General features: G+C 65.4%; 407 protein-coding genes, 8 tRNA genes, 3 rRNA genes, 1 other RNA gene, 14 pseudogenes and 4 riboswitches (1 of these 437 running past the window's edge). Of the genes and pseudogenes, 205 read left to right on the top strand and 228 right to left on the bottom strand.

Translation table 11 applies throughout. From position 1 onward, the window contains the following. The 5 genes from ACQCSW_RS05750 to ACQCSW_RS05730 form a co-directional block, all read left to right on the top strand. Positions 1-50, top strand: the final stretch of a protein-coding gene (locus ACQCSW_RS05750) for a hypothetical protein (RefSeq protein ID WP_426989890.1). Its footprint begins 1639 nt before the window's first position; only the last 50 of its 1689 coding nucleotides appear in the window; its start codon lies beyond the left edge, outside the window; it ends in the stop codon at positions 48-50. A 138-nt stretch (positions 51-188) separates the two neighbouring features. Further along, positions 189-1874 (top strand): NERD domain-containing protein, encoded by a 1686-nt coding sequence (locus ACQCSW_RS05745; protein ID WP_426989889.1) that lies wholly within the window; start codon positions 189-191, stop codon positions 1872-1874. 80 nt (positions 1875-1954) lie between these two features. Next, the gene (locus tag ACQCSW_RS05740; protein ID WP_426989887.1) at positions 1955-4534 is read left to right on the top strand and encodes a sigma-70 family RNA polymerase sigma factor; all 2580 of its coding nucleotides are present in this window, start codon (positions 1955-1957) and stop codon (positions 4532-4534) included. Then, positions 4531-7164: a PD-(D/E)XK nuclease family protein gene (locus tag ACQCSW_RS05735; RefSeq protein WP_426989885.1), complete on the top strand. Its 2634-nt coding sequence runs from the start codon at positions 4531-4533 to the stop codon at positions 7162-7164. The genes ACQCSW_RS05740 and ACQCSW_RS05735 overlap by 4 nt, the downstream gene beginning before the upstream one ends. A 2-nt stretch (positions 7165-7166) precedes the next feature. Beyond that, on the top strand, positions 7167-10337 hold the full coding sequence (locus ACQCSW_RS05730) for a UvrD-helicase domain-containing protein (protein WP_426990628.1): 3171 nt from the start codon (positions 7167-7169) through the stop codon (positions 10335-10337). A gap of 16 nt (positions 10338-10353) precedes the next feature. On the opposite strand, the gene ACQCSW_RS05725 is transcribed toward ACQCSW_RS05730, so the two are convergent. The 4 genes from ACQCSW_RS05725 to hisC all read right to left on the bottom strand — a co-directional run bounded on the left by ACQCSW_RS05725 (position 10354) and on the right by hisC (position 14106). Beyond that, the gene (locus tag ACQCSW_RS05725; RefSeq protein ID WP_426989884.1) at positions 10354-10596 is read right to left on the bottom strand and encodes a hypothetical protein; all 243 of its coding nucleotides are present in this window, start codon (positions 10594-10596) and stop codon (positions 10354-10356) included. Positions 10597-10684: 88 nt separating this feature from the next. Then, positions 10685-11038: a type II toxin-antitoxin system HicB family antitoxin gene (locus tag ACQCSW_RS05720; protein ID WP_426989883.1), complete on the bottom strand. Its 354-nt coding sequence runs from the start codon at positions 11036-11038 to the stop codon at positions 10685-10687. A 504-nt stretch (positions 11039-11542) separates the two neighbouring features. Continuing rightward, positions 11543-12955 (bottom strand): amino acid permease, encoded by a 1413-nt coding sequence (locus ACQCSW_RS05715; RefSeq protein WP_426989882.1) that lies wholly within the window; start codon positions 12953-12955, stop codon positions 11543-11545. 53 nt (positions 12956-13008) lie between these two features. Further along, the gene (hisC, locus tag ACQCSW_RS05710) at positions 13009-14106 is read right to left on the bottom strand and encodes a histidinol-phosphate transaminase (RefSeq protein ID WP_426989881.1); all 1098 of its coding nucleotides are present in this window, start codon (positions 14104-14106) and stop codon (positions 13009-13011) included. Positions 14107-14199: 93 nt separating this feature from the next. On the opposite strand from hisC, the gene ACQCSW_RS05705 reads away from it, so the two are divergent. Both ACQCSW_RS05705 and ACQCSW_RS05700 read left to right on the top strand, forming a co-directional pair. Beyond that, positions 14200-14703, top strand: coding sequence for an Lrp/AsnC family transcriptional regulator (locus tag ACQCSW_RS05705; protein ID WP_426989880.1), 504 nt, complete (start codon positions 14200-14202; stop codon positions 14701-14703). A 120-nt stretch (positions 14704-14823) separates the two neighbouring features. After that, entirely contained in the window at positions 14824-16482 is a 1659-nt protein-coding gene (locus tag ACQCSW_RS05700) for a thiamine pyrophosphate-binding protein (protein ID WP_426989879.1), read from the top strand. Between the two features lie 60 nt (positions 16483-16542). Here the strand turns inward: ACQCSW_RS05700 and ACQCSW_RS05695 are convergent, their stop codons facing one another. Together ACQCSW_RS05695 and ACQCSW_RS05690 are read right to left on the bottom strand one after the other, a co-directional pair. Next, positions 16543-17904, bottom strand: a complete 1362-nt coding sequence (locus ACQCSW_RS05695; protein ID WP_354249452.1) for an MFS transporter — start codon at positions 17902-17904, stop codon at positions 16543-16545. A 152-nt stretch (positions 17905-18056) separates the two neighbouring features. Beyond that, a pseudogene (locus ACQCSW_RS05690) lies at positions 18057-18605 on the bottom strand (ornithine decarboxylase); the annotation flags it as partial. A gap of 193 nt (positions 18606-18798) precedes the next feature. Here ACQCSW_RS05690 and ACQCSW_RS05685 point away from each other — a divergent pair. The 3 genes from ACQCSW_RS05685 (at position 18799) to ACQCSW_RS05675 (ending at position 21440) form a co-directional block, all read left to right on the top strand. Then, entirely contained in the window at positions 18799-20493 is a 1695-nt protein-coding gene (locus ACQCSW_RS05685; protein WP_426989878.1) for a M4 family metallopeptidase, read from the top strand. 94 nt (positions 20494-20587) lie between these two features. Beyond that, positions 20588-20917: a hypothetical protein gene (locus tag ACQCSW_RS05680; RefSeq protein ID WP_426989877.1), complete on the top strand. Its 330-nt coding sequence runs from the start codon at positions 20588-20590 to the stop codon at positions 20915-20917. 85 nt (positions 20918-21002) lie between these two features. Next, the gene (locus ACQCSW_RS05675; RefSeq protein ID WP_426989876.1) at positions 21003-21440 is read left to right on the top strand and encodes a VOC family protein; all 438 of its coding nucleotides are present in this window, start codon (positions 21003-21005) and stop codon (positions 21438-21440) included. 361 nt (positions 21441-21801) lie between these two features. On the opposite strand, the gene ACQCSW_RS05670 is transcribed toward ACQCSW_RS05675, so the two are convergent. The 6 genes from ACQCSW_RS05670 to ACQCSW_RS05645 form a co-directional block, all read right to left on the bottom strand. Next, on the bottom strand, positions 21802-22878 hold the full coding sequence (locus ACQCSW_RS05670; protein WP_426989874.1) for a methyltransferase: 1077 nt from the start codon (positions 22876-22878) through the stop codon (positions 21802-21804). A gap of 421 nt (positions 22879-23299) precedes the next feature. Then, entirely contained in the window at positions 23300-23971 is a 672-nt protein-coding gene (locus tag ACQCSW_RS05665) for a hypothetical protein (protein WP_426989873.1), read from the bottom strand. Positions 23972-24010: 39 nt separating this feature from the next. After that, positions 24011-24247: a hypothetical protein gene (locus ACQCSW_RS05660; protein ID WP_426989872.1), complete on the bottom strand. Its 237-nt coding sequence runs from the start codon at positions 24245-24247 to the stop codon at positions 24011-24013. Positions 24248-24356: 109 nt separating this feature from the next. Further along, positions 24357-24500: an MFS transporter small subunit gene (locus tag ACQCSW_RS05655; RefSeq protein ID WP_426989871.1), complete on the bottom strand. Its 144-nt coding sequence runs from the start codon at positions 24498-24500 to the stop codon at positions 24357-24359. A 1-nt stretch (position 24501) separates the two neighbouring features. Beyond that, positions 24502-25896 (bottom strand): OFA family MFS transporter, encoded by a 1395-nt coding sequence (locus ACQCSW_RS05650; protein WP_426989870.1) that lies wholly within the window; start codon positions 25894-25896, stop codon positions 24502-24504. 634 nt (positions 25897-26530) lie between these two features. Continuing rightward, positions 26531-27136: an SOUL family heme-binding protein gene (locus tag ACQCSW_RS05645; RefSeq protein ID WP_426989869.1), complete on the bottom strand. Its 606-nt coding sequence runs from the start codon at positions 27134-27136 to the stop codon at positions 26531-26533. A gap of 132 nt (positions 27137-27268) precedes the next feature. Between ACQCSW_RS05645 and ACQCSW_RS05640 the strand changes: the two are divergent. Beyond that, positions 27269-28020, top strand: a pseudogene (locus ACQCSW_RS05640) (ArsR/SmtB family transcription factor). A gap of 63 nt (positions 28021-28083) precedes the next feature. On the opposite strand, the gene ACQCSW_RS05635 reads toward ACQCSW_RS05640, so the two are convergent. From ACQCSW_RS05635 to ACQCSW_RS05620, 4 genes are all read right to left on the bottom strand, one after another. Then, positions 28084-29337 (bottom strand): RNA polymerase sigma factor, encoded by a 1254-nt coding sequence (locus ACQCSW_RS05635; RefSeq protein WP_426989868.1) that lies wholly within the window; start codon positions 29335-29337, stop codon positions 28084-28086. Beyond that, a complete protein-coding gene (locus ACQCSW_RS05630) occupies positions 29337-29669 on the bottom strand; it encodes a YciI family protein (protein ID WP_354249465.1) in 333 nt (110 codons plus the stop codon). Before ACQCSW_RS05630 ends, ACQCSW_RS05635 begins: the two co-directional genes overlap by 1 nt. 316 nt (positions 29670-29985) lie before the next feature. Next, entirely contained in the window at positions 29986-30147 is a 162-nt protein-coding gene (locus ACQCSW_RS05625; RefSeq protein WP_354249466.1) for a hypothetical protein, read from the bottom strand. After that, positions 30147-30248 carry a pentapeptide repeat-containing protein gene (locus ACQCSW_RS05620; RefSeq protein ID WP_354249467.1) on the bottom strand — a complete coding sequence of 34 codons (102 nt, stop codon included), beginning with the start codon at positions 30246-30248 and terminating at the stop codon, positions 30147-30149. Before ACQCSW_RS05620 ends, ACQCSW_RS05625 begins: the two co-directional genes overlap by 1 nt. A 193-nt stretch (positions 30249-30441) precedes the next feature. On the opposite strand from ACQCSW_RS05620, the gene ACQCSW_RS05615 reads away from it, so the two are divergent. Then, entirely contained in the window at positions 30442-30876 is a 435-nt protein-coding gene (locus ACQCSW_RS05615; protein ID WP_426989867.1) for an ester cyclase, read from the top strand. A gap of 87 nt (positions 30877-30963) precedes the next feature. Here ACQCSW_RS05615 and ACQCSW_RS05610 read toward each other — a convergent pair whose 3' ends face one another. Continuing rightward, complete coding sequence (locus tag ACQCSW_RS05610) at positions 30964-31602, bottom strand: excalibur calcium-binding domain-containing protein (protein ID WP_426989866.1); 639 nt, start codon at positions 31600-31602, stop codon at positions 30964-30966. A 43-nt stretch (positions 31603-31645) separates the two neighbouring features. Continuing rightward, entirely contained in the window at positions 31646-32881 is a 1236-nt protein-coding gene (locus tag ACQCSW_RS05605; protein WP_426989865.1) for a GmrSD restriction endonuclease domain-containing protein, read from the bottom strand. Between the two features lie 272 nt (positions 32882-33153). On the opposite strand from ACQCSW_RS05605, the gene ACQCSW_RS05600 reads away from it, so the two are divergent. The 4 genes from ACQCSW_RS05600 to ACQCSW_RS05585 all read left to right on the top strand — a co-directional run bounded on the left by ACQCSW_RS05600 (position 33154) and on the right by ACQCSW_RS05585 (position 35677). Then, on the top strand, positions 33154-33333 hold the full coding sequence (locus ACQCSW_RS05600) for a hypothetical protein (protein ID WP_426989864.1): 180 nt from the start codon (positions 33154-33156) through the stop codon (positions 33331-33333). A 92-nt stretch (positions 33334-33425) separates the two neighbouring features. Beyond that, positions 33426-34178, top strand: a complete 753-nt coding sequence (locus ACQCSW_RS05595; protein ID WP_426989863.1) for an ArsR/SmtB family transcription factor — start codon at positions 33426-33428, stop codon at positions 34176-34178. Between the two features lie 72 nt (positions 34179-34250). Beyond that, positions 34251-34595 carry a hypothetical protein gene (locus ACQCSW_RS05590; protein ID WP_426989862.1) on the top strand — a complete coding sequence of 115 codons (345 nt, stop codon included), beginning with the start codon at positions 34251-34253 and terminating at the stop codon, positions 34593-34595. A 188-nt stretch (positions 34596-34783) separates the two neighbouring features. Beyond that, positions 34784-35677: a potassium channel family protein gene (locus ACQCSW_RS05585; RefSeq protein ID WP_426989861.1), complete on the top strand. Its 894-nt coding sequence runs from the start codon at positions 34784-34786 to the stop codon at positions 35675-35677. A 158-nt stretch (positions 35678-35835) separates the two neighbouring features. Here the strand turns inward: ACQCSW_RS05585 and ACQCSW_RS05580 are convergent, their stop codons facing one another. Next, a complete protein-coding gene (locus tag ACQCSW_RS05580; protein WP_426989860.1) occupies positions 35836-36252 on the bottom strand; it encodes an ester cyclase in 417 nt (138 codons plus the stop codon). Positions 36253-36756: 504 nt separating this feature from the next. Between ACQCSW_RS05580 and ACQCSW_RS05575 the strand changes: the two genes are divergently transcribed. The 4 genes from ACQCSW_RS05575 (at position 36757) to ACQCSW_RS05560 (ending at position 41064) form a co-directional block, all read left to right on the top strand. Further along, the gene (locus ACQCSW_RS05575) at positions 36757-37839 is read left to right on the top strand and encodes a glycerophosphodiester phosphodiesterase family protein (RefSeq protein ID WP_426989859.1); all 1083 of its coding nucleotides are present in this window, start codon (positions 36757-36759) and stop codon (positions 37837-37839) included. 241 nt (positions 37840-38080) lie between these two features. Next, positions 38081-38623, top strand: a complete 543-nt coding sequence (locus tag ACQCSW_RS05570) for a GNAT family N-acetyltransferase (RefSeq protein WP_426989858.1) — start codon at positions 38081-38083, stop codon at positions 38621-38623. A gap of 60 nt (positions 38624-38683) precedes the next feature. Further along, positions 38684-40288 (top strand): serine hydrolase domain-containing protein, encoded by a 1605-nt coding sequence (locus ACQCSW_RS05565; protein WP_426989857.1) that lies wholly within the window; start codon positions 38684-38686, stop codon positions 40286-40288. A gap of 344 nt (positions 40289-40632) precedes the next feature. After that, positions 40633-41064, top strand: a complete 432-nt coding sequence (locus ACQCSW_RS05560) for a DUF805 domain-containing protein (RefSeq protein ID WP_426989856.1) — start codon at positions 40633-40635, stop codon at positions 41062-41064. A 135-nt stretch (positions 41065-41199) separates the two neighbouring features. Here the strand turns inward: ACQCSW_RS05560 and ACQCSW_RS05555 are convergent, their stop codons facing one another. Beyond that, complete coding sequence (locus tag ACQCSW_RS05555) at positions 41200-41343, bottom strand: hypothetical protein (RefSeq protein ID WP_426989855.1); 144 nt, start codon at positions 41341-41343, stop codon at positions 41200-41202. Positions 41344-41483: 140 nt separating this feature from the next. Between ACQCSW_RS05555 and ACQCSW_RS05550 the strand changes: the two genes are divergently transcribed. The 3 genes and pseudogenes from ACQCSW_RS05550 (at position 41484) to ACQCSW_RS05540 (ending at position 44684) form a co-directional block, all read left to right on the top strand. Beyond that, positions 41484-41822, top strand: coding sequence for a PEP/pyruvate-binding domain-containing protein (locus ACQCSW_RS05550; protein WP_426989854.1), 339 nt, complete (start codon positions 41484-41486; stop codon positions 41820-41822). Next, positions 41752-43926 (top strand): annotated as a pseudogene (locus tag ACQCSW_RS05545) (PEP/pyruvate-binding domain-containing protein); the annotation flags it as partial. The gene ACQCSW_RS05550 and the pseudogene ACQCSW_RS05545, both read left to right, overlap by 71 nt. A gap of 172 nt (positions 43927-44098) precedes the next feature. Further along, a pseudogene (locus ACQCSW_RS05540) lies at positions 44099-44684 on the top strand (dihydrofolate reductase family protein). Between the two features lie 24 nt (positions 44685-44708). Here the strand turns inward: ACQCSW_RS05540 and ACQCSW_RS05535 are convergent. Then, entirely contained in the window at positions 44709-46031 is a 1323-nt protein-coding gene (locus ACQCSW_RS05535) for an alpha-amylase family protein (protein WP_426989853.1), read from the bottom strand. Positions 46032-46340: 309 nt separating this feature from the next. On the opposite strand from ACQCSW_RS05535, the gene ACQCSW_RS05530 reads away from it, so the two are divergent. The 4 genes and pseudogenes from ACQCSW_RS05530 to ACQCSW_RS05515 form a co-directional block, all read left to right on the top strand. Then, complete coding sequence (locus tag ACQCSW_RS05530) at positions 46341-46646, top strand: hypothetical protein (RefSeq protein WP_354249485.1); 306 nt, start codon at positions 46341-46343, stop codon at positions 46644-46646. Between the two features lie 101 nt (positions 46647-46747). Next, positions 46748-47184, top strand: a pseudogene (locus tag ACQCSW_RS05525) (VOC family protein). Positions 47185-47281: 97 nt separating this feature from the next. Further along, the gene (locus ACQCSW_RS05520) at positions 47282-47686 is read left to right on the top strand and encodes a hypothetical protein (RefSeq protein ID WP_426989852.1); all 405 of its coding nucleotides are present in this window, start codon (positions 47282-47284) and stop codon (positions 47684-47686) included. Between the two features lie 413 nt (positions 47687-48099). After that, positions 48100-48292: pseudogene (locus tag ACQCSW_RS05515) on the top strand (DUF4113 domain-containing protein); the annotation flags it as partial. Positions 48293-48375: 83 nt separating this feature from the next. On the opposite strand, the gene ACQCSW_RS05510 reads toward ACQCSW_RS05515, so the two are convergent. After that, positions 48376-48528 (bottom strand): LPXTG cell wall anchor domain-containing protein, encoded by a 153-nt coding sequence (locus tag ACQCSW_RS05510; protein ID WP_185262737.1) that lies wholly within the window; start codon positions 48526-48528, stop codon positions 48376-48378. A 50-nt stretch (positions 48529-48578) separates the two neighbouring features. After that, complete coding sequence (locus tag ACQCSW_RS05505; protein WP_426989851.1) at positions 48579-48968, bottom strand: VOC family protein; 390 nt, start codon at positions 48966-48968, stop codon at positions 48579-48581. A 205-nt stretch (positions 48969-49173) separates the two neighbouring features. Between ACQCSW_RS05505 and ACQCSW_RS05500 the strand changes: the two genes are divergently transcribed. The 3 genes from ACQCSW_RS05500 (at position 49174) to ACQCSW_RS05490 (ending at position 51830) form a co-directional block, all read left to right on the top strand. Continuing rightward, complete coding sequence (locus tag ACQCSW_RS05500) at positions 49174-50433, top strand: serine/threonine-protein kinase (protein ID WP_426989850.1); 1260 nt, start codon at positions 49174-49176, stop codon at positions 50431-50433. After that, the gene (locus tag ACQCSW_RS05495) at positions 50430-50951 is read left to right on the top strand and encodes a hypothetical protein (RefSeq protein WP_426989849.1); all 522 of its coding nucleotides are present in this window, start codon (positions 50430-50432) and stop codon (positions 50949-50951) included. The genes ACQCSW_RS05500 and ACQCSW_RS05495 overlap by 4 nt, the downstream gene beginning before the upstream one ends. Before the next feature lie 78 nt (positions 50952-51029). Then, on the top strand, positions 51030-51830 hold the full coding sequence (locus ACQCSW_RS05490) for an alpha/beta fold hydrolase (protein ID WP_426989848.1): 801 nt from the start codon (positions 51030-51032) through the stop codon (positions 51828-51830). A 12-nt stretch (positions 51831-51842) separates the two neighbouring features. Here the strand turns inward: ACQCSW_RS05490 and ACQCSW_RS05485 are convergent, their stop codons facing one another. Both ACQCSW_RS05485 and ACQCSW_RS05480 read right to left on the bottom strand, forming a co-directional pair. Further along, positions 51843-52262: an iron chelate uptake ABC transporter family permease subunit gene (locus ACQCSW_RS05485; RefSeq protein WP_426989847.1), complete on the bottom strand. Its 420-nt coding sequence runs from the start codon at positions 52260-52262 to the stop codon at positions 51843-51845. Positions 52263-52391: 129 nt separating this feature from the next. Beyond that, on the bottom strand, positions 52392-52682 hold the full coding sequence (locus tag ACQCSW_RS05480; RefSeq protein WP_426989846.1) for a hypothetical protein: 291 nt from the start codon (positions 52680-52682) through the stop codon (positions 52392-52394). 683 nt (positions 52683-53365) lie between these two features. Between ACQCSW_RS05480 and ACQCSW_RS05475 the strand changes: the two genes are divergently transcribed. Then, on the top strand, positions 53366-55753 hold the full coding sequence (locus tag ACQCSW_RS05475) for an EAL domain-containing protein (RefSeq protein WP_426989845.1): 2388 nt from the start codon (positions 53366-53368) through the stop codon (positions 55751-55753). Between the two features lie 245 nt (positions 55754-55998). Here the strand turns inward: ACQCSW_RS05475 and ACQCSW_RS05470 are convergent, their stop codons facing one another. From ACQCSW_RS05470 to ACQCSW_RS05420, 11 genes are all read right to left on the bottom strand, one after another. After that, positions 55999-56250, bottom strand: coding sequence for a hypothetical protein (locus ACQCSW_RS05470; protein ID WP_426989844.1), 252 nt, complete (start codon positions 56248-56250; stop codon positions 55999-56001). Between the two features lie 129 nt (positions 56251-56379). After that, a complete protein-coding gene (locus ACQCSW_RS05465; protein ID WP_426989843.1) occupies positions 56380-57162 on the bottom strand; it encodes a cation diffusion facilitator family transporter in 783 nt (260 codons plus the stop codon). Beyond that, positions 57159-57485: an ArsR/SmtB family transcription factor gene (locus ACQCSW_RS05460; protein ID WP_426989842.1), complete on the bottom strand. Its 327-nt coding sequence runs from the start codon at positions 57483-57485 to the stop codon at positions 57159-57161. Before ACQCSW_RS05460 ends, ACQCSW_RS05465 begins: the two co-directional genes overlap by 4 nt. A 280-nt stretch (positions 57486-57765) precedes the next feature. Then, positions 57766-58230, bottom strand: a complete 465-nt coding sequence (locus ACQCSW_RS05455; RefSeq protein WP_426989841.1) for a hypothetical protein — start codon at positions 58228-58230, stop codon at positions 57766-57768. 301 nt (positions 58231-58531) lie between these two features. Continuing rightward, positions 58532-58867 (bottom strand): cupin domain-containing protein, encoded by a 336-nt coding sequence (locus ACQCSW_RS05450; RefSeq protein ID WP_426989840.1) that lies wholly within the window; start codon positions 58865-58867, stop codon positions 58532-58534. Positions 58868-58932: 65 nt separating this feature from the next. Further along, positions 58933-59646, bottom strand: a complete 714-nt coding sequence (locus tag ACQCSW_RS05445; RefSeq protein ID WP_426989839.1) for a hypothetical protein — start codon at positions 59644-59646, stop codon at positions 58933-58935. After that, positions 59643-60149, bottom strand: a complete 507-nt coding sequence (locus tag ACQCSW_RS05440; RefSeq protein ID WP_426989838.1) for an N-acetyltransferase family protein — start codon at positions 60147-60149, stop codon at positions 59643-59645. The genes ACQCSW_RS05445 and ACQCSW_RS05440 overlap by 4 nt, the downstream gene beginning before the upstream one ends. Positions 60150-60169: 20 nt before the next feature. Beyond that, entirely contained in the window at positions 60170-60337 is a 168-nt protein-coding gene (locus tag ACQCSW_RS05435; protein ID WP_426989837.1) for a hypothetical protein, read from the bottom strand. Positions 60338-60955: 618 nt separating this feature from the next. Continuing rightward, the gene (locus ACQCSW_RS05430; protein WP_426989836.1) at positions 60956-61459 is read right to left on the bottom strand and encodes a mycothiol transferase; all 504 of its coding nucleotides are present in this window, start codon (positions 61457-61459) and stop codon (positions 60956-60958) included. Positions 61460-61487: 28 nt separating this feature from the next. Beyond that, positions 61488-61832 (bottom strand): iron chaperone, encoded by a 345-nt coding sequence (locus ACQCSW_RS05425; RefSeq protein WP_426989835.1) that lies wholly within the window; start codon positions 61830-61832, stop codon positions 61488-61490. 131 nt (positions 61833-61963) lie between these two features. Then, on the bottom strand, positions 61964-62344 hold the full coding sequence (locus ACQCSW_RS05420; RefSeq protein WP_426989834.1) for a VOC family protein: 381 nt from the start codon (positions 62342-62344) through the stop codon (positions 61964-61966). 314 nt (positions 62345-62658) lie between these two features. Here ACQCSW_RS05420 and ACQCSW_RS05415 point away from each other — a divergent pair, with 314 nt between their 5' ends. Together ACQCSW_RS05415 and ACQCSW_RS05410 are read left to right on the top strand one after the other, a co-directional pair. Further along, positions 62659-63816, top strand: coding sequence for a glutamate--cysteine ligase (locus tag ACQCSW_RS05415; protein ID WP_426989833.1), 1158 nt, complete (start codon positions 62659-62661; stop codon positions 63814-63816). A gap of 346 nt (positions 63817-64162) precedes the next feature. Beyond that, positions 64163-64480, top strand: a complete 318-nt coding sequence (locus ACQCSW_RS05410; protein WP_426989832.1) for a hypothetical protein — start codon at positions 64163-64165, stop codon at positions 64478-64480. A 38-nt stretch (positions 64481-64518) separates the two neighbouring features. On the opposite strand, the gene ACQCSW_RS05405 is transcribed toward ACQCSW_RS05410, so the two are convergent. Beyond that, positions 64519-64689 (bottom strand): hypothetical protein, encoded by a 171-nt coding sequence (locus ACQCSW_RS05405; RefSeq protein ID WP_426989831.1) that lies wholly within the window; start codon positions 64687-64689, stop codon positions 64519-64521. A gap of 9 nt (positions 64690-64698) precedes the next feature. Here ACQCSW_RS05405 and ACQCSW_RS05400 point away from each other — a divergent pair, with 9 nt between their 5' ends. After that, positions 64699-65196: a DinB family protein gene (locus ACQCSW_RS05400; protein WP_111908668.1), complete on the top strand. Its 498-nt coding sequence runs from the start codon at positions 64699-64701 to the stop codon at positions 65194-65196. Positions 65197-65228: 32 nt separating this feature from the next. On the opposite strand, the gene ACQCSW_RS05395 is transcribed toward ACQCSW_RS05400, so the two are convergent. Further along, the gene (locus tag ACQCSW_RS05395; RefSeq protein ID WP_426989830.1) at positions 65229-65696 is read right to left on the bottom strand and encodes an SRPBCC family protein; all 468 of its coding nucleotides are present in this window, start codon (positions 65694-65696) and stop codon (positions 65229-65231) included. Positions 65697-65840: 144 nt separating this feature from the next. Here ACQCSW_RS05395 and ACQCSW_RS05390 point away from each other — a divergent pair, with 144 nt between their 5' ends. Continuing rightward, entirely contained in the window at positions 65841-67025 is a 1185-nt protein-coding gene (locus tag ACQCSW_RS05390) for a metallophosphoesterase family protein (protein ID WP_426989829.1), read from the top strand. A 141-nt stretch (positions 67026-67166) separates the two neighbouring features. On the opposite strand, the gene fdhA is transcribed toward ACQCSW_RS05390, so the two are convergent. The 8 genes and pseudogenes from fdhA to ACQCSW_RS05350 form a co-directional block, all read right to left on the bottom strand. Further along, positions 67167-68384 carry a formaldehyde dehydrogenase, glutathione-independent gene (gene fdhA / locus ACQCSW_RS05385; RefSeq protein WP_354249657.1) on the bottom strand — a complete coding sequence of 406 codons (1218 nt, stop codon included), beginning with the start codon at positions 68382-68384 and terminating at the stop codon, positions 67167-67169. A 258-nt stretch (positions 68385-68642) separates the two neighbouring features. Beyond that, positions 68643-69590: a 2-hydroxyacid dehydrogenase gene (locus tag ACQCSW_RS05380; protein ID WP_426989828.1), complete on the bottom strand. Its 948-nt coding sequence runs from the start codon at positions 69588-69590 to the stop codon at positions 68643-68645. A gap of 76 nt (positions 69591-69666) precedes the next feature. Then, positions 69667-69927, bottom strand: coding sequence for a cupin domain-containing protein (locus ACQCSW_RS05375; RefSeq protein ID WP_426989827.1), 261 nt, complete (start codon positions 69925-69927; stop codon positions 69667-69669). 96 nt (positions 69928-70023) lie between these two features. Then, positions 70024-71402: pseudogene (locus ACQCSW_RS05370) on the bottom strand (MFS transporter). 66 nt (positions 71403-71468) lie between these two features. Next, positions 71469-73355: a glycogen debranching N-terminal domain-containing protein gene (locus tag ACQCSW_RS05365; RefSeq protein WP_426989826.1), complete on the bottom strand. Its 1887-nt coding sequence runs from the start codon at positions 73353-73355 to the stop codon at positions 71469-71471. Further along, positions 73352-74680 (bottom strand): MGH1-like glycoside hydrolase domain-containing protein, encoded by a 1329-nt coding sequence (locus ACQCSW_RS05360; protein WP_426989825.1) that lies wholly within the window; start codon positions 74678-74680, stop codon positions 73352-73354. The genes ACQCSW_RS05365 and ACQCSW_RS05360 overlap by 4 nt, the downstream gene beginning before the upstream one ends. Further along, a complete protein-coding gene (locus tag ACQCSW_RS05355) occupies positions 74677-75474 on the bottom strand; it encodes a sugar phosphate isomerase/epimerase family protein (protein WP_426989824.1) in 798 nt (265 codons plus the stop codon). Before ACQCSW_RS05355 ends, ACQCSW_RS05360 begins: the two co-directional genes overlap by 4 nt. Next, positions 75471-76535 (bottom strand): zinc-dependent alcohol dehydrogenase, encoded by a 1065-nt coding sequence (locus tag ACQCSW_RS05350; RefSeq protein ID WP_426989823.1) that lies wholly within the window; start codon positions 76533-76535, stop codon positions 75471-75473. Before ACQCSW_RS05350 ends, ACQCSW_RS05355 begins: the two co-directional genes overlap by 4 nt. A 256-nt stretch (positions 76536-76791) precedes the next feature. Between ACQCSW_RS05350 and ACQCSW_RS05345 the strand changes: the two genes are divergently transcribed. Next, on the top strand, positions 76792-77079 hold the full coding sequence (locus ACQCSW_RS05345; protein ID WP_426989822.1) for a hypothetical protein: 288 nt from the start codon (positions 76792-76794) through the stop codon (positions 77077-77079). Between the two features lie 140 nt (positions 77080-77219). On the opposite strand, the gene ACQCSW_RS05340 is transcribed toward ACQCSW_RS05345, so the two are convergent. From ACQCSW_RS05340 to ACQCSW_RS05330, 3 genes are read right to left on the bottom strand one after another with little or no spacing between them, the layout of a single operon-like run. Then, positions 77220-78149: a carbohydrate ABC transporter permease gene (locus ACQCSW_RS05340; protein WP_426989821.1), complete on the bottom strand. Its 930-nt coding sequence runs from the start codon at positions 78147-78149 to the stop codon at positions 77220-77222. Continuing rightward, positions 78149-79150 carry a carbohydrate ABC transporter permease gene (locus ACQCSW_RS05335; protein ID WP_426989820.1) on the bottom strand — a complete coding sequence of 334 codons (1002 nt, stop codon included), beginning with the start codon at positions 79148-79150 and terminating at the stop codon, positions 78149-78151. Before ACQCSW_RS05335 ends, ACQCSW_RS05340 begins: the two co-directional genes overlap by 1 nt. After that, positions 79147-80559, bottom strand: a complete 1413-nt coding sequence (locus tag ACQCSW_RS05330) for an ABC transporter substrate-binding protein (protein ID WP_426989819.1) — start codon at positions 80557-80559, stop codon at positions 79147-79149. The genes ACQCSW_RS05335 and ACQCSW_RS05330 overlap by 4 nt, the downstream gene beginning before the upstream one ends. Before the next feature lie 299 nt (positions 80560-80858). On the opposite strand from ACQCSW_RS05330, the gene ACQCSW_RS05325 reads away from it, so the two are divergent. Continuing rightward, complete coding sequence (locus tag ACQCSW_RS05325; protein ID WP_426989818.1) at positions 80859-82007, top strand: ROK family protein; 1149 nt, start codon at positions 80859-80861, stop codon at positions 82005-82007. A gap of 20 nt (positions 82008-82027) precedes the next feature. On the opposite strand, the gene ACQCSW_RS05320 is transcribed toward ACQCSW_RS05325, so the two are convergent. After that, positions 82028-82378, bottom strand: coding sequence for a GNAT family N-acetyltransferase (locus ACQCSW_RS05320; RefSeq protein ID WP_426989817.1), 351 nt, complete (start codon positions 82376-82378; stop codon positions 82028-82030). A gap of 65 nt (positions 82379-82443) precedes the next feature. Beyond that, on the bottom strand, positions 82444-83628 hold the full coding sequence (locus tag ACQCSW_RS05315) for a serine hydrolase domain-containing protein (protein ID WP_426989816.1): 1185 nt from the start codon (positions 83626-83628) through the stop codon (positions 82444-82446). 213 nt (positions 83629-83841) lie between these two features. On the opposite strand from ACQCSW_RS05315, the gene ACQCSW_RS05310 reads away from it, so the two are divergent. After that, positions 83842-84171 carry a DUF6457 domain-containing protein gene (locus ACQCSW_RS05310; RefSeq protein WP_426989815.1) on the top strand — a complete coding sequence of 110 codons (330 nt, stop codon included), beginning with the start codon at positions 83842-83844 and terminating at the stop codon, positions 84169-84171. Between the two features lie 26 nt (positions 84172-84197). Here the strand turns inward: ACQCSW_RS05310 and ACQCSW_RS05305 are convergent, their stop codons facing one another. Continuing rightward, positions 84198-86498, bottom strand: a complete 2301-nt coding sequence (locus tag ACQCSW_RS05305; protein ID WP_426989814.1) for an FdhF/YdeP family oxidoreductase — start codon at positions 86496-86498, stop codon at positions 84198-84200. A gap of 136 nt (positions 86499-86634) precedes the next feature. Between ACQCSW_RS05305 and ACQCSW_RS05300 the strand changes: the two genes are divergently transcribed. The 3 genes from ACQCSW_RS05300 to ACQCSW_RS05290 all read left to right on the top strand — a co-directional run bounded on the left by ACQCSW_RS05300 (position 86635) and on the right by ACQCSW_RS05290 (position 92939). Next, positions 86635-87831 (top strand): TerC family protein, encoded by a 1197-nt coding sequence (locus tag ACQCSW_RS05300; RefSeq protein ID WP_426989813.1) that lies wholly within the window; start codon positions 86635-86637, stop codon positions 87829-87831. A 140-nt stretch (positions 87832-87971) separates the two neighbouring features. After that, positions 87972-91706: a TM0106 family RecB-like putative nuclease gene (locus ACQCSW_RS05295; RefSeq protein ID WP_426989812.1), complete on the top strand. Its 3735-nt coding sequence runs from the start codon at positions 87972-87974 to the stop codon at positions 91704-91706. Further along, entirely contained in the window at positions 91707-92939 is a 1233-nt protein-coding gene (locus ACQCSW_RS05290; RefSeq protein ID WP_426990627.1) for an MFS transporter, read from the top strand. A gap of 42 nt (positions 92940-92981) precedes the next feature. Here ACQCSW_RS05290 and ACQCSW_RS05285 read toward each other — a convergent pair whose 3' ends face one another. The 4 genes from ACQCSW_RS05285 to ACQCSW_RS05270 all read right to left on the bottom strand — a co-directional run bounded on the left by ACQCSW_RS05285 (position 92982) and on the right by ACQCSW_RS05270 (position 96190). Beyond that, positions 92982-93296, bottom strand: a complete 315-nt coding sequence (locus ACQCSW_RS05285) for an acylphosphatase (protein ID WP_426989811.1) — start codon at positions 93294-93296, stop codon at positions 92982-92984. A 5-nt stretch (positions 93297-93301) separates the two neighbouring features. Beyond that, complete coding sequence (locus ACQCSW_RS05280) at positions 93302-93847, bottom strand: YceI family protein (RefSeq protein WP_426989810.1); 546 nt, start codon at positions 93845-93847, stop codon at positions 93302-93304. Positions 93848-94051: 204 nt separating this feature from the next. Further along, positions 94052-94945: a glycosidase gene (locus ACQCSW_RS05275; RefSeq protein WP_426989809.1), complete on the bottom strand. Its 894-nt coding sequence runs from the start codon at positions 94943-94945 to the stop codon at positions 94052-94054. A gap of 240 nt (positions 94946-95185) precedes the next feature. Continuing rightward, a complete protein-coding gene (locus ACQCSW_RS05270; protein ID WP_426989808.1) occupies positions 95186-96190 on the bottom strand; it encodes an adenosine deaminase in 1005 nt (334 codons plus the stop codon). A gap of 195 nt (positions 96191-96385) precedes the next feature. Between ACQCSW_RS05270 and ACQCSW_RS05265 the strand changes: the two genes are divergently transcribed. Further along, on the top strand, positions 96386-99043 hold the full coding sequence (locus ACQCSW_RS05265) for an ABC transporter (protein WP_426989807.1): 2658 nt from the start codon (positions 96386-96388) through the stop codon (positions 99041-99043). A 215-nt stretch (positions 99044-99258) separates the two neighbouring features. Further along, entirely contained in the window at positions 99259-99942 is a 684-nt protein-coding gene (locus ACQCSW_RS05260) for a LysM peptidoglycan-binding domain-containing protein (protein ID WP_426989806.1), read from the top strand. Positions 99943-100145: 203 nt separating this feature from the next. On the opposite strand, the gene ACQCSW_RS05255 is transcribed toward ACQCSW_RS05260, so the two are convergent. Next, positions 100146-100685, bottom strand: coding sequence for a hypothetical protein (locus tag ACQCSW_RS05255; protein WP_426990626.1), 540 nt, complete (start codon positions 100683-100685; stop codon positions 100146-100148). A 253-nt stretch (positions 100686-100938) separates the two neighbouring features. On the opposite strand from ACQCSW_RS05255, the gene ACQCSW_RS05250 reads away from it, so the two are divergent. From ACQCSW_RS05250 to ACQCSW_RS05240, 3 genes are all read left to right on the top strand, one after another. Continuing rightward, positions 100939-101853: an MSMEG_6728 family protein gene (locus tag ACQCSW_RS05250; RefSeq protein ID WP_111908643.1), complete on the top strand. Its 915-nt coding sequence runs from the start codon at positions 100939-100941 to the stop codon at positions 101851-101853. 4 nt (positions 101854-101857) lie between these two features. Continuing rightward, positions 101858-102718, top strand: coding sequence for an SDR family oxidoreductase (locus tag ACQCSW_RS05245; protein ID WP_426989805.1), 861 nt, complete (start codon positions 101858-101860; stop codon positions 102716-102718). A gap of 255 nt (positions 102719-102973) precedes the next feature. Beyond that, positions 102974-104470 carry a DUF222 domain-containing protein gene (locus ACQCSW_RS05240; RefSeq protein WP_426989804.1) on the top strand — a complete coding sequence of 499 codons (1497 nt, stop codon included), beginning with the start codon at positions 102974-102976 and terminating at the stop codon, positions 104468-104470. A 183-nt stretch (positions 104471-104653) separates the two neighbouring features. On the opposite strand, the gene ACQCSW_RS05235 is transcribed toward ACQCSW_RS05240, so the two are convergent. Continuing rightward, positions 104654-107203 (bottom strand): Tex family protein, encoded by a 2550-nt coding sequence (locus ACQCSW_RS05235; protein ID WP_426989803.1) that lies wholly within the window; start codon positions 107201-107203, stop codon positions 104654-104656. 137 nt (positions 107204-107340) lie between these two features. Here ACQCSW_RS05235 and ACQCSW_RS05230 point away from each other — a divergent pair, with 137 nt between their 5' ends. Next, entirely contained in the window at positions 107341-107637 is a 297-nt protein-coding gene (locus ACQCSW_RS05230; RefSeq protein WP_426989801.1) for a hypothetical protein, read from the top strand. Between the two features lie 215 nt (positions 107638-107852). Here the strand turns inward: ACQCSW_RS05230 and ACQCSW_RS05225 are convergent, their stop codons facing one another. From ACQCSW_RS05225 to ACQCSW_RS05215, 3 genes are all read right to left on the bottom strand, one after another. After that, on the bottom strand, positions 107853-108923 hold the full coding sequence (locus ACQCSW_RS05225) for an alkene reductase (protein ID WP_426989800.1): 1071 nt from the start codon (positions 108921-108923) through the stop codon (positions 107853-107855). A gap of 154 nt (positions 108924-109077) precedes the next feature. Next, on the bottom strand, positions 109078-109842 hold the full coding sequence (locus ACQCSW_RS05220) for a PKD domain-containing protein (protein ID WP_426989799.1): 765 nt from the start codon (positions 109840-109842) through the stop codon (positions 109078-109080). A 170-nt stretch (positions 109843-110012) separates the two neighbouring features. Next, positions 110013-110477 (bottom strand): DUF6318 family protein, encoded by a 465-nt coding sequence (locus tag ACQCSW_RS05215; protein ID WP_426989798.1) that lies wholly within the window; start codon positions 110475-110477, stop codon positions 110013-110015. A 419-nt stretch (positions 110478-110896) separates the two neighbouring features. On the opposite strand from ACQCSW_RS05215, the gene ACQCSW_RS05210 reads away from it, so the two are divergent. The 3 genes from ACQCSW_RS05210 (at position 110897) to ACQCSW_RS05200 (ending at position 112513) form a co-directional block, all read left to right on the top strand. Further along, on the top strand, positions 110897-111331 hold the full coding sequence (locus ACQCSW_RS05210) for a pyridoxamine 5'-phosphate oxidase family protein (protein ID WP_354249537.1): 435 nt from the start codon (positions 110897-110899) through the stop codon (positions 111329-111331). Between the two features lie 19 nt (positions 111332-111350). Further along, positions 111351-111791: a very short patch repair endonuclease gene (locus ACQCSW_RS05205; RefSeq protein WP_426989797.1), complete on the top strand. Its 441-nt coding sequence runs from the start codon at positions 111351-111353 to the stop codon at positions 111789-111791. Positions 111792-112102: 311 nt separating this feature from the next. Then, positions 112103-112513: an Hpt domain-containing protein gene (locus tag ACQCSW_RS05200; RefSeq protein ID WP_426989796.1), complete on the top strand. Its 411-nt coding sequence runs from the start codon at positions 112103-112105 to the stop codon at positions 112511-112513. Here the strand turns inward: ACQCSW_RS05200 and ACQCSW_RS05195 are convergent. Further along, the gene (locus ACQCSW_RS05195) at positions 112486-113256 is read right to left on the bottom strand and encodes a response regulator transcription factor (protein ID WP_426989795.1); all 771 of its coding nucleotides are present in this window, start codon (positions 113254-113256) and stop codon (positions 112486-112488) included. The two genes, ACQCSW_RS05200 and ACQCSW_RS05195, sit on opposite strands and share 28 nt — an antisense overlap. Before the next feature lie 108 nt (positions 113257-113364). On the opposite strand from ACQCSW_RS05195, the gene ACQCSW_RS05190 reads away from it, so the two are divergent. Further along, positions 113365-115020, top strand: a complete 1656-nt coding sequence (locus tag ACQCSW_RS05190; RefSeq protein WP_426989794.1) for a sensor histidine kinase — start codon at positions 113365-113367, stop codon at positions 115018-115020. On the opposite strand, the gene ACQCSW_RS05185 is transcribed toward ACQCSW_RS05190, so the two are convergent. The 10 genes from ACQCSW_RS05185 to speB form a co-directional block, all read right to left on the bottom strand. Then, the gene (locus ACQCSW_RS05185; protein ID WP_426989793.1) at positions 114998-116281 is read right to left on the bottom strand and encodes a 5-methylcytosine restriction system specificity protein McrC; all 1284 of its coding nucleotides are present in this window, start codon (positions 116279-116281) and stop codon (positions 114998-115000) included. The genes ACQCSW_RS05190 and ACQCSW_RS05185 overlap by 23 nt on opposite strands. 91 nt (positions 116282-116372) lie before the next feature. Further along, the gene (locus ACQCSW_RS05180; RefSeq protein WP_426989792.1) at positions 116373-118619 is read right to left on the bottom strand and encodes an McrB family protein; all 2247 of its coding nucleotides are present in this window, start codon (positions 118617-118619) and stop codon (positions 116373-116375) included. 72 nt (positions 118620-118691) lie between these two features. Next, entirely contained in the window at positions 118692-118943 is a 252-nt protein-coding gene (locus ACQCSW_RS05175) for a PLDc N-terminal domain-containing protein (RefSeq protein WP_426989791.1), read from the bottom strand. A gap of 100 nt (positions 118944-119043) precedes the next feature. Next, positions 119044-119460 carry an acyl-CoA thioesterase gene (locus tag ACQCSW_RS05170; RefSeq protein ID WP_426989790.1) on the bottom strand — a complete coding sequence of 139 codons (417 nt, stop codon included), beginning with the start codon at positions 119458-119460 and terminating at the stop codon, positions 119044-119046. 116 nt (positions 119461-119576) lie between these two features. After that, on the bottom strand, positions 119577-121508 hold the full coding sequence (locus tag ACQCSW_RS05165) for an ABC transporter ATP-binding protein (protein WP_426990625.1): 1932 nt from the start codon (positions 121506-121508) through the stop codon (positions 119577-119579). Positions 121509-121636: 128 nt separating this feature from the next. After that, positions 121637-123370, bottom strand: a complete 1734-nt coding sequence (locus tag ACQCSW_RS05160; RefSeq protein WP_354249543.1) for an ABC transporter ATP-binding protein — start codon at positions 123368-123370, stop codon at positions 121637-121639. Positions 123371-123639: 269 nt separating this feature from the next. Further along, positions 123640-125235, bottom strand: coding sequence for an MFS transporter (locus ACQCSW_RS05155; protein WP_354249544.1), 1596 nt, complete (start codon positions 125233-125235; stop codon positions 123640-123642). Between the two features lies 1 nt (position 125236). After that, entirely contained in the window at positions 125237-125743 is a 507-nt protein-coding gene (locus ACQCSW_RS05150; protein WP_426989788.1) for a MarR family winged helix-turn-helix transcriptional regulator, read from the bottom strand. 186 nt (positions 125744-125929) lie between these two features. Further along, complete coding sequence (locus ACQCSW_RS05145; RefSeq protein WP_426989787.1) at positions 125930-127636, bottom strand: thiamine pyrophosphate-binding protein; 1707 nt, start codon at positions 127634-127636, stop codon at positions 125930-125932. Positions 127637-127641: 5 nt separating this feature from the next. Then, a complete protein-coding gene (gene speB, locus ACQCSW_RS05140; protein WP_426989786.1) occupies positions 127642-128706 on the bottom strand; it encodes an agmatinase in 1065 nt (354 codons plus the stop codon). Positions 128707-129023: 317 nt separating this feature from the next. Here speB and ACQCSW_RS05135 point away from each other — a divergent pair, with 317 nt between their 5' ends. Then, entirely contained in the window at positions 129024-129848 is an 825-nt protein-coding gene (locus tag ACQCSW_RS05135) for a DUF559 domain-containing protein (protein ID WP_426989785.1), read from the top strand. A gap of 135 nt (positions 129849-129983) precedes the next feature. Here ACQCSW_RS05135 and ACQCSW_RS05130 read toward each other — a convergent pair whose 3' ends face one another. Continuing rightward, positions 129984-130559: a helix-turn-helix domain-containing protein gene (locus ACQCSW_RS05130; protein ID WP_111908622.1), complete on the bottom strand. Its 576-nt coding sequence runs from the start codon at positions 130557-130559 to the stop codon at positions 129984-129986. A gap of 286 nt (positions 130560-130845) precedes the next feature. On the opposite strand from ACQCSW_RS05130, the pseudogene ACQCSW_RS05125 reads away from it, so the two are divergent. Then, positions 130846-132109 (top strand): annotated as a pseudogene (locus ACQCSW_RS05125) (sodium:solute symporter family transporter). A 100-nt stretch (positions 132110-132209) separates the two neighbouring features. Here the strand turns inward: ACQCSW_RS05125 and ACQCSW_RS05120 are convergent. Further along, positions 132210-132434: a hypothetical protein gene (locus ACQCSW_RS05120; protein WP_426989784.1), complete on the bottom strand. Its 225-nt coding sequence runs from the start codon at positions 132432-132434 to the stop codon at positions 132210-132212. 255 nt (positions 132435-132689) lie between these two features. Here ACQCSW_RS05120 and ACQCSW_RS05115 point away from each other — a divergent pair, with 255 nt between their 5' ends. Beyond that, positions 132690-133829, top strand: a complete 1140-nt coding sequence (locus ACQCSW_RS05115) for a VIT1/CCC1 transporter family protein (protein WP_426989783.1) — start codon at positions 132690-132692, stop codon at positions 133827-133829. A 28-nt stretch (positions 133830-133857) separates the two neighbouring features. Here ACQCSW_RS05115 and ACQCSW_RS05110 read toward each other — a convergent pair whose 3' ends face one another. Next, entirely contained in the window at positions 133858-134991 is a 1134-nt protein-coding gene (locus ACQCSW_RS05110; protein ID WP_426989781.1) for an LOG family protein, read from the bottom strand. A 9-nt stretch (positions 134992-135000) separates the two neighbouring features. Beyond that, positions 135001-135471, bottom strand: a complete 471-nt coding sequence (locus ACQCSW_RS05105) for an SRPBCC family protein (RefSeq protein WP_426989780.1) — start codon at positions 135469-135471, stop codon at positions 135001-135003. A 51-nt stretch (positions 135472-135522) separates the two neighbouring features. Between ACQCSW_RS05105 and ACQCSW_RS05100 the strand changes: the two genes are divergently transcribed. Beyond that, complete coding sequence (locus tag ACQCSW_RS05100; RefSeq protein ID WP_426989779.1) at positions 135523-135750, top strand: gamma-glutamyl-gamma-aminobutyrate hydrolase family protein; 228 nt, start codon at positions 135523-135525, stop codon at positions 135748-135750. Positions 135751-135768: 18 nt separating this feature from the next. Further along, positions 135769-136044: pseudogene (locus ACQCSW_RS05095) on the top strand (gamma-glutamyl-gamma-aminobutyrate hydrolase family protein); the annotation flags it as partial. Between the two features lie 135 nt (positions 136045-136179). Here the strand turns inward: ACQCSW_RS05095 and ACQCSW_RS05090 are convergent. Then, complete coding sequence (locus tag ACQCSW_RS05090) at positions 136180-137208, bottom strand: Gfo/Idh/MocA family oxidoreductase (protein WP_354249556.1); 1029 nt, start codon at positions 137206-137208, stop codon at positions 136180-136182. Positions 137209-137364: 156 nt separating this feature from the next. Here ACQCSW_RS05090 and ACQCSW_RS05085 point away from each other — a divergent pair, with 156 nt between their 5' ends. Next, positions 137365-138414, top strand: a complete 1050-nt coding sequence (locus tag ACQCSW_RS05085; protein ID WP_426989778.1) for a LacI family DNA-binding transcriptional regulator — start codon at positions 137365-137367, stop codon at positions 138412-138414. Here ACQCSW_RS05085 and ACQCSW_RS05080 read toward each other — a convergent pair. The 5 genes from ACQCSW_RS05080 to ACQCSW_RS05060 all read right to left on the bottom strand — a co-directional run bounded on the left by ACQCSW_RS05080 (position 138398) and on the right by ACQCSW_RS05060 (position 143389). Next, on the bottom strand, positions 138398-139171 hold the full coding sequence (locus tag ACQCSW_RS05080) for a TIM barrel protein (RefSeq protein WP_426990624.1): 774 nt from the start codon (positions 139169-139171) through the stop codon (positions 138398-138400). The two genes, ACQCSW_RS05085 and ACQCSW_RS05080, sit on opposite strands and share 17 nt — an antisense overlap. Further along, a complete protein-coding gene (locus ACQCSW_RS05075; RefSeq protein ID WP_426989777.1) occupies positions 139171-140280 on the bottom strand; it encodes a Gfo/Idh/MocA family oxidoreductase in 1110 nt (369 codons plus the stop codon). Before ACQCSW_RS05075 ends, ACQCSW_RS05080 begins: the two co-directional genes overlap by 1 nt. Positions 140281-140370: 90 nt before the next feature. Continuing rightward, positions 140371-141279 (bottom strand): ATP-binding cassette domain-containing protein, encoded by a 909-nt coding sequence (locus ACQCSW_RS05070; protein WP_111908614.1) that lies wholly within the window; start codon positions 141277-141279, stop codon positions 140371-140373. A 12-nt stretch (positions 141280-141291) separates the two neighbouring features. Next, a complete protein-coding gene (locus tag ACQCSW_RS05065; protein WP_426989776.1) occupies positions 141292-142341 on the bottom strand; it encodes an ABC transporter permease in 1050 nt (349 codons plus the stop codon). Between the two features lie 52 nt (positions 142342-142393). Next, positions 142394-143389 carry a substrate-binding domain-containing protein gene (locus ACQCSW_RS05060; protein WP_354249561.1) on the bottom strand — a complete coding sequence of 332 codons (996 nt, stop codon included), beginning with the start codon at positions 143387-143389 and terminating at the stop codon, positions 142394-142396. 324 nt (positions 143390-143713) lie between these two features. On the opposite strand from ACQCSW_RS05060, the gene ACQCSW_RS05055 reads away from it, so the two are divergent. Next, the gene (locus tag ACQCSW_RS05055; protein WP_426989775.1) at positions 143714-144454 is read left to right on the top strand and encodes a GntR family transcriptional regulator; all 741 of its coding nucleotides are present in this window, start codon (positions 143714-143716) and stop codon (positions 144452-144454) included. 50 nt (positions 144455-144504) lie between these two features. Continuing rightward, the gene (gene iolB, locus ACQCSW_RS05050; protein WP_354249563.1) at positions 144505-145404 is read left to right on the top strand and encodes a 5-deoxy-glucuronate isomerase; all 900 of its coding nucleotides are present in this window, start codon (positions 144505-144507) and stop codon (positions 145402-145404) included. Between the two features lie 242 nt (positions 145405-145646). On the opposite strand, the gene ACQCSW_RS05045 is transcribed toward iolB, so the two are convergent. From ACQCSW_RS05045 to ACQCSW_RS05005, 9 genes are all read right to left on the bottom strand, one after another. Then, positions 145647-147092, bottom strand: coding sequence for a sugar porter family MFS transporter (locus ACQCSW_RS05045; RefSeq protein WP_426989774.1), 1446 nt, complete (start codon positions 147090-147092; stop codon positions 145647-145649). Positions 147093-147122: 30 nt separating this feature from the next. Further along, positions 147123-147995: a sugar phosphate isomerase/epimerase family protein gene (locus ACQCSW_RS05040; protein ID WP_426989773.1), complete on the bottom strand. Its 873-nt coding sequence runs from the start codon at positions 147993-147995 to the stop codon at positions 147123-147125. Between the two features lie 74 nt (positions 147996-148069). Continuing rightward, positions 148070-149083, bottom strand: coding sequence for a Gfo/Idh/MocA family protein (locus tag ACQCSW_RS05035; RefSeq protein WP_426989772.1), 1014 nt, complete (start codon positions 149081-149083; stop codon positions 148070-148072). A 40-nt stretch (positions 149084-149123) separates the two neighbouring features. Continuing rightward, positions 149124-150056, bottom strand: coding sequence for a sugar phosphate isomerase/epimerase family protein (locus tag ACQCSW_RS05030; RefSeq protein ID WP_426989771.1), 933 nt, complete (start codon positions 150054-150056; stop codon positions 149124-149126). Between the two features lie 41 nt (positions 150057-150097). Next, positions 150098-151594: a CoA-acylating methylmalonate-semialdehyde dehydrogenase gene (locus tag ACQCSW_RS05025; protein ID WP_354249568.1), complete on the bottom strand. Its 1497-nt coding sequence runs from the start codon at positions 151592-151594 to the stop codon at positions 150098-150100. Positions 151595-151609: 15 nt separating this feature from the next. Continuing rightward, the gene (iolD, locus tag ACQCSW_RS05020) at positions 151610-153559 is read right to left on the bottom strand and encodes a 3D-(3,5/4)-trihydroxycyclohexane-1,2-dione acylhydrolase (decyclizing) (protein ID WP_426989770.1); all 1950 of its coding nucleotides are present in this window, start codon (positions 153557-153559) and stop codon (positions 151610-151612) included. 6 nt (positions 153560-153565) lie between these two features. Beyond that, positions 153566-154489 carry a Cgl0159 family (beta/alpha)8-fold protein gene (locus ACQCSW_RS05015; RefSeq protein ID WP_426989769.1) on the bottom strand — a complete coding sequence of 308 codons (924 nt, stop codon included), beginning with the start codon at positions 154487-154489 and terminating at the stop codon, positions 153566-153568. Continuing rightward, positions 154486-155520: a 5-dehydro-2-deoxygluconokinase gene (gene iolC, locus ACQCSW_RS05010; protein ID WP_426989768.1), complete on the bottom strand. Its 1035-nt coding sequence runs from the start codon at positions 155518-155520 to the stop codon at positions 154486-154488. The genes ACQCSW_RS05015 and iolC overlap by 4 nt, the downstream gene beginning before the upstream one ends. Positions 155521-155706: 186 nt before the next feature. Next, the gene (locus ACQCSW_RS05005) at positions 155707-156111 is read right to left on the bottom strand and encodes a tautomerase family protein (RefSeq protein ID WP_426989767.1); all 405 of its coding nucleotides are present in this window, start codon (positions 156109-156111) and stop codon (positions 155707-155709) included. Between the two features lie 171 nt (positions 156112-156282). On the opposite strand from ACQCSW_RS05005, the gene ACQCSW_RS05000 reads away from it, so the two are divergent. Both ACQCSW_RS05000 and ACQCSW_RS04995 read left to right on the top strand, forming a co-directional pair. Beyond that, positions 156283-156642 carry an ArsR/SmtB family transcription factor gene (locus ACQCSW_RS05000; protein WP_426989766.1) on the top strand — a complete coding sequence of 120 codons (360 nt, stop codon included), beginning with the start codon at positions 156283-156285 and terminating at the stop codon, positions 156640-156642. Next, entirely contained in the window at positions 156639-157121 is a 483-nt protein-coding gene (locus ACQCSW_RS04995; RefSeq protein WP_426989765.1) for an SRPBCC family protein, read from the top strand. The genes ACQCSW_RS05000 and ACQCSW_RS04995 overlap by 4 nt, the downstream gene beginning before the upstream one ends. Positions 157122-157254: 133 nt before the next feature. Here the strand turns inward: ACQCSW_RS04995 and ACQCSW_RS04990 are convergent. Both ACQCSW_RS04990 and ACQCSW_RS04985 read right to left on the bottom strand, forming a co-directional pair. Beyond that, positions 157255-158100: pseudogene (locus tag ACQCSW_RS04990) on the bottom strand (aldo/keto reductase). Between the two features lie 40 nt (positions 158101-158140). Then, complete coding sequence (locus ACQCSW_RS04985; RefSeq protein ID WP_426989764.1) at positions 158141-159367, bottom strand: MFS transporter; 1227 nt, start codon at positions 159365-159367, stop codon at positions 158141-158143. 170 nt (positions 159368-159537) lie between these two features. Between ACQCSW_RS04985 and ACQCSW_RS04980 the strand changes: the two genes are divergently transcribed. Further along, complete coding sequence (locus tag ACQCSW_RS04980) at positions 159538-159987, top strand: MarR family winged helix-turn-helix transcriptional regulator (RefSeq protein ID WP_426989763.1); 450 nt, start codon at positions 159538-159540, stop codon at positions 159985-159987. Positions 159988-160206: 219 nt separating this feature from the next. On the opposite strand, the gene sucD is transcribed toward ACQCSW_RS04980, so the two are convergent. The 6 genes from sucD to ACQCSW_RS04950 all read right to left on the bottom strand — a co-directional run bounded on the left by sucD (position 160207) and on the right by ACQCSW_RS04950 (position 168267). Continuing rightward, positions 160207-161109 (bottom strand): succinate--CoA ligase subunit alpha, encoded by a 903-nt coding sequence (gene sucD, locus ACQCSW_RS04975; RefSeq protein ID WP_354249574.1) that lies wholly within the window; start codon positions 161107-161109, stop codon positions 160207-160209. A gap of 11 nt (positions 161110-161120) precedes the next feature. Beyond that, complete coding sequence (sucC, locus tag ACQCSW_RS04970; RefSeq protein WP_354249575.1) at positions 161121-162290, bottom strand: ADP-forming succinate--CoA ligase subunit beta; 1170 nt, start codon at positions 162288-162290, stop codon at positions 161121-161123. 222 nt (positions 162291-162512) lie between these two features. Beyond that, a complete protein-coding gene (locus ACQCSW_RS04965) occupies positions 162513-163220 on the bottom strand; it encodes a hypothetical protein (RefSeq protein ID WP_354249576.1) in 708 nt (235 codons plus the stop codon). Between the two features lie 18 nt (positions 163221-163238). Beyond that, positions 163239-164594 carry a glycosyltransferase gene (locus ACQCSW_RS04960; protein ID WP_426989761.1) on the bottom strand — a complete coding sequence of 452 codons (1356 nt, stop codon included), beginning with the start codon at positions 164592-164594 and terminating at the stop codon, positions 163239-163241. Between the two features lie 103 nt (positions 164595-164697). Further along, on the bottom strand, positions 164698-167256 hold the full coding sequence (gene pcrA, locus ACQCSW_RS04955) for a DNA helicase PcrA (protein WP_426989760.1): 2559 nt from the start codon (positions 167254-167256) through the stop codon (positions 164698-164700). 165 nt (positions 167257-167421) lie between these two features. Continuing rightward, on the bottom strand, positions 167422-168267 hold the full coding sequence (locus ACQCSW_RS04950) for an inositol monophosphatase family protein (RefSeq protein WP_426989759.1): 846 nt from the start codon (positions 168265-168267) through the stop codon (positions 167422-167424). Between the two features lie 32 nt (positions 168268-168299). Here ACQCSW_RS04950 and ACQCSW_RS04945 point away from each other — a divergent pair, with 32 nt between their 5' ends. Beyond that, positions 168300-168926 (top strand): hypothetical protein, encoded by a 627-nt coding sequence (locus ACQCSW_RS04945; protein ID WP_426989758.1) that lies wholly within the window; start codon positions 168300-168302, stop codon positions 168924-168926. Here ACQCSW_RS04945 and ACQCSW_RS04940 read toward each other — a convergent pair. Then, positions 168923-169690: a DUF998 domain-containing protein gene (locus ACQCSW_RS04940; RefSeq protein WP_426989757.1), complete on the bottom strand. Its 768-nt coding sequence runs from the start codon at positions 169688-169690 to the stop codon at positions 168923-168925. The two genes, ACQCSW_RS04945 and ACQCSW_RS04940, sit on opposite strands and share 4 nt — an antisense overlap. A gap of 83 nt (positions 169691-169773) precedes the next feature. On the opposite strand from ACQCSW_RS04940, the gene ACQCSW_RS04935 reads away from it, so the two are divergent. The 3 genes from ACQCSW_RS04935 to ACQCSW_RS04925 all read left to right on the top strand — a co-directional run bounded on the left by ACQCSW_RS04935 (position 169774) and on the right by ACQCSW_RS04925 (position 170805). Next, positions 169774-169846 (top strand) — tRNA-Arg (locus ACQCSW_RS04935). 1 nt (position 169847) lies between these two features. Continuing rightward, on the top strand, positions 169848-170324 hold the full coding sequence (locus ACQCSW_RS04930; protein ID WP_426989756.1) for a DUF6314 family protein: 477 nt from the start codon (positions 169848-169850) through the stop codon (positions 170322-170324). Positions 170325-170385: 61 nt separating this feature from the next. After that, complete coding sequence (locus ACQCSW_RS04925) at positions 170386-170805, top strand: NUDIX domain-containing protein (protein WP_354155781.1); 420 nt, start codon at positions 170386-170388, stop codon at positions 170803-170805. Between the two features lie 60 nt (positions 170806-170865). Here the strand turns inward: ACQCSW_RS04925 and ACQCSW_RS04920 are convergent, their stop codons facing one another. Next, positions 170866-172779: an ABC transporter ATP-binding protein gene (locus ACQCSW_RS04920; RefSeq protein WP_426989755.1), complete on the bottom strand. Its 1914-nt coding sequence runs from the start codon at positions 172777-172779 to the stop codon at positions 170866-170868. Beyond that, positions 172776-174440 (bottom strand): ABC-F family ATP-binding cassette domain-containing protein, encoded by a 1665-nt coding sequence (locus ACQCSW_RS04915; protein WP_426989753.1) that lies wholly within the window; start codon positions 174438-174440, stop codon positions 172776-172778. The genes ACQCSW_RS04920 and ACQCSW_RS04915 overlap by 4 nt, the downstream gene beginning before the upstream one ends. Positions 174441-174692: 252 nt before the next feature. Between ACQCSW_RS04915 and ACQCSW_RS04910 the strand changes: the two genes are divergently transcribed. Together ACQCSW_RS04910 and ACQCSW_RS04905 are read left to right on the top strand one after the other, a co-directional pair. Then, complete coding sequence (locus ACQCSW_RS04910) at positions 174693-175439, top strand: hypothetical protein (RefSeq protein WP_426989752.1); 747 nt, start codon at positions 174693-174695, stop codon at positions 175437-175439. Continuing rightward, positions 175436-176173 carry a hypothetical protein gene (locus ACQCSW_RS04905; protein WP_426989751.1) on the top strand — a complete coding sequence of 246 codons (738 nt, stop codon included), beginning with the start codon at positions 175436-175438 and terminating at the stop codon, positions 176171-176173. The genes ACQCSW_RS04910 and ACQCSW_RS04905 overlap by 4 nt, the downstream gene beginning before the upstream one ends. 236 nt (positions 176174-176409) lie before the next feature. Here the strand turns inward: ACQCSW_RS04905 and ACQCSW_RS04900 are convergent, their stop codons facing one another. The 10 genes from ACQCSW_RS04900 to ACQCSW_RS04855 form a co-directional block, all read right to left on the bottom strand. Next, complete coding sequence (locus ACQCSW_RS04900) at positions 176410-179451, bottom strand: alpha-mannosidase (protein WP_426989750.1); 3042 nt, start codon at positions 179449-179451, stop codon at positions 176410-176412. Positions 179452-179589: 138 nt separating this feature from the next. After that, positions 179590-180507, bottom strand: coding sequence for a formate dehydrogenase accessory sulfurtransferase FdhD (fdhD, locus tag ACQCSW_RS04895; RefSeq protein ID WP_426989749.1), 918 nt, complete (start codon positions 180505-180507; stop codon positions 179590-179592). A gap of 126 nt (positions 180508-180633) precedes the next feature. Continuing rightward, positions 180634-182070: a molybdopterin molybdotransferase MoeA gene (locus tag ACQCSW_RS04890; protein WP_426989748.1), complete on the bottom strand. Its 1437-nt coding sequence runs from the start codon at positions 182068-182070 to the stop codon at positions 180634-180636. Further along, positions 182036-182329 carry a DUF6457 domain-containing protein gene (locus ACQCSW_RS04885; RefSeq protein WP_426989747.1) on the bottom strand — a complete coding sequence of 98 codons (294 nt, stop codon included), beginning with the start codon at positions 182327-182329 and terminating at the stop codon, positions 182036-182038. The genes ACQCSW_RS04890 and ACQCSW_RS04885 overlap by 35 nt, the downstream gene beginning before the upstream one ends. Continuing rightward, on the bottom strand, positions 182326-183066 hold the full coding sequence (mobA, locus tag ACQCSW_RS04880; RefSeq protein ID WP_426989746.1) for a molybdenum cofactor guanylyltransferase: 741 nt from the start codon (positions 183064-183066) through the stop codon (positions 182326-182328). Before mobA ends, ACQCSW_RS04885 begins: the two co-directional genes overlap by 4 nt. A gap of 60 nt (positions 183067-183126) precedes the next feature. Beyond that, positions 183127-183627: an HNH endonuclease gene (locus tag ACQCSW_RS04875; RefSeq protein ID WP_426989745.1), complete on the bottom strand. Its 501-nt coding sequence runs from the start codon at positions 183625-183627 to the stop codon at positions 183127-183129. A 236-nt stretch (positions 183628-183863) separates the two neighbouring features. Beyond that, on the bottom strand, positions 183864-184610 hold the full coding sequence (locus tag ACQCSW_RS04870) for an NlpC/P60 family protein (protein WP_426989744.1): 747 nt from the start codon (positions 184608-184610) through the stop codon (positions 183864-183866). A 171-nt stretch (positions 184611-184781) separates the two neighbouring features. After that, positions 184782-185456, bottom strand: a complete 675-nt coding sequence (locus tag ACQCSW_RS04865) for a C40 family peptidase (protein WP_426990623.1) — start codon at positions 185454-185456, stop codon at positions 184782-184784. Positions 185457-185526: 70 nt separating this feature from the next. Further along, positions 185527-185689, bottom strand: a riboswitch (cyclic di-AMP (ydaO/yuaA leader). A gap of 148 nt (positions 185690-185837) precedes the next feature. Then, positions 185838-186656 carry a M23 family metallopeptidase gene (locus ACQCSW_RS04860; RefSeq protein WP_426990622.1) on the bottom strand — a complete coding sequence of 273 codons (819 nt, stop codon included), beginning with the start codon at positions 186654-186656 and terminating at the stop codon, positions 185838-185840. A gap of 9 nt (positions 186657-186665) precedes the next feature. Then, a riboswitch (cyclic di-AMP (ydaO/yuaA leader) is annotated at positions 186666-186878 on the bottom strand. Positions 186879-187039: 161 nt separating this feature from the next. Further along, positions 187040-187735: a metal-dependent transcriptional regulator gene (locus ACQCSW_RS04855; protein ID WP_354249595.1), complete on the bottom strand. Its 696-nt coding sequence runs from the start codon at positions 187733-187735 to the stop codon at positions 187040-187042. 273 nt (positions 187736-188008) lie between these two features. Between ACQCSW_RS04855 and serC the strand changes: the two genes are divergently transcribed. Further along, positions 188009-189139, top strand: a complete 1131-nt coding sequence (gene serC / locus ACQCSW_RS04850) for a phosphoserine transaminase (RefSeq protein WP_426989743.1) — start codon at positions 188009-188011, stop codon at positions 189137-189139. Positions 189140-189206: 67 nt separating this feature from the next. Here the strand turns inward: serC and ACQCSW_RS04845 are convergent, their stop codons facing one another. From ACQCSW_RS04845 to ACQCSW_RS04835, 3 genes are read right to left on the bottom strand one after another with little or no spacing between them, the layout of a single operon-like run. Further along, positions 189207-190526, bottom strand: coding sequence for an MFS transporter (locus tag ACQCSW_RS04845; protein WP_426989742.1), 1320 nt, complete (start codon positions 190524-190526; stop codon positions 189207-189209). A gap of 45 nt (positions 190527-190571) precedes the next feature. Further along, on the bottom strand, positions 190572-191117 hold the full coding sequence (locus tag ACQCSW_RS04840; RefSeq protein ID WP_426989741.1) for a DUF3027 domain-containing protein: 546 nt from the start codon (positions 191115-191117) through the stop codon (positions 190572-190574). A 9-nt stretch (positions 191118-191126) separates the two neighbouring features. Then, a complete protein-coding gene (locus ACQCSW_RS04835; protein ID WP_056347308.1) occupies positions 191127-191510 on the bottom strand; it encodes a cold-shock protein in 384 nt (127 codons plus the stop codon). 245 nt (positions 191511-191755) lie between these two features. Here ACQCSW_RS04835 and ACQCSW_RS04830 point away from each other — a divergent pair, with 245 nt between their 5' ends. The 6 genes from ACQCSW_RS04830 to ACQCSW_RS04805 all read left to right on the top strand — a co-directional run bounded on the left by ACQCSW_RS04830 (position 191756) and on the right by ACQCSW_RS04805 (position 198919). Continuing rightward, complete coding sequence (locus tag ACQCSW_RS04830; protein WP_426989740.1) at positions 191756-191989, top strand: hypothetical protein; 234 nt, start codon at positions 191756-191758, stop codon at positions 191987-191989. A 10-nt stretch (positions 191990-191999) separates the two neighbouring features. Beyond that, entirely contained in the window at positions 192000-194489 is a 2490-nt protein-coding gene (locus tag ACQCSW_RS04825; protein ID WP_426989739.1) for a helicase-associated domain-containing protein, read from the top strand. A 13-nt stretch (positions 194490-194502) separates the two neighbouring features. After that, complete coding sequence (locus tag ACQCSW_RS04820; RefSeq protein WP_111908574.1) at positions 194503-196146, top strand: DNA repair helicase XPB; 1644 nt, start codon at positions 194503-194505, stop codon at positions 196144-196146. 115 nt (positions 196147-196261) lie between these two features. After that, the gene (locus ACQCSW_RS04815) at positions 196262-196972 is read left to right on the top strand and encodes a response regulator transcription factor (RefSeq protein WP_111908573.1); all 711 of its coding nucleotides are present in this window, start codon (positions 196262-196264) and stop codon (positions 196970-196972) included. 2 nt (positions 196973-196974) lie between these two features. Continuing rightward, a complete protein-coding gene (locus ACQCSW_RS04810; RefSeq protein ID WP_426989738.1) occupies positions 196975-198522 on the top strand; it encodes an ATP-binding protein in 1548 nt (515 codons plus the stop codon). 109 nt (positions 198523-198631) lie between these two features. Next, positions 198632-198919, top strand: a complete 288-nt coding sequence (locus ACQCSW_RS04805) for a WXG100 family type VII secretion target (protein WP_058932786.1) — start codon at positions 198632-198634, stop codon at positions 198917-198919. A gap of 20 nt (positions 198920-198939) precedes the next feature. Here the strand turns inward: ACQCSW_RS04805 and ACQCSW_RS04800 are convergent, their stop codons facing one another. The 6 genes from ACQCSW_RS04800 to ACQCSW_RS04775 all read right to left on the bottom strand — a co-directional run bounded on the left by ACQCSW_RS04800 (position 198940) and on the right by ACQCSW_RS04775 (position 204811). Further along, positions 198940-199998 (bottom strand): RNase H family protein, encoded by a 1059-nt coding sequence (locus ACQCSW_RS04800; protein WP_426989737.1) that lies wholly within the window; start codon positions 199996-199998, stop codon positions 198940-198942. 251 nt (positions 199999-200249) lie between these two features. Beyond that, positions 200250-201878, bottom strand: a complete 1629-nt coding sequence (groL, locus tag ACQCSW_RS04795) for a chaperonin GroEL (protein WP_426989736.1) — start codon at positions 201876-201878, stop codon at positions 200250-200252. Between the two features lie 292 nt (positions 201879-202170). Then, a complete protein-coding gene (locus tag ACQCSW_RS04790; RefSeq protein ID WP_426989735.1) occupies positions 202171-203436 on the bottom strand; it encodes an ABC transporter substrate-binding protein in 1266 nt (421 codons plus the stop codon). A gap of 11 nt (positions 203437-203447) precedes the next feature. Then, positions 203448-203654 carry a cold-shock protein gene (locus ACQCSW_RS04785; protein WP_426989734.1) on the bottom strand — a complete coding sequence of 69 codons (207 nt, stop codon included), beginning with the start codon at positions 203652-203654 and terminating at the stop codon, positions 203448-203450. 158 nt (positions 203655-203812) lie between these two features. Next, the gene (locus ACQCSW_RS04780; protein ID WP_426989733.1) at positions 203813-204430 is read right to left on the bottom strand and encodes a LytR C-terminal domain-containing protein; all 618 of its coding nucleotides are present in this window, start codon (positions 204428-204430) and stop codon (positions 203813-203815) included. Between the two features lie 51 nt (positions 204431-204481). Further along, positions 204482-204811 (bottom strand): DUF3263 domain-containing protein, encoded by a 330-nt coding sequence (locus tag ACQCSW_RS04775; protein WP_111908567.1) that lies wholly within the window; start codon positions 204809-204811, stop codon positions 204482-204484. Between the two features lie 105 nt (positions 204812-204916). On the opposite strand from ACQCSW_RS04775, the gene ACQCSW_RS04770 reads away from it, so the two are divergent. The 4 genes from ACQCSW_RS04770 (at position 204917) to ACQCSW_RS04755 (ending at position 210075) form a co-directional block, all read left to right on the top strand. Beyond that, positions 204917-205687, top strand: a complete 771-nt coding sequence (locus ACQCSW_RS04770) for a uracil-DNA glycosylase (RefSeq protein WP_354249609.1) — start codon at positions 204917-204919, stop codon at positions 205685-205687. Between the two features lie 14 nt (positions 205688-205701). Further along, positions 205702-206541, top strand: coding sequence for a siderophore-interacting protein (locus tag ACQCSW_RS04765; RefSeq protein ID WP_426989732.1), 840 nt, complete (start codon positions 205702-205704; stop codon positions 206539-206541). A 212-nt stretch (positions 206542-206753) separates the two neighbouring features. Then, positions 206754-208979: a PKD domain-containing protein gene (locus ACQCSW_RS04760; RefSeq protein WP_426989731.1), complete on the top strand. Its 2226-nt coding sequence runs from the start codon at positions 206754-206756 to the stop codon at positions 208977-208979. A 1-nt stretch (position 208980) separates the two neighbouring features. Beyond that, entirely contained in the window at positions 208981-210075 is a 1095-nt protein-coding gene (locus ACQCSW_RS04755; RefSeq protein WP_426989730.1) for a metallophosphoesterase, read from the top strand. Between the two features lie 26 nt (positions 210076-210101). On the opposite strand, the gene ACQCSW_RS04750 is transcribed toward ACQCSW_RS04755, so the two are convergent. The 5 genes from ACQCSW_RS04750 to ACQCSW_RS04730 form a co-directional block, all read right to left on the bottom strand. Then, a complete protein-coding gene (locus ACQCSW_RS04750) occupies positions 210102-211589 on the bottom strand; it encodes a threonine/serine ThrE exporter family protein (protein WP_426989729.1) in 1488 nt (495 codons plus the stop codon). A 39-nt stretch (positions 211590-211628) separates the two neighbouring features. Further along, positions 211629-212945, bottom strand: a complete 1317-nt coding sequence (locus tag ACQCSW_RS04745; protein WP_426989728.1) for a peptidoglycan bridge formation glycyltransferase FemA/FemB family protein — start codon at positions 212943-212945, stop codon at positions 211629-211631. Between the two features lie 86 nt (positions 212946-213031). Further along, positions 213032-214105: a lipid II:glycine glycyltransferase FemX gene (locus tag ACQCSW_RS04740; protein WP_426989727.1), complete on the bottom strand. Its 1074-nt coding sequence runs from the start codon at positions 214103-214105 to the stop codon at positions 213032-213034. A 593-nt stretch (positions 214106-214698) separates the two neighbouring features. Next, positions 214699-217590 (bottom strand): aminomethyl-transferring glycine dehydrogenase, encoded by a 2892-nt coding sequence (gcvP, locus tag ACQCSW_RS04735; RefSeq protein WP_426989726.1) that lies wholly within the window; start codon positions 217588-217590, stop codon positions 214699-214701. A 189-nt stretch (positions 217591-217779) separates the two neighbouring features. Further along, a riboswitch (glycine riboswitch) is annotated at positions 217780-217877 on the bottom strand. A 181-nt stretch (positions 217878-218058) separates the two neighbouring features. Continuing rightward, a complete protein-coding gene (locus ACQCSW_RS04730; RefSeq protein ID WP_426990621.1) occupies positions 218059-218598 on the bottom strand; it encodes a TetR/AcrR family transcriptional regulator in 540 nt (179 codons plus the stop codon). A 67-nt stretch (positions 218599-218665) separates the two neighbouring features. On the opposite strand from ACQCSW_RS04730, the gene ACQCSW_RS04725 reads away from it, so the two are divergent. Then, a complete protein-coding gene (locus ACQCSW_RS04725) occupies positions 218666-220252 on the top strand; it encodes an MFS transporter (protein WP_426989725.1) in 1587 nt (528 codons plus the stop codon). Positions 220253-220264: 12 nt separating this feature from the next. Here the strand turns inward: ACQCSW_RS04725 and ACQCSW_RS04720 are convergent, their stop codons facing one another. Then, positions 220265-220744 (bottom strand): Dps family protein, encoded by a 480-nt coding sequence (locus tag ACQCSW_RS04720; protein ID WP_426989724.1) that lies wholly within the window; start codon positions 220742-220744, stop codon positions 220265-220267. Positions 220745-220957: 213 nt separating this feature from the next. Between ACQCSW_RS04720 and ACQCSW_RS04715 the strand changes: the two genes are divergently transcribed. The 3 genes from ACQCSW_RS04715 to ACQCSW_RS04705 are packed head-to-tail and all read left to right on the top strand — an operon-like array spanning position 220958 to position 224656. Continuing rightward, on the top strand, positions 220958-222058 hold the full coding sequence (locus ACQCSW_RS04715) for a nitrilase-related carbon-nitrogen hydrolase (RefSeq protein WP_426989722.1): 1101 nt from the start codon (positions 220958-220960) through the stop codon (positions 222056-222058). Next, positions 222055-223080: an agmatine deiminase family protein gene (locus tag ACQCSW_RS04710; protein WP_426989721.1), complete on the top strand. Its 1026-nt coding sequence runs from the start codon at positions 222055-222057 to the stop codon at positions 223078-223080. The genes ACQCSW_RS04715 and ACQCSW_RS04710 overlap by 4 nt, the downstream gene beginning before the upstream one ends. A 13-nt stretch (positions 223081-223093) precedes the next feature. Next, positions 223094-224656, top strand: a complete 1563-nt coding sequence (locus ACQCSW_RS04705; protein ID WP_426989720.1) for an APC family permease — start codon at positions 223094-223096, stop codon at positions 224654-224656. 110 nt (positions 224657-224766) lie between these two features. Here ACQCSW_RS04705 and ACQCSW_RS04700 read toward each other — a convergent pair whose 3' ends face one another. The 3 genes from ACQCSW_RS04700 to ACQCSW_RS04690 all read right to left on the bottom strand — a co-directional run bounded on the left by ACQCSW_RS04700 (position 224767) and on the right by ACQCSW_RS04690 (position 226268). Continuing rightward, positions 224767-225315 carry an AMIN-like domain-containing (lipo)protein gene (locus tag ACQCSW_RS04700; RefSeq protein WP_426989719.1) on the bottom strand — a complete coding sequence of 183 codons (549 nt, stop codon included), beginning with the start codon at positions 225313-225315 and terminating at the stop codon, positions 224767-224769. 236 nt (positions 225316-225551) lie between these two features. Continuing rightward, positions 225552-225854 carry a DUF4193 domain-containing protein gene (locus ACQCSW_RS04695; RefSeq protein ID WP_111909554.1) on the bottom strand — a complete coding sequence of 101 codons (303 nt, stop codon included), beginning with the start codon at positions 225852-225854 and terminating at the stop codon, positions 225552-225554. Positions 225855-225926: 72 nt separating this feature from the next. After that, positions 225927-226268, bottom strand: coding sequence for an IclR family transcriptional regulator domain-containing protein (locus ACQCSW_RS04690; RefSeq protein ID WP_426989718.1), 342 nt, complete (start codon positions 226266-226268; stop codon positions 225927-225929). Positions 226269-226572: 304 nt separating this feature from the next. On the opposite strand from ACQCSW_RS04690, the gene ACQCSW_RS04685 reads away from it, so the two are divergent. Together ACQCSW_RS04685 and ACQCSW_RS04680 are read left to right on the top strand one after the other, a co-directional pair. Next, the gene (locus ACQCSW_RS04685; protein ID WP_426989717.1) at positions 226573-227763 is read left to right on the top strand and encodes a glycosyltransferase family 2 protein; all 1191 of its coding nucleotides are present in this window, start codon (positions 226573-226575) and stop codon (positions 227761-227763) included. 11 nt (positions 227764-227774) lie between these two features. Further along, on the top strand, positions 227775-227936 hold the full coding sequence (locus tag ACQCSW_RS04680; RefSeq protein ID WP_181577464.1) for a hypothetical protein: 162 nt from the start codon (positions 227775-227777) through the stop codon (positions 227934-227936). Between the two features lie 74 nt (positions 227937-228010). Here the strand turns inward: ACQCSW_RS04680 and ACQCSW_RS04675 are convergent, their stop codons facing one another. The 3 genes and pseudogenes from ACQCSW_RS04675 to ACQCSW_RS04665 form a co-directional block, all read right to left on the bottom strand. Next, a complete protein-coding gene (locus ACQCSW_RS04675; RefSeq protein WP_426989716.1) occupies positions 228011-229237 on the bottom strand; it encodes a glycosyl hydrolase in 1227 nt (408 codons plus the stop codon). Positions 229238-230124: 887 nt separating this feature from the next. Continuing rightward, on the bottom strand, positions 230125-230445 hold the full coding sequence (locus ACQCSW_RS04670) for a GYD domain-containing protein (RefSeq protein ID WP_354249627.1): 321 nt from the start codon (positions 230443-230445) through the stop codon (positions 230125-230127). A 267-nt stretch (positions 230446-230712) separates the two neighbouring features. Continuing rightward, positions 230713-231052, bottom strand: a pseudogene (locus tag ACQCSW_RS04665) (arginase family protein); the annotation flags it as partial. Here ACQCSW_RS04665 and ACQCSW_RS04660 point away from each other — a divergent pair. Then, entirely contained in the window at positions 231037-231297 is a 261-nt protein-coding gene (locus tag ACQCSW_RS04660) for a helix-turn-helix domain-containing protein (RefSeq protein ID WP_426989715.1), read from the top strand. The pseudogene ACQCSW_RS04665 and the gene ACQCSW_RS04660 sit on opposite strands and share 16 nt — an antisense overlap. Positions 231298-231321: 24 nt before the next feature. Here the strand turns inward: ACQCSW_RS04660 and ACQCSW_RS04655 are convergent. Next, positions 231322-231395: transfer RNA gene (locus ACQCSW_RS04655), tRNA-Thr, on the bottom strand. Positions 231396-231554: 159 nt separating this feature from the next. After that, on the bottom strand, positions 231555-232445 hold the full coding sequence (locus ACQCSW_RS04650; RefSeq protein WP_426989714.1) for a DsbA family protein: 891 nt from the start codon (positions 232443-232445) through the stop codon (positions 231555-231557). Between the two features lie 180 nt (positions 232446-232625). On the opposite strand from ACQCSW_RS04650, the gene ACQCSW_RS04645 reads away from it, so the two are divergent. The 4 genes from ACQCSW_RS04645 (at position 232626) to ACQCSW_RS04630 (ending at position 237827) form a co-directional block, all read left to right on the top strand. Continuing rightward, entirely contained in the window at positions 232626-234128 is a 1503-nt protein-coding gene (locus ACQCSW_RS04645; protein ID WP_426989713.1) for an alpha,alpha-trehalose-phosphate synthase (UDP-forming), read from the top strand. Next, the gene (otsB, locus tag ACQCSW_RS04640) at positions 234118-234948 is read left to right on the top strand and encodes a trehalose-phosphatase (RefSeq protein WP_426989712.1); all 831 of its coding nucleotides are present in this window, start codon (positions 234118-234120) and stop codon (positions 234946-234948) included. The genes ACQCSW_RS04645 and otsB overlap by 11 nt, the downstream gene beginning before the upstream one ends. 234 nt (positions 234949-235182) lie before the next feature. After that, positions 235183-236265, top strand: coding sequence for an ABC transporter ATP-binding protein (locus ACQCSW_RS04635; protein ID WP_111909534.1), 1083 nt, complete (start codon positions 235183-235185; stop codon positions 236263-236265). Positions 236266-236408: 143 nt separating this feature from the next. After that, complete coding sequence (locus ACQCSW_RS04630) at positions 236409-237827, top strand: DUF4032 domain-containing protein (RefSeq protein WP_426989711.1); 1419 nt, start codon at positions 236409-236411, stop codon at positions 237825-237827. A 25-nt stretch (positions 237828-237852) separates the two neighbouring features. On the opposite strand, the gene ACQCSW_RS04625 is transcribed toward ACQCSW_RS04630, so the two are convergent. Next, positions 237853-239223, bottom strand: coding sequence for an FAD-binding oxidoreductase (locus tag ACQCSW_RS04625; protein WP_426989709.1), 1371 nt, complete (start codon positions 239221-239223; stop codon positions 237853-237855). 204 nt (positions 239224-239427) lie between these two features. On the opposite strand from ACQCSW_RS04625, the gene ACQCSW_RS04620 reads away from it, so the two are divergent. Beyond that, positions 239428-241182, top strand: a complete 1755-nt coding sequence (locus ACQCSW_RS04620) for a glycoside hydrolase family 13 protein (RefSeq protein ID WP_426989708.1) — start codon at positions 239428-239430, stop codon at positions 241180-241182. Then, positions 241182-242228: a LacI family DNA-binding transcriptional regulator gene (locus ACQCSW_RS04615; protein ID WP_426989707.1), complete on the top strand. Its 1047-nt coding sequence runs from the start codon at positions 241182-241184 to the stop codon at positions 242226-242228. Before ACQCSW_RS04620 ends, ACQCSW_RS04615 begins: the two co-directional genes overlap by 1 nt. A 47-nt stretch (positions 242229-242275) precedes the next feature. On the opposite strand, the gene ACQCSW_RS04610 is transcribed toward ACQCSW_RS04615, so the two are convergent. The 7 genes from ACQCSW_RS04610 to ACQCSW_RS04580 all read right to left on the bottom strand — a co-directional run bounded on the left by ACQCSW_RS04610 (position 242276) and on the right by ACQCSW_RS04580 (position 256486). Next, positions 242276-242773, bottom strand: coding sequence for an SRPBCC domain-containing protein (locus ACQCSW_RS04610; RefSeq protein WP_426989706.1), 498 nt, complete (start codon positions 242771-242773; stop codon positions 242276-242278). Between the two features lie 109 nt (positions 242774-242882). Then, positions 242883-242999 (bottom strand): 5S ribosomal RNA (gene rrf / locus ACQCSW_RS04605). Between the two features lie 239 nt (positions 243000-243238). Beyond that, positions 243239-246387, bottom strand: a 23S ribosomal RNA gene (locus ACQCSW_RS04600). A 521-nt stretch (positions 246388-246908) separates the two neighbouring features. Then, positions 246909-248432: ribosomal RNA gene (locus ACQCSW_RS04595) — 16S ribosomal RNA — on the bottom strand. Together the 16S, 23S and 5S rRNA genes form the textbook arrangement of a ribosomal RNA operon. Positions 248433-248929: 497 nt before the next feature. Further along, positions 248930-252610, bottom strand: a complete 3681-nt coding sequence (locus ACQCSW_RS04590) for a 1,4-alpha-glucan branching enzyme (RefSeq protein ID WP_426989705.1) — start codon at positions 252608-252610, stop codon at positions 248930-248932. A gap of 1 nt (position 252611) precedes the next feature. Then, positions 252612-254408 (bottom strand): maltose alpha-D-glucosyltransferase, encoded by a 1797-nt coding sequence (gene treS, locus ACQCSW_RS04585; RefSeq protein WP_426989704.1) that lies wholly within the window; start codon positions 254406-254408, stop codon positions 252612-252614. Then, positions 254405-256486, bottom strand: a complete 2082-nt coding sequence (locus ACQCSW_RS04580) for an alpha-1,4-glucan--maltose-1-phosphate maltosyltransferase (protein WP_426989703.1) — start codon at positions 256484-256486, stop codon at positions 254405-254407. Before ACQCSW_RS04580 ends, treS begins: the two co-directional genes overlap by 4 nt. A 152-nt stretch (positions 256487-256638) precedes the next feature. On the opposite strand from ACQCSW_RS04580, the gene glgP reads away from it, so the two are divergent. Beyond that, positions 256639-259257 carry an alpha-glucan family phosphorylase gene (gene glgP / locus ACQCSW_RS04575; RefSeq protein ID WP_426989702.1) on the top strand — a complete coding sequence of 873 codons (2619 nt, stop codon included), beginning with the start codon at positions 256639-256641 and terminating at the stop codon, positions 259255-259257. Between the two features lie 15 nt (positions 259258-259272). Here glgP and ACQCSW_RS04570 read toward each other — a convergent pair whose 3' ends face one another. From ACQCSW_RS04570 to ACQCSW_RS04535, 8 genes are all read right to left on the bottom strand, one after another. Next, complete coding sequence (locus tag ACQCSW_RS04570; protein ID WP_426989701.1) at positions 259273-259629, bottom strand: barstar family protein; 357 nt, start codon at positions 259627-259629, stop codon at positions 259273-259275. Between the two features lie 9 nt (positions 259630-259638). After that, complete coding sequence (locus ACQCSW_RS04565) at positions 259639-260124, bottom strand: ribonuclease domain-containing protein (RefSeq protein WP_426989700.1); 486 nt, start codon at positions 260122-260124, stop codon at positions 259639-259641. Between the two features lie 16 nt (positions 260125-260140). Next, positions 260141-262252, bottom strand: a complete 2112-nt coding sequence (gene glgX / locus ACQCSW_RS04560; RefSeq protein ID WP_426990620.1) for a glycogen debranching protein GlgX — start codon at positions 262250-262252, stop codon at positions 260141-260143. A gap of 312 nt (positions 262253-262564) precedes the next feature. Continuing rightward, on the bottom strand, positions 262565-263554 hold the full coding sequence (gene rlmB / locus ACQCSW_RS04555) for a 23S rRNA (guanosine(2251)-2'-O)-methyltransferase RlmB (protein ID WP_354253019.1): 990 nt from the start codon (positions 263552-263554) through the stop codon (positions 262565-262567). Between the two features lie 67 nt (positions 263555-263621). Then, on the bottom strand, positions 263622-265088 hold the full coding sequence (cysS, locus tag ACQCSW_RS04550) for a cysteine--tRNA ligase (RefSeq protein ID WP_426989699.1): 1467 nt from the start codon (positions 265086-265088) through the stop codon (positions 263622-263624). A 73-nt stretch (positions 265089-265161) separates the two neighbouring features. Further along, positions 265162-265659, bottom strand: a complete 498-nt coding sequence (ispF, locus tag ACQCSW_RS04545) for a 2-C-methyl-D-erythritol 2,4-cyclodiphosphate synthase (RefSeq protein WP_111907319.1) — start codon at positions 265657-265659, stop codon at positions 265162-265164. A 2-nt stretch (positions 265660-265661) separates the two neighbouring features. After that, complete coding sequence (gene ispD / locus ACQCSW_RS04540) at positions 265662-266468, bottom strand: 2-C-methyl-D-erythritol 4-phosphate cytidylyltransferase (RefSeq protein WP_426989698.1); 807 nt, start codon at positions 266466-266468, stop codon at positions 265662-265664. A gap of 136 nt (positions 266469-266604) precedes the next feature. Then, positions 266605-267087 (bottom strand): CarD family transcriptional regulator, encoded by a 483-nt coding sequence (locus tag ACQCSW_RS04535; protein WP_026266570.1) that lies wholly within the window; start codon positions 267085-267087, stop codon positions 266605-266607. A 255-nt stretch (positions 267088-267342) separates the two neighbouring features. Here ACQCSW_RS04535 and ACQCSW_RS04530 point away from each other — a divergent pair, with 255 nt between their 5' ends. After that, a complete protein-coding gene (locus ACQCSW_RS04530) occupies positions 267343-267903 on the top strand; it encodes a hypothetical protein (protein WP_426989697.1) in 561 nt (186 codons plus the stop codon). A 106-nt stretch (positions 267904-268009) separates the two neighbouring features. Here ACQCSW_RS04530 and ACQCSW_RS04525 read toward each other — a convergent pair whose 3' ends face one another. Further along, positions 268010-268690, bottom strand: a complete 681-nt coding sequence (locus ACQCSW_RS04525; protein ID WP_354253015.1) for a response regulator transcription factor — start codon at positions 268688-268690, stop codon at positions 268010-268012. Then, on the bottom strand, positions 268687-269895 hold the full coding sequence (locus tag ACQCSW_RS04520; RefSeq protein WP_426990619.1) for a sensor histidine kinase: 1209 nt from the start codon (positions 269893-269895) through the stop codon (positions 268687-268689). The genes ACQCSW_RS04525 and ACQCSW_RS04520 overlap by 4 nt, the downstream gene beginning before the upstream one ends. A 202-nt stretch (positions 269896-270097) precedes the next feature. Between ACQCSW_RS04520 and phoU the strand changes: the two genes are divergently transcribed. Continuing rightward, a complete protein-coding gene (gene phoU / locus ACQCSW_RS04515; RefSeq protein WP_426989696.1) occupies positions 270098-270751 on the top strand; it encodes a phosphate signaling complex protein PhoU in 654 nt (217 codons plus the stop codon). A gap of 76 nt (positions 270752-270827) precedes the next feature. Here the strand turns inward: phoU and ACQCSW_RS04510 are convergent, their stop codons facing one another. Continuing rightward, entirely contained in the window at positions 270828-271574 is a 747-nt protein-coding gene (locus ACQCSW_RS04510; protein WP_426989695.1) for a phosphoglyceromutase, read from the bottom strand. 109 nt (positions 271575-271683) lie between these two features. On the opposite strand from ACQCSW_RS04510, the gene ACQCSW_RS04505 reads away from it, so the two are divergent. Continuing rightward, a complete protein-coding gene (locus ACQCSW_RS04505; protein WP_426989694.1) occupies positions 271684-272544 on the top strand; it encodes a class I SAM-dependent methyltransferase in 861 nt (286 codons plus the stop codon). A gap of 61 nt (positions 272545-272605) precedes the next feature. On the opposite strand, the gene ACQCSW_RS04500 is transcribed toward ACQCSW_RS04505, so the two are convergent. Both ACQCSW_RS04500 and ACQCSW_RS04495 read right to left on the bottom strand, forming a co-directional pair. Beyond that, the gene (locus ACQCSW_RS04500; RefSeq protein WP_426989693.1) at positions 272606-272956 is read right to left on the bottom strand and encodes a DUF2516 family protein; all 351 of its coding nucleotides are present in this window, start codon (positions 272954-272956) and stop codon (positions 272606-272608) included. A gap of 9 nt (positions 272957-272965) precedes the next feature. Then, complete coding sequence (locus ACQCSW_RS04495; protein WP_426989692.1) at positions 272966-274156, bottom strand: trans-sulfuration enzyme family protein; 1191 nt, start codon at positions 274154-274156, stop codon at positions 272966-272968. Between the two features lie 53 nt (positions 274157-274209). On the opposite strand from ACQCSW_RS04495, the gene tmk reads away from it, so the two are divergent. From tmk to ACQCSW_RS04475, 4 genes are all read left to right on the top strand, one after another. Further along, positions 274210-274866 carry a dTMP kinase gene (gene tmk / locus ACQCSW_RS04490; protein ID WP_426989691.1) on the top strand — a complete coding sequence of 219 codons (657 nt, stop codon included), beginning with the start codon at positions 274210-274212 and terminating at the stop codon, positions 274864-274866. Further along, positions 274863-276005: a DNA polymerase III subunit delta' gene (locus ACQCSW_RS04485; protein ID WP_426989690.1), complete on the top strand. Its 1143-nt coding sequence runs from the start codon at positions 274863-274865 to the stop codon at positions 276003-276005. The genes tmk and ACQCSW_RS04485 overlap by 4 nt, the downstream gene beginning before the upstream one ends. Before the next feature lie 21 nt (positions 276006-276026). Continuing rightward, the gene (locus tag ACQCSW_RS04480; RefSeq protein WP_426989688.1) at positions 276027-277592 is read left to right on the top strand and encodes an alpha/beta hydrolase; all 1566 of its coding nucleotides are present in this window, start codon (positions 276027-276029) and stop codon (positions 277590-277592) included. A gap of 96 nt (positions 277593-277688) precedes the next feature. Then, positions 277689-277761: transfer RNA gene (locus tag ACQCSW_RS04475), tRNA-Thr, on the top strand. 189 nt (positions 277762-277950) lie between these two features. Here the strand turns inward: ACQCSW_RS04475 and ACQCSW_RS04470 are convergent. Further along, entirely contained in the window at positions 277951-278154 is a 204-nt protein-coding gene (locus tag ACQCSW_RS04470) for a helix-turn-helix domain-containing protein (protein ID WP_426989687.1), read from the bottom strand. Positions 278155-278291: 137 nt separating this feature from the next. Between ACQCSW_RS04470 and ACQCSW_RS04465 the strand changes: the two genes are divergently transcribed. Continuing rightward, complete coding sequence (locus tag ACQCSW_RS04465) at positions 278292-278435, top strand: hypothetical protein (protein WP_426989686.1); 144 nt, start codon at positions 278292-278294, stop codon at positions 278433-278435. Here the strand turns inward: ACQCSW_RS04465 and ACQCSW_RS04460 are convergent. Further along, a complete protein-coding gene (locus ACQCSW_RS04460; RefSeq protein WP_426989685.1) occupies positions 278412-278687 on the bottom strand; it encodes a helix-turn-helix domain-containing protein in 276 nt (91 codons plus the stop codon). The genes ACQCSW_RS04465 and ACQCSW_RS04460 overlap by 24 nt on opposite strands. Positions 278688-278997: 310 nt before the next feature. Between ACQCSW_RS04460 and ACQCSW_RS04455 the strand changes: the two genes are divergently transcribed. The 5 genes from ACQCSW_RS04455 (at position 278998) to ACQCSW_RS04435 (ending at position 282741) form a co-directional block, all read left to right on the top strand. Next, positions 278998-279282 (top strand): hypothetical protein, encoded by a 285-nt coding sequence (locus ACQCSW_RS04455; RefSeq protein ID WP_426989684.1) that lies wholly within the window; start codon positions 278998-279000, stop codon positions 279280-279282. Further along, positions 279279-280064 carry a M23 family metallopeptidase gene (locus tag ACQCSW_RS04450; RefSeq protein ID WP_426989683.1) on the top strand — a complete coding sequence of 262 codons (786 nt, stop codon included), beginning with the start codon at positions 279279-279281 and terminating at the stop codon, positions 280062-280064. The genes ACQCSW_RS04455 and ACQCSW_RS04450 overlap by 4 nt, the downstream gene beginning before the upstream one ends. After that, a complete protein-coding gene (locus ACQCSW_RS04445; protein WP_426989682.1) occupies positions 280061-280267 on the top strand; it encodes a hypothetical protein in 207 nt (68 codons plus the stop codon). Before ACQCSW_RS04450 ends, ACQCSW_RS04445 begins: the two co-directional genes overlap by 4 nt. Before the next feature lie 9 nt (positions 280268-280276). Beyond that, positions 280277-280939, top strand: coding sequence for a hypothetical protein (locus tag ACQCSW_RS04440; protein ID WP_426989681.1), 663 nt, complete (start codon positions 280277-280279; stop codon positions 280937-280939). An 851-nt stretch (positions 280940-281790) separates the two neighbouring features. Beyond that, positions 281791-282741, top strand: a complete 951-nt coding sequence (locus ACQCSW_RS04435) for a ferritin-like domain-containing protein (protein WP_426989680.1) — start codon at positions 281791-281793, stop codon at positions 282739-282741. A 358-nt stretch (positions 282742-283099) separates the two neighbouring features. Here the strand turns inward: ACQCSW_RS04435 and ACQCSW_RS04430 are convergent, their stop codons facing one another. From ACQCSW_RS04430 to ACQCSW_RS04395, 8 genes are all read right to left on the bottom strand, one after another. Beyond that, positions 283100-283507 (bottom strand): hypothetical protein, encoded by a 408-nt coding sequence (locus ACQCSW_RS04430; protein ID WP_426989678.1) that lies wholly within the window; start codon positions 283505-283507, stop codon positions 283100-283102. Positions 283508-283571: 64 nt separating this feature from the next. Beyond that, positions 283572-284615: a 4-hydroxy-2-oxovalerate aldolase gene (gene dmpG / locus ACQCSW_RS04425; protein WP_426989677.1), complete on the bottom strand. Its 1044-nt coding sequence runs from the start codon at positions 284613-284615 to the stop codon at positions 283572-283574. 2 nt (positions 284616-284617) lie between these two features. Further along, a complete protein-coding gene (locus tag ACQCSW_RS04420) occupies positions 284618-285556 on the bottom strand; it encodes an acetaldehyde dehydrogenase (acetylating) (RefSeq protein WP_426989676.1) in 939 nt (312 codons plus the stop codon). A gap of 10 nt (positions 285557-285566) precedes the next feature. Then, on the bottom strand, positions 285567-286382 hold the full coding sequence (locus ACQCSW_RS04415) for a 2-keto-4-pentenoate hydratase (RefSeq protein ID WP_426989675.1): 816 nt from the start codon (positions 286380-286382) through the stop codon (positions 285567-285569). Next, positions 286382-287320: a 3-carboxyethylcatechol 2,3-dioxygenase gene (locus ACQCSW_RS04410; protein WP_426989674.1), complete on the bottom strand. Its 939-nt coding sequence runs from the start codon at positions 287318-287320 to the stop codon at positions 286382-286384. Before ACQCSW_RS04410 ends, ACQCSW_RS04415 begins: the two co-directional genes overlap by 1 nt. Further along, positions 287289-289004, bottom strand: a complete 1716-nt coding sequence (locus ACQCSW_RS04405) for a bifunctional 3-(3-hydroxy-phenyl)propionate/3-hydroxycinnamic acid hydroxylase (protein WP_426989672.1) — start codon at positions 289002-289004, stop codon at positions 287289-287291. Before ACQCSW_RS04405 ends, ACQCSW_RS04410 begins: the two co-directional genes overlap by 32 nt. Positions 289005-289056: 52 nt before the next feature. Continuing rightward, positions 289057-289926 carry an alpha/beta fold hydrolase gene (locus tag ACQCSW_RS04400; protein ID WP_426989671.1) on the bottom strand — a complete coding sequence of 290 codons (870 nt, stop codon included), beginning with the start codon at positions 289924-289926 and terminating at the stop codon, positions 289057-289059. A gap of 162 nt (positions 289927-290088) precedes the next feature. Then, positions 290089-290790 carry an IclR family transcriptional regulator gene (locus ACQCSW_RS04395; protein WP_426989670.1) on the bottom strand — a complete coding sequence of 234 codons (702 nt, stop codon included), beginning with the start codon at positions 290788-290790 and terminating at the stop codon, positions 290089-290091. 141 nt (positions 290791-290931) lie between these two features. Between ACQCSW_RS04395 and ACQCSW_RS04390 the strand changes: the two genes are divergently transcribed. Beyond that, entirely contained in the window at positions 290932-292266 is a 1335-nt protein-coding gene (locus tag ACQCSW_RS04390; protein WP_426989669.1) for an MFS transporter, read from the top strand. 151 nt (positions 292267-292417) lie between these two features. Here ACQCSW_RS04390 and ACQCSW_RS04385 read toward each other — a convergent pair whose 3' ends face one another. The 3 genes from ACQCSW_RS04385 to ACQCSW_RS04375 form a co-directional block, all read right to left on the bottom strand. Continuing rightward, a complete protein-coding gene (locus ACQCSW_RS04385; protein ID WP_426989668.1) occupies positions 292418-292537 on the bottom strand; it encodes an Lsr2 family DNA-binding protein in 120 nt (39 codons plus the stop codon). 253 nt (positions 292538-292790) lie between these two features. After that, positions 292791-293234 (bottom strand): hypothetical protein, encoded by a 444-nt coding sequence (locus ACQCSW_RS04380; protein WP_426989667.1) that lies wholly within the window; start codon positions 293232-293234, stop codon positions 292791-292793. A 128-nt stretch (positions 293235-293362) separates the two neighbouring features. Beyond that, on the bottom strand, positions 293363-293857 hold the full coding sequence (locus tag ACQCSW_RS04375; RefSeq protein WP_426989666.1) for a hypothetical protein: 495 nt from the start codon (positions 293855-293857) through the stop codon (positions 293363-293365). A 56-nt stretch (positions 293858-293913) separates the two neighbouring features. Here ACQCSW_RS04375 and ACQCSW_RS04370 point away from each other — a divergent pair, with 56 nt between their 5' ends. Together ACQCSW_RS04370 and ACQCSW_RS04365 are read left to right on the top strand one after the other, a co-directional pair. Further along, entirely contained in the window at positions 293914-294894 is a 981-nt protein-coding gene (locus ACQCSW_RS04370; protein ID WP_426989665.1) for a hypothetical protein, read from the top strand. A gap of 39 nt (positions 294895-294933) precedes the next feature. After that, positions 294934-295119, top strand: coding sequence for a hypothetical protein (locus tag ACQCSW_RS04365; protein WP_426989664.1), 186 nt, complete (start codon positions 294934-294936; stop codon positions 295117-295119). 3 nt (positions 295120-295122) lie between these two features. Here the strand turns inward: ACQCSW_RS04365 and ACQCSW_RS04360 are convergent, their stop codons facing one another. From ACQCSW_RS04360 to ACQCSW_RS04320, 9 genes are all read right to left on the bottom strand, one after another. After that, positions 295123-295602, bottom strand: coding sequence for a hypothetical protein (locus ACQCSW_RS04360; RefSeq protein ID WP_426989663.1), 480 nt, complete (start codon positions 295600-295602; stop codon positions 295123-295125). Between the two features lie 8 nt (positions 295603-295610). Continuing rightward, positions 295611-296297: a bacterial proteasome activator family protein gene (locus tag ACQCSW_RS04355; RefSeq protein WP_426989662.1), complete on the bottom strand. Its 687-nt coding sequence runs from the start codon at positions 296295-296297 to the stop codon at positions 295611-295613. A gap of 117 nt (positions 296298-296414) precedes the next feature. Further along, complete coding sequence (locus ACQCSW_RS04350) at positions 296415-296618, bottom strand: YbdD/YjiX family protein (RefSeq protein ID WP_056342522.1); 204 nt, start codon at positions 296616-296618, stop codon at positions 296415-296417. Beyond that, positions 296615-298918 (bottom strand): carbon starvation CstA family protein, encoded by a 2304-nt coding sequence (locus ACQCSW_RS04345; protein WP_426989661.1) that lies wholly within the window; start codon positions 298916-298918, stop codon positions 296615-296617. Before ACQCSW_RS04345 ends, ACQCSW_RS04350 begins: the two co-directional genes overlap by 4 nt. A 200-nt stretch (positions 298919-299118) precedes the next feature. Beyond that, positions 299119-299403 (bottom strand): DUF1540 domain-containing protein, encoded by a 285-nt coding sequence (locus ACQCSW_RS04340; protein WP_111907293.1) that lies wholly within the window; start codon positions 299401-299403, stop codon positions 299119-299121. Between the two features lie 139 nt (positions 299404-299542). Beyond that, positions 299543-302440 carry a hypothetical protein gene (locus ACQCSW_RS04335; protein ID WP_426989660.1) on the bottom strand — a complete coding sequence of 966 codons (2898 nt, stop codon included), beginning with the start codon at positions 302438-302440 and terminating at the stop codon, positions 299543-299545. A 1-nt stretch (position 302441) separates the two neighbouring features. Beyond that, positions 302442-303179, bottom strand: coding sequence for an ABC transporter ATP-binding protein (locus ACQCSW_RS04330; protein ID WP_426989659.1), 738 nt, complete (start codon positions 303177-303179; stop codon positions 302442-302444). Further along, complete coding sequence (locus ACQCSW_RS04325; protein WP_426989658.1) at positions 303176-303787, bottom strand: PadR family transcriptional regulator; 612 nt, start codon at positions 303785-303787, stop codon at positions 303176-303178. Before ACQCSW_RS04325 ends, ACQCSW_RS04330 begins: the two co-directional genes overlap by 4 nt. Before the next feature lie 120 nt (positions 303788-303907). Continuing rightward, the gene (locus tag ACQCSW_RS04320) at positions 303908-304891 is read right to left on the bottom strand and encodes an NAD(P)H-quinone oxidoreductase (protein WP_426989657.1); all 984 of its coding nucleotides are present in this window, start codon (positions 304889-304891) and stop codon (positions 303908-303910) included. 109 nt (positions 304892-305000) lie between these two features. On the opposite strand from ACQCSW_RS04320, the gene ACQCSW_RS04315 reads away from it, so the two are divergent. Both ACQCSW_RS04315 and ACQCSW_RS04310 read left to right on the top strand, forming a co-directional pair. Continuing rightward, positions 305001-305088: transfer RNA gene (locus ACQCSW_RS04315), tRNA-Ser, on the top strand. Positions 305089-305236: 148 nt separating this feature from the next. Then, complete coding sequence (locus ACQCSW_RS04310; protein ID WP_426989656.1) at positions 305237-306004, top strand: VOC family protein; 768 nt, start codon at positions 305237-305239, stop codon at positions 306002-306004. A gap of 457 nt (positions 306005-306461) precedes the next feature. On the opposite strand, the gene ACQCSW_RS04305 is transcribed toward ACQCSW_RS04310, so the two are convergent. Continuing rightward, the gene (locus ACQCSW_RS04305; protein WP_426989655.1) at positions 306462-308471 is read right to left on the bottom strand and encodes an FAD/NAD(P)-binding protein; all 2010 of its coding nucleotides are present in this window, start codon (positions 308469-308471) and stop codon (positions 306462-306464) included. Positions 308472-308546: 75 nt separating this feature from the next. Here ACQCSW_RS04305 and ACQCSW_RS04300 point away from each other — a divergent pair, with 75 nt between their 5' ends. From ACQCSW_RS04300 to ACQCSW_RS04285, 4 genes are all read left to right on the top strand, one after another. Then, entirely contained in the window at positions 308547-310802 is a 2256-nt protein-coding gene (locus tag ACQCSW_RS04300; RefSeq protein ID WP_426989654.1) for a prolyl oligopeptidase family serine peptidase, read from the top strand. Continuing rightward, positions 310799-311134 carry a hypothetical protein gene (locus ACQCSW_RS04295; protein ID WP_426989653.1) on the top strand — a complete coding sequence of 112 codons (336 nt, stop codon included), beginning with the start codon at positions 310799-310801 and terminating at the stop codon, positions 311132-311134. The genes ACQCSW_RS04300 and ACQCSW_RS04295 overlap by 4 nt, the downstream gene beginning before the upstream one ends. 138 nt (positions 311135-311272) lie before the next feature. Next, positions 311273-311360, top strand: a tRNA-Ser gene (locus tag ACQCSW_RS04290). 148 nt (positions 311361-311508) lie between these two features. Next, positions 311509-313038 (top strand): MFS transporter, encoded by a 1530-nt coding sequence (locus ACQCSW_RS04285; RefSeq protein WP_426989652.1) that lies wholly within the window; start codon positions 311509-311511, stop codon positions 313036-313038. Here ACQCSW_RS04285 and ACQCSW_RS04280 read toward each other — a convergent pair. Next, on the bottom strand, positions 312962-315142 hold the full coding sequence (locus tag ACQCSW_RS04280; protein WP_426989651.1) for a RecQ family ATP-dependent DNA helicase: 2181 nt from the start codon (positions 315140-315142) through the stop codon (positions 312962-312964). The genes ACQCSW_RS04285 and ACQCSW_RS04280 overlap by 77 nt on opposite strands. Positions 315143-315238: 96 nt before the next feature. Between ACQCSW_RS04280 and ACQCSW_RS04275 the strand changes: the two genes are divergently transcribed. The 4 genes from ACQCSW_RS04275 to ACQCSW_RS04260 all read left to right on the top strand — a co-directional run bounded on the left by ACQCSW_RS04275 (position 315239) and on the right by ACQCSW_RS04260 (position 318922). Further along, positions 315239-316657, top strand: a complete 1419-nt coding sequence (locus tag ACQCSW_RS04275) for a phosphomannomutase/phosphoglucomutase (protein ID WP_426989650.1) — start codon at positions 315239-315241, stop codon at positions 316655-316657. After that, positions 316644-317153, top strand: a complete 510-nt coding sequence (locus ACQCSW_RS04270) for a hypothetical protein (RefSeq protein WP_426989649.1) — start codon at positions 316644-316646, stop codon at positions 317151-317153. Before ACQCSW_RS04275 ends, ACQCSW_RS04270 begins: the two co-directional genes overlap by 14 nt. A gap of 17 nt (positions 317154-317170) precedes the next feature. Next, positions 317171-317620, top strand: a complete 450-nt coding sequence (locus ACQCSW_RS04265; RefSeq protein WP_426989648.1) for an Rrf2 family transcriptional regulator — start codon at positions 317171-317173, stop codon at positions 317618-317620. 141 nt (positions 317621-317761) lie between these two features. Further along, positions 317762-318922 (top strand): globin domain-containing protein, encoded by a 1161-nt coding sequence (locus tag ACQCSW_RS04260; protein ID WP_426989647.1) that lies wholly within the window; start codon positions 317762-317764, stop codon positions 318920-318922. 156 nt (positions 318923-319078) lie between these two features. On the opposite strand, the gene ACQCSW_RS04255 is transcribed toward ACQCSW_RS04260, so the two are convergent. After that, positions 319079-320905, bottom strand: a complete 1827-nt coding sequence (locus ACQCSW_RS04255) for a phosphoenolpyruvate carboxykinase (GTP) (protein WP_426989646.1) — start codon at positions 320903-320905, stop codon at positions 319079-319081. 275 nt (positions 320906-321180) lie between these two features. Here ACQCSW_RS04255 and ACQCSW_RS04250 point away from each other — a divergent pair. The 5 genes from ACQCSW_RS04250 to ACQCSW_RS04230 all read left to right on the top strand — a co-directional run bounded on the left by ACQCSW_RS04250 (position 321181) and on the right by ACQCSW_RS04230 (position 326576). After that, positions 321181-321254 (top strand) — tRNA-Arg (locus tag ACQCSW_RS04250). 273 nt (positions 321255-321527) lie between these two features. Then, positions 321528-323024: a dihydrolipoyl dehydrogenase family protein gene (locus tag ACQCSW_RS04245; protein ID WP_426989645.1), complete on the top strand. Its 1497-nt coding sequence runs from the start codon at positions 321528-321530 to the stop codon at positions 323022-323024. Positions 323025-323149: 125 nt separating this feature from the next. Then, positions 323150-323857, top strand: a complete 708-nt coding sequence (locus ACQCSW_RS04240; RefSeq protein ID WP_426989644.1) for an ABC transporter ATP-binding protein — start codon at positions 323150-323152, stop codon at positions 323855-323857. Further along, positions 323854-325890 (top strand): YhgE/Pip family protein, encoded by a 2037-nt coding sequence (locus ACQCSW_RS04235; RefSeq protein ID WP_426989643.1) that lies wholly within the window; start codon positions 323854-323856, stop codon positions 325888-325890. The genes ACQCSW_RS04240 and ACQCSW_RS04235 overlap by 4 nt, the downstream gene beginning before the upstream one ends. Positions 325891-325961: 71 nt before the next feature. Further along, complete coding sequence (locus ACQCSW_RS04230; RefSeq protein WP_426990618.1) at positions 325962-326576, top strand: TetR/AcrR family transcriptional regulator; 615 nt, start codon at positions 325962-325964, stop codon at positions 326574-326576. 544 nt (positions 326577-327120) lie between these two features. Here the strand turns inward: ACQCSW_RS04230 and ACQCSW_RS04225 are convergent. Then, complete coding sequence (locus tag ACQCSW_RS04225) at positions 327121-328158, bottom strand: EamA family transporter (RefSeq protein ID WP_426989641.1); 1038 nt, start codon at positions 328156-328158, stop codon at positions 327121-327123. Between the two features lie 72 nt (positions 328159-328230). Between ACQCSW_RS04225 and ACQCSW_RS04220 the strand changes: the two genes are divergently transcribed. Beyond that, on the top strand, positions 328231-329211 hold the full coding sequence (locus tag ACQCSW_RS04220) for a LysR family transcriptional regulator (RefSeq protein ID WP_426989640.1): 981 nt from the start codon (positions 328231-328233) through the stop codon (positions 329209-329211). On the opposite strand, the gene ACQCSW_RS04215 is transcribed toward ACQCSW_RS04220, so the two are convergent. Both ACQCSW_RS04215 and ACQCSW_RS04210 read right to left on the bottom strand, forming a co-directional pair. Beyond that, on the bottom strand, positions 329189-329716 hold the full coding sequence (locus tag ACQCSW_RS04215) for a histidine phosphatase family protein (protein WP_354252436.1): 528 nt from the start codon (positions 329714-329716) through the stop codon (positions 329189-329191). The genes ACQCSW_RS04220 and ACQCSW_RS04215 overlap by 23 nt on opposite strands. Positions 329717-329956: 240 nt before the next feature. Beyond that, positions 329957-330823: a winged helix-turn-helix domain-containing protein gene (locus tag ACQCSW_RS04210; protein WP_354252435.1), complete on the bottom strand. Its 867-nt coding sequence runs from the start codon at positions 330821-330823 to the stop codon at positions 329957-329959. Positions 330824-331428: 605 nt separating this feature from the next. Between ACQCSW_RS04210 and ACQCSW_RS04205 the strand changes: the two are divergent. From ACQCSW_RS04205 to ACQCSW_RS04190, 4 genes and pseudogenes are all read left to right on the top strand, one after another. After that, a pseudogene (locus ACQCSW_RS04205) lies at positions 331429-332162 on the top strand (response regulator transcription factor). A 7-nt stretch (positions 332163-332169) separates the two neighbouring features. After that, positions 332170-333731: pseudogene (locus ACQCSW_RS04200) on the top strand (ATP-binding protein). 100 nt (positions 333732-333831) lie between these two features. Further along, positions 333832-333984: riboswitch (cyclic di-AMP (ydaO/yuaA leader) on the top strand. A 5-nt stretch (positions 333985-333989) separates the two neighbouring features. Beyond that, entirely contained in the window at positions 333990-334724 is a 735-nt protein-coding gene (locus tag ACQCSW_RS04195) for a hypothetical protein (protein ID WP_426989639.1), read from the top strand. An 80-nt stretch (positions 334725-334804) separates the two neighbouring features. Next, the gene (locus ACQCSW_RS04190; protein ID WP_426989638.1) at positions 334805-334936 is read left to right on the top strand and encodes a hypothetical protein; all 132 of its coding nucleotides are present in this window, start codon (positions 334805-334807) and stop codon (positions 334934-334936) included. Here the strand turns inward: ACQCSW_RS04190 and ACQCSW_RS04185 are convergent. The 4 genes from ACQCSW_RS04185 to ACQCSW_RS04170 form a co-directional block, all read right to left on the bottom strand. Continuing rightward, positions 334917-335597 carry an HAD-IA family hydrolase gene (locus ACQCSW_RS04185; RefSeq protein ID WP_426989637.1) on the bottom strand — a complete coding sequence of 227 codons (681 nt, stop codon included), beginning with the start codon at positions 335595-335597 and terminating at the stop codon, positions 334917-334919. The genes ACQCSW_RS04190 and ACQCSW_RS04185 overlap by 20 nt on opposite strands. A gap of 15 nt (positions 335598-335612) precedes the next feature. After that, positions 335613-335987, bottom strand: coding sequence for a VOC family protein (locus ACQCSW_RS04180; protein ID WP_426989636.1), 375 nt, complete (start codon positions 335985-335987; stop codon positions 335613-335615). 62 nt (positions 335988-336049) lie between these two features. Next, positions 336050-336685: a uracil phosphoribosyltransferase gene (gene upp, locus ACQCSW_RS04175; protein WP_058930079.1), complete on the bottom strand. Its 636-nt coding sequence runs from the start codon at positions 336683-336685 to the stop codon at positions 336050-336052. 47 nt (positions 336686-336732) lie between these two features. Then, entirely contained in the window at positions 336733-337461 is a 729-nt protein-coding gene (locus ACQCSW_RS04170; RefSeq protein ID WP_426990617.1) for a phosphatase PAP2 family protein, read from the bottom strand. A gap of 83 nt (positions 337462-337544) precedes the next feature. Between ACQCSW_RS04170 and ACQCSW_RS04165 the strand changes: the two genes are divergently transcribed. After that, positions 337545-338051: a nucleoside deaminase gene (locus ACQCSW_RS04165; RefSeq protein ID WP_426989635.1), complete on the top strand. Its 507-nt coding sequence runs from the start codon at positions 337545-337547 to the stop codon at positions 338049-338051. 26 nt (positions 338052-338077) lie between these two features. Here the strand turns inward: ACQCSW_RS04165 and ACQCSW_RS04160 are convergent, their stop codons facing one another. The 5 genes from ACQCSW_RS04160 to ACQCSW_RS04140 form a co-directional block, all read right to left on the bottom strand. Then, positions 338078-339316, bottom strand: coding sequence for a DNA glycosylase AlkZ-like family protein (locus tag ACQCSW_RS04160; RefSeq protein ID WP_426989634.1), 1239 nt, complete (start codon positions 339314-339316; stop codon positions 338078-338080). A gap of 3 nt (positions 339317-339319) precedes the next feature. After that, entirely contained in the window at positions 339320-340543 is a 1224-nt protein-coding gene (locus ACQCSW_RS04155) for a glycosyltransferase family 4 protein (protein WP_426989633.1), read from the bottom strand. Next, entirely contained in the window at positions 340527-340922 is a 396-nt protein-coding gene (locus ACQCSW_RS04150) for a 6-pyruvoyl trahydropterin synthase family protein (protein ID WP_426989632.1), read from the bottom strand. Before ACQCSW_RS04150 ends, ACQCSW_RS04155 begins: the two co-directional genes overlap by 17 nt. A gap of 3 nt (positions 340923-340925) precedes the next feature. Then, positions 340926-341987 (bottom strand): dehydrogenase, encoded by a 1062-nt coding sequence (locus tag ACQCSW_RS04145; RefSeq protein ID WP_426989631.1) that lies wholly within the window; start codon positions 341985-341987, stop codon positions 340926-340928. A gap of 209 nt (positions 341988-342196) precedes the next feature. Then, entirely contained in the window at positions 342197-343801 is a 1605-nt protein-coding gene (locus ACQCSW_RS04140) for a DUF222 domain-containing protein (protein ID WP_426989630.1), read from the bottom strand. A gap of 307 nt (positions 343802-344108) precedes the next feature. Between ACQCSW_RS04140 and ACQCSW_RS04135 the strand changes: the two genes are divergently transcribed. Next, positions 344109-344198: transfer RNA gene (locus ACQCSW_RS04135), tRNA-Ser, on the top strand. 77 nt (positions 344199-344275) lie between these two features. Here ACQCSW_RS04135 and ACQCSW_RS04130 read toward each other — a convergent pair. Next, a complete protein-coding gene (locus ACQCSW_RS04130; RefSeq protein ID WP_426989629.1) occupies positions 344276-344620 on the bottom strand; it encodes a hypothetical protein in 345 nt (114 codons plus the stop codon). Positions 344621-345043: 423 nt separating this feature from the next. On the opposite strand from ACQCSW_RS04130, the gene ACQCSW_RS04125 reads away from it, so the two are divergent. The 8 genes from ACQCSW_RS04125 to ACQCSW_RS04090 all read left to right on the top strand — a co-directional run bounded on the left by ACQCSW_RS04125 (position 345044) and on the right by ACQCSW_RS04090 (position 357558). Beyond that, positions 345044-346165, top strand: coding sequence for an NAD(P)H-dependent flavin oxidoreductase (locus ACQCSW_RS04125; protein WP_426989628.1), 1122 nt, complete (start codon positions 345044-345046; stop codon positions 346163-346165). Between the two features lie 71 nt (positions 346166-346236). After that, positions 346237-347598 (top strand): hypothetical protein, encoded by a 1362-nt coding sequence (locus ACQCSW_RS04120; protein ID WP_426989627.1) that lies wholly within the window; start codon positions 346237-346239, stop codon positions 347596-347598. A gap of 75 nt (positions 347599-347673) precedes the next feature. Further along, complete coding sequence (locus ACQCSW_RS04115; protein ID WP_426989626.1) at positions 347674-348297, top strand: hypothetical protein; 624 nt, start codon at positions 347674-347676, stop codon at positions 348295-348297. A gap of 86 nt (positions 348298-348383) precedes the next feature. After that, on the top strand, positions 348384-349133 hold the full coding sequence (locus tag ACQCSW_RS04110; protein ID WP_426989625.1) for a YcnI family protein: 750 nt from the start codon (positions 348384-348386) through the stop codon (positions 349131-349133). A 104-nt stretch (positions 349134-349237) separates the two neighbouring features. After that, positions 349238-349867, top strand: coding sequence for a DUF4232 domain-containing protein (locus ACQCSW_RS04105; protein ID WP_426989624.1), 630 nt, complete (start codon positions 349238-349240; stop codon positions 349865-349867). Positions 349868-349909: 42 nt separating this feature from the next. Continuing rightward, positions 349910-351448 (top strand): FAD-dependent oxidoreductase, encoded by a 1539-nt coding sequence (locus ACQCSW_RS04100; RefSeq protein ID WP_426989623.1) that lies wholly within the window; start codon positions 349910-349912, stop codon positions 351446-351448. Positions 351449-351617: 169 nt separating this feature from the next. Further along, the gene (locus ACQCSW_RS04095; RefSeq protein WP_426990616.1) at positions 351618-356735 is read left to right on the top strand and encodes a DNA glycosylase AlkZ-like family protein; all 5118 of its coding nucleotides are present in this window, start codon (positions 351618-351620) and stop codon (positions 356733-356735) included. After that, positions 356728-357558 carry an Fpg/Nei family DNA glycosylase gene (locus tag ACQCSW_RS04090; protein ID WP_426989622.1) on the top strand — a complete coding sequence of 277 codons (831 nt, stop codon included), beginning with the start codon at positions 356728-356730 and terminating at the stop codon, positions 357556-357558. Before ACQCSW_RS04095 ends, ACQCSW_RS04090 begins: the two co-directional genes overlap by 8 nt. A gap of 10 nt (positions 357559-357568) precedes the next feature. On the opposite strand, the gene ACQCSW_RS04085 is transcribed toward ACQCSW_RS04090, so the two are convergent. Next, positions 357569-358255, bottom strand: coding sequence for a YczE/YyaS/YitT family protein (locus ACQCSW_RS04085; protein WP_426989621.1), 687 nt, complete (start codon positions 358253-358255; stop codon positions 357569-357571). 61 nt (positions 358256-358316) lie between these two features. Between ACQCSW_RS04085 and ACQCSW_RS04080 the strand changes: the two genes are divergently transcribed. After that, entirely contained in the window at positions 358317-359855 is a 1539-nt protein-coding gene (locus ACQCSW_RS04080) for a PLP-dependent aminotransferase family protein (protein ID WP_426989620.1), read from the top strand. A 101-nt stretch (positions 359856-359956) separates the two neighbouring features. Here ACQCSW_RS04080 and ACQCSW_RS04075 read toward each other — a convergent pair whose 3' ends face one another. Then, complete coding sequence (locus tag ACQCSW_RS04075; RefSeq protein ID WP_426989619.1) at positions 359957-360460, bottom strand: DUF4188 domain-containing protein; 504 nt, start codon at positions 360458-360460, stop codon at positions 359957-359959. A gap of 79 nt (positions 360461-360539) precedes the next feature. Between ACQCSW_RS04075 and ACQCSW_RS04070 the strand changes: the two genes are divergently transcribed. Continuing rightward, positions 360540-361115, top strand: coding sequence for a TetR-like C-terminal domain-containing protein (locus ACQCSW_RS04070; protein WP_426989618.1), 576 nt, complete (start codon positions 360540-360542; stop codon positions 361113-361115). Positions 361116-361238: 123 nt separating this feature from the next. Here ACQCSW_RS04070 and ACQCSW_RS04065 read toward each other — a convergent pair. Both ACQCSW_RS04065 and ACQCSW_RS04060 read right to left on the bottom strand, forming a co-directional pair. Continuing rightward, positions 361239-361930, bottom strand: a pseudogene (locus ACQCSW_RS04065) (SRPBCC family protein). Beyond that, complete coding sequence (locus tag ACQCSW_RS04060; protein WP_426989617.1) at positions 361923-362600, bottom strand: helix-turn-helix domain-containing protein; 678 nt, start codon at positions 362598-362600, stop codon at positions 361923-361925. The pseudogene ACQCSW_RS04065 and the gene ACQCSW_RS04060 overlap by 8 nt, the downstream one beginning before the upstream one ends. Before the next feature lie 172 nt (positions 362601-362772). Here ACQCSW_RS04060 and ACQCSW_RS04055 point away from each other — a divergent pair, with 172 nt between their 5' ends. Then, positions 362773-363783, top strand: coding sequence for an RluA family pseudouridine synthase (locus ACQCSW_RS04055; protein WP_426990615.1), 1011 nt, complete (start codon positions 362773-362775; stop codon positions 363781-363783). Here ACQCSW_RS04055 and ACQCSW_RS04050 read toward each other — a convergent pair. Further along, on the bottom strand, positions 363755-364285 hold the full coding sequence (locus ACQCSW_RS04050; protein ID WP_426989616.1) for an O-acetyl-ADP-ribose deacetylase: 531 nt from the start codon (positions 364283-364285) through the stop codon (positions 363755-363757). The genes ACQCSW_RS04055 and ACQCSW_RS04050 overlap by 29 nt on opposite strands. A gap of 89 nt (positions 364286-364374) precedes the next feature. Here ACQCSW_RS04050 and ACQCSW_RS04045 point away from each other — a divergent pair, with 89 nt between their 5' ends. Both ACQCSW_RS04045 and ACQCSW_RS04040 read left to right on the top strand, forming a co-directional pair. Then, positions 364375-365052, top strand: coding sequence for a hypothetical protein (locus ACQCSW_RS04045; protein ID WP_426989615.1), 678 nt, complete (start codon positions 364375-364377; stop codon positions 365050-365052). A gap of 88 nt (positions 365053-365140) precedes the next feature. Then, positions 365141-365758, top strand: a complete 618-nt coding sequence (locus tag ACQCSW_RS04040) for a DedA family protein (protein WP_426989614.1) — start codon at positions 365141-365143, stop codon at positions 365756-365758. A gap of 1 nt (position 365759) precedes the next feature. Here the strand turns inward: ACQCSW_RS04040 and ACQCSW_RS04035 are convergent, their stop codons facing one another. Together ACQCSW_RS04035 and ACQCSW_RS04030 are read right to left on the bottom strand one after the other, a co-directional pair. Beyond that, complete coding sequence (locus ACQCSW_RS04035) at positions 365760-366065, bottom strand: hypothetical protein (RefSeq protein ID WP_426989613.1); 306 nt, start codon at positions 366063-366065, stop codon at positions 365760-365762. Between the two features lie 35 nt (positions 366066-366100). Then, entirely contained in the window at positions 366101-367306 is a 1206-nt protein-coding gene (locus tag ACQCSW_RS04030; protein ID WP_426989612.1) for a HoxN/HupN/NixA family nickel/cobalt transporter, read from the bottom strand. 139 nt (positions 367307-367445) lie between these two features. On the opposite strand from ACQCSW_RS04030, the gene ACQCSW_RS04025 reads away from it, so the two are divergent. From ACQCSW_RS04025 to ACQCSW_RS03970, 12 genes are all read left to right on the top strand, one after another. Then, positions 367446-367775: a hydrogenase maturation nickel metallochaperone HypA gene (locus ACQCSW_RS04025; RefSeq protein ID WP_354251520.1), complete on the top strand. Its 330-nt coding sequence runs from the start codon at positions 367446-367448 to the stop codon at positions 367773-367775. Between the two features lie 3 nt (positions 367776-367778). Further along, complete coding sequence (hypB, locus tag ACQCSW_RS04020) at positions 367779-368708, top strand: hydrogenase nickel incorporation protein HypB (RefSeq protein WP_426989611.1); 930 nt, start codon at positions 367779-367781, stop codon at positions 368706-368708. 30 nt (positions 368709-368738) lie between these two features. Further along, on the top strand, positions 368739-369797 hold the full coding sequence (locus tag ACQCSW_RS04015; protein ID WP_111907222.1) for a hydrogenase expression protein HypE: 1059 nt from the start codon (positions 368739-368741) through the stop codon (positions 369795-369797). Between the two features lie 27 nt (positions 369798-369824). Continuing rightward, a complete protein-coding gene (locus tag ACQCSW_RS04010; protein WP_426989610.1) occupies positions 369825-371618 on the top strand; it encodes a nickel-dependent hydrogenase large subunit in 1794 nt (597 codons plus the stop codon). Positions 371619-371624: 6 nt separating this feature from the next. Then, a complete protein-coding gene (locus ACQCSW_RS04005; protein WP_426989609.1) occupies positions 371625-372578 on the top strand; it encodes a NifU family protein in 954 nt (317 codons plus the stop codon). A 1-nt stretch (position 372579) separates the two neighbouring features. Beyond that, positions 372580-373251, top strand: coding sequence for a DUF5947 family protein (locus ACQCSW_RS04000; RefSeq protein ID WP_426989608.1), 672 nt, complete (start codon positions 372580-372582; stop codon positions 373249-373251). Then, positions 373248-373913, top strand: a complete 666-nt coding sequence (locus ACQCSW_RS03995) for a DUF6084 family protein (RefSeq protein ID WP_111907218.1) — start codon at positions 373248-373250, stop codon at positions 373911-373913. Before ACQCSW_RS04000 ends, ACQCSW_RS03995 begins: the two co-directional genes overlap by 4 nt. Continuing rightward, on the top strand, positions 373910-375322 hold the full coding sequence (locus ACQCSW_RS03990; protein ID WP_426989607.1) for a hypothetical protein: 1413 nt from the start codon (positions 373910-373912) through the stop codon (positions 375320-375322). Before ACQCSW_RS03995 ends, ACQCSW_RS03990 begins: the two co-directional genes overlap by 4 nt. Continuing rightward, positions 375319-375438: a DUF6893 family small protein gene (locus ACQCSW_RS03985; protein ID WP_426989606.1), complete on the top strand. Its 120-nt coding sequence runs from the start codon at positions 375319-375321 to the stop codon at positions 375436-375438. Before ACQCSW_RS03990 ends, ACQCSW_RS03985 begins: the two co-directional genes overlap by 4 nt. Positions 375439-375445: 7 nt before the next feature. Then, the gene (locus tag ACQCSW_RS03980) at positions 375446-375961 is read left to right on the top strand and encodes a hydrogenase maturation protease (protein ID WP_426989605.1); all 516 of its coding nucleotides are present in this window, start codon (positions 375446-375448) and stop codon (positions 375959-375961) included. 12 nt (positions 375962-375973) lie between these two features. Further along, complete coding sequence (locus ACQCSW_RS03975) at positions 375974-376303, top strand: HypC/HybG/HupF family hydrogenase formation chaperone (protein ID WP_426989604.1); 330 nt, start codon at positions 375974-375976, stop codon at positions 376301-376303. A 106-nt stretch (positions 376304-376409) separates the two neighbouring features. Beyond that, positions 376410-376610 (top strand): hypothetical protein, encoded by a 201-nt coding sequence (locus ACQCSW_RS03970; RefSeq protein ID WP_426989603.1) that lies wholly within the window; start codon positions 376410-376412, stop codon positions 376608-376610. Between the two features lie 50 nt (positions 376611-376660). Here ACQCSW_RS03970 and ACQCSW_RS03965 read toward each other — a convergent pair whose 3' ends face one another. Further along, positions 376661-377434 (bottom strand): DUF6390 family protein, encoded by a 774-nt coding sequence (locus ACQCSW_RS03965; protein WP_354251511.1) that lies wholly within the window; start codon positions 377432-377434, stop codon positions 376661-376663. Between the two features lie 152 nt (positions 377435-377586). On the opposite strand from ACQCSW_RS03965, the gene ACQCSW_RS03960 reads away from it, so the two are divergent. The 3 genes from ACQCSW_RS03960 to ACQCSW_RS03950 are packed head-to-tail and all read left to right on the top strand — an operon-like array spanning position 377587 to position 380567. Next, positions 377587-378747: an ABC transporter substrate-binding protein gene (locus ACQCSW_RS03960; protein WP_426989602.1), complete on the top strand. Its 1161-nt coding sequence runs from the start codon at positions 377587-377589 to the stop codon at positions 378745-378747. Continuing rightward, positions 378737-379831 carry a FecCD family ABC transporter permease gene (locus ACQCSW_RS03955; protein ID WP_426989601.1) on the top strand — a complete coding sequence of 365 codons (1095 nt, stop codon included), beginning with the start codon at positions 378737-378739 and terminating at the stop codon, positions 379829-379831. The genes ACQCSW_RS03960 and ACQCSW_RS03955 overlap by 11 nt, the downstream gene beginning before the upstream one ends. Continuing rightward, the gene (locus ACQCSW_RS03950) at positions 379824-380567 is read left to right on the top strand and encodes an ABC transporter ATP-binding protein (RefSeq protein WP_426989600.1); all 744 of its coding nucleotides are present in this window, start codon (positions 379824-379826) and stop codon (positions 380565-380567) included. Before ACQCSW_RS03955 ends, ACQCSW_RS03950 begins: the two co-directional genes overlap by 8 nt. A 127-nt stretch (positions 380568-380694) precedes the next feature. Here ACQCSW_RS03950 and ppc read toward each other — a convergent pair whose 3' ends face one another. After that, positions 380695-383517, bottom strand: a complete 2823-nt coding sequence (gene ppc / locus ACQCSW_RS03945; protein ID WP_426989599.1) for a phosphoenolpyruvate carboxylase — start codon at positions 383515-383517, stop codon at positions 380695-380697. A 152-nt stretch (positions 383518-383669) separates the two neighbouring features. Then, entirely contained in the window at positions 383670-384350 is a 681-nt protein-coding gene (locus tag ACQCSW_RS03940; RefSeq protein ID WP_426989598.1) for an NADPH-dependent F420 reductase, read from the bottom strand. Positions 384351-384543: 193 nt separating this feature from the next. Here ACQCSW_RS03940 and ACQCSW_RS03935 point away from each other — a divergent pair, with 193 nt between their 5' ends. Further along, positions 384544-385380, top strand: coding sequence for a DUF1684 domain-containing protein (locus tag ACQCSW_RS03935; RefSeq protein WP_426989597.1), 837 nt, complete (start codon positions 384544-384546; stop codon positions 385378-385380). Between the two features lie 18 nt (positions 385381-385398). On the opposite strand, the gene ACQCSW_RS03930 is transcribed toward ACQCSW_RS03935, so the two are convergent. Then, entirely contained in the window at positions 385399-386679 is a 1281-nt protein-coding gene (locus ACQCSW_RS03930) for an acyl-CoA dehydrogenase family protein (RefSeq protein WP_426989596.1), read from the bottom strand. Beyond that, positions 386676-387485, bottom strand: coding sequence for an SDR family NAD(P)-dependent oxidoreductase (locus ACQCSW_RS03925; protein ID WP_426989594.1), 810 nt, complete (start codon positions 387483-387485; stop codon positions 386676-386678). Before ACQCSW_RS03925 ends, ACQCSW_RS03930 begins: the two co-directional genes overlap by 4 nt. Positions 387486-387588: 103 nt before the next feature. On the opposite strand from ACQCSW_RS03925, the gene ACQCSW_RS03920 reads away from it, so the two are divergent. After that, positions 387589-388791, top strand: a complete 1203-nt coding sequence (locus ACQCSW_RS03920) for a glycoside hydrolase family 76 protein (protein ID WP_426989592.1) — start codon at positions 387589-387591, stop codon at positions 388789-388791. On the opposite strand, the gene ACQCSW_RS03915 is transcribed toward ACQCSW_RS03920, so the two are convergent. Next, positions 388727-389476 (bottom strand): ABC transporter permease, encoded by a 750-nt coding sequence (locus ACQCSW_RS03915; protein WP_426989591.1) that lies wholly within the window; start codon positions 389474-389476, stop codon positions 388727-388729. The genes ACQCSW_RS03920 and ACQCSW_RS03915 overlap by 65 nt on opposite strands. 141 nt (positions 389477-389617) lie before the next feature. Between ACQCSW_RS03915 and ACQCSW_RS03910 the strand changes: the two genes are divergently transcribed. The 7 genes from ACQCSW_RS03910 (at position 389618) to ACQCSW_RS03880 (ending at position 397217) form a co-directional block, all read left to right on the top strand. Further along, a complete protein-coding gene (locus tag ACQCSW_RS03910) occupies positions 389618-389863 on the top strand; it encodes an FTR1 family protein (RefSeq protein WP_426989590.1) in 246 nt (81 codons plus the stop codon). 182 nt (positions 389864-390045) lie between these two features. Then, the gene (gene efeO, locus ACQCSW_RS03905; RefSeq protein WP_426989589.1) at positions 390046-391227 is read left to right on the top strand and encodes an iron uptake system protein EfeO; all 1182 of its coding nucleotides are present in this window, start codon (positions 390046-390048) and stop codon (positions 391225-391227) included. Next, a complete protein-coding gene (gene efeB, locus ACQCSW_RS03900) occupies positions 391224-392648 on the top strand; it encodes an iron uptake transporter deferrochelatase/peroxidase subunit (RefSeq protein ID WP_426989588.1) in 1425 nt (474 codons plus the stop codon). The genes efeO and efeB overlap by 4 nt, the downstream gene beginning before the upstream one ends. Before the next feature lie 12 nt (positions 392649-392660). Beyond that, a complete protein-coding gene (locus ACQCSW_RS03895; protein WP_426989587.1) occupies positions 392661-393236 on the top strand; it encodes a hypothetical protein in 576 nt (191 codons plus the stop codon). Between the two features lie 174 nt (positions 393237-393410). Further along, complete coding sequence (locus tag ACQCSW_RS03890; protein WP_426989586.1) at positions 393411-394466, top strand: iron ABC transporter substrate-binding protein; 1056 nt, start codon at positions 393411-393413, stop codon at positions 394464-394466. Between the two features lie 4 nt (positions 394467-394470). After that, complete coding sequence (locus ACQCSW_RS03885; protein WP_426989585.1) at positions 394471-396063, top strand: ABC transporter permease; 1593 nt, start codon at positions 394471-394473, stop codon at positions 396061-396063. Next, positions 396060-397217, top strand: coding sequence for an ABC transporter ATP-binding protein (locus ACQCSW_RS03880; protein ID WP_426989584.1), 1158 nt, complete (start codon positions 396060-396062; stop codon positions 397215-397217). The genes ACQCSW_RS03885 and ACQCSW_RS03880 overlap by 4 nt, the downstream gene beginning before the upstream one ends. A 58-nt stretch (positions 397218-397275) precedes the next feature. Here ACQCSW_RS03880 and ACQCSW_RS03875 read toward each other — a convergent pair whose 3' ends face one another. Then, a complete protein-coding gene (locus ACQCSW_RS03875; RefSeq protein ID WP_426989583.1) occupies positions 397276-397881 on the bottom strand; it encodes a YdeI/OmpD-associated family protein in 606 nt (201 codons plus the stop codon). A 77-nt stretch (positions 397882-397958) separates the two neighbouring features. Here ACQCSW_RS03875 and ACQCSW_RS03870 point away from each other — a divergent pair, with 77 nt between their 5' ends. The 6 genes from ACQCSW_RS03870 to ACQCSW_RS03845 all read left to right on the top strand — a co-directional run bounded on the left by ACQCSW_RS03870 (position 397959) and on the right by ACQCSW_RS03845 (position 403833). Then, the gene (locus ACQCSW_RS03870; RefSeq protein ID WP_426989582.1) at positions 397959-398720 is read left to right on the top strand and encodes a VOC family protein; all 762 of its coding nucleotides are present in this window, start codon (positions 397959-397961) and stop codon (positions 398718-398720) included. A 146-nt stretch (positions 398721-398866) separates the two neighbouring features. After that, the gene (locus tag ACQCSW_RS03865; protein ID WP_426989580.1) at positions 398867-399406 is read left to right on the top strand and encodes an NUDIX hydrolase family protein; all 540 of its coding nucleotides are present in this window, start codon (positions 398867-398869) and stop codon (positions 399404-399406) included. Positions 399407-399492: 86 nt separating this feature from the next. Continuing rightward, the gene (locus ACQCSW_RS03860; RefSeq protein ID WP_426989578.1) at positions 399493-400545 is read left to right on the top strand and encodes a DUF6707 family protein; all 1053 of its coding nucleotides are present in this window, start codon (positions 399493-399495) and stop codon (positions 400543-400545) included. A 62-nt stretch (positions 400546-400607) separates the two neighbouring features. Continuing rightward, positions 400608-401333, top strand: a complete 726-nt coding sequence (locus ACQCSW_RS03855; protein ID WP_426989577.1) for an SRPBCC family protein — start codon at positions 400608-400610, stop codon at positions 401331-401333. A 33-nt stretch (positions 401334-401366) separates the two neighbouring features. After that, entirely contained in the window at positions 401367-402725 is a 1359-nt protein-coding gene (gene tgt, locus ACQCSW_RS03850; protein WP_426989576.1) for a tRNA guanosine(34) transglycosylase Tgt, read from the top strand. A gap of 166 nt (positions 402726-402891) precedes the next feature. Further along, positions 402892-403833 carry a type IV toxin-antitoxin system AbiEi family antitoxin domain-containing protein gene (locus tag ACQCSW_RS03845; RefSeq protein ID WP_426989575.1) on the top strand — a complete coding sequence of 314 codons (942 nt, stop codon included), beginning with the start codon at positions 402892-402894 and terminating at the stop codon, positions 403831-403833. A gap of 91 nt (positions 403834-403924) precedes the next feature. Here ACQCSW_RS03845 and ACQCSW_RS03840 read toward each other — a convergent pair whose 3' ends face one another. Further along, complete coding sequence (locus ACQCSW_RS03840) at positions 403925-404641, bottom strand: queuosine precursor transporter (protein ID WP_426989574.1); 717 nt, start codon at positions 404639-404641, stop codon at positions 403925-403927. Positions 404642-404820: 179 nt separating this feature from the next. Between ACQCSW_RS03840 and ACQCSW_RS03835 the strand changes: the two genes are divergently transcribed. From ACQCSW_RS03835 to ACQCSW_RS03820, 4 genes are read left to right on the top strand one after another with little or no spacing between them, the layout of a single operon-like run. After that, entirely contained in the window at positions 404821-405477 is a 657-nt protein-coding gene (locus ACQCSW_RS03835) for a TetR/AcrR family transcriptional regulator (protein ID WP_426989573.1), read from the top strand. Positions 405478-405509: 32 nt separating this feature from the next. Continuing rightward, positions 405510-406430 carry a TIGR01777 family oxidoreductase gene (locus tag ACQCSW_RS03830; RefSeq protein WP_426989572.1) on the top strand — a complete coding sequence of 307 codons (921 nt, stop codon included), beginning with the start codon at positions 405510-405512 and terminating at the stop codon, positions 406428-406430. Beyond that, complete coding sequence (locus ACQCSW_RS03825; protein WP_426989571.1) at positions 406427-406837, top strand: hypothetical protein; 411 nt, start codon at positions 406427-406429, stop codon at positions 406835-406837. Before ACQCSW_RS03830 ends, ACQCSW_RS03825 begins: the two co-directional genes overlap by 4 nt. Beyond that, the gene (locus ACQCSW_RS03820) at positions 406834-407730 is read left to right on the top strand and encodes a hydroxymethylpyrimidine/phosphomethylpyrimidine kinase (RefSeq protein WP_426989570.1); all 897 of its coding nucleotides are present in this window, start codon (positions 406834-406836) and stop codon (positions 407728-407730) included. The genes ACQCSW_RS03825 and ACQCSW_RS03820 overlap by 4 nt, the downstream gene beginning before the upstream one ends. Here ACQCSW_RS03820 and ACQCSW_RS03815 read toward each other — a convergent pair. Both ACQCSW_RS03815 and ACQCSW_RS03810 read right to left on the bottom strand, forming a co-directional pair. Then, complete coding sequence (locus tag ACQCSW_RS03815) at positions 407727-408080, bottom strand: serpin family protein (protein ID WP_426989569.1); 354 nt, start codon at positions 408078-408080, stop codon at positions 407727-407729. The genes ACQCSW_RS03820 and ACQCSW_RS03815 overlap by 4 nt on opposite strands. 193 nt (positions 408081-408273) lie before the next feature. Then, positions 408274-409662 (bottom strand): MFS transporter, encoded by a 1389-nt coding sequence (locus ACQCSW_RS03810; protein ID WP_426989568.1) that lies wholly within the window; start codon positions 409660-409662, stop codon positions 408274-408276. Positions 409663-409924: 262 nt separating this feature from the next. On the opposite strand from ACQCSW_RS03810, the gene ACQCSW_RS03805 reads away from it, so the two are divergent. The 5 genes from ACQCSW_RS03805 to ACQCSW_RS03785 are packed head-to-tail and all read left to right on the top strand — an operon-like array spanning position 409925 to position 414198. Next, a complete protein-coding gene (locus ACQCSW_RS03805) occupies positions 409925-410593 on the top strand; it encodes a response regulator transcription factor (RefSeq protein ID WP_426989567.1) in 669 nt (222 codons plus the stop codon). Continuing rightward, positions 410590-412044, top strand: coding sequence for a sensor histidine kinase (locus ACQCSW_RS03800; protein ID WP_426989566.1), 1455 nt, complete (start codon positions 410590-410592; stop codon positions 412042-412044). Before ACQCSW_RS03805 ends, ACQCSW_RS03800 begins: the two co-directional genes overlap by 4 nt. A gap of 1 nt (position 412045) precedes the next feature. Beyond that, positions 412046-413047: a TAXI family TRAP transporter solute-binding subunit gene (locus tag ACQCSW_RS03795; RefSeq protein ID WP_426990614.1), complete on the top strand. Its 1002-nt coding sequence runs from the start codon at positions 412046-412048 to the stop codon at positions 413045-413047. 58 nt (positions 413048-413105) lie between these two features. Next, positions 413106-413651, top strand: a complete 546-nt coding sequence (locus tag ACQCSW_RS03790) for a hypothetical protein (protein ID WP_426989565.1) — start codon at positions 413106-413108, stop codon at positions 413649-413651. Continuing rightward, complete coding sequence (locus tag ACQCSW_RS03785) at positions 413641-414198, top strand: DUF6036 family nucleotidyltransferase (RefSeq protein WP_426989564.1); 558 nt, start codon at positions 413641-413643, stop codon at positions 414196-414198. Before ACQCSW_RS03790 ends, ACQCSW_RS03785 begins: the two co-directional genes overlap by 11 nt. 106 nt (positions 414199-414304) lie before the next feature. Here ACQCSW_RS03785 and ACQCSW_RS03780 read toward each other — a convergent pair whose 3' ends face one another. Then, positions 414305-415792 (bottom strand): helix-turn-helix domain-containing protein, encoded by a 1488-nt coding sequence (locus ACQCSW_RS03780; protein ID WP_426989563.1) that lies wholly within the window; start codon positions 415790-415792, stop codon positions 414305-414307. Between the two features lie 180 nt (positions 415793-415972). Between ACQCSW_RS03780 and aceA the strand changes: the two genes are divergently transcribed. Both aceA and aceB read left to right on the top strand, forming a co-directional pair. Continuing rightward, positions 415973-417289, top strand: coding sequence for an isocitrate lyase (gene aceA / locus ACQCSW_RS03775; protein ID WP_426989562.1), 1317 nt, complete (start codon positions 415973-415975; stop codon positions 417287-417289). 102 nt (positions 417290-417391) lie between these two features. Further along, on the top strand, positions 417392-419044 hold the full coding sequence (gene aceB, locus ACQCSW_RS03770) for a malate synthase A (RefSeq protein ID WP_426989561.1): 1653 nt from the start codon (positions 417392-417394) through the stop codon (positions 419042-419044). Between the two features lie 258 nt (positions 419045-419302). On the opposite strand, the gene ACQCSW_RS03765 is transcribed toward aceB, so the two are convergent. Next, complete coding sequence (locus tag ACQCSW_RS03765) at positions 419303-420499, bottom strand: CynX/NimT family MFS transporter (protein ID WP_426989560.1); 1197 nt, start codon at positions 420497-420499, stop codon at positions 419303-419305. 168 nt (positions 420500-420667) lie between these two features. On the opposite strand from ACQCSW_RS03765, the gene ACQCSW_RS03760 reads away from it, so the two are divergent. Beyond that, positions 420668-421627: a D-2-hydroxyacid dehydrogenase family protein gene (locus ACQCSW_RS03760; RefSeq protein WP_426989559.1), complete on the top strand. Its 960-nt coding sequence runs from the start codon at positions 420668-420670 to the stop codon at positions 421625-421627. 1 nt (position 421628) lies between these two features. Here the strand turns inward: ACQCSW_RS03760 and ACQCSW_RS03755 are convergent, their stop codons facing one another. After that, positions 421629-422840 carry an ROK family protein gene (locus tag ACQCSW_RS03755; RefSeq protein WP_426989558.1) on the bottom strand — a complete coding sequence of 404 codons (1212 nt, stop codon included), beginning with the start codon at positions 422838-422840 and terminating at the stop codon, positions 421629-421631. Positions 422841-423013: 173 nt separating this feature from the next. Here ACQCSW_RS03755 and ACQCSW_RS03750 point away from each other — a divergent pair, with 173 nt between their 5' ends. The 5 genes from ACQCSW_RS03750 to ACQCSW_RS03730 all read left to right on the top strand — a co-directional run bounded on the left by ACQCSW_RS03750 (position 423014) and on the right by ACQCSW_RS03730 (position 427729). Next, positions 423014-423772, top strand: coding sequence for a sugar phosphate isomerase/epimerase family protein (locus ACQCSW_RS03750; RefSeq protein WP_426989556.1), 759 nt, complete (start codon positions 423014-423016; stop codon positions 423770-423772). After that, positions 423769-424890 (top strand): Gfo/Idh/MocA family protein, encoded by a 1122-nt coding sequence (locus ACQCSW_RS03745; RefSeq protein ID WP_426989555.1) that lies wholly within the window; start codon positions 423769-423771, stop codon positions 424888-424890. Before ACQCSW_RS03750 ends, ACQCSW_RS03745 begins: the two co-directional genes overlap by 4 nt. 10 nt (positions 424891-424900) lie before the next feature. Then, positions 424901-426106: a Gfo/Idh/MocA family protein gene (locus ACQCSW_RS03740; protein ID WP_426989554.1), complete on the top strand. Its 1206-nt coding sequence runs from the start codon at positions 424901-424903 to the stop codon at positions 426104-426106. Between the two features lies 1 nt (position 426107). Further along, positions 426108-427109 carry a sugar phosphate isomerase/epimerase family protein gene (locus ACQCSW_RS03735; protein ID WP_426989553.1) on the top strand — a complete coding sequence of 334 codons (1002 nt, stop codon included), beginning with the start codon at positions 426108-426110 and terminating at the stop codon, positions 427107-427109. 89 nt (positions 427110-427198) lie between these two features. Further along, positions 427199-427729 (top strand): GNAT family N-acetyltransferase, encoded by a 531-nt coding sequence (locus ACQCSW_RS03730; protein ID WP_426989552.1) that lies wholly within the window; start codon positions 427199-427201, stop codon positions 427727-427729. Positions 427730-427738: 9 nt separating this feature from the next. Here the strand turns inward: ACQCSW_RS03730 and ACQCSW_RS03725 are convergent, their stop codons facing one another. Next, a complete protein-coding gene (locus tag ACQCSW_RS03725; RefSeq protein ID WP_426989551.1) occupies positions 427739-429886 on the bottom strand; it encodes a glycogen debranching N-terminal domain-containing protein in 2148 nt (715 codons plus the stop codon). 15 nt (positions 429887-429901) lie between these two features. Then, the gene (locus ACQCSW_RS03720) at positions 429902-431020 is read right to left on the bottom strand and encodes a glycosyltransferase family 4 protein (RefSeq protein WP_426989550.1); all 1119 of its coding nucleotides are present in this window, start codon (positions 431018-431020) and stop codon (positions 429902-429904) included. Between the two features lie 186 nt (positions 431021-431206). Here ACQCSW_RS03720 and ACQCSW_RS03715 point away from each other — a divergent pair, with 186 nt between their 5' ends. Both ACQCSW_RS03715 and ACQCSW_RS03710 read left to right on the top strand, forming a co-directional pair. Then, entirely contained in the window at positions 431207-431914 is a 708-nt protein-coding gene (locus ACQCSW_RS03715; protein ID WP_426989549.1) for a DsbA family oxidoreductase, read from the top strand. Between the two features lie 108 nt (positions 431915-432022). Beyond that, positions 432023-432652, top strand: coding sequence for a TetR/AcrR family transcriptional regulator (locus tag ACQCSW_RS03710; RefSeq protein WP_426989548.1), 630 nt, complete (start codon positions 432023-432025; stop codon positions 432650-432652). Here the strand turns inward: ACQCSW_RS03710 and ACQCSW_RS03705 are convergent. Together ACQCSW_RS03705 and ACQCSW_RS03700 are read right to left on the bottom strand one after the other, a co-directional pair. Then, complete coding sequence (locus ACQCSW_RS03705) at positions 432649-433320, bottom strand: LytR C-terminal domain-containing protein (RefSeq protein ID WP_426989547.1); 672 nt, start codon at positions 433318-433320, stop codon at positions 432649-432651. The genes ACQCSW_RS03710 and ACQCSW_RS03705 overlap by 4 nt on opposite strands. Further along, a complete protein-coding gene (locus ACQCSW_RS03700) occupies positions 433313-433612 on the bottom strand; it encodes a type II toxin-antitoxin system VapB family antitoxin (RefSeq protein WP_181577293.1) in 300 nt (99 codons plus the stop codon). Before ACQCSW_RS03700 ends, ACQCSW_RS03705 begins: the two co-directional genes overlap by 8 nt. A 148-nt stretch (positions 433613-433760) precedes the next feature. On the opposite strand from ACQCSW_RS03700, the gene ACQCSW_RS03695 reads away from it, so the two are divergent. Together ACQCSW_RS03695 and ACQCSW_RS03690 are read left to right on the top strand one after the other, a co-directional pair. Beyond that, positions 433761-434690, top strand: a complete 930-nt coding sequence (locus ACQCSW_RS03695) for a hypothetical protein (protein ID WP_426989546.1) — start codon at positions 433761-433763, stop codon at positions 434688-434690. A gap of 33 nt (positions 434691-434723) precedes the next feature. Next, the gene (locus ACQCSW_RS03690) at positions 434724-436388 is read left to right on the top strand and encodes a stealth family protein (protein ID WP_426989545.1); all 1665 of its coding nucleotides are present in this window, start codon (positions 434724-434726) and stop codon (positions 436386-436388) included. 19 nt (positions 436389-436407) lie between these two features. Here the strand turns inward: ACQCSW_RS03690 and ACQCSW_RS03685 are convergent, their stop codons facing one another. The 3 genes from ACQCSW_RS03685 to ACQCSW_RS03675 all read right to left on the bottom strand — a co-directional run bounded on the left by ACQCSW_RS03685 (position 436408) and on the right by ACQCSW_RS03675 (position 439317). Continuing rightward, on the bottom strand, positions 436408-437337 hold the full coding sequence (locus ACQCSW_RS03685) for a phosphodiesterase (RefSeq protein WP_426989544.1): 930 nt from the start codon (positions 437335-437337) through the stop codon (positions 436408-436410). Between the two features lie 123 nt (positions 437338-437460). Next, positions 437461-437988, bottom strand: coding sequence for a glutathione peroxidase (locus ACQCSW_RS03680; protein WP_426989543.1), 528 nt, complete (start codon positions 437986-437988; stop codon positions 437461-437463). A gap of 81 nt (positions 437989-438069) precedes the next feature. Next, complete coding sequence (locus ACQCSW_RS03675) at positions 438070-439317, bottom strand: peptidoglycan DD-metalloendopeptidase family protein (protein WP_426989542.1); 1248 nt, start codon at positions 439315-439317, stop codon at positions 438070-438072. Positions 439318-439483: 166 nt separating this feature from the next. Here ACQCSW_RS03675 and ACQCSW_RS03670 point away from each other — a divergent pair, with 166 nt between their 5' ends. After that, positions 439484-440410 (top strand): oxygenase MpaB family protein, encoded by a 927-nt coding sequence (locus ACQCSW_RS03670; protein ID WP_426989541.1) that lies wholly within the window; start codon positions 439484-439486, stop codon positions 440408-440410. An 81-nt stretch (positions 440411-440491) separates the two neighbouring features. On the opposite strand, the gene ACQCSW_RS03665 is transcribed toward ACQCSW_RS03670, so the two are convergent. After that, positions 440492-440579: transfer RNA gene (locus tag ACQCSW_RS03665), tRNA-Ser, on the bottom strand. Positions 440580-440891: 312 nt separating this feature from the next. On the opposite strand from ACQCSW_RS03665, the gene ACQCSW_RS03660 reads away from it, so the two are divergent. The 4 genes from ACQCSW_RS03660 (at position 440892) to recR (ending at position 445568) form a co-directional block, all read left to right on the top strand. Beyond that, the gene (locus ACQCSW_RS03660) at positions 440892-441218 is read left to right on the top strand and encodes a hypothetical protein (protein ID WP_426989540.1); all 327 of its coding nucleotides are present in this window, start codon (positions 440892-440894) and stop codon (positions 441216-441218) included. 188 nt (positions 441219-441406) lie between these two features. After that, positions 441407-441503, top strand: an RNA gene (gene ffs / locus ACQCSW_RS03655) — signal recognition particle sRNA small type. 66 nt (positions 441504-441569) lie between these two features. Continuing rightward, a complete protein-coding gene (locus ACQCSW_RS03650) occupies positions 441570-444905 on the top strand; it encodes a DNA polymerase III subunit gamma and tau (protein ID WP_426989539.1) in 3336 nt (1111 codons plus the stop codon). 63 nt (positions 444906-444968) lie between these two features. Continuing rightward, positions 444969-445568, top strand: coding sequence for a recombination mediator RecR (recR, locus tag ACQCSW_RS03645; protein WP_056348564.1), 600 nt, complete (start codon positions 444969-444971; stop codon positions 445566-445568). Positions 445569-445636: 68 nt separating this feature from the next. Here recR and ACQCSW_RS03640 read toward each other — a convergent pair whose 3' ends face one another. The 3 genes from ACQCSW_RS03640 to ACQCSW_RS03630 all read right to left on the bottom strand — a co-directional run bounded on the left by ACQCSW_RS03640 (position 445637) and on the right by ACQCSW_RS03630 (position 449009). Next, complete coding sequence (locus ACQCSW_RS03640) at positions 445637-446713, bottom strand: hypothetical protein (RefSeq protein WP_426989538.1); 1077 nt, start codon at positions 446711-446713, stop codon at positions 445637-445639. Positions 446714-446889: 176 nt separating this feature from the next. Beyond that, positions 446890-448041 carry an ABC transporter permease gene (locus tag ACQCSW_RS03635; protein ID WP_426989537.1) on the bottom strand — a complete coding sequence of 384 codons (1152 nt, stop codon included), beginning with the start codon at positions 448039-448041 and terminating at the stop codon, positions 446890-446892. After that, positions 448038-449009: an ABC transporter ATP-binding protein gene (locus ACQCSW_RS03630; RefSeq protein ID WP_426989536.1), complete on the bottom strand. Its 972-nt coding sequence runs from the start codon at positions 449007-449009 to the stop codon at positions 448038-448040. The genes ACQCSW_RS03635 and ACQCSW_RS03630 overlap by 4 nt, the downstream gene beginning before the upstream one ends. A gap of 214 nt (positions 449010-449223) precedes the next feature. Here ACQCSW_RS03630 and ACQCSW_RS03625 point away from each other — a divergent pair, with 214 nt between their 5' ends. Then, entirely contained in the window at positions 449224-450582 is a 1359-nt protein-coding gene (locus tag ACQCSW_RS03625; RefSeq protein ID WP_426989535.1) for an aspartate kinase, read from the top strand. 17 nt (positions 450583-450599) lie between these two features. On the opposite strand, the gene ACQCSW_RS03620 is transcribed toward ACQCSW_RS03625, so the two are convergent. Both ACQCSW_RS03620 and ACQCSW_RS03615 read right to left on the bottom strand, forming a co-directional pair. Further along, positions 450600-450815, bottom strand: a complete 216-nt coding sequence (locus ACQCSW_RS03620; protein ID WP_426989534.1) for a hypothetical protein — start codon at positions 450813-450815, stop codon at positions 450600-450602. Between the two features lie 131 nt (positions 450816-450946). Further along, positions 450947-451189, bottom strand: coding sequence for a hypothetical protein (locus ACQCSW_RS03615; protein ID WP_426989533.1), 243 nt, complete (start codon positions 451187-451189; stop codon positions 450947-450949). An 80-nt stretch (positions 451190-451269) separates the two neighbouring features. Between ACQCSW_RS03615 and ACQCSW_RS03610 the strand changes: the two genes are divergently transcribed. The 4 genes from ACQCSW_RS03610 to ACQCSW_RS03595 are packed head-to-tail and all read left to right on the top strand — an operon-like array spanning position 451270 to position 453617. Further along, positions 451270-451752 carry a MarR family winged helix-turn-helix transcriptional regulator gene (locus tag ACQCSW_RS03610; RefSeq protein ID WP_426989532.1) on the top strand — a complete coding sequence of 161 codons (483 nt, stop codon included), beginning with the start codon at positions 451270-451272 and terminating at the stop codon, positions 451750-451752. A gap of 41 nt (positions 451753-451793) precedes the next feature. Beyond that, the gene (locus ACQCSW_RS03605; protein WP_426989531.1) at positions 451794-452357 is read left to right on the top strand and encodes an SSI family serine proteinase inhibitor; all 564 of its coding nucleotides are present in this window, start codon (positions 451794-451796) and stop codon (positions 452355-452357) included. Further along, positions 452335-453267, top strand: a complete 933-nt coding sequence (locus tag ACQCSW_RS03600) for a 3-methyladenine DNA glycosylase (protein ID WP_426989530.1) — start codon at positions 452335-452337, stop codon at positions 453265-453267. Before ACQCSW_RS03605 ends, ACQCSW_RS03600 begins: the two co-directional genes overlap by 23 nt. Next, positions 453264-453617 carry a serine protease inhibitor gene (locus tag ACQCSW_RS03595; RefSeq protein ID WP_426989529.1) on the top strand — a complete coding sequence of 118 codons (354 nt, stop codon included), beginning with the start codon at positions 453264-453266 and terminating at the stop codon, positions 453615-453617. Before ACQCSW_RS03600 ends, ACQCSW_RS03595 begins: the two co-directional genes overlap by 4 nt. Before the next feature lie 83 nt (positions 453618-453700). Here ACQCSW_RS03595 and ACQCSW_RS03590 read toward each other — a convergent pair whose 3' ends face one another. Then, positions 453701-456865: a S8 family serine peptidase gene (locus ACQCSW_RS03590; protein ID WP_426990613.1), complete on the bottom strand. Its 3165-nt coding sequence runs from the start codon at positions 456863-456865 to the stop codon at positions 453701-453703. Between the last annotated feature and the right edge of the window lie 329 nt (positions 456866-457194).

Below are 457194 nucleotides of genomic sequence, written 5' to 3'. Positions count from 1 at the left end.
GCGTCATCGAACTATCCATAGTGACAGTCCACGACGAAACACAAGCCTAGACAAACCTGGCGAGCCGTCATGCCCCTGCAGCTCCGGTCTGCCCGTAAGGGATCGCCTCGGCTACGGTGAGCAGGCTGCGCCGGGCTAACGTGGGAACAGCGAAAACCGGACAGCCGGTTCATGAGTTGGGGGCCATAATGAAGTGCATACCGGAGGAACCGGAGTTCGGCGAGGGTCAGCTGGCGGAAAAGACCGTCTGGACCGCCCTGAAGAACACCCTCCCTGACGAGTGCGTCCTGGCCCACTCCGTCCAAATCCGCGACGGCCGTAGCGAGTGCGAGATCGACCTGCTGGTCCTCTGGCCCGGCGTGGGCATGGCCGCCATCGAGGTCAAAGGCGGGCACGTCAGCATCGCCGACGGGCAGTGGTACCAATCCGACCGGAACACCAGGCGCAAGATCCAGAGCCCGGTAGCCCAGTCCCAAGGCTCGCTGCATTCGCTCAAGAACTGGCTCGAAAACGAGCTCGGTTCCCGCGTGAGCAGCCGCAGCGTCTACATGGTCAGCCTGCCCTACACCGACGTGCCGCGCGACTGGGCCATGGCCGGCTGTCCGCGCACGCTCTTCCTCGACCAGGCCGACAGCAAGTCGCCCGCCGAGCTCGTCCGCCGGGCGATAGAAAACGAAGGAGGCGGCGCCTCCCCACTTGCCACGGCTTTCGTAGACCGCATCGTCCGCAAGCTCAGCGGAAACCTGGATCCCGCCGTCGTACCTTCCACCACATTCCAAGAGGATGAAGACGCGCAGGACCACCTCACCGAGCGCCAATCCGTGCTGCTCCAGGCAACCCGCTCACTCCCCCGGATCCGCTTTACGGGCGGCGCGGGAAGCGGGAAGACCTGGCTCGCCGTCGAAAAAGCCAAGCTGCTCAGCAAACAGGGCAAGCGGGTGGGCCTTTTCTGCTACAACAAGGGCCTCGGGCAGTACCTGCAGGACCGCGTGTCTCGTTGGCGCCAGGCCAGGCCCGTGTTCACCGGCGAGTTCCACGAATACGTGCGTGGACTGGGGGTTCCGGACGGCTCCGGCCAGGACTACTTCGATGTGGAAATGCCCCGCCGGCTCAAGGAACTGGCAGCAACGATGGACCCCGCTGACCGACTGGATGCTGTCGTGGTCGACGAGGCCCAGGACTTCGCCCCGCTCTGGTGGGACGCGCTGCTCGCCTGCACCAAGGATCCCGCCACCAGTGAGGTGTACGCCTTCATGGACGACCGGCAGGATGTCTACCGCAGGTGGGGAGGCGCGACGGCGGACCTTGCCACCGGGCCCACGGCCACCTTCGTGCCCATCCACATCGATGACAACCTCCGGAACACCCGCAAGATCGCCGAAACGCTCAAACCCTTCGCCGGGGACCACTTCACGCCGCGAGGCAGCACGGGCCTCCCCGTAAGACGGGTGGAATGCTCGGCCGAGGACGCGCTGGGCGTCGCCGACGAATGCGTCGACGCGCTCATCGGCGAGGGCTGGGCCAACAACCAGATCGCACTCCTGACCACCAAAGAGCGGCACCCCGTCCACCTCGACTTCTTCGAGCGCGGCGCCACCGAAGACTACTGGCACGAATTCCACGCCGGCTGGGGCGAATTTTACGGCCACGTACTGGGCTTCAAGGGGCTGGAACGGTCCGTAGTGGTGCTGTGTGTGAACGGCTTCAAGGACATGGAGCGGGCAGCCGAGCAGCTCTACGTAGGGCTGTCCCGGGCCAGAAGCCTGCTCGTAGTGGTCGGTGATTCCGGGTTGCTGGAGGAATCAGGCGGACGGGAGCTGAGGTCTGTGTTGGGGCGTGCGCAGGCGTGGAAGCCGGTGCCTCAGGACGGCTAGGAACGGCCGCCCGCTTCATTGTCAGACCCACCGCATAACCTTCAGTCACTAGATTCGTAACCGTCCAATGGGGGATGAAAATGCCAGAACTGGTCGACGTCGGTCCGCACCCGGTTGCAACGCTTCCGCGGGTGCCCGCACCGGTTCCGCCCGCGGCGGTTCCTGCTTCCTACGACTACGCCTTCCTGTACGGCTGGCAGCAGGAAGCCTTGAAGGCCTGGCACTCCAACGGCCGTCGCGGCGTCGTAGAGGCCGTCACCGGTTCCGGTAAGACCCGCGTTGGCATAGCTGCCGCTTTCGAGGCAGTCCGGCAGGGCATCAAAGTCCTCATCTTGGTACCAACTGCCGAGCTCCAGCGCCAGTGGCTGGCCTCGCTGCGGCGGGACCTGCCTACTGCCCGGCGCGGCGCTCTTGGAGACGGCCGGTCCGATTCCCTCGATTACGTTGACATCCTCGTGGCCATCGTTCATTCGGCCTCTAACCGCGAGACGTTGCGTACCCACAAGGCCGGACTGATCATCGCCGATGAGTGCCACCGCTACGCCGCCCCTATGTTCGCCGGCGCCCTCCAGGAAGGGTACGCCTGGCGCCTCGGCCTGACAGCGACGTACGAAAGGTCCGACGGAGAGCACGAGAACCTTCTGACGCCTTACTTCGGCGGCGTCATCTACAAGCTCTGGTACGACCGCGCACTGAACGACGAGGTCATTGCGCCGTTCGACATCGGCCTTGTGGGCGTTGACCTCACTCCGTCTGAACAGGTCAACTACGACGAATTTTCCAGCGTCATGTCCGAGGCCGCGCGCAATCTGGAGTCCTATGCAGGAATCCTGCGGCGGCCGTTCCATCAGTTCATCGCGGCTGTGGCCGCGCTGGCGGCGTCGGACTCGCCCAGCAGGGAGGCGACGGTGGCCCGAAAGTACATGCGTGCCATGGCTTCCCGGCTCACTCTGCTGGCCGAGGCAAAGACGAAGTATCACGCCCTCGCGGCTCTGAAGGAAACGGTTGACCAGTCGCACGGCACCTTGGTCTTCACGCAGACCCAGGAGTCGGCGCGGCGGGCCCAACAGCTGTACACCGCGATGGGGTCTAAGGCTTCGGCGCTGTTCAGCGGAATGGCAAGGGAGGACCGGCGGCAGGGCATGGACGACTTCCGCAGCGGCGTCAGCCAGATCCTGGCCGCGCCCCGCCTATTGGACGAAGGCATCGACGTTCCGGAAGCGGACCTCGGGATCATCGTCGCTGCCAACCGTAGCCAGCGCCAAATGGTGCAGCGGCTCGGCCGTGTGATCCGGAAAAAGGCCGACGGGCGGGTGGGCCGCCTCGTTGTCCTCTATTCCAACGGCACCGTCGAGGACCCGGATGTTCAGGGCGAGGAATTCCTCGGGCAGGTGCTGCCCTTCGCGCGAAACGTTGAGTTCTTCGACATCAAGACGGACCTCGACCGTCTGCAGGACTTCCTGCGTCAGCCTGAGCCTGAGGAACCTACCGTTCCGGAACCCCGGTTGATTGACCCCGTCATTGAACCTCCCGTGGATGATCCGGCCCCCGTGGGCTTCGACCTCGAAGATCCGGAGTGGCCGGAGGAACTTGCCGGCGTGGAAGGATTCAGCGACGACGCAGTCTCCGATTACCTCCGCCGGGCGGGGCGCGCTGAGTTGCTGAGTGCTGAGCAGGAAGTGGAGCTCGCCCAGGAGATCGAGGCCGGACTATTCGCCTCGCACCTCCTGGCGGACGGTACTTCCCGCGGACGCAAGGAGGTGCGGGAGCTCCGAGCGATTGCCCTGCTGGGCGAGCGCGCCGCTGGCACCTTGCTGGAATCAAACCTCCGGCTGGTCGTGTCCATCGCCAAGAAGTACACCAATCAGGGCATGGATTTCCTGGATGTGATCCAGGAGGGCAATATGGGCCTTCACCGAGCAGTCTGCAAGTTCGACTACACGTTGGGATTCAAGTTTTCCACCTATGCGACGTGGTGGATCCGGCAGGCAGTCACGCGTGCTTTGGCGGACCAAGCTCGGACTATCCGGCTCCCAGTCCACATGGTGGAGCAGATCCACAAAGTACTGTCTGTCCAGCGAGAGGCCGCGAAGAACGGTCTTGTGTACAGCCTCGAAGAGCTTGGAAGGCTCACGGACAACTCTGCCGAAAAAGTCGAGCAACTCCTTTCCCTGGACAGACCCGTGTGTTCACTGGACTACCTGGTTCCGGACGGCAGGGGCGGTTTGGAGACACTCGGTGAGCAATTGGTGGACCCAACCGACATCGATGTTGTCGAGTACATAGCCAGCGAACAGCTGACGGCGCGAATCCACATGATGCTCGACGGGTTCACGGAGCGCGAGGCCGCCGTCATCGCAATGCGCTTTGGACTCACTGACGGTGAGAACAAGACACTGGACGAAATCGGCAGGGTGTATGGCGTGACACGGGAACGCATCCGGCAGATCGAAAGAAAGACGATGGACAAGCTCAAGGAGGACTCTGTCTCCGGTGTCCTCAGGAGCTTCTACTTCACAAATTATGACCCGGACGCCAAAAAGCGATCGGTTCAGGCCATAATTTCTGGATCTGAAGCCGCAGACAGTGAGACAGAGTTGCCGGACGCTGTCGCAAGCGTGATAGAACCGAGCATCAGTCAAAGCATGGGGGAAAAATGAAGATCGAGTTTGGGTGGCATCTGGACCGGGCACCATGGGCGTACACCCGTCCGGGGCTCAACCGGATCAGGGTGGGCCGGAAGAACTTCACCGCCCTGCTGCAGACACGACTGGGCATCACCCGCCCGGATACCGGCCATGCCGAACGTGTCAGTCAGTACTTGGAGCGTCTTCAAACCATCGATACCCCCGATGCGTGGTTCCATGAGTCCTTCCAGGTTGACCCGTGGTCCACCGCCCAGGAATTGCTCGCCGCCCGGGATGACGCCGTCTCTAATGGCTGGGGCGGTCTACTCCCCGCCCAGGGGCCAGGCTCAGAAGCGCCGTCCCCATTGCTACAGACACTCTCGGCAGCGGAAGATGCGCCCGGACGGCTCTCGCCATCGCTGGCCGATGACATCGCAGAGCTGTTGACTGCCCTTGACTCGCCGCTGCCGCTTGGCATCGACGAGCTCATCCTTCAGCACCCGGAGCATAGTTTTCCGCAAGTTTGGCAGGTAATTATCGGGAAGCTCCGCGCACGCGGCGTCCATATCAACGAAGCCTACTCAGCCGCCACGCAACCCACGCTTACCATCCTGACAGCTGAAACAGAATGGGACGCTGCTGAAGCAGCCGCCAGGTGGCTGGCTTCGGGCGACAACGCCAGCACCGCCGTCGTTTGTTCCGACAGCAGCGCACTTCTGGACAGCTACCTCTCCGGCCACGGCCTGCCTACGCTCGGCGTCGGTGCGCCTTCGGTGTGGCGGCCGCGGGACCAGCTGATTCCGCTGTTTTTCGAAGTCATCTGGTCACCGGTGAACGTGCATCTCCTGGCCGAACTGCTCAGCCTTCCCGGTTCACCGGTCCGCCGGGGCGCCGCGCGGCACCTTCTGGGCGCGCTCAAGGCGGAGCCCGGAATCGGAGGAGACGCCTGGATTGCGGCAATCGCCGACATTGAAGGCGACGAACACCTCGGCCCGGACGTTGCACGCATGTTGGACGACGTCTTCAACACGGGCCTCCTCATTGAAGAAAGTGATGTCAACGGCATCCAGCTGGCCGAAAGGGCGGACTGGCTGGCAGCCCGGCTGCATGCCCGCGCAGCCATCGACGAAACCGCCAAGGCCACGGCGTCGCATCTGCAGCGGATCCTTGCCCTGATTAAGCCCCTACCTCGTGTGTCCCGTAGGGACCTGCGCCGGATCATCGCCGCCGTGATCACTCCCTCCTCAGGGTCCTTAGTCTCAGCGGAAGCCTCACCGTGGCTGCGGCTCGGCCATCTGGCCGAGCTGACCGATGAAGCCGACCAGGTTCTCTGGTGGGGATTCCAGGGCGCCAGCGCGCAGCACAACCGCCGTTGGGACGCCCACGACGTTGCTGCCCTCGCCCATGCGGGTGTGCTGCTGCCGGCACCCGAGGAACTGAGCGCTCTCGAGGTCACCCAGACGCTCGCCGCTTCAACCCGGACAAGAAACCTCGTTCTCGTCCAGATCCAGCAGCGCAATGGAGAACGCGTGGCGGGAAACCCCCTCTTGGAGGCACTCGTGGACGCCCAGCCGAGCGGGCAGGCGGTGTCCGTGGCGGCCCGACTGGCCGCTATGACTGTTGGGCCCGAACAGCTGACCGACGACGTGGGCCGCTGGTCATTGGCAGGCCGTCAGGCACAGCTAGCCCCTGTTCCCCAGCAACGGCCCACGGCACCAGTTCCCCTCCACGAGGTAGCTCCGAACCCCGCGCTCGTTCCGAAACGCATCTCCTACTCCCAGCTGTCCACGCTGCTCGGCTGTTCATTCGCCTGGGCGCTCAAACACAAGGCTCACCTCAGGGTGCCCGACGCCGCCGGAGTGCCCGCCGGCAACCAGATGCTTGGCATCCTTGCCCACAAGGTCGTCGAGGTCCTGCACGGCGAACTCCAGCCGCTGCACCGCTCGGTTCCGGAAGCAGCCGAGGTGAGCGCCGTCGTCGGACGTCTCCTGCCCCAGCTGGCATCGGAGCTGCTCCTGCCCGGCCAGCTGCACCGGCTTGCCGGTGTCCGCGCCACCATCGAAGCCACTGTCATGACGTTCTTCCAGCAATTACAGCGCGGCGGGGTGGTGCTGCAGGAGATGGAGAAGGAGTTCAGCAAAGACCTGACTCTCACAGTGGGCGGATCTCAGCTCACCGTTTCCGTAGCGGGCCGCGCCGACGCGGTGGGCATCGATGCCCAAGGCCGGACCGCCGTCGTCGACCTCAAGTGGAGCAACACCGAGAAGTATCTCCGCGAAGACGTCCAGCGGGGTGAAGCACTCCAGCTTGCGCTGTACCAATGGGCTCTCAACGACACGGACGTGCCGCCAGACTTTCCGGCCGCATATTTCCTTCTCAAACAGGGAACATTCGCGTCCGCCCATCCGGAGTTCGGCGCTGCCCTGCAACCCGTGCAGGACACGCCGGAGCTGTGGCGCCGCCCCGTGCGTGCCGTGGAATTCACCGTTGAGGAAGTACTCGCCGGACGGATCACTGCCACGCAGCCAGCCGAGAACGCGCTGGCCGAAGGTGAGCCCACCGCTGCCGCTCTGGCGGCTGAGAACGAGCGGCTGCACAGGAAACCGAACTGTCGGTACTGCGATTTTGGAACTCTGTGTGGACTCAAAGGGGACTACTCGTGAACATGTTGGACAACGTCACCATGGTCTCGGCCAGCGCCGGCACCGGGAAGACCTACACCCTGACGGGCAAGATCGTGGATCAAATCGCGGCAGGCCTGCCTGCTGGGGCCATCATGGCCACCACTTTCACCAAGAAGGCGGCGGCCGAGCTGCGCGAGCGCATCGCCGCCAGGCTCCTGGAACAGGCTGAGGTGACGGACGACGCCGATGCTGCCACTGCCCTTCGGCTCGCCTCCCAGCAGCTCCCGGCGAGCCTCATCGGGACCGTGAACAGTGTCTGCGGGCAGTTGCTCCAGGAACATGCGATTGACGCGGGGCTGTCCCCTGCCCTTCAGGTGATCGGGGAGGAACAGCTTGCCAGCATCTTCAACCTCGCTACCGATGAAATCCTGGCCGAGCATGCTCCGGCAATTCTCCCCATCGCACACCGTATGGGCACGGACGACGCCGGCGCACGGGATGCTAAAACCTGGCAGGAAATGGTCCGGGCCGTTGTAGACGCCGCCCGGACCAACCTGCTGGATGCGGAGGAGCTTGCCGCCTGCGCGGAGCGGTCCTGGATTGGATTCCGCGAGCTTCTCGACGCGCCCGGCACTGACGACCGGGCGAGCTGGCTGAGGGACCTGCGCGCTGGCGTGCCCGACCTTGAAGCCACCACGCGGGACGGCAAGACGCCGGCCGGGAAAGCTGTGACCGTCACTACCGCCGCCTTTATGGAAAACGTTCCAAAGATCCTGCACAAGGTAGCGTCGATGGGCGACATCGAAAGCATCACTTGGGAGGAGTGGCGCGGCGTCGTCGGATCCGCGGCTCCCGCGGCCGTCAAAGCACTCTTCGCTTCCGCGATGGATGCTATCAAGGAAGGGCTGCTCTCCAACCCTGCTTTCCACTACGACCTTGAACAGTACATCCGTCGCATCTTTGCGTGCGCCGCGGATTGCGTCGATGCCTACTCAGAATTCAAGCGGCTCCATGGCCTGATGGATTTTGTGGACCAGGAGACTCTGGTCCTGCAGCTGGCGCGCGACAACGAGGCGTTCCGGCGGTCGTTCCCCGGGCGTGTCCGTTTCCTTGTTGTCGACGAGTTCCAGGACACCAGCCCCCTCCAGCTGGAACTCTTCCTGCAGCTCAGCCAACTCGTGGAGGACGCCGTCTGGGTGGGTGACCCCAAGCAAGCCATCTACGAGTTCCGGGGCACAGACCCGAAGCTCATGGAAGCCGTGGTTGCCCAGGTCAGCCGCCGGGAGCAGCTATCCGAAACCTGGCGCTCCCACCAAGCCGTGGTGGATCTGAGCAACGCCGTGTTCGAGCCGGTGTTCGAGCGGCACGGCATGCCACCTGAAACTGTCCATCTGGAGCTCCCCGGCGCACACGCGGATTGGTCCCCGGGCACGCTTGAGGCCTGGACCCGGCGCCAGTCCAATGACGCCGAACGGCTCAAAGCAACGGCTGCTGGCGTAGCGTCCCTGCTGGGACGGCGGACGGAGCTGCGGGCCGGTGATGTGGCCATCCTGGCCAGGTCCAACGCGGATGTGGAATCCCTTTCCGCGGCACTTGACGCGTTGGGAATCCGTGCCAGCCGCAACCCCCGTAAGCTGTCTGACGCGCGGGAGGTGCAGCTCGCGCGGGCAGGCATGGCCTTCATCGCTGACGGCTATGACACGGTGGCGTTGACCGAGCTCGTGGCGCTGCATCCCGGCCACTCGGCCCACGCAACATGGCAGCAGCAGCTCCTCGAAGCCCCGGATGCCGCCGTCGTATTCCAGTCGTGGAATGCCGACCCGTTGGTGACCGCACTCGATGGCCTCCGTGAACGCGCGGCCCTGGCTACCCCCACCGAGGTCTTCGAGGCCGTGACCGGTGTACTTGGCCTGCCCCGGCTCATCGCCAGCTGGTCTTCGCCGGCCACGCGGTTCAGGAATCTCGACGCCGCCCGGGGTGCGATCCACACTTATTACGAGCGTTGCCTGGCGCTCCGCTCACCCGCGACCCTGCGCGGCTTCCTCGTATTCTTCGGCAGAGAGGAACAGCAATCGGCTGAGAATGCCGGGGACGACGTCGTCAACGTCCTCACGTACCACAAGGCCAAAGGGCTCGAATGGCCCGTAGTGGTTATGGAGGGGCTGGACAAGGACCTGAGGCTCGCTGCGTTCGGGGCTGCATTGGAGCAGGAGGGGAGCTTCGACCTGGCACAGCCGCTGGCTGGCCGGTGGATCCGTTTCTGGCCGAGCCCCTTCCCTTACGGCGGTTCCCCGCTGGACGCGAAGGGCAAGAACAGTGAGGTGGCGGAGCGGGCACAGGAACGCGACCGCCGCAACATGTCACGGCTCATGTACGTTGGCATGACCCGGGCAGTGGAGACCACTGTGCTGACCGCAAAGAACAGCGGGCCGGAGCTGCTGAATGATTTGGGTGTTGGGGCACTGGTGTCGTGGTCGAAAGACGAGGAGGACAGCACCGAGGGTGTCATCCAGATAGCCGATGGTGAAGGCTTCCACGCGATTGTGGAAGAACTCGAGCCTTTGGATGCCGTCAAGACAGCTGCGGAGTGGACTCCGAGGTTTGCTGACGCACTATCTGTCCCCTCTGGTGTTGCGGCGTTGCCAGCCCGTTTCGCGGCATCGTCCTTGGACTCCTCCGGACACGATGCCGCCGTCACTGCTGTGGCCGAGCTCGGTTCACGGCTTGCCGAGCAGGGTTCCGAAGACTGGGGGGCGGTGGGCAGCGCAGTCCATGCCTATCTGGGAACGCAGTTCTCGGTACTCAGTCCGACCGAACGGCAGGATCTGGCCGAGCGGATCGTTGCACGGTGGGAGGTACAGGGAACCGTTGATCCCTCATTGCTGATCACATCCGGGGACAGGTTCGAGGCCTATCTGGACAGTGAGTTCGCGCAATGGGTTCGGCACCGGGAAGCCGCCATCGGCTGGAGGCCCGACCATCAGGTCATGGAAGGCTGGATCGATCTGTTACTGGAAGGTCCCGACGGATACGTCCTCGTGGACCACAAGACGTACCCGGGAAATGATCCCGCGGGTCATGTTCGCGAGAAGTACCTGGGCCAAATGGCGGCGTACCGGAATGCGGTTCTCGCCGCGACGGGCAAACCGGTTTTGCGGACGCTGATCCATTTCCCTGCTCTCGGCTGCGTCTACGAGGTCAGCGAGGTCTAGGAACGCCGGTGCCGGCCTACCACCAACGGTGCCGGCACTCGGCATTCTGGCATGCCCACTTCGGCACGCCCGTTTCAACCTTGCCAGTAGCCGGGTAAATCCTGAGTTCCTCCATCATGACGCAGCCGGCAAACTCCGCTTTCGGATACTGCTCCCGGGCGTCGGGCATGATCATGCCGTACATGATGCGCCAGGCTTCATGCCCGCACACGAGACATTTCCTCGTGGCGGTTCTCGTTGTCTTGCAGTCTTTGGTCATGCAAGCAACCTAGCCCTGGCCACGGACATTCCAGGCAGTTACAAAAGTTCTTAGCGCTATGCGTTTTTTTGTAACCCGTGAACCTTGCTTATGCCGTCAACCGCTCAGTTGCGTACTTGTTCAGGGGCACCCCGTGATTGGCAGCCTCAATCGCTAGCTTCCGGTGAAGCTCTGGGGGTACTCGAAGGTTGAGCCTGCCACTAAAGGTTTGGCTTGCAATTGGCTGAGGCACTGGCTCGCCTGACCGGGTAAGTTCGTCGATAACGTCGGACACCAGGCGTTCAATGCCCCGGAGCGCCTCGAACTGGTCCTCATCCAACCAGGAGAGGGACGGGAACTCGAGAACCGTTGCCACAAATTCTTGGTCCTCCGGCGACCACTGGACCGAGTAACGGTACTGCGCCACCGGGGACGGCGCGGCAGCTGCTTTACGGGTTGACATCTACTTCTCCTTGCTCCGATCGATAGCAGCAATGGCTTGCTTCACCTGGTACGGTTTGGCCCTGCCATTCTTGTTCTGCAGATTGATCCTGGGATCCCCCGCCCAGGGCATTTTGAAGATTGCGTTGTGGCTTCCAGAACCTGACCTCGGTTCGCCAAAGTAATGAGTACAGAGTTTGAGCATGTCACTGTAGGAGACGTTCTCAGGTGAGTTTCTAGCTTGCTTCTCGATCTTGTCGATGCTCGCCACATGCACTATGGTGCCACTTTTGGCACCAATTCTCAAGATGTACCTGCCCCTAAAAGCGCCCCTGCCAGAACTTCGGGAACGATTCACGGACCCGGGCTCAGAGCAGGCGCCGCCGTCGGGGCATGACCTGGCAAGCTCCGGCAACCACAGCCCGGCAAACATCAGCCAGCCCGGCACATGACAAAGGGCACGCCCGGCAAGTCCGGACGCGCCCTCTGTTCACACGAACCCACGAAGGCGTTCACAGCGCCTGATTCAGTCGATGAGCACCGGGTCCTTGGCGGGCTCCGAGGATTCGACAATGGGCGCTACCTTGCCGGAACGGTGGTGGAGCCAGTTCGCCACCGCCAGCAGCGCTACGAGTGCGAAAGTGCTCAGGAGCTGGGGCCGGGAATCCTCGCCGATGAAGCCCACCGTGAAGATCGCCACGAGGATGACCAGACCAAACACCGTGAGCCACGGGAATCCGGGCATCCGCAGTGGAAGCTCCGTTCCCTCCCGGTCGGCGCGGAGGCGCAGCGCGAGCTGGGCGAGGAGCGCGGACGTCCACACCAACAGGCACGTCGAACCCACGATGTTGAGCAGGACGGGAAGGACCTTCTCGGGGAAGGCCAGCTCCAGCACCACCGTCACAACGCCGAAGGCGACGCTGGCCAGGACTGCGACCACCGGGACACGCGCCTTGGACACCGAGGCAAGCAGGCGTGGCGCTTCACCCCGCTCCGCGAGGGAGTACGCCATCCGTGAGGCACCGTAGAGGTTGGCGTTAAGGGCGGAGAGCAGTGCTGCGACCGCAACCAAGGTGATGGCGGTGGCCGCGCCGGGCATGCCGGCGGCGTCCAGCACGGCGGCGAACGGGCTCTTCAGCCCCGCCGAACCCACGGGAACCACTGCGGCGATCACGAAAATGGCGCCGATGTAGAAGATGAGGATGCGCCACAGCACCGTCCGGACTGCCTTCTTCACACTGCGTGCCGGCTCTGCGGTTTCAGCTGCCGCCACGGAAACGATCTCGGTGCCGCCGAACGCGAACGCCACCACGAAGAGTGCCGTGGCAATACCGGCGAAACCGCTGGGTGCAAAGCCGGCACCGGTGAAGTTGGACAGGCCCGGCGACTGGACGCCCGGCAGCCAGCCGAAGAGCAAGGCAGCGCCCACCAGGAGGAACCCGACGATTGCAACCACCTTGAGCAGGGCGAACCAGAACTCGAACTCGCCGAAGTTCTTCACACTGGTGAGGTTCACGGCGGTAAGCACCACGATGAACACGAAGGCCATCAGCCACACCGGCAGGGCAGGGAAGATGGTGGCGAGCAGGCCTGCCGCACCCAGCGCTTCCGCCGCGATGACCACCACGAGCTGCAGCCACCACAGCCAGCCCACAGTGGCACCCGCCACCGGCCCGTAGGCCTTGGCGGTGTAGACGGAGAAGGCGCCGCTGTCCGGGTCGGCGGCGGCCATCTCGCCGAGGGCCCACATCACCAGGATGATGAGGGTGCCGGCCACGAGGTAGGAGATCAGCACCGCCGGGCCGGCAGCCTGGATGCCCGCTCCGGAGCCGATGAAGAGGCCTGCGCCGATGGCGCTTCCGAGACCCATCATGGTGAGCTGGCGTGGTTTGAGGGCGGCGCCGAGTGGGCGGGCAGACGTCATTGTCTGTTGTTCCATGGGGATTCCTCTGGTTGTAGGTGGAACGGATTGGGTTTGAGGTCAGTCGGTTCTTAGGCTGCGTGGGTTTCCAGGAGCCGGAGCACGCGGTCGTTGGAGGCGGGGTCGGCCACGGTGATCCGCACGCCGTCCCCCTGGTACGCCCGGACCAGGATGCCCGCTCGGTCGAACGCGTCCACCAGCCTCGCCAGGAGGCTCTCATCGGCGCGGATCCACAGGAAATTGCCCTGGCTCGGCTGCAGCTTCCAGCCCCGGGCTTCCAACTGAGCAGCCATCCGTGCGCGCTTCTGCCTGACGGCCGCCACCCGCGCTTCCATCTCCTCCCCCGCGTCCAGCGATGCGATGGCCGCCTTCTGGGCCAGCGCGCTCACCGCGAAGGGAAGGGCGGTCCGGCGCAGTCCCTCCGCGATGGCCGGCGCCGCCACGGCGTATCCCACGCGCAGGCCGGCGAGTCCGTAGGCCTTGGAGAAGGTGCGCAGGATGCAGACGTTCGGGTACCGGCGGTAGAGCGCCAGGGAGTCGGGGCCGCTGCCTGCTTCGGCATATTCCACATAGGCCTCGTCGATCACCACCAGGATGTCGGAGCGGACGGACTGCAGGAAGGCTTCGATGTGTGCGTGGCTGATCGGGACGCCGGTGGGATTGTTGGGGGTGCAGAGCAGGATGACCTTGGTGCGCGCAGTGACGGCCGCGGCCATGGCGTCGAGGTCGTGGCCTTCAGCGTCGTCCAGCGGGATGCGGACCGGCCGGGCGCCTGCCAGCTCAATCAGGATGGGGTAGGCCTCGAAGGAGCGCCACGCGAAGATCACCTCATCCCCGGCGTCGCACAGTCCGGTGATGATCTGCTGGAGGACCCCCACGCTGCCGGGCCCCACCGCGATCTCCCCGGCGGTGACGCCCAAGTGCCGGGCGAGCCGTTCGCGGAGTTCGACGGCGGCCATGTCCGGGTAGCGGTTCATCCTGCCGGCCGCTTCGGCCACCGCAGCGGTGGCAGCGGGCAGTGGATCGTAGTGGCTTTCGTTGCTGGCAAGGGCGGCGATGTCCGTTCCGGCGCTGCGCCGGCCCGGGACGTAGGACGGAAGTCCGGCCACAGCGCCACGAAGGGTGGGGATCGCGGTGTCCGGTGCGGTCAGGAGCTGATCACGGGTCATAAGGACCGATCATGATTGTGACCCGCCCCACAATGCAAGATACCCTCAACCCATTGGGACTTCTGCTCAACTTCTAGTAACTCTGGTGAAAATATGACCATCCCGAACCCGCGCACCCTGGACTCCCTCGACGGCAGGATCATCCTGGCCCTCGACAAGGATCCGGAAGCCAGCGCCCTGGCACTCTCCCGCACGCTCGGCGTCGCACGCAACACGGTCCACGCCCGGCTGGCACGTCTCGAACGCAGCGGCGCCCTCCGCTCCTTCAGCCGGAGGCTGGACCCCGCCGCGCTGGGCTATGACCTCATGGCCTTCCTCTCACTGTCCATCAGCCAGACCCGGACAGGTGCCGTGGAAGACGGGCTCGCCGCGATCCCGGAGGTCATCGAGGTGCACGCCACCACCGGGGACGCGGACCTCATGGCCAAGGTGGTGGCCCGCAGTACGGCCGATCTTTACCGCATCACCAACGAGATCCTGGAAATCGAGGGGATCCAGCGGACCAGCACGGCCATTTCCGTGCTGGAACTCATGCCGCCCCGCTACGACGGCCTCCTGGCGCGGCTCTCCGAGCAGGAATCCCGCCCTTCCAACTAACTACGAGTGATGCACACCACAAGTGGGCAAATTTTCACTTCTACGGGCAGTCCCCTGCCAAATATCCCAACCAAACTCGGCTCTCTTGCCTATCCGTGAACTACGCCACAAGATTCCTGCATGACTACTCTTACCGTCTCCGGCCGTGTGGCGCAGGTTCTCAGCAGCTATGTCAGCGATGTCTTCGGCGTCATGGGCAACGGAAATGTCTACTTCCTGGACGCCGCGGAGAAGCAGGGCCTGCGCTTCTCCCCCGTTCGGCATGAAGGCGCGGCCATCGCCGCGGCCGACGCCTACTACCGGGCCTCGGGACGCCTCGCGGCGGGCACCACCACCTACGGCCCCGGCTACACCAACGCGCTCACCGCCCTCGCCGAGGCCGTGCAGGCGCAAATCCCCGCCGTGCTGGTCACCGGGGACGCGCCGAGCAGCGGCGCCCGCCCGCAGGACGTGGACCAGGCGGCCATCGCGGCCGGCCTCGGCGCGGCGACCTTCACCGTCACCCGCGACGCCGCGGGCGCCATCACCCAGCAGGCGGTGGAATACGCACTCACCAGGCGGACCGCCGTCGTCCTCGCCATTCCCTACGACCTCGCGGCGCTCGAGGCTGCGGAAGAAGAGCTTCCGGCGCCGCTCGCACCGAAGGTGACGGACGACGTCGACGGCGGCCTTGGGCAGGCAGCCCGCCTGCTCGCCGGGGCGAAGCGGCCGCTGATCCTGGCCGGCCGGGGTGCGCATCTCGCCGGAGCCGGTCCGGAGCTCCGGGAGCTCGCCGACCGCCTGGGCGCGCTGACGGCCGGAACCGCCCTGGCGCTCAACCTCCTCCCGGGCGACGGGTACCTCGGCGTCGCTGGCGGCTTCGGCACGGACACCGCGGCCGGGCTCATGGGCGAGGCCGATGTGGTCCTGGTGGCCGGGGCGAGCCTGAGCCCCTTCACCATGCGGTTCGGGCACCTGCTCGGCCCGGACAGCACGGTCATCCAGATCGACACCGCCCTGCAGCCAACGAATCCCCGGGTTGATCTGTTCGTCAGTGCGGACGCGAAGTCCGCCGCGGCGCGCCTCCTCCGGATGCTGGATGGTGAGGCTGCGGCTGAGGCCTGGCGCGCGGAAGCCCGCAAGCGCCTGGCCGAAGGACCAGCACACCACCCAGGCTCCACGGAAACCCCGGACGGCCGGCTGGACCCGCGCTCCCTTGCCACCGCACTGGATGCCGTGCTGCCGGAGCGCCGCACCGTGGTCCAGGACGGAGGGCACTTCGTCGGCTGGGCACCCATGTACTGGCACATCCCCCGGCCGCAGGACCTGGTCATGGTGGGGACCGCGTACCAGGCCATCGGGCTGGGCCTTGCCAGCGCCGTTGGGGCAGCCCGCTCCTTGGAGGACGGCCGCACCCTGGTGCTGGCCTCGGGCGACGGCGGCTTCCTGATGGGCCTGTCCGACCTCGAATCACTCATAGCTGCGGCGGCCAGCGCCATCGTGGTGATCTACAACGACGCCGCCTACGGAGCGGAAATCCACCAGTACGGCTCCCAGGGCCTGACCGAAAAGCCCATGCTGATCCCTGAGGTGAACTTCAGCGGCATCGCCCGCGCGCTCGGTGCCGAGTCGGCGATCATCCGCTCGCTTGCCGACCTTTCGGCGCTCCAGGACTGGATCGATGCCGGCGCCAAGGGAACCTTCGTGGCCGACTGCCGGATCACGTCCAGCGTCCGGGCACCGTGGATGAGCGAGTGGATGAGGGCCTCGCAGGCCGCGAAGGCAGCGGTGGCTGGCTGATTACGCCAGGCTGGTAGTTAGGCCATACTGCTTAGAGACGCTCAGACGAGCCCACCCCGCCTACAAACCCTTCCGCTTCCACGCCGCCGCCAACCCCAGCACCACGGCGCCCAGCCCCAGCATCACTAGAACCATCAGCCCCCAGTTCGACTGGTTCACGCCTGGCCCGTACAGCACACCGATCAGCACCGTCGCTGTGATGGCCCCAAGGTAGCGGCAGGTCTGGAAGATACCAGCCGCCACTCCCCTCTCCTCCGGCCGGGCGGACACGTACAGGCCCTGGTTCGAAGCCGTGCTCACCACTCCGTAAGGGACACCCATCAACGCGGTCAGCACAAACACCAAGGGTGGCCACAGGGACAACGTCAACGCCCCCAGCCCGCCCGAGGCAACCAGCAGGATCAGCGCACCGGCGATCAACACCGAGCGCACGCCGAACCGCTCAATCAGCCGTACCGTCACCGGCGTGACCACCACGGACATCGCCGCCAGGGGCAGCATCAGCAGGCCCACCAGCCCGGCGTCGTAATGTCCCGCCTCCTGCAGCAGCTGCGGCAGGCCGAAGAACGCAAAATAGTAGACGCCGCTGAAGACGACGAACACCAGATACACCAGCAGCAGCGGCCGGTTCCGGCCGAGCAGCCGCAGGTCCAGGAACGGCGGACGGAAGCGCAGCTCCCGCCACGCGAACAGCGCGGCAATGAAGGTCGCCGCGCCCAGGAGCCACCAGCGGTATCCCGGCATCACGTTCAGCAGCGCCATCATCGCGAGCATCAGCGAGGCGACGAAGGCCAGGATGCCGGGGATGTCGGAGTCACGGATCAGGGTTGCGAGCTTCCCGGTTTCGCGTCCGGCATCGGCCGGCGCCGCGCGATGCACCACAATCAGCGCCAGCAGCGCGAGCGGCAGGTTGACGGCGAACAGCGCCTGCCAGCCCAGCAGGCTCACCAACAAACCGCCGACGACGGGTCCCACCGCGGCCGCCGACGTGTTCGCCATCTGGATCCGGCCCAGCGGGCGGGTGGACGGCAGCTTCGCCAGCCGGCTCAGTTCGGTGACCATCACGACGGCGGACGGGTACGCCGTCGCGGTCCCCACGGCCATGAGCGCGCGGGCCACGCAGACCAGCGCGAAGTTGGGCGCGAACGGCGCCAGCGCGCACGTCACCGCCACCAGGGCCATCCCGAACGTGAACAGGCGCCGCGGCCCGAAGCGGTCCGCGAGCCTGCCCATCAGCGGCTGTCCGGCCGCAGACGCGAGGTAGAACGAGGTGATCACCCAGGTGACGGTGGCGACGTCGAGCGCGAAATCCTCCCGCAGGACCACCAGCGCGACGGCGATCATGGACGAGTTCAGCGGGTTCAGGGAGGTGCCGAGGCTGAGCGCAGCGATCGCGAGGCCTGGACGGGGTTTGTTCGTCACGCCCCTAAGTCTGGTGCATGGCTGCTTTGGGTCACGAACCTATTCCGGGGCGTTACTTCAGTCCCCAGTAAGTCCTGGCTTTGCTATTCATGGACAGGCTCTCCTGGATGAAAATCTTGCCTCCTTCAATCGCCCCAACCGGCACATCCATGCCGTCGTCCGATGTCGAGGGAGGCGAGGATCTGGTAGTTCGGCGACGTTGAGGTATGTGTCATGTACGCCTCATGGAATGCTTCCTCGTTCAGGTTTCCGTACTCCTGGTCAAAGACGTGGATCATCGATCCCTGCCGGAGCGCTGTAAGGGTCTTGTGCGCCGATTATGTGACATAGACGCGCAGGCGCGCGACGGCAGGATCCGGGAGCAGTCGCGTTTACAGCCAAAGCTCATCGTCGAGCGGCTCGCCGGTGTGGGGATCATGGAGACTGCGGGCCTGGGCTGCTTGGCGTTCGGCAGAGCCGGGATCAGCGAAGTCCGCCTCGAGTTTGCGCGCAGCGGCCATTGCGGTGCGGCGGCGGTAGACCGGGTGGAATCCGGCGAACGCAAACCAGGCCTCGTCCCAGAGGAAGACAAGGTCCGGTTTGATGGCGAGGCATTCGGCCATCACGCGTTCGACGTCGTAGACGATGCCATCGAACGTGCAGTTCGTGAGGGTGATCATCTTGACCTGGTCGAGGCGTCCGTCCCACCGGTAGCCGAGGAGCGGGAAGTCAACCGGCGGCCGCGTCCTACCGGGCACTCCACGGATAGCGGTCACGCTCCGCTTCCCGTCCAGCCGCAGACTATGTTTACAAGGTTGTTATTTTTCTTCTTACATTTTTAGGACAATTGACACATACTGTCAATACTTGCGCCAAATCCTGGGCGCCAGTCACCCCTGTTCAAGGAGTCACACAATGACCAAAAAGTCCGTCCTGTACGGCACGGCGACTGTGGCGCTTTCCTGCGCCCTCCTGTTGCCGGCCATGGTTCCGGCCATGGCAGCACCCCCGCCCAACCCACTCCGAACCCATGCAGTGGACGTCGCACGCGTTGCCCCGCAAGCCCAGGCTGCCCTCGCGGCAGCACGCGCCGCCCGCTCGGATGCCGCCCTTGCCGCCAGCCCAACTGCCGCACTCCAGGATGGCGACGGCGCCACCCACGTGCGGATGCAGCGCACCTACCAAGGCCTCCCCGTCCGGGGCGGGGACTTTGTCCTGCACCTGGACGCCCAAGGGCGTGAGACGGGCGGTAGCCTGGCCGGGCTCTCGCCGATCAGCATCTCCACCGCTCCGGCAGTTGCACCTGAGGCCGCCGCAGCCGCTGCCTCCGCGGAGGGCCGTGACGTCCAGGGCAGGCCAGACCTGATGGTGGACACCACCACAAGTTCACCCCGCCTGGTCTGGGCACTCGTCACCACCGGGTTCCAGGCCGACGGACAGACGCCCAGCCACCGGCAGGTCTACGTCGACGCCGTGAACGGCGCCGTCGTGGACTCCGTGGAAACTATCACCACCCTGCGCGCCGTGAACGCCACTGCCGCACCCGGGACAAAGAAGGGCCCGGGCGGCGCGCCCGCTGCGGACTTCGGTTCGGGATCCTATTCCGGGACCGGGCAGAGCCTGTACGGGGGCAGCGTGGGGCTCACCGCCACCGCGCTCAGCGGCCAGTTCCTGCTCGAGGACCCGTCACGTGGCGGCAACTACACCGCGGACATGAACAACGGCAAGGACTCCACCCGGTGCCAGAGCACCGGCAGCGGGTGCATCACGCTGAGCCCCATGAAAGATGCGGACAACATCTGGGGCAACAGCACCACCACGGACCGCGCCTCTGCCGCCGCGGACGCCCAGTACGGGGTCGCCAAGACGTGGGATTACTACGGCCAGATCCACCAGCGCGCCGGAGTCTGGAACACCGGCAAGGGGTCCTGGAACCGCGTGCACTACGGCGTCAACTACTCTAACGCCTACTGGGACGGCAGCAAGATGACCTACGGTGACGGCGACGGCGTTACCTACGGTCCCCTGACATCGCTGGACGTGGCCGGGCACGAAATGAGCCATGGGGTCACCGGCAACACAGCGAACCTCACGTACAGCGGTGAAAGCGGCGGACTTAACGAGGCCACCAGCGACATCTTCGGCACCATGGTGGAATTCCACGCCGCCAACACACAGGATCCGGGAGACTACTTCATCGGCGAACAATTCGACCTCAAGAACCACTCCGGCCTCCGCCGAATGGACAACCCCGCCTTGGACGGCGCTTCGGCAAACTGCTGGAATTCCTCCGTGGGGACACTTAACGTCCACTACAGCTCCGGCGTGGGCAACCACCTTTTCTACCTCTTGGCAGAAGGCTCCGGCACCAAGACCATCGGCGGGCGCACCCATACATCGCCCACCTGTGACGGCTCCAGTGTGACGGGGATCGGCCGGGACAAGGCGGAACAGGTCTGGTACCGGGCCCTCACCGTCTACATGACCTCCAGCACCAACTTCTCCGGGGCCCGCGCGGCAACAATCAGTGCGGCAAACGACCTTTACGGTCCGGGTTCAGCAGAGGCGCAGGCGGTTGCGGCGGCTTGGAAAGCTGTATCGGTAAGCTAGTTCAACCAACGGAGTGCGGGGGCGGGGCGTCGGCCCGTACCCCGCATTCCTGCTTCCCGCCGGAGGGCGGCCGCCGGTTGGGACAGCGCTGGCCGTGGCGATCGAGGTCGAAACTATCACCCTGACGGGCGGCACCGCCGGACTTCAGGCTCGCATTCGCGCTCAAGCAGACGCACTGTGCGCCTTAGGCCCCACACTGAGCGAGCCCGAACTCGACACGATGGTGCCCAGCAGGCTCCTGTCGAACGACGAGGTCCTAGTCGATGAGCCTGTTCCCTTGAAGGAACTCATCACCGGGCTGGCAGCCGTAGAGATCCCCGCCCACACCCAACAACTCCTGGACCTACTTCCGAAAAGTGCACCGCCCGAAGCATATGGAACCGAGCCATTCACCAATACCACGTACGACTGCGGTACGCGGTAACCCTGTCCGTTCAAGGATCGGCCAACGAACGGAAGTGGCGCCTCGCCACTGGAGCTAATCGCTCCGCCTTGGTAGCTTTCAACGCATGGCCATCAAATTTGAGAATGTGGGTATCGCTGTTCGCGACATCGAAGCAGCAATCGCCTTTTTCACCGATCTCGGTCTTACGGTCGTCGGCCGTGACACGGTCAGCGGCGACTGGACCGATACTGCCGTTGGACTTGATGGAAACCACGCCAACATCGCGATGCTCCAGACCCCAGACGGTCATGGTCGACTTGAGCTCTTCGAATACATCCATCCCGAGGCGATCGAGTCGAACCCGACGCGTCCCAACGACATTGGCATGCACCGCGTGGCCTTCTCGGTAGACGACATCGATAAGGCCCTTGAGGTTGCTGCAAAGCACGGATGCTATCCGCTACGCGGCGTGGGGACCCATGCCGACCTCTATAAACTCACGTACCTCCGCGGTCCCAGCGGGATCCTCGTGATGCTCGCCGAGGAACTGAAGAAAGACTGACGCCCGAATCGGCCCAATCGGTCCGTATTGTTAGGCAACAAGGGTCGAGAGACCGTCCGGTAAGGGATCCCCTTGAAGACTGCGAGGTGCCAAATATCGTTGCGAGAAGACCGCCATTTATCGCTGCAAGTCACATCGCAGGCCGCCGACCCCTTAGCGTGAATTTCCGTACCGTTCCTCCTCGGACCCCATGTCCACCCGTGTAGCCGACCCGCTGGGCGAGCGCTGGTGCGCCCATGCGTGGGAACTGGGTGAGGATCCGGGTCATGTCCTGCACATACGGGTCGACGATCGAAGGCTGCCGAGCACTGACAACGGGTGCTGCAAACTCCGCGGTCGGTGGCCTGCTTACGCTCCCTGACTATCGGCGAACAAGCCGCCACAGGGACGTGACCTCGGCCGAACGCGCCTCGAACAGGGGATCGTCGCGGTCCGAAGCCTTCGGATGCGTCGGCTTGGTGTCGAGCCGATCCATCACCTTCAGCCCAGCCGCCTTGATGGCGGCCAGCAGATCGTCACGCGACCGCAGGCCAAGGTGCTCGGCCAGGTCGGAGAGGACAAGCCAGCCCTCACCGCCCGGCTCCAGATGGTCGGAGAGTTCGTTCAGGAAGCGGAACAGCATCCTGCTCCCGGGGTCGTAGACGGCGCTGTCCAGGGTGGAATGCGGCGTGGCCGGAATCCAGGGCGGGTTGCACACGATGAGCGGTGCCCGTCCGGGCGGGAACATGTCGGTCAGGACGGCCTCAGCACGGTCCTGGACACCGAGGTTCCGGAAATTCTCAGCGGCGCAGGCGATTGCACGCGGTTCATTGTCCGTGGCCACCACGCGGTGGACGCCACGGCGCGCGAGGACGGCAGCGAGCACCCCGGTGCCGGTTCCGACGTCGAACGCCAGCGTGTCAGCGGGCAGCGGAGCGGCGGCCACGAGATCCACATACTCACTCCGGGTGGGGAAGAACGTGCCATAGTGCGGGTGGATGCGGCCCTGCAGGGCATCGACGTAGACGCCATTCCGTCGCCACTCGTGGGCGCCAATTGCCCCGACAAGCTCATGCAGGGACACAACGGAAGATTCGCCGATATCGCCGTACGCTTCAGCGGCGGCCTCCCGGATATCCGGTGCGCGGCGCAGCGGCACCACCGGGCCCGGATCAAGAGGAATCAGCAGCAGGCCGAGAATGCGTGCACGATGCGAGCGGGACTGGCGATGCCGATAGAACTTATCCGCCGGAGTTCCTGCGGCCTCTTTCTTTCCGGCGCCTAGCCGCCGGTCCATGGCGTTGAGGATCTGCCGCGCGTTGTGGAAGTCACCGTGCCAGAGCATCGCGATCCCCTGTGACGCCATCCGGTTCGCATCATCGGCCGTGAGAGAGTCGGAGACCACTTCGACGCGCGTCGGCGCCGGTCTGCCGTTCGCCGAACGCCATCGCGCGGTCATGCTCTCACCAGCCTCGACCCAGGTCACGAGGGCGGGCCCATCCACCTCAGCTGTGCGCGAGGGCTTGAGGACCGGCATCGGGATTCCCACGGGAGCTGGCGTGTCAGTACTGATAAAGGATCCATTCCAAGAGTCCGGGGGCCGATCGGAGACTGACGATTGCGGCGGCGATTCGATGACGTCCAAGGCTGCGGCCCAGATTCCAGACCGACATTCGGCCGCGAACCGAGCTTGGTCGATGGCCGCTGGGGCCCTTGAACTACATTCTCAGGATACAGGGGTGCCCGTGGCCGCCTCCCGCCGCCCGACCCGGGGAAGACCTCGACCCCAGCCGGAGCTCACCACCCCCGGCTCACTGATGTACACCTGAAGGCAACCGCGGCACCCGACCCGGGCGCCGACGTCGTACTCCCCTGCCCGGTCATTCCGAGGCGCGCGGTGAGTTCAGTTCTCCGGCGATCGTCGCTTCCAGCGCCGCGAGCGTAGCCTCGGGCAGGACGATGAGACCATCCAGTTCCCGCCGGGCGCGCTTGTACGCTGTTTGGCGTTCCGCCGGTGTGGCGGCATTGTCGGAAGCGATGTTGAGCAGCTTCCTGGCCGTCGCCAGGCGCTGGCGTTCCGGCTCAGTGAAGTTGCGGTCCTTGATCCGCTTGGCTTCCCGCTCGGCAACGTCGAAGGCCACCTCAAAGGCGTGCACGGCCGACCGGTACTCCCCCAGCCGCGCCGACGACGCAATGTCGCCTGGGGCGGCAGGGCGCAAACCGTCTGCCTCCCTCTTCGCCCGGAGGAACGCGACGGTGAGAGGTTCCCGCACATCCGTCATCACCGGAAAGTCGATAAGCTTCCCGACGTCGAGCTCGTAGTCCAGCCACCGCCGGTTCACGGCGTCGAGCGCCGCAGTCAGCGCCGCGACCTCAGTCTGGCTGGCCCGTTCCGCCTGCACAGTCTGGTTCTTGAGTTTATAGAGCTCCACCTTGCGCCGGTGCCGGCGTTCACTGGCTCTGGACCACTGGCGCGCCCACCCGCCGGCCATTCCGCCCAGAGGGAAGATGAGCCACCAGTAGTGGCCAAGGAAGTCAAAGAATGGCTGCACAGATCCATCCTCCCACCGCCCTCCGTCGCGCCCCAAGCATCAGCCGGTGAGTTCGGCGCGGCGGAACCGCAGTTCCGGCAGCGCCCCGTTCAGGGGCGACCCGGTGAAGGGCAAGGTGTCCACATCGATGGCGGCCGCGGCTGTCAGGGCTACCGTGTTTGCAGCCGTGGCCGCTCTTTCCGGCAGCCCGATGTTGGCGGCGAACTCCTGCCAATGCCTGGCCTTGAGGTTCTTCACCCTGCCGGCGACGGTGAGGGCCATGTTCCGCTCGGTCACCCCCGCGATGATCGCCGAAGCCCACAACCTGGGCCTGCCCGAATAGTCCGGACACCAGCCGGTTCGTGCAGGGCCTCCGGAGATTTCTCCGGAGCCCCTGCCCACCTGTTCAGCCGAACAGCGCCGACACCCGGGTGAGGGTTTCGTAGACTCCGTAGGCCAGCGGCATTCCGACGAGGGCCCAGGCCACGGCGAGTCTGCCGGTGGACGCTTTCACCGGCGCCTGCGCGCCGGGGGTGTGTGCAGTGCTCATCTCAGGCCTCCGTGGCTGGTTCGTGCAGCCGCTCGCGTTCGGGGCGGGGTTCGTGGAATCGTGCGTCTACCGGTTTGACCAGCAGGTTGGCCACAAAGCCGATCACCAGCAGCCCCACCATGGTCAGCAGCGCCGGCTGGTAGGACGCGGCGTTCAGCTGCCCGGGCTTGCCCTGGGCGTCAAGGAAAGCGTTGACTATCAGCGGCCCCGCCACCCCGGCTGCGGACCAGGCGGTCAGCAGCCGGCCGTGGATGGCGCCCACCTGGAAGGTCCCGAAGAGGTCCCGCAGGTACGCCGGGACGGTCGCGAAGCCGCCGCCGTAGAAAGAAATGATGACGAATGCCAGTGCCACGTAAAGGATCGTGGTGGTTGACCCGGCCAGCGCCAGCACGGTGTAAAGCACAGCACCTACGCCCAGGTACACCATGTAGATGCGCTTTCGCCCGGTGACGTCGGACGTGGCGGACCAGGCGAAGCGCCCGGCCATGTTGCCGATGGACAGCAGTCCCACGAAGCCCGCGGCGACGCCGGCACTGACCAGGGACACGCCGTCGGCCTGGCGGAAGAAGTCCTGGATCATCGGTGCGGCCTGTTCCAGGATGCCGATGCCGGCGGTGACGTTGCAGAACAGCGCCACCCACACCAGCCAGAACTGCCGGGTCTTGATGGCGTTCTTGGCACTGACGTTCTCCGTGGTGACAAGCTTTGCGGCCTTGACCTTGGCGGGGTCGAACCCGGCCGGCCGCCAACCGTCGGCGGGGACCCGGATGGTGAAGGCGCCGAAGAGCATATACGCGAGGTAGACGACGGCGAGGGTCAGGAAGAGCTTTCCGACGGCATCGCCGCTGGCCACCCAGCCCTGGGCGCCGGAGTTGGGATCGTACATTTTGAGCAGGGCCGTGGAGACGGGGCTGGCGATCAGCGCGCCGCCGCCGAAGCCCATGATGGCCATGCCGGTGGCCAGGCCCGGCCGGTCCGGGAACCACTTGATCAGGGTGGACACGGGCGAGATGTAGCCGATGCCCAGGCCGATCCCGCCCACGAAGCCGTAGCCGAGGTACACGAGCCACAGCTGGCTCGTGAAGATGCCGAGGGAGCCGATCAGGAAGCCGCTGGCCCAGAACATGGCCGAGGTGAACATCGCCTTGCGCGGGCCGTTTGTGTCCACCCAGGTGCCCATGATCGCCGCCGAGAGGCCCAGCATCACGATGGCGATGGAGAAAATCACGCCGATTTCGGTGAGGCTGGCACCGAAATGCTTGACCAGCGCCGTCTTGTAGACGCTGGTGGCGTAGGCCTGGCCGATGCAGAGGTGGACGGCGAGCGCCGCGGGCGGTACGAGCCAGCGGTTGAATCCCGGCGGGGCGATTGTGTGGTCACGGTCCAGCCAGCCCATAAGTGCTCCTCTTGCTTGTCGACGACGTCGATGTCCGTTCGATCCAGAGACGAAAGACCCCCACCATGTCCCGTTGCCTCCAGCAATCATGTGCCTGATCATCAGCAAACGTACTAATTGCGCGCCGAACGGTAGGTAATTTACGGGGAGCGGTATGACGGCGGGTCAGGGGGAGTGCGCTGTGAAGCAAAATGGGGCAGTTGCCCCATGCCCTTGCTGCGTCCTGCTCCTAGGCTCAGGACATAGAGAAAAGGAGGCGGCCATGACCATCTACCAGCCGCAGTCATCAGCAGAGGCAACACCGAAACGTGCCGAATTTCCGGAAGACGCAGCCGAGCATTTCGCCGGCTACGCCGTCCTGGGGCTACCTTTTACCAGCGGCCACTATCTGGCCTTCCGGGATTTTCCGGTGAGCTCCATTGGCCCCGGCTACCGCTCCGTCTGGCACCGCACGCCCGGCGGCGAGTGGACCATCTACGCCAACGCCGCACCCGAGTTCAGCTGCGCGCGTTACTTCGGAACAGCCGAGAGCCATACGGTAGAGACCGACGTCGACATCCAGTGGAGCGGGCCGTTCACGATGCGCCCCTGTCTGGGTCGAGGTGTGTCCGTTCCGCGCCACGGCGGGACCGCGTCAGACCGCCGGCGACCCAGGAGCTGCCGCGGTTTCCTGCACGTCCTGGACTACCTCGTTGTGGCGCAGGAACCATGGCTTGAACGGCGGGTCAAAGCGGGCGAACCGGGGAGGCCCCGTTGTGGTAAGTCCGGCGAGTGTCAGCGCGGCCTGCAGTCCATTGTTGCGCCGTGCGAAGGCGGTGGCGGTGCCGCTGCCTGAGAAGCGGAGGACCGCGGCCAGGGAGCCTGGTACTTCACGGACCGTGACCTGAGGGTCTGACGGGACAGGCGCCGTCGCGGCCGTGAGGCCTGCGGGGAGCACAAAGGCCACCACGAAATCTGCGGCTACTCGGCTTCCCGGCAAGGGACCGCTCTCGATCACCGGTGCAGTCATCGCCAGCTTTTGTGGAGCTCCGGTCCCCTGGGTGACCGGGACCGTCATTGCCAGTTTCTGCCGCGACGTATTGTTGCCGCTGATGTAGTTGAACAGATGCCGGAAGGCGGCGTAACCGGCGCGGTCAAACGTGGCATTAACCCTCACCTCAGCGAGAACGTGGCCCGGATACCGGCGCAACTCAAAGTGCGGGTAGCGGTGAACCAGTTCGTAAGGCTGCTGCTCGGTCATTGTGCCCCGAGCCTACGCCGCTCCGGCAAGCGCGGCCACCCTTTCCGGGCAACGACTGCCGACGTCGCACCCAAGCAAAGTGCGCCGTCGTAAACATTGATATGTGACCATACAGTCACCTATCAATGAACTATGGACGCCGTGTTCAAGGCTCTCGCCGACCCCACCCGCAGGGACCTGCTCGATGAGCTCTTCCGCGAGGATGGTCAATCGCTGAGGGCACTCGAGGCCCGCTTCGAGATGACCTGCTACGGGGTCATGAAGCACCTCAAGCTGCTGGAGGACGCCGGCCTGGTGGTCACCCGCCGTCGGGGCCGGGAGAAACTCCACTTCCTGAATCCGGTGCCCATCCGGCTGGTCCACGACCGCTGGGTGAGCAAATACGCCGAACCATGGGCCGCTGCCCTCAGCGACCTCAAATCAAGATTGGAAAGTCCCATGGAAAAATCTTTGAAATCTACATCAAAACCACCCCGGAACGGCTCTGGGAAGCCATTACGGACAGCGAGATCCGCAGCAAATACCAGTTCGGGAACTCCATCAACTCCGACTGGACCCCGGGCGGGCGGTTCGAAATGGGCAACCCCAAAGCCGGGGCCCTGCTGGGCGAGGGCGAGAACATCGAAGTTGACCCGCCGCGCAGGCTCGTCCAGACCATGCGGGCACTGTGGGGCGACGACGTCAAAGCCGAAGGCACCTCCCGCATCACCTGGGAGATCGAACCGGTGGGCGATTCCTGCCATCTCACCGTCACCCACAGCGACCTCCGCGAAGGCGCCAACGACCAGCTCTACGGCGGCTGGCGCATGATCCTTTCCGGCCTGAAAACGTGGCTGGAAACGGGCGAAAAGCTCACCACCCCCGGCTCCCTCATGTACACCTGAGGCGAGGTGCGGCACCCACCCCGGGCGCCGCCGTCGTACATACATCCAGCGCGCGCCCCCGGCTCAGCCCGTCAGTTCATTCAGCCGGGTCCGGAGGTATCCCCGTTCGGTGTCATTGTCCGTGAGGATCAACGCCTCCTCGAAGGCCACCCGGGCCTCATCGAGCCGGCCCAGCCGGGTCAGGAAGTCGGCGCGGGCGGCGGCAAGATACGGGTAGCGGGCGAGCTGCGGTTCGGTTCCGAGTGCATCCAGCTCCGCCAAACCCTCCGCGGGCCCCGCCGCGAAGCCGAGGGCTATGGCCCGGTTGAGTTGGATAACGGGAGAGGGCCACGTTTCCATGAGCAGGTCGTAGAGGCCCAGAATCTCCTGCCAGTCAGTTTCGGACCACGACTCGCTCTCGTCATGGACGGCCGCGATTGCCGCCATGAGGGCGAAGCGGCCCGGAGGCCGCGCGTTCAACGCCTCGCGCAGGAGCGCCACGCCCTCGTCGATGGCCGGCCGGTCCCATTTCGATCGGTCCTGTTTCTCCATCAGCACGAGTTCGCGGTGTTCATCGAGCCGGGCGCCCCTGCGTGCGTCAGTGAGCACAACAAGGGCCAGAAGCCCGGCGACGTCGCGGTCATGGGGAAGCAGCACCCGGAGCATTCTCGCCAGCTCAAGGCCGCGTTCCGCGAGATCACGGCGCATCAGGTCCGCTCCTGACGGTGCGGTGTGCCCGGTGGTGTACACCAGGTACACGACGGACAGCACGCCGTCGACGCGCTCGTTCAGCTCGGCCGCCGACGGCACACGGTAGGGGATGTGCGCGGCCGCGATCTTCTTCTTCGCCCGGGTAATCCGCGCCGCCATCGTAGCCTCCGGCAGCAGAAACGCCCGCGCAACATCAGCGGTGGACAGGCCACACAGGAGCCGCAGCGTCAGTGCCACCTGCGCGTCCAATGCCAGGGCAGGGTGGCAGCTGGTGAAGATCAACCGCAGCCGGTCATCGGCAATGCCTTCCGCGTCCCGGCCCGGCTGGTCCTCTGTGTACTCCTCCGGGTCGAGAAGCTTGGGGAGCGCCCGCTGCGACGTCGCGGCGCGGCGACGCATATCCAAGGCCCGCCGCCTCGCGGTCACGGTGAGCCACGCCCCCGGTTTTTTCGGGATTCCGCGCGGACCCCAGGTAGACAAAGCACTGGCGTACGCGTCCTGGACGGCTTCTTCGGCCGTGTCGATATCGCCGGTAACACGCACCGTGGCCGCCAGCACGAACGCCCACTCCCTGCGGTGCGCATCGGCCACCGCAGCAGCGACCTCCGAGCTGGCGGCCTGCGGCATCAGCTGACCATTCGCACGGGCCGAACCTCTACCCCGATGCCGGCGGGAACCTCCTTGGCGATCTCCAGCGCCTCATCCAGGTCGCCTGCCTCGATCAGGTAGTAGCCGCCCAGCGTCTCCTTCGACTCGGCGAAAGGACCATCTGTCACCGAGAATCCACCCACTCCGTCGCGTCGGATGGACGTCGCCGTCGAGGGTGGCTGCAGTGCGGCCCCGTTGAGCAGGGACGCGCCGCGGCGTTGCTGGAACTCCTGGTAGGGGGCGCTCATGTCCTCGCCTTCGGATTGTTTCGCCGCTTCATCCTGGAAGATCAGGACCAAATACTTTGACATTTTCGTACTCCCTTCGTCATAACTCTGATTTGAGCTTTCATCACTGCATCGACGCCGAAGACCTCGCCGTCACCAGGGCCGTCCGTTCTGGCCCTTACTCATACGACGCCCACAGGAAGCCCAGATCGACAACTACGACCAGAATTCCAAAAGAAGCCACAAAGAGCCAAGGGTTTTATCTGCGTGGTCGCGCTATGGAAGCGGACGGTTTAGCTGCCCTTCGCCGCCCGCGCTTCGATCGCGTCGAGGTCGCGGACGGCGAAGCGGTGATGTTCCCACTCCTCGTGGAGGATGACGTGCAGGCAGTCGAGCGTGGTCACGCTGTGGCGGCGTGCCTCAGTTCCCGGCCGGGAAAGCGCCGGTTGAGTTCGGCGTCAACGAGTGGAGCCACGTCCACGCCGTTGACCAGCATCGATCCCTGGTCCTCCAGGAGCCAGGGGGCGTCGATGTCCACCCGCTCCACATAAACGCCGCGCATCACGCACCGGACAGGTCGGAGCGGACGAACTTGGACCCACTCAGGTTCACATCGGAAAACTGCCCGCCCCGCAGGTCATCGGACTCGGTATAGGTTGCCATGCGCGCCATCTTTCCCGGTGAATCGCCGTCCATCAAGGACTGCACGCCGTCTTGGACCCCGATTTTCGAAGGGGTAGCTCCGTCCGTTGACTCGTGATTCGCCGCGGAGGTGCAATTAAGGTGGCTCCCGCAACAGCAGAAGTCCACGAAGCGGCCCCCGCTTCCGTGAGGCCGCCCCAAATTGGAGGTCGGAATGGGACAGGCACGCGAGGTCATGGATCGCCTGAACAAGGCGATGGAAGCAAAAGACAAAGAGACGCTGGCACTCAGCTACGCCACCGACGCCGTCGCCTACACCCCGGACAAGGGTGAGCTCCGCGGCCGTGACGCCATCACCAGCTACCTCTTCGAACTCTGGGACGCCATGCCGGACGTCCGGTACGAGCAGACGGGAAGGCACGAGGCCGGCGACGTGGCCATCGATGAGGGCATCGCCATCGGCACCAACACCGGCCCGCTGCGCATGCCCTCCGGTGAAACCATGGAGCCCACTGGCAAGCAGCTCCGCATCAGGAGTTGCGACGTCGCCAAGGTGGAGGGTGGCGAGATCACCTCTCACCGCTTCTACTTCGACCAGGTGGAGTTACTGTCGCAGCTCGGATTGATGCGCGAAATGTCCACGGGTTGACGGGTTGTCGGGCAGAACGGCAAAGAGAGATGCCGTGGATACCTTGTGAAAGGTATCCACGGCATCCCTGTTCACTCACGGGCGTGGCTAGCTCTCGCAGGCAACGCCGTCCTTGTCCCGGTCAAGCGCCGCCCGGTAGCCAGCCTGCCCGGAGTAGAGCGGCGCTGCCCCGGCAGCCTTGGCCTCAGCACAGCTGCCGAAGTAGGCAGCGGCCGGCGCTGGCGCAGCGGGAGCAGGTGCCGGTGCCGGTGCCGGCTTCGCGGCTTGCTGTACTGCCGCCTGTTCGGCCGCGGCTTTCTGAGCAGCAGCCTGATCCGCTGCAGCCTTGTCCGCCGCAACCTTTGCTGCAGCAGCCGCCTCTGCTGCCGCCTTGTCGGCGGCGGCTTTCTCTGCGGCGGCCTTTTCGGCCGCAACCTTTTCCAGGGACTTGACGCCGAGGTGCACGGTGGAATCCTTTGCCACCTGCGCGCCTCCCGTGGGGTCTTGGGACGTCACCTGCCAGTTCTTTTCTATGATGATGGACTTGCCGTCGACTGTGTCCACAGCCTCGACCTTAAGCCCGAGATCTTCCAGTTGATCCGTGGCCTTATCAAGGGTCAGGCTCGTCACGTTTGGAACCGTGACGGAAACCTCAGCAACTGCCTCAGCACTTGCAGTTGCCTGCTTGCCACTGCAGCCCGTCAGCATGAGGCCAGTCAGCACAACTAATATCAGCGTCTTTTTCATTTTTCCCCCTTGGAAAATTGTTAAATCGGTGGAGTGGGCGTGGCTAGCTCTCGCAGGCCACGCCGTCGGAATCGCGGTCAAGCGCCGCCCGGTAGCCGGCTTGCCCGGCAAAGATCGGTGCGGCGCCTGCGGCCTTGGCAGCCGTGCAGTTGGCGTAGTAAACGGCGGCCGGTGCTGCAGGAGCTGGCGCGGGCACGACCTTTGCGGGAGCAACCGGGGCGGGGGCCGGAGCCGGAGCGGGAGCTACTGGAGCAGCTGCCACCACCGGCGCAGGGGCGGGTGCGGGCGAGGCAACCACCGGCGCCTTCTCGTTTGTTGGTGCCAACTGCCCGGCGCAGTCGGCCAGGATCCTGGCCATCGCGTCATGCTCCGCCTGGGTGACCCACAGGCTGTACGTTGCCTTCACGGAAATCTGCCGCGCCACGTATTCGCACCGGAAGCCCTTGTTCGGCGGCAACCAGGTGGCGGCGTCGCCGTCGCCCTTTTTCATGTTGGTGGGACCGTCCGTGGACTGGAGGTTCAGGGGGTCATTGGCGAAGGCGGTCCGCTGCTCCACGGTCAGCTGCTGGGCGCCCTTCTGCCAGGCGTCGCTGAGGGCAACAACATGGTCGATCTGGACGGCGCTGCTGGTGGCACTCCCCCGCAGGAAGCTGATGGTAGTACCCGTGTAAGGATCCGCAAGAGTTCCGGACTGCACCTTGCAGGGGACGCTGTTGGTGTACGCGATCCCTGTAAGGTCGCGTTTGAGCATGTCATTGCGGGTATCGCAGCCGTTACGGTCGACGTCTGCCCAGGCCTGTCCAAAGAGCGCACGGTCATATCCCGTCTTCGGCGCCCGGCCCTTGATGGGAAGGGTAGCCAGCAGATCAATCGCCTTGGTAGCAAAGGCCGGCTGCGTCTTCGGAGCCGCAACGCCGTTCGCAACGAGGCTTGGAGTCTCAGGATCGAGCGGGGCGCCTGTCGCCTGTGCGGTCGGAGTGGACGACGGCGTCGACGTCACCTCTGCTGATGCGCTCGCTGCGGCGGTTCCTGGCGAGGCATTCCAGGCTGAGGAGGCTGCCTCAAGGTCATCCGCGTTGGTTCGCGGCAAGGCGACTGCGCCGGCGATGAAGAGAGCGAAGGAGACCGCCAGGGCGATGCCCCCTGCCTTCCGCTTCGCCGGGAGCCATGCCCATGAACGGCGTCCGGTGGCCAGGACGTAGAGGCCGGTAAGTGCGGCCGAGATAGCCAGGAAGACCAGCGCACCCCCAAACCCGCTACTGATGGCGCCAATAATCATGAAGAGGGCTGTGATTCCGCCACCGATGAACGTGGAAGCCCGTGGCCTGCTGGGCGGATTCGGTCCGGGCGCAGGAGCAGATGGTGCTGACCCGAAAGGGGTCTGATTGTTCGACATTAATTCCCCAATAATGAAGGCCCGGCGTTCAGCCCGACCTTTTCTCTTGAAACTTCACGTAAATGCCGAGCCTATTTCTCGCAGAGCCACGGAAACCGAAACTGCGACGAACCTCGGGCAACGTTGATTGAGTCTTGAGCCGATCTTGATGAGAAATGTCGCAAATTATCATTTCTGTCGGTCTGGGCGAGATCGGTATAAAGTTCCTCTTTCGTCGCCGGCTGCCAACAGGTCAGCGACAGGCGGCAACCGCCGGACTCGACGTCGAATCCGGCGGCAGGACCAAGCTGAAGCCGCCCGCCGACCGGAACTACTGCCCCGGCGCCATCGCGTAGGCCCCCAGACACTGACAACCGCCTAAGCAAATTTCCGAATGAGCTGACGCCACCCCTAGACATGTGACCAAATAGTCACCTATTCTTGAACCATGGACGCCGTGTTCAAGGCCCTCGCCGACCCCACCCGCAGAGACCTCCTCGATGAGCTCTTCCGGGAAGACGGGCAGACCCTTCACGCTCTCGAGGCCCGTTTCGAGATGACCCGCTACGGGGTCATGAAGCACCTCAAGCTACTGGAAGAAGCCGGCCTGGTGGTCACCCGACGCCGGGGCCGCGAGAAGCTCCACTTCCTGAATCCGGTGCCCATCCGGCTGGTCCACGACCGCTGGGTCAGCAAATATGCACAACCATGGGCCGCTGCCCTCAGCGACCTCAAAACCAGATTGGAAAGTCCCATGGAAAAAATCTTCGAAATCTACATCAAAACCACCCCGGAACGGCTCTGGGAAGCCATTACGGACAGCGAGATCCGCAGCAAATACCAGTTCGGGAACACCGTCACGTCGGACTGGAGACCCGGCGGACGCTTCGAGATGGGCAACCCTAAAGCCGGTGGCCTCCTGGGCGAAGGCGAGAACGTGGAACTGGACCCGCCCCGGAAGCTCGTCCAGACCATGCGGGCCCTCTGGGGCGAGGACGTCAAAGCCGAGGGCACCTCCCGCATCACCTGGGAAATCGAGCCGGTGGGCGATTCCTGCCACCTCACCGTCACCCACGACCAGCTCCGCGAAGGCGCCAACGAACAGCTCTACGGCGGCTGGCCGATGATCCTCTCCGGACTGAAGACCTGGCTGGAAACCGGCGAACTCCTCACCACCCCCGGCTCCCTTATGTACACCTGAGGCAACCGGCGGACGCAACCCAAGCGCCGCCGTCGTACTCTCCCCTGCGCCCAGCATGGATGCGCTTGGGCATTGTGGCAGCAGCCCCTGCGGGAAAGCCGGCAATGGCAGTCCCCCGTGCAGGCCGTGGGTGAAGGAGGCTGGCTGCAGCGCTACAGCTGGGCCGTCTCGCTGGCACTGTTGCTCGCGGAGCTGCTGAGCCTGTTGCTGGCGCTCCGGTTTCTGCTCCGGCGGCGTGTCCCGTCCCGGAAGCGGTGGCAGCCTCTGGCTTTGGCAGCTTGGGCCCTCGCCCTCGATGGGTTCGCCCTGTGGCTGTGCCTCATCTACGCCCGGGCCCGGTTCGACACCCACCTGGCCGTCATCGTCCGCCAGTTCCCCGACGTCGGCATATCGCTGGAACCGGCCGCCCCGCTCTGACGCGACGGGCGCACCCAGGTAAGGAGCCGCTGTCGTACTCTCTTACGCCGGCAGCCGCACTAAACGGTCGGTCTTGACCACAGTGACAAGGACCGTGGCTTCGCCGGGATTCTGGTGTTCGCTGAGCTGGGTGCCGGCCCGGAAGGCCATGACGGTCTGGCGGAGCGTGCCCGCCTCTAAGATGAGGCATGGACTTCGAGGATGCACTCTGGACAGTGATGGGCGCCGGCCTGATCCTGCTGATGCTCGCAGACGTCTTTCACACGCTCCTCTATCCGCACGGGTCGGGACCTGTGGGCCGGACGATCATGCGCGGATTCTGGCTTCTGTCGAGAAGGTCGAGGGGCCGGGCCTCCACTATCGCGGCACCCCTGGCAATGGCTGCCGTTATCGGTGCCTGGGCAGGCCTGGCAGTCATAGGCTGGGCCCTGCTTTACCTGCCACATCTGCCGCAAGGTTTCGTTTACGAAGCGGGCGTGCCACAGCGGGGCGACTTTGCCGAAGCGGTCTACATCTCGATGGTCACTCTTTCCACCGTGGGGTTCGGCGACATTGTGGCAGCGTATCCGCTGCTCAGACTCGTCGCGGCCTTCCAATCCGTCACAGGGTTCGGGTTGCTGACGGCCACTGTCACGTGGATCCTGCAGACATACCCGGCCCTTAGCCGGCGCCGGGCTGTTGCCCACCACCTGAACCTGTTCAAGGAAGCGGCAGGTCCGGAGGGCGTATCTTCGCTGGATCCACGGCATGCCGCCGGGCTGCTCGAATCACTGGCCAGAAATGTGGCATCCGTCAGCATAGATCTGCTGTCGTTCCATGAAACGTACTACTTCCGCGAAGTCGAGCACAGGGGTTCCCTGCCGGCCACCGTTGCCTATGCCCATCAGCTGGCGTCTGAGGCTCAACTCAGTGAAAGCCCGGAACTCCAGTTTGCCGGACGGATGCTTCATGCAGCGCTGAACGATCTCGCCGAGGTCCTCCGCGGCAAATTCGGTCATCCGGGGACGACGTCGTCGGAGGTGTTTGACAGCTACGCGCTGCACCACAGACACCGACAGCCACGGGAACCGGACACGGAATAGAGAAATCCAGGCGCGGCCACACTGCCCCGCCACCGCTAGCAGCGGCTAGCGGCTGAGGGCCTCTCCCAGTACCACGTGAACCGGTTCCTGGCCAGCCAGCAGCAGCGTGGTCTGCTTCCGGATGAGCCGTGCCATCCGTGGCTGCATTGCCGAGCTCGTTATGAGGGCACTGCCCCGATCTGCTGCATGAGGCCCAAGTTGTCCGTGGTTCCCCAATGCTCGGCCACCTTGCCGTCCTCGACGCGAATAATGTCAGTGGTGCCGAATTCGACGCTTTTGCCCGTTGCTGCCATTCCGGCCATCTCGCCACGATGAGTGCCCGTCAGAATTACATGGCACGCCTCCATGTTTCCATCAGCCATTGACGCTTCGATCGTTTTGACTCTAATATCCGGGAACGCCGTCCGGATCGCTTCCACGAAGTACCGAACGCCATCCAAGCCGGGCGGTTGCCCTGGAAGGGCCTCTTCGTGATCGACATAGTCATCCGTCGCCAGGTCATCAATGAGGGTGAGATTTCCTCCCTCGATTATCTCCTTGTAAAACCGCTGGAGCAGTCCATTCCCGTCAGACATTTCCGACTCCTCTAGTACATGAGACCATTCAAAATTTCCCCCGGTTCATTTGCCGCATACGCTGGCGCCGTTGCCAAGCAGAAGCGACCCAGAGGCAGCGCCGAAAATACTTAGAAGCCGGGCAATATGCCCAGTTAAGGCAGAGAGTATTCCTGCCTATTCGGCGTGTCAATATGCCCGCGATTACCCACTGCCCCGACGGCTCAGATGCACGAATAGCCGTAGTCGAAACATTTGCGCTTGGCACCCGAAAGTGTCCGGGAACCGCCGTTCTGCCGGTGGTGGGCGACCTGGTGCCCGTCCTTGGGGGACGCGAACACGCCTACCCGCCGGGCCCGCGGGAAAAGAAATGGCAGGAGCCCCGGTTGGTGAACGAAGAGGCTGCAGAAGCCCCGCGTTAACCTTCCCTCCAACTCCCCGCACCCACCGCGCAACCTGCGCCCCTTAGCGTTGACGGGTCACCGGCGAACCGCCGGAACCCGTCATCCAGGAGGAACCATCACCATGCGCACAGTCCTGACTGCCGCGGCAACTGCCGCCCTGCTCGCCGCCGCCATCGCCTCACCGGTGAGTCCCGCCGTCGCCGCTCCAACCGCGGAAGCCGGAACGCCGTCGTCGAACGCTGCCGGCACGGCGACAACAACAGCCATCAAGGCGAACGCGAGCAACGGTTCCTTTGACCTCCAGGCGCACCGCGGCGGCCGCGGTGAGTGGACCGAGGAGTCCCTGGCGGCTTTCGCGAACTCCCTGAGGCTGGGCGTGACCACACTGGAGCTGGACACGCACCTGACCGAGGACGGCAAGATCATCGTCTGGCACGACGACACCATCCAGGCCAACAAGTGCATCGACACCGCCCCGGCCACCGCGGGCGACTCCGAATTCCCCTACGTGGGTGACCGCGTGGCGGAGCTGTCCCTGGCACAGGTCAAGACCCTCAACTGCGGCTTCACCCAGCTGCCGGGCTACCCCGAGCAGGACGTGATCGAGGGCAACCGCATCGCCGAGCTCAAGGACGTCTACCAGCTCGCCGCCGACTACAACGCCAAGAAGGTCCGCTTCAACGTGGAAACCAAGGTGGAGGACGGCATGGCCGGCGGCGAGGGCATGGTGGCCCTCACCAAGGCCGTGGTGGCGGAAGTCCAGGCTTCCGGCGCCGCAGACCGCACCACCATCCAGTCCTTCGACTGGTCCTCACTGAACCTCACCAAGCAGCTCGCCCCGGAGCTGCCGCTCGTGGCGCTCTCCAGCGGCGACGCCTGGATGCAGGTGGGCCAGCCGGGCGCTGCGCCGGAACTCGGCGGCATCGACATTGACAACTACGACGGCTCGCTCGCCAAGGCCGCCGCCGCCCAGGGCTACGACGTCATCTCCCCCACGTTCCGCTCCGTCACCCCGCAGATGATCGCCGAAGCCCACAGCCTGGGCCTGCCCGTCATCCCGTGGACCGTGAACACCACCGCCGACATGGCGCGCCTGATGGACCTGGGCGTGGACGGCATCATCACCGACTACCCCACCCGCCTGCGCACCCTCATGGACGAGCGCGGCATGAAGCTGCCCAAGGCATCCGGGGTGAAGGGCTAACTTTCGCCCTTTAATGCCGGCCCGGCCGCAGCTTGAACAAGCTGCGGCCGGGCTTACTTCGTAGACTGTGGCCTCGCCGGGGTTCTGGTGTTCGCTGGGCTGCGTGCAGGCACGGAAGGCCATGACGGTCTGGCGCAGTCTTCTGCATGAAGCGAACGTACCCACGATTAACCTGCGATAGCAGGGGCCGGTTCATCCTGTTACTGGTATCTTCCAGTTCTGTGACCGCTATAGTCGCGAGGTGACTGCAGAGACCTACCCCCTGACCGGCAGCGTCCAAGCACGGGTGCTGCGCCCAACCGATGCTGAGCGCATGAAGGACGCCTATCAGCTCAACAGGGATCATCTGGCTCCCTGGGAACCGGAACGGGCGGAAGAGTTCTTTACGACGGCGGGGCAAAGCAGGGTCATCGCGTCAAAGCTTGCCCTGCATGTAGCTGGGTCAGAAGTTCCTTTGGTTCTCGTGGAGGAGGACCGCGTTATCGGGGCGCTGACCCTCACCGGGATTGTGCGCGGGCCGTTCCTCAGCGCCAACCTCGGGTACTGGGTGGACAAGGAATTCAATAGCCGGGGAATCGGTTCGGCAGCCGTCGCCTTTGCGGTCGGTTTTTCACGACAGGAGCTGGGACTGCACCGTCTTCAGGCCGCAACCCTTCCGCACAACGCCGCCTCGCAGGAAATCCTGAAGCGCGCAGGGTTTGACGAGATTGGACTGGCCCCCCGCTACCTTAAGATTGCAGGCTCCTGGCAGGACCACATCCTGTACCAGCACATCCTCTGCTGATTGTTTTCCACCTGCCCAGGCCATACCGTGAAAGAACGTCAGCCGAATGCAGGTGCGGGCATGCGAACTATTTCCTCGTCATCGCGCTGGCTCCTGGTGTGCGTCCTGGCCGTGGGGATTCTAGGCGCGGGCACTCCGGCACCGGCCCCGCCCGATTCGGCAAAGTCAGGACCCGCTTATCCCGGGCCGACCTATGCGGCGTTGGACTCCTTCTTGCAGGACCAGGTCGACGCCGTCGGGATCCCGGGTGCCGCCGTCGCCGTCGTCCGGGACGGGGCGCAGGTGCACTCCGCCGCGTTCGGCCGCGCCGATGACTCCGGGCGGCCGCTGACCGCGCAGACGCCGGTGTTGCTCGCCTCAACCAGCAAGTCCCTCACGGCCATCGCCGTGATGCAGCAGGTTGAGGCCGGCCGGCTGCAGCTCGATGAGCCGGTGCAGACCTACCTGCACTGGTTCACGCTGGACGACAGCCGCTCGTCAGCCATCACGGTCCGCCACCTGCTCCACCAGACCAGCGGAATGGCTTCCAAGGACACGGCCTTCGAAGCCTCCGACGCGCAGGGCCCGGAAGCCCTCGAAGAAGGAGTCCGCGCCCTGTCGGGCTCCGCGCTGGCCGGCGAACCGGGCGAGGCCTTCCACTACGCGAGCGCCAACTTCAACATCCTGGGCCTCCTGGTGCAGACAGTCTCCGGCCAGCCGTTCGGGGACTACATGGAGCAGCACGTCTTCGGGCCGCTGAAGATGGCCCACAGCCATCCGACCCAGTCTGCTGCACGCGCGGATAATGCGGCCGCCGGCTACTCCCGGTGGTTCGGCTCGTTCTGGCACCAGACCGACGTCCCCGCCCCCACCACCGGCATGCCGTCATCCACCATGTACGCCTCGGCCGAGGATCTGGGCCATATGCTGATCGCGCTGCTGGACGGAGGACGCTACGGGGACGCCCGGATCCTCCAGCCCGGGAGCGTGGAGGCCACGTTCGAGCCAAGGGTCCAGGTGGACGGATCCAAGGAGTACGCCATGGGGTGGTTCACCCGGCCACTCGCCGAGTCCGTCGATCCCGGGGCGCCTCCCGGCCCGGATTCAGACCTGCCACTGCTCCTGGAGCATCAAGGGGAATGGGGCAACAGCCACACCTACCTGGCCATGGTTCCGGAGTCCCGCCTCGGCGTCGCCCTGGTCATCAACGGCAACGACACCGCCGCCCCGTCGCGACTGAAGGCCATCGACACCAACATCCTGCGGATCCTCCACGGACAGTCCCCATTGCCTGCGGTTGTGCAGGAGGACTGGCTCCAGCGCTACAGCTGGGCCGTCTCGCTGGCACTGCTGCTGGCCGAACTGCTGAGCCTGTGGCTGGCGCTCCGGTTCCTGCTCCGGCGGCATACTCCTTCTCAGGAACGCTGGATTCCTCTGGCCTGGGCCGCCGCGACCCTCACCCTCGACGGGTTCGCCCTGTGGCTGTGCCTCGTCTACGCCCCCGCCCGGTTCGACACCCACCTGGCCGTGATAATCCGCCAGTTTCCCGACGTGGGCGTTTCGCTGGTGCCGGTGCTCGCGCTGGCCATCCTCTGGCCGGTCCCGCGGACGGTCTGGCTGCTTGCCCGGCTGCGGGCCGGTGCAGGCACTAATGGAAGGCAAAGGGCGGAGCCTGCCGCTCCCTGAGGCGAACGGCGCTGCGAAGCCGTGCGCCGCCGTCGTAAGTCCCGACGGCGGCCGCTGGCATGCCCACCACGATGGACATTTACTACCGTCGATGGATAAACCCCGGTAGGATAGCCATCGATGCCTATTGGGAGCGGCATCATTTGGGGAATCATGGCACTTCCGTCCGGCCGGATCATCCGCCGGTAATGCCGCGGCTGGACTCATCATGGGACTCGTCCCTGACATCGAATCGGGCTACTCCGCATGGACGCGCACTGACCAATTACAAGCATCACACAAATGCACGGGGGAACATCATTACCTACACACCACAACAGCAGTATGCCCAGCCGGTTGTCGACGTGCCGCTCTCGGCGCCGCTCTACACCGCATCACCCCCGGACGCCGTCATCCGGTTCTTCAAGAAGTACGCAACGTTCTCCGGGCGGGCCAGCCGTTGCGAATACTGGTGGTGGGTGATCGTCAACGGCATTGTCACCACCCTGCTCTACTTCAGCGCTGTTCTTGCCGGCATCAACGAGGTCATGGCCGGAGTGATGATCGCGCTGGGCCTCCTGGGCGCCTGGCTGCTGGCGACCCTCGTCCCTGGAGTGGCGCTGATCGTCCGCCGCCTGCACGACGCCAATTTCAGCGGCTGGATGGCACTCCTGTTGCTCATACCGGTCCTCGGCGACATTGCCGTGCTGGTCTTCGTCCTGATGGATGCCAAGCCGAAGGGCCAACGATTCGACCGGCCGGCGGGCTTCCAGGAGCAGGCACTGGCCGGTAACTGAATCATCCAACGCAGAAGGGCCCGTCCTTGGACGGGCCCTTCTGATGAAGCGGCTTCGTCACCGCCATGCGCGGAGGCGGTCATCGGCACCCGCCCAAGCGCCGCCGTCGTACTTCTGCGGACGCCTTCCGCGGTGTCAGGACACGCGGCGGAATTCTCCTGGCCGGAGCTGGACATGGATGGGCAGCAGCAGCTGGATGTGGGTGTCGCCGATGGGCTTGTCGAGCAGCTCGTTGATGGAGGTCTGCCCTTCCAACTCGCTGTGCTGGTTTTTGCCCATGTATCGAGCTTATGTGCGCCACGGCGGGAGTGAATCCTAAGACACGCGTGAGCTATGGCCTCTTGTCTGCGGCAGTGCCAGTACGTGCAGAATCAGGTTCACTGAAGGCCCCCAAAACCGGGCAGTCAGGACGCGCGGTCATGACCTACGTCAACAGTTTGGCCGATGTGGGAGCATCCGACATCGCCATGGCCGGCGGCAAGGCCGTGGGACTGGGCGGCCTCCTTCAGGCCGGGCTGCCGGTCCCCCCGGGGTTTGTGCTGAACACCGCAGCCTATTCGCATTTTGTGGAAACCAACCACCTTGAGGCACGCATCCAGGAACTGGCCACTCTGTCGCCGCAGGCCGCACCCCAGGACTCCGCGGACGCCTCGGAGCAGATCCAAACCCTGTTCACGGGCGGGCACCATGCCGGCCGCCGTCGCAGCGGAACTCGGCGCCGCCTACGGGCGTCTCGGCGACGTGGACGGCGACGGTGACAGCAACACAGCCGTTGCGGTGCGTTCCTCGGCCACGGCCGAGGACCTCGCCGCAGCCAGCTTCGCCGGGCAACAGGAAACCTACCTGAACGTGCGCGGGGCCGAGGCGCTGTCCGCGGCGGTGATCGATTGCTGGGCCTCCCTGTGGACGGCGCGGGCCATGGCCTACCGGGCCCGCGAAGGCATCGGACCGGACTCGGTGCGCCTCGCGGTGGTAATCCAGCGGATGGTCGAGGCCGACGCCGCCGGGGTCATGTTCACCGCCAATCCGGCCAACGGGCGCCGCGACCAGATCGCCATCAGTGCCGCGTGGGGCCTTGGCGAGTCCGTGGTCAGCGGGACGGTCACCACGGATGACGTAGTTGTCGACGCCGGGACGGGCGCCGTGCTGTCGCGACGCACTGCTGACAAGGCGGTTATGACTGTCTAGGCCGAGCACGGCACGCGGGAGCAGCCGGTGGCGGCAGCCCGCCGTCGTGCCCCTGTGCTTGATGACCGTGCCGCCGCCGAGCTGGCCGGCTATGGAACCCGGAGTGCAGATCATTTCGGCGCCCCGCAGGACATCGAGTGGGCGCGGACCGGCGACGGGTTCTTCATCCTGCAGTCCAGGCCCATCACCGCGCTGCCCGAACCGTCGGCCGACACCACGGACATCTGGTCCCTGCCTTACCCGAAGGGGATGTACTTCCGGGCGAGCATCGTGGAACAGCTGCCCGACCCGCTCTCGCCGCTGTTCGCCGACCTCATTGACGGCTCGGTGTCCCGCTCGCTGCGAGCCTTGATGAACGAGGCCGTGGGCACGAACGTCATCCGCGAGGACGACGTGGGACTGCCCACCATCAACGGCTACGCGTATTACTACTACCGCACCTCGGGGATGTGGCGGGTGATGGGCAAGGCGCTGACGGCGGTACGCGCGCTGGCCCGCGGCCAGGCGCACATGGGAGTGGCCGGCTGGCGCGAATTCTCGCATCCCCGCTACGAACGCGTGATCAAAGACTGGCAGGCGAAGCCCGTCACGGAGCTCTCCGGTGCGGAACTGCTCGAGGGTGTTCAGGCGCTGCTGGACGCCGGCACCGTGTACTACACAGCCGTGCAGTCAGTCATTCCGCTCGCCGCGACCAGCGAAATCTCCTTCGGGGCGTATTACGACAAGTTCGTCCGGCGCGAGGGGGATCCGCCCGCCCTGACGTTCATCCTCGGCTACGACAGCGAACCCATCCGGGCGGAGAAGTCGCTGTATGATCTCGCAGCCTGGGCCCGCGGCGTTCCGGGATTGGCTTCGGCGATCCTCCATGAACCGACGACGGCGTTGGCCGAGTCCCAGCGCACGGGATTGCCACCTGCCGGGTTCAGTGAGTCGTTGTGGCAGTTGTGGCGTCTTCGCTTCCAGGACCACCTCGGCCGGTTCGGCCATGCGGTGTACAACCTGGACTTCGCCAGCCCGGTGCCAGCCGACGATCCGTCAGCGTTGCTGGACGCGGTGAAGTTCTACCTGCGGGGGCAAGGCGCTGACCCGCACGAGCGGCAGCGGCTGTCGGCCGCCCGCCGGGAGGACGAAACCAGCCGGATCAGCACCCGGCTCGGGCGGCGCCGCCGAGCCGCGTTGCTCCGTCTGCTCCGGTGGGCCCAGAACACCGCGCCGATCCGCGAGGACGCGCTGGCCGACGTGTTCTGGCTGCGGCACCAGGAGCTGCGCAGCGCCGTCGAGTTCGGCCTGGCCGCGCCGGGAACCCCGGCGGTGGCAATTGCCGGGGCGGACCGGCCCGTCCGCGCCGCCGCCGTCGAGGAGCGCAAGATGCTGTGGCGGGGCCAGGTGAAGGCCGCTGCCCCGCAAATGCTCCCCGAGAGCCGGTGGATGGACAAAGCCTTCGGGTCCATGATGCCCGCAGGCTCCCAGCACCAAACCGGAGACATCATCAAGGGCACCGGCGCGAGCTCGGGCCGGGTCACCGCTCCGGCCCGCGTCCTGAGGGGGCCCCAGGATTTCGCCCTGATGGAGCCCGGCGAGGTTCTCGTGGCCCGCATCACCACTCCCGCCTGGACCTCGCTGTTCGCGATGGCCTCCGCCGTGGTGACCGATGTGGGCGGACCGTTGAGCCACAGCTCCATCGTGGCCCGGGAGTACGGCATCCCGGCCGTGCTCGGCACCGGCGTGGCCACCCCAGCGGCTCACCAGCGGCCAGCAGATCCGCGTGGACGGCGACGCCGGTACCGTCACCATGGAGCAGCCGAGCCCTACACAGGGGCCATGACCCGGTGGCATGATGGGGCGCATGAGCCGAGTCACGTGCGATCTGACCATCTCCCTCGACGGCTTCCTCGCGGGACCGAACCAAAGCACTGCGGAGCCCCTGGGAGAGAACGGCGAGCTCCTGGTTCGAGGAACCTGAGGCCAACGCGGCAGCGATCGAAGGCATCCTCGCTGCCGGCGCTTTCATCATGGGCCGGAACATGTTCGCGGGGCCCGGACCCGGGGCGTGGGATGCGGACTGGCGGGGATGGTGGGGCGAGGAGCCGCCCTATCACGCACAGGTTTTTGTTCTCACGCATCATGCACGTGAGCCCCTGGAGATGCAGGGCGGCACCACGTTCCACTTCGTGACCGACGGGATCGAATCGGCGCTGGCCCAGGCGCGGGAGGCCGCCGGCAGCAAGGATGTGGCCATTGCCGGCGGAGCGAAGACCGCCCAGCAATACCTCTCGGCGGGGCTGATGGACGAACTGCGGCTCCACACCGCGCCCATGGTCCTGGGAGCGGGCGAACGGCTGCTCGACGGCGTCGGGGACCTCAGGCTTGAGCCGACGGAAGTGAGCGGCACCAGCCTCGTGACGCACGTGCGGTATCGACTGATCCGCTAGATAGAGCGGCCTCTCGCAGCTGGCTTAGCCCAGGACGGCCCACCCCCGCGGCGGCACGAGGACGGCGTTCGCACCGACATCGACGGTCGCCTTCCCGGCGACGACGGAAGTCGCGCCCACGGCGCTGATCCGCTGGGTGTCGTGCGAGAGGTTCAGTGCGACCACGAGCGCATCGGCGTCAACCGCGATGCGGTATGCAAGCACCTCGTTTGAGAGTTGGAGGAGGTCTGTGGTTGCACGGTGCAGCCATGGGTTCCGTCTCCGCACCCCGATAAGCTCCTGGTGCACGGCGAAGATGGGTCCTCCCACGGCCGAGAGCTGGTCGGGGGAGGACGGGAAGAACGGCCTCACGTCGTCGTCGCCCCCTGCCCTGTCCTCCTTGACGCCCCGGTAGCCCTGCTCGTCGCCGTAGTAGATGGACGGCGTTCCGCCGACCGTGAGCAGGACGACGACGGCGTGCGGCACGAGTGCTGCATCGGTGAGCTTGCTCGCGATGCGGGTGACGTCGTGGTTGCCGATGAAGGTGAGCGGTGCGTAGGAGCCCAGGAGCGCGTTGTGTCGTTCGAATGCGGCTGCGAGTTCGAAGAAGTTCGCGTCGTTGAGCGAACTCCAGACAGCCTTCCAGAGCTCGTATTGCGTGGCGGAATCGAGTCCGCCGGACCGGACTTCCGCTGCAGAGTCGCCGTGGATGTACTCGCCCACGAAGTACGCGTCCGGATGCGATGACCGGACGCGCGCGGTGACCGGGGCCCAGAACGACGACGGGACGGCATAGGCGGCGTCGAGTCGCCAGCCGTCCGCACCCCGGCGCAGCCAGTGCTCCATGACCTCTACGACGAAATCGGCGACAGCCGGCTCGTCATGGTTGAGCGCCACGAGGTGGTGGTGGCCCTCGAAGTCGCGGTACGCGGGTTCGACGCCGGGAGCGGCACCGTCGGGCCACTCCAGCGAGAACCAGGAGGCGGCGTCCGCCTCCGGCCCGCGTGCGAGGACATCCTGGAACGGCGCGAAGGAGCGCCCGGTGTGGTTGAAGACGCCGTCGAGCAGTATGCGCAATCCGCGTCGGTGTGCCTCGGCCACCAGGGTGTCGAAGTCCTGCTCGGATCCGAGCCGGGGATCGATCCGGAAATAATCCGTGGTGTCGTACCCGTGCGTCTCCGACGCGAAGATGGGGCCGAGGGCCAGCCCCGACGCCCCGAGTTCCACCGCGTAGTCGAGCCACGGGACAAGGCCCAACAACCGGTGGTCAGCGGCGGGTTCCGGCGTGGCGGTCTTCTCCGCGCCGACGAAGCCGAGCGGATAAACCTGCCACCAGATGGCGTGCTGGACCCAGCCAGGTTCGTTCATGGCGATGATGCCCTTCCGTCCGTTCCCGGCCGGCCCGGGAAGGGCGGCAGGCTGGCCCGGGCGGGGCCGGCGTCCCGTCTAGCCTATATCGCCCAATAGGTGGCCCCCGGTGGCTAGCCCGACGCTTCGGACAGCCCTGTTCGGCCCGGCAAGCAAGCGCCACGTCGCTGGCCGACGTTATCGGTCGTCCAGAACGAGGCCGGTTGCTGACCGACTGCAGCATCGGATCACGGCCAGCGTCGGGCCCTATCGGGATGACGTTGAACGGCCTATCGTGGTTCTGAAATAGCACGAAGGAAAGGAACCAAGATGTTCACCCTGCAGATAAGCTATCCGGTCCGGGATTACGGGGCATGGAAAAAAGTCTTCGACAGCGATCCCGCGGGCCGCACCGCCGCGGGCGCCCGATCTGTCCGGGTCTTCCAGGATTCAGACGACCAGAACAGCGTGACCGTGCTCCTTGACTTCGACACCAAGGAAGCTGCGACCGTCTTTCTGGAGCGGCTGCGCAGCCAGGTGTGGGATAACCCGGAGGTGATAGGGCAACTGATGTCGGCGCCGCCGTCAGCCAGGATTCTGGAGGAGGTGGCCCGCGAAGGTCAGGCCGCGGGCTGACCGCTTCGAATCCGGTGGCCCTCCTCGGCAGGATGAGGTAGCCGCAACTTCATGCCTGCCGCTACTGGAGCTATTGGGCCCGGCTCGGTAACGTGCAACGCATGGCCATCAAATTTGAGAACGTCGGCATCGCCGTTCGCGACCTCGAAGCAACGATCTCCATTTCACCGACCTCGGTCTCACGGTCGTCGGCCGTGACACGGTTCGTGGCGAGTGGACCGAGACTGCCGTCGGCCTTGACGGCAACCACGCCAAAATAGCGATGCTCCAAACGCCAGACGGTCACGTTCGCCTTGAGCTATTCGAGTACATTCACCCCGAAGCGATCGAGTCGGAGCCCACTCGTCCCAACGAGATTGGCATGCACCGCGTCGCGTTCTCAGTCGACGACATTGACAAAGCCTTGGAGATAGCCGCGAGGCACGGCTGCCGTCCGCTTCGGGGGGTGGCGACCTATAAGGACGTCTACAAGCTCACCTACGTCCGCGGTCCCAGCGGCATCATCGTGATGCTCGCCGAGGAACTCAAGAAAAACTGAGGGCCGGACCGGCGCAGTTCAGCGTGTGTTGCTAGGCGTCAGGGCTTCACGTCTGCCCGCTGGGCCTGTCCAGTGGGCACGGGCTGGATTCATACTAGTGAAAGGGAAGCTCTGTGCCCTGTTGGAAAGGCAACACTCCTTGTGCGGGGGTCATGGTGAACCAGTCGCCACCCTGCTTGGTCGCAAAAATGATGACTCTCTGATCGGTATCGAGCGGATCGCCGTCCGGGTAGGACTCGCCTCCAGTGCAGGTCGGGGGCATGGAGGAGATGCGGAGGTTCCCATCTCCGGGTTCCCCTTTGAGTACCTGCTCGACTTCTACAAGGTGGGTCGTGGCCTTGGAACCGTAAATGCTGGTCTCACCGGCGTGGCTTACAGACTTTCCGATGAGCACCACGCCGGCCTTGTCGTACTGGTCTTGAGGGGTCTCGAACCGGACCCAGTCAACGCACGTTTGGGTGTCACCTCTTGGAACGGGGCTGCTGGCAGAACCAGGGATTGAGCTGGTGGGCATTGGGGAGTTGTTGGGGGAAGCGGAGCTGGTGGAGTTCGGCGTGGGTTCCGCAGTTCCCGGTCCGCCCGTCAACTTGTCGCCGCATGATGTCAGCAGCATGGTGAGAAGTAGGTAGCGAACTATGCCTTGCCACAACCGAATGCGTTTCATTGTGCTCTCTCATAAGTGAACGCTGATCGGAGCATATAAGCTGCGGGACCTGTGTTCATAGGATTGCGCTCTCGGAGCAGCACGGGCTGGGACAGGAAGACTGAGGATCAGTTATCGAGTATGGTGTCGCCACGCGATGCCTTCATCATGTCTAACCGGCCCTGATGCGGCAGATGCCGCAGATCGCGCACGTGGATGTGAACTGCTTCTATGCCAGCGCCGAACGGGCCTTCGACCCGTCCCTGGAAGGACTGTTCGAGAACGCGCACGAGGAACGCCGCATCGGAAGCCTCCTGGAAGACGTCACCCGCCGGTACGGCCGCGGGTCCATCGGCTCGGTTACGCCGGCATCCGCGGCGGGCGGACTGGACCATGAAGAAGGACATGATCTCGCCCGGCTACACCACGCACTGGGACGAAGTGCCCGTCGTCAGGGCCGATTAACGTCCCGTCGGCGCGAGAGCATCGGAACACACGGATGACCCACCTCTTTCGAGATAGGTCCGTTTGGCTGCAGGCTGCCTTCGTCAGGCGTTGGCTTTCCGCTTGACCCAGCCCCACACGCCCGTCGCGACGAACAGGATGAGGCCGATGATTGCCAGCCAGATGAGGCCCTTCACCGCAAAGCCCACGATCGACAGAACAAGCCAGATGACCAGAAGCCCAATTATTAGTCCCATAGCGGCATCCTACGCGCCCGCCGTGTCCGGCCTCTATGACACTGCCCCGATCAGAGGTGTGCGTCCCGGACGTCCGATGGTGTTGTGCCCTGAATGACCCAGCGGTTGCCATCCGGGTCAGCAAAGTACGAGAACTGCACTCCGCCCATGTCCTGTATTTCGCTGACATCGGCGCCGCGGCGGACGAGCTCGGCACGGACCGCGCCGATGTCCGGTACTACAAGCTGCAGCCCGTCGAGGCTGCCCGGCGTCATGCTTGTCATTCCTGTACCTATGACTATCGAGGCAGCCGAACCTGGCGGCGTCAGCTGCACTACTCGCATTCCAGGGATGTGCTCCACATCGTGGTCAAGGACAAAGCCCAGCTTCTCCGTGTAGAACGACTTCGACCTGTCGACATCGGCCACAGGTACTTGCACAACTTCAAGGCGCATCTCCATGCGCCTAACAGTACCGCCGCCTGGGTTGAGAATCGCCGATCTTGCGCCTGTTGCCGCTGCATGGACTTGAGGGAAGCCTTCCAACGACCTAATCCCTGCCTGCGGCCGTGGTGAGGGTGATGGCTGACGCGCCCGTAGTGGCCGATATAGTAAGTTGCCTTATGATTTTAGGTAATAGTGCCGCAGCGCACCGGGAGGAACGGATATGGTGGCGGAATCGCCCAGCTCCATCAGAATTGACGTGGTTGGCGGACGCTACCGGCTGGGTGAGGTGATCGGCCGCGGCGGCATGTCGTCCGTCTACTGCGCGCGGGACGAGAACCTGGGCCGGGACGTGGCGTTGAAGCTCTTCGCACCCCAGGCTCCCGATGCCGAGGAGTTGAAACGCCAGGCAGCTGAAATCACGCTGCTGGCGACGCTGAACCATCCCAGCCTCGTGACATTGTTCGATGTCGGCGTCGACGTACGCATCCCGGATGAGCCCCGGCCGTTCCTGACGATGGAACTGGTCGAGGGACAGGATCTGCGCAGCCGGATCAGGCACAGTGAAGTCCCCTTGGACGAGCTCGCCGTCATAGGAGCCGGCATCGCTGACGCACTGGCCTATGTCCACGGGCTCGGCATCCTCCACCGCGATATCAAGCCGGGCAACATCCTCTTGGTGCAGACCCGGCCCGGGGAGCCACTGCGGGCCAAGGTCGCAGACTTCGGCATAGCTCGAATCGCCGACGCAACACGCCTGACCGCTACTGGAGCCATGGTGGGCACCGCGGCATACCTCAGCCCCGAACAGGCCATGGGCTCCCCGCTCACCCCTGCCACAGACATTTATTCGCTGGGGCTCGTCCTGCTCGAATGCATCCAGCAGACGATGGAGTACCCCGGCAGCGCTGTGGAATCTGCCGTGGCCAGGCTGCACCGCGCGCCCAAAATTCCCTCGGATCTCCCTTCCGAGTGGGCCGACCTGATCCGCTCGATGACGGCAATCGAGCCGCTGGAACGCCCGACAGCTGCGGACATCGAGACGGCGCTGCGGCGGGCCCTAGTCTCGCCGACATCCACTCCCGGCGAACTTGCACCGGAAACCACGCGTGTGCTGCCGGCCATGCCGTTCAGGACGCCGTCCCTCACAGCAGACTCGCCCTCCCCTAATCTGCCGGCCAGGCCAGCTGATGAAGGCCCCAACGGCGAGGATTCCGCCAACGCCGCCCAGTCAAGGCTGGCGCCTGGCGCAGAACAGCCCAGCAGGCCCCGGGGAACGCGCCGACGGAAGTCATCCCGTGCGGGACAGAAGGTGCGGCTCCCGGTGTTGGCCATCCTGATCCTTTTTCCGCTGGCAGGCGGGGCCGCGGCACTGACAGCGGGCCAGGCGCCAGAGTCCACATCCGGCGTCGTGCCTTACCCTGCGGTGAGCGGCACGCTGGGTGACCACCTTCAGGAACTTCAGAAGAGTGTGGAACCATGACCCGCTTCCATTCCACGGGCAAGTGCACCGGAGCACGGGGAGCTTGCCTTGCGGCCGCCCTGGCGCTGGCGGCCTCGCTCGCTGGCTGCGGCCCGGCCGATACCGGCATTCAGCGCGACACTGCCAAACAGCTTCAGGAACTCGTGCTCGGCGTGAGCCAGGCAGCGGCCGCAACCGATCACACGGCCGCGCTTAAGACCCTGGACAGCCTGGAAACGGACGTGGCGTCTGCAGCCGGCAGCGGCCAGGTTTCCGAGGAACGGCGCCGGAGCATCATGACCAGCATCACCGCTGTCAGGGCCGACCTCAATGCCGCCGTGGGAGCCGCCGCAGCGGCAGCGAAGGCAGCTGAAGAAGCAGCGGCTGCCGCGGCAGGAGCGGAGAAGACCAAGGCCGACGCGGAAGCCGCTGCACAGGCCGCCCAGGCCGCCCAGGAAAACACTGCGCCCGTCGTGCCGGCCCCTGCACCGGAACAGGGAAAAGGCACCGAGGGCAATGGCAAAAACAAAAAGGGCTGACCGAGGAAGGGCACCAGCGCCATGTGTCACACGATGATCGGTCCTCCCGCGAAACAGCCCGCGGCGTAGCCTGAATCTATGGAATCCGAAGTCCGCGACCTCAGGCTCCGCACCGGCATCACGGTGCCGTGTCTCACCCACGGCGACGCCGACGCCGACGCGAAACCAGTGCTGCTGTTGCACGCTTGGGGCGAATCCCGCGGCAGCTTCGACCGCCTGATTCCCCTACTGACCGGCTTCAGGGTCTACGCCCCGGATCTCCGCGGGCAAGGCGGAGCGGACAAACCGGAGGGCGGCTACTCCCTGGCGGAACAGGCCGAGGACGCTGCCGCGATCCTGGACGCCCTCAACGTGCCGAGCGCCGTCGTCGTCGGCTCCTCCAGCGGCGGTTATGTCGCCCAGCAGCTCGCCATTGCCCAACCCGAAAAGGTCGCGGCGCTGGTGCTGGTGGGCGCTCCCCTTAGCCTCCACGGACGGCCCGCCTTCGCCGACGAGGTGGACGCCCTGACCGAACCCCTTGACGAGGACTGGGTCCGGGATTCCCTGTCCTGGTTTCCCGTGCTGCACGAAGTTCCGCAGTGGTTCCTCGAGGACCGGGTGCGCGACGGTCTCAGGATGCCGGCCCACGCCTGGAAAGGCATCCTGAACGGGCTATGCGAGGCCACGCCGCCCACGGAATCGGGAACCATCCACGCCCCCACGCTGATCCTGTGGGGCGAGCAGGACGGCTTGCTGCCTCGCGGCGATCAGGAAACCCTGGCCGCCCGGATCCCCGGCGCAGTGCTGAAGGTCTATCCCGGTGTGGCGCACCCGGTGCTGTGGGAGTGCCCGGCGCAGGTGGCAGAAGATACGACGGCGTTCCTCAGCTTGATCGGTTAGCGAAGCACCGGCTCAGCGGCGCCGCCGGGATTCGTGGAGGAGGAGGCACACCAGGTAGGCGCCGCCCATCACCACCGTCACCACGCCCACCGGAACGGTGAATGGGATAACGTGCTGGGCCACGATGTCCGCGGCCAGCAGGAGCGCCCCGCCCACCACACCCGTGGTGCCCAGCGGAATGCTGGCGGCGCCGGCCAGACGCCGGGTGATCTGGGGAGCGGCCAGGGCAATGAAGGCGATGGGACCGGCCACTGCCGTGACGGCGCTGACCAGGGCCACCCCCACCGCGATGGCCACCAGCCGTGTCCGGCCCACGTGCACGCCGGACGCTGCCGCGGCGTCGGGGAACAGCCCGGCGACCACCAGCGGGAGCACCGGCAGGACGACGTCGAAACCCCGTTCCGGCAGGCTCCCCGCGCTCCAGCCCCGCATCTTGTCAAAGGAATCCGGATGCGTCAGGGTCAGTCCCGGAAAAATACCTTGTTTCGGCGCGGACCCATGAACGCCATCATCGGGAGGTAATCGAGGGGGAAGCCGCCGGGGCTGGATTCCAGGAAATGTTCACGCGCCCGGCGTGAAATAATTGTAGGCGTCCAGGTACTTCACTTTCGGTGGCGCCGGGATCCCTGCCTCGGCGCTGAAGGGTCCGATCTGCTCTTTCGCGAAGGTCTCGTAGAGCTCCTTCGTCTGCCAGAGATCCGTGACGAGGATCCCGTCGTCCGTAGCCGCCACCCAGTGACCGAGGGCGCCAGCGGGGCCGGGCCCTCCCGGGGTGAGACCCATTTTGCCGATGACCAGGTCGTATTGCTCCAGGGTGGCACCAGCGAATTCCATGATGACTGCGACGGCCATGTCCCTCTCCTTACAGGCGGCAGGCCGAAAGGCAGCGGCCCGCAATTGATGTGATATGGCACGGTCTACGCCGACCCAAAGAGTTCGTCAACATATGGTGGAATGCCAGCGGTCGACAAGAGGACCCGGGCCCGCCGTCTCGAATGCAGATGCGGGGAAGGGACGCCCGGCGTTGTCATCAGGGTCGCTGATCCCGCCACGGGGACATTACCGACAGTTTCGGTACCGATGTACGGGTGTCCTGCCGCTAATGCCTGGAACACTGCTGACATGGCCATCGGATTGCCATGTCAGCTTTGGAAGTCGAACAAAGGGGAACCGTAAGCGCCTCAAGACCGAGCGGTCGGACTGTGCCCAGAAGTTAGGCGAAGCGAAAAGGCCTTCGCCGAGAACTGCGGCACGCATTCTGGCCGCGCTGGGACGAACGCCGGCCGCAACTGCCTGAACCGGGGGCCTGATCTGTGGGCATTGTCGTGGACGCGATGTCGGCCGTTCCGGGCGGAGTCCGAAATTTTGTCCTTTGTTCGGATGTGTCGCTTGCCCGGGTCAACGAAATGATCGATGATGCTCGGGTGATCCCTCGGGAAAACACCGGCAGAATTGGGGTGCCGGGTGCTGGAAGAACCCGCAGTGGTTTGGCCGACGCCTGGCGCAAAAGGCGCGGGGGGTAGTCAATGGCCGGCATGTTCGAGCTTTTTCTGGATGCCGAATCACGGTACAGGTTCCGGTTATCGGCGCGTGATGGAAACGTCATCGCAGTATCGCGGGGCTTCGCGGACAAACCCGCGGCGGTGGCGGGGATCCGGGACGCGCGTGAATGCGCCGGGACGGCCCTGATCGCGGATCTGAGCACCCGGCGCGTCCCTGCTGCGCCGGGGGCGGGTGCTCCTGGCGGAGCGGGAGCCGGGTTTGGAAGCTCTGTTGCCGCGGTTGCGGACGTGAAAGGTGCGTCGGGGCCCGATGTGGCTGAGTACGCCCCGGATGCCCTGCTGGTCATCGACGAGACTGGGGCCATCAGCTACCTCAATGCCGCGGCGGAGACCCTGTTCGGGTACCGGCGGGAGTGGCTGCTGGGCCGGCCCTACGGGACGGTCGTCCAGGGCCGGTTCCAGGGACCCAACGAATGGATCAGGGAAGCGTTATTGTCCGATTCCCGGATGCGCCAGGTGGGTACGGATCTGGATCTGCTCGGGCTGCGCCGTGACGGCACCGAGTTCCCGATGGAGGTCAACCTTGCACCGCTGAATGTTGGCGGCCGCTCCGGGATTGTGGCATCGATCCGGGACGCGACCAAACGTAAACGCAGCGACACGCCCCTGCGCAAGGCCCTCTCGCTGGTCACGGCGACGTTGGAGTCCACGGCCGACGGAATTCTGGTCGTGACCGCGGAGGGGAGGATCGCCGGGGCCAACGAACGCTTCAGGACCATGTGGGGCATCCCGGCAGATCTGCTGGACTCGCACGATGACGGGAGGGTCATGGGTTTTGTCCTGGACCAGCTCACCGACCCCGACTCCTTTGTTGCGAAGGTCCAGGAGCTCTACGGCGACCTTGGAGCCGAGAGCCTGGACCTGCTGCACTTCAGTGACGGCCGGATCTTCGAACGGTATTCGCGGCCGCAGCGGGTGGCCGAGGCCATCGTCGGGCGCGTCTGGAGTTTCCGGGACATCACCGCCCGCATGCAGGCCCAGGCCCAGGCCCGGACGGCCATATCCGACCTTGCCCATCAGGCCGACGAGCTGAAACTGCTTGCCTTCCGGGACCACCTCACGGGACTGGCCAACCGGTCCTTGTTCCGGGACCGCCTCGAGGAGGCGCTGGCCACCGGGGACCGGTCGCGCATTCACGTGCTGCTCCTGGATTTGGATGATTTCAAGGAAGTCAACGACGTCCTGGGTCACCAGGCCGGGGATGAAATGCTCATCGAGGCCGGACGGCGCCTCGGACGCTGCGTGGGTCCGGTCGATACCGTGGCACGGCTCGGCGGGGACGAATTCGTCATCCTCCTGACCTCCACCACGGACCCCGCGGCCGTGGCCGCCCGTGCCGTGGCGGCGTTGAATGTGCCCTTTGCCCTGCAGGGCCGTGAACTTCATCCCAGCATCAGCCTCGGACTGACCAGCGCCGATGCCCGGTCGCACGCACCGGACTTGCTGCGCCGGGCCGACATTGCCATGTATGCGGCCAAGGCTGCGGGAAAGAACTGCTTCGTGCGCTTCCATCCGGACATGATGTCCACGCTGCTGGCCCGCGCCGATCTGGAAACCGGTCTTCGCACCGCGGTCGAACGCGGAGAGATCACAGTCCATTACCAGCCCGTCGTCAGCGGTGCCGGGGCTACGGTCAGCCAGGTGGAGGCCCTGGTCCGCTGGGTCCGGCCAGACAGGATCATTTCGCCCAAGGAGTTCATTCCGGCCGCGGAAAGCACCGGGCTTATTGTTGCGATCGGCCAGGAGGTCCTGGCCCAGGCCTGCACACAGCTGCACTCCTGGCTGGGGCAAGACCCGGAACGCTCCGTGGCCGTGAACGTCTCGGCCGTGCAGCTGCGGGCGCCCGGCTACGCCCGGACCGTCCTGGAGACCCTGGAGGTGGCCGGGATCAGGGGTGACCAGCTGATCCTGGAAGTCACCGAAAGCGTCTTCATGGACCCCGCACCGCATATCACCGCCCAGCTGGGGATGCTACGCGGTCAGGGCATCCGGGTCGCCCTGGATGACTTCGGCACCGGCTACTCCTCCCTCGGCCGGCTCCAGGACCTGCCCGTGGACATCCTCAAGATCGACCAGTCCTTCGTCTCCGTCATCATCACCGGGGAAGAGGACCTGCCGATCCTGGATTCCATGACGGCCATGGCCCACAACCTCGGACTCAAGATCACCGCAGAGGGAGTCGAAACCCCCGCTCAGGCCCGCCTCCTGCTCGGCCTGGGCTGTGACTCCCTCCAGGGCTACCTCTTCTCCCGCCCCGTCCCCCCCGGGGATCTCCCGGCGGCAGAACGGCACGCCGCACGGGCCATCAGAGAACTCCACTCCGGCCATGTCCCGGAAACCGCAGCCGAACCATTGCGTTGATGGAACGCGTCACCGGCCGAGGCGGTACTGCGTCACGCCAGCGCTGGGATCGGCCGTCCGGCCCGTGCACCGGCCGAACTGCCGGCAGCCCGGCGCGGTCCTGCGCGGGGCTGATCCTGGGATGTTCGGGCGCTGCGGGTCCTTTCGTATCCGGGGGTTGGCTTTGGATCCTCTGTTTTTCTGGTCGGGGCAGACCCCGGCGGAGATTTTTTGTGGCGGGTAGGATCAGCCGAGAAGGATCGCCGTCAACTTCCGCGACGAGGAGGCATGCCTTGCAGGAGCCCGCCGGCCGGTTTGCTGGAATTCAGGGCCTTCTCGCCGGGTTGTCGCTCTCGGAGAAGGATCTGGATGATGCTCTCCTGGGTGCCAGGATCGGTGATCTCCGGTCCCGGATCATCCGATGAGGGCGCCGTCGGGGCCGGTGCTTCCGCCGCGTCTTCCCGGGCGGCCTGAATGGCGTCGACCCGCTCCGCGATCTGCAGCTCATCCGATGTCATGGCTGGAGCGGACGGTGGAGACCTCTTGACGGTGGTTCAGGCTAGTTCAGGCGGCTTCTGAAGAAAATGCCGTTAGTGCAGAGGACTTCCTGTCCGCTCATCCTTTCCATCCCCAGCAAAAGAACCGGTTCATCGCCTGGACGGTCCCGGACCGAGGCTAAGCGTGACTGGCGTCGGTTTGGAGTCCGCGCCGCACCCGTCGCAGCACGGCCCGGAATCATCCTTCGCCGGAGGGTCCGGGAGCCCCTGCTCGGCGTCGCTCAGTTCCTCCGCGTCAGAGCCGTAAGGCGCGCAGCAAACGTCACCGCACCAGGCATTGATCCCTTCCCGGACAGCGATCCCTGCGATGACAATGGCGGCCCCGGCGTCGGCCCACCACCAGCCGAGGGTGCTGTTCAGGACAAGACCCACCAACAGGACGGCGGAAAGGTACGTGCACAGCAGCGTCTGCTTGGAGTCAGCGACAGCAGTCCTGGAACCGAGTTCACGGCCGGCCCGGCGCTGCGCCCAGGACAGGACGGGCATGATCGCCAGGCTCATGGCGGCAATCACGATCCCGGGCGTGGAGTGTTGCGCCTCTCCCCCGCCGGTCAGGGACCGGACGGCGTCCACAGCCACGAAGGCGGCCAGGGCGAAGAAGGACACGGCGATGATCCGCAGGGTCCGGTACTCGCGCCCTTGGGGGTCCTTGGCGGAGAACTGCCAGGACAGGGCGACGGCGGAGGCGACTTCGATGACCGAGTCCAGTCCGAAGCCGATCAGGGCCGAGGAGTCCGCGACCCCGCCGGCCCACAATGCGGCAGCGGCCTCGATGATGTTGTAGGTGATGGTGGCGGCCGCGAAAAGCCGGATGCGGCGGCTCAGGACGGCGCGGCGCGTCCGGCTGGGCGCAATCTGGAGATGCGTCGTCATACCAGGCACTCGCCGTCCGGGGCGCAGCAGGTCGGATCGACTGCCAGGACAGCGCCGATCAGGTCCTTGATCGCGTGGCCCAGCCGAGCGTCCGCGAGTTCATACCGGGTTCTGCGCCCGTCCGGGACGGCCACGACAAGGCCGCATCCGCGCAGACAGGTCAGATGGTTGGACATGCTCTGGCGGGACACCTGCAGGGAGTCGGCAAGATCCGAGGGGTACGACGGGGCGTCGGAAAGGGTCAGGAGGATCCGGGCGCGAGTGGGATCCGAGACCGCGTAACCGAACCGGGCCAAGACCGGCGCCTGAGTGAGCGTTTCCATAAGCACAAAGTACATTGATTGATGTATTCACGCAATTCTGAACTCAGGGTTACTGCCCTCAGATCCCTGGCCGCGGGAGGACAGGCTCGATGAGCCTCTCAAGGTTGTCCCTCATCCATTCCCTTGGCCTATGCCTGCACGAGCAGGCCGGTGGCGCTTGTCTATCTCTCCCGCCGCAGGGAGCGGACGGGCAACGGGGGAAGCCTGAACCAGCGCACGGGCCTTTTGCGGCTGCCGGCCCCGGGAATCGATCACGCCTCCGGGCCGGCGGCCCCGGTCGTTAGGCGGCTGCGGCGGCCCGAAGTCTGCGGAACCTGAACCGTGCGACGGTACCCGCAAGGACAGCAGCGGCCATCACCACGAAAGCGGCAACGCCGATGTAGAACAGCGCCGAAGACCCTCCCGGAACCGGTGCCGAGGCGTCAGCAGCGGCCACGATGGTTAGCCAGTAGCCAATCGTGGCCGCAATCCAGACTGCGCCGGCCCCCGCTGTCAGCCGCGACCATCGCTTGAACCATGACCTTCCGTTCCCGTAAGACAACGCGACACTCACCGCCGCGACACCGGCGACAGCAATGAGCTGGATACCGAACATGTACGGCCCCGCGACAAGACCGACCGGGATACACAGCCCTCCGATGAGCACCAGCCGGCGCGCTCCGAGGGGCATGCCGGCGGGAAGGGCAGGGTCGCCGTCCGTCTGAGGCGCAACGGGACGGTCCTGGGCTGGAGTGCTGGTGTTCATGTATACCTCTTGAGAAGCTGCCCTGCCGTACATGACCAAGGCGTCGGAAAAATGTGCGGAGCAGATGCGGCGGGCACTCCGCCGCATCCTGACGTTACAGGACTTTCCCAATCCACACAGGGCTCCGGCTAATGGCAGGTCATTCAACGTTCTTCCTGAGCGACTGGTTAGGAGGCACCTGCCCGAACGAACGTCACGGAACCCACGGGAATGGCACATAGATGGAAACCCTGGTGAAACCTCACCCTCGAGCGATCAGCCCAACCGTTGACGGAGCGCATGACGCTACGGACGCGGGGCGCTAGCGGTCGGTCTTGACCACCGTGAACAGCACTGCCGAGTCCTCTTCCGCTTCCAGGCTGTGCAGCCCGTCCGGAACGATCAGGAGATCCCCGGCCTTGCCCTGCCACGACTCCCCACCCGCCCTCAGCCAGACCGACCCCTTCAGCACATAGACCGTGGCCTCGCCGGGGTTCTGGTGCTCGCTGAGCCGCGTGCCGGCACGGAAAGCCATGACGGTCTGGCGCAGTTTCTTCTCATGCCCGCCGAAAGCTGTATCGGCTGCCCGCCCGCTGGGTGCCGCAACAGCGGCAGCGATCTGCTGACGGGCCAAAGCCTCAATCGATATCTTTTGCATGACGCAACCGTACCCACGATTGCCGGCGTTGCCGAGGTCCGCTCATCCGCCGTTTTAGCCCATGGCTAGCCGTGCGTGACTGCAGCACCCAAAAGCCCGAACAGTGTTCCGGCCGCCAAGGCAATGAGGGCGCGCCTCCCCGTCGGATACAGCCATGGCACTGCGAAAACAGCCACGGCGAAAATGAACCCGTTCACGACGCTCATAGTGACCGCCAACCATTCGGTTCCCGTGGCCACCCCGAAACCACCACCGCTGCAACCGCTGATCCCACACCAGGCAAAGCCCGCCACGAGCCACTGCGGAAGGCTCAGCAGGACTGCCAGGGGTACCGTCCACCAAAGGTTCCGAACTTTCCGAGTGACCCCGCGCATTGTCACCCCCGGACCTTGAGGCAGAGTGCCAGGAGTGCCGGCGGCTGGCACCGGCTTCCGGATGCTCAGGATCATCCACCGGAAGAGTGCTGCGTTAACCACAGCAAGGGCGACGTATCCCAGGTAGTAGAGGACCGCCGTCGGGCTCAACAAGCCCGACGGCGGACCCGAGGAATCAAGGAGGAAGCCCACGGCGAAATACGCTGCCGAAACGGGCAGCGTCAGAATCACCACGGACCGCATCAGCCACTCCCGGACCGTTGCATCCAGATCCGTTTCGAAGGAGCTGGTGAGGAGCGCAGCGCCAACAACCGCAACCGTCACCGACAGATAGACGACGACGGCGATCCTCGCCCACCGCGGTAAGGACCCTTTATCCGGCAAAGACCCTGTACGTATGGTCATGACCCGGCCCTCGCCGACCGAATCATGCGGAATTCGGGCAGCTCTTCCCACTCGGGCGGAAGCAGCCCGCGCTTGCCGTCGGGCCGAAAGCCATGTTTGAGGTAGAAGGCCAGCGCCCGGGGATTGTTCTCCAGCACCCAGAGATATGCCGGACTCTCACCGATGGCCGCACTCATCAACGCAGCTCCCAGCCCGCTGCCGTGCGTCCGCCGGAGCGAGTACAGCGAATACAGCTCCAGCGCCTCGGGGCCGTCCTCATCCCGTCCGGGACCCGCGTCGGCGAACCCCACCACTTCATGGTTGGCATCCACGGCGATGATCCGCGGGTCACTGCCAGCCAGGAACGGCCGACGGCGTTCCACCCGTTCGGGAATGCCGGCCCTTCGTGCGCGGAAGAAGTCCGCTGACAGCCGGTCCGCATACGTCTCCTCGTGGGCCAGGGTGTGCATGCGCACCACCGCTGCAGCGTCCTCAGGAGTGGCCTGCCGGATGAGAAAGTCCATGGTCACAGCCTAGCCAGTTGCTACTTGACCCAGCCCGTTTTCTGCAGCCAGTCGGACAGGACCTTCTGCAGCCAGTCGGACAGGAGGGGCAGCGCCACCGCGCTGTGCATTGCGCCCAGATGATCCTGACCCGGGGGGACGCCGACGTCCCACCCTGCAGTGGCCAGGGTGGCCTGATGCCTCGCCAACGGCTCCCCGAGGCCACCTGCACGCCGCCCCAGACCGGCTTGTAGTCAAGCTGGTCCTCCGCACCGGCGAACGCCAGTTTGGGCAGGTCGGCCGGGAGCAGGTCACCTTCGAGGACGGCGGCCGAATCGTCAAAGTCCAGCAGCGCTTCGTACAGGGTGACGAACTGCTGCGTCTGCGCCTCGGTGGTACGGACCGACACCGAGTCCCAGTCGCCCGGCTCGGGTGCAGGGACCGGCCCGGCCGGTTCGTCGGCCGCCTTCACGGACATGGCATGTGCCGCCAGGGTGACGGCCAGCATGCTCCGGTACGGACCCTCGATCGGTGGGCCAGGAGGTCGACGGCGATGTTCGCTGGGGTGAGCGTCCGCGGCGCCGGATTGGCCATCCGGTGCGCTTCGTAGTCGGCCGCTATGACCCGGTTTGTTAGTGCCAGTCCGCTGATGAGATTTGGTCCCAGGTCAGGGTCCCCGCCCCATTGGCGCAGCGTGTCTGTTTCGGCCGCCGCATAGGGCGCCGGGCTGACCGGCAGGAGAACGGCAGGTCCGTCTCCCTCGATGGTGACAGGGATGGTTGAGCCGTCATGCAGAACGGCCTGAGCTGCATCTATGCGATTCTCCCCTATTCGGCGTTCAACCCTTTCGCATAAGCGGCCTGGCCCACGTGCTGGAGACAGTCGGCAATGGTACTGACCAGCCGCACGCCGAGGGTAACGGGCGGGTCCCAACGCTTGTCAACGATGCGGTCCAAGTCCTCATCGGTGAGAGTCTCCAGGAACCCTGCGGTCTGCCGGTGGACGGCGTCGTAGTACTCAAGCAGAAGTTCCGGCCGGGCCCGCACTGCGTCGACCTGGTGGGTCGAGTGACCGTAGCCGGTGTCACGGTCTGTCAGCGGCAGGCCGAAACGGCCGGCAAAGTCCTGTGACGTCCAGACCTGGTCCAGGCCGGCGGCGGAGGCCACCTGGGCGTCCTCCACCCGGCCGAGGTGCCAGATCAACCACGCAATCGAGTTCCCGGTACCCGCCGGCCGCCGGGCCACCGACCCGTCGTCGAGCCCAACAAGGGTGGCCTCCACCGTCTCCCTGATCCGGCGGAACGCGTCCAGCACTAGTTCGTTGGATTTCATCAGGTCCCCTTCTTGGTGGTCCTTGCCCCTACTTCTGGATCTCCGCACGACGCAGGCGAACGATGTCCTCCAGCACGTCGTCGGGGAGGGGATGCTCCGGCGTGAATGGGAAGGTCCCCTTGGGGAGGGAATACCCTTCAAGTCGATGTGCGACGGCGTCAATCACCGCCGGGGAAAACGGGAAGACGGAGAGGTGTTTGGCCGCCGCCACAACGCCCAGGGGTGGTCTTCCCTCAAGTTTCAGGGCGGGCATCCCGTAGCTCATCCCCTCCACAGCTTCGGGCACCAGCGTCCTGACAGTGTCGACCACGCGCAGCAGGCAGCCGCGGTCCGGCTCAGGCAGATCGGCCAAGGAATCGTCAACGGTGCCCATGGCGCCCATTCTATTCCTGGGCTCTGTCACGCGTTTGAATCCCGGCTGCCGCCACATGCCGGCGCGCGCGGGCCGCACCTGCCTTGGCGGCAAGTGCGGCCCTTTGCTGCGCCAATCAGCGTTGCGGCTGGCTACTTGCGCTGGAGGATGTTGAGAATGTTCCCTTCGCTGTCCAGGAACCAGGCGGACTTCCCCCAGTCGTTATCGGCAACTCCGTTCTCCGTCTTCAGGCCGGGGAAATCGTAGTCTTCAAAGACGACGCCGCGGCCCCGCAGTTCCTCCATCTCGCCTTCGAGATTGTCCGTTTCCCAGCCCATCTGGGTGTTCTTGGCCGTCCCGGCATTCTCTGTCTGGTAAATCACGAAACCCGTTCCGTTGCCGCCGCTGTAAAACAGGCTGTTGTCCTCCATGGAATCGGACGGTTCCAGGCCCAGCTTGTCCCGGTAGAAATCCTTCGCCCTGTTGATGTCCTTCGCAGCGAGGACAGCCATGATGGTTCGATCCTTGAGCATGATGATTTCCTTTGTGCCTTGCTTTCGCGTTGGTGGCGATACTCTCCCCCGGTGGCGGATCCGGAACCTCGTTGGCCGGTGCCGCGTGGCCGCCCGTTGCGCCAAGTGCCTGAGCGGCCACCTGGGACTCCTGCGCCGCGCCAGCCATCGTCGGCGCGAGGGTCCCCGAAGCTTATGTGGCCATTATGGAACTGAAAGGGCACCTGCGGATAGAGGGGATTTCAACCGCTTCGGGCGGCCCTCCCTGATGCCCCCACAGATGCAGGAAACACGGGTGGCATCCGGGACTGCTTTTGTTGGCGCACACTTAGCTAGTGCGTACTTTTGGTGTTGAAGAAGAATTCCTGATCGTTGATCCCTCCAACGGCAGTCCCCTGCCTCTGGCCGCAGACCTGCTGCGTCTCCAGGACCCGGGCGAAACGGCCGGCCCATCCACGCACCCGATGCTCGCCGTCGAGCTTCACCAGGAACAGCTCGAAGTGATCACCCACCCGCACAGCACCCTGAGCGGACTGTCCGCCGAGATCCTGTCCGGCCGCGCCTACGCCGACTCACTCGCCCGAAAAGCCGGCGCCAGGATCGCCGCCCTCGCCACGTCACCGCTGGCGGTGACACCGCATTCCACCAGCAACACCCGCTATGACGCGTTGCTGGAAAAGTTCGCCCTGACGGCGCGTGAGCAGCTGACCTGCGGATGCCACATCCATGTCTCCGTTGACTCCGATGAGGAAGGCGTCGCGGTCCTGGACCGGATCAGGTCCTGGCTGCCGCCACTGATGGCGTTGAGCTCGAATTCCCCGTTCTGGAACGGCGCTGACAGCGGCTACGCCAGCTTCCGTACCCAAGCGTGGAACCGGTGGTCCTCTGCCGGGCCGACAGAAATCTTCGGCTCGGCGCAGGCCTACCACCAGCGGGTGGCGGACCTGGCCGGCACGGGCGTCGTCAACAACCCTGACTTTGACGCCCGCCTCTCCGCCCGCCACCCCACCGTGGAGATCCGGGTGTCCGATGTTTGCCTCGATCCCCGCGACACCGTCCTGATCGCCGCCCTGGTGCGGGGCCTGGTGGAGACCGCTGCCCGGGAATGGAAATCCGGGCAGACGCCGGACATGGTTCCGGCCATCATCCTGCGCCAGGGGGCCTGGCTGGCCAGCCGGTGGGGAATCCAGGGCGAGCTGCTCCACCCAGTGACCCACAAGCCGGAGTCCGCAAGAAATGTCATCGCCGCGCTCCATGACCATGTCCGCGACGCCTTGGACGAGGCGGGCGACGCAGCCTACGTCGAGGAATCCCTGCACCGGATCTTCAGCAACGGAACCGGCGCCAGGCTGCAGCGGCAGGCCTACGCGCGCCACGGCAGGCTGGCAGACGTGGTGAGCGACGCCGTGGTGGTTACCCACCAGGAGCCGGTCCTGTACGAACCGATCACCCCGGTTGACCTATCACTTTTGGTTCCCAAAACGGTGGTTTAGCGACCAAACGTGATAGAGCAAACCCGCAAGCCGCCGTCCGCGGGGTGTTCAGCCCGTCCGGGCCGTCAGTTCCCGGCCAGGACGGGAACGCGCTCTTCACCAGCCGACATCTGAGCTTTGTCTCGCGTCGGATTCTGCTCGATCATCAACGCTTTCCGTTCGCCAGGGCTGGATTTCCGGGGAGGCCCGCAAGCCGCCGCCGAATGATTGAGCAGAATTCGTCGGAGCGACGCCCGGCCCCCTGCCTACGCGGACTCGAGCACCGTATTGAGCTTCGCCAGCTGCGCCACTCAGCCTATAGTTCGGGCGATCGCGGGTGGGCCGGGAACCGCGGGATAATGGAAGCATGAGCAATCAGAACCCGGACCCCTGGGCGGAATTCGACAAGGTCAAGCCCGCCGTCCCGGACCGCGTGGCCGGCTACCCCGGCGGCGAGCCGGTGGGCTTTGGCTTCCGGACGGGTGTGCGCAGCGCCAAAGTGGCCCTCGGCTTCGCCGTGTATGCGCTGGCGCTCGGAACCACCCTGGTCCTCACCGGCGCCGTGGTCTTCATCGCCCAGGGGCAGTGGCTGCTGCTCGGGCTAATGGTGCTGATCGAAGCCGTGTTCATCTACGGGTTCATCCGGCTGGCGCGCCAGGCGCGCAACCGCCGCGCGTCCGGGTAGTCGCCCCTCCGGCCAGGCGGGCTTCTGGCTGGGCGCTACTAGGACCGCGCGGCGCGGATGGCCCGGCCCGCAGCGGCGCCGGCCGCCAGGATCACCGGGACCAGGCACATCAGCGTGACCACGGTGTTTGGACGGAACGCCGCGCGGCCGGCGTCGGGCGTTCCCGCAGAACGAGCCAGCGCGTTGCCCCGAGGCCCTGGCTTTGCCATACTTTGTGGATGTCTGCTCCCTCAGCCGCGTTTGCCGAGAACGCTATCCATCAGCCCGCGCGCGTCCAGTTCGAGGCCTTCATTGACGACCACCGGAACATGCTCAATGCCTGCCTGGACGGCCTCACCGAGGAGCAGGCGCGCCGCTCGCTGGTCGCTTCCCGGACAACACTGCTGGGTCTGGTGAAGCACGCGATCATGGTGGAAAAGGTCTGGTTCGACGAGGCCATCACGTGCCGGTCACGCACCGAGATCGGCATTCCGGCCACGCCGGACGAGTCGTTCATCCTCACGGACCAGGACACCATCGCCAGCATCCAGCAGGCTCACCGGGAGGCTTGCGAGGCATCGCGCCTGGCGACGTCGTCGTTAGATCTCGACGACGTGCTCCGCGGCAACCGCCGCGGCCCGCTCCCCCTGCACTGGGTATACCTGCACGTGCTGCGTGAGCTCGCCCAGCACCGCGGGCACGCAGACATTCTTCGGGAACAGATCCTCAACGGCTGAGGCCCGGCAGGCGCTGGGGCTCCGTCGCAGGGTCAGGCTTTGTTGGCCGTAGCGGCCGCCGAGAGCGCGGCCAGCCCGCGCTCGAAATCGGCGCCGATGAACTTGTCCATGTTCATGAACAGGGCGAAAACCTTCGCGAGCCCCTTGTTCTCGCCGGTCATCCGCCACGTGACCTGCGTGCCGCCGTCGGCCGTGGTGAACGTGAACGAGGTGGGGTTCACGGCCTTGAACGGCTTGGTGAATTCCAGGTGCACCTTGATGCTCTGAGGAAAGTCGGACTCGACAATTTCCATGTTTCCGCTGCCTGCTTTGCGGTTGCCGCTCCACGCGTACTTGGCCCCCACACCGGCGTCGTTGCCCGAATACGAGCGGTTCAATTCCGGGTCCACGTTCTCCCACGGCGACCATTTGGTCCACTCCAGGAAGCTGTTGACCAGCGGAAAGACGTCTTGTGCTGGGGCAGGAATGAGGGCGCTGCGGGTGACTTCGTAAGATGACATGCCGCCATCATAGGCGGACTTAGCCGGTAATCACTCAGTCCCGCATGCGGCGTTCAGCAAGTGTTCCGGAACCCGAAACTTGGCTCGCCTACTGTCACAGGATCGACGGCCGGGAGTACGGCCGCACCAGTGAAAGAGGCAACCATGACCACCGGACTCCATCAGTACAACCTCAGCCGGAGGGCCGCGCTGGCTGCCGCCGGAACGCTGGGTGCGCTCGGACTCACAGTGGCGGCGGCCGCCGGAAGCAGCGCGGCCCCGGGTCCGAAGGCACCCCAGCCCAGCCTCGCCTTCCGGACCGACGGCCGCTTCAAGGTGGTCCAGTTCAACGACACCCAGGACGACGAGCAGACGGACCGCCGCACCATCGAGCTGATGGACAAGACCCTGGACGCGGAGAAGCCGGACTTCGTGGTGATCAACGGTGACGTGATCAACGGCGGCTGCGATTCCGAGCTGGAGGTCAAGCAGGCGCTCAACCACGTGGTCCAGCCCATGGAACGCCGGCAGATACCATGGGCCGTCACGTTCGGCAACCACGACGAGGATTCAGTAAGCCGGACCGGCATGACTGAGGCCAAAATGCTGCAGTTCCTGCAGACCTACGAGTTCAATATGAACAGCGACTCCACGCCGGGCCTCACAGGGACATCGAACTCGCTGCTCCTGGTGCAGTCCGCCAAGTCCAAGGCACCGGCGTTCGGACTCTGGCTTATCGACACCGGCCGGTATGCCCCGGATACCATCAACGGGCAGGACTTCGAGGGCTACCCCGGCTGGGACTGGGTACGCATGGACCAGGTCACGTGGTACCGCAACCTCTCTATCGCCACCGAGCAAAAATACGGCAAGAAGGTCCCCTCCCTCATGTGGGGCCACATCGCGCTCCACGAGCACCGCAACATGTGGTTCGCTAGCCTCGACTCGCGGACGGACGCCGATCACGCCCGTGCCCTCACGAAACACAACATCGTTGGCGAACGGAACGAGGACGAGTGCCCGGGCCCCATCAACTCCGGCCTGTTCAACGCCTTCCTGGAGCGCGGGGATGTGCTCGGCTACTTTGTGGGCCACGACCACGTCAACACGTACGTAGGCAACTACTACGGGGTGCAGCTTGGCTATGCGCCCGGAACCGGGTTCGGCGCCTATGGGCTTTCCGGCGCCGAGCGGAACCGCCTGCGCGGGGCCCGTGTCTTTGAGCTGGACGAGAACCACCCGGGCATCTACAAGGACACCCGGCTGGTCTTCGCCAAGGACCTGGGCATCGACCTGACGGCCAATGACCAGCCGATCGTTCCGCAGCCGCTGGACCCGCGGCAGCGCTAGCGCGGACTTTACTTACGCCTGGCGGAGGCGGTGCCCCCACTCACGGTGGAGGCACCGCCTCTTTAGTGAATCACTCGGCACCGGGTGCCCGGCGCCAAGTGACCCGGCGCCCGGCGCCCGGCGCACCAAACCCGGCAGGGCTCAGCTGAGGTATCCGTTCGGGTTGAGGACGTACTTGGTGGCCGCACCGGCGTCGAACTCGGCATAGCCCTTGGGCGCATCCTCGAGGCTGATCGCCTTGGCGTTGACGTTCTTGGCGATGCTCACCTTGTCGTGCAGGATCGCCATCATCAGCTGACGGTTGTACTTCATCACTGGGCACTGCCCCGTAGTGAAGCTCAGCGACTTCGCCCAGCCGGTGCCAAGGCTCAGGCTCAGGGCACCCTTCTTGGCCGCCTCGTCCACACCACCGGGATCGCCTGTGACATAGAGCCCGGGAATGCCCAGCGCACCACCGGCCGCGGTGACTTCCATCAGCGAATTCAGCACCGTGGCGGGCGCCTCCTTGGCGTCGTGGCCGTGGCCGTGGCCCCGGGCCTCGAAGCCCACCGCGTCAACGCCGCAGTCCACCTCCGGAACACCCAGGATCTGCTCGATCTGCTCCGCCGGTCCGCCTTTGCTCAGGTCAATGGTTTCGCACCCGAAACTGCGCGCCTGCTTCAGCCGGTCCTCGTTCAGATCCCCCACAATCACGACGGCGGCACCCAGCAAGTGAGCACTCGTGGCCGCTGCGAGGCCAACAGGTCCGGCCCCCGCCACGTACACCGTGGAACCCACGCCCACCCCGGCCGACACCGCGCCGTGGAAGCCTGTGGGGAAGATATCCGAGAGCATGGCGAGGTCCATGATTTTTGCCATGGCCTGGTCCTTGTCCGGGAACTTCAGCAGGTTCCAGTCCGCGTACGGGACCAGCACATAGTTGGCCTGGCCGCCCACCCAGCCGCCCATGTCCACATAGCCGTAGGCGCTGCCGGGGCGGTCCGGATTAACGTTCAGGCAGATCCCGGTTTTGCGTTCCTTGCAGTTCCGGCACCGGCCGCAGGCGATGTTGAAGGGCACTGAACAGATGTCCCCCACTTTGATGAACTCGACGCCGGGACCCACCTCCACCACTTCGCCGGTGATCTCATGCCCGAGCACCAGGTCGGGCGGGGCGGTGGTGCGTCCGCGGACCATGTGCTGGTCCGAACCGCAGATGTTGGTGGCCACGGTTTTGATGATGGCTCCGTGGGGTACCGTGCGCCCCACGTTCGCCGGGTTGACGCCCGGTCCGTCTTTGAGTTCGAAGGTGGGGTAATCGATATCGATCAGTTCCACCTTGCCGGGTTCCTTGTAAGCAACGGCTTTGTTCCCTGACATCCTGCTCTCCTCTCCTCGGCACGGCACGCCCTCGTGGGGTAGCCGTGAGTTGTGAAGTGTTGCGATGGATCCCTCAGCTGCAGGGCCTGCCCGTTGCTTGAGCAGCTGGATGTTTTCCTGGAGCTGGGGGGTCAAGCCAGTCTAGGCACGCCAGCCGGAAGGGTCCATAGCCCGAACCCCCTATCTGCTCCCCTTCCGGGGGGCTGGTCGGAGAAAAGGTCAAAGACACGGCTGACCTCCCGAATGCCCCAGCGGCGGCTACCGCCTGACGGCCTGCCCCAGCACCACGTTCACGGGCTCTTCTCCGGCCTGCAACAGTTCGATCTGCTTCCGGATCAGCCGCGCCACCCGCGGCAGCATGGCAGAGCTTGCCCCGCCCACATGCGGCGTGATCAGGACGCCCGGCACGCTCCACAGGGGATGGTCGCTCGGCAGCGGTTCCGGGTCCGTCACGTCCAGGGCCGCCCGGAGCCGCCCGGTTGAGGTCTCGCGCAGCAGGGCCTGGGTATCAGCCACCGGCCCGCGCGCAACGTTCACCACCAGTGCGCCATCCGGCATCGCCGCCAGGAACCGGGCGTCAACCAGGTGCCGGGTCTGTTCGCCCAGGGGAACACTAACCACCACAATCTCGTGCAGCGGCAGCTGTTCGTACAGGGATTCAATCCCGTAGATCCGGCCGTGCTCATCGTCGCGGCCGCGGCTGGCCAGGCGCGTCACCTCGGTCTCGAACGGCAGCAGCCTGGCCTCAACCGCCTTCCCCACTCCCCCGTAACCCACCAGGAGCACGCGCCTGTCGGCAAGGCTGGGGCGCTGGGAGTTGTCCCAGGTTCGCGTCGCCGCGTTCCGCACAAAGTCCGGGATCCCCCGCTGGCTGGCGATGATCATGCCCAACGCAAGTTCCGCCGTCGACGTCTCATGCACTCCGGCCGCGTTCGCAAAACGGCACCCCGCGGGCAGAACCGCCGCGACGCCGTCGTACCCGATCGACTGGCTCTGCACCAGGCCCACGTCCACGGAGTCCAGCGCCGTCAGCGCCCCCGCCGCGCCCATGTAGGGCGGCACCACAATGTCGAACTGCTCCGCCGGCGCCGGGCCGGTCAGGTCCCACAGGAAAAGTTCGACGTCGGCGGACGGCTCAAGTGCCGCCATCAGGTTCTGGCTGGGCAGACTGACCCGTAGCTTCCGTGGTGTGGGCAGACCGGACATGCAAGCTCCTTCTCTCGGTTCACCTGACAGTTAACCAGCTGTGGTGGAGGAGTGCATGACGCTGCGTACTCGGGCGCTAACGGTCGGTCTTGACCACCGTAAAAAGCACCGCCGAGTCCTCTTCCGCTTCCAGGCTGTGCAGCCCGTCCGGGACGATCAGGAGATCCCCGGCCTTGCCCTGCCACGACTCCCCACCCGCCCTCAGCCAGACCGACCCCTTCAGCACGTAGACCGTGGCCTCGCCCGGGTTCCGGTGCTCGCTCAGCTGTGTGCCGGCACGGAAGGCCATGACCATCCGCTCTGGCCGAAGACCATCAGCGCGACGCCCAGCAGGCACAGGCCTTTAGCGGTGATATCCAGGTACAGCTGCACCTTTGGAGAGTCCATATCTCCACGATAAGCCCGGCGGCGGAATCGCATCCCGTGGGCTTTGCTAGTCCGCCCGCTGCTTCCACAGCAGCGTCACGCCGAACGCCACCGCGCCGAGCACCAGCATGGCCACAACCATCTGGCCCCAGCTCGCCGGGTCCACGCCCCCGGCCGCGAACACGCCGATCAGCACGGTCGCCGTGATCGCACCTACGTAGCGGCACGTCTGGAAGATGCCGGCCGCCACCCCGCGTTCCTGCGGCCGGGTGGAGACGAACATGCCTTGGTTCGACGCGATGCTCACCACCGCGTACGGAACGCCCATCAGGGCGGTGAGCGCCAGCACCACCGGAATGGCCAGTGAGCCGGTCAGGAGCCACATGAGCGCGGCCACCAGGGTGAGAAGTACGACGCCGGCAATAAGCACCCGCCGCACGCCGAATCGGCCCATGGCCCGGACAGCCCACGGCGTGGCGAGGACGGACGTGGTGGCCAGCGGCAGCATCAGCAGGCCCACGAGGCCGGGGTTGTAGCCGCCCGATTCCTGCAGTAGTTGGGGCAGTCCAAAGAAGACAAAGTAGTAGACGCTGTTGAACACGGCGAAGCCCAGGTACACCAGCATCAGCGGCCGGTTCCGCCCCAGGAGCCGCAGGTCCAGGAACGGCGGGCTGAAGCGGAGCTCACGCGAGGCGAACAGCGCGGCGGCCAGGTTCCGGCACCCAGCAGCCACCAGCGGTAGCCCGGCGCCACATCCAGCAGGGCCATCATCACCAGCAGCAGGGAGCTGACGAAGCCCAGGATGCCAGGAATGTCGGAGTCCCGCACCAGCTCGGCGAGGCTGCCGCGTTCCCGTGGGGCATCCGCCGGCGCCGCCCGCCGCACAATCAACAGCGCCGCCAACGCCAGCGGGACGTTGACCAGGAACAGTGCTTCCCAGCCCACGAAGCCCACCAGCAGGCCGCCGAGGACAGGGCCCACCGCCGCCGCGGACGTGTTGGCCATCTGGATATGGCCCAGCGGACGGGACGACTCAACCTGGGTCCGCTGGGCAGTGTTGGCCCGATGGACGATGGCACCCACCATCACTACTGCGCTGGGGTACGCAGCGGCCGTGCCCAGCGCCATCACGGCGCGGGCCACGCAGAGCAGGGCGAAGTTGGGCGAGAAGGGCGCGAGCGCACAGGTCACAGCCACCAGTCCCGTGCCGAGCATAAACATCCGGCGCGGCCCGAACCTGTCCGCGAGCCGCCCCATCAGGGGCTGGCCTGCGGCTGAGCTCAGATAGAAGGAGGTGATCACCCAGGTGACCGCGGCGACGTCGAGCCCGAAATCCTGGCGCAGCACCACGAGCGCCACGGCGATCATGGATGAGTTCAACGGGTTCACCGCCGTGCCCAGGCTGAGCCCGGCGACCGCAAGACCGGTCCGGGATTTGTTGCTCACGGAAACAGTCTGGCTTACCGGCGTCGGGAACCACCACTTGGTGACCCGCCGCTGAGGGCGGCGGAGCTACGCCAGGCGGACAGCGGCGAGGCCCGCGGCAGCAGCCCAGGCCTGCGGAGAGCCGGCGTGGTGGCATCTGACCGGCACAGGGAAATCCGCGCGCGAGAACCCGCCGAACAGTTCCGGCAGGCTGTTGCCGAAGTGCGCGGCCGCGTCCCGGATCCCCGCTGCCACGGTCCGTGCCTGGTCCGCCAGTCCGTACGCCGCCATTCCCTCCGCGGCCAGCATGGTGTCATGGGGCCAGACGGAGCCGTTGTGATAGGACATCGGGTGGTAATAGTACTGGCCTTCGGCAAGGGTCCGGATCCCCCATCCGGTGAAGAAATCGTCCCGGAGCAGTCGGGAAGCAACCGCACCGGCGTCGTCCGCGTCGACGATACCGGCCCACAGCAAATGACCGGCGTTGGAGGCCAGCGCATCGACCTGGTCGCCTCCACCGTCCACCGCCAAGGCGGGAAAGTTCTGGCTCTCCATCCAGAACGCGTCGCGGAAGCGGAGCTTCAGCTCGTCGGCGAGCCCGCGAAGGGTGCCTGCCCAAGCCTGGTCATCCCATTGTTCCGCTGCGAGGCGGGCGCATTCCCTGAGGCCGCGCCAGGTGTAGCCCTGGACTTCAGCAAGGGCGATGTCGCCCACCGGTTCGCGGCCGTCAGCTCCGGCCACGGCGTCGAACGAGTCCTTCCAGCCGTGGTGGAGCAGACCGGCGGGGTCCGGCGTGTAGCGGACAAACCCGGTCTTCTTCAGGCCGCCGTCGCCGAGGATCCACTCGACGGCGGCCCGGGCCGGCTGCTCCAGTTCGCGGAGAAGCGCGGCATCCTCCACTTGCCCCAACGCCATCAGGAACAGCGGCGTGGAGTCCACCGTGCCGTAGTAGCGGCCGTAGGGAACGGCGCCGAGCTGGGCCAGTTCACTCACCCGCACCTCGTGGACAATCTTCCCCGGCTGCTCCACCCGGGCCGGATCATCCACGGTTCCCTGCGTTGCAGCTAACGCGCGGAGCACATCGCCCAGCAGCTGCGGGCATTCTTCCCGCGTGAGCATGGACGCCAGCAGGGAATCCCGGCCGAAGAGCGTGAGGAACCAGGGCAGCCCTGCCGCGGGGATGGTCAGTTCGGGCTTGACGGGGCACGGCATCAGCAGCGAATCGAGGTCCTTGAGGCTCTGGCGCGCCAAGGCGGTCAGCCCCTCGCCGGAACGTACGACGGCGGCCGGCACCGCCGGGCGTGCCTGCCCGCCGGCGGAGACGGCAGAGACAGTCAGGGCCTGCGTCTCCCCTACGGCCAAGGCCAGGTCCCAGGACAGTGCGGCGCCGACAAAGCGGCCGTTGGCAGGTTCCCGGCGGACCATCGGCGGGATGCTGGCCGTCAGTCGGACGCCGGCCTCAAAAGTCAGGCCCCGGAAGGTGTGGCTGTAATCGAAAGCCAGCGAGCCGTCGTCGTGGACGTCCATGCTGCTGGCGGCGGCGCTGAGATCGAAGATCCGGCCGTCGGTGCGGACGGTGAACTGGTCCGCGAAGTCGGTGCCGGCCCGCAGGACCAACCGCGCGGTGATTGGCTCCCGGCCCAGGTTGCGGATGCGGAGGGTGTCGGTGAGGCCTCCGGCGTCCAGCTCCTGGGTCCGGCGGACGAAGAGATCGTGCGTCTGGCTCCGCCGTGCCGCCGGACTGAGGGCGGTCTCGCGGCGGCCCGGTTCGCAGACGCTGCCCACCTCCCAGAAAGTGGCGTCATTAATCTCCAGGATCCAGCGGGACAGCAGGCGCGTATCGGCAACATAGAGGCCTTCCGTTCCCTGCGCCGGTGCGTCTGCCCGGCCCACGCTTCCGTCGGCAGCGCCGCGCATCATGGCGCCGTGGGCCACGAGGACCGAGACTGCGGACGGGGGTGCGATGGCGGTCATGGGGTGCTCCGGTAGTAGGTGGTTTCAAGGGCCAGCGCCGCGGTCCAGCTGAAGCTGCGGGTGCCGTGCGCGGCTCCGGTCCAGGGGTCCACGTATTCGGGGAAATCATGCTCCGCTGCGAGCCTGCCGATGTTGCCCCGGAGGAAGGCCGCCTGGTCCGTATGCCCAAGTCCTTCCAGCGCCTCAGCCACCATCCAGGACATGTTGAACCAGGCCGGGCCGCGCCAGTAGAGAGCCGGATTGTGGTCCTCGGCCGTGGCGTCGTAGCTGGGCACCATCAGGGCGCGTCCGTCCATGAAGCGGGGACCGTTCAGTGTCTCCAGCAGGGCGTCGGCGTGGACCTGTCCGGGCAGCAGGAGCGGGATCAGTCCGTTGATGGTCGCCTTGGAGACCACCGTTCCATCGGTGACGTCGCGGGCGGAATAACATCCCAGTTCCGGCACGTACAGGGCCTCCAGCGCCTCGGTGATCCGTTCCGCCCGCTCCCGGTGCGCTTCGCCAGGCAAGCCCAGCTCGGCGGCGATGTCCGCCAGGGCCAGCTCCGACACCGCCAGCAGGGTGTTGAACAGCGGATCCTCCATCAGGAAGGGGTAGTCCGCATCGGCGTCGTCGCAGCCGTGGTCCCGGTAGCGTTCGGCCATCCAGAAGTACTTGCCGTACTCCTTCTGGCTGGGCCGCTCCCCGGCGTCGGCGTGCTGCAGGTCCAGGCGGTTCAGTTCGGTTTTGCAGTCCGCCGGGATCCGCAGCATCACCGTATCCCACAAGGGCGAATTGTCCGTGCCGGACTCCCAGGGGTGCACGATGCAGGCCAAGCCGGACCCGCCGCGGTCGCGGCGGCCGGACAGGTATTCGTGCCAGTGGACCAGCTTGGAGTAGTTCCGCTCCAGGAAGGAGCGGCGGCGGGATTCGGCGGGGTCGGCCTGGTGGATTTTCCAGACAGCCCACGCGTGGTTTGGCGGCTGGACCAAGCCTGCTGTCTCCACCTGCTTCGGGGAGCCGGGAATGAGGCGGGACTGCCAGAACGATGCCCCCGGGGCGTAGTCCTCGTCCCGGTGGGGATCGAAGATGATCTGTGGCAGCCGGCCGTCATCCCACTGGCCGGCGAAGAGTGCATCCATCTCCTGGCCCGCGCGGCGGGGTGAGATCCGGCTGAGGCCCACGGCAATGAAGGACGAATCCCAGCTCCACTGGTGGGGATAGAGGCCGGCGGCCGGAACGGTGTGGGTCTTTCGCCAGTTGGCCTCCAGGACGGCCGTGGAACGGGCGGCGATCAGCTCGGCGGTCACTGGAGACCCGCCGTCGTCGGTATCCGAAACGGCCGTCACAGGTATCGCCCCAGCAGGGACGGCACCCGGGGAAGGACTTCCTCCGCCGGTCCGGACAGCCGGGATTCCAGGGCCACTGTGCCCTGGTAACCGATGGATTTGAGCGTGGCACCGAACAGGGCCCAGTCGAGGTGCCCGGCACCGGGTTCGAGGCGGTTCGAGTCGCTGGCCTGGATGTGGCCGATGTATCCGGCGGTGTCCTGGAGGGCTGCCGCCGGGTCACTTTCCTCAATATTCATGTGATACGTGTCCGGAGCCAGGCGCACCGCGCCCAGGCCCACAAGCGTCAGCAGCCGCACGCCGTCGGCGAGGGTGTTGATCATGTGGTCCTCATAGCGGTTCAGGGGTTCAAGATAGATCTCCACCCCTTCGGCGGCCGCATGCTCGCCAAGCTCCGTGAATGATTCCACCAGCACTGCGGTGTCCTCTTCCTCGGTGCGCGGCGGGATGAATGGAGGAAGGCGCTTGGAGAACATGCCGTAGGAGGCCGGCGTCATGACGCCCCGGCCGCCGATCTCGGCCATAACGCTCAGCTGCGATTTGAGCTGGACGACGGCGTCCTTCCGCAGTTCGTCGTCGAAGGCACCAACAAAATGGGGCATCTCCACGCAGGCGGTAGGCATGACCACACCGGCTTTCCGCGCCCGGCGCAGTTCCGGCAGGCGGGCCTGGAACTGCAGCTCGCCGGCGGACCGCAGTTCAATGCCGTCGAAGCCCCAGGCCAGGGCTTCGTCGAATTTCTCTGCCAGGCTGGTACCGGGCAGGTGCTGCTCCTGAACGGTGATGAGGGTCATGGGAACTCCAATACCACCTGGAGGGCGGACTCCGGGTCCGAGTCCAGGAGTTCGTAGGCTTTGGCGGAATCCGCCAGGGAAAAGGTGTGGGTTACCAGGGCCGGCGCGTTCACCCGGCCGTCGGCGAGGTGGTCCACCACGGTCTGCTGCAGCCGGGGCACGGTCCAGCGGGAGCGGAGCCGGTTAGGAACGGAGCCGATCTGGGAGGCGAGGAGCTGAACCCGGTTATGGTGGAACTCCTCACCGAACCGGACACCAGCGGCTTCGCCCTGATAGAAGCCGGCGGCGATGACGGTGCCGTCGGCACCTACCGCCCGGGTGGCTTCGTGCAGTGCACGGTAGTTTCCGCTGAGCTCGATGGCAACGTCCACGCCGGCACCGCTGGTGATCCGCCGGATGTCCCCTGCCAGTTCCGGGGCGGGGCTGAGGGCATGCAGGGCACCCCATTCGAGTGCACGCCGGCGGCGGGCCTGGATTCCGTCCACGGCGATCACCTTTGCCCCGTTAAGCACTGCAAAGCGGGTGGCAAGCAGTCCGATGACGCCCTGGCCAAAGATGGCCACGGTGGAGCCGGGGCCCAGGTCCGCGGCCAGCACGGCACTCAGGGCGATTGCACCAACCCGCACGAAGGCACCCGCGAGGGGATCCATCCCGGCCGGCAACACATGGCCCCGGAGCGACTCTGCCACCAGGATGCCCTCGTCCCGGTGGCCCCAGATCCCCCAGACCATGTCGCCCACCTGCACGGGAGGATCGGCGTCATCACTGCCCACCGCCTGTCCTGCCGGCGGTGCCAGCTCCACCACTTCACCCACTTCGGAATATCCCCAACCATCCAGCGGATACCCAGGGGCCTCCAGCCCGGGCTCGAACAGCCGCGACGCGGGATCCCAGATGGACGTCAGATAGGGGTTGGTGCCGCGGTAGGCCGTGAGCTCGGTGCCCGCCGAAATGCCGGAATAGATGGTCCGCACCCGCGCCTGACCGGCTTCGAGCGGAACGGAAGGCTGGTCGATCACGGCGACGCTGCGCGGCGCGGCCATGCGGAGGAAGCGGGACACTTCGGATCGATCCTTAGGTAGGTGAGGTGGCTAGGACTGTGATGCAAACGACATTAGCATAACAACTAGCCTACTTGTGTATAGACGTTAGGCAGAATCTGCAGTATCTTCATCACATGGTTTCCGACGCCTCCACGAGGCAATCCCTTGCCCGCTATCCGGCCGTGAAAGTCGGGCTGGTGGGCGCCGGCCAATGGGCCGCAACCATGCACGCACCACTGGACAGCGTGGGCGCCGAGACCGAACTTGCAGGCGTGTGGTCCGCGAGCGGGAGCACCGCCCGCTGGGCGCCTCCTTGCAGCAGGCAGTAGCCGTGGCGGACGCCGTGCGCCGCAACACGGTGGCAAACGCCGTCGTCCTTACCAAGCGCTACCACCAGCGGACCCGCAGCTTCCTCACGGCAGCGACGGAACTGCGCAACGAAGCGGCTGTCCTCGGCGTCACCGGCACGTACCTCCACGGCGGATTCCTGGACGGCGGATTCCTGGACGGAGGATTCCTCAGCACCGGATTCCCGGTGACCGAGATCCTGCCGAACGCGTAATGGTGCGCGGTCTGCAAGTCAGGGCCGGCGCCGTAGCGCATGTGCGGCACCATGCCGTTGTCCAGCTGCCCGGCCAGGACGGCGTCCAACTCCTGCACCGGACGTGGCAGCGCCAGGCTCGGCGCCCGCTTCGCCCGCCATCAGCCTTTCTCCCCGCCGGCGGTGAGACCCTCGGTGAGGAGCCGCTCCGCAGCGAAGAAGATGATAATGATGGGCAGCGTGAGGATCACCGAGCCTGCCATCAGCACGGTGGTGGGCACTTCAATGCTGCCGGCCAGCTGGGACAGGCCCAGCGAGACGGTCCAGTTGGGCCGGGTATTCACCAGGAACAGCAAGGCGAAGAGGAATTCGTTCCACGCGATCATGAAAACGAACAGGCCGTTGGAAATAATGGCGGGCATGGCCAGCGGCAGGCTGATCCGGCGCAGCACGCCGAGCCTGCTGCAGCCGTCCAGGGCCGCGGCCTCCTCCAGGCTGGTGGGAATGGTATCGAAGTAATTGCGCAGCATGTAGATGGTGACCGGGATGACCTGGGCCACGTACACGATGAGCAATGCCACCAGCTGGCCCCGCAGGCCAAGTCTGGTGAAGATGGTGAACAGCGGGATGGCCAGCAGGATGCTGGGGAACAGGTACACCGCGAGGAACAGCGCACTGATCTGGCGGCGGCCGAAGAAGTTCAGCCGGCTGATGGCGTAGGAGCCGGGAATGGCCACCAGCAGCGAAATCAGCACCGTCCCTAGCGCCACCATGGCACTGTTGCCCATGAACCTCAGGAAGCCCTGGCCGCCGTCTTCCTGCGGCGTCATGATGCTCTGGTAGGCACCCCAGTTCAGTTCGCCGAACGGAATGACCAGTGAGCCGGGATCGCGCAGCAGCGAATCCAGGGGACGGATCGAGAGGATGAACATGTAGTAGAACGGGAACAGGGTCACCAGCACCAGGCCGACGATCACTACCCAGCGGAGAACACCGAAAACCTTGGTTTCGATAACGTCGCGTGTCCATCGGGAACCCTCCGGGGGCCGGGATGGGGAGGCCGGGCGTCTCGTTTCGACGGGGACAGCCATCAGGAGACCTCCTCTTTCTTGCCGAAGAATTTGATGTAGATTCCCACCATCAGGCCGAGGATTACGGCCAGCACCAGCGCCTGGGCAGACGCGGCACCAATATCGCCACGCGCGGTCAGGAAGTTGAACACGGTCACGGCCACCACTTCGGTGCCGCCGCCACCGCCGGTGAGCAGGTAGATGTCATCAAAGCTGTTGAACGTCCAGATGAACCGCAGGACGGACAGCATGGCGATGGTGGGCAGCAGTTGCGGAAGGATGATGTGGAAAAAGCGCTGGATGGAGGTTGCCCCGTCCACCCTGGCGGCTTCCTCCAGACTGTCCGGAATAGCGTTGATCCGGGCCGTGAGGAACAGGAAAGCGAAGGGGAAGGACCGCCACATTTCAAAAACGATGACGGTGATCAGCGCGGTGGGGATTTCGAAGTTCAGGCCGAGAAATGACACTTCCCTGGCCCGCTCGCTGAGGAACGGGATGGATTCTTCCCAGCCGAGCAGCCGCTTTCCCCAATAGTTGATGAGGCCGAACTGCGGATCCAGCATGGTGGTCCAGGTGAACGTCACGGCCACGATGGGTGACACGTAAGGGATCAGCATGGACGCTCGGATCAGGGTCCTTCCCTTGAAAGGCTTCCGGAGGGCCAGTGCCGCGATGAGCCCCAGGATGATCGCCCCGGCGGTCCCGAAAATGGAGTAGGCAAGCGTGGTGCCGAGCGACGTGAAGAAGCTGCTCGAGAACACGCTATCGAAGTTGGCCACCGTATACGGGCCGAAGATGCCGGCGGTACGGATATTCAGGATCCGCACGCGCTGGAATGCAAGCACCAGGGTCCAGAGGATCGGCAGAACCACCATGACCAGGACCAGAACCAGCGTGGGCGAAAGCAGGGTGAGTCCGGCCCGCTGCTCCTCCCTGGCCATGGGTGAAAGCTTGCGGCGCCCCCGCGGGCCGGCGGCTGATGCCGCCGGCCCGGCAGGAACGTCCTTTTTGACCGAACTCACTTCAGCGAACCCTGAATGGAGCGCAGGGATTCCGCGGCCTGCTTGGCCGCGGTTGCAGGATCGACTCCGCCGGAGGTGACGTCGCTGACGGCTTTGGCGATGGGCAACTCGCCCAAGGCTGCGCCCACCAGGTCGCCCTGGCCCTGGGTGATGCCCCAGCGCTTCAGGTCATCCGGACCCTGTTCAAGGATGGAGAGGACGTCCTCGGAGTAGAAGTTGCCCAGAGGCTCTTTCCTGTCCACACCGGCGGGCATGGTCTTCCACTTGTCCGAGTATTCAGTCGGATTGTCCGCCGTTCCCGCACGGACCGGAAGCCTGCCTTCGGGGGCGATGGACAGCCAGTCAACATAGCCTTCGGTCATGAAGTACTCCACGAACTTCTTCGCGGAATCCGAGGCAGAGTCCTTCATGACCGTCCAGGACACAATCTCGCCGAACTGGGCAGGCTGCTTGCCGTCGGGTCCCTGGATACCTGTCACGACGCCCGTGTTCTTGGCGAGGAAGGCAGGATCGGCAACGCACTCTGGACACGTGGGCTTGGCGTTGTCACGCAGGCCGGCCATCTCGTCCAGGATGAAGGTGGACCAAATGGCCATGGCTGCCTGGCCGGCGAAGTAGGAAGCGCGGACCGTGTCCACGTCCTGCGCGCCCGGAACCGAGTACTGGGTCAGCATGTCGCGGTAGAACTCAAGGGCGCCCACACACTCGGGGCTGTCAAAAGTGATGTCCCCCTGGTCATTGACCATTTCACAGCCGTTGCCCTGCGCAATATGCTCGAAGGTCTGCTGAGTAAACGCCTCGCCTGGCTTATTGGCTGCCGCAAGGCCTGCGAGCTGCGGGGTGTCCAGCTTCTGCGCCGCTGCCTTGATGTCATCGTAGGACTTCGGTGCCGTAATGCCGGCCTTGTCGAAGAGGTCCTTCCGATAGTAGAGGAGCTGCTGCCAGGAGGAGTCGGGGACCGACAGCTGCTGGTCGCCGTCCCGCGTCAGTTCGAGGGCCCGCTTGGAGAATGTGCTTTCGTCCAGGGTCTCGATGACCGCCTTGTTGCTTGCGGCGTCCACGAGGTCGTTGGCGGCGAGCGTGCGGACCTGCGCAAGTGAAATGGAGCCGATGACATCCGGGAGGTCCCCGGCTGCAGCGGATGAGGTCAGGACCTGGTTGAACTGGTCCTCCGGCACGCCCACCAGATCAACTTGAACGCCGGTGGCGGCGGTGAACTTGGCGATGATCGCCTCCGTTTTGGCGACGCGGTCCGGCAGGGTGTCCGCTGTCCAGACGGTGATCGCCTGGGCACCGCCAGTGGTTTGCCCGTCATTCGAACCTTCGTTGGGTGTGCAGCCTGCCAGCATTGCCATAGTCAGCGACGCTGCCGCAATCACGGCCACTTGTGAGCGGCCTCTGATTCTCATCACTTCGATGCTCCTGTCTTCGGCGGCCCCGGAACCGGTGCCGCGGCTTCGCGCGCTCGGCCCCCGTTTCCGTCCGGCCCGGACCGCTGCGGCCGGACCAGCAAAACAGGTGCTAAAAAACCTCCCGGCTATGAGCGCAGTCACAAAGCCGGAACTTGTGCCTAAAGGCTATCCAAATGTTGTCTAGCTGTCTAGCATTAGCTGCAGGGTCAATCGACACGAGCCCATGCAGGTTGTGCCTCCTCGACTGCCGGAGCACCTAGGATGGCAAAAGTGCCTTTCAACCGTAGGAGCCGAAGATGTACGTTGGACCAGGGGACGTCCTTCACCTGATCCGGTCAGGCAAGGCCCGGACGCGCGGGGACATCCAGGAAGAAACGGGCATGTCCCGCATGACGGTGGCACAGCGCGTGGATGCGCTCCTGAAGGCAGAACTGATCCGCGAAGCCGGCACCGCCAGGCCCTCCGGCGGTCGCCGCCCCACTGACCTGGCCTTCAACCTCCAGCATTCGTGCACCATTTCAGCATCCGTTGAAACAACGTCCACGCGCGTCGCCCTCACGGACCTCAGCGGGGCCATTGTGGCCGATGAGCCTTTGGATATTGCGGTCGACGACGGACCGGAGAAAGTCCTGCACGGCATCATCGAAGCAGGACACAGACTGCTTAAGCAGTCCAAAACGCCAGCGTCGAAGGTCTCGGGGGTGGGCGTCTCCATCCCCGGCCCGGTGGATCCCCACACGCTCCGGCCCAGCCAGCCGCCCATCATGCCCGGCTGGGACGCCTACCCGATAGTGGAGTTCATCCAGGACACGTTCCCGGTTCCGGTGCTCGTGGAAAACGATGCCGACGCGATGGCTGTCGGCGAATACAGTGCCGGGTTCGCCGGTACCACTTCGCTGTGCCTGGTCAAGGTTTCCACAGGCATCGGCACCGGGCTGGTCATCGACGGGCAGATCTACCAAGGCGTCGACGGCGGCGCGGGCGACATCGGCCATGTCCGCCACCCCGCTTTCGCTGAGCTGCAGTGCCAATGCGGCTCCTTCGGCTGCCTCGCCGCAGGAGCCAGCGGAGGCGCAATCGCCCGCGAGCTCGCAGGCCTCGGTATCGCGGCTTCCTCAGGGCGGGATGTGCGCCAGCAGCTGCTGGCGGGAAACGTCGACACCATGCGGCTGACACACGAGGCGGGCCGGCGGCTCGGCGAAGTGATGGCCACCGTGGTGTGCCTGCTTAATCCGGCAGTCCTGCTCATCGCGGGAGACCTTGCATCGTCTTCGCTCATCGGCGGCATTCGCGAAACGCTGTATCCCATGTCCCTCCCCCGGGCCACGCGTCACCTTGACGTCCGGCTTGCAGCCCTGGGCGAGGAAGCCGGAATCCGCGGCATGTCCTCCCTGCTGGTGAACCAGATATTCTCTGCTTCCGCGGTCAACGCCCGGCTCGGCTGAGCGCAGCCCGGAGCTGACAGCTAGGCCCGGGCGGACAAGGCGGCGTTCAGGAATTCCAGGTGCGCGGACCTGACGGCCACCGTGGCCGCGGCGTACTCCGGGTGCTTGCGAACGTATTTCTTGATGTAAGGGCAGGCCAGGACGATGGTGGTGCTGCCCTCGCCCACCGTTTCATCGAGCGCCACCTTGGCGAGCTTGCCCGCAAATCCCTGGCCGCCGTATTCCTCGTTGATCACCGTGTGGTAGAAAATCCGCTGCGGCGAGCCGCCGCCGTCGTACTCCTTGTACACGGCTTTACCAATGACGTTCCCGCCGGTCAGCACTTCGAAGCGCTGCCACTCCGGGTTGTGGCGGATGGTGACATCGTGCACGGGATCTCCTCGGTTCGGCTTCCGGCACAGCCTAACCCCGGCACGCCGCCCTATTTTTCTCCCCGCTAACAGGCCAGATCGAGCGCTGCCACGGCAACTTCGGACATCTCGAGCGACCGCCAGTCATCGAAACCAATCAGGTCAGGGACGGGTGCACGGGAAACTGCCATGGCCACCTGCCGGGACCCGTCCGCGCTGATCAAAGCAAGCGCCGCGTATCCCCGCACCACCCCGACATGGCCGAAATAGTCGTTATTGGAGCACGAGTCGTACCGCCGGACGAGACCAAGGCCGAACGTTTCGTATTTTGCCTGATGCATCTCCTGAACGCTTTGGAGCGTCAGCAGGGTCCCTTTCTGCAGCGCGGCGAAGTACGTGTTGAGTTCGGGGACCGTGGAAATCATCCCCGTATCAGGGGAACCTGCGTGGAACGGAGCCAGGGTGTTGTCGAACAGCTCGCCATTTTCCTTGGTGTAGCCGTGGACCATCCGCTGCGGACCTGGGTCGCCACCCGACATGAGAGTGTCCTGCAGTCCCAACGGCTCCACGTTGTCGGTGTGAATGACCGCTCCGATGTCCTTGCCCCGCAACTTCTCGACGAGGAGGGCCAGCGCCGAATAATTGGTGTTCGAATAGTAGTAACGGCTGCCCGATCCGCCGGTCCATGACATGGCCGCAACGAAGGACAGGCGCTCTTCATGGGTAAAGCGCCTGTTCCCTATGTCGATGGGACTATCCCAGTGGTGGGGCATCTCGGACCGGTGGCTGAGCAGGCTGCGGATGGTGATGGGTCCAGGCGGCTTGATGATGCTCTCGAAGTCCGGCAGGTACTTCTGGATGGGGTCATCCAGCTGGATTTTCCCTTCCTCCACCAGCTTCATGACTGACACCGCCACCATGGTCATGGTGATGTCGCCGATATGGGTCTGGTCGGTCAGCTGCACGGGCTCCTGGTTTTCGAGGCTGCGGACGCCTTCGGCCGAGGACCAATCCCCTACCCTGGACTTCATCTGGATGATGACCGCCGTCGCTCCCGCAGCGCGCATCTCCTCGCTGTACTTTTCCAGCACGGCAACGAAAGCCCGCGGCGCCGGGGCCGTCGCCGTCGCCGGAGAGGATTGAACGGTCGGCGATTGCTGATCCGGCGGATCGGGGGCGCTGGTGCAGCCTGCGAGTGAGGCCACCAGCGCGGCTGCTGCCACGGCGGCCGCAAGGCGGGAGGAGCTGAAACCATGAGCGGCTGCCTGCATCCCACGTCCCTTCACGGGGCCGGTCAGCAACTGGACTCCCAAAGACCGCCAGCTGCTCCGGCACCTTCGATGTTCCTCAAGGCCAAAGGGAGTGTCAAGGACGCGCTGCGGCAGGCCAGTGACGCAGCCGCCCAGGCCTTGTAGTGTCGTGGGCAATGGGCAAGGACTCCCCCTGCCGCCCACTAGCAGCGAACCGGGAACCTAGGAGCGAACATGGCTGTTGACGAGAACGAAGCGCAGGTTCTGGACCAGTGGACCCACCGGCTGGCCCAGGCACTGCAGATCCTGGACCTGGAGGTGGATCAGGAACTCCTCCTTGACCTGGCCAGGAAGTCTGCTGGCTCGGTCATACATGCCGCCGCACCGGTGACCACGTTCCTGGTGGGTTACGCCGCCGGGCTTGCCGCCGGCGACGGCAGTGCCGGGTCCAGCGCCGGTTCTTCGGCGGCGGTTACCCAAGCGGCCGACGTCGCCTTCCGGCTGTGCGAGGACAGGCACGACGGCGGCCCGGCGGCTGAGGGCTGGGCAGACACGGGTCAGTAGCGGGTTTCGACCGGCTCGACCACCGTCTATCCGGCTACCGGCTCCAGCCGGACGATCACTGCCTTCGACGCCGGCGTCTGGCTGCCCTCGGCCACGCTGTCCAGCGGCACCAGCACGTTGGCCTCAGGGTAGTAGGCTGCCGCGCAACCGGCCGCGGTGGGGTACGAGACCAGGCGGAAGTTCCGCAGCACCCGCTCCACGTTGTCCTGGTACACGCCGTGGATGTCCACGTGCTGACCGTCGCTAAGCCCCAGTTCGGCGAGGTCCTCGGGGCTGACAAAGACCACTTCGCGGCCCTTCTTGATGCCCCGGTAGCGGTCGTTGTTGCCGTAAATGGTGGTGTTGAACTGGTCGTGCGAGCGCATGCTCTGCAGGATCAGCGTTCCGGCCGGCCGCTCCACATGTTCGAGCTCGTTGACCGTGAGCATGGCCTTGCCCGTCGGCGTGGTGAACGTCCGCGAATCCCGCGGCCCGTTCGGCAGCACAAAGCCGCCGTCCTGCCGGATCTTCCGGTTATAGTCCTCGCAGCCGCTGACCACGTGCGAGATGTGGTCCCGGATGAGGTCGTAGTTCTTCTCGAACCCGGCCCAGTCCGCCTGCACAGAATCACCCACCACCTTCCGGGCCAGCCTGCTGACGATGGCCACCTCGGACAGCAGGTCAGGGGCCACCGGCCTCACTGTTCCGTGCGAGGCGTGGACTGCGCAGACTGTGTCCTCTACGGATACAAACTGCGGACCGGATTCCTGCATGTCAATCTCCGTACGGCCCATCGTGGGCAGGATCAGCGCTTCTGCCCCGGTTACGGTGTGCGAGCGGTTGAGCTTGGTGGAAATCTGGACCGACAGCTCCGTGTTCTCCATCGCCGCGAACGCGGCGTGGGTGTCCGAAATCGCTCCCACGAAGTTACCGCCCATTGCCACGAAAACCTTGACGCCGCCGTCGCGCATTTGCCTGATGGTTTCCACCGCGTCGATGCCGTGTTCGCGCGGCGGTTCAAAACTGAATTCCTTGCCCAGTGCATCCATGAAGGCCGGCGGCATCTGCTCCCAGATGCCCATTGTGCGGTCGCCCTGGACGTTGCTATGACCGCGGATTGGAGACGCACCCGCGCCCGGCTTGCCGATGTTGCCGCGGAGCAGCAGGAGGTTAATGATCTCCTTGATGGTGGCCACACCCTTCTTGTGCTGGGTGATGCCCATGGCCCACGTGATGATCACCTTCTCCGCCCTGAGGTAGCGGTCGGCCAGTTCGTCGATCTCATCTGTGCGCAATCCCGTGGCCGTCAGCACGGCAGCCTCGTCAAGATGGGCCAGGTGCTCGCGAAGCTCCTCCAGGCCCTGGCAGTGTTCCGCAAGGAACGCGTGGTCCAGCACGGTCCCCGGATTCGCAGCCTCAGCGTCGAGTACGCGCTTGGAAACTGCCTGGAGCAGGGCCATATCCCCTCCGATGCGGACCTGCAGGAACTGGTCGGCGATCTCCGTGCCGCGGCCAATGATTCCCTTGACCTTCTGCGGGTTCTTGTAGCGCATCAGGCCCGCTTCCGGCAGCGGATTCACGGCCACAATGCTGGCGCCGGCCTCCTTGGCTTCCTCCAGTGCGGTCAGCATCCGCGGGTGGTTGGTACCCGGGTTCTGGCCCATCACGATGATCAGGTCCGCCTTGGCGAAGTCATCGTAGGAGATGGTGGCCTTGCCGATGCCGATGGTCTGGCCCATGGCCCAGCCCGAGGACTCGTGGCACATGTTGGAGCAGTCCGGCAGGTTGTTGGTCCCGTAGGCACGGACAAACAGCTGGTAGAGGAACGCGGCCTCGTTGGAGGTCCGGCCGCTGGTATAGAAAGCGGCCTGGTCCGGGCTCGGCAGCCCCTTGAGCTTGTCCGCGACGATGGTGAAGGCCTGCTCCCAGCTGACGGGCCGGTAGTGGTCCTCCCCCGCGGCCTTGTGGACTGGCTCGGTGAGTCGTCCCTGCATCCCCAGCCAGTACTCGGACCGCTGCCGCAGCTCACTGACCGGGTTCTCAGCCCAGAATTCGGAGCCGATCACCACCGGAGTGGCCTCCCAGGTGACCGCCTTGGCGCCGTTTTCGCAGAACTCAAACGTCTTGCGGTGCCCGGGGTCCGGCCACGCGCAGCTCATGCAGTCGAAGCCGTCCTTCTGGTTCAGTGCCAGCAGGGTTTTCCCGGCCCTGACCACGCCCATGTGCTGCAGGGCCGGCTCCAGGGAATGGTAGACGCCCGGAACACCGGCGGCCCACGTCTTCGGGTGGCCGCTGACCTCGATGTCAGCCTCGTTGGCCTCTTCCACGCGCGGGTTCTTGCGTGCCACGTTGCACTCTCCTTGGTTCAAGCCCTCACCGTCAACGCACCGGTTTTCAGCGGTTTGACGGTCCCAGTCCACCCTTGCTCAGGGGGTCATCCAAGTCAAGCAGGACTAACGGCAAACGCCTAGGTAGGGTGGACAGATGGACGTCCCTCCCTTTGTCTGGACCCTGACCATCACGGGAATCGTGGGCCTGTTGGCTTTCGATTTCTTTTTCCATGTCCGGAAGGCCCACACACCCGCACTCAAGGAATCGGCCATCTGGTCCTCCATCTATGTGGGGATCGCCCTCTTATTTGGCCTGGGCGTGCTGTTGTTTGGCGGCACCACCATGGGCACCGAGTACTTCGCCGGGTACATCACGGAGAAGGCCCTGTCCGTGGACAACCTCTTTGTGTTCCTGATCATCATGGCCAGCTTCAAGGTCCCCCGCGCGGACCAACAGAAGGTGCTGCTGTTCGGCATCGTCTTCTCGCTGATCGCCCGGACGGCCTTCATTTTCCTTGGCGCCGCCCTCATCAACAGTTTCGCGTGGGTGTTCTACATCTTCGGCCTGATCCTGCTGGCCACCGCAGGGAACCTGCTCAGGCCGGATAATCACGACGACGACGCGGAGGGTTTGGTGGTCAGGCTCGCCAAAAAGTACCTCCCGGCGTCGGCCCATTACGACGGCGACAAACTCTTCACCCAGGAGAACGGCAAACGCGTCCTCACCCCGATGCTCCTGGTGATGGTGGCCATCGGCGGCACCGACATCCTGTTTGCGCTGGACTCCATCCCCGCCATCTTTGGCCTCACCCAGAACGTCTTCATCGTCTTCACGGCCACGGCGTTCTCGCTGATGGGCCTGCGCCAACTCTTCTTCCTGATCGACGGGCTGCTGGACCGGCTGATCTTCCTCGCTTACGGCCTCGCTGCCATCCTCGGCTTCATCGGCGTCAAGCTCATCCTGCATGCCCTGCACGAGAACACCCTGCCGTTCATCAACGACGGCGAGCACGTCAACGTGGTGGAAGTCAGCACGGGTGTTTCCCTGACCGTGATCCTGGGCGTCCTGGCGGTCACCGTCCTGGCCTCGATCTTCAGCCCGAAGGGCAAGGCCAAGAATGCGGTGTCCGGCGCCAAACGACATGCCACCGAATACCTGGACCTCAATTACGAAACGGACATGGCCGAGCGGGACAAGCTCTTCGCCCGGATGGTCCGGGAGGAAGGCCAGCTCCGCAGCCTGCCGGAGAGGTACAAGCGGCTCATCCGCAACGAAACCGAGTTTATGGACCTCCTCCGCAAAGCCCACACCGAGCACGACGAGGCCCAGGTCCGGGCAGCAAACCCGTAAAGCAACGCGGGGTCACTTACGGCCCATGCACAGGCCCGCGATGGGCCGTAAGTGACCCCGCGATGTCAGTGGCTGTTGCTAGATTCAAATCAGCGTCAGGGGAAGTGTCCTCCGGCCAGGCACGTCAATGGGGAGGCCCCGTGTTTCTGCTCGATCCAGCCAGCGTTGATCCCGGTACCGTTGATCCCGGCCCCGGCGTGCCGAAGGACCTGGTGTTTTCCGCCAGCGATCTTGTGGCCGCCAGCGAATGTGAATACCGCACGCTCCGCATCCTGGACGAGAAACTGGGCCGTTCCCCCAAAGCGCAGTTTCCCGACGACGAGATGCAGCGCCGTGCCGGGGCTCTCGGCGACAAGCACGAGGCCAAGGTCCTGGCCGGCCTGATCGCGCAGTACGGTGCCTGGGATGCCGGCCGCGGCGCCGGGGTGTACTCCATTGAGCGCGGGGAGAACACGCGCGGCGAACTGCTGGCCAGGCACGCTGAGACGGAACTCGCGCTCCGCGCCGGGGCCGACGTCGTTTTCCAGGCAACCTTTTTCGACGGCGAGTTCCTGGGCTACGCGGACTTCATTGTCAACGAGGCCGCCGGAATCGGAAACCCTGGCCGTTACGAGGTCTGGGACACAAAGCTCGCCCGGCACGCCAAGGTGGGCGCACTTCTGCAGCTCGCCGCCTACGGCGACCAGATCATCGGCATGGGCCTGGAACCGTCGCCCAGGGTCACGCTGGTGCTGGGCGCCGTGGTGGACGGCGATTACGTCCGCAGCCACCACTCCCTGCCGGACCTGCTGCCGGTGTTCCGGGAGCGCCGCGACCGCTTCCGCGCCCTGACCGCCGCCCACCGCGAGGCCGGTTCAGCGGTGCAGTGGCAACAGCCCGGCGTCGCGTACTGCGGACGGTGCAACTACTGCGCCGAGCAGGTCCAGTCCCACCGCGACCTCCTGATGGTGGGCGGCATGACCACCCTCCGGCGGAAGAAACTCATCGCCGCCGGCACCACCACCATCGACGCACTGGCCGATCTTCCGCCGGGCAAGGCCACCGGCTCGCTGGTCCGGCTCCGCGACCAGGCCAGGATGCAGCTGGGCCGCGACGTTCCCGACGGTTCCCGCACCTTCGCCAAGGACGGCGAGGAGCACACCGTCACGTTTAAGGTGCTGCCGGTGAATGCCCTGGCAGAGATTCCCCGGCCCAGCCCCGGCGACATCTTCTTCGACTTCGAGGGCGATCCCCTCTGGCAGGACCCCGCCAGCAGCAAATGGGGGCTGGAGTACCTGTTCGGCGTGATCGAGGCGCCTGTGTTTGACGGTGATGCTGCTGACGCCCACGCCGCGGATGAGCCCGCGTTCCGGCCCTTCTGGGCGCATTCGCGCAACGAGGAGCGGCAAGCCTTCCTGGACTTCCTCGCCTACGTGGAAGAGCGCCGCGCCAGGCACCCGGACATGCACGTCTACCACTACGCCGCCTACGAGAAATCGGCGCTCCGGAACCTGTCCGTCACCCACCTCGCCGGCGAGGACATCGTGGACAACTGGCTCCGCGAAGGCGTGCTCGTGGACCTCTACGCCACCGCCCGGCATTCGCTCCGGATCTCCGAGCCGTCCTACTCCATCAAGAAGCTTGAGCCCCTGTACATGGGCGACAACCTCCGCTCCGGGGACGTGAAGGACGCCGGCGCCTCGGTGGTGGCGTATGCCGGTTACTGCGCTGCCCGGGACGACGGCGACGCCGCCCCCGCCGCACACATCCTGGCCTCCATTTCCGACTACAACGAGTACGACTGCCTCTCCACCCTCCGCCTGCGCGACTGGCTGCTCCAGCTCCGCGGCCCGGACGCCTCAAGCGCGGCGCCAGCCGGAACGTCCGACGGCGGCGAACAGCTGCCGCCACAGCCTGCTGTTCCGGACGTGCGAGCCGCGGTCCCCGAACCAGAGCCAACACCGGAGGAGCGCCGCCTGCAGGATTACCTGGCCGGCCTCCCGGACAACCGGCCCTGGTCCAACGACGAACGGGCCATCGCCATGGTGGCCGCGGCCACGGGGTACCACCGCCGCGAGCGCAAGCAGTTCTGGTGGGAGCACTTCGACCGCACCGAGTCCGAGATCGACCACTGGTCTGAGCACCGCAACGTGTTTGTGGTGGATACCGCGGAAGTGCTGACGGACTGGGTGCTGGCAAAGCCCACGGCCAGGATGCGCACCCGCACCCTGAGGCTGACGGGAGTCATGAGCGAGGGCTCGGAGTTCAAGCCTGGAAGCACCTGGTGCCGGCTCTACGATTCGCCGGTCCCTGATGGCATGGAAGATCCCCTGGGAACCACCACGGGCCGCGGCTTCACCTTTGGCACGTTGGTGACCGCCGTGGAAGACCATCCGCGGGTTGCCGGCCAGTCCATGATCACCATCGAGGAACGGGAAACAGGCAAGGTCCCCGCCTACCCGCACATTCCGGTTGCGCTCACCGAGGACCAGCCGATCCGCACCGCCAGCATCGAAGCCGCCCTGGCCGAACTGGCCCAGAATGTAGGTGCCTCGGTGCCCGCACTTCCGGAACATCCCGGCGTCGACATTCTGCGCAAGGTACCGCCGCGCTTCCATTCGATCTCATGTCCCGCCGCGGTCGGAAAGGACGGCTCCGGCGCGGCGGACTACGTCACGGCGATCACCGCCTCGCTGCTGGACCTGGACCGGTCCTATCTTGCCGTTCAGGGCCCTCCCGGGACGGGCAAGACGTACGTCGGCTCACACGTCATTGCCAGGCTGGTGGAGCAGGGCTGGAAGATCGGTGTCGTTGGGCAGTCCCACGCGGTGGTGGAGAACATGCTGTGCACCGCGATCGAAACCGCGGGAGTGGATCCGGCGCGGGTGGCGAAGAAGCTGGCCGCCCCGCATCCCGTGCTGTGGCAACGCACGTCCGACGACGACGTCGCGGCCCTGCTGGGCTCCCCCGGCGGCTGCCTGGTGGGCGGCACCGCCTGGACCATGACCGGCAAGTCCGTCCCCGCAGGGTCCCTGGACCTGTTGGTCATTGACGAAGCCGGCCAGTTCTCGCTGGCCAACACCCTGGCCACGGCCCGCGCCGCCAAGCGCCTCCTGCTCCTCGGTGACCCGCAGCAGCTGCCGCAGGTCACGCAGGGCTCGCACCCGGAACCCGTGGACGAGTCGGCCCTGGGCTGGCTCGCTGCCGGGCACGCCACCCTTCCCAGCGAACTGGGTTATTTCCTAGCGGACAGCTGGCGGATGCACCCGGATCTGTGCCGGGCCGTGTCCGTCCTCAGCTACGACGGAAAGCTCGAAGCGGCGCCGGCGGCATCCCTACGCAGCCTCGCGGACCTGCCGGCCGGAGTGGAAACAGTCTTTGTGGACCATAGCGGGAACACCAAGTCCTCCGCTGAAGAAGCTGCCGAAGTGGTCCGCCAGGCCAAGCGGCACATCGGGCTGAAATGGCTTCCCGGCGGCGACAAGCCGGCCAGGGCCCTGAACACGGAAGACATCCTGGTGGTGGCCGCCTACAACGCCCAGGTCCAGCTGATCCGGCAGGCCCTGCACGACGCCGGCCTGCTGGATGTCCGGGTGGGCACGGTGGACAAGTTCCAAGGCCAGGAGGCGCCGGTTGTCCTGGTGTCCATGGCCTGCTCGGCTGTTGCCGAAGCTCCGCGCGGGGCCGAATTCCTGCTGAACCGGAACCGGATCAACGTGGCTGTGTCACGGGGCCAGTGGCGTGCCGTGATCATCCGTTCCCCCGAGCTGACGAACTACATGCCGACGAAGCCGGCCGTGCTGGAGGAACTTGGTGCCTTCATCGGCCTCAGCGCGGGTAGTCACGGCCCGCGCAACACCCTGAGAAACCGTGTTCTCACCACCAAAGCAGGGTAAATTCAGGGGGTGACATCCCAGAGCAACAGGTTGCCTGTCGGCGCCTTGATCGTCCTTGCCGCCATCGGCTTCACCGCCATCACTACCGAACTCCTGCCCTCCGGCCTGCTGCCCCAGATCAGCGCCGACTTTAGGGTCTCCGAGGCGACCGCCGGGTACCTGACGGCGGGCTACGCGGCCATCATCGTGGTCACAGTGATCCCCTTGTCCCTGCTGCTGTCGCGGATCCCGCGGCACTACCTGCTCATCGCGCTGATCCTGTTCTTCGCTGCCAGCAACGCGCTGGTGGCCATCGTCTCCGATTTCGGCGCCGCGATGGGATCACGGGTGGTGGGCGGCATCGCCCACGGCCTGCTGTGGTCCGCCATGGCCCCCTTTGTGGCTCGGATTGTCCCCGCCCACAAAGTAGGCAAGGCGCTGGCCATCGTGTTCAGCGGCAACAGCCTGGGCCTGGCCATCGGCGCCCCGGTGGGGACTGCCCTGGGCAACCTCGTCGGATGGCGCCCGGCGTTCCTGGTCCTGGCCGCCTCCGGCGTGCTGCTGGCGCTCCTGGCCGTCTGGCTGCTTCCCCCGGTACGGCGCATCCCCGACGCTCCGCACCCGTCCCTTCGCAAAGCGATCGGCCAGCCGGGAGTGAAGACTGTCGCCATTGGCTGGCCCTTGCTGCTTATGGCCCATTTCGCCCTGTTCACCTACATTGCACCGTTCCTGCGCGAGGTGCGGCTGCCTGACTTCAGCATCCCGCTGTCCATCAGTGTCTTAGGCGTTGCCGGGCTGGTGGGCATCTGGATCGCCGGCGTCACCGTGGATTCCCGGCCGCGGCGCTGGCTCCTGATCACGGTCGCAGGCGTTGTCGTGTCCCTGGCGTTGCTTCCGCTGGTGGGAAGCGTCCTGCCGGCCTTGGCGCTGCCCGTCGCGTTGGTCCTGATGTTGGTCTGGGGCACAGGCATCGGAGCCATGGGGATTTACAACCAGTCCGCCATCCTCCGGGCCGGCGGCGAGTACAAAGACGCCGCCAACGGACTGACGGTACTGACCATCCAGATCGGGATCATGATCGGTGCCATGTTCGGCGCTGCCGCCCTCACTTTCGCGGGGCCGCTCCTGATCCCGGTCGCGGCCGCCATTCCCGCCGTCGTCGCGTTTGTGCTGATCCTGGCGGGACGGCGGCACGCCTACCCACTGGGGCCGAAGGAAGGCCAAGCCACGTTGGCCGAAGCAACGTCCACCTAGCCTCCAGCGCAGAGCTGGCCAGGAGCCGGTCAGCGGGCTCGCTCAGCGGGCCCTGAAATCCCGGAACGATCCGTCCGCAGCGGAGATGGACTCCTCCACCCGTTCCACCCGGCCGGGGACGTTCTCTGATCTCAGCCAGTCCAGGAGCTTTTGGACCTGCTGCTCCGGCCCTTCGGCCACGATGGACACCGAGCCGTCGTCGAGGTTCCTCACCACGCCCTTGAGCGCCAGTTCGTCGGCCTTGCCCATCGTCCAAAAACGAAATCCGACCCCCTGCACCACGCCAAAGACGCGGACAGAGAGCCGGATATCGCCGTTATCGCGGCCGGAGCCATCCAGGCGCCCGGAAAAACCCATGGCAGTCAGGACTGCTTAACCAGCGCAGCTTCGACGTTGATCTTCACCTTGTCGCTCACCAGCAGCCCGCCGGCTTCCAGGGCAGCATTCCAGGTCAGGCCGAACTCCTTGCGGCTGATATCGCACTCCGCGGAGAATCCTGCGCGGGTGGCACCAAACGGGTCCACGGCTACGCCGGTGAATTCGACCTCGAGCTCCACCGGCTTGGTGATTCCGCGGATGGTGAGATCGCCCATGAGCGTGTAATCCTCGCCGTCGCCCTCCACCGACGTGGCGCGGAACGTCATCTCGGGGTATTCCTCCACATCGAAGAAGTCCGCCCCCTTCACATGTCCGTCGCGGTTGGCGTCGCCGGAATCGAAGCTGGCAGTTTTGACCGTGGCGTGAAGCGAAGCGTCGGCAAGGGAGGCGCCAACGCGGGCTTCGGCCGAGGCGTCAGTGAAACGTCCGCGGACCTTGCTGATGCCCGCGTGCCGGACAGTGAAGCCGATCTCACTGTGCGACATGTCCAGTGTCCAGACGCCTGATGTAAGGCCTGAAGGTAGGGTCACTTTTGCATCTCCTTTGTGGGAAACAGTGCTGTGGAAACCGGTCAGGACGACCGGTTTCCACACTGCTTCACTCCGGAGTTTTTGTCCAGATACTGATCCCAAAACCGCACCCATCGGCCGTTATCTGGACGAAAACTCCGCGGGTTAGGCGGGGCGGTGGGGCCTGGAACGCAGCTGGGAACGGAACTGGTGGGACGGGCCCGGTCAGTTGATGGTGATGTCCCGCGTGCGGTGGTCGTACCGGATGGTGACCGTGCCACCGACGTGGTGCAGTTCGTGGTTGGGGCCATCGAACGTGCCGAACGCGCCGTAGTTCTCGTCCCACGAGCGGTTCAGGGCGATCTTGAAGGTGTAAGAGCCGGCGGGCAGGTCGGCGCTGATCTTCCACAGCTGGTCCAGGGCATCGAGCGTCAGCTGGGCCTCGTCGTACTGCGGGGCCCAGTTCTCCGGCGCGCCCAGGATGGTGTTGAAGTCCCCGGCAACCGCCACGGCCCCAGGCTGCGGGAAAGTCTCCACAGCAGGTGCTTCTGCCTTTGCCTTAGTCGCTGCTTTTGGCGCTGCCTTGCGCGAGCGGACGGCCTTGACCACGGGCTCCCCGGCGTCTTCGATGGCCTTGGCTGCCTTCCCGACGGCGTCGGCGGCCTTCTTAGCGGGAGTCCGCTTCGCTGGCGCCTTCTTGGCGGGAGCCGTCTTGACTGCCGGTGTCGGTGCCGCTGCCGGTGCCGGTGCCGGTGCCGGCGGAATGGCAACGTCGGCAGGAACCGGAGTGCCGGCGTCGAGGGCTGTGGCGAAGGAATCCGCATCGGGGAAGGCCACCGTGGCGCGCATGCCGTCCTCGGTGATGGTCCAGCCGGAACGGCCCTTGACCAGCCAGCCGGCCTTGACCAGCTTCGCCGTGGCGGACGTGAGCGTCTTGTGCCCACGTGGAATGCCGCCACTGAGCAGCGCCGCCTCGTGATCACTGAACGGCACGCGCTCGGTGGCTTCCGCCAAAACCTCGCCGGCATTGAGTGAACCGCCGGACCATACGCCTTCGGTCAGGACGTGCAGCACTGTCTTGAGTCGGAGGTCGGTGTTATCTGCGATGGACTTGGCCATGATTCCCCTTGCATAATGCGATCTGTCACTAGGCATCCTGCCAACAGCGTGTTAATCGCGCGACTTGAAATGGTTAACTCTGCGTGTCATGACCGACTATGACGCGGATTACGGCAGAAGTGAGGCAGGAGTCTCGGCTAGGGGGCTGTTTACTCAACCCTGGAGCGCTGATCCTGGGTGTCGCCAGGCTCTTCCCGGCCGCGCTCGGGGCACCAGTGTAGCGAGCACGGCCGCGCAGAGCTACAAGCCGTTCAGCTCGTCCAGGAGTTCGGCTTTGCGCTCCTGGGAGGCGAACGACGAATGGATGGAATTGGCCGCGAGCCGTGCCCTGTCGAAGTCTGAAAGGTCAAAAGCGGCCTTCAGTTGGGAAAAGTTGTCGTCCACGTACCCACCGAAGTAGGCCGGATCATCCGAGTTCACGGAGACGTTGAGCCCGGCGGCGAGCATGGCCGGCAACGGATGGTCCGCCAGGGTATCCACGGCCCGCAGCCGGACATTCGAGAGCGGGCAGACAGTCAGCGGAATCCGGTCCGCCACCAGCCGCTCCACGAGCTCCGGGTCCTCCATGCAGCGGATGCCGTGGTCAATCCGCTCCACTCCGAGGATGTCCAGTGCTTCGATAATGTACGACGCCGGCCCTTCCTCGCCTGCGTGCGCGGTCAGCCGCAGGCCCGCTTCGCGGGCTTTGGCGAACAGCCGCTCAAACTTGGCCGGCGGGTTGCCCACCTCGGCCGAATCCAGGCCGATAGCCGCAATGGGAGCGTTCATGGCCAGCAGCCCCTCCAGGACCTCCAGCGCGGATTCCTCGGACAGGTCCCGCAGGAACGCGGCGATCAGCAGGGTGGAAATGCCGAAGTCCTCTTGGGAGGTGGCCAGGGCCGACGCCACCCCGTTGACGCAGGTTTCCAGGCTCACGCCGCGGGACAGGTGGGCCTGCGGGTCCATCATGATCTCCGCGTGCCGGACACCCGCCGAGGCGGCCCGGGCCAAGTAGGCGCGGGTCATGTCGGCGAAGTCCTGCTCGGTCTGCAGCACCGCCATATTGGCGTAGTAGAGGTCCAGGAAGGACTGCAGGTCCGTGAACTCGTACAGTCCCCGGAGCTCCTCCAGGCCAGAGTAGGGAAGAGTGATGCCGTTGCGTTCGGCCAGTTCGAGGATCAGCTCCGGCTGCAGCGTGCCCTCAATGTGCAGGTGCAGTTCCGCGACGGGCAGGGGCTGCGCCGCTTCGGTCTCGGGCAGATCCATCTCCGAAGGTTCCGTCCATGGAAGTCCCGTCCCTGGAAGTTCCGTCTCGGGCACTTCCGTACCTGATAGTTCCGTCTCGGGCACTTCCGTACCTGATAGTTCCGTCTGTGGCAGCGGATCGGCGGCAGTGTCCCGGTTGTTGTCCATCGGGTCAGGATATCGCCCGCCGGCCGGTTCGCGGCTAGAGTCGGCTCAATGCGCAACCCTAAGCAGGCTGACGATCATTCCTTTCCCACTCCCGGCCATCTGGCGGACGGCTTTGTCCGCGTCCGGGGCGCGCGGGAGAACAACCTGCGGAACGTGGACGTGGATGTGCCCCGTGACTCCATCGTGGCTTTCACAGGGGTCTCCGGCTCGGGAAAGTCGTCACTGGCTTTCGGTACCATCTACGCCGAAGCCCAGCGCCGTTACTTCGAATCCGTGGCCCCGTACGCACGCCGTCTCATCCAGCAGGGCCATAATCCCAAGGTGGAGATGATCTCCGGGTTGCCTCCCGCCGTCGCCCTTCAGCAGCGCCGCGGCGCACCCAGCAGCCGCTCCACCGTGGGCACGGTGACCACGCTCTCCAATTCGCTCCGCATGCTGTTTTCGCGGGCGGGCACCTACCCGGTCGGCGCCGATCAGCTGGATTCTGACGCGTTTTCGCCGAATACGGCCGCCGGCGCCTGCCCTGAATGCCACGGGCTGGGGGTCGCGCACACCGTCAGCGAGGAATCCCTGGTCCCGGACCCCGCGTTGACCATCCGGGAAGGTGCCATCGCGGCGTGGCCCGGCGCCTGGCAGGGCAAGAACCTCCGCGACATCCTCAGCCATCTGGGCTACGACGTGGACGTGCCCTGGCGGAAGCTGCCCAGGAAGCAGCGCGACTGGATCCTGTTCACGGACGAACAGCCCGTCGTGGAAGTGACGCCCGAGCGGGACCGGGTGGCCAAGCCGTACAAGGGCCGCTTCTGGAGCGCCAAAAGCTACGTCCTGCACACGCTCGCGGATTCCCAGAGCGCCGCCATGCGCGAGCGTGTCCTGGCGTTTATGGAGTCCGGCCCCTGTCCGCGCTGCAGCGGCACCGGACTCAGGCCGGAAGCCCTCGCGGTGTCGTTCGCCGGCCGCAACATCGCCGACCTCAACGCCGCACCGATGGTTGAGCTGGCCGAAATCATCCGCCCCACCGCCGGGCTCAAGGAAGCCGGAACCGCGTCACGCCGGCAGTCCTCCGGCGAGGAAAACGAGGTGGCATTGGCCATCACCGCCGACCTCCTGCAGCGCATCACCGTTCTCCTGGATCTGGGCCTCGGATACTTGGCGCTGGGCCGCGCCACCCCCACCCTCTCCCCCGGCGAGATGCAGCGGCTCCGGATCGCCACCCAGCTCAGGTCGGGACTGTTCGGCGTGATCTATGTGCTCGACGAACCGTCCGCCGGTCTCCATCCGGCCGACGCCGAACCGCTCCTGGCGGTACTGGACCAGCTCAAGGCCTCCGGCAACTCGGTGTTCGTGGTGGAACACAATATGGACGTGGTCCGCCGGGCCGACTGGCTGGTGGACGTGGGTCCCCGCGCCGGAGAAGCCGGCGGCGAGGTGCTCTACAGCGGGCCGGTTGCCGGGCTCGCGGCCATCGAGGCGTCGGTCACCCGGCCCTTCCTGTTCGACGACGGCGGGGCGCGCGGCGGCGGAGGGTCCTGCGGCGGCGAGTCCTGCGGCGGCGAGTCCTGCGGCGGCGGAGGGTCCTGCGGCGGCGAGTCCTGCGGCGGCGGAGGGTCCTGCGGCGGCGGCACGGCGCCTCGTGCAGGCCAGACCCGGGAACCCGACGGATGGCTGGAGCTCGCGGGGATTAGCCGGCACAACCTCAAGGACCTGGATGCGCGGTTCCCGTTGGGCGTTCTGACGGCAGTCACAGGGGTGTCCGGCTCCGGCAAGTCCACCCTGGTGACGCATGTCCTCGGGGAAGTTGTGGGATCCGGGCTGAAGAATCACCAGGCTCCGCAGCTGGCCGAACCTGATGATGACGCGGGCCCGGCCACGGCGTTGTCTGTGGGACCGGTCAGCGGCGCGGAACGGATCGACAGGCTGGTCACGGTGGACCAGAAACCTATCGGGCGAACCCCCCGCTCCAACCTCGCCACCTACACAGGCATGTTCGACGCGGTGCGCAAGGAATTCGCGGCCACGGGGCAGGCCAGGGCACGCGGGTTCGGCGCCGGGCGGTTCTCCTTCAACGTGGCCGGAGGCCGCTGCGAGACCTGCCAGGGCGAAGGCTTTGTGGCGGTTGAACTGCTCTTCCTCCCGGGCAGCTACGGGCCGTGCCCTGAGTGCGACGGGTCCCGCTACAACCCCGAGACCTTGGAGGTGACGTACCGGGGCAAGAATGTGGCGGAAGTGCTGCGCCTGACGGTGGACGCGGCCACCGGGTTCCTGGCCGACATTCCGGCCGCGGCCCGCAGCCTGAAGAGCCTTGGGGATGTGGGCCTGGGCTACCTCCGGCTGGGCCAGCCCGCCACGGAGCTTTCCGGCGGCGAGGCCCAGCGCATCAAGCTGGCCACCGAGCTTCAGCGTGCCCAGTGGGGACATACCCTCTACCTCCTGGACGAGCCAACCACCGGGCTCCACCCCTCCGACGTTGAACTCCTGATGGCCCAGCTCCATGGCCTGGTGGACAGCGGCAACACCGTGGTGGTGGTGGAACACGAAATGGCCGTTGTGGCGGCGGCGGACTGGGTCATTGACCTAGGCCCCTCGGGCGGGGACGCAGGCGGCCGGATTGTCGCTGCCGGAACCGCCGCCGACGTCGCGAGTTCCACCGACAGCCGCACCGCGCCCTACCTGGCCGCCGCGCTTCCCCAGCCGGTCACCAGCTGACCACCAGAAATCATCTCGGTTTGATAACGGGCCGTCGATGTCCTAGCGTGAAATGCAAGCCCGTTCTTCGGGCGACATGAATGCCCGGTGCTGCCTCCACCAGAACTGCCCGGCCGGCAGACACCGAAAATTGACCTCTAATCGTCAGGGGCGGGCAGTGGCGCGATAACCTCCGGGGACGGACCGAGCGCAGGTGGCCTTCAGGAGCATCACCCATGAAAAACACCACCATTCGTACTGCCGCACGCCGTGGCGTAGCCGTCGCCGCCATTTCCGCGGCCGGCCTTACACTCTCCGTCACCGCAGCCAACGCGGCCACCGACGGCGCAACCTGGGACTCACTGGCGCAGTGTGAAAGCGGCGGAAACTGGGCCACAAATACCGGCAACGGCTACTCGGGCGGCCTGCAGTTCAGCGCCACAACCTGGGCTGCCTACGGCGGCACCGGTGCCGCGGCCGACGCCAGCCGCGAACAGCAGATCACCGTGGCCGAACAGATCCAGGCATCGCAGGGCTGGGGAGCCTGGCCGTCCTGCGCCGCGGAGCTTGGCCTGAGCGGTGGAGGGGGCGCGACGGCGGTGACTCCCCAGAGCGCGCCAGTCCAGAGTGCGCCCGTCCAGGCGCCGGTGGAGAGTGCGCCGGCGCAGGCGCCGGTGGAGCAGGCACCAGCCGCACCAGCCGCGCCGGCTGCGGCCGAGGCCGTGACGGCTCCGCAGCACGCGGCGCCCGTGGAGTTGAGTGGCGAGACCTACACACTTGAGCCCGGCGACACCCTGAGCACGGTCGCCGACAAGCTTGGCATTGAGGGCGGCTGGCAGAGCCTGGCGGACGCCAACCTGGACACCATTGCCAACCCGGACCTTGTGTTCTCCGGGCAGGTCCTCCAGCTTCCCGCCTAGGCTTCAAAAAACTTTCCGCGGGAACCTCCCCTTTCCCCAAGAATGACGGCCCGCGGAAACAACAAAACCCGGCAGCAACAACCCCGGGAAACAGCGACGCCGGAGCGCCCCTCACTGGGGAGCTCCGGCGTCGTCCGTTGTTGTGTTCTGACTGGCCGGCAGGCGCCTGATCTTCCTGCCTGCCAGTCCGCGATCCTGCTGGCTTAGGCTGCCGCCTTGGCCACTGCCGGAATCTCGCGGATGATGCGAACCTTCCACGCGGCGTCGTCGGTGGTGTCCAGCAGGGCCACCGTGCCATGGGCGAGGTTCAGTGCCACACGCTTGGCCGCCAGCAGTTCAAGGTAGAGGTGCTCGTTCATGCGGCTGGGGGTGTCGATCATGAACTTCACGGCGTCACGGACCTTGCGGTAGTTGGCGCTCCGTTCGCGGTGCAGGTGAAGTTCCAGCATCTGGCGCTGGCGCACTTTGGGCTCGTGCTTGTTGAGCCAGGAGACGGCAAGGTGCACACCAATCACCAACGCGAGGGAAACGGCGTAGATCCACCAGCCGCTGGACATCAGGAACAGGGGCAGGTTGCCGATGGCCACGAGCGCGATCACGATCCGCAGCGCGACGATCCGGCGAAGGGTCAGGGCCACGGAGGCCATAGCGGCACGAAAACCGTGCTGCTCGGTCCGCGCCGCGGCCGGGTCAAGGGTAAATTCATCAAGGACCAGAATGCCCTTGGCCTCCGGATCAAGCATCTGCCCGAACTTGGGCACAAAGAGCTGCGTTGAACCGGTGGTCACAACAGGAGAAATTGTCATAAGGGGGCTTCCAGGACGGTGGGGCGTTTCGGTGATCTTAGTGGTTAGCGGCACCCGCTGTATGTATCGGTCCACTATGTGAACTATTCCGCGGCGACGCCGCGCGTGAGGGGCGCTGCCACCGGATCCCGGGCGTGTGGCGCCGGGCACTGCAATTGGCACATCCGCCGCATGCCGTCAGACTGAAGGGATGCAAACCTTCCTTCCGTATCCCGATTTCCGGCAGAGCGCCGCAGCACTGGACACCGCCAGGCTTGGCAAGCAGCGTGTCGAGGCGCTGCAGACCCTCCGGGCTCTGGTGATTCCCGAGTACGGCTGGCTGGACCACCCCGCCGTCCGCATGTGGATGGGCCACGTTCCGGCGCTCACCATGTACGGCCTGGCGATGGTGGACGAATGGACCACCCGCGGCCATGCAGACAACACGCGCGCCAACATCACTGAGTTTGCGCCCCAGGCAGCACACCCGGATTACGCGGCCAAGATCCCGCTGCCGGAGTGGCTCGGAAACCCTGATTTCCACCTGAGCCACCGCGCGAAGCTGCTCCGCAAGGAACCAAAGTTCTACAAGACAGTGTTCCCGGACGCCGACTTGGACCTGGACTTCATTTGGCCTGAGCCCAAGCACGAGTTCTATCCGGCAGAACCCGAGGGCGATATCCTCTGGATCCTCCGCGACCCGCACGCCGAAATCGATCCGCAAACGCTGGATACCGTGGCGCTGCCGCCGATCCGCCGCGGCGGTGCTGTTGCACCCGGCGCTCCTGAAGACGGCTACTCCCCGGTTTACGTCGACGACGGCTCCCGCCGCCCGTCCAAGCAGCCGCGCAAGCTGCCGCCCAAGCAGCTCGTGAAGAAGCCCACCCGGAAGCGCCAGGCGCAGGAGGAAGCATTCGCCACCCTCCCCGGCAAGACCACCGTCGCGGTTTCGTTTGAGGACGGCAACAAGTTCGCTGTCGGGCACGTCCTGGGCCGTCCCATCACGCTCGACGACGGCCGGTTCGGCCGCACCTTCAGCGTCACCGAGGTGATCGACCGGTCCGCGTTCGATTACCCGGCCCTCCTGCAGGACCCCCGGGTGTTCTTCCCGGTCCCCGCTCCCTGAGTCCGTGACCATCCTCCTGGCCGGCTGCGGCGATCTTGGCACCGAAGCGGGCCTGCGCTTCGCCGCGGCAGCGCATCGGGTGGTGGGCTGGCGCCGTTCACCCGAGAAACTGCCCTCTGCGATTGAAGGTGTGGCGGCGGACCTGGGCTCCACGGACCTGCCCGCCGTCCCTGCGGACACCACCGCCGTCGTCGTGGCCGTTGCGGCTGACTCACCCACAGAAGCGGCCTACCATGCCGCCTATGTGGACGGGCTGACGCACGTCCTGGACGCCCTGGAGCGCGACGGCGTGACGCCGCGGCGGGTGCTTTTTGTGTCCTCCACCGCTGTCTACGGGGACGCCGGCGGTGGCTGGGTTGATGAGAGTACGACGGCGGCACCTGGCGGTTTCTCGGGACGTATCCTCCTCGAGGCGGAGGAACTCCTGGTTTCGCGGTTGCGCGGCACTGGTACTTCGCCTGTTGTGTTGCGGCTGGGCGGGATCTACGGTCCGGGCCGAACCAGGCTGATCGACCAGGTCCGTAGCGGGACTGCGGTGCTTCCCGACGAGCCCCGCTTTACCAACCGGATCCACCGGGACGACGCCGCTGCGGCGATCGTCCACCTGGCCACTATGGAAGCTATGCCTGAGCCGGTATATGTCTGTGTGGACAACTCTCCCGCTGATCTTGGGGACGTACTGCGGTTCCTGGCCGCCGAAATGGGCTATCCCGAACCACCGGCCGGTCCGGCCGGCGAGGCCCGCGGCGGAAACAAACGCTGCAACAATGCGCTGCTCCGCGGGACCGGGCTCGAGTTCACCTACCCGACGTTCCGGGAAGGTTACCGGGCAGTTCTGGCACGCACCGGAGTCCGCCACCCGTAGTCTCCGGGCGCGAACGGACACTTGGGGTCCTGCCCCCGACGACCCCGCGCGCGAACGGACGTTTGGGTTCCACAATGTTGGCGCGAAGGGACACCTAAGCCCCTGCTGCGCGCGAGGGGACACTTGCGGCCCTGAATTGCCGCGAGACTGCTGGAGGCTCGGATCGTGGCTTTGAGCGTTCTCCTGGTCTCAGAGTTATTCACATAGCCATTCATCCACGCCGTTATTGTCACACCCTCCCGGGATGATTTGAGTATGGATAGCAGAGCAGCTGTTGAGACGGCGGAGGCACTTTCGGCGACCTTCGCTGAGCTTGCTGTTTCGATCCGTGGCGCTGCTAAAGACTCAGGTTCCGGGGATCCTGATCCGCTGCGCCGTCGGGCCGATATGGCCTTGCAGACTCTGGCTGCCCTCTCCCTCGGGGAAGCGAAGATGGCGGCTCTGAAGGTCCAGGCGGCCTCCGACTATGCCGACGCCGCCCAGACCATTGCGGGCCCTGCCGAGTCCCCGCAGGACCACACTGGACAGGAGATGTCTGTAGTCGCGGAGGTCGCCTGCGTGCTGACGGTCAGCGAACGCGCCGCCAGTGCTCTGCTTGCCGAGGCGCACGTGCTGACCACGGCCCTGCCGTTGACGCTGTCGGCGCTGCAGGACGGGACGATTTCGTGGCAGCACGCCCGGATCATGGTCGACGAAACCGTAAACCTGGACCCTGACGGCGCCCAAGCTCTCGAGGCGCATTTCCTGGATCCCGACGCCCCAAACCATGCAAGGGGTTGCCCTGCAGGTGGGCTCATCCCCGGGCGGTTCCGGCACAAGGCCCGGACGTGGCGGGAACGGCATCACCCGGTGAGCATCGAAAAACGCCACGCACGCGGTGTCCAGGATCGACGGGTGGAGTATGCCCCGGACCGGGACGGCATGGCTTGGCTCTCCGCCTACCTTCCCGCTGATCAGGCGGCGGGGATCTGGGACCGGACCACCACCGCAGCACGCGCCCTCCAAGGGCCTCATGAGGACCGGACCCTCAGCCAGATCCGCGCCGACATCGCCGCCATGTGGCTGCTCGGCAGCAACATCGCCGGCGGCGGAACCGATGGGGTGGCGGGTGTGACCGGCGGCATCGGCGAAACCGGCATGGCAGCGGGTGAAGGTGTTCCGTCGCCGCGGGCGCAGGTCCTCGTCACGGTCCCGGTCATGTCGCTGCTGGGCCTCACGGACGAGCCGGCCATGCTGGATGGGTACGGGCCGATCCCGCCGTCCATGGCCCGACGTCTCGTCGCAGACGGCGCCGAGTCCTTCCACCGGGTCCTGATCGACCCCCGCGACGGGGCTCCGCTCGAGATCGGCCGGACCAGCTACCGGCTCACGAAAGCCCAACGCCAATGGCTCAGGCTACGCGACGGGAAATGCCCGTTCCCCGGCTGCAGCAACCACTCCCTCGACAACGAAGCCGACCACATCCTCGCCTGGGCCCACGGCGGCACCACCGGTATCAACAATCTCGGCCATCCCTGCCCCAAACACCACAGACTCCGCCACACCACAGCCTGGACACCCACCACCGCCACCAAAAACGAACCACCCGGCTGGAGATCACCCACCGGACGGCACTACGCCAGCGAACACCCGGACTGGGAACCACCCCACTGGCCAGACCACCTTCAAGCAATGGCCGAACATATGGCCAAGAATCTGGCCGAACACCCGGAGCCAGCGATGCCCGGACCGAGTCCTGTCCGAACACCTTGAGCTGGATCGTGACCTCGCAATGCCCGAAGATCCGCTGCTGCACTGCCGCTGTCTGACGACGATCTCCCAGACAGGCCGCGCCAGAAGTCGCGTTCCCGCACTGGGCACTACTTCTGGGTTCGGAGGCCAAGGCGGCCGTCTGACTGGAGGAGTTCCTCCACGCAGCCTCCGCTGAGCACGTAGCTACTTGCCGAGGCCAGCTCTACGCAGCGCCTCGGCCATAGCGGTGTTTGCAGGCGCCGGATTCGGCGCCTGCGCCTGCTGGCTGGAAGACTTCGGATCAGGCTTCGAAGACGATACGTTCTTCCCCTGGCTCGGCGCACCGGATCCGCGCTGCCCGTCCGAGTCGCGCCCACTGGAGTCTCGCCGCGGATTTGCCGGGCGGCCCCCAGCCGGGCGTCCCCCTGCCGGGCGTCCCCCAGTTGGACGACCGCTTTCAGGGCGGCCCCCTTCCGGTCGCCCAGCCTCCGAACGTGTGCCCTCCGAACGCGCGCCTTGGGTCCGCCCACCGGAAGACGACGGTTCGTCGTCGAGCCTTAGCGTGAGTGAAATCCGCTTCCGCTCCGGATCGGCCTCCAGCACTTTCACGCGGACAACCTGCCCGGACTTCACCACCTCGCGGGGATCGGAGACAAAGCGGTTGGCCAGCGCAGACACGTGAACCAGCCCGTCCTGGTGAACTCCAACGTCCACAAATGCGCCAAACGCGGCCACATTGGTGACCGTCCCCTCGAGCACCATGCCGGGCTTGAGGTCGGAGATCTTCTCGATGCCTTCGGAGAACGTCGCCGCGGCAAAGGCGGGTCGTGGGTCGCGGCCGGGTTTGTCCAACTCCGCCAGGATGTCCTGGACCGTGGGCAGTCCAAAGGTGCCGTCAACGAAGGCTCGGGGATCAAGGGACGACGCGGGCGCCGAGCCCGCGGCCACCAGGATTTTCCGGGCAATCGGATACGCCTCGGGGTGCACGCTCGATGCGTCCAGCGGTTCTGCTCCCTCGGTGATCCGCAGGAAGCCAGCACACTGCTCAAACGCCTTCGCACCCAAGCGGGGCACCTTCTTCAGTTCGCTGCGCTTGGCAAACGGCCCGTGTTCGTTCCGGTACGCCACAATGTTCTCGCTCAGCAAAGGTCCGACGCCGGCCACACGGCTCAGCAGCGCGGGCGACGCTGTGTTCACGTCAACGCCCACCGCGTTCACGCAGTCCTCAACCACCGCATCCAGGCTGCGGTCCAGCTTCGAGGCCGTGACGTCGTGCTGGTACTGCCCCACGCCGATGGACTTGGGATCGATCTTCACCAGTTCCGCCAGCGGGTCCTGCAGCCGCCGCGCGATGGAGACGGCTCCGCGCAGGGAAACATCCATGCCCGGCAGCTCGGCCGAGGCCAGCGCCGAAGCGGAGTACACCGACGCTCCGGCCTCGGAAACCACCAGTTTCTGCGGCTTCGTCTCCGCGGCCGGCAGCAGCTTGATCAGTTCAGCGGCAAGCTTGTCCGTCTCTCGGGACGCTGTGCCGTTGCCGATGGCCACAAGCTCCACGTTGTGTTTCCGGGCGAGCCGGACCAAGGTGGCGAGGGCCTCGTCCCACTTCCGGGCAGGCGCGTGCGGGTACACGGTGTCGGTGGCCACCACCTTGCCAGTACCATCTACGACGGCCACTTTCACGCCGGTCCGCAGTCCCGGGTCCAGCCCAAGAGTGGCGCGGTTTCCGGCGGGTGCGGCCATGAGGACGTCGCGGAGGTTGGCCGCGAACACTCGAACAGCCTCATCCTCAGCGGCGGTAAACAACCGTCCCCGGAGGTCGGCGGTCAGTCGGGCCAGCACCCGCGAGCGCCAGGCAAGCTGCGCGGTCTGGATCAGCCACGCGTCGGCAGGCCGGCCGCGGTCGGCGACTCCGAGGCACCTGGCCACGGCGGATTCGTAACGGGACCGCGCGGCGGTTAGGGCGTCGTCGTCGTTCGGATCCGCCTCGGCGAGATCCAGCTCCAGGACGCCGTCCTTCTCACCGCGCAACAGCGCAAGCACGCGGTGCGAGGGCATCCCGGTGGGCGCCTGAGCGAACTCAAAGTAATCGGCGAACTTCTGCCCGTCGGCCTCCTTGCCCTTCTTGACCCGCGACACCATCCGCCCCTGCGTCCACAGCCGCTCGCGCAGGTTTGCAGCGAGGTCCGGATCCTGCGCAACCCGCTCGACCAGGATCGAACGGGCGCCGGCGAGCGCGGCGGCCGCGTCATCAACGGAGTGTTCGGCGTTCAGATACTTGGCAGCTTCGCGTTCCGGATCCAGGTCGGGCCGCTTCAGCAGCGCATCGGCGAGCGGCTCCAACCCGGCTTCACGGGCAATCTGGGCCTTGGTGCGGCGCTTGGACTTGAACGGAAGGTAGATGTCCTCCAACCGGGACTTCGTATCCGCGGCAAGGATCGCTGCCTGCAGGTCGGGGGTCAGCTGCCCCTGCGCAGCAATCGCTTCGAGGACGGTACGACGGCGGTCCTCGAGTTCGCGGAGGTAGCGCAGGCGCTCGTCGAGCTCGCGCAGCTGCGTGTCATCCAGCGTCCCCGTGGCTTCCTTGCGGTACCGGGCGATGAACGGAACGGTTGACCCGCCGTCGAGCAGGTCCACTGCAGCCTTGACCTGCCAGGTCTTCACGCCAAGCTCGGCGGCGATCTGCGCGTGGATATCACTGTCCGGAGTTGGGGCAGACGTGGGGGCGGACGGGTCGTGCGGGAGTTGGGTCACCTGAACATTTTGCCCTACGGGCCTGATGGTCTCCAGCGACGCACTGCCGGGCAGCTGGCCGGGGTATTCCGCTCCGGGCCGTGAAGTGCTGTAGTTGATATGCCGTCACAGGCAATCATTTCGAGGAAGAGGCCACCATGCGGGAACTGCTCATCGTCTTTCAGGAAGGATTCGACGAGGCCAACATCACCGTTAAGGTCAACGGCAAGGAGGTCCGCCGCGATATGGGGGTGTCCACCAACCCGCTGCTGGGAGAAGCCTACGAAGCGTCCGTGGAGCTGCCCGCGAAAGGGGCGCAAGTGGGCGTGGAAGTCACCAACCGGGGCCTGAAAGCCATTACCAAAGTCAGCGGAAAGCCCAAAAGCCTGCTCGTCTCCATTCAGGACGACAAGCTGGTGATGCGCGAAGGAACGGGCCGGGAGGCATTTCTCTAGGTTTGCTAGCGATAATCCAGTCACTGGAGTATTATTTCATCTACCGCTCAGCTCATTTGAACCTGGGCGGGCCAACGTTGAAATGAGCCAAAACAGCCGTCGGATGGCCTATTGGCGCGCGCTGCCGGGACAGCACACCGAGCAGCCAACGACGGCGGCACCCAAGCCGGGTGCCGCCGTCGTCGTTAATCTTCCGCCAGGGCGAGGATTGACCGCTAAGCCGAGTACGCGGGGTAATCCGTGTAGCCTATGGCACCATCTGCGTAGAACGTGGACGGGTCCGGTTCGTTGAGGGGAAGGCTTTCCTTCCAGCGCCGCGCGAGGTCCGGGTTGGCAATGGCGGGGCGTCCCACCACCACCGCGTCTGCATGGCCGTCGGCCACCAACGCGGTTGCTTCCTCCAGCGTGGTGATGGTGCCGAAGCCGGAGTTCACCAGGAACGTGCCATTGAAGCGCGCCCGGAGATCCTGGACCAGCTCACCGGTGGGCTCGTGGTGCAGGATGCTGACGTAGGCAAGGTTGAGCGGTGCAATGCTGTCCACCAGCACCTCGTAGGTGGCGCGGACATCGGCCGCATCCACTTCGGCGATGCCCTGGACGCTGTGCTCCGGCGAAATGCGAATGCCCACGCGGCTCGAACCAACCGCGGCCACCACGGCGTTGACCGTTTCGATCACAAAGCGGGCCCGGTTTTCCGGCGAACCACCGTAGCTATCGTTGCGAACATTGGAGTTCGGGGCCAGGAATTCGTGGAGAAGGTAGCCGTTGGCCGAGTGCAGCTCCACGCCGTCGAATCCCGCTTCGATGGCATTGAGCGAGGCGGTGACGATTTCCTGCATCACTACGGGCAGCTCGCCGATGGTCAGTGCGTGCGGGACGGGGTACGGCTGCTTGCCGGACGGGGTGCGGACCTCACCCTCGATGGCGACGGCACTCGGACCCACGATGGTATGGCCGCCGGTGATGTCCGCATGGGAAACCCGTCCGCCGTGCATTATCTGGGCGAATATCCGGCCGCCTTCAGCGTGCACCGCGTCGGTGACCTTCTTCCAGGCAGCAACCTGCTCCGCGGTGACGAGACCGGGCTGCCCCGGGTAGGAGCGTCCGGCGGGGCTTGGGTAGGTGCCTTCGCTGACGATGAGTCCCAAGGATGCGCGCTGCCGGTAGTGCTCCACGACCACGGGCCCGGGAACGCCGTCTTCGCCTGAGCGGAGACGGGTCAGTGGCGCCATCACCAGGCGGTTGGGCAGTTCAAGCTCGCCAAGAGTTAGGGGGGAAAACAGCATGCGCAGTTCCTTTCGAGGTGAATTGGTACTGCTGTGCCCAACTGCGCGGCGCGTGCAAGTATTCCGATGGAGGTGTGGATCACCCTTTGCGGGGTGGCTTGGCTGGTTTCCGGGCGCGGTTGCCGGCCGTCTCATACGCGTCGTCGGATGCTTGCTATCGGGGCGATGCGACGCCCGGGCACCCTTGCCCCTGCGGGTTCTGGTTGCAGTCGTCGGCGTAGTTCCGGGTGATGGACCGCCAGACGCTAATGGGCTGAGGTAGAGCGCTGAACTGGCCTTGGCCGGGTATGGGCAAGGGCGGCCCGTTGTTCACGGAATACGTGCCTTGAAAGGTCGTAGTGAGGACCACTTGGAAGTCGCCGGTGTCCGCATAGACGTGGCTCGTTCGGGTCTTCTCACCCCACCGGTCCTGCGGCAGCGGCCCACCCATTGAGGGCTGTGGGCCGAAGACGGTTCCGTCGCCATAGTTCCAGGTGTATTGAACCGGCGTGGCGACCACGTGTACCTTCTGCCCCAGCATCGTCACGTCAAACTGCTGCTCGGACGCGTCGGCGTAGAAATTGGTTTCGGCACCGCGGAGCGTGTTGGGACTGGGCTGCGCGACGACGGCTCCCGCGTTGATCGGAAGACTCTCGAACTGCGTCTGGATCTGGGCGGCAATGCGAGCCAGCAGATCCTCGGGACTGGCGTCGTAGAGGCAAGTAGGTCCGGAGTGGTGGGACCAGGCGGGGTTAGCAACACCACTCGGCGCCTTTAGCCATATAACCGGAATTCCGTCTACGCCTTCGGGCCCGTTGACACACTCGAGCTGGTGTCCAAGGCACACCGTGTCAAAGTCGCCTCCGCCGAGGTGGCACTGGAGCTCATACTTGTAGACGTTTGGATCCTTCTTGGTATCCCCGGGTTCTTCCGGCCTCATATTCCCGGTCGAAGGATCGACGACATATACAATCACGCCGACACCGGAATTATGAAAACCGGAGTCTGCACCGGTCCCCGTTGGGGTCGGACTGGGGGACGGAATGGCGATACCTAGCCCGACTACGAGCATCACTGTAGACAGTCGCTGAAAGACCCAGCTCATATTCATTAGCGGAGGGGATGGAGACCGGTAACGCGCCACGCAGCGTCCTGGAAACCAACCAGCAGGACGTTTCCACCGTCGGAAGGCTCAGTGGGCGTTCTAAATTCCGTCCCGCTGGGATCGTAGTAGCTTATGGTCGACTGCTGCACCTGAAGGATGACCTGGTAGGTCCCGTCAGACCCGCGCTCAAAAGTTGTCGCTGACGACGGAATGACGATCTTGCCACCTGCAAGCCAGCGCCCGCCCTGATAATTGGTGGTCAGCGAGCCCGCTATGTTCGAACAAAATTGGCAAGCCGGGGATGTGACCGCCTGGATTCCTGCGATGTCTCCGGTCTGATAGGCATAATTGAGCTGCTCAAACCAGTACGCCGCGAACGCCTCAAGCCCCTCCTTCGTCTCCGTCTTGGCGACCTCAGGAAGCACGGGCACCGGCACGTTCTGCGCGCGGCCGGTAGCCGAAGCGGGCACATAAGCAGGAGTCGCCGTCGGGGTTGGTATACCGCTCGGGCTTGCCGTCGAAGTCGGAGACGCGGACGAGGTGCCCCCAGGGTCGCCACCCGCGTTGCAACCGGTCAAGAGTAAAGCAGACGCGGCAACAGCAGCAACAAGGTGCATGCGTGAACGCGGCGTTGTGGAAGTGGTGTGCGATGTCATGGGCAGCTAATCCCCCGATAGTTTCAAGACGCTTCGCTCCGAACAATGATCTTAAGGGTAGCCCAGTACACATTTGAGCGATGAAAGTTATCCACAGCCACCCGCCATCGGTTCTACCACCGCCAGGGACCAATAGAAAGTCACACGAACAATCGCCCCTTACATACCCCTGGGCAGGGATTTCCCACCCACACCCCTAGAATTCTTCTACCGGTTGTAGAAGGATGGGCTTCATGATGTTTACCCACGCAGATGGCAACCCCGTTCTCGAGCTCGACGACGAGCAGTCCTGGAAACTCCTGGAAGCCACAAGGCACGGCAGGCTCGTGGTCTCTGTGGCCGGCGAACCGGACATTTTTCCCGTCAACTACCTCTCGTCGGACCGGAAGATCTACCTCCGCACCGCGCCGGGCAACAAGCTGGCCCAGCTGACCATCAACTCCAGGGTGCTGCTTGAAACGGACGGCATCCTCTCAGATGAGGCCTGGTCGGTAGTGCTCCGGGGAACGGCGCGCGTCCTGACCAACTCAACGGAGCTCGCCGCCGTCGAAGAGCTGGGCCTGAAATCCTGGGTGCCGACGCTGAAGGATTTCTACGTGGAGATCGTGCCCACGGCCGTCAGCGGCCGCCATTTCGAGCTGGGCGACCAGCCGGAGCGCGAAATCTAGGAGCTCCTGGACTGGAATCATGGCGGACAGGCTCACTCCCGAGCAGCGCAGCTGGAACATGTCCCGCATCAGGGGCAAGAACACCAAGCCGGAACTGCTGGTGCGCCGCCTCCTCCACGCCAAGGGCTACCGCTACCGCCTGCACGGCAGGGCAGGCAACAGCCGCCTGCCAGGCCGCCCGGACATGGTATTCGCAGGCCGGCGGAAGGTCATCTTCATCAACGGCTGCTTCTGGCACTTCCACAACTGCCGGGTAGGCCAGCACGCCCCCAAAGCGAACGCCGCCTTCTGGGAGGCCAAGCGCACCCGCACCAAAAACCGCGACGCCGACCAGCGCCAACAGTTGATGGACGCCGGCTGGGAGGTGCTCACCGTGTGGGAGTGCGAGTTGAAGGACGGCTCCGCCCTCGAAGCCCACCTGGTGGAGTTCCTCGGCGCCCGGCAAGCAGACGCCCGGTAACACGCGGCAAACAGGCGCCCGGTAACACGCGGCAAACAGGCGCCCGGTAACACGCGGCAAGCAGACGCCCGGTAACACGCGGCAGGAAACGCCAGCCAGAACTTGAGTCAATCTTGAGCCTTTGCCCCCTCCCGAATTGATCGGCGCCCGCAAAGATGAACTCCTATGAAAAACCCGCAGTCTCCTCAGGAATCCCGCAGTCCTTGTCCCGAACGGCGGCATCTCAAGGGAACAGATTTACGCTGAAAGTGGACAGAAACCCAAGTCACCGCAACCTATCAGGGCGGCAGACGCGAGCGGAAGGGACGGAAATGGCTCCAACCGATGACGCAGGGCGCCCCTTGGTAGATCCTTCCGTCCTTGACCGGCTGCGGGTAGAACTCGACGAGGACGAGGGCTACTGCAGCGTTTTCGTGGGAAATTTCATCGACTGCCTGCCGTCGCGGATCGGCAAGCTGCGGCTCGCCCTGACCACCGGAGACCTGGACGGGGCCGTGGATGCGATCCTGAGCCTCAAGACATCGAGCCAGATGGTGGGCGCCGAACGGCTGGCGGGGCTGGCCATGGACCTTGAACGTTCCATCCGGGAAGAGTCACCGTGTGCAGAGCCGTCCGTGGCACTGCCGCGGCTGGCCGTCAACTACCTCCGGCCGATCAACCAGTGCAGCCGCCAGACCCTGCACAGGCTCCAGGCTCAGCGCCCGCCAGGCGCCAACCGGTAACCCACACCTCGGACCGTCTGCAGCCAGCGGGGTTGCTGCGGCGAATCACCAAGCTTCTTCCGGAGGTTGCCCATGTGCACCTCCACCGACCGTTCATCCGCTTCGCTGATGTAACTTCCGACGTCGTAATCCTCGTCCCGGAGCCGACGCACCAAATCCGATTTGGTCCGGACAGTCCGTCCCGCCTCGAGCAGGGCATACAGGAGTTCGAACTCGGTCCGGGTCAGATTCAGCTCCTGGCCGTCCACACTGACCGACCGTGAGGCGTAACTCAGATCCAATCCATTGTGGCTGTAATGACCGTTTCCACTGCCAGTAACAGCGTCCGCCGGGCGATCAGAAACGGGAGGGCTCTCCCCCGCGTCCGGAAGCGACCGGGGACGGCGCATCATCGCCGCAATCCGCGCGCGGAGTTCGCGGGGGCGGAAGGGCTTGGTGAGGTAGTCGTCAGCACCGGACTCGAGACCGATCAAAGTATCAAGTTCTTCAGCCCGAGCGGTGAGCATCACGATATAGGCATCCGAGAACTCGCGGATCTGGCGGGAGACCTCGAACCCGTCGATATCCGGCAGCCCCAAATCAAGCGTTATGACGTCAGGATTCAAGGTTCTGGCAGCTTTAACCCCTTCGGAGCCGCTGCCCGCCACGGTGACGTCAAAACCCGCCTGCGTCAGGACAGTGCGTACCAACTCCCGGATATCCTGATCATCCTCGATGACCAGACCCACTCGTGCTTCACTCATACCAGCCCCTCAGCCCCCTCAGCCAGCTTGACAACGTCAGAAGTATAGCCCGCTGCCGATATCCTGCTGGTATGCATTCCCCTATCCTCCCACTTCAGGCCGCCTTTCATGAGTGAACCCGTAACGTGGGCCACGAGTCGCCTCAGGTTTTTCCGGCGGCCCTTCCATGAATACCGGCTGACGGACAGGGTTGTCCTCAGCCAGACGCCGCTGTTCGTCACTGCCCTCCTTACGGCGTTCCTCATGTGGGCGTTCTTCCCGGGGACCATGGACAACCCGCTTTTTGTGGCCTTCCTCGTTTCCCAGCTGGCCATCATGGCATTGTGTTACCTGGTGCCATGGGACCGCCTGCCCTACACCAGCTTCCTGGTCATCCCGCTCCTGGACTTCGCCTCCATCGCCTTCGGCCAGGAGGGCGGACAGGCGAGTCTCACCGGAATTAGACTGTTGGCGGTTTTCCCCGTCATCTGGTTGTGCGCCTCAGGCTATTACCCCCGAGCCTCGCTGTGGGTCTCCTTCTTCGGGCCGCTGGCCATCATCTGGGTTCCTCTGCTGATTCGCGGAGACGTGTCTGGCCCCAGCCTGGCCAAGTCCCTGCTCGTCCCCGTCATGATGCTCGGAATCGGAGTATCAGTCAGCGTCCTGACCCTGAGCATGATGCGGCAGCAGCGGATCCTGGAAGAGAAGGACGGGCAGCTGCAAGCCAGCCTGCGCAGCACAAGGCGGCAGGAAGCCTTGCTCAACTCCGTTCTTGACACCGTGCACTTGGGCGTCCTCGCCGTCGACGCAGACGGCCACGACATCCTGATGAACCGGAAACAGCGCGCCAACCACGAACTGGCCCGCCCGAAGGACATCGACGATCCGAACGAGTCCCAGCTGCTGGTCTTCGCCGCAGACCGTACCACCCCTGTCCCGGTGGAGGACCGCCCCGTGCGCAGGGCTGTCCTGGGCGAGACGTTCACGGATTACCTGGTCTGGCTGGGCGCAGGCAAGGAACAGCGGGCCATCACCACAAGCGCCCGGGCCATGACAGACCCGGACGGGACGTTCGCCGGCTCGGTGATTGTGTTCAGTGATGTGACCGACCTGGTGGACGCCCTGGCCGCCAAAGATGAATTCGTCTCCAGCGTGTCCCATGAATTCAGGACTCCCCTGACCTCCATCCTGGGCTACGTGGAACTTCTCCTGGAGGACGACCCCGGCAACGACCAACTGGAACCGCTGAACATCATCAAGCGCAATTCGGAACGCCTTCTCACATTGGTGTCTGACCTCCTCGCCACCAGGAACGGCCAACTGATCGTGACCCCGCACACCGTCGACGTCGCTGAACTGGTCCGCGCCAGCGTGTCCGCCGCGATGCCCCGGGCCAATGCCTCCCGCGTGGCGTTGAAAGCCGAAACACCAGCCAAGCTAGAGGCCCACGTGGACGGCCCCCGCATCTCCCAGGTGCTGGACAATCTGGTCTCCAACGCGATCAAATACTCGCCCGACGGCGGCAATGTGGTGGTGTCGTTGGAGCACGACGGCGGCCACCTCGCCTGCCGGGTCAGCGATACGGGCATGGGCATGAGCGCCAACGACCAGGCCCAGGTGTTCGCCAAGTTTTTCCGGACCAGCAACGTCCGCCGGACAGCCATTCCCGGCGTGGGCCTGGGCCTGCCCATCAGCAAGGCCATCGTGGAGTCCCACGGCGGAACCATCCAGGTGGAAAGCAAGCTGGGCCAGGGCACCACGTTTACGTTCCGGGTGCCGGTCTAGGTTCGTCCGCTGGTTGTCCCGCGCGGGCAGCCCGGACCACTTCACCCCAGGACTGCCGCGCCAGGTCCGCCACCGCTGCCAGGATGTCCGACGGCGGCAGCGACAGATCCAGCGGAAACTCAACAATGTCGATGTCAGTGTTCAGGATCCGCCGCAGTTTCATCTCGCCCGCCCCCGCATAGATCAGCCATGCGGTGGGCACACCCAGGGCGGTGCAGTGGGCGAGCATCTGGTAGTGGTCGGCAGTCAGGGATGCGCCCAGGTCAGTGGCGGCCTTGTACTTTGCGTTGTAGACCACCACGGGGCGTCCGCCCAGCAGGTGCACGGCGTCCGGGCGAACGGACAGCCGGTCGGCATCATGGACAGCTTCGCTGAGGAGCGCGTTGTACTGCAGCCGCATCTCCCCGGGATACGCCGCCATGGCCTCGCGTAGCGCCGTGCCCACAAAATCCTCGAACACCTGGGCCATGTCCACCACAAACGACGCCGTCTGCTGCTTCCCTTCCCCCGCCTCCGCGGAGGCATTCTTCAGGATCAGCTCAGCGAGGCGCAGCACCGACTGGTAGCGGACGTTCATCCGGCTGGGGGTCCACGGCGGCAGGGGCGCGCCGGCTGGAAGGCGGGTGACGGCGTCGAGCTTTCCCTTCAGCTGCCGCAGGCGGCTCAGCACTTCGGGGCGGACCCGCGGCACCTGGCCCATCCGTTCCAGCGCGGCGCGCAGGATCCGGTTTTCGGCGATGTCCTCGGTGAACTCGTCATAGGACACTTCCAGCGGCACCAGCATGCCGGGGCGCCGGGAGATCTGGTCGGAAATCCGGATGCGGCCCTTGACCGTGCGGAGGGACTCGTCAACGGTCAGGTAGCCCTGCAGCACCCCTCGTCCCAAGGCACGCTCCGCCAGTTGGGCGAGGGATTCCGCCAGCGCGCTCCAGAGTTCGCGGTCCTCGGAGGCGGCCACGGAATCCGGCCGGAAGCCCTGGTTGCCGGCGTAGCCGAGGAGGAAGAGCAGCCGGCTCAGTCCCAGCCGGTCCTTGGGGCGCACATCCAGCTGCAGGGTGGCCGTGCGCACCGACCCCACCTTGCCCGCGGGCTCAATCCGGTACAAACCCATGCCCATCGGGGAGGCCTTGGCCAGCCCACTGGCGTTCACGAAGGCCGCGCTGGCCGCATCAAGGCGTTCCACGGTGCCTTTGGACAGCTCGTCGAGGACCAGGTGGCGCGCTGCGGGGCCGCGGCCGCGCTGCCCTGCTCCGCCGCGCACCGCGCCACTCAACGCGGCGCCGCCCAACGCTGCGCCACCATGCACAGGGCCCCCGTGAGCCGCGCCGCCGTGCGCGGGAGTGTGGGTTGGCTTAGCTGGTAACAAGGCGTCCCAGCAGCTGCTCCAGCCCGAACCGCTCCTCCAGCTGCGCCCGGGTCAGCTGGCCGTGGTAGTGCTCTTCCAGCAGCGGCATCAGTTCGTATTTCCAGATCCGGCGCAGCCCAGTCGGCGTCTGGGCTGCCGTCTTCATGAAGTACGACGGGCCGATCATCAGGTCCCGGTCCCACTCGTCGATGGCGGCGTTGAGCGCATCAAGAAGCAGCGCCGGCGTTGTGTCCAGGCCCCGCGCCTGCAGGAACCGCAGCAGCGACCCCTTCACCGGCTCCGTCTGCGGATGCAGCTCGATGAACGCGAACCGGCGTCGGATGGCGGCATCCATCATCGCGATGGACCGGTCCGCGGTATTCATGGTGCCGATGATGTACAGGTTGTCCGGCAGCGTAAACGGCTCGTTCGGGCTGTACTGCAAGTAGATCCGGTCATCGCGGTACTCCAGCAGGAAGTAGAGCTCGCCGAACACCTTGGCCAGGTTGGCGCGGTTCATCTCGTCAATGATCAGGAAATAAGGCTTCTTCTCGTTCCCGGGCTTGGCGGCTTCCTCGGCCAGCCGGCGCAGCGGCCCCGCCACGAGCTTGAAGGCCACCTGGCCCTCGTCCGTCTTGTCCGGCCGGTAGCCCTCGAAAAAGTCCTCATACGCGTACGACGGGTGGAACTGCACCAGCTTCACCCGCTCGTCCGTGCTGTCCTGGGCCAGTTCCGCCGCGAGATGCTTGGCCAGGTACGTCTTGCCCGTTCCGGGCGGCCCGTACAGGACCAGCTGGCGGTTCTCCTCCAGCAGTTCCGCGATCTCCTGCAGCGGCTCCAGGTCCATGTGCAGCGAATCCGCGAAGTCGCGGCTCAGCGGGCGGAAGCCCTCCTGCACAGGGGGTACGACGGCGGCAGGTTCGGCGGCGTCGTCGTCCTCCGGTTCCGCCTCGGCCGGCACGAGCGCCTGGAGCGCCTGCACCACTTTGGTGACGTCAACGACGATCCCCGAGGTGGCCAGCTGTCGCTGGACGTGACGGGGCAGGTCTGCGGTGGCGTGGCCGTCGTCGTCCAGCCAGCGCACCTTGCGCCGCATACGGCGGTTGTCGTCGTTGTGCTCGGGCTCGCCCAGCACCACGCCCAGCCGCACGGTGCCGGCGTGCTGGTACAGGACCAGGTCGCCGGGCTTCATGACGGCGAGGAAGGCGAACACCGCCGTTTTGGTGTCCTCCCGCTCCACGTAGCCCAGGTGCTTGTAATCCTCGTCCACCGCGTGCTGCACCAGCCCTGCGGTCACTCCGGGGTCCAGGTGGCGGAGATGTTCGACGTCGAGCGTCACCTTCTCCTCGTCCTGCCACGCGGTGAGGAGTTCAGCGTTGTCGCTGTGGGTACGCAGCAGCCATGCGCGGCGTCCGGGGTCCCCGACTTTGCGCCACTGGCTGACCAACTGGCGGGCGTACCAGTCGATGCGCTGGCCGGCCTGTTCATCCAGGTGCAGGCGGATGCGGTGGATGTCCGCGGTGATGTCTTCGTCGCTGTCCCCCTTGGCCCCGCCCACCAGGGAGGCGAAGGCGTCCCGGATTTCCTGCCGCTCCACGTCCGCCACGACGGGCTCGAAGTAGCTGGGCCACGCCAGGTACTCGATGCTGCGGCGGATGGCGGGCTGGTCCCCCGGCGTGCCCGCGGCGAGCTCGTGGAAATTGAGCGGGTCCTTCAGGGCCTTGGTGATGGCTGCCGGAATCTGCTGGTCCACATGCTGCACAAACCGGCAGAGCCACTTGAGGTGGTCCCAAATGGTCCAGTTGAATTCGGCGGTTCGGTCCCTGATCACACCGTGGTCCGTCATGCCCTTGTAGAGCTCCTCGGGCAGCTCCAGCGGCGGCTCCAGCGGTGTCTCCAGCCAAGACGCGGCCTCGGCCACGCGGGCACGCTTGACCTTGAGCGACTTGACCTCGTGCGCCAGGGGCAGCGACTGCAGGAAGAGCAGCTCCACGGCCAGCTGCTTGGCCTCCCGGGAGGCGTCCTCGAGGTTCTGCCGGAGGTTGGTCATCATGGGCGCCTTGGCGTCCGCGGCTCCCCGGTCCAGGCGTTCCAGCAGCTCGGCCGCAGCCTCCGCTGTCCACGTCAGGGTGTTCCCGTCCAGGGCCGACGGCTTGCCCTGCAAGCCCGGTCCCAGCACAAACCAGGCCGCGTCCTCGATCTCCTTTGAGACACCGAGGGCGCGGTGCATGGCAGTCTTGGGGTTTGGGGTCATGGGTTCAAATTTACAGGCTCAAACTGGATGCCTGCTCCGAAGTCCCTGATTGGGTGCAGTTCGGCCGGGGTGCTATCTGACTGCTCCGGTCCCGGCTTCGGGCCGCTTGCGCCCAAGAATGAAGTAGCCCATCGGCCCGATGAAATTGATCAGGGCAGCCACGCGCCAGGCCGCCTTTGGCCCGTTAATTTGGTCAGCCGGACGCTTGGAGATGTCGCGCTGGGCGGCCAACATCAGCGCCACCTGCCCTATCCCGATAGCCACGAATCCCGCCCGTGCCGCCGGTGACATCTCTTTCCAGGTCTTTTTGTTTTTCTTGGCCATGGTCAACGCTCCTTAGTGGATATTCACAGTTTCCGGTGTTCGCCGTGCCCACGCAACGGGTGCGCAGGCACGAACGTACACGGTTCAAATCGAGTACTGCTCAAAAAGTGAACGGCGTGAGGCGCTCCTTTTGCTCAGGCGTCAGGCGCAGGACGCGGCCGGAGGCTTCGTCCACAAACGCCAGGTGGCTGCTGGCCCGGACGCAGTCCTCCCGGGTGACCGGGTCCTGCACCACGTAGTGGATGTCGAAACTGGCCCCCTTCACCGCGCCGATCCACACCTGGACCACTGCCGGGACGTTGCGGTATTCCAACGTCCTGACGTAGCGGATCTTGTGGTCCACCACCAGCGCCAGGGTCCCCTCCGGAATGTCGTTGAAGAGCGACACTTCCGGTTCGACGCCGGGCAGGCCGGTGCCCCGGGGAGGCCCGAACGCTGTAATCCGCGCCTCCTCGAGCATCCGGACAATCTGGACGTTGTTGATGTGCCCGTAGGCGTCCATGTCACCCCAGCGCATCGGGACCAGGACCTCGATGCGCCGGGGATCCGGGATGCTTTGACCGCGGGGGGACGGGCCCTCGGCCGGGGTGCCAGCGCTCCCGGCCCCGGTTCCGGTTCCGGTTCCCAGCGCGCTCAGCTGTGGACCGCCGTCGAATCGTTTACAACGGATTCTTCAACGTCGGCACCCGCGAACTGGGACATGTACAGCCGGTAGTAAGCACCCTCAGCCGCCAGCAGCGTCTTGTGGTTGCCCTGCTCCACGATCTTGCCGTTCTCCATCACCAGGATGGTGTCGGCATCGCGGATCGTGGAGAGCCGGTGGGCGATCACAAAGCTGGTGCGATCCGTTCGCAGCGCCGCCATGGCCTTCTGGACCAGCAGCTCGGTGCGGGTGTCCACGGAGCTGGTTGCCTCGTCCAGGATGAGCAGCGACGGGTTGGCCACAAACGCGCGGGCGATGGTGATCAGCTGCTTCTCACCGGCGCTGACGTTGTTGCCTTCCTCATCGATCGCGGTGTCGTAGCCATCCGGCAGGGCGCGCACAAAGCGGTCCACGAAGGTGGCCTTGGCGGCTGCCATGACCTGCTCTTCGGTGGCGTCCAGGTTGCCGTACCGGATGTTGTCGTAAATGGACCCGCCAAACAGCCACGCGTCCTGGAGCACCATGCCCACCTTGGACCGCAACTCGGACCGGCTCAGGTGCGTGACATCCACGCCGTCCAGGGTGATGGACCCTGAGTTGAGCTCGTAGAAGCGCATGACCAGGTTCACCAGGGTGGTTTTACCGGCCCCGGTGGGACCAACAATCGCCACGGTGTGCCCGGGTTCGGCCGTGAAGGACAGGTTTTCGATCAGCCGCTTGTCCTCGGTGTAGCTGAACGTGACGTCCTTGAACTCCACATGCCCGTCGGTTTTGGCCGGCAGGTGCTCGGTGGCGGTCTCAGCGTCCTGCTCATCGGCGTCGAGGAATTCAAAGACCCGTTCAGAGGACGCCACACCGGACTGCAGCATGTTGGCCATGCCGGCCATCTGGCCCAGCGGCTGGGTGAACTCGCGCGAGTACTGGATGAACGCCGTGGCGTCGCCCAGGGACATCGAGCCCGAGGCCACCCGGAGGCCACCCACGACGGCGATGCCCACATAGCTGAGGTAAGAAACGAACTGCATGACCGGGAAGATCATGCCGGAGACGAACTGGGCTCCGAAGCTGGCCTTGTACAGGGCCTCGTTCCGCTCTTCGAAGCGTTCCAGCATGTCAGCGTCACGGCCGAAGACCCGCACAAGGTCGTGCCCGGAGAAGGATTCCTCGATCTGACCGTTCAGCTCGCCCGTGTTCTTCCATTGGGCGGCAAAGAGCTTCTGGCTGCGCGATCCGATCAGGCCGGCAGCCACGCCGGACAGCGGCAGCGCCACGAGGGCGATGAGAGCAAGCTGCCAGGAGACGATGAACATCATGATGACGATGCCGATAACGGTCAGCAGCGAGCTGATCAGCTGCGCGAAGGCCTGCTGCAGCGCCTGCTGGACGTTGTCGACGTCGTTCGTCACCCGGGAGAGGACGTCGCCGCGCTGGCGGGTGTCGAAGTAGTTCAGCGGGAGCCGGTTCAGCTTCTTTTCTGTGTCGTCCCGAAGCCTGCGGATCACCTTCATGACGATGCGGTTCAGCACGTAGCCCTGCAGCCAGAGGAAGATGTTGGCCACAAAGTACATCAGCAGCACGATGGCGATCAGGACTGAGAGTTTCTGGAAGTTGATCCCGGTGCCCGGAACCAGCTCCATCCGGGACACCATGTCCGCGAAGTTGTCCTGCCCCTGCTGGCGCAGGCCTTCCACGAACTCGTCCTTGCTGGCGCCCGCGGGCAGTTGTTTGCCAACCACGCCGCCGAAGATGACGTCCATGGCCTGGCCCAGGATCTTGGGTGCGATGACATTCAGGACCACCGAGACCACCACCAGGGCCACCACGGCGTAGATGCCCACAGCTTCAGGCTTCAGGAGTCCCATGAGGCGCTTTGCCGAGGGCCAGAAGTGTTCAGCCTTCTTGGCGGGCATGCCGCCGAACATGTCGCCGTCGGCCTCGGAGGGCTTGAACTCCTCCTCGAAGAATTCGTCGTCCTCCAGGAGGTCTTCGGGGGTCGCGGAATCCGGGTTCGTTTCGGTGGTCGAGCTTGCAGGGGCCTTCTTGGCGGCGCTCATGCCATTTCCTCCACGCTCAGCTGGGATTCAACAATTTCCTGGTAGGTGGGTGAGGTTTCCAGGAGTTCCTCATGCGTTCCGCGGTCCACGATCCGGCCGTTATCCAGGACCAGGATCTGGTCTGCGTCGGTGATGGTGGAGATCCGCTGGGCCACGATGATCACGGTGGCGTCGGCGGTGGTCTGTTTCAGCGCCGCGCGGAGCCTGGCGTCGGTTGCTACGTCCAGCGCCGAGAACGAATCGTCAAAGAGGTAGACCTTGGGTTTGGTGATCAAGGCGCGGGCGATGCAGAGCCGCTGCCGCTGGCCGCCGGAGACGTTGGTGCCGCCCTGCGCGATGCGGGCGTTCAGTCCGTTCTTCTTCTCACGGACAAAGCCCTCGCCCTGGGCGATCTGCAGCGCGTCCCAGAGTTCCTGGTCCGTGGCTTCGGTCTTGCCGAAGCGCAGGTTGTGCTCGATGGTGCCGGAGAAGAGGTACGGCCGCTGCGGTACCAGGGCCACGCGCTTGGTGATCTCGGCCCGGTCCAGGTTGCTGACGGAGACGCCGTCCAGGAGGACTTCGCCCTCGGCGATGTCGTAGAGACGCGGCAGCAACGACAGCAGCGAGCTCTTGCCTGCACCAGTGGAACCGATAATGGCAACGGTCTCGCCCGGTTTGGCGGTGAAGCTGATGTTGCTCAGCACCGGCGACTCGGCACCGGGGTAGGCAAAGGTGACGTTCCGGTACTCCACTACCCCGGCCAGCGTGGCGGGAGTTACGGGCCGTTCGGGATCGTGGATGGAGGGTTCGACGTCGAGTACTTCACCGATGCGGTCCGCGCAGACCGAGGCGCGCGGGATCATCATGGCCATGAACGTGCCCATCATGACCGCCATGAGGATCTGCAGGAGGTACTGGAGGAAGGCCGTCAGTGAACCAACCTGCATGTCCCCGGCGTCAACGCGCTGGCCGCCGAACCACAGCACCGCGGCCGTGGAAAGGTGCAGGATCATGCCGATGGCCGGGAACATCAGGACAAACAGGGCGCCGATTTTCAGGGAGACGTCGGTCAGGTCCTTGTTGGCCACGCCAAACCGGTCGGTTTCATAGGGTTCGCGGACAAAGGCCCGGACCACCCGGATGCCGATGATCTGCTCGCGCAGGACAGCGTTGATGCGGTCGATCTTCTTCTGCATGGAACGGAACAGGGGCATCAGCCGGACCACCAGGTAGCCCACCACAACGATCAGCACGGGGACGGAGACCCAGACCAGCCACGACAGGCTGATGTCCTCGCGCAGCGCCATGATGATGCCGCCGATACACATGATGGGGGTGGCCACCATGAAGTTCAGGCCCATGAGCACCAGCATCTGGACCTGCTGGACGTCGTTGGTGCCGCGGGTGATGAGGGTGGGGGCGCCGAACGTGTTCACGTCCTTCGCGGAGAAACTGGTGACCTTGCGGAACACCCCGCGGCGCAGATCGCGGCCCACGGCCATGGCCGTTTTGGAGCCGTAGTAGACGCCGGCAATGGCGGTGCCCACCTGGACAATGGCCACCAGCAGCATCACGGACCCGGTGCGCCAGATGAAATCCGTGTCCCCTCGGGAAACGCCTTCATCGATGATCTGCGCATTGAGGCTGGGAAGGTACAGCGCCGCGATGGTGGACGCGAGCTGGAACACTACAACGGCGACGATATACGGCATATACGGTTTGGAGTAGCGCCGTATGAGGGTGAGGAGCATGCCCGTGAATCCTTAGGAAGAGAGCGCGAAATGATGAGGATAAGTAGTAACAGACGGGGCTGACATTTCTCAGCCTACCTACTCTACGAAATCCGTTGCCCGGGCGAAACATCTACGGCAAATATCATCCGATCGGCGTACTCCCCCACACGTTTCCCGACCACCCACCTGCGCATACAGACACTTGAGGCCCCGGATTCCAGGGGCCTCAAGTGTCCGTTCGCGCGTCGGTCAGCCGCTCGTGCTTAGGTCAGCGGTTCGCGCGTCGGTCAGCGGTTCGCGGAGGCGAGTTCCGGCGTCGTGCTTTCAGCGTCGGCGCTTTGCTCGGCCTCCGGCTGGATGTCGACGGTGCGCCGCAGCGGGCGTTCCTTGATGAACAGGACCGAGACCAGGGCCACCACCGCAACGCCGGCGGAGATCAGGAAGACCTCGGCGGTGGCATCACCGTAGGCGGCGCGCATGATCTCGCGCACTGGTGCGGGCATATCAACGAGGTCCATGCTGGCTCCCGCCGACCCGCCCGCCACCGGGATGCCGGCCGCAGCCAGGCCCTGGGTGGCGAGTTCGCTGACCCGGCTGCTGAGGATGGCACCGAGCACGGACACGCCGATCGCGCCGCCCACCGAGCGGAAGAATGCCACTGACGCGCTGGCCGAACCGATGTCGGACGCCCGGACCGTGTTCTGCACCGCCAGGACCAGGTTCTGCATCAGCATGCCGAGGCCCACGCCCAGGATTGCTGTGAAGATCCCGGCCTGCCACAGTTCGGTGGTGTGGTCCATGGTGCCAGCCAGGCCGAGGCCGCCGATCAGCAGGATGGACCCACCGATCAGGTAGCCCTTCCATTTGCCGGTGCGGCTGATCAGCAGACCGGAAACGACGGAGCCGGTCAGGTTGCCGGCGATCATCGGAAGCGTCAGGAGCCCGGCTTCGGTGGGAGTCGCTCCACGGGCTACCTGGAAGTACTGGCCAAGGAAAGTGGTGGAGCCGAACATCGCGATGCCCACGGCAACTGAAGCGATGATGGCCAGGGCTGTGGTGCGTTCGGAGATGATCTTCAGCGGGATGATGGGCTGCTCCACTTTGGATTCCACCAGCACCAGCAGGGCCAGCAGCACCACGCCGCCGCCCACCATGGCGGCCGACTGCCAGGAGACCCAGTCGTAATAGGCGGGGTTGCCTGCGAAGGAAACCCAGATCAGGAGCAGGCTGACACCGGAGGTCAGCAGGATGGAGCCAAGCCAGTCAATCTTGACGTGGCGCTTGATGTGCTCGATTTTCAGCGTGATCTGCAGCAGGATAAGCGCGACGACGGCGAGCGGCACGCAGACGAAGAAGGTCCAGCGCCAGCCCAGCGGGCTGTCCACGATGAATCCGCCGAGCAGCGGGCCGCCGGCAGTGCCTACCGCCATCACGGCGCCCATGTAGCCGGAGTATTTACCGCGGTCCCGGGGCGGGATCATCGTGCCGATGATGGCCTGCGCCAACGCGGTGAGCCCACCCATGGCCACGCCCTGGATAACGCGTGCGGTGAGCAGCAGCGGGATGGTCTCGGAGAGTCCGGCCATGACGGAGCCGGCCACGAAGATGACGATGCTCAGCTGGACCAGCAGCTTCTTGTTGAAGAGGTCGGACAGCTTGCCCCAGATGGGGGTGGTGACGGCGTTGGCCAGCAGGGCGGCCGTGATCACCCAGGCGAAGTCGGTCTGGGTGCCGTGCAGATCGGACATGATGGTGGGCAACGCGTTGGCCACGATGGTGCTGCTGAGGATGGCGGTGAAGAACGCCGCGAGGAGCCCGGTCAGGGCTTCCATAATCTGGCGGTGGGTCATCGCCAAGGGCGGTGCGGCGGGTTGGCTCGACATATCAGTGCTCCTGGAGGTTTTGGGTTGCGGCGGCTGTTACCGCGGTTGAAAGTGCCCGGACTGCATGTGCCCGGGCTGAATGTTTGAGGGACTCGGAGAGTTTCGTCAGGATCCGTGCCGTTTCTTCGGCATCCTCCTGGCTCCAATCGCTGAGGTACTCCTGCAGCGTGGCCGTGCGGTGCTCCTCGATCTTCCGGAGCTTGTCCACGCCCGCCGGCGACAGGGCAACCAACTGGGCGCGGCCGTCGTCGGGATCCGGCCGCCGGCTGACGTAGCCCTGCTCCTCAAGCTCCGCGATGTGGCGGCTGAGGACGGGGGCGCTGACGCCGAGGCGCTCCGCCAGATGGGTGGCGCGGGACTCCCCCTCCCCCACGAACCTGAGCACACCCTGCAGCGCAACCCCGGTGTCCTGCCCGCGGAAGCTCGCCGCGGCGACACATCGGACCACCCTTTGGAGGTCGAAGATGCGGTAGACAAGATCCGCTGCGGTGTCCGGGGCGACTGCCATGATTGAGCTCTCCTCTTTTGTTTGCCTAAGGCAACCATATCCCTAAATGGTTGCTTTGGGAAACTAAGGAAGGGATGGCAGGGGTCAAGGCCCTTAAACGACAAGCGCGAACTGGCAGCTAACGCCCTCAAATTTGCTTGAGGAGGGTATCAGCTGCCAGTTCGCGCGTGGTTGGTGTTTGGGTGTTCAGCCGTCCAGGTGGGTGGGGCCGAACATCTTGAGCAGGGTTTCGACGACGACGACGTTGGGTCCGTCCGCCGCGAAGCCCGCCTTGAGCGCGTCCCCGACGTCCTCGGGGGCCACTCGCGTGGCCGGCACACCGAACGCCTCGGCGAGCTTGACGAAGTCGGGGCGCGCGAGCTCCGTGGCCGTGGCCTTGCCGAACGCGCCCACCATGTATTCGCGCAGGATGCCGTAGCCGCCGTCGTCCACGATCAGCCAGGTGACCGGGATGTTGTGCTGCTTGGCGGTGGCGAGTTCGGAAATGGAGTACATGGATGAACCGTCACCGGACACGGCAAGCACCCGGCCGGGGTTGCCCAGTGTTTCCAGCCCGACGGCGCCGCCGATGGCCGCCGGGAAGCCATAGCCCAGGCCGCCTGCACCCTGGGCGGAGTGGAACTGGCCCTGCCGTGCATCCCAGCAGCTCCAGCCCCAGTACGCGGAGATGGTCATGTCCCAGAAGGTCTGCATGTCCGCGGGGACTGCATCGCGGATGTCGGCCATGAACTTCAGCTCTTTGCCCAGGTCCTGGGATTCCAGCCTTGCCTTGACCTTGGCGAGCGAGTCCTTCACCAGGTCCTCTGGGGCGGTCCCGTGCCAGCTGCGGGTGGTGTCGATGGGTGCGACCAGGGCCTCGTCGAGGGCGGTGAGCGCCTGGCCGGCGTCGGCGCGGATGCCCAGTCCGGGGCTGTTCGATTCGAGGACGCGCGGTTCGGCGTCGATCTGGATGATACGGCCACGGGGCGCGAACGTGAAGTAGTTGGACGTGACTTCACCGAGGGATGAGCCGATGACAATCAGGACATCGGCATCCTCCAGGAGGTCCGTCATGTAGCGGTCCTCGATCCAGGACTGCAGCGAAAGCTCATGGGTCCACGGGAAGGCGCCGTTGCCGCCAGGCGTGCAGATGACCGGCGCCCGCAGCTTTTCGGCAATCGAGAGCAGCGACTTTTCGGCCCGGCCCCGCCGGGTACCGCCACCGGCGATGATGGCGGGACGTTCCGCCGTCGACAGCCATTTCACCGCTTCCCGGACCAGCTCCACGCGGGGCGGGTTGTCCGCTGCTTCGGCGAGCGCGTCCTCCACCGGGGGCACCATGATGGGATCCAGCAGCACGTTCTGCGGGATTTCCAGCCAGACCGGGCCCTGCGGCGAGGAGATGGCCTCAGTCCAGGCATCCTGGATGGCCGACGGAATGCCCGACGCGTGCTGGATCAGGCGCTGGCTCTTGGTGACGTTCGCGGCCGAGGCCTTCTGGTCATCGAGCTGGTGCAGCATGCCCTTGCGGCGGGCGCCCAGTCCTTCGAGCGGGATCTGGCTGGCCACCACCACCATGGGCACACCCGTGGCGTAGGCCTCCTGCAGTCCGGCGAGGGACGTCAGCGCACCGGGTCCGGTGGACAGGAACAACACGCCCACTTCTCCGGTGGCGCGGGAGTACCCGTCCGCGGCGAAGGCGCTGTTGTTCTCCACCCGCGAGGACACGAAGTGCAGGTTTCCGCGGCCCATGGCGTCAAACAGGCCGAGCGCGTGCTGGCCCGGGATGCCAAAGACGGTCTTGGCGCCTAGCGCTTCAAGGGTTTCGACGACGAGGTCCCCGCCGTTGCGCTGGCTGGTCCCTCTGCTGTCCCCTGCGGGCGCAGCTGCTGTGCCCGGATCGAAATCAATCACGGTGGCTACTCCTTAATTCCGGCGGTGAAACCGGCAGGTTGGCGGGCTTCTTGGCCGAGAGCTTGCGCGGCGTAGCCGTTGGCTGTCCCGAACCGGTCACCTTCAACAGCATTGTCCGCCATCAGGGTGATCAGTTCATAGGCCACGTGGCTGGCTGCCACGCCGGTGATTTCGGCGTGGTCGTAGGCGGGGGCCACTTCGACGACGTCGGCGCCCACCAGGTTCAGGCCGCGGAAGCCCCGGATGATCTCCAGGAGCTCCCGGCTGGTGATGCCGCCGGCCTCCGGAGTTCCGGTACCGGGCGCATGTGCGGGGTCCAGGACGTCGATGTCCACGGAAATGTAGAGCGGGCGGTTGCCGATCCGGTCGCGGACCTTGGCCACTGTCTCCAGGACGCCCTGGTAGTAGACGTCAGCGGAGGTGACGATGCCGAACCCGAAGCGATGGTCGTCGTCGAGATCCTTTTTGCCGTAAAGCGGGCCGCGGGTGCCGATGTGGCTGATGGCTTCGGTGTCCAGGATGCCTTCTTCAACGGCCCGGCGGAACGGGGTGCCGTGGGTGTATTCGGCGCCGAAGTAGGTGTCCCACGTGTCGAGGTGGGCGTCAAAGTGCAGCATGGCAATGGGTCCGCCTGCCCGCTCGGCAGCCGCGCGGAGCAATGGCAGGGCGATGGTGTGGTCGCCGCCGAGCGTCACCAGCTTGCTGCCGGCCGCGGTGAGGTCCAGCGCGTTCTGCTGAATGGTTTCGATGGCTTCGTTGATGTTGAACGGGTTTACTGCCATGTCGCCGGCGTCAGCCACCTGAACGTTTTCGAACGGGCTGACGTCCCAGGCCGGGTTGTACGGGCGGAGCAGCCGGCTGGCCTCGCGGACATGGTTGGCGCCGAACCTTGCGCCGGGACGGTATGAAACCCCCGAGTCGAAGGGCACGCCCACCACCGTCACGTCAGCCTTCGCCACCTGGTCCAGGCGCGGCAGGCGGGCGTAGGTTGCAGCGCCGGCATAGCGCGGGATACGGGATGAATCGATGGGGCCAAGGTTGCCGTTGGCTTCGATGCGCAGCTCTTCCATAGGGGAAGCTCTCCTTCGAGGATTTGATCGGCTGGTGTGACACCCATCATAACCGCAAGTTTCCTAATGCGCATCAAGTGTTTACAAAAACTCTTCTAGCCGGGGTCTCGCTGATCGTTCCCGCCCAGTTGCCTCCGGGGCCGTCCTTGCACCGGCCGCCAGCTGCCAGCTGCCGCGGAATCATGGGGATCTGCGTGGCCGGCGATCGAACCTAGGCAGAGAAACTGGGCCGGAACGTACAGCACAGGCGGCGCACGTTACCCACATACGGCTACTTTCGCCTTCCAGATCCAGTCCCGGCCGCCTGGAATGGCCTGATGGACATCTTCGAACACCTCAACCGGACGGGCGGAGTCGCCCGCACCGCCCAGCTGCTCAGCGCCGGATACTCCAGGACGGACATTGCGCACTTGACGGAACGCGGGGTCACCCAACCACGGCGCGGCATCTTTGTGCTTCCAGATGCCAAAGCCGGATTCGTTGCCGCCATCCGGCACAATGCGAGGCTCAGTTGCGCCAGCGCAGCTGAACACTACGGGCTGTGGCTGCGGGAGCCGCCAGCCGAGCACCATCTGGCGTGCAACCATGGCCACAGCAAGGGCTTCATCCGGCACCGGACCAGCAGGTTCGATCCACACCCCACGCTGCCCCTCGCCGCAGTTGAAGATATGGTGCTGCATGCCATCGGATGCCTGCCCGCCCCGACGTCAACGGCAATCGCCACCTCGGCCATCCGCTTGCACGGGGTACCGCTCGAGCGTTTGAAGGACCAGCTAGGAGGAGACAGATCCCGTCCCGTACTGACGGCGCTGCGTGAGTTGGACCTACGTGCAGAATCCATCGTGGAAGTCGACGCCCAACACCTGTTCCGCGCCAACGGCATCGCGTTTGATGCACAGGTCCGAATTCCGGGAATCGGACGCGTCGATTTCCTCATCGAGGGTTTCCTGATCGTGGAAGTCGACGGCTTCGCGTTCCACTCGACCAGGAAGGCCCTGCGGCAAGACCTGGCGCGCAACAACGCGTCAACGGTGAATGGCTATGCGGTGCTGCGCTACCCGCCGGAGGTCATCTGGTATCAACCTGAACGCGTCGTGGCAGAGATCCAAGCCGTGCTCTCGCTGCAGAGACCAGCGCAGTGACGTTCCTGCCCATTTGCTTTCGCGGGGCACCTGAGACAAACCGCGGACTTCCGGGGTCTTCGCAGAGGCACCGATCGCAAAGCCCCATGCAACTGGGAAGGAACGCTGCAACGCTAGCGAGCGGGAACCAGCAACCTACCGGCTGGCGGCGGGGACCAGGACCCAGAGAACCTCGACGGCCTCGTCGGTGGGATTGACCCACGTATGCGGTTCGCGACCCGGGAAGGTCACGGTGTCGCCGGTGCTGAGCTCGTATTCCTCGTTGGTCAGGATCAGCCGGATGCGTCCCTTGATCACATGGAGCACATCTACGTCGCAGTCCACGGCGTAGAGCTCAGCCTCGCCGCGGCCATGCGGCTCGATGACGGCCTGGATGATCTGGATGCGCCGTTCGGAACGGGCCGTCAGCAGCCGCTCCACGATGCCTTCGCCACCCAGGGAGATCCGGGGCCCGTCGTTCCGCTTGGTCAGGTGTGTTTCCGGGGCCACAAACAAATCGCCGATGGAGATGGACAGGACCTGGCACAGGGTCACCAGGGACGCGACCGACGGCGATGTAAGGTCACGTTCCACGCGGCTGAGGAAGCCCTTGGTCAGGCCGGTGGCGTCGGCAACCTGCTCGATGGTCAGCCGCTGGGACTGCCGGGCGGCACGGATTCGGGAACCGATGGCAACAGGAACGTTGCTCGGCTCAACTGGCAGTGCCTTCATGTGCAGACCTTTCATGGCCGGCGGTGCGGCCCCATCTCTGGAGCAATCCTAATGGCCAGCAGCGGACGTGACACGGCGAGCGCCGCGGCGAACAACAGACAGTGCGGCTGGACCTTGACTGTTGCGTCGGTCACAGCATATTTGCTTTTTGGCAACAAGTGTCGCCTGTGAGGCAAATATTTGAGGAACTCTTCCTCCCATTCCACAAGGGCAGCGGAATACCGGCTTCCCCAGCAGCGCCGCCGGGATTCCAGGCACGCTGCAGATCAGCTCCAAGGAGCCCCAAATGGACGCCAACCTCGTCACCGTCGCCATCGTGGTGGTGTACCTCATCGCCATGCTGGCCTTCGGCTGGTGGGGCAAGTCCCGCACCAAGAACAACAGTGACTTCCTGGTGGCCGGCCGCCGCCTCGGCCCGTTGCTCTACACCGGCACCATGGCCGCTGTCGTCCCGGGCGGCGCCTCCACCGTCGGCGGCGTCGGCCTTGGCTACAAGTTCGGCATCTCCGGCATGTGGCTGGTGGTTGCCATCGGCGCGGGCGTGCTCCTCCTGAGCCTGCTCTTCGCCGGCACCATCCAGCGGCTGAAGATCTACACGGTCTCCCAGATGCTCAGCCTGCGCAACGGCCAGCGCGCCACCCAGACCTCCGGCATCGTTATGCTGGCCTACATCCTGATGCTCTGCGCCACTTCCACGGGCGCCTACGCCACCATCTTCATGGTCCTGTTCGACTGGGAGCGCTGGCTCGCCATCGCCGTCGGCGGCGCCATCGTTCTGGTCTATTCCACCATCGGCGGCATGTGGTCCATCACCCTGGCCGAGCAAGTGCAGTTCATCATCAAGACGGTCGGTATCTTCTTCCTTATGCTCCCGTTCGTCCTCAACGCCGCCGGCGGCTTCGACCGGATCCGTGCCCGCGTTGACGCCAGCTTCTTCCAACTCGATGGCATCGGGCTGCAGACCATCATCACGTACTTCGTGGTCTACATGTCCACCGCTTCCGGCGCCCTGATCGCAGCCGCCACGGTGGCCCGTGCCGACGTGGTGCCGTTCGTGGCCAGCTGGTTCGGCAAGACGATCAACACCGACGACACCGAAAACTCCGAGCACGACGTCAAGGCCAACCGTTACTGGGTCCTGGGCCCTGGGCATCGTGGCCGTGCTGATCTCCATGGCGGCCCAGGACGTCGTGGTGGCCCTGACCATCGCTTACGACATCCTGGTGGGCGGCCTCCTGGTGGCCATCCTCGGGGGCTTGGTCTGGAAGCGCGGCACCGGCATCGCTGCCGCCTGGTCCATGGCCGTCGGCTCGGTGCTGACCTTGGCACTGCTGATCATGTACGCCGTCGGAGTCATCCCCAGCGAAGACGGCGCCTACGCTAACGAACCCATCTACTGGGGCCTCGGCGCCTCGCTGGTTTCCTACATCGTGATCTCGCTGCTCACGACTCCCGCGGACCCCGAGGCCTGGGAGAAGCGGGTCGCGGGAGCGGTCACCGAAGAACTGCCCATGGATGCCCACCCGGTCGCCAGCCACACGGACCGCTGAACCGGCAGCCGCTGAGCCATACGGCAGCTTCACTGAGTTGAGTACGACGGCGGCACTCCCCTTCGCTTCCCGGCGAACCGGAGTGCCGCCGTCGTCCGTTCTATTCGGTTCCGCGGAACTCGTCGTCATCCAGTGGAACCACGCGCTCCTCGGCGTCGACTTCGATCGCGGGCGTGGGAACCACCACTTCTTCGGCGTCCAGGAATTCGTCCTCGGCGTCCCAGTCGTCCTCGCTGACCGGTACGTCCCCCGCGTAGTCGTAAGCGGGATCCGATTCAACAGAATCCAGGTGCGGCATGTCCGGGTGCTGTCCGGTGGTGCTCATGATTCGACCTCCGTTTGTTCGCCACTGACGTGCTCTGTCGATGGCGCGGGCGGACGCCACTCTTTCATCACAGCACCACCGGTGAGCCCGGTCAAGAGCAGCCGCAACCCTTCCGGGCTCCCCGGCGGACCGCCATATATTGAGGGAAACCTAAACTCCGCAGTGAGGGAAACCAGCCGAAAATCCCCGGAATTCCGCGGTAAGCTGGGCCGTGCAATGGGGCCGAACCATGCCCACCCAGCACAGGAGCCTTCCGTGTCTCAGCACCCCAATCCCCAACAAGCCCCGCCCGCTGAATCCAGTCTTTCCGCGCCGCAGCCCACGCCGGCCGACCTCCGCCGGTGGCGCCAGTACCTGTCGGACGAACGGGCAGAGGCCGCCGTCTACCGCGACCTCGCCCAGAACCGCGACGGCGAAGAGCGCGCCATCCTGTTGGCCCTCGCCGAAGCCGAAGGACGGCACGAAGCCCACTGGCTGCGGCTCCTCGGCGACCACGCCCAAAAGTCCCGGCCGGCATCCCTCCGCAGCCAGTTCCTGGGCTTCCTGGCCCGCCACTTCGGCTCCGTCTTCGTCCTGGCCCTCGCCCAGCGCGCTGAAGGCCGCTCCCCCTACGCCATGGATCCCAATGCCACGGACGCCATGGCAGCGGATGAACAGATCCATGAGGAAGTGGTCCGCGGCCTGGCAATCCGTGGCCGCAACCGGCTCGCCGGGACGTTCCGTGCCGCCGTTTTTGGCGCCAACGATGGCCTGGTCAGCAACCTCTCACTGGTGGTGGGCATGGCCGCTTCCGGAGTGGCAAGCGGTGTGGTGCTGCTCAGCGGTGTGGCAGGGCTCCTCGCCGGTGCCATGTCCATGGCCGCGGGCGAGTTTGTCTCCGTGCGATCGCAGCGCGAGCTCCTGGCCGCCACCCGTCCCACCCAGATCACCCTCGCCGCCGCCCCGAAACTGGACATCGAACACAACGAACTTATGCTCGTCTACCTGGCGCGCGGGATGTCCCACGAAGCGGCCGAACACCGGGTGGCCGAACGCATGGGCCTGCTGAGCTGCGACTGCGATCCCAGCCTGTCGCTCCAGCCCGAGCTGCCGGAGGCCGAAGAGCAGCATGAGGCCGTGGGCACCGCGTGGGGGGCGGCGCTGTCCAGCTTCTGCTTTTTCGCGTCCGGCGCCGTGGTCCCCATCCTGCCGTTCCTCTCCGGCCTCACCGGAGTGGCCGCCCTGGTGGTGGCCGCTGTGCTGGTGGGGCTGGCACTGCTGGCGACCGGCGGAATCGTGGGCCTGCTGTCCGGGACGTCGCCGCTGACGCGCGGGCTGCGCCAGCTGGGCATTGGCCTGGGCGCCGCCGCCGTGACCTACGTGCTGGGGCTGGCCTTCGGCACCGTGGTGGGCTAGCTGTATTGTCCCACCAAGGCGAACGAAGCTAGCCGCCAAGCACCGCGAGCGCCTCGTCCACACTGTCCACCAGGAAAATCCGGCCCTCCATGGCACGTCCGGCAGCCAAACGCTGGAGCATCGGCCACGCGGGATACTCTTGCTCCCAGTGGCGCCGACCCACCAGCACCATCGGCGTCACGGCTTCGCGGGCGCTGTAGTAGTTCTCGCAGGCGTCCTGGAAAATTTCCTGCACGGTACCGGCCGCTCCCGGCAGGAAAATGATGCCGCCGTCGCACAGTTCCAGTAGGATCGCCTCCCGGATGGCGTTGGCGAAGTACTTGGCGATGTGGGTGGCAAAGTAGTTGGGCGGCTCATGACCGTAGAACCAGGTGGGGATTCCCAGCGACGGCGTTCCGCCCGGATAGCGTTCGACGACGGCGGCAGCCTCGCGTGCCCACGCGGACACCGAGGGACGGAAGCCAGGGACGGATCCAAGCCCGGCCAGGGCGGCCGTGAATTCAGCGTGCGGAACGTGGCTGAGATACGCGCCAAGGTTCGCCGCTTCCATGGCACCCGGGCCGCCGCCGGTTGCCACCAGCCGCCGGGTCTGCGCCAGACGCCTGCCCAGCTCGGCTGCCTGGATGAACTCCGGGGTGCCCCGCTGGGCGGCATGTCCGCCCATCACGCCCACGGTGGTGCGGCCGGCGTAGAGGTCCGAGTGCGTGAACTCGTCCAAGGCGTCGCCGATGGCGTGGTCATGCAGCGCCGAGGCCAGGGTGGCGTCCAACCGCTTGCGCTGCCCCGGGCTGATGCTCCACTGATACACCAGTGCGTCAGGCAGCTCCTCATAGGGTGAACTTTCCAGGCCTGCGTACAGTTCCTGCGGCGTATAGAGCCGCGCCCGGTAAGGATCGAACGGCACACCCGTCAACCTGGGGAAGATCAATGCGCCACGGCGGCGAAGCCCTTCTTCGACGCCCTGGTCGAAGGTACACCCCAGAAAAATGGCCCCTTCCACGTCCAGGGTTTCCAACGCTGCCTTCCGACCGCGCAGGTCCAGGGACTGGGCGTGCCAGCCGTGCATGGCCACTGCGCCGGCAGCGACCAACCGGTCGAAGGCATCCAGGCTCTCAACCTCAAGGGTCCGAGGGCTGGGGATAAGGCCGCCGGAGGGGTTCACACCGAGGACCTAGCCTGCCACTCCGGCCGCGCCGGTCGCGTGCTCTTCCAGCCGGGCCAGCGTCTTTTCGATGCTGACGGGGTGACGGCGCAGGTAACCTGCCAGCCGGAGAAGGACCTTGCCACGGACCGCTCTGGCGTCCCATTGTTCGGTGACGCGCGTGCCGGCAGTACCGTCGGCGCCGGTGGCCGGTTCCAGGATGTAGCGCCAGACGTGGCCGTAGAAATGGCGCCAGGCGATGCGCCGGCCTTCCTCGAACTCGGAGACCGTGTTCAGGATCTTGTAGTCCACGGCCATGTTCATTTCCATGCCGAACCGGGCTCCAAGGCTCAGCCGCTCCGGGCCGCGCGGCTGGGCGCCCTTGACCGTGCCGGAACCGTCGATGGCACTGTGCAGCGCCGGCGTGGCCAGGACTTCAAAGATCACTTCGGGCGGAGCGGCGATGAAACGTTCGCGGGACACCAGGTATCGGTTGTTCATCCCCCCAGCCTAGGACGTCCGTCTGCGGTGTGCGTCGACCCGGACCCCAGAGTGGGCGAGGCCAATGAACTCTTCGATTACATCGTTGCCCTGGTGCGCGACGGCGGCGGCGAGCCGGTGCTACTGGCACCTGAACTGCTGGTGCCCCCGCAACCCGGCGAGCCTCACGACGTGATCGGAAGCGGCCGGCTGGCCAATGCACTCGAGGCGCTCGACGGCGTCGTGCTTCCCGGTGGCGGGGATCTGGATCCCCGGCTCTACGGGCAGGAGCCGAGTTAAGTCTGCTAAGACGTCAACGTGGCGCTGAACGTGCTGGACATCGCCGTTGCACGCCAGACGATCGACGCCGGGCTTCCGCTCCTGGGAATCTGCCGCGGGCACCAGCTCCTCAATGTGGCTAGGGCGGCACCCTGATCCAGGACATGGCCCCTGGAACGGTGGTCCACAGCAAGTCCGCGGCCGGCAATGACAGCGGTCGCCAACCCGGCACCCGTGAAAATCGCCTCCGGACACCACCATTCCGGAGCAAGAGTGGCAGACGGACTGGTGGTGACGGCGGTTGCGAAAGACGGAACCGTGGAAGCCCTGGAAGATCCCGAACGCTGGGTGGCTTCGGTCCAGTGGCACCCGGAGGCTGTTGACCTCTCCGGCGCCGAGAGGTTGGCACCCTTCAAAGCATTTGTGGAGGTTTGCCGGACCCGCTTTGCTTTAGTTTGGACGGCGCACCCTGACCGGCACGCCCGTTTCCAGCGACTCCTGGGCGGCATCGGCCACCCGGGAAGCGGCGACGGCGTCTTCCGGAGTGCAGGGATTTTCCCGCTGGCCCAGGATCAGCTCCACAAATGCGGCCATCTCCGAGCGGTAGGCCTGATCGAATCGTTCGGCAAAAGTCTTGTGCGGTTCACCCGCAGGGAAGGTGATGCCGGCCTCGGCCGAGGCCATCGCCGTCTTCTCATCCAGCCCCACCATGACGGAGGACTCCGAGCCCTGGATTTCAAGCCGGACATCATGCCCGGCCCCGTTGTAACGGGTGGCGGAAACAGTGCCCACCGTGCCGTCGTCGAACGTCACCAGTGCCAGGGCGGTGTCCACGTCGCCCACTTCACCGATGGCCGGATCCCCGTTGTTGGAGCCCTTGGCGTAAACCTCCACGATCTCGCGGCCGGTCAGCCAGCGCAGGATGTCGAAGTCGTGGACGGAGCAGTCCCGGAACAGCCCGCCGGACGTTGCCAGGAACTCCACCGGCGGGGGCGTCATGTCACACGTGACGGCGCGCAACGAATGGATCCAGCCCAGTTCGCCGGCATCAAGGGATCGTTTGGCCTCAAGGTATCCGGCGTCGAAGCGGCGCTGGTGGCCGATCTGCACCGTTCCGCCGTTGTCCCGGATGTAGTCCAGCACCGGCGTGGAGTCCGCAACATCCATGGCCACTGGCTTTTCGCAGAATACCGGAATCCCGGCGTCCACGCCGGCCCTGATGAGATCCGGATGAGTGCCAGTGCCGGTGGCTATGACCAGCCCGCTCACGCCGGACGCAATCAGCTCCTCCACTGATGGCAGGAACTCGGCGCCGATCCCGGCCGCCACCCTGCGTGCATGGTCCGCAGCAACGTCAGTCAGCTTGAGCCGGACATTAATCCCCTGAGGGTTCAGCACATTGTTCAGCGCGGAAATGTTGTTGGCGTGCATAACGCCAATGCGCCCCACCCCGACCAGACCGAGAGTTACATCCTTCATAGTGTTCCTTTGTAAAAAACGGGCCCGGACCCCGGGCAATGAACTGGGAAGCTGACAATGTTGGAACGCTCCAACAACTGCTTGCTAGAGTATGGGAGGTCACCGTTCCGCGTCAAGACTTTGTATTAACAAACCACACCCAAGCTGGAGGATGCCGTGCCAGATCCCGTGCGCAAGCGCGCCGCCACCATACTCGACGTGGCTGCCGCAGCCGGCGTGTCCAAGTCGGTCGTTTCGCTGGTGCTGCGCGGCACGGGTTACGTCAGTGAAGCCAAGAGGGCAGCGGTGGCACGGGCGGTGATTCAGCTCGGCTACCGGCCAAACGCCGCCGCCCGTGCACTCAGTGAATCACGGAGCCGGACCGTGGGGGTGGTGCTTAATGACATGCGGAATCCCTGGTTCGTCAGCGCCGTGGAGGGACTCAACGGCCGGCTCAACGAACACGGCCTGCAGATGATCATGGGGGACTTCCGGCTGGACAGCCGCAGCGGCGAGTCCTTGCTGAAGAAACTGCTCGAAATGAACATCGAGGGATTGGTTCTGGTGGGGACCATGCCGGAGAGCCCGGGCCTTACCGCTGCCGCCGCACAGGTGCCAACCGTGGTCTTGGGCGCGCCGTCAGGCCCCGGCCCGAACGTGACCGTCGTGACCAACGACGACGACGCCGGCGCCCGCCTCGCGGTGGCACATCTGGTGTCGCTGGGCCACCGGAACATCGCGCACGTGGGGGCGCCCGGCACCGCCGTCGGGGCCACCCGGCAGCGGGGGTACGAAGCGGAAATGGCAGCCGCCGGTCTTGCGGAATTCATCCGGACAGTGCCTGGGGATCTCACGGAGGAAGCCGGCTACCGCGCCGGCCTGGACTTGCTGGGCGGGGCGGACAGGCCAACGGCGGTCTTCGCGGTCAACGATATGGCGGCCCTGGGAGTCATGTCAGCGGCGGAGGAACGCGGGCTCTCCGTGCCCGCGGATCTCTCCGTTGCCGGTTACGACAACACGCCGCTGGCCATGCTCCGCCGGATCAGTCTCACGTCCGTGGACACGGCAAGCTTCGCAGCCGGTCAGCGCGCAGCGGAGCTGCTGCTGGCGAGGCTGGAACGGGACGCCGCACTCCCTCAGGACGAACTGCTGCCGCCCGTGCTGGAGGCCCGGGGCAGCACAGCGGCCCCGGGCAGGTGGTCCGGCAGCTTCAGCGCTGAAGAGTGAACGCATCACGGAAGGCGGCCAGGGCGTCGTCGCTGTCGCTGCTGGCCCAGGCTTCCATACCCACGGTCCCGTCATAGCCGGCATCAGCAAGCGCGCCGGCGATGGCTCTGTAGTTGATCTCCCCCGTGCCGGGTTCGCAGCGGCCAGGCACATCTGCCACCTGGATTTCACCGATGTGTGGCAGGGCGGAGCGGACCAGTTCGATCAGATTCCCCTCCCCCAGCTGGGCATGGTAGAGATCCAGCATCAGCTTCACGTTCGGGTGCCCCGCGGCCTCCACGAGGTGCAGGGTGTCCTTGGCCCGCGCCAGCGGAATCCCGGGGTGGTCGAGAATCGTGTTGAGGTTCTCGAGGCAGAAGGTCAAGCCGTGCTTCGCCCCCAGCTCCCCCAGCCGTTGCAGCGTTCGCACGCCCGTGGTCCACATCCTGCCCGTTGAGCGGTACACAGGACGGGCGGCTGCGCCATCCACCAGTTCGGCAGAATGCACCACCATCCTGCTGACGCCCAGTTCCAGAGCCGCGGGAATCAGCTGCTCAGCCGTCCGGACCACGTCGTCGGCCGTCGCCGGGTCCACGACGCTGCCGGCGCTGTAGCCCGTCATCGAGGAGAACACCGCGCCGGTGGCCTTGAGCGCCGCAAGGTCCTTGCTCCTCGAATCCCAGAGCTCGACGTCGAATCCGGCGTCGTGGATCCGCCGGACCCGTTCGATGAACGGCAACTCCGTGAACACCATTTCGGCGCAGACCGCGAGCCGCATCATTTGCCGGCCTTCGCAGCTGCCGCCAGAAGAGCTCCGGGCAGAGCCACAGGCGCGCCAAGTTTGACCGACTCGATGCAGGCCAGCGCCATCGCCAAAGCCCGGCGGGCGTCGGCGGCGCCCGGGGTCAGCGTGAACCCAGTCGACGGCGCCGTCCCGCCGTCGCGCCGTGCCCGGACGGTGTCGGCAAAGTCGGCCAGTTCATCAGTGTAGGCCTGGCGGAATAGTTCAACGTTGAGCCGAGGAGTGTCGGCGGAAACACCATCAGCCGTGTAGCGACGGGCCGATGTCTCAGTGCTCTGTCCTGCCTGGACCATTCCCCGGGAGCCAAAGACCTCGCCCCGGACGTCGTAGCCGTAGAGCGCACTGAAGTTCGCCTCCGCGACTGCCAGCGCACCGTTGCTGTAGCGGATGGTCACAACGGCGGTATCCAGGAGTCCGTGTTCCTTGAAGTCCGGCTCCACGAGGGCGTCGGCCACGGCGTAGACTTCCACCGGCTCGGCGCCCTCGTTGAACCAGTTCAGGGTGTCGAAATCATGGATCAGCGTTTCCAGGAAGATGGTCCACGCAGGGATCCGGGCAGCGTGGCCGATACTGCCGGTGCCGGGATCCCGGGTCAGGGAGCGCAGGAGCTGCGGCTGCCCGGCAACACCGGCGGCAAGGTCGCGCTTCGCGGCAGCAAAATCGTGGGCGTAACGGCGGTTGAAGCCGATCTGGAAGTGCACCCCGGCTTTGTCCACCTCTGCCAGGGCAGCATCAAGCTCCTCCAGAGTCAGTCCTGCTGGCTTTTCACAGAAGATGTGCTTGCCGGCGCGGGCCGCCTGGGTGATCAGCGCGGAGTGGAACCGGGCCGGGCTGGCGATGATGACGCCGTCGATCTCCGGATCGGCCAGCAGATCCGCCGCATCGGCTGTCACTTTTGCCACGCCGAGCCGGCCGGCCAGCTCTGCGGCGGCGGTGAGATCCGGGTCGGCGACAGCATCAAGGACGGTTCCGGGAACGCGCCGGACAATGCTCTCACCGTGGAATGCCCCCATCCAGCCGGCGCCGATCAGTCCAAGCCGCACAGGGATCGGCTGGGCAGATGGTTTTGTATCGATGTAGGTCATGGGTCATCCTTTCCAATGAATTTCGGGGTACTGCCGGGCGCGCAGGACCCCCCGGCTGAATCGCGCTCGGGCGGGGGGCTCCAGCATGCACTAGCCGGGGAGGTGGCTGCCTGTGCCGGCCACTTCCGCCTGGACTTCCTTCACGACGTCGCCGTGGCCGCCGAGCTCTTCGAGCTCGTGGGCGAGCTCTGCCAGTTCGGCGCCGCCGGCCATCTGCGCCGTCAGCTCCTCGAGCGTGATGTCCTTCTTCTCGTAGTAGCCGATCGATTTGCCACGCTTGAGCAGCAGGAACCGGTCCCCCACAGGGAAGGCATGGTGCGGGTTGTGCGTGATAAAGACGACGCCGAGCCCGCGGTCACGGGCCTGCAGGATGTACCGGAGCACCACGCCGGACTGCTTGACACCCAGGGCCGCCGTCGGCTCGTCCAGAATCAGGACCTTGGCACCGAAGTACACCGCACGCGCGATCGCAACGCACTGCCGCTCACCGCCCGAGAGCTGGCCGATGGGCTGTTCCACATCACGCAGATCGATGCCCATCTCCGCAAGTTCCTTCAGGGTGATGTCCTTCATCCGCTGGACGTCCATGCGCTTGAGCGGGCCCCACCCGGTGGTGAGCTCCGAGCCAAGGAAGAAGTTGCGCCAGATCGGCATCAGGGGGACAACTGCAAGGTCCTGATACACCGTGGCAATGCCGGAATCCAGCGCCTCGCGGGGGCTGTTGAGCTTCCGCTCCTCGCCCAGGATCTTGAACGTCCCCTCGTCATGCTGGTGAAGGCCGGCGATGATCTTGATCAGCGTGGACTTGCCGGCACCGTTGTCGCCCAAAACGCAGGTCACCCGGCCATTGTCCACCGCCAGGGTCGCATCGCTCAGCGCGATGATGTTGCCGTAATGCTTGCCCACCTGATCCAGGGACAGCAGGTGAACGGGGGTGTGGGTCAGCGGGTCTTTTTCATCCTTGAGCAGCGTTTGCTGGTCTATCTGTTTGGCGTTCATGAATACAGCCCCTTACTTGAGTTCTGCTCGACGCTTGACGATCAGGTTCACTATGGTGGCCAGCAGCAGCATCAGGCCCAGGAAGAACTTGAACCAGTCCGGGTTCCACTGGGCGTACACAATGCCCTTGTTGGCCATACCGAAGATGAAGGCGCCGATCGCACCGCCGACCGCAGAACCATAGCCGCCGGTGAGAAGGCAGCCACCGATGACGGCGGCGATGATGTAGAGGAATTCATTGCCCACACCTTCGCCTGACTGCACGGCGTCAAACGCGAACAGGTTGTGCATGCCCAGGATCCAGCCGCAGAAACCAACGGCCATGAACAGGCCGATCTTGGTCTTGGCTACCGGAACGCCCACGGCGCGGGCTGCGTTGGCATCGCCGCCCACCGCGAAGATCCAGTTGCCCACCTTGGTGCGCAGCAGGACCCATGACGCCACGGCCACAAGGACGATCCAGATAAAGACGGTGTTCTTGACCTCGACGCCGGCGATGTTCACCGAGGAGGCAAAAATGGCCTGGGCAGACTTGAAACCATCCATGGTGGAGATGGACGGGGAAGACACCGAGCCGCCGATAAGACGCGTCAGGCCCAGATTCAGGCCGGTCAGCATCAGGAAGCTGGCCAGGGTCACGATGAAGCTGGGCAGCTTGGTCTTGATCAGGATCCAGCCATTGATGAAGCCAATGGACAGCGACACCACCAGCGCCAGCGCAACCCCGACCCAGACATTGGTGGTGAAGTACCAGCTGAAGAGGGACGCTGTCAGGGCCGAGCTGATCACTGCCACGCCCGTGGAGAGATCGAACTCGCCGCCGATCATCAGCAGCGAAACGCCAACGGCCATGATGCCGATGGTTGAGCTGCCGTAAAGAACGGTGGCAAAGGCATTCGGCTGGGTGAAGGTCTGCGAAACTGCGGCGAAAAAGATAAACAGGACGACGGCGCCTACGAGTGCACCAACCTCCGGACGGCCAAGCAGCTTTTGGAGCGGGTTGCGCTTTCCTACGCGTTCATCGGCAGCCAAATGCTTTGTCAGTGTTTGGGTCATGATCATTCTCCTTTGCGCCTGGCCCGGGGCAGGCCCCGGGCCAGGCTGTAAAGACTGCTTAGCGGATGCCCTGCTGGGCAAATTTGAGGGCATCCGTGGCAGCAGCTTTGTCAACGATGGAGGGTCCGGTCAGCACGGGCTGTCCGCCGCCGATCTTGAAGCCGCCGCGCTTGGTCTGCCAGATGGCGTCGATGGAGCTGTAACCCTGGAGCCACGGCTGCTGGTCGACAGTGAAGATGATCTCGCCGTCGACGATTTTCTGTGCCAGTTCGGGGTTCATGTCAAAGGAAGCAACCTTCGCCTTGCTGTTGGCAGAGGTAACAGCTTTGAGGATGGTGAGCGTGAAGGGAGCGCCCAGGCCGATGATGGCGTCGGCATCGGCTGTGGCCTGCAGCTTGGCAGTCACAGTCGAGGAAACCTGTGTCATGTCGGTTCCGGTGACATAGAGGATTTCGGTGGCCGGGACCTTCTCCTTGACGCCACCGCACCGTGCTTCCAATCCCACGTGGCCCTGTTCCTGGATGACGCAGATCGGGTGCTTCAGGCCGAGCGAACTGAGCTTCTCGCCTACGGCGGCGCCGGCAAGCTTTTCGTTGGATCCGAAGTGGGTGAATGCGCCCAGCTGTGCGGAGACGGACTCACCGGCGTTGAGGCTGACTACGGGAATGCCTGCGTCGGTTGCCTTCTTGAGTGCATCCTTGAGCGCATCAGGCTTCGCCAGCGTGACGGCAATGCCGTCAACTTTCTGGTCCACGGCCTGCTGGATGAGCTGCGCCTGCCGGCCGCCCTCAGGATCCGAGGTGTAGAGCAACTCAACGTTGTCCTTCGCGGCGGCTTCCTCGGCACCCTTGCGGACAATGTCCCAGAATGTGTCGCCCGCTGCCGCGTGGGTAATGAGTGCGACTTTGAGCCGCGGAGTGCTGACGGCCTGTCCACCACCGGCAGCATTTCCGGTGTCGGCCGGCTTCCCGCCGGTGCTGGAGCAGGCGCTGAGGGCCACCATGGGTACAACGGCGGCTACAAGCGCTGCCTTCCGCCACGAGAACTTGGTCACGATTAATCTCCTTTGATTCGGGCTACGACCGATGCCACATTGCTGCAGTCCGTATGCCTCCTATAGAGATCATGGTGACTCCACTCACACTTTGTCAATAGTTTGTCCTGACATTAGGATGTTTTTACGTAATTCGAATCGCTGGAGAACCGCTACGGCCAGGCCTCAGAGTGCTCGCATCTGCCGCACTAGCCACTTTTGATCAACGATGTCATCCTGCTATCATCGATAAATAAGGCAGTATGTCCTATCAAGCGAACATGCACCTGACATACGTGGGTATCCTGGACGCAGGGAACCTCCGCAGCACAAAGGGAGAGCTCAATGGCGAATCAACTCAATCTCAGTATCGATCGCTCTTCCCCGGTACCCCTCTACCACCAGGTGGTGCAGGGCATTGAGGCCGCCATCCACACCGGGATCCTGACTCCCGGTAGCCGGCTGGACAACGAAATTGACCTCGCCGCACGGCTCAATCTCTCCCGCCCCACCATGCGCAAAGCCATGGACGAGCTGGTCCGCTCCGGCCTGCTGGTCCGTAAACGCGGTGTCGGCACCCAGGTGGTTTCCAGCCAGGTCCGCCGCCCGCTGGAGCTTTCCAGCCTCTTTGACGACCTCACAAACAACGGCAGCAAGCCCACCACCGAGGTGCTGAGCTTTTCCCATATTGAGGCCGACGCCGCCACCCTGAAGGCTTTGCACCTGCCTGCAGGCGCCAGGGTTTATCACTTCACCAGGCTCCGGAAAGTAGCCGGAAAGCCGTTGGCGCTGATGGAGAACTGGGTCCGTGATGACATCACCACCATCGACGAAGCACTGCTCGGCTCACAGGGCCTCTACGGCATCCTGCGCAATGGCGGAGTGAACTTCCGGCTAGCCTCCCAGCGGATCGGCGCGATGGTGGCCAACGACTACCAGGCCCCGCTGCTGGAAACGGAACCGGGATCTGCGCTGGTGACCATGGAGCGCACCGCGGTGGACGACACCGGCCGGATGGTGGAGACCGGCCACCATGTGTACCGCGCGGATTCCTACAGTTTTGAAATGACACTTGTCCAGCGCTGAGCGCCGGACACAGACATCCCGTACTTAGACACTGACCGAAAGAGTAATCCATGGCCGACTGGGTATATCCACTGGGAACCGCTGCCCAAGGCAGCTGGGACGTTTCGCTCGGAACCGCAGACTCCACCATCGAGGTGGAAGGGTGGGCACACACCGGGCTGAAGGTGGCCACACTGGCCCCCGGTGCCGCCGTCGAACTTCCCGCAGCGGGCGAGGAACGGATAGTGATCCCGCTCAGCGGGTCCTTCACGGCGACCGTGGATGGCCAGGACTTCCAGCTAGCCGGCCGTGCGAGCGTCTTCAGCGGCACTACGGACGTGCTGTATTCCGGTACGGAAAAGTCCGTGACAGTCAGTTCCTCCGACGGCGGGAGGGTAGCCATTGCCACCGCGCCGGCCCAGGTTTCGTACCCCACGCGCCTGATTACCGCCGCGGAAACCCCGGTGGAACTGCGCGGCGCAGGAAACTGCTCGCGTCAGGTCCATAACTTCGGCACACCGGCCGCCCTTGAAGCCGACCGCTTCATCGTCTGCGAAGTCATCACCCCGGCCGGCAACTGGTCCTCCTACCCTCCGCACAAGCACGACGAGGAAAAAGACGGCGAAACCCGTCTCGAGGAGATCTACTACTTCGAAACCCGCGTGGCCGCCGTCGCCGGATCCGCCGGTCCCGGACCGGACGCCGATGCGATCGGCTACCAGCGGGTCTACGCCTCCGACGAACGGCCGATCGACGTTTCCGCCGAGGTGCGCACTGGCGACGTGGTCCTGGTCCCCTACGGCTGGCACGGACCGGCAATGGCCGCACCCGGCTACGACATGTACTACCTCAATGTCATGGCCGGGCCCGGCCGTGTCCGTGACTGGCTCATCAGCGACGACCCCCACCACGGCTGGGTCCGGCAGAGCTGGGAAGGCCAGGACTTAGACCCCCGCTTGCCGTTCGGCTGAGACCCCTGCCGTTCTGCGCTGCCCGCGGCCATGGTGCCGTCGTCGGACACCTGGAAGACGCCAAAGCCGAGCTGCGGCATCTGGGTGGAGTGTTGCGGCTAAACGCCGCAGTCTCGACGGCGGCCGGCTGGTTTTCGGAGCCATAGCACGCACTCCATTTTCGAGTTTTTGTACAGATAATGCCCCTTTCACGGCCTGAAAGGGGCATTATCTGTCCAAAAACTCGAGGGCGGGCGCTTGGGTCAGATGGCGGAGCCGCCTGTGTTGGTGGGCACGCCAGCTGCTTGCTTGAAATGGTGTTCCAGCTCTTCCAAGCTCTTGCCCCTGGTTTCAGGCACCACCCGCTTGACCCAGACGATCGCGCAGGCCTGCAGAACAACGAAGATCAGGAACGTTGCGGAGATTCCGATCCACGACACCATCTGCGGGAAGAAGAACCCGATCAGGAAGTTGATCATCCACAACACAAAGACGCAGATTCCCATGGCCACGCCGCGCACGTGCAGCGGGAAGATTTCAGACATGGTCAGCCAGGTCACTGTCCCGATGCAGGCCTGCATGGACGCCAGAAACGTCACCATGAAGAGCAGGACCAGATAGGCCCGGAGCAGCCCCTCGGGGACAGCGGAGGAAATGATGGCGATGGCCAGCAGCGAGGTGGCGGTGCCGCACAGCCCGAAGATGAGCATGGATTTGCGGGCAATTCTGGTCATCAGGTACATGCCCACGATCACGGCCACTACGGAGGTGATGCCATTGAGTACATTCGCCAGGAGCGCACCCTGATCGCCGAATCCGGACGAGGACAGAATCGTGGTGCCGTAGTACATGATGGCGTTGACGCCGCTGATCTGATTGATCACTGCCATGCCCAGCCCCACCACAAAGATCCGGCGGATCCATGGGACTGTCAGATCTTTAACTGTGCCCAGTTTCGACTTGTAGTCCTCGCGGGCAGCCTGCCGCACTTCGTCGAACTCTGTCGGGATGTCACCCGCTGCGCGAGTGCTGCGCAGAACAGCCATGACTTCGCCGAACCGGCCTGCCGCGGCCAGCCAGCGCGGGCTCTCCGGCAGTACCAACATGCCGAACCATAGGATAACGGCAGGTAGTGTGGCGATGACCAGCATCCAGCGCCACACGTGCATCGACTCCGGGAACGCATTTCCCAGCACTGCGTTGAAGGTAAAGGCCAGGAACTGGCCCGTGACAATCATGAGCTCGTTCTGCGTGACGATCCGCCCGCGTTGGGCAGCCGGTGACATTTCGGCCAGATAGACCGGGACAATGACGGACGCCCCGCCGACCGCCAGGCCAAGCAAGGTACGGGCTGCAATGAGCCACTCCGTGCTTGGCGCGAATGAACAGGCAATGGTGGCCACGGCAAAGATCAGAGCGAGGCCCATGATGGTCTTGCGGCGGCCGAACCGGTCAGACAGCCGGCCGGAACCGATGGCGCCGAAAGCCGCCCCGAACAGGAGAGTCGATGTGACCAGCCCTTCAGTGAGCGGCGTCAGGCCAAGATCGCGCTGCATGAACGGCAAAGCACCGTTGATGACGCCGGTGTCGTAGCCGAACAGCAGACCACCAAAGGTAGAGAAGAGCGCCACGCGGCGCATGAATTTCTTGGGGTTTGCCGCGGTTTTTGGGGCTGGAGCCGCGCTCTCCAGTAAAAGTGAATTCGTCATGGTTCCTTAGGTGGTTGAAGAGCTCAGCCGCTATTGGACGCTTGAGACGTATTCCTTGATGGTGTTCAGCTGGTACCGGGATACCTCCCGGGCGTTGTCGTCCTCGGCAAAAACGCTGGAGACCATGACCGAGTCGTCCCGGTCAAGGAACCCGTTTTCCGACAGGCCGCCGAAGAACTCGTCCCAGTCCACGTCGCCGTCGCCGAGCCTCAAGTGCTGGTGTACGCGCACGGCGTTGCCGGGCGGATTGGTGATGTAGCGGAGGCCATGGGAGGCATGGTGGTTCATGGTGTCCGATACGTGGACCACACGAAGCCGCTCTCCGGCCGCCTGCATGATCGCCTCCGGGTCATCCTGCATGTGGAACGTGTGCGAGGCCACGTAGACCATGCCGACGTTCGGCGAGTTGACGCCGCGAATCACGCGCAGGGCGGCCACGCCCTGCTCTACAAAGTCGTCCGGGTGCGGGTCGATGGCCACGTGCAGACCCTCGCGCTCGATGATCGGCAGCAGCTCCTCCATGGACCGGTAAAAGGCCCGTTCGGATTCCTCCGCCCTCTCGGGGCGGCCGTTGAACTCGGTGTTAATCTGCCGGACCCCGAGGTCCACGGTGATCTGGATGGCTCGCTTCCAGTAGCGGACCGCGGCTTCGCGGGCGTCCTCGTCTGGGCCGGACCAGCGCAGCACCGGTAACACGGAGGCGATCTCAATGCCCGCATCAGCGCACGCATTTTTCAGCTGGCGGACGAGGGCGTCGTCGGCCTTGGGATGGTTGAAGAACGGGATGAAGTCCGGATGCGGCGTCAGCTGCATGTACTTGTACCCGAGATCGGCCACCAGCTGGGGGAACTCCAGCAGGCTGTGGCTGTGGTGGAACGGCGTGGGGTCGAGCGCAATTTTCACGGTGGTCACTCCATTGTGGGTCAGGCGGGCAATCGCGGGAGGGACGGAATCGCTTCCGCCCCTCCCGATGGTCCTTAGCGGTACAGGGCCGGCTTGGGGTTCAGGACGACTGCAACCTTCTGGCCGTTCTTCTGCGCCTCAACACCGGCCTCGCAACAGGCTGCCGTGGCGTAGCCATCCCAGGTGGTGGGACCGCCGATTTCGCCACGCAGGGCAGCATCGACCCAGGACTGGATCTCGACGTCGTAGGCTTCTGCGAAACGTTCTTCGAAGCCGGGGGTGACGTTGCCGCCCCAGCGTCCGGCGCTGCGGGTGTACGGCCCCTTGTCGCCGCCGATGCTCACGATGCCGTCCTCGAAGGAAGCCTGGGTGGCCACTTCGTACCCGAATTTCGCATTGACGTAGATCTCGACGTCGGCCAGCACGCCGGACTCCGTCTCGATCAGGACATGCTGCGGGTCGTGCTGGCCGGCGGGTGCATTCCTGGTGGCCTTGCCCAGGCGCACCTGTACGCTGGTGATTTCCTCGCCGGTGAAGAAGCGGATGGCGTCGAATTCATGCACCACAGAGTCGTTGATGAGCATTTCGTTGGTGAAGCCGGCGGGCGTGGTCGGGTTGCGGTGCTGGTGGTGCAGCATCAGCAGTTCGCCGAGCTCGCGGTCGCGGATCACACTGCCCAGAGCCGCGTATTCGGCATCGAACCGGCGCATGAAACCGACCTGGATGCGCTTGCGTCCCAGCTTTTCCTCGGCCTGGACGATCTTCCAAGCCGTTTCTGCATCCGGAGTAAGCGGCTTCTCGCACAGGATCGGGATGTCTTTGGCGATTGACTTGAGCAGGATGTCTTCGTGCAGGAAGCCCGGAGTGGCGATCAGTACAGCATTGACGTCGCCATTGTTGAGCGCTTCCTCAGCGTTGGCCAGGGCGACGGCGCCCGGGATGCCTTCGATGGCTGCCTGGGCGCGGGCAAGGTCAACGTCGACGACGGCGGCGACTTCAGCGCCGTGGATGCGCTTGTTGAGGCGCTGGATGTGGTCGGCGCCCATGCGGCCTGCACCGATGACGGCCACGCGGAGTGATTCAGTCATTGTTCTGTCCTTCGATGTTTGGAGGTTCTGCGGTGCCTGGTCAGCTGACCGCGGTGCGGGAGCCGCAGGAGAGCAGGTAATTGCGGGTGCGCTTGGCGATCGGCATGGGGACGTCGAACGCCACCGGGTACATGTCCTGCTCGACAATGCCGAAGATCGGCCGGTTCAGGCCTTCCACCGCATCGATGACTGCCCGCAGGTCCGGCAACCCGTTCGGCGGTTCGGTCATGACCCCGGCCAGGTTTGCCGCTGCCCAGGTCATGTTTTCCTCGTTCACCCTGGCGAGGATCTCGGGGTTGATCTGCTTCAGGTGCAGGTAGCCGATGCGTTCCGGGTACTTGCGGATCAGGTCCAGGCTGGAAGCGCCGCAGTACTCGGCATGTCCCGTGTCCAGGCACAGATTCAGCAGTTCAGGGTCCGTCTCCGCCAGGAGGTGCTCAATGTCGGCCTGCGCGCCGACATGGGAGTCTGCGTGCGAGTGGAACTGCTGTTTGAGGCCGAAGTCCTCCAGCAGCACCTTGCCCATCCTGTTGTGGCCGGCGAACAGATCGCCCCATTGCGCGGAGTTCAGCTCGCCGCTCTCCACGGCCTCACCGGTGACGTCATCACGCCACATGGCCGGGATGACCACGATGTGTTCGCCACCCATGGCGGCGGTGAGCTCGGCTACCTTGCGGGCCGGTTCCCAAGCGATGTCGTACTGTTCGGCACCGCGGTGAAAGGCGGTGAAGACTGTGCCGGCCGTGACCGACAGGCCCCGCTGCTTGAGTTCTTCAGCCAGGCGGGCGGGGTCGTTGGGCAGGTAGCCGTACGGGCCCAGTTCGATCCATTTGTAGCCGGACTCGGCAACCTCGTCGAGGAACCGCTCCCACGGAGTCTGCTTGGGGTCGTCGGCGAACCAGACACCCCAGGAATCCGGCGCCGTGCCGATGATCAGCTTGTTTTCGATGTTGGTCTTTGCTGCGTCTGTCATGACAACGCCTTCTTTCTCGGTGTGGGTCTCAGCGGTGAGGCTCAGTTGGACGGGAAGTTGTAGGAGGCTCCCGAGGCGTGGGTCGGTTCAGGCCAGCGCGAGGTGACAACCTTGCCGCGGGTGTAGAAGGAAACACCTTCAGGGCCGTACATGTGCTTGTCGCCGAACATTGATGCCTTCCAGCCGCCGAAGGAGTGGTAGGCCACGGGGACCGGCAGGGGCACGTTGATGCCGATCATGCCTACAGACACCGAACGCTGGAACTTCCGCGCGTTGGCGCCGGAGGACGTAAAGATGGCGGTGCCGTTGCCGTACGGGTTGGAGTTGATCAGCTTGATCCCCTCATCCAGGTCTTCCACCCGGACCACCACGAGCACCGGTCCAAAGATCTCCTCGGTGTAGGCGGTCATCTCTGCCTTGACGTTGTCAATAACCGTCGGCCCAACCCAGAAGCCCTCCTCATGGCCCGGGACCACCAGGTCGCGGCCGTCAACCACCATCGCGGCTCCGGCCTGCTCGGCCTCGGTGACAATCCGGATGATGCGTTCCTTGGAAGCCGGAGTGATGACCGGTCCCATTTCCGCGTCGGGCTCGGTACCGTTGTTGACCTTGACGGCCAGTGCACGCTCTTCGACCTTCTTGACCAGCAGGTCAGCAGCGTCGCCGACGGCGACAGCAACGGAAATGGCCATGCAGCGTTCTCCTGCGGAACCGAAAGCGGCGGCCGCGAGGTGGTCGGCAGCGTTGTCCAGATCGGCGTCGGGCATGATGATCGCGTGGTTCTTCGCGCCGCCCAGAGCCTGGACGCGCTTGCCGTGCGCCGTGGCTGTTTCATGGACGTACTGTGCAATCGGGGTGGATCCAACGAACGAGATGCCGTCAACGTCCGGGTGCGTCAGCAGGCCGTCCACGGTCTCCTTGCCGCCGTGCAGAACCTGGAAAACGCCGTCGGGCAAGCCGGCCTGCTTCCACAGCTTTGCCAGCAGCATGGACGCGGAGGGGTCCCGTTCGGAGGGCTTGAGGATGAAAGCGTTGCCGGTGGCGATCGCCATCGGAGCCATCCACAGCGGCACCATGACCGGGAAGTTGAACGGCGTGATGCCGGCAACCACGCCCAGCGGTTCGCGGAACGAGAAGACGTCAATCCCGGTGGACACCTGGTCCGAGTAGTCACCCTTGAGCAGCTGCGGAATGCCGCAGGCGAACTCGATGACCTCCAGGCCACGGCCGATCTCGCCCTTGGCATCGGAGAGGACCTTGCCGTGCTCGGCGGTGATCAGGGCGGCGAGCTCGTCAATATGTGCTGCGACGAGTTCACGGAACTTGAAGAGCACGCCTGTGCGCTTGGCCAGGGAGAAATCGCCCCAGCTGACCGCAGCTGCCTTGGCGGCCGCGACCGCGGCGTCCAGGTCTGCCCGGTTGGCCAGCCGCAGCTCTGCGGAGACGGCGCCGGTGGCGGGGTTGTAGACGGGCTGGGTGCGGTCGCCCTCGCCGGCAGTCTCAGCGCCGTTGATGAAATGCTTGATGGTGATAGTCATGTTGGCTTCCTTGGGTCAGCCCAGCAGCGTTCGCTGGCGGTTCTTGTTTGTCGTGTAGCTCTTGAAGGCCTGCTGGGTGGATTCGAGTTCCGAGATCTGCGACACCGGAACATCCCACCAGGACTCGGAGCTGGGAGCATCCAGCAGCGGATCGGATTCGACGTGGATGACGATCGGGCCGCCCCTTTCAGGCGCTGCCTTGGCATCTCGGATGGCCTGCTCCAGCTCGGCGATGACCTTCTCCCCCGGTTCAATCCGGATCACTTTCACACCGAGGCTTTCGGCGTTCAGTGCGAGATCAACAGGCAACCTCTCGCCGTCGTCGAAGCTGTGGTTGTCCTCGTCCAAGGCACGGTACTGGGTGCCAAAGCGCTGGGACCCCAGCGATTCGGAGAGGGAGCCGATCGAGGCGTAGCCGTGGTTCTGGATCAGCACCACGATCAGTTTGATCCGTTCGGCGACGGCGGTGACCAGTTCGGTGTGCATCATCAGGTAGGAACCGTCCCCCACCATCACCACGACGTCGCGCTGTGGGCCGCCCGCTGCTGCCTCCGCCAGCGCTGCGCGCTTGACGCCGAGGCCGCCGGGAATTTCGTAGCCCATGCAGGAGTACGCGTATTCCACGTGGTAGCCGAATGCGTCACGAACGCGCCACATCTTGTGCAGGTCGCCCGGAAGCGAACCCGCGGCGCAAATGACAACATCCTGCGCGTCCATGGCGCGGCTCGTAGCGCCAATGATCTCGTTCTGCGCCGGCAATGGCGTGAAGCGGGTATCGAAGGCCTCGTCCACTGTGGCATTCCAGCGTTCTTTCTCGGAAGCGATGGCCCGTTCGAGGTCCGCACCCACGCGGTAACCGCCCAGTGCCTGGTTCAGCTTGATCAGGGCCTTGCGCGCGTCGGCGACGATCGGCAGCGATGTGCCGTGCTTGTAGGCATCAATCGGCGCAACGTTGATGTTGATGAACTTCACGTCAGGGTTCTGGAAGGCGGTCCGCGAGGCAGTGGTGAAGTCCTCGTAGCGGGTGCCGATCCCGATGATCAGATCCGCTTCGGCGGCGATGGCATTGGCCGCTGTCGTGCCTGTGGAACCGATGGCGCCGAGCGAGAACCGGTGGTCCCACGGCAAGACGCCGACGCCGGCCTGGGTGTTGCCCACCGGGATGCCGGTCAGCTCCACGAACCTGGCCAGTTCATCGTTGGCATAGGCGTAGAGGACGCCGCCGCCGGCGATGATCAGCGGGCGCTTCGCGGCTCGGATGGCCTCGGCCGCGCGGCGGATGTCCTCGTCGTCGGCCTCGGGGCGGCGGATGCGCCATTCCCGTTCGGCCAGGAACTCCGCAGGCACGTCGAAGGCCTCGGCCTGGACGTCCTGCGGCAGCGAGATGGTGACGGCGCCGGTCTCGGCCGGGTCCGTGAGGACGCGCAGTCCGTGATGGAAAGCGGAGAACAGCTGCTCCGGACGTGAGACCCGGTCGAAGAAGCGGGACAGCGGACGGAAGGCATCGTTGACGGTGACGTCATAGGCATCCGGGCGTTCCAGCTGCTGGAGCACCGGGTCCGCGGCGCGTGTGGCAAAGGTATCGCTGGGCAGCAGCAGCACGGGCAGCCGGTTGGTGGTGGCCAGCGCCGCACCGGTGAGCAGGTTGGTGGAACCCGGACCGATCGATGTGCTGATTGCGAACGTCTGCCGGCGGCGGGTGTGGCGTGCGTAGCCTACTGCCTGGTGCACCTGGGCCTGCTCATTGCGCCCCTGGTAGTACGGCATGATCGTGGGATCGGCGTGCTGGTACTGCTTCAGCGCCTGGCCCACACCGGCAACGTTGCCGTGGCCGAAGATGCCGAACGTCCCCGGAATCAGCCGCTCCCGGTAGTCCTCGGTGCCGATGCGGTCCACCGTGTACTGCTTGGACAGGTACTCGACGACGGCCTGGGCGACTGTCATTCTGCGTGTTGCTGTTCCCATGGGGGCTTACTCCGATACTTTCGCTGATGACTGCAGCACGGGCGACTTGAGCAGCGAGGCGGCGGTGGCGACGGCCCCGGCCACGTCGCCGTCGTGCGGGTAGAGCAGCGTCCGGCCCACGGTGAGGCCCTGGACGCCGGGCAGGGCCAGGGCGGCCTGCCAGCTGGCGAAGACCTCATCCTGGGTGCCTTCCGGGTCCCCGCCGAGGAGCACGGTGGGCAACGTGGTGGCCGCCATGACGCGTTCCATCTCGGCCACCACGGGCAGCTTCATCCAGGTGTAGGCGCTCGTGGAGCCCAGACCCTGGGCGATCGCGATGGACTTGATGACGGCGTCCGGGCTGAGGTCGTTGCGGACCTTGCCGTTCTGCCAGACCGAGAGGAAGGGTTCCACCATGGCGATCAGCTTGCGTGCGGCGAGGGAGTCGACGGCCCGCGCCGTGGCTTCCAGGGCGGAGGCGGTGTCCGGGTCGCCGAGGCAGATGCGGGTCAGCATCTTGCCGCCGTCGGCGCCCAGTGCTTCCAGGGCCGCGGCCGTGTGGCCGGTGAAACGGTCGTCGATTTCATTGACGAGCCCGGCCAGGCCACCACGGTTCATCGAGCCGAAGACAAGCTTGCCTTCCAGGGCCCCCAGCAGGAGCAGGTCATCCATGATGTCCGGGGACGCCAGGACACCATCGACGGCGGGATTTGCCAGGGCAATCTGCAAGCGGTCCAACAAATCGCGGCGGTCCGCCATGGCCACCGGAGCGTTTCCTACGGAGAGGGCGCCGCGGGCCGGGTGGTCGGCGGCAACGATGAAGTTCTGCACACCATACTTCAGCCCCGGATGGCGGCGGCGCGTGGCTGCCGCGCGGGCAACGGCGTCGGGGTCTTCGAGCCGGAGGGCGCTCAGGTGCTGGTAGCGGCGGGGATCATCGTTGGCGCTCAAGACGCTGCTCCTTCGGAAACTGTGGTGTGGGACGGGACTGCGGAGGCGGCACCGGCGAGGGCAGGTGCCAAGCGGCCGCGTTCGGCCAGCAGAGAGGTGACTTCCTCCGGCGTCGGCATGGCGTCGGCGCAGGAAAGACGGGAGGCCACAATGGCGCCGGCGGCGTTGGCGTAATCGAGGACCTGGGCCAGCGGCCAGCCGGACAGCAGCCCGTGGCAGAAGGCTCCACCAAACGAGTCGCCGGCACCGAGGCCGTTGAGGGTTTCCACCGGGACCGGCGCTGAGACAACCCGTTCGGTGCGGGTCTTCGCCATCACGCCTTCGGGCCCAAGCTTGACGACGGCGATCTCGACGCCGGCGGCCAGCAGCCGGTCGGCCTGCTCGTCAGGGGTCCCTTCGCCCACGGCGACGGCACATTCCTTGTCGTTGCCGATGGCTACCGTGACGTGCGGCAGGATCTTTGCAACCTCGGCCCGGGCGTCCTCTTCGGAGGCCCAGAACATGGGCCGGTAGTCCAGGTCCAGGATGGTGTACTGGCCTTCCGCCAGACCGGTCCGCGGACGGGCTGCATGGGCGGCCAGGTGGGCCCCGCGGCTGGGCTCCTGGCACAGTCCAGTCACGGTCGACCAGAAGATCCCGGCCTCGCGGATGGCTTCCAGGTCGAGCTCCGCGGCCTTGATCTGCAGGTCAGGCGCCGTGGGGAAACGCCCGTAGAAGTAGAGCGGAAAATCATCCGGCGGCATAATCGCGCAGAACGTCACCGCAGTAGGCCATTCCTTCACCGGCGTAACGAACGTATCGTCCACGTTGAACTTGCGCAGTTCACGGTGGAGGTATTTCCCGAAGGCGTCGTCGCCGGTGCGCGTGATCACGCCGGCGTTGCGGCCATGCCGCGCCGCGGCCACGGCCACGTTGGACGGGGAACCTCCGAGGTACTTTCCGAAGGACGTGACGTCCTCCAGATCCACCCCGATGTCGTTCGGGTAGATATCGACACTGATGCGCCCGATCGTGAGCAGTTCGTGGGTCACGGTAATCGCGGACCTTTCTGGTTTGAGCTCCATACCCTGTACAGCAAGAGCTAGAACTCCGGTTCCTGGCCGGGCCCCCGTGAGCGGGGCCACAACCACTACCTTGCCCTAGAATCATTGTCCTGTCAAAGGTTTGTACTGACATATTTACAACCTGCATAAGGCGCTAAATTGGCGTCCTCTGGATTACTTCCGGGGAACCGCCAGTTCGCCCGTGACGTATTGCGCCCGCCCGAAGCCGAACGACCAGTCACCGGCGGTGTTCTCCACGTATCCGATAAACACGTCCTCACCGGCAATATCAAGTTCCGCCAGTCGGTCGGCGATCGCCGCAAAGAGGGATTGCTTGGCCGCCTGGCTCCGGCCGGCCTGCGTAAAGATCTGGATCATCACCACATCGGGAGTGCGCTCGAAGCCGAGCCCTGCATCCTGGGCAACAATCTGGCCCTGCGGATGCTCCGTGAGGACGTGGAAGTAGTCGCGCTCCGGGATGGCATACTCCGCGAGGATGGCATCGTGGATTCCGCGGCTTAGGCGCTGCAACTGCTCGGAGCTGCGCCCTTGATTAACATCGATTCGAACCAGTGGCATTTTTTCATCTCCCTTAAGTTTGTCCTGACATACTAACAAATGCGAGGGGTGATCGGCAAGGAAAATCCCCAGATACCCCTTCCACACAGGCTGGGTCGGCTGTATGGTTAAACAACCAGATAGTTGATCAACTATTTAGTTGATTACCAATTCAGAAAGGCCTGCACCACGATGAACACCGACGACCGCACCCTGGACTCGGCCTTCATGGCCCTGGCCGACCCCGTGCGGCGGCGGATCATCGCCCGGCTCAGCCGCGGGCAGGCAACAGTCAACGAATTGGCGGAACCCTTCGCGATCACCAAACAGGCGGTCTCGAAGCACATCCAGGTCCTCGAGCAGGCAGGGCTCGTCACCCGCAGCAGGGAAGCCCAGCGCCGGCCCGTCCACCTGAATCCCGCACGGCTGGAGGCACTCACAGCGTGGATCGACCAGTACCGGCTGGTCCGCGAAGAGCAGTTCCGCAGCCTGGACGCCGTGCTCAGATCCAGTACCGCCAACGGCGGCAACCACCCCAAGGAATCATCATGAGCAATCCACTGAACCTCACCATTCCTGAAGGACTCCCCTTCATCGACTACGACCGCGAATTCGACTTCCCGGTGGCGGACGTGTTCCGCGCGCACAAGGACCCGGACCTCATCGTCCAGTGGCTCGGCCCGCGTGGCATGAAGATGGAAATCAACCACTTCGATTTCCGGACCGGCGGCAGCTACAGCTATCTGCACACCGGGCCCGACGGCGTCGCCTACGAATTCAGCGGCGTCTATCACACTGTCCGCGAGAACGAATTTGCCATCCAGACCTTCGAATTCGGCGGCTACCCCGACGTGGTCAGCATCGAGTTCCTCACCTTCGAGGACCTCGGCGAGGGCCGGTCCCGCGTCCGCGGCCACTCGGTCTACCCCACCCAGGGGGCCCGCGACGGCATGGCGCAGTCAGGCATGGAAGGCGGCATGACCGAGGGCTACGAGCGGCTCGACGAACTGCTCAGCGGCGCCAAAGTCTAGAAAAGCCCTTAAACGAGTACGACGGCGGCCGGTCACTTTCCCGAAGAAGGTAACCGGCCGCCGTCGTACCGGGGTCGAGACAGACGAGACCCGTGGTCACTGGTGGTCGAGCCTGTCGAGACCTGAGGAAGGTCTAACCGTTGAACTCCGCCGGATGCGGACCGGTGCGGCCGTCCCGCTCCAGGCCGTCGATGACCGACAGTTCATCCGCGGTCAGGTCAAAGCCGAAGACGTCCAGGTTCTCCCGGATCCGCCGCGGGGTTACGGACTTGGGGATGATGATCCGGCCCTGCTGCACGTGTCAGCGCAGGATGGCCTGCGCGGGACTCACACCATGCCTTGCCGCGATGTCCACAACGGCCGGATCTGCCAGCACAGCGCCCTGGGCGAGCGGGCTCCACGCCTCCGTGGCGATCCCGTGCGCGGCGTTGAAGCCGGCAATGTCCCGCTGCTGGAGTGCCGGGTGGAGTTCAATCTGGTTGATCGCCGGGACCGTACCGCCAAGGTCAATGACCTTTCGCAGGTGTTCGGGGAGGAAGTTGGAGACGCCGATGGCCCGGGCCTTGCCGCTGGCCAGCAGGTGCTCCAGCGCTCGCCAGGACTCGAGGTACAGGCTGGTTTCCGGCGCCGGCCAGTGGATGAGGTAGAGGTCCAGGTAGTCCAGTCCCAGCTTGTCCAGGCTGGCCTCGAACGCGGCCAGCGTGGCGTCGTAGCCGAGGTCGGCCACCCAAAGTTTTGACGTAATGAACAGCTCTTCCCGATCGATGCCGGACTCGGCGATGGCGCGTCCGGTACCCGCCTCATTGCCGTAGATGGCGGCGGTGTCAATGCTCCGGTAACCGGCGGCAAGCGCGTGGCTGACCGCGGCGGCGGTGTCGTCGTCGGACACCTGGAAGACGCCGAACCCCAGCTGCGGCATCCGCACGCCGTTGTTGAGGGTGATCTCGGGGATGGACGTGGTGATGGGGGTGGAAGTCATGGGTTCTCCTGTTTCAGGTTGAGGATTGAGGTTTGAAGGGTTAGTGCAGGACGGCGACGGGCTCGGCGGCCACGCGTCCGCCGGGGGCAGCGTTGGCATCGGCGGATGCCCGCCGGACGGCCCGCTTGGCTCCGGCGGCGGCAATGATCATCACGATGAGGCCCAGCAGGGTGATGCCGGCGCCGGCCCAGATGGGCGACGTGTAGCCGAGCCCGGCCGTGATGGTCACGCCGCCAAGCCAGGCGCCGAGGGCGTTGCCGACGTTGAAGGCCCCGATGTTGGCGCCGGAGGCGAGGGTGGGGGCGCTGGAGGCGTACTTCATTACACGCATCTGCAGGCCCGGCACGGTGGCGAATCCGAAGCCGCCCATCAGGACGATGGAGGCAATGGTGAGCACCTGATTGCCGGCGGTCAGTGCGAAGCCGACGAGCACAACCACGAGCACGGAGAGCACCACAACGAGCGTACGGTCCACGTTGCGGTCCGCGGCCTTGCCGCCGATGGTGTTGCCGGCAAAGAGGCCTACGCCGAAGACAATGAGCAGCCACGGCACGGTGGAGGCGGCGAAGCCGGAGACCTCGGTGAGCGTGAAGGCGATGTACGTGAAGGCGCCGAACATACCGCCGTAGCCGAGGATGGTGACCAGGATGGAGAGCCAGACCTGGCCGGAGCGGAAGGCACGCAGTTCACTGCGCAGGGTTCCGGGAGCGGTGTCCCCATGACCGGTCTTCGGAACCAGCGCGAGGATTCCCGCCAGGGCGATGACTCCGATGACGGTGATGGCCCAGAACGTCGAGCGCCAGCCGGCAGCCTGTCCCAGCATGGTGCCGAACGGCACGCCCAGGACATTGGCGGCGGTGAGCCCGGTGAACATGATGGCGATGGCGCCGGCCTTTTTGGTGGGGGCAACCATGTCCGCGGCCACTACCGCTCCGATCCCAAAGAAGGCACCGTGGGCCAAAGCGGCGATGATCCGGCCGATCACCATCATCCCGTAGTCGGGAGCGATGGCAGAGACCAGGTTGCCGGCGATAAACAGCACCAGCAGGACGGCTAGAACGGGCTTGCGGTCGAAGCGGGTCACCACCGCTGTCAGGACCAATGCGCCGACGACGACGGCGAGGGCGTAACCCGAGATCAGCCAGCCTGCCGTGGCCTCGCTGACCTGGAAGTCGGCGGCAACCTCGGGCAGCAGGCCCATGATCACGAACTCGGTGAGTCCGATGCCGAACCCGCCGAGAGCGAGGGCTATCAGGCCAATGGGCATGCGGATGCTCCTTTGAAAACTGTACGGAATGAGATAGGACGCGTAAGCTAGTAGTTGCAGACGCGTTATTTATAGTTGCACAAGCAGATACACCGCGCAAGCAACTATTATCGGATTGTGCCCCTAATCACGCTGCCAGGCGTCCGGAGCACCCGCGAGAGGAAAGACAGATGGGCATCAAGGACGACGCCGTGGAGGTACGGGCACAGGGTTGGCGCACGCTCGCGGCGCTGCACGGCCTGATCGAGGGTGAGCTGGAACGCTCCCTCCAGGCCGAATCAAAGCTGTCAGTGGTGGAGTACACGGTGCTGGACGCGCTCAGCCAGCAGGACGGCTGGCATATGCGCATGCAGCAGCTCGCCCGCGCCACAGCCCTCAGCGCCAGCGCCACCACCCGGCTGGTCAACAGGCTTGAGGACCGCGGCCTGCTGACCCGGATCCTTTGCGCGGACGACCGCCGCGGCATCTACACCGAGCTCACACCCAGCGGCATCGCCCTGCTGGAGGAAACCCGGCCGGTCCATGACGCCACACTTGAGCGCGCCCTGGCCGAAGCCCAGGAGATTCCCGAACTGGCGGCGCTGGTGGGCGCACTCCCCCGGCTCCACGCGAACGCCTAGTCACCGCCCACCCTTCGAGTTTTTGTCCAGATAATGCCGCGCAATCACCTCGCACAGGGCATTATCTGGACAAAAACTCCAGGCGGGTGACTACAAGTACGACGACGGGCGGTCACCTTCCCCGAGAAGGTGACCGCCCGTCGTCGTACTTAACCAAAAAAGCGGGGCCACCTCCGTCCCAAGAGGACGGCAGGTGACCCCGCGTTTTAACTCGTATTGCTAAAGCGTTGCGAAAACTTCGCGCAGCAGCTTGGCGGTCTCGGACGGCGTCTTGCCAACCTTCACGCCTGCCGCCTCGAGGGCTTCCTTCTTGGCCTGGGCGGTTCCAGCGGAACCGGAGACGATGGCGCCGGCGTGGCCCATGGTCTTGCCTTCGGGAGCGGTGAAGCCGGCAACGTAGCCAACAACCGGCTTGGTGACGTGTGCCTTGATGTAGTCGGCAGCACGCTCTTCAGCGTCGCCACCGATTTCGCCGATCATCACGATCGCCTTCGTCTCGGGGTCAGCCTCGAACGCGGCCAGGGCGTCGATGTGCGTGGTGCCGATGACGGGGTCGCCGCCGATGCCGATGGCGGTGGAGAAGCCAAGGTCGCGCAGTTCGTACATCATCTGGTAGGTCAGGGTTCCGGACTTGGAAACCAGGCCGATGGGGCCCTTGCCCGTGATGTTGTTCGGCGTGATGCCGACCAGCGCTTCGCCCGGAGTGATGATGCCGGGGCAGTTCGGTCCGATGATGCGGGTGACCTGCTTGCCGTCGGCGTCAACCGTGGACTGGGCCAGTGCCCAGAACTCGGCGGAGTCCTGGACCGGCACGCCTTCGGTGATGACTACGACCAGGCCAATGCCGGCTTCGATGGCTTCCACAACGGCGTTCTTGGTGAATGCCGGCGGGACGAAGACGATGGAGACGTCAGCGCCGGTTTCAGCCATGGCTTCCTTGACGGTGCCAAAGACGTTGATTTCGGTGTCGCCGTGCAGGACCGTGGTGCCGGCCTTGCGGGCGTTGACGCCGCCAACAATGTTGGTGCCGGCCTTCAGCATCAGGGCGGTGTGCTTGGTGCCTTCGCCGCCGGTGATGCCCTGGACGATGACCTTGGAGTCCTTGTTCAGATAAATAGACATGGTGCGTCCCTTTACTTAGCTGCGTTGGCGAGCTCGGCGGCCTTGTCGGCGCCCTCGTCCATGGTGGCGGCCAGGGTAACCAGCGGGTGGTTGGCCTCGGCCAGGATGCGGCGGCCTTCCTCAACGTTGTTGCCGTCGAGGCGGACTACCAGCGGCTTGTTCGCGTTGTGGCCCAGCTCGGCCAGCGCACCGACGATGCCCTTGGCGACGGCGTCACACGCGGTGATGCCACCGAAGACGTTCACGAACACGGACTTGACCTGCGGGTCGCCCAGGATGACGTCGAGGCCGGCAGCCATGACCTCGGCGGAAGCTCCACCGCCGATGTCCAGGAAGTTGGCGGGCTTGACGTTGCCGTGGTTTTCACCGGCGTAGGCAACAACGTCCAGGGTGGACATGACCAGGCCAGCACCGTTGCCGATGATGCCCACTTCGCCATCCAGCTTGACGTAGTTCAGGTCCTGTGCCTTGGCCTTGGCCTCGAGCGGATCTGCAGCGTCCTTGTCTTCAAGGAGGGCGTGCTTGGCGTGGCGGAACTCGGCGTTCTCGTCGAGGGAGACCTTGCCGTCCAGTGCCACGATGTCGCCGGCGCCGGTCTTGACCAGCGGGTTGACCTCAACGAGGGTGGCGTCTTCCTTCTTGAAAACGTCCCAGAGCTTGAGGATCACGGCGGCGACCTTGCCGCGCAGTTCCTCATCGAAGCCTGCAGCTGCAACGATTTCGTCAGCCTTTGCCTGGTCGATGCCCACAGCGGGATCGATGGCGATCTTGGCGAGCGCCTCAGGGCGCTCGACGGCGAGCTGTTCGATTTCCATGCCACCTTCTACCGAGCACATGGCCAGGTAGTTGCGGTTGGCCCGGTCCAGCAGGACGGAGAAGTAGTACTCCTCGGCAATGTCGGCACCTTGGGCAATCATCACCTTGTTAACGGTGTGGCCCTTGATGTCCATGCCCAGGATGTTGGTGGAGTGCTCAAACGCCTCGTCGGCGGTCTTGGCAACCTTGACGCCGCCAGCCTTACCGCGGCCACCGGCCTTAACCTGGGCCTTAACGACAGTTACGCCGCCGATTTTCTCGGCAGCTGCCTTTGCTTCTTCTGGGGTGTACGCCACGATGCCGGCAAGCACGGGTACACCGTGCGCCTCGAACATATCGCGCGCCTGGTATTCAAACAGGTCCACGGTTTAGTGTCCTTCTACGTCGAAGTAGTTTCTGTACAGTCGGGCACCGCCGAAGACGATGACCGGGCTGCGGAATGCCTGCACCTGCGACCAGTTCGGAAACGGGCCACCCAGCGCAATGCTCCATTCGGAACTCTAGTCCTCTCAGAGGACCGGCCCGTCCCACACTACTGCTTATGTGAGTAACGACACTATTCTATGGAGCGTAGAAAAACGCCTAGATTACGGGGTTTTTGAGGCCTCCGAGGGTGCCGGGGAGGCTGTTTCCGCTTCCTTGGAAATAAGTTCGTAGCGGTCCCGGGCCACAAAGAATCCGACGCCGGCGGAGACGTTTCCGCACGCCACGCCGCCGTTATAGGCCGAACAGCGCAGTCCGTTCCGTTCCAGGTTCTGGCCCGCGGCGAGGACCGGCAGTTCCGTCAGCGGGCCGCTCTTGGTTCCTTTCGGACCGTAGGCTGCCTCCATTTGTGTGACGCCGGACCGGCACTCCCCGTACGTTGCCTTGTCCGGGCTGAGCAGCGCCGCTCCGCCCAGATAGCCCAGGCCGGTGCCGGCACAATCGTCCTTGATGTCGCCCGCGGCAGGCTTGGGATAAGCGGCAAGCTCGCAGTGCGCCACGGGGACGGTGGCGAGCTTGTTGTTGGCCGCGTCGGTGAAGCTGTTCGACTCATACGGGAGGTTAAGGTGTTCCCCGCGGGCCGACGTCAGGGAACACACAATGTTCCGGTCCTCCGTGATGAAGGACAGGACGTCCCCGCTGGCCCTGAACACGGCGGGGTCGGCCAGCGCTGCCTGTTCCAGTTGTTCCATTGCCGGCAGCGGCGGCGGAGCCACGTAGCCCGGGTCCTCGGTGGTGATGCTGCAGGCAGTGCCTGCCAGCAGGAAGAAGGCGGCCAGGATCCCCAGTACAGTCCGTCGCATGGCCTCCATTATGCCCCGATAGCGGTCTCAACCCCGCGTACGCCTGCCTGCGGCCTCCACGACTGCGGCAGCAGCTTCAGCGGGATCCTCACGGGCGAACTGCTCCTGCATATTCCGTGCGCGGCTTTTCCAGCCGGGATCCGCCAGGACCTTTCCCACTGCAGCGGCAATGTCGGCGGGCTTGGGTGACTCCGTCCTGAGATTAATACCGACGCCGGCGTGTTCAACCCGGGCGTTAACGTCACTTTTGCCCTCGTTGATGCCCGAAACCACCAAGGGAACCCCCTTGGACAGGCTCAGCTGCACACCGCCGAATCCGCCGTTGGTGATGAAGACATCCGTGAAGTCAAAGACCTCCGCGAAGTCCACGTAGTCCCGCACCACCACGTTGGGCTGCGGGTAGCGGGCCTTCAGTTGCTCGGTGCCGTGCCCGCCGGTTGCCACGATGACCAACGCATCCATGTCCTTGACCGCTTCAAGCGACGGAACGATGAGTTTGTCCTGGTCCAGGTTGTCCACAGTTCCCTGGGTGACAACGAGTGTTGCGGGATAGGACCGGGGAAAGCCGCCGTCCCCACCGTTCCCACCAGGACCGGCGGGCGCCTGGCCAGGCGACCGGTATGGCAGGAGCGCCCCGACGTAGTGCACTTTGGCGTTGACCCGGCGCCGCGGGAAATCGAGGGATTCCGTGCCGGTCTGGATAATGGCGTCCGAGCACCGATAGGGTTCGTCCGTCAGCCGGCCTTCCCGCGGAACAGCCTGGCCGTAGACGGCATGCTGCCGGCGGTAGCTTTGACTGGCCGGCCGAAGGATGACCTTGTCGGACAGCAGGCCCGCCAGGCCTTGGACCGCCTTCTCCGCGGGATTGCGGGGCGGCCGGAACCCGAAGAAAAGCGGCGGCACCTGCGGGTCGCTTTCCATGTTGGGGATCGCGACAAAATTCACCACCGGCTTGCCCATCAAGTGGGAGACGAGCCGGTGAATGAACATGGAACTGTCCGCCACAAGAACGTCGAAGGGATACTGCTGCGCGACCTCACGGATGTCCTCGAAGAAGTGGCTGACGTTGCTGGCGAAAATTTTCTCGCCGTCGAAGCCGATCGCCCGTGGGCCCTTGAGCTTGGCCCGCTCCGGATAGAGCTCATTGAGGTTGTCCGCGCGGTGCTCGATGGCCCTGCGGAAGGGGAAGTGCTGGATGCCCATTCCGCCGAGCCTGCCTGCATAGACGGGACCCGTGTACCAGGCCACCTCGTGGCCGCGGTCCTTGAGCCGCATCGCCACGCCCGTCATGGGATTGAAATGGCCGTCAATGGCCTGGCTGGCGAACAGGATCTTCACGGTGGCGCCCCCGAATCTGCTGTGCTCAAGATCTGCTGTGCTCAAGTGGCCTGCGCTTCACCGGTTCCCCGGCTACCGGCTGTTTCCCGGGTACCGCGCGTTCCTGAACTGTAAGCCAGCAGGGGTGCCCGGACAAGGGCAAGCGTGGCTAGGCGTCGAGCTTCGTGAGCGGCGCGTAGCGGAGCAGGAGACGCTTCTCGCCGACGTCGAACTTCACCTTGGCGACCGTCTTGTCCCCCGCGCCTTCCAGGGCCAGCACCGTGCCGTTGCCGAAGCTGGTGTGGTTGACCTTGTCGCCCACACTGACGGCCACAATCTCCTTCTGCGGCTGGACCCGGTTCTTGGCGATGGCTGCGGGAACGTCCGCGTTGAAGCCTGCCGACGAATCGGCGGCCGCGCCGCGGGACGTGCCGGCGCCCCAGAAGGATCCGCCGTAACGGCTGGAACCGATCGACGCGCTGCTGCTCCCCCACCCGCCGGACTGCCGGCTGGTGCCTTCGCGTTTCCACTCCAGCAGCTCGGCGGGAATTTCCTCGAGGAACTGGCTGGCCGGGTTGTACTGGCTTTGACCCCACATGCTGCGGACTTCGGACCGGGTGACATAGAGGCGCTTGCGCGCGCGGGTCAGGCCCACGTAGGCCAGCCGGCGTTCCTCGGCGAGTTCCTTGGGGTCCGTGGCCGAGCGCTGGTGCGGGAACAGCCCGTGTTCCATGCCGGTCAGGAACACCACCGGGAATTCGAGCCCCTTGGCGGTGTGGAGGGTCATCAGCGTGACTACCCCCAGGCGCTTGGCTTCCGCCACAGCGGCGTCGATGTCGGCCCCCGGGGCGTCCGGGATCTGGTCCGCGTCAGCCACCAGGGAAACCTGCTCCAGGAAGGCGCCCAGTGACCCTTCGGGGTTGTCTCGTTCGTATTCACGCACGACGGCGACGAGTTCCGCCAGGTTCTCCACGCGGGACTCGTCCTGTGGATCAGTGCTGGAACGCAGCCCGGCAAGGTAGCCGGTCTGTTCCAGGACGGCCTCCAGCGCAGCGGCGGCGCCGGAACCGGAGGCAACCTCTGCGAGGTCGTCCAGCAGTTTCACAAACCCGAGGACGGCGTTGACGGAACGGGTGGCCATGCCGGGGGCTTCTTCAGCCCGCCGGGCGGCGGCCATGAACGACATCCGTTCGCGCTGGGCCAGCGCGGCCACGGCGCCTTCGGCGCGGTCACCAATGCCGCGCTTGGGTTCGTTGAGCACCCGGCGCAGGTTGACGTCGTCGTCCGGGTTCACCAGAACGCGGAGGTACGCGAGAGCGTCCTTGATTTCCTTGCGGTCGTAGAAGCGGGTGCCGCCCACCACCTTGTACGGCAGGCCAACCCGGACCAGCACATCCTCAATGGAACGGGACTGCGCGTTGGTGCGGTAGAAAATGGCAACATCACCGGGGCGGAGGTTGTCCTCGTCCTGGAGCCGGTCAATCTCCTTGGCAATGAACTGGGCCTCGGCGTGCTCGTTCTCGCCCACATAGCCGATGATCTTGTGGCCCTCGCCCTCGGCGGTCCACAGCCGCTTGTCGGGGCGGTTGGGGTTGCGTGAGATCACGGAGTTGGCCGCGCTGAGGATGTTCTGCGTGGAGCGGTAGTTCTGCTCCAGTTTGATGGTGCGGGCGTCCGGGTAGTCCTTTTCGAACTCCACGATGTTGCGGATGTCGGCGCCGCGGAAGGCATAGATGGACTGGTCGGAGTCGCCGACGACGGTGAGCTCGGACGCACCGGGGCCCTCACCCACTATCTCGCGGACCAGGGCGTACTGGGCGTGGTTGGTGTCCTGGTACTCGTCCACGAGGACGTGCCGGAACCGCCGCCGGTAGGAATCGGCGAGCGCCGGGAAGGCGCGGAACATGTAGACGGTCTCGGCGATGAGGTCATCGAAGTCCATGGCGTTGGCCTGGCGCAGCCGCTGGGTGTAGCCCTTGAAGACGTCAGCCACAGCGGACTCGAAGGGATCGTTGTAGTTCGCGGAGGACGCGTAGGAATCGGCGTCGATGAGCTCGTTCTTGAGCGCGGAGATCTTGTGCTGGATGGCCTTGGGCGCGAACTTCTTGGGATCCAGGTCCAGGCTCTTGGAGACCTGGATGACCAGCCGCAGCGAGTCCGCGGAGTCGTAGATGGAGAAGTTCGACTTCCGGCCAACGTTGGCGGCCTCCTGGCGCAGGATACGCACGCAGGACGAGTGGAACGTGGAGATCCACATGATCTTGGCCCGTCCACCCACCAGCGCCGCGATGCGCTCCCGCATCTCGGCGGCGGCCTTGTTGGTGAACGTGATGGCCAGGATCTCACCGTGATGCGCGCGGCGGGTGGCAATGAGGTAAGCGATCCGGTTACTGAGGACGCGGGTTTTTCCCGAGCCGGCGCCGGCCACGATGAGCAGGGCGCCGCCGGAGTGCTTGACGGCCTCCTCCTGCTGCGGGTTCAGTCCCTGCAGGAGTTCCTCGGCATTGGGCCGGTGGTGGGCCGGCTCGCCGTTGCCGTCATGAGAGGGCTGCTGGTTGGCCCAGCTGGCCGGTCCGCCACCGGACCCGCCGCCCGGTCCGCTGCCAGGCCCGCCGCCACCGAATTCGGCGGCCGCGGCAAGGACTTCCGGGCGCGACTTGGTGCGGGCGGAGGCTGGCGCGGCGGCCTTGAACGGTCCGTCAGAGTACGGGTCAAACAACATATCCATGGTGCCTACAAGTCTAGGCGGTGGGGCTGACAGTCAGGTCCAGCCTGTGGATAACTCCGCCGCCCGTGGATCATCACCCCCGCTCCGATGAGTTTTTGTCCAGATAATGCGACTTCGAGCGGCTCGAAGTCGCATTATCTGGACAAAAACTCCAATGGTCCGGACTCAGGCCACGGAGCCCGACTCGAGGGCCGCACGCAACTCCCGTACCGCCGTCGTGCCTCCCGCCATAAACCATTCCAGGCCGTTGACCAGCACAGTGTCTGTGGCGCCGCCGGCGGCGCGGACGATTGCCTTGCCCGGCAGCCAGTCCCATTCCGGGCAGCTGTGCTGGAACCAGCAGCCCAGCTGGCCATCGGCCACCCTGCCCAGGTCGCAGGACCCGGAGCCGAACATCCGCAGCGCAGCGGCGGAGGTCGCGGCCGCGTGCCACGGCATTGCGCAGAGCGGATCCATCAGCCAGGTGGGGTGGATGTAGGTGGCCGCGCCGAGTTCGGCCAGCGCGGTTGCGTTGCGCGAGCGGCCGTCCTGGACAGTGCCCGAGTCCCGGTAAGCGGTCAGCTCCTCGCCGTTCAGCGTGGCTGCGTGGGCCTTGCCGCCGAGCCAGAGTTTGTCCTCGTCGGGCTGGAAAATCGCGCCGAGCAGCACATCGGACGAGTCCTTCAGCGCGAGGGCCGAGCACCAGTACGTGGAGCCGTGCAGGAAGTTGTAGGTGCCGTCCACGGGATCGATCACCCAGGTGCGGCCGCTGGTGCCCGCCACAGAGGCGCCCTCCTCCCCAAGGATGCCATCCTCCGGCCGGCAACGCTGCAGCTGCCCCAGCACGTAAGCTTCCGCCGCGTGGTCCGCAGCGGTCACCACGTCGGAGATGGAGGTTTTCTGCTGCGACTGGAGTCCGGCCATGCGCATCAGGAGCGCGAGCTGCCCGGCTTCGCGCACCAGCGCGGATGCCAGCTGGTAGTCGTCCAGGGCGGGGTCAAGTTCAAGGGCGCTGTGCCGGCCAGTGGTCATGGACCCAGTTTATGTGGCGGGATAATGGTGCCATGGCCAAAACCCCAGCGCAGCGGATCAAGAAGCACGGCTCCAAGGCGGCTGTTCCACAGCACAGCCTTCCGCCGGTCATCAACCCCTCCACCAGCCGTTCGCCGCAGAAGGCCCAGAACAACACCAACCTGATCCTCATCGCGGGCGTGGTGGCCAGCCTGTTCCTGTTCTGGTACGTCCACCTGCTCACGCTCCAGCAGCTCACCCAGCTCTCCGGCGGCCTGGCCATGCCGGACTCCCTGGTGGGCGGTTTTGACGCCGGCTATGTTGGCCAGTTGAACGCCGACATGGACGACGACGCCCGCGGCCAGCTCAACTACGTCCACAAGACAGCCGGCACCCTCTTCCCGCTGATCTTTGGCTTCACCTGGCTGCTGCTCATCGGGACCAACGTAGCCAGGAAGACGCTCCGCTGGGCCCTCTGGGCTGTGCCGCTGCTGTTTGTGGTGGTCCGGCTGTGGGGCAATGTTGCCATCGATGCCGCAATGGCTTCGGAAACGGCCGACGCCGGCCAGGTCGCCTTGGCTTCCACGCTCACCGTAGCGGGCTGGGCGCTGTTCGTCCTCAGCCTCCTGGCGGGGGCAGCGGCAGTGTTCCTGCGCAAAAAGCCCGCAAAAACCGGCTAGGCGCGCGCCGCCCCAGTAACCCGGCCGCGCCGCTCCTTGCGGTGCCGGTGCAGGCGTTGGGCGATCACCAGGCCCGCCGCAGCCACGCCCACGGTGACCGGATAGCCCATCAGCCGTTCCAGGGTGCCCGGCTCCGGCACGTCCATCCCCGTGAGACCGCCGGTCACCAGTGCGGCGAGCGACACCAGCCCGCACACCAGGACGAACCACCCCAGGGGCGTCTGCCGCAGCCACAACGCGCCCAGCAGCAGCAGGGCAAGCGCGCCGGCCATGAAGTACATCAGGGCGCCAGTGAAGTGCCAGCCGGAGCCGACGTCCTCCGGCACCATGCCCACGATCAGGGTCCCGGCACCGGCGGTGCCGGTCAGGATCCGTACCCAGATCGCGGCCAGCCAGGGCTTCCGGCGCTCCGGCTGGACCCGGGCCCCGGCCCGGGCGGCGACACACAGCAGCCCCGAACCCAGCAGCAGCGCACCGAGCAGCATCCCCAGCCCCTGGACCATAAACGAGGCGTTCATCAGCCAATGCAGCGGCGAACACACGTCCCGCCCGTCGTAGATCCCGCAGTTAAGCGCGCCAAGGTCGCTGATGTATCCGGTCCGGCGGTCGTAGGGCTGTGGCCCGCCCCAGGCGCCGATCACGGCCGTTTCCGCCACAAAATACTGCAGGACGCTCAGGACGGACCAGGCTCCGATGTACTGGCGGGTGGAGGCAGTGTCCGGGAGGTAGGCCACGGCGGGGGCGGGCGTCGGGGCTGATCTCATGCCAAGAGCGTAGTACGGCCTCCCACCTTGTATGCTTGTATCCGTGTCCGGACGGACCGGCCCTGCCGGAACAGCGGACACGCGCCCTCGTAGCTCAGTGGATAGAGCACGGCTCTCCTAAAGCCGGTGTCGTTGGTTCGATTCCAATCGAGGGCACTTGAATCTTCCTTCACCGGAGTTCGACCTCCGCGCCTACCTGCTCGGCCCCTCGCCGGCCGGGAACGGGCCCGTTCAGGGAAACTGGGCCGTTGAACGGCAACTGCTGGACCGGTCCACCGGCACCCACGGAACCTTTTCCGGCGTCGTCCGTTTTTCCCCCGCGGACGACGGCGGCCTGTCCCTCCGCGAAGAAGGCACCATGCGCTGGCCCACCTTTACCGGCCCCGCCTCCCGCGAATACCTCCTGAAACCCGCCGACCGGCCTGACGCCCTGGACGTGTTCTTTGCCGACGGGCGGCCCTTCCACCGGATGAGCTTCACGCCCGAGGCCAACCTGGACCGGCACTGGTGCGATCCCGATACGTACCGCGTGGCCTACGACTACCAAGGCCCGGACACGTTCAGTTACACGTGGGAGGTGACCGGCCCACGCAAGGACCTGCTGCTGACGTCCGCCCTGAAGCGGCAGGTCTGAAGCGGCAGGTCTGAAGCGGCAGGTCTGAAGCGGCAGGTCTGAACAGGCTAGGCTCGGAACCGTGAAAGCCCGCATTGTTGTCTCCGCCGTCTGTGTCTTCGACGACGCCGGCCGGCTCCTGACCGTCCGCAAACGCGGCACCAGCATGTTTATGCACCCGGGAGGCAAGCCCGAGGCGGGTGAAACCGCCGTCCACGCCGCGGCGCGGGAACTTCAGGAGGAAGTGGGGATCGTGGTGGATCCGCGCGAGCTGGAGCTGATGGGCGTCTGGATCGCCGACGCCGCCAACGAGGCCGCCACGGACATCGAAGCCACCGTGTTTACCGCGCCGGGAACCTGGACGGCGCACCCGTCAGCGGAGATCGCCGAGATCCGCTGGCTGGACCTGGCGGCGCTGGACCGGGGCGCGCCACTGCCCGCAGACCTCGCCCCGCTGCTCACGGACCACATCCTGCCCGAGCTGGCCGCGCTCCGCCGCTGAGGGGTGAGATCCCGGCGCTTCAGGCGGCGCTTGGCGACGGGATCTCACCCCTAGGTGAGGCTAGTACTCCGGAACGGCTTCCGCTGCCACTGCCGAGGCCTCGGCGAACTGCGTCTGGTAGAGCTCGGCGTACCGTCCCTCGGCGGCCAGCAGCTCCGTGTGGTTACCGCGCTCCACGATCTGCCCGTCCTCCACCACCAGGATGACGTCGGCGGCGCGGATGGTGGACAGCCGGTGGGCAATCACGACGGCGGTGCGCCCCTCGAGCGCTACGCCCAGGGCCGCCTGTACGGCGGCTTCGTTCGTGGAATCCAGGGCGGCGGTGGCCTCGTCGAGGATGACCACGCGGGGCTGGGAGATCAGCAGCCGCGCGATGGTGAGGCGCTGGCGTTCACCGCCGGAGAGCCGGTAGCCGCGCTCCCCCACCACGGTGTCCAGCCCGTCGGGCAGGGACCGGATCATGGTTTCGAGGCGGGCCTGCCGGATGGCGTCCCACATGTCCTCCTCGGTGGCGTCCGGCCGGGCGAGCCGGAGGTTGGAGGCGATGGATTCGTGGAACAGGTGCCCGTCCTGGGTGACCATGCCCAGCGTGTCCCGCAGGGAATCGAACGTGGCGTCCCGGACGTCCAGCCCCGAGCCGGGAAGTGTGCCGCCCAACCGCACAGCGCCGGAATCGACGTCGTACAGCCGGGAAAGCAGCTGCGCAATAGTGGACTTTCCGGCACCCGAGGAACCCACCAGGGCGACGGTCTGCCCCGGTTCCACGCGGAAACTGATGCCATGCAGCACCTCTTCGCCGCCGCGGGTGTCCAGCGTGGACACCTCCTCGAGCGAGGCCAGCGAGACCTTGTCCGCCGAAGGGTAGGCGAAGCGGACGTCGTCGAACTCCACTGACACGTGTCCCGGCGGGATGGCCACGGCGTCGGGCTTCTGCTGGATCAGGGGCTTGAGGTCCAGGATCTCGAAAACCCGCTCGAAGCTGACCAAGGCACTCATGATTTCCACGCGGGCGTTGGACAGGGCGGTGAGCGGTGCGTACAGGCGGGTCAGCAGCAGTGCCAGCACCACCACGTCGCCCGCGGCGAGCTGCCCGCCAATGGCCAGCCAGCCGCCCAAGCCGTAGACCAGGGCCAAGGCGAGCGCGGATACCAGCGTCAGCGCGGTGACGAAGGTGAACTGCAGCATGGCCGTGCGGACGCCGATGTCCCGGACCCGTCCCGCGCGGACCGCGAACTCGCGGGATTCCTCGTCCGGCCGGCCGAAGAGCTTCACCAGCGTGGCGCCGGGAGCTGAGAAGCGCTCGGTCATCTGGGTGCCCATGGCGGCGTTGTGGTCGGCGGCCTCGCGGCGAAGGTCCGCGAGCCGGGATCCCATCCGGCGGGCGGGGATGAGGAAGATCGGCAGCAGGATCATGGCCAGCACGGTGACCTGCCAGGATGTCCCGAGCATCACGATCAGTGTCAGGATCAGGGCCACCACGTTGCTGACCACGCCGGACAGTGTGCCGGCGAAGGCGGACTGCGCGCCGATGACGTCGTTGTTCAGCCGGCTGACCAGGGCCCCGGTGCGCGTACGGGTGAAGAACGCGATGGGCATCTTCTGCACATGGTCAAAGACCCGGGTGCGCAGGTCCACGATCACGCCTTCGCCGATGTTGGAGGACAGCCAGCGGCTGACGAGTCCCAGGCCGGCTTCGGCCACGGCCACCACGGCGATCAGCATCGCCAGCCGGATCACTTCGTCCGTACCCGCCTTGGCCACAATGGCGTCAACCACCTGGCCGGCCAGCACGGGCGTGGCTACAGCCAGGAACGCCATCACAATGGACAGCGCCACAAACGCGATCAGTTTTGTCCGGTGCGGGCGCGCGAAACCCAGGACCCGTTTCAGGGTGGCCTTGGAGAAGGGCCGGGAGCCGTTCTTGGCCCGGGAGATGTTGTACAGGGAGTGCCAGGCGACGCCGTCCATGCTCATCGCTGTTGCTCCGTTGCGTCTGCCATCAGTTCAGTTACCGTTCCGTTGTCCACATTCCACCGTACATCCAGCCGCACGTTCTCCAGCAGCCTCCGGTCGTGGGTCACCAGCAGCAGCGCGCCCTCGTAGCTTTCCAGGGCTTCCTCCAGCTGCTCGATGGCGGGCAGGTCCAGGTGGTTGGTGGGTTCGTCCAGGACCAGCAGGTTCACCCCGCGCGCCTGCAACAGCGCCAATGCAGCGCGGGTGCGTTCCCCCGGCGACAGGGAATCCACGGGGCGTGTGGTGTGGTCCGCCTTCAGCCCGAACTTGGCCAGCAGGGTGCGGACCTCCGCCGGCGTCAGGTCCGTCAGCACGGCTTCGACGGCGTCGGCAAGGAAGAGGCTCCCGGCGAGCAGTCCGCGGGCCTGGTCAATTTCGCCGATGGCCACCGAGGCACCCATGGCCGCGTTGCCGGCGTCAGGGGCCTGGACGCCCAGGAGCAAGCGCAACAGCGTCGACTTGCCGGCTCCGTTGGGGCCGGTGATGCCGATCCGCTCCCCCGCGTTGAGCTGCAGGTTCACCGGGCCTAGCGTGAAGCTTCCCTGCTGAACGACGGCGTCACGGAGGGTTGCCACCACCGCACTGGAGCGGGGTGCTTGGCCAATGGTGAACTGCAGCTGCCATTCCTTCCGCGGCTCCTCCACCACGTCCAGCCGGGCAATCCTGGATTCCATCTGCCGGACCTTCTGGGCCTGCTTTTCCGACGACTCGGTGCTGGCGGCCCGGCGGATCTTGTCATTGTCCGGGCTCTTCTTCATGGCGTTCCGCACGCCCTGGGAGCTCCACTCGCGCTGGGTCCGGGCACGGGAGACCAGATCTGCCTTGGTGGACGCGAACTCCTCGAACTTTTCCCTCGCGTGGCGCCGCGCCACGGCGCGCTCCTCCAGGAAGGCCTCGTAGCCGCCGTCGTACACAGCCACTGAATTCTGCGCCAGATCCAGTTCCACAATGGTGGTAACGCAGCGGGCCAGGAACTCGCGGTCATGGGACACCAGCACCACACCGCCGCGCAGGCCCTGGACAAAAGCTTCCAGTTTGGCCAGGCCGGCCAGGTCAAGGTCGTTGGTGGGCTCGTCCAGCAGCACAACATCGAACCGGCTGAGCAGCAGCGCCGCAAGGGCAACGCGGGCGGCCTGGCCGCCGGAGAGCCCGGTCATGGGAGCGTCCGCTCCGGTGTCCAGACCGAGGTCGGCCAGGACGGGCGGGATGCGTTCGTCGAGGTCTGCCGCACCTGATGCCATCCAGCGGTCAAAGGCCAGGGAGTAAGCGTCATCGGCTCCCGGTGCGCCGGAGCCCAAGGCTTCCGCGGTGGACTCCATCTCCACGGTCGCCTGGGCGCAGCCGGTCCGGCGGGCGATGTAGCCGGCCACGGTCTCGCCTGCGACGCGCTCGTGTTCCTGGGGCAACCAGCCCACAAACGCATCGGCGGGGGCGAGACTGACGCTTCCGCCCTGGGGCTGGTCCACGCCGGCCAGCAGGCGCAGCAGGGTGGATTTGCCGGCGCCGTTGGCGCCCACCACACCCACCACGTCGCCGGGGGCCACCGTGAGGGAAAGTTTAGCGAAGAGTGTCCGGTGGTCGTGGCCGCCGGAAAGATCTTTGGCAACAAGGGTTGCAGTCATAGGTAGGTCTATCCTCTCGCCGCCGCCCGGCCGGAGGAGTCCCGCCTGAATCGGCCCGAAACTGCGGTGAATCCGCAATGTGCCGCCCCGAAAAGTGCCGGGGCACTAAAGAGCCCGCCGGTCCGGACTTGGGGGGTGTACGGACCAACGGGCTCGACCATCAAGCATAGTCGACTCAGCACGCCGCACCAAACCGCCTGCGGGAGATCAGGCTAAAATCAGAAGCGACCATCCGTTCTGCAGAGAGCCGTTATGACCATTCCTGCCAAGGCGTTCCAGCGCTGGCTGCATGGCATCGCCCCCCACACGAGCACGTCCGACATCTGCCGCGTGTCCGGCATCAAGCGGACCACACTGGCCCAGCAGCTTGTCCGTGGCAAGGTGGCAGAGGCAACAGTGGTGAGCATCAGCCGGGCGTACAACGTCAACCCAGTCTCGGCGCTGGCGGCGTTCGACGCTTACAGCCAGCTCGCGGACGCGGACCCGCCCACCAGGTCCGAACTCGTCAGCCAGATCTCCACCCCGGACCTCCTGCGGGCAGTTTTGGCCCGTTCCGCCGCGGACCCGGGCGGCGTGCCGGCGGCTGCCGCGCCGGCCGGTTCGTCCGCGTTGGACCCGGCCCCGCACGCTACTTCGGTCAAGAACTGGGTGGAGGCAATCGACGACGGCGAACTGCGGCACCGGGTCTCCGCCGCCACCGGAATCGCTCCGCAGAACTATTCGGCACAGCTGACAGCTAACCGGCTGGCTCCGGAACTGGCATTTGCCACCTCCCTTGCCGCCGGCGTCGGCCCGGCCAGCGGCCTGGTGGCCACCGGGCTGGTCACGGAGGCGGAAGCCGGCTGGCCGCCCGGAGCCCGGCAGTCCGCGCTCGACAGCCTGTCCGAAGGCGAGCTGACCACCTTGGCCGGCGACCGGCTGCAGACACTCGGCAGGGCCCTCCGCCGGCAGGAACATGACCATGAAAAAACCGAAAAGATCTGGGAGAACCTGGGATGATCGAAATCCTGCAGTGGTCCACGCTGACTGTCTGCGGCCTGGTGGCCGTCGCCCGCGTTCCCAGTGCCCTAAGGGGGACGAACAGGACACTCTTCTACATCTTTTCGCTGATGACGCTCGCCATCCTCCTCAGCATCCAGGCGCCGTATTTTGCCATCGACCAGGCGCTCGGCGGTGTTAATGCGGCCAACCTCCTGCTCCGCTTTGTCATCTTCGCCGCTATTTTCTTCGTGGGCATCCGCGTCACCCGGGGCTTTGGGGCCGACGATGCGTACCGGCTGCTCACCGGACAGATCGGGATGGCCGTCCTGGGCCTGATCTCCCTAGCCGTGATCGTGCTGTTTCTGTTGATGGATACGGCGGGGTCCTCCGCGGGCATGGGCTCGGTGTCAGTCAAGGACGCCCGGAACGGACTGCTGGTTGAGTACTACGGTGCCGCAGGCCGCACCTACCCTGCCTACGTTTCACTGGTCCTGCTGCCAGCCATGGTCCGGGCCTGCCGGAGCAATTTTCCGCTCTTGGTCCGGGTGGCGGCATTCCTGCTGGCGCTCGGAGCGATTGCCATTGGCTCGAGCCTGTCGTTCCCGGTGCTCCCACCGGCGTTGGGCTCAGTGGAGTTTGTCATCAACTACACAGCCGTCCTATGTTTTGTCATCGGGCTGGCGCTGATCTGGGTAGCCAAGCTGTGGTCCGGGCGGAGCGGGCCGCGGCAAATAACTTCTACTGCAAAGTAACCATCACACTTTCACAAAATCATTAGACATGGCACAATCATGAATGTGTGAAGTTGGGCGCCGGTGTTTTCGAACGGGGATAGATTCTTGGACGCCGGGCCTGTTGACTCTTTGCATTCTTTGGGGGGATGAGTGGTGGCGGGCCGTTGGGGACCGCCCCCACTCAGCCGTTTAACGGCCAGGTCCCTTTCTGACCGGCCCGCCCGCTGACCGGACAGCTGGCATCCATGCCGCACCTACCGCGCGAACCTCAGGGTCACCAGCTGGAACGCACGCAGCGAGAGCTCCACCGATCCGTGCGCTGAAGCGGGTTTGACGCCCGGGGCGTCGGTGGCCCGCTCCAGCAGATCCGTGGCCTGGACGTCCTTGACCGGGAAATTGGCCGTGAGTACGCCTGCGGACCGTTGCCCCAAGGACTCGTAGAGGCGGACCACAAGATCACCCGAACCGTCCTCGGCAAGCTTGACCGCCTCGATGACGAGGGCAGGGTTGTCCACGGAGAACAACGGCTCGACGCCGCGGGCGCCCTTGACCAGCCGGGGTGCAAGGTTGGTGCGGTACCCCTCTTCCACGGCTTCGGCGATTCCGGCGCCGGGACGGATCGTCACGGTCAGTTCCTGGTGGCCGCGGTCCGCCGTCGGGTCCGGGAACTTCGGTGCGCGCAACAGGGAGAGACGCACCGAAGTGGTGGTCCCGCCGTCGGAATCCCGCACGCTCCTGGTGACATCGTGTCCGTAGGTGGCCGCATTGGAAATCGCGACGCCGTAGCCGGGCTCGGCCACGTGGATCCAGCGGTGCGCGCAGATCTCGAACTTGGCGGCCTCCCACGAGGTGTTGACGTGGGTGGGACGGAAGACATGTCCGAACTGGGTCTCTGAGGCGGAGCGGTCCGCTCTGACGTCCAGCGGGAAGCCCAGTTTGAGCATCTTCTCGCTCTCCTGCCACTCAACGGCCGTGGTGATGGTGAGGGAGCCGCTGCCGGCATCCAGGGTGATCCGCTGGGTGACCGGTGACGAGCCGGCAACCCGGTCCACCACCACAACGGCACTGGTTCCGGCGTGCTCCACCCGGATGGCCTGCGCCGCCGTGAGGGCGGTGACGTTGCGGCGGTAGAACTCATCGATGTCCCAGGCGTCCCACTCGTTGGGCGTGTCCCGGTGCAGTTCCAGCAGGTTGCCTCGCGCTCCGGGCGCGATGGCTTCCCGTCCCGTGGCGTAGTCGGTGAGGGAGGCAAGCAGGCCATCGGCATCCAAGACAGCCCTGATGATGCCGTTGTCCAGCACATAACCGCCATCCACAGCAGTTGCCTGAACCGGCCGGCTGGCCAGCGAAAGCTCTGCGGCAGCCAAGGCCGCAACACCGTTGCGCGCGTGCGGTGCGGCGTTGAGCAGGAATGTCCGCGACCCCTCACCGAGGAGCGCGGCCGCTGCCTGCCCAATGAGGGTTTCGAGGCTGGCGCTGATGGCGGCGTAGTTACGTTCCGCGTCCTGGTGGACCCAGGCGATGGAGCTGCCGGGCAGGATGTCGTGGAACTGCTGCAGGAGCACCAACCGCCAGAGCCGCTTCAGCTCGGCCGCCGGGTACTGGAAGGAGCCGGCGCCGCGGACGGCAGCGGTGGCACACCAGAGTTCGGCCTCGCGGAGCAGGTGTTCGCTGCGCCGGTTGCCGCGTTTGGTCTGGGCCTGGCTGGTGTACGTGCCGCGGTGGAGTTCCAGGTACATCTCCCCCACCCAGACAGGCACGGAGGAATACTCGTCCTCCGCCTGGGTGAAGAAACTCTCGGCGGAACCCACACGGACTTTGGGCGAACCTTCGAGGTCTGCGGTGCGGCTGGCGGCAGCCAGCATTTCACGGGTCGGCCCGCCGCCGCCGCCGCCGTCGCCGTAGCCGAACGGGACGAGCGAGGTGTTGCCGCGCCCGTGGTCGCGGAAGTTCCGCTCGGCGTGGGCCAGTTCGCGTCCGCTGAGCTCGGCGTTATAGGTGTCAACGGGCGGGAAGTGCGTGAACAGCCGGGTGCCGTCGATGCCTTCCCAGTTGAACGTGTGGTGCGGCATGCGGTTGACCTGGTTCCACGAGATCTTCTGCGTGAGGAACCAGCGTCCGCCCGCCGACTTGACGATCTGCGGCAGGGCCGCGGAGTAGCCGAAGGAATCCGGGAGCCAGGCTTCGCGGCATTCGACCCCGAACTCGTCGAGGAAGAAGTTCTTGCCCTCAATGAACTGCCGGGCCATGGCCTCGCCGCCGGGCATGTTGGTGTCCGACTCGACCCACATGCCGCCCACCGGAACGAACTGCCCGGCCTTGACCTTCTCCCGGATCCGGCCGAAAAGCTCCGGGTAGAACTCCTTCATCCAGGCCAGCTGCTGGGCCGAGGAGCAGGAGAACACAAAGCCCGGATCTTCATCCATCAGCGCCACCACGTTGGAGAACGTCCGGGCACATTTGCGGATGGTTTCGCGCACCGGCCAGAGCCAGGCGGAGTCGATGTGGGCGTGGCCGGTAGCCACCAGCTGATGGGCGGAAGCGTAGGCGGGCCTGGACAGGACCTCGGCCAGGGCTGCCCGCCCGGCTGAGGCGGTGCCGGGGACGTCGTCGGGATCCATCTGGTCCATCATGCGCTCCAGCGCACGGAGGATCTCATGGCGTCGCGGCTGCTCCGGGGGGAGCTCGTGCATCAGCCCGGCCAGGGTCCAGATGTCCTGCTGGAGTTCCCAGACTGTCTGGTTGAGTTCGGCGATGGCGATCCTGCCCAGCCGGTATTGCGGTGCCGTGCCGGCCGTTGCCTTATCTCCGTAAGGTGTGGCGGCGAAGGTCCAGCCCTGCGCCATGTCCGGGTTGGCGGCCGCTTCAACGTAGAAGTCAACGGACATGCCGCTGCCCAGGAGCTTAAGGGGAATGTACTGGTTCCGGGGCGAAATGGCCTTGATGATGGTGCCGTCAGGGCGCCAGGCGATTCCCTCGCACTGGAAGCCGGGGGCTTCGTTGATGAAGCCAAGATCCACCACGATTTCCACCGCGGTGTCCGGGCCGGTGCCCCAGGCCTCCGGGACGTCGCCCTGCAGGCGCAGCCACTTGGTGCCCCACGGCTTGCCCCAGGCAGCACCGTGTTCCTGCGGCGCGAAGTGATTCCGCAATGCTTCCATCACTGACACCGGTTCGCCGGGTGCATCCCAGCTGCTCAGGTTCAGCGGAACGGTGCGGGCGTAAACGGCGGGAATGATCCGCTCGCGGACAAACCGGTCCAGGCGGACTTCGGTGATCCGGCGGTCGTCATGCAATGTAAACCCTCTTAGGTGCTTGAACTGGCGTACTCGAATCCGGACCAACGCGTCCAATCGATGGATAAAATCTACCGGCTAGTAGCTCAATAGCCAAGCCTCACCGGAAATCTTCACCGAAGGTGCTGACGCTGTTTTTTATCCGTTCGCGCGGACCCCTGCCGGGTCCTCCCCGGGAACCTGCGCGGGAACCTGCGCGGCGGGCAGCGTAATCCTGCCCTGTCCGGCGTAGATATTCAGGCTGGTGCCCCTGCTGAATCCTGCCAGGGTCATGCCGCTGGCCTCCGCCAGCTCCACAGCGAGGCTCGACGGCGCGCTCACCGCCGCCAGCACGGGAATGCCCGCCAACGCTGCTTTCTGGACGAGTTCAAACGACGCGCGGCCCGATACCTGCAGGACCAGACCGGTCAGCGGAAGCAACCGCTCCCGCAGGGCCCAGCCCACCACCTTGTCCACGGCGTTGTGGCGTCCCACATCCTCGCGGAGGCACAAGAGCTGCACGCCGCCGTCGTCCGTTATGCGGAAGAGGCCCGCGGCGTGCACTCCGCCGGTGACGTCAAAAACGTCCTGGGCTTCGCGGAGCCGCCCGGGCAGGGAAGCCAGAACGTCAGCGGGCACGGTCAACGGATCCGCCGCCGGGCTGAAATGGGAGGACTTGCGCACTGCCTCGATCGAGTCCGTGCCGCAGATACCGCAGGAACTTGAGGTGAAGACGTTTCGCCCCTTCGCCGGGAGCTCGACGTCGGGCCGCAGCTGGGCTTCCACCACGTTGAAGGTCTGGACGCCGTTTTCGTCTTCGCCGGCGCAGAACCGCAGCGACACCAGCTGCTCGGGAGCCCAGATGATCCCCTCGGACACCAGGAAGCCGGCCACCAGGTCAAAGTCGTCCCCGGGCGTCCGCATGGTTACCGAAAACGACAGCGAACCGATCCGGATTTCCAGCGGCTCTTCGACGGCGAGGACGTCCTCCCGGTGGCGGACCGGGAACTCAAGGGCCTTCGGCGAGCCATCCAAAACGTACTTGTGCACCTTGCGGCGCTGCGTCACGCGCCCCATCAGCGAACCGCCAGACTGTCTCGAAGGGCCCCGTGGACGTTCCGGACCTGCCGGCTGGCGCTGTTCATAGGTCCATCATCGCACCACGGGCGGGGCTGAGGCGTACGTGATCCCGCAGCACGGCGCCTACCCCAGCAGGGCACTCCAGTCCACCGGGCCGGCAGGCTTCGCGGCGTCCTTGCCTGCCGTCCGGGTGGCTGCCTTGGCGGCGGGCCGGCCCTTGGGCTTGGTACCCGGCTGCTCGGGCGCGGGCACCGGCGGCCCCCACGGCAAGGCGAACGCCGGGACGGATTCGCCCAGCTGCACGCCATGCGGCGGAACAACCATCACCCCGTGCGCCGACGCCAGCCCGCGCATCATCCCGGGACCTGTGTGCTTGGCCGGTGAGGCCATCCCGTACAGCAGGCGGAAGGGCATCAGCCTGGTCCGGCCCGGTTCCGGCTCGATGGTGGTTCCGCACGGGACCTCCTGCACCGGCGGCATGATGCCGTGGCCCAGCGCCGCCAGCAGCGGTTCGCCCACCGTGGACAGTGCCATCATGGCGGCCAGCGGATTTCCGGGGAGCCCCAGGACAAAGCGCCCGTCGGGGAGCTCGGCCAGGACAGCCGGATGGCCGGGGCGCATGGCGATGCCGTCGATGACCAGCCGCCCGCCCAGTTCCGCCACGGCCCGGCGGAGGTGGTCGGTGTCCGAGACGCCCGTGCCGCCGGTGGTGATCACGACGTCGGCCGGCAACGCGGAGGGGTCCGGCACGTCGGGTGGGAGGTCCGCCAGGCCGTCCAGCCACTCAGCATAGGAGTCGCCGATCCGTTCCTGGCCGCCGTTGATGCCGCCAAGCATTTCCACGACGGCCGCGAGCTGCGGGCCGAAGGTGTCCCGGACCTGTCCGGGGACCGGCAGCCCGTGGGCCACAACTTCGGAGCCGGTCAGCAGGAGTTTAACCACCGGCTTGCCCTGGACCAGCAGGTCATCGTGCCCGGCCAGGGCTGCGACCGCCAGATGGGCCGGATTCAGTGTTACGCCGGCCTTGACCAGCACCTCCCCCGCGGCGGCTTCCTCGCCGGCCTTCCGGATGTGCTGGCCGTTCCCGGGCTCGCCGGGGCGGGCGGTGCCGCCGGTCATCAGCAGCGGCAGGCCGTCGTCGTCCGTTCCAAGCAAGGCACTTTCGCTGCGCAGGACCGCCTTGGCGCCGGGCGGGATCAGTCCGCCCGTGACGATGGGGCTGGCCTGGTGGGGTGCCAGCCGGTGGCCGGCCTCCGCCACGATCCACGGGCCGCTGCCGTTGACGGCCCAGCCGTCCATCGCAGACGACGCATAGTGCGGCATCTCGTGCAACGCGGTGATGTCGCTGGCCAGGACCCTGCCCAGGGCCTGGCTCAGGGAAACCCGGCCCGGCGGAATCGGCGTTGCGATGTCAAACGCGACTTTGCGCGCCTCGTCCCAGGTGTGGGCAAGGTGCTTTGCCGGGGCTGTCTGCTGCTCGGGGTTTTCGGATACGTCGCCGGGGGCGGCGGTCACTGAACGGGAGTCATTCGACGGGGGTCCCGGCGGATTCGGCGTCATAGTCTGCAGCCAGGGTCCGGGCACGCTCCATCGCAGCGGTCATGGCGGCGGCGTTCGTGGACTGTCCCGATCCCGCAGCCAGGCCGGCGGCGAAACCGGCAATAAAGGTGGTGAGCGGGGCGGCCGGGCGGACCACTGAGTGGGCTGCCACGCCGGCCAGCGACAGGATGGTGTTGACGTCAATCTGGACGTCCTCCAGTTCATATGCCTGGAGCAAGGCCCTGCACCACTCTTCCAGCGTCTCGTCCTGGCTTTTCACGCTCTGCCTCCCAAATCATCTGCGGCGGTGTTGCCCCGGAGCCCGCTCATGGGATCCGGGCCGTCCACTCCAAGTGCGGCGGCATCGTCCCAGGTGTCCACGTCGGCCGTGGAGCCGGCCGGAACGGCGACAAGCTGCACGTCCAGACTAGCAAGGAGTGCCCGCACCGAACCGTTGATTAAGCGTCCTGTGCTTTCCAGTTCCGCCACGGATCGTTGTAGCGCGGCCGTGCTATAAAAACCGACCAGATGCTGGCGGCGGCCATCCTCCGAGACCGCCACCAGGCCGTCCGGTTCCAAGCCCGCGGGCTGTCCCGCGGAGTGTCCCCCGGCGGCGAGTTCTCCGGCGGCCGGTCTTGCGGCGGCGGGTCCTCCTGAACCCAGCGCAGCCTTCAGCGCCGCCACCGCCTGCCCTACGTTGGGCATGTCGCAGGCCAGCACCAGTGTCAGCCGGGGACGGTTGCCGTCCGCAGCGGCCAGGGCTGAGAGCCCGGCTGCGATAGCGGCCGCAGGACCGCCAAACGGCGGTTCTTCGCGGCAGCGGAGTAACCCTGCAGGGACATCCCCGGCGTCCGGACCAACCACGACGGCGGCCCGGGCTCCCCCTGCAGCGGCGGCGGAGCGGCGTAACAGGGAGCCGCCGTCGTACGTCAGACTCTGCTTGGGCACACCACCGAGCCGCGACGAGCGGCCGCCGGCGAGGATGACGGCATCGAAGTCGAGGGGGTCAGCGTCCACCCTCCCAGCTTAACCGCGCAGGCTGGAATTACCGTGTGGACTGGATTTCAGGTGGCCTGTTCAGGCGGCCCGTTCCGGCAGCAGGAACGGGTCCCAGGCCGGCGTGGGCTTCTCAAGTTCCCTAATCTGCCAGATGGTGCCACGCGGCGGTTCCGGGACAAACCTCAGCTTCCAGCCCATTTCAGCGGGGGTGTGGTCGCCCTTGGTGTTGTTGCAGCGGAGGCACGCGGCCACCAGATTCTCCCAGGAGTCGGCGCCGCCACGTGATTTGGGCTGCACATGGTCGATGGTGTGGGCACCTTTGCCGCAATACGCGCACCGGTGACCGTCCCGCCGCAGGACTCCGCGGCGGCTGGCTGCGGTGCTCTGGTTATATCTGGGGCGGATGTAGCGATTCAGGAGAATCACGGACGGGCGGCCCAGGATCTCCTGCGGTCCCACCACAGGGTCATCGCCCTCGGCAATAACACTGGCCTTGCCCGTGAGCACAAGCACCAGCGCCCGGCGGAAGGTGACTACCGCCAGCGGTTCATATCCAGCATTCAGAACGAGAGTGCGCATGCACGTACCTCTTCGTGGCCGCACCCGTCAGGGGCACGAGGGCCGGCTGCCCCCGGCATATCCGGGCTATGGATCGACACCACAAGAGTAAACAAAGAATCCCGGGATCAACTAATCCCAGCCGTGGCCGCAGTCACGTGTCGGGCCTGGGCACCCGTCCGGATCAGTGCAGTTGCCCGGAGACAGCAAAGGACCCCCGCCGTGAGGCGGGGGTCCATTGAAGACTGGATCAGCTGCTAGGACACGCGGATGTAGACCGGTCCTGAACCAACGTTGGCGCTGAACACAACGGTCTGGTTGCCGTTGTAGCCGCCGTGCACTGCCTGGCCGTTGCCGGCGTAGACGGCAATGTGGGCAACGCCTGCGCCGCCGTCGGCGTAGTAGAGCAGGTCGCCGGGCTGGGCCTCGGCGGCGCTCACGGTCTGCCCCAGGGACAGGTAGCCTGCGGGCCAGCCGTGGTAGTTGATGCCCACGGCGGCCAGGGCGTTGGTCACCAGCATGGTGCAGTCCTGGTTGACGCCGAGCTGTGCGTAGGCTGCCGACAGGATGGCCTGGCCCTTGCTGCTGGCGGCGACCGGCGCCTTCGGGGCGGCAGGCGTTGCTGACGCTACGTTGATGGTTGCCGCTGCCTTGGCCGGAGCCGGAGCTTCAACAACAGGCTCGGGAGCCTCAACCGGAGCCGGTGTGGTGGTCACGGCAGGCTTCTCGTAGGAGATGGCAATGGTGGAAGCAGCCGTAATGATGGCCGGGGCGGAAACCCCAACCTCAAGGTTCGAAGCGGAAGCCGCTTCACGCTGGACTCCGGTGTCTGCCGCGTTCGCAGCGAGACCACTGGTCAGGACAAGGCCGGAAGCAGCAGCGATAACCGCGGCCTGGCGACCCATGCCGCCGGCGTTGTCGCCGACAGCCTTGGCAATGACAGCCAGCGAGTTGGTCTTGGTGACCTCGGCGCGGTGCCGTGCAACAGTTGCACGTGTAGTCATTAATTTCTCTCTTTCGTTTTCCTCAGGACCGCGTGGGCAGCCCGAGGGCGTTGGACGCGCCGGCATCTTGGGGGTACGCCGGCACATCCCGAACGGGGATTTAGCGAAAAGTTTCCAGCGAAGAAACGGTTCCGGCGGCACAGGGCTGCAGGAACTACTGGATGGAAGGAACTACGGGGCCAGCGTGAAGAAGGATCCGCCGCCCGTGGATGCCACGGAGTGGAGCAGCGTGCCCTGTGACGGGTTCAGTGCGCTGATCATCATGCCGTTGCCTACGTAAATGCCAACGTGGGCGCCGCCATTCTGCATGACCAGGTCACCGGGAGCCGGTGTGGCGGTGGGCCGCATGACGGTCCAGGCATTGGTGCGGGGAATGCTGATGCCGGCCTGGGCGTAGACCCACTGCGTGAAGCCTGAGCAGTCCCAGCCATTGGGAGTGGTGCCGCCCCAGAGGTAGGGGTGGCCGATACCGGTGTAGGCAAGTGCTGCCAGACCCGAAGCGGCGGCGGAGGAGACAGTGTCAGCGAGCTTGGAGGCCGCGGCCTCGGTTGCGGCAGCACCCTGAGCCCCGGTCTCGGAGCCCGTGGACTGCGCACGGAGCGTCTCAACCTTCGGTGCCGGCGTGGTCTTGATCACGGGGCGTTCGAAGGAAACGGTAGCCGTGGGCGCCGCAGTGACGGCAAGTGCCGTCTGTGCGGCCCCGGACTCGGTGGAGGCGGAAACGCCGGCGGTGGTATCCGCGGCGTTGGCCGGAAGCCCCATGCTCAGGATCAGACCTGATGCAGCTGCGATAACAGCAGCCTGGCGACCTACGGTCCCGGCATTGGCACTGACCGCCTTGGACACGGAGCCCAAGGGGTTGGTGCGAACCGGTTGTGCGCGGTGGCGCGCAGAATTATGGCGTGAAGACACGAAGGTAGCCTCTCCCAATGCCTGCGAGGTGAGCTGTCGGATTCGGATGGGAGTCACCCGGCCGCGCTGCTTCACAGTGGAAGCTTTGCGACTTAACCCCAAGGCCTTCAGAATCGAAGACCAAAATTGGTTCCCCCGCCCCTGCCAGACGATGTCATGCGAACGGACCTTGAGCGGTGGCAGAGCTAGGCAATCCACTCAAGAACGTCAACTTCGGAAAAGTTGACGCGCTTTAGACGTTACAGGAGTTCCGAGCCAATGTCACATTCAGGTCACGGCACGTCGCTACGATTCGAGAGTTTGCCATCATTTGAGTCAGAGCCAGCCCATGGGATCGACTACTTCGCCGTTGACCTGAACCTCAAAGTGGAGGTGGCAGCCCGTGGAGGCACCCGTGGTGCCGCTGAGGGCCACTACGTCGCCGCGGCTGACGGTCTGCCCAACCTTCACATTGAAGGAGGACAAGTGGTTGTAGGTGGTTTCAAGGCCATTGCCATGATCCACCACCACGCGGTTGCCGCCGCCGAACTGGTGCCAGCTGGCGAACGTGACTGTGCCGCTGGCAGCAGCCATGACAGAGGTTCCGCACTGTGCCGCGAAGTCCTGGCCGCGGTGGAAGTCGCCGGTGCCGCCGGTAATGGGGCTGACGCGGAATCCGAAGGGTGAGACAGTAGTCAGTTGGGCCAACGGCGGGCCGAGGCTTCCGGCAGAGGCGGCGCGGGTAATGGATCCCGCGGACTGGGAGCTCAGCAGCTGCTTCAGCTTGCCGTCGGGGTCACCCTGGGTAACCACGGACGAGCGGCTGAAATCAATTCGGGCGGCGGCCTCGGCTGTAACTTCGGGCTGCGGAGCGGCGGAGACAGCCGACGCGGCCTGGCCGGGCTCCGGAGTGGCCATCACGGGGCCGGTCACAGGTACCGTCACGGTGAGCGCCAGGCCTGTGGCAGCCAGGGCGATGCCGACCTTCTGGCCGAGGCCACTGGCAGCGGCGAAATCTGTGATCTGCCGGAAGGGTCCCCGGCGGCGGCGTGCTTCCCGCTGCGGGTCGCGGGGCCTCTCCGCGGTGAAATCCTCGGCCGCTCTGGGCACCGAAGCGGGGCCCACCGCGCGACGGCGGCCCTTGGAATGTTGCATGGTCAAGAATGTTCCTCTCTGGATAGCCTGCGAAGTTAGCTGTCGGATTCGGGTCAGAGAGTTCAAAGACCCGGTCCGCCGTGACAAGCATTTGGCGCAGAGATATCCCGTGAGGATCCTTCGCTGGAAGAGGCTTGCTGCTGACGGACTTCACCCCAAGGCAGTCTGGCGACTGCCGGTTGTGGTTCCCCCGCCCCTGCCAGTTGGTGACTCGTGCACCTGATCCGCTGGCAGAGCTCGGCTCCGGATCAGGTAACGCTTTTGTATCGACGCTGAGTTTCAACTATAGGTGATTAAGTTGGACAGTAACAATTCCGTTATCTTTGCGGAACCTTACGTCACTGAGCTATGGCGCGGCCCCACGCGGGGGGACCGCCGTCCCGTCAGCGGACCGAAACGAAGACGTGCGCTGCCACTTCCGGGGGCAGTTCGAGCGCCCCCTCGATCCCCGGGACCCGCACGGAAATGTACTCCCCCACGCGCTCCAGAGACACCGAGGCGCCGGGCCTGATTCCGCCTTCGTCCAGCTGGACCAGCAGCTCGGGTTCCACCTGGATGGGCTCGGCGAGCCGGCTGACTCTCACGTTCGACGCCGGCCCGTAGCCCTGCATCGCGTCAAGGAGATTAATCACAGCGGCGTCAGGCAGCGCTGGCGCCGGCCCGCCCAGAGCCGCCAGCCCGGGGATGGGGTTTCCGTAGGGAGACTCGGTGGGATGATTGAGCAATTCGTAGATGCGCTGCTCAACGCGTTCACTCATCACGTGCTCCCAGCGGCACGCTTCATCGTGGACGTAGGCCCAGTCCAGGCCAATCACATCCGCCAGGAGCCGTTCCGCCAGCCTGTGCTTGCGCATCACTTCCGTGGCGCGTTTCCGCCCGGCTTCGGTCAGCTCCAGGTGGCGGTCTCCGGAGACCACCACCAGTCCGTCGCGCTCCATCCGGCCGATGGTTTGGGACACCGTGGGGCCGGAATGCCGCAGCCGTTCGGCGATGCGTGCGCGAAGAGCAACGATATTCTCTTCTTCAAGCTCCAAAATGGTCCGAAGATACATCTCCGTAGTATCGATCAGATCCGTCATCCAGCTCAGCTCCTCGAGCGCAGTACCTTGCGTTATCCCACCGTATCGCGTCCAGCAGCGGCGAGGTCCGGTAAAAAGCTTAGCCTATTTTGAACTTGTCCGGATAATCCCCGGACGGGACAACCGGTCTCATTGGCCGGACTATGACGGCGCCGGTTCCCGCCCAATCGAGGGTTCAGGCAGAATAAAGGAGGTCCTTATGCAGTAACTGCCGACTACCGGCCACCCCACCGTCCGGACGTGAGCCACGTCCATGCCGAAATTGGAGCCCCCGTGAGCGAAACCAGCATCACTATTCCTGCCGACCTCCTGCCAAAGGATGGACGGTTCGGCGCGGGACCGTCCAAGGTCAGGCCGGAGCAGCTCGAAGCGCTCTCAGCGGCGTCCAAGACCATCCTGGGCACCTCCCACCGCCAGGCTCCGGTCAAAAACCTCGTGGGCTCCGTCCGCGAAGGACTCAGCCAGTTTTTCCGCGCCCCCGAAGGCTACGAAGTGGTCCTCGGCGTCGGCGGCTCCACCGCTTTCTGGGACGTCGCCAGCTTCGGCCTGGTGGAGAAGAAGGCCCAGCACCTGTCCTTCGGCGAGTTCGGCTCCAAGTTCGCCTCAGCCACCAACAAGGCCCCGTTCCTGGACGCCTCCTCCATCATCAAGTCCGAGCCCGGCACCCGCCCGGTATCGGCCGCCGAGGCCGGCGTTGATGTCTACGCCTGGCCGCAGAACGAAACCTCCACCGGTGTCGCGGCTCCGGTCAAGCGCGTGGCGGGCGCCGACGCCGGTTCCCTGGTCCTGGTGGACGCCACCTCCGCGGCCGGCGGTCTGGACGTGGACGTCTCCGAGGCTGATGTCTATTACTTCGCCCCGCAGAAGAACTTCGCGTCCGACGGCGGCCTGTGGCTGGGCCTCTTCTCCCCCGCCGCGCTGGAACGCGCCGCCCGGATCAAGGCCAGCGGCCGCTGGATCCCGGACTTCCTGGACCTCCAGACCGCCATCGACAACTCCAAGCTGAACCAGACGTACAACACGCCGTCGCTCTCCACTTTGGTGACCCTCGACGCGCAGGTGCAGTGGCTGAACGCCAACGGCGGCCTGGACTTCGCGTCCGCCCGCACCGCTGACTCCGCCGGCCGGATCTACTCTTGGGCCGAGGCCTCCGAGTACGCGACCCCGTTTGTGGCCAAAGCGGAGGACCGTTCCAACGTCATCGCCACCATCGATTTCGACGACTCGATCGACGCCGCCGCGATCGCCAAGGTGCTGCGCGCCAACGGGATCGTGGACACCGAGCCGTACCGCAAGCTGGGCCGCAACCAGCTCCGGATCGCCACGTTTGTGGCCATCGAGCCGGCTGACGTCTCCGCGCTGCTGGCAAGCATCGACCACGTGGTGGGCGAACTGCGCAAGTAGCGCTCCCGCAGCGCACGGCGGCCGCTACCGCGACTGCCGCTGTGGCACGGGCGGTAACGCGACGGCGTCAGCGCCCGACGGCGTCGTCCGGGTTTTCGTCCCGGGCGACGCCGTTTGCGTTGTCCCCCAGGTGGGAGACGACGCCGAAGTACCGCAGGCCGCGGGCGCGCCGGTTGAAGGTGAGCCGGAGCTGCTGGGCACGGATGATCCAGATCATTCCGATCACGGCGGCGATGACCCCGGACGTGGCCGCAACGGCAAGCGACCACCGGGGGCCGGCGACGTTGGCCACCCATCCCACGAGTGGGGCGCCGATGGGTGTGCCGCCCATAAAGATGGCCATGTACAGGGCCATGACCCTGCCCCGCATGACGGGGTCCGTGGTGGTCTGGACGTAACCGTTGGCACTCGTCATCATGGTGATCGCGAACAGGCCCACCGGCACCAGCGCGACGCCGAACCAGAAGTAGTCCGGGGCAAGCGCAGCCAGTCCCGAGGTCACCCCAAAGGCAGCTGCCGCGCCAAAGATCATCCGCAAGCGGGGCTTCCCGCGGCCGGCGGAGAGTAGCGCGCCCGCCACGGAACCGATGGCCATGATGGAATTCATGAGCCCGAAGGCGCTGGCGTCCAGCCCGAATTCCGTGCCCACCATGGCGGCGATGAACAGCACGAAGTTAAGGCCGAGCGTTCCCACGATGAACACGGCCACGAGGACCACCACAATATCCGGCCGGAACCGCACATAGCGCAGGCCCTCCCGGATCCGGCCCTTGCCGGGAGCCGCCCGGGGAAGCTGGCGCAGTGACGCGGACGGGATCTTCCACAGGCTCAGGAGCATGGCCAGGAAGGTGCAGGTGTTGATCAGGAACACCCAGCCGGGACCTACGGCCACGGTGAGGACGCCGGCCACGGCGGGCCCGATCATCCGGGCGACATTGAAGGAGGCGCTGTTCAGGGCCACGGCATTGGGCAGGTAGTCGTCCCGCACGAGTTCAGAAACAAAGGTCTGCCGCACCGGGGCATCGAGGGCGGAGACCATGCCCAGCAGCAGGGCGAAGCCGTAGACGTGCCACAGCTGGCCGGCGCCCAGAACCACCAGGATGCCCAGGCCGGTGCTCAGGAGTGCCATCAGCGACTGCGTGATGACCAGCAGCTGCCGGCGGCTGAAGCGGTCCGCCATGAGGCCGGCAACGGGCGCCAGGAATAGCTGTGGCCCCAGCTGCAGTGCCATGGTGATGCCCATGGCTCCGGCGTCGTGATGGGTGAGGTGGTCAAACACCAGCCAGTCCTGAGCCGTGCGCTGCATCCAGGTTCCGATGTTGGAAACCAGCGCGCCGATGAACCAGATCCGGTAATTGAGGATGTGCAGGGATTTGAAGGTGGACATCAGTGCCGGCCTTCTTGATTCTCAACCCTGCCCACTGTCAACTGCTTAGTCAGCCTCGCCGGCAGTGTCGTCGTCTTCGGATCCTTCGTCCTGGTCTTCGGATCCGGGAGTGTCAGCCTCGGCCTGCGAAGCGTCCGGCCCTGAAGCGAAAGCCTCCGCAGCGGGTGACTCCTCTTCCTCTGCCGCCCTGGCGTCCTCGGGGCGGACGCGCTCGGCCCACGGCACCCACTCCGGGGAGAGGATGGAGTCCTCCGACGGCAGGAGGCCAAGCTCGCTGACCGTGACCACCTTGGAGCGGGAGTTCCTGGTCAGGACCGCGTACCACTGCCAGCCGTGGTAACCGGCCATTTTTGATTCGAAGACGTGTGTGACCAGACGGTCGCCCTCACTTTTGGCAGCCAGGTGCGCACCGATGTCCGACGCCGCCGTAATGCCTTCGATGGCCGTTCGCGCCTCGCCAACGGCAGCAGCGAGGAAGACATCCGGCTTACCGGTACGCCACACGGGCACACCGGTACGGCGCTTGGCCTCGGCTTTGGCGCCCACGTTCTCCGCTGCCGTGGTGTCCGGCTGTTCAGCTTCCGCATTCATGGCCAAGACCTAGACGTCCAGCTCGTCGGCAACCTTACGCAGGGCAGCCGCGATGGCCTTGCCCTTGTTGCCTTCCGGGTACTTGCCCGCGGACAGGGTTCCGGAGAGGTTGTCCAGCACGCTGACCAGATCCTGGACGAGCGGCGCGAGGTCCCGGGCACTGGGCCGCTTGGCCTTGGCGATGGACGGCGTCTTGTCCAGGACGCGCAGGCCCAGGGCCTGTGCACCCTTGCGGCCGTCGGCAACGCCGAACTCAACCCGCGTGCCGGCCTTCAGCTCCGTGATGCCTTCGGGCAGCGATGATTTGGGCAGGAAGACTTCCTGGCCGTCCTCGCCTGCGAGGAATCCAAAACCCTTTTCCTTGTCATACCACTTGACCTTGCCGGTAGGCACGTAATCAACCTTCTTCGTTCTGACGTCTTCTGACACGGCCGGCAGTCACCGCATCCGCACTGATGTGCGGGTTCAGGGTATGACAGCGACGGACCGTGTTGGTCTGTTCCCCAAGGTTATCCTGCCGGGGCCCGGAATCATGCTTTCACGTACCCTTCGTCCTGCCGCCTGCCGTGGCTGTGCGCCCGCCGCTCACGGCCGCCTGTGGCGCCACCACCGGCCGCCCGGCTGTTAGCGTTACCTGCATGACACCCTCGCGATACCGGCGCCCACTGATGATCTGCGCAGCGGTTGTTGCCGTGCTTTCCCTCGTGGCGGTGGGAGCGGTCATGGCACTGGCCTTCGCAGGCTCCGCCGCTCCGGCCTGGGTCACCGCCACTGCCCTGTACGGGTTGCCTGTTGCGTTCCTGCTGATGATCTTCCTGGTCCTGGACAGCGTGGCCGGCCGGCGCCGGGCAGGAAAGTCCAGCGGGCGGTAACGTTGGACTGATGTCCCTTATCCGCGCGCTCAGCAAAGAACTGGAAGCACGCAGCGATGACTCGTTGCGGGCGCTCTTTGCAGCGCGGCCGGACCTTATGTCCCCCGCAGTTCCTGACTTTTCCGCCCTGGCCGCCCGGGCAAGCGCGCGGGTCAGCGTCCAGCGCGCTCTCGAGCGGCTTAACAGGCCACAGATGCAGGTGCTGGAAACCCTGCATCTGTGCACCAACACGGACACCGAACACAGCGCATCGGCAGCGGGCGTCCGGAAACTCATTGCAGGGTCCACGGTGGCGGCGCTGGAACGCATCCTGGCCTCGCTCCAGGAACTGGCTTTGGTGCACCGGGCAGAGCCGCCGCATGGAACGGCGGTTTCGGGCCACCGGCAGCGCTACTACCTGCCTGTGGGAAGCCTCAAGGACGTGGTGGGAATCTATCCTGCGGGGCTGGGGCGCAGCTACACCGAATTGGTTAGGCTTCAGCCCGCGTTTGCCCAGCGGGTAGTCCAGCTCGTTGCCGAGCTGCACCGCAGCGGCGTCTCCATCCAGAACGCCACCACACCCATGGAGGCAGCCCTTGCGCTGCAGCATTGGACGTCCTCGCCCGAGGCACTCAGCGAGGCTTTGGCCGGAGCCCCGGAACGCACGACGGCGCTGCTCGCCAAATTCCGCAACTGGGCCATGGGTGCCGTCCCCCAGGCGCAACGGAAAGCGTCGGTCTCGAACCAGGGCGCCGACGTCGGGCCCGTTGACTGGCTCTTGGCCCGCGGCCTGCTGGTCCCCCTGGACGCCGCGCACGTGGAACTGCCGCACAGCGTGGGGCTGTCGCTGCGTGGCGGCGCCATCATCAATGACTTCTCCCTTTCCCCGCCGGTTCCGGAGCTGGGCAGCACCACCGCTGCGCTTCGCCGGAACGCGGCGCTGGGCGCCATCGCTGAAACCCTCCGGCTGGTGGGTGATCTCCTCCACGCCGTCCGCGAACAGCCGCTGTCCACGCTGCGCAGCGGCGGCGTGGGTGTCCGGGAAATGAAGCGGCTGGCCGAGACACTGCGCATCGACCAGCACCGGGCGGGCCTGCTGCTGGAGCTCAGCGCCCTCTCCGGCCTGTTGCGCCTTGATGTGGACTCGTCTTCCTGGGTGCAGCCCCCTCAGCTGGAGTGGCTGGCCCTCCCCCGCCAGGAGCAGTGGCTGTGGCTGGTCAACGCCTGGCTCGCCAGCGAGCGTGTGCCCTCACTGGTGGGTCAGCCCGCTAACGGCCCCGGCGGCGTCCCCGCCGCGCACCGTGCCCTGGCCGGGAACACCGTCAATGCCCTTTCAGCCGAGGCGCAGCGGCCGGACGCCCCGGTGGTCCGGAAGCGGATCCTGGAAATTCTGGACGAGCTCACCCAGGAGGCTGCCGCTGCGGACGGCACAGCACCGGTCCTGGATGCCGCGGCAGTCCTCCAGCGGGCTGAATGGACGCAGCCGCGGATGGCCCGCCGGTTCAGTTCCCTGATCAGGGGTGTGCTGGCGGAAGCGGAACTGCTGGGACTGATCGGGTCCGGTGCGTTGAGCCAACTGGGTAGCGCCATTGCCGAAGACAACCCGGACGAAGCCTTGGGCATCCTGGGCGAGCACCTGCCTGCGGCACTGAACCACGTCCTGCTGCAGGCGGACCTGACGGCAGTTGCCCCGGGCTACCTGGCTCCGGAGCTGGCCGAAAAGCTTCTGGTGATGGCCGACGCCGAGGGGCAGGGGCCCGCCACTATCTACCGGTTCTCCACCAATTCGGTCCGGCGGGCGCTGGACGCCGGGCATGACGCGTCCAGCCTGTTGGACTTCCTGCGTGAGCATTCGGCCACGGCCGTGCCCCAACCCTTGCAATACCTGGTCGAGGACACCGCGTCCCGGCACGGCCGGCTCCACGTGGGAACGGCCGCCAGCTTTATCCAAAGCGATGATGAGGCAACGGTGCTGGAGCTGGCGGCGGAGTCCAAGGCGGCCGGACTGGGGCTGGCCCGGATTGCGCCCACGGTGCTGATCTCCACTGCTCCGCCGCGTGAAACAGCGCAGGTCCTGCGCGGACTGGGCCTCTCGCCGTCGGTGGATCAGGCCGAGCCCGGAGTGGTCCGGCTCCGCCGCACCACAAGTGTTCCGGGCAGCGCCCGCCCCGTCTATACAGCGCCGCGGACCGCGCCCGCCGAGGACGACGTCGCTGCGCAGCTGGCCGTCCTGCGGAACAGGCGGGCTGAAGCCAACGGACACCACGCACGTGCCGTGCCTGGCTCCGGCGAAGCTGCAACGCAGCTTGGGCTGGAGACTCTGCAGCGGGCTATCCGGCTCAGGCAGCGTGTGAGCATGAACGTGGTGGACAGCCAGGGGAATTCCTGCCTTGAGACAGTTGTTCCCCTCTCCGTAAACGGCGGACGCGTCAGGGTCTTCGATCCTGCCAAGGAAACCGAGCGGGTGCTCTCCATCCACCGCATTATCGACATTGAGGCCGCAGAAGAACTGCGCCAGTGAAGGACTCCCCCGCGTGAACGACGGCCCGCTGATCGTCCAAAGTGACAAAACCATCCTGCTCGAAGTGGACCACGAACTGGCCACCGAGGCGCGCCACGCCATCGCCCCCTTCGCCGAACTGGAGCGCGCTCCGGAGCACATGCACAGCTACCGCCTGACGCCCCTGGGCCTGTGGAACGCACGCGCCGCCGGCCTGGACGCGGAAAAGGTCCTGGACACCCTGCTCAAATACTCGCGGTTCCCGGTGCCGCATTCGCTGCTGATCGACGTCGAAGAGACCATGTCCCGGTACGGGCGGCTGCGGCTGGAGAAGGATCCCCAGCACGGCCTGGTGATGCGCACGGACGACTACCCGGTGTTGGAGGAGGTCATCCGGGCCAAAAAAATCCAGCCCTTGCTGGGGCCCCGGATCGACGGCGAAACCATCGTGGTCCACTCCTCACAGCGCGGCCAGCTCAAGCAGCTGCTGCTGAAAATCGGCTGGCCGGCGGAGGATCTGGCCGGCTACGTGGACGGTAAACCCCACCTGATCGCCCTGAACGAGGACGGCTGGAAGCTCCGCCCGTACCAGCAGCTCGCCACCGAGAATTTCTGGGCCGGCGGCAGCGGCGTGGTGGTGCTGCCCTGCGGGGCGGGGAAGACCCTGGTGGGTGCCGCAGCCATGGCCACGAGCTCCACCACCACCCTCATCCTGGTGACCAACACGGTGGCCGCCCGGCAGTGGAAGGACGAGCTGCTCAAGCGGACATCCCTGACGGAGGATGAAATCGGCGAGTACTCGGGCGCGGTCAAGGAGGTCCGCCCGGTCACCATCGCCACGTACCAGGTCCTCACCACCAAACGCGGCGGCCTGTACGCGCACTTGGAGCTACTGGATGGCCACGACTGGGGCCTGATCATCTATGACGAAGTCCACCTCCTGCCGGCGCCGATATTCCGGATGACCGCGGACCTGCAGGCCCGGCGCCGGCTGGGCCTCACCGCCACCCTTGTGCGCGAAGACGGCCGCGAAGGCGAGGTCTTCAGCCTGATCGGGCCCAAACGGTACGACGCGCCCTGGAAGGACATCGAGGCGCAGGGCTACATCGCCCCCGCGGACTGCGTGGAGGTCCGGATTGACCTGCCCCGGGACGAACGCGTGGCCTACGCCATGGCCGAGGACGCGGACAAGTACCGGCTGTGCGCCACGTCCGAGTCCAAGACCCTGATCGTTGAACAGTTGGTGGCCCGCCACCAGGGCGAGCAGCTGCTGGTTATCGGTCAATACATTGATCAGCTGGACGAGATCGGCGAGCGCCTGCAGGCTCCCGTCATCAAGGGCGACACGTCGGTCAAGGAACGGCAGAAGCTCTTTGATGCATTCCGCGCCGGCGATGTGCACACCCTGGTGGTGTCCAAGGTGGCCAACTTCTCCATCGACCTGCCGGAGGCCTCGGTGGCCATCCAGGTCTCCGGTTCTTTCGGGTCGCGGCAGGAGGAAGCCCAGCGGCTGGGCCGTCTGCTGCGCCCCAAGAAGGACGGCCGGGCGGCCCGCTTCTACTCGCTGGTGGCCCGGGACACCCTGGACCAGGATTTCGCGGCCAAACGGCAGCGCTTCCTGGCAGAGCAGGGGTATGCCTACCGGATCATGGATGCGAAGGATGTAGGCGCCGCCTAAAGGTCACCCGATGTTCCTGTCCAGCGATCCGGATGGTCACCACCACGAGCGGGCTCCCATGGAACACCCACCATCCATCCAGAAAACTCACAGTTTCTGGGAGCATGATGGGAGCATGAAGAAGACCGGCCCAGAAGCCAAGCTGCTAGTTGTTGATGACGAGCCCAACATCCGTGAGCTGCTGTCCACCTCGCTCCGGTTCGCAGGCTTCGAGGTGGTCTCTGCCGCCAACGGCCGTGATGCGCTGGCCGCCGCAGAGCTCCACGCGCCCGATCTGGCGGTGCTGGACGTGATGCTGCCGGACATGGACGGCTTCACCGTCACCCGCAAGCTGCGGGCTTCCGGCAAGCACTTCCCGGTCCTGTTCCTCACGGCGAAGGACGACACCGAGGACAAGGTCACCGGCCTCACCGTGGGCGGGGATGACTACGTCACCAAGCCGTTCAGCCTGGACGAGGTGGTAGCCCGCATCCGCGCCGTCCTGCGCCGCACCCAGCCCATGCTCGACGACGACGCCGTTATCCGGGTGGACGACCTGGAGCTCGACGACGACGCCCACGAGGTGCGACGTGGCGGCACCGTAATCGAACTGTCCCCCACGGAATTCAAGCTCCTCCGGTACCTCATGCTGAACCCCAACCGGGTGCTGTCGAAATCCCAGATCCTCGACCACGTCTGGGAGTACAACTTCAACGGCGACGCCTCGATCGTGGAGTCCTACATCTCCTACCTCCGGCGCAAAGTGGACATTGATCCGGACGCACCCGCCCTGATCCAGACCAAACGCGGAGTCGGCTACGTGCTCCGGACGGCAGAGAAGCGCTGACCTTGCTGCAGCGGTGGAAATCGGCCTCGCTGAGGTCCCAGCTGGTGGCCATGATCATGGCACTGCTGATTGTTGCGCTGACCTCAACCGGCATCGGCACCCTCACCCTGCTGCACAGCTACCTCCAGGGGCAGGTGGATGACAAGCTGTACGCCGCCGTCGACCTCGCCAGCAAGCAGCGCTCGTTCACCCAGCTGCAGGCACCAAACCCGATGGTCCCTACTGACTATTCGCTGATCCTCTACACCCCTGGCGAGGACCCCCAGCTCTTCGGGGGCGATCCGGAGGACCATCCGGACATCACCGCCATCTCCGTCGAGGACGCCCAGGACAGGGGAACCCGCCCGTACCAGGTCAGGGGCACCGACGGCCAGAACTGGCGGGTGGTGGCGGTGACCGTGCTCAATGGCGGGCGTCCTGCCGTGGTTGTTATCGGCTTACCGCTGCAAAGCGTGGACGATGTCCTCAAGCACGCCACCCTGGTGGTCTCCGGCGTCGGCCTGCTCACCCTGCTGCTGGCCTCCCTGATCGCCAGCTGGACCGTGTCCCGGTCATTCCGGCCACTGGCCAAGGTGGAAAAGACCGCAGCTGCCATCGCCGCCGGCGACCTTTCCAGGCGTGTGGACGTCGAAAATCCCGGCACGGAAGTGGGGCGGCTCGGCAGCTCACTGAACGCCATGCTGGCGCATATCGAGACGGCCTTCGCCGCCCGGACCGCCTCCGAAGGCAGAATGCGCAGGTTCGCGGCCGACGCCTCCCACGAGCTGCGAACCCCGCTCGTGACCATCAGGGGTTTTTCCGAGCTCTACCGCCATGGCGCGCTGGCCACCGACGAGGACGTGGCCACGGCAATGGGGCGGATCGAAAGCGAAGCCAAACGCATGGGTTCGATGGTGGAGGACCTCCTGCTGCTGGCTCGCCTGGACGAACAGCGCCCGCTCCAGCAAAAGCCAGTTGACCTCCAGCTGCTCGCCCACGATGCGGTGGTGGACACGCAGGCAAGCGACCGCACGCGCCCCATCTCACTGGTCGGCCTTGGTGACGGTCCGGCCGCACCCGCGCCGGTGCTCGGTGACCAAGCAAAACTGCGCCAAGTGGTGGGGAACCTCGTGGGGAATGCCCTGCGCTACACCCCGGAAGGCAGCCCGATCGAACTCGCCGTTGGCATCCGGACCTCCGACGGCGGGCAGCGGTTCGCCGTGATCGAGGTCCGGGACCACGGCCCTGGCATCTCCGAAGAGGATGCGTCCAAGGTGTTTGAGCGTTTCTACCGCGCGGACACGTCCCGGACGCGTGAGACCGGCGGCAGCGGCCTGGGGCTCGCTATTGTGGCTGCCATCGTGGGATCGCACGGCGGGTCTGTCAGGGTGGAAAAGACCGACGGCGGAGGGGCCACGCTGGTGGTCAGCCTGCCTGTCCGGGACGACGCCACCGACGAAGTTCACTCCGGCGATGACCACTCAGGGGAAGCCCACTCGGGTGGATCGGCCGCGCAGGATGGAGATCCTCTGGACGGAGGCCACGGAGATGGCAGGGTTATCCACATATAGCCATGGAGCGTGGCGTTCGGGCAGTGCCCGTCCGTAGGCTCGCTGTAGTGGCCCGGAGCAGCCGGGCGGGCAGCAGCCGTTGCCCCACTACTTCGAGAGGCAGCAAGCCATGAGCATCATTTCCGTCGACACCGAACTCCTTCAGCTCAAGTCGGCCAACGTCAAAGCAACCGTGGACCGGATCAGCTCGGACGTCCAGACCATGAAGCGCGGCCTGGACGAGCTGCAGTCCACCTGGCGCGGCTCGGCTGCCAACAACTTCCAGGCCCTGGTGACCGAGTGGACACTCACCCAGGGCAAGGTTGAGGCGTCGCTTGCGTCGATCAACATGGCCCTTGCATCGGCGGCGTCCACCTACGCCCAGGCGGAACAGGGCAACACCCAGCGCTTCAGCTGAGTCCGCAGCCGAAGTGGCCCCTAAGCCTCCCGCGTCCCCTGGCGGAATCGGAGCCGCCATCTGTTGCCGTCCAGGACCCACAGTGAGCTATGGAGAGCCGGGCCCGAGCGCGAGTAGCTTCGGCACGTCAGCAGGATCGCGCTGGTGCCGATGCGGTCCGCACCCAGGATTTCCAGTTCCGTGTGCTGGCCCGGCTCCTCTTCCAGCGCCATCATCGTGGCGTCACGGGTCCATACCCTGCCCGACGTACCGATTTCCATAAAGTCAGGGTGGAGGAGGACACCGGTGCGGCCGATGTCGCCGCGGATGTCAGGGCCTGACAATTCGCGCTCGAGTGCCTCGACGATCGCCTCGGGGCTCATTCCAGCCCCGGCGGGCTCTGCCGGGATGAAGGATTCGCTCTCCAGTTCGCTGAAGAGGTCCGGCTCGTCGTAGCGGTCTTGGGTGAAGAGGTCCTGGCCGTACGGGCCCTGACCGCCGACGCCGGCACCGCCGGCTGCAGCGGCGGCCTGCGCTCTGGCTGTGGTGGTAGCGTCGGGGCTGGCCACTGCGGTGCCTGCCCCAGAGCTGACGGCAACCCGGCTGTCAGCTGCCTGGCCAACCGCTTCCGGGGCGCCTGCGAAGCCTGGGCCTGACCGCGCTGCCACACCCTGCTGGTAGGCGGTGGCGGCCGCACGCGCGCGGACATCGGCTGCCTCATTGAGATCGTGGCCGGCGTGGCCCTTGACCCACTCGAAGGTGTACTTTCGGCCGGCGATTTCCCGGTCAAGTTCCTTGAGCAGCTCCACGTTCAGGACGGGTTTGCCGTCGGCCTTCCGCCAGCCCTTCCGTTTCCAGCCCGGCATCCACTTTGTGATGGAGTTGATCACGTACTGGCTGTCGCACAGGACCCTCAGGTCCTCCTCCGGGACGTGCGCGGTGGCACGGAACAGATCCAGCACAGCCATCAGCTCGCCCTGGTTGTTGGTGCCGTGCGGCCATCCCCCGGCGCGCCAGCAGTCGTCGTTCACATACCAGGCCCAACCGGCCGGGCCGGGATTTCCTAAAGCCGAACCGTCGGCCGCTGCAGTAATTGTCACGGAACCATCCTGCCAGACACCGCCGACAACTGGTTCAGCCAGCTTGCGGGAAACCGCTTACCGAAAAGTCTTGATGCCGAAGTCGAAGCGCGGCCGAAGGAATGTTGGCCACGGCCCGCAAGTAACGCGGCCCGGCGTCGGCACACGAGGCGCCGGCCACGGGTCAACCAGCCAGGCAAAACAATGCGGCCCCCTCCACTGGAGGGGGCCGCATTGTGGTTTGCGCGGAACGTAGTCCGGGCGCCGGGGGGCTAGAAGCCGCCCATGCCGCCCATGTCGTCGCCGCCACCCATGGCCGGAGCGTGCTTCTCCGGCTTGTCGGCCACAACGGCCTCGGTGGTGAGGAACAGACCGGCAATGGAAGCCGCGTTCTGCAGGGCAGAACGGGTTACCTTGACGGGGTCGTTGATGCCGGCAGCCAGCAGGTCGACGTATTCGCCGGTTGCTGCGTTCAGGCCGTGGCCTGCAGGCAGGCCGCGGACCTTGTCGACAACAACGCCAGGCTCGAGGCCGGCGTTGAAGGCGATCTGCTTCAGCGGGGCGTCGATGGCAACGCGGACGATGTTCGCACCGGTTGCTTCGTCACCTGTCAGGTTCAGGTTCGCGAACGCCTTGGCGCCGGCCTGGATCAGCGCAACGCCGCCGCCGGCGACGATGCCTTCTTCAACAGCAGCCTTCGCGTTGCGGACAGCGTCCTCAATGCGGTGCTTGCGTTCCTTGAGCTCAACCTCGGTTGCGGCACCGGCCTTGATGACTGCAACGCCGCCGGCCAGCTTGGCCAGGCGTTCCTGCAGCTTCTCGCGATCGTAGTCCGAATCGGAGTTTTCGATCTCGGCACGGATCTGAGAAACGCGGCCAGCGATCTGGTCGGCGTCGCCGGCACCTTCAACGATGGTGGTCTCGTCCTTGGTGACAACAACCTTGCGGGCGCGTCCCAGGAGTTCCAGTCCGGCGGTCTCCAGCTTGAGTCCGACTTCCTCGGCGATGACCTGGCCACCGGTGAGTACAGCAATGTCGGCCAGCTGGGCCTTGCGGCGGTCGCCGAAGCCCGGAGCCTTGACGGCAACGGACTTGAAGGTGCCACGGATCTTGTTGACGATCAGGGTGGCCAGGGCCTCGCCCTCAATGTCCTCGGCAATGATCAGCAGCGGCTTGTTGGACTGCATGACCTTTTCCAGGACAGCAACCAGTTCCTTGACGTTGGAGATCTTGGAGTTGACGATCAGGATGTACGGGTCCTCAAGGACCGTTTCCTGGCGCTCAGTATCGGTAACGAAGTAAGCGGAGATGTAACCCTTGTCGAAGCGCATGCCTTCGGTGAGCTCGAGCTCCAGGCCGAAGGTGTTGGACTCCTCGACGGTGATGACGCCTTCTTTGCCCACCTTGTCCAGGGCTTCAGCGATCAGGGCGCCGATTTCGTCGTCACCGGCGGAGATGGAGGCAGTAGCCGCAATCTCTTCCTTGGTTTCGATTTCCTTGGCAGAGGCCAGCAGTTCAATCGTGACGGCCGCTACAGCCTTCTCGATACCGCGCTTGAGGGACAGCGGGTCAGCGCCGGCCGCGACGTTGCGCAGGCCTTCCTTGACCAGGGCCTGCGCCAGCACGGTAGCCGTGGTGGTGCCGTCGCCAGCGACGTCGTCCGTCTTCTTGGCAACTTCCTTGACCAGCTCGGCGCCGATCTTTTCGTAAGGGTCGTCCAGCTCGATCTCCTTGGCGATGGAAACACCATCGTTGGTGATCGTGGGGGCGCCCCACTTCTTTTCGAGGACGACGTTGCGTCCACGCGGGCCGAGGGTGACCTTGACGGCGTCGGCGAGGATGTTCAGGCCCCGCTCAAGACCGCGGCGTGCCTCTTCATCAAATGCAATGATCTTGGCCATAACGGCAGTAGTCCTTTCGGGACAGTCGTTAAGAATGAACCTCACTGCAGTGCCCGCGACGGACGATCCTTCACCGGCGGCCTCTGTATGCCGCGGCTGGGGGATCTCACTCCAGCTAGGTATTTCTCTCGCTCCACGACCGCCGCCAAGCTCCGCTGCCGGACAAACCGGACGTTGCTTTAGCAGTCGGTACGTAGGAGTGCTAACTCAATAATTAGCACTCCCTAGGTGAGAGTGCAAGCGAAAGGTCCCGCAGATCGCCCTGTCAGGGCGACCCGTTCGCCACTGGCGATCAGCCTGCGGCCCGGCCTGCCGCCTCACGGCCGCTGAGCACTGCCCTGTTGTCTGCGCCGTAGGTGAACACCATGTAATTGGCCGTGGTGATGTCACCGTTGGAATCGAAGGCAACTGGCCCTGATTCGCCGTCGTAATTAATGTCCGCCCCGGTCTTCAGGACCGCGAGGCAGTCGGTGTAGGACAGGCACGGCTTGGTGGCAGGGCCGGAGCCCTGAGCGGCGGGCTGACCGCCGGCTGCTCCGCCGGACACGGCGATCAGGTTGGCGGCGATGGAGCGGCCGGCATCGTCGTCGGCCTGATCTGCTGCCAGGACCGCGAGGTTCACGGCGTCGTAGGTCTCTGCGGCGAACGAAAGGTCTTTCAACGCAGGGTTGACCGACACAAGACGGGCCTGGAAGTCCGCAGACGGCAGCAGGCCCGGCACCACTGCACGGGCGCCGTCGAGGGCCTTGGACCCCAGCCCCGAACCGTACTGGGCGAAGGCACCGTCGCTCAGGATGATGCTCTTGCCCGAAAGCCCCGCGTTATTGAGCTCGGCAATGGCGCCCTGGGCATCGTCCCTGGCGATGAGCACTACGGCGTCAGGCTTGGCGGCCTTGGCAGCGGCTGCCGCGTTCCCGGCGTCGCCGGGCTTGAATGCGGTGGTGGAGACAGTCTCCAGGCCGGCGTTCTTGGCGGCGCCGGTCACCGCGGCCGAAACGTCCTTGCCATAGGCACTGTCCTGGTGGACCACGGCAAGGCTCTTGGCGCCGCCGTCCTTGGCCAGTTTCACCAGCACCGAGGCCTGGGCAACGTCCGCCGCCGCCGTCCTGAAGTAATAGCCGCCGCTCTTGTAGCGGGACAGGCCGGCAGCAGAGTTTGCCGGCGAGACGAGCGGGACCCGCGCGGCCGAGAGGACGTCGATGGCGGCGGCGGCGTGACTCGAATCCGTGGGGCCGATCACCGCATCAACCTTGGCTGAGGCCAGATTCCTTGCCTGGGAGTCGGCGCCATCACCGGCGCCTACCACCAGGTCAACAGGCCTGCCCTTGTGACCGCCGGCCACATTGATTTCCTTGATGGCAAGCTGGGCCGCGGCTAGCTGAGAGTCGTTGAGGAAGGCCTGCTCCCCTGTGCTGTCCTGGATCAGCCCGATCCGCAGCGTGCCGTCTCCGGATGCTTCAGCGGATTCAACTCGGGCGTTGCCGCCTGCTCCGGCGCAGCCGGCCAGGGCAAACAGGAGTGCCGCCCCTGTAGTTGTGCGGACGATTGTTGAACGCAAGCTGCGAGAGATCACTGCGCGGGCCGGACGCTTTCTGCCTGCGGGCCTTTCTCGCCTTCGCCGACTTCAAGCTCGACGCGCTGTCCCTCATCCAGGGCGCGGTAACCTTCGCCCTCAATGGCCGACCAGTGCACAAAGACGTCGTCCCCGTAGCCGTCCACCGTAATAAAGCCGTAGCCCTTTTCGGCGTTGAACCACTTAACCGTTCCCAATGCCATGATGTCCACTCTTTTCCGTCGTGCCGTCGGTCCCCGTCGGAAGTGTGCCGCTTGTTACGGACCGAAGCCTGAAATCACTCTAGCGACAAGCCATCCGACGGGCCGAGCCACACGGCCGCTCCGGTGCCCAAAAGTTATTCAGGCGTGACCGCGAGGCGTTACTGGTAGCCCGGCCCCAGGACAACAACCAACGGCACCTGGAATTCCTGGCTCTCCACCAGGGTAGGAATGTTCAGGAGTTCCGAGACTGCTTCGGCGTTGGCCTTCTGCGCCGGGCCCGAATAGAAGATTGCGGATGTCTGCTGCGGTGCGCCGCCCCAGTTCCCCACCTGGCCCAGCGTCCAGCCATCGGCTTGGACCTTCGAGCTGATGCGTCCGGCGAGTCCGGCCGTGCCGGACGCGTTGTAGATGGCAACGCCTTGGGTCTTGTCCAGTTCAGCCGTGGAGGGAACATTACTGGGCGAAGCGCTGGGCTCGGCGTCCCGGCTCTCAGAGGGCTCCGGGGTCGCGGAAGATTCAGCGGTGACCGACGGTGCCGCGCTTGCCTCAGGTGCCGCGGTTGATTCCAGGCTGGTGGAGGCTTCACTGCCGGCCTGCGTGAACCCCAACTTGGGAAGGATCAGGAAGGACACCACTCCGATGGCCAATGCCAGAATCCCCACCGCAAGGATGGGCCACAGCTTGCGGCGGACAGGCGCTGAGGCCGCACGGTGGACGCCTTGCCGAGAGGCGGACTCCGGAACCTTATCGAATTCATCCCGAGCGTATTTGGTCATGGTGGGGAGACGTCCTTGTTGATTGCTGCTGATGGCTCAGCACGAGCGTGGTCAGGCGTCGGAACCCAGGCGTCGTGCAGTGCGTGCCCGGTGACGCGACGTACGTAGTCTACGCAATCTCTTGACCAGCATGGGGTCATGGGCCAGTGCAGCCTCGGTGTCAATGAGGGCGTTGAGTAGCTGGTAGTAGTGGGTCGCCGACAGATCGAACAGCTCCCTGATGGCCTGTTCCTTGGCCCCCGCGTACTTCCACCACTGCCGCTCCAGTGCCAGCATCTGCTGGTCGCGCCCGCTCAATGGGGAGTCACGGAGCGTAAAATCCGCCAGCAAAGAGCCGCGCTCCTCCGGCTCCGGCACGTGTTCCCGAGCAGGTTCCGCCACGGCACACCCCTTCGCTGGTTCGGTAGAAAGTCTCCTGCCCATGCTACGGCGCGAATAACACTGATGTCATTTCCACCCCTCGGAGTTGCCTGCGAGAATGGGAGCGTGTTTGATTCTGACGCACTGTTCGAGCTGGCGGCGGACGCCGCGGAGGCCGTTGGCTTCGCGGAGATGGCCGCGCTGCCGCTCAGTGAGCTGATGGCTGCTGACTGGGCGGAGGCGCTGCGCCCCGTTGAAGGTGAGCTCCGCGGCGTTCTCACCTCCCTGGCCGCGGAAGTCGCCGCGGGGCACCAGGTGCTGCCGTCGCCGTCGAACGTTCTGCGCGCCTTCCGGCAGCCGCTGGCCGGGGTGAAGGTCCTGGTGGTTGGCCAGGACCCCTACCCGACGCCGGGCCACGCCGTGGGCCTGTCCTTCGCCGTTGACGCACGGACCCGCCCCATCCCGCGGAGCCTGGCGAATATCTACCGCGAACTGGAGGCCGATCTCGGCATTCCCGCCCGCGTCCATGGCGACCTGTCCGCTTGGTCCAGCCAAGGCGTCCTGCTGCTGAACCGGGTCATGAGCGTCCGCGCCGGCGCTGCCGGCTCCCACCGGGGCAAAGGCTGGGAGGCCATCACGACGGCGGCAGTCACCGCGGTTGCCAACCGGCGCATTCCCGACGGCGGCAGCGCGCCGCTGGTGGCGGTGCTGTGGGGACGGGACGCAGAAAGTGTCCGCCCACTCCTGTCCGGAGCGGCGGTAGTTTCCAGTGCGCACCCGAGCCCGCTGTCGGCGTCGCGCGGGTTCTTCGGCTCCCGGCCCTTCAGCACCATCAACGCGCTGCTGCGGGACCAGGGCTGTCCGGGCGTAACCTGGGAACTCCCCCCGGTCCCGTAGCTTAGGGTTGCCTTATGAGCACAGTTCCCGCCGCCACCAGCTCCACAAAAAACACGCGTCCCCAGATCGACCTCACGGTCATCCGGCGGGAAGAACTCGCGCCCCACATGGTCAGGATCGTGGCAGGCGGCGAGGGCTTTTCCGCCTACGTCAACAACAGTTTCGTGGACCGCTACGTCAAAATTGTGTTCCCCCAGCCCGGCGTTGACTACGCGCAGCCCCTGGACCTGTGGACCATCCGCGAAACCATGCCCCGGGAGCAGTGGCCGTTCACGCGCACGTACACCGTGCGCTGGGTGGACACCGCGGCCGGAGAACTCGCCATCGACTTTGTGATCCACGGCGACGAGGGACTGGCAGGCCCGTGGGCGGCTGCCGCGAAGCCCGGCGATGCCTTCACCTTCACCGGCCCCGGCGGGGCCTATAACCCGGCGTCCGACGCCGACTGGTACCTCTTCGCCGGGGACGAAGCCGCGCTGCCCGCCATCGCCGCCGCTATCGAATCGTTGCCCGTGGAAGCGCGTGGCCTGGCGTTCATCGAGGTGGACAGCGACGCCGATATCCAGCCCATCGCGTCCCCGTCCGGCCTGGACGTGACGTGGCTCCGCCGGAACGGCGCTCCGGCGGGCTCCGGGGACCTCCTCGTCTCAGCGGTCGCGGACGCCGAATGGCCGGCCGGACGGGTTGACGTTTTTGCCCACGGCGAGCGCGGCTACATGAAGGGCCTGCGGGATGTGTTTTTCGTCCAGCGGGGCCTTGAACGGAGCCAGGTGTCGCTGTCCGGCTACTGGGCCAAAGGCCGGGTGGAGGACGACTTCCAGGCCGAGAAGAAGCTCGCCGTCGGGAAGATCTGACCAGGCAGGCCTGGCCGGCCCCATACCTCGCACCCCCTAACCCGTCCCGCACTCCTTAACCCCCTGACCCCCTAACCCCTAAGCCATCTCCTAATTGATGGTCCGGAGCCTTGCACGGCACGGCACAGAGGCCTACGCTCACCCTAAATAGCAGTCCGGCAGGTGCTGATCAGGCTGCCGGTTACGCCGTTCGAGCGTCCCGGAGAGCCGTCATGAATTCAGCGACCAAACGATTCCTGAGCCAGGTTTTTGCCTTCTGCCTTGCAGTGGCCGGAACTGCAGTGTTCACCTCAACAGCGGCCCAGGCCGCGACCACCTACGGCACTCAAAGCATCAGCTACTCCGGTGTAGCCAACCCGCCCACTTCCGACAAGCCGCAGAGCAAACTCTGGTGGAACGATGGTTCGTGGTGGGCCGATATGTGGACCACAGGCAGTGGGTGGCACATCTACCGCCTGGACCGCAGCGCCCGGAAGTGGGTGGATACCGGCTTGCGGAACGATAACCGCGCAAATACCCTGGCCGACACCTTGTGGGACGGTTCCCACCTCTACATCGCGTCCCACGTCGTGACCGTGTCCGGAGATAGCGCCCCCAAGCCCTCGGTTTCGGGGCAGCCCGCCAAGCTGTACCGCTACAGCTACGCTGCCGGCACGTACACCCTGGATGGCGGATTCCCGACCACTATCACGAACAACAGCAGCGAATCCATGACCATCGACCAGGATTCGACCGGCGCGATCTGGGCCACGTGGACGCAGGTGGCGGGGAGTTCCTCGTCCGGGTACACGAATACGGTGTACATGAACGCTTCCGCCCCTGGCGGAACCAGCTGGCTGGCACCGTTTGTGCTGCCCGTGTCCAACCCCCGCCCTGGCCCCGACGACATCTCGGCCGTGGTGTCCTATGGGAACAACAAGATCGGCGTGATGTGGAGTGACCAACCCAACGGGGCCATGTGGTGGGCCACGCGTACCGACGGCACCGCACCGACGGCGACCTCGTCCTGGCGCGTCCAGCCGGCAGTCAAGGGCACCGGGCAGGCCGACGATCACCTGAACCTCAAGGCCCTGCTCGCGGACCCGTCGGGGAGGGTTTACGCGGCAACCAAAACCAGCCTGGACGTCACCTCCTCGGACCCGACAAAGCCACAGCTGGAGCTGCTCGTCTTCAAACCCGGTACCGGCTCGTTCACCAGGTCCACCATCGCCACCGTGGGCGACTGTGTGACACGCCCCCAGATCCTGCTCGACACGAAGAACAACACGGTTCATGCATTCCACACCGCACCGTCCACGAGCGGCTGCGCTTTTCCCGGGGCAGCAGGCAGCATCTACGAGAAGACAGCGTCGATGGACAACCCGGTCTTTGGCGCCGGCCGCGGGACACCGGTGATCCAGGACGGCTCGTCGGCCAACATCAATGACGTCACCACCACCAAGCAGGCCGTCAACAGCTCCACCGGCATCGTGGTCATGGCAACCAACCACGTCACCAAGCGCTACTGGTACTCCGACCGGCCGCTCGGTACCGCCCCCGTACCGACCGCCCCGGTAGCCGCCTTCACAGCGTCACCCACATCGGGACCGGCTCCCCTGCCGGTGAGCTTCACCGATACGTCCACCGGTTCGCCGACGTCGTGGTCCTGGACCTTCGGTGACGGCGGAACGTCCACGTCCCGGTCGCCGTCGTACCAGTACTCCGCCGCTGGCACCTACACGGCAACTTTGACGGCTTCGAACAGTGCAGGGTCGACGTCGGCGAGCGCGACGATCACCCTCACTGGGGGAGGAAGCGGCTCCGGTGCCGTGACCGCCGTCGGGACCTCCACGAACTCCTCGACCACCGCCACACCATCCGTGACGCTTACACGGCCGACGGCGGCGGCCGCCGGCGACGTCCTGGTCGCGTCCATCACGACGGACCTGAATCCGGCCGTCACCGCTCCGGCGGGCTGGACAGCCATGGTGAACGGCCTGTCCGTCAACGGCTCCGCCACCTCCGGCGCCCGGATCTTCGCCTATTACCACGTCGTGGGTGCGTCGGATCCTGCCTCGTACACCTGGAGCCTTGGCACGGCAGCCAAATGGGGTGGAGGCATCACCGCCTACCGCGGCGTCAGCCAGGCCACGCCGCTGGACAGCCCGGTAGTGACCGCCGTCGACACCAGCTATTCGGCCACCAGCATCACCCTTCCAAGCATCACGACGGCGAGCAACGGCGCCATGCTCATCGGCGGCATCGGCTACGACAGCGGCACGCCCGGAACCACCCCGCCCAGCGGCTGGACCGAACGTTGGGAAGCCACCGGCGGGCAGATAGCCCAAGCGGCAGACCTGCCCCAGGCCACAGCGGGCGCCACGGGCGCCGCAACCTGGACTTTCAGCACGGTAAAGGCGAGTGGTGCCTGGCGCGCCGCGCTGAAGCCTGCCGGCTGACATGGCTGCCCGGAACCATTCCGCCCGGGCAGCATCCGCGGCCGTGCGCTCTTGGGTGTTCAGGTCCTGGGCCATCATGTCTTGGGCCGTCCTGCTCTGTCTGGCCGTCTCAGGATGCCAACCGGCGTCGGAAGGCCCGCCAGCATCCCCGGAACAGCCGGCCTCCGATACGAGGTCAGTTCACTTCACCGCAGCCGGGGACATCGGCATGGGCGGAGGCGCCAGGGCAGTGCTCGATGTGATCGCCGGGCTGAAGCCGGATCTCAATATCGCGCTTGGCGACCTTTCCTATCAGGCCGGCGCTGAGCAAGCCTTCTGCGACGTGGTCACGCAGAAACTTGGCAAGGATTTTCCGTACGAGCTGATCATGGGCAACCACGAAAGCGACGCGCACGACGGCGATATCGGCACGTTCGCCAAATGCCTGCCCAACAGGCTGCCCGGGCTGCACGGCACTTACGGTACGCAGTGGTACGTCGACGTACCCCAGGACCGACCCCTGGTGAGGTTCATCCTTATTTCTCCCGGCATGGATTTCCCCGGAGGACAGCCCTTGGATTATTCACCAGGCAGCGGCCGCTGGCGCTGGACCGAATCCGCTATCGACGGCGCCCGTGCCGCCAACATCCCCTGGACTGTGGTGGGCATGCACACCCCGTGCTTCAGCATGGGACACTACGGCTGCCAGCCCGGGGAACAACTGACGAACATGCTGGTCAGCAAGAACGTGGACCTTGTGCTCACCGGCCACGAACATGTCTATCAGCGGACCCGTCAACTCGGCCTGACTGCACGCTGCCCCGTGCTGGTGCCCGGAGAGGCCCGGGACGATTGCGTAGCCGACGCCGACAACAGCCTGGCCCAAGGGCAGGGCACGGTCTTTGTCACTGTCGGCGTGGGCGGCGCCGGGCATCACGACGTCCAGGCGGACGATCCTGAAGCCGGGCTGTTTGCTGTCTGGTCAGGAAGAAACCGCGATCGGGCCCTGGGAACGTTGGACGTGATGGTGACGGGTTCCCGTCTGGAGGCACGGTTTGTGCCGGCCGCGGGGTTCAGCTTCACCGACGCCTTCGCCATTGAGCGTTCGGGCGGCTAGCCCGCAGAAGCCAGCGGCAGTGGAAACTAGCGGCGGCGGGCGCGGCGGCGCTCGTTGCTGGCCAGGCTGCGCGTCAGTGGCCGCGCGAGGGTATCGCCGAGCACAACACCGGCCGCGGTGCCCAGGACGATCGCGCCGGCGTTGAGCATGCCGCCAGCGCCGAGGAGGACGTCGGATTCCTCGATGGTCAGCACATACATCGAGCGGAAGATCGTCAGCCCGGGCAGCAGGATCAGTGCCGCCGGTACGGCCACCACCAGCTGGGGAGCGCCCATCTTCAACGCCACCACCCTCGCCAGCAGGCCAATCACGACGGCGGCGAGCGCCGGGGAGAACCGGTCACCGACGCCGAGTGCCCCGGCACCCAGCAGCACAAAGTAGCCCACCACGCCCACGCCTGCGGTGGGCAGCAGCAGTTCCCACGAGGTCTGCTCCGTCACGCCGATGGCCATCACTGCGACGGCGATAAAGATCACCAGGACCCAGAGGTCGTAGGCAGGCGGGAATGTCTGCGTGACACTAATAGGCTGCATTCCGGTCATCGAGCCCATCACAAAGGCCACCGCGATCCCGGCCACAATCGCGCCGAAAGTCAGCAAGGTGGACAGGAACCGGCCCGCTGCGGTCACCGGAAAACCGTTGATGGCGTCCTGGACCGAGGAGACGAGGCGTCCGGTGGGCAGGAGCAGGAGGATGCCGCCCACCACCACAATCGCCGGCGCATTGGTGAGGTCAAAGCGCCACAACAATAACGCGGTGAGCGTAACGCCGAAGGAGCATGCCGCCGTCGTGAAGAAGTCCGGAACCCGCCAACGGCCCAGCTGGCGGGCGAGCAGGCTGACGCCGATGTTGGCCACGAAGGCAATGCCCGAGGACACCTGGCCTCCGCCGAGCACGCCCACAAAGACTGCGGCGAACACGCCGAACGCTATGGTGACCATCCAGCGCGGGAACGGTTTGGGGCTGGTGATGGCCTCGTCCAGCCGGCGGATGGCCTCATCGCGGCCTACTCCCCCGGCCACGATGTCCGTCACCAGCCGGTGTACCTTGGCCAGCCCGGCATAGTTGTTGGTCCAGGACCGCACCACGCGAAGCAGCGAGATGGGCGTCTGGTCCTTGGGCGCGTAGTTGATGGCCACCGACTGGTTGGTGATGTCCACTTCGATGTTTTTTAGCCCTAGCGCCGCGGTGACGGCAATAATGCTTGTCTCCACTTCCAGGGCGCCTGCCCCGTACCGGAACATGGTTTCGGCCAGGTGCAGGGAAAAGTCCAGGGTCTTGCGTGCGGAGGTGTCCACGCCTCCCACCTGGATCATGGGGTTGGCGTAGGGGCTTCCGGCGAGCCTGTCCACAATGCTCAATGGCGCCGTCGGCGGGTTCTCCCCCCGCACCAGGCGCCGCAGCATCCTCTTGGCCGCGGCATCCTGGCGGAGCTGGGAGGGTGTCAGCGGCTCTGTTTTGGGCAGGCCGTCGGTGGGAGGCCTGCGCCTTGGAGTTTCAGGTCGATCGGTCACCTTGGTGCTCCTCCCTCTCTGGCAGTTCGTGGTTTGGTGTTAGGCCTGACGTTTCAGTGGCAGTTTGCCCAGCAGCATGCGGGCCGCGGCGATGGCCGCGCGGACCAGGCGGTTGGCCTGGAAGGCTATCGGCCGGACCGGCATCACGAAGTCACCCAGCAGCTGGACCACGTCGCCGCCGAAGCCCTTCTTGAACTCGTAGCCGCCGTGGCCTTCGTCGTCCTGTCCCTGGATGCCGAAGGTGCCGTAGAAGTTGTAGCGCGAGTAGCCCTTACCCAGCGCGTGCAGCAGCATCCCCCAGTACAGCGAGGTGGCGCCGTTGAAGTAGATGTAGTCCTGCTTGGTGCCGCCGATGACGCAGACCACCTCGTCACCGAAGCAGACAAAGTGGATGGCGGCCACTGTTGCCACGCCCACCGAGTCTGGGAACCGCTCGATGTCCTTGAGGCTGCGTTCGTAGCTGTCTACGAGGTCCTGGACTACTTTGAGGCGGTTGGCTTTCTTTTTGCTGCCGGTCTCTTCGACCTCACGGCGGAGTTCGGCTGCGGACGCGGATTCCGCTTCCAGGCGTTCGGTGATGGACTTCCGGTACGCGGGGATGTCGATCTTGGCCATCATGAGTTTGGTGAACTCGGCCGAGGTGGTCCGCAGGAGCTGTTCGTAGTATTGGCGTTCCCGGTAGACGAAGCCCTTCTCGTCCCCAGCGGTGCTCAGCGCGTCGTAGAACTCGTCGAGGGTTTCAACGGTGGCCTGCTCCAGGAACACGCCGTTCTTTTCAGCCTTCCGGATGGCCTTCCGTGTCCGGTAACTGGTGCTCATGATGAGCTCCTCGGCGTCCTTGATGCCTTCAAGCTTCTTGATGAACATCCAGTTCACGTTGACGAAGTTCATGTCCGAGCCCTGGTGTTCAAGACCCAGGCCCGCCAGCTCCGCCACAAGCGGCCTGTTGTCCACGATCTCGGGGTGTTCGGCGCCGTCGGCATCGCGGGCGATGTACGTCAGGTTCGGGGAAATCCGCAGTTCGGCAGCCTTGCGTTCCGCGGCACGCTCCTTGAGGAGTCCGACGACGTCACGCACCAGTGCGGCGTCCGTGTAGTCCAGGAGGGGGCCCTTGGCGCACTCGCACACCTTGTAGCCCCAGCGGTTGGTGGTGTAGTTCAGCTTGCCGGCCGCGACCAGATCGCCGTCGCGCCTGACACCGAACAGCTCCACTGCCTGACCGCGGGCGCGCTGGAAGCGGGTGAAGTCAGCGGACTGGATGAAGTTGTTTTGCGGGTGGTTGAGGGAGAAGGACTCAAACTCGGCATCGCTGAGGACGCTGAGCTCGAGGCCGGCTCGGGCCTTGGTTGGATTCACAGAAGTAACCTCATCTATGGCTGTGCTGCCCCCTGGGGCATGCGCTGGCGTTCGTGGTGTGGATGGTGTGCGTGGCTGGTGGGCTGTCAGTAGAACTGCTGGCCGGTGCGTGCGGTTTCGAGCCGGCGGAAGATCCGTTCCGCGCCCTTGACCCACAGGGCGTGCCTGACGGGCGACAGCACGTAGTCGTAGCAGCCGACGAAGTCCGTAACCGTCTTGGTGAAGCTTGTCTTGAACATGCCCATGCCGTAGAGGTGGTGGGACTTGTCCTTGATCAGGCCGGACGGCGGCGTACCGCAGAAGTCGTACTCGGTGCAGCCGAGTTCCTGCATTCTCAGGATGGCCGACCACTGGACCAGGTGCGAATCGCCGTATTGCTTCCTGTTCTGGGTGGAGCCGCCGTCCTTGTAGGTTGCCTTGGATCCGTAGTTGATCACAAAGGCGCCCACACTGGGTTTGCCGTCCTCATAAACAAAGAAGAAGCTGCCTTGGCCGCGCGTGCAGAATTCGTCCCAGAACCGGGTGTAGTACTCCAGGCTGCGCAACGGCATGGAGCCCTTGGCGTTGACGGTGTCCGCCATCAGGTCATACAGGGCCCGGTACGTTTCCGGGCCTGGCTCCTGCTGGACCACTGCGCAGCCTTCGCGTTCTGCGCGGCGGATCGCGTTTCGGGCGCGGGAGGAGATGGACCGGAACACCTGGTTCTCCGGTGCCGCGATGTCCAGCAGCGCGGTGGAGTCATTGGATTGGATGTTCGGGGCCTTCACCAGGCCGGCGGCGGCGAGCTGTGCCCTGGCTTCCGGGGTGGACACGATGTCAGGCTCAATCTTGATGGTGAAGACGTTGAGCTTCCGGCTCCGGGCAAACGCAGCGCACGCCTCCAGTGCCGGTTTCAGGTCCTCGGCGGCGCCGAGATCAGGGCCTTTGATCAGGTACCACAGGCGGCCCAGCACCGGGAATTTCCTCTCCAGCACCAGGTTGTAGCTGGCGGTCCCGGCAGACTCCAGCACCAGGAAACGGGCACTCCAGCCGTTGCCGTTCTTCACCGACGCGTAGGCCGCCGACGCCAGCATGTTGCCGCCGTTCGGGTTGGCCGTGACGTGCTTGTCCCAGTTCTCAATTTCCTCGGCTGTGGCAAAGCGGGCGGTAAATTCTCGCAAGGGGGCCGTGTCCAATCTCAGGGTTTGTGCGCGGTTCTGTACTCGTGGCTGCGTGCGGACATGTAGCCCCAAGTCTAAAGCCTCCGGTTAGGGCGGTAGGTCCCCGACATCCTCTGCATGCTGCTCGTTCCTCGCTTTGACGCATGCTGCCGGACGCCGCGGACCTACCGAGGGGGCCGGCTGGCCGGGGTTTTCGAAAGCGTGCGTCAGAGCGACGAAGGGGCAGCACCTGTGAAACTCCGGTGGCCGCGAGTCGCCGCGCCGGGAGTTGCCTGACAGAGAAATGAATGTAGTCCAGAACCACCGTGGGCACGTCCGGCGCCGGCAGATCCAGGCTCACCCGCAGGAAGCCTGCGTGGTAGCCCAATGCACCGCCTGTCCTGTCATCCATCAAACCATCGTGGCACGAGGCACCGACAGCACCCCAACCCGGGTCAGTCCCGGGCATGGCCGGGCGGTGACGGTGATCGAGCCTGTCAAGATCCGGTTTCGACAAGCTCAACCACCGATAGGGCTGGCGGGCCGGGGTTTTCGAAAGCGTGCGTCAGAGCGACGAAGGAGCAGCACCCTTGAAAACTCCGGCCTGCCGGCCCTTAGTCTTCGAACTCGGAAAGCGGCGGGCAGGAGCAGATCAGGTTGCGGTCCCCGGCTGCGCCGTCGATGCGGCCGACGGGCGGGAAGTACTTGTCCTGCTTGAGGTGGTGGACCGGGAACGCGGCCTGCTCACGCGGGTACTGGCGGGCCCAGTCGGAGGTGACGACGGCGGACGCGGTGTGGGGTGCGTGGCGCAGCGGGCTGTTCTCCACGGTGAAGTCACCGTTGGCCACCTGGTCGATTTCCTTGCGGATGGTGATCATCGCGTCGATGAACCGGTCGATCTCCACCAGGTCCTCGGACTCCGTGGGCTCCACCATCAGCGTGCCCGCAACCGGGAACGCCAGGGTGGGGGCGTGGAAGCCGTAGTCAATCAGACGCTTGGCCACATCCTCCGCGGTGACGCCGGTCTTCGCCGTCAGCTCACGGAGATCCAGGATGCACTCGTGCGCCACCAGACCACCCTCGCCCGTGTACAGAACCGGGAAGTACTCGTTCAGGCGGGCCGCGACGTAGTTCGCCGCGAGCAGCGCAGACTTCGTCGCTTCGGTCAGGCCCTCCGCGCCCATGAGCTTCACGTAGGCCCAGGAGATGGGCAGGACGCCGGCGGAGCCGTAGTTGGATGCGCTGATGGCCACGCCTGTTGTTGATCCGGCAGAGCCGGACTCGTGCGCCGCCTTGTTGGCGTCGCCGGGCATAAACGGTGCCAGGTGGGCCTTGGCCGCGACCGGGCCAACGCCCGGGCCGCCGCCGCCGTGCGGGATGCAGAAGGTCTTGTGCAGGTTCAGGTGCGAGACGTCGCCGCCGAACTTGCCCGGCTGCGCCAGGCCCACGAGGGCGTTGAGGTTGGCGCCGTCCACGTACACTTGGCCGCCGGCAGCGTGCACAGCGTCGCAGATTTCGGTGACGTCGGCGTCGTAGACACCGTGCGTGGAGGGGTAGGTGATCATGATGGCCGAGAGGACGTCCCTGTTCGCCTCGATCTTGGCGTACAGGTCCGTGTGGTCGATGCTGCCGTCCGGCGCCGTCGCGACGACAACAACCTTCATGCCGGCCAGGACGGCCGAGGCGGCGTTGGTGCCGTGGGCCGAGGCCGGGATCAGGCAAACGGTGCGCTGGTCATCGCCGCGGGACAGGTGGTAGCCACGGATGGCCAGCAGGCCCGCGAGCTCGCCCTGGGAACCGGCGTTCGGCTGCAGGGAGACCTGGTCGTAACCGGTGATTTCCGCGAGGTCAGCTTCCAGCCCGCTGATGAGCTCGCGCCAGCCCACCGTCTGTGAGTCCGGGGCGAACGGGTGGATGGAGGCGAACTCCGGCCAGGAAATGGCTTCCATCTCGGCCGTGGCGTTCAGCTTCATGGTGCAGGAACCCAGGGGGATCATGGTCCGGTCCAGGGCAAGGTCACGGTCGCTCAGCCTGCGGATGTAGCGCAGCAGCTGGGTCTCGGAACGGTGCGTGTTGAACACCGGGTGCTGCAGGTACTCAGAGGTGCGGACGACGGCGGCATCCAGCGCGAACCCAGTGTCAGTGCCGGCGGCCGCGTCCACCACGGCGGCGCCAAAGACGTCCAGCACACCGGCGACGATGGCCGGGGTTGTGGTTTCATCGGCGGAGACGCCGATGGTGTTCTCGTCGATGTGGCGCAGGTTGATGCCCTTGGCTTCGGCGGCGGCAACAATGGCGGAGGCCTTGCCGGGCACGGAAACCGTGACGGTATCAAAGAAGCTCGTGTGAAGTACGTCCAGGCCAGCCGACTTCAGCGACGCGGCGATGATTGCAGCGTGGCCGTGTGTGGTCTCGGCGATCGCTTTCAAGCCGTCGGGGCCGTGGTAAACGGCGTAGAAGGAGGAGACGATGGCCAGCAGGGCCTGCGCGGTGCAGATGTTGGACGTGGCCTTCTCGCGGCGGATGTGCTGCTCGCGGGTCTGGAGCGCCAGACGGTACGCGGGGGTCCCGGCGTCGTCCTTGGACACCCCAACCAGGCGGCCGGGCATGGACCGCTCCAGACCCTTGGCCACTGCCATGTACGCGGCGTGCGGGCCGCCGAAGAACAACGGCACACCAAAACGCTGGGTCGAGCCGACGGCAATGTCCGCGCCCTGCTCCCCGGGAGGGGTGATCAGGGTCAGGGCCAGCAGGTCGGCGGCAACGGTGACGAGCGCGCCGCGCTCCTTGGCTGCCGCGATCACTGCGGCGTGGTTGAAGACCCGGCCGGAAACGCCCGGCTGCTGCAGGACGATGCCGTTGATGACGCCGTCGGGCAGGCCCTTGGACAGGTCAGCGACCTCCACCTCGAAACCGAGGGCCTCGGCGCGGCCCTTGACGATGGCGATGGTCTGCGGCAGGCAGTCGGCATCCAGGACCGTCTTGCCGTCCCGGGCCTCCTTGTTCTTGTTCGCCCGGCGCATCATGAGGACGGCCTCGGCGACCGCGGTGGCTTCATCCAGCAGCGACGCGTTCGCGATCGGCAGGCCCACCAGGTCCTGGACCATGGTCTGGAAGTTCAGCAACGCCTCAAGCCGGCCCTGGGAAATTTCGGGCTGGTACGGGGTGTACGCGGTGTACCAGGCAGGGGCTTCGAGGATGTTGCGGCGGATCACGGCGGGCGTCACGGTGTCGTAGTAGCCCTGGCCGATCATCTGCACAGCGGTCTTGTTCTTGGAGGCGAGCTTCCGCAGCTCCGCAAGGACCTCAACCTCACTGAGGGCGTCCTTGAGGGCCAGCGGCTTGGCCTGGCGGATGTCGTTGGGGACGGCAGTATCCACCAGCGCGTCCACAGTGTCGTAGCCGACGGCCTTGAGCATGGAGTCGATATCGGCCTGGCGGCGGGCGCCGATGTGCCGGTCAACGAAGGTGGCCGAGGCGGAACTAACACTCACAAGGAACTCCATTACTAATGGCGGCGCAGGGTACGCCACATCGATTCGGGTTCCACCCCGCTCTGTCTGGGACCTGAGAGTTTCCGCGCCCACCTGCTTGTCGCGGGGTGACGCTTGCACCGTCGGTGAGCACAGCGGTCCTGACATTCCGGAGTGATCCGGGATGTCTCAGGCGGACGGCCTGCCACTTTCCAGGGTTGCCTGGCCGCGGCGGTACGTGGGCCCGAGAGATTCCTGGGGAGGATTTGCTCCTACGGCGCCTGTTGTACCTACTAACAGAACTCTCCCGCCGCAGATCAAAGGCATATTCAGATTGTTGTGCCGGCCGGTGGCAGCCATTACAGGGACCAATTCTCCTACGCCCCGGGCCATCGGGCAAATGAGGTCGTCGGATTCTGCTCAATCATTCCGGTGTGGAGCTCGTGCGCGTCCGGATACACCCGGGCTTGCATCAGGGACCGGCCGAATGATTGAGCAGAATCAGCCCCGCAGCCGCTCCACTGCGGCAAGGAGCTCCTCAATATCTCCGTGCCTGCCCCGGCCGTCCCCGGTGGTGCCGCTTTCCCACATGGCGTTGAAATACAGCCCGTCCCCCATATACAGCACGGCTTTCGCCATGGCCGTGCCGACGTCGGCCGCGATCAGGTCCAACCACTGCTGCTGGATGGCGGCAAAGCGCCGCCGGGCCTCTTCATGGGCCACTTCGGCCAGTCGCGTGGCGGCCACAAAGGAGCGGTCCATCGGCGAATCGGACCAGAGCGAGGAACGGATAAAGTAGGCCGCCGCACCTTCGGCTGCTGCGGCCATCAGCGCGAGATCCTCGACGGCCAGGCGATCCAACCGTTCCAGCACCGCGGCGATCAGCGCTTCCTTGTTAGGGAAGTGGTACAGCAATCCGCCCTTGGACACGCCGGCCCGCCTGGCCACCGCATCCAAAGTGGCAGCCCGCTCCCCCACATCAATCAGGAGTTCTTCAAAAGCGTCGAGGACTGCATCGCGTGCGACGGGATTTCTGGCCATGGCTTCAATCATGCACGCTCCGGGCCCCGTTTCTTAACTGTACCGTCTGGACGGTACAGTTATCGACATGACATTGTCCGCACAGTCCAACCAGAACACGCGCAGCACATCCGCGACGGCAGCCGGTCTCCGGCCGTCAGGGCCCGCCAAGGCGCCTTGGCGCGACTGGCTCGCGCTGGCCCTGCTGATGTTTCCGGTGCTCCTGGTTGCAGTAGACAACACTGCGTTGACATTTGCGCTTCCGGCCATCGCCAGCAGCTTGGAGACAACGGGAGTCCAGCTGCTGTGGATTGTGGACGCCTATCCCCTGGTGCTTGCCGGATTGCTGGTTGCCATGGGCAGCCTGGGTGACCGGATCGGGCGCCGCCGGCTGCTGCTGACCGGCAGCGTTGGATTCGCCGCGGTCTCGGCAGCAACAGCCCTTGCCCCCAGCGCGGAGTGGCTGATAGCGGGACGGGTGATGCTGGGGTTCTTCGGCGCCATGCTGATGCCCTCAACCCTGTCGCTGATCCGCAACATTTTTCCGGACCCAAACCGGCGTCGGCTGGCCGTGGCCATCTGGGCAGCCGGCTTCTCCGGCGGCGCCGCCCTGGGCCCCATCTTTGGGGGCTGGCTGGTGGAGCAGTTCTGGTGGGGCGCCATCCTGCTGGTCGCCGTGCCCATCATGCTGCCCCTGCTGGCGTTCGGCCCTGCGTTCATCCCGGAATCAAAGGATCCGCGGCCCGGACGGGTGGACGTGCCCAGCATCGCCCTGTCCCTGCTGGTGATGGTGCCCGTTGTGTATGGCATCAAGGAAATGGCGACCGAAGGTTTCGGGGCCACTCCGGTGGGGCTAGTTGCCTTTGGCCTGGCCATGGGCGTCGTCTTTGTCCGCCGCCAGCAGCGGCTGTCCAGCCCTCTGCTGGACATGTCCCTGTTCGGCAACCGGGTCTTCAGCACCGCCATCACGGCAAACGTGCTGGCCCTGTTCTCCTTCAACGGCTTCATCCTGTTCCTCGCCCAGCACCTCCAGCTCCTGGACGGGATGACGCCGTCGGCCGCCGGAATAGCCATGATCCCGGCCCTGGTGGCCACAGTGTTGGCCGGGCTGGCAGTGGTACCGCTGGTCCGGAAGGTGCGTCCGGGCTTTGTGGTGGCAGGTGGCCTGGCCCTGAGCGCCACCGGCTACGGAATCGTAGTCTTCGGTGATCACGGCTCCGGCCCGGCCCTCCTGCTGGCCGCGCTGCTTATCCTCGCCCTGGGGGTGGGCACAGCGGAAACCATTTCCAATGACCTCATCCTGGGCTCCGTTCCAGCGGAGAAATCAGGAGCGGCGGCCGCCATCTCGGAAACGGGGTATGAGGTGGGGTCCCTGCTGGGGACGGCGGTGCTGGGATCCATCCTGACCGCTTCGTACCAGCGCAATCTCCGGCTGCCGGCCGAGGTGGAGGAAACGGCGTCCGGCACTGCCATGCACCAGGCCGGCGAAACTTTGGCGGGCGCCGTGGAGCTGGCCGTCACCTTGCCTGCTCCGCTGGCCGAAGCGCTCCGCGGCGCAGCACGCCTGGCGTTTGATTCGGGTGTCCACACCACTGCGGCAATTGCGCTGGTACTGATGACGAGCGCGGCAGTCCTTGCCGCCGTCGTACTCCGGAAAGTTCCGACGGCGGACTAGGACTGACGGGCCCTACTTGGCGTCAGGGGCGGTGACGCTGGCGGAGGCCTTCATGGTCTCGGCGTTCACCATCCACGCGTACTGCTCCAGCCTGGCGATGAATTCGTGGAGCAGGTCCGCGGTGGTGGGATCCTCTTCGTCCACTTCGTCATGGACCTTGCGCATGGTGCCCACGGCAGCCTCAAGTGCAGCAACGATCCGCTCGATGGCGTCCTTGGTGTTGATGAGGCCTTCGGGGAACTGGGCCAGGCTGGTGGATTTTGCCACCGTGGCACTTCGGCCATCGGGCAGGGCGTGGAGGGCGCGCATCCGCTCGGCCATATCGTCTGCGAACTGCCGGGCGGCATCCACGATTTCGTCCAGCTGCAGGTGAAGGTCCCGGAAGTTGGTCCCCACAATGTTCCAGTGGGCCTGCTTGCCCTGGATGTGCAGCTCGATCAGGTCCGCGAGTACGGCCTGCAGGTTGTTGGTCAGGGTCGGTGAAGCTTTCATGAATCCTCCTCGATTGGTCCAGTAGTCCCGACGCTATCAGCCACGGGATCGATCGCGGCAGGCCGGAAGCAAATTTCTCAGTGAGCTTACTAAGCCGACCGGAGCGACACAAAAGAATGGGATTCATTTAAACCATTGCGCGAAAGTCGTTCATCATCCATACTAAATGAACGTCATTCATTTAGTGACGGTCGTCTCACTGGAAGTAAGCCAATGATAGAAATTTCCTGCCTCGACTCACCCGCTTCCCTGGCCCGGACAACGCCGTCCGAACGCACCGCCCTTCGGGTGGGCGTGGTGCAGCACCGCTGGCATGCAGACACTGCCATCCTGCGGTCTGAACTCGATGAAGGAATCGGCCGGGCCGCCCGGCTCGGTGCATCGGTCGTGTTCCTGCCCGAACTCACCCTCTCCCGCTACCCCGCGGACACGCGTCCGGAGAATGACATTCCCCGGCACGGAGCGGTGCAGCCTGGAGCAGTGCGGCCCCGGCCGTCGGACACCGCTGAGGACCTGCTCACCGGGCCCACCTTCCGGTTTGCTGCCGAATCGGCCCGCCGCCACGGGGTGGCTGTCCATGCCTCGCTGTACCAGCAGGCGGAGAACCCGGACGGCAGCGACGACGGCCTGGGGCTGAACACAGCCATCTTGGTGTCGTCCGAGGGTGACCTGCTCGCCCGCACGCACAAGCTGCACATTCCGGTTACCGCCGGCTACTACGAAGACAAATTCTTCCGCCAGGGGCCGGCGGCCACGGATGCCTACGAGGTCCACGCGCCGGCAGAACTGGGCGGCGCCCGGCTGGGCATGCCCACCTGCTGGGACGAATGGTTCCCGGAGGTAGCCCGGCTCTACTCCCTCGGTGGCGCAGAGATCCTGGTCTACCCCACGGCCATCGGCTCAGAGCCGGACCACCCGGATTTCGACACCCAGCCGCTGTGGCAGCAGGTGATTGTCGGCAACGGCATCGCCAACGGCCTGTTCATGGTGGCGCCCAACCGCTGGGGCGATGAAGGAACGCTGAACTTTTACGGCTCCTCCTTCATCTCCGATCCGTACGGCCGCGTCCTAGTGCAGGCCCCGCGTGACGCCTCCGCGGTGCTGGTGGCAGACCTCGACCTGGACCAGCGGCGGGACTGGCTGACGCTATTCCCCTTCCTGTCCACGCGCCGCCCCGATACCTACGGCCGGCTCACGGAACCTGGGCCCACAACCGCAGCGTTCCCTGGCCGAGCTCGCGAGGTTAGGGAGCTGTTGGGGAGCGAGACCGGGATTTCGACAAGCTCAATCACCCGTCAGCAGGTGACCGCATGAGCACGTGGCGCATGCCTGCCGAAACCGCCCCACAGGAGCGGCTCTGGATGGCCTTCCCCACTGGCGGCTATACCCTGGGTGACACCGCCGACGACGCCCACGCTGCCCGGTCCACCTGGGCAGCGGTGGCCAACGCCGCCGTCGAATTTGAACCGGTCACCGTAGTGGTGGACCCCGACGACGTCGGCACGGCCGCCCGCTATCTGCATCCCGACGTCGAGGTACTTTCCGCGCCGCTGAACGATGCATGGATGCGGGACATCGGCCCCACGTTTGTGCTTGATCAGCACGGGTGCCGCGGCGCCGTGGACTGGGTCTTCAATGGCTGGGGCGCCCAGGACTGGGCACGCTGGGACAAGGACGCCCTGATCGCCGCCGAAGTTACCGGCCGTTCGGGAGCCCACCACGTTGTGTCCCCGCTGGTGAACGAAGGCGGGGGCATCCACGTGGACGGTGAGGGAACGGTACTGGTCACTGAGACCGTGCAGCTTGATCCGGGGCGCAACCCCGGACTCAGCCGGGCGGATGTCGAGGCCGAGCTCGCCCGCACGATCGGCGCCACGAAAGTGATCTGGCTGCCCCGCGGACTGGCCAGGGATTCGGAACGGTTCGGGACCCGCGGGCATGTGGACATCGTGGCCGCCATCCCTTCCCCCGGCACACTGCTGGTGCATTCCCAGCAGGACCCCCGCCACCCGGATTTCCAGGTCTGCCGCGACATCATCAGTTTCCTGCGCACCACCACGGACGCCGCCGGCCGCGAGTGGACCATCATCGAAGTCCCGGCCCCTGCAACCCTGTGGGATGACGAAGGCTTTGTCGACTACAGCTACATCAACCACGTCGTGGTCAACGGCGGCGTCATCGCGTGCACCTTCGCCGACTCCAACGATGACAAGGCGCTGCAGATCTTGGCAGAGGCCTACCCCGGCCGGCGTGTGGTCGGCATTGACGCCCGTGAGCTCTTCGCCCGCGGCGGCGGTATCCACTGCATCACCCAACAGCAGCCTGCTGCCTCGTAGAAAGCGCTGGACAATGACCCAAACCATCCGCAAGAGCACCCCTTCCGGCCAGCCGTCCGGGTCGGACACGGCCGGCTCGGCCCACGGCATCACCCCAAAAGGACTGAAGGGCGGGCAGCTGGGGCTCCTCGCCGTCGTCGTTCTTGGCATTTCCACCATCGCACCGGCCTACACGCTGACCAGCGCCCTTGGCCCCACGGTTAACGAGGCGGGGCTCCAGTTGCCCGTCATTTTCCTGATCGGGTTCATCCCCATGATCCTGGTGTCACTCGCGTACCGGGAACTCAACGCCGATTCCCCGGACAGCGGCACCACGTTTACCTGGGTCACCAAAGCGTTTGGTCCCTGGGTGGGCTGGATGGGCGGCTGGGGACTGCTCGCCGCCAACATCATCGTCCTGTCCAACCTGGCGGGCGTGGCCGTGGACTTCTTCTACCTCTTCCTGTCACAGCTGACGGGTGCGCCTGAACTGGCGGACCTCGCGGCTAATAAGCCGTTGAACGTCCTGACGTGCTTCGTTTTTGTGGCCCTCGCCGTGTGGGTCAGCTATCGCGGCCTGCACAGCACCAAGATCGTCCAGTACGGCCTGGTGGGCTTCCAGCTGCTGGTCCTTGGCCTGTTCGTGGCCATGGCATTCGCCAACTGGTCCACGTCCGAGACTGCCATCCCGTTCAGCTGGGAATGGTTCGACGTCACCAGGATTGAGACCTTCGGCCAGGTCGCGGCCGGCATCTCGCTGTCCATCTTCGTGTACTGGGGTTGGGACGTGTGCCTGACGGTGAACGAGGAAACCGCCAACGGCAAGAAGACCGCCGGCCTCGCAGGCACGCTGACCGCCGTCGTCGTCCTGGGCATCTACCTTCTGGTGACCATCGCCACCATGATGTTCGCCGGCGTGGGGGACACCGGAATCGGCCTGAACAACGAGGAAAACAGCGCAAACGTCTTCACCGCGCTGGCCTCCCCCATCATGGGACCGTTCGCCATCCTGATGTCCCTCGCGGTGTTGTCCAGCTCCGCAGCCTCGCTGCAGTCGACGTTCACTTCGCCCTCGCGCAGCCTGCTGGCCATGGCGCACTACAGCGCCCTGCCAAAACCGTTCGCACACATGAGCAAGAAGTTCTCGACGCCGGGATTCGCCACGGTGGCGGCGGGCGTCCTGTCCGCCGGGTTCTACGCCATCATGCACGTCATCAGCGAAAACGTCCTGAACGACACCATCCTGGCTCTTGGTCTGATGATCTGCTTCTACTACGGCCTGACCGCCATCGCCTGCGCCTGGTACTTCCGGAACAGCGTGTTCAGTAGCGTGCGCAACTTCGTGCTGCGGCTACTCTGCCCGGTGCTGGGCGGAGTTGGGCTGTTTGTGGTTTTCCTGCAGACTGCTGTGGACAGCTGGGCGCCGGAGTTCGGCAGCGGCTCCGAGGTCTTCGGGGTTGGGCTGGTGTTTGTCCTGGGCATCGGGATCCTGGCGCTCGGGGCTGTGTTCATGGTCATCATGGCGCGCCTGAGCCCCGGTTTCTTCCGGGGTGAAACCATCCGCCGGGACACTCCTGCGCTGGTGGTCCCGGAGTAACCCAAACCTTGTCAACAAAGCGGCGTCCTGTCCGGATCTTTCCGGGCAGGGCGCCGCTTTTTTTGGATTCCTGTGCTTATCTCAATGCCGGTGCCGCAACGAACCGACGCTCACCAGAAGTGCGCTACATCGACCACCATGCGCGATCCGGATCCGGGGCCGTCCAGGGTGAAGACCCGGAACGGGAGCCGGGCACGGACGCCCAGTCCGATGCTGGTGTAGCCTTCAAAGCTGCCTGCGTAGGCAACCTGCCGGAAGGTCTGGTATCCCGAGACGTCGGACAGTTCGGCTTTGGCCGCCGGGCTGTAGGTGACGTTGCCGTTGCTGTCGTAGGACGGTGCGTTCACAGTTACCTGGAGGAATGCCGAACCCAGCAGCGGGATTTCAAAACCTGAACCGTCCTGGACCACGGTCGGAACATACTGGACCGTGTAGCCGGCCACTGGGCCGTTGAGATCGACCACCATCCGGTCGAAGCAGTAGTGCTGCCCCGTCCTGACGTTGGTGACGGATGCGGTGCTCATGGCCGGGTCTGATTCAGCCAGTGATCCCCATACGAGCCCGCAATACGATGTGGTTGCCGAGGCGGGCCCCGGAGCCAGGAAACCCAATCCGACAGCCATCAAGATGACTGTCAGCCACGTATAGATCTTTTTCATTGTGGGCCACCCTTCGAGTGATTAGGTAGCTCAAGCGTAGGAGCCTCCGGGGCCACTCAAAAGGGTTGTGTCCGCTTCGGCGCGGAACCGTTAATTCGTCCTGGTTCCGGTCACGCGGGCGTGATTCTGAAGCATCGAATCGGGCAAACGAAACGCTATTAACGCCGTTTCTGCACCCTGCCGTTATGCATAATAACGACGCCGGATCGGCTCACCGGAGTGCCGGCGCCGGGCGTTCATCCTTCGCACTCGATGCAGTACTTCATGCCGTTCTTTTCGCGTGCAACCTGGGACCGGTGCCGGACCAGAAAGCAGGATGAGCAGGTGAACTCATCTGACTGTTCGGGAACAACAATGACGGTCAGCTCTTCGCCGGATAGATCGGCTCCGGGAAGGTCAATGCCTTCGGCGGTGTCGGTCTCGTCGACGTCGATGACTGCGGTCTGGACATTGCTGCTGCGGGATGCCTGCAGGGCCTCCAGCGACTCAGCAGAAGCCTCGTCGTCAGTCTTGCGTGGAGCGTCGTAATCGGTAGCCATGGCGTATTCACTTTCGTCGCTGCACGGCACCATTTCAGGCACCTCAGTGAAGCAGTTTAGGTCATTATGCCGCTAGTTGGGCAACAGTGTGGGCAACCAGACAGATTGACGCGTACTTGCTGGTCGGTGCGGGTCGGTGAAGCCGAGCAGCGCGGACAGTCGGTCAGCTCCTTGCTGCACCAGGTCGGCCCAGCACTCCTCGGGACGCTGGTGCCAGTGGGCGGAGGACACCGAGGTGCTGATGGCGGCGACCACGGCACCGGATCCGTCGCGCACCGGCGCCGCCGCACAAAAGACATTGAGCGTTGATTCCTCACGCTCAAAGGCAACTCCGCGCTCCCGCACACGCTCGAGCTCCTCCTGCAACGCGGCCAGCCGTTCGTATGCTGCGCTCCGCCATCGCCGGCAAGTCACCTGCGTTGGGATATAGGTCCCGCACGGCAGCGGGCGAGACGTAGGCGAGCGCTTTCCCGAGCCCGGTGACGTGCGCCGGCGCCGCTGGCCGATGCTGGGCCGCTCTCGCTCCGAGGCCCGTAGCCCGCCCGGTCATGTGGCTCTGAAATCACCGAGGCACCGCTCATTGTGCTGGACCTGCCCAGGATCAGCCAGAACCGTATTGATGGAACCTTGACGGTATCCGGGGGCGAAATCTGAGAAGGCGCCTGCAGGATGGATTCGCAGGCCGCTGGGGTCTGCGAAGCCACCCGAGGAGGCCGCCGTGGACGCCGTACTTTCCCTGCCCCCGGCCGACGTGACGCGCGCGTCTATCGTTCATCCCACCCGGCGGGCAGCCCGCGTCGCATCCGATGCGGCCGAGGCTACCCCTGCTTCATTTGGCCTGCGCGTGGTGGTGCTGGTGCCCGCTTACAACGAGGCCAGCTCGATCGGGGCAACCCTCGATGGCCTGATGCTCCAGTCCCGTCCCGCGGACCTCATCGTGGTCATCCCCAACGGATGCACCGATTCAACGGCCATGGAAGCGCGGAAGTACCCGGTGGCCGTGATGGAGCTTCCACGATTGCAACACCGCAAATCCGAAGCCCTGAACCGGGCCTGGGCAAAGTACGCCTTCGACGCCGACGTGGTCATCTGCCTCGACGCGGATACGGTCCTACCCTCGAACGCCGTCGAAGCCTGGTCCCGGGAGTTCAGCGCCGAAAGGGGCGCGCGCATGGGTGGCTCGTCATCGAAATTCACGATGCAGGACCCCGGATTTCTGAGCCGGCTGCAGAAAGCTGAATTCGCCACGTGGACCGATACGGCCCTGAGGCGGGGCAGGACCAGCGTTCTGGCAGGAACCGGCTGCGCCATCAATAACGACGTCCTCCGGCAGATCGCGGCCCGGAACGACCGTGAAGGGCCCTGGGTCTACACCTCGCAGGTCGAGGACTTCGAACTGACCTATCGCATCCGTGAACTGGGCTTTATCTGCCAGGTATCCCCGGATGTCCGCGCCTACACCGACTCGATGAAGACAGTCAAAGCACTGTGGGGCCAGCGGATGAAATGGCAGGTCGGCACCGTGGAAGATCTGTTGGACCTTGGAATCAACCGGCTGACCCTGCGCGACTGGGGCCAGCAGGCCATGGGTCTGCTGGGCGTGTTCCTGAAGTTGCTGTGGATCGCAGTAATTATCCTCTCACTCTCGTTGGGAGTGTTTCACTTCGTCCTGTTCTGGTGGCTGGTGCCAATCCTGTTCGTGGCGCTGGACATCAAACGGGCGCTTCGGATTCCGCACCGCGACTGGAAGGACGTACTGATGGCAGCCACGTTCTTCCCGCAGGAATTATTCATGTGGCTGCGGTCCGGGTGGTTCCTGGCCTCCTGGTGCGCCGTCCTGACCGCAAAGATCACCCGGCGGCGGATAGACCGCTGGGAAGCGCAATACGCAGCAGAGGAAATCAACTAACAATGTACGGAATGAACACCGCCCTACCCGCTTCCGGGGCGGCTCTGTCCGCAACCGGGCTGGCGTACACCGGCCTGGACGTCGTGTCTGCACTGCTGACCGCGCTTGGCGTAATGCTCATAGGTGTGGCCCTGCTGGGGCTGGTCCGCCGGGACAACAAGGCGCGTCCCTGAATACCGGGAAATCGTGTAGCCGGCCAGCCTCGCCGTCAGCCACAGACCTGAGAAATCGGGTCTCGAGCCTTGAGTCAGGAAGTCCGGCGCGCCTGCAACGCCGACTTGAACGCTGAGGCGGAGGTGGCGCTGCTGTTGATTCGCCAGTCGGTTTCTTTCTGGAGATGGAACCACACGAAGCCCACGACATCGGGCTGGGCCGCCAGATAAGACACGAGCTCAGTGTTCCAGGCAGCCTTGTTGCCCCCTGCTTCGCTGGAAGCCGTCTCGCTGATCAGGATGGGAACTCCGGGTGCCAGAGCACGCAACTGGGCTATTCCCGGAGCGAAAAGATCCTGCGGCGATATCCAGCCGCTCCATGAGGCGGAGGTGCCCCAGTTGTACCCGTCGAGGGCTACAACATTCACGTATCCGACGCCGGGAAAGAGGCCGGCGAGATCGGTGGAACCGTAATAGGGAACATTCGGACTCCAGACCCAGGAGACGTTGCCGGCACCGGTGGCAGCAACAATGTCGTGAACATGGCGCCAGGCTTTTACGTAGTCGCCGGGCTGATTGCCGTTTACGCCTTCGGCCCACGGGTACCAGTTTCCGTTCATCTCGTGGGCGAACCTGAGCTGGACCGGCTGGCCCCAGGCAGTAAGTGCCTGGCCCCACTGCGTGATGTGGGCGTCAAAGTCGCCGGCGGCAATTCGGTCCAGGGAGTAGGCCGGCTGTTCCGTTCCACCGCCCCAGGCCCAAGGTTCCCAGGTTATGAGCGGGACGGCGCCTCGTGCCCGGACGGAGTCCATCTCGGCGATGGGGGGCGCCTGGAGGAAGTCCTTGTAGAAGAGAATGGTGGACGGGCTTTCGCCGGCCAGTTGCGCCACCTCATCCAATTCGCCGCTGGCCAGCGGGCCGCCGGCCGTGGCGACCCCGAACCGAAGCGCGGCTGTGCTGACCGGAGGGAGCGTCGGGACCGGTGCGGTCACGGTGAACACGGACGAGGCCTGGATGGAAGAGGTCTTGGCCGTGATGGTCAACGATCCCATGGCTGCGGAAGGGATGGTGATCGAGGTACTGAAAGCACCCGAGGCCGCCGTTTTGAAGGGAAAAGTCGTGGCACCGGCGATCACCGTCCCCGTGGTGGAGGCTTTGAATCCCGTTCCACTGACTGTGACGGCGGATCCTGCCGGTCCAGTGGCCGGGCTGAGGGAAATCCGGCCGGTGGCAGGCGCTGCCTGGGCTGTCTGGGCCGGCATCAGTCCCAAAGCCAGACCCAGCCCAACCACTGCCGCGATAGATTTCAAAGTTCGGAGCATGGCGATCGGTCCCCCGCAATCGGCAAGGCGGTTGGAAATCCGCCGGTCAGGTGGCGCCTAGCGGCACTTTCCTGATCCTATGGGCTCGGCGCCGACCCGTCCGGATTTTTTCGAATATTTTTTGAAAGGAACTCGCGGCCGCCCTGGTGGATCCTGCCGTCCTGGCCCACGTTCGCGAGCAACTCCGGCCGGGCTCCGGAGTTGTTGAGGTCCTTGTCCACGGCTACATCGCATTGTTCCCCGGCGACCCCACGGCCTTAATTCGGCGGTGGAATCTAAGGACCCGTCCGCCCACGCCGTCAGGGGCCCGTCCAGATGGTGCTCCCCGCGAACAGATCCGATGCGACGACGCCGGCAAAGAACCATCCGCCCGCGATGAGGTTCCATCTGCCCCCCGGTACCAATAGGGTCCGCCGTCCGCCACAGGTGAATACCAAGGAGATCGCGCCAGTTCTTGTGTACCGTTCTCGCGTCCGCCTCACAAAACCAGCCTTACCCCGGCGGTCCGGGGTGCAAACCAAAGATTGACCGTTCTCAACCTACGGGAATCCGTTTTTCACTTTTCTCTCCTGTGGATCGGCGCCACCATCGGTCCGGAGACCAAGGACGTCAATCTCGCGGACGACGCAAGCTTCACCGTCTGATTCGCCCGTTTACGGCAATGGCCGGGCTGCCACCGCTGGCGGCCCGGCCTTAGTTGTGCGCAGGAATGTGGACTACACGTTGCTTTTTCAGCCGCAAACGGCAGGAGGCTTCCAGGAGGATGCGCTGGGCGGCGCTCCGCGGGAAGAGTTTTCCCACCGGGCTGCGTCGCCGCAGCCCGGTCAGCTCTTCCGCCGTTGCGTAGTGGCCGGTACCGCACGCACGTCGACGCCCGGTCGAAGCCGTTACTGACCGGGGGCCCGGTATGCGGGTGTCTTGTCCACAGCTGCGTCAATATCCTCGGGTGTCATGAGCGGGGTGAGGTGAAGGTCCACGGCGCCGGTGGAATTGATCATCAGGGAAAGGGCAACAGCACTGGGCTGATCGGGAATGTCGAAGACCCCCAGGACATCCGTTTCGCCGAACGCGTAGTAGATGCATTCCAGTGATCCCCCAACCGACTCCAAGGCCTTAACAACGGCGTCCCGACGCTTGGACCCGCCCTCCTGCATCAGGCCTTTGATGCCCTGGCCCACATAGTTTGCTTGGAAAAAATACTTGGTCATGGCCGACTCCTGTTCTGCTGTGCCCAGAACACGAACCTATCCGCACGCCCAGAACAGAGGATGAGTGAAGGGATCTGGCGTTCTCCCCGAAAGGGGCTGTGGGCCGAGTCTAGGCCTCTCCCCCGGGAACTGGCAACGGTCGGTCGCACCCGCTTTCCAGCCATCATCCGGCAGTGACGACCAAGCAGCTCGCGGGCTTGCAATCGGGGGCCGTTCCGGCACCCTTGCTGGCCCACGGGGGTCCGGGGGCAGCAAGGGCGTGTGCGTCTAAACGGCTGCGACTTCCAGCGCTTCGTCGCCTCTGATAGTCGCCCCTTTGGAGCGGTTCACCATCGCCCCAAAGGTCAAAGACCATGGGTTGCGGCCGCGAGAGTGGTGATGTCTGCGTGATCGTACGCGGGGCTACCTCGACGACGTCGGCCCCCACGATGTTGATACCGTTGAGGCCCCTCAACAGAGCAAGCAGCTCACGGGAGTGCAGGCCGCCCATTTCGGGTGTTCCGGTGCCCGGAGCGTAGGACGGGTCCAGGACATCAATGTCGATGGAAACGTAGACCGGCGTATCGCCCAGGCGCTCCTTAACCCTCTGGATTGCGGCCGGGACGCCAGCCGGACCTTATCGTCACCTTATGGACGTACCTGGACATGCGACGCTCCTGGCAGAAGACGGCAACCGCCCTCTTCGCACACCGGCAGACCATCATCTATCGGATCCGTAAGATCAGTGAGCTGATAGGGCTGGACGTGACCGAAACGTCAACCATGGCCCAGCTCTGGTTCGCCCTGAAGATCCACGATGCGATGGAGATCGGCGGCAACTGCGCACCGCTGGAAGTCCGCCCTCAGGCCTGATCCTGCGACCTAAGCCACAATCGGAGCCTCCTGTCGGATTCGAACCGACGACCCCCGCTTTACAAGAGCGGTGCTCTGGCCAACTGAGCTAAGGAGGCGCGCCCCACTGGGGCGTGCGCCGCAACGGCGCTAGATAAGGTTAGCCCAAGTCTGCCCGCTCGTAAAAATGACGCGACTCAAGCCAAAAAAACAAATGGCCCGGCCCCGGAATGAATCCGGAACCGGGCCATCGCGGCAAATTCGACAGGCTAAGCAGATCAGCCCTTGGCGGTGATCGCTGCCTGCAGGAAGTCCGGGAACGGGGTCTGCGCGCTGGCACCCTTGCCCCATTGCTGGCCGTCCACGAACACGGTGGGCGTACCGGTGACGCCGATGGCGGCGGCGTGCTTGGTCGTGAACTTCACGAACGGACGGTAGGTCTTCTCGTTGATGCAGGTGTCAATGTTCTTGGCGCCGATGTCCGTGGCCATGGACTTGAGCTTGTCATCAGAAAGGCCGGCGCTTCCTTCGGCGGGCTGGTTGGCGAACAAGGAGTCCACAAACTCGGCGTACTTTTCCGGGGACTCGTTCACTACACAAGCGGCGGCGTTGGCTGCACGCGAGGAGTAGTTCGTGGAGGAACTGTTGTCCAGGAACCCGAGGGCCCGGTATTCCACCGAGATCTTGCCCTCGTTGCGCAGCGCCGTCAGCTGCTCGTTGTACTGTACCTCGAATTTCTTGCAAGCCGGGCAGATGAAGTCAACGTACAGGACCACCTTGACCGGTTTGCCGGCCTCAGCCTCGGCACCGGGGACAACCACTTCAGCCGGTGCCGTCTTGGGCGCTTCAGGCACGGAGGCAGCGTCTACGGTGGCCGGTTCCAGCTTCGTGACGTCGGTATTGGCCAGCAAGGTGATGCCACCGTTGACGTTTGCGTTGGCCGGCGTCTGGCCTTGGTCAGCGATGGGGGCGTTCTGCCGCATCGTTGTGGTCACCACAAGCGCCACCACCGCAAGGATGGCCACCACGGCCACCACAATGCCCCAGCCGATCAGCAGCTTGTTGCGCTTGTCCTTCTTCAGCTGCGCCTCACGGATCAGGCGTGCCTTCTCGCGCGCCTCCGAGGTTCGCTCAGCCTTGGACTTGCGTATTTCATTTGCGGGGCTCATGTGTTCCTTGGGTCGATCGACATAGGGGGACCACTCTGTGGCGACTCCACCATTTTAGGGGACAAACCTGAGAGCTTGCGCTTTCAAGTATTTAGCCCCGAATAACCAACGGACGAATAGCCGCGAAGATTCCATCCTAATAAGGTGGCTTAAAGGCACAAGCAACCCCAGGGGGCCGCAATGCAAACACCCGTCCAAGAAAAGCCAACAGCTGTACCTGCAACCGGCGCCGCCGCGAGCAGCCACAGCACGGCCGCCACGTACGACTTTATGGTTGTCTCCAACAGGCTGCCGGTTGACCGCTGCGCACCAGGTGAGAGTGGCGGCGACGGCTCCGGCTGGCGCCGCTCCCCCGGCGGCCTGGTCACTGCCCTCGCACCCATGATGACCAAGACCGACGGCGCGTGGGTGGGCTGGCACGGCGCCCCGGACGAAACCGTCGAGCCTTTCAGCCACGGCGGCATGGACCTGGTCCCCGTCCAGCTGAGCAACGACGACGTTGAGCTCTACTACGAGGGTTTCTCCAACGCCACCCTGTGGCCCCTCTACCACGACGTCATCGCCCCGCCGGAGTTCCACCGGACCTGGTGGGATGCCTACCGCAAGGTCAACCAAAGGTTCGCCGACGCCGTCGTACGCCATGCCGGCCAGGGCGCCACGGTGTGGGTCCAGGACTACCAGCTGCAGCTGGTGCCGCGGCTGCTGCGCGAAGCCCGGCCGGACCTGCGGATCGGTTTCTTCAACCACATCCCCTTCCCCCCGCCGGAAATCTTCGCGCAGTTGCCGTGGCGGCAGGCCATCATCGACGGGCTGATGGGCGCAGACCTGGTGGGCTTCCAGCGCCCCAGCGACGCCGGAAACTTCATGCGCTCAGCCCGCCGGTTCCTGGGCGCCAGCGTTAAGCAGCAGCAAGTGCATGTGAAGGGTAAAGACGGCGCAATCACGCACATCGCCAGGGCCCAGGCTTTCCCCATCTCCATCGACGTGGCCCAGATCAGCGAACTGGCCCACAACCCCGAGATCATCGAGCGTGCGCGCCAGATCCGCCAGGACCTCGGCAACCCCAAGACCATCCTGTTGGGTGTGGACCGGCTCGATTACACCAAGGGCATCCGGCACCGGCTCAAAGCTTTCGAAGAACTCCTGAACGAAGGCAAGCTGACGGTCGGCGACGCAACACTGATCCAGGTTGCCAGCCCCAGCCGCGAACGGGTTGAGCAATACCGCCTCCTGCGCGAGGAAATCGAAGGGACCGTCGGCCACATCAACGGTACCTACGACACCATCCAGAACACCGCCGTCCGCTACCTGCACCACAGCTACCCCGTGGAGGAGATGGTGGCGCTCTACCTCGCCGCCGACGTCATGCTCGTGACCGCGTTGCGGGACGGCATGAACCTCGTGGCCAAGGAATACGTCACTGCCCGCAAGGACAACGACGGCGCCCTGGTCCTCAGCGAGTTCGCCGGCGCCGCAGACCAGCTCAAGCAGGCGCTGCTGATGAACCCGCACGACATCGATGGCCTCAAGGACACCATCATGCGGGCCGTCAATTTGCCTCCCAAAGACGCCGCGCGCCGCATGCGGTCCATGCGCAAGCAGATCCTGGAGCACGACGTCGACCACTGGTCAGCCGACTTCCTGGCCGCCCTGAACGAGAAAGTTGTGCGCGATGACTCCTGACGCCCGGCCCGCCAAAGGCCCGCTTGCTTTGTCCCCCGAACTCCGGCAGGCCGCCCGGCGCATCGCCCAGACGGAACACCTCCTGGTGGCCATGGACTTCGATGGCACCATTTCCCCGCTTGTTGACCGCGCGGACGACGCCCGCCCGCTTCCGCGTTCGGCCGCCGCTTTCGCCGGGCTCGCCGCCCTTCCACGCACGACGACGGCACTCCTCTCAGGCAGGGCCCTCGCCAGCCTGCGCGCGGTCGCTTCGCCTCCGGTGGACACCCTGCTTATCGGCAGCCACGGCGCCGAAGCGTGGCTGGGCCCCGGGTCCACGGAGCTGACACTGGACGAGGCCCAGCGCCTGCTGCTGGCCGAAGTCCGCGGTGTCCTCGAAGAGATCGTTGAGCAGGCACCGGGCACGCTGCTCGAAGACAAACCCGCAGGCGTAGTCCTGCATACCCGGCTGGCCTCGGACGATGTTGCCGAGGACGCGGTGGCTGCGGCCCGTTCAGTTCTCCAGGACCGCAAGGGCGTTTTCCTGAAGAACGGCAAACGGGTCCTGGAAACATCGGTAGTCAACGCCTCCAAGGGTGAGGGCCTGACGTTCCTGCGCCAGATCACAGGGGCCACTGCGGTCCTCTTCGCCGGTGACGACGTCACGGACGAGGATGCCCTTGCGCGCCTGGAATCCGGCGATGTTGGCGTCAAGGTGGGCCCGGACTTCACCCAAGCCGAGTTCCGGGTGGAAGCGCCGGCCCACGTGGCGGAACTGCTCGAAGCAGTCCTGCAGGAACGGAGCCTGGTAGTGGCCGAAGAAGAGCCCGGCACTGACTGAACCTCGGGGACATGTCCAAGCTCACGTGTGACCTCCGTAACATTTGCACCAATACGCCATTCGTCTGACATACTCTTGGTTGTGATGTTGCGCACAGGAACCGTGCGGCGTCACGCGATACTCCTCGGCTTCGGCCGGGGAGTACACGGCTGAAATGCCGTGAATAACTGAATTACATGAACCATTCACAACGGATCGTCCGGCACGTACCTGCCGGTGAAGGGATTGATAACTGTGGCTACAGTTACTTTTGATAACGCTACGCGTCTGTACCCGGGCACAGATAAGCCCGCTGTTGACAAGCTCAGCATTGAAGTCGCCGATGGCGAGTTCCTGGTCCTCGTTGGACCCTCCGGTTGCGGCAAGTCCACCTCCCTGCGGATGCTCGCAGGTCTTGAGGATGTCAACTCCGGCCGTATCCTGATCGGCGACCGCGATGTCACCGATGTTCCTCCCAAGGATCGCGACATCGCCATGGTCTTCCAGAACTACGCCCTGTACCCGCACATGACGGTGGCCGACAACATGGGCTTCGCCCTGAAGATCGCCGGCGTCAATAAGGAAGAGCGCGCCGAGCGCGTCCGTGAAGCCGCCAAGCTCCTGGACCTCGAGCCGTACCTGGACCGCAAGCCGAAGGCACTCTCCGGCGGCCAGCGCCAGCGTGTCGCCATGGGCCGCGCCATCGTGCGTAACCCGCAGGTGTTCCTCATGGATGAGCCACTCTCCAACCTTGATGCCAAGCTCCGTGTCCAGACCCGCACCCAGATCGCATCCCTCACCCGCAGGCTGGGCGTCACCACCGTTTACGTGACGCACGACCAGGTCGAAGCAATGACCATGGGCGACCGCGTTGCAGTCCTCAAGGACGGCCTGCTGATGCAGGTTGACACCCCGCGCAACCTGTACGACAGGCCCAAGAACGTGTTTGTTGCCGGCTTCATCGGCTCCCCCGCCATGAACCTCCTCGAACTCCCGGTCGTCGACGGCGGCGTCCAGTTCGGCGGAACGGTTTACCCGGTGCCGCGCAACGTCCTCGAAGAGGCCCACGGCAGCACCGTCACCCTGGGCAGCCGTCCGGAAGACCTTGAGACTGCCCCGCAGGGTGAAGGCCTCCAGGTCGAGGTTGACGTCGTTGAAGAGCTGGGTGCCGACGCTTACGTGTACGGCCACACCACGCTCGACGGCAAGGACCACGACATCGTGGCACGCGTCGACGGTCGCCGCCCTCCAATGAAGGGCGAAATCATCTACGTCCGTCCGCAGTCGGGCCACGTGCACCTGTTCGACACCAAGACCGGCCTGCGCCTGGGCGACTAATCCCAAGCCGGTGATCGAAACATCCCCGGTGACCGAGCCTGTCGAGATCTAACCGACGGCGGCCCTCCTGACTGGACGGGCCGCCGTCGGCGTTTAAGCCCGATGTTTAGGCCAGCCGCCCCTCTGTACGAAAGAATTGATCCATGACCGATGAAAACAGCGCACAGTGGCACGACGAGCCCACGGACTACGCGCAGGTCGGCAAACTGCCGCGGTTCGAGGCAGCGAGCGCCAAGGACGACAAGAACCTCGCCGTTTCCAGCTCGCTCAACATCACCGCGGCGGCGGCGGATCCGGAACTGCTGGACCTCCCCTGGCACATCGCCCTGGAGGATTGGCCGGCGGAGAACCTGGCAGCGCTCCCCCGTGGTATTTCGCGGCACATCGTGCGTTTCGCCCACCTCGGCGGCTCCGTCATCGCCATCAAGGAAACGTCCGAACATGTGGCCCGCCACGAGTACCACATGCTCCGCAAGCTGGCCCGTCTGGACGTTCCTTGCGTTGTCCCGGTGGCAGTCATTACGGGCCGCACCACCCTGGACGGGCGGCCGCTGAACCCCGTGCTGGTCACACGCCACCTGAAGTTCTCCATGCCGTACCGTGCCCTGTTCTCGCAGATGCTGCGCAAGGACACCCTGACCCGGCTCATCGATGCCCAGGCCCTGCTGATGGTCCGGCTGCACCTCATCGGCTTCTACTGGGGCGACGTCTCGCTCTCCAACACGCTGTTCCGCCGTGACGCGGGCGCGTTCGCCGCCTACCTGGTGGACGCCGAAACCGGTGAGCTTTATCCCGATCTTTCCACCGGCCAGCGCGAGTACGATCTCGAGATTGCCCGGGTCAACATCGCCGGTGAGCTGATGGACCTCCTGGACGGCGGCCTGATCGAGGAGAAGGTGGACCCGGTGGCCACCAGCGAACTCATCATGGAGAGCTACCGGCGCCTGTGGGCGGAGCTGACGGAGAAGGAATCCTTCGAGCTCGGGGAACGGTGGCGCGTGGGCGCCCGTATCCGCAGGCTCAACGAGCTGGGCTTCGACGTCGAGGAATACGCCATCAAGACCACCCAGAACGGTTCCACCATCCAGCTCCAGCCCAAGGTGGTGGACGCCGGCCATCACCAGCGCCGGCTGCTGCGCCTGACCGGACTGGACGCCCAGGAGAACCAGGCCCGGCGCCTGCTCAATGACATGGACTCCTTCCGGGCGGACAACAACCCGGGGATGGACGAGGAATACAGCGCGCACCTCTGGGTGAGCCAGGTCTTCGAACCGATCGTGCGTTCGATCCCCCGTGACCTGTCCCGCAAGCTTGAGCCAGCGGAGGCTGTGCACGAGGTGCTGGAGCACCGTTGGTACATGTCCGAGGAGCAGGCCCGCCACATTCCGCTCGCCGAGGCTGTGCAGTCCTACATCGAGTCCGTCCTGCGCCACCGCCGGGACGAGGCCGCCATCATGCTTAACCCGGACACTGCGATGCTGAAGATCCTCGAAGTGGAAACCGAGGAGTCCCGCTATGGTGCCGACGAATCCATCGAAGAATACCCGGACGTCGATGACTGAGCGCTCGGAAACGGACGCTTAGGCGCTAAATGGCCTTGCCCGGATTCAGGATGCCGGCCGGGTCAAAGAGTTCCTTGATCCTGCGCTGGAGCTCCCTGACCGGTTCCGGCTGCTCCAGGCCCAGCCAGCGCAGTTTGTACTGCCCGATCCCGTGCTCCCCGGTAATGGTGCCGCCCATTTCGAGCGCCGCCTCGATCGAGGCGTCCAGGGCAAGGTTCAGCCGGCTCATGGCGTCAGCGTCCACCGCACTGTCCTGGCGGTCAATCCAGAACGTGGGGTGCAGGTTGCCGTCGCCGGCGTGCGCCACCACCTTCAGGCTCACACCATGCGTTGCCGCTAGGTCCTCCAACGCCGCCACGTAATCCACCAGGCGTGAGCGCGGCACGGCCACGTCCTCGCCCACGCGGTATTCGTCATCCACCTCCACGCCCCGGCTGTTCCGGCGGAGCTCCACGAGATGCTCGGCTTCCGCCGTGGATTCCGTGCTCACCGTTGCCCCGCCGGCGGCGAGAACGGAACGCACGACGTCGGCCTCCGCCGCTGCGCCGAACCCGTCAGTCTGGATCAGGAGCAGCGAACGGCCACGCGAACTCAGGTCGGAGCCGTGGAGGTCATCCAGCTGGGCCAGCGTGCCGCCGTCGAGCAGTTCCATGATGGCCGGCTGCACGCGGGCCCGGCCCACCGCCAGGACACCCGCAGCGGCCTGCCTGAAGTCAGGGTAGAACGCGGCGATGGTGTGCACGTCACGGGGCAGGTACTTGAGCCGGACGGTCGCCCCCACCACGATCCCCAGAGTGCCCTCTGAACCGACAAACAGACCCGTGAGGTCGTAACCCGCAACGCCTTTGAACGTCTGGTGGCCGGTGTGGATGAGGGACCCGTCGGCCAGGACCACATCCAGCGCCAGCACCGAGTCCCTGGTAACGCCGTACTTTGCGCAGCGCAGTCCGCCGGCGTTCGTGGCAACGTTGCCGCCGATCGTTGAGGAACGGAAGCTCGCGGGATCCGGCGCGTACATCAGGCCATGCTCTGCGGCGGCTTCATTGAGGGCGGCGTTGACCACGCCGGGTTCGACGACGGCGGTCTCGTCGTCCGGGTTGAGGTCAAGAATGCGGTTCATGCGTTCCAGGGAAAGGACTACGCAGTTCCTGCTCGCGTGCGCGCCGCCGGAAACGCCCGTCCCTGCTCCGCGGGCCACAACGGCGACGTTGTGGGCGGTACACAGCCTGACTACCACCTGCACGTCCGAGACCGACGCGGCAAAGACCACTGCTTCGGGCAACTGGAAATCCAGGACGGGAGCCTGGTCCACGGCATACTTCGTGAGCAAGACCGCCTCGATGCTGACCTGCCCTGCGCCGAGGGCGCCCACCAGCTCTTCAACCAAGCTGCCCACGCAGCCTCCCGTCCCGTCGTCGTTCTCCCCAGTTTAGGGCGGTCCAGTCTAGGGCGGTGGCCCCGATCGGCTCGCCATCCGACTATCGACTGTAAGCGTTTCCAGCTGAAGTGGATTGACAGCAACCTACCTATCAATAGACATAGTAATTTTGGGGTGGAAACGTTTGCAGTTTCCCGCCGGTTAGGGTCTAAGCTGTCCTCCATGTCTGTAGATACAGCGTTCACCGCCACCGCCCCACTGATGGGCCGGCTGTCCCTTATCCACGACGCCGACAACGCCCCCGGCTGGTGGCGCTCGGCTGTCATCTACCAGGTGTACCCGCGGTCCTTCAGGGACCTCAACGGCGACGGCATCGGCGACATCGCCGGGATCACGGCGGAACTGCCGCAGCTGGCCGAGCTGGAGGTGGACGCCGTCTGGCTGTCCCCGTTCTACAAATCGCCGCAGCGCGATGCCGGCTACGACGTCAGCGATTACTGCGACGTGGATCCGATCTTCGGCACCCTGGGCGACTTCGACGTCATGATCGCCGAGGCCAACCGCCTGGGGCTGCGGGTCATCGTGGACCTCGTTCCGAACCACTGCTCAGACCAGCACGCGGCATTCCAGGCAGCCCTCGCCTCCCCTGCAGGGAGCCCGGAACGCGACATGTTCATCTTCCGGGACGGCACCGGGCCCGAAGGCCACGAACCGCCCAACAACTGGCAGTCCCACTTTGGCGGCCCGGCCTGGACCCGGGTCACCGGTCCTGACGGCCAGCCGGACCAGTGGTACCTGCACCTGTTTGATTCCTCCCAGCCGGATTTCAACTGGGACAACCCGGCCGTGCACGCAGAATTTGAGCGGGTACTCCGTTTCTGGCTGAACCGTGGTGTCTCCGGCTTCCGGGTGGACGTCGCCCACGCTTTGGTCAAAGCACCGGGACTGCCTGCCTGGGGCGGCCGGGCCGACGGCGGCAGCTCGGACGGCTTCCCCGGCCACGAGGCCCCGATGTTCGGCCAGCCGGCCCTGCACGACATCTTCCGGGCCTGGCGCCTGATCCTGGACGGGTACGGGCCGGACCGCATCCTGTGCGCCGAAGCCAACGTGGACCCGCTCCCCCGCCTTGCCGACTGGGTCCGGTCCGATGAAATGCACCAGGCCTTCAACTTCCCCTACCTCCACGCCGGGCTGGACGTCTACCGGCTGCGCAGTGTTATTACGGACTCCCTGACTGCCTTGGACGCAGTAGGAGCCCCCAGCACGTGGGTGCTGTCCAACCACGATGTGGTCCGCCATTCCAGCCGCTTTGGTTACAACGGGACCGGTCCGCGCGATGGCGACGGCATCGGTCCGGCCGATCCGCAGCCGGACACAGCCCTTGGCCGCCGGCGTGCAGCCGCCGCCTCCCTGTTCATGCTGGGACTGCCCGGCGCCGCCTACCTGTACCAGGGTGAGGAGCTCGGGCTACCGGACGGCATCGATATTCCGGAGCACCTGCGGCAGGACCCTACGTTCGCGCGCACCGGGGGCGCCCGGCTGGGCCGCGACGGCTGCCGGGTTCCCCTCCCATGGCGCAGCGCAGAACGGCACCTGGGCTTCGGCTCCGGCGAGGATCCCTGGCTCCCCGTACCGGCGAGCTTCATGGAACTGGCACGGGACGCACAGGCCGCATCGCCGTCGTCGCACCTTTCCCTGTACCGGAACATGCTGGCCCTGCGCCGTGAATTGGGCCTGGGCCGGGGGTCACTGGCTTGGGCCGAGGACTGGTGCAGCGGTTCATCCCTGGCGTACGTGAACGGCGATACGCTGGTACTTATGAATCTCAACCACGAACCCCTGGAGATGCCGGCAGGCCGCGTCCTCGTCCGCAGCGCTGACCCTGACTCGGACGCTGACCCTGGCTCGGACTCAGCCCGCTTCCTGGCTTCCGGCGAAACCGCGTGGCTGCGGATTGGCGGAGGCGACGCACAGTAGTGGGACTTGCGGGCATCAAGGACGTTGCCGACCGCGCCGGACTATCGATCGCCACTGTGTCGCGGGCGCTCAGCGGCAAAGCGAATGTGTCGGCCAAGAGCCGGCAACTGGCGAAGGCTGCAGCCGATGAACTGGGCTTCATCCCGTCCTACCATGCGTCCAGCCTGGCCACAGGCCGGAACCACAACGTGGGGCTGGTGGTCCCTTCCATCAACCGGTGGTACTTTTCGTCCGTGGTGGAGGGCGTGTCCGGCACCTTGCTCGACGCCGGCTACGACCTCACCCTGTACAACGTCGGTGACCGGCCGGAACGCCGCCGCAGCGTCCTGAACGATTTCCTGCTCCGTAAACGGCTGGATGGGGTCATCACTGTGGCGCTGGTCCTGAGCGAGTCAGAAATCAAACAGCTCCTGGCAATCCACCGTCCGATCGTCGGCATCGGCGGCGCCCTCGCCGGTGCGTCCACCATCAGGATTGATGACGCCCGCCTCGCCCGGACAGCCACTGAGCACCTCCTCGGGCTGGGCCACACCCGGATCGCGCACATCACCGGCGATGCCGAACTCAACCAGGACTTTAAACTGCCGGGGATTCGCCGGGCCGGCTTTGAGGCAGCGATGCAGGCTGCCGGGCATGCTGTCCACCCCGAATGGGTAGTGTCAGCGGACTTCACCATCCAAGGCGCCTACGCGAGTGCCCGCAATCTACTGGCCTCCGCGGCCGGGCGGCCCACTGCAGTTTTTGCCGCCTCCGATGAAATGGCCATCGGCGCCATCCTGGCCGCCCGCGACTTCGGCCTGCGCGTGCCGCAGGATCTCTCGGTGATCGGCATGGACGGGCACGAACTTGGCGAGGTCTTTGGGCTGACCACCATCAACCAGGATGCGCGCGGCCAAGGCGCCGTGGCGGCACGCATGCTGTTGGAAACGCTCGACGCCGGCGCGAAACGGCCTGCCAAGGGCCCGTCACCGTCAGCGGCGGCCACTGACCGGGAGTACCCTACAGAGTTTCTGGTCCGGAACAGCACGGCTGTACCGCCGGCCTGACCCTGCATCGCAGTCCCCTCAGCTGGCTTTCAGGCCTGACCTGGCTTTCAGGCCTGAGCTTCCCCGCCCATGAACCTCACGAAGCGGTCCAGCACGTTCGGCCAGCCGGCAGCATAGGCGGCACGCGTGGCGGCAGGATCCTCCGCACCTTCCCAGCCGTTGTGGGCCAGGCGCAGTTCGGTCCCGGACTCCACCGCTCTGAAGGCGACGCGCAACTCAGTGGACCAGAGAGCGGTGGTCCCGGGGTGCCACGACGCGTGGAAGGAAAGGGGCGGCTGCCAGTCGTCTATGGAGCCCCAGACGGCGGTCCTGCCGTCGTCAGCCGTTTCCACGATGAGGTTCTCTTCAAACTCAACGTAAGATCCTGCCCCGTACACACCGTGTGAATCCAGTGGCCACCACAAGTGCGTGTGATCCGTGAACCCGGCGAACGCCTGCGCCACCGGCCCCGGCAGCGTGACCGTGCAGATGACAGGTTCCAGGCTCTCTGCGGGCTCAACAGAGGCAGGTAGGGCGTCATCCGCGTGGCTGAAAAGACTATCCATGAACGTCAACTCTACGCGGCTCCAATGGTGGCGATGTTTTTGGTGTGGTGGTTAAAGTGGGAGAGCCCCCCAACCTGGTGGTTGGGGGGCTCTCGACCATTTAATGATGTTCCGGCGGTGACCTACTCTCCCACACCCTCCCGGGTGCAGTACCATCGGCGCTGTGGGTCTTAGCTTCCGGGTTCGGAATGGGACCGGGCGTTTCCCCCACGCTATGACCGCCGTAACCCTTCGACCCGTCACACCCGAAAAGGGGGTGTGTGGGAAATCTGGTTACAACATGCCCTGCAATTGTTGTTGCAGGTGTGGTGTTGTTATTGTGTTGTGTTTTTGTTCCCTGTGCAACGTGCCGTCCGTGGACGGGTTTGTTGTCTGGGAACCACATAGTGGACGCAAGCAGTCTTGTTTTCTTTTTACCGCCCCGTGGTGTAAACCCCTTTTGAAATGGGTTTACGGGGGTGGTGTGTGGTGTAAGTTATCGGCCTATTAGTACCGGTCAGCTTCACGAGTCGTTAGTCCTCGCTTCCACATCCGGCCTATCAACCCAGTGGTCTGGCTGGGGGCCTCTCACACACAAGGTGTATGGAAATCTCATCTCGAAGCGAGCTTCCCGCTTAGATGCTTTCAGCGGTTATCCCATCCGAACGTAGCTAATCAGCGGTGCACTTGGCAGTACAACTGACACACCAGAGGTTCGTCCGTCCCGGTCCTCTCGTACTAAGGACAGCCCTTCTCAAATTTCCTGCGCGCGCAGCGGATAGGGACCGAACTGTCTCACGACGTTCTAAACCCAGCTCGCGTACCGCTTTAATGGGCGAACAGCCCAACCCTTGGGACCTACTCCAGCCCCAGGATGCGACGAGCCGACATCGAGGTGCCAAACCATGCCGTCGATATGGACTCTTGGGCAAGATCAGCCTGTTATCCCCGAGGTACCTTTTATCCGTTGAGCGACGGCCATTCCACAATGTACCGCCGGATCACTAGTCCCGACTTTCGTCCCTGCTCGAGATGTCTCTCTCACAGTCAAGCTCCCTTGTGCACTTACACTCGACACCTGATTGCCAACCAGGCTGAGGGAACCTTTGGGCGCCTCCGTTACTTTTTAGGAGGCAACCGCCCCAGTTAAACTACCCATCAGGCACTGTCCCTGACCCGGATTACGGGCCGAAGTTAGATGTCCAAAGTGACCAGAGTGGTATTTCAACGATGACTCCACCCGAACTGGCGTCCGGGCTTCAACGTCTCCCACCTATCCTACACAAGCCACTCCGAACACCAATACCAAACTATAGTAAAGGTCTCGGGGTCTTTCCGTCCTGCTGCGCGTAACGAGCATCTTTACTCGTACTGCAATTTCGCCGAGTTTATGGTTGAGACAGCGGGGAAGTCGTTACTCCATTCGTGCAGGTCGGAACTTACCCGACAAGGAATTTCGCTACCTTAGGATGGTTATAGTTACCACCGCCGTTTACTGGGGCTTGAATTCTCAGCTTCGCCGTAAGGCTAACCGGTCCTCTTAACCTTCCAGCACCGGGCAGGAGTCAGTCCGTATACATCGTCTTGCGACTTCGCACGGACCTGTGTTTTTAGTAAACAGTCGCTTCCCCCTGGTCTCTGCGGCCCCGATCCCCTCCGGACAGCAAGTGTCCATCAAGGTTGGGGCCCCCCTTCTCCCGAAGTTACGGGGGCATTTTGCCGAGTTCCTTAACCATAATTCTCTCGATCGCCTTAGTATTCTCTACCTGATCACCTGTGTCGGTTTGGGGTACGGGCGGCTAAAACCTCGCGTCGATGCTTTTCTCGGCAGCATAGGATCACCAAATCCCCCCGTGAGGGGGTCCCATCAGATCTCAGGCATCATGAACGGCGGATTTGCCTACCGTTCGCCCTACATCCTTAGACCGGGACAACCATCGCCCGGCTTGGCTACCTTCCTGCGTCACACCTGTTAATACGCTTGCCTCCCAGGATCAGGTCCCGCGCTCCACCAAAACCCTCACACCACAAGGGCGATCGGGCAGGTATCGGGCGGTTAGTATCCCCTGTTCAACATGGACGGTTTTTCGCCGGTACGGGAATATCAACCCGTTGTCCATCGACTACGCCTGTCGGCCTCGCCTTAGGTCCCGACTTACCCAGGGCAGATTAGCTTGACCCTGGAACCCTTGATCATTCGGCGGACGGGTTTCTCACCCGTCTTTCGCTACTCATGCCTGCATTCTCACTCGTGTAGGCTCCACCGCTGGTTTACACCGCGACTTCACTGCCCACACGACGCTCCCCTACCACTCCAGACGCCTGAACCAACCCCACAAAGGGGGCGGCTTAGCTAATTATCTGAAATCCACAACTTCGGCGGTGTACTTGAGCCCCGCTACATTGTCGGCGCGGAATCACTTGACCAGTGAGCTATTACGCACTCTTTTAAGGATGGCTGCTTCTAAGCCAACCTCCTGGTTGTCTTCGCAACTCCACATCCTTTCCCACTTAGCACACGCTTAGGGGCCTTAGTTGGTGGTCTGGGCTGTTTCCCTCTCGACTATGAAGCTTATCCCCCACAGTCTCACTGCTGCGCTCTCACTTACCGGCATTCGGAGTTTGGCTGACGTCAGTAACCTTGTAGGGCCCATTAGCCATCCAGTAGCTCTACCTCCGGTAAGAAACACGCAACGCTGCACCTAAATGCATTTCGGGGAGAACCAGCTATCACGAAGTTTGATTGGCCTTTCACCCCTACCCACAGCTCATCCCCTCCATTTTCAACTGAAGTGGGTTCGGTCCTCCACGACGTCTTACCGTCGCTTCAACCTGGCCATGGGTAGATCACTTCGCTTCGGGTCTAGATCACGCCACTGCAACGCCCTATTCAGACTCGCTTTCGCTACGGCTTCCCCACACGGGTTAACCTCGCGACGTAACACTAACTCGCAGGCTCATTCTTCAAAAGGCACGCCGTCACACCCATACAGACAAGCTGCAGATGCTCCGACGGATTGTAAGCACACGGTTTCAGGTACTGTTTCACTCCCCTCCCGGGGTACTTTTCACCTTTCCCTCACGGTACTGGTCCGCTATCGGTCATTAGGGAGTATTTAGGCTTATCAGGTGGTCCTGACAGATTCACACGGGATTTCTCGGGCCCCGTGCTACTTGGGATACTCTCCAGGCGGCACAAAACATTTCGGTTACGGGGCTCACACCCTCTCTGGCCGGCCTTTCAAGACCGTTCACCTATGCCTGCACATCACACCTCACCAGTCCGGCAGAACTGGTACGGAAAGTCCCACAACCCCGACCATGCAACGCCCGCCGGCTATCACACATGGAACGGTTTAGCCTGATCCGCGTTCGCTCGCCACTACTGACGGAATCACTATTGTTTTCTCTTCCTGCGGGTACTGAGATGTTTCACTTCCCCGCGTTCCCTCCACGCACCCTATGTGTTCAGATGCGGGTCACCAGGCAGCTCGCGCCCCTGGCGGGGTTTCCCCATTCGGACACCCTGGGATCACAGTCCGGTTATCGACTCCCCCAGGCTTATCGCAGATTCCTACGTCCTTCTTCGGCTCCTAATGCCAAGGCATCCACCGTGTGCTCTTAAAAACTTGACCACAAAAGATCAAAAACGCTAATTTTCGAGAGAACCACGGAAACCACCCACACCCAAAGGTGCAGACAGATCCAGGTTCATATTCTTGGAAATTGCTTCTTATAAAAGATGCTCGCGTCCACTATGTAGTTCTCAAACAACAACCCCATACCACACACCCCACACACAGGCCCCAAAAAGAGCCAAACGCGCATGATCGATGCAGCCAGGAAACCAGAAACAAACAAACCCGACAGACACAACCGCAACCCGAAAGCCACGACCCCATCCCCCGGCCCTGTTGCCTCAGGACCCAACAGTGTGCCAAACACTAAACCACCCACCCCACACCCACACCGTTCCAGGACACCCTCAAGAGGGGATCCGTACTGGGCAAGGAGCAAAACAAGCGGCCGCTATTCATTGATATTCCACCCTTGAGCACCCGCCGCAGAACTAGCGTCTGCGCAACGGGCATATACTACTCCTGACAAACCCCCCACCCCACATACATGAGGCAGCTGATCTGTAGGTGCTCCTTAGAAAGGAGGTGATCCAGCCGCACCTTCCGGTACGGCTACCTTGTTACGACTTAGTCCCAATCGCCAGTCCCACCTTCGACAGCTCCCTCCCACAAGGGGTTAGGCCACCGGCTTCGGGTGTTACCAACTTTCGTGACTTGACGGGCGGTGTGTACAAGGCCCGGGAACGTATTCACCGCAGCGTTGCTGATCTGCGATTACTAGCGACTCCGACTTCATGGGGTCGAGTTGCAGACCCCAATCCGAACTGAGACCGGCTTTTTGGGATTAGCTCCACCTCACAGTATCGCAACCCTTTGTACCGGCCATTGTAGCATGCGTGAAGCCCAAGACATAAGGGGCATGATGATTTGACGTCGTCCCCACCTTCCTCCGAGTTGACCCCGGCAGTCTCCTATGAGTCCCCGCCATAACGCGCTGGCAACATAGAACGAGGGTTGCGCTCGTTGCGGGACTTAACCCAACATCTCACGACACGAGCTGACGACAACCATGCACCACCTGTAAACCGACCGCAAGCGGGGCACCTGTTTCCAGGTATTTCCGGTTCATGTCAAGCCTTGGTAAGGTTCTTCGCGTTGCATCGAATTAATCCGCATGCTCCGCCGCTTGTGCGGGCCCCCGTCAATTCCTTTGAGTTTTAGCCTTGCGGCCGTACTCCCCAGGCGGGGCACTTAATGCGTTAGCTACGGCGCGGAAAACGTGGAATGTCCCCCACACCTAGTGCCCAACGTTTACGGCATGGACTACCAGGGTATCTAATCCTGTTCGCTCCCCATGCTTTCGCTCCTCAGCGTCAGTTAATGCCCAGAGACCTGCCTTCGCCATCGGTGTTCCTCCTGATATCTGCGCATTTCACCGCTACACCAGGAATTCCAGTCTCCCCTACATCACTCTAGTCTGCCCGTACCCACCGCAGATCCGGAGTTGAGCCCCGGACTTTCACGGCAGACGCGACAAACCGCCTACGAGCTCTTTACGCCCAATAATTCCGGATAACGCTTGCGCCCTACGTATTACCGCGGCTGCTGGCACGTAGTTAGCCGGCGCTTCTTCTGCAGGTACCGTCACTTTCGCTTCTTCCCTACTGAAAGAGGTTTACAACCCGAAGGCCGTCATCCCTCACGCGGCGTCGCTGCATCAGGCTTTCGCCCATTGTGCAATATTCCCCACTGCTGCCTCCCGTAGGAGTCTGGGCCGTGTCTCAGTCCCAGTGTGGCCGGTCACCCTCTCAGGCCGGCTACCCGTCGTCGCCTTGGTGAGCCATTACCTCACCAACAAGCTGATAGGCCGCGAGTCCATCCAAAACCACAATAAAGCTTTCCACCCCCACCATGCGATGAGGAGTCATATCCGGTATTAGACCCAGTTTCCCAGGCTTATCCCAGAGTTAAAGGGCAGGTTACTCACGTGTTACTCACCCGTTCGCCACTAATCCACCAGCAAGCTGGCATCATCGTTCGACTTGCATGTGTTAAGCACGCCGCCAGCGTTCATCCTGAGCCAGGATCAAACTCTCCGTTGAAGTAAAACAAAAACGAACACAACCACCAACCCCGGAAATAACAGGATAAAATGGCTGCAAAATTTGAAACCAGCTGTAAAAACCAGACCCAACCACGGGGTGGCGGACCTGGCCAAAACAACCAATCAATAAAACAATTGGTATCAACAAACTTGGCACACTATTGAGTTCTCAAACAACAGACACACCCGGCACCACCACAACCATTCATCGGCCGTGGATCGCTCCGGAGCAACTTTTCAAACTTACCCGCTGGTCTCACTCTTGTCAAACCGGCGTCCGCGACTTTCATCAGCCTGAGGCTTTCGTGTCGGTTTTTTCGGTCTGACTCCGTGGAGCAGCGCGGAAATAAACTCTACCACCACTTTGCCGAGATGGCCACCCAAGCCCCCAGCAGCCCCCTGCACCCCCACCCTAAGGTCAGCAAAAAGCCCGGAATCTCAAGGTATTCCGGGCTTTCCGCCACTCATTTAAGAGAGCCGGTTCACACCATATGGTTAGCCGGCCGCCAGAGGAACGGGCTTGAAGTACGCCGCACCCAGGGGCGGCAACGTCACGCTCAACGATGCCGGCTGGCCATCAAGCCCTTCGTCCAGGGCAATCAGCTCACCACCATTCAGGACACCTGAACCGCCATAGGCCGCAGCGTCGGTGTTGAGCACTTCAGTCCAGGCCCCTGCAGCGGGAACGCCGAGGACATAGCCCACATGCGGACCTCCGGAGAAGTTGATGGCGCACACTAAGGGATTGCCGTCCTTGTCCCAGCGGACAAACGTCAGGACATTGCGGTCCGCATCCCCGCCGTTGATCCACTGGAAACCACCGGGCTCGTTATCCCGCGCGTAGAGGGCCGGCGTCGAGCTGTAGATCTCATTGAGGTCCTTGGTGAGGAGCTGCATTCCGCGGTGCGCCGGAATCTCGGCCATGTACCAGTCCAGTCCGTGCTGCTCGGACCATTCGGCCTCCTGGCCGAATTCGGTGCCCATGAAGATGAGCTGCTTGCCCGGGTGCGCCCACTGGTACGCAAAGAAGGCGCGCAGGTTGGCCAGCTGCTGCCAGCGGTCCCCCGGCATTTTACGGAGCATGGAGCCCTTGCCGTGCACTACTTCGTCGTGGCTGATGGGAAGCAGGAAGTTCTCGGTGAACGCGTAGACCATGGAGAACGTCACCGTCCCGTGGTGCCACTTCCGGTTGACCGGGTCCTCGGAGGCGTACTTGAGGGAGTCGTGCATCCACCCCATGTTCCACTTGAGCCCGAAGCCGAGGCCGCCGAGGCTGGTGGGGGCGGTGACGCCGGGGAAAGCTGTGGACTCTTCGGCGATCATCACCGCGCCGGGGTGGGTCTTGTAGACGGTGGCGTTGACTTCCTGGAGGAAGGAAATGGCTTCCAGGTTCTCCCGTCCGCCAAAGCGGTTGGGCGACCACTGCCCCTCTTCGCGTGAGTAGTCCAGGTACAGCATCGAGGCCACCGCATCAACCCGGAGTCCGTCGATGTGGAACTCATCAAGCCAGTACAGCGCGTTGGACACCAGGAAGTTCCGCACCTCGGTGCGGCCAAAGTCGAAGATCAGCGTTCCCCAGTCGGGGTGCTCGCCCAGGTTCGGGTCGGCGTGCTCGTACAGGGGTTCGCCGTCGAACTGGGCCAGCGCCCAGGCATCCTTGGGGAAGTGCGCCGGGACCCAGTCCAGCAGCACTCCGATTCCGGCCTGGTGCAGGGAATCCACCAGGAACCGGAATTCGTCCGGATGGCCAAAGCGCGACGTCGGCGCAAAGTAGGACGTCACCTGGTAGCCCCAGGAGCCGCCGAAGGGATGTTCGGCCACGGGCATGAACTCAACGTGCGTGAAGCCCAGCCATTTGACGTAGTCCACCAGCTCCTTGGCGAGCTCGCGGTAGCCCAGTCCAAGGCGCCAGGATCCGAGGTGGACTTCGTAGGCGCTCATCGGCGAATTGTGCGGGTCACGCTGCGCGCGTGCCTCCATCCATTCGGCGTCCTTGAACGCGTACGACGGCTCCACCACCCTGGACGCCGTCAACGGCGGGACTTCGGTGCCGAAAGCCAGGGGGTCGGCCTTTTCGACCCAGTGGCCACTCCTGGTCTTGATCTCGAACTTGTAGCACGCCCCTGCTAAAACACCCGGCAGGAAGACTTCCCACACGCCTGAGGATCCCAGCGAGCGGAGCGAATTTTCGCGGCCGTCCCAGGCGTTGAAGTCGCCTTTGACCCGGACCGCCTGCGCGTTCGGCGCCCAGACGGCAAAGGAGACGCCGTCAACATCGCCGAGGGAGGACTTGTAGTGCTGGACGTGTGCGCCCAGGACTTCCCAGAGCTTCTCGTGCCGGCCCTCGCCGATCAGGTGCAGGTCCACTTCACCCACGGTGGGCAGGTAGCGGTAGGGCTCATCCACGGTCAGCGGCGCGGCACCCGGATATGTGACCTCCAGCCGGTAGTCGGGCACGTGGCCGGCCTGCAGCGGCTCCAGGACTGCCACCCAAACACCGTTGTCCTCGTGGGTCATGGGCACCGCACCGACGGCAGTCACCACGCTCACTGCCTCCGCGAGGTGCTTGACCGCCCGGACAGTCACATGGCCATGGTCGTCCAGGTGGGCACCGAGCACCGAGTGGGGGGCGTGGTGTTCGCCGTTCCCCACGCGGGCCAAGGTTTCCGGGTCCACGTGTAGAGGCACACGGGGCCGGTCTGTACGTGCTGAGCCTGTCATTTTCATACCTTCCGATGCTGCCCGGGCCTGATCGCCGGAGCCTTTAACGCTGAGGAGCCGCCTGGAGGCATTCGTTGGAATGGCCAGCCAGTCAGGCCTGTTGCGCAATTCATAAACGACCTCGTAAAGGGCCTTGTCCAGCCACAATGCCACAAAGAGCGGTGAAGTCCGGTCGACGGTTCCGGGTGTGACTGCTGCGTAGCCGGCAAGGAACGCGTCCGCGCAATCATCGACCCAGGACGCCGGAACGCGGGCACCCTGATATTCGCGTTCTGCCGCGCCTGCCGCGTAGTCGAAGGAACGCAGCATCCCCACCACGTCCCGGAGCGGAACATCGGGGAAGTTGCGTTCGGCGATGGGCCGCAGAGGCTCACCCTCAAAATCAAGGATGGCCCACCGGCCGGGCTGCCCGCCGTGGCCGGGGACCTGAAGGATCTGGCCGAGGTGGAGATCGCCGTGGATCCGCTGCAGGGGCCCGGCAGGCACGCCGTCGAGCTCGCCAAGCAGCACCCCTAACGCGTCGTCGTAAGGCCCGACGGCGGCACCGGCTTCCGCCCATGCCTGCCGGACCCGCTGGGCTACTCCGGGCGCAATAAGCTGACCCGGGGCCGGTTCAACCGCTGTGCCGAGGGCTTCCGCCAGCCGGCGGTGGACCGTGGCCGTCGCAGCACCCAGGGCATGCGCCTCGGCGGTGAAATCGGCACCGGTGCGCGCGGCGTCCACGGCAATGCGCCAGGCATCACGGCCGCCTGCGAGGAATTCGTGGGCTACGGCAAGCTCGCCCTGCGATGGCGCCTGTGCCGGGAGCCCCGATGACGCCGGCGCTTGCCATTCCCCGCGGACCCACCCCAGCGTGGCCGGAACCTCGAAGGTGCCTTGGGCCGTCAGTGCCGCCCCCACCTCGACCTCAGGGTTGATCCCTTCAGAGAGGACCCGGAAGAATTTCACGATCGCCGCGGACTCGCCGTCGTCAACAATGACCGAACTGTTGGACTGCTCGCCGGACAGGACTTTGACCACTCCGTGGGCGGTAGGCAGGCGGTGCTCCGACCGGGTGCGGTGGCCCGTCGCCGACCCCGTGCTCGAGCCTGCCTCGGACCGGATCAGCTCCAGCCAGGAGGACACAAAGGAAGGATCGTGCACGGCGTCGTAGATCCAGGCCATGCCGGCCTCGGGAGCCTGGCCGACCAGTGCCCGCTCTGCTCCGGCAAGCGGACTTGCCCGGTAACTCAGCGGGACCTGGACCACGTCAGTCCGGAGTCCGCCGTCGGCCGTCCGGGAGGAAACAGCCAGCAGGAATATCTCCAGCCGCGCCTGCCCGGCGGCATCCTCGAGGCTCAGGCTGCCTGCCTGTTCCAGCGAAAAATCGGCTGTCTTCACGGGGAACCACCGCTGGCGCGGAAGCCATTCGCGAAGGACGGCGCTCAGTGCGGCTGTGAGGATGGGCTGGGCCATGTCAGTTCTCGATGGACAGGATGGGCAGTGCTTGCGTGTACGGGGAGGCCGGATTGGACGTCGCCGAGCGGATCCGCAGCCAGAAGAAATCATGGCTTCCCAGGGTCAGCGTCAGTGATCCGTCGTCGTCGATCCCGGGGAACGGCTGCCCCCCGAACACATCGCGCAGCCCGCGGCCGGCAAACTGGGGAATCCGCAGTTTTGCCGCGACGGGGTGCTGCGAAAGGTTGAAGGCGCACAGAATGGATTCGCCGGGCAGCCCCGCAGTGTTGTCAGCCGAAAGTTCCCGGAGATACGCCACCACGGCGTCGTGGTCGGCTTCGACATGTTTGAACGCGCCCAGCCCGAAGACAGGGTGGTTCTTGCGGACGCTGAGGATCTGCCGTGTCCAGCGGAGCAGGGAACCGGAGTGGGCGGCTTCGGCTTCCACGTTGGCCATGGCGTAGTTGTACACCAGCGACTGGATGACGGGCAGGTAGAGCTTGCCGGGATCAGCATTGGAGAATCCTGCGTTCCGGTCCGGGTTCCACTGCATGGGGGTGCGCACGGCATCGCGGTCATCGAGCCAGATGTTGTCCCCCATGCCGATCTCGTCCCCGTAGTACAGGAACGGGCTGCCCGGCAGCGACAGCAGCAGGGCATTGATCAGTTCGATCTCGGCCCGGGAGTTATCCAGCAACGGTGCAAGTCGGCGCCGGATCCCGATGTTGGCGCGCATCCGGGGGTCCGGGGCATACCAGCCCAGCATCGCCGCACGCTCGTCGGCCGTGACCATCTCCAGCGTCAGTTCATCGTGGTTGCGCAGGAAGGTTCCCCACTGCGCCCCTTCAGGGATCTCCGGGGTGTCATGCATGGTCTCGATGATCGGAGCGGCCTTCTGGTCGCGCAGGGCGTAGTAGAGGCGCGGCATGATGGGGAAGTGGAAGGCCATGTGGCATTCGGGCTCTTCTGCTGTTCCGAAGTACTCCACCACCTCGTTGGGCGGCTGGTTGGCCTCGGCGATGATGACTCGGCCCGGGTAGCCTTCATCCACCATAGCCCGCAGCTTGCGCAGGAAGTCATGGGTGGCCGGCAGGTTTTCGCAGTTGGTCCCCTCCTCCTCGAAGAGGTACGGGATGGCGTCCGCCCGGAAACCATCGATACCCTGGTCCAGCCAGAAACGGACCACATCAAAGAGCGCTTCGATGACCTTGGGGTTTTCAAAGTTCAGGTCAGGCTGGTGGCTGAAGAAGCGGTGCCAGAAGAACTGCCGGCGGATGGGGTCGAAGGTCCAGTTGGACTCCTCGGTGTCTACGAAGATGATGCGGGCGTCCTGGTACTTCTCGTCAGTGTCGCTCCACACGTAAAAGTCGCCGAAGGGACCGTCCGGGTCCTTGCGCGATTCCTGGAACCAGGGGTGCTGGTCCGAGGTGTGGTTCAGCGGCAGGTCAATGATGACCCGGACGCCGCGGGCATGGGACTCGGCCACCAGCCGCTTGAAGTCGCTGATGGTGCCGAACTCATCCAGGACGGAGTTGTAGTCCGAAATGTCGTAGCCGCCGTCACGCAGCGGCGACTGGAAGAACGGCGGCAGCCACAGGCAGTCCACGCCAAGCCACTGCAGGTAGTCCAGCCGGTCGATCAGGCCGGAGAAGTCGCCCGAACCGTCGCCGTTCGCATCCGCGAAGGCCCGTACCAGCACTTCATAGAACACTGCCTTCCGGTACCAGAGCGGATCATGGGGCAGGCCAGGGGCGTTTAGCTCAAAAGTGCTCTTGGGGGTGAAATGCTGGCTGGAACTCTGCGGATTAAAGCTCACTGATGCATTCTCCTCACGCTCAGGATGTGTGCGGGTTCGACGTGCGCGTCCAGGCGGACGTAGTTGTATTCGCCCCATTCCCAGGATTCGCCGGAAATGAGGTCATCCACCCGGAACCCGCCGTTGGGCGACAGGTCCTCAGGGTCGAGTTCCAGGGCAGCCAGGTCCAGTGAAATGGTGCTCTCCCTCGTCCCGTGCGGATCAACGTTGACCACCACAATGATGGTGTCCTTGGTTCCGTCCGGCAGGGTCTTGTGCTTGGAGTACACCACCGTGGCGTCGTCGGTGCTGTGGTGGACCGTGAGGTTCTGCAGGTCCAGCAGCGCCGGGTGGTTGTGCCTGATCGCGTTGAGCCTGGTCAGGTACGGCGCCAGGGTCCGGCCCGAGGCCGCGGCAGCGTCCCAGTCACGGGCTTTGTATTCGAATTTCTCGTTGTCGATGTACTCTTCCGCACCGGGGCGGGCAACATGCTCATAGAGTTCGTAGCCGGCATAAACGCCCCACAAGGGACTGGCGGTGGCGGCCAATGCTGCGCGGATCTTGAACGCCGCCGGACCGCCGAACTGGAGGTATTCCGCGAGGATGTCCGGCGTGTTGACAAAGAAGTTGGGCCGGAAATACGCCGGCGACTCGTGGCTGACTTCCGTGAAGTAGGTTTCCAGTTCCTTCTTGGTGTTCCGCCACGTGAAGTAGGTATAGGACTGCTGGAAGCCCGCCCGGCCCAGGGCGTGCATCATGGCAGGGCGCGTGAACGCTTCCGCGAGGAACACCACGCCAGGGGTCTTTTTGTTGACCTGGCCAATGAGCCACTCCCAGAACCACAGCGGTTTGGTGTGCGGATTATCCACTCGGAAGATCTTCACGCCGTGGCTGATCCACAGCAACACGACCCGCAGGATTTCCTTCGCAAGCCCTTCCGGATCATTGTCAAAATTGAGCGGGAAAATGTCCTGGTATTTCTTGGGCGGGTTTTCTGCGTACGCGATACTGCCGTCAACCCGGGTGGTGAACCATTCCGGGTTGGACTGTACCCAGGGGTGGTCCGGCGCGGCCTGCAGCGCCAGGTCCAGGGCGACTTCCAGGCCCAGTTCGTTGGCGCGGGCAACAAAGGCGTCGAAGTCCTCGAACGTGCCCAGTTCTGGGTGGATGGCGTCGTGGCCGCCCTCCTTCGCGCCGATGGCCCACGGCGAGCCGGGATCGTGCGGGCCGGCAATCAGGGTGTTGTTGGGGCCCTTGCGGTGCTGGATGCCGATGGGGTGGATCGGCGGCATGTAGAGCACGTCGAAGCCCATTTCTGCCACCGCGTCCAGCCGCTTCGCTGCGGTCCGGAAATTCCCGGACGTCCATGCCCCGGTGGCGGCGTCCCTGACGGCGCCTTCGGACCGGGGGAAGAATTCGTACCAGGCTCCGCGGCCTGCGAGATCGCGCTCCACGAGCAGCGGGAACTGCTCGGAAACGGTAACGAGTTCGCGGATCGGCTGGCGGTCCACCACGGCGGCCACGTCCGCGCCGAAGCCGGCTGCCAGACGTTCCTCATCGGTGAGGGACCCGTTGGCCAGAATGGAAGACGCCATGCGCAGGGTGCGCCGGTCCGACGCATTGCGGGAGGCGTCGGCGGCCGCTTCTGAGAGCAGCGCTGAACCTTCGGCGAGCATCAGCTCCACGTCGATCCCTGCCGCCACCTTGACCTCGGCGTTGTGGTGCCAGGTTCCGTAGCGGTCGTGCCAGGCCTCAATGAGAAAGGTCCAGTTTCCAACGGCCGACGGCGTGAGGATGCCCTCCCAGCGGTCCGTGCCGAGACCGCGTTCCCCCTTCGGTGGCGCCAGCCTGACGCGCTGGCGTTCCTTCCCCCGGGGATCCAGGAGGACCGCGCTGACACCCAGCTGGTCATGCCCCTCCCGGAAAGCGGTGGCGCCCACCACAATTCCCTCTCCCGGCAATGCCTTGGCAGGATACTTTCCACCCTCCACCACAGGCTGCACGGCGGTGATCGGAAAACGGCCAAATCTTAGCCCGTCGGTGATTTTGCCTTTCGGCTTTTTCTTTGAGGCGGCAGGGGTTGCTGAGTTAGTCGTCACAGCCTCGACGTTAGCGAGAAATGGTCCAAATTGCTAAGCCTGCGCTGCCTTTTGTCGCCGCGATTCGACTTATCCGCCACGCCAACTGTCATTTACCTAAAAGAAAGCCAAAGCTGTTCCAGACGTTGATGTTGTCGGTTAGTGTGGCGCAGGTGAAGGCAATCCGCAGATTTACCGTCAGAACAGTCCTCCCGGAACCCATCAGGCCGCTGGCCCGGTTGGCCACCAACCTGCGCTGGTCCTGGCACCGGCCCACCCGTGAACTCTTCGCGGGCCTGAACTCCCGTATCTGGGAGGAATCCGGCCAGGATCCCATCAGCTTCCTGGGCCGGGTCAGCCGCGAAGAGTTCCAGCGCCTCGCCGCCGACCAGTCGGTGGTGGACCAGGTCCGCGCCGCCGCCGATGACCTTGACCGGTACCTTGAGCGGCCCCGCTGGTACCAGAGCCTGGGCGAGGATGCCCCCGCCGCCATCGCGTACTTCTCCCCCGAATTTGGTATCACCGAAGTCCTGCCGCAGTACTCCGGCGGCCTGGGCATCCTGGCCGGCGACCACCTCAAGGCCGCGTCGGACCTCGGCGTGCCCCTGATCGGCGTGGGCCTGCTGTACCAGGCCGGCTACTTCCAGCAGTCCCTCTCCCGCGACGCTTGGCAGCAGGAAACCTATCCGGTGCTCGACCCCGACGGCCTCCCCCTCACACTCCTCCGTGAGCCGTCCGCCGACGGCAACGGCCGGCCGCTGCAGATCTCGCTCCCGCTCCCCAACGGGCGCCGGCTGCTGGCACACATCTGGCGTGCCGACGTCGGGCGCGTTCCCCTGCTGCTGCTGGACTCCAATGTTCCCGGCAACGACGACGCCGCCCGCGGCATCACCGACCGCCTCTACGGCGGCGGCGGAGACCACCGGCTCCAGCAGGAGCTCCTGCTGGGCATGGGCGGAGTCAAGGCCCTGCGCGCGTACCAGCAGCTGACCGGAACCACGGCGCCAGAGGTGTTCCACACCAATGAGGGCCATGCCGGCTTCCTGGGAATTGAGCGCATCCAGGAACTGATGGCCGGCGACGCCGCCCTCAGCTTCGACGAAGCCCTCGCCGCTGGCCGGGCCTCAACAGTCTTCACCACCCACACTCCCGTTCCGGCCGGGATCGACCGTTTCGAGATTTCCCAGATCCACCACTTCCTCCAGGCCGGGCTTGCGCCCGCGGTACCGGTGGACCGGATCCTGGAACTGGGCCGGGAAAACTACGCCGACGGCAATCCGTCAGTCTTTAACATGGCGGTGATGGGACTCCGGCTGGCACAGCGGGCCAACGGCGTCGCCAAGCTCCATGGCGAGGTATCCCGCGGGATGTTCTCGGCCCTGTGGCCGGGGTTCGACCACTCCGAGGTGCCCATCACGTCCGTTACCAACGGCGTGCACGTGCCCACCTGGGTGGACGGGCGCATCTCCCGGCTCGCGCGGGAACAGTTCGGCACCGAGGCCGAAGCCATGGGCCGCTGGGACCTTGCCTACAACGTCAGCGACGCGGACGTGTGGGCGCTGCGCCGTGAAATGCGCACAGCACTGGTGGAGGACGTACGCCGCCGGCTTCGGGCCGCATGGAAGAAGCGCGGTGCCGCCGACGCCGAGCTCGGCTGGACCGACAACGTCCTGGACCCCGACGTGCTGACCATCGGCTTCGCCCGGCGCGTCCCCACTTACAAGCGCCTGACGCTGATGCTTCGCGAGCCGGACCGGCTCAAGGCGTTGCTGCTGCATCCGGAGCACCCGATCCAACTGGTGATTGCGGGAAAGTCCCACCCGGCAGATGATGCCGGGAAAAAGATGATCCAGGATCTGGTCCGCTTCACCGACGACCCCGAGGTCCGCCACCGCATCGCGTTCCTGCCGAACTACGACATCGCGATGGCCAGGACGCTCTTCCCGGGCTGCGACGTGTGGCTCAACAACCCGCTCCGCCCCTTGGAGGCGTGCGGCACGTCGGGCATGAAGGCCGCCATCAACGGTTCGTTGAACCTTTCGGTGATGGACGGCTGGTGGGATGAAATGTACGACGGCGAGAACGGCTGGGCGATACCCACCGCCAACAATGACGCGTCCCCCGAAGAGCGGGACGACATCGAGGCGGCGGCGCTGTACGAACTCCTGGAAACCCAGGTGGCGCCACGCTTCTATGGGAACACGGTGTCTGACAGCGCAGGTGCTGCCGGACCGTCCACCACGGGCACGGAGAAAGTCCCCACACACTGGGTGTCAATGATCAAGCACACGCTGTCCCATCTGGGCCCGGCCGTTTCCGCGGAGCGCATGCTGCACGACTACGTCAACCGGCTCTACCGCCCCGCAGCCGAGGCCGGACGCAGGGCCGTTGCCGACTCCTACGCGCAGGCGCGTGTCCTGGCGGCATGGACGGCCAAGGTTCGTTCAGCGTGGCCTCTGCTGCACGTTGAACATGTGGACTCCGTGGGAGTTTCCGAGGATCCGCAGATCGGGGACACCCTGCAGGTGAACGCCTACATCGCGCTGCACACCCTCTCGCCGGAGGATGTTTCAGTGGAGGTGGCCTATGGGCGCGCCGAGGAAAGCGACACCCTGGCAGACGTCATCTTGATGGAGTTGAGCTCGAAAGAGGACCTGGGCGACGGACGCCACCTGTTCAGCGGTTCCCTGCTTATAGACCGGTCAGGTCCGTTCGGCTACACCGTCCGCGTCCTGCCCCGGCACGAGGCTCTGGCTTCCAAAGCCGAGTTGGGGCTGATCGTCAACGCCTGACCCCGACCGTCATGTCTACAGGAGCACGGCCGTGACCACCAGGTCACGGCCGGCGTAGCTCTCGGCATCCTGGAGGACCTCGCAGATGATTCCGAAGGACCGGTCACCACGGAACGCTGCGGCCACCTGCCAGAGGATCGTGACCGGGGCACCCCCGTCCTGGCCGATGCTGTCCGCGAAATCGTGTAGGGAATCGTTCAGGGCGTCCATGTTCACGCCGTAGTGCTCAGGGAAGGCGAGCACTTCGCCGAAAGTTTCCAGGACAGCCTTCTTGCTGTCGGCGGCGGGGACCACCAGGCTGCGGCGGCCGGCGTCGGTGACCTGTTCCTGCAGTTCTTCGATGGTCCATGTATCGGCGGAGTAGATTTTCATTGAGGGTGTTCAGCTGCCTTCTGCGATGAATTTGAACGAGTCGTAGTGGTCCTGGGTGTAGTATTTCTCGCCCTTGGAGCCAATGACGATGCGGCGCGCTCCCCTGTCGGAGTCACCCGGAGTGGGCACGGTGTACTCGCGGTAATAGCCTGAATCCTGCCGAGGGAGGATGCGCTCGAAGTTGCCGAACGTCTTGTTGTCCTGGCTGTAGCGGTAGGGGCCGCCGGCCCGGATCGTGGCGAGGGTAGTCCGGGCTTCGGCCGGCAGCTGGGATTCCTTGATCGCGGGCAGGCCGGACGGGTTGGCGGGTACTACCGCCGGCGCTGGAACCTCCGCAGGACCGGGAACGGGAGCCCCCGGGGACGGGGCCGCGCTGGAACTTGCTGCCGGCGTCGTACTTCCCGTTAGGGTCACAAGGAGCCCGGGGCCGCCGAAAGCGAACACCCCTATGGCCAGCAGCCCGGTCAGCAGCAGGACAATGGAGCGGTTGCGCAATTTTTTTCCTCCGCAGCTATGTGCGGTAGATGTTGATCGAGTTCGCCTCGATGCGGTCCGTCTCGCCGGACGCCACCCGGCTGCCCTGGCGAAGCTCGTGAAGCGGCGACGTTGTGAGCCGGAGCTCGAACAGCCTGTGGGCCGTTCCGTCGTCGTTCTTGAGTTCCGGAAGGGTGATCTTCACATCGGAGCTGCTGCCGTTGACCACTAGGAGGCCCGCCACGGTGCCGCCGTCCGAGCCGAGCAGGAGCTGCATCACCCGGTGCCGGGGATCGTTCCACTGGTCCATGGACATGGGCTGTCCGGAGTGATCAAACCAGTAAATATAGGACTGCTCATCCCGAGCCGGAAAATCATGGGGTTGGCTTGCCAGGAACTCCTTGCGCAGCCTGACGTAGCGCTTGGTGCTGCGGAGCATCTCTGCCGATTCCGGCGTGCGGGTCCAGTCGAGCCAGGCCAGGGGGTTGTCCTGGCAGTACGCGTTGTTGTTTCCCTGCTGCGTGCGTGCCAGCTCGTCGCCGGCAGTGATCATGGGCACGCCAAGGGAAATCATCAGGGACGCCATCAGGTTCCGCCGGGACTGCGCCCGCTGCGCCACGATGTTCTCGTCCTCGCTCCGGCCTTCGACGCCGTGGTTGAAGCTGCGGTTGTCCCCGTGCCCGTCCCGGTTCTGCTCGCCGTTAGCCTCGTTGTGTTTACGGTCGTAGGACACAAGGTCGTTGAGCGTGAAGCCGTCGTGTGCCGTGATGAGGTTGACCGACGCCAGCCTGGAACGGCCTGACGCTTCAAAAAGCCCGGCCGATCCGGACAAGGCATCAGCCAGCCGCGCCACGGACCCGCCATGCCCGCCGGCCTCGATGGCCGCCCGGTCGGCCAGCCAGAAGGAGCGGACGCCGTCCCGGAAGTGGTCGTTCCAGTCAACCCAGCCGCCCGGGAACCGTCCCGTCTGCCAGCCGCCGTAGCCGACGTCCCACGGCTCGGCGATGAGTTTCACGTCGGACAGCACCGGATCGGCGGCCGCAGCCACCAGGAACGGGTGACGGGGATCAAAGTCGTTGTCGGCGTTCCGGCAGAGCGTCACTGCCAGGTCGAAGCGGAAGCCGTCGATGTGGAATTCGTCCACCCAATATCGGAGGGAATCCAGTACCAGCTGGACCACCCGGGGCTGGCCGAAATTCAGGGTGTTGCCGCAGCCGGTGGTATCCACGTATTTCCCGTGGCCATCCGTGCGGTAGTACGTGTCCTCGCCGAGTCCGCGGAAGCTGATGGCCTGGCCGTCCGGACCGCCCTCGGCAGTGTGGTTGTAGACAACGTCGAGAATCACTTCAAGTCCTGCCGCGTGGAGCAGCTTGACCATTCCCTTGAACTCGTCCTGGACGGCGTGGGGTCCTGCATCCTGCGCAGCCTGCGTTGCATAGGCGGCGTGCGGTGCGAAAAACGCGGCCGTGTTGTAGCCCCAGTAGTTGGTCAGGCCGAGGTTCTGCAGGTGCAGCTCATCGAGGTGGAAATGCACCGGGAGCAGCTGGACAGAGGTGATGCCCAGGCTCTTGAAGTGCTCGATGATGGCCGGATGGGCCATTCCGGCGTAGGTTCCGCGCAGTTCCTCGGGGACGTCGGGGTGGAGCATGCTCTGGCCGCGGACGTGGGCCTCGTAGATGATGGTGTTCCGCCACTGCGTCCGGGGCCGTTCGTCGTCGCCCCAGTCAAAATCGCCGGCCATCCGGACGCTCGTCAGGAACCCTTGCCGCTGGTCCACCGCCCGGCCGTAAGGATCGAGCAGAAGAGGCTGCCCGCCGTCGTCGTCCAGATCCATAACGGGGACCGCCAGTGGCAGCGTCTCGGCCTTGGACGTGGCGCGGAACCCATACAGCGATCCGTACGGGAAATCTTCAACAATTCCGTGGTGTACGCCGTGCGTGACGTTGGGCAAGGTCTGCAGATGCCAATCACCACCGGCGGCCTTGTAGGCAATCTCAAGGTTCTCCACGGCCGGGGCGTACACGGCCACGTTCGCGCTGGACTGCACGCCGTAATCCGCTCCCGAACCCGGGCGCGGGACGCTGACACCGAGCGGAAATGCCGAAGAGGCATCCTTGGTGGAAGCGGTGTCGAAAAGCGGCATGACCATCATGTCCATGGTAGCGGCCAGCGGCTGTTGAACTGCACTGGTGCTTTTATGACGACATCATAGGGTCCTGGCAAGCCGCCGAGAGTTCTGACCTAAAAGCGAGACCCCTCCTGCCGTGATGTGGCATGAGGGGTCTCGACAGGCTCGACCACCGGAGCAGCAGCCGCGGCGGAGGCGGGGCTTTTGCGTAGGCTGCGTTGTTGCTGGGCCCACGCCGTCCGGGTTCCCTTTCCGAGCTTGCGAGGTCAGGGAGACTGTGGGGAGGAACGAGCGCAGCAGCCGGCAAAAGTCCGGCCTTCGCCGCACCGAGCACTACTTGACGGCGCGCTGCCTGGAGATCTCGTACAGCGAGATGCCAACGGCCATGGACGCGTTGAGCGATTCCATGGCGGAGTTGATCGGGATGGAGACGATCTGGTCGCAGTTTTCGCGGACCAGGCGGCTCAGGCCCTTGCCCTCGGAACCGACCACAATGCACACGGGCTCCGTGGCCAGGGTGAGGTCAGGCAGCGAAACGTCGCCGTCGCCGTCGAGTCCCAGGACAAAGATGCCCATGTTCTTGAACTGCTTCAGGGCACTGTTCAGGTTGGCGGCGCGCGCCACCGGAACACGCACGGCAGCGCCGGCGCTGGTCTTCCAGGCCGAGGCCGTGACGCCCACGGAGCGGCGCTCAGGGACGATGACGCCGTGGCCGCTGAAGGCAGAAACGGAGCGGATGATGGCACCGAGGTTGCGGGGGTCCGTGATGCCGTCAAGGGCAACAAACAGCGGCGCATTGGCTACGTGGCCCTTCTTCCAGCGGTCCACGGTTTCCTCGGCCAGGTCATAGGCGTCCTGGTACTCGTACGGCGGGATCTGCAGCACCAGGCCCTGGTGCACGGCGTCGTCCGTCATGCGGTCCAGTTCGGGCTTGCCGGTCTCGAGCAGCGGGATGCCGCGTTCGGCGGCGATCTTCAGCGACTCCTTGACACGGTCATCCATTTCAATCCGGATGGCGATGTGCAGGGCCTTCGCCGGGATCCCGGCGCGGAGTGCTTCGACCACGGAGTTACGGCCGGTGACGACCTCCTCGGTGGCGCGGCCCTTGGGGCCCGTACGGGAGGCGCCGGCGCTGCGCGCGCCCGTGCCGCGCTTGGCGGCCGACCGTTCGGCCAGCTGCTTGCCCTTGTGCGCCTTGTGGTACGGGCGGTCCTCCGCCTTGGGCGTGGGACCCTTGCCTTCCAGGGCCTTACGGCCGTGGCCACCGGTTCCGATGGTTGGCCCCTTCTTTGCTTTGATCGACCGACGACCGTTGTTGGCCATGATTTCCACCCTTGATTGTTTGACTGAGTCTGCTTACCAGTCTACTGAACCAAGTAAAATCGCCGGTTCAGCCCCGTTGCAGGCTCCAGGTAGCGCCATCTGGGCCATCCTCAACGACGACGCCGGCCGCCTTCAATGTGTCCCGGATGGCGTCGGAGGCAGCCCAGTCCTTGGCGGCCCGGGCCTGCGCGCGAGCAGCGAGTTGGGCTTCCACGAGGACGTGGATGGCGGCCAGTTCCCGGACGTTTCCGGCGTCGGGCGCAGCAACGGCGTTGAGCCCGAGTGCGGTGGTCATGATCATGACAGCGTTCATCGCATGCCGGCCGGCTTCATCGTCTCCATCGGTGAGGGCTGTATTGCCGGCGCGCACCGTTTCGTGCAGTGCCGCCAAGGCTCGCGGCACGTTCAGGTCGTCATCCATGGCCGCGGAGAAGGCCTGAACAGCCTCGGTGGACGGGCCGAAGTTGCCCGCGACAAACCCGAAGTCGGTACCGAAGCGGGCTATGGCCTTCGCCTGGAATCCGTCGATGCGTTCGACGGCGGCGGCCGCCTCTTCCAGCGACGTGGGGCGGTAGTCCAGCACTGAGCGGTAGTGAGCCTGCCCGAGGTAGTAGCGGACCACCCGCGGCGATGAGAGGTCCAGCATCTCTGAAGGGCTGATGGTGTTGCCGATGGACTTGGACATTTTTTCGCCCTGGTAGGTCACCATGCCGTTGTGCATCCAGAAGTTGGCGAAACTGTGCCCTGCGGCCTGGGACTGGGCCATCTCGTTTTCGTGGTGCGGGAAGCGCAGGTCCAGTCCGCCGCCGTGGATATCAAATTCGGGGCCGAGGTACTTGGTGACCATGGCGGAGCACTCCAGGTGCCAACCCGGGCGCCCGGCGCCCCAGGGCGAGGCCCAGCTCGCCGTCGTCGGCTCCCCCTCTTTGGAGCCCTTCCACAACGCAAAGTCGCGGGGGTCCTTCTTGCCCCGCGGATCTGCGTCCGGGGCGCCCAGCATGTCGTCAATGTTCTGGCGCGTCAGTGACCCGTACTTGTCCCAGGAGCGTACGTCGAAGTAGACGTCGCCGGAATCGTCCAGCGCCGGGTAGGCGTGGCCACGGTCGATCAGCTGCTGGATCAGCGCATGCATTTCGGGGATATGGCCGGTTGCCCGAGGCTCATAGGTGGGGCGGGCAACGCCGAGCGTGTCGTAGGCCTGCAGGAACGCCTGCTCGTAGCGGTAGGCCAGCGCCCACCATTCTTCCTCGCGGACGGTGTCCGGTCCAGCTTCGAAGTCCGGGCTGAACGACTCGGCAGACTTGGCGAGGATCTTGTCATCGATGTCCGTGACGTTGCGTACCACTGTGACCCGCAGGCCCCTGTACTCGAGCCAGCGGGTGAGCTGGTCAAAGGCGATCGCCGAGCGGATGTGGCCCACGTGCGGCATGCCCTGCACGGTGGCTCCGCAGTAGTACAGGCTCGCTTTTCCCGGGACGAGGGGAACGAAGTCGCGGACTTCGGCGGTCGCGGTGTCATAGAAGCGGAGAGTCACCGCTCCAGATTAGCGGAAAAGGCCTGCGTGCCTGCCCCCGCGCGTTATCCGGCCTGCACAGCGCCTGGTTGAATCACCGGGGATAGACCAAAGCGGTGGCGACGGCGGAAATGCCCTCACCCCTGCCGGTGAACCCCAGTCCGTCGCTGGTGGTGGCGGTGACACTGATTGGAGCCCCCGCCGCTTCGCTCAGCACGCGTTGTGACTCTTCCCGCCGCGGGCCGAATTTGGGCCGGGTAGCCACGAACTGCACTGCCACGTTGCCGATCTCAAAGCCGGCAGCACGGACAATCCTCGCCGCCTCGGCCAGGAGCGTGACGCCGGAGGCACCGGCGAACTCCGGGCGGTCGGTGCCGAAGTGCGTGCCGAGGTCCCCGATGCCGGCGGCCGAGAATAGGGCGTCTGCGGCGGCGTGGGCCACCGGGTCCCCGTCCGAATGCCCCGCCAGTCCACGCTCACCTTCCCAGAATAGCCCGCCCAGCCAGAGGGGTCGGGGAAGGTCATTGGACGCGTAGGCATGGACATCCAGGCCGATACCGGTGCGCGGCAGGATCATCTTGGCTTCACTCATGATCAGCCTTCCACCCAGCGGATGCCCAGCGGGCCTTCCAGCAGCCCTTCGGCAATGATTAGGTCCAGCGGCGTGGTGATTTTCAATGACTGCGTGGAGCCATGCACAGCGTGCACAGGAACTCCCAGTAGTTCCACCAGCATGGCGTCGTCGGTGACCGCTGCTGCCTGCTTCTCGTCAAAGCCCGCCGCCGCCTGATGGGCCTGGATCAGCGTGGACAGGCGGAACCCTTGGGGCGTCTGGACCGAACGGAGCTCTTCCCGCGGGGCGGTCCCCGTCACGAGTTCCGGGGCGATCCTGCTGTCGTCACCGGTCGTGGGGGTAACCATCTTCACCGTATCCACCACCGGTACCGCCGGAATCACTGCAACGGCGCCGGCAGCCAGGGAATCGACGACGCGGTGGAAGACGTACTCGGGCGTCAGCGCCCTGGCGGCGTCGTGGACCAGCACGGCTTCGGTGCCGTCCAGCAAGGCGGCGAGCGCTGACCGGACCGACGCTGCACGGGTGGCGCCGCCGTCGACCGTTGTCAGCAGGGGAAGCGGGTTCTCTTGGTTGCCATCGTGCCTCGCCCGGAGTTCCTCGGCGAAGGCCGCACACAATTCCTGCAGGACCATATCGCCGGGAGGCAGGGCCACACAGATCTGGCGTGCGACGCCGGCGGCCGCGACGCCCCGAAGGGCATGGGTGAGGATGGCGTCACTCCCCAGTGGGACGCGCGCCTTGGGCATGCCGTAACCCAGCCGTTCGCCGGAACCGGCAGCCACTATAACGACGGCGGTGACGGGGCGGGGAAGTCCGTTGTTCATGCTGTCCAGCCTACGTCCCCGGCTGCCCGGCTTGCCGAAACCCACCACGCCACGCGCCTGCCGCAGCCGACGCGTGGTCCGTAAAAGGGCAAAAAGAAACCCCGGAGGCACTTGCGTACCCCCCGGGGTTCAATTCTTAGGAAGCCAGGACCTCGTCGAGAACGCTTGCCGCCTTCTCTTCATCGGTCTTTTCAGCCAGTGCAAGTTCTGAAATCAGAATCTGCCGGGCCTTGGCCAGCATGCGCTTCTCACCTGCGGAAAGGCCCCGATCGTGATCACGGCGCCAGAGGTCGCGAACAACCTCTGCTACCTTGATGACGTCACCGGAAGCAAGCTTCTCCAGATTTGCCTTGTATCTGCGCGACCAGTTGGTGGGTTCTTCAGTGAACTCGGCCCGCAGCACATCGAATACGTGCTCCAGACCTTCCTTGCCCACTACGTCACGGACCCCAACAAGGTCAACGTTCTCTGCTGGAACTTCAATGGTCAGATCACCCTGAGCCACCTTGAGCTTGAGATACATTTTCTCTTCGCCCTTGACAGTGCGCATCTTGATTTCTTCAATTTTTGCAGCACCGTGGTGAGGGTAAACTACTGTCTCGCCGACCTCAAATACCATGTGGACATTCCCCTTTCCCGCAGACCAGTTTATCACGATTCAGGCATATGACTGGCCTTGAACCGGTCCCGGAACCCCGGAAATACGCGGAAAAATGGCAGAATAGACCCCCTTCGACCCCTTGACGGATGCAGATAATAGTGCATGTGCGGCCTGCTGCCAAGGGCAATGTGACCGTGCGGAATCCTCGTTTGGTCCGGTTTGCCGTTAGGCTATGGCTGAATAATGTTTCAAGACTCTCGAGGAGTGCGTGACGTGCGTTTCACTGCGATGAACCGGGCCCAGGGCGGCAAACTGGCACTGGCGGCAGGATCCCTGGCCCTCGTCCTGGCGACGATGACAGGCTGCGGCTACATCAACCCCCAGCAGACTTCTCACCAGTACGCGGCGTCGGACGGTATCCGCGCCGACCTGGGTCCGCTGCAGCTGCGGAACATGATGATTATCTCCGCCGGCGAAGACAAGCCCGGCCGCCTGCTCGGCGCCGTTTACAACTCCTCATCGCAGGACGTCAAGCTCACGGTCAACGGTGCCGAGGGTTCGCAGACGCAGGTGCCGGTGAAAGCCAACTCCTACACGCTGCTCAACGACTCCACGGATGAGGCCATCCTCAGCACGAGCGGCGGCATCGCCGGTTCGATGGTGGACGTCAAGGTCACTGAAGACGGCACCAACGTGAGCAAGTCTGTGAAGATACCTGTCCTGGATGCTTCCCTCGCGGAGTACAAGGAGTACCTGCCGGCCGGCAGCGAACCGACAGGATCCGCCACACCCGGCCCGTCGCCGTCGGCCGCCAGCACAGGCGCGGCCCACTAAGCAGCAACAAAGCACAAAAGGAGGGGCTCCCCGCGGGGAGCCCCTCCTTTTGTGCACTTGAAGCATCGTGTGCTTGATGCCTTGTGTGCCTTACCGGATGGGCGGCCTACGGCTCGAACTTGTAGCCCAGGCCGCGGACGGTTACCAGGTAGCGGGGCACGGACGGGTCGGGCTCGATCTTGCCGCGCAGCCGTTTGACGTGCACGTCAAGGGTCTTGGTGTCCCCCACATAGTCCGAGCCCCAGACTCGGTCGATCAGCTGGCCGCGGGTCAGCACGCGGCCGGAGTTGCGCAGCAGCATTTCCAGCAGCTCGAATTCCTTCAGCGGCAGGAGGACCTGCTGTCCATCCACGCTGACCACATGCCGCTCGATGTCCATCCGGACAGGGCCGGCCTGGACTGTGGCCGAGATCAGTTCCTCAGGTTCACCCTGCCGGCGGAGCACGGCCCGCACGCGGGCTACCAGCTCACGGGAGGAGTAGGGCTTGGTGACGTAGTCGTCGGCACCCAGCTCCAAACCAACCACCTTATCTATCTCGGAGTCCTTGGCCGTCAACATGATGACCGGAACGCTGGAGCGCTGCCTCAGCTGGCGGCAGACCTCGGTGCCTGACAGGCCGGGGAGCTGCAGATCCAGCAGCACCAGATCCGCCCCATTCCGGTCGAATTCGGTGATGGCGTCCAAGCCGTTGTCTACAACTTCAACCTCGAACCCCTCCTTGCCCAACAAATAGGACAACGGATCACTGAAAGATTCCTCGTCCTCAACAATCAAAATCCTGCTCAAGAGCTGGCTCCTTGCTCATGTACGCCGCGTTCTTTGACACGCTCGGGTACGGCTCGTTGTTTGACACCTGCAGTATCCGGTTCGTTTTGGCTTTCCATCTCAGGCAGCCGCAGGGTGAAAGTGGAACCCTGGCCGGGCCGTGACCACAATGTCACTTCACCGCCGTGGTTGGAGGCAACGTGTTTGACGATGCTCAGGCCCAGTCCCGTTCCGCCCGTGTGGCGCGAACGCGCCGCATCCACCCGGTAGAAGCGCTCAAACACCCGCTCCTGGTCCTCCGGGGTCAGGCCCTCGCCCTGATCCGTGACAGAAACGGCGATCAGCCCCTCCTTGGACCGGACGCCCACGCCCACCCTGGTGTTTTCCGGGGAGTAGCGGATGGCGTTGTCGATCAGGTTACGCAGCGCTGTAACCAGCAGGTCCCGGTCACCAAAGACGGTGGCTTCAACCCGGTCACCCACCACGATCCGGATGTTCTTGCTTTCAGCGGGGAGCTGGGAGCGGTCCACTGCTTCGGTGATGACCGTGTTGATGTCCACGGCCTTGCCCTCCTGGGAGACGCTGGCACCCTGGAGGCGCGAAAGTTCAATGATGTCCTGGACCAGGGCGGCCAGCCGGCCTGATTCCTTGTGCATCCGCTTGGCGAACCGGCGAACCGCTTGTTCGTCGTCGGCTGAGGACTCCAGCGCTTCGGCCAGCAGGGAAATTGCGCCCACCGGGGTCTTCAGCTCGTGGGACACGTTGGCCACGAAGTCGTTTCGGATCTCTTCGGTGCGGGTGATTTCGGTGCGGTCGTCAGCCAGCAGCACGATATATTCCTCGCCGAGCATGGCTGCCCGGACCTGCACGATGATAGTTCCCTGGCCCAGCGGACCCCGCGGCAGTTCCAGCCTTTTCTCCAGGATCACGCCGTCGCGGCGCACACCGGCCGTCATGTCCAGCAGCTCCTTGTGGACCACCGTATGGCCGCGTACCAGGCCGTACGCATAGGCTGCGGGGCTGGCGCGCACCACACCGTCCACCGCGTCCACCACTACAAATGCCCGTCCGACGACGGCCAGCACTTCCGCAGCGCCAGCCGGCAGAGCGGGTTCGTCCATGTCGACGTCCACAAGCTTGCGCTGCTTTTCACTGATCCTGAAGGCGAGCACGCCAAAGGTGCCGAGCGACAGGCCGACCAGGCCGGCGATGACACCGATGAGCATAGGATCCACAGCTCCAGCTTAGGCCGTGGTTCCTGCCCGGACGGTGCGTCATGGGCCTTAAGGGAGACGGTTCAACTAACGTTCATCTACACGCGACTAATCGTTTACCGGACGCTGACAGAGTTATACGTTGGAGTGCCGAATGGCGACACGAGTTCCGTCTGCCACATGAGGGGCGGAGTTCCAAAGAAAGGACGCCCACGTGCGTAAGGTTTTTCAGGAAGAGCTGACCCAGGTGGGTGAGCAGCTGGTGGAGATTTCGAAGTTGGTCAGCGAGGCAATGGGGAAGGCCGCGACGTCCTTCCAGGTTGCCGACGTTGATCTGGCGGAGGATGTCATTGCCGCGGACGCCCGCATCGACTTTTTGCAGACCAGCCTCGATGAGCGCGCCATCGACATCCTGGCTCTGCAGGGGCCGGTGGCCAGCGATCTGCGGATGATCGTGGGCTCCCTGCGCATGAGCGCTTCCCTGGAGCGGATGGGGGACCTGGCCCGCCACATCGCCCAGCTGGCCCGATTGCGCTTCCCGTCCACCGTGATCCCTTCGTCCATGACGGAGACGTTCAACAAAATGGCCGAGCAGGACCAACTGATCGCCGACAAGCTCATCGTGCTGCTGGAATCCCGGGACCTCGAAGTGGCCCGCGACATCCTCAAGGCCAACAGCACCATCGACGATCTTCACCTGAGCGTCTTCAAGGCAATCGCCTCGCCGGACTGGGCCGAGTCCCCCGCCACCACCGTGGATGTGGCCCTCGCCAGCCGCTACTTCGAACGCTTCGCTGACCACGGCGTGTCCGTGGCCCGCAAGGTCACGTACCTCGTCACCGGCGAATGGCAGCCGCAGGGCTTCTAGCCCCTCCCTTAACCGCTTACGACGGCGGGCCAGTCACGTGAGGTGACCGGCCCGCCGTCGTACGTTAACTACTGCTTTACTTCTTGCCCTGGTTGGCCACTGCCAGGATGGCCTCTGCGGCGGCCACCGGATCCAGGTAGGTGCCGCCCGGCTTGATCGGCTGGAAGTCCTCGTCCAGGTCGTAAACCAGCGGGATGCCCGTGGGGATGTTCAGGCTGGCGATGGCGTCGTCGCTGATGCCGTCCAGGTGCTTGACCAGGGCGCGCAGCGAGTTGCCGTGGGCGGTGACCAGGACGGTCTTGCCGGCTTTGAGGTCTTCCTGGATGTCCGATTCCCAGTAAGGAAGCAGACGGACCAGGACGTCCTTGAGGCACTCGGTGCGGGGCAGTGCGTCGCCGAGGTCCGCGTAACGGGGGTCGTGGGCCTGGGAGAACTCGGAGTCGTCGGCCAGGGGCGGCGGCGGGGTGTCGTAGGACCGGCGCCATTCCATGAACTGCTCCTCGCCGTATTCGGCCAGGGTCTGTGCCTTGTCCTTGCCCTGCAGGGCGCCGTAGTGGCGTTCGTTCAGGCGCCAGTCCCGCTTGACCGGGATCCAGCCGCGATCGGCCTTATCCAGGGAAATGTTGGCCGTGTTGATGGCCCGCCTCAGCAGCGAGGTGTAGAGGACATCCGGGAGAAGATCGTTCTCAACCAGGAGCTCGCCGCCGCGTGCTGCTTCCTCGCGGCCCTGGTCGTTGAGGTCAACGTCCACCCAGCCGGTGAACAGGTTCTTGGCGTTCCATTCGCTGTGGCCGTGGCGCAGCAGAATCAGCTTGTAAGTCATGATTTTTATCCTAGCCGAGGCACAGCGCCGCCCGCCTTGCGTTACAAGGGGCGACAGTTCGTCAGGAATCGCAGGGCATCGTAAGGAATCGCACCGATATGGTGGGGCGGTGGTGCAAAAAGCGGAACGGGTGGCAAACGCCCAGATCTCGGGCAAGACCCCCGGCGGGCCGGGCAGACTCGCCAAGCCGGGCAGGCCGGTCGGAAACGTCACGCGGGGCACCACCAATCCCAACCGGATGCGGCGGGTGGACCGCTGGCTCACCGGCCCCCAGGCCTGGCGCCTGCGTGCTGCCGAAGACCCCCTCGTGGTTGACCTGGGCTACGGCGCAACGCCGGCCACCGCCGTCGAACTCTTTGAACGTCTCCGCGCCGTCCGGCCTGACGTGCGGGTGTGTGGAATCGAAATCGAGCCGGAGCGCGTCCGGGCGGCCAAAGCGCTGGAGAGGCCGGGGCTGAGCTTCCAGGTGGGCGGTTTCGAGTTGCCACTGCCCGGTCGGCCGGTGCTGGTCCGCGCCTTCAACGTCCTCCGCCAGTACGAAGAGGCTGACGTGGCGGGGATCTGGCGGCTCGTCCAGGGCCGGCTCGCCCCCGGCGGGCTCTTTATCGACGGGACGTGCGATGAGATCGGGCGGCGGGTGACGTGGGTTGCCCTCGACGCCGACCGGCCGTTGTCACTGAGCATGTCCGTGCGGTTCGGCAGCTTTGACCTGCCGTCGGAGATTGCCGAGCGGCTGCCGAAGGCACTGATCCACCACAACATTCCGGGCGAGCCTGTCCACCGGTTGATGCAAGCCATGGACCGGGCCTGGCTGGAGTCGGCGCCGCTGGCCTCGTTCGGCAACAGGCAGCGCTGGCACGCCATGTGCAGGGCACTGCTCGACGGCGGATGGCCGGTTAAGGACGGGCCGTCACGGTGGCGCCTGGGCGAACTGACGGTGGCCTGGGAAGCTGTGGCGCCGTCGGTCTAGTGCGGGCCCACGCCGGCAGGGTTCCCTGCGCGAGCTTGCGAGCTGAGGGTGCCGGTGGGGATCACCAGCCGCCGTAGGGCCCCGTATTGCGGCTGCCGCCGCGGCCGGCGTCCTTGACCGCTGGCCGGACGTCGGCGAGGTAAATGGACGCTGCCACCACGGCTGCGAGCCCAAAGAGGCCAAGCGTGCCGAAGATTCCGCCGCTGCTGAACAGTGAGATGACACCGATCAGGGTGGCACCGCCGGTCAGCGCCAGCCAGAAGGTCTTGGTCCGTTTGCCGGTCGCTTCAAAGGCGGCGGACTTGTGCCTGACGCAGTCCAGCAGAGCCCACACTTCAAGTCCGAATGCCACCAGGGCAAGGATAAAAAACACTGCCAGCTCTACAGGCCGAATTATCAGTTCACCGTCCACCGTCCAAGCCTAGCGGCCCAGCAGGTCGAGCGCCTGCTTCAAATCGGCCCAGAGGTCCTCAATATTCTCAATGCCGACGCTCAGGCGCACGAGGTTGTCCGGGACGCTCTGCGGCTCAGCGGTGTGGCGGCGGCGCCGTTCGATCAGCGATTCCACCCCGCCCAGGGACGTCGCCGGGAGCCAGAGCTGCAGCGCGCGGACCAGTTTGTCCGCGGCGTCCGCGCCGCTCAGGCCGGCAACCGGCGCGACCTGCACGCACACAATCGAACCGAAACCCGTCATCTGGGTCTTGGCCCGTTCGTGGCCGGGGTCCGTGGGCAGGCCCGGGAACCGGATACTTTCGATCAGGGGGTGCGTGCTCAGGCGTTCAGCCAGGACCGCGGCGGATGCCTGCGACCGTTCCACACGCAGGGCAAGGGTCCGGAGCCCGCGCAGTGCCAGCCATGCCTCGAACGGCCCTGCAATGCCGCCGTGGATGATCCGGTGGTGCAGCAGCGCTGCCCGGATGTCGGGGTTGGAGGTTACCAAAGCGCCGAGGACGACGTCGGAATGCCCTGCCAGATATTTGGTCACCGAGTGAAGGACGACGTCGGAACCCATGCTCAGCGGCTGCTGGACCAACGGAGTGGAGAACGTATTGTCCGTCACCACAATGGCGCCCACCTGGTGGGCCGCCGCCGTGAGTTCGCGGATATCGGCGATGCCCAGCATCGGGTTGGTGGGGCTCTCCAGCCACAGCATCCTGGCCGCTTTGGCGCCCGGTCCCTGCGGCGTCAGCTGTGCTTTGACTGCGTCAGCGTCCGCTATGTCCACAGTCCGCAGTTCCAGGAAGCCCTTCTGCGCCAGCTCCGTGGCCATCACCAGCGAACCCGCGTAGCTGTGCGACGGCATCACCAGGACGCCGCCGGCGGGCAGCAGGGACAGTGCCGAACTGACGGCTGCGAGTCCGGACGCGTAAAGCAGGCCGGGCAGTTCAGATCCTTCAAGCTGGCCCAGTGCCTCCTCAAAGGGATCCCAGGTGGGGTTGGAATAGCGGCCGTAGCCCCGGTCCCCGTCACCCAGCGCTCCCGTGCCGAAGTACGTCGAGGACAGCACGATGGGCAGGTTGACGGGCTCGTCCCGTTCACGCGGCGGCCGGCCGGCGGCAACCACCACGGTTTCGGCCGACAGGGATGCTGCGTACTGTTCCGAGAGACTCATGGAGAAAGCGTACTTGGACGTGCGGCGGCGTCCGAAGTCGGTAGTCTTGAGCAGTGACCACCAACAGCCCTGGACTTTTCATCGCCTTCGAGGGCGGCGACGGCGCCGGCAAGTCCACCCAGGCGGCCCGGCTTGCCGAGACCCTGGAAACACGTGGCCTGACGGTCCTGCGGACGCGCGAACCCGGGGGGACGCCCATTGGCGAAAAACTCCGTTCCCTGGTCCTGGACCACGGCCATGGCCACATCGACGCCCACACCGAGGCGCTCATCTTTGCCGCCTCCCGCGCAGCCCATGCCAGCCAGGTCATCCGCCCGGCGCTGGAACGCGGCGAGGTTGTCCTGACGGACCGCTACATTGATTCCTCCGTGGCTTATCAGGGGGCTGGCCGCGAGCTGGGTGCAGACGCCGTGCGTACCCTCAACGAATGGGCCACCTCGGGGCTTCAGCCCGATATCACCGTGTTGTTGGACGTGAATCCCGCTGCCGGCCGCCTCCGCCGCACAGCCGGCGACGCCGCCGAAGACCGCCTTGAGTCAGAGGCCGATGATTTCCATTCAACAATCCGCGGGGCGTTCCTCGAACTGGCCGCCGGCCGGCCGGATACGTATCTGGTCCTGCCGGCGGACCTGCCCGTCAACGAACTGGCCGCGCGGATCCTCACCCGGGTGGATGCCCTGCTCGCGGCTGCAGGCCGGGGCGCCGCATGACTGTCTGGGACGACCTTCAGGGCCAGCCCGCCGTCGTCGAACAGCTCCGCCAGGCGACGCTGGGCGAGGGACTGACCCATGCCTGGCTGTTCACGGGCCCGCCCGGTTCCGGGCGCTCCAACGCCGCGAAGGCCTTTGCGGCCGCCCTCAACTGCGACCAGGACGACGTGGCCAGGCGCGGCTGCGGCGAGTGTCCCGCCTGCCTGACCATCCTCGGCGAGACCCATTCGGATGTAACGTTCGTCAGGACCGAGAAGGTCACCATCACCATCGATGAAGCCCGTGACCTGGTATCCAAGGCGGGCAACCGGCCGTCGTCCGGGCGCTGGCGGATCATTGTGGTGGAAGACGCCGACCGCATGGCCGAGCGGACCACCAATGTGCTGCTGAAGGCCATCGAGGAACCCACGCCGCGGACCATCTGGATGCTTTGTGCGCCGTCGCCCGCTGACGTCCTGGTGACCATCCGTTCGCGCTGCCGCGCCGTGGCCCTGCGGCTGCCGCCGGCCGCCGACGTCGCCGCTTTACTGGTCAAACGCGACGGGGTGGACCCGATGCTCGCCGAACGCGCGGCCCGCGCGGCCCAAAGCCATGTGGGGATCGCCCGCCGGCTGGCGCGGGACCCTGAGGCGAGGGAACGCCGGCTGGAAACGGTGAGGTTCCCGCTGGGTCTGCGCGGCGTGACCGCGGCGGTGATGATGGCGGACAAGCTGGTGAAGATCGCCACCGCGGAAGCCAACAGTTCCAATGAAGAGCGCGACGCCGCCGAGAAGGCTGCGCTGCTGGCCACCCTGGGTGCCCCGGAGTCAGGGACGCTCCCGCCGACCATGCGCAGCCAGGTCAGGCAGCTTGAAGACGACCAGAAACGACGGGCCAAGCGATCCATCACGGACTCCCTGGACCGGACGCTGACGGACCTCCTCTCGTTCTACCGGGATGTGCTGATCATCCAGCTCGGGAACGCCGTGGAGCTGGTAAACGTTGAGCTCAGGGGTGAGCTGGAGGAATTCGCCGCCCGGTCTGCCCCGGAGACCACCCTCGCCCGCATGGACGCCGTCAACAAAGCCCGCCAACGAATTACCACCACCAACGTTGCTCCGCTGTTGACCATTGAGTCCATGGCAGCCAGCCTGATCTAGCAATTTCTAGGAGACCGCTCGATGACTGCACGCCCCCTGCCCGCACGCTCCCGATCCTTGGTGATTGGGCTGCGGGCTGCCGGCGCCCTGATCCTGGCCCTGACGCTGGCCTCGTGCAGCCTCTTTGGCGGGGACACCCGGGACGCGGCCCCCGCCACGGCGAAGGCAGACCCGTCCATCGTGGCGTCCGCGCCCGCTGGATTGGATGCCTTCTACGGCCAGGAGGTCGTGTGGGAGCCTTGCGAAAACGGCTTCCAGTGCGCCAAGGTCACCGTGCCCATCGACTACGCGAAGCCGGACGGCGACACGATCCAGATAGCTGCGCTGCGGGCTCCCAGCACGGGCAAGAAAACCGGCAGCCTGCTGGTCAACCCGGGCGGTCCGGGCGGGTCCGGCTACGACTTCGTCAAGGACGCGGCCGGAACGCACTTCTCGCAGTCTGTCCGGGCCAACTACGACCTGGTGGGCTTTGATCCGCGGGGCGTCAAGCGCTCCGCCCCCGTGACCTGCATGACGGATGCGGAGCGGGACGCCTCACGGGCAAAGGTGTATGCCTTGGATACCGACGCCGGGCTTGCCGCCGCGTTGGCCGACAACAAGGCCATCGGCGCACAGTGCGCTGCACAGACCGGTCCGGTACTGGGCCACGTCGACACGGTCAGTGCGGCCAAGGACCTGGACATCCTGCGGGCCGTGGTCAACGACTCGAAGCTCAATTACCTGGGGTACTCCTACGGCACTTTCCTTGGTTCCACCTACGCCTCACTGTTCCCGGACAATGTGGGCCGTATGGTCCTTGATGGCGCCTTGGATCCGTCCATCAGCAACGAGGAGCTGACCAGCGGCCAGGCCGTGGCCTTCGAAAAAGCCATCAGGGCCTATGTGGCCAGTTGCCAGCAGGAATCCTCGTGTCCGCTCAGCGGGAACGTGGACAGCGGGGTCCAGCAGATCCGCGACATCATCAATGCCGTACAGGCGACTCCCCGCCTGGCCAAGGACGGCCGCCTGGTGAACGCCACGATGTTTGTCAGTGGCCTTATCACTCCTTTGTATAACGACCAGAGCTGGCCGGCCCTGACCCAGGCACTGGAGGCCGCCACGACGGGCGATGTGAGCCTGATGCTCCGCCTGGCGGACCTCGGCGCGGACCGCGGCGCCGACGGGAAGTACACATCCAACTCCACCTTCGCCTTCTCCGCCGTCAATTGCCTGGACTACCCCATGGTTTCCGACACTGCTGCGATGCGCGCGGAACAGCAACGGCTCATGCAGGCCTCCCCCACCCTGGGCTACTTCTTCGCCTACGGCGGCACCAACTGCTTGGACTGGCCGTACAAAAACATACGCACCCCGGCCCCGGTGGAATACACCGGCGAAGCCCCGATCGTGGTTGTCGGAACCACCGGCGACCCTGCCACCCCCGTGGAATGGGCCGCATCCCTGCGCAAACAGCTGGGCAACGCCTCCCTTCTGACCTGGCAGGGAGAGGGCCACACCGCTTACGGCCGGGCCAACAGCTGCCTCGAAGACGCCGTGGACAAGTACCTTGTGGATGGAACGGTTCCCGCCGACAACACCGTCTGCTGAGGTGTTTGGGACGCCCATTTTGACCCGGGCGCAGGGACTCTATTACAGTTGACTCTTGCATGAACCGCCCGGTTACGCCGGGAGAATTTGTGCGGTGCTTCCTTAGCTCAGTCGGTAGAGCGTTTCACTCGTAATGAAAAGGTCATCAGTTCGATTCTGATAGGAAGCTCGGGATAAACCCCCTAGAAACTACGGTTTTTAGGGGGTTTTTCGCTGGCTTAGAAGTGCTCCACTGTACCCGTAGCTGTACCCCATCTACATAATCACGCATAGCTTGGACTGAGCGTGCATAGTTCCCGAGAGCCAAAAGGCCCCCAATCCTCGCACTGAGGATTGGGGGTCTTTTTTGCGTCTCGGATTAGCTCGATCCGTTCCTAACGGCTGCGACGGCACGGGCTGCCGAGTGAAGCATCTTGCCCAGGTCCTCGCCGAGTGCATTGCAGATATCCTCGATGTCGTTGGCTGTCAGCGGCGACTCGTCCCGGAGCCTCTTCGAGATATAACTTTGCGACTGCGCAATCCTCTCGGCAAGCTGCGCGCCACTGACTCGCTGCCTAGTCATAGACCATCGAATGGCGGCGGAAATCGCACGCGCAAAGTCGCCGGACACCGGCTGTTTACCACTAGCAGGGTTTCGAATACGTCAGGGGTTGGGGAAAGCGGTTTGAGAACGTCATGGGTCTTGCAAGGGAGACGCCGATGAGCGTCCTGTGCGCGGCATGGGCGGCTGATGCCGACGATGTCACGGCCTGCACCCGCGGCGAGCGCCCCATGAGCATCCGCGAGGCCGGTGCGCTGGCTGAGATTCACGGCTTGCGGCTAGAGGACATTCTTTCCGTCTAGCCGGCGCTGGGCGCGGGTTGCCAGTTCGATCATGGACATCCCGAGAGCCTGGGCGATGTCGGCGAACACTGGAAGCGGGATGTCGCGTGCGCCGGACAGGTAGCGGTGGAGCGTGCTGCTGACAATGCCCGTTGCCCTGGACAGGTCCGACTGCTTCCAGTCGCGCGCCGCCATCTCAGCCTTGATCTGCACTGCCATTGCTGACTGGATGTCCGTTCCGTAGTTTCCCATAGCGGTAACTATATGTGCCATTTGGGCAGTTAAAAAGCCGCATTGGGAAATCTTGCGTCGGGCCGATCGTGTTTGGTGGCTGGGCTGATGGTGGCGAGGTTTATGACTGTCGGGATCATGGATGCGGCTGCGGGTTCGTGTATGAGTATGAGCCCAGCGATGCGATGGGTATTCCGCGCAAAACTTCCCTGATACAGCTTGTGGCAACGTCGGAAGAGCAGGTCGATAACGTATATCGGCCACTTCAAGCGATGGTTCGGTCTGGAAGACGGGCGAGCAGTTCGTCCGGCTTCCTGAGAACGGCAAGATTGAGGCGGTTACGTCCTCGGCTATGTCGCGTCTTGGTAACCCGATCAACTGTGCGAATTTTGACGAGTCGGGCATCTACACGGTTCAGAACAAGATGGTGCGTGTTGCTCAGACGATGCGCCGCGGTCTGGCTGGTATGGGTGGCCGTTCGATTGAGTGGACTAACCCCTGGGATCCTGCCGAGAATTCGACGGCGCAGCAGACCAGCGAATCCAAGTCGCTCGACATCTACCGCTTCTATCGCAAGCCGCTCACCTACACGGACGGCGGCCAATGCCGGACAACACTACCTATTGGAGCGCCATGATTCGGCCAGTTGATATAGCCCCGTCGCAGCTCTACGGGCAAAACCCCACGTCGGTCCTATATCCGGGGCACCCTGACTATTGGATCATCGAGCAGTTCGGGAACTACCAGCCGGACGGGCATACCGGCGAGGACTACCCCTGCAAATCGGGCACGCCGGTCCGCGCTGTCACGTCGGGCACTGTCCTGCATGTCGGCAAACTCTCGGGCTCCTACGCGGATAACCCGTGGTGGATCTCCCCAGGTTTCGCCGGCTACTGCTACGTCGTCGATCACGGGTCATTCATCGGGATCTACGGCCACTGCATGGACGGCGGCGCCCGCGTCACTAAGGGCCAGCGCGTGGCTGAGGGGCAAGTCCTTGGGCTATCCGGGAACACTGGCGCATCCACTGGTGATCACCTGCACTTCGAGGTACTCCCAGACGGCTACGTCCTGAACTCATACATGTATGGCCGCATCAACCCGGCGAACCTTTTTGGGCTGGCATCACAGTCCGCCGAAATTACCCCTATCCCATCATCGGAGGATGACGACATGGCGTGGAGCTTTGAAGACAAACTGTTTTTGCAGAACGAGTTGGAGCGGCGTCGTTTGGCGTCGATCGCTGAGACGAAGACGGCACTGGCTGAGGCTGTCTTTGACTTGAAGGTATTCTTCCAGGCGGACAACGAGAACCGGCACGTCGCCACACGCGACACGCTGGATCAGAAGCTCGCGGAAGTGCAGGCCGAACTTGTGGCCAAACTCGGCGAGCTCGACACGGAAGAGGTTGCCAAGTGAACATCCGCGACCCGAAGGTTCGCGCCTATATCTATGGCATCGTCTTGGCCGCGATCCCCCTGCTTCAGTTCTTCCGGCTTGTTCCGGGCGAGGCTGTCCCACTGATTGTGAACGTCGTAACAGCGGTTCTCGGTGTCGGCGCTGCGGGACTCGCACTGCCGAACACGCCAACCACTCAGACTGACGGCAAGCACGAACTGTAGGAGGTTGCGTTGACGCTCTCGTGGATTTCGGTGGATTCGAACAATGGGAGCGTCATCGCTGACCTGCCGACGCTCCGGGTTGACGGAGCGCTGAAGGCTACGTTGATGCGGTACGAATCGCAGACGGCCACGCTCCCAATGGATCAGGCGCCGCCAAACTGGCGCGTTGCCACCCGCAAGGGCGCAATATTCCTTGTGGCACTGGACGAGTCCGAGGCCCCGCTGTGGGGCGGCATGGTGATCCGCCGCAACCGGAAGGTTGGCGAAGGCGCTGCCATGTCGCTCGTCACCGCCGAGGGTTACCTCGATCGGGTCTACGTCGGGGATGAGACATTCACCGCCGAGCCGCAGAACCTTATCGTCAAAACGCTCGTGGAGAAGTACGCCAAAACAGGTTCCCTTCGCGGCCTGCCTATCCGGGTGGAAGTCGTGGGCAGCAATGGAGTGGCGCGGGACCGTGCCTACAAGGACTCTGAGGACAAGACGCTTTACTCGATCCTCACTGACATCTCCGGCGTGATTGGCGGGCCAGAGTGGACTATCGGCTGGGAGTGGGTAGACGAGCGCACTCTAGCTAGGCCTCGTGTTCTACGTCGGCGATCGTATCGGCTCCCCCGCCCCTGCTGGCCTGAATCCGGCGGCGCAGTTCTACCTCCCCGGCGCCGTCGCTGATGCGGAACTCGCGGAAGGGTACGGCGCGGATGAGGGCGCCAATAACGTCATGGCCGTATCGACCGGAACCCGGCAATTTGCGAGAAGATCGAGGAGAACGACACCCAAGAAGAGTTTAGAGTCCTCGCGGAGCAACTTCCCAGGACCCAGGAAGAACACACGCAGGGTACTCGCTGCCGGTTCCCAAAGGAATCCCAGCACGTAATGGACGAGGAAGACCACTACTATCGAGGCCACGCTGGCAATCACAATGGATCCGCAGGCTCTCGCTGCCCGGATCATGCCCCAGGGCGGAACCGCGGCCTCGGATGCCGCGATCCCTGATGCCGGCCTGGCGGACCGCCTGGACAAACCTCCGCGGCCTCCTCGGAGCCGGGGCCCGGGTCAGTGTTACCGACATGCATGAACCGGACGCTATGCACGGTAGCTCTCGCCGCTGGCCCGGTTCCCCTGCAGGGTCGGCGGAGCCGACATCACGGCCCGCCCTTGGCGGGCCTTGGAAGAGGACTGCGCCGACGTCATCAATCTCTCGGCCCGCGGCGGACATCGCCAGATCCGGGGCGGACGCCTGGACCGGGCCCTTTGAGCATCCTGTTTGCCCCGGCCGGTGGGCATCCTCGGAGCCGGACACCCCGGCCTACCGGGCGTTTGCGGGCAGACTTCCGCAAAGGGTATGAAAAGGTTTCCCGGCAACCCATCCGTGACATGGATGACAACGAACCATCAGTGTCATCATCATGGGCACGCCCATACGTAGCAGTTTTGCGCTGCGTCTTCCGGCTGGGGAGCCGTCGGGGGTACCCTCCGGATTGTCATGGTCTCAAAAACGCACTCATGACAGGAGCACACCAATGTTCGACCAAAAATTCATCACCGATGCTATGAGCCGCAGCGCGGAAGACCCCATGGACCGGCGCATCCTGTTCCGGGCTGCCGGTATCGCAGGGATCGGCGGCGCCGCGGCCCTAATCGCCAGCTCACCGGCCTACGCGTCCAAGGACTCAGAAGACTCAGGCAACTCCGGTAAGGGGCCCAGTGATGGGGCCATTCTTAATTTCGCACTCAACCTGGAATACCTGGAAGCGGAGTTCTATCTTCGTGCGGTCACGGGCCGCGGCCTGAGTGACGGGCTCACGGATGGCAAAGGCCGTAAAGGCGGCGTTACCGGCGGCGCGAAGGTCCCGTTCAAGGCAGGCAGCCTGATCGAAAAATACGCCAAGGAAATTGCCGCGGACGAGGAATCCCACGTCAAATTCCTCCGCACCGCTCTCGGAAAAGCCGCTGTTTCCCGGCCGCAAATTGACCTGGAAGCGAGCTTCACCGCCGCCGCAATGGCGGCGGGCCTGATCAACGCAGGCCAGACGTTCAACCCCTTCACCGACGAGACCAGCTTCCTTCTCGGCGCGTTCATCTTCGAAGACGTCGGCGTCACGGCATACAAGGGAGCCGCCCCACTGATTGATAACAAAACCTATCTCGAAGCCGCGGCCGGCATCCTCGCCGTCGAGGCCTACCACGCCGGTATTATCCGCACCACGCTTTATGCCCTCGATCTCCAGATGCCCGCCCAGGCCATCTCTGATGCCCGGGACAGCCTCGACGGATCCACGGACCTCGACCAGGGTATCGGCACCAAAGCGACCGCCAACCTCGTCCCGACCGACGCCAACGGCGTTGCCTTCAGCCGAAGCCCCGGACAGGTCCTGAACATCGCCTACCTCACCTCCAAGGCGGCAAAAGAAGGCGGGTTCTTCCCCAAGGGCGTCAACGGCGATATCAACCGAAGCGCCGCCAACTCCTGACACTCCGCCCACAAGAGAAGAGGATGGACCAGGGCAGGCGGGCACCCGGGGGTGCCCGCCTGCCCTGGTCGGGGCAGAACGGCCCCTGCGTCGGCGGGTTCCTCACCGGGCTGATCCGCTTCTCGCTGGGCATGCGGGGCTTGGCTGATTCAGACATTGACGGAACGGCACGAAGTCGCGGCCTTACCAGTAGTACGAGTCGTGGTCCGGGGACTCAGCACTCCTATTTATTGGCAACCAGCCCCCGCCAGCACGGATACTGTCCGAGCCACCATCACCGAAGGACTTTGAGTCCTCCCGCATCTGGTGATCGTACGACCTCACCCACGACTCAGCGGGTCAGGCCGTTCTTCCCCTCTCAGAACCGACTGCTGCTCAGTCCCTGATCTTTCAACCGGCTGCTGTCGTCGCCGGTAACGCGGTTCTCGATCTCGCGGCCGAGTCCTTCCATGCGGGCAAAGAGTGCCTTCTCGGCACGTTCGTACCGCTGTTCCAGGGACCCCCGCTCGGAGTCTTTGAACCCACCCTCTGCCAGGAGCTTGGCCTCGTGCATCTCCTTGGCAGCCTTCACGAACTCGGGATCCTCGAAGTGGGAGTCACCGGCGCCGTTGACGGTAGCGGTGGTCTCCTCTCGCAGCTGGTCAATGTCGGGACCGTTGATCCCGTCCTTGCCGATAAGGAACAGGCGTTCTTGAAGGTCAGGTACTGCTCCGGTATGGACTGTACGTACAAAGGCTTGCCTGTCCCCGCATCCGGGGTCTGACAAGCCGCGGATCTGCGCCTTTCCTTTCGGAGAAAAGCAGACCCGCGGCTTCTGCGGCCATGAGGGGTCAGGCGACCCGGGCGCCCGAGGCCAACTGCACTGCGACGTCGATGATCATGTCTTCCTGTCCCCCGACGTAGCCGGCTTTGCCGATTTCTTCGAGGATCTGCCAGGCGGGTACGCCGTAGCGCTCGGCGGCGCGTTCGGCGTGGATGAGGAAGGAGGAGTAGACGCCGGCGTAGCCCTGCATGATGGAGGCGCGGTCCATGATGGGCATGCGGGTGATGATGGGTTTGACGATGTCTTCGGCCGCTGCCATCACCCCGTGAACGTCGACCCCGGTGTGGATGCCCAAGCGTTCGAAGGCGGCGGCGAGGACTTCGGTGGGTGAGTTGCCGGCGCCGGCGCCGAGGGCCAGCAGGGTGCCGTCAATCTGTTTGGCACCGGCGCGTGCGGCGTAGACGGAGTTCGCGACGCCGAAGCTGAGGTTCTGGTGGCCGTGGAAGCCCACCTGCGCGTCGTCACCGAGTTCGGCGACCAACGCGGTTACCCGGTCCGAGACGTCGTCCAGGATGAGGGCGCCGGCGGAGTCCACGACGTAGACGCACTGGCAGCCGGCGTCGGCCATGATCCGTGCCTGCTTGGCAAGGTTTTCCGGGGTGGTGCGGTGCGAGAGCATGAGGAATCCGACGGTTTCCATGCCGAGCTTGCGGGCGTGCTGGAAGTGCTGGATGGAGACGTCGGCCTCGGTGCAGTGGGTGGCGATGCGGGCCACCCGCGCTCCGGCCTCGTGTGCCTGGTTGAGGTCGTGGATGGTGCCCAGGCCGGGGAGCATGAGGACGGCGATTTTGGCGTTTGTGGCTTCGTTGACGGCGGCGCGGACGAGGTCCAGTTCCGGGGTCAGGGAGAAGCCGTAGTTGAAGGAGGAGCCGCCGAGCCCGTCGCCGTGGGTGACTTCGATGACTTCCACTTTGGCGTCGTCCAGGGCGCGGACGACACTGCGGACGTGGTCTTCGGTGAATTTGTGGCTCATGGCGTGGGAGCCGTCGCGCAGCGTGGTGTCGGTCAGCCGGACACTAAGGTTCTTGTCCGTGGCGGGTGCGGGGGTCATGTTCATGCTCCTACGGGGGTTGAAGAGACGGCGGCGTCCATGCGTTCGGCCAGCAGGTCTGCGGTCCGGGTCGCGGCGGCCGTGATGATGTCGAGGTTGCCGGCGTATTCGGGCAGGTAGTCTGCGGCGCCCTTGACCTGGACCCAGACGCCCACTCGGCCGTTGCCGTCCCAGTCTTCGCGAGCGGAGTCGAACTGCGGCTCAACGCGCAGCGAGTACCCGGGGACGTAGTCCTGGATCTTGGCCACGGCCTCGTCGATGGCTACCCGGATCTTGTCTTGGAGTTCGCCGGGCTCGGCGGCTTCCGCCGGAATTGCGGCGTAGATCGTGTTGCGCATGATCATGGGCGGTTCCACCGGGTTGATGATGATGATGGCTTTGCCGCGCTTGGCGCCGCCGACGACCTCGAGGGCCTGGGCGGTGGTTTCGGTGAACTCGTCCACGTTTGCCCTGGTTCCCGGGCCTGCGGACTTGGAGGCGATGGAGGCAACAATTTCCGCGTAGTCCACGGGCACCACTGAGGAGACTGCGGCGACGATGGGGGTGGTTGCCTGGCCGGCGCAGGTGATCATGTTGACGTTCAGGACATCGGTCAGCGAATCCAGGTTCACTACCGGGCAGAGATACGGCCCGACGGCGGCGGGGGTCAGGTCGATCGCGTGGATGCCGGCAGCCTTGTACTTGGGCGCATTGGCCTCGTGGGCCTTGGCGGAGGTGCATTCGAAGACGAAGTCCGGGAGTTCGTCCTGGGCCAGCAGCCAGTCCACGCCCTCGGCGGAGGTGGTGACGCCCAGCCGGGCGGCACGTGCCAGCCCGTCAGAGGCGGGGTCGACGCCGATCATGTACTTGACTTCAAGGTTCTTGCTGCGCCGCATGATTTTGAACATCAGGTCGGTGCCGATGTTGCCCGAGCCGACAATTGCGGCTGTTTTCTTTGCCATGGGAGGGTCCTTAGTTTGTGAAGTGGATGGTGAGTGAGCCCAACGGGCCGAAGTCCGCCACGGCGGTGCTTCCGGCACTAACCGGCTCGGCTTTGGTGAAGGAGCCGGGCAGGACCAGCTGGCCGGCTTCGAGGGCCACACCCTGCTCACCGAGGACGTTCGCGAGCCAGGCCAGCGGTGCTATGGGGTGCCCCATGACGTCGGCGCCGGTCCCGGTCCCGGTAACGTGGCCGTCGATGACCAGTGAGCATTCAACGTCCAGCAGCCCTGCGGGATCGGCAGGATCAATGGCAAGCGGCGTGGTGCCGACGGCAATGGCGCCGCAGGAGGCGTTGTCCGCGATGGTGTCCACGAGCTTGATATCCCAGTCCCTGATCCGGGAGTCGATGATTTCGATGGCCGGGTACACGGCGCCGATGGCGGCCGCTGCCTGTTCCAGCGTGACGCCCGGCCCCTTGAGCCGGGACTTGAGGACGAAGCCGAACTCGGGTTCGACCTTGGGCTGAATGAAGCCCGACGCCGCAATCCGTGCCCCGTCGTAGTGGACCATATCCTCGAAGAAGAACCCGAAGTCGGGAGAATCAACGCCCAGCTGCTGCTGCATGGCCAGGGACGTCAGGCCTACCTTCCGGCCGGCCAAGACCCGCCCGGCGGAAACGTGGTGTTCGAGCTGTGCGGTCTGGACGTAATAGGCGTCCGTCACGTCCATCCCGTCCAGTTGGTCCCGCAGGGGCGGGATCGGCGTTAGCGATGTGGTGGCTTCCAGGAGTTCCGAGGCCAGCTGGTCCAGGAGTTCGGTGCGGGAAGGCTGTGTCCGGGCAGTCATCACTTCACCACCGCAGTGGTCACGCCGAAGCCGGCAATGAATTCGGGGATCGGCCGGTAGTACTCCGAGGTCACGGTGTATTCCCCGGCGGCGCGCAGGGCGTTGTAGGCGGCCACCCAGGTGCGCACCTCATGGGCGGAGTTGCCGGCGGTCGCGGCCATCTCCGCTGCGGTCCAGGTGTCCAGTTTTTCCAGTTCACCGGAGGCGATGATGGACAGAAACTCGCGGTCCCATTCGGGGTTCAGGTCCATGATGTTGGCCTCTCCCTTAGCGAAGGCTGCTGCGGTGTCGATGACCCGCTGTTGGCGGGCGTTGCGGGCCGCAGCGGTGGGGTGCCGGCCGTTGAGGAGCATGGCCTTCTGTTCCGGGGTCGCGGTGGCGATCTGGGGTACGGGCGGGTCGTGGGAGAGGCCGCCGGAGCCGACCAGGAGCACCTTCTTGTCCAGGGTCTTCAGGTAGTTGCCGACGGCGGTACCGAGCTGGCGCACGCGGCGCATGGATGCGAAGGGCGGAGCGACGGAGTTGACGAAGATCGGGATCACCGGTTTCGCCGCGATGGAGCCGAACAGCACCTCGAGCGGTTGCACCGCGCCGTGGTCGATCTCCATCTTGAGGGAGATCGCGGCATCAAGGTCGGCGTCGATGACGGCCTGTGCCAGGTCCTTGGCGATGTCGGTGGGGACGTTCAGCGGGCCTTCCTCGCTGCCGTAGTCACCGACCCCGACAGCCTCGTAGCCGATGCAGAACGGGGGCATCAGTTCGTAGAAGAAGCCGTTGTAGTGGTCCGGCGCGAAGGAGACCACGAGGTCGGGGTTGAAGTCCTCGACGAATTTGCGGGCGACGGCGAACGCGGCGTCGACGTCCTTCTGGATTTCCTCCGGAGGGTTGGTGACCTCCAGCAGGGGGCTATGCGACATGCAGACGAGTGCGAGCGTCATTGCTTGCTCCTTCCTTGAACGACATGGCTGCCCGGATGGCGGCGAGGGTCTTGGGGGCGTCCTGGGCCAGGCAGGCTCCGGCGACGAAGCGGTCCGGGCGGACAAAGACCACCGGGGTGGGCCTGTCGTCGAACCATTTTTTGAGCCGGCCCGTGGTGTCACCGGCAACGATGACCTCTGCCGGGTAGCGCTCCTCGCACCAGGTTCGCTGGGTTTCGGGAACCAGGCAGACCAGCTGGGCGCCGAGTTCGTCGAGCTTGAGCAGATCGGCCTCGGAGAACACGTCTCTGGGGTTGTTTCCCCAGACCAGGACGGTCCACCATTTCCCGGTGACGTCATCGAGCAGGACGTCGGCCTGGGTCTTGGTGGTGACGCGCGGTTGCGGGAACTGGACACCGACCGGTGAGACCCGGGTGTTCGCCGTGAGCGTCGGGATCAGTTTGCCGGTGAGTTTGGCGAGGGCGGAGCCCGGCTTGTGGCTGGTGGGATCAACCACGACGCCGCGGGTGTAGCGCGGCATGGGCTTGAATTTCATGTCGGCGAAGTAGGACTTCACCTGGGGGAACAGGTTCAGGCCCGCCGCGATGGCGTCCCTGGAGGCCACCATCGCGGGGTTCGTCACCTTGATGACGTTGCCCAGGGTGAGGGAGAGGTCGATCATTGCCTTGGCGTGGTCCCGGCGTTCGACGTCGTAGGTGTCCAGCAGGTCATCGGTGGCCTGGCCGCGGAGGATGGTGGCGAGCTTCCAGGCCAGGTTGGTGGCGTCGCGGACTCCGGAGTTCCAGCCCTGGCCCATCCAGACGGGCATGAGGTGGGCGGCGTCGCCGGCGATCAGGACCTTGCCCCGGCGGAAGGAGCTGGCGATCCGGGCGTGGTGGGTATAGACGCGGCGGCGGATGAAGTCCAGGCTGACCGGATCCGGCACATGGTCGGCCAGGAGACTGTTCACGAACTCGGGGTCGGTCACCATGTCATCGGTCTCGCCGTCGAACAGCATGAACTCCCAGCGGCGGATAGCGTGCGGCAGCCCGATCGAGACGTAGGGCCGTTTCGGGTCCGCGCCGAGGAAGACGTTGGGCGTGCCGAGCGGATCGTTGTTGACGTCGACCACCAGCCAGCGGGTGGAGGGCGACTTGCCCTCGAACAGGACGCCCATCCAGAGCCGGGTGGCGGAGCGGCCGCCTTCGCAGCCGACCACGTACTTGGCGTGGATCTGTTTCAGCTCGGGCTTGCCGTCGGCGTCTTTGACGTTAATCGTGGCCAGGACGCCGTTGTCGGTTTCCCGCAGCGAGAGGACTTCGTGGTTGAACCTGACATCCACGCTGGCGTGCCGGGACAGACCCTCCAGCATCGCCTGGTCCACCAGCGGCTGAATGAAGGCGTTCTTGCGGGGCCAGCCGAACTCGTCGGTGGTCGGGGCGTTGTGGGTAAGGACCCGGCCCTTGCCGTTGACGAGGCGCATGATGTGCTGGGGTGTGGTGTGCGGCAGCACCGTCCCGGTGAGCCCGGCGGTCTGGACCGAACGCAGAGACTCGTCATCGATGCCGACACCACGCGGGTAGTCGATGAGCTCAGGCTGCGCCTCGAGCAGGGTCACGTTTTGGCCGTAGGTGCCCAAAAGGTTGGTCAGCATCAGGCCGACGGGGCCAGCGCCGATCACCAGTACGTCGGTGTCAAACTCCATGGTGGTTCTCTGTTCTGTGTAAGCCTGAAAGTAGCAAGGGAAGCGGATGTGCTCAGCGGGCGAGCATGAAGTCCAGGAAGATGCGGTTGAAGGTTTCCGGGTCCTCGTACTGGGGCCAGTGGCCGCAGTTCTCCATCACGGCGAGTTCGCCGTTGGGGATGAGCCCGGCAATGCGGCGGCCCTCGTCGACCGGGCCGGAGGGGTCCTTGGTGGTCCAGAGCACCAGTGCCGGTGCCTTGATCTGGGCCAGCGCCTCATCCGTCAGCATGTTGCGCCTGCGGGTTTCCGGATCCTGCAGGGCCATGTTGGCCTCGCACGCCTTGAGCCAGCCTGGCTGCTGGAAGATCGCCTGGCGGGTGCGGATAAGGTCGTCGGTGACCATGGCGGGATCGGCCATGAGCCATTCGAGCCGGGTCTTGACACGCTCCCAGGACGGATCCTTCGCTGCTTCCATGGACAGCGTGAAGAGACGCTCCATCACCACCGGGTTGGCCATGGTGCCGCCCATGGTGTTCAGCAGGATGCGCTCAACTTTTTCCGGGTAGTCGATGGCGAACCGTGCCGTGACCCAGCCGCCCAGGGACTCCCCCGTCAGGTAGGACTTCTGGACACCGATGGCGTCCATGAAGCCCAGCAGCTGCTCGATGTAGTGCCTGATCTCCAGCGGGTGCTCCGGCTTGGAACTGTAGCCATGGCCGATAAAGTCGATGGCCCAGACATCGAAGTGCTCCGAGAGCGCCTTCAGATTCCGGACATAGGCCTCGGCGTGCCCGGTGATGCCGTGCATAGCGATCAGTGTCGGCTTGGAGGAGTCTCCGGCGTGCAGGTACCGGGTGCGGTATGGACCCACCTCGATGAAGCCCTGGCTGAATTCAACCTGGGCGAGGTCGGACCAAACGCTGGTGTAGGGGCGCTCTGTCATGGAAGACTCCTTTGGCAATTCTGCTCGTGCATTTAACGCTCATTCAAAGGCTATAGTTGCACGACTGATGACAAACATCACACCATGAGGAGGTGCGGGTGTCAAGAGGAACGGACGCTTCCCCGCCGCTTCAGTGCCACCTATTTAGGGCAGATCGTGCCGTCAGGCCAGTCGGCCGGAGATGCGCTCGGCGGCGGCAATGATTGCCTTAACCGCTCCTTCCGCAACTTCCTTGCGGGTGGTGATGAGGTTTATGCATGCCCCGACGACGTCAGCGTCAGGGCCCTTGATGGGTGCGGCGAGGCCGTACATGCTCGGCTCCACTTCGCCGAAGGTGATGGCATAGCCGTTGGTCCTGGCGTTGCGCACGTCATCGGACTCCGCCGAGGTGGGCGGCTGACTTGCCTGGATGGCGAGTCCGGCGGCTCCGCGGTTGAGGGGGTGTCGGCTGCCCTGGGCGAACGAGACATGATACGAGAGTCCCCGGGGTTCTACTACCGCCAGCGCAACGGCCTCGCCGCCCTCCCTCACGAGCAGGGAGACGGTGGATGACAGGTCGTTGGCCACGTCGTGCAGGACTGGAAGGGCCGCGGCGCGAATAGCGTCATGCGCGGCGGACGTGAGCTGGAGCAGTCCTGCCGCTCCCCGGTAGCGGTTATCGTCGCTGCGGCGGATCAGCCCGGCGTCGCTGAGGGTGTTAAGAATGCGGTAGGCAATGGTGCGGTGTACTCCCAGAACTTCTGCGACGTCGTTGATTGCGAGGCCGTCGCGGGCCCCGGCGATCGCCTTCAGGGCCGTCAGGCCCCGGGCCAAGGTCTGCGAGCCGGCAGTTCGCGACGCGGGCGTCGTTTGTTCTGTAGTCACTACGCCATCCTAGTGAGCCGCATGGCCGGGATTGACAACCACCTGTGATGTGCAGCACTCTTGCTACTAATAGTATTCATGAACGTGCGTTAAATGCACGCATATTACTTTTCCCTTCCACCGCAAACAACGGAGTTTTCAATGTCACAGCTGACGCCCGCCGTATCCGCCGAGGCCCCGCCTCCACGCACCGCCCAACAGCGGAGGGATAGCCGCAGGGCCCTGGTCTCCAGCTACCTCGGCTCCACCGTGGAGTTCTACGACTTCCTGCTCTACGGCACGGCCGCAGCGCTGGTCTTCCCGCAACTGTTTTTCAGCGGCGTCCCCCAGGCGGCAGGCATCGTCCTGTCCTATGTCACCCTGGCCGCCGGCTACGTGGCACGTCCGCTGGGTGGCATCATCTTCGGCCACTTCGGCGACAAGCTCGGCCGAAAGCAGATGCTGTTCATCACCATGCTGATCATGGGCGGCGTCTCAGTGCTCATGGGTCTGCTTCCCACCTCGGCGCAGATCGGCGTGGCCGCCCCGATTTTGCTGGTCTCCCTCCGTGTCCTGCAGGGCATCGCAGTGGGCGGCGAATGGGCCGGCGCCGCCCTCATGGGCATGGAACACTCCAAACCGACCGGGCGTGGCTTCGGAGCCAGCATCGCCGTCAGCGGCGGACCCTCCGGCGCGGTGCTCGCCACGGTTGTCCTCGGCGCCTTCTCCACCATGCCCGAGGCGGAATTCCTGGCCTGGGGATGGCGAATCCCCTTCCTCCTGTCCGCCATCCTCGTCGGCGTGGCCCTGTTCATCCGATACCGGGTCACCGAGTCACCGGACTTCCTGGCCGCGAAGGCCGCCAACGCCACGGCTGACCCCTCCCACAAGGGCGCGCCGATCATGCAGGTGCTGCGCCGGTACCCGAAGGAACTCGGCATCTCCATCGTTGCCGGCTTCGCCCCCCTGTTCCTCCAGTCCCTGCTGGCGACCTTCGCGCTGACCTACGCAGTCCAGACCGGCCACTCCCGCTCAGATGCCCTCCTGATGCTGACCATCGCCAACTTCCTGCACATCTTCACGATCCCGGCGGCCGCCGCGCTCTCGGACCGGATTGGCCGCCGCAAGGTGATGCTGGCCGGCGCCGCTGCGGGCATCATCGGCATCTGGCCCATGTTCGCGCTGATCAGCGACGGAAACATCTGGCTCATGCTCATCGGATTCATCATCGGAAACCCGCTGGTCCAGGCACTCATGTACGGACCCATGGGCGCGTTCATCTCCGAAATGTTCGCCACCGAAGTCCGCTACACCGGCACCTCCCTCGCCTACCAGGTATCCACCACGCTCGGAGCCGGTTTCGCGCCACTGATCGCCAGCGGCCTCCTGCTCGCAGCCGGCGGCACGACCACCGCACTGGCCTGGTTCTTCTGCGGACTCTGCATCATCAGCGGTGCCGCATTCTTCCTCGCACCCGACCGCCGTTCGCGGGTCTAGCCACCCGGGGCCATCCCAACCTGTCACAGTCATCCCCTGGCGCATTCGCTCGGCTGAGCCCTCGTCGGATGGATACAGAACATTCAACAGCGCACACTTAAGCCCGGGCTCAGTTTGGGTTCAATGAGCTGAGGCTGGCCCGGGCAGCTCGCTAGGCGTGGGCGGCGGCGTAGGCCTGTTGGATGTTCTGGCGGATTCGTCCCCGGGCGCTGGGGTTGTATCCATTGGCGTTGGCCCGCTCCCGGATCCGCCGGGTCTCTTCCCTGCTCATCGGCGCGGCCGTGCAGCGCTAAACGTTACCCACGGCGCCCGATTGCCGATCTACTTACGGGCGCTCGAGGCCCACGGTAGGACCGCCGCAAAAAATTGAGAGCAAATGCATGTGCTGCCCGAGCGCAGCGAGGCCCTCATTGTTCCGGGGGGCGGAACCCTGAATGAGTGAGTTCGCGGGCACAACCCCTGGTGACTTCAGTCTCGCGCAACGGGGGCCAGGCCGGCGGCCGGGAAGTGACCGCACGCTTCTGCTAGCCGCGGGCCTGGGCTCGAGCGGATTCGACGATGTTCTCGGTCGCGGCCCACAAGGCCAGGAGCTTGAGGGCTTCATCCGAGGGGTTGCCCGGAATGGCCGGATAAACAGTCAGTGTGTGCCCGGGGTCGTCTTCGAGTTCCATTGCCTGGTAGGTCAGTTCAAGGACCCCGACAACGGGGTGGTTGAAAGAATTTGGTGCCTGAGTAGTGGCGGCGGACGTTGTGTGCTGCCCAGCGTGTGCGGAATTCCTCACTGCGCATGGAGAGTTCGCCGACGAGTGCTGCGATGCCTTGTCACGGGGGTTGCGGGCCGGCGTCGCGGCGCAAGATGGCGACGTGACGTTCGCAGCGCGGTTCCAGTCGGGGTAGCAGTTGTGGGCACGTGGGTCAAGGAAGATGAAGTGCGAGTGGTTCGCGGGGCGGGCTGGGCTGCGGTACATTCCACCCGCCCCCGTTACCTTCTTAGTAGCCCCTCAATGAGCAAGAATCGGGGTTGTTGGCCTGTCGGTCCCGGCATGATTGTTGCCCCCAGTCGGAACCTCGTGAAGGACGTGCTGGGCGCCTCGTTCTAGGGCACCGTAAGCAGCACCGGCGACGCTTCCGCGGGCCCGCCGCATTGGGCTGAGCCGCCCACCCGTTTCCAGTCCAGCTCGGCTTCCTTTTCGGCAATGACCGCCCCTGTGGAAGACAGCACTCTTGCGGTCACGTGGTCAGGGGAGCTCATACTGACGGTGAACCGCCACGTATCGGCGTCGACCCGTTCAGCGTAAAACGGGGCCATCGTCGGCTGGGCTGCCGGTGTAAACGGAGCTGAGGGATCCACCGACAGTGTGGGGGCAATGCTGCGGGGCGCAGAGGGCGCTGCCCGTGGGCCCAACTCCGAGCACGCATCGCCGTCGCACAGCTGCAACGTGCTCACGTTGGAGACATCGCCGGCCAATTCAACGGTGACCGTATTGACCCAACCGATCGCTGGACAGGCGGTCGAGCAGCCCGCCACCGGAATGCACACTGCCAACATCAGAACCGCCGGCCGGACAATGAGCCCCCACACTCTTCTCATGCGGCCAGTCTAGGCTGTGGGGAAGTGGAGCCTTCGCTCCCCCTATGATGGCGTGCATGGATGACAAGGCGCTGGCGGCTATCGCGTTCGAACTGTACGCCCTGCCCTTCGACGATTTTGTGGCCGCCCGGACGGCCGCAGCCAAAGCCGCCGTCGGTTCCGGCAAAGAACTGCCGGCCGCCGTCAAGGCCTTGCCAAAACCGTCAGTGGCGGCCTGGGCCGTCAACATGCTGGCCATCCATGAGCCAGGAGTGCTCGCGCAGCTTGCCGAGCTCGGCCAACGGATGCGGTCTGCCCAGGCATCCCTCGACGCCGCCGCCCTCCGGGAATTGGCGCGGGAGCGCCGCACCCTTCTGGGGACCGCCGTCGACACCGCCCGCTCCGTTGCCGAACGCCGGGGGCGCACCATCAGCGCAACGATCGCGGCCGACGTCGAGCGGACCCTGCAGGCGATGACCGCCGACGAAGGTGCCACCGCCGCTGTCCAAAGCGGGCTGCTGCTCCAGGCACTGTCCGCCGACGGCGTGGACACGGTTGATCTCGATGGGGCAGTGGCTGTTCCCGGCGCGGTGCCGGCGCCGCGCGCCACACCCCAACTCACTCCCAAACAGCCGCCGGCCGCCGCACCAAGGCAGGAAGAACGGACGACGGCGGAACGCGGCACCCGCAAACCCGCGGACCAGCCGCGGCTCAAGGCCGTCCGGGAGACTCCCCGGCCGGCGTCCCCCTCGGCTCTGGAGAAAGCCAACGCTGCCTTGGCCGAGGCCAAGGCAGCGGAGGAGGCGTCCGCCCGGCTGGCCGCGGACCGGCAAAGGCAGCTGGAGGACACGGAGGCTGAAGTCGCACACCTGACCCGCGAAACACCTGAGCTCCGCGACCGGCTCAAGGCCGCGGAGGAGCAGCTGGAAAGTGCCAGGAAAAGCCTGGGCACGGCGGCAGCCGAGGCCAAGCAGGCGGCGCGGGCAGCAGACAAGGCCAAGCGTTCAGCCATGCTCGCGCAGGAGCGGGTGCTCCGCCTGGGCAACACGCGGGACTGATGAACGGTTATTGTCAGACCCCGGTTGCAGACTGGATTTATGGAAACCCAACTTGCACAGGAATTTCACGTCACGTACTTCGACGCCGATTGCGGCCGGATCAGCAGTGAAATCTTCGATTCCCTGAAGGACGCCGAGCGCTTCGCCAGCCGGAACTGCCTCGGCGAGGAATCGTGGGCCGTCATCGACGCTGTTGCCGTCGGGCATGCCCGGATCGCCGCCTGACGTTTAGCCGGAACGGCTTTCCGGCTGGCCGCCGGCGGCAGCATCCTCGGCGAGCCGGCGTTCGGCGTCGGCCACCTGCTCAAACACTGATTCCGCGCGGCGTCGTACGGATGCAGCCCCCACCGGGACAGGACCGACGGCGAGCCGCAGCATGGCCGCCGCCTCGGCAGTGGTGGCCAGCGAATTGCCCGCCTTCGACAGCGACCGGTGCACACCGGCCAACGCTCCAGGAATGTCCAAGCCCTCGCTGGGCGAACGTCGCTGGGCCTCGACGCAAACAACACGGACGCGTTCCAGGAGCCCCGCCAGCTCGTTCGCAACTTCCACCAGTTCGGCATAAAGCTGCTCGTCTTCGACACCTTCGAGGACCTGGTGATAGCGGTCCAGGCCCCGGTGGAAACGATCGTGGGCGCGGCGCCAAAGGCCCTTGCCCAGCTCAGCATCGTCCTTGCGCCCTTGGCGGGCGGCAGTAAAGAATCCCACGCAGGAACCTAGAGGTACTGGCCGGGGCCGTGGTCCGGGTCCTCCGGCTGCCCGGACGGCACCGGACCGGAACGCTGGCCGGCGGCGGCCCTCTGAGGCTCGCCGTTCTCCCCGATCACCACACCAGGGGCGATCATGGTGCCCGGCGGAAGCTGCCTCAGGTGCATGTGCGCGGCGGCCTGCTCCCGTGCCGCGTGCTGGGCTGCGATGGCCATCTGAATGCCGTGGAAGAGGCCTTCCAGCCACCCCACCAGCTGCGCCTGGGCGATCCGAAGCTCGGCGTCGGACGGTGTGGCGTTCTCCGGGAAGGGCAGGCTGATCCGTTCCAGCTCTTCAACAAGCTCCGGAGCCAACCCGTCCTCCAGCTCCTTGATGGAACGCTCATGGATTTCGGCGAGGCGTTCGCGCGCCGCTTCGTCCAGCGGAGCTGACTTAACCTCCGCCAGGAGCTGCCGGATCATGGTGCCGATCCGCATGACTTTCGCAGGCTCGTCCACCAGGTCCTGCAGGTTACTGCCTTTGGTCTTGCCCCCGGGTGACGTGCTTGCAGCCGCCGGGCCGGTACTGGCCGGGCCAGCAGCTCCGGCGCCGGTGCCAGCCGGGCTGGCCGCCGCCGGCATGGCCGGTTCGCCGTTGTCGAGGGTCCTGCCCTCAACGGGGACATCTTCGGGCTGAGTGTCTGTCGGATCGCTCATGCGTTCATACTCTCACGAGCCGAGGACGCACAGACCAATGGATGACGCCGCCGGTAGAGGACGCACAGCGCAGCCGATGAAGCCGGCCAGCCGATGAAGGCTGGCCGGCCGTCAGCATCAGCAGCACCGGCCCTGCGGGTTGGAGTCCTGGCGGTCCGTCCGGTCCCGCCAGAACTCGCGTTCCGTCAGCGGGGGCTCCCCGTGTCCGGCTGCGTGGTGGTGCTCCAGGTACTTGGCGTACGCATCAGCGCCGAGCACGCCGCCGAGGTACCGGGCGAAACCCCGGAACCCTGTTGCGACCGCGGCCAGACCGGGGCTCATTTGTGGTTGCCTGCTCTTTCGAACCGCAGGTCGGCTGGCATCTTGTTCCACTCGGCCAGCAGCTCACGCTCAGCGGGCGTGGGGATCAGGCTGGCGGGCGCGAAGACCTTCGACGGGCGGGCCTCATCCTCGTTGTCAACGTTCGGCTTCCCCGCGGAATGGTTGCGGAAGGCCTTGATGGTGGCCACGAGTGCCATGGCGATGACGATGATGCTGAGCACCACAAAGATGACGGACAGCCAGCCCTGGATCGCAGTGTTGCGCACCACGGCTTCCATGGCGGCAACGCTCTTGGCTGAGGCGAACTCCGTCTTGCCGTCCGCGAGTGCCTTGCTGAAGGCTGCATTGTTGGCGAAGTAGCCGACGGCGGGCGTTGAGGAGAAGATCTTCTGGTAACTCGCGGTGATGGTCACCACCGCCGCGAAGGCCAGCGGCACCGCAACGATCCAGAGGTACTTGAAAGTCCCCCGCTTGGCGACGATGGCAAGGCACACTGACAGCGCGATCGCGGCCAGCAGCTGGTTGGCGATACCGAAGAGCGGGAACAGCGTGTTGATGCCGCCCAGCGGATCAGTGACGCCCATGAGCAGCACGGCACCCCAGGCGCCCACCATAACGGCTGTGCACAGCCAGGCTCCCGGCCGCCACGAGGCTTCCTTGAACTTCGGGACGAAGTTGCCAATGGAGTCCTGCAGCATAAAGCGCGCAACTCGGGTGCCGGCGTCAACTGCGGTGAGGATAAACAGCGCCTCGAACATGATGGCGAAGTGGTACCAGAACGCCATCAGGGCGGTGCCGCCGATGAACTGCTGCATGATGTGCGCGAGTCCGACGGCGAGCGTGGGCGCGCCGCCGGTCCGGGAGACAATGCTGTGCTCGCCCACGTTGGCTGCCGTCTCGGCGAGCAGGGCCGGGCTGATGTTGACCCCGGACAGGCCCAGGCCATTTACCCAGGCAGCCGCGGTTTCCACCGTTCCACCGGTCAGGGCCGCCGGCGCGTTCATCGCGAAGTAGAGCCCGCGGTCAATGGAGATGGCCGCTACCAGCGCCATAATGGCCACAAAGGACTCCATCAACATGCCGCCGTAGCCGATGAATCGAGTCTGGCGTTCCTTCTCGATCAGTTTCGGGGTAGTGCCCGAGGAGATCAGGGCGTGGAAGCCGGATAGTGCCCCGCAGGCAATGGTGACAAACAGGAACGGGAACAGGGCACCGGGGAAGACCGGTCCGTTGTCCCGGCTGGCGAACTCGCTGAAGGCCGGGACGGTGATCTCAGGGCGGACCACGATGATGGCCAGCGCGAGCATCACGATCACGCCGATCTTCATAAACGTGGAGAGGTAGTCCCGGGGAGCCAGGAGCAGCCAGACCGGAAGGATCGCGGCAATGAAACCGTAGACAATGAGGCCCCAGGCAAGGGTCACCTTGTCCAGGGTGAAGAACGCGGAGCCCCATTCGGTGTCCGCCACCAGGCCGCCGCCGATGATGGCGGCCATCAGCAGCACAAAGCCGATCAGGGAGACTTCCATGATCTTGCCCGGCCGCATGTAGCGCAGGTAGACGCCCATAAACAGCGCAATCGGGATGGTCATGCCCACCGAGAACACGCCCCACGGACTTTCGCCCAGCGCATTCACGACGACGAGCGCGAGGATCGCCACAATGATCACCATGATGAGCAGCGTGGCGACCAGTGCAGCCGTGCCGCCGATGACGCCCAGTTCTTCGCGGGCCATCTGGCCGAGGGAACGGCCGCCACGGCGCATGGAGAAGAACATCACCAGGTAGTCCTGGACCGCACCGGCGAGCACAACTCCGATGATGATCCAGATAGTGCCGGGCAGGTAGCCCATCTGGGCCGCGATGATCGGCCCGACCAGCGGACCGGCGCCGGCGATGGCGGCGAAATGGTGGCCGAACAGCACGTTGCGGTCCGTGCGGACATAATCCTTGCCGTCAGCCTTGTATTCCGCCGGGGTGGCGCGGCGGTCATCCGGCTTGGTGATGAGGCGTTCGATCACCTTGGAGTAGAAGCGGTAACCGATCAGGTACGTGCATACCGAGGCAAAAACGAACCAGATCGCGTTGACGGTTTCGCCACGGACGATCGCCAGCATGAACCAGGCGACGCCGCCGAGGAGTGCGATGGCTGCCCACAGGGCGATCTTGGCCGGGGTCCATTTCTTGTCTTCGGCCTCGCTGACGGCCGCATCCACGGCCGTTGGCGGAAGCTTCGGATCGGCGGTCAATGGGCCGCTTCCTTTCGCTGCACTTACCGGTTCGTCAGGCCTGCTGGCCATGTCTCCTCCTTGAGAATTGGTGCTTCAGTGGGTTGCTCAAAGGCACCCTACCAATGCCGCGCCAACGAGGAAGCGGCATTGTCCCCGCGCCGTGCGTTATTGCGGTGAACGGCAGGCGGGAGTCGACGAGCGCACAAAAGCCCCCGTTCAGGGTTTCCTGGACGGAGGCCTTCGTGACTAATCCCGAGCGGGAGCCGTGGCTACGCGTGTGCGTAAGTAAGGCAGTCCGCGTTGTCAGCGCCGGGGCCCACGTGGACTTCCGGGGCGTTGCACATCAGGTGGTCGTTGTGGACGCACTCGGAGCGCTGGCATGCTCCGACATCTGCGAGGACCTTGGGCAGCCCGCCGTGCGTCCCGGTGTCGATGAACGTGGCGCAGCTGGCGTGGTCTTTACTCCCGCCAACCGTGATGGCGTGGGCCGTACAGCCTTCATGGTCATTAAACGAGCAACGGGTAACACTGCAATCGGCAACATGTGTTGTCATAAGAGGTCCCTCCGCACTTCGGCTGTCCGGGAGGGACAGCGTCCTAAGCCCCACGGTAGGCCTGCCGGGCCCAATCAAAAAGACCCAACTGTGTGACCTAATTACGGGCCCTGCCCAATTCAGTTGCCGCGGCAGACCCTCAGGTCCCCACCTCCCGGCGGGACACCGGAAGCCTCGCCCGGGTAAACAGCCAGGCCAGGGCCGCACCGGTGAGCGGCACCGCGATCAGCAGCGCCACGAGCTGGAGCCAGGGCACGACGGCGGTCCGCGCCATCCCGGTTGCGGTCACCAGCAGCACGGCGGGCACTATTCCGGCAACACTTCCCAACACAGTTCCGAGACCCGCCGTCATCAGTGCCTGCGAACCTGCGAGCGCCTTCCGCAAGCGCGGGGATGCCCCCACTCCAGCAAGCGTCACGTGGTCCTTCCGTGAGTCCGCCATGGACAGGCCCGTGGTGATCCCTGCCGCGCTGAGTGTGATCAACGCACCCAGTCCCACGATGGACCAGAGAATCAGCGATGCGTCCCGCTCGGCTCCGCGCTCGACATACATTGACCCGAAACGGTCCGCATAGATGCCGGCGAGGGCGGCGGACACCTTGTCCGCCTGGGCGGCATCAGGGTAGGCACTGAGTTGGACCAGCAGGGCGCCGTTATCCACCCGCATACCGGCCGCCGCTGCAGCTTCCGGGGACACTACTCCGTAGTAGGGCACATTGACCTCCGGCTCCAGCACCGCCGCAGCCACTTCCGTCCGCCCCGTCTCCTGGTACCCCTGGAATTCGGACGAGCCGGGGACCAAAGGCGCGGGCTTGCGCACGTCCTGCGCCTCCAAGGACGCATGCCCGTCGCGGACGAACACCGGGTTGGTCACCACCATTCCACCGGCCGCCAGAACGTCGCGGGCTTCCGCCGTCGGCGCCGTTCCGAACAGCCTTTCCACGTCCTCAGCAGTTCCGACAACCACCGAGTCGCCGCGTCCCTGCGTCTCGTAGGGACGCATCGCTCCCTGGCAACGCCAATCCTCCGGATCAAGGACGCGCCCGCCGGCGGTCACAGGGCACTCGTTGCCCTCCGGTGTGGCCAGCGAATATTGCAGGCAGCTCGACGTCGGCGTCTGCGCCGGCGACGCATCAGCCAGTCCCGGCCGCATTTCGCAGTTCCGGATGGCGGCTGTGCGCAGCACACTGGTCCATTCGACGGTGTCCACCGCCCCATCCAATGCGGACGCCACCGCAGCGGGATCAATCCACACGGGGTCCGGCACTGTTCCGTCGGCCAGTAGGGGTTGCGCCACGGACAGCGGCAGGACCGCCTGGTTCTTCAACGCGGACCAGTAGTGGTTTTCCTGCTCGTTCGCCTGCTGGCTGGCGGCCAGCACCATGCCGGCACTGGCCAGGGTGGCTGCCGCGAGGACCGCGGCAACCGCCGGAACTGTCCGGCTGCGGTTGCGGGAAGAGTCCCGTGCCGCCATGCGTGCGGCGAGCGGGAGCTGTCCGGCCCGCTTGGCCAGGAGGGCCACTAGCTTGCCGGTCAGCAGAACCATGGATGTGACGCCAAGGACCGCGCCTCCCAGCAGGAACCAGGCAATCACCGGCGTCCTTGAGCTGAACACGTCCGGGTCTTCGCTGCTGACGGCGAGCCAGGTGCCGGCCGCGAGGGCCGCGGCGGCCACGCCCAGCAGGGCAGCACCCACCACGGTGGACTTCTTGCCGGCCGACGCCGGCGCCCGCCCCGATTTGAGCGCGCCCAGAACAGCCTGGCGCGCCACCTGCCGCGCCGGGGCCAAGGCAGCCAGCAAACAGGCAACGTAGCCCATGACCATCACCAGGACCGTCAGCAGCGCATCAGGATGGAAGCCCGGGAAACGGACCGATCCATTCAGGCGCGCAACGAACACCACCCCGGCGGCCGCCACGAGTCCCACAACGGCCCCGGCTGCCACGCCGATGCCGCCGAGCCACAGGCCGGCCGCCATGACCACCGAGCGGATGGTGGGGCTTTCGGCCCCCGTCGCGGCCAGCAGGGCCAGCTCCCGGACCTGCCCCTTGGCTCCCACGGCAAATGCGGCTCCCGCCAGCAGCCCCACCTCCAGCAGCGCCAATGCGCCCAGCAGCGCCCCGGCAGCATAGGCGGCGAGCGGCAGCGACGCGCTCGACGAGGTCCCTGCACCTTCCCGCCCGCGCTCGCCTTGAGGCGGCGGATTCAGCACCACGGACCTGGACAGCACGGTGACACCGACGGTGTTGGCCTCGAGGACCTGGCTCCAGGTCACCGGCTCGGAACCCACCAGGTAATACATGGTGGCCTTGATGGCCGACACTGTTGGTGCTGGACTGGTGGAAACTGGCGGAGCCGGGGCGCCCACGCTGCCCTGGCCGGGTTTGAGATAGACGATGGAGTTGCTGTCCGAATAGCCCGCATCGCGGAGCGTTCCCACCGCGACAAACGTCCCGGCCGACGTCGCCAGCTCCTCCCCCAGCCCCAGCCCGAACCGCTCCAGCAGCCCGGGCGAGACGAGCATCTCGGCATCAGTCCCGGGGGCCCTGCCGTCCAGCAGGGTGTATTTTCCGGCAAATGCCGGGGCCAGGGCATCCACCGCCCGGCCCACTACGCGTACGTCCGCCGCACCCGACTCGGCGGTGAGGTCAAGGGTAGATTCTGTGAGCACGTCGTAGCCGGCCGGAATCGCGTCCCGCGGATCAGCCGGCGTGAAGCCAGGGTTGGTGTCCCAGTCGCTCGTGGTGATCCGAAGCTCTTCGACGGGGTCCTGGACCATAACCCCGTTGGCCATGGGCATGGGCCGGAACCGCGCCTGGGTGGTGCCCAGCTGGTACTGCACGCTCTCGGCTGCGGTCTCCTGGGTGCTCTGGATCAGCGTGACCGCCCCTGCCATTCCGGCCACGGGGAGCATGATCAGCAAAATGATCAGGAGGGAACGCCCTTTGTGACGGCGGATATCGCGCCGGGCCATCCGCACGGCGACACGGAAAGCCTGCCGGCGCCCGCCGGGCGCCGGGTCGAGGGCGAGTGCCACGTCAGTTGCCGGCCTGCGCTAGGAGCATGGCGGGATCGTGCATGGCAGCTGCCTGGTCCACGATCCGGCCGTCCCGGAGGAAAACCACCCGGTCAGCCCACGCCGCGTGCCTGGCCTCATGGGTCACCAGCATCACGGCGGCACCGGCATCCGCACGTCCGCGGAGCACTTCCATCACGCCGTGGCCGGTAGTGGAATCCAGGGCTCCCGTGGGTTCGTCGGCCAGGATCAGCCGGCGGTCACCCACGATGGCCCGCGCGATGGCCACCCGCTGCTGCTGTCCGCCGGACATCTGGTCCATAAAGCGGTCCGCGAGTTCCGGGATGCCCACCTGCCGCAGCGCATCCAGGGCCTGGCGTTGAGCCTTCCTGGTGGCCGTCCCGTCCAGCTCCAGCGGCAGTGCCACGTTCTCGGCCGCGGTCAAGGTTGGGACAAGGTTGAAGTCCTGGAAGACATAGCCGACGGCGCGGCGGCGCAACCGGGCGAGTTCGTTAAGTCCCAGCCCGCCCAGGGGTGTTGATTCCACAAAGACACCGCCCGACGTCGGCCGGTCAAGTCCCCCGGCCAGCGCCAGGAGGGAGGATTTCCCGGAACCTGAGGGACCCATCACGGCGACGAACTCGCCGGCGCTGATACTGAGGTCAACCTCGCGCAACGCGGCGACCGCCGTCGCTCCTTCACCGAACGTCCTGCTGACCTTGGCTAGTTCCAGGACCTGCTGCGGCCCTTGGACGCTCATCGGCGGTTATCCGCGATGAGCGGGGCAGCCTCTTCCACAGTGACCCCGTTGGACGTTTTGCGTGGTGTGGCCTGGCCTGCGGTCTGCGCCTGCTGCAGCATCCGAGCCTCGCAAAGATCCAGCCAGCGGACCTCCGCTTCCGTCTGGAAGATCAGCGAATCCAGCACCAGCAGCCAGGCGGTATCCGCCGCCCGCTGGTTGGCAGCCGTGTCGCGGCGGGCCTTGGTGTAATCCTGCAGCGCCCGGATGGACGCCACCCGCTGGGCCTGGATGATGGACTGCACATCGACGCCGGGCAGCGTGACCGCGAGCGCCAACTTGATGGCCAGCTCGTTCCGGGGCGGATTGTTGCGCTCCACGGGGGCGGCAAACCAGTTCTGCACTTCCGCCTTGCCGGCGGCGGTGATGCTGTAAACCACGTGTCCTTCGCCGTCACTGCCGTCATTGCTGACCAGGCCGTCGCGTTCCAGCCTGTCCAGCGTGGTGTAAACCTGCCCGATATTCAGGGGCCACGTGGACCCCGTGCGGTTTTCGAACTCAACCCTGAGCTGGTAGCCGTAACGCGGCTGGTCCTGCAGCAGGGCGAGGAGGCTGTGGCGGATGGACATGATGCTCCTAGCGGTGGCGTCAGCGTCGGTATGCACGGACCCCCAAGGCCCGTGCATACCGCGTATAGAGTGAGGCTAACCCAGTCCGCCGCGCAAAGCAATACTCAGTATCTACTCGGTCTACATAACCAGCAGGATCTTGCCCACATGGTCGCCGCTGTCGAAGTACCGGTGCGCGGCCGCGGCCTGGTCCAGCGGGAACGTCTTGGCCACCAGCGGGCGGATCCGGCCGTCCGTAATGAGGGGCCACACGGATTCGCGCACTGCGTTCATGATGGCGCCCTTTTCGGCCACCGGGCGTGGCCTCAGCGCCGTGGCAACCACTGCCGCGCGTTTCCGCAGGAGCTGGCCAAGATCCAGCTCTCCCTTGGCCCCGCCCTGCAGGCCGATGACGACGAGCCGGCCATAGTCAGCCAGTGCATCAACGTTCTGCGCCAGGTACTTGGCACCGACGACGTCGAGGATCACGTCGGCACCTTTGCCGCCGTTCTGCCGCCGCAGGCTTTCCGGAAAGTCCTCTTCGGTGTAATTGATGGCGATGTCCGCGCCCAGGAAGGCCTTCGCTGTGCCCACCTTTTCCGCTGTTCCCGCGGTGGTGGCCACCTTGGCGCCGAAAGCCTTGGCCATCTGGATGGCCATGGTGCCGATCCCGCCGGTGGCGCCGTGGATCAGGACAGTCTCGCCCGCCTGCAGCTGCGCCGTCATGATCAGGTTGGAGTAGACCGTGGCTGCGACTTCCGGCAGCGACGCAGCGGTGACCACATCAACGCCGTCGGGAATCCGCAGGACCTGCTCCGCCGGCACCGCAACCTGCTCCGCGTAGCCTCCGCCGGCCAGCAGCGCCACCACTTTGTCACCCACGGAGAACGCTTTGGTGACGCCGGGACCGAAGCCGGCGATCCGCCCGGAGACTTCCAGCCCCGGAATCTCGGACGCGCCTGGCGGAGGCGGGTAGAAGCCCCTGCGCTGCTGTACATCTGCCCGGTTCAGGCCGGCCGCGACGACGTCGATCAACACCTCGCCGTGCCCGGGCACTGGAGCGTCCACGTGACGGACTTCCAGCACTTCCGGACCACCGGGTTCGGCAATGTAGACGGCTTTCATGGAGGACTCCCGTTTTCTAGCTGATTCGTGCCCCAGAACCAGTGTGCACCGGACGCACGGCAGACTCTGTTTTGTTGCAGCCAACTGCCTATGAAACACTACTCGTTAGGGAAGGTTGTCCGAGCGGCCGAAGGAGCTAGTCTTGAAAACTAGTGTGCGGTAACCCCGTACCAAGAGTTCGAATCTCTTACCTTCCGCGAATGGAACCCCGTTCCGCCAGCTAATGGCGGACCGGGGTTTCTTCGTTTAACCGGCTCATCGGCCGCCACGGCGGACCCATTGAAACTGTCGGGGCCCGGACATAGGGTCGTTCCTGTTGCCATCCATCGACAGAAAGGGCCCACCATGCCTTCACCCGAAATCACCCCCGGCGCACCCTGCTGGATCGACCTCATGACGTCAGACATCGCCAAAGCCCGGCAGTTCTACGGGGAACTCTTCGGCTGGGAGTACGAGACCGGAGACGAAGAGAAGTACGGCGGTTACACCACCGCGCGGAAGAACGGCAGGACCGTGGCCGGGCTGATGCAGAAGGATGAGGACCAGGCAGGCATGCCTGACGTCTGGTCCACGTACCTCCGCTCGGATGACGCCGAGGCCACCGCGTCCGCCGTCGCGACCAACGGCGGCCAGGTTTACATGCCGCCCATGGATGTCCCGGAACAGGGCCACATGGCCATCTTCGGCGACGCCGCCGGCGCGGCAATCGGTGTGTGGCAGCCGCGCGAAATGAAGGGGTATGAGCTCGTAGCCGAGCCCGGCGCCGCCGCATGGCACGAGCTCCACACCAAGGACTACGACGCCGCCGTGAGGTTCTACCAGGACGTGTTTGGCTGGGACACGGACGTTATGAGCGATACACCGGAGTTCCGGTACACCACCCTGGGCGCCGGGGACTCCGCCAAGGCGGGCATCATGGACGCCTCCGGGTACCTGCCGGCCGACGTTCCGTCCAATTGGCAGGTCTACTTCAACGTCGAAGATGCGGACGCGTCGATTGAGAAGGCCGTGTCGCTCGGGGCCACCGTCATTGATGGGCCGGAGGATTCTCCGTTCGGCCGCCTCGCCTCGCTGACTGACCCCACCGGAGCGATGTTCAAGATCATCGCATAAGTAAATTCCCTAGAAGAAATACCGGCCGGCTGGTTCCAATAAGCTACCGGCCGGTTTTCACTTCGGCGCCGGAGCCTCCGGACTGGGCTGTCGCTGCGCCGCCGCAACCCGTCAACACCAGCCAGAGCGCCAGGGCTGCGGCGACGGCGGCCGCAGTGCCTGCTGCCTTCCCGGCAGCCCTACCTGCAGCGGGGCGGTTCGTGCGGATGGCTTTCGGAATTTCACACTGACGGCGCCACACACTCACCGCTTCGGCGGGCACCATCGGCGGCCGGCCGGCATGCGGGCGTCAAGTCACATGACCCACAGCCTCACGTGGCACGCAAAAGGGCCGGCGAATATTTCCGTGCGGGATGTGCCGTTGGTACGCGGCCTGCCTGGGTCCCGGTCACATCAGCGTCGCACGTGCGTCAGAAGCACATGTGGGTCAGCGGCAAGCGTCAATCAGCGGCAGGCCTCAGTGTCCGAGGATCGCCTGCGCGATTTCGTCGGCGTCGCGGAGCGTCCGCTGCCCGCTGGCATACGTGGGGCCGCCCGGTTGGGGCGCTTCCGCGGCGATGGCCGTGCCCCACTGGGTAGCCGAGAGCTGCAGGCCCAACACATACAGTCCGTCGGTGACCGAGCCGTTGGCCGCCACCGGCCGGTACGGGTGCGGCGCAACGTCGAGCCCCGTGGCCTGCACCGGCGCACCTTCTGCCGTCATCATCAGCCTGGGCCGCACCATCCCGTCGGCGAGGAGCTGTTCCAGCAGCGGTGAGTCGTTCACGGACACCCGGTTGGCCGGCGCGAGGGCCTCCACCATGGTCTTCGCCGCCACCGGCGGACCGTTCACCCAGGGTGAGACGGCGGTAAAGCGGCCTGCCCGCCGGTCCACGCTGAACCGGGGGTCGGGCCCCAAAAAGCTGACCACGCCGGCGCGCGCCAGGGCAGCCAGCTGTTCAGCGCGCAGCGCAGGCGGCCCGCTGGCCAGGCCCTCCACAAACGACTCAAACCAGCCACGAAGGCCGGCCACCCAGGACTCATCGGTGATGCCGCCGTCGGCCACTGCCGTTTTCAGCACCGCGCGGCCTCGATGCAGCGCGCCGATGGCCATCTTCACCGGATCCTCCTCGCCGAGGGCGGAACGGCGGGCGTCATCGAGCAGGTACTCGATGACGGCGGCATCCAGTTCGGCGCGCGATCCGAAGGACCTGCCCACCAAGGGAGACGCGAGACCCAGCAGATCGAGCCGGTGCCGGGGCCCGACGTGCACGGCGAGGACGCTCTCCACCGCGGCCTCCCAGTTGGCTGCGCTGTGGGCATGCGGCCGCAACGCCTCATCCAGGGCGGCCAGGAACGCGGACGCGTCTGGGACGGCCGCCGGCTGCGAGCGCACCAGGGTGGAATAGTAGGCCCAGAGGGTGTCGCGGTGCAGCAGTGGCCAAAGATCGTGGTCGAAACCTGGGCGGATCCCGGTGGCCGCGAACCGCCCCAGCGCGGCCTCGGTCAGGTACCGCAGGGTGACCGAGGCCGGGTAGTAGCCGGCCAGCGCGGCCTTGGCCCGGTACGGGGTGCCGCGGCGGGAGGCGGCAATGATCAGGGGCTCCTGGCCGGAAGGCTGATACTCAAGCCGGGTACCTGCGTCGATGAACTTTCCGCCGCGGCCCTCCGTGAGCTGGCCCATCGCGTCGAAGAAATTCAGGCCCATGCCCCGGACCAGGACCGGTTCGCCGGCCGGAATCGCGGCCCAGTCGACGTCCGCCGGGACCGCCGGCGGGAAGTAGCTCAGGCCCAGCTGCGCGGCCGATGCCTGGAGTTCCCGCTGCTCGGGGTTCAACCGGGACGGAAGGTGCCCCAAGGCCAGGACCACGGAATCGACCGTGAGCGAACCGCCGCCGGCGAGTCCGACGTCGAACGTTCCGGTACTTGGGGTTGTCTCGCCTGGGGTGCCGTCTTCTGTTGTGCCGTCCCCCGGCGTCCCCGGTATTCCGTCGCCTGACGGGCGCACCGACACGGCGGTCGTTTCGTGGAAACTGACGGCGACGCCGTCGGGCAGTTTTTCCGTCAACTCGTCCAGCGTGCAGCGCAGGTAGCGGCCGTACAGCGCCCGGCTGGGGAAGTCCCGCGATCCCAAGGCAGCCAGTTCGGACCGCTCGTCCAGCGTCAGGGCCGGCATCGGCTCACGCTGCTGCCGGGCACGCCAGCGGTCGAACGTGGTGCCCGCGACCGGCGGCGCCAGCCGGGGGTCCTCAGGAATAACCGTGGGATAGAAGGACTGGGTGTTCATGAGGTACAGCCGCGACTGGCCGGGCTGCCACACGTGCCCCGGACCCGCCGGATAGGGGTCGATGACGTCGATATGGAGGGATGCGGGGCCGGGGTGGGCAGCAGCGTAGGCGGCGGCGTGTGCGAGCAGGCGCTCCAGCACACTGGTTCCCCGGGGTCCGGCGCCGATGATGGCTGTCCGGATGCTCTTCGATTTACCCACGGCATCCAGAGTATCGGCATGCGCCGCAGGCACTTGACTTGCTTGCGGCGCGAAAATGTTGTTTGGATGGGGCGCATGACCACCACTGCAGCTGATCAAGCGCCCGGTTCATCGCCCGCCTCCGAACCCACTGATGAGAACGTCTGGCTGGAGGAAATCTACGGCGAAGCGCCGCTGGCCTGGGTCCGGGAGCAGAACGCGCGCACAGAAGACCTTCTGGAGGACGCCGATTACGCGGGCCTGGAAGGAAGCATCCTGGAGGTGTTGGACTCCACGGACCGGATCGCGATGGTGGGCAAGCGTGGCGAGTGGTACTACAACTTCTGGAAGGACCAGGCGAACCCGAAGGGGTTGTGGCGCCGCACCACTTGGGAAAGCTACCTGACGGACTCCCCCGACTGGGATGTCCTGCTGGATGTGGATGCCCTCGCCGCCGCCGAAGGTGAGGAGTGGGTGTTCCACGGTGCCACGTTCCTGCGCCCAGCCGCCGGAGAACCGTACGGTCTGGCGCTGCTGGCGCTCTCCCCCGACGGCGGCGACGCCAACCGCTACCGCGAGTTCGACGTCGGGACCCGCGTCTTTGTTGACCCGGCCGACCGTGGCTTTGACCTGCCGACGGCGAAGGGGAACGTCTCGTGGCTGGACGCAGACACGCTGCTGGTCGCCTCCACGGCCGGGAACCTGCCGCGGACCGCCTCCTCCTACGCCCGGACGGCCGTCACCCTGCGACGCGGCGAAGCCCTTGGTGCTGCACCGCGTTTGTTCGAGGTCTCCGAAGACCACATGATGGCCGTGGCGGCGCACGATTCCACTCCCGGCTTCGAGCGCACGTTCGCCGTGGACTACATCGACTTCTACAACCGCAGCACATTCATCCGCTCCGGGGATGCCTGGCTCGAGATCGACGCGCCGACAGACGTGAACCTCAGCGCGCACCGCGAATGGCTCCTGTTCCGGCCGCAGCAGGACTGGTCACTGGACGGCACCACGTACCCCGCCGGTTCGCTGCTCGCTGCGAAGTTCGAGGACTACCTTGCCGGAGCGCGGAATCTCTTGGTGCTCTTTACCCCGGACGCGCACACTTCGCTGCAGTCTTGGAGCTGGACGCGGAATTTCCTGCTGTTGAACCTGCTGCGGGACGTCTCGTCCGAGATCCGCGTGCTGGATCCCTCCGTTCCGGGCGATGCGTCCGACGGGGCTGCGCCCGACGGGGGTGCCTGGGCTTCGTCGCTGCTGGATGCCTGCCCGCCGCTGCACGACGTCAACGCCTACGCGGTGGACGACGAAGATGAAGGACCGGCCGACGGCGGTGCGGGCGACGATTTCTGGCTGGTCGCCACCGGATTCACCACCCCCAGCACACTGATGCGCGGAAGCCTCACGCGGGATTCTGCCGGGACCGCTGGCTCCGGAGCGGGCACTGCCGGGACGACTGGCGTGGTGAGCAGCCATGCGGCCGTCAAGGCCTCGCCGTCGTTCTTTGATGATGACCAGTACGAGGTGCAGCAGCACTTCGCCGTGTCCGCGGACGGCACCCGGGTCCCCTACTTCCAGGTGGCCTCGCGGGACCTCGTTCTGGACGGGCAGAACCCCACGCAGCTCTCCGGCTACGGCGGCTTTGAAGTTTCCCGGACCCCTGCGTACAGCGGAACTGTCGGCAGGGCTTGGCTGGAACGCAGGACCGCCACCTCCGGCGGGCCCGGCGAAGCGCCGCACTCCCGCGGCGGTGTCTACGTGGTGGCCAACATCCGCGGCGGCGGCGAATACGGGCCGTCATGGCACCGGGCCGCGCTCAAGGAAAACCGGCACCGAGCCTTCGAGGACTTCGCGGCCGTGGCGCAGCACCTCGTCTCCCGTGGCGTCACGTCCCGGGAGCGGCTGGGCTGCGTGGGCGGGTCCAACGGCGGGCTGCTCGTGGGCAATATGCTCACGCGTTACCCGGAGCTTTTCGGGGCTGTCTCCTGCGGCGTTCCGCTGCTGGACATGAGGCGCTACACCAAGCTCTCCGCCGGGCACTCCTGGATCGCCGAATACGGCGACCCGGACGTGGCGGCGGAATGGGAGTACATCAAGACCTTCTCGCCGTACCACCTGCTCAAGGACGGCGTGGAGTACCCCGAAACATTCATCTGGACAGCCACGTCCGATGACCGGGTGGGACCGGTCCAGGCCCGCAAGATGGCTGCCCGGATGCAGGCGATGGGCATCCCGAATGTCTGGTTCCACGAGGCGCTGGAAGGCGGCCACGCCGGAGCTTCGGACAACCGGCAGGCTGCCGCGCTGCAGGCCCGCAGCCAGCACTTCCTGTGGCGAACGCTGGCAGGCGGATGAGCGCAGCGGCCGGCCTGGACGTCCGGCGGGCCACACCGGCCGATGCCGTTCCACTGGCCGAAGTCCACACCCAGTGCTGGCAGCAGACCTACCGCGGCTTGTTGTCAGACGCCTTCCTGGCTGCCCTGAAACCGGCCGACCGGCTAGCGATGTGGCGTCAGCTGCTGCTTGAGGCTTCACTCGGCACAGGGCCCGCCAGTCTGTGGGTGGCCGCGGGGAATGCCAAGGCCATCGGATTTTACGAACGGCTGGGATTCGCTCCTGACGGGGCCGAGGACCGCGTGGCCGATTGGGAAGACCTGCACGAAATCAGGATGATCCGCTCCTGTTGATCCGCTCCTAGCGCAGGTATTTCCGCCGGGCGTACAGCGCCCCGGAGGTTGTGTGCTGGGGCTGAGACAAGCGTTCGGTGGCCGTTTTGCACTGCGTGCCCCGTTCTGCGTATCCTTGGTGGGCTAGTAATAGCCATTGGAGACGTGCCAGAGCGGCCGAATGGGCTTCACTGCTAATGAAGTGTGGGGCACAACTCCACCGGGGGTTCAAATCCCCCCGTCTCCGCGTTTGGCCCCGGTCCTGGACCGGGGCCTTTTGCGTTCCCTGGGCAGGCTGCCAGTGCGCCTCCAAACCCAAGCATGTGGGCTGGGCTGACGGTCCGGGGTGCGGACGCACGAGGCTGCACGCGGGGCGGCGGTGGCAGGATGGTGGAATGGCAGCAAGCAATTCCCCGGGCGCGGAAACCAGCACAAGCCAGGCGTGGAATCCCCGCCTGGCACTACTCGTTGCTGCCACGTTCTTTATGGAGTTCCTGGACGGCACCATCCTCACCACCGCCATCCCCAACATCGCCGGCGACTTTGACGTTCCTGCCGCCGACGTGAACATCACCATGACGGCCTACCTCATGACCGTGGCCATGGGCATCCCGCTCGGCGGCTGGCTTGCCGAAAGGGTCGGGGCACGCAAAGTATTCTGCGTCGCAATTGCCCTCTTCACGCTCGCTTCATTGGCCTGCGCCGCCAGCCCTGACCTGACCGTACTGACGCTGAGCCGGATCCTGCAGGGCGCCGGTGGGGCCATGATGGTTCCGGTGGGCACCCTCCTGGTACTGCGCGGCACACCCAAATCGGAGCTCCTGCGCGCCACGGCCTTCCTGGTGTGGCCCGCGTTGCTGGCGCCCGTACTGGCGCCGCTGGTGGGCGGCGCCTTGACCACCTACCTGTCGTGGCACTGGATCTTCCTCATCAATCTCCCACTGGGCGCGGCCGCCTTCATCGCCGCACTCAGTCTGGTTCCAGCCAGCGCAGGAGACAGCACTCGCCGGCTGGACTGGTTGGGCCTGCTCCTCACCACCACCGGCGTGGGTGCCCTGGTGGTGGGCCTGGAGTTGGCCGCTGCACACCCCGACGGTCCATGGGCCGCAATGAGCGCCGCTGCAGGGGTATGCGCCCTCGCGGCCGCCGTGTTGTGGATGAGGCGGGCCAAAAACCCGCTGTTTGATCTCTCAGTTTTCGCCACCCGCACTTTCCGGGCCATGGCAACCGGCGGATTTGTCTACCGCCTGACCATTTCGTCGGTGCCGTTCCTCCTGCCCCTGATGTTCCAGACCGGCTTCGGCTGGTCGCCGCTGCACGCAGGAATCATGGTGGCGGCCGTGTTCATCGGCAACATCGGCATCAAGCCGGCCACCACGCCGCTGATCCGACGTTTCGGTTTCCGGGCCATACTGGCCTTCGGCTCCTTGGCCTCGGCCGTAACCTTCGCACTGTGCGCCCTGCTCACTCCGGACACGCCGCAGGCCCTGACCTTCGCTTTGCTGGTCTGCAGCGGGGCTTTCCGCTCCATAGGTTTCTCCGCCTATGCGTCCGTGCAGTACGCGGACATCGCACCCGCACAGCTGACATCGGCCAATTCCGTGTCGGCGACCCTGGTGCAGCTCGCCGCAGGCGCCGGCATCGCCGTTGGGGCCCTGCTGATCCGGATTTTCGACGGCGTGGCGGCCTTCCCCGCCGATCACGCCGGCCCCTTCCGCGGAGCCTTCCTCACCATGGCCGTCCTAATGCTCTTCAGTACGGCAGACAGCCTGTCACTGCACCGGCATGCCGGCGCAGAGGTCAGCCGGCCTGGCGGTCCGAAAGTCAACCAAACCGGCGATCCAAGAGTCAGCCGGCCTGGGCAAGCACGAGCGGAAGAACAGCCCCCGCCCCCGCCTGGCGCAGGGCACGTCCAGCAACGGTAACGGTCCACCGGCTGTCCACGAGGTCGTCGAGCAGCATCAGGCCCTGGCCACGAAGTGACGCCACGGCAGCGACCAACTCCGGACCCACCACCACACGGTCCCAAACGCCCGCCAGCCGGTACGCGCTGTTGCCGCCACGGCTTCCAGTGGGTCCGCCGTGGGCCAGTGCCAGCTCGCCAAGGTAAGGGATCCTGCCGATGTCCGAAATTCCCTGGGCAAGGGACCGGACCAGTTCAGGTTTGCTGCGGGAGGGCATGCTGACGATCGCGGCCGGCCGTCCTGCACCGCTCCAGCCAGGGTTCCGGCCGTCACCGGTAGCCCATTCCCGCAGAACCTGGACACAGGCCTGCAGCATGGCAGGATCCACCGGACGGTCCGCGGCGCCAGCCGCAAAGAGTTCCCGCAGCGCCCCGCCCCAGCCGAGATCAGTAAGTCTTGCCAGCACGCGGCCGTCCGCCAGTCCTTCGTCAGACTTGATCTTGCCCTTAACCGGAACGCCCAGACGGTCCATGCCGCTGGGCCACTGCAGCCGTGCCTCCAGGACACCGCCGGCGCGGGTGAGGGTCTGACCCGCCGCTGCCGTCGCATCCGCGGCTATGTCCGCGCGGAACCAGCGGCCTGCGCAGTTATCGCACCGCCCGCAGGGATGCGCCGTCTCGTCATCGAGGACCGAGGTGATGTACTCCATGCGGCAACCCGCGGTGTCCTGATAGATCACCATGGAGTCCTGCTCGTCCACCCTGGCCTCGGCGATCCGGCGGTAGCGCTCGGCGTCGTAGAACCAGGGCTGGCCGGTGGAACGCCACCCGCCGCCGACCCGCTCCACGGCGCCATCCACGGCCAGGACCTTCAGCAGCAGCTCCAGCGGAGTGCGGCGGAGGTCAACCCGGGCCTCCAAAGCAACCGTTGACACAGCAGTGCCAGCCTCAGCCAACGCCGTCAGCACCGCTGTGGCTTTCTCCTCCGAAGGCATGGAAGCGGTGGCGAAGTACTGCCAGATATCCCAGTCTTCAGAACCCGGCAGCAACAGCACATCTGCGTTCGCCGCGCCACGGCCCGCACGGCCCACCTGCTGGTAGTACGCCACCGGGGAGGACGGGGCGCCAAGGTGGACGACGAATCCAAGGTCCGGTTTGTCGAAGCCCATGCCGAGCGCCGATGTGGCCACCAGTGCCTTGACCTGGTTGTCCTTGAGCATCTGCTCTGCACGCTCCCGGTCCGCGGGATCGGTCCTGCCGGTGTAGGCCTGCACTGTGTGCCCGGCTTCGGCGAGAAGCCGGGCGGTGTCCTCCGCGGCGGAGACTGTCAGGGTGTAGATGATGCCGCTGCCGGGCAGATCGGCAAGGTGCGTCAGGAGCCAGCCCAGCCGTTCGCGGGAATTCGGCAGCGTCAGAACACCCAGGCGCAGGGAATCCCGGCCAAGGGTTCCGCGGATGGTGAGGACGCCCGCGCCCAGCTGTTCCTCGATGTCGTGGACCACGCGCGAGTTGGCCGTGGCAGTGGTGGCCAGGACAGGAACGGACTCCGGCAACTGGGTGATCAGGTCAGCGATCCGGCGGTAGTCCGGACGGAAGTCGTGGCCCCAGTCCGAAATACAGTGTGCCTCGTCAATCACCAGCAGGCCCGTCCGCCGGATGAGCTCCGGCAGCTGGTTTTCACGGAAGGCCGGGTTGGTCAGCCGTTCCGGCGAAACCAGCAGCACGTCGACTTCATCGGCGGCGAGCTGTTCCCGGACGGTGTCCCATTCCAGCTGGTTCGCGGAGTTAATGGCCACTGCACGCACTCCGGCGCGGCCGGCTGCAGCCACCTGGTCCCGCATCAGGGCGAGCAGCGGGGAAACGATCAGGGTGGGGCCAGCCCCGCGGCGTCGGAGCAGCAGGGACGCCACAAAGTACACCGCCGATTTTCCCCAACCGGTGCGCTGGACCACCAAAGCCCGCCGGCCGCCGTCGACCAGCGCTTCAATCGCCTCAAACTGTCCGTCATGGAAATCCGCCGCCGGATGCCCCACGAGCTCGCGGAGAACCTCCAACGCCTGGCTTTTTGTGGCGGACGGTGAGTCAGGAGAAGCGGAAAGAAGGGCGGCGTTCTGGGTATCGACCATTGATTCAGTATCCCAGCCCCCACCGACACCCATAAAGCCGGGACCGCCGTATGTGGACAACCGTGAACGTCCGCGGGTCCACGTAAGATAAGACCCGTGACTAGCGAACAGACAAAGACTTTTGACCTCTCGGCATCCTTCAAGGCCTACGACGTCCGGGGCATCGTGGGCGAATCCATCACCGCTGAAATCGTCGAAGCCGTGGGCGCCGCGTTCGTTGATGTCCTGGAACTGGAAGGCCAGACGATCCTGGTAGGCGGCGACATGCGTCCCTCCTCCCCCGAGTTCGCCAAGGCTTTCGCCGACGGCGCAGCCACCCGCGGCGCCGACGTCAAGCTCCTTGACCTGATCTCCACCGATGAGCTCTACTTCGCCTGCGGCTCCCTCAACGCCGCCGGCGCCACGTTCACCGCCAGCCACAACCCTGCCGGATACAACGGCATCAAGATGTCGAAGGCCGGCGCGCAGCCCATCTCCTCCGAATCAGGCCTCAAAGAGATCCAGGCCCTCGCCGAGCACTACCTCAACGAAGGTTCCATCCCGGCGGCCCCCGCCCGCGGCCTGATCGGCGTCCACGACGTCCTGAAGGACTACTCCGAGTACCTCCGCCAGCTGGTGGACCTCTCCGGATCCCGGCCGCTCAAGGTAGTTGTGGACGCAGGCAACGGCATGGCCGGCCTCACCACGCCGGCGGTGCTGGGCAATGCCCTCCTGCCCAAGCTGCCGTTCGAGATCATCCCCCTGTACTTCGAGCTGGACGGCTCCTTCCCGAACCACCCGGCCAACCCCCTCGAGCCGGAAAACCTCCGCGACCTGCAGGCCGCCGTCATTGAGCACGGCGCCGATATCGGCCTGGCCTTCGACGGCGACGCCGACCGCTGCTTTGTCATCGACGAAAAGGGCGAGCCCGTGTCGCCGTCGGCCATCACCGGCATGGTGGCACGCCGCGAAATCGCCCGCGCCCAGGCGCAGGGCGAGGCAACGCCCACCGTCATCCACAATCTGCTCACCTCCCGTGCAGTGCCGGAGCTGGTAGAGCACGACGGCGGCCGCGCCGTCCGCACGCGCGTGGGCCACTCGTTCATCAAGGCAGTCATGGCCGAGGAAGGTGCCGTGTTCGGCGGCGAGCACTCAGCCCACTTCTACTTCCGCGACTTCTGGAACGCAGACACCGGGATGCTCGCAGCAATGCACGTGCTCGCTGCCCTCGGCGAGCAGGACGGACCGCTGTCCGAGCTCGGCCGCGAGTATGAGCCCTATGTCTCCTCCGGTGAGATCAACTCCGAAATCGAGGACAAGGCCGGCGCCGTTGAGCGCGTCCGCACCGACTTTGCCGCCGAAGACATCACCGTGGACACCATGGACGGCAGCACGTTCACGGCAAATGACGGCAGCTTCTGGTTCAACCTGCGCCCGTCCAACACGGAGCCCTTCCTCCGCCTGAACGTGGAAGCAACGGACCGGGCCACGATGGAACGCATCCGCGACCGCGTGCTCTCCAATGTCAGGCGCTAAGCCGGAAGTGGCCCACGAAGCCACAGACGGCCCGGCTGCGGTGGCTTCGTGGCGGGATTCCGTTCCGGAGGCCTCAGCCACGGACCTGGAAAACCTGCTGGGCACAGGCGTCGGCGCAGCCCAGGAACAGCTTGAGCGAAACGGCGGCTTCCTGCCGTTCGCACTGGTTGTGGAGAACGACGGCGAAGTCCGCCTCGTGGCCGTCACACCGGCTGATGCCCAGGACGGCTCCGACGCTGACTTCGACGCGGACACGATGATCAGCGACCTCACCGAACTGCTCCGGCAGAACCGGGCTGATTTCCGGGCGGCCGCGATTGTCTGCGACATCCTCTTGGTCGAGGAAGAAACAGATGCCATCCATGTAGCTGCTGAACACCGCGACGGATCAGTTTTCGCCGCGGTCCTTCCCTACTCCGCCAACACCGGGACGCACGAATGGGAGTTTGGCCAGCTCGCCGCTGACACCAGCGAACCCACCGTCTGGGTGGACTAGACCGCACCCCGGTTTCCATGAAAATCAACGCCTTCGCAGACGTCAGCCTCCGAGCGCTTTTGGTTCTGGCGGCTGCGCCAGCCGCTACCCTCCTGACTACACAGAACATCGCCGATGCCGTGGGCACTCCGTACAACCACGTCAGCAAGGCGATGGCCAAGCTGCGGACCCTGGGCCTGATCGAGGTGGAACGTGGCAGGTCGGGCGGATCCCGGCTCAGCTCCGCTGGCCGCCGGGCAACGGTGGGCCAGGTCCTGCGGGACCTGGACACCCGGACGGACGCCGCCGACTGTGTTGCTCCGGGCGGCGACTGCCCGCTGATCCATGAATGCAGGCTCCGCGCCGCGCTGGCCCGCGCCCGTGAAGCGTTTTACCGGGAACTTGATGCAGTGGTTGTGACCGACCTTCCCGGCTCGAAGCAGATGACACCCGTCTTCCAGATGATCGGCCTGCGCCCCGGCCTGTAGCCCGGCGCCGCGCCCACATCCCGCACCGATTTGATTCCAACTTCTACGAAGTGTAGAACTTGAGGTACGAATATACGCATTTCAAATGTAAGTATTCACATTGACCGGACGAAAGCCCGGTCCCCTATCGCAGGAGTACACATGCTCTCGGACAAATCCCGCCCCGTCATTGAGGCCACGCTGCCGCTCGTCGGTTCGCGGATCGGCGCCATCACTCCCAAGTTCTATGCACGGCTGTTCGCCGCCCACCCTGAACTGTTGGATGGCCTGTTCAGCCGCTCCAACCAGCGCTCGGGCAACCAACAGCAGGCACTGGCCGGAAGCATCGCCGCTTTCGCCACGCACCTGGTCAACAACCCGGGCACCCTCCCCGAAACCGTACTTTCCCGCATCGCCCACCGGCACGCGTCGCTCGGCATCTCTGAGCCCCAGTACCAGGTGGTCTACGAACACCTCTTCGCGGCGATCGCGGAGGACTTGGCCGAGGTCATCACCCCGGAGATCGCCGAAGCCTGGACCGAGGTGTACTGGCTGATGGCCGACGCACTCATCAAGCTCGAAAAGGGCCTCTACGCCGCCCAGGCCAACGGCAAGATGTGGACCCCGTGGAAGGTCGACGCAAAGATCCCTGCCGGCATCGGCTCCATGACCTTCACCCTCGAACCCGCTGACGATACCCCAGTCACGGCGGCCCTGCCGGGTCAGTACGTCAGCGTCAAGGTCCAACTGCCGGACGGCCTGCGCCAGGTCCGGCAGTACTCACTTTCGGGCGATGCAGGCACGAGCCGCAGCTTCACCACTAAGCTCGACGACGGCGGCGAGGTCTCCCCCGTGCTGCACAACGCCGTCGAGGTTGGCGACATCCTGGAGATTTCCAATCCGTATGGCGAGATCACCCTCAAGGACGGCGACGGTCCGGTGGTCCTGGCATCGGCCGGCATCGGCTGCACGCCGACGGCGTCGATCCTCCGGTCACTCGCCGAGTCGGGCTCCGACCGGCAAGTGCTGGTGCTGCATGCGGAAAGCACGCTGGACAGCTGGGCGCTGCGCGGTCAGATGACGGACGACGTCGAACGCCTAGCGGGTGCCGACCTCCAGCTGTGGCTCGAGGAGCCCGAGCCAGGCACCAAGGCCGGCTTTATGTCCCTGCGCGAAGTGGACCTGCCGGCCAACGCGTCGTTGTATCTCTGCGGGCCGCTGCCGTTTATGAAGCACATCCGCAATGAGGCCATCAACGCGGGGATCCCGGCCACGAGGATCCACTACGAGGTCTTCGGACCGGACATCTGGCTCGCTTCCTAGGCCAGACGTGCGAACGGACACTTAAGCCCCGGTGCTTAAGTGTTCTTTCGCGCGTCCAGGAGGGGCCCGAAGTGTCCTTTCGTGCGGAGCACGACGGCGGCCCCGAACCTTTCTTGCAAAAGGTGCGGGGCCGCCGTCGTACTTTGCGGTGGGGACCTACCCCAGGCGGGATTTCAGGCCGGCAAGCTCGGACTGCAGTGCCTCGGGGAGGGAATCGCCGAAGTTGGCGAACCACTCCTCGATGGACGCGAGCTCGGTGGCCCACTCGGCCGGGTCAACGCGGACAGCTTCCTCGACCTGTGCGGGGGTCATGTCCAGGCCCTTGAGGTCGATGGATTCGCCGGTGGGAACAAAACCGATCGGCGTCTCGACGGCGTCTGCCTTGCCTTCCAGGCGCTCGATGGCCCACTTGAGGACACGGGCGTTGTCGCCGAAGCCAGGCCAGGCGAAGCCACCCTCGGCCGTGCGGCGGAACCAGTTGACCAGGAAGATCTTGGGCAGGCGATCCGGGTTGCCCTTGGCGGACAGGTTCACCCAGTGGTTGAGGTAGTCGCCGGCGTCGTAGCCCATGAACGGCAGCATGGCCATGGGGTCGCGGCGAACCACGCCCACTGCCCCGGCTGCCGCGGCGGTGGTCTCGGAGGACAGCGTGGAACCCATGAAGATGCCGTTTGACCAGCTGCGGGCCTCGGTCACCAGAGGGATGGTGGTCTTGCGGCGGCCACCGAACAGGATCGCGGAAAGCTCCACGCCGTCCGGGTTGTTGTACTCCTCGGCCAGCATGTCGATCTGGTCGATCGGCGTGCAGAAGCGGGAGTTCGGGTGGGCGGCGGGCTTGTCCGAATCAGGCGTCCAGGAGTTGCCCTGCCAGTCGGTGAGGTGCGCCGGCACTTCCTCGGTCATACCCTCCCACCACACGCCGCCGCCGTCGGTCAGTGCCACGTTGGTGAAAATGCTGTTGCCCTTGGCGATGGCGCGCATGGCGTTGGGGTTAGTGCCCCAGCCGGTGCCGGGAGCCACGCCGAAAAGGCCTGCCTCGGGGTTGACGGCGCGGAGCTCGCCTTCCTTGCCGAAGCGCATCCAGGTGATGTCGTCACCCAGGGTTTCGACCTTCCAGCCGTCGATGGTCGGATCAAGCAGCGCAAGGTTGGTCTTGCCGCAGGCGGACGGGAAGGCAGCCGAGACGTAGTATGTCTTCTGCTCCGGGGACGTCAGCTTCAGGATGAGCATGTGCTCGGCCAGCCAGCCTTCGTCGCGGGCCATCACGGAGGCGATGCGGAGTGCGTAGCACTTCTTGCCCAGCAGCGCGTTTCCGCCGTAGCCGGAGCCGTAGGACCAGATGGAGCGCTCCTCGGGGAAGTGGACGATCCACTTGTCCGGGTTGCACGGCCACGGCACGTCGGCCTGGCCGGCTTCGAGCGGCGCACCCAGGGAGTGCAGGGCCGGGACGAAGAACGCGTTGGTCTCGGTGATGCGGTTCAGCACGTCGGTGCCGATGCGGGCCATGATGCGCATCGAGGCAACAACGTAGGCGCTGTCGGTGATCTCGACGCCGAACTTGGGATCTTCGGCATCCAGGTGGCCCATAACGAACGGGATCACGTACATAGTGCGGCCGCGCATGGAGCCGGCGAACAGTCCGCGCAGCTTCTGCTTCATCTCGGCCGGGGCCATCCAGTTATTGGTGAAGCCGGCGTCGTGCTCCTTCTCGGAGCAGATGAAGGTCTGTTCTTCCACGCGGGCTACGTCCGCGGGATCAGAGAATGCCGCGAAAGAGTTGGGGAAGAGCTCCTGGTTCAGGCGCGTCAGCGTTCCTGCTGCGACAAGTTCGTCGGTGAGGCGCGTGTTTTCCTCTTCGGTACCGTCAACCCATTGGATGCTGTCCGGCTGAGTAAGTTCTGCAACCTCTTCGACCCATGCCAGCAGGCCAGCATGTGTAGTGGGTGCTTTCTCAAGCAGCGGCAGTCGTGCGAGATCGCCCATTGCGGTTCCCTTCCTCGGGGTCAGTGGTGTGTCCTAAATGCTATTGGCCGCCCAAGGGACCCAAGCCGGACCAGCCGTGCACGTTCGTGAGCGTTTGAGCCGAAAACCGCGCAAATTCAAGGAAACCGCGCATAAATTGCTGAAATTATGTGACGAAGGTCACCTAGACCGGTCTAGTCGGCTAGATTACATGCTCCTCGATTTGGAACTCCGGGCCACCCTCGCGTAAAGTAATTCGAGGTTCGGGGAGCGAGAAACTCCGCGAAACACAAGATGCGCCCATAGCTCAGCTGGATAGAGCGTCTGTCTACGGAACAGAAGGCCGGGGGTTCGAATCCCTCTGGGCGCACAGAGATAAGGCCCGTATCGGTTCGCCGATGCGGGCCTTTTTTGTCTTTAAGCCAAGGCACTTGCCTGCCGCCGGCCTCAGCCATATGGACAGCCGGGGCTACCCGCGGCTTCCCGACGGAAATGCGTCACTTTTGGTAGCAAACCCCGCACCGCCCTTGGACTCGCGCGGGTGAGCCGGCCCTGCTCGGTCAAAAGTTACGCAGTTCTGTCGTCACCTGATTGACGACGCCGGCGCTCCCCGCCTCCCGCGAGGCGGGCGTAGGCTGGACGAATGACGCCCGAACCGCTGCAACGTGAATTCGATGTCATTGTGATCGGTGCTGGTGCCGTGGGGGAAAACGTCGCCGACCGCGTGATCCAGGGCGGCCTGACGGCTGCTCTTATTGAAGCCGAACTGGTGGGCGGCGAATGCTCGTATTGGGCCTGCATGCCGTCCAAAGCCCTGCTCCGCCCCGGCACAGCCCTGCACGGCGCACAGTCTGTACCCGGCGCAGTAGAAGCCGTCACCCTGACACTGGATGCAGCGGCGGTCCTTAAGCGCAGGGACTATTTCACGGCAAACTGGCAGGACGACAGCCAGGTGAAGTGGCTGGAAGATACCGGGATTGAGCTGATCCGTGGCCACGGCTGGATCACCGCGCCGCGCACCGTTGAAGTAGCCGGGCTGGACGGCAACGCTTACGAGCTCAAAGCGCGTCACGCCGTCGTACTAGCCACCGGCTCCACACCCACCACACCTCCCATCGAAGGGCTGGCGGACCTGCAGGTTTGGGGCACACGCGAAGCCACCTCGGCCAAGGACGTGCCGGAGCGCCTGGCTGTGATCGGCGGGGGCGTAGCGGGCACCGAGTTGGCGCAGGCATTTGCACGCCTGGGCTCGGACGTGACGCTGGTGGCCAGGAGCGGACTGCTGGGCACGTTCCCTGCAGAGGCCACCAAACTTGTGACCGCAAGTCTGCGCGCGGACGGCGTGGCGGTCCGCCTCAACACGTCCACCGAAAGTGTCCGGGAAAACGACGACGGCACCTACACCCTGACACTTCAGGACCAGACGCTGGACGGCCGAACCACTGTCACTGCCGAACGGGTCCTCGTTTCAACGGGCCGGCATCCCGCCCTTGAAGGGCTTGGACTGGAAAGCCTGGGCTTCGAGGCCCAGGACGGGCAGCCGCTGAAGCTGACCACCGACTCCACTGGCCTAGTCCAGGGTGTCCAGAGCTCCCCGGGCGCCCCTGACGAGAAGGGCGAGGATCCCTGGCTCTACGCTGTTGGCGACGCCGCCGGCAGTAACTTTTTCACGCACCAGGGCAAGTACGAGGCCCGGGCTACGGGTGACGCCATCGCGGCCCGCGCCAAGGGCGAGCTCAGCGGCGCGCCGGCGGCCTGGAGCCGGTACGCGCAGACCGCCAACCAGTACGCCGTGCCAAGCGTGGTGTTCACCGATCCCGAACTGGCCGCCGTGGGGCGCACGGTGGAGCAGGCGAAGCAGGACGGCTACAACGTGTCGTCCGTGGAGCTGCCCATCGAGGTGTCGGGTTCGTCCCTGCACTCCGAACACTACGAGGGCTGGGCGCAACTGGTGGTGGATGAGGACCGCCGGGTCCTGCTGGGAGCCACTTTCGCGGGCCCGGACGTGGGTGAACTGCTGCACGCCGCCACCATCGCCGTGGTGGGCGAAGTCCCGCTGGAGCGGCTGTGGCATGCCGTGCCGTCCTTTCCCACCGTCAGCGAGGTGTGGCTGCGGCTCCTGGAGAAGTACGGCCTGTAGTGAGGTGCCGCAAGCGCCCGTTCGCGCTGGCCCACTTCACCCAGGCCCACTCCACCGGCGCTATTTGAACTGACCAGTCAGTTCAGTTAGGCTTGAGGCGGACATACCCCGTCGAAAGGCCATTTTTGCTCTCCGTACAGCAGCTCCTTGTGAAAGGCCGGCGCGACGATTTGCTCCCGCCCACCTCTCTTCGGGTCGGCCGGGGTGAACTCCTCCTCGTCACCGCCGAACGCCAGGACCAGCGGACAGCCCTGGCCCTGACCATCAGCGGACGCATGAAACCCACTGGCGGCCGGATCGCGTGGGATGCCAACGAACGCACCAAATCCCTCCGGCTCGCGAGCGCCCTGGTGGATTCCCCCAACGTGAACGAACCCGAGCAGCACCTCAGCGTCCGCGACCTTGTCACCGAGGACCTCGCGCTGATCCCCCGCCGCTACCGGGGCGCGCTCCTCAGCAAACCCTGGCTCAAAGTCAACAGCTTCGAGGACATCGCGGACCTGTGGACGGAACAGCTGGCGCCGGACCGGCGCATTGAACTGCTCACGGCCCTCGCCCTCGCCAACCCGCACACCGACCTCCTGGTGGTGGACTCCCCCGACCGGCACGGTGCCCACGCTGCGGACTGGCTCCCGCGGATTGAGACGCTGGCGTACGACGCCGGCCGGCCGCTCGCCGTCGTCGTCACCGTAACTGCCCTCCCGGCAGGGTGGACGGGGCCGGCCACGGTGATCGGCAACGCCGTCCCGGACGTCGACGAAGCGCCTGATGAACCTGACCTGACAGACGAAGAAACAGAAGCTCTCTTACTCGAAACCGAGGATGCCAAGTGACCGTGCTGCGGCTGGCCCGTTCCGAACTCAAGCGAATGACCAGCGGGTTGCTGCCGAAGCTGACCATTCTGGCCCTGATCATGGTGCCGCTCCTTTACGGGGCCGTGTACCTGTACGCCAACTGGAATCCCTACGGGAACCTGAACCAGATCGACGCCGCCCTCGTGGTGGAAGACACCGGTGCCACGTCCAGCGACGGCACCGAACTCCAGGCGGGCAAGAAGGTCGCGGACGGCCTGGTGGAGGGCAACGTCTTCAACTGGCAGTCGGTCCCCACGGCGGCCGAGGCGGATGCAGGCGTCAGTAGCGGCAAGTACGCATTTGCACTGAAAATCCCCGCGGAATTCTCAACCAACCTGGTGTCACCCGGCAGCTTCGATTCGGCCAGCCAGGCGATGCTGAACGTCACCACCAACGATGCCAACAATTACCTGCTGAGCACCATCGTGGACAAACTGACCACGGCGGTGCACACAACTGTGGCCAAGGAAGTAGGCGAAGAGACGGCGACCCAGTTGCTCACCGGCTTCGGCACCATCCACGCCCAGATGCTCAAGGCCGCAGACGGCGCCGGACAACTGGCGGACGGCGTGGCCACCCTCCGCGACGGGACCGTCACGCTGCATACGGGCACCGGCGAGCTGAGCGCAGGAGCGGGCGAGCTCTACAACGGGCAGCTGAAATTACGTGACGGCGCCAACCAGCTGACCGACGGTGCCGGGCAGCTCAGCAGCGGGCTCTCCGTCCTGAAGGACAAGACCGCCACCCTGCCCACGGACACCCGGACGCTGGCCAACGGCGCGGCCCAGGTGGCCGCGGGGAACGCTCAGCTGAACACCAAGGTCCAGGACGTCGTCACGCAACTTGATGCCGCGGACCAGGGGCTCCGGACGCGCGTGATCGAATCGAATGCCCGCCTGGTCGCGTCCGAAGCGATCACCCAAGTGCAGGCCGACAAGATCCTGGCCGACTTCGATGCTGTGGCCGCCTCCAGCCCCGTGGCCGCAGCGAAGGCCCGGATCCAGACCGACGCCGGCCAGATCCAGCAGCTGGCGGACGGCTCCGAGGCTGTGAGCGTCGGCGCAGCCCAGCTGGCAACGGCCACCCCTGCGCTGAAGGACGCCATTGTCAAGGCCTCCGGTGGCGCTGACCAGCTCCATACCGGGGCGGCCACGCTGGCCACCGGCGAGCAGTCTGCGCTGGACGGCGCCGGACGCCTCGTCGAAGGAGCGCAAACGCTCGACGCCGGCGCGGGGCAGCTTGAGGCGGGGGCCGGCACCGCCGCTGACGGCTCGCGGACGCTGGCCGACGAAATTGCCAAGGGAGCCGGACAGGTTCCCAACCCCGACGATTCGCAGAAGAGCAGCCTCTCAGAGGTGATTGCTGACCCGGTTGCCGTCAGCAACGTCTCGCAGGCAAAAGCTGACTCCTACGGCGCGGGGCTGGCACCGTTCTTCCTGACGCTCGCCCTGTGGATCGGCATCTTTATGCTGGTCCAGGCGATGCGGCCCATCACCCAACGCGCCTTGGCGTCGAACGCCCCGGCCTGGAAAATCGCCGTCGGCGGCTGGCTTCCGTTCCTGGCCGTCTCAGTAGTGCAGGCCAGCCTGCTGACTCTCGTGGTGAATCTGGCACTGGGCCTCAACCCCGCGCATCCCGTGCTGATGTGGCTGTTTATGCTTGCCGCGGCCATGGCATTCAGCGCCATCATCCAAGGCATCGTGGCGCTGCTGGGGTCACCCGGCAAGCTGGTGGTGCTGATCCTGCTGGTGCTACAGCTGGTGTCCTCGGGCGGCACGTTCCCCTGGCAGACCACCCCGCAGCCTCTCCATGTTGTCCACGAAATCCTGCCCATGGGCTACGTGGTCACGGGCATGCGGCACCTCATCTACGGCGCGGACCTGTCCGGGATCGTGCCCACTGTCCTGGGGCTGCTCGGCTACACGTTGCTGGGCGCGGCGATGTCCACGTTTGCGGTCCGAAAGCACAAGTACTGGACCCTGAAAACGCTCAAGCCGGAGATCGCGGTATGAGCCAGCCCGTGCCCGGATCCGGCGTGCCTGATCCTGAGCCTGCGCCTGATCCTGAAGGGCACGATCCGGCCATGCACGGTCCGGCCGAGAAGAAACTCCGCCCGTCCCGGACCAATGCCACCCGGCAGAAGCTCTTCGACGCGTCCATGGAGCTGATCGGGCAGCGTGGCGCAGCGGGTGTCACTGTGGACGAGATCGCCGCGGCAGCGGGCGTCTCCAAGGGCACTGTCTACTACAACTTCGGCAGCAAATCGGATCTGATCGCGCAGCTGCTGCGGCACGGCGTGGACATCCTGAAGGCGCGTCTGCTCAGCGAGGCCGGGCAGCCCGGGGCCGATCCCCTGGTGGCCATGGAGGCGATGATCGGCCACGCCATGGATTTTATGGCCGATTACCCGTCCTTCGCCCGTTTATGGGTGAGCGAAAACTGGCGGACTCCCAGCGAATGGCGGGACACGTTCGCTGTGCTCCGATCTGAACTCCTGGCCGTCATCGGCACGGCTATAGAGAACGTGGCTGCTGTCTATCCTGCAGACAGGTCTGTCTCGCGGGGCAGCCTCGAAACGGCGATCTTTGGCGCCTGCTTTGTGGTGGGGCTGGACCGGCAGACCTACAACCCCGAACGAACCCGTGACCAAAGCGTTGCAGCAATCATGGCAATCATGCGCGGCTATGTCGTGAAGTAGCGGGGATGATTGAACACATGCGCCACATGGGTAACAGCGGGAAGTTCGCCGTGATCGCGGCCGTCGCCGCCTTGGGCATGCTGGTGCTCACCGCCATCACCCTGGAAGAGGCCGTGATGGTCACGTTCCTGGGCCTGGTTGCGCTGGCCTACGTGGCGGCCGTCGCGGAGGTCCTGGTACGCGGGCGCCACTTTGTGTTGGTGGCCACCGCTGCGGGATCCAGCCTCACCACTGCCTTTTCCCTGGCCTTCGTCAGCACCTGGGAGCTGGCCTTCGCCGAGCAGTCGTCGTTCTTTGGCACACCGCTCCCCACCGGGGATCCGGACAACTATTTCTACTGGGGTGCCGCCTCAGCAGTGGCTACGCTCCTGGTCCTCTTCCTTGGCGTTGCGTGGCCAGCGGGAAGGCGGCTGGGGACTGCGAAACGGAGGCCCTCGCCAGCCAAGCGGCGGCCCGCATCCGGTGCCGGCCGGCCTGCTGCGCGGCGTCCTGCAGCCCGGGGCGCGGCAACCCGGGGCACGGCACCCCGGGGCGCCGCCACCACTCAGCGCTCGCCAGGGCTCCGTGCGCCTGCCCGGATGCCTGCCCGGATGCCTGCCTCGGCAGCCAAGCGGCCGTCGTCGTCCGCCTCCCCGGTCCGCAAGCCGGCACCCAAGCCGGGCACCAAGACGGGTGCCAAACCGGCGCCCCGCCGCTGACCCCGCCGACCCCGCCGGCCTCGACCGGCGAGCACAGCCGTCGCCACCCCTCCCAGGAGGAGCAGCCCGCCAGCCAGTTCGGCCGGCGTCGGGACCTCCCCCAATGCCAGCCAGGCAGCGCTCATGCCCACCACGGGAACCAGCAGGGTAAAGGGCACCACGGCCGACGACGGGTAGCTGGCCAGGAGCCGGTTCCAGATTCCGTACCCCACCAGCGACGCGAAAATGGCCGTATACAGTGCACTTAGGATCGTGGCCGCCTGGAGGTCTGCCAGCGTGCTGAACACCGCGTCCGGGCCGTCCACCAGCAGCGACAGCCCAGCGAGGGGCAGCGGCACCACTGCGCCGGACCAGACCACCAGCCCCAGCCCGGAGGCGGCTTTGGCCTGACGCGCAATGACGTTGCCGGCAGCCCAGGACAGCGCGGCTCCCAGGACGATGATGAGCGGCAGCAGCGGGGCCACGGCACTGCGGCCGACGGCCACCACGACCAGGCCCCCAACGCCGAGAACGACGCCGGTCAGTTGGCTCCGGCTGGGACGCTCCCGCAGGAACCCGGCAGCCAGGAGGACGGTGAGTAGCACCTGCGCCTGGAGGACAAGGGAGGCGAGGCCCGCCGGCATGCCCAGCGCCATGGCCAGGTAGAGGAGGCCGAACTGGCCCGCACTCATAAAGACGCCGACGCCGATGATCGCCTTCCAGCTGACGTCGGGCTTCCTGATGAAGAAAATCCAGGGGAAGACCACCAGGAGGAACCGCATGGCCACAAACAGCAGTGGGGGAACCTCACGGCCGTTCGCATGCAGTCCGAAGTCGATGGCCACGAAGTTCAGGCCCCAGAGAACGGCGACCAAGGCCGCAAGGAGGGAGTGTCGGAGGTTCACGGTCCCACTCTTGCAGAACGATAGATGAAGCACCAGCGTTGAATTCTGCGTCGAATCATGTACGTTTGCTTCATGATTGAGATCGGTTCGCTCCGGGCACTGGCGGCGATTGAACAACACGGTTCGGTCATAGCGGCGTCGGAGGTGATGGGCTTCAGTCCGTCGGCCGTCTCCCAGCAGATCAAGAAGCTGGAGAAGCAGACCGGGTTCCCCGTCCTGGAGCGCCGAGGCCGCGGGGTGCTGCTGACCGAGCGGGGGCTCACCCTGGCAGCCTACGGCCGGCGCATCCTGTCGGAGCTCGAGGAACTGGAATCCACCCTGTTGGCGGATCCGGCCAAACCCACCGGGCACCTCAGGGTTGTTTCCTTTTCCACGGCCTGCCGGGGCCTCGTGGGGCCGCTGCTGGGACGGCTGGCTTCATCCGGAGCGGACCTGGACATCAGTGTGCTCGCCGAGGACCCGAGGGAAGCCGTGGCGCGGGTGGCCAACGGGGAGGCGGACCTGGGTGTGTTCCACAATTGGAACTCCGTCCCGCTGGTGATACCGGAACATATGACGCTTGAGTGGCTGTGCGAGGACGTTGCTGACGTCCTGGTGCACCGCGACCATCCGCTGGCAGGACGCGGCCAGGTGGAACCGGCGGACCTCGTGGATGAGCGGTGGATCAGCACGCCGCACGGTGCCATCTGCAACGAGGCACTGCTGAGGATCTTCGCCGATCTTGGCCGGGTGCCGGACATCAGGGTCTACGATCCTGACTTTGCAACCCACATCGCCCTAGTGGAGCAGGGAGCCGTCGTGGCGCTGGTCCCCCGGCTCGGCCGGCCCGCGCTGCCACCCGACGTCGCATGCCTGCCACTGGTCAACCCCACGCAGGTCAGGCAGGTGGGCATCGTGTACCGCCGGACCATGGCGGCCAGCCCGGGCATCCAGCACGTCGCCGGGCTGCTGCGCGAGGTCGCTGGGTCCCCTGGGGTCAGTGAGTCCCCTGGGGTCGCCGGGTCTGCTGGGGTCACCGGGTCCCCTGGGGTCAGTGGGCTCGCGGGACCTTGAACTTGGTCAGCCGGGCATCCTGCCCGTCCAGCTCGGCCCAGGATTTTTCCGTTTCCAGCACAGTGAGGGCGCTGGTGGGGTAGCGGGTGGCGGCGTCCATGTAGGCGTCGTGGTTTGAATCGCGTGACGCCAGGTGCATCGCGAGGTCCTGGACGCCAGGCATGTGCGAGATGAGCATCAGCGTGGTGACCGTGTCAGGCACGTGGTTGACCACGGCGAGCATCCGCAGCGCAGAGGCGGCGTAGAGGCCGTCCTCAAGTTTCGGCGTCGGGGCCTTATCCCCCAGTTCCGAGCACACCCAGGTGCAGGTCTGGCGGGTGCGCAGCGCGCTGGAACACAGGATGAAGTCCGGGAGGATGCCGTGCTTGACCAGCCACTTGCCGGCCAGAGGCGCCTCGCGGTGTCCTCGCTCCTCCAGCGGCCGCTCATGATCCGCCACGCCGCCGGGCCAGTCGGCCTTGGCGTGCCGCATGATCACCAGGCGTTTGATGTGGTGGTCGCTCATCCCCCAAGCCTAGACCTGCGGGACCCACGGCGCCGCCGTCGAACCAGCCGCGGAGGCCAATGCTCTCGGGCCTGGACGCACAAAAGCGGCATTTCGCGTAGTGGGCGATGCAGCGAAGCGGGACATCCCGGGAGCGCCGTTGTTGCGCGAGGCGCGAGTGCAGGCGCAGAGGGATCGTGCCGCGAAAGCGAAAGCGGCCGCCCCCAGTGGGTACGGCCGCTTTGGCGCGTCGCTGAAGGACTAGATCGAGTATTCCGGAGCGGCCCAGACAATAACTTCGGGGTGCTCGTAGAAGCGGTAGCCCTGGCCGCGGACGGTACGGACGGTGTTGGCGAGGCGGCCCAGCTTGGAGCGGAGGCGGCGGATGTGGACGTCGATGGTGCGCTCGTTGGGGACTTCCTCGGCGTTGCGCCACAGGCCCTCGAGCAGTTCATCGCGGCCAACCGTGCGGGTGCCGTTTTCCACCAGGTAGTTCAGGAGTTCGAATTCCTTGAAGGTCAGGTTCAGGGATTCGCCGTCCAGGTGGACTTCGCGGCGGGCAAGGTCGATCAGGACGCCGGACGGGCGCGGGTCCTGGGGCTGCTGCAGCCGGGCGTTCTCGGCGCGCTTCTGGGCGTTCACGGTGGGGTCGCCGAAGGTGGAACGGACGACGTCGAGCGCGGAACCCGGGGTGCCGGCCGGGGCCACGGCCACGGCCGCGTAGCTTTCGGCACCGGTCACGAGTGACTGTGCGTAAGCGCGGATTTCCTGGGCAAGTTTGGCAATGGAGGTTCCGGCAGCCGCTGCGGTCTCCTCGTCGATGCCCATGTAGAGGACAAATCCACGGGCCACGGTGTCGTTTGCGACGGGCCGTAAAGCGTTTGGTCCCGCGACAACCGGAGTAGGCGCGGTCAGCGGCGCGGCTTCGGCAGGCTGGACGGCGCGGAGCTGGCCGTAGGAATTGGGGTTGTAGCCCTGGGGTGCGTAGCCGGGGGCGGGAAAGCTGGCGCCGGGGGCTGCCGGGGCGAATGCCGGTCGGGCACCGAACCCCTGGCGGAGGCCGGAGGCCTGACTGGCCTTGCCTGCGTTACGGACGGAGATGTGGACGTATCCGGATGCAACTGACATGAATGCTTACCTCAATGTGAATGGCCGTCATCGCGGCTCGAATGCTGGTTGTCCCCGCAATGAGATCTGGGGAAGGCGCCCTACGCTGGGCTGGGGGCGAATGCCTAGGAACTTCGTGGGTCTGAAGGTCAGGCGTGCATTCGGCAACAGCGCATGTCGGCAGCAGCGGATGTGCTGGGCCAATATTCTGCGGCTGCAGGTGCTGTTGAGTTCTTGTTCACAATTGAAGTGTGCAACGTAACAATGAAAACTTGCAAGTAACAATGGGTGCCTTGTTCCGCATGCTGAGACAGAATACGGTTTTGTGTTACAGATCACCATTCTGAAATGGCGACAAAATGGGAGTTGTTGTCCGCCAAGGGTGCGCAAATGGCCCCTCGCGGCGAACAATCTTCGCTCTTTAATGATGCTAAGTCCATGAAATTCACCGCGCCATGACTTGCCGGAATTGCTCGTTGCCTTTTGCTACCTGTCCAGCGGAAATGGCTCCGGCCCGCGCATTCTCGGCACCCATCTCCCCCCACTCAGCTCGCTAGGCTGGGATTCACAGCGTGCGCACAGGAACCCCATAGCGCGGGCTAACCGAATGATCGGAGAGTTGTCCCATGGCCACTTCGCACTCCATGACCAACAACCTTCCGCAACTGACCCACCCGGACGGCTCCCCCATCCGCGCCCTGGTGGTTGACGACGAACCCAGCCTTTCCGAACTCATGAGCATGGGGCTGCGCATGGCCGGATGGTCCGTTGCCGTGGCTTCGGATGGCCCCGGAGGCCGTCAAGCGTGCCAAGGAGTTCCGCCCGGACGTCCTGGTGCTGGACGTGATGCTGCCAGGGTTCGACGGCGTTGAACTGCTGGGCAGGATCCGCGCCTTCGCGCCGGAGGTACCCGCGCTTTTCCTGACCGCCAAGGACGCCGTCCAGGACAGGATCCTGGGCCCCGCGGCCGGCGGGGATGACTATGTGACCAAGCCGTTCAGCATGGAGGAGGTCCTGCTGCGGCTGCACCGCCTGGTCCGGCGTTGCCACGATGGACACAGCCGAACTTGTGGTGGGCGATCTTGTCCTCAACATCGATACGCGCGAAGTGACCCGTGCGGGCGATGACCTCCAGCTCACGGCCACCCAGTTCGAACTGCTCCGGTACCTCATGGAGAACCCCAAACGCGTGATCAGCAAGGCCCAGATCCTTGACCGCGTCTGGAACTATGACTTCGGCGGCCAGGCCAACATCGTGGAGCTCTACATCTCCTACCTGCGCAAGAAGGTGGAGGCGGTGCACCCGCCCATGATCCATACCGTGCGGGGAGCCGGCTACGTCATCAAGCCGGCCGAGTAGCAGCTCCATGTCCGCTTCGAAAGCACGGCCCGCCAATCCGCTCTACGTGCGCAGCTGGCGGAAGCCTGACACGTGGCATCTACGCACCCGCCTGATCCTGTTGGCCATGACGTTGCTGGTGGCCATCTGTGGCGCCGTGGGCCTGTTCAGCTATGCGTCGATGGATTCCTTTCTCACCGGCCAGCTGGATGACCAGCTGAGCCAGGCCGCCAAACGCTCGAACGATCCGGACCGCCCGCCCCTGGGCGGATTCAATGGCAGGCCGGACCCACTGGATGCCCGCGGGCAGAGTGTCGGAACGCTGAATGCGAGGATCCTGAACGGCCAGATCAATAGCGGCGGCTTCCTGGACTCGGACACCACACGCCTGGCCCTGGAGGCCGACGACAAGCAAACCCTGCTGGCCCTGACGCACAACGGCATTCCCGTGGACCGCTCGCTGTCCAATGGGGATTACCGGATTGTGGCCGTGGAAACCGGCTACGGCGATGTCCTCGTCACGGGACTTCCGCTCGCGGCCAAGGAGAGCACACTGGCGTCGCTGGTCTGGACTTTTGTGTTTGTTTCCCTTGGCGGCCTGGCGCTGATCGGACTGGCCGGAACCGTGCTCATCCGGCGCACCATGAAGCCGTTGGAGCAGCTTTCCGAGGTTGCAACCCGGGTGGCCCGGCTCCCGCTGGATGCGGGCGAGGTGGCACTCGCGGTGCGCGTCCCGCCGTCGAACTCCAACCCCGGAACCGAAGTGGGCAGCGTAGGACACGCCCTCAATCTGATGCTGGATAACGTCGCCAGCGCACTCGAGGCGCGGCAGCGGAGCGAGACCAAGGTGAGGCAGTTCGTTGCGGACGCGTCCCACGAACTGCGCACCCCGCTGACCGCCATCCGCGGCTACACGGAGCTGATGCGGATGACCGAGGACTTCACGCCGGACGGCCGGAAATCCTTGGCGCGGGTCCAGAGCCAGTCCGAACGCATGACCACCCTGGTGGAGGACCTGCTCCTGCTGGCCCGGCTCGATGAGGGGCAGCCCCTGAAACTCAGCGAGGTGGACCTCACACAGCTTGTGATCGAAACCGTCAGTGACGAGAAAGTCATCGCCCCGGACCGCCACTGGCGCCTTGAACTGCCTGACGAGCCGCTCGCCGTCACCGGTGACGCGTCCCAACTGCGTCAGGTGCTGGTCAACCTGCTCTCGAATGCGCGCAAGCACACACCGCCCGGGACCACCATAGTCACCGCCGTCACGAGGTCTGCCGATGGCAGCGCGACGGTGACGGTAACGGACGACGGCGGCGGCATCCCCGCGGAGTTCGTGGACCTTGTTTCTCCCGGTTTGCCCGCGCAGACGCGGCCCGCAAGGGCACTGCGCCGGCCTCGGGCGCCGGGGCGTCGGAGGCCACCAGCGGCCTGGGCCTGTCCATTGTCCAGTCCATCATGGAGGCCCACGGCGGGAGCGTAGAAGTGACATCGCGGGCCGGACGGACAGAGTTCGCCTTGCTCCTCCCCGCCGGCGCCGTGGCGCAACCAGCCGACGTCCGAGCGCAGCAAGTCGACACACCGTCGTCGTGATTCCTGTTACCAAAATGTGACTTAAGGTTCCAGCTCCTGTACCGTCGAACAGGTGCGGTTCCCGTTCGGGCCGCATATCCGGATGACGCCAAGCTCTGCCGCTTCCCGGATTCCGTTTTCAGAGGCAGAGGCGGGGGACCCACCGTCCCGGGCACCAAGTGCCCTTTGGGGTTAAGCCAACACGTGATTGTGCCGTGTGGCCGGATGCCCTCATCCGAACCCGACAGCTAACTCCGCAGGTGTGAGAGGCGATCCATCATGTCTGAATTCAAGGTACAAACGCGCCCGCAGGGCGACACAAAGTCCCACAGCCACCGCAAGCAGACCCGCTTCGGTGCAGCTATGTCCCCATTGTCCAAGGCGGCCCGGATTCCCTCCGTGGGCCAGCGCGTCGCGGTGTTCGCGACGGCGTGCGCCCTGCTGGTCGGCGTCAGTGCCGCAGCACACGCTTCCGAGTCTGCGTCGCTTGCGGCCAGCGCGGACCAGTCCGCCGAACAAGCCAGCGCCCAGTCGAAGCTGAGCTTCGAAGCAGCCGAGATCCAGCCCCCGGCTTCCCCGGAAGCTGCGCCGGCCGAGATCAACGTCGCGCCCCAGGCCGCCGAACCCGCACCTGCCCCGGCCCCGGAGCCCGCTCCGGCTCCGGAACCTGCACCCGCTCCTGCCCCTGCCCCTGTTGTGGCCATCAATGACCCCGCAGGAGCGCAGGCCTACGCCGCCGGGCAGCTGGCGACCTATGGCTGGTCCGCTGACCAGATGCAGTGCCTGCAGACGCTGTGGACCAAGGAATCCGACTGGACCACCACGGCCACCAACGCCAGCAGCGGCGCGTACGGCATCGTCCAGTCGTTGCCCGCTGAGAAGATGGCGAGCGCCGGAGCGGACTACCTCACCAACTACCGCACGCAGATCAGCTGGGGCCTGAACTACATCCAGGAGCGCTACCAGTCACCGTGCGGCGCGCTGAACTTCCACCTGTCGAACAACTGGTACTGAGCCGGACCTTCCGGCCCCCGGGCCTTCCCGGCGTGGCGGTCAGGGTTCCCAGCCCAGCGGCTCCGGGCCATACTTGGGCCATGAAATTCACCACCACCATCCTGGGCAGCGGCAACACGGCAGGCATTGAGGTTCCGGAGGAGGTCATCTCGGCTCCCGGCGCAGGCAAACGCATCATCGAGGTCCCCGATCTCAAAGCCGGAAAGAAATGATCTGCCGTCCCCCGGCGTCCGTTTCCACGGAGACGCTCACAGCACTGTAGTCCGGGATATGGAGCACGCCTGCCGGCAAAGCGCCCGTACTGGGACCCACGGCCACCGTCCGGATACCGGCGGCAACACCTGCCGCGATTCCCGCGGGCGCATCTTCGAACACCACGGCGTCCTCCGGCTTCACGCCCAGCAGCCCGGCTGCCTTCAGATACCCTTCCGGGTGCGGCTTGCCCCATGTGACCAGGTCCGCCGTCACGGCAGTGGCCGGCATGGCCAGTCCCGCAGCGTCCATGCGGATGTCCGCCAGGCTCCTGTCCGCTGAGGTCACCAGCGCCACCGCCTGGGCCGGGATGCTGCGGAGCAGCTCGGCAGCCCCCGGCAACGCGACGATACCGGCAGTCCGCACCCTTTCCATCGCGCCGAGTTCCGCAGTGAGCGCCACAACGTCGGCCCCAGCCGGCGCGAACCGGCGCACGGTGTCGGCAGCCTGGACACCGTGCGAAGTGCGCAGGATTTCGGCGATGTCCAGACCGTACCGGACAGCGAATTCTCCCCAGACCTCCTCCACCACTGCCGTGGAGTCCACCAGCGTGCCGTCCATATCGAAAAGGACGGCCCGGCAAGTCAGTGTTCGTGCGGCGGCAGGTGTGGGGATGTTCATGCTGCCCATTTTGCCTTAGGCGTCACGACCCGGGATGTACTGCACCGCCCACTTGTTGCCGTCGGGATCGGCGAAATAGACGAAGTGCCCCCAGTCCTGCACGTCAATGTCGCTGACCTCCACACCGTTGCCCTTGAGGTGGTCGTGGGCAGCCTGGATGTCACTGACCACCATCTGCAGGCTTGGGGCCGTACCCGGAGGGGCGTCATTGAGGCCCTCGCCAATACAAATGGAGCAGGCGGATCCCGGCGGGGTCAGCTGGACGAAGCGGACGCCATCCATGGGCCGCTCGTCGAAATCGGGGTTGAATCCAACTTTGTTGACGTAGAAATCCTTGGCACGGTCCACGTCCGATACGGGCACAAAAACGAGTTCAAGTTTCCAGTCCATGCGCCACAGGCTAACGGCGGCGGCAGGAAAGCGGAAGACCTAAATCCTGGAGCAGTCCCGTACTAGCCGGCGATGCCGTACAGGCGGTCGCCGGCGTCGCCCAGGCCGGGAACGATGTAGGACTTCTCGTCGAGCCGTTCGTCAATGGAGGCCAGCACGATGGTCACATTGGCCTCGGCAAGTTCCTCTTCGAGCTTGGCCAGGCCTTCCGGCGCGGCCAGGAGGCAAATGCACGTGACGTCGGAGGCGCCGCGCTTGAAAAGGAACTTGATGGCTTCGCGCAGGGTTCCGCCGGTGGCAAGCATGGGATCCAGCACAAAGATCTGCCGGTCAGTCAGGTTTTCCGGGAGCCGCTCTGCGTAGGTGATGATGTCCAGGGTTTCTTCGTCGCGGGCCATGCCCAGGAAGCCCACTTCGGCGGTGGGGACCAGCTTGGTCATGCCCTCGAGCATGCCGAGCCCGGCGCGCAGGATGGGGACCACCAGAGGCGTGGGCTTGGTGAAAGCGGTGCCCACTGTGGTGCTGACCGGCGTCTCGATTGTGACCGGCTGGGTGCGGACCTCGCGGGTGGCCTCGTAGGCCAGGAGGGTCACCAGCTCTTCCGTCAACTGCCGGAAGACCGGCGACGGAGTGTTCTTGTCCCGCAGGACGGTGAGCTTATGGGCGACCAGCGGGTGGTCCACAACGAGAGTGCGCATGCGTCAAAACTATCACCCGTCCGGACAGCCTCCGGCCCGGAATCAGCTCACGGATCATCCCGCAGGGCGGGGTGTTCGAACGTGGGCGCCGGGCCCGCGTACTCTCGTTTCCGCAGCAGATGGAACAGCCGGTGCGCCAGTATCACCATGCCCACCCACGCAAGCCCCAGGAACCAGCCGGCCATCACATCGGTCAGCCAGTGGTGGCCCAGGAACACCCTGCTCAGGCCCATCGCGATGATGAAGATCACCCCGGCGGTGATGGCTGTGATGCGCGCCCACAGCATTTCGAACTGGAGGCACATGACGTACACCAGCACACCGATCACCACCGTCGTGTTCAGGGTGTGGCCGCTGGGAAAGGACGGCGTGGTTTCGTACGGCGGGACCGCTTCGGAGTGGTCCGGGCGGGTGCGGCCCACGAGCCGCTTGCCCACAGTGGTTGCCAGCGTGGAGACGGCGGCCGCGCCGCCCACCAGGATGACGGGCCGCCAGGTCCGGCTCAGGAACGTCAGCCAGGCTGTCAGGATGCTGGCCAGTATGGGCATGCCGATGCCCCCGCCGATATTGGTGAAAGCCGTTACCCCGGCATCCAGTGCAGGGCTCCGCAAGTTCTGGGACAGCTCCAGCGCGGGCAGATCCAAGGCCGTCAGGCCCCTGTCATCCACCACATTGTCGTAGACCTCGGCACCCAGGAGCGCCATGGTAACGACGAGTGTGCCGCCCACCAGGAGCGTGGTCCACAGCGCGGCATACGGTTTGAACCATTGGCTCAGACGGTCTCTGCGTGTGTCCACGGTGCCCTCCCTGGCGTCAATGCTTTGTAAGGCTGGATATTCTTCGAAACTATCATTGAGCCATGGTCCCCGCAGAAAAGTACCACCTCGAATGGATGGGTCTTGCCCTGGACGAAGCCCGGCGCGCGCTTGCCACCGAGGACGTGCCCATCGGCGCGGTCGTGATTGGGCCCGACGGCGCCGTGCTGGGTTCCGGACGGAATCAGCGGGAGGAGCTGGGAGACCCCACTGCCCACGCTGAGCTGGTGGCCATCCGCCAGGCGGCGGACCGGTTGCGTGCCTTGTCCAAGCTCGACGGCGGCACCGGGGACGGCTGGCGGCTGGCGGACTGCACGCTCGTGGTGACTCTGGAGCCGTGCGCCATGTGCGCCGGCGCGGTGGTGCTGGCCAGGATTCCCCGTGTGGTCTTTGGCGCGTGGGATGAGAAAGCCGGAGCGGCGGGCTCCGTGTTCGATGTCCTCCGCGAGCGCCGGCTCAATCACTGGGTTGAGGTGTACGGCGGCGTCAGGGAAGAGGAGTGCGGCGCGGTCCTTAAGGACTTTTTCGCAGCACACCGCAGCAGGCCGTAACAGGTCGCAGCCGGCTGTAGCGAGTCTCACCCGGCGGAATCCAGGGCGTCGATCCTGTCCTGGCGCGAGGCCGGTGAGTCCAGGCTGAACGAGCGGAAGTCGCCCAGTTCGTCCCGGATCCAGGCCTCCACCTCGGCGATGCGCCGGGATACCGGTGGCGTGGCCCGGTCAAAGATCCAGTGGGCAATCCGCGCTTTCCCGGGATCGAATTGCCACAGCCCGATGATCCGGCCCCGGTCGAAGATGGGATGGTCCGGCAGGTCAGCCTGCAAAGCCAAGGCGGTACCCAGGACTTTCTTGCCCTTGTCCTGGTCGGCAAACAGATCCCCTGAGTTCCTGCGGAGCAGGACCAACGAATCCGTACCGGCCAGCAACTGAATCTGCTCCTCCGCCGGCGCCTCGAACGACGCAAGGCGCCCGACGTCGTCGGGCATCATCCACAGCACCTCGCCGTTGGGGGTGGGAACCTGTACGGCCCCAATGGTGGCCAACGCCGCCTTGGTGTGGGCCAGGGTGAACCCCGTGAACCATTGCGACTGTTTGACCGTGGCACCTCCAGTCCAGCCGAGATAGCACTCCAGCAGGAGGCTGCGGGCGGCGTCGTCGTCCAGCGCGGTGCCAGGCAGCCCCCACAGCGTGTAGGCGTAGCGCTGCTGATCCAGCCGGCCGTTGACGGGCACTCGCCGGATCCGGCCGTCCGCCTGCAGGAGGCCCAGAGCAGTGGGCAACGTGGTGGCGGCGCCCTTCTTTTTGCCCTCTTCGCCGAGGTTCCGGACCGAATCGCCCAGCAGATCCTTGAGCTGCTTCGGATCCAGCGGGCCGCCGGCTTCGGCCAGGGCGTGGAGGATCTGTTCTTCCAGCAGCGTGATCTCACCGCGCTCGACGCCCATTCTCGCCAGCACACGGAACGGCGCCACGGCGGCATCCCGACCGATCTGGAGGCCCCAGGAAAAGTCATCGTGTCCCAGCACATAGGTGCAGCCGCGGGCGGTGGGCAGCTCATGGATTTTCAGGGACAGGACGTCGGCATCCGCCTGCGCGCGGCTTGTGCCGGCGCGGGCAAAGAGTGTGAGGTACGGGTTGGCGCCGCCGACGGAACGGGCCCAGCCTGCTCTGGTAAATACGTCGGCGGCCTCCGCGCCCTGCAGCGTGCCGTCCAAGCCCTGCTTGTGCCAGGCCCATGCCCTGAGGAGTTCTGGGGTGAGCATCTGCGGATCCGGGGCTTGCGCGCCCAGGCCGGCGGCGGAGATCGCGTGCGTGGTCATGGCTTATTGTCCACCGGCAGTCGCCGCGGCGGTAGGCGTCCCTTCAGCGGGCGCTTCCTCAGCAGGCATTTCTTCAGCGGGCGCTTCTTCGGCTGGCACACCGAGGATCTCCAGGACGTTCCGAGCGGTGGAGTTCCAGCCGGGCAACTGTTCCCGTGCAGCCAGCGCAGCCGCACGCCAGCCGACACGGAGAGATCCGTCCACCAGCCACTGCCGGATCACGGCAGCGAGCACGTCCGGGCGGTCACCTTCAGGTCCGGCGAGTCCGACGGCGGCGCCTGGCACTGCATATGTCCCGCCACCAGGCTTGCCGTCCAGTCTGCCGGCCAGTCTTCCCGCGAGCCTGCCGGCCAGGCCCAACGCGTCCACGGCGCCGGTTCCCTCCCGCACGATGACGGGTATCCCGCGGGCCAGCGATTCCGTCACCACAAGCCCAAAGGCTTCCGCCCGGGACACAAGAAGGCTCAGGTCCGTCCGGTCCCATTCGTCCGCCAGGGGGGTCCCGGCGAGCTGGCCGGTTACCCGCACCCTGCCCTCCATTCCATAGGAGGCAATGGCTGCCCGGACCTGTGACGCATAGGCGGGGTCGGCGTCGTCCGTTCCCACCAGCGATGCCGACCACGGCAGGTCCTGGAGCCTGGCAAGCGCGGCCACGGTCAGCAGTTGGTCCTTGTTGGGCAGCAGCGCGGCCACCGCAATGATGTGGGGCGGGGCCGAACCTGACGCCACCGGTGCAGGGTCCGTTCCGGGCAAGGCGACCCGGCTGGCGGGGAGCCCGTGCTTTTCTGACGCCGAGGCCGCTGCGGACGAACTGGTGCAGATCACTCCGGCGGCCGCCCGCAGTGACCGCCCTTCGCCGTCGGGATGGCTGGGCGACGGCATGTGCTGCAGGACCCAGGTGTGTTGTCCGGCGGCCGCGGCATACTCCAGTTCGTCAGGGGCACCGCACGCGATCAGCCCGTCCACGAGGGTGACGGTTTCTGGGGTAACTTCCACCCGCGGTTGGTCCACCCCGGGGTCCCCGGCGCCCAGCAGGACGCCCAGCCGCCGTCGTTCGCTAGCAGGGGCCTCTGGCCAGGAACCATCTACCGCCAGAGTCTCCACGGCAACGCCCAACGTCCTCAGGCCTTGGATGAGCCGCGCGTTGTAGACGTTGCCGCCGGAGTTGTGGCGGATGTTGGCGGGGACCAGGAACCTGACCAGCATGGGGTCAGGCGGACAGGTCATAGGTGTAGGTTGCCCACGCGTCCGGATTTTCGCGCAGGGTGACGTCGATCCCCGCGAGCTCGCGGCCGTCGTCGTCATCTTTGAGCTTGGCTGCGACGGCGTGGGCGATGTACTCGGCAAGTGCCTCGGTGGTGCTGAGCTTGCCTTCGAAGTCCGGGTGCTCGTCCAAGTTTTTGTAGTTAAGGCCGGACAGCACGTCCTCGATGATGCCGCCGGCCGCCCCGATGTCCAAGACGATCGAGTCCTGGTTCAGCGAACGACGGCGGAACGTCACCTCCGCCACGAACGTCGCCCCGTGGAGGGCCTGGGCCGGGCCGAATGCCTCCCGCGGGAGGCTGTGGGCGATCATAAAGTGGCGTCGGACGGTCAGGCTGAACACTGGCTACTTCCTGTCTTTGGGGTCGGCTTCCGCGGGGCTGTCCTGACTGGGGTTGTACCGTCCTGGGCTGTCAGCGTTGGGGTATTCGATCACATGGCACAGGGCTTCGAGCGTGCCGTCGGCCAGGTTCTGGACTACTGCCGGCAGGTCCGTGAAGGGAGAGGCTCCGGTGAGGAAGGCATCGAAGACCGGGTCCTTGAGGAGCTCAACAGCCAATTCCAGGCGCTCGGCCGTGGTCCGGCGGTGCCGCCGTGCGCGGGCAACAACCCCCACCTGGCTGGCCCGGACGGAGAGCCGGCGTGCGTGAAAGTCCTCACCCAGCGGCAGCGTGACCTTGCGGTTGGCGTACCAGGACATCTCGATGATCTCGCCCTCATCGCCGGCCAGCTGCAGGCTGCGTTCGAGGCCTTCCTGGGACGCGGAGCAGTGGAACACGATGTCGCAGTCCGGTTTGGCGTCATCGGGGTGGGCAAACTCCACGCCGAGCTGGTCCGCCAATTGCTTACGTTCCGGGTCCACGTCGACGAGCTGGAGGCGGGCCAGCGGGAACGTGCGCAGGAGCGTGGCCACCATGCCGCCCACCAGACCGGCACCGACCACGGCGATCCGGTCCCCCAGCCTCGGTCCGGCCTCCCAGAGGGCATTGACGGCGGTTTCCACGGTGCCAGTGAGGACGGCGCGGCGAGCCGGGACGCCGTCGGGAATCCTGGTGAGTGCGTCAGTGGAAATGACGTAGCGGTCCTGATGTGGATTGAGGCAGAAGACCTTCTGGCCCTCCCATCCGTCTTGCCCCTCCTCCACGATGCCCACCGAGAGATAACCGAACTTCACGGGCCACGGGAAAGTGCCTTCCTGGTGCGGCGCGCGCATCTCCTCAGCCACGCGGGGCGGGACGGAGCCGGTGTGGACCACAATTTCCGTGCCCTTGCTAATGCCTGAATACAGTGTGCGGACCAAAGCTTCGCCGGGCCCGGGCGCTGGCAGTGCCTCGTTCCGGAGCTCGCCGTGCTCCGGGCCCGTAGTCCAGTACGCGGTCGCCTGTGCCTCTTTGCCTGAATTGGTCATCTTGCTTATGAATCTAGTCCGCCGGGGGCCCGCCGCGACACCCACCCGGCGCGAACGGACACTTGAGGTCCTGTTTGAGATGCCCCGACCCTGCCCTGCCGTCACTTGGCGTTGGCGGACGAGTTGTTGGCGCGGGACGCTCAATACGGCTCCCCACTCTTGGCACTTGAGCAACGGGTCTCAAGAGAGAGGATCGGGAGGGCCGGATCTCAAGGCAGTGGCGCTTGAGCCATTGGGTTTTCCGACACGATCGGTCCACGATCGAATACGAGGTCCGCATCAGGTTCCCGGGCAGGGGCAAGGTTCCAGTCCGGGCCCGGATCTTCCGCAAAGATTGGAACCTCGAGCAGTTCCGAATCTTGCTGACCGTGCGATTGCTGCGCGTCAGCATGTTCCGTCTCGAATCGTTGCCAAGGGGCCGGTCCGGATCCCTGATCCATGATTCCGCGTGGCCAGATTGGTGGTTCCCAGTCGGGTTGTTCGCTGGCGTAGCGCCGTCCGGTCGGTGATCTCCAGCCGGGTGGTTCGTTTTTGGTGGCGGTGGTGGGTTTCCAGGCTGTGGTGTGGCGGAGTCTGTGGTGTTTGGGGCAGGGATGGCCGAGGTTGCTGATACCGGTGGTGCCGCCGTGGGCCCAGGCGAGGATATGGTCGGCTTCGTTGTCGAGGGAGTGGTTGCTGCAGCCGGGGAACGGGCATTTCCCGTCCCGCAGTCTGAGCCATTGGCGTTGGGCTTTCGTGAGCCGGTAGCTGGTCCGCCCGATTTCCAGCGGCGCGCCGTCACGTGGGTCGATCAGGACGCGGTGGAAGGACTCCGCGCCGTTCGCGATCAGTTGCCGGGCCATGGACGGCGGGATCGGCCCGTACCCGTCGAGGGTGGCCGGTTCGTCGGTGACACCCAGCAGGGACAGCACCGGAACGGTGATCAGGACCTGCGCCCGCGGTGACGGGACACCGCCGCCCATGCTGCCGTCGTCGCTGCCGGCCGCATTACCGGTTCCGCCGAGGAGCCAAGTCACGGCGACGTCGGCGCGGAGCTGGCTGAGAGTCCGGTCCTCATGAGGTCCCTGCAGTGAGCGGGCCGCGCTGGTAGTCCGTTCCCAGATCCCGGCGGCTTGATCTGCAGGGAGATAGGCCGAAAGCCAGGCCATGCCGTCCCGGTCCGGGGAGTAGTCGAGCCGCCGGTCCTGGGCGCACCTGGTGTGGCGCTTTTCGATGCTGACCGGGTGGTGGCGTTCCCGCCACGTCCGGGCCTTGTGCCGGAACCGGGACGCGACGAGCTCCCCGGCAGGGCAACCCCGGGCAGGGTTCACGATTCCAAGGTCCAGGAAATGCGCCTCGAGCGCCTGCGCGCCGGCAGGGTCGAGGTTGGTGGTTTCGTCGACCATAACCCGGGCGTGCTGCCACGAAATCTGCCCCGCCTCCAGCGCGGACAACGTCAGCGGCAGTGTGGTGGTCAGCTCGTGGGCCTCGGACAGGAGCGCCCCAGCCGTCCGTTCACTGACCGTCAGGACGCACGCGACTTCAGCGACGAGGCCCATTTCCTGGGCGCTACTCTCCTGCGGTGACATGGCCGGGGCGGCCATGGCCTTGGCGGTATCGGCGTATTCGGCGGCGAGGTGGACCTTCAAGGCAGCCATCCTGGCCTCCGCGCGGGCCACCGCAGCCAGGCCGTCCAGGCAGGCATCGGATCTACAGCGCAGCGGATCAGCAGCCCAGGAACTCGAGGTTTCGGCAGCGCCACGGATCGAACCAGCAAGCTCGGCGAAGGACGCCGCAAGGGCCTCCGCCGTCGCCACAGCTGCTCTGCTATCCATATCCAAAGCATCTCAGGGGGCACTGACAATAACCGAGTGGATGGATGCCTATGTGCATAACTCTGCGACCAGGAGGACTTAGGACAGGTACCCGGGCTAGCAGCCGGGCCACTCTGGCGAGCCCGGCCAAGCACTCCCCGGCCTTCCGGGGTCCACCGACCGCGCGTCAATAGTACGTCGCTGCAGTTGAGGGCCTCAGGTGTCCCTTCGCGCTGGAGCGGGGCTTATGTGTCCCTTCGCGCCATGCGTGGGCTGGACGCACCCCGTTTTGTGGATGGGCGGCATGCTCCGGTAGCCTATTCAGGTTGGTGACGTGTCCGAGCGGCCGAAGGTGCAACACTCGAAATGTTGTTTGGTGTCAAAGCCAACGTGGGTTCAAATCCCACCGTCACCGCCAAGTAGCAAGGCCCTTGGCTCCCCACTCCTGAGTGGTGAACCAAGGGCCTTTGCTGTACCCGACGGACAGTTTCCCCGTCAGAGCTTGTCCGTCTTGTCATCTCCCTTGTGCCCGCCGCGCAGGTTCTCCTGGACCTTGCCGAAGAGGTCCTTGATAGTCGACTCGGTATTGGTGAGCATGTCAGGCTGAAGGTAGACGTGTTGATTGCCCGGAATGCTGTAACTGGACTGCAGGCCGCCGCTGCCTTCCACCCCTTGCAGTGCGATGGTCACGCTGCCTTCCTTGCGCGCGATGGCCGCGATTTTTCCGAACACCAGCGTGAATTGGTCTGGTTCAAAACTGACGGTCTGACCCACGTGGGTCCTGTTGAGTTCGCTGGCCGGGGTGGCTTTTTCGTTGCCAGTTCCTGAGTAGTTCATCATGTGCTCCCTGAGGTGGTTGGCGACTTACGCCAGCAGTCTAGCCCCACCCCATGTCGCGGTACATGGCCGTATTGGATGGGTGCACAAACGGGCGCGGCAAGAGTGGTCACATCCTCCATTGAGCCGACCGTAGCTCTTCGGGTTGGATGAAAAGGACCGGCACACCTGACCGGCACCCGATCCTTAAGGAAGAACCGTGACTTCGATGACGAATCGCGCTAATGCCCCCGGCCAATGGGATGACGTCCAGTTGGGCGGCCGCAGACTCTTCCACGTCAGCGAAGGCGACGGTACCTGCCCCGACGACTGCCATTACTGCTTAGGCCCGGAAACAGACTGACTCCAGCCCACAGGTTGGGCAGCGGAGCCCAGCCCTGCGAGACTGGATCCTGAAGCCAACGTCGACCTGCCAGGAGCCGCCGCATGACGCCCGAGAAAAGCACCTCAGCCAGGCCAAACCGCATCACCGAACTCTTCGGTACGGACGTTCCGGTGGTGCTGGGCCCCTTCGGCGGCGTCTCTTCCGTGGAGCTGACAGCAGCCGTGAGCGACGGCGGCGGGCTGGGTTCCTACGGCCTCTACGGTTACGGCGCCGACGCCATTCGGAACACAGCAACTGAGCTCAAGAAGGCAACGGCGAAGCCGTTCGCCCTCAACCTCTGGATTCCCACCGGCGATGAAACCACGTCGCTCCCCCAGGCGGACTTCGACCAGTACCTCGAAACCCTGAAGCCCTACTTCGACGAACTGGGCCTTCCTCTTCCGCACATGCCGGACCGCTACCTGCCCGACTACGAAGAGCAGGTGGAGGCAACCCTGGAGGCGCGTCCCGCCGTCGTCAGCTTTGTGTTCGGTGTGCCCGCGCCGGAACTGGTTGAGGAAGCGCACCGGCGGGGAATCGCAGTTGTGGGAACCGCCACCACGGTCGCGGAAGCCGTTGCCCTGGAAGCTGGCGGCGTGGATGCCGTGGTCGCCAGCGGCATGGAATCCGGCGGCCACCGTGTCTCGTTCCTGAAGCCCGCGGAGGAGTCCCTGATCGGAACTTTTGCACTGGTTCCGCAGGTGGTTGACGCCGTCGGCATTCCGGTCATCGCCGCCGGGGGAATTGCAGACCGCCGCGGATACGCTGCCGCACGAGCCCTCGGCGCCGACGCGGTCCAGGTCGGTTCTGCGTTCCTGGCCACTCGCGAATCCGCGGCCGTGCCTGCCTACCGGGCCGTCCTCCACAGCCCTGCCGCGCGGGAAACCGTGCTGACCAGGGCCCTCAGCGGACGGCTTGCCCGCGGCATCCCCAACCGCATCATCGCTGAACTGTCGGAGGCTGGACTGTCAGTGGCCGAACTTTCGGAGGCTGGACTCTCGGAAAGAAGAATAGCCCCGTTCCCCGCCCAAAACTGGCTCACCGGCCGCTTCCGCCCACAGGCAGCCGCACAGGGAAACACGGAACTTATGTCGCTGTGGGCGGGGCAGGCCACCTCACTGATCCGGCACGACTCGGCCGCTGGCGTCCTGGCCGAACTGCTCGCCGGCAGCCCGGCTTTGTAAGCTCGTTACATCCGCGGTTACCCCCTCGAATGAATCCGGGGTGATCGGCAGCTCAGACTGGAGGCACATCCTTGACCAAAAAGACCGGCAAGTCCAAGAGCAGGAACAAGGACCAGCGGCATCTCAAGGCCGTGCCCTCGGCCCCCAAGATGCCCCTGCAGCTGGTCCTGAACCATCGCGTGGTGGATTCCATGGCTGTTGACTTCATTCAATGGCACGCGACGGAAGACCCTGACCCTGCCGGTGCCTTCGAGTGCCTCGAGCTGGTCAAACTCTTCCTCACGGCCCAGCACGCCATCAACGGTTCGAGTTCGGCCACCGCTCTCGACAGTGAAAGCATGGAGCAGGCGGCCGGAGCAATTGCGGCGGCGTTGGGCCCCGACGAAACGGATGAGGCCTTCGACGACGTCTACTTCGCCCTTCACTCGTACGTCCATTTCCTGAAAGCGACGGGCCGCTGGGGCGGCACGGAGGCCGCCTACGAGGAACTCCACTCAGCACTGGGAAGGGGTATCGCAGCGGCAGTCCCGCCATTGCCGGTTATCCAGGTGCCTGACCTCAGCGACGAACACCAGGATGCTGCGTTCAATGCCATGCCGCTGATCCAGCGTGCCACGTCCCTGCTGGACTGGATCGGTACCGGCAAAGAAATCACCAGCACGGGTGCCCTGCGGCTGAAGGACATCGAGCCGGCAGCCGCAGCCGTAGGAGTACAGGCCCGTGGAAAGCGGGCCGCGAGTCGAGCCGTGCCACTTTTCGATCTGGAAACTGCCGAGAAGCAGCCCAAAACGCTGCTGGAAGTCGGAACCATGCACGACGTCCCGGTACTCCGCGAGATCTGGTCAGCCCTGGTGGGGGCAGGCTTGATCACGCTCGGCTCCACCAAAGCCATTCCCGGCCCGGAAGTGGCCGCCTGGAACAGCACGAGGATCGAGGAACGGCTGGACATCCGCCGGATGCTGTCGGTGGTCCTTCTGGTTGGAGTGCTCACCGACGCGGACCAGGTGTGGGACCAGGAGGCGGTGGCCGGGACACTGCTGGCCGTCCTCACCTATGGCACCACCGACGAACCGATGCCCGTGGCGGAACTCGAAAGGATGGCGTCGCCGGACCTTGAGGGCGCCTTGCTTCAGGACGTAGACCTCGAAGACACGGAACTCGATGAAACGGGCTTCGAAGACGCCGCACTCGAAGAGATCTACGCGTCGTTCGCAGCCCTGCAGGCACAGCAGAAGCTGTCCCTGCTCGCCGAACTGGGATTGGTGGCGGCGGCGACCGATTACCGCGTTCCCCCGGTGGCCATCCAGTGCCTCGACCTGGCAATGGGTTTCTTGAAGTTGGAAGACGAGCCATCGGACGCCACAGAATCCCCGTCCAACGTGATCGCGCTGCACGGCCCATCACGGACCGGTAGCCCGCCTAAAGGCCGGTAGAATTCGAACGTCGCCGAAGAACACTGGAAGAGCGCGGCTGAAGCCCGTCACCGGCGGCCGAAATAAGGAGGATCCGTGCGCACCAACCACGCCCGGCCACCCTTCCATTTCCTTCGCGCCGCGTCCCTCTCCACGGGAGTCCTGACGCTTGCAGCAGGCGCCCACGTGGCCGGCGGCGGCGACCTTCCCTCCCCAGGCATCCTGCTGGCCGTGCTCGCACTGACAGTGCTGGCAGCCACCACCGCGACGAGGCTGCGGCTCAATTTCCCGGCCATGCTCACCGTCCTCGGCGCGGGCCAGTTCATCCTGCACGAAGCCTTCACGGCCTTCAGTTCGTCGGGCACGGCTGTGAGCGGTGCTGCCTCCGGGCTCCATAACGCACACCTCGCCGGCGCCGCCGCACCTGTCATCGCGGCCTCCGGACACGTCCACGATTCCGGATCCGCGGGCATCCTGATGCTCCTGACCCACGCACTCGCCACCGCCGCGTGCGCCCTCCTGCTTGCCAAGGGTGATGCCGCACTGTGGGCACTGGCCGCGTGGCTGAGGCCCCTCGTCCGGCTCCCCGAAGCAGTAACGCCCGACGACGGCACCCCGCCGGCGGTGCCCGGCCCACCGGCGGTTCTCCCCCTCCGCCCCTGGCGGAACCTCAGGCAACACAGCCGGCGCGGCCCGCCTTCCGCCGTCGTACTTTCCTGACTCCGCCCGCACCGCACTTCCGCAGGCCCCGGGCCCCACCCCCGTACTTCCGCACGCCCGTCCGGCGTGCGCCCGAAAGGCAACCCATGACCACCACATTCCTTCGCCGCATCCTCACCGCGGCAGCAGCCACCGGCGGCGCAGCCGTCCTGATCCTGACCGCCGCAGCAGGCGCGTCGGCCCACGTCGGCGTCACACCGGACAAGACCGCCGCCAATTCCTACGCCCTGCTCACCTTCGGCATCCCGCACGGCTGCGGGGAGTCCGGTACCACCAAGGTGGCCATCACCCTGCCGGCCGAACTCAACGACGCCCAGCCCACGGTTAACCCCAACTGGACTGTGGAAAAAGTGACCGAGCAGCTCGCCGAGCCGAAGAAGCTGGCCGACGGCACCTCCATCACCAAACGCACCAGCCAGATTGTGTACACGGCCAAGGATCCGCTGGAGCACGAGCTGCGCGATGCCCTGGTGCTGTCGGTCAAGCTGCCCGACGCGGCCGGCTCCACGCTCTACTTCCCCACGCTGCAGTCGTGCGAAACCGGGCAGACGGACTGGTCGGAGATCGCCAAGGACGGCCAGGACCCGCACTCCCTGAAAGCGCCGGCGCCGTCCATCACCATCACCGAGGCGGCGAGCGCGGACGGCCACGGCGCGGCTGCTTCCACCGCGCAGACCACAGAAGCGCCCGCCACCGAGCAGGCAGCCGCGGTGACCGACAACGGCGCGGACGCCCGCAGCTGGGCGGGGCTTGCCGCCGGTCTGGGCGGTCTCGCCCTTGGCGGGGTGGCCTTCGCGCGCAGCGGTTCGAAGCGCCGGCAGGAATCCGCCACGTAACATCGCGGGATTTGATGCCCGGATGATCACGATCCGGGCATCAAATCGTCCCGCCTGCCCGTGGCATCGTTGACTCCCGTCACAGCAGCAACAATGGTTGTGCCATGACGTCTCAGCGCATTTCACAAGGGTTTGTTATTACGACGGCGGTCGCGGCGGCGGCGCTGATGCTCACCGCCTGCGGACCGAGCCAGCCGCAGACGCAGGGGACGACGTCGCCGGGGACCAACTCCGCCAGCCCGTCCACCACGCCGGCGTCTCCGGACGCGTCCCAGTCGCCGTCGCCGTCGTCGTCCGGCACCACTCAGGCCGGTCCTGCGCTCTGCAAAGCGGCCACACTGTCGGCGGCTACCGATGCCTCCGGCGGGGGCGCGGCGGGCAGCGTCTACATGAAGCTGAACCTCACGAATACGGGCACGGCGCCCTGCCTGCTCAAGGGCTACCCGGGGGTGTCGCTGACCGCCAACGCCGACGGTGCACCGATTGGTGCGGCGGCAACCCGCGACGAATCCACCCCCGTCGCGGACGTCCTGCTGGCGTCCGGCCAGACCGGAACCGCCGTCCTCCGCTACACCCAGGCCGCGAATTACAGCGACTGCACGCTGACGGACGCGGCCGGTTACCGCATCTACCCGCCCGGAGACACAGCGTCGTTGTTCCTGCCGCAGCCCACCAGCGCGTGCAGCAATGCGAACATCGCCCTCCTGAGCGTCGGAGCCTTCCAGCCCGCCTGATGCTCTGGGCCCGACACGTCATAATAAGTACACTTGGCTTCTATGACGTCGTTCTGGTTGGACCGCGGGCAATCCTTCAGCACTGACACGTTCGAGGCAGGCAGCAGCTACGACACGGTGGTGGCGGGGGCCGGGCTGACGGGGCTGGTCACCGCACTGTTGCTGGCGCGCTCGGGGCAGCGAGTCCTGGTTTTGGAGGCCAGGTTTCCCGGGGCCGTGACCACGGGAAACACAACGGCGAAAGTCAGTCTGCTGCAGGGGACCGTCCTGTCCGGCCTGGCCAGGCAGTATGCGCAGAAGCAGGTTGGGGCCTACGTTGAGGCCAACCGGGAGGGGCAGTCGTGGCTGCTCCGCTACCTCGACGAACACCACGTGCCGTATCAGCGCCGGGATGCTTACACGTACGCCACCACCGCCCAGGGGACCGAGCGGCTGCTTGAGGAACTCGGCGCAGCGACCACCGCCGGCCTGGACGTCGAGTACGTGCGCGAGGCACGCCTCCCCTTCTCCATCCAAAGCGCCCTCCTGCTGACCGATCAGGCCCAGATCAATCCCATGGACGTCCTGGACACGCTACTGCTGGACGTCCGGGCCCGCGGCGGGAGCGTCGTGGGCGGGACCCGGCTGCGGAATGTCTCCGGGAACGGGCCATTAACAGTCCACACGGGCCAGGGCACCGTCACCGCCAACGACGTTGTGCTGGCCACCGGAATCCCCGTCCTGGACCGCGGACTCTACTTCACCAAGCTCAAGCCCCTGCGCTCCTACGCCGCAGCCCTGGAACTGCCCGCCGGAGTCACCGCGCCGCCGGGCATGTACCTGTCGGCCGAGGAACCCACCCATTCGCTGCGCGACCATGCGGCTGACGGCCGCAGGTTCCTGCTGGTCGGCGGGCACGGGCATCAGGTGGGGCGGACGGAATCGGAAAAGTCCCATCTGTCGGGTCTGCTGGACTGGGCCACCGGGCACTTCCCGGGCGCGGTAGCCACCCACACGTGGTCGGCCCAGGACTACCAGGCCACGAACCTCATGCCCTTCTTTGGCAAACTACCCCGCGGCCGGGGCCACATCTTCTTCGGCACCGGCTACAACAAGTGGGGCATGACCAACGCGGTGGCCGCCGCCCTGGGCATTTCCGCGGATATCCTCGGCGGCAGCCTCCGCTGGGCCAACACGATCCATCACCGCGTGACGTCCCCCGGCGGGGCGCTGACCGCCGTCGCCATAAACGCGGGCGTGGCCGCGCGTCTCGCCACCGACTGGGGGAAGCTGGCGGTTGGCAAGTCGGTTGCTGTCCCGGTCGAAACCGGGGTTTCGACCGGCCCAACCACCGGAGGTCCCGTACCGGCCGACGGCGACGCGAAGGTTTACCGCGACGGCGCCCGTCCGGCGGCGGTCTCCACAGTGGGCGGCACCACGTGCAGGCTCTCCGCCGTCTGCACGCATCTGGGCGGGATCGTTCACTGGAACGACAGCGAACTGACCTGGGACTGCCCGCTCCACGGCTCGCGCTTCAGCCCCGACGGCAAGCTCCTTGAAGGACCCGCCACAAAGGATCTCCCGAGGCTCGACCCTGCCTGATCCGGACCCTGCCCGGCGGGCTGGCCGGCGCCCTGGCCAGGCAGGCAATCCTGTCGGTGGGTTAGGGCATGATGGAGGCATGCAGGAGGATCAGCCAGCGGACGCGGGCCAGGCAGCCCGTCAAGCGGCACGCCCGGCAGCCCGCCCGGCCGGCAGCAAAGAGGAACCCATGGGCCGTTTCAGCCGACCCACGCGGGACTGGTTCCTGGGCGCCTTTGCGGAGCCAACCCCTGCGCAGACCGGCGCCTGGAGCGCCATCTCGTCCGGCACGCACGCCTTGGTGGTGGCGCCCACCGGTTCGGGAAAAACGCTCGCGGCGTTCCTCTGGGCTTTGGATCGTTTGCTCGTTGACGCCTCGGCCCCTGACCCGGAATTGCCCGGCCTGGATGCTGTGCCGGTCGAGGGGTCGGTCAGCGGGCCCGTCAAGGGGGCGGTCAAAGGAAAGCGCCCCCGGCCGCCCAAACGCAAGACCCGCGTCCTGTATATCTCGCCGTTGAAAGCCCTCGGCGTGGACGTGGAACGCAACCTCCGCTCGCCCCTGATCGGGATCACCCAGACTGCCAAGCGGCTGGGGCTTCCGGCGCCGCTGATCACGGTGGGGGTCCGGTCCGGTGACACCACGACGGCGGACCGTCGCTCCCTCCTGAGCAACCCGCCGGACATCCTCATCACCACGCCGGAATCGCTGTTCCTGATGCTCACCTCCAGGGCGCGCGAGACCCTCACCGAGGTGGACACCATTATCGTTGACGAGATCCATGCCGTAGCGGGCACCAAGCGGGGCGCCCACCTGGCCGTTTCCTTGGAACGGCTGGATGCGCTGCTGCCTAAGCCCGCCCAACGGATCGGACTCTCCGCCACCGTGGAGCCGCGCGAACTGGTGGCCCAGTTCCTGGCGGGTTCAGCGCCGGTGGAAATCGTGGCCCCACCGTCGCGGAAAAACTGGGACCTGACCGTGTCCGTCCCGGTAGAGGACATGACCGATCTTCCGGGCGCTGCGGGCGCCTTTGACTCCGGTCCCGCGTCAGGACTGCAGCCCCAGGCATCAATCTGGCCCCATGTGGAGGAGAAGATCGTTGACCTGGTGCTGGCCAACCAGTCCACCATCGTTTTCGCCAACTCACGCCGGCTGGCGGAGCGGCTCACCGCCCGCCTTAATGAGATCTACGCAGAACGGCAACTGATCGCGGTCGGCGGCGGCTGGGACTCGCCTGCCGCGGCTGCCGCAGACCCCGGGTTTTCGCCCGGCGCCCCTGCTCTCAGTCCTGCATCCATTCCTGTTTCCACCGCGACTCCGGCCCACATGATGGCGCAGGCCGGCAGCACGGCGGGAGCCGATCCTTTGCTGGCCCGCGCCCACCACGGCTCCGTTTCCAAGGACCAACGGGCACTCATTGAGGACGACCTCAAGTCCGGCCGCCTGCGCTGCGTCGTGGCCACTTCGTCCCTGGAGCTCGGCATCGACATGGGTGCCGTGGACCTCGTGGTGCAGGTTGAATCACCGCCGTCGGTGGCCAGCGGACTCCAACGCGTAGGCCGGGCCGGGCACCAGGTGGGAGAAATTTCGCAGGGAGTGCTTTTTCCCAAGCACCGCGCAGACCTGGTGCACACCGCCATCACCGTGGAGAGAATGCTCGAAGGGAAGATCGAGCGGCTCTTTGTCCCGGCCAATCCGTTGGACATCCTGGCCCAGCAGACCGTCGCGGCCACCGCCCTGGGCAGCATCGATGTGGAGCAATGGTTCGCTACTGTCCGGCGGTCCGCCCCCTTCGCGGCCCTCCCCCGGTCCGCCTTCGAGGCGACCCTCGACCTGCTGGCCGGCCGGTACCCGTCGGATGAATTCGCCGAACTGCGGCCCCGGATCATCTGGGACCGGAACGCCGGCACCATCGAAGGCAGGCCCGGGGCCCAGCGGCTTGCCGTGACGTCCGGCGGCACCATCCCGGACCGCGGCCTCTTCGGTGTGTACATCATCGGCACCGAGGTGGAAGGCTCCGGTGCGCCGGGAGCAGACGGCAAACCTGCCGCGTCACCGGCAAAAGGCGGCCGCCGCGTGGGCGAACTGGACGAGGAGATGGTCTACGAGTCCCGGGTGGGTGACATTTTTGCGCTGGGCGCCACCAGTTGGAAGATCGAGGACATCACCCATGACCGCGTCCTGGTCTCCCCCGCCTTCGGCCAGCCGGGCAAACTCCCGTTCTGGAAAGGTGACTCGCTGGGTCGGCCCGTTGACCTGGGCCGTGCGCTGGGCGCCTTCGTGCGTGAGCTGTCCGCGTCCGACGTCGGCCCTGCCACCGAACGCTGCAAGGCCAGCGGGCTGGATGAATTCGCCGCTAACAACCTGATCCAGTACCTCGGTGAACAGAAGCTCGCCACCGAGGTGGTCCCCTGCGACACCACGCTGGTGGTGGAGCGCTTCCATGACGAACTGGGCGATTGGCGGGTGATCCTGCATAGCCCCTTCGGGATGCCGGTGAACGCTCCCTGGGCACTCGCCGTCGGGCAGCGTCTCCACCAGCGGTACGGCCTGGACGGGTCCGCCATGGCGGCTGACGACGGCATCGTGCTGCGGGTCCCCATGATGGAGGACGAGCCGCCCGGTGCCGACCTCTTCCTGTTTGATCCCGACGAACTGGAGCAGATTGTCACCGCCGAAGTGGGCGGCAGTGCGCTTTTTGCCTCGCGTTTCCGGGAGTGTGCCGCGCGCGCCCTGCTGCTTCCCCGGCAAACCCCCGGCAAGCGGCAACCGCTCTGGCAGCAGCGCCAGCGATCCGCGCAGCTCCTCGACGTCGCACGGAAATACCCCACGTTCCCCATCGTGCTGGAGACCGTCCGCGAATGCCTCCAGGACGTGTACGACCTTCCGGCCCTGAAGGACATTGCGGCCTCGGTGGAACGCCGCGAACTCAGGATCGTGCAGACCACCACGCAGCAGCCCTCGCCGTTCGCCAAGTCCCTGCTGTTTGGGTACGTGGCCCAGTTCCTGTATGAAGGGGACTCGCCCCTGGCCGAGCGCCGGGCCGCAGCCCTGGCCCTGGACTCGACGCTCCTGAACGAGTTGCTCGGCCGGGTTGAACTCCGCGAACTGCTCGACCCGAAAGTCATCGAGGCCACCGAGCTTGAACTCCAGCGGCTCGCGCCGGACCGCCGGGCCCGCGGCATGGAAGGCGTTGCCGACCTGCTCCGGTTACTGGGTCCGCTGACCCCGGAAGAAGTCGCCGCGCGCTTGGAGGCTGCGCCGACGGCTGAGCCCGCCCCGGTGGTTGAGGGATCTCGACAGGCTCGATCACCGGAAAACGACCCGGAGGTTGAGCCTGCGCCGGTGGTTGAGCCTGTCGAAACCCCGCATGCCGACACGCCTCTGGCCTCAACGCACCTGACCAAACTGCTGCGGGCCAACCGGGCCATCAAAGTCAACATCGGCGGGACCGAGCGCTACGCCGCCGTCGAAGATGCCGCCCGGCTTCGTGATGCCATCGGCGTTCCGCTGCCCATGGGCGTTCCCCTTGCCTTTATCGAACCGGTGGCGGACCCCCTGGGCGACCTCGTCTCCCGGTACGCCCGCACGCATGGACCCTTCACGGCGGCGGAAGCCGCGGCCCGGCTGGGGCTTGGGGTCGCCGTGGTCAGCACTGCGCTGAACCGGCTCGCCGCGGACGGCCGGGTGGTGGAAGGCGAGTTCCGGCCGCACGCCGCCCCACCGGAACAGGCGGCCAGCTATGGGCGATCGGACGAAACACCGGTTGAGGATGTCCAAACGATTCAGCCGCTCCCGGCAGAATCCACGCAGACGCACCTTCCCGCACCCACCACCAGCGAATGGTGCGACGCCGAAGTGCTACGCAAGCTCCGCCGTCGTTCGCTCGCAGCACTGCGCGCCGAAGTGGAACCGGTGGACGCCGCCGCCTATGGGCGTTTCCTGCCGGCCTGGCAGCATGTCCGCACCCCGGGAGCCGGGCGCGGGCAGCCGTCCCTGCGGGGGCTGGACGGAATTGTCACCGCGATCGACCAGCTTTCCGGCGTGCCGGTACCTGCTTCGGCGTGGGAGCCGCTGGTCCTGGCAAGCAGGGTTTCCAACTACCAGCCCGCCATGCTGGACGAGCTCATGGCCGCCGGCGAGGTCCTCTGGTCCGGGGCGGGAGCGCTGCCTGGAAACGACGGCTGGGTCAGCCTCCACCTGGCCGATTCCGCCGAACTGACGCTGAATCCCGCCGTCGAATATGAACCTGGGGACGCGCAGCAGCGCCTGCTTGGCCACCTGAGGAACAACGGCGGCGGGTATTTCTTCCGCCAACTGAAGGATGTGGCCGGTGGCATGGACTCGGTGCTCAGCGACCAGGAAGTGGTGTCCGCGCTGTGGGATCTGGCGTGGGCGGGCCGCATCACCGGCGACACGTTCGCCCCGGTCCGCGCCCTCATCGCCGGCGGCCACACGGCGCACCGCCAAGTGGCCCGCTCGCCCCGCGCCCGTGCCCCCAGGCTGAGCAGACTCGGTCGCTCGCACGGCTCCGGCCTCCTGGGCTCCCCAGGACTGGGCCCCACAGGATTGGGCTCCCCAGGATTGGGCGGCCGACGGTACGGCTCGTTGTCGGGCACGGCGGCCACGCCCCCGCTGGCAGCGGGGCGTTGGTCTGCCCTGCCCTCGCCCGAGCTGGATGCCACCATCCACGCCCGCGCCACGGCTGAACTTTTGCTGGACCGGTATGGCGTGGTGACCCGGGGATCGGTCATGGCGGAGCAGATCCTGGGTGGGTTCGGCCTGATGTACAAGGTGCTGGCCCGGCTGGAAGAGGCCGGACGCTGCCGCCGCGGGTACTTCATCGAGCACCTAGGGGCGGCACAGTTCGCTGTCCCCGCAACCGTGGACCGGCTGCGCTCCTATTCCGAGGACACTCAGCTGGCCAAGCCCGAGCCAATGGCACTGGCCCTTGCGGCCACCGATCCCGCTAACCCCTATGGCGCGGCGCTGCCGTGGCCGGCGCTCAATGAGGATGCCGGGACAGGGCACCGGCCTGGGCGGAAAGCCGGCGCGCTGGTGGTAATGGTGGACGGCGCCCTGGTCCTCTACGTTGAACGGGGCGGTAAAACGCTGCTGTCCTTCAGCGAGAACGCTGCCGTGCTGTCGGCCGCCGGCGCGGCTTTGGTGGGTGTCGTCACCCGTGGCGCGGTGGACAAGCTGATCATGGAGAAGGTCAACGGCCACGGCATCCTGGACACCCCGGTGGCAGCCGCACTCGCCGCCGCCGGTGCATATTCCACTCCCAAGGGGCTGAGGATCCGTGCCTGAGGGTGATTCCGTCTGGCGGGCCGCCCGCCAGCTGCACGAGGCGCTGGCCGGCCAGACCCTCACGGCGTCGGACTTCCGCGTGCCGAGGTTCGCCACGCTCAACCTGGCCGGCTGGACCGTGGAGGAAGTCGTCCCCCGCGGCAAGCACCTCCTGATGCGCGTGGTGGGACCGGAGGAGCGGAAACTCACTATCCACTCGCACTTGAAGATGGAAGGCACCTGGCAGGTCTATCCGCCGGGTGGACGCTGGCGGAAGCCGGGATTCACCGCCCGATGCGTACTGCGCACGGCAGCGGCCGACGCCGTCGGATTTTCCCTGGGCATCCTGGAAGTGGTCCGCACCGCGGAGGAGGACACCGTCGTGGGCCACCTGGGCCCGGACCTGCTGGGTCCGGACTGGGACCTGGCCGAAGCAGAGCAGCGGATCCGCGGGGCACCCGACGTACCCATCGGCGTCGCCCTGCTGGACCAGCGCAACCTGGCGGGCATCGGCAACATTTATCGCTGCGAAGCCTGCTTCCTGTCGGGTGTGCACCCGACGACTCCGGTCTCAGCTGTCCACGACCTCAGGACCCTGATGACGGATGCCAAACAGCTGCTCGAAGCCAACCTGGGCCCGGGGCGCCGGGTGACCATCCTCAATCCGCGAGGCATGCCCGTCGGGCGGATGGCGGGCCGTCCGGGCTACTGGGTTTACCGTCGCGAACACCAGCCGTGCCTGAAATGCCGGACCCCCATCCGCCGCGGCGTGCTGGGCAATCCCAACGGTGAGGAAGATCGGGACACCTATTTCTGTCCGCAGTGCCAGCCAATGTTGCCCTGAACGTCCTGTCCTAGGAAGTCCTGGCCACGGGTTCGACGCCGACCGGCTCGCCAGCGTCCAACTCGCCAGCGTCCAACTCGCCAGCGGCCGGTTCGAGGACTGCAGTTTCGCGTGGAAGCGCTGCGGGCACCATGAACCACGGCATCAACAGCTGGAGCAAGGGCCCGATGGCGAGGGCGTAGACCACCGTGCCCACCCCCACGGAACCGCCCAGCAGCCAGCCGACTCCCAACACCACCACTTCGATCAGGGTGCGCGCGACCCGCACGGACCAGCCGGTGCGCCGCGCCAGCCCGGTCATCAGGCCATCCCTGGCGCCCGGACCGAACCGAGCGCCGATGTAGCAGGCGGACGCGATACCGTTCAGCAGCACGGCACCTGCGAGCATGCCGATCTGGCCGCCCAGATGCGAGAAGGCGGGGATCAAGGCCAGGCCGATGTCCGCGAAAACGCCCACCAGCACGGCGTTGCAGAGCGTGCCGAACCCCGGCCACTGCCGGAGCGGGATCCAGAGCAGGAGCACCAGGAAACTCACAATGATGACCACCACTCCAATGCTCAGCCCCGTCCTGCCTGCCACTCCCTGATGGAACACGTCCCACGGATCCAGTCCAAGTCCGGCACGGATGAACATGGCCAGGGAGATGCCATACATGGCGAGGCCGATAAAGAGCTGGAGGAGTCTGCGCGTCAACATAACGACAACTCTGACAGAAAACTGGCATTGAATTACATAGCCAGTCTGAGATACTGGCATTATGTCCCCTTCGCTGAACCCGTCCGCCCTGGCACGTCTCCTGGGCGAGTGGAACCTCGGCGTCGGGCCCGCCTACCGCGAACTTGCCGACATCGTCCGCCTCCTGGTCCTGGACGGCCGGGTGGCCCTGGACACGGCACTGCCCAGCGAGCGGACACTGTCTGAGTCGCTGGGCGTCAGCCGCACCACCGTGACAGCCGCCTACGGGCACCTCCGCGAGCAGGGTTTCCTCAGCAGCGGGCAAGGCAGCAGGGGCCGGACCCGGATTCCGCGTCTGACGCCGCCGGGTACCACGGTGTTCACGGACCCGGGCCTTACAACCACGGGGCGGACGCCCGGAACAACATCTCCCGGGCTCGCGGCACCGGAGGGGCTGATCGATCTCGCGTACGCATCGCTGCCCGCCAGCGGTGAGGTGGTACATCGTGCGTTCGCGGCAGCCCTCACTGAGCTTCCCGCACTGCTGCCGGGATTCGGATACGACGCCATGGGGCTGCTCCCCCTGCGCGAGGCGGTGGCCGCGCGCTACGCAGCTGCCGGCGTGCCGACCACTGCCGAACAGATCCTGGTGACATCGGGCGCGCAGCACGCCCTGAACATCATCATCCGCGCCGTGGCGGGGCGGCAGGACAGGGTGCTGGTGGAACACCCCAGCTACCCGAACGCCCTCGATGCCATCCGCGCGGCCGGTTGCCGGGCCATTCCGGTGGCGTTCACCGCCGCCCATGACGCAGACACTGACAGGGCCGACGGCGGTCCGCCCGCCTTGGCGTGGGACATGCACGCACTGCAGGCAACGATGACGCAGCAGCGTCCCACGATGGCGTACGTGGTGCCGGACTTCCACAACCCCACCGGGCAGCTGATGCCCGACGTCCAGCGCCGCCAGCTGGTCCGGGCGGCCGCGGCGGCGGGGACGGTCCTGGTGGTTGACGAGACCCTCCGCGAGCTGAACCTCGACGGCGCCGAAACCAGTCCCGTGGCAGCCTTCAGTCCCGCCGTGGTCACCATCGGCTCGCTCAGCAAATCCCACTGGGGCGGCCTTCGTACGGGCTGGATCCGAGCCTCCGAAACCATGATCCAGCGGTTTGCGGCGGCACGGACGTCACTGGACCTGGGCGGACCGGTCATGGAACAGTTGGCGGCGGCACACCTGGTCCGCGCCCTCGACGAGCCGCTTCCCGCACGGCTCAGCGCCCTCCGGGACAACCGCGCCGCGCTTCTGGAACTCCTTGCCGGACACCTCCCGGATTGGGAAACGGGACGCCCGGCCGGCGGCCTGTCCGTCTGGTGCAGGCTGCCCGCGCCGGTCAGCACTGCGCTGACGGTGATCGCTCCGGATTTTGGCATCCGGCTGGCCGCTGGGCCTCGCTTCGGCATCGGCGGCGCGTTCGAACGCTACCTCCGGGTGCCTTTCACCCTGCCACCGGAGCAGCTGGAGACCGCTGTCCTGGCCCTGCGCTCAGCCCAGGACCGGCTCGACGCTGCCCCGCAGCTCCGCCGGATCCTGAAGAACGCGCCGGCCCTGGCTATCGCATGACAAGCGGGCGCACCGAGCGCCCGCTTGTACCGTCAGCGCCACGGGCGTGTACACCGCCATTACTGGGCGCCGGCGCCTTCGGGACACGATGCCCTTCGGGATCAAGCGGCGCCGGGACCCCGCCCTGCAGCCCGGCCCATCCGCTGTTTTGCGGTGTTGCTCCCGGCCCCCACGGGGACATGCGCCGTGGCCTTGGCCAGCCCGAACTCCGGCATCCCGTTGTAGACAACCTCGATCCCGCCGGCCGGCACCTGGTACGTCTCATGCCAGACGCCGACGTCCCCTGTCCCGGAGAGTTCCTTCATAAATCGGCGCCACGGTTCCAGGTGCGGGGACTCCCGGTCCGCGGCGAACTTCCGCAGGTGCTCGGGGCTCTCCCAGTAGCTAAGCAACACAGTAGTGCGCCCGAACCACTGCTCATATCCGAGCATTCCTGCCGCGGGGTCGGCGGCCAGGTGCTGGAGCATCCGCGGCATGGCGGCAGCCACCTTGCCTACGGTCCCGACCTTCCACCATCGGTTCGCCCGCATGCCGATCAGAAAGACAGTCACCGATTCGCGGCCCGGGTCAGCAGTGTACCGTCCCGGAAATACCTTCTGCGCCATGGGAACTCCTTCGGTTCGCGGTTTCATAACCTTGTTTTATAACACGGTTACGAAACAATGTTATGAAACAATGGACTCCATGGCAAGACCCGTTGTGCATAACGATTCCCTCAGGCAGGACCTGCTGGCCGTCACGGCTGACTTGGTGGACCGCGACGGTCCCGCACGCGTGAATCTGCGGGATGTGGCAGCAGCTGCCCGAACGTCCACCACGGCCGTCTACTCGCTGTTCGGCGGAAAATCCCAGCTGCTGACCGCCGTCGTGGACGACGGGTTCCGGTCTTTCCGCGACTCACAGGTGGCCGCGGCCCCGGGCGGGCTTCGTGGACTCGGCGCGGCCTACCGCACCTGGGCGCTGGAGCATCGGGCGCTCTACCGGCTGATGTTCGGTGGCGCGCTGGCCGCCTACGTCGATTGCCAGCCAAGCCCCGAAGCTGCCGCCGATGCCATGGAGCCCCTGATGCAAGCAGTGACTTCCGCCCAGTCCGCGGGCACTGTACTGCAGGCACCCGTGGAAATGGTCGCCGTCGCAATCTGGGGCCAGGTCCACGGCCTGGTGAGCCTGGAACTGGCACAGGTGGGCCCGCCGGACGCAAACTGGGCTGCAGCCTACAGCGCTGCCCTCGACGCCGTCGCGCGCGGTTGGGCCGCCTGAGGCTACCCTCCGCTTGGATTCCCGAGGCGCTGATTCACCCTCGACACGCAGAATACCTGGCGCACGTGGAATACCACCGCGTCAGGTATTTTGCGAGTCGAGAACGTTGCCGGCCTCAGGACCCTACGCGTAGACCTTTTCGAGGAAGCTGCCCCAAGCCTCGGCGGTCGCTGAAGAGTCGCCGCTGCCGCTGAAGTCGTGCACGGTCATGCCCACCGGAGCGCCAAAGGCGTTGCGGCCGAAGAACCGGTACATCGCATCCGACGTCCGCAGGCCCAGAAAGTGCTCGCTGGAGAAGTCCACTTCCCCGGACAGCCGCCCCACGCCGTCGAGCTCCAGCTCAACAGCGGAACCCTGCTCGGCAGAGTCCATGCCCAGCGCCTTCTTCAGGCGTTCAAATCCGTCCGGGGTCTGCGATGCTGCCGGTGACTGGATGTCCGTGAACACCACCGGCTTACCGTCGAAATGCTGCAGGTACTGGGCCAGCGTGTGCAGGTAGAACGCAGTGTGCTTGCTCGCGCCGTCGTACTGCTCGTCCCAGTTGTCGGCGAATATCCCGCTGTGGACATAGTGCAGCCGGGCGCGGCCGCCGTCGAGCGGTTCCAGGACGTGCTCCAGCTGGTTGAACCAGCCATCCGGCCTGTCCATCCGGGAGACGAGGTGCGTGGGGTGCTCCTGCACGGTCTTGACGTCCGGCCACTGGTCCGTGGGAACATCCACGCCGGCGTTCCACTCGTCACGGCTTCCCAGACGCGCTCGGGCGTGCCGGGCAGTTCGGTGTTGTAGACGATCTCAAATTCACGGTTGTCAGTCATTGTCCTGCTCCTTCGCTGAAAGGGGTTTGGTTGGGGTTTTGAGCATGGGGTGAAGGGCGACGACGAGCCGGTGTTTTCGTCCGCCACTCGATGAAGTGCCACTTGGGGGAGAGCCGCCCGCCGGGGTGCCGCCCGCGTCGGCGACGCTGCCGCCGTCGTGATATTTGTCCACCAGGCGGGTCACGGCAACGCCGAGCTCCTCGGCAAACGCGGCACGGTCCGCTGCCGTGCGGAATATGATTTCGCCGTCGATGGCGAACGTGGCCAGTTTCTGCCTGGCCGCAGCGGCGCCGGCGATCAGCTTGCCGACTTCCTGGACCATCCGGCCGGCGAGGGCCAGCAGCCAGAACGCCGAAAAGCGGTCCGAGAAGCGGTGCGGGTCCGGCGCCACCGACGCGAGGGCCACCGGCGAAATCAGGTACGAGGCCGCCGTCGCCTGGAGGATGCGCTCGGTGACGTTCCCCTTGCGCCGCTCCTCCACGAGTTCCACCAGCCCGTGCCGCTCGAGGGTTTTGAGGTGGTAGTTGACCTTCTGCCGCGGCAGGCCAACCTTGGCTGCAAGCTGCGTGGCCGACCCGGGCTCTGCCAACTCCTGGAGGATGCGCGTGCGGATCGGGTCCAGCGAAGCTTCCGCCGCGGCCGGGTCCTCGATCACTTCGATGTCCAACATGCTTCCATCATGCCTACCGACAACTTTTATTGTCAAGAACTTTTTTTCTGTCGGCGTTCCGTTTAGACGGTTCCCTGCCGGATCGATGCTGCTGGACGTCGAGTGAGCACGGAACCGTCTAAACGGGCGCGGGGCGGAGCCAATGGAGCCGGCAAAGTAGAATGGACCCGTGATGCAATCCCCCCTCCCCGTGCGCGACGGCGTCAATGCCACCCGCCTGCGCCTCCCGGACGAGGGGCCGTGGTCCACCGCGATGGACTACATGATGCACCGCTGGGGCCACATTGATCCGCAGGGCATCGAGGACAGGTTCGACGCCGGCGATATCGTGGGCGAGGGCGGCATCGCCCTGGACCGGGCCACCAGGCTCGAGGACCACACATTCATCTGGTACTACCGCACACTGCCGCCGGAGACCCGCATCCCGGTGGAGCTGGCCATCCTGCACCAGGACGACCACCTCCTCGTGGTGGACAAGCCGCACTTCCTGCCCACCACCCCCGGCGGCACCTACATCCAGGAATCGGCCCTCGTCCGGCTCCGGAACCAGCTCAACCTGCCGGACCTGATCCCCATGCACCGCCTGGACCGGATGACCGCCGGCGTGCTGCTGCTGTCCACCAACCCGGAAACCCGCGGAAATTACCAGGTGCTCTTCGAGAAGCGGCAGGTGCAGAAGGAATACGAGTGCGTGTCCGCCGCGGAGCCCGCCGCCGGACACCCCGCCGTTGACTTCCCCGTGGTGGTCCGGAACCGGATGACCAAGTCGCGCAGCTACCTGCTGGCCGAAGTGATCGGAGGCGAACCGAACGCGGAGACCCGGATTGAACGGCTGGAAACGTTCGACGTCGGCGCTTCAGTGGGCGCCGCTGGCACCCGCGCGCCGGGCACCAGTGCAGCTGGCGCCGACATCGCCGAAACCCACTCAGCCCGCTTGGCGCGGTACCGGCTGGAGCCCCACTCCGGAAAGACGCACCAGCTGAGGGTGCACATGGCCTCGCTGGGCCTGGGCATCGTGAACGACGCGTTTTACCCGGACCTGCTGGACAAGGCTCCGGACGACTACTCCAAACCGCTGCAGCTTCTGGCCCGCGGCATCCGCTTCGTGGACCCCATCAGCAAAAAGCCCGTGGAGTATCGCAGCGGGCTCCACCTCAGCGAGGATGCTCAAACACGGTCTTGAAGGCCTGCTCCATCTCGGGGCTGAACAGCACAAACTCCACCAACTCGAGCGCGCTGGCCGGATGTGAGGCACCAAACCCTGTGACGGCGTCGTACGCGGCCTCCGCCACCTGACGGCCGTGCCAGCCGTAGACTCCCCCGCCCACCGCGGGGAAGGCGATAGAAGCCGCGCCCAGCGAATCCGCCAGCCGCAGGCTTTCGCTGAAGCACGAAACCAACAGTGCCGGGTTGGTCTGCCCGGCGTGCCGGTTGGGCCCTACGGTGTGGATGAGCCAGCGCGCCGGGAGCCGGAATCCGGGAGTGGCGACGGCGGCTCCCGGCGCCAGCCCGTGCGGCAGGACCGTTTCGCGGAGTTCGCGGCAGACGGCCAGCAGTTCCGGCCCGGCAGCACGGTGGATTGCCCCGTCCACGCCTCCGCCGCCCAGCAAGGTGGAGTTGGCCGCGTTCACGATCGCGTCCACGGTGCGGGTGGTGATATCGCCTTGGAGGATGGTGATCCGCATGCGGAAAGTGTCCCACCGGAACCCTCTGGATGACAGGCCGGAGCAGGAATATCCTGTGAGAAGGGTTCGCGCACAGGTGAGGAGAACCCATGGACACGCTTATCGAAATCCCCGGGGACCGCACAGCGGCCAAATTTGCCTACGCGGCGGCGGGCCTTGGCGTCGTGGGCGTAGCAACGCTCGGCGCCATGTACGCCATCGAGGTCCCTAAGAACGGCCCCTTCATCTTCGGCACCATCAACGACGCCACCGGCGGCGTGTTCAACCTGGCGATCATTCCGGTGATCGTCCAGGTCCACCGGCGCCTGAACCGGACGCCCGGCTCCGAGGCAGCCAAATGGCTGGTGATCGCAGCAAGCAGCGCAGGATCGGCAAGCTCGTTCCTGCTCGTCGCGAAGAAGCTCGATTTCAACGCATCCACCGGGGTCAGCGTGGGGGCGATGGTGGTCCAGGCCGGCTGGTTCCTGCTGGCCCACCGGTCCCTGCTGAAATCCGGAGGCTACCCCCGCAGCCTGGCAAAACTGGGACAGTTCATTGGCGGCGCCTTGGTGGTGGCGTTGCCCCTGGCCGCGCTGGCCGCCGTCGAACAGGCGCCGGTCTGGATCCGCTGGGGCATCGGTGGGGCCGGAATAGCCCTGGGCGCCACCGCGTGGGTGGCCTGGCCGTACTGGTACTTCCTGGCCGCACGGCACCTCAGCCACGTTCCCAAGGAAGTTCGCGGAGGAGCCCCACGGCCACGCCGTCGGAACATCGGCGCCGGGTACTGAAGCACTCGCTGGACCAAACGCCGGGCAAGTCCGTGCCGCCGGCTGGCTCAAGCCGTGCTGCCGCGCAAAAGTGCGGTACTTTGTGGCCATGGACTTTGGCAACGCCGACAGCTGGGGGGCGGCGATCTACTTCTGGATCATCCCCGCGGTCCTCGGCGATGCCATCTTCCCGCCCATCCCGTCAGAGATGGTGGTGATCACCGGCGGCGCACTCTCGGCCGACGGCCGGGCCAACGTCTTCCTGGTGGCGGCACTGTCCGCGGCGGCGTCCTGGATCGGCGACATGGTGGTGTTCCAGCTCTTCAAACGCCGGCTCAGCCATGTCCTGGACCGCTGGGGCTGGGGCCGCAAAGTCCACCACGGCATCCATGTGGGCATCGCCAAGGCCGGGCGTTCCTCCACCTACGGGACCATCATCGGTGCCCGCTTCATCCCGGGCGGGCGGCTGGCGACGTCGGCAGCTTCCGGCATCGCCGACGTTTCGGCAAGGGGTTTCAGCCTGTGCGCTGCCCTCGGCGCCGTCCTCTGGGCCAGTTGGCTGGTGGGCCTGGGCTACTTCACGGGATCGGCAACCAAGCTGCCTTTCTGGGCGAGTTCGCTGATCGGCGTGGTGTTGGGCCTGGTGATCGGCGCCGTCGTCGGCATCATTGTCACCCGCCGGCGCGGCACCCGATCACCCGTGGACGAGCCCGCCCCCGGCGATTGAGTTAGACAGGCGCCCAGCGGCCGCGGTTGCGGCGGAGCACCATCAGCGAGCCTGTCAGCGCAACGCGTTCGACGGCGTCGCGCATCATCGCTGCCGATTCCCGCGCCTGCTGGTTCTCACCGCTGTATTCGGTCGCCTCCACGAGGAAGCGGAGGTTCAGCTGCGGGACGCCGGCGGCAAGTTCGATCTGGTTGGATTCCACATGGTGACGGGTCTCCAATGCCCCGACAGCCGCGGCCATCACGGCTTCCGGCGGGTTGCCAGGTTTCAGTCCGGTTATTTTCAGGCGGGTCTGGAACGAAGGCATGCCTTCAACCCTATCCCGACCGCTGTCTGGTCCGGCTAGTCCCGCTGCTTGGGGCCGCCCTCCGGGACGGGCACTGACCAGCGCTCCTCGATACGGCCGAAACGCCACACGCCCAAGGCAAGGAGCCACGTGAAAATGAACAGGGCCACCGTGGTGTATCCGACGGCTGCCAGGTCCAATCCGCCGATCACAGCCAGCGGCCCGGACCGGATCCCGGCGCTGTCCACCAGCAGGGAAATCAGCTGCACCGAGCCGATGCCCAGCGCCACTGCCACGGATAGTCCGGTCACCACCACGTTGTAATAGATCCTGCGGACCGGCCTGGAAAGCGCCCAGCGGTAGGCGAACGTCATGAAGCAGCCGTCGAGCGAGTCCAGCAGGCTCATGCCCGCCGCGAAGAGGACCGGCAGCGTGAGGATCGCGTACCACGGCAGTGCCGAAGCAGCGGCACCGCCGGCCAGGATCAGCAGGCTGACCTCAGTCGCGGTATCAAACCCCAGCCCGAACAACAATCCGACGCCGTACATCTGCCAAGGCCTGGTGATCAGTCCTGTCAACCGGCCGAAGAGCCGCGACATCAGGCCACCGGCGGCAGGAAGGTTTCCCAGTCCGGCGCCGTTGTCCTGACTGGACCGCAGCCGCCGCGCCGAGCGGAGCACTTCCAGCAGGATCACCAGGTTAAGGACACCGATCAGGTACAAAAAGACGCCCGAGACTGCCGTCCCGAAGATCTGCAGGCCAGCCTGCGTTTCGCCCGAAACCACCCCGCCCTGATCCGACAGGCTCCGGATTCCGGCCGCCAGCAACGCACACAGGCCAAAAACGACGCTCGAATGGCCCAGGGAGAACCAGAAGCCCACAGTCATGGGCCTGTGCCCGGCCCGCGCCTCATCGTCGCCGCTGTGCCCGCTGCCCCGGTGCCCGCTGCCCTGCTGGCTATCGCCCGCCAGTTTCCGGGTGGTGTTGTCGATGGCGGCGATGTGGTCGGCGTCGAACGCATGGCGGAGCCCCAGCGTGTAGGCGGCGACGCCCAGGCCAACTCCGAAAACACCGGACGAGCCCACCGGAAGATTCTCCGGTGCCACAACCGCCAGCAGCACACCCCAGCCCACGGCATGCAGGAGCAGCACAACGGCCGCCATTCCACCGATCGATGCCCGTTCCCGGCCGGTCAGCGCGGTCCCGGACCGGCCGGCCCGTCCCCTCGGCTGCCTGATGTTTTCAGCTTCCGGTTGCTTCATTTCCGAGCCTCCGGCTTCCGCGTCTTTGCAGAATAATGAGACGACTATACGCCTTGACTCGATGAGTGCGCAGCTGTCAAATATTTGGGTTGCGTTATGGCCGGGACGGGCCTATCTTGACAGGGAGGAGGCACCTCCGATGCACGAACTCTCTATCGTACAAAGCCTCATAGACGCGGTTCTGGACAGGACAGGCGGCCGGGCAGTCACCGGCGTCAACCTTCGGATCGGGCCGCTGTCAGGTGTACTCCCGGATGCCCTCCGTTTCTGTTTTGATGTTGCCTCGGCGGGAACAACCCTGGCCGGGGCGCGGCTACGGATCGATGAGCCGCAGGGCCGCGGGCTGTGCCGCACGTGCGGCAACGACTTCGCGCTGACGGACATGTTCCTCCTGTGTCCGTGCGGCAGCGCCGACGTCGAAGTGGTCACCGGACGCGAATTCAAGCTCGTTTCGGTGGAGGTGGCGTAGGCAATGTGCGCAACATGCGGCTGCAGCGAGGACGCCACCCCAAGGGTGTATTCCCTTGAAGTACCGGCGCAGGCGCATGGGCATTCCCACGAAGATGGGCACGGGCACACGCACGACGGTCACACCCATGACGGGCCCGAACACACCCATGACGACCACAGCCACGAACACACGCACGAACACACGCCCTCCGACCCGCACGGCGGAGGACACAACCACGCGCCGGAACTCATCTCCATGGAGCAGAACCTGCTGGCCAAAAACGACCTGCTCGCGGAACGGAACCGTGGCTGGCTCGCGGGACGGAAGGTCCGGGCCCTCAACATGATGAGCTCCCCAGGCGCCGGCAAGACCACCCTGCTGGTCCGCACCCTCACGGAGCTGGGAGACCGGCTGCGCGCCGGGGTCATCGAAGGTGACCAGGAGACCTCCCTCGACGCCGACCGCATCCGAGCCGCCGGCCGGCCCGCGGTGCAGATCAACACGGGGGCGGGTTGCCACCTCGACGCCGATATGCTCCGCCGGGGGCTCGACGCGCTCGATCCCCCGATGGATTCAACCGTGTTCATCGAGAACGTGGGAAATCTCGTCTGCCCCGCCCTTTTCGACCTGGGCGAAGCAGCCAAAGTAGTAGTTGTCTCAGTGACGGAAGGTGATGACAAACCACAGAAGTACCCGCACATGTTTATCGCAGCTGACCTCGTGATCATCAACAAGTCAGACCTGCTCCCCTATGTTGATTTCGACGTCGACGAGTGCCTGCACCGCATCCGTCAACTCAACGCCCACGCGCAATTCCTGGTCCTCTCGGCCACTACCGGCGACGGCCTTGCCGCCTGGTATGACTGGCTGGACGGCCGCACTTCCCCGACAGAGACCCGGACAGGGTCTTTGACAGGGTCTCTGGAAGAGTCCCTGACAGACGCACACTGAGCCCCCCGCGGGCCGCGGAAAGAGCCAACGATGCCTACCGAAACTTCCCTCAAGGCCGAAGAAACGCTGATCCACGTGCTGTGGATCAACGCCGGACTGAGCTGCGACGGCGATTCCGTCGCCTTGACCGCGGCAACCCAGCCCAGCGTGGAGGAGATCGCCCTCGGAGCACTGCCCGGCCTGCCCCGCATCGCCATGCACTGGCCCCTGATCGACTTCGAGTGCGGCCCCCAGGAAGGGGCGGACGACTTCCTCGAGTGGTTCCGCAAGGCGGACCGCGGCGAGCTGGAGCCGTTCGTCCTGGTGGTGGAGGGATCCATCCCGAACGAAAAACTGCACGACGCCGGCGGCTACTGGTGCGGGTTCGGCAACGATCTCGAGACCGGCCAGCCGATCACCACCAGCGAGTGGCTGGACAGGCTGGCACCCAAAGCCACGGCCATCATCGCCGCGGGCACCTGCGCAACGTACGGCGGCATCCATGCCATGGCGGGTAACCCCACTGGCGCCATGGGCGTCCCGGACTACCTGGGCTACGACTGGAAATCCAAGGCGGGCATCCCCATCGTCTGCGTGCCCGGCTGCCCCATCCAGCCGGACAACCTCTCGGAAACCATGACCTACCTCCTGTACCAGGCCACCGGCCAGGCCCCGATGATCCCCCTGGACGACGCGCTTCGGCCCACCTGGCTGTTCGGGAAAACAGTCCACGAGGGCTGTGACCGGGCGGGCTACTACGAGCAGGGCGACTTCGCCACCGAGTACGGCTCCCCCAAGTGCATCGTCAAGCTGGGCTGCTGGGGTCCGGTGGTCAAGTGCAACGTTCCCAAGCGTGGCTGGATGAACGGAATCGGCGGCTGCCCGAACGTTGGCGGCATCTGCATCGGCTGCACCATGCCGGGCTTCCCGGACAAGTTCATGCCGTTTATGGACGAGCCTCCCGGCGGCAAGCTCTCCACCAGCACCATCCGCCCGTACGGGGCCGCCATCAGGGCGTTGCGCGGCATTACCACCCACACGCTGGACCAGGAGCCCAAGTGGCGCCGGCCCGGACGCGAACTCCTTACCGGCGCACAGCGCACCTGGTAACCATCCCATTCCAGACAGGTGAAGAACATGACCTCAACGATTCCAATGCCGTCCGGGAGCGGGCCGGACAACAACAACCTGGTGGAGATGGCCTGGGATCCCATCACCAGGATTGTCGGTAGCCTGGGCATCTACACCAAGATCGATTTCGCGAACAAACAGGTGGTGGAGTGCAAAAGCACGTCCTCGATTTTCCGTGGCTACTCCATCTTCATGAAGGGCAAGGATCCGCGGGACGCCCATTTCATTACGAGCCGCATCTGCGGGATCTGCGGCGACAACCACGCCACCTGCTCCTGCTATGCGCAGAACATGGCCTACGGCGTGAAGCCGCCCAACCTGGGCGAATGGATCGTGAACCTCGGCGAAGCGGCCGAGTACATGTTCGACCACAACATCTTCCAGGAAAACCTGGTTGGCGTGGACTACTGCGAAAAGATGGTGTCCGAAACCAACCCCGGAGTCCTGGCCAAGGCCGAGAACACCCGGGCCCCCCATGAAGGCGAGCACGGCTACCGGACCATCGCGGACATCATGCGCTCGCTGAACCCCTTCACCGGGGAGTTCTACCGCGAGGCGCTGCAGGTCAGCCGCGCCACCCGCGAGATGTTCTGCCTGATGGAAGGCCGCCACGTGCACCCGTCCACGCTCTACCCGGGCGGCGTTGGCACGGTGGCCACCATCCAGCTCATGACTGACTACATCACCCGGCTCATGCGGTATGTAGAGTTCATGAAAAAGGTAGTCCCCATGCACAACGACCTTTTCGATTTCTTCTACGAGGCGCTGCCGGGCTACGAACAGGTAGGCCTGCGCCGGACGCTGCTGGGCTGCTGGGGCTCCTTCCAGGACCCCGACTACTGCAACTTCGAATACAAGGACATGACCCAGTGGGGCCGGAAGATGTTCGTCACCCCGGGCGTGGTGGTGGACGGCAAACTGGTCACCACCGACCTGGTGCGGATCAACCTGGGCATCCGGATCATGCTTGGCTCCTCCTACTACGAGGACTGGGAAGACCAGGAGATGTTCGTGACCCACGATCCCCTGGGCAACCCGGTGGACCGCCGCCACCCCTGGAACCAGCACACCAACCCCAGGCCACAGAAGAGGGACCTCAAAGAGAAGTACAGCTGGGTCATGTCCCCGCGCTGGTTCGACGGCCAGGACAACCTGGCACTGGACACCGGCGGAGGACCCCTGGCACGGCTCTGGGCCACGGCGCTCGCCGGCCTGGTGGACATCGGCTACATCAAGGCGACCGGCAGGAGCGTCCAGATTAACCTCCCCAAGACGGCGCTCAAGGGCCCGGTCTCCTTTGAATGGAACATCCCCCAGTGGAGCAACACCCTGGAACGCAACCGGGCCCGCACCTACTTCCAGGCCTACGCGGCCGCAGCGGCGCTGCACTTCGCCGAGAAGGCACTGGAGGAAATCCGGGCCGGCCGGACCAAGACCTGGGAGACCTTCACGGTTCCGGATGAGGCCATCAGTTGCGGCTTCACCGAAGCGGTCCGCGGTGTCCTCTCGCACCACATGGTGATCCGGGAGGGCAAGATCGCCAACTACCATCCCTACCCGCCCACCCCCTGGAACGCCAGCCCTACGGACTCGTCCGGGACCGCCGGCCCCTACGAGGACGCGGTACAGGGCCAGCCGATCTTCGAGGAGAACGACCGCGAGCACTTCAAAGGCATCGACATCATGCGGACCGTCCGGAGCTTTGACCCGTGCCTTCCGTGCGGTGTCCACATGTACCTGGGCGACGGCCAGACCCTGGACAAGCTGCACTCACCCACCCAGATCCTCACCGGCGAGTAACAGGCCATGCACGGCGGGGACCGGCCGCTGCAGACCGGCGAGCGGATAGGCACGCTCCTTGACGCCCTCGGAGCCGGCGGTGCGGTGGCGCGCGGCCGGGCCGAAGACCTGGTACGGCAAGTCACCGACATGTACGGCTCGGGGCTGGGACGTATCCTGGAAATCCTTGACGAGCAGGGAAAGCTCGACGACGGGACGCTGGCGGCGCTCGCCTCCGACGAACTGGTGTCTGGCCTGCTGATCATCCACGGCCTGCATCCCGAGTCGATGGAAACGAGGGTTGCCAGCGCCCTGGACAGCGTCCGGCCGTACCTGGGCTCCCATGGCGGGGACGTGGAACTGCTGGGCATCAGCCCGGAGGGCGTGGTGCGGCTGAAGCTGCTCGGCACCTGCCAAGGCTGCCCGTCGTCGTCCGTTACCCTCAAGTTCGCCGTCGAAGAGGCGATTGAAACGGCGGCCCCGGAGGTCACGGCCATAGAAGTGGTGGAAGCGGAAAAGCACGCCGCCACCCCGGCCCTGATCCCCGTGGACGCCCTGCTGGTGCGGATGAAGCACGCAGACCCGGGCGGTGGGGCAGCGGGCAACGGCTGGCATGACCAGCCGGAAGGATCCTGGGAGCCCGTCCCCGGCATAGCCGATCTGGAACCCGGCGACGTGGCCGGGTTCCAGGTGGGTGGCTACCCGGTCCTTGCCTGCCGGACCGGCCAGGACGTCTACGCCTACCGGGACTACTGCCCGCGCTGCACCGGTTCCATGTCGGGCGCAGCCCTGCAGCGCGCCCTCGCCGCACCATCAGGCGGAGGCCTGTTGCGCTGCCCCACCTGCCGAGGCCACTTCGACGTCCGCCAGGCCGGCGCCTGCCTCGAGGACCGGAGCCTGCATCTGGACCCGCTCCCGCTGCTGGTCCGCGGCGGCGTGATGTCCGTGGCTGTGCCGGTTGCGGCAGGGAAGGGCGGCTGAGATGAACGCGCCCGGCCTGCCGGTCGCCTTGCTGCGCCGGATCGCCGCCACCGCGCCGGCCGCTCCCGCCGGCGAGCGCTGCGAAATGTGCGGGGAACCCATCGCGGCCGAACACCAACACGTGGTGGACCTGGACAGCCACGCCATGATGTGCACCTGCCGGCCGTGCTACCTGCTCTTCACGGACAGCGACGCCCACCTGAGGTACAGGTCGGTGCCGGACCGGTACCTGTCCTTCCCGGATTTTGAGCTTGGCCCGGGCCAGTGGGACGAGCTGGAGATTCCGGTGGGGCTGGCGTTCTTCTTCCGCAGTTCCAGGATGGAGCGGACGGTTGCGTTCTATCCCGGCCCTGCCGGCGCCACCGAATCCGAGCTGCCCCTGGACGCCTGGGATGCCGTGAAGGCGCGGAATCCTGCCCTGTCCGTGGCGGCCCCTGACACGGAGGCGCTCCTGATCCGGGGACCCGGCAACGACCGGCCGCAGGCAGACTGCCATCTGGTCCCCGTGGACGCCTGCTACGAGCTCGTGGGGCACCTGCGGCGCCTGTGGCGCGGGTTCGACGGCGGCCAGGAGGCCCGCGACCAGCTCACCGCTTTTTTCGACCGGGTCAGCAGCCGCAGCAAGCCGGTACGCGAGGACACCGATGGACGCGTGTCCGGGAGCCTGCAGTGACTGCGCTGGCGTTCGAGGTCCTGGACATCCAGCCCGAACCGTACGCGGCGGCGCCCCAGCTCACCGCGAAGCTGCGCGTGACCGAATCCACCGGTGCCGCGGTACACGCCATCGCGTTGCGGTGCCAGGTCCGGATCCTGCCCCAGCGCCGCGGCTACACGCCCGAGGAAGAAGCAGGCCTGCTGGACCTCTTCGGCGAGCGCAGCCGCTGGCCCACAACCCTGAAGTCCTTCCTTTGGCAGCAGTGCAGCACTATGGTCCAGGGTTTCACCGGCGAAACCGAGGTGGGACTCCCGCTGCCCTGCACCTTTGACTTCGAGGTTTCCGCCGCCAAATACCTGCAGTCCCTGCGTGACGGACTGGTCCCGCTGGAACTGCTGTTCTCCGGCACCGTCTTCACCAAAGGTCAGACCGGCTTCGGTGTGGAACAGGTGCCCTGGGACCTCGAAGCCTCCTACCGGCTTCCCGTGGACGCCTGGCACCGGCTGATGGACCAGTACTTTCCCAACACGGGGTGGCTCAGGCTGGACCGGGACGTGCTGGCTGCGCTGTCGCACTACAAGGCGGCCCGGGGCCTGACCTCCTGGGATGCCACCGTGGAAAGCCTGCTGGCGAATGCCGCCGCGGTATCCCCGGCACTGTCAGGAGACCCGGTGCCATGAACATGAGTCTGAGCCTTGCCCGCGCCGTGGCAGATGCCGTCCTCTATGAGGGCTACCTGCTCTACCCGTACCGCGCGTCCTCGCAGAAGAACCAGGCCCGGTGGCAGTTCGGCATCCTCGGCCCGCCGGGCGCCGCCGCTGCCGGCACCGGCGAAGAACCGGACATGTTCGCGGACTGCCTGCTCACCCCCGGCCCGCAGGCTACCGTCGAAGTCCATGTGCGCTTCCTGCAGCTCCAGAGCCGGTCCGCTGAGAGGATGGACGACGACGGCGGGTTCACGGCGGTGGATGAGCTCACGGTCGGTGCCGCCCGCTGGCTGAGCTGGGACGAGGCAGTGGAGCGGGAAGTCACGCTGGGACCGTTCCCCGTGGCCGGGCTCAGCGGGCGGGAAATGGTGGTGCCCGTGGAGATTCCCGGCGGAGAGGACGCCGAGGAACTCCGTGATGCCTCGGGGCGGCTGGCTGGGAAGCTGGTCCGCCGTCGTCGTCCGCTCCGGGGAGAAGTGAGACTGGAAGCTGCGTCTGCCGGTGGGGCTCTGGTCAGACTGCGCGTCGGCGCAATTAATAGGGCTGCGAACACTGCGTCAGGCACTGCGGGTGCCTGGACCAGGCAGGATGCGATCGCCCGGTCCTTCATTGGCACGCATCTGCTGCTGTGGCTCCAGGACGCGGATTTTGTTTCTCTGCTCGAGCCGCCACCAGAAGCCCAGACCGCGGCGGGAACCTGCAAACAGCACCGGTGCTGGCCGGTTTTGGCTGGCCCGGAAGGGCAGTCGGACGTGTTGCTGGTGTCCCCGATCATCCTGTACGACCACCCGGCGGTGGCCCCGGAAAGCTCGGTGGCGCTTTACGACTCCACGGAAATCGACGAGATCCTCACCCTGCGCGTGCTGACACTGACCGAGGAGGAAAAAGCCGAAGCCCGCGCAACGGATCCACGGGCGGCAGCCATCATCGACCGGTGCGAGGCCATGTCCCCCGAGGAGCTGCAGCAGCTGCACGGCATCCTGCGCAATCCCCATGCCCTGGCCATCCCGGAACCTCCCGGCACCGGACCCACCCGAATCACCGGAGTCGCCGGCGAGGAAAACGCGTGGTGGACACCCGAAGCCGAAGCCCTGGTCCAGCCGCACATGGATGCCGTCCTGATCAACGGGGTCCCGGTGGCCCGCGGCAGCAGGGTCAGGGTGAATCCGAGCAGGCGCGCCGATGCCCAGGACTTGTTCTTCGCCGGGCAGACGGGGCGCGTCACCAGCGTCCACTTCGATGTGGACGGCAGCACCCACGTAGGCCTGGTCCTCGAACAGGACCCGGCCGCAGACCTCCACGAGGGCTACGGCAGGTCCTTCTACTATTCGCCGGAAGAGCTCGAACCCCTGGGGCAGGATGGAAAGGAAAGTCCGCCATGAGAATCATAGGAATGGCCACGGTAGGGTTGCTGGCGGCGCTGGCACTCGGCGCCGTCTACGTCGGGATCCGTTCGGTCCCTGACGTCCAGCGCTATCTGAGGGCACGGCGGATGTGAGCCCGGAATGACTGTGCTGGTGGCAGGCGTGGGCAACATGTTCCTGCGCGACGACGGCTTCGGGCCCGAAGTCGCCCGCCGGCTGGCCTCGGACGGACACCTTCCGCCCGGCGTGGAGGTGGTGGACTACGGCATCCGCGGCATGCACCTCGCGTACGACCTCCTTGCCGGAGTGGACGTGCTAGTGCTCGTGGATGCCGTGCCGCCGGACTCAGCTGTACCCCCCAACCCGGTCACAGACGGCGACGGCGGTACGTCCCCGGGCAGCCTGCGTGTGCTCCGGATCCGTAGCGAGGATCTCGACGGCGGTGCCTCCCTGGACCCGCACGGCATGGACCCTGCCGCCGTCCTGGGCAAGCTCCGGACGCTGGGCGGCGAGGTTCCCGTGACCTACGTAGTGGGCTGCGTTCCTGCCGACGTCACCGAGGGCATCGGCCTGACGCCGCCGGTGTCGGCCGCCCTCCCGGGGGCGATGGCCGCCGTCGTCAGTCTCCTCAGCCAGCACACCTCCAAGCAGACCTAAGGCGGACCAACAATGTGCCTCGGAATCCCCGGCCAGGTCATCGGCCCGATTGATGGTTACGGCAACCAGCTTGCCCTGGTGAACGTGGCTGGCGTGCAGCGCAAGATCAACATCGGGCTCCTGGACGACGGTCCGCTGCCACCGGGAAGCTGGGTCCTCATCCACATGGGCTTCGCGCTGGAGCGGGTGGATGACGCAGGCGCTGAACAGGCAATGAGCGGCCTCGAACTGATGGGGCGCCCACGGCAGCCCGGCGACGGCAACGACGTTCCGCCGTCGGCTGACCACCACCAGGATCAAGGAGAACACCATGACACCGATGAATCCGTCCGAACCAACTGACGAGGAGCCGGGGACCTCCCCTGGCACAGCTCGCGCCTGGGGCAGCGAGCCGCCGCTGAAGTAGCCCGCCCACCCGGGTTCCGACGAAACCCCTGAGGACGCCGCCATGGCTCCGGAAGGAGTGGGCACGAGCACCACCCGGCACGGTGAAGACGTCCTCAAGGAGGAAGGCCAAGAACCAGGCAGCGAGGACACCGGCACGGATGCGGGCCCGGCGGAACGCCCTACCGGCGAATCCTCACCGCGTGATTCGACCGCCGTCCAACCTCCGGACGACCCCGATACTGCGGCACCCCAGTCGCCCTAGCCACGGGGACCGCACTAGCTCCAGGGTTCCAAGGCTTAGTGTTCCAGGGCTCAGCGCTCCAATGCGATGGCTGCGCCGCGATGCTCCACGCCGCTGTTGGCGATCGTGAGATGCCGGCCGGTGAAGTACTTCAAGTGCTGCAACTGATGGGGTGTCAGCCGGTCACAGACCCAGTCCCAGTGGAGCGACACCACATCGCCCGCCGCCAGCCCGGCAACAAAGCCGGTCCCGTTCACGGCGTATTTGGCGGACTCCACCACGGGATCCCCCACAGCCAGGGATGTGCCGTCCCAGGTCAGGGGACGCGACTTCACCACGGCTTCGTCGCCGGTGATGGCCAGGACCTCGCCCCAGCGGATCCGGCAGCGGTCAAGCACGTTCAGCGCGGTGGCGTACCGGCGGTCATCACGCAGCAGTCCCAGCCAAGGATAGATTTCGAAGACGTGGAAGCTGTGGTGCGGAACGCCGCCGGCTAGCACCCCTTCCACGAGGTGCGGAAACTGCCGGCCGGTGCGTGCCCGGAACCGGTCTTCCATCGAGTTGCCCATGGTGCTGATGCCCACGGTGTCCAGCAGACTGTTTCCCACCCAGTAGGCCTCCACTACGCGCGCGTCGAGCGGGTCGGGGATGCGGTGGGCGCCGGCAATGAGTTCCAGGTACGGCCAGGCACCGGCAAAGCCTTTCGCGAGTTCCCGGAGGCCCTGGTCTGTGACGCCGGACTGGCCATAGTGCAACAGGGCGTCGCTGTCGGGAGGGCCGCAGCTGCCACGGGAATTGGGCGGGTAGGCATACCGGACAAACAACTGGGCACCATCGACAACCATCGCGTGGCCACCTTCTCCGAGAGTCTTTTGAACGTAGCACCACGACGCAGGCCGGACAAGGGCCGGATGGTCTCCAGGGCACGACAAAAGCCGTTGACAGCCTCCGCACACGAGCGGATGCTGTGTAGACCGAAGCACAGGGGTCACACACCATGGCAATCACTGATCTGAACCGGCGCACCGCCCTTCAACTCCTTGCGGCGGGCGGCTCTGCAGCCCTCCTGGCCGGATGCGCCGGCACCCCCGGTTCCCCTCCGTCGTCGGGCCCTTCTGTGAGCGGCGAGACCGGAGGCACCGGAGGCACCGGGATCAGCGTCACCGACCAGCGCGGCAAGACCATCACCTTCGCCCGGCCCGTGACGCGGGTGGTGACCATTCCCATGCCGGCGGCGTCGCTGCTGGTGGCCGTGGACCGCACCGCTGACCATCTCGCTGCCATGCACAACGCGTCCTGGGTGGCTATGCGCGACGGCATCATGGGCACGATGTTTCCCAAAGCCTTGGAGCTGCCGCACGAGATCGCCACCCAGGACTTCACCGCCAACGTGGAGAGTGTGCGCGCCCTGGACCCCGACGTGGTGATCCAATGGTCAGACGCCCAGCTCATCGAGCCGCTGGAAGAGGCCGGCCTGAACGTCATCGGGCTGACCAACACCGGCAAGCAGGAGGATGTGGACGCCTGGGTGGCCATGTTCGCCACGATGCTGGGGAAGCCCGAACGCGCCGTGGATATGAAGTCCCGGAGCGACCTGGAACTGGCCGCCATCAAGGAGATGGCGGCTGGCCGGAACTCCACCGGGCCCAGCATCCTGTACTTCAACCGGTTCACCGGCGGCCTGAAGGTGGCCGCGGCCAACAGCTACAACGATTTCTACATCAAGCTGGCGGGGGGCACGAATCCCGCCACCGGGGACGATCCGCTCCAAGGATCGGGAATGGTGGGCCTGGACGTCGAGCAGGTGCTGCGGTGGGATCCGGAGATCATCCTGCTGGGAAATTTCGACGGCGCCATTCCCCAGGACCTCTACTCGGACCCCGTCTGGCAGACCGCGTCCGCGGTAAAGAACCGGCGTGTGTACAAGGTGCCGCTGGGTGGGTACCGGTGGGATCCCCCCGGGCAGGAATCACCGCTGATGTGGCACTGGCTCAGCGACATAGCGTTCCCCCGGCAGCGTTCCCTTCTCCGGAGCAAAGTCACCGAGTACTTCGATTTCCTGTACAGCCACAAGCCGACCGCGGCAGAGCTGGACAAGGTCCTGTGGACCGCGGCGAACGCCGACTCTGACTACTACCGGCAGTTCAATGCTGCATGACGCCAGCGACGAACGGCTTGATGCCCGCCGAGGCCGGACTGCGGTCCGAGACGAAGACAAAAGGCACGGACCATCGGCCCTGAAGCCTATTGCCATCAGCACAGTCTTCCTGGTTGCCGTGGCGCTGGTGGCTTTGGCGGTGGGACGTTACAACGTGCCGCTCTGGCACGTTGTCCAGATCCTGGCGGGGCATGTGGTCCCCATCCCGGTGGAGGCAACCGCCACGGAGGAGAATGTGGTGCTCCTGGTCAGGCTGCCCCGCGTAGTGCTGGCGCTGCTGGTGGGCGGCGGCCTGGCGATCGGCGGCGCCGCGCTGCAGGCCATCTTCCACAATCCGCTGGTCAGCCCGGACATCATCGGTGTTTCCGCGGGCGCTTCCTTCGGCGGGGCGCTGGCTCTGCTCCTGGGGTTAGGGACGTTCGCGCTGATCACCAGTTCCTTCGCCTTCGGACTGGTCGCCCTGGCCACCCTGTTCCTCATCACGTCCGGGCGCGGCGGGACTCCCCTGCTCATGATCGTGTTGGGCGGCGTGGTCACGGGATCGTTCTTTTCCGCGCTGGTAGCCTTGGTCACCTACATCGCGGATCCCAACACCACCTTGCCGGCCATCGTTTTCTGGCTCTTGGGGAGCGTAGCCACTGCCACCTTCGGCAAGGTGGCAGTGGCACTGATTCCCGTCGTCGGTGGCGCGCTGGTGCTCGTGGCCCTGCGCTGGCGCATCAACGTGCTCTCACTGGGCGACGACGACGCCACTGCGCTAGGGATCCGGCCCCGCCCACTGCGCTGGGTGGTGCTGGTCTCGGTGGCACTGATCGTGGCCGGGGCTGTGGCCGTAAGCGGCGCAGTGAGTTGGGTGGGCCTGGTGGTCCCGCACCTGGCAAGGATGTGGGTGGGACCGGACCATCGGGTCCTGCTGCCGGTCTCATTCCTCCTGGGCGGTGCCTACATCATGCTCGTGGACACTGTGGCACGCACCGCGACGGCGGGCGAGATCCCTCTCGGCGTGCTGACGGCGCTGATCGGAGCGCCAGTGTTTTTTGTCCTGCTGCGCCGGAACCGGGACAGGATCTGGGAAAGTGCTTGAGCTGAACGGCGTGGGCTTCGGATACGGCCGGACGGATTGGGTCTTCCGGGATGTCAGCTTTCAGGTCCTCCCGGGAACCGCCACCGCCGTCCTGGGACCCAACGGCAGCGGCAAGACCACGCTGGTGCGCTGCGCCGCCGGCCTGCTGGCCCCAGTAGAGGGAATTGTCACGCGGGCGGCAAGGGCCGGCTACGTCCCGCAGGCCCATGGCAGTACCTTCGCCTACCGGGCCCTGGACATGGTGCTGATGGGACGTGCCCGCCAGATCGGCCTCTTCCGTTCGCCTGGGGCCGCTGACCGGGCTGCTTCCCTGGAGGCGATGGACAGAGTGGGCATCGCCGGCCTCCGCAGCAGGTTCTTCCCCACGCTCAGCGGCGGCGAACAGCAGCTTGTCCTGATCGCCCGGGCCATCGCGGCCGGCAGTCCCGTCCTGGTGCTGGACGAGCCCGCCACCGGCCTGGACCTCAAGAACCAGGTCCGCGTCCTGCGGCTCCTGCGCGAACTGATGACCGACGGCTTGGCGGTGCTCCTCAGTACGCACCACCCGGACCACGCGCTGTACCTCGCGGACCGGGCCGTCCTGCTCACTGCCAGCGGACCCCGGACGGGCGACGCCATGGAGCTCCTGAGCGAAAAGGAACTCACAGCCCTTTATGGCGTGGGCGTCAGCACGGTGCCCTACGCCGATGGCCGCAACACCCGCCGGACCGTAGTGGTGCACTACGGCGGCCAGTGAGTTTGCGCGAACTGGCAGCTAAGGACGTCAAAAGGGGCCGCAGAGGGTATTAGCTGCAAGTTCGCGCGGGGGTCCGCGGGTCGCTCAGGCGGGTCGCGCGGGTGATGAGGGCAGAAAGCGTCCGGGGTTAGCCGGTGTTGCGCAGGCCGGCCGCCACGCCGTTGACGGTGATCAGCATGGCCCGCTGGAGCCGTTCGTCGATCTCGGCGCCGCTGATGCTCTCGCCTTCGGCGCCCTGGGCAGCCCGCACGCGGCGGAGCAACTCCACCTGCAGGTAGCTGATGGGGTCCAGGTACTGGTCCCGGATCTCCAGCGAACGCTTGAGCGTCGGCTGGGCGTCCAGGAGCACGTTCTCGCCGGTAAGGGTCTGGACCTCGGCGACGGTGAGTTCGAACTCTTCACGGATGGCACGGAAAATGTGGTGCAGGTCCTCGGGAACCAGGGTGGCCACATAGTACCCTGCGATGTCCAGGTCTGTCTTGGCCAGGGTCATCTCCACGTTGGACAGTACTGACCGGAAGAAGTGCCAGTTTTCCATCATCTCCAGCAGCTGCGCGGAGTTTCCGGCCTCACGGGCAGCCTTCAGGCCCGAGCCCACACCGAACCAGCCCGGCACGATCTGCCGGGACTGCGTCCAGCCGAACACCCAGGGGATGGCACGCAGTCCGCCAAGCCCCGCCCCGGAATCCGGGCGTTTGGACGGGCGCGAGCCGATGTTTAGCGAGCCCAGCTGCTCTACCGGAGTGGACGCCAGGAAGTACGCGGGCAGGTCCGGATCATCAATCAGCTTCCGGTACCGGTCGAAGGCACCGTCGGAGATGATTTCCATAACGTGCCCGAACCGTTCGCGCTGGTCATCGGACGTGCGCGGATCCCGGTGCAGAGCCGAGCCCTGGAGCACTGCCGCGAGGGACAGCTCCAGGTTTTCCCGGGCCAGCTCAGGCAGCGAGTACTTGTCCGAGATGACCTCACCCTGTTCGGTGAACTTGATCTCGCCTTCCAGCACGCCGTTGGGCTGGGCCATGATGGCGTCATAGGTGGGTCCGCCGCCGCGGCCCACGGAACCGCCGCGGCCGTGGAACAACCGGACGCGCACGCCATGCTTGGCTGCAACGTCGCGCAGCTTCCGCTGGGTCTTGTGGATCTCCCACTGGCTGGTCATTACGCCGGATTCCTTGTTGGAGTCCGAGTAGCCCAGCATGATTTCCTGGACGTCGCCGCGCAGCCGGACCAGGTCGCGGTAGGACGGAACGGACAGCAGCTGGTCCACGATCTCGGCCGAGGCACGCAGCTCCTCCACGGTCTCCAGCAGGGGCGCGAACCCGATCTTGGCGTAGGGAGTTTCGCCGAACAGGTTGATGAGGCCTGCCTCGCGGGCCAGGACGGCCGCGGCCAGGACATCGTCCGCGCCACGGGTCATGGAAATGATGTAGGTCTCGATGACGTCCGGACCATACGTGCGCAGGGCGCGCCGGATCTCACGGAAGACGTCGTACGTGCCGTCAGCGACGCCGTCGAGCTTAATCGGGTGGCCGGACAGGGGCCGGCGTGAGGCCAGCTCCGAGCCCAGCACCTCGAAGCGTTCCCCACGGCTCAGTTCCGCGTAGCGGATGCCGGGGCCGCCCAGCCGGTCCATCAGCTGGCCGACGGCGTCATGGTGGTGGTCGGCGTGCTCGCGGATGTCCAGGGTGGCCAGGTGCAGACCGAAGGACGCGACGGCGCGGCGGACGCGGGCCAGCGCGCCGTCGGCAGCGAGCGACGCCGAGTGGTTGCGGAGGGACAGCTCCAACAGTTCGAGGTCGTTGAGGAGTTCCTCGGTGGAGCTGTAATCACGGCCGTGTTCATGGGTGGAGTCTGCGGCCACCCGCTTGCCCGTGTTGATGAGCTTGGCCTTGATGCACGTGAGTTTAAGGCGGTAAGGCTCCTGGGCATTGAGTTCCAGGACGCGCCGGTCCAGGCCCGGCAGCTTCTTCAGGTCCGCCTCGATGGAGTCCAGCAGGTTCTGGTCCGCGCCGGACAACGCGGTGGAGTTGGACAGGATGGAGATCAGCTCGTCCATCATCGCGATACTGATGCGGACGGCGTGCTGGTTCTGGATCTGCAGGATTTCCCTGGTGACCGCCGCTGTGACGTTGGGGTTGCCGTCCCGGTCCCCGCCGATCCAGGAACCAAACCGGATGGGTGCGTCCTGGGACGCGAGGCTGACGCCGTGCTCGCCGAGCAGTTCCGAGAAATCCGAGAGCATCTGGGGCATGGCGTCGGTCAGGATGCCGCCGAGGTAGTAGATCGCGTTGCGGGCCTCGTCCACCGGGGTGGGGCGTACCTGGCGCAGTTCGTCGGTCTGCCACATCTGGTCGATGACCTCGGAAAGCTGCCGGTCCTGCCGACGGCGCGCGGTGGTGCCTTCCTTCGTGGACTCGGCCAGGACATCAGAGAGCTTGCGGATCTTGTCCAGCACGGAACGGCGCGAGGCCTCGGTGGGGTGGGCGGTGAAGATGGGGCGGACGTCCAGCCCGTTGACCACTTCCTGGAGCACGGCTGGCCCCGCCTGGGCGGCGATTTCGGTGACGGCCTTGGCCAGCCACCCGTCCTTCTCCTGCCGTGTCCGCAGGCCGCGGACCCGGTGGACCTGCTCTGCCGCGTTGGCCAGGTGGAAGTAGAACGCGAACGCACGCACCAGGTCGGTGGCCTGCTCGATCGGCAGGGAGCCGAGCAGTTCGCGGACCTGTTCGACGACGTCGTGCGCGCTCCATGGGCCGGTGGCATCGGCACCGCCACGGGCGGCTTCCTTGGACTCCTTAGTGAGGAGGCGGACCTGCTCCACCAGATCCAGGAGTTCGGGGCCGTGCTGGCGGACCAGGGATTCACCCAGCAGGGTGGAGACGCGCCGGACGTCGGCCCTCAGTTCAGAGGCGAGGTCGGTTGCGGAATTCATTGCAGTGTTAGCCATGGAAACTGTCTTTCGAGGGTTCGGACTTGGCTCGTACACTGCGCTGGATACTGTGAGCCACGTTACTAGCTATCGATGCTACCCGCACGGGGTGGCGAAGGCGGAATCCGTCTCAGATATTGCGCTGGTCTCCGCCCCTGCCGCGCCGGACTTCAGCGGACGATCTTGAAATTGAAATCCGGGGTCCCCAACGCCGACCACAGGCGCAGCCACACCGGGAGCATCATCTCCGCTCCGCGGGCGGTGGTGATATCTCCGAGGTCAATAATATCGCGGTGGCCCAGCTCCCGGAGGAGCGCCGTCACGGTGTTCTTGGCGCCGGGGTCGTCGCCGGAGACAAACACCGAGTGGTCCCCGCCGCCCAGCCTTCCGGGGTCAACCATCAGCCCGGCGTTCATGGTGTTGAGGGTTTTGACCACCCGCGCCTCCGGGAACGCGTGCTGGATCCGTTCGGCATTGCTGTCCGTGTTGACCGGGTTCAGCACCGGCGGCATGCCCTGGGAGAAGTCGAGCGGGTTGGAAACGTCCACCACAACTTTCCCCGACAGGTTGGCCGAGCCCGCGGCACTGAGGGCACTGAGTGCGCCCGCTCCGTTCGTTGCATTGACTATCAGTTCCGCCCCGGCTGCGGCCTCCGCGAACGTATCCAGGGCTATGTGCTGGTTCGCTGCGTGCCATTCGCTGAAGGGTGGCGTGCCCATGGAGTCCGGGCCGCTGCGGGCGAGAGTCCTTCCCGGGTCGCGGGTGCCCACCACCACGTCGTGTCCCAGTGCGGACAGCGCGCCCGCGAGGGTCCGGCCTGCGAAACCCGTGCCCAGGACCGCGATTTTCATGGTTCCTCCAAGTTCAGCCGTGGGAGTCCGGAACGATGTTCCGTCGCTTTCGACGTTACTCTCCGCCGCCTGCAAGACAAGGGCTGCGGCAGCAACGCGGCCGTGGTGGTCCGTGGTGGAATGGACAGCGTCTGCGCTGGGTTGTAAGCGTTGACGTCGTAGCCGGGGAATCAGAACCGCTTTTGGAGGAACCATGAACACCACCGCAGCCGCGCAGCTGGAACGCTGGCAGCGTTTCCGCACGAACCGGAACAAAGCCCTAGCCACCCGCCACGGCTGGCTGACCCTCACCTCCTTCCAGTGGCTGGAATCCCGGACCGCCGGCGTCGACCTCGCCCCCGGCCTCTGGTCAACGGACGGCACGACGGCGACGCTCACCGCTGCGGCACAGGACGGCCTGACGCTGGTGGAAACCGGTGAGCCCGTTGACGGGACCATTGCTGCCTCCCTCGCCAACGAGGAATCCCTGATGTGGGTGCAGTTCGGCGGCGCGGACGGGCAGCAGGTAGTGGTGGAACTGGCCATGCGCGCGGGCCGGTACGCCATCCGGACCCGTGATTCCGGCTCGCCGGTGCTGACGGAGTTCGACGGCGTGCCCACGTTCGATTACGACCCGGATCTGGTCATTGAGGCAGCCTACGAGGCGTACCCGGAGCCGGTGGCCATCCCGATCGGAACGGCCAATCCGCTGGTGGACGGCGTCCACTATTCGGTGGGCGAGGTGGTTTTCCGGCTGCCGGGGATTGACCATGAGTACCGCCTGCATGCGGAGGAGGAAAAACTGGGGGCCTTGACCATCACCTTTCACGACGGGACCAACGGCGAATCGACGGATGAATGGCGGAAAGTATCCACACCCAGGTCGCGGGTTGACGCGGCCGGGAAGGCCACGGTGGTCCTGGATTTCAACCGTGCCATCAATTACCCCAGCGCCTTCACCCCGTTCGGCACCTGCCCCATGCCCGTGAAGAACAACAGTCTGGACGCAAGGATCGAAGCCGGCGAAAAGCAACCCGCTTTCGGTGATTGATCGCGGGTTGCCGCCGGGTCAGACGATCGCTGAGACGCCGGTGACGGCACGGCCCACAATGAGCGTGTTGATTTCGAACGAGCCCTCGTAGGTGTAGATGGCCTCGGCGTCGGCGAAGATTTTGGCCATCCGGTAGTCCGTCACGATGCCGTTGCCGCCCAGGATGGACCTCCCCAGCGCCACGGTCTCGCGCATCCGGGCGCTGGTGTAGGACTTGGCGAGGGCAACCTGCGGCATGTCCGCCACCCCGTCATCCTGCAGCTGGGCAATACGCGCCATCATGGCCATGCTCGCTACGGCGTTGCCCAACATCGTGACCAGCTGCTGCTGGATGAGCTGGAATTTCGCCAGCGGCCGGCCGAACTGTTGGCGTTCGAGGGCGTACTGCCGGGCGACGTCGAACGCCGCCAGCTGCTGCCCCACCGCCTGCCACGCCACCATTATCCGCGAGCCGCGCAGGAGCTGGTTGGTGTCCTCGAAACTGCTGATGCCGGCAAATCGGTCGGCCTCAGCGACCTGGACATCCTTAAACACAATGTCCGCGTTCTGCACGGTCCGGAGCGCAATCTTGTTCTCGATCCGGCTCCGGCTCACACCCGGCAAGGAAGCATCAACGATGAACCCGCGCACCGCGCCATGCCCGTCGGCAGCCACGGCCTCGTCCCTGGCCCACACCAGCATGTAGTCGCAGAACGTCCCGTTCCCGATCCAGCGCTTGGCGCCGTTGAGCACCCACGAGTCGCCGTCGTCGTCGGGCTCGCCCGTAGCGCTGGAGATGCGCCGGGCACGGGTCTCCATGCCGCCGGCCACGTCGGAACCGTGGCCGGGCTCCGTCAGCGCGAACGCGCCGGTGATGCGCAGGCTTGAGGCGTCCGCAAGCAGCCGCTCTTTCTGGCCGGCTGACCCAAAACTGTAGAGCGACTCCACAAAGAGGTCGTGGTGGACCAGGAAGAATGTTGCGATCGAGGTGTCCACGCGCGTCATCTCGGCAATCACCAGTCCGGCGAAGAGGTTGCTGTAGCCGCGCTGCGCAGGCGTGCTCAGCTCCAGCGCGGCGAGCCTGGGCAGGATGTGCGCCGGAAACTCCGCCTTGTTCCACCAGTCCGACGCGTAGGGGGCGATCTCCGTGGCCAGGAACTCCCTCAGCTCGGCCAGTTTGGCCCGCTCCTTCGAGCTGAGGAGGGACTCGAACGAGAAAAAATCGGCGACGGGCAGGTCGTCGATCGATGGCCCGGAGGTAGCGGGTTCCGAAGCGGCGGGTTCCGAAATGGCCGGCTCGGCGGTGGGCAGCTCGTTCATTTCGGGCCCATCCGGATGGCACCATCGAGCCGGATGGTTTCGCCGTTGATCATCGCATTTTCCACAATATGGGCCGCCAGGTTGGCGTATTCGGCGGGCCTGCCCAGGCGGGACGGGTGCGGGACCTGCTGGCCCAGCGAATCCTGCGCGTCCTGCGGGAGGGTTGCCATCATGGGTGTTTCGAAGATGCCCGGGGCGATGGTCACCACGCGCACCAGCGAGCGGGCCAGTTCCCGGGCCAGCGGCAGCGTCATGGCGGCGACGGCGGCCTTGGAAGCGGCGTAGGCCGGCTGGCCGATCTGCCCGTCGAAGGCAGCCACGGAGGCGGTGTTGATGATGACGCCGCGCTCGGGGCCGCCCAGCTCGGTGCTTACAGGTTCCGTTGAAACCATGGCCGCGGCCGCCAGGCGCAGCACGTTGAAAGTCCCGATGAGGTTGACCTGGATGACGCGGTTGAACGTGTCCAGCGGGAGGACGCCGTCCCGGCCCAGGACCTTGCCCGGAGTGGCTACGCCGGCGCAGTTCACCACAATCCGGAGCGGCCCCAGGGCCACCGCGGTGTCGACGGCGGCCTGCACCTCAGTTTCGTTGGTGACATCCGCGGGGACAAAGGCCGCTCGTGCCCCCGACCCGCCGGCGGCGTTGAGCGCGCCGGCGTTGAGCTCGGCGGCGTAGGCCGCACCGGCAGAGGACGGCAGATCGATCAGCACAACCGAGGCGCCGGCGTCGAACAGGCGCTTCGCGGTGGCAGCCCCCAGCCCGGAGGCCCCACCCGTAATCAGCGCGACAGTACCCAAGACGTCCATACATCCTCCTTGATGCGGCCCGAACACCATAAGACCGGCGCGGAACATTAGTTAGTGCATGTTAACTGAAAATCCTGCGGGCCGCACCCGCTAGGCTAAACGGATGACCATGCCGGATGCCGAACCCGCAGACTGGCAGGACCGGGCCAACGTGGCGGCCCGCTCCGTCACAGGACTCTTCGGCCGGCGGCTGCTGTTCCTGCCGGGAACCCAGCTTGCTGCCGTGCAATGGCCGTCGAAGCGCCTGAAGAACCTCTTCCACCCGTGGCACTACTGGTGGCAGGCGCACTATGTGGACTGCCTGGTGGACGCCGGGCGCCGCGAACTGGGCAACGGAGCCACCCCCGCAGCAAGGTTCAACGGCCCAAGCCACCCCAGCGCCGGCAAGCTCGCGTCCAGGCTGGTCACGGGGATCCGGCTGCGGAACGCCAACACCTTCGTCAACAACTACTACGACGACATGGCCTGGCTGGCGCTGGCGACGCACCGCCTGCAAAGCCTGGCCGAGGAGACGCGCAAACCCGGACACCGCCGCAACGCCAGAGTCCACAAAACCCTCACCCTGCAGTTCGATTCCGCCTCCACCGATGACCTGGGCGGCGGGACCTTCTGGAGCAAGAAGCGCGACTTCAAGAACACCCCGGCCACCGCCCCCGCGGCGCTCTACTACGCCCGCACAGGCCAGCAGACCAAGGCGCAGCGGCTGGTGGACTGGCTCAACGCCGTGCTGTTTGACGAGGCCCAGGGCCTCTATGTTGACGGGGCGCGGCTCAACCCCGCCGGCGAAGTGATGGTGGAGAACACCATCTACACGTACAACCAAGGCCCCGTACTGGGAGCCTTGCTGGAGCTCGGCGGCGAGGCCAATCTCGCGAGGGCCGCAGCGCTGGTGGACGCGGTCGCGAAGCAGCTCACGGTACCCGGGCGGCCCGTCATCCGTGGCGAGGGCAGGGGTGACGGCGGACTTTTCACCGGTATCCTGGTGCGCTACCTGGCCTTGGCCGTCCGCGATGAACGGCTGCCAGCCGGGATCCGGACCAAAGCCCGCAGCCTGGTGACCGGCACGGCCGAAGCATTCTGGGCGGGCAGGACGGAACGGGACAACGGGACGGTTGTTTTCTCTCCCCAGCCACACCGCCCGGCGGGCCAGGAGTACCCGCCAGGCGCCGCCGTCGAACTTTCCACCCAGCTGCAGGCCTGGATGACCCTCGAAGCCGCCGCGGGCCTGAACCAGCCGCAGCTCACCGCGGCAGTCCCGGCCGCACCCGGACCGGGGCGAGCTGGGCGACCACCAGGACGGCAGTGACGGCCCCGGCCGCCATGATCGCCGCCAGCACCACGATCTGGAACCGCCCTGCCTCCAAGGGTGAAATCCCGCCGAAAATCGCCCCCACAAACGCTCCGGGCAAGGTGACCAGGCCGGTGGTTTTCGTCTGGTCCGTGGCCGGAATCAGTGCGGCGCGAACCGAACCCCGGGCGAGCTCAAGGGTTGACCGCCGCGGCGAAGCGCCCAGGGCGAGCCAGCCCTCCACCTCTTCCCAATGCTCATGGACAGACTCGGCAAAACGCCGGCCGGCCAGGACCGCGACGGTCATGGCGTTTCCGATCACAATCCCGCCGATGGCCAGGGCGTAGCGGGGAGTGAAGCCGACCGCGCCGGTGCTGAAAATGATGAGCAGCGTGGCGCTGATGCCCGCAGCCATCGAACCTCCCACGAGTGCGAGGTGTGGCCAGCTCCAGCCGACCCGCCGTGTTGCGCTCACCGCCGCAACGGCGAACATCACCAGCAGCGCAACGGCAACCCACGCCGGGCTGGTGATCACGCCGCTCAGAACGAAACTGACGGCGGCCAGCTGCACCGCTCCCCTGAGGATCGCCAGCGCGGGAGAAAACTTGGACGGCACCTGGAATGCCAGCAGCACAGCAACTGCCAGCGCCATCAGGAGACCGACGCCCGCCAGTGTCGGCACGAAATCGGCGAGCTCAGGCATGAGGCCAGCATAGCCAGCGGACCCGTCCGTCATTCCGCTAATTAGCTCACACAAAGTTTGCATAATTCGTGAAGCTCTGGGTAGTCTTCATTTTTAGGCAAGCCTAACCTTGGCTTCCACGAGCCGAGGTGCCCATCCACAATGACTGCAAACTACCTGATTGGCCTCCGCGAGGGCCTCGAGGCGACACTGATCGTGGTCCTGCTGATGGCGTACCTGGTGAAGAGCGGCCGCAAGCATCTCCTCCCGCGGATGTGGGCGGGCAGTGACACCGCTCGCGGGTGGACCTGCAATCCGAGGGAACGGCCTGGGGTCTCGCTGCCGTCGCTGCCGTCGCCGCCGTCCCGCCGTCGTCCTGGTACGGCACCCTACTCAGGGGAACACTGAACTTCCCGCCCGCCACCACCTGGTTTGAGGCCGCCGCGTAGCTGCTCTACGTTCCGCCTGTTATGTACCTCTATTTCCGTTCCAACCGGTGCGCCCACACGGTCACCGCTGACCGCACCACGGCCGCCACCATAGTCTCCTAACCCCACAGTCCAACGCATCACACCCCAAAGGATCTACCCGTGCCTATCTTCCCCCTGCCCATTTTTCCCAAGCGCATTTCCCGCTACGTCGCCCTGCTGGCCGCAGCCGTGCTGCCGCTGACCCTGGCCGCCTGCACGGACAACAACGCCGCAGCAGCCGCCGATCCCATCAAGGTCTCCAGCACGGCCGACGCGTGCACGTTGTCCACGCAATCCACCAAGAGCGGCAACATCACCTTCGCCATCCAGAACGACGGCAGCCAGCTCACGGAGTTCTACCTGCTGGCGGAGGACGGCCTGCGGATCATCGCCGAGGTTGAGAACATCGGCCCCGGCCTGACGCGCAACCTGGTGGTCTCGGCCCCCGCAGGCAAGTACACAACGGCGTGCAAGCCGGGCATGCAGGGCGACGGCATCCGCGCGGGCTTCGAGGTCACCGAGTCAGGCCAGAAGCCCGCCGTCGACACCAATATCAAGGCGCTCACGGACCAGGGCACCGCCCAGTACGTGTCCTACGTCAAGGACCAGACCGAGCAGCTGGTCGCCGGCACCAAGGAATTCGCCAAGGCCTACGCTGCCGGCGACGCCGCCAAGGCCCGCGAACTGTACGCCGCCACCCGAATGCACTGGGAGCGGATCGAACCTGTGGCCGAATCCTTCGGCGACCTTGACCCGAAGCTGGACGCCCGCGAGGCGGACCTGGCGCCGGGCGAGGAGTGGACCGGCTGGCACCGGGCCGAGAAGGACCTCTTCCCGCCGGCAGGTTTCCCCGCGCTTACCGCCCCCGAGCGCCAAACACTGGCAGCACAGCTGGTTGCCGACACCGAAGAACTGGCCACCCGCACCAGGACCGTTGAACTGACGGCGGACAAGCTGGGCAACGGCGCCAAGGAACTCCTCGATGAGGTAGCCACCGGCAAGGTCACCGGCGAAGAAGAGATCTGGTCCCACACGGACCTTTGGGACTTCCAGGCCAACGTGGACGGCGCCCGGATCGCCTTCGAAAACCTCCGGCCCGTCCTGGAACAGAAGAACCCGGAACTCGCCACGTCCCTGGACGCGAAGTTCGCCGCCCTCCAGACCGAGCTGAAGCAGCATGCTCGCGGCGAAGGCTTTGTCTACTACGACGAGCTGAGCCAGGGCCAGGTCCAGAAGCTGGCAGCCCTGGTTGACGCCCTCGGCGAACCCCTGTCCCACCTCACCGCGGCTGTTGTGCTGTGAGCGGCTGCCCGTTCGGGGGCGGCGAGCACGACGCCGGCGCAGCGGGTTCCGCTGCCCAGGCACCTTCTGCTGCGGCTGCCCACGCACCTGCCCCAGCCAGTGCCGCGGTCGCCGCCGCGACCCCCACTCAGGAGGCACCGGCGTCGCGCTTGTCGCGGCGGGGACTGCTGTCCCTGGCCGGCGCCGGAGGTGCCGGCGCCCTGGCCGGCCTCGCAGCCGGACTGCTCAGCCATGACACCCTGGCCGCCGTAGCCGCCCCGGCACAGGCACAGGCAGGAACCGGTGATGTAGTGCCGTTCCACGGGGCAACCCAGGCCGGGATCACCACCGCGGCGCAGGACCGCCTGCACATGGCCGCCTTCGATGTCATCACCGAGGACCGCAGTGCCCTCATCCAGCTGTTGAAGGACTGGACTGCCGCCGCGGAGGCCATGACCCGCGGCCGGGAAGCCGGCACCACCGGGGCCGTGGACGGCCCGTACGACGCACCTCCGGAGGACACGGGCGAGGCCTTGGGCTTGAGCGCCGGAAAGCTCACTGTGACGTTCGGTTTCGGTGCCGGGCTCTTCGAGAAGGACGGCAAGGCGCGGTTTGGCCTGGCGGGCCGCCGTCCCGAAGCCCTGATCAACCTTCCGCACTTCCCGGGCGATGACCTGCAGCCCAACCGCAGCGGCGGCGACATCATTGTCCAGGCCTGCGCCGACGATCCGCAGGTGGCTGTCCACGCCATCCGCAACCTGGCCCGCATCGGTTTCGGCACGGTACGCGTCCGCTGGTCCCAGCTCGGCTTCGGCCGCACGTCCTCCACGTCCCGGCAGCAGACCCCGCGGAACCTGTTCGGCTTCAAGGACGGCACCAACAACCTCAAGGCCGAAGACACATCGCTCCTGCAGGAGCACGTCTGGGCCGGGGCAGGCTCCCGCCCGGAGGAAGCCTGGATGCAGGGCGGCAGCTACCTGGTGGCACGCCGGATCCGGATGCACATCGAGATCTGGGACCGCACGTCGCTGCGGGAACAGGAACAGCTGATCGGACGGACCAAGTCCGAAGGTGCGCCGCTCTCCGGCGGCAAGGAGTTCACCGCCCCGGACTTCGCCATCCAGGGAAAGGACGGCGAACCCCTGATGGGCATGGATTCGCACGTCCGGCTCGCCCACGCGGACCAGAACAACGGCGTGCGGATGCTCCGCCGCGGCTACAACTACACCGATGGCTCCGACGGGCTGGGACACCTGGACGCGGGACTGTTCTTCATCGCCTTCGTCAAGGATCCGCGCACGCACTACGTCCCCATGCAGCTGGCTATGTCGAAGCAGGACACGCTGGCCCTGGAATACCTCAAGCACACCGGCTCCGCGCTGGCCGCGGTTCCGCCGGGCATCCAGCCCGGCGGGTTCGTCGGCGAAGGCCTCTTCACCTGATGGGGGCCAGGCATGAGCACCCCCGCACTGGGCTCCGTGCTGTCCAGGCCGAGGCTCCTGATTCCGGTCTTGTCCGTGGCAGCAATGGGCGCATGGGGCATGTCCATCGCGGCAGGCAGTACGTACACCTTTGACGCCGGTATCCACCGGCTCGCATTGTCCGCGCACGTCCTAGCCATGGTGCTGGCCTTCGGTGCGGTCATCGTGGTGGACTGGGTCGGCTTCCTGTGGCTCATCGGCAAACGCGGGCTGCACGACACCAGCAGACTGGAATCCGCTGCGGCCCCGCTGATCTGGATCGGCCTGATGGGGCTGCTGCTGACGGGTGCCTTCATCCGTCCGGACATCACGAACCCGGCAACGCAGCTCAAGATGTGCTGCGTCCTGGGGCTGATGCTCAACGGGATCTCCCTGGTCCCGGCCATGCGCACCCTGCATGCCCTGCCCGGAGGGACCATGTTCAGGGACGTCGCCGCAAACCTCCGGGCGCGGCTGCTGGTGGCGCGGGGTTCTCTCTCAGGGCTTCTGGTGGACGGCGATCATGATCGGCTTCGCCAACAGCATGAGCCGCCGCTAGCCCCGCCCTGAATTAATTACGTCACGCAACACTTCCGTAATTCTTGTGATCCTGCTCACTTAAGGCCGTTGCGGCTTGGTGGCTTAGGTATGGCTAACCTACGCTTTCTCAAGTGAGCCTCCCCGAATCCCCCGGCCCACAAGGACTCCGGTCCCGTTGACTTTGTTCGCAGAAAGTAGCACTCGATGAAGATCCGCAACAGCGCCCTGGCCGGCATCGCACTCGCCGCCACCGCAGCCCTCGGACTGACCGCCTGCGGCGGCAGCACCACGCCCGCAGCAACCGGCTCCTCCGCCGCAGACGGCAAAGCCGCCGGCGAAATCACGGTCTACAACGCGCAGCACGAGAGCCTGACCAAGGAATGGGTGGACGCGTTCACCGCGGAGACCGGCGTCAAGGTCACCCTGCGCAACGGTGAAGACCCGGAGATGGCCCAGCAGATCATCCAGGAAGGCCAGGCCTCGCCCGCCGATGTCTTCCTCACGGAGAACTCCCCGGCCATGGCCCAGGTTGAGAATGCGGGCCTGTTCGCTGACGTGGACAAGGCCACCACGGAGCAGGTGCCGGCCGAATTCCGCCCGAGCACCAACAAGTGGACCGGCATCGCCGCCCGCTCGACGGTCCTGGTCTACGACAAGACCAAGCTGACCGAAGACAAGCTCCCCAAGTCCATGCTGGATCTGGCTAAGCCGGAGTGGAAGGGCAAGTGGGCAGCCTCCCCGTCCGGCGCCGACTTCCAGGCGATCGTTGCCGCGCTGCTGGAGCTCAAGGGCGAGGCCGCAGCCGAAGAATGGCTCAAGGCCATGAAGGAGAACGCCAAGGACTACAAGGGCAACAGCACTGCCATGAAGGCCGTCAACGCCGGAGAAGTCGAAACGGCCCTGATTTACCACTACTACTACTTCGGCGACCAGGCCAAGACCGGTGAAAACTCCAAGAACGTGGGCCAGTACTACTTCAAGAACCAGGACCCGGGCGCGTTCCTCTCCGTTTCCGGCGGCGGTGTGCTGAAGTCGTCCAAGAATGCTGCGGCAGCGCAGGCTTTCCTGAAGTTCATCACCGGCAAGAAGGGCCAGGAAGTCCTCCAGCAGGGCACCTCCTTCGAGTACGCCATCGCCTCCGACATTCCGGCCAACGACAAGCTGGTTCCGGTCAAGGAGCTGCAGGCTCCAAAGGTTGACCCCGCCAAGCTGAACTCCGAAAAGGTCACCGAGCTGATGAACACGGCAGGACTGCTGTAATTCGGTGACCACTGATCTGGTGGCTCCCGAGATTTCCGGGAGCACGACGACGGCGGGCCGGGGCAAGCGCCCCCGCCCGCCTTTCGGCGTTTCTGCGATAGCGATTGTGGCGGTGCTGATCGCATTGTTTTCACTGCTCCCGCTCGGCTACGTCATCTTCATGACGGGCGCCACCGGCTGGGACACCGCGGTTGCGCTGATCTTCCGGGCGCGGGTGGGCGAGCTGCTGCTGAACACCGTCCTGCTGATTGTGATCACCGTACCGCTGTGCCTCATCCTGGGCGTCGGTGGTGCGTGGCTCGTGGAGCGGACCAAGCTCCGCGGGCGCAAATTCTGGGCGGTCCTGCTGGCCGCACCGCTGGCCATTCCGGCTTTCGTGAACAGCTACGCGTGGGTTTCCGCGGTCCCCTCACTGGAGGGCCTGTGGTCCGGCGTGCTGATCGCCACGCTGTCGTATTTTCCCCTCGTGTACATCCCCGCCGCAGCGACGCTCAGCCGGCTGGATCCGGCCATCGAACAGTCCGCTGCATCCCTGGGCCTGGGCGCCTGGCGCGTCTTTTTCAGGGTGGTTCTTCCGCAGCTCCGCATCGCCATGACCGGCGGAGCGCTCCTGGTCTCGCTGCATTTGCTGGCCGAATACGGGGCCTTCGCGATGATCCGGTTTGATACTTTCACCACGGCCATCATGGTGCAGTACCGCTCCACGTTCAACGGCACCGCTGGGAACATGCTGGCCAGCGTCCTGGTGTTCTTCTGCCTCATCCTGCTTCTGGTGGAAGTCCGCGGCCGCGGCACAGCACGGTACGCCCGGGTAGGCTCCGGCGCGCAGGCCAAGGCTCTGCGGCTTCCCCTGCACGCTTACCAGCTGCCCGGGCAACTCGCTCTGCTCGCCGTCACCGGGCTGGCCTTCGGACTCCCCCTGTACTTTGTTTTCCGTTGGATCGTCGCCGGCGGGGCCGATATCTGGGCCCTGGATGAGTTCCTGCCCGCCCTTTTGCAGACGCTCGGCTATGGCCTGGCCGGCGCCGTGGTGACCACCGCCGTCGCGTTCCCCATGGCGTATCTGGCCGTGCGGCACCCCAGCTGGTTCAGCAAGGCGCTTGAACTGTCCAACTACGTCACCAGTTCCATGCCGGGCATTGTGGTGGGCCTGGCGTTTGTCACGGTCAGTATCCGCGTGGTGCCGGGCGTCTACCAGACCGCAGGTGTGCTGATTGCGGCGTATGTGCTGCTGTTCCTGCCCCGGGCACTCGTGAACATCCGTTCCGGGCTGTCGCAGGCGCCTAAGGAGTTGGATGAGGCAGCTCAGGCGCTGGGCAAGCCTCCGCTGCAGTCCTTCATCCGGGTGACGCTCCGGCTGACCGCTCCCGCGGCTGCGGGCGGCGCGGCCCTCGTGTTCCTGGCCATCGCCAACGAACTGACCGCCACGCTCCTGCTCTCCCCGAACGGGACCCGCACGCTCGCCACCGAATTTTGGAGCAAGAGCAGCGAGATCGACTACGCCGGCGCCGCCCCCTACGCCCTGCTGATGATCCTGCTCTCGGCACCGATGACCTACCTTCTCTTCCAGCAGTCCAAGAAAGTGGCCGGACAGTGACCGAACACTCCCCCTCCAGGCTTCCGGAACCGCGGATCGCGGCGTCCGTGGCTCCTTCCACCAACAGCCACCTGCAGATCACGGACGTGACCAAGAACTTTGCGTCCCAGGCCGTCCTCAAGGGCGTCAACCTGTCCGTGGCCAAGGGCGGCACCACCGCCATCGTGGGGCCTTCCGGCTCGGGCAAGACCACACTGCTGCGGCTGATCGCAGGCTTTGAACACCCCGCCACCGGCAGCATCTCGCTCAACGGCACCAAGGTGGCAGGCGACGGTGTGTGGTTGCCTGCGCACAAGCGCCAGGTGGGGTATGTGGCCCAGGACGGCGCACTGTTCCCGCACCTGACGGTGGGCCAGAACATCGCTTTCGGCCTGGACACAGCCAAGCTCGCGGGCGGCCGCCGCGGGGCCGCGGGCCGTATCAGCGAGCTGCTTGACATGGTCTCGCTGGACGCCTCCATGGCCAAGCGGCGGCCACACCAGCTCTCCGGCGGGCAACAGCAACGTGTGGCCCTGGCCCGCGCCCTGGCCCGCGAACCCGAACTTATGCTGCTGGACGAGCCCTTTTCAGCCCTCGACGCCGGCCTGCGCGTGGCAACCCGGCGGGCCGTGGCCCAGGTTTTGAACAAAGCCGGCGTCACCACCATCCTGGTCACCCACGACCAGGCCGAGGCCCTGTCCTTCGCTGATCAGGTGGCCGTGATGCGCGGCGGCAAGCTGGCCCAGATCGGCAACCCGTTTGTGGTTTACACCCGCCCCGCCGACCGCGCCACCGCGGAATTCCTGGGCGACGCCGTCATCTTGGACGCCTGGATGGAAGGCTCGCTGGCCACGTGCTCACTGGGCGGAATTCCCGTGCGCCGCCCGCCTGCCCAGGGACGGGTGCAGCTGATGCTGCGTCCGGAGCAGATCCGCATTGCCGAGGATGGCCCCATCCGCGGCGTGGTGGTGGACACCGACTACTTCGGCCCGGAAACCACCGTGCGCCTCAAACTCTCTGTGCCACCTGAACTGGCCGGCGGCACCGACCACCGCTACCCCGGCGGCGGCGAAGTCATCACAATCCGGCATTGGAACGCCTCCATCGCCCGGCCGGGAATGGAACTCTGCCTGCGGGTGGTGGGCGAAGCCGTCGCCTTCCCTTTGGGCGACTGACCCCAACTAAGCAGCAGTAACTGTCGTTATGAGCCCTCAAAACGACAGTTACTGCCAGTTAGTTGGGTGGGTCGGCGGGCTTCTTCTTCTGCGGATACGGCGCCTCGCCCCGGGCCAGCATCTCCACAAAGCCGGCAATTTTTCGTTCCCGGGTGGACGCCTGCTTCACGGAATTTGTCCGGTAAATCAGCGCATACCGGTTCACGGAGGTGAGGACGTCGAACATGGCCTGGGCCTCGGGGACGGCAACAATCGCGGCGGCCAGGTCGGGAGGGACTTCCGCCGTCGCCTGCCCCATATAGGCTGCCTCCCAGCGCCCGTCCGCCTTGGCGGCGTCGACGGCTGCGCGGCCCGCCGCAGTCATTCTGCCGGCACCCTCGAGCTTCCCGATGCGGTCCACATTCCGCGCCGACCAGACGCTCTTCGGGCCGCGGCGGGTCATCCGTTGGAAGGAGCTGTCGTCGTCGCGCCTTTTGCCCTGACCGTCGATCCAGCCAAAGCACAGCGCCTCCTGCAGCGCTGCTTCGTAGTCCAGTTCAGTGGTGTTGCCGCCCTTCCTATGCAGCACCAGCCACACGCCAGGGCTGGTGGCGTGGTGCTGTTCCAGCCACAGCCGCCACGCCGCGGCGTCCGCTACCAGCAGTTCCTCGAGTTCAATGGCCATGGCCCTATTCTGCCTGCCTTCAGCAGGAAGTGGCATGATGGCGGTAGCCCACCTGTCCCGGTTTCGAGGAGGAACCCATGCTGCGTGTCCGACCCGTCCATTTCACCTCTCGGCCGGACAGTTGGGAGCAACTCCTGACTGCCCTGGGCATGGCCAAGACCGTTGATAACGGCCCGTGGCGGGAGTTCGACGCCGGTTCCGGCCGGCTGGCCCTGGACCTGGCCGATGCGGGCGCCCCGGATGACGGCACCACGGCCCTGGGCGTTGAGGTGGGCGATCTGGCAGAATTTGCCCGGCGCACCACCCTGGCCGCGGAGAAATCCGGAAATACCGTCGCCGAGCTCATGGCCGCTGACCACGGCGAGTCCTGCCGCATCACCGGCCGGGACGGCTTCAGCTTCCTGGCTGACAAAGGTGCCCGGGAGCCGAACGCGGCTGACGCTGATCCGGCCCTGGCCGTCGTCGGTGTCTGGTTTACGGAGGATCCCGGCGCCGCCGCGGTGACCCTGCAGGACATCGGCGCCAGGTTCCGCCCTGTCCCGGACGCCGACGAAACCGCCGACTTCACCGCCAAGAACGGCGGGGTGCTGATGGTACGCCCGGCGTCTGGCCGCGCGCGGTCCGGCCTGGGATTTGAGTACGACGGCGATCTGGGCGCCTTGCGGGACCGGCTCACCGCAGCCGGGCTGGACGTCAGCGAAACCGAGGAAGCCTTCGGCCGGACCCTGCACGTGGCCAACCCCGACGCCGCAGGCACCGCGGGCACTGCAGACACTGCCGCTGCCGCCCCGCACGTCCCGCCCACCGTCTGGATCTCGCAGCGCCTCGCCGCGCCGTGATCCGGCCCGGATCCGGCTATGGGGTGCCCCAAGTGAAGCGGGGGTGAACCGGCCGAGGGGAGACATTCCGGCGCTTTGGGCGACGCTTTACGCTGAGAGCTCACCCCTCAGCGGTCCGAGGCCGTCCGATGGGGTAGAACTTAACCATGAACGTTCGCACTCCTGACCCCAATCCCGGCTGGCTCTCCGAAGAAGACCTCTTTGAGGCCCGCGGGAGGCTCCCCATGATCTATGTGGAGGCCGTGCCGGTAAGGCTGGATCCGCTGGGTTTTGTGAACGAGGTTGGCACGCTGCTGCAGGCCGACGAGGACGGGAACATGATTCGGTCGCTGGTTTCGGGCCGCGTGATCTACCGCGAGACCATCCGCGCCGCACTCCTGCGCCATATGGAAAAGGACCTGGGGCCGCTCGCCTTTCCGCAGCTTCCCATCAGCCCGGTCCCCTTCACGGTGGCCGAGTACTTCCCGGCCCCGTCCCAGACCGGCTTCACCGACGACCGCCAACACGCCGTGTCCCTGGCGTACCTCATCCCCGTGACCGGCGAATGCGAACCCCGCCAGGACGCCCTGGAACTGACCTGGATGACCCCTGCGGAAGTGCTAAGCCCCGACGTCCAGCTCGAATTCAGCGGCGGCCGCGGCGCCCTGGTCCGCCAGGCGCTGGCCTTTGCGGGCGTGGGTCACTGACGCCCGCGGGTTCCCCGGCGTCCCCGACTTCCGGCGCCCCGCTTTGTAGACTGTAGGGCGGACCGCAAGAGAACTTAAGGACTCCCATGACCGAAAACCCAGCCGCCAGGCACTACAGCGAACAGCAGGCTGGATCTCTGACCACCGGCGATCAGCTCCTCCTCCCCGACGGTGAACGCACCGCCGAAATCCAGCACGTGGAGTTTGAACCGGATGATTTCGGGACCCCTGCGGTAGTCCTGGCAAACCTCACCGGCGGCGGCACCCTCCGCATCGCAGCCGGCTCCACCGTAAAGATCCTGGACACAACAGTCCGGGTCATCACGGTTACGGACACCACAGTTCAGGACACCCCCGTTCGGGACACAACGCCCGACGCCGTCACCCAGCTTCCGGTCGTGGCGCAACCCCCTGCCGAACAGCCCCAGCACACACGCGAAGCGGAGATAGCCCCGGCGGCTCCCGCCGTCGTCGTACCTCCCTTGCCGGCCATCCCGCCCGCGGCGAGCGGCCCGTCCGCGGAAGAACTGGCGCGGATTCCGGCGCCGCAGGGCACACCCGAAGCGGTTGTGGAGGCTGCCGCGGAAACCCACCCGGACGCCGTTGGGGTGCTGCTGCTGGCGGACAAGCTGGCCAAGGGCATCAACTTCAAGTCCGGCAGCTGCCTCAAGGACCTCAGCGACCTGGCCCACGAACTGTTCATCACGCTCAAGGATCCGGACGGGGCGCTCACCGTGGCGGACCTGCTCAACGTCCTCCCGTTCGACGGCAACCCGGGCCGGTGGGCGTCCGTGGAGGCGTCGCTGGCGTTGTCCAGCTTCATCTGCCGCCAGGACCGGCAGGAGGAGCGCGCCGAAGTCTATGAAAAGCTGCTGCGTCTGCCGGAAAACCAGGAAACGGACCTGTTCAAGGCACGGATGAACGCCAAGGTGCGGCAGCGGTCGCTGAACGAACCCAACCTGTACGACAAAGAGATCTTCCGCTCGATCGACAACTCCAACCATGAGGCCGAGCGGGAGTGGCGGCTGCTTCGCCTCGAATCCCTGCTGTTCCTGCGGGCACACGGCGGGTCTGAGACGATCGGCGTGGGCGAACTCCAGCGCCGGATCAGCAACGAACTCGAGGCCGTCCGGGCCTGAGCTTGCCCGGGTGTGGGAATTGCCCCCTACCCGGGGCTGCGCCCGCGTTGTAGATTCGGGCTATGACGAACAATCTGAGCGTGGTGGTAAATGCTGATGCGCCGCAGGTCTGGACCATGCTGCGTGAACCGGCCAAAGTTGCCCAGTGGCACGGCTGGGAGGCTGACGAACTGGCCGATGAGATTGATGGGATCTACTTCAGCAGCAACGTCGTTGAAGCCCCGGACCACACCAGCCTGACCACCAACGGCGGCGACGTCTTCGACCTCAAACCGGTGTCCGCCGGGACGTTGGTCAGTGTCACCCGGGCAGCCCTGGACCACAACTCGGAGTGGGCGGCCTGGGACGAGGACATCACCCAGGGCTGGCTGACGTTCCTCCAGCAGCTCCGCTTCGCGCTGGAACACCACCCGCACGGCAAACGGCACACGTTGTTCTTCGAATTTCCCGGCGAGCCTGCTTCCGCCATAGAAAAGCTGGGCTTGTCGGACGTGCCTGCGCCGGGCGAGACGTACATGCTGACGCTTTCCACCGGGGAGGAGATCACCGGCAAGGTCTGGTTCCACAGCAACCACCAGGTGGGGCTCACCGTCCACAGCTACGCGGAGCACGGCGACGGCCTGCTGATCGTGGCGGACCAGCCCGTCATTGAAGGTGTGAGGCCCCACGGCGGCGCCATGGTGATCGCCTCGACGTTCGATCTGGGTGCCCACAAAATGGAGTCCATCCAGTCGCTCTGGGACGGTTGGCGGGCTGAGAACTACCCCACATCGGAAGCGGCCCACTGAGGGATCGGCTACGTTTGCTGGCACACTGGAACCGTGCCAGCCAACCCCGCCTCCGCTACATCTGTCTCCGTTTCGGCCGTCTCAGCTGATCCCGGCTCAGCTGATCCCGTCGCACCGGCGGCCGTCTCAGCTGCGGCTGACCAGTCGCAGTTCTCCTTCACCGTTGGCACCCGCCTTGCTGACAGCTGTGCTCCGTCGGCTTCCCAACTGTCGGCCAACGGCGGCGAATTCCTGGGCCGCACGGGCACAATCACCACACCTCATGGCGAGATCCGCACGCCGGCGTTCATCGCCGTCGGGACCAAAGCCACGGTGAAGTCCGTCCTGCCGGAATCCATGGCGGAACTGGGGGCACAGGCGCTTCTGGCCAACGCCTACCACTTGTACCTCCAGCCGGGGGCCGAGATCCTGGACGAGGCCGGCGGGCTGGGTGCGTTTATGAACTGGTCCGGGCCGACATTCACGGACTCCGGCGGGTTCCAGGTCATGAGCCTGGGCTCCGGGTTCAAGAAGGTCATCGACATGAAGTCGGTGGACACTTCCGGACCGGACGACGCCGTAGCACCGGGCAAAGAACGCCTGGCCCACATCGACGACGACGGTGTCTGGTTCAAATCGCATCTCAACGGCGACCGCCACCGCTTCTCCCCGGAAATTTCCATGCTGGTCCAGCACCAGATCGGCGCGGACATCATATTCGCCTTCGACGAGCTGACCACGCTGCAGAACTCCCGCGGCTACCAGGAGGAATCGCTGGAGCGCACGCGGTTGTGGGCGCTGCGCTGCCTGGAGGAGCATTTCCGCCTGACCTCATCCCGGGCGGCGAAGCCGTATCAGGCCCTCTTCGGCGTGATCCAGGGTGCCCAGTACGAGGACCTGCGCCGGAAGGCCTGCCGGGACCTTGGCGCCATGGACTTCGACGGCTACGGCATCGGCGGGGCGCTGGAGAAGGAAAACCTGGGTACGATTGTGCGCTGGTGCAACGAGGAACTGCCGGAGGACAAGCCGCGGCACCTGCTGGGCATCTCCGAGCCGGACGACATCTTCACGGCGATCGAGAACGGCGCGGACACCTTCGACTGCGTCTCCCCCACCCGAGTGGCCCGCAACTCGGCGTTCTACACACCTGCCGGCCGCTTCAACCTCTCCGGCGCCAAGTACAAGCGGGACTTCGGGCCGCTGCAGAAGGGCTGCGACTGCTACGCCTGCGCCAACTACTCGCGCGCGTACATCCACCACCTCTTCAAGGCCAAGGAGATGCTCTCCGCCACGCTGATCTCCATCCACAATGAGCGCTTTGTGGTGAAGATGGTGGACGACGCCCGGCTGGCCATCGAGGCCGGGACCTTGTTCGAGTTCAAGGCCGAGACCCTGGCGCAGTACTACTCCTAAGCGCCGGCCCGGCGCCTCCCGCCGTTGTTCTCCGCGCCGTTTCGACGGTTCCCTGCGCACTCGATGTTTGGAACCGTCTAGGGGGCAGGGAACCGTCGAACCGGAGTTGTCCACATAGCCACACCTCTGTCTTTTCGCGGCCAGGCAACCAGCGGAGGCTGGAGGCATGTCGAATGTATCGCGCGGTGGTCTTCCGGTTGGAGTGGACCTGTGGCGAACAGAGGAGCTTCTGGAAGCCGGCCTGAATGCCCGCGCCATAGCTGCATCGGTACGCTCCGGAGACCTGGTCCGGCTCAGACGCGGCTGCTACATCCGAGGCAGTGTCTGGGCGAGGCAGAAGCCCTGGGTACGCAGTCGGCAGCTGATCGCGGCCCATGCTCATGGAACGCTGACGACATCGGGCGGTGGCTTTGTCTACAGCCACACCTCGGGTGCCCGGCTCCTTGGGCTGTTCCTCTGGGACGTGGACGATCTCGTTCATGTCACGCAGCAGACGTGTCCCTCGCGCATATCCCACGGCAAGGACGTCGTGGCACACACCCGCGATTTGGGGGCCGAGGACGTCACTTTCGTGGACGGTCTGCCCTGCACTTCGCTGGAGCGGACGGTGGTGGATTGCTGCCTCATGCTGAACTACAGGCAGGCCCTGGTTTTGATGGACCATGCCCTGCGGAAAGGTGCGGATGTGGAGAAGCTCCGGAAGATGTGCTCTGCATTGACTGGAAGAAACGGAGTCCTGGCGCTTCGCAGGGCCATCGAAGACAGCGATTCCCGTTCCGAGTCTCCGGGCGAAACACTGTCCCGCGAACTGGTCCGCCGGCTCTGCATCGAGCCCCCTGAGCTCCAGGTGGTCGTCTGGTCCGCGGAAGGCCAGCACCGACTCGACTTCGCTTGGCGGGACAAAAAGGTGGCTTTGGAATTCGACGGCAGGGTGAAGTACTTCGACTTCCAGCCCACGGATGAGGCCATCTTTGCCGAACGGCAGCGCGAAAAGGCGTTGATGACCCTCGGCTGGACATTCATCCGGGTCGAGTGGAAACACCTTTTCCGCGAGCAGGAGTTCAAGATGACCGTCCTCCGGGCACTCAGGAGCCAATCAGCGGCCTAGGGTCAGGCACCATTTCGGGGGTTCCCTGCCCACTCGATGACTGCGAACATCGTATCCGCAGGGAACCGTCGAAACGGGGCGGGCGGCGAGCCTAGACCCCGTAGCTTGGTTCGCGCTTCTTGATCCAGCCGATCACCAGGGACGTCACCGGAACGAACAGGAACTCCACAAGCGTCTTGTAGACGAAGCCCACCACAACGTAGTTCAGGAACGTGCCGAAGTCCGTGATGCCGATGACGGAGGCGGCGATGCTGCAGAAAATCAGAGTGTCCACGAATTCACCTGCGCCGGAGGATCCCATCAGCCGCGTCCAGAGGGACTTCTCCCCGGAGCGGGCCTTCATTTTCACCAGGATCCACGAGTTGATGGTCTGGCCGGCCAGGAATGCCAGCAGCGAGGCGAGCACAATCTGCGGCACCGGACCAAGAGCCCCCTCAAGGGCGGCCTGCTTGGACGTGCCGAAGTCGTCATCAAAGCCAGGCAGGGCGATGATCACCCAGTAGCAAACCGAGGCGAAGACGGACAGGGCGAAGGTGGTGAAAATGGCTTTGCGCGCCACCTGGAAGCCGTAGACCTCGCTGATGACGTCGCCCAGGATGTAGGCGAGCGGGAACAGGAAGAAACCGCCGTCTGTGATGATCGGGCCGATCGCGACGCCCTTGGACGCCCCAATGTTGGACAGGATCAGCACCACGGCCATAAACGCCAGCATGATGCCGAAGTACGGCGAGCCGATCGATGCGAATTTCGGCGCCGTCGGGGCGGAGTCGGCGATGGGCAGGGCGTCAGGGCCCGAGGGGGAAGGCATGGGAGTTTCCATTCGTGGTGGTTCGCTCGGTGTACCGTTCCCGCAACGAAAGTTGCGCGGGACGCCGGCTCTATTAGCACTGTCACGCCATTCTCCCCCTGAAGATTCGCCAGAATAGTTTTGAACACGTTCAGTTCCATGGCATACTAAGTTTTGAACATGTTCAAAAGGGGAGAATTATGACCGCCAAGAGCGAGCAGACCAGGCAACTCGTAGCGGACGTCGCGCTGCGTATGTTCCGCGAGGTCGGCTTCGAGAAGACCACAATGCGGGCCATCGCAGCCGAGGCCGGGGTCTCCGTGGGCAACGCCTACTACTACTTCGCCTCCAAGGACGATCTGGTGCAGGAGCTGTACGTCCAGGTCCAGGCAGAGCATGCGGCCAAGGCTCACGAGGCACTCGAAGGCCTCAAGGACCTGGGCAGCCGCCTCAAGGCCACCCTGCACGCAGGCCTGGACGTCATGGCGCCATACCACCGCTTCGGCGCCGACTTCGCGGCCACGGCCATCCGGCCGACGTCGCCCGTCAATCCGTTCGCGGGCGAGTCGACGGCGGCCCGGGAGGCATCCCTCGCCATCTTCAGGGCGGCGGTTGAAGGCGCCAGCCCACCCGCTCCGAAGAAGCTCCGCGCCGATCTGCCCGAGCTGCTCTGGCTCGGCTATATGGGGATCGCCCTGTTCTGGGTGTACGACACCTCCGAAGACCAGCGCCGGACCCGGAAGCTGGTGGACGGAGTTGTCCCGCTGATCGCCCGGGGCCTGTCGCTGGCACGGATTCCGGGCGTCAACAAGGTGCTGGATGACGTCCTGGGCCTGAGCCGCAGCATCCGCGCCTGAACGCACCACCGAACACAACATTGGGGGAAGAAATGAACAGGACACAGACCGTGGTGCTCGCCGGGGCTTCAGGCTTCATCGGCACCTATCTCCGGGACCGCTTCGAACAGGACGGCTGGACGGTGCGCACCATCGGCCGCCGGGCCAGACCGGGTACGGCCGAAGCGGCCAGCTGGAACGACGACGACGACGCCATCTCCCGGGTGCTGGACGGCACCGACCTCCTGGTGAACCTCGCCGGACGGTCAGTCAACTGCCGCTATAGCGCCAGGAACAGGGCGGCCATCCTCGATTCCCGCGTCGCCACCACCGCGGCACTCGGCCGCGCCCTGGCACGTTGCCAGGCGCCGCCGTCGGCCTGGCTCAACGCCAGCACCGGCACCATCTACCGGCACGCGGATGACCGGCCCCAGACAGAGTCCGACGGCGAACCCGGCACAGGCTTTTCGGTGGACGTGGCACGCGCGTGGGAAGCTGCGCTGGAGGCCGCCCCCACGCCCGGAACGCGGAAAATTGCGTTGCGGATCGCCATCGTCCTGGGTCCGGGCGGCGGCGCCCTGCGGCCTTTCGCTGCCCTGGCCCGGCTTGGCCTGGGCGGGCATATGGGTGTGGGCAGCCAGAAGTTCAGCTGGATTCATGTGGAGGACCTGTACCGGTCCGTCCGGTTCCTCCACGCGCGAACGGACCTTTCAGGCCCCGTGAATGTGGCCTCCCCGGACGTCGTGGATAACCGTGATCTGATGCGGCTGGTCCGCCGGGCCTACGGCGCCAGGCTGGGCATTCCCACTCCGGCCTGGCTGCTGCGGCTGGGGGCCGTGCTGATCCGCACCGAGGCCGAGCTCGTGCTGAAAAGCCGGTGGGTGCAGCCGCAGAAGCTGCTTGACGCGGGGTTCATCTTCCGGGAGCCTGAGCTGGGCCGCGCGCTGCTCACCATCGCCAAAGGGACAGCGTGAGCCGGCCGGACCGGGTGACCTTCGGCCCCGGAGCGTTCCTGCTGGGCGGCGCCATCACCGTGCTCCTGTTCGGTTTTCCGCACGGCGTGACGGGCTACGTTTTCGGAATCCCTGCCGCCCTGATCCTCGGTATGCCCCTGGCACTCGCGACCGGAATCCTCATGCGGCCCGTCCGTGACCAATGGCTTCACATTGTGGCCATCGGCGGGGCGGGGCTCGTCACCGGCTTCCTCACCCTCCTCTTCCTCATGGGAACCCACTGGCACACCATGTGGGGACTCGTTTTGTGGACCGGATTCTGCGCGGCCGTGGGGCGGCTGGCTGTTGTGGGCCTCGTGGCCACACATGAGGATGGTGAACATACCGAGCATGTTGGCCCGACGGCGGATGGCAGGATAGTGCCATGACTTTTGCTTCAGCTGCCGTCCAGTCCCCCGTGTCCGCTCCCGCCGTCGTCCTGACTATCGCGGGGTCCGAAGCCACGGGTGGCGCCGGAGCCCAGGCCGACCTGAAGACGTTCCAGGAGCTGGGCGTTTTTGGCATCGCCAACCTGACATGCATCGTGTCCTTCGATCCGGGCGACAACTGGAACCACCGTTTTGTGCCGGTGGACCAGCAGGTGATCGCGGACCAGCTGGAGGCTACGACGGCGGCCTATGGTCCGGCGTCAGGGGTCACCGCTGGCGGGGCGTCGGGAGAGTCGTTGGCGCCGGGCCGGGCCGTCCTGGACACCGTGAAGATCGGCATGCTCGGCAGCCCTGCCACCATCAGCACGGTTGCGGCGGCGCTGGAAGCGGGCCAGTTCCGCAACGTGGTGCTGGATCCGGTGCTCATCTGCAAGGGCCAGGAGCCGGGCCACGCACTGGACACGGACCAAGCCTTGAAGGCGCAGATCCTGCCGCTGGCCACGTTCGTCACGCCCAACCACTTCGAGGCCGAATCTCTGTCCGGCCTCGCGATCACCGACGTCGAGTCCCTGAAAGCCGCAGCAGTCCGCATCCATGAGCTCAGCGGCGCTGCGGTTCTCGCCAAAGGCGGCGTTCGGTTGGAAGGCCTGGACGCCGTCGACGTTTACTACGACGGTGAGACCCTGGAACTCCTCAGCGCACCCAAGGTGGGCGAGGTGGCCGTTTCCGGCGCCGGCTGCTCACTCGCCGCGGCTGTGACTGCCGAACTGGCCAAGGGCGCCACGCCGCTGGAGGCTGCCCGGACCGCAAAGTCATTTGTCACCGCGGGCATCCGCAACCGGGTCGCCTCCGGCGCACCGTTCGACGCCCTCTGGCAGGGCGGCGCGCGCTAGCTGGAGAACCCCACTCCCCCGGGCCGGCTAGGAACGGGGTCGGTGACCTTTCCTATAAACAGCGGCAGGCCCGTTTCTACGTGCACGATCTGATAGTGGAACGGCCGGTCGAAACTGATGGACCGCTCAGGCTGTGGCGGAGCGCTGGTGACCCCTCCATTGATCTGGGTGACGGCGGCGGCGATGGTGCCTTTAGCCGTTGTGAAGGCGCAGGTCCGAGGTGCTTCCTTGATCCGGCCACCCGTGTTCCTGTTGACCCAGGCATCAATGGCGGGCTTCGTTGCATCCTCATCGCTGAAGTTCCCCGGAGGGTCACGGTTTGCGTCTTTTCGGTCTCGCCCCGCCGCCATGAGGCACGCCTCCTCGATCCGCGCAGGGAGGTGCGGCCAACGCTCTCGCACTTAATGCAAGAAAACCCGGATACTCTCTCACTTTCCACAAGAAAGTGAGAGAGTATCCCGGGTTTTGCTGCAGGATCTGAGAGAGCGTCCGGGGCGAGGGTCACCGCTGAGCCGGCCAGCCGCCGTCGTACACTCACCAGAACTAGACGTTGATGAGGTCCTTGTCGTCGTCCTTGTCGGGCCGGGTCCAGGCCTCGCCCTGCTCGCGGTCCAGGTGCGTGGACTTCTTGTTCCTGAGGGCGAAAATGTAGACCACCAGCGAGATGGCGATGGCAACCGTGACGTAGGTGAAGAACAGGTCCACCCGTTCGGCCTTCTGGAACGCGGCACCAAGCAGCGGGACCGTGCCGCCGAAGAGCGAGTTGGCGATCGCGTAACCCAAACCGACGCCGAGGGCGCGGATGGAGGCGGGGAACAGCTCAGCCTTCACCAGGGCGTTGATGGAGGTATAGCCGCCAACGATCAGCAGGCCGCCCATCATCAGCAGGAACGCGGTGAACGGGTCCTTGGTGTTGGACAGGGTGGAGAGCAGCGGCCAGGTGAAGAGGACGCCGGTGATGCCGAACCACAGGAGCAGCGGCTTGCGGCCCACCTTGTCCGAGATGATGCCGTAGACGGGCTGGAGGATCATGAAGATGAACAGCGCCCAGAAGTTGATGACCGAGGTGTCGGTCTTGGCGATGCCGGACGTATCGTTCATGAACTTCAGGATGAAGTTGGTGTAGGTGTAGAACGCCACGGTGCCGCCGAGCGTGACGCCGATGCAGATCAGCAGGGGCTTCCAGTACTGGGTGAACAGCAGCCGCATGGTGCCAGGCCGGGCTTCGCCGGCCGCGAGGGGCGCCTTGGCGGCCGCGACCTGCTCCGCGGAGACGGTTTCCTCCATGGAGCGCCGCAGCCACAGGACCACCAGGGCAGCCACGCCGCCGATGGCGAACGGAATACGCCAGCCCCACTCGGTCAGATCGCCCTTGGGCATAACGTTCTGCAGGATGACCAGAACCAGGAGCGCCATCATCTGGCCGCCGATCAGGGTCACGTACTGGAAGCTGGAGAAGAAGCCACGGCGCTTGGACGTGGCAGCCTCGGACATGTAGGTGGCGCTGGTGCCGTATTCGCCGCCCACGGAGAACCCCTGGATCAGGCGAATGAGGATCAGCAGCACCAAGGCCCAGACGCCCACCTGCTGTGTGGTGGGCAGGAGCGCGATGGCGAAGGAACCTGCGGACATCAGCGTCACGCTGAGCGTCAGCGCGGCCTTACGGCCCTTGCGGTCGGCGTAACGGCCGAAGAACCAGGCGCCGATGGGGCGCATCAGGAACGACGTCGAGAAGACTGCCATCGCCTCGAGGCCGGCCTGCAGCTCGTCCTTGGAGTTGAAGAAGTGGGACTGGAAGTAGGCGGCGAAGACCGTGTAGACGTAGAGGTCGTACCACTCCACGAGGTTGCCGGCTGAGCCTTTGAGAATATTACTGACGGCCTTGCGGGTCTGCGCTGCTTCGCTCTGGACTTCTGCGTGCTGGGCGCTCATCGTTGAACCTTCCCGGGTTGCGGCGCCACCGATAACCGTTCCGGGCGTACATTTGTGCTGTCCACGGCAACATTGCTCATGGTTCCTCCTCGACGTTGACAGTCCCCTGAAAGGCTGGGACTCCCCTAAACTATTCGTGATCCAGGGCACAACCAACGTGGGAGGGCATTTCCTAACACTTCCTTAGGTTTCGCCGGGAGAAGGGGTAACCTCCAAAGCGGGCAGGTTGCAGGTGCCCACTCAGCGAATAAGGGACCAGACCATGGAGTTGCTCATCGTCGAGGACGACGACGCCATGGCGTCCGCCCTCGCCGCCGCCGTCGTGACCGCGGGGCACAACCCCACCCGGGTTGCCCGCGGAGCCGACGCCCTCCTGGCCCACCGGAAGTTCGAAGTGATCCTGCTGGACCTGGGACTGCCCGATATGGACGGCCTGGAAGTACTGCGGAAGCTGCGCCAGGTCACGCCGGTGCCGATCCTGATTCTTACCGCGCGCGACGACGAACGCAGCGTGGTGCTCGGCCTGCGGTCCGGAGCGGACGACTACCTCGTCAAGCCGGTGAAGCTCGTGGAGCTGCTGGCCCGCATCGAGGCCGTCACCCGGCGCGCGGGCCGCCATAGCGGTACGCGGCAACAGAGCGTGGTGCTCGGCGAACTTGAGATCGACCTCGAGCGGCGCGTGGCGGCCCTCCGTTCCGAGGTGCTGCCGCTGACGGCCACCGAGTTTGACCTGCTGGCACTGTTGGCCAGCCACGCGGGTTCGGTGGTCACCCGCGAACAGATCCTGGACGCGCTGTGGGGCGACGCTTTCGTGGCCTCTTCCCGGTCCCTTGACGTGCACCTGACGGGGCTGCGGGCCAAACTCCAGTTGCCGGGCTTCATCATCAACGTCCGCGGCGTCGGCTACCGGGTTGAGGCGGACCCGGCGTGAAACTGCGCGTGCTGGGCATCCTGAGTGTCCTGGCGCTGCTCATCGTCATCATCGCTTCCAACGCCATCCTGACATCCGCCGGCCGCGAACTGACCCAGGAACTCCAGATCAACCGTGCCGCTTCGCTCAACCGCCTGGCACAGGTGGCGTTCGACGCAGCCGCTGCCGGCGAAACCGCTCAATTGCAGACGGAGATGGACCGGTATTCCGAACTCTACGGAGAAGGAGTCCTGATCCGCCTCCAGCAGGGCACCCTGCGCTCCGGCGGCCTGAACGAGGACCGGGCAGACGTCCGGGACGGGGTGGCCAGGGCGAACCTGAACCTCAGCGACACCACGCTGACCCCGCTGCAGCCGTTCGGCTCCGGTTCCGAGGTGATCTCCCGCTCCTTCGGCAGCGCGAGCCAAGTCCTGGGCGAGGCGGTGCTCGAGGTCAACCTGGACGCGGCCCGGCAGAAACTGAGGGAGCGTTGGCTCGTGGTCGGATTGGCGGCGGCGGCCCTGGGTGCGGTGCTCCTGCTGGGTGCGGCCCGCGTGACCGGGTGGGTCCTCCGGCCCGTTCACCGCCTGAATGCGGCGGTGACCGAACTCGAGGCAACAGGCCGGACCGGTCAGCTTCCCGAGGCCGGGCCGCCGGAACTGCGGGAGCTGAGCCGTTCATTCACCACCATGGCGCAGACCGTCAGCCACAGCCTCGATTCCCAACGGCAACTGATAGCGGACACGTCGCACGAACTGCGCAATCCGGTGGGGGCCCTGCGGCTGAGGATCGATTTGCTGCAGCTGGAGCTGAAGACCGCCAGGGAACACGACGCCGCGGCAGGGGTGCTGGCCGAGCTCGAACGCGTGGAGGAGATCCTGGACGGGGTACTTCGGCTGGCGGCCGCCGAGCACAGGGCCTCTGAGGACTCCGCCCGGGGCCCGCTTGGAACCCCGTCGCGTGGGGCGCAGGCTCCCCTTGACCCCTATCCGATCCTGCAGGAAGAAACCGAACGGGTGGGCCCTGCGGCCCAGCGCAGCGGAGCATCCATCCTGCTGGCAGATCCGCCCGAACCGGCGGTACACATCGAGTGCAACGCCGCGGAACTGGCGCAGATGGTGGGGGAACTCATCAACAACGCCATCAAATACGCTCCCGGCGCCCACATCTCGGTGGCCGCCCGCGCGAGCCAAGGCACGGTGACCCTTGAAGTGTCCGACGACGGCCCCGGGCTTTCCGCCGACGAACGGACAGCGGCCACCAGCCGTTTCTGGCGTTCCCCGGCGCACCGGAAAATACGCGGAACCGGTCTGGGCATGACCATTGTGGACAAGCTTGCCGGGGCCAACGGTGGCCGGTTGGAGCTTGCCGAAGCCTCGCCGCATGGCCTGATCGCGCGCCTCGAGTTTCCGCGTGCCGCGGACGTGCCTGGAAGTTTTGCTGGTCCGGAGCAGGTGGCTCCGCGTGGCTGATCTGCCCGGAGCGCGGGCCCTTCCCCCGCTTCCCCCGCGGCGGACCGCCCTCAAGGCCGGCCTAGCGGCCGGGTTGTCCGGACTGCTTCTGCCGGCCCTGAGTGCGTGCACACCCACAGACCGCCCGGGCACCGTCACCGTGGCCGGCGGCGAGCCCGGAGGCTTCTACCTGGAGTTCGCCGAACTGCTGGCGGCTGCCCTCCAGCGTCACGGGGTGGCTGGCGAAGCCACTGCGCTGGCTACCGGCGGCAGCCTGGACAACCTCGAACATCTGCTGACCGGCAAAGCCACGTTCGCCGTCGCGCTTGCCGACTCAGCGGCCCAACGCACAGCGGTAGGTGACCCGCCCGCCGTCGGACTCACCGCCGTCGGAAAGGTGTACGAGAACTACGTCCACTGCGTCATCCGGCACAACAGCGGGATCCGGGACATTGGCGCGCTTGCCGGCCGGACCGTTGCCATCGGCGAGCCCGGTTCGGGGACGTCGCTGACCACTCCGCGGCTGATCGAGGCGGCCGGGTTGAGCTCCACTGCCGGCACCGCCGGCGGCGTAACAGTGCTGAGCCTCGGCCTCAACGCGGGTCTCGCGGCCCTGCGGGACGGAACAGTGGACGCGTTGTTCTGGTCGGGCGGCGTGCCTACGGCGGCCATTGCTGCCGCGCACGACGACGTCGGGCTGGGTTTCCTCGATCTGTCACCGCTGCTGCCGGCACTGCGGGCCAAATACGGCGTCTTCTACGACCGGGTTCTGATCCCGGCAGGCGCCTACGAGGGCATCCCCGCCGTGTGGACCGTTGGCGTGGCGAACCTGCTGTTGTGCCGGAGCGATCTTGATGGCCAAACCGTAAAGCGGACCGTCGAACTGCTGGTGGTCCATGCCGAGGAACTGATCCCGAGGTCCAGCCTGGGGATCCAGTTCCTGAGTCCGGAATCCTTGATCAACACCGCCAGTTTGCCCCTGCACCCCGCAGCCGCTGCCGCCTACAGGGAACTGCACGGGTAACCCGGTTGAATTGGTAACGCCCTTCCCTCAGCAATCCGTACGGGAGTACCATACACATGTGACCGTCATCGATCTGGCAGGCATGGTTGAAGAGGCCAGAGCTCTGGGCCAGCAAAGCGAAAGTCTGCGCCAGAAGCAGTTGGCGGCTGCACGCCTTCGCCAGGAAACCATCTGGTCCCTCCATGTTTCAGGCCTATCCATCCGCGACCTGGCCGGACGCCTGGGATGCAGCCCTGCTGTTATTCAGTCGGCAATCAAGGCGGCCCGCGACCGCCGGCCCCGCATGCCCCGACGCGAAGAGCGGATCCCGTTTGAGTTACATGTCCAGCTAGGCCTCAAGCTGCACGACAACGAGCAGTCGATCCGTGAAATCGGACGGGCAGGAATCGAAAGGATGCGCCAACGACCGCGGAACTCGATCGCCGAAAAGTGGTTGGACCGCTGGGACGAACTGTTGGACCTGCCCGTGGGTGAATTCGAGGCTGCAATGCTTGAAGACAGCCCCATCGCAAAAGAACTGCGGCAGATGAGCCCCTTCGCTGGGGCACTGACGCAGGGCGAGCGTGTCATTGCGATTAAGAAGGCGGCAGCCCTTGCGACGTGAAGAACTTGAACATGCCATCCGGGCGGCCACAGAGATCATCCGCAGCGACCGCGTCATCGTGATCGGCAGCCAGTCGATTCTCGGCTCGTACACTGAGGACCAGTTACCGGCGGCAGCCACCATGTCGGATGAGGTGGACATCGCGCCGATGTCTGACGACGATGTCGGTAGCCTTGCCGACAGCATCGATGCAGCAATCGGTGAGTTGTCCCCCTTCCACAGTGAATTTGGTTTTTATGTCCAGGGCGTTGGAAGAGAAACTGCCGTGCTCCCGCGAGACTGGGAATATCGGCTAGTCGGCGTGCGCAATGAAAACACGAAAAATAGCACGGGCCTTTGCCTGGATCCCTACGACTTGTGCGCGGCCAAATTGATCGCAGCACGCCCCAAGGATCATGCTTTCGTACTCGCGCTCATCGGCTCGGGCCTGATTGACACGGCAGTCCTGGCGGAACGGATCACGTTGATTGCTCCCGGAGAGCCCCGCCGCGAAAGCGCTCTGGCGTGGGCACAGTCAGTCGCGGCTAAGCAAGCACCCACCGAATAGGACTATGCGGGAGTCGCCGGAACGCGCCGACGTCGTACGGAAACTTCCGGCGTCCGGGCACCGTTCCGGCCATTCCGGCGCGAAGAACGCGAACCGCCGGCCGCACTTAGCTCCCCGAGTGCGCCTGCAGGAAGCTGTACACCTCGGTCTCGTCCACGCCAGGGAACGCGCCGGGCGGCATCGCGGCAAGCAGGTGCGAGTGGGCGCGGGCCGACGGCCAGGCGTTGCCCGCCCACTCGGAGGCAAGCGCGGCCGGTGGACGCTTGCAGCAGTTCGGGTCCGGGCACGTGGACTTTTCGCGGGCCGTGGTTTCCCGGCCGCGGAACCACTTCACATGCTGGTACGGCACCCCGATCGACAGCGAGAACTCACCGTTGGCCGATCGTTCGGTCCGGGCCGTGCACCAATACGTACCGGACGGAGTATCGGTGTACTGGCTGTACGCGCTGAACTTGTCCGGCACATCGAACACGGCCCGCGACGTCCACGCCTTGCACGACGGCTGGCCCTCGATGGCGCCGGTATGGTCCATCGGGAACGTCACGCCGTCGTTCTCGTAGGCCTTGTAGATGATGCCGCTCTGGTGGGTCTTCTGGAAGTGCGTGGTGATGCCCAGGTGCTTCGTGGCGAGGTTGGTGAAGCGGTGGGCGGCGGTCTCGTAGGAGACGGCAAAGGCGTCACGGATGTCCTCAACCGCGATTTCCTTGGCAGCCTTGGCTTTCTGCAGGAAGTCCACAGTGGCCTGCTCCGGCAACAGGAGCGCGGCCGCGAAGTAGTTGGTGGCAACCCGCTGGGCGAGGAAGTCGCCGTAGTTTTTCGGCGTCTCGTGCCCCAAAACGTAGTGCCCCAGGGCCTGCAGCAGCACGGAGCGGGGGTCGTGGTCCTGCCGCTGGTTCTGCGTCAGGTAAATTCTGTGGTTCTTCAAATCCGTCACGGATCGGGTGGAATGCGGCAGGTCGCCCACGTGGTGGAGGGTGAATCCGAGCTTCTCGGCGATGTCGGCGATGACGTGCTGGCTCAGCGGCCCGGCCGTGTAACCCACCAGCCCTAGCACCTTCTGCGCCTCGGCCTCATACTCCGGGAAATAGTTACCGCGCTCGCGCATCATGGCACGCAGCTCACCGTTCGCCCGGCGGGCTTCCTCCGGCGTCGCAACCTGCTCGTTAAGCTTGCGTTCGAGCTCGTGCAGCAGCCCCACCTGCGCCTCCAGCACATCGACCGGGAGCCGTGAGCTGATGCGGATTTTGGGCAGGTTAAGGGACCCGTACAGGGGTCCGCGCTGGTAGCGTTCCAGCTCAATTTCCAGGGCCGCGCGGCGGCTTGGCGGTTCGGCGCCCAGCAGCTGGTCGATGCTCACGTTCAGGGCTGCGGCCAGCCCTTGCAGCAGCGAAAGTTTGGGCTCCCGCTTGCCGTTTTCGATCAGGCTCAACTGGCTGGGGGCGGTCCCGACGGCGACACTCAGGTCGTCGAGCGTGTACCCGGCCTGCTTGCGCAGATGCCTCACGCGGCGGCCCAGGCTGATGACGTCCAGTTCCGGGGAGGCGGCGGACGACGGCGGTAGGGCGACTTCGCGGTTCCAGCTTCCAGGCGTCATTTATTAAGAATACGCGAAGAAGTGCATTTCTTTCCAGTGTTTTCCCCTAGAGATGTGTTGTGAAGTGCTGAAAAGTAGTAATCACGGAAAGAAACACCGCACCGGGGTAGCTGGCCGGAACTGCAACGAAGCAGCTCCGGCCGGCAGATTACCACCCGGAGCTCAATCAAGGAGACAACGATGACTGCAGCATTTGAGCCCACCCAGCAGACGCCCGAAGAGCAGGCCGCAGCCCTGGAGCTTGAGTGGGCCGCCAGTCCCCGCTGGGAAGGCGTGACCCGTGACTACAAGGCAACGGACGTCGTCAAGCTCCGCGGCCGGGTCTCCGAAGAACACACGCTGGCCCGCCGCGGTTCGGAGAAACTGTGGAAGCAGCTCACCGAAGAGCACAAGACCGGCGGCTACACCAACGCTTTGGGTGCCCTGACCGGCAACCAGGCCGTACAGCAGGTCAAGGCCGGCCTCCGCGCCATCTACCTCTCGGGCTGGCAGGTTGCCGCCGACGCCAACAACTCCGGCCACACGTACCCGGACCAGTCGCTGTACCCGGCCAACTCGGTTCCCACCGTGGTGCGCCGCATCAACAACGCCCTCCTCCGCGCCGACCAGATCGAATTTTCCGAAGGCATCCAGACCGTTGAGGACTGGATGGTGCCGATCGTTGCCGACGCCGAGGCCGGCTTCGGCGGACCGCTGAACGCCTACGAGCTCATGAAATCCATGATCCAGGCCGGCGCCTCGGGTGTGCACTGGGAAGACCAGCTCGCTTCGGAGAAGAAGTGCGGCCACCTCGGCGGCAAGGTGCTCATCCCCACCCAGCAGCACGTCCGCACCCTGAACGCCGCCCGCCTGGCGGCCGACGTCGCCGGCACCCCCTCGGTGGTCATCGCCCGCACCGACGCCGAGGCAGCAACCCTAATCACCTCCGACGTCGATCCCCGCGACCAGGAATTCGTCACAGGCGAGCGCACCCCGGAAGGCTTTTACAAGGTCCGCAACGGCATCGAACCCTGCATTGCCCGCGCCAAGGCCTACGCCCCCTACTCCGACCTGATCTGGATGGAGACGGGCACGCCGGACCTGGAGCTGGCCCGCAAGTTCGCCGAGGCCGTCAAGGCTGACTTCCCGGACCAGATGCTCTCCTACAACTGCTCGCCGTCGTTCAACTGGCGCAAGCACCTGGACGACGCCACCATCGCGAAGTTCCAGCGTGAACTCGGCGCCATGGGCTTCACGTTCCAGTTCATCACCCTGGCCGGCTTCCACGCCCTGAACTACTCGATGTTCGATCTCGCCCACGGTTACGCCCGTGAAGGCATGAGCGCCTACGTCGAACTCCAGGAAAAGGAATTCGCCTCCGAGTCCCGCGGCTACACCGCGACCAAGCACCAGCGCGAAGTCGGCACCGGCTACTTCGACGACATTGCAACTGCGCTCAACCCGAACGCATCAACCCTGGCACTGGTGGGATCCACCGAAGAAGGCCAGTTCCACTAATCTTCCAGTCCCACCCGTTGCCCTATCACTTATGGTCCCCATCGGCCCCTTTTAGGGACCGTAAGTGATAGGGCAACGCGGTATTTTCAAGGAGCAACTAACATGAACACCTTCACCGACAGCTTCACCATCAACGGCATTACCTTGACCGCGCAGCCCATCTGCCGGCAGGACGAAGTTCTTACTCCGGATGCCCTGGAGTTTGTCGCCAAGCTGCACCGGGCCACGGCTGAGCGTCGGCAGGAACTGCTGCAGGCACGCCGGACCCGCCGCGCCGAGATCGCCGGCGGCCAGGACCCGAAATTCCTCCGCGAAACCGAGGACATCCGCAACGACCCGTCCTGGCGCGTCGCTCCGCCGGCCCCGGGCCTGGAGGACCGCCGCGTGGAGATCACCGGACCGGTGGATAAGAAAATGACCATCAACGCGCTGAACTCCGGCGCCAAGGTGTGGCTCGCGGACATGGAGGATTCCTCCACCCCCACGTGGCGGAACGTCATCAAGGGCCAGCTGAACCTCACCGATGCGCTGGAACGTCGAATCGATTTCACCAGTCCCGAGGGCAAGGAGTACAAGCTCCGCCCGGCCGGCGAGCTGCCCACCATCGTGGTCCGCCCTCGCGGCTGGCACCTGCCCGAGAAGCACATGATCATCGACGGCGCTCCGGTGGCCGGCGGCATCGTGGACTTCGGCCTGTTCTTCTTCCACAACGCCCGCCGCCTCCTGGCCCAGGGCAAGGGCCCGTACTTCTACCTGCCCAAGATCGAGAACCACCTCGAGGCCCGGCTGTGGAATGACATCTTCGTCCTCGCCCAGGACCTGCTGGGCATCCCGCAGGGCACCATCCGCGCCACCGTGCTGATCGAGACCATCACCGCGGCGTTCGAAATGGAGGAGATCCTCTACGAACTGCGTGATCACGCGTCAGGCCTGAACGCCGGCCGCTGGGACTACATCTTCTCCCTGATCAAGAACTTCCGTACCCGCGGCCCCCGGTTCGTCCTGCCGGACCGCGCCCAGGTGACCATGACCCAGCCGTTCATGCGCGCTTACACCGAACAGCTGGTCCGCGCCTGCCACAAGCGCGGCGCCATGGCCATCGGCGGCATGGCTGCTGCCGTCCCCAACCGCAAGGACGAGGCCGCCAACACCAACGCGTTCGAGAAGGTCCGCGCCGACAAAACCCGCGAGGCCGACGACGGCTTCGACGGCTCCTGGGTGGCCCACCCGGACCTCGTGCCGGTCTGCCGCGAAGTGTTCGACGCCACCCTCGGCGAGCGGCCCAACCAGCTGGACCGCACCCGCGAGGACGTCGTCCCCGATGACCGTGCCCTCATCAACGTGGCCGCCACCGAAGGCACCATCACCGAGCAGGGCATCCGGAACAACATCGAGGTAGGCATCCGCTACATCGAGTCCTGGCTCCGCGGGAATGGCGCCGTCGCCATCCACAACCTCATGGAGGACGCCGCCACCGCGGAAATCTCCCGCTCCCAGATCTGGCAGTGGATGTTCGCCAGCGCCATCACCGACCGCGGCGAAATCATCACCCACCAGTGGATCGAGGAACTGCTCGACGAAGAGTTCGCACGCCTGGAACGCTTCGACGGCGACCGCTTCGAAGACTCCCGCGACATCTTCGAGGAAGTCACCCTCGGCCAGGACTTCCCGTCCTTCCTGACCCTCCCCGCCTACGCCCGCTACCTGACCGAGGCCCGCGAAAAGGCGACCAAAGAAGAGCTCGCCGCGGCCTAGGGCTGCAGCAAGCGAACTGAATAGATTTCCGTCCGCCGGGCAGGCACGCCCTTCGCAACAGGCACCCCCGAGATCCGGGGAGCCGGCCCGGCGACGGAACACCACTTCAACGAAACACCAATCCACACAGCGCGAACTGGCAGCTAATGACCTTAAAATCCAGGTTTGAGGGTATTAGCTGCCAGTTCGCGCTGTTGTCTGGGGGTAACGTGGGCGGCGTGCGGGTGGGAAGAAAACGGACGACGACGGCGGGACGAGTCAGCGTCCTTTCGGCACCAGCCGCACGGAGAGCGTTGTGCAGACGAAGAACATCAGCACGGAACCCAGAATGACCAACAGCGCCGGAGTCCAGGAACCCGATGCGTCGCGCACGAACCCCACCAGCGGCGGGGACACCGCGCCGAAGCAGTAACCGACACCCTGGACCGTGGCGGACATCCGGCCGGCGGACGCCTGGTCCCGGGCCAGTTTGATGATGGCGATGAAGATCAGCGTGATCCCGCCGCCCTGGGCGATGCCGCCGAAAGTGGACCACAGCCACCACAGCTGCGGTGCCAGCAGCAGCCCGGCCGGCACGGCCGTCCATAGGAGCCCCACCGTGACTGCCGTCGTCGTCGTACTGAAGTACTTGGCCGCGAACGGCACTCCCAGGCCACCGACGATCGCGAAGATCTGGAACAACGACGAACCCGCTCCCGCCTCCGAGGCGGACATGCCAAGCTCGTCGTTGAGGTAGCTCGGCAGCCACGCCGTCACTGCATAGTAGGAAAACGCCTGCCCGGCGAAGCCTGCGGTGAGCCCGGCGGTAATCCAGCCGGAACCCTTGACGGCCGGGTGTTCCTGCCCGCCGGTCACCACGGTGCGGGAGGGCACAAACCCGGTGCGGGCACCCACGGCGAGCGTCCAGAAAACAATGGCCACCACCGCCAGGATGCCCACAGACACCAGAGCCATCCGCCAACCGGCCAGCTCAGCCAGGGGCGCCGTGACCATCGACGTCAGGAACGACCCGATATTCAACGCCGCCGTGTATACGCCCATGGCGGTTCCCTGCCGCCACGGGGAGAAATCGCGGCGGATAATCAACGGCACTGCGATGTTGCCCACCGTGATGGCCAGGCCAATCATCACCGTGCCCACTACTACCGGCCCCGGGCCGCCCGCCGAGCGCACAATCACGCCTGCCAGGACGCCAAGGATGGTGAGGGAGACAGCGAACTCCGCGCCGAGTTTCCTCGTGGTCATGGACGCCAGCGGCGCGGTGAGCGCGAAACACAGCACGGGGATGCTGGTCAGCAGGCCCAGCATCACGGGGGTAAATCCGAGGTCGGCCTGCATCAGGTCAACCACCGGGGCAACGGCCACGAAGGGCCCACGCAGGTTCAGCGCCAGCAGTCCGATACAGGCCAGGAGAATCCAGCCCTTGGGGACTTTGGCCAGGAACTGTCCGCTCATGAGGATTCCGCGGTGGCTAGAAAGGATTTCATCACTTCCATTGCTATCACGGTGCATTGCCCCCACGCCCCAGTCAACGTCATTGCGCCCTGGCATACGATGAAGCTCACACCAGCCGGCCCCCACGTGCGGGGATATTAAGCCGCACCCTCGGACGAAGGAACAGACATGCAGCAACGGCTTGCCATCCTCGACGACTACCAGGACGTTGCGCACGCCTTCGCCGACTGGTCCTCCTTGAAACAGAGCGGCGTTTCAACGTCTGTCTTCCGCGAGCCCTTCCAGTCCGAGGACGCCCTGGCCGCGGCGCTTGCCGGCTACCAGATCGTCGTTGCGATGCGTGAGCGGACCCAGTTCCCCCGTACCGTGCTGGAACGGCTCCCGGGGCTGAAGCTGCTGGTCACTACCGGCATGGCCAATGCCGCCATCGATGTGGCCGCGGCGGCGGATCTCGGCATCACCGTGTGCGGCACGCCCGGGTCGCCCACCGCCGCGCCCGAGCTGACCTGGGGTTTGCTGCTCGCGATCGCCCGCAACCTCCCGGCCGAGGAGAACTCGCTGCGCGCGGGCACGTGGCAGACCTCGGTGGGGATGGAGCTGTCCGGCAAGACGCTGGGCATCGTGGGCCTGGGTAAGATCGGGCGGCGGATCGCGGCGTACGGGCAGGCATTCGGCATGGAGGTGCTCGCCTGGAGCCAGAATCTCACCGATGAGGCCGCTGCGGAAGCCGGAGTCCAGAAGGTCAGCAAGGAGGACCTCTTCAGGAATTCCGACGTCGTCTCCCTCCACCTGCGGCTGTCTCCACGTTCCGAGGACATCGTGGGTGAACAGGAACTACGGCTCCTGGGACCAGAAGGCATCCTGGTGAATACCTCGCGAGCTCCGCTCGTGAACCAGGATTCCCTGGTGAGGGCCCTGAACGAGGGCTGGATCCGGGGTGCGGCCCTGGACGTTTTTGACCAGGAACCACTTCCCGCGGGCCACCCCCTGCTCAGCGCCCCCAACACTGTCCTGTCCCCGCACCTCGGCTACGTGACGGCGGAGAGCTACAGGCAGTTCTATGGTGGCGCTATCGAGGACGTCAAGGCCTGGCTGGAGGGAACCCCGGTCCGCGTGATTACGGACTAGGCTAGCCGGCCGCCTGGAGTGTTGCCTCAATCGCTGCAGGGGACAACACATATTGCGTGACCATCTGGCTGGCACCAAGAATCGCCGCCTGGTCCCCGGCCACGGAGAGTGCGATCCGCAGGTGGGTGGTGGCCAGTGGCAGAGAGCGCCGATATACCACTTCGCGGACACCTGCCATCAGGTGCTCGCCCGCCTGGCCAAGGCTTCCGCCGATGACAATAACGGACGGGTTGAGCAGGTTCACCACGGTGGCCAGCACGTCGCCGACATCCCTGCCGGCCTGGCGCAGGGCGCGGATGGCCTGCAAATTACCTTCGCCAACCAGGCGCAGGACATCGCTGCCGTTAGCTGCAGCCACACCCTGCCTGTTCAGGTCCGCGGCCACGGCCGGCCCCGACGCCAGCGCCTCGAGGCAGCCATAGTTGCCGCACCGGCACAACACGTCGTCACCCCGCGGAACGCGCACGTGGCCAAGATCGCCGGCAGTTCCGTTGGCGCCCCGCTGCAGTTGGCCGCTGCTGATAATGCCCGAGCCGATGCCGGTGGCAACCTTAACGAGCAGGAAGTTGCCTTCATCCGGCCAGTGGGCGGTCCGTTCGCCCAGGGCCATGATGTTCACATCGTTGTCCACCAGGACGGGCACGGGCAGCGAGCGCTGCACGTAGCGGACCACGTCGAACCCATCCCAGCCGGGCATGATGGGCGGTTTGACCGGCCGGCCGGTGGCATGTTCCACCGGACCCGGCAGACCGATCCCCACCCCCGAGAGGTCGTTTGTGCCCCTTCCGGCTTTGGCAAGCAGGGACAGGCCTACTTCCACCACTCGGTCCAGAACAGTTTCGGGGCCCTCGGCAACATCCTGGGCGAGCGGCTGCTCAGCCAGGACCTTGCCGCCCAGATCGGTGACGGCCACAATCACATGGGTGGCCCCGACGTCGACAGCCAGTACGGCGCGTGCCGCCGGGTTGAAGGCAAAGCGCGACGGCGGCCTGCCGCCGCTGGAGTTCGCCTCCCCCGCCGGTCCCACGAGCCCCGAATGGATCAGCGCGTCGATCCGCGACGCCACGGTGGAACGAGCAAGCCCCGTACTCAAGGCAAGTTCCGCGCGGGTCCGCGCCTTGCCGTCCCGAAGCAGCTGGAAGAGATCGCCGGCGCGGGCCAGGCTGACGCCGTGGTCCGGGGCGGCGTTCACGGTTCCGGGGCTGAGGCTCATGAATCATGAATAACACATCGGACTTCTGCCTGTCACGCGGAATAAAGAATATCGACATTCCATCAACTTTTGCTTGACGCTCGGCAAAAGTCATTCTAGCTTTAGTGGAAGTGGCATCACCTCAGCACCGCAGCACCCAGTCAACGTGGATTCGTCTGCAATCAGGAGAACCAATGAACTACTCGATTCAGCTCTACACACTCCGGGACCAGATCCAGGTGGATCTTCCCGGCACCATCCGCAAGGTCGCGGAGATCGGCTTCACGAAGGTTGAGCCGTACAACTTCGTGGCATCGGCCGCAGAACTCGGGGCTGCGCTGAAGGAGAACGGTCTGACTGCACCGTCCGGCCACGCACCGTTGCTCAGCGAGGACCAGGACGAAATTTTCGCCGCGGCCAAGGACCTGGGGATTGCCACGGTCATCGATCCGTTCATCCCGGCCGAGCGCTGGCAGTCCGCCGGAGACATCCAGGCCACCGCGGCCAGCCTCAACGCCGCAGCCAGGAAGGGCGCCGATTACGGCATCCGCGTGGGTTATCACAACCACCAGTGGGAGCTGGAGTCCACCGTCGAGGGCCGCACGGCCCTGGAGTACTTCGCCGATCTATTGGACCCTGACGTTGTCCTCGAAGTGGATACCTACTGGGTTGCCGTGGGCGGCCAGGATCCCGTGGCGGTGCTGGAGCGGCTCGGCGACCGGGTCAAGTTCATCCACATCAAGGACGGACCGCTGAATACCGACACAAAGGCGCAGCGGCCGGCCGGCCAAGGCAAGGTCGCCGTGCTGGATGTCATCGCCGCCGCCAGGTCCCTCGAGGTGGGCGTAGTGGAATTTGATGATTACGCCGGAGACATCTTCGAAGGCATCGCCGAGAGCCTCGCGTACCTCAATGCCGCACAGGGCACAGGCACGGCCGGAGCCAACGCATGAGCACCGCAGCAGCGACCGGCCGGGGCCCAGTCGGCGTCGCCGTCATCGGCGCGGGCAACATCAGCAAGCAGTACCTGGACAACCTCACCGTCTTCCCGGACCTGAAAGTCCTCGTGATCGCCGACCTCTTTGAGGAGGCCGCCGAAGCCCGCGCCAAGGAATACGGCATCGCGGAGTGGGGCGGCGTGGATGCGGCACTGAACCATCCCGACGTCGAGATCATCGTGAACCTGACCATCCCTGCGGCGCACGTGGAAGTGGCCACTGCAGCCGTCAACGCCGGCAAGCATGTTTGGACCGAGAAGCCCTTTTCCCTGGACCGCGAATCCGGGCTCGGCCTGCTCAAAACCGCCGACGCCGCCGGAATCCGGCTCGGCTGCGCCCCGGACACCTTCCTGGGCGCGGGGCTGCAGACCGCTTTGAGGCTCATCGAACGCGGCGACATTGGCACCCCGTTGACGGCCATGACCACGTTCCAGACTCCGGGTCCGGAAGCTTGGCACCCGAATCCGGCCTTCCTTTTCCAGCACGGCGCGGGCCCGCTCTTCGACATGGGTCCGTACTACCTCACCACCCTGATCCAGGCGTTCGGCTCCATCCGCAAGGTGGCCGCCGTCGGCTCCAAAGCCAAGAGCTTCCGTGTGATTGGGTCAGGACCTAAGGCTGGCGAGGAGTTCACAGTGGAGGTGCCCACCCATGTATCCGCCATGGCGCAGTTCGAAAGCGGCGCATCGTCGCACAGCGTCTTCTCCTTCGAGTCCCCGCGCGTGCACATGGGTTTCGTGGAGATCACCGGCACCGAGGCCACCCTCTCCCTGCCGGACCCCAACTATTTCGACGGTGACATCCGGCTGTGGCGTGCCGGGGACGAGGACTGGACCACGGTCCCGGCCACGGGACCCGCCAACGGCCGCGGTATGGGCGTCCTGGACATGGCCCGTTCCATCCGCGCCGGCGTGCCGCACCGCGCCACCGGAAACCTGGCCTACCACGTCCTGGATTCCATGGTCTCAATCACCGAATCCATGGAATCCGGAACATTCGTAGACGTCGAAAGTTCTGCTCCGGCATCCCCGGCCCTCCCCGAGGACTGGGCGCCGGAAGCCGCTATCCTCTAGGAAACCCGCCATGACCTCACAGGAACCAGCCAACAATCCGCGCCCACTCGGCGTGGCGATGATCGGCTACGCGTTTATGGGCAAAGCCCACTCGAACGCGTGGCGGAATGTTGCCAGCTACTTCGACGTCCCGGCGTTTGAGCAGAAGGTCTTGGTGGGCCGGGACGCCGCCGGGGTTGCCGAAGCCGCCGGGAAGTACGGCTGGGCTGAGACGGCCACCGACTGGCGAACGGTCGTCGAACGCGATGACATCGACATCGTGGACGTCTGCGCCCCGGGCTGGCTGCACGCCGAGATCGCGATCGCCGCCCTCGAGGCGGGCAAGCACGTGCTGTTGGAGAAACCGCTGGCCAACACCCTGGCCGAGGCCGAGGCCATGACGGCAGCGGCGCAGGCTGCCCGGGCATCGGGAGTCCAGTCCATGGTTGGGTTCAACTACCGGCGGGTCCCGGCACTGGCCCTCGCGAAGGAACTGATTGCTGAGGGCAGGCTGGGAGCCGTCCGGCACGTTCGTGCCGCCTACCTTCAGGACTGGCTCGCCGATGAGACCGCACCCATGACGTGGCGGCTCAAAAAGGAGACTGCGGGTTCCGGGGCGCTGGGGGACATCGCCTCCCACGCGATCGACCAGGTGCTGTTCCTGCTCGGGGACCAGGTCACGGAAGTGTCCGGCCGGACGCACACGTTCACCACGCACCGTCCCGGAGCGGCCGGGCTGGAGGAAGTAACGGTCGACGACGCCGCGTGGGCAACGCTGTCCCTCGCCTCCGGAGCCATCGCCTCAGTGGAGGTCTCCCGGGTGGCCACCGGCCGGAAGAACTCGCTAAAGCTGGAGATCTACGGGGAAAAGGGCGCCCTCCTCTTCGATCTGGAGAACCTGAACGAACTGGGTTTCCTGGACGCCACGGCTCCGGCCCGCGAGCAGGGCTTCCGACGGATCCTGGTCAACGAGCCCGGGCACCCGTATTTTGAAGCGTGGTGGCCGCAGGGCCACATCATCGGCTGGGAGCACACCTTCACGCACGAGGTCCGCGACTTCCTGCTGGCGATCGACGCCGGAACCCAGCCGTCGCCGTCGTTCGAGGATGGCCTGACCGTCCAGCGCATCCTGAACGCGGTGGAAGAATCCGCCGCCGCGAAAAGTTCCATCATCCAACTGGCCGGAGCCCCGGCCGTCCCGTCGACAGCCCTGACCGCAACACCTGAAGGAGCCTGACATGCCCCGCCCCTATACCCTGTTCACCGGCCAGTGGGCCGACCTCCCGTTCGAGGAAGTCGCACGCCTGGCCTCCGGCTGGGGCTACGACGGCCTTGAAATCGCCGTCTCCGGGGATCACCTGGACGCCTGGCGCTGGGACGAACCCGGCTATGTCGAGTCCAAACTCGCCGTCCTGGACAAGTACAACCTCAAGGTCTGGGCCATCTCCAACCACCTCAAGGGCCAGGCCGTGTGCGATGACCCCATCGACTTCCGGCACGAGGCGATCGTGGGCGCTAAGGTCTGGGGCGACGGCGACCCCGAGGGCGTCCGTCAACGCGCCGCGGAGGAAATGAAACACACCGCCCGGCTGGCGAACGCACTCGGCGTGGATACCGTCGTCGGATTTACCGGCTCCTCGATCTGGCAGTACGTGGCCATGTTTCCGCCCGTCCCTGCCGCCGTGATCGATGCCGGCTACCAGGACTTCGCCGACCGCTGGAACCCCATCCTGGACGTCTTCGACGAATGCGGCGTCCGTTTCGCCCACGAAGTCCACCCCTCCGAAATCGCCTACGACTTCTGGACCACCGTCCGCACCCTCGAAGCGATCGGCCACCGGCCGGCGTTCGGCCTGAACTGGGACCCGTCCCACTTCATGTGGCAGGGCATCGACCCCGTCTCCTTCATCTGGGACTTCAAGGACCGGATCTACCACGTGGACTGCAAGGACACGAAGCTCCGCCCCACCGGCCGGAACACCGTCTTGGGCTCCCACCTGCCGTGGGGCGACCCGCGCCGCGGCTGGGACTTCGTCTCCGCCGGACGCGGCGACGTCCCCTGGGAATCGTCCTTCCGCGCCCTGGCCGCGATCGGCTACAACGGCCCCATCTCCATCGAATGGGAGGACGCCGGCATGGACCGCCTCCACGGCGCCCCCGAAGCCCTCGCGGCACTGAAGAAGTTCGACTTCCCCGCCTCCCAGACCAGCTTCGACGCCGCCTTCAGCTCCAGGCCCTAGGAGTTTTTGTCCAGATAACGCGAGCAAAAGTGCCTTTTGGGGACGTTATCTGGACAAAAACTCGGAGGAAGCGCACGTAGAATCCCTGCATGACCCACATCCGAAAGGCAACAGCGGACGACGCCGGCCCGCTCGCCGGCCTTGCGGCCGTCACCTTTCCGATGGCGTGCCCGCCGTCGTCGTCACCGGAGGACATTGCCACGCACGTGGCCAACACGCTCAGCGAACGGCACTTCCGGGAGCACCTGGCGGATCCTGATGTCACCATCCTGGTCATCGACGCCCACGGCGCGCTCCGTGGGTACAGCTTGCTCGTCAACCGGCCAGCAGATGATCCGGATGTGGTGTCGGCACTGAAATTCCTGCCCTCCATCGAGCTCAGCAAATGCTACGTCCACCCCGAGCATCACGGCCTGGGCGCGACCGCCGAGCTGATGCACGCCAGCCTCCTGGCGGCGGCAGAAGCGGGTGCGGCCGGGGTATGGCTTGGTGTCAACAGCCAGAACGCGCGGGCCATCCGGTTCTATGAGAAGTCCGGTTTCCGCAAGGTGGGCAGCAAGTCCTTCCGGTTGGGAACCACCGTGGAGCACGACTTCGTCCTCGAGAGAGCCGTCCCATAGCAGCTGCCGCTAGTCTCCGGCCCGTCCGCCCAGGCGTTGGTCGAGGGGAGGACGCGGTTCCTTCAGCAGCTTCAGCCCAGCTGGAAGTCCGTCGATGCGGCCCTCCCTCCCGCGCGCGCTGATGGCCACACGCGAGGTCCCCAGCAGGACGTTCTCGGCCCGGAAATCCCCGATTTCGGGTGGGAGGATCGGTGCGAGATGGACCACGTTGCGCGTAAAATCCGGGTCGAATCGCAGCAGGATCCGCGCAAGCTGAATGGGAGCTGCAGCGGCCCAGGCCTGGGGCGAGCATGCCGTGGGATACGGCACCGGACCATGGAATTCAGACCGGTCGAACCCGCAGAACAGCTCCGGCAGCCGCCCGTCGAAATGTTCGGCGGCGTCCAGGATACCGCTCGCGACCTTCATGGCCTCGTCAACGAATCCATAGCGCATCAGCCCTGTTGCCACGAGCGCCGTATCGTGCGGCCACACCGATCCGTTGTGATAGCTGACAGGGTTGTAGGCGCCCATGTCCGAAGCCAAGGTCCGGATCCCCCAGCCGGTGAACAGTTCGGGGGACATCAGGCGCTCCGCCACTGACGGGGCCTTGTCTTCGTCGACGATGCCCACCCACAGGCAGTGGCCCATATTGGAAGTGCAGGCATCAACCGGAGTCTTGTCCTTGTCCAGCGCGATGGCGAAGTAGCCCCTGTCCGGCAGCCAGAACTTCTCGTTGAAGGCTTCCTTCAGGGCAATTGCCCGCTCGGCCCAGTGGTACTCTGTCTCAGCATCCCCGGCCCACCGCGCCAGCAGGGATCGTCCCACATAGGCGGAGTAGACGTAGCCCTGGACCTCGCATAGGGCAGTAGGTGGTTCGGCAATCCGCCCATCGGCAAAGTTGATCCCGTCCCAGGAATCCTTCCAGCCCTGGTTGAGGAGACCGTGCTGGTTGGGGCGAAGGTATTCCACAAAGCCGTCGCCGTCGCGGTCGCCGTATTTTTCAATCCAGTCAAGGGCGCGGTCGGCATGGGGAATCAGCGAATCAATGATGTCCTCCGCCAGTCCCCAGCGGCTCAGCTCCCCCAAAAGACTGACAAAGAGCGGGGTGGCGTCCGCTGTGCCGTAATAGGCAGTTCCGCCGAGTGACAGCCCGGCGGTCACGCCAAGCCTCACCTCGTGCGGGATGCGACCCGGTTCCTCCTCAGAGTCGGGATCCACCTTCGTGCCCTGGAGGGTTGCCAGCGTCTGAAGCGTTCCGGCCGCCAACGTGGGATCAACCAGCAGGGACATGTAGGAGGACAGCAGCGAATCCCGGCCAAACAGTGCCATGAACCAGGGCGCCCCGGCGGCCACCGCCGCACGGTCGGGGTGCTCGGCGTCGAAAATCCGCAAAGATCCCAAATCGCTTTGGCTGCGTCGGAGCGTTTCTTCGAACTTTCCGTCGGCTACGTGGATGCGGGGAATATGCCCTTCCCAGGCCAGCTGCCGCTGCACGCCGACGCGGCCACGGGGTTGCCCTTCTTCCGTAAACGGCGCCGCGGGACCCTGGCCATTGATCAGCGGGATCACAATCACACTGGTGGACCACTCGCCGCGCGCCGGAATGGTGGCGCGGAAGCGAAGCATGTCGGTCGAAACTTCGGCGCCGGCAGCGCGGATGGCCGAGCCACGCCGCTGGCCGTTACGTACGGCCTCGATCAGCAGCCCGCCGTCGCTGACTTTGCGGCTCACCCGCGCGCCTTGCGGAGTGCGCCCGCCCTTGACGTCGAAGAGATCGGCCTGATCGGCGTCAACCAGCAGTTCGATCTCGCAGTCAACGGCTTCCGCAGAGTAGTTTTCCAGTGTGATGTCGTCCTGCAGCCCTGGTCCGATATGACGGACCTGGCGGACAATCAGCGGGCTGTCGAACCGGCCGCCGGGCCACTGGGCGCGGCCCACAAACGTGGCCTCGTAGGAGTTTGGCCGTTGCGCCACCAGCGGCTCACGGATCGCGCCGTTGATCCGCAGGATCCAACAGGACACTACCCGAGTGTCCTGGTAGAACGCACCGTTTGTTTCACCGTCGGCAATGATGTCGCCGCTCCTGGCAGAGATGCAGAACGAGGATCCTTCCACCACGGTTACTGCCTCTGCTCCGCCAATGTCAGCTTCCGTGTCGGCATTCCATGCAGTCATGGATGTGCTCCTCCCTCATGACCGCTGACTAGGGATCGGGCCCGGTTCCGACGCCAGGTTGACTGCTCCCTGTACTCGATTCTGGCCCACATAAGAAGCATCCGGAACCCCGGGAAGCTGACTCATTTCCACCAGTTTTGCGTAGACGTCCAGATGGTTGCGGACCATCCTTTCGGTGCTGAACAGCTTGAGCGCCCGGTCCCTGCAGTGCGACCGGTCCAGCGACGCGGCGAGGGGAACGAAGCTGTGCAGCTGTTCTGTCGGCCCCAGGTACCCGGTCTTTCCGTGGTCCACAATCTCAGGTGCGGATCCGATCGGGGTTCCCACCACCGGAGTACCTGTCGAAAGGGATTCAATCATCACCAGTCCGAATGGTTCAGACCATTGGATGGGATTCAGGAAGGCCATCGCTTCACCCATGAGCCGATACTTGTCAGCGTCCCCCAACTCGCCAAGGAAAGCCTCGTTGGAGCCCAGCAGCGGCTCAATGACCGAGCGAAAATACTCGATCTCATCCGACTCGCGCATCTTCGCCGCGATGCGCAGCGGAATGCCTGCCCTGCGCGCGATGTGGATGGCTTCGAGCACGCCCTTGTCCGGGCACATCCTGCCGACAAAGCAGACATAGCCGCCCTTTCCCGAACCGATCGGCACGGCAGCAACATCCATTCCATGGTGAATGACCCGCGTGACCGGAACATCGGGCACGTGGGAGGTCTGGTCACGTGAGATTCCGATGATGGCCGTGTCTGCAGCCATGGCGCGGTACAAATCTGCCGACGCCGGGATCAGCGGGCCGTGAATAGTCGTTACCACGGGGACGCTGGGCCGCCTGACGGCAACCAGCGGCCCGGCCAGGGTGTGGTCATGGATGATATCCACACCGCCCAGGCCTTCATAGGCCCTGATGACATGGCTGAGTTCCGAGAGCGTAAACCCGCGTTCGGCTGGCTCTGATGGCCGCATGCCCGGCACCAGGGGTGCAGGACACGTACTGTCGGATGCTGCGGCCAGCAGCACGTCGTGGCCCGCGGCGATGAATCCCCGGGCCAGGGAGTCAACAACTCTTTCGATGCCGCCGTACCCAACGGGTGGAATCGGGATCCACGGTCCTGCAACAAGTCCTATCCGCATATTTGTCCTCCGGGCGGATAACAGTGCGGCCCCCCGACCTGGCGACTGGGTTTGTTTCGAAAGGCGTCTGCTTAACCTGTTCTTTCGACTATTGCCCAGCGGGCGGCCCGATGGCAATCCCCCCTGTGTGACAAATCCGACGCTCCCTCGCGGAATGGCTCTAAGACTGCAGAGGTTGTGGCAAGTATGAACATTGAGATCTGGTCAGACGTCGCGTGTCCCTGGTGCTACATCGGCAAGCGCCGGTTCGAGGCCGCGTTGGCCGAGTTCCCGCACCGCGACGCCGTGGACGTGACGTGGCGCAGCTATCAGCTGGATCCCACTCTCCCGGAGCACTACGACGGCACCGAACTCGAGTACTTGAGCACGCGCAAGGGCATGGCCCCACAGCAGGTCTCCCAGATGTTTGACCACGTCGCCGAACAGGCAAAAGGCGAAGGCCTGGATTACCGCTTCGACCAGGTGGTGGTGGCCAACAGCTTCACCGCGCACCGCCTGATCCACCTCGCCGCCCAGCACGGACAGCAGGATGCCGCGAAAGAGCGCCTGCTGAGCGACCACTTCGAACACGGCAAGGACATCGGCAGCCAGGAGTACCTCACGGAACTTGGCCTGGACCTGGGCATCAATGCTGACGAAGTGGCCGAGCTCTTCAGCACGGACAAATACGCCGACGACGTCCGCTTCGATTTCGAGGAAGCCCGCGCCCTGGGCATCACTGGCGTCCCGTTCTTCGTGATTGACCGCAAGTTCGGCCTCTCCGGCGCCCAGCCTGCCGAAACGTTCACTGCGGCGCTCAACCAGGCCTGGCAGGAGACCCACCCTCTGGTACTGGTCAACGCCGCGGACGGCAACGACGGCGAGGCCTGCGGCCCGGACGGCTGCGCGGTCTGACACGGCGCGATGAGTTTTTGTCCAGATATTCCACCCAAACCACATCTTTGGCGTGGTTATCTGGACGAAAACTCCGGGTTTACTGACACATCGCGGTAATGTGTCTGCATGCCCAGGATTTCGGCGGCCAACAACGCCGCGCAACGCGCCGAGACTCAACGCCGGGTCCTGACAGCGTTCGGGGAACTCCTGTTCACCCACGGCCTGCCTGGACTGACCATGACAGACGTCGCGCGGCACGCCGGCGTGGGGCGAACCGCGGTCTATAACTATTACGCGGACATCGAAGAACTACTGATCTCCTACGCACTGGATGAGACCGAGCGCTTCCTCGCCGAACTCCGGGAGTCGCTGAGCACGCTCGAGAACTCCGTCGAACGGCTGGCCCTGTACGTGCGCACCCAGGTGGAGGACCTCAGCCGCCGCCACCTCCCGCCCGGACCGGCGATGGCGGCGGTGCTGTCGCCGTCGTCCTTTGCCAAACTGGCCGACCACGTTGGTGAACTCAGCGTCCTGCTGCAGGGCATCCTCAGGGACGGCATGGCGCAGGGTTTCCTGCCGGAGGCGGACATTGGCCAGCAGGCGCAGCTCATCCACGGCACACTCTCGTCCAGCGCCGCACGCGGCAGCAACGAGCCCGCCGAACTTGAGGCCAGGATCGCCCGGACCGTGCGGTTCATCCAGCTGGGCGCCGGAGCCAGGTTCGACGACGACGGCGCACCCCTGCGCGTTAGCTAGGGTGTGGCGCCGGCCGTCGGAATAACGGGCCACTTGGTATCGTCAGCGATTCTTCGGCTTTCACGCGGGCAGCTGAGCGTCCCTGGCGTCTGGTCCACGCGGTCCGCGGCGGCCAGCTCTTTGTAATCGCTGGCAAGAATCACGTCTACGCTGGCGTCCGTCCGGCCATCCTGGAAGTAGTCGGAGCCCGGCAGGTTCCGCTGGACGCTGAAGGCGGCAGACTGCCCGGCAGCCCCGGAAAACACCGCAGCCACGCCGCGGTGCCCGGCCTCCGTGTTGGCCACGGTCCCCACCACAAACTTCCGGACCAGCAACTCATCCGCAACGGAGCGGGCCAGCCCGGGGCGGCTGGTGGAGTTGTAGACGTTGAGGTTGATTTTGTCGTTGGGGGTGTAGTCGAAGGTGGCCCCGGGACAGGTGGTCCGAGGCTCCTCGCTGCCCGCCGTCGTCGGAAGCTTCAGCTGTCCGTTCATGATGGCCAGCGCCACGAAAATGGCACCGGCAATGAGGCCCAGCAGCAAAACCAGGACCACTCCATGCACCACACGGCGGCGCAACCGCACCGGATTGTCGGGGTCGCCGGAAACCTCAAACGTGGCCCGCAGTTCGGGGCCGGTGACAACATGGTGGCCATGCAGGACGCTGGCGTCCTTAGGTTTCCTAGCCATCTATGACCAGCACGCGGGCGTGGATGGCGGTCCGCTGGTGCAGTGCCGTCCGGACGGCGCGGTGCAGGCCGTCCTCCAGGTACAGGATTCCCTGGTACTGCACCACGTGGGGAAAGAGGTCGCCGAAAAAGGTGGAGTCTTCAGCCAGGAGCGCTTCGAGGTCCAGCGTCCGTTTGGTGGTCACCAGTTCGTCCAGGCGGACAGGGCGCGGCGGCAGCGACGCCCACTGTTTGGGCGTGTTGAAACCATGGTCGGGATACGGGCGTCCCTCGCCCACAGCTTTGAAGATCACCATGCCACCCTAGGCAGCTTGGCGGCCCAAGAGAAGTGTCCGGCCCGCAGCAGCCCAAGGTTGTAGCCAAACAGTGACCATCTGTCACATGCCGCGGACATTGCGCCGCCGGCGAAGGATCGGAGGCCCCGGCTGACACAATGGAGCCATGACTGCACCCGAATTCCCTGCCAGCACCACGCCCGGCGTCCGCCTGCCGTCCACCCCGCCCCTCGCCCTCCTGCTCGACGTTGACGGACCCGTGGCCAGCCCCGTGACACGTGACGTGAAACCAGGCATCATTGCCGATCTCGTGGCGCTCGCCACCGCCGGAATTCCGGTCGTTTTCAATACCGGCCGCTCCGATGCCTTCATCCGGGAGCAGGTTATGGAGCCGATGATCGCCGCCGGCATTCCCGCCGGGACGGTCATCCACGCCATTTGCGAGAAGGGCGCCGTGTGGTTCAGCTACACCGCGGCCGGGGCCGGCCCCATCCACGTTGATCACGAACTTGCCGTGCCCAAGGCCTACGGCGATGACATCCGCAGGCTCGTGGCCGAGGACTACGCCAGGCACATGTTTTTTGACGAGACGAAACGCGCCATGGTGTCCGTTGAGCAGCACATCGATGTGCCCGCCGCCGATTACCTGGCCGAACAGAAGCTTTTCGACTCCGACGCCATGGACCTGATGGCCCGCCACGGCATGGGCGTGGTACGCCTGGAGCACCACGCACCGAATTCCGACGACGAGGTGGACTACCGCGTCGACCCCACCATCATTTCCACCGATATTGAGTCAGTGCGGCTGGGCAAGGACCTCGGCGCCAGCCGCGCCGTGGAGTTGCTGGCGGCGCAGGGCATCACGCCGCAGGCGTGGCGGACCGTGGGGGATTCCCGCACGGACTACGCGATGGCGGACTGGCTGCACCACAATGACCATCCCGTGAAGCACGTTGACGTCCGCCCGGCAGACGGCGTTCCGGTCAAACCCTATGACGTGTTGACGGCCACCGATCTGGGGCTTGGGGAACACGTCATCCACGACGACGCCGGCGGAGCTTTCCTGCGCAGCTGGCGGGAGGCAATGGTCAGCTGAGCCGGTCCCCGGCCGGCAGCGCCCGTTTGAAGCATGTCATTTTGGGCGTCGCGCTATTATTCAGATAAGAACGCTTACCACTTACCCGCGACGGAGACAACCATTACAGAAGCACCTGTCCAGGACGAGATCTACTACGGCGGCCAGGCGTCCGTAGAACTGCGCACCCACGCCGAAGTGACATCTCCGGCGGCTGAGGCGCGGCTCAAACACCGGACTGACGTCGTCCGGCACAAGGGCAGGTACGCCCTGATCAACCACAACCGGACGCCGTACCAGGCCATGGTTGAGGACCTGTTGTTCCTGCGTGGTGTCCTCGCGGGCGAAGGCCTGGACTACCTGTTGGTCCGGGGCAACAACGACCGTCCGGTCATCGCCCTGGACTGGAAGGACCGCAAGAAGCTGCGGGCAGCCTTGGTGGAGGCCTGCCGCAACGAGCCCGTCTACTCCATGACCGTGGACGCGAAAAAGAAGTCCTCCGTGCTGGTGGCCGACGGGGATCTGTCCCCCAACCGCCAGGCCCGCATCTTCCGCCTCTACCGTCCGCGGGTTGAGCCCGACGGTGGTTTCGAGTTCGGTTCCTCCGCTGGCGTCCAGATTGAGCTATGGAGCTTTGAGGGCGATCAGCTGATCCTTCCGATCGAAAACTCCCTGACCCGCCGCACCATGCAGTCCCAGGACGCCGTCCGCGGGACGGTTGAACGGTACGGGCACACCTGGCCCACCATCGAGAACATGTTCGCCGACCATGCCAGCGACATCAGCTTCGACATCGATCTGGTCTTCTCGTGGGTTGATGGCAGCTCGCCCGGTTACATCGCGGCCCGGCGCGCCCAGCAGCAAGGGGTTGTCCTAGGCGAAGGCGACGACAACGAAGCCCGCTTCCGGCAGATCAATGAACTCAAATATGCCCTTCGCTCCGTGTACATGTTTGCGCCCTGGATCCGTCGCATCTTTATCGCCACGGACTCCCCCGCCCCGGAGTGGCTCGCCGAGCACCCCTCGGTGACAATTGTCCGCAGCGAGGAATTTTTCGCCGATCCCACAGTGCTGCCCACCCACAACTCACAGGCAGTGGAGTGCCAGCTCCACAACATCGAGGGCCTGTCCGAGCATTTCCTTTACTCGAACGACGATATGTTCTTCGGCCGGCCTGTGGGCCCGGACATGTTCTTCACACCGGGTGGCGTCACCAAGTTCGTCGAGGCCGAGACCCGGATCGGGCTGGGCGACAACGATGCCGAGCGCAGTGGCTTCGAGAACGCCGCCCGCGTTAACCGCAAGCTGCTCTGGAACCGCTTCGGGCGGATCACCACGCGGCACCTTGAGCACACCGCCGCCCCGCTGCGGCGCAGCGTTGTGGCCAGGATGGAGCGTGAGTTCCCGGAGGAGTTCCAGAAGACGGCGGGCAGCAGGTTCCGCGCCGCGGACAACATCTCGGTCACCAATTCCTTCTACCACTACTACGCCCTGCTCACAGGCCGTGCGGTCACCCAGACCGCGGCCAAGGTGCGTTACGTGGACACCACCGCCCGCGCCGGGCTGAACTACCTGCCCAAGCTGCTGGCCAAGCGGAATATGGACTTCTTCTGCCTCAACGACGGCAGCTTCCCCGAAGTCCCCGCGGACGAGCGCGCCGAGATCGTGACCGGCTTCCTGGAGAAGTACTACCCCATCAAGGCGCCTTGGGAGCTCTGACCGGCCGGGCGATGCAAGGCTAGATGGCGTATGGAAGAGCTACCTTCCTGACGCCTCCTGTTTTCGCGTTGTCAGGGATGCTGACGCCCGCGGCGGCCAGTCGCTCGGCAGTCATTTCCGAGGTGACATGCTCGCCTACGGTGGCCGCGCTTCCCAACGGAACCACGGAGTGGACAATGGTGTGCTCGTAGACGTGCACCAGATTGAAGGCCTGCCCGCCGTCCCGGCCGCGGGTACCGCCGACGGCGACGTTAAGGTCCTGGGTGTAGCACGTGGCCGAGGCGACGGAGACAGGAATCCCCGCAAAGGTGGCGGTGGTCGAGTAGTGCAGATGCCCGGCAAGAATGGTCCGGACGTCGGAGTTGCGGACCACGGAGGCCAGGCTTGCCTGATCCCGCAGTTCCACGAGCACGGCAAGGTCCAGGACCGAGGGGACCGGCGGATGGTGGAGCGCCAGGATGGTGCCGTCGGGGGCCGGGGTATCCAGCTGGCGGGTGAGCCACCCCAGCTGTGACGGGCTCAGCTCGCCGTGGTGGTAACCCGGGACCGAGGTGTCCATGGTGATGATGCGCAGGCCATTGATGAAGTAGCTTCGGTCCACCGGCGCATCGCTCGCCGGCTCGTCCAGCAGCCCGGTCCGGAAGTTGGCGCGGTTGTCGTGGTTGCCCATCGCCCAGATAACCTCCGCACCCATGTCTGCGCACGCGGGATCAACGATTGCCCGCAGCTTTGCGTAGGCTTCAGGGTCACCCCGGTCGGCGAGGTCGCCCGTGAAGATCACGGCCTCGGGCCGGGCGCCGGAAGCCCTGACCTCTTCAAAAAGCTGAATGAGCTTGGCTTCGCTGTCGACTGCGCCGTGAAGGGGATCCGGACCTCCCAACAGGTGGGGGTCGCTCAGGTGGAGAAGGAAGTGGCGTGGCCGGGGGTGTTCGGCCTCGATGTGCTTCATTGCTGCCTCTGTGGTTGGTGGGAAACGGCGTTTCCCTTCTACCCTTCAGTAACTATTATCCAATCAGACAATTGGCAAACTGTGGGTAAATCGCTGTGGCCAAGTTGGAAAAAACTAAAAGAATTACGCTCCGGAAAGTTCCGTGATAGCCGCCGGTCCGTCAAATTCGGCCAATGCCATTTCTATGGCATCGATAACTTCGGCGGAGTCCGGTTCGACGGTGGGCGCGAAGCGTGCCACCACTTCGCCCTTGCGGTTGACCAGGAACTTCTCAAAGTTCCATTTCACCAGGCCGGGCAGCACACTCGTTTTGAACGTGGTCAGCTCGGCATAGAGCGGATGCTGGTCCTTGCCACGCACATTGGCCTTGGCCGTCAGTGGGAAAGTGACACCGAAATTCCGCTCGCAAAACTCGGCGATCTCGCCGTCGTTGCCCGGCTCCTGGCCGGCGAATTGGTTGCACGGGACTCCGAGCACGTCGAAGCCGCGGTCCCGGAACTTCTCGTAGAGCGTCTCGAGGCCCGCGTACTGAGGAGTGAACCCGCACTTTGACGCCACGTTCACCACCATCACCACGTTGCCCTTGAACCGGCCGAAATCGGTTTCGGTGCCGTCGTTGAGGGTGAGCGGGATGGTGTACAGGTCTGTCACAGCGCCGTCCTTGAGAGGTTGGTCATGCAGGTGATTCGTTGCCAACCATCAAGGGTACGGGTGCAGTCTGGGAGTTTCCCGTCAGGGTCCCGCCGTCTCGGACCCGGTTGCGGTGTATGTAGGCGTAGCGGTGGCTGTAGCTGTAGGCGTAGCGGTGGCTGTAGCTGTAGGTGTAGGCGAGGGCGACGCTGTTTCCGCTGAGGACTCGGTACTCGTTGTGGCTGGTGGCTCCACCGCTGGCGCCGGCGTCGGCGTGTCGCTTGAGGTGCCCGTCGGCGAAGGCGTTGCCCCGGGCGAGGAAGACGTCGGGGAAGGTGACGCCGTCGAAGTGGCTGTTTCCGTCGCGCTTTCCGTCGCGCTGGGGTCCGGAGAAGCGGATTCCGGCGAGGTAGCGTCCGACGACGGCTCCCCCGCGGGTGCCTCGTCCTGCGGTTGCGTCGCGGGCAGCGTTCCGTCCACGGGCGGCGCTTCGGACAGTTCCTTTTCGCCGCCCAGGACGGTGTGGCTGTTGTCCTCGGCGACCGGGATGGCCCAGCGTTGCGCGCCGGCATCATCCGCGGACTTGGCGTCATAGCTGACCATAGCTATGTCCTCGAGCTCGTCCAACTGACGGGTGGGAAGGAGCGTCCAGTTCAGGGGGCTGGTGTGCTTGCCGTGGAGGATGGTTTCGAAATGCAGGTGGCAGCCGGTGGACCATCCGGTGGTTCCAACCCGGGCAATGACCTGGCCCACCTGCACGGAATCCCCCGTCCGGACCGCGACAGCCTCTAAATGGTTGTACGTGGTGATCAGTCCGTTGCCATGGTCGATTTCCACACGGTTGCCACCGCCCCAGGGGTGCCAGCCGGCGGCCCGGACCACCCCGGCGTCGGCCGAATAGACCCTGGTCCCGCAGCCTGCGGCGAAGTCCTGGCCCAGGTGGAAATCGCCGCCCGCGCCGGTGATCGGGCTGACCCGGTACCCAAAAGGAGAACTCGGGGCCAGGAATTCAAGGGGCGCCATGAGGGAGCCTTCCGGCGGGCGCGTGAGCCCGGCAGAAGCCACATTGAGCGGGGCGCTCGCGCCCATGGCGATGGTCCTGACCAGAGTGCGGTTGAAAGGTACCAAGGCCCGGCTGTCGGTCAGGAAAGCACCGGCCAGCCCAGGCAGGCCAACCTGTCCGGCGCCGACCGGCGACCTTGCCGGGTCGGGTTCAGCAGGGAGCGTTCCAGGGAAGCCAACGGCGAAGAGGGAGACCGCGACAACGGCACTGGCGGCCAGTGCGCCCACAGCGATGGCGCACGCGCCCGCAGGCTCTTGGTCCCGGCCGGACCCCCAATGACTGCCCACTCGTTGACTCCCGGTTTGGCCCGCCAGACCCCGGATCCAGGCGGACTTACCACCTCATGGGACCACAAAGGCCCGGGCGTGTGAACCCCCGCAGCGGTACGCTGCGGGGATCATGTGGATCTGCGTGCAGAACCATGCCCGCCTGGTGCCGAGCGAGAATAGTGGTATGCGAAATTTCCTCAGGGAGTGGCAGGGCGAAGTCAAACGGGTATTCACCGGCAGCCCTGGCGGCCCGCCCGCTTGGGTTCCGCGGCTGGCTGAGGGCGACGACGCTGGCTATCACCTGCCCGGCTCGGCCGTCTGGGCGGTGCACGGCTCCATGACAACCATTGTGGCCGGGATCCGCGCGCTCCTGATGCAGGCTTTGCATCCGGGAGCGCTGGCGGGAATCCACGAGCACTCCAACTTCCGCGCAGATCCGCTCAGCCGGCTGGCCCGGACCATCCGCTGGATCTTCACCGTCACCTATGGCCCACAGGCCGCCGCCGACGAGGCCTCCGCCAGGGTCCGTCGCCTGCACGAGCCTGTTCAGGGGAGCTACGGTGACGGGCACGGCGGCGAGCGGAGTTACTCGGCCAACGATCCGGAACTCGCCCGCTGGGTCCACATCGCGTACGTGGACGCCTTCCTCTCCGCCCACAAAATCTGGGGTGCCGGGATCCCCGGCGGCCCGGACGCCTACGTCAGCGAGTGGGCCCAGGCCGGACGGCTGATGGGTGTAGAGGATCCGCCCCTGAGCGAGGCCGAAATGCGGCAGCAACTGGACCGCTGGTATAACAACGGCGAGCTGCTGGCGGACAGCAGGGTTGCCGAGACCGTCGAGTTCATCCGCAACCCGCCACTGCACCCGCTGCTGCGCCCTGGCTACCGGATCATCTTCGCCGGCGCTGTCTACAGCCTGGAGCCGAAATACCGCCGGATGCTCGGCCTCCAGGTCCCCCAGCTGGGGCCGTTCCCGCTCCCCGTGAGACTGGCAACGAAGCTGACTCTCGGCGTCGTACATCTTGCCCTTGGGCGCGGGCCTGGACCCAGCGAACAGGCGGCCCGGGAGCGCCTCCGCCGGCTCGGCTATGTGGGCAGCCAACCTGAGTAGGTGGGCTCCAGGCACGGGACAAGGTCCGGCTGGAAGAAAGCAAAAACCCGGCCCTGACATGGTCAGAACCGGGTTCCTGGCTGGCGGAGAATGGGGGATTTGAACCCCCGAGGGCGTTAACCCAACACGCGTTCCAGGCGTGCGCCATAGGCCGCTAGGCGAATTCTCCAGCTGCTTTCGAATCAAAAGCAGATACTAGAGTACCTGAACTTTCCGGCATCACCCAATTGGCCCGGCGGACTATTACCGCAGCCGGGCAACCCGGACTCCAGCTGGCCCGTTAACGTAAAAATGGACGCCCCCAATGCGTCCATTCCTCCGATACGCCGTTGAGCTGCCGGGTCCGGCCCTCCAGCCAGGCCCCGCAGCTCACAACCTTGAGATTGCCCCAATCGGTGTACATATCCATGATCAGCCCTGACCGCCAGATATGCAATGAAAATCGCCTCCGATAACCCAGCATTCTTGGCAGGATGAGGCCATGACACAGCTGCACGCCCTGGTGGTTTACGTTCCGGACACACACACGGAGGCGCTGCTCGCGGCAATCGGCGACGCCGGCGCGGGCAGGATCGGGAACTATTCGCACTGCTCCTTCACCTCCCCCGGCGCCGGGCGCTTCACTCCGTTACCTGGTGCCGAGCCGTTCGTCGGGGCTGTGGGTGCGGGCGAGCGCGTGCCGGAAACCCGGGTGGAGTGCGTTGTGGAGGAAGGGATGCTCGACGCCGTTGTGCTGGCCCTGCGCGCGGCGCACCCTTACGAGGAGCCCGCCTTTATGACCTGGCCGGTGGCCGGTTGGCGACGCTAGGTGGCGTCCGGGCCTTTGTGCCGGCTTTCGCGGCCCTGGCCCGCTTTGGGCGGTGGGGCCCGCACCGCTCGAGCGGGTCCGGGCAGCTCATCAAGAGATTCCGGGTCGCGAGAGGGCACTCCAAGGGGGCCGCGGACGGCCGCGGCCCGGGCCGTCCGGACCTTCCTGAATCTTCGGGTAAACTTGTCTGCGGCCCCTCATGTGGCGTCATCCTGTTGAACTCCCCCAGGACCGGAAGGTAGCAAGGGTAAACGGGCTCTGGCGGGTGCATGGGGGGTCTTTACTATTCCCCCACAGGGCGACCGCCCGCGAGGGATCCTGATTGTCAGCCCGGATTGGTAGGGTTTTCTCGTGACTGTTACTACCACCGCCCTTTACCGTAGATACCGCCCGGACTCTTTCGCTGACGTTATCGGGCAGGAACACGTCACGGAGCCGCTGATGACGGCACTGCGGAAAAACCGCGTCAATCACGCCTACCTTTTCTCCGGCCCACGCGGTTGCGGAAAGACCACGTCCGCCCGCATCCTGGCCCGCTGCCTCAACTGCGCCCAAGGCCCCACGGACACCCCCTGCGGTACGTGCCCCAGCTGCATTGAACTGGCCCGCGGCGGCTCAGGCTCCCTGGACGTCATCGAGATCGACGCCGCCAGCCATGGTGGCGTGGACGACGCCCGCGACCTCCGCGAGCGCGCAACGTACGCTCCGGTCCGTGACCGCTACAAGATCTTCATCATCGATGAGGCCCACATGGTCACATCGGCCGGTTTCAACGCCCTGCTGAAGATCGTTGAAGAGCCGCCGGAGCACATCAAGTTCATCTTCGCCACCACGGAGCCGGACAAGGTCATCGGCACCATTCGCTCCCGCACGCACCACTACCCTTTCCGGCTTGTCCCGCCGGAGCCGCTAATGGCGTACCTGGAGCTGCTGTGTAACCAGGAAGACGTTCCCGTGGCACCGGGCGTTCTGTCCCTGGTGGTCCGGGCTGGCGGCGGCTCTGTCCGCGATTCCCTGTCCGTACTGGACCAGCTGATGGCCGGCGCCGGACCCAACGGCCTCGATTACGAACTCGCCGTAGCCCTCCTCGGCTACACGCACGCTTCGCTGCTGGATGATGTGGTTGAAGCGGTGGCCGCCTCAGATGCCGCCACCGTTTTCCGGGCTGTGGACCGCGTGGTGCAGACCGGTCACGATCCCCGCCGCTTCGTCGAGGACCTGCTGGAACGCTTCCGCGATCTCATCATCGTCCAGGCCATGCCCGAAACCGCCCAGGTCATCCTCCGTGGCATGCCTGCGGACCAGATCGCCCGGCTCCAGAACCAGGCGCACAACCTCGGGGCTTCCGAACTCTCGCGCGCCGCTGATGTCACCAACACGGCGCTGACCGAGATGACCGGCGCCACTTCTCCCCGCCTGCACCTCGAGCTTCTCTGCGCCCGCATCCTGCTCCCCAGCTCGGAGCAGACCGAACGCGGCATCGCCGCCCGGATCGACCGGGTGGAGCGGCGCCTGAATTACGCCGGGAACGACGTCGGCGCTCCCGCTCCCGCTCCGGCGGGCGCTGCAGTACCGGCAGCGGCAGCGCCGGTTGCTGCTGCGCCCGCCGCGGCACCAGTTGCCGTACCACCAGTTTCTGCGCCGCCCGTTTCTGAGGCGCCCGTTTCTGAGGCGCCCGCTGCGGCACTTCAGGTTGCATCGGTTCCGGCCGCGGCACCGCAAGTTGCTGCGGCGCCGGTTGCTGCGCGGCAGCCTTCAGCGCCAGCCGCTGCTGGCCACGAATCGGCCCGGCCACAGGCCGCCGGCGCCGAAGAAGCCAGGCCGTCGCTGACGCCGCCAAGGGTCAGTACCAACGACTGGCCGGTTGACGAGTCCACAGGCAGGCGGCCCACTTCAACGCCACAGGCAACCGGTCAGCCCACCCCAGAGACCAGGCCAGACGTCGCCCGCGCAGTTCCGCCGGCCAACCCGCCGGCAAGCACAAACGCTGTCACGGCTCCTGCCACCGCTGCGCCCGCCCCGGCTGCACCCGCTTCGGTTGGCTATGCCCCGGCCACTCCTGCACCGACCGAAGCCACAGGAACTGGCGCCGCAGGCGCGGCAAGCACAGGCGCAGCAAGCACAGGCGCGGCAGGCACAGGCGATGTCGAAGTCCTGCGCCGTGCCTGGCCGGAGGTTCTACAGACGCTCTCCAAGATCAAGCGCAGCACGTGGGCGCTGGTTGAGCCGAACGCCCAGGTAGGTGCCTTTGACGGCCAGGTCCTGACACTGTCGTTCAGCACCACCGGGTTGGCCGGCGCCTTTGGCCGGGCTGACCACGCTGAGAACCTGCGGCAGGCGATCCACAAGACTGTGGGCATCGACTGCCAGATCACTGCAGTCGCCGGTGGCGCCAACAGTGCAGCGAGCGCTGAGCCAAACCCAAAAGCACCCGCTAGCCCGGAATCTCCGGCGGCCAGTTCAGCCGATGTTGCGTGGGGCCTGGCCCCTGCCAGCGCCGTTTCCACTCCTGTCGTCCATGCCACCGCGCCTGCACTTTCGCCTGCCCCCTCCCCCGGGACGCGTGCTCCTGAACCGGCCGAGCCTCCTGCCACTGCTGCAACTTCTGCAGGCGCAGTAGCTCCTGCAGAAACTGTCCAGCGCACCGGCGCCATCAGCGCGCCGGCAGGCACTGAGTCCGCCCAGGTACCAGCCGCGCAGGGTCAGCCGGGACCAGCTGAGCCGGGTGCGACTGCCGGTTCGTATGCCTACTCCGATGACGATTGGGGTCCTCCGCGCGACGAAGATGCTCCGCCGCTGGACGAGGAACCCCCCATGGACTGGGATCCTTCGCCTGCGCCACGCCTGTCACCTTCACAGCCTGAGCCTTCAGCGCCCGCACCCGCCAAGCGGCCCGCTCGAAGTACTCCAAAGGCTGCAGCAGCAAAAACCTCCCCAGCGGCCAAGCCCTCTGCCGCTGCATCGTCCGCTGCTCCATCACAGCCCGATACGGCACTGGATCCGTGGGGCCGGGCCGTCGAGCAGGCGCCGGGCGTATGGGTCGTTGGCACAGAGCCCAATGTTGGCAAAAGCCTGAACACGTCCGTCCCCGACGAAGCCGCGAGCACCGCTCCCGCGCCCAGCTACGAGCCCGCCACTGCACAGGTCCCTCAGACGTCACCTGCCGTTAGCCAGTCTGATGCCGACGCCAGCTGGGGCTTGCCGCCCGTGGCTGTCGCCGCAACCTTCGACGTCGCCGCACAACAACCAGCCGCACAACAAAGCCCCGCACCAGAAACCGCGGCGCCCCATAGCGCGGCGCCAACCGGCCAAGCCCCGGTAGCTCCGGCAGGCCCGGCGGGGGACGCGGTTGTACCCGAACCGGCTGAAGTCCGCGAGTACGCTATGGCATCGACTGCTCCGGCTGCACCACCCCTGCAGCTGGCGCCGGCAACCTCCGAGTCCGCTGCTGCCGCCCGGCAGAGTCTTTACCAGCGCCTGTCCAACAGCCCCGAGGCCGAAGCCGGGCGTACCAAGGCTCCGGCCAGGGCTGCCGCCGCCACCTATGTCCAGGACATTCCGAGCGCGGACGATGAAACCATCGAGGAATCCGGCGTCTTTGGACGCGCCGCCGTCGAGCGTATTCTGGGCGGAAAGCTGATCGAGGAGCGATCCCCGGACGGAAGCCCCATCGTTTCGGGGTTCTAGGCACCTGCAGCACGTACTCCCGCAACGCCAATCACCAGCCAAGCCAAACCAAAGGAGGAAAACGTGTACGAAGGTGCAGTCCAGGAGCTGATTGACGAGCTCGGACGGCTTCCCGGTGTCGGTCCCAAATCCGCCCAGCGGCTTGCCTTCCACATCCTCGAAGCGGACCCCCAGGACATGAAGCGACTCGTGGAAGCCATCACCATGGTGAAGGAACGCGTGAAGTTCTGCACGGTATGCGGCAACGTCACCGAGCAGGAATTGTGCAACATCTGCCGCGATCCCCGGCGGGACCCGTCAGTCATTTGTGTGGTGGAGGAGTCCAAGGACGTCCTCGCCGTGGAGCGCACCCGATCCTTCCGCGGCCGCTATCACGTGCTGGGCGGAGCCATCAACCCCATTGCCGGCGTGGGGCCCGAGCAACTGCGGATCCGGGAGCTCCTGACACGGCTGAACGACGGCGCCATCCAGGAAGTCATTATCGCCACCGACCCCAACCTCGAAGGCGAAGCAACGGCCACGTACCTGGCCCGGATGCTGAAGACAATCGGCATTGTGGTAACCAGGCTGGCCTCCGGCCTGCCCGTGGGCGGCGATCTGGAGTACGCCGACGAAGTCACGCTCGGCCGTGCTTTCGAAGGCCGCCGCAACGCCCTGACGTGATCTGACCTGACCTGATCTGGCCGACGGGGCTAAAGCAGACAGGCGCCCCGACCTGGCCTTGCCTGGGTTCAGGCGGCAGGGTTGAGCCGTCGTCGGGCAGCCCGGTGGCCGCCGGCCAACAGAATGCCTGCAGCCCCGGACTGCGTGCCAACGCCAATCAGTGCCAATGGCATCTCGGCGCCTGTCTTCTCCCGTTCCTGCCCCTCCACACAAGGAACCTGCGTGCCTTCCGCGGCGCTCTGCAGCTCCCCGGGGAGCCAATCCAAGGCGTTCTCCTTGGACTCGGCCTCACCGGCAATCAGCGCCAGGATCACCATCGGGTTGCTCGTCGCCATCCAGAAGATCCGCTCGGTGTGGTAAACCTCGGCGATTCCACGGATCTCCGGCGAACACTGATAGGAGATAACCCTGCCCAACTCGTCCCGTTGAATGTTGATGGCCACCAACACCGGCTCATACGCCCTTACGCTGGGCAGCAGCGCTATCACCGCCACCACGTTGCCGACAAGAAGCAAAGAAGCGACGCCCCAGGCCAGGACCCTTCCTCGCTGACCCTCGAACCACCGGGCAGCACCCGCGCCAATGCCGCCAAAGACCATGACTTCAAGGATGATCAGGACAAAGGACACCCCGGCAACTGCTGGCGAGGACTCAGACCAGAACGCGAGCAGCAGCAGGAAAACGACTGACGCGGTGGCGAAGATCAATCCTTGGGCAATGCAGCGGGCCCAGTCCAGCAGCGGGCCGTCCACAGCACCCTCGGCGGGTTTCGGCCCAGCGCCGCGCTGCACGTCCCCCCATCGGACAGCGAGCACACAGCTCACCAGCACCAGCAGTGCGGCCGTAAGCATGTACACCCAGGCGTGGGATTCCGGCGGCAAGTCACCGCCCGTGACCAGGGCGATCACCAACAGCGTGCCGGTGCCCCAGCAGGCACCGAGAATGGCGGCGCTCTCCCACCAGAAGCGGGCAGAGCGGACAGTCAGCAGCGCTGATGCCAGCGCACTACGGACGAGCAACCGAACCTGGGCGCCGCCCGGGGAAGAGGTATCCCCAGCGTCGTTTTCATCGTCGTGCTGGATTTTTCCGGCGCCAATGGGTTCGTACAGAGGTTCGTCGGCGGCCGGATGTTTCTCGTCAGCCATGGTCCTCATCCGCCACGTACTTATCAGCCACGTGCCGCCTCCATCCCTATGGACAGGCCCAGCCCCGACAGTCACCGGCCATTTCGGCGGCTAATCCAATCGTGATCCGCTGAAGCGGGCCTGTCCAGTGTCCCTGCAGTCCAGTGCGAGGACTGTCCCGTGGAGGCACGCCGGCTTTAGGCGATGCGGGTTCCGCGCGCCAGCCTGTGCGCCGGGGTGCGCAGCGAGCGCCAGCCCAACCACATCAGCAGGCCGGCAAGCAGCAGCTGTAGGCCGAGTCCCAGCGGCCACAAGGGAGTGGACTGCGCCAGGTAGCGCGGCTTGGCCTCACCGTTGGCGCAGGGGTACGTGCCCTCAGGACCGGCCATGGCGTAGCGTGCACCCTGGCTGATGGATTCGATGGCCCCCACCGGTGATGACAGTCCGAAGCCATTGTTGACGCGGACCGTGTAAGGGATGGCATCTGCAACCACCACGTAGGGGTTCATGGCCAGCATCCACGCCACCCTTTCGGTGCGAACGGCCGGCTGGGCGCGCAGCGGTCCGGAGCAGGTGTACTCCGGTTCTTCCGGCACTGTTTCGTCGGGTACCGGCTGGAGCGGTTCGTAGTTGCGGTACTGCGCCTGATTGGCCATGATGGTGCCCTGCGAGAGCCCGGTGCCCAGGCCGAAGGCAATGAGGGAACCGAAAACCAGCCCGGCCACGGCAAGGTACGTGACCACAATCGAGAACAGCGGGCGCCCCGCCAGCGCGGAAATTCCGACGCCGATGGCACAGACCACGCCGACTTCAACGGCCAGCATGAGCAGGGCCACGAAGACATGGCCGGGCGTCATGCCGCCGAGGGCGACTCCGATGACCAGGAACGGAGTGCTGGCAACCAGGAATGCCAGGGCGGCGGCCCACGCTGCGAAGAACTTGCCCCACAGGATCTGGCCGGGCCGCAGCAGGGTCACCTGAAGGATGGCCAGGGTGCCGGCGGCGCGGTCGCCGTTGACGGCATTGGCAGAAAGCGCGGGCGCCACCAGCAACGCGAAGAGGAGGACAAAGGCCAGGACCACTTCGAAGATCATGGACCCGGGTCCCGCGTCGGTCGGCAGAAAGTTGGAATAGGCGCGCTGGGCTTCGCGCTGGGCATTCCAGCTGGCCCACGTCAGCCAAGTCACCAGAGCCGTCAGGATGAACCAGATCGCCAGCATGATGTACCAGCCGCGGGACCGGAGCCGCTGTTTGAGTTCCAGGACCACCACATCCCGGATACCGGCAAGGTAGCCGGCACCAAAGCCGGAGGCCGGCGGACGCTGCGTTGTATCTGATAGCTGGCTCATCGCCGCTCCCCCTCAAGGTTCATGTAAGTCTCTTCCAGGGCACCCGAGGCGGGGGCAAAGGAGCTGACCCCGACGCCGGCCAGCACCAGGTCGCCCAGGAGGCGGGCGGCGTCGTCGTCGTTCAGCAACACCAGGCTGACGGCGGGCCGGCGGCCGTCTTCAACCCGGAACGCCAGGCCCAGTTGGGTGAGTTTGGCGGCGAGCGCGGCACCGTCGGTTGCCGAGATGGCGTAGCGCCTGCCGGAGGCGGCGGCCTCGTCCGTGGTCTGGTGCCGGACCGTTTTCCCGCGGTTGACGAACACCGCGGCGTCGGCAATTTCGTCCAGCTCGCTGAGTACGTGGGAGGAGACCACGATGGACTTCCCCTCCGCCGCAAGCTGCCGCAGCATCACTCGCAGCTCCACCCGCGATCCCGGGTCCAGGCCGGACGCCGGCTCATCGAGCAGCAGCACGGAAGGATCGTGGATCAGCGCGCGGGCAAGGCTGAGGCGCTGCTGCTGTCCCCGGGACAGGACACGGGCCGGCTGGTCCGCCAGGTCGCTCAGGCGGACTCGGTCCAGCATCTCGGTGACGCGCTGTGGGATTCCGGCCTTGGGTAGCTGGTAGAAGCGGGCTATCTGGGTGAGAATCTCACGGGCAGTCAGGGACTCCCACACGCCCAAGGTGTCCGGCATCCAGCCAATCCTTTTGCGCACTTCCGCGCGGTGGTGCTGCGGATCCAGCCCATCCACCGTGATAGTGCCGGAATCCGGCGCCAACAGCGAAGCCAGCATGAGCAACAGCGTTGTTTTACCGGCCCCGTTGGGGCCGATCAGGGCGGTGACTTTTCCCGCCGGAGCATGGAAATCCATGTGCTCGACAGCATGCACCTGCCCGAAGCTGCGGCTCACCGCGGTGGCGCTGATGCCGTCCTGGCGTGGGCTTTCCGGCTGGGCCGGCATGTCCATTTTGTCCTGATTTGCTGTCATTCTCCGAGCACCTGTCCCCCAAGCCGTTGCATGCATACTGACTATATGAGCGTACGCCTGCACCCACCTGCGTAGTATCCGCCGGAAGGCTGAGATTTGGACACAATTCCACGTCCGGCCACAGGCGGCGATAAACTGGGCTGACACGTCACGCCGTCTAGCCAAGGCCGTGCCTGACCTCCAGAAGTCCGATTGATCCAGTGAAGGTACGCGCATGAGTACGCCCACTTCCGAAGTGCACACAGCAACGCAGTCTCACGAGCTGCCCGAAGGCACTGCCGTGACCAAACAGCTGATCGTGCAAAAGTTCGGCGGCTCCTCCGTGTCGGATGCCGAGGGCGTCAAGCGCGTCGCAAAACGCGTGGTCGACGCGCAGCGCGCCGGCAACGAAGTTGTGGTGGTCGTTTCGGCCATGGGCGACACTACCGACGAACTGCTGGACCTCGCCGCCCAGGTGACCGATTCCGCCCCTGCCCGCGAGATGGACATGCTCCTCTCCGCCGGTGAGCGCATCTCCATGGCCCTGCTTGCCATGGCCATCAACAAGTTCGGCGCCTCAGCGCAGTCCTTCACGGGATCCCAGGCCGGCATGATCACCGACGGCATCCACGGCAAGGCGCGCATTATCGACGTCGATCCGCATCGCATCCGTACGGCCCTGGACAAAGGGCACATCGCGATCGTGGCCGGCTTCCAGGGCATGAGCCGCAGCACCAACGAGATCACCACCCTGGGCCGCGGCGGCTCGGACACCACCGCCGTCGCCCTTGCGGCCGCACTCGACGCCGACGTGTGCGAGATCTACACAGACGTTGACGGCATCTACACCGCAGACCCCCGAGTGGTGCCGTCCGCCCAGAAGATCGACACCATCTCCAGCGAGGAAATGCTGGAACTCGCGGCGTCCGGCGCGAAGATCCTGCACCTGCGCTGCGTTGAATACGCACGCCGGTTCGGCGTGCCGTTGCATGTCCGGTCCTCATTCAGCCAGAACGAAGGCACCTGGGTCATCCCCAGCGCCGAAGACAAGATCACCACTCAAGAGGGAGTTGCCTTGGAGCAGCCAATCATCTCCGGCGTTGCACACGACCGTTCCGAAGCCAAGGTCACTGTGGTGGGTGTACCGGACATCCCCGGCAAGGCGGCTGCGATCTTCCAGGTCATTGCCGACGCCCACTCGAACATCGACATGATCGTGCAAAACGTTTCCACGCACGGCACGGGCCGGACGGACATTTCCTTCACGCTCCCCATCGTCGAAGGCGCGGAGGCCCTGGAAGCGCTCAAGGCCGCGCAGCCGGACATCGGCTTCGAGAACATCGAATACAACGAACAGATCGGCAAACTGTCCCTAATCGGGGCCGGCATGCGGTCACACCCCGGCGTCTCCGCGACGTTCTTCAAAGCCCTTTCCGACGCCGGAATCAACATCAACATGATCTCCACCTCGGAAATCCGGATCTCCGTGGTGACACACGCCGATCTCCTCGATGACGCCGTCCGTGCAATCCACAAGGCCTTCGACCTGGACAGCGAGGACGAGGCAACCGTCTACGGCGGCACCGGGCGCTAGCCCAAGTCGCTTTTGTTTCAGCCCTGCTTGTCCAATTCTTCGCGGCGCACGGCGTAGTGATGACCTTCGGAATCGGTTTCCACTACGAAGCGGGAAAGGTCCTCATCAGAGGCCTGCTCGAACTCATCATGCTTGTGGACCACAGGTGAATCCGTGTCCAGACGCGTTGCCGGCCCGAAGACAAAACGGAGCCTGTCAGTCGCTTGCATAAAACCGGTGAGCGCATGTCCCATTGTTTCCATCCCCTTCCCGCGTTGCGGGGTAAAGAGCCCCTACCTCCTTTTGGAGTCAGTGCCCTTATTTTACGCCCGCAGCCGCAAAAAGGGCCTGGTGAGGTTCGGCCTGATGGGAGGCTGGGAGGGGCTCAGCGGAGGGACTGGTCGTCCGGGTTCCTGGGCACAACATACGTGCTGCCGTCCGGGCGGGTGACCGTTTCCCATTGCTGGGTTTCCCGCTCGCGCTGAGCCAGGAGTGCCCGGTTCTCTTCGGTCATGTTATGCACCAGGGAACTACGGTTGGCCGGGCCGAAAATTGCCCTGAGCTTGCCGGTTGCCCGCATGAACCGCTGGGATGCGTTGCCCTTGTCAGCTGACTTGCCTTTGCCCATGAAAGTGACCCCTTCGATAGAACCAATTACTCGCTCCAGTGTACGCTAACAATTAGTGCACTAACTATTGGAGGAATGTGATGACGGTACGGGCCGGCGCTGCGCGGCAGCAGGACGATGACCTCCTCTTGGAGCAACAGCTCTGTTTTGCCCTCACCGTGGCATCCAGAAGCGTAGTGGGCGCCTACAAGCCCGTCCTCGAAAAGCTCGGGCTCACCCACCCGCAATATCTCGTGATGCTGTGCCTCTGGGAATCAGCACCCCGCACCCTGCGCAGCATCAGTGAAGCCCTGGCGCAGGCCCCGGCCACTATCTCACCGCTACTTCGGCGGCTGGAGGAGGCCGGCTTTGTCACCCGCCAGCGGGTGGACGGAAACGAACGCAGCCTTGCCGTGGGCCTGACCCCCGCCGGCGCCGCGCTGCGTCAGCAGGCCACAGCCGTCCCGGGCACCATGATGGAACGCCTGGGGCTGACCCGTGAGCAGGTGGGCGAGCTACACAAATCCATGATGGGGCTCATCGCCGCCACCGCCGGAACCGACGGTCAACCCGTCGGGGAATAAACCCGCCAAGGCGTAAAATGGCAGCAACCTAAGGATGGTCCATGCATTTGCGAACAGTACGGCCATTGCTAGCGGTCCTCGCCGTTTCCTTGCTCGCCGCGTGTACGGGCACGCCTGACGGGACCGCGCCTTCAGCCGCCACCCCTACAGCCAGCTCCTCCGCCAGCCAGGGCACCTCCGACTCCCCCGCTCCGGACACCGAGACCACCGTCCCGGCACCGTCCCCTTCCGCACCCCCGGCCCCGCCGGGAGGCCCCGGCGCCGGCAACGCCGAACTTGCCATCATGGTCAGGCCCTCTCCCACCGAAACCGCGGTGAACTACACGCTGGTCTGCCGCGACGGCCTCCCCACAGCTGAGAGCAAGCACCCCAATCCGGAGGCGGCGTGCGCAGCCCTCAAGAACAACGCTGCCCTCCTCAGCCCAGCTCCCAAGAGCAAAGACGTGGCCTGCACCGAACAATACGGCGGCCCGCAGACCGCCACGGTCACCGGGATTGTGGACGATACTCCCGTGGATGCCGCGTTCGCGCGCACCAACGGCTGCGAAATCGGTGCCTGGAACGCAGCCCAGGACGTCCTGGGTGCCAGCGGTGGAGCAGCTTAGCCTGCTGACGGCCGACGCCTGGCGTGCCCGCGAAGAAGCGCACGCCCAACGCGTCCGCCGTTACTCTGATCCCTACCTTGCACGCCGCTCTGCAGGTCGGAAGCACCCCGTGGAGGACTTTCTATTCACCTACTACACCCAGAAGCCTGGCCAGCTGCTGCGCTGGCACCCGGGAACCGGCGTCGTACTGACCGGTGACGCGGCGTCCGCCCGCATCGGCTGGAAGCACTACAGAGCGCTCGACGACGGCGAACTCGCCTCCCTGGGGCTGCCGCCAGGAACCACTGCCGTGACTCTTGACCGCGCCCGCTTCCTGGCCGACCGGCACCAGGCTGTGGTCTTCGCCGACATCATTCTCCGCGGCACCGCTGCCCGGCCCGCGCAGTTCGGCTGCTTCGGGCTGCACGAATGGGCCATGGTCTACCGCCAGGACAAGTTCGACCTGCGCCATGAATACCTGCAGCTGAGGCTGGGTTCTGCCGGCACGGACAAAGTGGTGGAGGATAACCGGATCCGATGCTCACACTTTGACGCCTTCCGCTTTTACACTCCCGACGCAATTGCGCTGAACGAACTGGCTCCCAGCCGCGAAAACCAGCGGCACATGGAACAGCCCGGCTGCCTGCACGCCAACATGGATCTCTACAAGTGGGCGTACAAACTGCTGCCCGCGCTTCCCAGCGAACTGGTCATGGATTGCTTCGAACTGTCCTGGCGGATCCGGGCCATGGACATGCAGGCCTCCCCCTACGACCTCGCGGAGTGGGGTTACCCGCCCATTCGGATCGAAACCACTGAAGGCAAAGCAACCTACGTTGAGCATCAGCGCGCCTTCGCGGGTGAGGCTGCTGCGCTCCGGGCGCGCCTGGCGCAGGCCTTGGCACCGCTTCGAACGGCGGGGACGCGATGAAGGATCTGGAGCTGACCATCAGGGTCACGGAAGGCCCCGACGCCCCCGAGTACGAATTCCGGCTGATAGTCCGCGACGGCCACCCGGCTGACGGTTGTACGTTGCCTGATCCTGCAGGAGCGTTGTCAGCCATGGAACGCTTCGGAGAGGACGTCTTCTTTCCCAAACCGGCCCCCCCGAAACTTTGCACGCAGCAATACGGCGGGCCGCAGGTGGCCGTTGTGACCGGCTCCATCAACGGCCATCCCGTCAGTGTGACTTTCCAGCGAACTGACGGCTGTGAAATCTCCCGCTGGCGCGCCATGGCTCCCCTGCTCGGCGGGACAACGGGTTCCCGCGGCGAAACCTGACCTTCGGCGGCAGCCTCCGCAATCGACAGGAACGCCGCCGGGACCAAGCGGTCCGGCGGCGTTACCGTGCTGTTTCTGAAGAACTAGAGATCCATGTTGCGGTTTCCGGAGAACTCCGGGACCTCCTGCTTCTTCTTTTCCTTTTTGACCTTGTCCTTCTTGTCCTTGGCAGGGTCATCGGCCGTTTCATCATCAGGGACCACCACAGCACTGCCTGGTGTGACAACCACGGAGACGAAGGTGGGCACGTTCGAACCGGCGAACGTCACCCGGCCGATATAGGAGCCCTCAGCGAGATCCTTCCACTGGAGCTTTAGAATCCCCGACTGGCCGTTTCCGAGCCGCAGCGGATTGGGGGTCGCCGTGGCATTTCCCACGTTGGCTCCCAGCACCGCGGCGTCCACGGACGCCTTGGCGGGCTGCCCATTGGGGCTTGCGTAGAGGTTCACAAAGATCGTGTACACGCCCGGCGCCGGGTTCGGAACCGAAATCGATTCACTGGCAGAGGCCGTCTGGGCCAGCAGCGCCTGTCCCGCCGGGTTGAAGACCACCATATCGAAGTCGGCGGTCTCGTCCGACGAATAGACGGAGAACTTTGCCAACGGCGATCCTGCCGGAACGGTGACCTCCTTGGCGAAGTTGGACGCGTCCGTTTCCAGCGCCAGCGGTCCGGGAACCAGTTCGATGGCCGAGGAGTCAGCCTTGGACAGGCCGTCCAAGGTGATGTTCACGGGCGCGTTGGTGCCGGAAACCACCGGAATGTCGCCCTGCCCCTGGCCTCCTTCCGAGGTGAAGGCCAGGTTCGCCGGCGCCACCACCGACTGCGGGCGGACGGCCACCGGCGATGCCACGTTCTTGCCGGCACCCTGCCAGACGAGGTTGCCCATGGCAAACTGCCCCAAAGCAGCACTGGTGTTCTCGAACTTGACCTTGAAGGTGCGCTTCTCGCCGGCAGCGTTGAAACTAAGGATCGACGGCGTGACCGTCACCTTGATGCCTGGAACGCTGGCCTTGGCCCGGTAGGTGCCCGGGGTCAGCGCGGTAACAGTCCGCGTGACCTCGGTCTTCCCGGTGAGGGCCCCCAGCGCGAACGAGGCAACATTCATATCACGCGGCGCAGTTGTTCCGAGATCCGGGATACCCAGGTCCAGGCCCGTTCCCTGGATGAATTTCAGGTAGTCGTCCTCAGAATTGTCGTAGACCAGGCCGGGATCGAGGACCCGTGCAACGTCCACCTGGCCCGCGCCGGTGGCGAACACGTCACCGTTCCGGGTGCCGTCTTCGTTCTTGATACCAGCTGCCGTGGTCATCATGGCTGACTTGATGGTGGCGGGAGACCACATGGGGTTCTTGGCCAGAACCAATGCGCCAAATCCGGCCACATGCGGCGCAGCCATCGACGTCCCGGACATCATGCCGAACTGGTCGCCGCCGGAACCGATGGGCGACACCCCTGCCAGCACCGCAACGCCCGGCGCCGCCACGTCAGGTTTGAGCAGGTCTGAGCCGGTGGCAAGCAGCGGGCCCCGGGAGGAGAAGCCGGCGATCTGCGGCTGCGGCGCGGCCGGAAGTCCGGTGGTGTCCGTGTTCACCAGGGAGACCTTGATGCCGGGGTTGGCGATGATCTTGTCCTGGATCTGCTGCGTGGCCGGCGGGTTCACGTGCACTGTGGGGACTGCGTGGCGGTCAAGGTCCTCGGAGGAGGTGGACAGATTGACCAGGATCATGCCGACGCCGCCTGCACGCTGCACCTCGGCGCTCTTGGCTACGCGGTCCACCACTCCGCGGTCGCAGATAACAATCTTCCCTGCCACCTTGGCGGGATCAAGCGCATTGGGGGCGCACAGTTCCGGGTTTGCTGCGCCGGAGGCAGCGGCACTTCCCGCCAGCACAACGTTGCTCGCAGGAACGGGAGCGGCCATGAGACTGGCGCCGCGGTACTTGCTGCCGTCCTCAAATTCGACGGTTCCCTGCAATTCCGTGGAGAAGGAGCTCGCGGCCACTGTGGTCAGCCACGGCGCGCCGTGATTCACGGTGCTTGCCGTAGGCCCCGAGTTTCCGGCGGACGCGGCAATAAAGATTCCGGCCGAGGCCGCGGAGAGGAAGGCCAGGGAAACCGGGTCCGTGGTGGTTGAGGTGCTGCCGGAGATGGAGTAGTTCAACACGTCCACACCGTCCAGGATTGCTTGATTGATCGCGGCTACGGAGGCGGAGCTGTAGCACCCGCCCGTGGCCGGGTTGTCGTCCTCCCAGCAGACCTTGTAGACGGAGATCTTTGCCGCCGGCGCCACGCCACTGGTGATGCCCATATCGGTTGCACCAAGGTTGGCCCGGACGTTCGCGTTGCCCGCGGCTGTGCTGGCAGTGTGCGTACCGTGGCTTCCCACATCCACAGGCGAAATCAGTTCTTCAGGCGCACGATTCTCCGGCGCCACGTACTTCATGAAGTCGTCAGCGAAGTAGCGGGCACTCAGGACTTTGGAGTTGCAGGCGCTGCCGTCAAACGCGGCCCCGGTTCCCTGGCCCTTCTGGCACTCACCGACGAAGGTGTCGCCGTCGGACTTGAGCATGGCGATGTTGCCGTCCGCGGTGCGGTACGGGGCACCCACCTGGGCCTGGCCGCTGAGAGGTTGCACGTCTTCCCCGGCGAAGAACGGGTTGGAGGGCGTGTAGCCGGAGTCGATAACGCCCACTACAACGCCTTTGCCGGCATTCTCCTGCCCGCCGAAGGCAGTCTTCCAGATGCCGTTTTCACCGCTGAGCCCGAGGAAGTCAGTGGTGGAGTAATCCGGCGCGTTCTCCGTGTCCGGTGCCACCACCAGGACGGCTGGGTCCTTGGCGAGCTTTACCGCCTGGTCAGCGGTCAAATCGGCCGAGAACCCGTTGATGGCAGCCGTATACTGGCGCTTAATCCGGACGCTTTCGGACCCGGCCACAGCGTTCTGCCTGCCCTCAAGGTGCGCCTGGTACTGCTGGACTTCGGGCCGGTCGGCGTCAAGCTTGCGGCCGTTCTGGGGCTTCGTCGCTGCGAGTCCGGGAGACCCGCCCTCGTAGGTGGCCGCCGGCTTCTCGGCAAGGACCACAATGTAACGGCCAGCGGGGTAGTCGCCGGGGTTGAGCTTCTTTAGTGCCACTGCCGTGTTTGCTTCAGCGGGCGCCGCGGTAGCGGGGCTCATCGCTATCGAAGAAAGGAGCAGCGGCAAGCCCACGGCCAATGCCGTCGCCTTCCGAAGTCCCCCGCCCCGAATGTGGCTTTTTTCAGTTGATTTCACGAGCGACTACACCTTTCACGAGGAACGACCGGCCACGTTGCCGGTCTGGAGAAGGCTGGGAACGGCACACGGCATTACAGGTTTTGTAATGCTGTGACCAGCCGTTACAAACATTACAGACTGAGAGCTGAATATGACATAGACCACATCGGGCATCTAGATCAGTCATGCGCGTTTAGGGGAGGGCCGGGAAGCCGGGTGGGCACAAAAAAGACCCCACGTGGGCCGGACCTTGGGTAAGTCCAGCTCCACGCGGAGGTCTTCTTTGGTGCAAGGAAACCACCATGGCTCAGCCCTTGGCGTCA

The sequence above is a fragment of the Pseudarthrobacter sp. Y6 genome (assembly GCF_050156205.1).
Classification (GTDB): Bacteria; Actinomycetota; Actinomycetes; order Actinomycetales; family Micrococcaceae; genus Arthrobacter.
The sequence above is the reverse complement of the archived record's forward strand: the minus strand, read 5'-3'. Positions and strand labels throughout refer to the sequence as shown.

Bases quoted from the DNA above. Each gene is read 5' to 3' on its own strand.
- ACQCSW_RS05230 (WP_426989801.1), top strand. From the start codon at position 107,341: ATGCGGGAACTGCTCATCGTCTTTCAGGAAGGATTCGACGAGGCCAAC.
- ACQCSW_RS04570 (WP_426989701.1), bottom strand. From the start codon at position 259,629: ATGAAAATCTACTCCGCCGATACATGGACCATCGAAGAACTGCAGGAA.
- ACQCSW_RS04675 (WP_426989716.1), bottom strand. From the start codon at position 229,237: ATGCTCCGAACTTTGAAATCTATCGCGGCAGTGGTTGGGCTGGGTCTG.
- ACQCSW_RS03955 (WP_426989601.1), top strand. From the start codon at position 378,737: ATGCTGCATGACGCCAGCGACGAACGGCTTGATGCCCGCCGAGGCCGG.
- ACQCSW_RS04495 (WP_426989692.1), bottom strand. From the start codon at position 274,156: ATGAGTCTCTCGGAACAGTACGCAGCATCCCTGTCGGCCGAAACCGTG.
- ACQCSW_RS03780 (WP_426989563.1), bottom strand. From the start codon at position 415,792: ATGACGCCTGGAAGCTGGAACCGCGAAGTCGCCCTACCGCCGTCGTCC.
- speB (WP_426989786.1), bottom strand. From the start codon at position 128,706: ATGGAAGAGCTGCGCATCGAAGCCAACGGCAACCTTGGCCCCATCGAT.
- ACQCSW_RS04520 (WP_426990619.1), bottom strand. From the start codon at position 269,895: ATGCTCATCGGTGTCATCGCCGGCCTGGTCGGCCTGTCGCTCGGCACC.
- ACQCSW_RS04400 (WP_426989671.1), bottom strand. From the start codon at position 289,926: ATGACAGAGCGCCCCTACACCAGCGTTTGGTCCGACCTCGCCCAGGTT.
- ACQCSW_RS04110 (WP_426989625.1), top strand. From the start codon at position 348,384: ATGACCACCACATTCCTTCGCCGCATCCTCACCGCGGCAGCAGCCACC.
- ACQCSW_RS04705 (WP_426989720.1), top strand. From the start codon at position 223,094: ATGACCCAAACCATCCGCAAGAGCACCCCTTCCGGCCAGCCGTCCGGG.
- ACQCSW_RS04180 (WP_426989636.1), bottom strand. From the start codon at position 335,987: ATGGACTGGAAACTTGAACTCGTTTTTGTGCCCGTATCGGACGTGGAC.
- ACQCSW_RS04350 (WP_056342522.1), bottom strand. From the start codon at position 296,618: ATGAGCCCCGGTCTGGCCGCGGTCGCAACAGGGTTCCGGGGTTTCGCC.
- ACQCSW_RS05130 (WP_111908622.1), bottom strand. From the start codon at position 130,559: ATGAAGGCACTGCCAGTTGAGCCGAGCAACGTTCCTGTTGCCATCGGT.
- ACQCSW_RS03845 (WP_426989575.1), top strand. From the start codon at position 402,892: ATGTCGAATGTATCGCGCGGTGGTCTTCCGGTTGGAGTGGACCTGTGG.
- ACQCSW_RS04620 (WP_426989708.1), top strand. From the start codon at position 239,428: ATGTCTGTAGATACAGCGTTCACCGCCACCGCCCCACTGATGGGCCGG.
- ACQCSW_RS04480 (WP_426989688.1), top strand. From the start codon at position 276,027: ATGACTGCACGCCCCCTGCCCGCACGCTCCCGATCCTTGGTGATTGGG.
- aceA (WP_426989562.1), top strand. From the start codon at position 415,973: ATGACTGCAGCATTTGAGCCCACCCAGCAGACGCCCGAAGAGCAGGCC.
- ACQCSW_RS04760 (WP_426989731.1), top strand. From the start codon at position 206,754: ATGAATTCAGCGACCAAACGATTCCTGAGCCAGGTTTTTGCCTTCTGC.
- glgX (WP_426990620.1), bottom strand. From the start codon at position 262,252: ATGGTCATGCCGCTTTTCGACACCGCTTCCACCAAGGATGCCTCTTCG.
- ACQCSW_RS04890 (WP_426989748.1), bottom strand. From the start codon at position 182,070: ATGACGCCGAATCCGCCGGGACCCCCGTCGAATGACTCCCGTTCAGTG.
- ACQCSW_RS03930 (WP_426989596.1), bottom strand. From the start codon at position 386,679: ATGAACGAGCTGCCCACCGCCGAGCCGGCCATTTCGGAACCCGCCGCT.
- ACQCSW_RS04630 (WP_426989711.1), top strand. From the start codon at position 236,409: ATGACCGATGAAAACAGCGCACAGTGGCACGACGAGCCCACGGACTAC.
- ACQCSW_RS03895 (WP_426989587.1), top strand. From the start codon at position 392,661: ATGAGCACCCCCGCACTGGGCTCCGTGCTGTCCAGGCCGAGGCTCCTG.
- ACQCSW_RS04070 (WP_426989618.1), top strand. From the start codon at position 360,540: ATGGCAAGACCCGTTGTGCATAACGATTCCCTCAGGCAGGACCTGCTG.
- ACQCSW_RS05365 (WP_426989826.1), bottom strand. From the start codon at position 73,355: ATGACCGCCATCGCACCCCCGTCCGCAGTCTCGGTCCTCGTGGCCCAC.
- ACQCSW_RS04510 (WP_426989695.1), bottom strand. From the start codon at position 271,574: ATGACTTACAAGCTGATTCTGCTGCGCCACGGCCACAGCGAATGGAAC.
- ACQCSW_RS05490 (WP_426989848.1), top strand. From the start codon at position 51,030: ATGGAATCCGAAGTCCGCGACCTCAGGCTCCGCACCGGCATCACGGTG.
- ACQCSW_RS04420 (WP_426989676.1), bottom strand. From the start codon at position 285,556: ATGGCAAAGAAAACAGCCGCAATTGTCGGCTCGGGCAACATCGGCACC.
- ACQCSW_RS05705 (WP_426989880.1), top strand. From the start codon at position 14,200: ATGACCATCCCGAACCCGCGCACCCTGGACTCCCTCGACGGCAGGATC.
- ACQCSW_RS03730 (WP_426989552.1), top strand. From the start codon at position 427,199: ATGACCCACATCCGAAAGGCAACAGCGGACGACGCCGGCCCGCTCGCC.
- ACQCSW_RS04390 (WP_426989669.1), top strand. From the start codon at position 290,932: ATGTCACAGCTGACGCCCGCCGTATCCGCCGAGGCCCCGCCTCCACGC.
- ACQCSW_RS05045 (WP_426989774.1), bottom strand. From the start codon at position 147,092: ATGACGAATTCACTTTTACTGGAGAGCGCGGCTCCAGCCCCAAAAACC.
- ACQCSW_RS05180 (WP_426989792.1), bottom strand. From the start codon at position 118,619: ATGACCCCAAACCCCAAGACTGCCATGCACCGCGCCCTCGGTGTCTCA.
- hisC (WP_426989881.1), bottom strand. From the start codon at position 14,106: ATGACCCGTGATCAGCTCCTGACCGCACCGGACACCGCGATCCCCACC.
- ACQCSW_RS05620 (WP_354249467.1), bottom strand. From the start codon at position 30,248: ATGGCAACCTATACCGAGTCCGATGACCTGCGGGGCGGGCAGTTTTCC.
- ACQCSW_RS03915 (WP_426989591.1), bottom strand. From the start codon at position 389,476: ATGCCTGAGCTCGCCGATTTCGTGCCGACACTGGCGGGCGTCGGTCTC.
- ACQCSW_RS05580 (WP_426989860.1), bottom strand. From the start codon at position 36,252: ATGTCTGACGGGAATGGACTGCTCCAGCGGTTTTACAAGGAGATAATC.
- ACQCSW_RS04270 (WP_426989649.1), top strand. From the start codon at position 316,644: ATGTCAGGCGCTAAGCCGGAAGTGGCCCACGAAGCCACAGACGGCCCG.
- ACQCSW_RS05225 (WP_426989800.1), bottom strand. From the start codon at position 108,923: ATGCTGTTTTCCCCCCTAACTCTTGGCGAGCTTGAACTGCCCAACCGC.
- ACQCSW_RS04670 (WP_354249627.1), bottom strand. From the start codon at position 230,445: ATGACCAAGTATTTTTTCCAAGCAAACTATGTGGGCCAGGGCATCAAA.
- gcvP (WP_426989726.1), bottom strand. From the start codon at position 217,590: ATGGAGTTCCTTGTGAGTGTTAGTTCCGCCTCGGCCACCTTCGTTGAC.
- ACQCSW_RS05005 (WP_426989767.1), bottom strand. From the start codon at position 156,111: ATGCCACTGGTTCGAATCGATGTTAATCAAGGGCGCAGCTCCGAGCAG.
- ACQCSW_RS05165 (WP_426990625.1), bottom strand. From the start codon at position 121,508: ATGTTCGGCGGCATGCCCGCCAAGAAGGCTGAACACTTCTGGCCCTCG.
- ACQCSW_RS05395 (WP_426989830.1), bottom strand. From the start codon at position 65,696: ATGTCATCTTACGAAGTCACCCGCAGCGCCCTCATTCCTGCCCCAGCA.
- ACQCSW_RS04125 (WP_426989628.1), top strand. From the start codon at position 345,044: ATGACGCCCGAGAAAAGCACCTCAGCCAGGCCAAACCGCATCACCGAA.
- fdhD (WP_426989749.1), bottom strand. From the start codon at position 180,507: ATGGGGCGCGTGACGCAGCGCCGCAAGGTGCACAAGTACGTTTTGGAT.
- ACQCSW_RS05120 (WP_426989784.1), bottom strand. From the start codon at position 132,434: ATGAGCACCACCGGACAGCACCCGGACATGCCGCACCTGGATTCTGTT.
- ACQCSW_RS04905 (WP_426989751.1), top strand. From the start codon at position 175,436: ATGATCGAAATCCTGCAGTGGTCCACGCTGACTGTCTGCGGCCTGGTG.
- ACQCSW_RS03810 (WP_426989568.1), bottom strand. From the start codon at position 409,662: ATGAGCGCCCAGCACGCAGAAGTCCAGAGCGAAGCAGCGCAGACCCGC.
- ACQCSW_RS04435 (WP_426989680.1), top strand. From the start codon at position 281,791: ATGTTCGACCAAAAATTCATCACCGATGCTATGAGCCGCAGCGCGGAA.
- rlmB (WP_354253019.1), bottom strand. From the start codon at position 263,554: ATGGCCAACAACGGTCGTCGGTCGATCAAAGCAAAGAAGGGGCCAACC.
- ACQCSW_RS04145 (WP_426989631.1), bottom strand. From the start codon at position 341,987: ATGACCAATTCAGGCAAAGAGGCACAGGCGACCGCGTACTGGACTACG.
- ACQCSW_RS05080 (WP_426990624.1), bottom strand. From the start codon at position 139,171: ATGCGGCTCGCGGTCTGCGCCGAAATGGTGTTCACGGAGTTGCCGTTC.
- ACQCSW_RS03625 (WP_426989535.1), top strand. From the start codon at position 449,224: ATGAGTACGCCCACTTCCGAAGTGCACACAGCAACGCAGTCTCACGAG.
- ACQCSW_RS03710 (WP_426989548.1), top strand. From the start codon at position 432,023: ATGCCCAGGATTTCGGCGGCCAACAACGCCGCGCAACGCGCCGAGACT.
- ACQCSW_RS05475 (WP_426989845.1), top strand. From the start codon at position 53,366: ATGTTCGAGCTTTTTCTGGATGCCGAATCACGGTACAGGTTCCGGTTA.
- ACQCSW_RS03940 (WP_426989598.1), bottom strand. From the start codon at position 384,350: ATGAAAATCGCGGTCCTGGGCACGGGTTTCGCAGGCCGGACCCTCGCG.
- ACQCSW_RS04590 (WP_426989705.1), bottom strand. From the start codon at position 252,610: ATGGCCCAGCCCATCCTCACAGCCGCACTGAGCGCCGTCCTTCGCGAA.
- ACQCSW_RS05070 (WP_111908614.1), bottom strand. From the start codon at position 141,279: ATGAACGCCAAACAGATAGACCAGCAAACGCTGCTCAAGGATGAAAAA.
- ACQCSW_RS05445 (WP_426989839.1), bottom strand. From the start codon at position 59,646: ATGACCATACGTACAGGGTCTTTGCCGGATAAAGGGTCCTTACCGCGG.
- ACQCSW_RS04730 (WP_426990621.1), bottom strand. From the start codon at position 218,598: ATGGCCAGAAATCCCGTCGCACGCGATGCAGTCCTCGACGCTTTTGAA.
- ACQCSW_RS04485 (WP_426989690.1), top strand. From the start codon at position 274,863: ATGACTGTCTGGGACGACCTTCAGGGCCAGCCCGCCGTCGTCGAACAG.
- ACQCSW_RS03610 (WP_426989532.1), top strand. From the start codon at position 451,270: ATGACGGTACGGGCCGGCGCTGCGCGGCAGCAGGACGATGACCTCCTC.
- ACQCSW_RS04005 (WP_426989609.1), top strand. From the start codon at position 371,625: ATGCACGGCGGGGACCGGCCGCTGCAGACCGGCGAGCGGATAGGCACG.
- ACQCSW_RS05675 (WP_426989876.1), top strand. From the start codon at position 21,003: ATGGCCATCAAATTTGAGAATGTGGGTATCGCTGTTCGCGACATCGAA.
- ACQCSW_RS03630 (WP_426989536.1), bottom strand. From the start codon at position 449,009: ATGACAGCAAATCAGGACAAAATGGACATGCCGGCCCAGCCGGAAAGC.
- ACQCSW_RS05685 (WP_426989878.1), top strand. From the start codon at position 18,799: ATGACCAAAAAGTCCGTCCTGTACGGCACGGCGACTGTGGCGCTTTCC.
- ACQCSW_RS03860 (WP_426989578.1), top strand. From the start codon at position 399,493: ATGACCGAAAACCCAGCCGCCAGGCACTACAGCGAACAGCAGGCTGGA.
- ACQCSW_RS05585 (WP_426989861.1), top strand. From the start codon at position 34,784: ATGGACTTCGAGGATGCACTCTGGACAGTGATGGGCGCCGGCCTGATC.
- ACQCSW_RS04380 (WP_426989667.1), bottom strand. From the start codon at position 293,234: ATGTACCGCAGCCCAGCCCGCCCCGCGAACCACTCGCACTTCATCTTC.
- ACQCSW_RS04220 (WP_426989640.1), top strand. From the start codon at position 328,231: ATGATTGAGATCGGTTCGCTCCGGGCACTGGCGGCGATTGAACAACAC.
- ACQCSW_RS03605 (WP_426989531.1), top strand. From the start codon at position 451,794: ATGCATTTGCGAACAGTACGGCCATTGCTAGCGGTCCTCGCCGTTTCC.
- ACQCSW_RS04535 (WP_026266570.1), bottom strand. From the start codon at position 267,087: ATGGTATTTGAGGTCGGCGAGACAGTAGTTTACCCTCACCACGGTGCT.
- ACQCSW_RS05600 (WP_426989864.1), top strand. From the start codon at position 33,154: ATGTCGCAAATTATCATTTCTGTCGGTCTGGGCGAGATCGGTATAAAG.
- ACQCSW_RS03595 (WP_426989529.1), top strand. From the start codon at position 453,264: ATGAAGGATCTGGAGCTGACCATCAGGGTCACGGAAGGCCCCGACGCC.
- ACQCSW_RS05630 (WP_354249465.1), bottom strand. From the start codon at position 29,669: ATGTCAAAGTATTTGGTCCTGATCTTCCAGGATGAAGCGGCGAAACAA.
- ACQCSW_RS04840 (WP_426989741.1), bottom strand. From the start codon at position 191,117: ATGAATGCGGAAGCTGAACAGCCGGACACCACGGCAGCGGAGAACGTG.
- ACQCSW_RS05205 (WP_426989797.1), top strand. From the start codon at position 111,351: ATGGCGGACAGGCTCACTCCCGAGCAGCGCAGCTGGAACATGTCCCGC.
- ACQCSW_RS04765 (WP_426989732.1), top strand. From the start codon at position 205,702: ATGAGCACAGTTCCCGCCGCCACCAGCTCCACAAAAAACACGCGTCCC.
- aceB (WP_426989561.1), top strand. From the start codon at position 417,392: ATGAACACCTTCACCGACAGCTTCACCATCAACGGCATTACCTTGACC.
- ACQCSW_RS04030 (WP_426989612.1), bottom strand. From the start codon at position 367,306: ATGAAGCAACCGGAAGCTGAAAACATCAGGCAGCCGAGGGGACGGGCC.
- ACQCSW_RS04140 (WP_426989630.1), bottom strand. From the start codon at position 343,801: ATGGATAGCAGAGCAGCTGTGGCGACGGCGGAGGCCCTTGCGGCGTCC.
- ACQCSW_RS05090 (WP_354249556.1), bottom strand. From the start codon at position 137,208: ATGAAGGATGTAACTCTCGGTCTGGTCGGGGTGGGGCGCATTGGCGTT.
- ACQCSW_RS05240 (WP_426989804.1), top strand. From the start codon at position 102,974: ATGGATAGCAGAGCAGCTGTTGAGACGGCGGAGGCACTTTCGGCGACC.
- ACQCSW_RS03695 (WP_426989546.1), top strand. From the start codon at position 433,761: ATGACTGCACCCGAATTCCCTGCCAGCACCACGCCCGGCGTCCGCCTG.
- ACQCSW_RS05440 (WP_426989838.1), bottom strand. From the start codon at position 60,149: ATGGACTTTCTCATCCGGCAGGCCACTCCTGAGGACGCTGCAGCGGTG.
- ACQCSW_RS04455 (WP_426989684.1), top strand. From the start codon at position 278,998: ATGTCGCGTCTTGGTAACCCGATCAACTGTGCGAATTTTGACGAGTCG.
- ACQCSW_RS04860 (WP_426990622.1), bottom strand. From the start codon at position 186,656: ATGCAACATTCCAAGGGCCGCCGTCGCGCGGTGGGCCCCGCTTCGGTG.
- ACQCSW_RS04010 (WP_426989610.1), top strand. From the start codon at position 369,825: ATGACCTCAACGATTCCAATGCCGTCCGGGAGCGGGCCGGACAACAAC.
- ACQCSW_RS05470 (WP_426989844.1), bottom strand. From the start codon at position 56,250: ATGACATCGGATGAGCTGCAGATCGCGGAGCGGGTCGACGCCATTCAG.
- ACQCSW_RS05260 (WP_426989806.1), top strand. From the start codon at position 99,259: ATGAAAAACACCACCATTCGTACTGCCGCACGCCGTGGCGTAGCCGTC.
- ACQCSW_RS03865 (WP_426989580.1), top strand. From the start codon at position 398,867: ATGAACGTTCGCACTCCTGACCCCAATCCCGGCTGGCTCTCCGAAGAA.
- ACQCSW_RS04265 (WP_426989648.1), top strand. From the start codon at position 317,171: ATGAAAATCAACGCCTTCGCAGACGTCAGCCTCCGAGCGCTTTTGGTT.
- ACQCSW_RS04280 (WP_426989651.1), bottom strand. From the start codon at position 315,142: ATGGTCGATACCCAGAACGCCGCCCTTCTTTCCGCTTCTCCTGACTCA.
- hypB (WP_426989611.1), top strand. From the start codon at position 367,779: ATGTGCGCAACATGCGGCTGCAGCGAGGACGCCACCCCAAGGGTGTAT.
- ACQCSW_RS05220 (WP_426989799.1), bottom strand. From the start codon at position 109,842: ATGAGGCCGGAAGAACCCGGGGATACCAAGAAGGATCCAAACGTCTAC.
- ACQCSW_RS04060 (WP_426989617.1), bottom strand. From the start codon at position 362,600: ATGTTGGACATCGAAGTGATCGAGGACCCGGCCGCGGCGGAAGCTTCG.
- ACQCSW_RS05745 (WP_426989889.1), top strand. From the start codon at position 189: ATGAAGTGCATACCGGAGGAACCGGAGTTCGGCGAGGGTCAGCTGGCG.
- ACQCSW_RS04720 (WP_426989724.1), bottom strand. From the start codon at position 220,744: ATGAAAGCTTCACCGACCCTGACCAACAACCTGCAGGCCGTACTCGCG.
- ACQCSW_RS05340 (WP_426989821.1), bottom strand. From the start codon at position 78,149: ATGGCTGTCCCCGTCGAAACGAGACGCCCGGCCTCCCCATCCCGGCCC.
- ACQCSW_RS05595 (WP_426989863.1), top strand. From the start codon at position 33,426: ATGGACGCCGTGTTCAAGGCCCTCGCCGACCCCACCCGCAGAGACCTC.
- ACQCSW_RS05625 (WP_354249466.1), bottom strand. From the start codon at position 30,147: ATGCGCGGCGTTTATGTGGAGCGGGTGGACATCGACGCCCCCTGGCTC.
- ACQCSW_RS05330 (WP_426989819.1), bottom strand. From the start codon at position 80,559: ATGAGAATCAGAGGCCGCTCACAAGTGGCCGTGATTGCGGCAGCGTCG.
- ACQCSW_RS03875 (WP_426989583.1), bottom strand. From the start codon at position 397,881: ATGGCCATTGAACTCGAGGAACTGCTGGTAGCGGACGCCGCGGCGTGG.
- ACQCSW_RS03935 (WP_426989597.1), top strand. From the start codon at position 384,544: ATGAACACCACCGCAGCCGCGCAGCTGGAACGCTGGCAGCGTTTCCGC.
- ACQCSW_RS05155 (WP_354249544.1), bottom strand. From the start codon at position 125,235: ATGTCGAGCCAACCCGCCGCACCGCCCTTGGCGATGACCCACCGCCAG.
- ACQCSW_RS05310 (WP_426989815.1), top strand. From the start codon at position 83,842: ATGGCTGTTGACGAGAACGAAGCGCAGGTTCTGGACCAGTGGACCCAC.
- ACQCSW_RS05430 (WP_426989836.1), bottom strand. From the start codon at position 61,459: ATGAAATCCAACGAACTAGTGCTGGACGCGTTCCGCCGGATCAGGGAG.
- ACQCSW_RS05480 (WP_426989846.1), bottom strand. From the start codon at position 52,682: ATGGCCGTCGCAGTCATCATGGAATTCGCTGGTGCCACCCTGGAGCAA.
- ACQCSW_RS03925 (WP_426989594.1), bottom strand. From the start codon at position 387,485: ATGGACGTCTTGGGTACTGTCGCGCTGATTACGGGTGGGGCCTCCGGG.
- ACQCSW_RS04715 (WP_426989722.1), top strand. From the start codon at position 220,958: ATGATAGAAATTTCCTGCCTCGACTCACCCGCTTCCCTGGCCCGGACA.
- ACQCSW_RS05485 (WP_426989847.1), bottom strand. From the start codon at position 52,262: ATGCGGGGCTGGAGCGCGGGGAGCCTGCCGGAACGGGGTTTCGACGTC.
- ACQCSW_RS05495 (WP_426989849.1), top strand. From the start codon at position 50,430: ATGACCCGCTTCCATTCCACGGGCAAGTGCACCGGAGCACGGGGAGCT.
- ACQCSW_RS03870 (WP_426989582.1), top strand. From the start codon at position 397,959: ATGCTGCGTGTCCGACCCGTCCATTTCACCTCTCGGCCGGACAGTTGG.
- ACQCSW_RS04340 (WP_111907293.1), bottom strand. From the start codon at position 299,403: ATGACAACACATGTTGCCGATTGCAGTGTTACCCGTTGCTCGTTTAAT.
- ACQCSW_RS05655 (WP_426989871.1), bottom strand. From the start codon at position 24,500: ATGAGCACTGCACACACCCCCGGCGCGCAGGCGCCGGTGAAAGCGTCC.
- fdhA (WP_354249657.1), bottom strand. From the start codon at position 68,384: ATGTCAGGGAACAAAGCCGTTGCTTACAAGGAACCCGGCAAGGTGGAA.
- ACQCSW_RS05075 (WP_426989777.1), bottom strand. From the start codon at position 140,280: ATGACCTACATCGATACAAAACCATCTGCCCAGCCGATCCCTGTGCGG.
- ACQCSW_RS04920 (WP_426989755.1), bottom strand. From the start codon at position 172,779: ATGAGCATGGACGGCGTCGCCTGGCACTCCCTGTACAACATCTCCCGG.
- ACQCSW_RS05325 (WP_426989818.1), top strand. From the start codon at position 80,859: ATGTACGTTGGACCAGGGGACGTCCTTCACCTGATCCGGTCAGGCAAG.
- ACQCSW_RS03745 (WP_426989555.1), top strand. From the start codon at position 423,769: ATGAGCACCGCAGCAGCGACCGGCCGGGGCCCAGTCGGCGTCGCCGTC.
- ACQCSW_RS03720 (WP_426989550.1), bottom strand. From the start codon at position 431,020: ATGCGGATAGGACTTGTTGCAGGACCGTGGATCCCGATTCCACCCGTT.
- ACQCSW_RS04230 (WP_426990618.1), top strand. From the start codon at position 325,962: ATGCACGGTCCGGCCGAGAAGAAACTCCGCCCGTCCCGGACCAATGCC.
- ACQCSW_RS04710 (WP_426989721.1), top strand. From the start codon at position 222,055: ATGAGCACGTGGCGCATGCCTGCCGAAACCGCCCCACAGGAGCGGCTC.
- ACQCSW_RS04940 (WP_426989757.1), bottom strand. From the start codon at position 169,690: ATGAGATCAGCCCCGACGCCCGCCCCCGCCGTGGCCTACCTCCCGGAC.
- ACQCSW_RS04985 (WP_426989764.1), bottom strand. From the start codon at position 159,367: ATGCCCATTGGCCTGATAGCCCTCGCTCTCGGCGGGTTCGGCATCGGA.
- ACQCSW_RS04405 (WP_426989672.1), bottom strand. From the start codon at position 289,004: ATGGAGTTTGACACCGACGTACTGGTGATCGGCGCTGGCCCCGTCGGC.
- ACQCSW_RS05160 (WP_354249543.1), bottom strand. From the start codon at position 123,370: ATGCTCCTCACCCTCATACGGCGCTACTCCAAACCGTATATGCCGTAT.
- ACQCSW_RS04185 (WP_426989637.1), bottom strand. From the start codon at position 335,597: ATGAACATCCCCACACCTGCCGCCGCACGAACACTGACTTGCCGGGCC.
- ACQCSW_RS04645 (WP_426989713.1), top strand. From the start codon at position 232,626: ATGCAAACACCCGTCCAAGAAAAGCCAACAGCTGTACCTGCAACCGGC.
- ACQCSW_RS03970 (WP_426989603.1), top strand. From the start codon at position 376,410: ATGGCTCCGGAAGGAGTGGGCACGAGCACCACCCGGCACGGTGAAGAC.
- ACQCSW_RS03740 (WP_426989554.1), top strand. From the start codon at position 424,901: ATGACCTCACAGGAACCAGCCAACAATCCGCGCCCACTCGGCGTGGCG.
- ACQCSW_RS05605 (WP_426989865.1), bottom strand. From the start codon at position 32,881: ATGATTATTGGCGCCATCAGTAGCGGGTTTGGGGGTGCGCTGGTCTTC.
- ACQCSW_RS04100 (WP_426989623.1), top strand. From the start codon at position 349,910: ATGACGTCGTTCTGGTTGGACCGCGGGCAATCCTTCAGCACTGACACG.
- ACQCSW_RS03685 (WP_426989544.1), bottom strand. From the start codon at position 437,337: ATGAAGCACATCGAGGCCGAACACCCCCGGCCACGCCACTTCCTTCTC.
- ACQCSW_RS05425 (WP_426989835.1), bottom strand. From the start codon at position 61,832: ATGGGCACCGTTGACGATTCCTTGGCCGATCTGCCTGAGCCGGACCGC.
- ACQCSW_RS04300 (WP_426989654.1), top strand. From the start codon at position 308,547: ATGACCACCACTGCAGCTGATCAAGCGCCCGGTTCATCGCCCGCCTCC.
- ACQCSW_RS04160 (WP_426989634.1), bottom strand. From the start codon at position 339,316: ATGACCACGCACGCGATCTCCGCCGCCGGCCTGGGCGCGCAAGCCCCG.
- ACQCSW_RS04040 (WP_426989614.1), top strand. From the start codon at position 365,141: ATGGACTTTGGCAACGCCGACAGCTGGGGGGCGGCGATCTACTTCTGG.
- ACQCSW_RS05715 (WP_426989882.1), bottom strand. From the start codon at position 12,955: ATGGAACAACAGACAATGACGTCTGCCCGCCCACTCGGCGCCGCCCTC.
- ACQCSW_RS04165 (WP_426989635.1), top strand. From the start codon at position 337,545: ATGGTCCCCGCAGAAAAGTACCACCTCGAATGGATGGGTCTTGCCCTG.
- ACQCSW_RS04365 (WP_426989664.1), top strand. From the start codon at position 294,934: ATGGAAACCCAACTTGCACAGGAATTTCACGTCACGTACTTCGACGCC.
- ACQCSW_RS05250 (WP_111908643.1), top strand. From the start codon at position 100,939: ATGCAAACCTTCCTTCCGTATCCCGATTTCCGGCAGAGCGCCGCAGCA.
- ACQCSW_RS03815 (WP_426989569.1), bottom strand. From the start codon at position 408,080: ATGGCGGCGGGGCGAGACCGAAAAGACGCAAACCGTGACCCTCCGGGG.
- ACQCSW_RS05035 (WP_426989772.1), bottom strand. From the start codon at position 149,083: ATGACTGAATCACTCCGCGTGGCCGTCATCGGTGCAGGCCGCATGGGC.
- ACQCSW_RS05450 (WP_426989840.1), bottom strand. From the start codon at position 58,867: ATGCAAAAGATATCGATTGAGGCTTTGGCCCGTCAGCAGATCGCTGCC.
- ACQCSW_RS04785 (WP_426989734.1), bottom strand. From the start codon at position 203,654: ATGGCATTGGGAACGGTTAAGTGGTTCAACGCCGAAAAGGGCTACGGC.
- ACQCSW_RS05645 (WP_426989869.1), bottom strand. From the start codon at position 27,136: ATGACCGAGCAGCAGCCTTACGAACTGGTTCACCGCTACCCGCACTTT.
- ACQCSW_RS03750 (WP_426989556.1), top strand. From the start codon at position 423,014: ATGAACTACTCGATTCAGCTCTACACACTCCGGGACCAGATCCAGGTG.
- ACQCSW_RS04915 (WP_426989753.1), bottom strand. From the start codon at position 174,440: ATGACTGCAACCCTTGTTGCCAAAGATCTTTCCGGCGGCCACGACCAC.
- ACQCSW_RS05190 (WP_426989794.1), top strand. From the start codon at position 113,365: ATGAGTGAACCCGTAACGTGGGCCACGAGTCGCCTCAGGTTTTTCCGG.
- ACQCSW_RS03705 (WP_426989547.1), bottom strand. From the start codon at position 433,320: ATGGCTAGGAAACCTAAGGACGCCAGCGTCCTGCATGGCCACCATGTT.
- ACQCSW_RS04825 (WP_426989739.1), top strand. From the start codon at position 192,000: ATGTCCCTTATCCGCGCGCTCAGCAAAGAACTGGAAGCACGCAGCGAT.
- ACQCSW_RS03985 (WP_426989606.1), top strand. From the start codon at position 375,319: ATGAGAATCATAGGAATGGCCACGGTAGGGTTGCTGGCGGCGCTGGCA.
- ACQCSW_RS05530 (WP_354249485.1), top strand. From the start codon at position 46,341: ATGTTCACCCTGCAGATAAGCTATCCGGTCCGGGATTACGGGGCATGG.
- ACQCSW_RS05550 (WP_426989854.1), top strand. From the start codon at position 41,484: ATGACCTACGTCAACAGTTTGGCCGATGTGGGAGCATCCGACATCGCC.
- ACQCSW_RS04260 (WP_426989647.1), top strand. From the start codon at position 317,762: ATGCTCTCGGACAAATCCCGCCCCGTCATTGAGGCCACGCTGCCGCTC.
- ACQCSW_RS04320 (WP_426989657.1), bottom strand. From the start codon at position 304,891: ATGAAAGCCGTCTACATTGCCGAACCCGGTGGTCCGGAAGTGCTGGAA.
- ACQCSW_RS04460 (WP_426989685.1), bottom strand. From the start codon at position 278,687: ATGGCACATATAGTTACCGCTATGGGAAACTACGGAACGGACATCCAG.
- ACQCSW_RS03805 (WP_426989567.1), top strand. From the start codon at position 409,925: ATGGAGTTGCTCATCGTCGAGGACGACGACGCCATGGCGTCCGCCCTC.
- ACQCSW_RS03725 (WP_426989551.1), bottom strand. From the start codon at position 429,886: ATGACTGCATGGAATGCCGACACGGAAGCTGACATTGGCGGAGCAGAG.
- ACQCSW_RS04470 (WP_426989687.1), bottom strand. From the start codon at position 278,154: ATGACTAGGCAGCGAGTCAGTGGCGCGCAGCTTGCCGAGAGGATTGCG.
- ACQCSW_RS04815 (WP_111908573.1), top strand. From the start codon at position 196,262: ATGAAGAAGACCGGCCCAGAAGCCAAGCTGCTAGTTGTTGATGACGAG.
- ACQCSW_RS04130 (WP_426989629.1), bottom strand. From the start codon at position 344,620: ATGATGAACTACTCAGGAACTGGCAACGAAAAAGCCACCCCGGCCAGC.
- ACQCSW_RS03620 (WP_426989534.1), bottom strand. From the start codon at position 450,815: ATGGGACATGCGCTCACCGGTTTTATGCAAGCGACTGACAGGCTCCGT.
- ACQCSW_RS03670 (WP_426989541.1), top strand. From the start codon at position 439,484: ATGCGAAATTTCCTCAGGGAGTGGCAGGGCGAAGTCAAACGGGTATTC.
- ACQCSW_RS03640 (WP_426989538.1), bottom strand. From the start codon at position 446,713: ATGGCTGACGAGAAACATCCGGCCGCCGACGAACCTCTGTACGAACCC.
- ACQCSW_RS05500 (WP_426989850.1), top strand. From the start codon at position 49,174: ATGGTGGCGGAATCGCCCAGCTCCATCAGAATTGACGTGGTTGGCGGA.
- ACQCSW_RS05285 (WP_426989811.1), bottom strand. From the start codon at position 93,296: ATGGGTTTTTCCGGGCGCCTGGATGGCTCCGGCCGCGATAACGGCGAT.
- ACQCSW_RS05025 (WP_354249568.1), bottom strand. From the start codon at position 151,594: ATGACTATCACCATCAAGCATTTCATCAACGGCGCTGAGACTGCCGGC.
- ACQCSW_RS04345 (WP_426989661.1), bottom strand. From the start codon at position 298,918: ATGGCCAGCAGGCCTGACGAACCGGTAAGTGCAGCGAAAGGAAGCGGC.
- ACQCSW_RS05135 (WP_426989785.1), top strand. From the start codon at position 129,024: ATGGACATCTTCGAACACCTCAACCGGACGGGCGGAGTCGCCCGCACC.
- ACQCSW_RS03920 (WP_426989592.1), top strand. From the start codon at position 387,589: ATGACCATGCCGGATGCCGAACCCGCAGACTGGCAGGACCGGGCCAAC.
- ACQCSW_RS03820 (WP_426989570.1), top strand. From the start codon at position 406,834: ATGACTTTTGCTTCAGCTGCCGTCCAGTCCCCCGTGTCCGCTCCCGCC.
- ACQCSW_RS05275 (WP_426989809.1), bottom strand. From the start codon at position 94,945: ATGGCCAAGTCCATCGCAGATAACACCGACCTCCGACTCAAGACAGTG.
- ACQCSW_RS05255 (WP_426990626.1), bottom strand. From the start codon at position 100,685: ATGCTTGATCCGGAGGCCAAGGGCATTCTGGTCCTTGATGAATTTACC.
- ACQCSW_RS05700 (WP_426989879.1), top strand. From the start codon at position 14,824: ATGACTACTCTTACCGTCTCCGGCCGTGTGGCGCAGGTTCTCAGCAGC.
- ppc (WP_426989599.1), bottom strand. From the start codon at position 383,517: ATGGCTAACACTGCAATGAATTCCGCAACCGACCTCGCCTCTGAACTG.
- ACQCSW_RS04085 (WP_426989621.1), bottom strand. From the start codon at position 358,255: ATGTTGACGCGCAGACTCCTCCAGCTCTTTATCGGCCTCGCCATGTAT.
- ACQCSW_RS05575 (WP_426989859.1), top strand. From the start codon at position 36,757: ATGCGCACAGTCCTGACTGCCGCGGCAACTGCCGCCCTGCTCGCCGCC.
- ACQCSW_RS05405 (WP_426989831.1), bottom strand. From the start codon at position 64,689: ATGGCAAAGCCAGGGCCTCGGGGCAACGCGCTGGCTCGTTCTGCGGGA.
- ACQCSW_RS05355 (WP_426989824.1), bottom strand. From the start codon at position 75,474: ATGACCCTCATCACCGTTCAGGAGCAGCACCTGCCCGGTACCAGCCTG.
- ACQCSW_RS03890 (WP_426989586.1), top strand. From the start codon at position 393,411: ATGAAGATCCGCAACAGCGCCCTGGCCGGCATCGCACTCGCCGCCACC.
- ACQCSW_RS05065 (WP_426989776.1), bottom strand. From the start codon at position 142,341: ATGATCATGACCCAAACACTGACAAAGCATTTGGCTGCCGATGAACGC.
- ACQCSW_RS04045 (WP_426989615.1), top strand. From the start codon at position 364,375: ATGGACACGCTTATCGAAATCCCCGGGGACCGCACAGCGGCCAAATTT.
- ACQCSW_RS04910 (WP_426989752.1), top strand. From the start codon at position 174,693: ATGACCATTCCTGCCAAGGCGTTCCAGCGCTGGCTGCATGGCATCGCC.
- ACQCSW_RS04255 (WP_426989646.1), bottom strand. From the start codon at position 320,905: ATGGGCGATCTCGCACGACTGCCGCTGCTTGAGAAAGCACCCACTACA.
- ACQCSW_RS04965 (WP_354249576.1), bottom strand. From the start codon at position 163,220: ATGGAGGCCATGCGACGGACTGTACTGGGGATCCTGGCCGCCTTCTTC.
- ACQCSW_RS04725 (WP_426989725.1), top strand. From the start codon at position 218,666: ATGACATTGTCCGCACAGTCCAACCAGAACACGCGCAGCACATCCGCG.
- ACQCSW_RS04855 (WP_354249595.1), bottom strand. From the start codon at position 187,735: ATGACGGATCTGATCGATACTACGGAGATGTATCTTCGGACCATTTTG.
- sucD (WP_354249574.1), bottom strand. From the start codon at position 161,109: ATGTCTATTTATCTGAACAAGGACTCCAAGGTCATCGTCCAGGGCATC.
- ACQCSW_RS05535 (WP_426989853.1), bottom strand. From the start codon at position 46,031: ATGAACGAACCTGGCTGGGTCCAGCACGCCATCTGGTGGCAGGTTTAT.
- ACQCSW_RS04650 (WP_426989714.1), bottom strand. From the start codon at position 232,445: ATGAGCCCCGCAAATGAAATACGCAAGTCCAAGGCTGAGCGAACCTCG.
- ACQCSW_RS05735 (WP_426989885.1), top strand. From the start codon at position 4,531: ATGAAGATCGAGTTTGGGTGGCATCTGGACCGGGCACCATGGGCGTAC.
- dmpG (WP_426989677.1), bottom strand. From the start codon at position 284,615: ATGACCCCCGCACCCGCCACGGACAAGAACCTTAGTGTCCGGCTGACC.
- ACQCSW_RS03830 (WP_426989572.1), top strand. From the start codon at position 405,510: ATGAACAGGACACAGACCGTGGTGCTCGCCGGGGCTTCAGGCTTCATC.
- ACQCSW_RS04695 (WP_111909554.1), bottom strand. From the start codon at position 225,854: ATGGCTACCGATTACGACGCTCCACGCAAGACTGACGACGAGGCTTCT.
- ACQCSW_RS03765 (WP_426989560.1), bottom strand. From the start codon at position 420,499: ATGAGCGGACAGTTCCTGGCCAAAGTCCCCAAGGGCTGGATTCTCCTG.
- ACQCSW_RS03960 (WP_426989602.1), top strand. From the start codon at position 377,587: ATGGCAATCACTGATCTGAACCGGCGCACCGCCCTTCAACTCCTTGCG.
- ACQCSW_RS04980 (WP_426989763.1), top strand. From the start codon at position 159,538: ATGGGCATCAAGGACGACGCCGTGGAGGTACGGGCACAGGGTTGGCGC.
- ACQCSW_RS04245 (WP_426989645.1), top strand. From the start codon at position 321,528: ATGACGCCCGAACCGCTGCAACGTGAATTCGATGTCATTGTGATCGGT.
- ACQCSW_RS05565 (WP_426989857.1), top strand. From the start codon at position 38,684: ATGCGAACTATTTCCTCGTCATCGCGCTGGCTCCTGGTGTGCGTCCTG.
- ACQCSW_RS05270 (WP_426989808.1), bottom strand. From the start codon at position 96,190: ATGGATCTGCCCGAGACCGAAGCGGCGCAGCCCCTGCCCGTCGCGGAA.
- ACQCSW_RS04055 (WP_426990615.1), top strand. From the start codon at position 362,773: ATGCAATCCCCCCTCCCCGTGCGCGACGGCGTCAATGCCACCCGCCTG.
- ACQCSW_RS05725 (WP_426989884.1), bottom strand. From the start codon at position 10,596: ATGACCAAAGACTGCAAGACAACGAGAACCGCCACGAGGAAATGTCTC.
- ACQCSW_RS05105 (WP_426989780.1), bottom strand. From the start codon at position 135,471: ATGAACAACCGATACCTGGTGTCCCGCGAACGTTTCATCGCCGCTCCG.
- upp (WP_058930079.1), bottom strand. From the start codon at position 336,685: ATGCGCACTCTCGTTGTGGACCACCCGCTGGTCGCCCATAAGCTCACC.
- ACQCSW_RS03615 (WP_426989533.1), bottom strand. From the start codon at position 451,189: ATGGGCAAAGGCAAGTCAGCTGACAAGGGCAACGCATCCCAGCGGTTC.
- ACQCSW_RS04610 (WP_426989706.1), bottom strand. From the start codon at position 242,773: ATGGATAGTCTTTTCAGCCACGCGGATGACGCCCTACCTGCCTCTGTT.
- pcrA (WP_426989760.1), bottom strand. From the start codon at position 167,256: ATGGATATGTTGTTTGACCCGTACTCTGACGGACCGTTCAAGGCCGCC.
- ACQCSW_RS04095 (WP_426990616.1), top strand. From the start codon at position 351,618: ATGGGCCGTTTCAGCCGACCCACGCGGGACTGGTTCCTGGGCGCCTTT.
- ACQCSW_RS03735 (WP_426989553.1), top strand. From the start codon at position 426,108: ATGCCCCGCCCCTATACCCTGTTCACCGGCCAGTGGGCCGACCTCCCG.
- ACQCSW_RS04295 (WP_426989653.1), top strand. From the start codon at position 310,799: ATGAGCGCAGCGGCCGGCCTGGACGTCCGGCGGGCCACACCGGCCGAT.
- ACQCSW_RS05670 (WP_426989874.1), bottom strand. From the start codon at position 22,878: ATGACCGCGCGATGGCGTTCGGCGAACGGCAGACCGGCGCCGACGCGC.
- ACQCSW_RS04870 (WP_426989744.1), bottom strand. From the start codon at position 184,610: ATGACTACACGTGCAACTGTTGCACGGCACCGCGCCGAGGTCACCAAG.
- ACQCSW_RS04075 (WP_426989619.1), bottom strand. From the start codon at position 360,460: ATGGCGCAGAAGGTATTTCCGGGACGGTACACTGCTGACCCGGGCCGC.
- ACQCSW_RS05720 (WP_426989883.1), bottom strand. From the start codon at position 11,038: ATGTCAACCCGTAAAGCAGCTGCCGCGCCGTCCCCGGTGGCGCAGTAC.
- ACQCSW_RS04215 (WP_354252436.1), bottom strand. From the start codon at position 329,716: ATGAGCGACCACCACATCAAACGCCTGGTGATCATGCGGCACGCCAAG.
- ispF (WP_111907319.1), bottom strand. From the start codon at position 265,659: ATGAGTGAAGCCAAGATGATCCTGCCGCGCACCGGTATCGGCCTGGAT.
- ACQCSW_RS04310 (WP_426989656.1), top strand. From the start codon at position 305,237: ATGCCTTCACCCGAAATCACCCCCGGCGCACCCTGCTGGATCGACCTC.
- ACQCSW_RS03910 (WP_426989590.1), top strand. From the start codon at position 389,618: ATGACTGCAAACTACCTGATTGGCCTCCGCGAGGGCCTCGAGGCGACA.
- ACQCSW_RS05055 (WP_426989775.1), top strand. From the start codon at position 143,714: ATGGCGAATCAACTCAATCTCAGTATCGATCGCTCTTCCCCGGTACCC.
- ACQCSW_RS04700 (WP_426989719.1), bottom strand. From the start codon at position 225,315: ATGAAAAAGATCTATACGTGGCTGACAGTCATCTTGATGGCTGTCGGA.
- ACQCSW_RS04195 (WP_426989639.1), top strand. From the start codon at position 333,990: ATGTCTGAATTCAAGGTACAAACGCGCCCGCAGGGCGACACAAAGTCC.
- ACQCSW_RS05465 (WP_426989843.1), bottom strand. From the start codon at position 57,162: ATGACGACGCATCTCCAGATTGCGCCCAGCCGGACGCGCCGCGCCGTC.
- ACQCSW_RS05150 (WP_426989788.1), bottom strand. From the start codon at position 125,743: ATGGCAGTCGCCCCGGACACCGCAGCGGATCTTGTCTACCGCATCTTC.
- ACQCSW_RS04210 (WP_354252435.1), bottom strand. From the start codon at position 330,823: ATGTCAGTTGCATCCGGATACGTCCACATCTCCGTCCGTAACGCAGGC.
- ACQCSW_RS03690 (WP_426989545.1), top strand. From the start codon at position 434,724: ATGTCATTTTGGGCGTCGCGCTATTATTCAGATAAGAACGCTTACCAC.
- ACQCSW_RS04370 (WP_426989665.1), top strand. From the start codon at position 293,914: ATGGATGACAAGGCGCTGGCGGCTATCGCGTTCGAACTGTACGCCCTG.
- ACQCSW_RS04780 (WP_426989733.1), bottom strand. From the start codon at position 204,430: ATGACCAAATACGCTCGGGATGAATTCGATAAGGTTCCGGAGTCCGCC.
- ACQCSW_RS04050 (WP_426989616.1), bottom strand. From the start codon at position 364,285: ATGCGGATCACCATCCTCCAAGGCGATATCACCACCCGCACCGTGGAC.
- ACQCSW_RS03755 (WP_426989558.1), bottom strand. From the start codon at position 422,840: ATGAGCCTCAGCCCCGGAACCGTGAACGCCGCCCCGGACCACGGCGTC.
- ACQCSW_RS03855 (WP_426989577.1), top strand. From the start codon at position 400,608: ATGACGAACAATCTGAGCGTGGTGGTAAATGCTGATGCGCCGCAGGTC.
- ACQCSW_RS03990 (WP_426989607.1), top strand. From the start codon at position 373,910: ATGAACATGAGTCTGAGCCTTGCCCGCGCCGTGGCAGATGCCGTCCTC.
- ACQCSW_RS04875 (WP_426989745.1), bottom strand. From the start codon at position 183,627: ATGCGCACTCTCGTTCTGAATGCTGGATATGAACCGCTGGCGGTAGTC.
- ACQCSW_RS05380 (WP_426989828.1), bottom strand. From the start codon at position 69,590: ATGTCCGGTCTGCCCACACCACGGAAGCTACGGGTCAGTCTGCCCAGC.
- ispD (WP_426989698.1), bottom strand. From the start codon at position 266,468: ATGAACAACGGACTTCCCCGCCCCGTCACCGCCGTCGTTATAGTGGCT.
- ACQCSW_RS04465 (WP_426989686.1), top strand. From the start codon at position 278,292: ATGAGCGTCCTGTGCGCGGCATGGGCGGCTGATGCCGACGATGTCACG.
- ACQCSW_RS04330 (WP_426989659.1), bottom strand. From the start codon at position 303,179: ATGAGCGTCCAAGGGCCGCAGCAGGTCCTGGAACTAGCCAAGGTCAGC.
- ACQCSW_RS03835 (WP_426989573.1), top strand. From the start codon at position 404,821: ATGACCGCCAAGAGCGAGCAGACCAGGCAACTCGTAGCGGACGTCGCG.
- ACQCSW_RS05635 (WP_426989868.1), bottom strand. From the start codon at position 29,337: ATGCCGCAGGCCGCCAGCTCGGAGGTCGCTGCTGCGGTGGCCGATGCG.
- ACQCSW_RS04805 (WP_058932786.1), top strand. From the start codon at position 198,632: ATGAGCATCATTTCCGTCGACACCGAACTCCTTCAGCTCAAGTCGGCC.
- ACQCSW_RS05410 (WP_426989832.1), top strand. From the start codon at position 64,163: ATGAGCAATCAGAACCCGGACCCCTGGGCGGAATTCGACAAGGTCAAG.
- ACQCSW_RS03975 (WP_426989604.1), top strand. From the start codon at position 375,974: ATGTGCCTCGGAATCCCCGGCCAGGTCATCGGCCCGATTGATGGTTAC.
- ACQCSW_RS05505 (WP_426989851.1), bottom strand. From the start codon at position 48,968: ATGGAGATGCGCCTTGAAGTTGTGCAAGTACCTGTGGCCGATGTCGAC.
- ACQCSW_RS05195 (WP_426989795.1), bottom strand. From the start codon at position 113,256: ATGAGTGAAGCACGAGTGGGTCTGGTCATCGAGGATGATCAGGATATC.
- ACQCSW_RS04285 (WP_426989652.1), top strand. From the start codon at position 311,509: ATGGCAGCAAGCAATTCCCCGGGCGCGGAAACCAGCACAAGCCAGGCG.
- ACQCSW_RS05200 (WP_426989796.1), top strand. From the start codon at position 112,103: ATGGCTCCAACCGATGACGCAGGGCGCCCCTTGGTAGATCCTTCCGTC.
- ACQCSW_RS05455 (WP_426989841.1), bottom strand. From the start codon at position 58,230: ATGAACACCAGCACTCCAGCCCAGGACCGTCCCGTTGCGCCTCAGACG.
- otsB (WP_426989712.1), top strand. From the start codon at position 234,118: ATGACTCCTGACGCCCGGCCCGCCAAAGGCCCGCTTGCTTTGTCCCCC.
- ACQCSW_RS04450 (WP_426989683.1), top strand. From the start codon at position 279,279: ATGATTCGGCCAGTTGATATAGCCCCGTCGCAGCTCTACGGGCAAAAC.
- ACQCSW_RS05400 (WP_111908668.1), top strand. From the start codon at position 64,699: ATGTCTGCTCCCTCAGCCGCGTTTGCCGAGAACGCTATCCATCAGCCC.
- ACQCSW_RS05650 (WP_426989870.1), bottom strand. From the start codon at position 25,896: ATGGGCTGGCTGGACCGTGACCACACAATCGCCCCGCCGGGATTCAAC.
- ACQCSW_RS04015 (WP_111907222.1), top strand. From the start codon at position 368,739: ATGCCTACCGAAACTTCCCTCAAGGCCGAAGAAACGCTGATCCACGTG.
- ACQCSW_RS04755 (WP_426989730.1), top strand. From the start codon at position 208,981: ATGGCTGCCCGGAACCATTCCGCCCGGGCAGCATCCGCGGCCGTGCGC.
- ACQCSW_RS05210 (WP_354249537.1), top strand. From the start codon at position 110,897: ATGATGTTTACCCACGCAGATGGCAACCCCGTTCTCGAGCTCGACGAC.
- ACQCSW_RS04830 (WP_426989740.1), top strand. From the start codon at position 191,756: ATGACACCCTCGCGATACCGGCGCCCACTGATGATCTGCGCAGCGGTT.
- ACQCSW_RS05315 (WP_426989816.1), bottom strand. From the start codon at position 83,628: ATGCAGGCAGCCGCTCATGGTTTCAGCTCCTCCCGCCTTGCGGCCGCC.
- ACQCSW_RS05555 (WP_426989855.1), bottom strand. From the start codon at position 41,343: ATGGGCAAAAACCAGCACAGCGAGTTGGAAGGGCAGACCTCCATCAAC.
- ACQCSW_RS05420 (WP_426989834.1), bottom strand. From the start codon at position 62,344: ATGCTCAAGGATCGAACCATCATGGCTGTCCTCGCTGCGAAGGACATC.
- ACQCSW_RS05300 (WP_426989813.1), top strand. From the start codon at position 86,635: ATGGACGTCCCTCCCTTTGTCTGGACCCTGACCATCACGGGAATCGTG.
- ACQCSW_RS05390 (WP_426989829.1), top strand. From the start codon at position 65,841: ATGACCACCGGACTCCATCAGTACAACCTCAGCCGGAGGGCCGCGCTG.
- ACQCSW_RS05030 (WP_426989771.1), bottom strand. From the start codon at position 150,056: ATGACAGACGCAGCAAAGACCAACATCGAAAACAAGCTGATCATCGGC.
- ACQCSW_RS04155 (WP_426989633.1), bottom strand. From the start codon at position 340,543: ATGACCTGTCCGCCTGACCCCATGCTGGTCAGGTTCCTGGTCCCCGCC.
- groL (WP_426989736.1), bottom strand. From the start codon at position 201,878: ATGGCCAAGATCATTGCATTTGATGAAGAGGCACGCCGCGGTCTTGAG.
- iolB (WP_354249563.1), top strand. From the start codon at position 144,505: ATGGCCGACTGGGTATATCCACTGGGAACCGCTGCCCAAGGCAGCTGG.
- ACQCSW_RS04385 (WP_426989668.1), bottom strand. From the start codon at position 292,537: ATGAGCAGGGAAGAGACCCGGCGGATCCGGGAGCGGGCCAACGCCAAT.
- ACQCSW_RS04680 (WP_181577464.1), top strand. From the start codon at position 227,775: ATGAACACCGCCCTACCCGCTTCCGGGGCGGCTCTGTCCGCAACCGGG.
- ACQCSW_RS03980 (WP_426989605.1), top strand. From the start codon at position 375,446: ATGACTGTGCTGGTGGCAGGCGTGGGCAACATGTTCCTGCGCGACGAC.
- ACQCSW_RS04190 (WP_426989638.1), top strand. From the start codon at position 334,805: ATGAAATTCACCACCACCATCCTGGGCAGCGGCAACACGGCAGGCATT.
- ACQCSW_RS05615 (WP_426989867.1), top strand. From the start codon at position 30,442: ATGGGACAGGCACGCGAGGTCATGGATCGCCTGAACAAGGCGATGGAA.
- ACQCSW_RS05610 (WP_426989866.1), bottom strand. From the start codon at position 31,602: ATGAAAAAGACGCTGATATTAGTTGTGCTGACTGGCCTCATGCTGACG.
- ACQCSW_RS05510 (WP_185262737.1), bottom strand. From the start codon at position 48,528: ATGGGACTAATAATTGGGCTTCTGGTCATCTGGCTTGTTCTGTCGATC.
- ACQCSW_RS05730 (WP_426990628.1), top strand. From the start codon at position 7,167: ATGTTGGACAACGTCACCATGGTCTCGGCCAGCGCCGGCACCGGGAAG.
- ACQCSW_RS05460 (WP_426989842.1), bottom strand. From the start codon at position 57,485: ATGGAAACGCTCACTCAGGCGCCGGTCTTGGCCCGGTTCGGTTACGCG.
- ACQCSW_RS04950 (WP_426989759.1), bottom strand. From the start codon at position 168,267: ATGACCACTGGCCGGCACAGCGCCCTTGAACTTGACCCCGCCCTGGAC.
- ACQCSW_RS03635 (WP_426989537.1), bottom strand. From the start codon at position 448,041: ATGAGCCAGCTATCAGATACAACGCAGCGTCCGCCGGCCTCCGGCTTT.
- ACQCSW_RS04080 (WP_426989620.1), top strand. From the start codon at position 358,317: ATGTCCCCTTCGCTGAACCCGTCCGCCCTGGCACGTCTCCTGGGCGAG.
- ACQCSW_RS05175 (WP_426989791.1), bottom strand. From the start codon at position 118,943: ATGGCCAAGAAAAACAAAAAGACCTGGAAAGAGATGTCACCGGCGGCA.
- ACQCSW_RS04325 (WP_426989658.1), bottom strand. From the start codon at position 303,787: ATGTCCATCCGCCACAGCCTCCTCGCCCTGCTGCAGGACCAGCCGCGT.
- ACQCSW_RS04945 (WP_426989758.1), top strand. From the start codon at position 168,300: ATGGCCAAAACCCCAGCGCAGCGGATCAAGAAGCACGGCTCCAAGGCG.
- ACQCSW_RS04025 (WP_354251520.1), top strand. From the start codon at position 367,446: ATGCACGAACTCTCTATCGTACAAAGCCTCATAGACGCGGTTCTGGAC.
- ACQCSW_RS05740 (WP_426989887.1), top strand. From the start codon at position 1,955: ATGCCAGAACTGGTCGACGTCGGTCCGCACCCGGTTGCAACGCTTCCG.
- ACQCSW_RS03715 (WP_426989549.1), top strand. From the start codon at position 431,207: ATGAACATTGAGATCTGGTCAGACGTCGCGTGTCCCTGGTGCTACATC.
- ACQCSW_RS03965 (WP_354251511.1), bottom strand. From the start codon at position 377,434: ATGGTTGTCGATGGTGCCCAGTTGTTTGTCCGGTATGCCTACCCGCCC.
- ACQCSW_RS04375 (WP_426989666.1), bottom strand. From the start codon at position 293,857: ATGAGAAGAGTGTGGGGGCTCATTGTCCGGCCGGCGGTTCTGATGTTG.
- ACQCSW_RS04845 (WP_426989742.1), bottom strand. From the start codon at position 190,526: ATGTCCACCTTCAAATCCCTGCACATCCTCAATTACCGGATCTGGTTC.
- ACQCSW_RS05000 (WP_426989766.1), top strand. From the start codon at position 156,283: ATGAACACCGACGACCGCACCCTGGACTCGGCCTTCATGGCCCTGGCC.
- ACQCSW_RS04410 (WP_426989674.1), bottom strand. From the start codon at position 287,320: ATGACGCTCGCACTCGTCTGCATGTCGCATAGCCCCCTGCTGGAGGTC.
- ACQCSW_RS04105 (WP_426989624.1), top strand. From the start codon at position 349,238: ATGACGTCTCAGCGCATTTCACAAGGGTTTGTTATTACGACGGCGGTC.
- ACQCSW_RS04995 (WP_426989765.1), top strand. From the start codon at position 156,639: ATGAGCAATCCACTGAACCTCACCATTCCTGAAGGACTCCCCTTCATC.
- iolD (WP_426989770.1), bottom strand. From the start codon at position 153,559: ATGGGAACAGCAACACGCAGAATGACAGTCGCCCAGGCCGTCGTCGAG.
- ACQCSW_RS04355 (WP_426989662.1), bottom strand. From the start codon at position 296,297: ATGAGCGATCCGACAGACACTCAGCCCGAAGATGTCCCCGTTGAGGGC.
- ACQCSW_RS04000 (WP_426989608.1), top strand. From the start codon at position 372,580: ATGAACGCGCCCGGCCTGCCGGTCGCCTTGCTGCGCCGGATCGCCGCC.
- ACQCSW_RS03840 (WP_426989574.1), bottom strand. From the start codon at position 404,641: ATGCCTTCCCCCTCGGGCCCTGACGCCCTGCCCATCGCCGACTCCGCC.
- ACQCSW_RS05265 (WP_426989807.1), top strand. From the start codon at position 96,386: ATGCGCAACCCTAAGCAGGCTGACGATCATTCCTTTCCCACTCCCGGC.
- ACQCSW_RS04035 (WP_426989613.1), bottom strand. From the start codon at position 366,065: ATGCCTTCGTTCCAGACCCGCCTGAAAATAACCGGACTGAAACCTGGC.
- ACQCSW_RS03660 (WP_426989540.1), top strand. From the start codon at position 440,892: ATGACACAGCTGCACGCCCTGGTGGTTTACGTTCCGGACACACACACG.
- ACQCSW_RS04415 (WP_426989675.1), bottom strand. From the start codon at position 286,382: ATGACTGCCCGGACACAGCCTTCCCGCACCGAACTCCTGGACCAGCTG.
- ACQCSW_RS05170 (WP_426989790.1), bottom strand. From the start codon at position 119,460: ATGCGCTGGGGTGACATGGACGCCTACGGGCACATCAACAACGTCCAG.
- ACQCSW_RS03760 (WP_426989559.1), top strand. From the start codon at position 420,668: ATGCAGCAACGGCTTGCCATCCTCGACGACTACCAGGACGTTGCGCAC.